The organism is Mycobacterium cookii (assembly GCF_010727945.1).
Classification (GTDB): domain Bacteria; phylum Actinomycetota; class Actinomycetes; order Mycobacteriales; family Mycobacteriaceae; genus Mycobacterium; species Mycobacterium cookii.
In genome coordinates this window covers 4,631,041-5,092,413 of record NZ_AP022569.1, presented here as the reverse complement: position 1 = coordinate 5,092,413, position 461,373 = coordinate 4,631,041, and the positions used below count along the sequence as shown (strand labels likewise).

General features: G+C 65.9%; 423 protein-coding genes, 1 tRNA gene, 1 other RNA gene, 10 pseudogenes and 2 riboswitches (2 of these 437 cut by a window edge). Of the genes and pseudogenes, 207 read left to right on the top strand and 228 right to left on the bottom strand.

What is annotated here, in order from left to right:
* The 8 genes from G6N27_RS23925 to G6N27_RS23890 form a co-directional block, all read right to left on the bottom strand.
* Positions 1-1,329, bottom strand: partial view of an N-acetylglutaminylglutamine amidotransferase gene (locus tag G6N27_RS23925; RefSeq protein ID WP_163780766.1) — the 5' portion only. It extends 477 nt beyond the left edge of the window; 1,329 of the gene's 1,806 nt are visible here — the first part of the coding sequence; its start codon is at positions 1,327-1,329; the stop codon falls past the left edge of the window.
* A 57-nt stretch (positions 1,330-1,386) separates the two neighbouring features.
* Positions 1,387-3,531 carry a hypothetical protein gene (locus G6N27_RS23920; RefSeq protein WP_163780765.1) on the bottom strand — a complete coding sequence of 715 codons (2,145 nt, stop codon included), beginning with the start codon at positions 3,529-3,531 and terminating at the stop codon, positions 1,387-1,389.
* A 113-nt stretch (positions 3,532-3,644) separates the two neighbouring features.
* Entirely contained in the window at positions 3,645-4,022 is a 378-nt protein-coding gene (locus G6N27_RS23915; RefSeq protein WP_163780763.1) for a hypothetical protein, read from the bottom strand.
* Between the two features lie 35 nt (positions 4,023-4,057).
* Entirely contained in the window at positions 4,058-4,459 is a 402-nt protein-coding gene (locus G6N27_RS23910; RefSeq protein ID WP_232064779.1) for a hypothetical protein, read from the bottom strand.
* Between the two features lies 1 nt (position 4,460).
* Positions 4,461-6,290 (bottom strand): WXG100 family type VII secretion target, encoded by a 1,830-nt coding sequence (locus tag G6N27_RS23905; RefSeq protein WP_163780761.1) that lies wholly within the window; start codon positions 6,288-6,290, stop codon positions 4,461-4,463.
* Positions 6,291-6,300: 10 nt separating this feature from the next.
* On the bottom strand, positions 6,301-6,603 hold the full coding sequence (locus G6N27_RS23900) for an RNA 2'-phosphotransferase (protein ID WP_232064778.1): 303 nt from the start codon (positions 6,601-6,603) through the stop codon (positions 6,301-6,303).
* A gap of 88 nt (positions 6,604-6,691) precedes the next feature.
* Positions 6,692-9,622: an MMPL/RND family transporter gene (locus tag G6N27_RS23895; RefSeq protein WP_163780759.1), complete on the bottom strand. Its 2,931-nt coding sequence runs from the start codon at positions 9,620-9,622 to the stop codon at positions 6,692-6,694.
* Positions 9,619-10,041 carry an MmpS family transport accessory protein gene (locus tag G6N27_RS23890; protein ID WP_163780758.1) on the bottom strand — a complete coding sequence of 141 codons (423 nt, stop codon included), beginning with the start codon at positions 10,039-10,041 and terminating at the stop codon, positions 9,619-9,621. The genes G6N27_RS23895 and G6N27_RS23890 overlap by 4 nt, the downstream gene beginning before the upstream one ends.
* A 326-nt stretch (positions 10,042-10,367) precedes the next feature.
* On the opposite strand from G6N27_RS23890, the gene G6N27_RS23885 reads away from it, so the two are divergent.
* The 6 genes from G6N27_RS23885 (at position 10,368) to G6N27_RS23860 (ending at position 15,826) form a co-directional block, all read left to right on the top strand.
* On the top strand, positions 10,368-10,601 hold the full coding sequence (locus G6N27_RS23885; RefSeq protein WP_163780756.1) for a ferric uptake regulation protein: 234 nt from the start codon (positions 10,368-10,370) through the stop codon (positions 10,599-10,601).
* Positions 10,602-10,686: 85 nt separating this feature from the next.
* Positions 10,687-12,639, top strand: coding sequence for a hypothetical protein (locus G6N27_RS23880; protein ID WP_163780755.1), 1,953 nt, complete (start codon positions 10,687-10,689; stop codon positions 12,637-12,639).
* A complete protein-coding gene (locus tag G6N27_RS23875; RefSeq protein WP_163780753.1) occupies positions 12,636-13,340 on the top strand; it encodes a peptidoglycan recognition protein family protein in 705 nt (234 codons plus the stop codon). The genes G6N27_RS23880 and G6N27_RS23875 overlap by 4 nt, the downstream gene beginning before the upstream one ends.
* A 209-nt stretch (positions 13,341-13,549) precedes the next feature.
* A complete protein-coding gene (locus tag G6N27_RS23870) occupies positions 13,550-14,338 on the top strand; it encodes a maleylpyruvate isomerase family mycothiol-dependent enzyme (protein WP_163780751.1) in 789 nt (262 codons plus the stop codon).
* Complete coding sequence (locus G6N27_RS23865; protein ID WP_163780749.1) at positions 14,335-15,045, top strand: mycothiol-dependent nitroreductase Rv2466c family protein; 711 nt, start codon at positions 14,335-14,337, stop codon at positions 15,043-15,045. The genes G6N27_RS23870 and G6N27_RS23865 overlap by 4 nt, the downstream gene beginning before the upstream one ends.
* On the top strand, positions 15,008-15,826 hold the full coding sequence (locus G6N27_RS23860; protein WP_232064777.1) for an enoyl-CoA hydratase/isomerase family protein: 819 nt from the start codon (positions 15,008-15,010) through the stop codon (positions 15,824-15,826). Before G6N27_RS23865 ends, G6N27_RS23860 begins: the two co-directional genes overlap by 38 nt.
* A gap of 33 nt (positions 15,827-15,859) precedes the next feature.
* Here the strand turns inward: G6N27_RS23860 and G6N27_RS23855 are convergent, their stop codons facing one another.
* A complete protein-coding gene (locus G6N27_RS23855) occupies positions 15,860-17,233 on the bottom strand; it encodes a wax ester/triacylglycerol synthase domain-containing protein (protein ID WP_163780746.1) in 1,374 nt (457 codons plus the stop codon).
* 325 nt (positions 17,234-17,558) lie between these two features.
* Between G6N27_RS23855 and eno the strand changes: the two genes are divergently transcribed.
* Complete coding sequence (eno, locus tag G6N27_RS23850; RefSeq protein WP_163780744.1) at positions 17,559-18,842, top strand: phosphopyruvate hydratase; 1,284 nt, start codon at positions 17,559-17,561, stop codon at positions 18,840-18,842.
* Positions 18,843-18,850: 8 nt separating this feature from the next.
* Here eno and G6N27_RS23845 read toward each other — a convergent pair whose 3' ends face one another.
* On the bottom strand, positions 18,851-21,640 hold the full coding sequence (locus G6N27_RS23845) for an ATP-binding cassette domain-containing protein (RefSeq protein WP_163782257.1): 2,790 nt from the start codon (positions 21,638-21,640) through the stop codon (positions 18,851-18,853).
* Between the two features lie 119 nt (positions 21,641-21,759).
* Positions 21,760-22,083, bottom strand: a complete 324-nt coding sequence (locus G6N27_RS23840; protein ID WP_163780742.1) for a hypothetical protein — start codon at positions 22,081-22,083, stop codon at positions 21,760-21,762.
* A 268-nt stretch (positions 22,084-22,351) separates the two neighbouring features.
* Between G6N27_RS23840 and G6N27_RS23835 the strand changes: the two genes are divergently transcribed.
* Complete coding sequence (locus G6N27_RS23835) at positions 22,352-23,740, top strand: HAMP domain-containing sensor histidine kinase (protein ID WP_163782255.1); 1,389 nt, start codon at positions 22,352-22,354, stop codon at positions 23,738-23,740.
* On the opposite strand, the gene G6N27_RS23830 is transcribed toward G6N27_RS23835, so the two are convergent.
* The 4 genes from G6N27_RS23830 to G6N27_RS25470 form a co-directional block, all read right to left on the bottom strand.
* Positions 23,722-24,390: a response regulator transcription factor gene (locus tag G6N27_RS23830; RefSeq protein WP_163780740.1), complete on the bottom strand. Its 669-nt coding sequence runs from the start codon at positions 24,388-24,390 to the stop codon at positions 23,722-23,724. The two genes, G6N27_RS23835 and G6N27_RS23830, sit on opposite strands and share 19 nt — an antisense overlap.
* Before the next feature lie 9 nt (positions 24,391-24,399).
* Positions 24,400-25,200, bottom strand: coding sequence for a COG4705 family protein (locus tag G6N27_RS23825; protein WP_163780738.1), 801 nt, complete (start codon positions 25,198-25,200; stop codon positions 24,400-24,402).
* Between the two features lie 51 nt (positions 25,201-25,251).
* Positions 25,252-26,253: a cytochrome P450 gene (locus G6N27_RS23820; protein ID WP_163780736.1), complete on the bottom strand. Its 1,002-nt coding sequence runs from the start codon at positions 26,251-26,253 to the stop codon at positions 25,252-25,254.
* A gap of 219 nt (positions 26,254-26,472) precedes the next feature.
* The gene (locus G6N27_RS25470; protein WP_232064775.1) at positions 26,473-26,634 is read right to left on the bottom strand and encodes a hypothetical protein; all 162 of its coding nucleotides are present in this window, start codon (positions 26,632-26,634) and stop codon (positions 26,473-26,475) included.
* 4 nt (positions 26,635-26,638) lie between these two features.
* On the opposite strand from G6N27_RS25470, the gene G6N27_RS23815 reads away from it, so the two are divergent.
* From G6N27_RS23815 to G6N27_RS23805, 3 genes are all read left to right on the top strand, one after another.
* The gene (locus G6N27_RS23815) at positions 26,639-29,695 is read left to right on the top strand and encodes an ATP-binding protein (RefSeq protein ID WP_232064774.1); all 3,057 of its coding nucleotides are present in this window, start codon (positions 26,639-26,641) and stop codon (positions 29,693-29,695) included.
* A gap of 113 nt (positions 29,696-29,808) precedes the next feature.
* Entirely contained in the window at positions 29,809-31,149 is a 1,341-nt protein-coding gene (locus G6N27_RS23810; RefSeq protein WP_163780731.1) for a cytochrome P450, read from the top strand.
* A 6-nt stretch (positions 31,150-31,155) separates the two neighbouring features.
* Positions 31,156-32,475 (top strand): acyltransferase, encoded by a 1,320-nt coding sequence (locus G6N27_RS23805; RefSeq protein ID WP_163780729.1) that lies wholly within the window; start codon positions 31,156-31,158, stop codon positions 32,473-32,475.
* Positions 32,476-32,490: 15 nt separating this feature from the next.
* On the opposite strand, the gene G6N27_RS23800 is transcribed toward G6N27_RS23805, so the two are convergent.
* The 5 genes from G6N27_RS23800 to G6N27_RS23780 form a co-directional block, all read right to left on the bottom strand.
* Positions 32,491-35,058: an ABC transporter permease gene (locus G6N27_RS23800; protein ID WP_163780727.1), complete on the bottom strand. Its 2,568-nt coding sequence runs from the start codon at positions 35,056-35,058 to the stop codon at positions 32,491-32,493.
* Positions 35,058-35,789, bottom strand: coding sequence for an ABC transporter ATP-binding protein (locus tag G6N27_RS23795; protein ID WP_163780724.1), 732 nt, complete (start codon positions 35,787-35,789; stop codon positions 35,058-35,060). The genes G6N27_RS23800 and G6N27_RS23795 overlap by 1 nt, the downstream gene beginning before the upstream one ends.
* A complete protein-coding gene (locus G6N27_RS23790; RefSeq protein WP_163780722.1) occupies positions 35,789-36,370 on the bottom strand; it encodes a hypothetical protein in 582 nt (193 codons plus the stop codon). Before G6N27_RS23790 ends, G6N27_RS23795 begins: the two co-directional genes overlap by 1 nt.
* Positions 36,371-36,532: 162 nt before the next feature.
* Positions 36,533-36,736, bottom strand: a complete 204-nt coding sequence (locus G6N27_RS23785) for a hypothetical protein (protein ID WP_163780720.1) — start codon at positions 36,734-36,736, stop codon at positions 36,533-36,535.
* 71 nt (positions 36,737-36,807) lie between these two features.
* Positions 36,808-39,423, bottom strand: coding sequence for a helix-turn-helix transcriptional regulator (locus G6N27_RS23780; protein WP_163780718.1), 2,616 nt, complete (start codon positions 39,421-39,423; stop codon positions 36,808-36,810).
* Positions 39,424-39,541: 118 nt separating this feature from the next.
* Between G6N27_RS23780 and G6N27_RS23775 the strand changes: the two genes are divergently transcribed.
* A complete protein-coding gene (locus tag G6N27_RS23775; RefSeq protein ID WP_372512952.1) occupies positions 39,542-40,315 on the top strand; it encodes a M15 family metallopeptidase in 774 nt (257 codons plus the stop codon).
* A 7-nt stretch (positions 40,316-40,322) separates the two neighbouring features.
* Here the strand turns inward: G6N27_RS23775 and G6N27_RS23770 are convergent, their stop codons facing one another.
* On the bottom strand, positions 40,323-41,714 hold the full coding sequence (locus tag G6N27_RS23770) for a serine hydrolase domain-containing protein (protein ID WP_232065167.1): 1,392 nt from the start codon (positions 41,712-41,714) through the stop codon (positions 40,323-40,325).
* Between the two features lie 517 nt (positions 41,715-42,231).
* On the opposite strand from G6N27_RS23770, the gene G6N27_RS23765 reads away from it, so the two are divergent.
* Complete coding sequence (locus tag G6N27_RS23765; RefSeq protein WP_163780714.1) at positions 42,232-44,241, top strand: sensor domain-containing diguanylate cyclase; 2,010 nt, start codon at positions 42,232-42,234, stop codon at positions 44,239-44,241.
* 45 nt (positions 44,242-44,286) lie between these two features.
* Here G6N27_RS23765 and G6N27_RS23760 read toward each other — a convergent pair whose 3' ends face one another.
* Entirely contained in the window at positions 44,287-44,751 is a 465-nt protein-coding gene (locus G6N27_RS23760; protein WP_232064773.1) for a CAP domain-containing protein, read from the bottom strand.
* Positions 44,752-44,925: 174 nt separating this feature from the next.
* On the opposite strand from G6N27_RS23760, the gene G6N27_RS23755 reads away from it, so the two are divergent.
* From G6N27_RS23755 to G6N27_RS23705, 11 genes are all read left to right on the top strand, one after another.
* Positions 44,926-45,426, top strand: a complete 501-nt coding sequence (locus G6N27_RS23755; RefSeq protein ID WP_163780712.1) for an Rv2253 family sensor-like surface protein — start codon at positions 44,926-44,928, stop codon at positions 45,424-45,426.
* Between the two features lie 317 nt (positions 45,427-45,743).
* Positions 45,744-45,917, top strand: a complete 174-nt coding sequence (locus G6N27_RS25465) for a hypothetical protein (protein ID WP_232064772.1) — start codon at positions 45,744-45,746, stop codon at positions 45,915-45,917.
* 291 nt (positions 45,918-46,208) lie between these two features.
* On the top strand, positions 46,209-46,403 hold the full coding sequence (locus tag G6N27_RS23745; protein ID WP_163780707.1) for a hypothetical protein: 195 nt from the start codon (positions 46,209-46,211) through the stop codon (positions 46,401-46,403).
* Positions 46,391-53,611 (top strand): hypothetical protein, encoded by a 7,221-nt coding sequence (locus G6N27_RS23740; RefSeq protein WP_163780705.1) that lies wholly within the window; start codon positions 46,391-46,393, stop codon positions 53,609-53,611. The genes G6N27_RS23745 and G6N27_RS23740 overlap by 13 nt, the downstream gene beginning before the upstream one ends.
* Positions 53,608-56,946: a hypothetical protein gene (locus G6N27_RS23735; RefSeq protein ID WP_163780703.1), complete on the top strand. Its 3,339-nt coding sequence runs from the start codon at positions 53,608-53,610 to the stop codon at positions 56,944-56,946. The genes G6N27_RS23740 and G6N27_RS23735 overlap by 4 nt, the downstream gene beginning before the upstream one ends.
* Positions 56,946-60,134 carry a phospholipase D-like domain-containing protein gene (locus G6N27_RS23730; RefSeq protein ID WP_163780701.1) on the top strand — a complete coding sequence of 1,063 codons (3,189 nt, stop codon included), beginning with the start codon at positions 56,946-56,948 and terminating at the stop codon, positions 60,132-60,134. Before G6N27_RS23735 ends, G6N27_RS23730 begins: the two co-directional genes overlap by 1 nt.
* A gap of 308 nt (positions 60,135-60,442) precedes the next feature.
* The gene (locus G6N27_RS23725; RefSeq protein ID WP_308207505.1) at positions 60,443-62,170 is read left to right on the top strand and encodes an MFS transporter; all 1,728 of its coding nucleotides are present in this window, start codon (positions 60,443-60,445) and stop codon (positions 62,168-62,170) included.
* Between the two features lie 105 nt (positions 62,171-62,275).
* Positions 62,276-62,518, top strand: a complete 243-nt coding sequence (locus G6N27_RS23720; protein WP_163780699.1) for a hypothetical protein — start codon at positions 62,276-62,278, stop codon at positions 62,516-62,518.
* 21 nt (positions 62,519-62,539) lie between these two features.
* Positions 62,540-63,526, top strand: coding sequence for an alpha/beta fold hydrolase (locus G6N27_RS23715; RefSeq protein ID WP_163780697.1), 987 nt, complete (start codon positions 62,540-62,542; stop codon positions 63,524-63,526).
* Between the two features lie 186 nt (positions 63,527-63,712).
* A complete protein-coding gene (locus G6N27_RS23710; RefSeq protein ID WP_163780695.1) occupies positions 63,713-64,603 on the top strand; it encodes a universal stress protein in 891 nt (296 codons plus the stop codon).
* Positions 64,604-64,694: 91 nt separating this feature from the next.
* The gene (locus tag G6N27_RS23705) at positions 64,695-65,072 is read left to right on the top strand and encodes a hypothetical protein (protein ID WP_163780692.1); all 378 of its coding nucleotides are present in this window, start codon (positions 64,695-64,697) and stop codon (positions 65,070-65,072) included.
* A gap of 39 nt (positions 65,073-65,111) precedes the next feature.
* Here the strand turns inward: G6N27_RS23705 and G6N27_RS23700 are convergent, their stop codons facing one another.
* The 11 genes from G6N27_RS23700 to G6N27_RS23650 all read right to left on the bottom strand — a co-directional run bounded on the left by G6N27_RS23700 (position 65,112) and on the right by G6N27_RS23650 (position 75,965).
* Positions 65,112-65,855, bottom strand: a complete 744-nt coding sequence (locus G6N27_RS23700) for a hypothetical protein (protein WP_163782247.1) — start codon at positions 65,853-65,855, stop codon at positions 65,112-65,114.
* A 39-nt stretch (positions 65,856-65,894) separates the two neighbouring features.
* Positions 65,895-66,659 carry a hypothetical protein gene (locus tag G6N27_RS23695; RefSeq protein WP_163780690.1) on the bottom strand — a complete coding sequence of 255 codons (765 nt, stop codon included), beginning with the start codon at positions 66,657-66,659 and terminating at the stop codon, positions 65,895-65,897.
* Between the two features lie 34 nt (positions 66,660-66,693).
* Entirely contained in the window at positions 66,694-67,659 is a 966-nt protein-coding gene (locus G6N27_RS23690; RefSeq protein WP_163780689.1) for an MlaD family protein, read from the bottom strand.
* Positions 67,656-68,726, bottom strand: a complete 1,071-nt coding sequence (locus tag G6N27_RS23685) for an MlaD family protein (RefSeq protein WP_163780686.1) — start codon at positions 68,724-68,726, stop codon at positions 67,656-67,658. Before G6N27_RS23685 ends, G6N27_RS23690 begins: the two co-directional genes overlap by 4 nt.
* A complete protein-coding gene (locus tag G6N27_RS23680) occupies positions 68,723-69,886 on the bottom strand; it encodes an MlaD family protein (protein WP_163780684.1) in 1,164 nt (387 codons plus the stop codon). Before G6N27_RS23680 ends, G6N27_RS23685 begins: the two co-directional genes overlap by 4 nt.
* A 1-nt stretch (position 69,887) precedes the next feature.
* Positions 69,888-70,901: an MlaD family protein gene (locus G6N27_RS23675; RefSeq protein WP_163780682.1), complete on the bottom strand. Its 1,014-nt coding sequence runs from the start codon at positions 70,899-70,901 to the stop codon at positions 69,888-69,890.
* Positions 70,901-71,911: an MlaD family protein gene (locus G6N27_RS23670; RefSeq protein WP_163780679.1), complete on the bottom strand. Its 1,011-nt coding sequence runs from the start codon at positions 71,909-71,911 to the stop codon at positions 70,901-70,903. The genes G6N27_RS23675 and G6N27_RS23670 overlap by 1 nt, the downstream gene beginning before the upstream one ends.
* Positions 71,908-72,957, bottom strand: a complete 1,050-nt coding sequence (locus tag G6N27_RS23665) for an MlaD family protein (RefSeq protein ID WP_163780677.1) — start codon at positions 72,955-72,957, stop codon at positions 71,908-71,910. The genes G6N27_RS23670 and G6N27_RS23665 overlap by 4 nt, the downstream gene beginning before the upstream one ends.
* Before the next feature lie 3 nt (positions 72,958-72,960).
* A complete protein-coding gene (locus tag G6N27_RS23660; RefSeq protein WP_163780675.1) occupies positions 72,961-73,830 on the bottom strand; it encodes an MlaE family ABC transporter permease in 870 nt (289 codons plus the stop codon).
* A complete protein-coding gene (locus G6N27_RS23655; protein ID WP_232065164.1) occupies positions 73,830-74,660 on the bottom strand; it encodes an MlaE family ABC transporter permease in 831 nt (276 codons plus the stop codon). Before G6N27_RS23655 ends, G6N27_RS23660 begins: the two co-directional genes overlap by 1 nt.
* A gap of 465 nt (positions 74,661-75,125) precedes the next feature.
* Positions 75,126-75,965: a polysaccharide deacetylase family protein gene (locus G6N27_RS23650; RefSeq protein WP_163782243.1), complete on the bottom strand. Its 840-nt coding sequence runs from the start codon at positions 75,963-75,965 to the stop codon at positions 75,126-75,128.
* A 263-nt stretch (positions 75,966-76,228) separates the two neighbouring features.
* On the opposite strand from G6N27_RS23650, the gene G6N27_RS23645 reads away from it, so the two are divergent.
* A complete protein-coding gene (locus G6N27_RS23645) occupies positions 76,229-77,755 on the top strand; it encodes a flavin-containing monooxygenase (RefSeq protein ID WP_163780673.1) in 1,527 nt (508 codons plus the stop codon).
* A gap of 70 nt (positions 77,756-77,825) precedes the next feature.
* On the opposite strand, the gene G6N27_RS23640 is transcribed toward G6N27_RS23645, so the two are convergent.
* Entirely contained in the window at positions 77,826-79,130 is a 1,305-nt protein-coding gene (locus tag G6N27_RS23640; protein WP_163780671.1) for a PGRS repeat-containing protein, read from the bottom strand.
* Between the two features lie 239 nt (positions 79,131-79,369).
* Positions 79,370-80,815, bottom strand: a complete 1,446-nt coding sequence (locus G6N27_RS23635) for a cytochrome P450 (protein ID WP_163780669.1) — start codon at positions 80,813-80,815, stop codon at positions 79,370-79,372.
* Positions 80,816-80,836: 21 nt separating this feature from the next.
* Here G6N27_RS23635 and G6N27_RS23630 point away from each other — a divergent pair, with 21 nt between their 5' ends.
* The 3 genes from G6N27_RS23630 to G6N27_RS25460 all read left to right on the top strand — a co-directional run bounded on the left by G6N27_RS23630 (position 80,837) and on the right by G6N27_RS25460 (position 84,396).
* Positions 80,837-81,517, top strand: coding sequence for a TetR/AcrR family transcriptional regulator (locus G6N27_RS23630; protein WP_163780667.1), 681 nt, complete (start codon positions 80,837-80,839; stop codon positions 81,515-81,517).
* Positions 81,518-81,725: 208 nt separating this feature from the next.
* Positions 81,726-82,622 (top strand): universal stress protein, encoded by an 897-nt coding sequence (locus G6N27_RS23625; RefSeq protein WP_163780665.1) that lies wholly within the window; start codon positions 81,726-81,728, stop codon positions 82,620-82,622.
* 292 nt (positions 82,623-82,914) lie between these two features.
* Positions 82,915-84,396, top strand: coding sequence for a PE family protein (locus tag G6N27_RS25460; protein WP_232064769.1), 1,482 nt, complete (start codon positions 82,915-82,917; stop codon positions 84,394-84,396).
* Positions 84,397-84,573: 177 nt separating this feature from the next.
* Here the strand turns inward: G6N27_RS25460 and G6N27_RS23615 are convergent.
* Both G6N27_RS23615 and G6N27_RS23605 read right to left on the bottom strand, forming a co-directional pair.
* A pseudogene (locus G6N27_RS23615) lies at positions 84,574-85,589 on the bottom strand (AMP-binding protein); the annotation flags it as partial.
* Positions 85,590-85,914: 325 nt separating this feature from the next.
* Positions 85,915-86,739, bottom strand: coding sequence for an SDR family oxidoreductase (locus G6N27_RS23605; RefSeq protein ID WP_163780661.1), 825 nt, complete (start codon positions 86,737-86,739; stop codon positions 85,915-85,917).
* Between the two features lie 145 nt (positions 86,740-86,884).
* Between G6N27_RS23605 and G6N27_RS23600 the strand changes: the two genes are divergently transcribed.
* The 6 genes from G6N27_RS23600 to G6N27_RS23575 all read left to right on the top strand — a co-directional run bounded on the left by G6N27_RS23600 (position 86,885) and on the right by G6N27_RS23575 (position 93,470).
* Positions 86,885-87,466 carry a TetR/AcrR family transcriptional regulator gene (locus G6N27_RS23600; protein WP_163780659.1) on the top strand — a complete coding sequence of 194 codons (582 nt, stop codon included), beginning with the start codon at positions 86,885-86,887 and terminating at the stop codon, positions 87,464-87,466.
* Positions 87,467-87,757: 291 nt separating this feature from the next.
* Positions 87,758-88,735, top strand: coding sequence for an enoyl-CoA hydratase/isomerase family protein (locus G6N27_RS23595; protein WP_163780657.1), 978 nt, complete (start codon positions 87,758-87,760; stop codon positions 88,733-88,735).
* Positions 88,735-89,649 (top strand): alpha/beta hydrolase, encoded by a 915-nt coding sequence (locus G6N27_RS23590; protein ID WP_163780655.1) that lies wholly within the window; start codon positions 88,735-88,737, stop codon positions 89,647-89,649. Before G6N27_RS23595 ends, G6N27_RS23590 begins: the two co-directional genes overlap by 1 nt.
* Complete coding sequence (locus G6N27_RS23585) at positions 89,649-91,112, top strand: class I adenylate-forming enzyme family protein (RefSeq protein WP_163780653.1); 1,464 nt, start codon at positions 89,649-89,651, stop codon at positions 91,110-91,112. The genes G6N27_RS23590 and G6N27_RS23585 overlap by 1 nt, the downstream gene beginning before the upstream one ends.
* Complete coding sequence (locus G6N27_RS23580) at positions 91,109-92,728, top strand: GMC oxidoreductase (protein WP_163780652.1); 1,620 nt, start codon at positions 91,109-91,111, stop codon at positions 92,726-92,728. The genes G6N27_RS23585 and G6N27_RS23580 overlap by 4 nt, the downstream gene beginning before the upstream one ends.
* 34 nt (positions 92,729-92,762) lie before the next feature.
* On the top strand, positions 92,763-93,470 hold the full coding sequence (locus G6N27_RS23575; protein WP_163780650.1) for a TetR-like C-terminal domain-containing protein: 708 nt from the start codon (positions 92,763-92,765) through the stop codon (positions 93,468-93,470).
* 3 nt (positions 93,471-93,473) lie between these two features.
* Here the strand turns inward: G6N27_RS23575 and G6N27_RS23570 are convergent, their stop codons facing one another.
* From G6N27_RS23570 to G6N27_RS23560, 3 genes are read right to left on the bottom strand one after another with little or no spacing between them, the layout of a single operon-like run.
* On the bottom strand, positions 93,474-94,349 hold the full coding sequence (locus G6N27_RS23570; protein WP_163780647.1) for an SDR family NAD(P)-dependent oxidoreductase: 876 nt from the start codon (positions 94,347-94,349) through the stop codon (positions 93,474-93,476).
* 2 nt (positions 94,350-94,351) lie between these two features.
* A complete protein-coding gene (locus G6N27_RS23565) occupies positions 94,352-95,596 on the bottom strand; it encodes an NADH:flavin oxidoreductase/NADH oxidase family protein (protein WP_163780645.1) in 1,245 nt (414 codons plus the stop codon).
* 14 nt (positions 95,597-95,610) lie between these two features.
* Positions 95,611-96,459, bottom strand: coding sequence for an alpha/beta fold hydrolase (locus G6N27_RS23560; RefSeq protein ID WP_163780644.1), 849 nt, complete (start codon positions 96,457-96,459; stop codon positions 95,611-95,613).
* Between the two features lie 116 nt (positions 96,460-96,575).
* Here G6N27_RS23560 and G6N27_RS23555 point away from each other — a divergent pair, with 116 nt between their 5' ends.
* Positions 96,576-97,157 (top strand): TetR/AcrR family transcriptional regulator, encoded by a 582-nt coding sequence (locus tag G6N27_RS23555; protein ID WP_163780642.1) that lies wholly within the window; start codon positions 96,576-96,578, stop codon positions 97,155-97,157.
* Between the two features lie 79 nt (positions 97,158-97,236).
* On the top strand, positions 97,237-98,250 hold the full coding sequence (locus G6N27_RS23550) for an NADP-dependent oxidoreductase (protein ID WP_163780640.1): 1,014 nt from the start codon (positions 97,237-97,239) through the stop codon (positions 98,248-98,250).
* Here the strand turns inward: G6N27_RS23550 and G6N27_RS23545 are convergent.
* A complete protein-coding gene (locus G6N27_RS23545; protein WP_163780638.1) occupies positions 98,231-98,836 on the bottom strand; it encodes a TetR/AcrR family transcriptional regulator in 606 nt (201 codons plus the stop codon). The two genes, G6N27_RS23550 and G6N27_RS23545, sit on opposite strands and share 20 nt — an antisense overlap.
* A gap of 94 nt (positions 98,837-98,930) precedes the next feature.
* On the opposite strand from G6N27_RS23545, the gene G6N27_RS23540 reads away from it, so the two are divergent.
* Genes G6N27_RS23540 through G6N27_RS23530 form a run of 3 tightly spaced genes read left to right on the top strand, consistent with a single transcriptional unit; the run spans position 98,931 to position 100,876 of the window.
* Positions 98,931-99,767 (top strand): alpha/beta fold hydrolase, encoded by an 837-nt coding sequence (locus tag G6N27_RS23540; RefSeq protein WP_163780636.1) that lies wholly within the window; start codon positions 98,931-98,933, stop codon positions 99,765-99,767.
* The gene (locus G6N27_RS23535) at positions 99,764-100,150 is read left to right on the top strand and encodes a DUF4345 domain-containing protein (RefSeq protein ID WP_163780634.1); all 387 of its coding nucleotides are present in this window, start codon (positions 99,764-99,766) and stop codon (positions 100,148-100,150) included. Before G6N27_RS23540 ends, G6N27_RS23535 begins: the two co-directional genes overlap by 4 nt.
* A 30-nt stretch (positions 100,151-100,180) precedes the next feature.
* On the top strand, positions 100,181-100,876 hold the full coding sequence (locus G6N27_RS23530; protein ID WP_163780632.1) for an SDR family oxidoreductase: 696 nt from the start codon (positions 100,181-100,183) through the stop codon (positions 100,874-100,876).
* A gap of 163 nt (positions 100,877-101,039) precedes the next feature.
* Here the strand turns inward: G6N27_RS23530 and G6N27_RS23525 are convergent, their stop codons facing one another.
* Entirely contained in the window at positions 101,040-101,306 is a 267-nt protein-coding gene (locus G6N27_RS23525; protein WP_163780630.1) for a helix-turn-helix domain-containing protein, read from the bottom strand.
* A gap of 496 nt (positions 101,307-101,802) precedes the next feature.
* Positions 101,803-102,186, bottom strand: a complete 384-nt coding sequence (locus tag G6N27_RS23520; RefSeq protein WP_232064767.1) for a MerR family transcriptional regulator — start codon at positions 102,184-102,186, stop codon at positions 101,803-101,805.
* Between the two features lie 500 nt (positions 102,187-102,686).
* Between G6N27_RS23520 and G6N27_RS23515 the strand changes: the two genes are divergently transcribed.
* The gene (locus G6N27_RS23515; RefSeq protein WP_163780628.1) at positions 102,687-103,064 is read left to right on the top strand and encodes a hypothetical protein; all 378 of its coding nucleotides are present in this window, start codon (positions 102,687-102,689) and stop codon (positions 103,062-103,064) included.
* A gap of 255 nt (positions 103,065-103,319) precedes the next feature.
* Here G6N27_RS23515 and G6N27_RS23510 read toward each other — a convergent pair.
* Positions 103,320-103,553: pseudogene (locus tag G6N27_RS23510) on the bottom strand (spirocyclase AveC family protein); the annotation flags it as partial.
* Positions 103,554-103,757: 204 nt separating this feature from the next.
* Here G6N27_RS23510 and G6N27_RS23505 point away from each other — a divergent pair.
* Positions 103,758-103,964: a hypothetical protein gene (locus G6N27_RS23505; RefSeq protein WP_163780625.1), complete on the top strand. Its 207-nt coding sequence runs from the start codon at positions 103,758-103,760 to the stop codon at positions 103,962-103,964.
* Between the two features lie 304 nt (positions 103,965-104,268).
* Here the strand turns inward: G6N27_RS23505 and ssrA are convergent.
* From ssrA to prfB, 8 genes are all read right to left on the bottom strand, one after another.
* Positions 104,269-104,638, bottom strand: a transfer-messenger RNA (tmRNA) gene (gene ssrA / locus G6N27_RS23500).
* Positions 104,639-104,829: 191 nt separating this feature from the next.
* Positions 104,830-105,678, bottom strand: a complete 849-nt coding sequence (locus G6N27_RS23495) for a DMT family transporter (RefSeq protein WP_163782239.1) — start codon at positions 105,676-105,678, stop codon at positions 104,830-104,832.
* Entirely contained in the window at positions 105,675-106,169 is a 495-nt protein-coding gene (gene smpB, locus G6N27_RS23490) for an SsrA-binding protein SmpB (protein WP_163780623.1), read from the bottom strand. Before smpB ends, G6N27_RS23495 begins: the two co-directional genes overlap by 4 nt.
* Before the next feature lie 2 nt (positions 106,170-106,171).
* Positions 106,172-107,065: a permease-like cell division protein FtsX gene (gene ftsX, locus G6N27_RS23485; protein WP_163780621.1), complete on the bottom strand. Its 894-nt coding sequence runs from the start codon at positions 107,063-107,065 to the stop codon at positions 106,172-106,174.
* Positions 107,066-107,755 (bottom strand): cell division ATP-binding protein FtsE, encoded by a 690-nt coding sequence (gene ftsE, locus G6N27_RS23480; protein ID WP_163782236.1) that lies wholly within the window; start codon positions 107,753-107,755, stop codon positions 107,066-107,068.
* A 70-nt stretch (positions 107,756-107,825) separates the two neighbouring features.
* Positions 107,826-108,293: a hypothetical protein gene (locus G6N27_RS23475; protein WP_163780619.1), complete on the bottom strand. Its 468-nt coding sequence runs from the start codon at positions 108,291-108,293 to the stop codon at positions 107,826-107,828.
* A complete protein-coding gene (locus G6N27_RS23470) occupies positions 108,293-109,273 on the bottom strand; it encodes a mechanosensitive ion channel family protein (protein ID WP_163780617.1) in 981 nt (326 codons plus the stop codon). Before G6N27_RS23470 ends, G6N27_RS23475 begins: the two co-directional genes overlap by 1 nt.
* On the bottom strand, positions 109,263-110,369 hold the full coding sequence (gene prfB, locus G6N27_RS23465; RefSeq protein WP_163780615.1) for a peptide chain release factor 2: 1,107 nt from the start codon (positions 110,367-110,369) through the stop codon (positions 109,263-109,265). The genes G6N27_RS23470 and prfB overlap by 11 nt, the downstream gene beginning before the upstream one ends.
* Before the next feature lie 86 nt (positions 110,370-110,455).
* Here prfB and G6N27_RS23460 point away from each other — a divergent pair, with 86 nt between their 5' ends.
* Entirely contained in the window at positions 110,456-111,814 is a 1,359-nt protein-coding gene (locus tag G6N27_RS23460; RefSeq protein ID WP_163780613.1) for an FAD-dependent oxidoreductase, read from the top strand.
* Between the two features lie 6 nt (positions 111,815-111,820).
* Here G6N27_RS23460 and G6N27_RS23455 read toward each other — a convergent pair whose 3' ends face one another.
* Positions 111,821-112,138, bottom strand: coding sequence for a hypothetical protein (locus tag G6N27_RS23455; protein ID WP_163780610.1), 318 nt, complete (start codon positions 112,136-112,138; stop codon positions 111,821-111,823).
* Positions 112,139-112,166: 28 nt separating this feature from the next.
* Complete coding sequence (locus G6N27_RS23450) at positions 112,167-113,822, bottom strand: NAD-dependent malic enzyme (protein ID WP_163780608.1); 1,656 nt, start codon at positions 113,820-113,822, stop codon at positions 112,167-112,169.
* A 94-nt stretch (positions 113,823-113,916) separates the two neighbouring features.
* Here G6N27_RS23450 and hisN point away from each other — a divergent pair, with 94 nt between their 5' ends.
* The 3 genes from hisN (at position 113,917) to G6N27_RS23435 (ending at position 117,443) form a co-directional block, all read left to right on the top strand.
* The gene (gene hisN / locus G6N27_RS23445) at positions 113,917-114,699 is read left to right on the top strand and encodes a histidinol-phosphatase (protein ID WP_163780606.1); all 783 of its coding nucleotides are present in this window, start codon (positions 113,917-113,919) and stop codon (positions 114,697-114,699) included.
* Positions 114,700-114,792: 93 nt separating this feature from the next.
* Positions 114,793-116,202 (top strand): acyl-CoA dehydrogenase family protein, encoded by a 1,410-nt coding sequence (locus tag G6N27_RS23440; protein ID WP_163780603.1) that lies wholly within the window; start codon positions 114,793-114,795, stop codon positions 116,200-116,202.
* Positions 116,203-116,234: 32 nt separating this feature from the next.
* A complete protein-coding gene (locus G6N27_RS23435) occupies positions 116,235-117,443 on the top strand; it encodes an acyl-CoA dehydrogenase family protein (protein ID WP_163780600.1) in 1,209 nt (402 codons plus the stop codon).
* Positions 117,444-117,449: 6 nt separating this feature from the next.
* On the opposite strand, the gene G6N27_RS23430 is transcribed toward G6N27_RS23435, so the two are convergent.
* From G6N27_RS23430 to G6N27_RS23415, 4 genes are read right to left on the bottom strand one after another with little or no spacing between them, the layout of a single operon-like run.
* Complete coding sequence (locus tag G6N27_RS23430) at positions 117,450-118,640, bottom strand: cytochrome P450 (protein ID WP_163782234.1); 1,191 nt, start codon at positions 118,638-118,640, stop codon at positions 117,450-117,452.
* Between the two features lie 14 nt (positions 118,641-118,654).
* Positions 118,655-120,226, bottom strand: a complete 1,572-nt coding sequence (mhpA, locus tag G6N27_RS23425; protein ID WP_163780598.1) for a bifunctional 3-(3-hydroxy-phenyl)propionate/3-hydroxycinnamic acid hydroxylase MhpA — start codon at positions 120,224-120,226, stop codon at positions 118,655-118,657.
* 20 nt (positions 120,227-120,246) lie between these two features.
* A complete protein-coding gene (locus tag G6N27_RS23420; RefSeq protein WP_163780596.1) occupies positions 120,247-121,188 on the bottom strand; it encodes a fumarylacetoacetate hydrolase family protein in 942 nt (313 codons plus the stop codon).
* A complete protein-coding gene (locus G6N27_RS23415; protein ID WP_163780594.1) occupies positions 121,185-122,315 on the bottom strand; it encodes a VOC family protein in 1,131 nt (376 codons plus the stop codon). The genes G6N27_RS23420 and G6N27_RS23415 overlap by 4 nt, the downstream gene beginning before the upstream one ends.
* Positions 122,316-122,437: 122 nt before the next feature.
* On the opposite strand from G6N27_RS23415, the gene G6N27_RS23410 reads away from it, so the two are divergent.
* Positions 122,438-123,118, top strand: a complete 681-nt coding sequence (locus G6N27_RS23410) for a TetR/AcrR family transcriptional regulator (RefSeq protein ID WP_163780592.1) — start codon at positions 122,438-122,440, stop codon at positions 123,116-123,118.
* Here G6N27_RS23410 and dmpG read toward each other — a convergent pair.
* The 4 genes from dmpG to G6N27_RS23390 are packed head-to-tail and all read right to left on the bottom strand — an operon-like array spanning position 123,107 to position 126,497.
* The gene (dmpG, locus tag G6N27_RS23405) at positions 123,107-124,120 is read right to left on the bottom strand and encodes a 4-hydroxy-2-oxovalerate aldolase (protein WP_163780590.1); all 1,014 of its coding nucleotides are present in this window, start codon (positions 124,118-124,120) and stop codon (positions 123,107-123,109) included. The two genes, G6N27_RS23410 and dmpG, sit on opposite strands and share 12 nt — an antisense overlap.
* Positions 124,117-125,049 (bottom strand): acetaldehyde dehydrogenase (acetylating), encoded by a 933-nt coding sequence (locus tag G6N27_RS23400; RefSeq protein ID WP_163780588.1) that lies wholly within the window; start codon positions 125,047-125,049, stop codon positions 124,117-124,119. Before G6N27_RS23400 ends, dmpG begins: the two co-directional genes overlap by 4 nt.
* 30 nt (positions 125,050-125,079) lie before the next feature.
* Positions 125,080-125,868, bottom strand: a complete 789-nt coding sequence (locus G6N27_RS23395) for a 2-keto-4-pentenoate hydratase (RefSeq protein WP_163780587.1) — start codon at positions 125,866-125,868, stop codon at positions 125,080-125,082.
* On the bottom strand, positions 125,865-126,497 hold the full coding sequence (locus tag G6N27_RS23390) for a TetR/AcrR family transcriptional regulator (RefSeq protein WP_163780585.1): 633 nt from the start codon (positions 126,495-126,497) through the stop codon (positions 125,865-125,867). The genes G6N27_RS23395 and G6N27_RS23390 overlap by 4 nt, the downstream gene beginning before the upstream one ends.
* 96 nt (positions 126,498-126,593) lie before the next feature.
* Here G6N27_RS23390 and G6N27_RS23385 point away from each other — a divergent pair, with 96 nt between their 5' ends.
* Genes G6N27_RS23385 through G6N27_RS23370 form a run of 4 tightly spaced genes read left to right on the top strand, consistent with a single transcriptional unit; the run spans position 126,594 to position 131,044 of the window.
* Positions 126,594-128,132: a bifunctional 3-(3-hydroxy-phenyl)propionate/3-hydroxycinnamic acid hydroxylase gene (locus G6N27_RS23385; protein ID WP_163780583.1), complete on the top strand. Its 1,539-nt coding sequence runs from the start codon at positions 126,594-126,596 to the stop codon at positions 128,130-128,132.
* Positions 128,129-129,001 carry an alpha/beta fold hydrolase gene (locus tag G6N27_RS23380; RefSeq protein ID WP_163780581.1) on the top strand — a complete coding sequence of 291 codons (873 nt, stop codon included), beginning with the start codon at positions 128,129-128,131 and terminating at the stop codon, positions 128,999-129,001. The genes G6N27_RS23385 and G6N27_RS23380 overlap by 4 nt, the downstream gene beginning before the upstream one ends.
* On the top strand, positions 128,998-129,993 hold the full coding sequence (locus G6N27_RS23375; RefSeq protein WP_163780579.1) for a VOC family protein: 996 nt from the start codon (positions 128,998-129,000) through the stop codon (positions 129,991-129,993). Before G6N27_RS23380 ends, G6N27_RS23375 begins: the two co-directional genes overlap by 4 nt.
* Positions 129,994-130,012: 19 nt before the next feature.
* Positions 130,013-131,044 (top strand): amidohydrolase family protein, encoded by a 1,032-nt coding sequence (locus G6N27_RS23370; RefSeq protein ID WP_163780577.1) that lies wholly within the window; start codon positions 130,013-130,015, stop codon positions 131,042-131,044.
* Here the strand turns inward: G6N27_RS23370 and G6N27_RS23365 are convergent.
* On the bottom strand, positions 131,019-132,299 hold the full coding sequence (locus tag G6N27_RS23365; RefSeq protein WP_232064766.1) for an amidohydrolase family protein: 1,281 nt from the start codon (positions 132,297-132,299) through the stop codon (positions 131,019-131,021). The two genes, G6N27_RS23370 and G6N27_RS23365, sit on opposite strands and share 26 nt — an antisense overlap.
* Positions 132,300-132,341: 42 nt before the next feature.
* Positions 132,342-132,896, bottom strand: a complete 555-nt coding sequence (locus G6N27_RS23360) for a pyridoxamine 5'-phosphate oxidase family protein (RefSeq protein WP_163780573.1) — start codon at positions 132,894-132,896, stop codon at positions 132,342-132,344.
* A gap of 125 nt (positions 132,897-133,021) precedes the next feature.
* Between G6N27_RS23360 and G6N27_RS23355 the strand changes: the two genes are divergently transcribed.
* Both G6N27_RS23355 and G6N27_RS23350 read left to right on the top strand, forming a co-directional pair.
* A complete protein-coding gene (locus G6N27_RS23355) occupies positions 133,022-133,663 on the top strand; it encodes a TetR/AcrR family transcriptional regulator (RefSeq protein WP_197746544.1) in 642 nt (213 codons plus the stop codon).
* A gap of 11 nt (positions 133,664-133,674) precedes the next feature.
* Positions 133,675-134,646: an NADPH:quinone oxidoreductase family protein gene (locus G6N27_RS23350; RefSeq protein WP_163780569.1), complete on the top strand. Its 972-nt coding sequence runs from the start codon at positions 133,675-133,677 to the stop codon at positions 134,644-134,646.
* A gap of 6 nt (positions 134,647-134,652) precedes the next feature.
* Here G6N27_RS23350 and G6N27_RS23345 read toward each other — a convergent pair whose 3' ends face one another.
* Entirely contained in the window at positions 134,653-135,141 is a 489-nt protein-coding gene (locus G6N27_RS23345) for an SRPBCC family protein (RefSeq protein WP_163780567.1), read from the bottom strand.
* 146 nt (positions 135,142-135,287) lie between these two features.
* On the opposite strand from G6N27_RS23345, the gene G6N27_RS23340 reads away from it, so the two are divergent.
* The 27 genes from G6N27_RS23340 to G6N27_RS23210 all read left to right on the top strand — a co-directional run bounded on the left by G6N27_RS23340 (position 135,288) and on the right by G6N27_RS23210 (position 161,791).
* Positions 135,288-136,379 carry a homogentisate 1,2-dioxygenase gene (locus G6N27_RS23340; RefSeq protein WP_163780565.1) on the top strand — a complete coding sequence of 364 codons (1,092 nt, stop codon included), beginning with the start codon at positions 135,288-135,290 and terminating at the stop codon, positions 136,377-136,379.
* Between the two features lie 11 nt (positions 136,380-136,390).
* Entirely contained in the window at positions 136,391-137,587 is a 1,197-nt protein-coding gene (locus G6N27_RS23335) for an alpha/beta hydrolase (RefSeq protein ID WP_163780563.1), read from the top strand.
* Positions 137,584-138,786 carry a CaiB/BaiF CoA transferase family protein gene (locus G6N27_RS23330; protein ID WP_163780561.1) on the top strand — a complete coding sequence of 401 codons (1,203 nt, stop codon included), beginning with the start codon at positions 137,584-137,586 and terminating at the stop codon, positions 138,784-138,786. Before G6N27_RS23335 ends, G6N27_RS23330 begins: the two co-directional genes overlap by 4 nt.
* Entirely contained in the window at positions 138,783-139,673 is an 891-nt protein-coding gene (locus G6N27_RS23325; protein ID WP_163780559.1) for a hydroxymethylglutaryl-CoA lyase, read from the top strand. Before G6N27_RS23330 ends, G6N27_RS23325 begins: the two co-directional genes overlap by 4 nt.
* Positions 139,673-140,284: a TetR/AcrR family transcriptional regulator gene (locus G6N27_RS23320; RefSeq protein WP_163780557.1), complete on the top strand. Its 612-nt coding sequence runs from the start codon at positions 139,673-139,675 to the stop codon at positions 140,282-140,284. Before G6N27_RS23325 ends, G6N27_RS23320 begins: the two co-directional genes overlap by 1 nt.
* A 12-nt stretch (positions 140,285-140,296) precedes the next feature.
* Complete coding sequence (locus G6N27_RS23315) at positions 140,297-141,535, top strand: acyl-CoA dehydrogenase family protein (RefSeq protein WP_163780555.1); 1,239 nt, start codon at positions 140,297-140,299, stop codon at positions 141,533-141,535.
* 29 nt (positions 141,536-141,564) lie between these two features.
* Positions 141,565-142,512, top strand: coding sequence for a phosphotransferase family protein (locus G6N27_RS23310; RefSeq protein ID WP_163782232.1), 948 nt, complete (start codon positions 141,565-141,567; stop codon positions 142,510-142,512).
* A gap of 17 nt (positions 142,513-142,529) precedes the next feature.
* Complete coding sequence (locus G6N27_RS23305; RefSeq protein ID WP_163780552.1) at positions 142,530-143,462, top strand: catalase family peroxidase; 933 nt, start codon at positions 142,530-142,532, stop codon at positions 143,460-143,462.
* A complete protein-coding gene (locus G6N27_RS23300) occupies positions 143,462-143,800 on the top strand; it encodes a DUF6285 domain-containing protein (RefSeq protein WP_163780550.1) in 339 nt (112 codons plus the stop codon). Before G6N27_RS23305 ends, G6N27_RS23300 begins: the two co-directional genes overlap by 1 nt.
* 11 nt (positions 143,801-143,811) lie before the next feature.
* Positions 143,812-144,195: a nuclear transport factor 2 family protein gene (locus G6N27_RS23295; protein ID WP_163780548.1), complete on the top strand. Its 384-nt coding sequence runs from the start codon at positions 143,812-143,814 to the stop codon at positions 144,193-144,195.
* A gap of 20 nt (positions 144,196-144,215) precedes the next feature.
* On the top strand, positions 144,216-144,752 hold the full coding sequence (locus G6N27_RS23290; protein WP_163780546.1) for a YceI family protein: 537 nt from the start codon (positions 144,216-144,218) through the stop codon (positions 144,750-144,752).
* Positions 144,753-144,837: 85 nt separating this feature from the next.
* Positions 144,838-145,236 carry an Rv3143 family two-component system response regulator gene (locus tag G6N27_RS23285; protein WP_163780544.1) on the top strand — a complete coding sequence of 133 codons (399 nt, stop codon included), beginning with the start codon at positions 144,838-144,840 and terminating at the stop codon, positions 145,234-145,236.
* 282 nt (positions 145,237-145,518) lie between these two features.
* Positions 145,519-145,896 (top strand): NADH-quinone oxidoreductase subunit A, encoded by a 378-nt coding sequence (locus tag G6N27_RS23280; RefSeq protein ID WP_163780542.1) that lies wholly within the window; start codon positions 145,519-145,521, stop codon positions 145,894-145,896.
* Between the two features lie 8 nt (positions 145,897-145,904).
* Positions 145,905-146,459 carry a NuoB/complex I 20 kDa subunit family protein gene (locus G6N27_RS23275; RefSeq protein ID WP_163780540.1) on the top strand — a complete coding sequence of 185 codons (555 nt, stop codon included), beginning with the start codon at positions 145,905-145,907 and terminating at the stop codon, positions 146,457-146,459.
* Positions 146,456-147,196 carry an NADH-quinone oxidoreductase subunit C gene (locus G6N27_RS23270; protein WP_163780538.1) on the top strand — a complete coding sequence of 247 codons (741 nt, stop codon included), beginning with the start codon at positions 146,456-146,458 and terminating at the stop codon, positions 147,194-147,196. Before G6N27_RS23275 ends, G6N27_RS23270 begins: the two co-directional genes overlap by 4 nt.
* Positions 147,196-148,488, top strand: coding sequence for an NADH dehydrogenase (quinone) subunit D (gene nuoD / locus G6N27_RS23265; RefSeq protein WP_163780536.1), 1,293 nt, complete (start codon positions 147,196-147,198; stop codon positions 148,486-148,488). Before G6N27_RS23270 ends, nuoD begins: the two co-directional genes overlap by 1 nt.
* A complete protein-coding gene (gene nuoE / locus G6N27_RS23260; RefSeq protein ID WP_163780534.1) occupies positions 148,485-149,306 on the top strand; it encodes an NADH-quinone oxidoreductase subunit NuoE in 822 nt (273 codons plus the stop codon). Before nuoD ends, nuoE begins: the two co-directional genes overlap by 4 nt.
* Positions 149,306-150,628, top strand: a complete 1,323-nt coding sequence (gene nuoF, locus G6N27_RS23255) for an NADH-quinone oxidoreductase subunit NuoF (protein WP_163780532.1) — start codon at positions 149,306-149,308, stop codon at positions 150,626-150,628. The genes nuoE and nuoF overlap by 1 nt, the downstream gene beginning before the upstream one ends.
* Positions 150,625-153,021: an NADH-quinone oxidoreductase subunit G gene (locus tag G6N27_RS23250; protein WP_163780530.1), complete on the top strand. Its 2,397-nt coding sequence runs from the start codon at positions 150,625-150,627 to the stop codon at positions 153,019-153,021. The genes nuoF and G6N27_RS23250 overlap by 4 nt, the downstream gene beginning before the upstream one ends.
* A 52-nt stretch (positions 153,022-153,073) precedes the next feature.
* A complete protein-coding gene (gene nuoH, locus G6N27_RS23245) occupies positions 153,074-154,321 on the top strand; it encodes an NADH-quinone oxidoreductase subunit NuoH (RefSeq protein WP_163782230.1) in 1,248 nt (415 codons plus the stop codon).
* Positions 154,314-154,874, top strand: coding sequence for an NADH-quinone oxidoreductase subunit NuoI (nuoI, locus tag G6N27_RS23240; protein ID WP_163780527.1), 561 nt, complete (start codon positions 154,314-154,316; stop codon positions 154,872-154,874). Before nuoH ends, nuoI begins: the two co-directional genes overlap by 8 nt.
* The gene (locus G6N27_RS23235) at positions 154,871-155,653 is read left to right on the top strand and encodes an NADH-quinone oxidoreductase subunit J (RefSeq protein WP_163780526.1); all 783 of its coding nucleotides are present in this window, start codon (positions 154,871-154,873) and stop codon (positions 155,651-155,653) included. Before nuoI ends, G6N27_RS23235 begins: the two co-directional genes overlap by 4 nt.
* Positions 155,650-155,949, top strand: coding sequence for an NADH-quinone oxidoreductase subunit NuoK (gene nuoK / locus G6N27_RS23230; RefSeq protein WP_163780523.1), 300 nt, complete (start codon positions 155,650-155,652; stop codon positions 155,947-155,949). Before G6N27_RS23235 ends, nuoK begins: the two co-directional genes overlap by 4 nt.
* Before the next feature lie 4 nt (positions 155,950-155,953).
* Positions 155,954-157,840: an NADH-quinone oxidoreductase subunit L gene (gene nuoL / locus G6N27_RS23225; RefSeq protein ID WP_163780521.1), complete on the top strand. Its 1,887-nt coding sequence runs from the start codon at positions 155,954-155,956 to the stop codon at positions 157,838-157,840.
* On the top strand, positions 157,840-159,414 hold the full coding sequence (locus G6N27_RS23220) for an NADH-quinone oxidoreductase subunit M (protein ID WP_163780518.1): 1,575 nt from the start codon (positions 157,840-157,842) through the stop codon (positions 159,412-159,414). Before nuoL ends, G6N27_RS23220 begins: the two co-directional genes overlap by 1 nt.
* On the top strand, positions 159,411-161,015 hold the full coding sequence (gene nuoN, locus G6N27_RS23215; RefSeq protein ID WP_232064765.1) for an NADH-quinone oxidoreductase subunit NuoN: 1,605 nt from the start codon (positions 159,411-159,413) through the stop codon (positions 161,013-161,015). Before G6N27_RS23220 ends, nuoN begins: the two co-directional genes overlap by 4 nt.
* Entirely contained in the window at positions 161,012-161,791 is a 780-nt protein-coding gene (locus G6N27_RS23210; RefSeq protein ID WP_163780516.1) for an enoyl-CoA hydratase, read from the top strand. Before nuoN ends, G6N27_RS23210 begins: the two co-directional genes overlap by 4 nt.
* Here G6N27_RS23210 and G6N27_RS23205 read toward each other — a convergent pair.
* The 9 genes from G6N27_RS23205 to G6N27_RS23165 all read right to left on the bottom strand — a co-directional run bounded on the left by G6N27_RS23205 (position 161,788) and on the right by G6N27_RS23165 (position 168,924).
* Positions 161,788-163,095, bottom strand: a complete 1,308-nt coding sequence (locus tag G6N27_RS23205) for an FAD-dependent oxidoreductase (RefSeq protein WP_163780514.1) — start codon at positions 163,093-163,095, stop codon at positions 161,788-161,790. The two genes, G6N27_RS23210 and G6N27_RS23205, sit on opposite strands and share 4 nt — an antisense overlap.
* A 112-nt stretch (positions 163,096-163,207) precedes the next feature.
* Positions 163,208-163,459, bottom strand: coding sequence for a three-helix bundle dimerization domain-containing protein (locus tag G6N27_RS23200; RefSeq protein ID WP_179963325.1), 252 nt, complete (start codon positions 163,457-163,459; stop codon positions 163,208-163,210).
* 141 nt (positions 163,460-163,600) lie between these two features.
* Positions 163,601-164,056 (bottom strand): hypothetical protein, encoded by a 456-nt coding sequence (locus tag G6N27_RS23195; protein WP_163780512.1) that lies wholly within the window; start codon positions 164,054-164,056, stop codon positions 163,601-163,603.
* A complete protein-coding gene (locus tag G6N27_RS23190) occupies positions 164,053-165,309 on the bottom strand; it encodes a DUF58 domain-containing protein (protein ID WP_163780510.1) in 1,257 nt (418 codons plus the stop codon). The genes G6N27_RS23195 and G6N27_RS23190 overlap by 4 nt, the downstream gene beginning before the upstream one ends.
* A gap of 5 nt (positions 165,310-165,314) precedes the next feature.
* Positions 165,315-166,283: an AAA family ATPase gene (locus G6N27_RS23185; protein ID WP_163780508.1), complete on the bottom strand. Its 969-nt coding sequence runs from the start codon at positions 166,281-166,283 to the stop codon at positions 165,315-165,317.
* Between the two features lie 37 nt (positions 166,284-166,320).
* Positions 166,321-166,803, bottom strand: a complete 483-nt coding sequence (locus G6N27_RS23180) for a hypothetical protein (protein ID WP_163780506.1) — start codon at positions 166,801-166,803, stop codon at positions 166,321-166,323.
* On the bottom strand, positions 166,800-167,756 hold the full coding sequence (locus G6N27_RS23175; RefSeq protein WP_232064763.1) for a DUF4129 domain-containing protein: 957 nt from the start codon (positions 167,754-167,756) through the stop codon (positions 166,800-166,802). Before G6N27_RS23175 ends, G6N27_RS23180 begins: the two co-directional genes overlap by 4 nt.
* Before the next feature lie 50 nt (positions 167,757-167,806).
* On the bottom strand, positions 167,807-168,262 hold the full coding sequence (locus G6N27_RS23170; RefSeq protein ID WP_163780504.1) for an SRPBCC family protein: 456 nt from the start codon (positions 168,260-168,262) through the stop codon (positions 167,807-167,809).
* Positions 168,262-168,924, bottom strand: coding sequence for a pyridoxamine 5'-phosphate oxidase family protein (locus G6N27_RS23165; RefSeq protein WP_163780502.1), 663 nt, complete (start codon positions 168,922-168,924; stop codon positions 168,262-168,264). Before G6N27_RS23165 ends, G6N27_RS23170 begins: the two co-directional genes overlap by 1 nt.
* 38 nt (positions 168,925-168,962) lie before the next feature.
* Between G6N27_RS23165 and G6N27_RS23160 the strand changes: the two genes are divergently transcribed.
* The 3 genes and pseudogenes from G6N27_RS23160 to G6N27_RS23150 form a co-directional block, all read left to right on the top strand.
* On the top strand, positions 168,963-170,270 hold the full coding sequence (locus G6N27_RS23160) for an aminotransferase class I/II-fold pyridoxal phosphate-dependent enzyme (protein ID WP_163780501.1): 1,308 nt from the start codon (positions 168,963-168,965) through the stop codon (positions 170,268-170,270).
* A complete protein-coding gene (locus G6N27_RS23155; protein ID WP_163780499.1) occupies positions 170,267-170,758 on the top strand; it encodes a polyketide cyclase in 492 nt (163 codons plus the stop codon). The genes G6N27_RS23160 and G6N27_RS23155 overlap by 4 nt, the downstream gene beginning before the upstream one ends.
* Positions 170,759-171,017: 259 nt before the next feature.
* Positions 171,018-171,386: pseudogene (locus tag G6N27_RS23150) on the top strand (HNH nuclease); the annotation flags it as partial.
* On the opposite strand, the gene G6N27_RS23145 reads toward G6N27_RS23150, so the two are convergent.
* Positions 171,383-172,252 (bottom strand): SDR family NAD(P)-dependent oxidoreductase, encoded by an 870-nt coding sequence (locus G6N27_RS23145; protein ID WP_163780497.1) that lies wholly within the window; start codon positions 172,250-172,252, stop codon positions 171,383-171,385. The pseudogene G6N27_RS23150 and the gene G6N27_RS23145 overlap by 4 nt on opposite strands.
* Positions 172,249-172,869: a TetR/AcrR family transcriptional regulator gene (locus tag G6N27_RS23140; RefSeq protein ID WP_163780495.1), complete on the bottom strand. Its 621-nt coding sequence runs from the start codon at positions 172,867-172,869 to the stop codon at positions 172,249-172,251. Before G6N27_RS23140 ends, G6N27_RS23145 begins: the two co-directional genes overlap by 4 nt.
* Positions 172,870-172,919: 50 nt before the next feature.
* Between G6N27_RS23140 and G6N27_RS23135 the strand changes: the two genes are divergently transcribed.
* Positions 172,920-174,056, top strand: coding sequence for a phosphotransferase family protein (locus G6N27_RS23135; protein ID WP_163780493.1), 1,137 nt, complete (start codon positions 172,920-172,922; stop codon positions 174,054-174,056).
* Positions 174,056-175,180 (top strand): hypothetical protein, encoded by a 1,125-nt coding sequence (locus G6N27_RS23130; protein WP_163780491.1) that lies wholly within the window; start codon positions 174,056-174,058, stop codon positions 175,178-175,180. Before G6N27_RS23135 ends, G6N27_RS23130 begins: the two co-directional genes overlap by 1 nt.
* Here G6N27_RS23130 and G6N27_RS23125 read toward each other — a convergent pair.
* The gene (locus tag G6N27_RS23125; protein WP_163780489.1) at positions 175,177-176,163 is read right to left on the bottom strand and encodes a TIGR03617 family F420-dependent LLM class oxidoreductase; all 987 of its coding nucleotides are present in this window, start codon (positions 176,161-176,163) and stop codon (positions 175,177-175,179) included. The genes G6N27_RS23130 and G6N27_RS23125 overlap by 4 nt on opposite strands.
* A 44-nt stretch (positions 176,164-176,207) precedes the next feature.
* On the opposite strand from G6N27_RS23125, the gene G6N27_RS23120 reads away from it, so the two are divergent.
* A complete protein-coding gene (locus G6N27_RS23120; protein WP_163780486.1) occupies positions 176,208-177,554 on the top strand; it encodes a flavin monoamine oxidase family protein in 1,347 nt (448 codons plus the stop codon).
* Positions 177,555-177,600: 46 nt separating this feature from the next.
* On the opposite strand, the gene G6N27_RS23115 is transcribed toward G6N27_RS23120, so the two are convergent.
* Positions 177,601-178,551 (bottom strand): alpha/beta fold hydrolase, encoded by a 951-nt coding sequence (locus G6N27_RS23115; protein WP_163780485.1) that lies wholly within the window; start codon positions 178,549-178,551, stop codon positions 177,601-177,603.
* Here G6N27_RS23115 and G6N27_RS23110 point away from each other — a divergent pair.
* On the top strand, positions 178,550-178,714 hold the full coding sequence (locus tag G6N27_RS23110) for a hypothetical protein (protein WP_163780483.1): 165 nt from the start codon (positions 178,550-178,552) through the stop codon (positions 178,712-178,714). The genes G6N27_RS23115 and G6N27_RS23110 overlap by 2 nt on opposite strands.
* 57 nt (positions 178,715-178,771) lie before the next feature.
* Entirely contained in the window at positions 178,772-181,081 is a 2,310-nt protein-coding gene (aceA, locus tag G6N27_RS23105; RefSeq protein WP_163780481.1) for an isocitrate lyase ICL2, read from the top strand.
* Here aceA and G6N27_RS23100 read toward each other — a convergent pair.
* Positions 181,078-181,977, bottom strand: a complete 900-nt coding sequence (locus G6N27_RS23100) for an NAD-dependent epimerase/dehydratase family protein (RefSeq protein WP_163780479.1) — start codon at positions 181,975-181,977, stop codon at positions 181,078-181,080. The two genes, aceA and G6N27_RS23100, sit on opposite strands and share 4 nt — an antisense overlap.
* A gap of 106 nt (positions 181,978-182,083) precedes the next feature.
* On the opposite strand from G6N27_RS23100, the gene G6N27_RS23095 reads away from it, so the two are divergent.
* Positions 182,084-182,830: an SDR family NAD(P)-dependent oxidoreductase gene (locus G6N27_RS23095; RefSeq protein WP_163780477.1), complete on the top strand. Its 747-nt coding sequence runs from the start codon at positions 182,084-182,086 to the stop codon at positions 182,828-182,830.
* Positions 182,831-182,836: 6 nt separating this feature from the next.
* Here the strand turns inward: G6N27_RS23095 and G6N27_RS23090 are convergent, their stop codons facing one another.
* A complete protein-coding gene (locus tag G6N27_RS23090) occupies positions 182,837-184,567 on the bottom strand; it encodes an acyl-CoA dehydrogenase family protein (RefSeq protein ID WP_163780475.1) in 1,731 nt (576 codons plus the stop codon).
* Positions 184,568-184,670: 103 nt separating this feature from the next.
* Here G6N27_RS23090 and G6N27_RS23085 point away from each other — a divergent pair, with 103 nt between their 5' ends.
* Entirely contained in the window at positions 184,671-185,204 is a 534-nt protein-coding gene (locus G6N27_RS23085) for a hypothetical protein (RefSeq protein ID WP_163780473.1), read from the top strand.
* Here G6N27_RS23085 and G6N27_RS23080 read toward each other — a convergent pair.
* Positions 185,201-186,646, bottom strand: coding sequence for an aldehyde dehydrogenase (locus tag G6N27_RS23080; RefSeq protein ID WP_163780470.1), 1,446 nt, complete (start codon positions 186,644-186,646; stop codon positions 185,201-185,203). The genes G6N27_RS23085 and G6N27_RS23080 overlap by 4 nt on opposite strands.
* A gap of 9 nt (positions 186,647-186,655) precedes the next feature.
* Positions 186,656-187,360 carry an SDR family NAD(P)-dependent oxidoreductase gene (locus G6N27_RS23075; protein WP_163782224.1) on the bottom strand — a complete coding sequence of 235 codons (705 nt, stop codon included), beginning with the start codon at positions 187,358-187,360 and terminating at the stop codon, positions 186,656-186,658.
* A gap of 74 nt (positions 187,361-187,434) precedes the next feature.
* Between G6N27_RS23075 and G6N27_RS23070 the strand changes: the two genes are divergently transcribed.
* The 5 genes from G6N27_RS23070 (at position 187,435) to G6N27_RS23050 (ending at position 191,627) form a co-directional block, all read left to right on the top strand.
* Positions 187,435-188,400 carry a TIGR03621 family F420-dependent LLM class oxidoreductase gene (locus tag G6N27_RS23070; RefSeq protein WP_163780467.1) on the top strand — a complete coding sequence of 322 codons (966 nt, stop codon included), beginning with the start codon at positions 187,435-187,437 and terminating at the stop codon, positions 188,398-188,400.
* A 66-nt stretch (positions 188,401-188,466) separates the two neighbouring features.
* Positions 188,467-189,363, top strand: coding sequence for an enoyl-CoA hydratase/isomerase family protein (locus tag G6N27_RS23065; RefSeq protein WP_163780465.1), 897 nt, complete (start codon positions 188,467-188,469; stop codon positions 189,361-189,363).
* Positions 189,360-190,664 (top strand): aromatic ring-hydroxylating oxygenase subunit alpha, encoded by a 1,305-nt coding sequence (locus G6N27_RS23060; RefSeq protein WP_163780463.1) that lies wholly within the window; start codon positions 189,360-189,362, stop codon positions 190,662-190,664. The genes G6N27_RS23065 and G6N27_RS23060 overlap by 4 nt, the downstream gene beginning before the upstream one ends.
* A complete protein-coding gene (locus tag G6N27_RS23055; RefSeq protein ID WP_163780461.1) occupies positions 190,664-190,999 on the top strand; it encodes a hypothetical protein in 336 nt (111 codons plus the stop codon). Before G6N27_RS23060 ends, G6N27_RS23055 begins: the two co-directional genes overlap by 1 nt.
* A 61-nt stretch (positions 191,000-191,060) precedes the next feature.
* A complete protein-coding gene (locus G6N27_RS23050) occupies positions 191,061-191,627 on the top strand; it encodes a TetR/AcrR family transcriptional regulator (RefSeq protein ID WP_163782222.1) in 567 nt (188 codons plus the stop codon).
* Positions 191,628-191,814: 187 nt separating this feature from the next.
* Here G6N27_RS23050 and G6N27_RS23045 read toward each other — a convergent pair whose 3' ends face one another.
* Positions 191,815-193,026, bottom strand: a complete 1,212-nt coding sequence (locus G6N27_RS23045) for a cytochrome P450 (protein WP_163780458.1) — start codon at positions 193,024-193,026, stop codon at positions 191,815-191,817.
* A gap of 384 nt (positions 193,027-193,410) precedes the next feature.
* Positions 193,411-193,629 (bottom strand): annotated as a pseudogene (locus G6N27_RS25450) (class I SAM-dependent methyltransferase); the annotation flags it as partial.
* A gap of 147 nt (positions 193,630-193,776) precedes the next feature.
* Between G6N27_RS25450 and G6N27_RS25760 the strand changes: the two are divergent.
* The 8 genes and pseudogenes from G6N27_RS25760 (at position 193,777) to G6N27_RS23000 (ending at position 198,764) form a co-directional block, all read left to right on the top strand.
* Entirely contained in the window at positions 193,777-194,055 is a 279-nt protein-coding gene (locus G6N27_RS25760; RefSeq protein ID WP_163780454.1) for a dsRBD fold-containing protein, read from the top strand.
* A 193-nt stretch (positions 194,056-194,248) separates the two neighbouring features.
* Positions 194,249-194,512 (top strand): hypothetical protein, encoded by a 264-nt coding sequence (locus G6N27_RS23030; protein WP_163780452.1) that lies wholly within the window; start codon positions 194,249-194,251, stop codon positions 194,510-194,512.
* 109 nt (positions 194,513-194,621) lie between these two features.
* Positions 194,622-195,038: a hypothetical protein gene (locus G6N27_RS23025; protein WP_163780450.1), complete on the top strand. Its 417-nt coding sequence runs from the start codon at positions 194,622-194,624 to the stop codon at positions 195,036-195,038.
* A 68-nt stretch (positions 195,039-195,106) separates the two neighbouring features.
* Positions 195,107-195,808 carry a glycoside hydrolase gene (locus G6N27_RS23020; RefSeq protein ID WP_372512953.1) on the top strand — a complete coding sequence of 234 codons (702 nt, stop codon included), beginning with the start codon at positions 195,107-195,109 and terminating at the stop codon, positions 195,806-195,808.
* 48 nt (positions 195,809-195,856) lie between these two features.
* A complete protein-coding gene (locus G6N27_RS23015) occupies positions 195,857-196,111 on the top strand; it encodes a hypothetical protein (RefSeq protein ID WP_163780446.1) in 255 nt (84 codons plus the stop codon).
* A 21-nt stretch (positions 196,112-196,132) separates the two neighbouring features.
* Positions 196,133-196,880, top strand: a pseudogene (locus G6N27_RS23010) (glucose 1-dehydrogenase).
* Positions 196,881-196,982: 102 nt separating this feature from the next.
* Positions 196,983-198,413 (top strand): type I glutamate--ammonia ligase, encoded by a 1,431-nt coding sequence (gene glnA, locus G6N27_RS23005; protein WP_372512954.1) that lies wholly within the window; start codon positions 196,983-196,985, stop codon positions 198,411-198,413.
* Positions 198,414-198,581: 168 nt separating this feature from the next.
* Positions 198,582-198,764: a hypothetical protein gene (locus G6N27_RS23000; RefSeq protein WP_163780442.1), complete on the top strand. Its 183-nt coding sequence runs from the start codon at positions 198,582-198,584 to the stop codon at positions 198,762-198,764.
* Between the two features lie 17 nt (positions 198,765-198,781).
* On the opposite strand, the gene G6N27_RS22995 is transcribed toward G6N27_RS23000, so the two are convergent.
* From G6N27_RS22995 to G6N27_RS22970, 6 genes are all read right to left on the bottom strand, one after another.
* On the bottom strand, positions 198,782-200,560 hold the full coding sequence (locus G6N27_RS22995; RefSeq protein ID WP_163780440.1) for an NAD-binding protein: 1,779 nt from the start codon (positions 200,558-200,560) through the stop codon (positions 198,782-198,784).
* 146 nt (positions 200,561-200,706) lie between these two features.
* Positions 200,707-201,957, bottom strand: a complete 1,251-nt coding sequence (locus G6N27_RS22990) for a cytochrome P450 (protein WP_163780438.1) — start codon at positions 201,955-201,957, stop codon at positions 200,707-200,709.
* Between the two features lie 9 nt (positions 201,958-201,966).
* Entirely contained in the window at positions 201,967-202,239 is a 273-nt protein-coding gene (locus tag G6N27_RS22985) for a hypothetical protein (protein WP_163780436.1), read from the bottom strand.
* Positions 202,240-202,246: 7 nt separating this feature from the next.
* The gene (locus G6N27_RS22980) at positions 202,247-203,440 is read right to left on the bottom strand and encodes an amidohydrolase family protein (RefSeq protein ID WP_163780434.1); all 1,194 of its coding nucleotides are present in this window, start codon (positions 203,438-203,440) and stop codon (positions 202,247-202,249) included.
* Between the two features lie 27 nt (positions 203,441-203,467).
* Complete coding sequence (locus G6N27_RS22975; RefSeq protein WP_163780432.1) at positions 203,468-205,684, bottom strand: acyl-CoA dehydrogenase; 2,217 nt, start codon at positions 205,682-205,684, stop codon at positions 203,468-203,470.
* A 6-nt stretch (positions 205,685-205,690) separates the two neighbouring features.
* Positions 205,691-206,557, bottom strand: a complete 867-nt coding sequence (locus tag G6N27_RS22970; protein ID WP_163780430.1) for an amidohydrolase family protein — start codon at positions 206,555-206,557, stop codon at positions 205,691-205,693.
* Positions 206,558-206,742: 185 nt separating this feature from the next.
* On the opposite strand from G6N27_RS22970, the gene G6N27_RS22965 reads away from it, so the two are divergent.
* Positions 206,743-207,360 (top strand): TetR family transcriptional regulator, encoded by a 618-nt coding sequence (locus G6N27_RS22965; protein WP_232064762.1) that lies wholly within the window; start codon positions 206,743-206,745, stop codon positions 207,358-207,360.
* A 56-nt stretch (positions 207,361-207,416) separates the two neighbouring features.
* Here G6N27_RS22965 and G6N27_RS22960 read toward each other — a convergent pair whose 3' ends face one another.
* From G6N27_RS22960 to G6N27_RS22935, 6 genes are all read right to left on the bottom strand, one after another.
* Positions 207,417-207,617, bottom strand: coding sequence for a hypothetical protein (locus G6N27_RS22960; RefSeq protein ID WP_163780428.1), 201 nt, complete (start codon positions 207,615-207,617; stop codon positions 207,417-207,419).
* Between the two features lie 9 nt (positions 207,618-207,626).
* Positions 207,627-207,995 (bottom strand): hypothetical protein, encoded by a 369-nt coding sequence (locus tag G6N27_RS22955; protein WP_163780426.1) that lies wholly within the window; start codon positions 207,993-207,995, stop codon positions 207,627-207,629.
* A gap of 67 nt (positions 207,996-208,062) precedes the next feature.
* Positions 208,063-209,814, bottom strand: coding sequence for an N-acyl-D-amino-acid deacylase family protein (locus G6N27_RS22950; RefSeq protein ID WP_163780424.1), 1,752 nt, complete (start codon positions 209,812-209,814; stop codon positions 208,063-208,065).
* Positions 209,811-210,305 (bottom strand): SRPBCC family protein, encoded by a 495-nt coding sequence (locus G6N27_RS22945; protein WP_163780422.1) that lies wholly within the window; start codon positions 210,303-210,305, stop codon positions 209,811-209,813. The genes G6N27_RS22950 and G6N27_RS22945 overlap by 4 nt, the downstream gene beginning before the upstream one ends.
* Before the next feature lie 156 nt (positions 210,306-210,461).
* Positions 210,462-210,893, bottom strand: coding sequence for a DoxX family protein (locus tag G6N27_RS22940; RefSeq protein WP_163780420.1), 432 nt, complete (start codon positions 210,891-210,893; stop codon positions 210,462-210,464).
* Between the two features lie 67 nt (positions 210,894-210,960).
* The gene (locus G6N27_RS22935) at positions 210,961-211,161 is read right to left on the bottom strand and encodes a cold-shock protein (protein ID WP_163780418.1); all 201 of its coding nucleotides are present in this window, start codon (positions 211,159-211,161) and stop codon (positions 210,961-210,963) included.
* 310 nt (positions 211,162-211,471) lie between these two features.
* On the opposite strand from G6N27_RS22935, the gene G6N27_RS22930 reads away from it, so the two are divergent.
* Complete coding sequence (locus G6N27_RS22930; protein WP_163780415.1) at positions 211,472-211,933, top strand: hypothetical protein; 462 nt, start codon at positions 211,472-211,474, stop codon at positions 211,931-211,933.
* A gap of 70 nt (positions 211,934-212,003) precedes the next feature.
* Positions 212,004-213,689, top strand: coding sequence for a cation:proton antiporter (locus G6N27_RS22925; protein WP_163780413.1), 1,686 nt, complete (start codon positions 212,004-212,006; stop codon positions 213,687-213,689).
* Positions 213,690-214,147: 458 nt separating this feature from the next.
* Here G6N27_RS22925 and G6N27_RS22920 read toward each other — a convergent pair whose 3' ends face one another.
* The 3 genes from G6N27_RS22920 to G6N27_RS22910 all read right to left on the bottom strand — a co-directional run bounded on the left by G6N27_RS22920 (position 214,148) and on the right by G6N27_RS22910 (position 218,417).
* The gene (locus tag G6N27_RS22920) at positions 214,148-215,905 is read right to left on the bottom strand and encodes an MOSC and FAD-binding oxidoreductase domain-containing protein (RefSeq protein WP_163780411.1); all 1,758 of its coding nucleotides are present in this window, start codon (positions 215,903-215,905) and stop codon (positions 214,148-214,150) included.
* Between the two features lie 857 nt (positions 215,906-216,762).
* Positions 216,763-217,560 (bottom strand): LLM class flavin-dependent oxidoreductase, encoded by a 798-nt coding sequence (locus G6N27_RS22915; protein ID WP_163780409.1) that lies wholly within the window; start codon positions 217,558-217,560, stop codon positions 216,763-216,765.
* 191 nt (positions 217,561-217,751) lie between these two features.
* Complete coding sequence (locus tag G6N27_RS22910; protein WP_163780407.1) at positions 217,752-218,417, bottom strand: TetR/AcrR family transcriptional regulator; 666 nt, start codon at positions 218,415-218,417, stop codon at positions 217,752-217,754.
* A gap of 463 nt (positions 218,418-218,880) precedes the next feature.
* Between G6N27_RS22910 and G6N27_RS22905 the strand changes: the two genes are divergently transcribed.
* The gene (locus G6N27_RS22905; protein ID WP_179963324.1) at positions 218,881-219,348 is read left to right on the top strand and encodes a nitroreductase/quinone reductase family protein; all 468 of its coding nucleotides are present in this window, start codon (positions 218,881-218,883) and stop codon (positions 219,346-219,348) included.
* Positions 219,349-219,432: 84 nt separating this feature from the next.
* Here G6N27_RS22905 and G6N27_RS22900 read toward each other — a convergent pair whose 3' ends face one another.
* The gene (locus G6N27_RS22900; RefSeq protein ID WP_163780405.1) at positions 219,433-220,557 is read right to left on the bottom strand and encodes a hypothetical protein; all 1,125 of its coding nucleotides are present in this window, start codon (positions 220,555-220,557) and stop codon (positions 219,433-219,435) included.
* A 435-nt stretch (positions 220,558-220,992) separates the two neighbouring features.
* Between G6N27_RS22900 and G6N27_RS22895 the strand changes: the two genes are divergently transcribed.
* Entirely contained in the window at positions 220,993-221,667 is a 675-nt protein-coding gene (locus G6N27_RS22895; protein ID WP_163780403.1) for a TetR/AcrR family transcriptional regulator, read from the top strand.
* A gap of 100 nt (positions 221,668-221,767) precedes the next feature.
* Here G6N27_RS22895 and G6N27_RS22890 read toward each other — a convergent pair whose 3' ends face one another.
* Entirely contained in the window at positions 221,768-222,238 is a 471-nt protein-coding gene (locus tag G6N27_RS22890; protein ID WP_163780401.1) for a MarR family winged helix-turn-helix transcriptional regulator, read from the bottom strand.
* Positions 222,239-222,349: 111 nt separating this feature from the next.
* On the opposite strand from G6N27_RS22890, the gene G6N27_RS22885 reads away from it, so the two are divergent.
* From G6N27_RS22885 to G6N27_RS22865, 5 genes are all read left to right on the top strand, one after another.
* Entirely contained in the window at positions 222,350-223,324 is a 975-nt protein-coding gene (locus tag G6N27_RS22885; RefSeq protein WP_163780399.1) for an NmrA/HSCARG family protein, read from the top strand.
* A gap of 169 nt (positions 223,325-223,493) precedes the next feature.
* The gene (locus G6N27_RS22880) at positions 223,494-224,837 is read left to right on the top strand and encodes an FAD-binding oxidoreductase (protein ID WP_163780397.1); all 1,344 of its coding nucleotides are present in this window, start codon (positions 223,494-223,496) and stop codon (positions 224,835-224,837) included.
* A 385-nt stretch (positions 224,838-225,222) separates the two neighbouring features.
* Positions 225,223-226,227, top strand: coding sequence for an NmrA/HSCARG family protein (locus tag G6N27_RS22875; protein ID WP_163780395.1), 1,005 nt, complete (start codon positions 225,223-225,225; stop codon positions 226,225-226,227).
* A 243-nt stretch (positions 226,228-226,470) separates the two neighbouring features.
* The gene (locus G6N27_RS22870; RefSeq protein ID WP_163782216.1) at positions 226,471-227,130 is read left to right on the top strand and encodes a class I SAM-dependent methyltransferase; all 660 of its coding nucleotides are present in this window, start codon (positions 226,471-226,473) and stop codon (positions 227,128-227,130) included.
* A gap of 114 nt (positions 227,131-227,244) precedes the next feature.
* Entirely contained in the window at positions 227,245-227,901 is a 657-nt protein-coding gene (locus G6N27_RS22865) for a class I SAM-dependent methyltransferase (protein WP_163782215.1), read from the top strand.
* Between the two features lie 75 nt (positions 227,902-227,976).
* On the opposite strand, the gene G6N27_RS22860 is transcribed toward G6N27_RS22865, so the two are convergent.
* From G6N27_RS22860 to G6N27_RS22845, 4 genes are all read right to left on the bottom strand, one after another.
* Positions 227,977-228,465, bottom strand: a complete 489-nt coding sequence (locus G6N27_RS22860) for a MarR family winged helix-turn-helix transcriptional regulator (protein WP_163780393.1) — start codon at positions 228,463-228,465, stop codon at positions 227,977-227,979.
* Positions 228,466-228,855: 390 nt separating this feature from the next.
* Positions 228,856-228,929 (bottom strand) — tRNA-Met (locus G6N27_RS22855).
* Positions 228,930-228,998: 69 nt separating this feature from the next.
* Positions 228,999-231,968, bottom strand: coding sequence for a UPF0182 family protein (locus G6N27_RS22850; RefSeq protein ID WP_163780391.1), 2,970 nt, complete (start codon positions 231,966-231,968; stop codon positions 228,999-229,001).
* A 70-nt stretch (positions 231,969-232,038) separates the two neighbouring features.
* Entirely contained in the window at positions 232,039-233,061 is a 1,023-nt protein-coding gene (locus G6N27_RS22845; protein WP_163780389.1) for a YlbL family protein, read from the bottom strand.
* A 79-nt stretch (positions 233,062-233,140) separates the two neighbouring features.
* Between G6N27_RS22845 and G6N27_RS22840 the strand changes: the two genes are divergently transcribed.
* A complete protein-coding gene (locus tag G6N27_RS22840) occupies positions 233,141-234,535 on the top strand; it encodes a zinc-dependent metalloprotease (RefSeq protein WP_163780387.1) in 1,395 nt (464 codons plus the stop codon).
* Between the two features lie 88 nt (positions 234,536-234,623).
* Here G6N27_RS22840 and G6N27_RS22835 read toward each other — a convergent pair whose 3' ends face one another.
* On the bottom strand, positions 234,624-235,313 hold the full coding sequence (locus G6N27_RS22835) for an MspA family porin (protein ID WP_163780386.1): 690 nt from the start codon (positions 235,311-235,313) through the stop codon (positions 234,624-234,626).
* A gap of 535 nt (positions 235,314-235,848) precedes the next feature.
* Positions 235,849-236,061: a hypothetical protein gene (locus tag G6N27_RS25755; RefSeq protein ID WP_163780384.1), complete on the bottom strand. Its 213-nt coding sequence runs from the start codon at positions 236,059-236,061 to the stop codon at positions 235,849-235,851.
* A gap of 3 nt (positions 236,062-236,064) precedes the next feature.
* Between G6N27_RS25755 and G6N27_RS22825 the strand changes: the two genes are divergently transcribed.
* The 4 genes and pseudogenes from G6N27_RS22825 to G6N27_RS22815 all read left to right on the top strand — a co-directional run bounded on the left by G6N27_RS22825 (position 236,065) and on the right by G6N27_RS22815 (position 240,029).
* A complete protein-coding gene (locus G6N27_RS22825) occupies positions 236,065-237,651 on the top strand; it encodes an adenylate/guanylate cyclase domain-containing protein (protein ID WP_163780382.1) in 1,587 nt (528 codons plus the stop codon).
* A gap of 4 nt (positions 237,652-237,655) precedes the next feature.
* Positions 237,656-237,766, top strand: a pseudogene (locus G6N27_RS25750) (hypothetical protein); the annotation flags it as partial.
* A 48-nt stretch (positions 237,767-237,814) separates the two neighbouring features.
* Complete coding sequence (locus tag G6N27_RS22820; RefSeq protein ID WP_179963418.1) at positions 237,815-238,642, top strand: cyclodehydratase; 828 nt, start codon at positions 237,815-237,817, stop codon at positions 238,640-238,642.
* 43 nt (positions 238,643-238,685) lie between these two features.
* Entirely contained in the window at positions 238,686-240,029 is a 1,344-nt protein-coding gene (locus G6N27_RS22815; protein WP_163780378.1) for a macrolide-binding ATPase MABP-1, read from the top strand.
* A gap of 3 nt (positions 240,030-240,032) precedes the next feature.
* Here G6N27_RS22815 and G6N27_RS22810 read toward each other — a convergent pair whose 3' ends face one another.
* The 3 genes from G6N27_RS22810 to G6N27_RS22800 all read right to left on the bottom strand — a co-directional run bounded on the left by G6N27_RS22810 (position 240,033) and on the right by G6N27_RS22800 (position 242,934).
* Positions 240,033-240,296, bottom strand: coding sequence for a WhiB family transcriptional regulator (locus G6N27_RS22810; protein WP_163780377.1), 264 nt, complete (start codon positions 240,294-240,296; stop codon positions 240,033-240,035).
* Between the two features lie 134 nt (positions 240,297-240,430).
* Positions 240,431-240,580 carry a hypothetical protein gene (locus G6N27_RS22805; protein WP_163780362.1) on the bottom strand — a complete coding sequence of 50 codons (150 nt, stop codon included), beginning with the start codon at positions 240,578-240,580 and terminating at the stop codon, positions 240,431-240,433.
* 203 nt (positions 240,581-240,783) lie between these two features.
* Positions 240,784-242,934 carry an ATP-dependent DNA helicase UvrD2 gene (locus G6N27_RS22800; RefSeq protein ID WP_163782212.1) on the bottom strand — a complete coding sequence of 717 codons (2,151 nt, stop codon included), beginning with the start codon at positions 242,932-242,934 and terminating at the stop codon, positions 240,784-240,786.
* A 66-nt stretch (positions 242,935-243,000) separates the two neighbouring features.
* On the opposite strand from G6N27_RS22800, the gene G6N27_RS22795 reads away from it, so the two are divergent.
* Positions 243,001-243,255, top strand: coding sequence for a mycoredoxin (locus G6N27_RS22795; RefSeq protein WP_163780360.1), 255 nt, complete (start codon positions 243,001-243,003; stop codon positions 243,253-243,255).
* On the opposite strand, the gene nudC is transcribed toward G6N27_RS22795, so the two are convergent.
* Positions 243,252-244,208 carry an NAD(+) diphosphatase gene (gene nudC / locus G6N27_RS22790; RefSeq protein ID WP_163780358.1) on the bottom strand — a complete coding sequence of 319 codons (957 nt, stop codon included), beginning with the start codon at positions 244,206-244,208 and terminating at the stop codon, positions 243,252-243,254. The genes G6N27_RS22795 and nudC overlap by 4 nt on opposite strands.
* Entirely contained in the window at positions 244,186-245,253 is a 1,068-nt protein-coding gene (locus G6N27_RS22785) for a potassium channel family protein (protein WP_163780356.1), read from the bottom strand. The genes nudC and G6N27_RS22785 overlap by 23 nt, the downstream gene beginning before the upstream one ends.
* Positions 245,254-245,292: 39 nt before the next feature.
* Between G6N27_RS22785 and G6N27_RS22780 the strand changes: the two genes are divergently transcribed.
* Entirely contained in the window at positions 245,293-245,688 is a 396-nt protein-coding gene (locus G6N27_RS22780; protein ID WP_163780354.1) for a DoxX family protein, read from the top strand.
* Between the two features lie 3 nt (positions 245,689-245,691).
* Here the strand turns inward: G6N27_RS22780 and G6N27_RS22775 are convergent, their stop codons facing one another.
* Positions 245,692-249,075, bottom strand: coding sequence for an ATP-dependent helicase (locus tag G6N27_RS22775; RefSeq protein WP_163780352.1), 3,384 nt, complete (start codon positions 249,073-249,075; stop codon positions 245,692-245,694).
* Entirely contained in the window at positions 249,072-252,176 is a 3,105-nt protein-coding gene (locus G6N27_RS22770; protein ID WP_163780351.1) for an ATP-dependent DNA helicase, read from the bottom strand. Before G6N27_RS22770 ends, G6N27_RS22775 begins: the two co-directional genes overlap by 4 nt.
* A gap of 78 nt (positions 252,177-252,254) precedes the next feature.
* On the opposite strand from G6N27_RS22770, the gene G6N27_RS22765 reads away from it, so the two are divergent.
* Complete coding sequence (locus G6N27_RS22765; protein WP_232064760.1) at positions 252,255-253,034, top strand: alpha/beta fold hydrolase; 780 nt, start codon at positions 252,255-252,257, stop codon at positions 253,032-253,034.
* Positions 253,035-253,036: 2 nt separating this feature from the next.
* Entirely contained in the window at positions 253,037-253,339 is a 303-nt protein-coding gene (locus G6N27_RS22760) for an MGMT family protein (RefSeq protein WP_163780346.1), read from the top strand.
* Here the strand turns inward: G6N27_RS22760 and G6N27_RS22755 are convergent.
* The 3 genes from G6N27_RS22755 to G6N27_RS22745 all read right to left on the bottom strand — a co-directional run bounded on the left by G6N27_RS22755 (position 253,336) and on the right by G6N27_RS22745 (position 256,500).
* The gene (locus G6N27_RS22755) at positions 253,336-254,190 is read right to left on the bottom strand and encodes a TIGR02569 family protein (protein ID WP_163780345.1); all 855 of its coding nucleotides are present in this window, start codon (positions 254,188-254,190) and stop codon (positions 253,336-253,338) included. The genes G6N27_RS22760 and G6N27_RS22755 overlap by 4 nt on opposite strands.
* A gap of 68 nt (positions 254,191-254,258) precedes the next feature.
* Positions 254,259-255,470, bottom strand: coding sequence for an adenylyltransferase/sulfurtransferase MoeZ (moeZ, locus tag G6N27_RS22750; protein WP_163782210.1), 1,212 nt, complete (start codon positions 255,468-255,470; stop codon positions 254,259-254,261).
* Entirely contained in the window at positions 255,445-256,500 is a 1,056-nt protein-coding gene (locus G6N27_RS22745) for a DUF3152 domain-containing protein (protein ID WP_372512941.1), read from the bottom strand. Before G6N27_RS22745 ends, moeZ begins: the two co-directional genes overlap by 26 nt.
* A gap of 160 nt (positions 256,501-256,660) precedes the next feature.
* Between G6N27_RS22745 and G6N27_RS22740 the strand changes: the two genes are divergently transcribed.
* Positions 256,661-257,317, top strand: coding sequence for a TetR/AcrR family transcriptional regulator (locus G6N27_RS22740; RefSeq protein ID WP_163780343.1), 657 nt, complete (start codon positions 256,661-256,663; stop codon positions 257,315-257,317).
* Here the strand turns inward: G6N27_RS22740 and G6N27_RS22735 are convergent.
* Entirely contained in the window at positions 257,304-257,552 is a 249-nt protein-coding gene (locus G6N27_RS22735; protein ID WP_163782206.1) for a DUF3107 domain-containing protein, read from the bottom strand. The two genes, G6N27_RS22740 and G6N27_RS22735, sit on opposite strands and share 14 nt — an antisense overlap.
* Before the next feature lie 436 nt (positions 257,553-257,988).
* Positions 257,989-258,159, bottom strand: coding sequence for a hypothetical protein (locus tag G6N27_RS25445; protein ID WP_232064758.1), 171 nt, complete (start codon positions 258,157-258,159; stop codon positions 257,989-257,991).
* Between G6N27_RS25445 and G6N27_RS25440 the strand changes: the two genes are divergently transcribed.
* On the top strand, positions 258,158-258,568 hold the full coding sequence (locus tag G6N27_RS25440; protein ID WP_232064756.1) for an MmpS family transport accessory protein: 411 nt from the start codon (positions 258,158-258,160) through the stop codon (positions 258,566-258,568). The two genes, G6N27_RS25445 and G6N27_RS25440, sit on opposite strands and share 2 nt — an antisense overlap.
* 12 nt (positions 258,569-258,580) lie before the next feature.
* Here the strand turns inward: G6N27_RS25440 and G6N27_RS22725 are convergent, their stop codons facing one another.
* On the bottom strand, positions 258,581-259,276 hold the full coding sequence (locus G6N27_RS22725) for a ferritin-like fold-containing protein (protein ID WP_163780341.1): 696 nt from the start codon (positions 259,274-259,276) through the stop codon (positions 258,581-258,583).
* Between the two features lie 285 nt (positions 259,277-259,561).
* On the opposite strand from G6N27_RS22725, the gene G6N27_RS22720 reads away from it, so the two are divergent.
* Both G6N27_RS22720 and G6N27_RS22715 read left to right on the top strand, forming a co-directional pair.
* Positions 259,562-261,064, top strand: a complete 1,503-nt coding sequence (locus G6N27_RS22720; RefSeq protein ID WP_372512942.1) for a DEAD/DEAH box helicase — start codon at positions 259,562-259,564, stop codon at positions 261,062-261,064.
* A gap of 16 nt (positions 261,065-261,080) precedes the next feature.
* Positions 261,081-262,295, top strand: coding sequence for an Rv3212 family protein (locus G6N27_RS22715; RefSeq protein WP_163780336.1), 1,215 nt, complete (start codon positions 261,081-261,083; stop codon positions 262,293-262,295).
* A gap of 9 nt (positions 262,296-262,304) precedes the next feature.
* On the opposite strand, the gene G6N27_RS22710 is transcribed toward G6N27_RS22715, so the two are convergent.
* Positions 262,305-263,102, bottom strand: coding sequence for a ParA family protein (locus G6N27_RS22710; protein WP_163780334.1), 798 nt, complete (start codon positions 263,100-263,102; stop codon positions 262,305-262,307).
* A gap of 108 nt (positions 263,103-263,210) precedes the next feature.
* Between G6N27_RS22710 and G6N27_RS22705 the strand changes: the two genes are divergently transcribed.
* From G6N27_RS22705 to G6N27_RS22695, 3 genes are read left to right on the top strand one after another with little or no spacing between them, the layout of a single operon-like run.
* Positions 263,211-263,822, top strand: a complete 612-nt coding sequence (locus G6N27_RS22705) for an acid phosphatase (RefSeq protein ID WP_163780333.1) — start codon at positions 263,211-263,213, stop codon at positions 263,820-263,822.
* Positions 263,819-264,919: an isochorismate synthase gene (locus G6N27_RS22700; protein WP_163780331.1), complete on the top strand. Its 1,101-nt coding sequence runs from the start codon at positions 263,819-263,821 to the stop codon at positions 264,917-264,919. The genes G6N27_RS22705 and G6N27_RS22700 overlap by 4 nt, the downstream gene beginning before the upstream one ends.
* Positions 264,916-265,395: a GNAT family N-acetyltransferase gene (locus G6N27_RS22695; RefSeq protein ID WP_163780329.1), complete on the top strand. Its 480-nt coding sequence runs from the start codon at positions 264,916-264,918 to the stop codon at positions 265,393-265,395. The genes G6N27_RS22700 and G6N27_RS22695 overlap by 4 nt, the downstream gene beginning before the upstream one ends.
* Here the strand turns inward: G6N27_RS22695 and G6N27_RS22690 are convergent.
* On the bottom strand, positions 265,350-265,772 hold the full coding sequence (locus tag G6N27_RS22690) for a hypothetical protein (RefSeq protein WP_163780327.1): 423 nt from the start codon (positions 265,770-265,772) through the stop codon (positions 265,350-265,352). The genes G6N27_RS22695 and G6N27_RS22690 overlap by 46 nt on opposite strands.
* 96 nt (positions 265,773-265,868) lie before the next feature.
* On the opposite strand from G6N27_RS22690, the gene G6N27_RS22685 reads away from it, so the two are divergent.
* Positions 265,869-266,846 (top strand): diacylglycerol/lipid kinase family protein, encoded by a 978-nt coding sequence (locus tag G6N27_RS22685; protein WP_163780326.1) that lies wholly within the window; start codon positions 265,869-265,871, stop codon positions 266,844-266,846.
* A gap of 245 nt (positions 266,847-267,091) precedes the next feature.
* On the top strand, positions 267,092-267,346 hold the full coding sequence (gene whiB1 / locus G6N27_RS22680) for a transcriptional regulator WhiB1 (RefSeq protein WP_163780324.1): 255 nt from the start codon (positions 267,092-267,094) through the stop codon (positions 267,344-267,346).
* A gap of 60 nt (positions 267,347-267,406) precedes the next feature.
* Here whiB1 and G6N27_RS22675 read toward each other — a convergent pair whose 3' ends face one another.
* Together G6N27_RS22675 and G6N27_RS22670 are read right to left on the bottom strand one after the other, a co-directional pair.
* Complete coding sequence (locus tag G6N27_RS22675) at positions 267,407-268,924, bottom strand: sensor histidine kinase (protein WP_163780322.1); 1,518 nt, start codon at positions 268,922-268,924, stop codon at positions 267,407-267,409.
* A gap of 37 nt (positions 268,925-268,961) precedes the next feature.
* Entirely contained in the window at positions 268,962-269,177 is a 216-nt protein-coding gene (locus G6N27_RS22670) for a biotin/lipoyl-binding carrier protein (RefSeq protein WP_014208824.1), read from the bottom strand.
* A 306-nt stretch (positions 269,178-269,483) separates the two neighbouring features.
* Between G6N27_RS22670 and G6N27_RS22665 the strand changes: the two genes are divergently transcribed.
* Together G6N27_RS22665 and G6N27_RS25745 are read left to right on the top strand one after the other, a co-directional pair.
* Positions 269,484-270,218, top strand: coding sequence for a hypothetical protein (locus G6N27_RS22665; protein ID WP_163780320.1), 735 nt, complete (start codon positions 269,484-269,486; stop codon positions 270,216-270,218).
* A 68-nt stretch (positions 270,219-270,286) separates the two neighbouring features.
* Positions 270,287-270,361, top strand: a complete 75-nt coding sequence (locus G6N27_RS25745) for a 50S ribosomal protein bL37 (protein WP_011728008.1) — start codon at positions 270,287-270,289, stop codon at positions 270,359-270,361.
* Positions 270,362-270,430: 69 nt separating this feature from the next.
* Here G6N27_RS25745 and rsrA read toward each other — a convergent pair whose 3' ends face one another.
* Entirely contained in the window at positions 270,431-270,724 is a 294-nt protein-coding gene (gene rsrA, locus G6N27_RS22660) for a mycothiol system anti-sigma-R factor (protein ID WP_163780318.1), read from the bottom strand.
* A complete protein-coding gene (locus G6N27_RS22655) occupies positions 270,721-271,401 on the bottom strand; it encodes a sigma-70 family RNA polymerase sigma factor (protein WP_163782203.1) in 681 nt (226 codons plus the stop codon). Before G6N27_RS22655 ends, rsrA begins: the two co-directional genes overlap by 4 nt.
* A gap of 229 nt (positions 271,402-271,630) precedes the next feature.
* On the opposite strand from G6N27_RS22655, the gene G6N27_RS22650 reads away from it, so the two are divergent.
* Together G6N27_RS22650 and G6N27_RS22645 are read left to right on the top strand one after the other, a co-directional pair.
* Positions 271,631-272,482 carry an SDR family oxidoreductase gene (locus G6N27_RS22650; RefSeq protein WP_163782201.1) on the top strand — a complete coding sequence of 284 codons (852 nt, stop codon included), beginning with the start codon at positions 271,631-271,633 and terminating at the stop codon, positions 272,480-272,482.
* A gap of 4 nt (positions 272,483-272,486) precedes the next feature.
* Entirely contained in the window at positions 272,487-272,975 is a 489-nt protein-coding gene (locus G6N27_RS22645; RefSeq protein WP_163782199.1) for an aminoacyl-tRNA deacylase, read from the top strand.
* Here G6N27_RS22645 and G6N27_RS22640 read toward each other — a convergent pair.
* The 8 genes from G6N27_RS22640 to G6N27_RS25435 form a co-directional block, all read right to left on the bottom strand.
* Positions 272,966-273,814 carry an enoyl-CoA hydratase/isomerase family protein gene (locus G6N27_RS22640; RefSeq protein ID WP_163780316.1) on the bottom strand — a complete coding sequence of 283 codons (849 nt, stop codon included), beginning with the start codon at positions 273,812-273,814 and terminating at the stop codon, positions 272,966-272,968. The two genes, G6N27_RS22645 and G6N27_RS22640, sit on opposite strands and share 10 nt — an antisense overlap.
* Entirely contained in the window at positions 273,811-274,401 is a 591-nt protein-coding gene (locus G6N27_RS22635; RefSeq protein ID WP_163780314.1) for a TetR/AcrR family transcriptional regulator, read from the bottom strand. Before G6N27_RS22635 ends, G6N27_RS22640 begins: the two co-directional genes overlap by 4 nt.
* 42 nt (positions 274,402-274,443) lie before the next feature.
* Positions 274,444-275,697: an acyl-CoA dehydrogenase family protein gene (locus tag G6N27_RS22630; protein ID WP_163780312.1), complete on the bottom strand. Its 1,254-nt coding sequence runs from the start codon at positions 275,695-275,697 to the stop codon at positions 274,444-274,446.
* A gap of 42 nt (positions 275,698-275,739) precedes the next feature.
* Positions 275,740-276,558, bottom strand: coding sequence for a poly(3-hydroxyalkanoate) depolymerase (phaZ, locus tag G6N27_RS22625; protein ID WP_163780310.1), 819 nt, complete (start codon positions 276,556-276,558; stop codon positions 275,740-275,742).
* Positions 276,559-276,620: 62 nt separating this feature from the next.
* Positions 276,621-278,309 carry a PHA/PHB synthase family protein gene (locus G6N27_RS22620; RefSeq protein ID WP_163780308.1) on the bottom strand — a complete coding sequence of 563 codons (1,689 nt, stop codon included), beginning with the start codon at positions 278,307-278,309 and terminating at the stop codon, positions 276,621-276,623.
* Positions 278,310-278,311: 2 nt separating this feature from the next.
* Entirely contained in the window at positions 278,312-279,823 is a 1,512-nt protein-coding gene (locus G6N27_RS22615) for a long-chain-fatty-acid--CoA ligase (protein ID WP_163780306.1), read from the bottom strand.
* A 230-nt stretch (positions 279,824-280,053) separates the two neighbouring features.
* Complete coding sequence (locus G6N27_RS22610; RefSeq protein WP_163780304.1) at positions 280,054-280,506, bottom strand: DUF1003 domain-containing protein; 453 nt, start codon at positions 280,504-280,506, stop codon at positions 280,054-280,056.
* Positions 280,507-280,619: 113 nt separating this feature from the next.
* Positions 280,620-280,730, bottom strand: a complete 111-nt coding sequence (locus G6N27_RS25435) for a hypothetical protein (RefSeq protein ID WP_408632609.1) — start codon at positions 280,728-280,730, stop codon at positions 280,620-280,622.
* A gap of 422 nt (positions 280,731-281,152) precedes the next feature.
* On the opposite strand from G6N27_RS25435, the gene G6N27_RS22600 reads away from it, so the two are divergent.
* Positions 281,153-282,367: a PucR family transcriptional regulator gene (locus G6N27_RS22600; RefSeq protein WP_163780302.1), complete on the top strand. Its 1,215-nt coding sequence runs from the start codon at positions 281,153-281,155 to the stop codon at positions 282,365-282,367.
* A 10-nt stretch (positions 282,368-282,377) separates the two neighbouring features.
* On the opposite strand, the gene G6N27_RS22595 is transcribed toward G6N27_RS22600, so the two are convergent.
* Both G6N27_RS22595 and G6N27_RS22590 read right to left on the bottom strand, forming a co-directional pair.
* Entirely contained in the window at positions 282,378-283,130 is a 753-nt protein-coding gene (locus G6N27_RS22595; RefSeq protein ID WP_232064754.1) for an HdeD family acid-resistance protein, read from the bottom strand.
* A gap of 417 nt (positions 283,131-283,547) precedes the next feature.
* Positions 283,548-284,828 carry a helix-turn-helix domain-containing protein gene (locus tag G6N27_RS22590; RefSeq protein ID WP_232064752.1) on the bottom strand — a complete coding sequence of 427 codons (1,281 nt, stop codon included), beginning with the start codon at positions 284,826-284,828 and terminating at the stop codon, positions 283,548-283,550.
* 167 nt (positions 284,829-284,995) lie between these two features.
* On the opposite strand from G6N27_RS22590, the gene G6N27_RS22585 reads away from it, so the two are divergent.
* The 3 genes from G6N27_RS22585 (at position 284,996) to G6N27_RS22575 (ending at position 288,545) form a co-directional block, all read left to right on the top strand.
* Entirely contained in the window at positions 284,996-286,792 is a 1,797-nt protein-coding gene (locus G6N27_RS22585; RefSeq protein WP_163780299.1) for a DUF3556 domain-containing protein, read from the top strand.
* Positions 286,789-288,210 carry a phytoene desaturase family protein gene (locus G6N27_RS22580; protein ID WP_163780297.1) on the top strand — a complete coding sequence of 474 codons (1,422 nt, stop codon included), beginning with the start codon at positions 286,789-286,791 and terminating at the stop codon, positions 288,208-288,210. Before G6N27_RS22585 ends, G6N27_RS22580 begins: the two co-directional genes overlap by 4 nt.
* An 80-nt stretch (positions 288,211-288,290) precedes the next feature.
* Complete coding sequence (locus tag G6N27_RS22575) at positions 288,291-288,545, top strand: hypothetical protein (RefSeq protein WP_372512937.1); 255 nt, start codon at positions 288,291-288,293, stop codon at positions 288,543-288,545.
* 6 nt (positions 288,546-288,551) lie between these two features.
* Here the strand turns inward: G6N27_RS22575 and G6N27_RS22570 are convergent, their stop codons facing one another.
* From G6N27_RS22570 to G6N27_RS22560, 3 genes are all read right to left on the bottom strand, one after another.
* Positions 288,552-289,421, bottom strand: coding sequence for a 3-hydroxyacyl-CoA dehydrogenase family protein (locus tag G6N27_RS22570; protein ID WP_163780292.1), 870 nt, complete (start codon positions 289,419-289,421; stop codon positions 288,552-288,554).
* 102 nt (positions 289,422-289,523) lie between these two features.
* Positions 289,524-291,143 carry an MFS transporter gene (locus G6N27_RS22565; RefSeq protein WP_163780289.1) on the bottom strand — a complete coding sequence of 540 codons (1,620 nt, stop codon included), beginning with the start codon at positions 291,141-291,143 and terminating at the stop codon, positions 289,524-289,526.
* 25 nt (positions 291,144-291,168) lie between these two features.
* Positions 291,169-291,936, bottom strand: a complete 768-nt coding sequence (locus G6N27_RS22560) for an SOS response-associated peptidase (protein ID WP_163780287.1) — start codon at positions 291,934-291,936, stop codon at positions 291,169-291,171.
* Between the two features lie 43 nt (positions 291,937-291,979).
* Between G6N27_RS22560 and aroA the strand changes: the two genes are divergently transcribed.
* Both aroA and rsgA read left to right on the top strand, forming a co-directional pair.
* Positions 291,980-293,260 carry a 3-phosphoshikimate 1-carboxyvinyltransferase gene (gene aroA / locus G6N27_RS22555; protein ID WP_163780286.1) on the top strand — a complete coding sequence of 427 codons (1,281 nt, stop codon included), beginning with the start codon at positions 291,980-291,982 and terminating at the stop codon, positions 293,258-293,260.
* A 1-nt stretch (position 293,261) separates the two neighbouring features.
* On the top strand, positions 293,262-294,251 hold the full coding sequence (gene rsgA / locus G6N27_RS22550) for a ribosome small subunit-dependent GTPase A (protein WP_163780284.1): 990 nt from the start codon (positions 293,262-293,264) through the stop codon (positions 294,249-294,251).
* A 3-nt stretch (positions 294,252-294,254) separates the two neighbouring features.
* Here rsgA and G6N27_RS22545 read toward each other — a convergent pair whose 3' ends face one another.
* On the bottom strand, positions 294,255-294,746 hold the full coding sequence (locus tag G6N27_RS22545) for an SRPBCC family protein (RefSeq protein ID WP_163780282.1): 492 nt from the start codon (positions 294,744-294,746) through the stop codon (positions 294,255-294,257).
* 10 nt (positions 294,747-294,756) lie between these two features.
* Between G6N27_RS22545 and G6N27_RS22540 the strand changes: the two genes are divergently transcribed.
* Positions 294,757-295,785, top strand: coding sequence for an LLM class flavin-dependent oxidoreductase (locus G6N27_RS22540; protein WP_232064751.1), 1,029 nt, complete (start codon positions 294,757-294,759; stop codon positions 295,783-295,785).
* A gap of 3 nt (positions 295,786-295,788) precedes the next feature.
* Here the strand turns inward: G6N27_RS22540 and G6N27_RS22535 are convergent, their stop codons facing one another.
* From G6N27_RS22535 to G6N27_RS22510, 6 genes are all read right to left on the bottom strand, one after another.
* The gene (locus G6N27_RS22535; RefSeq protein ID WP_163780280.1) at positions 295,789-296,310 is read right to left on the bottom strand and encodes a hypothetical protein; all 522 of its coding nucleotides are present in this window, start codon (positions 296,308-296,310) and stop codon (positions 295,789-295,791) included.
* An 18-nt stretch (positions 296,311-296,328) separates the two neighbouring features.
* Positions 296,329-297,609 (bottom strand): fatty acid desaturase family protein, encoded by a 1,281-nt coding sequence (locus G6N27_RS22530; protein WP_163780278.1) that lies wholly within the window; start codon positions 297,607-297,609, stop codon positions 296,329-296,331.
* Between the two features lie 83 nt (positions 297,610-297,692).
* Positions 297,693-298,829 (bottom strand): ferredoxin reductase, encoded by a 1,137-nt coding sequence (locus G6N27_RS22525; protein ID WP_163780276.1) that lies wholly within the window; start codon positions 298,827-298,829, stop codon positions 297,693-297,695.
* Between the two features lie 67 nt (positions 298,830-298,896).
* Positions 298,897-299,409 (bottom strand): DUF6912 family protein, encoded by a 513-nt coding sequence (locus G6N27_RS22520; protein ID WP_163782192.1) that lies wholly within the window; start codon positions 299,407-299,409, stop codon positions 298,897-298,899.
* A 7-nt stretch (positions 299,410-299,416) separates the two neighbouring features.
* A complete protein-coding gene (ppk2, locus tag G6N27_RS22515; RefSeq protein ID WP_163780274.1) occupies positions 299,417-300,289 on the bottom strand; it encodes a polyphosphate kinase 2 in 873 nt (290 codons plus the stop codon).
* 49 nt (positions 300,290-300,338) lie between these two features.
* A complete protein-coding gene (locus G6N27_RS22510; RefSeq protein ID WP_163782190.1) occupies positions 300,339-301,745 on the bottom strand; it encodes a WS/DGAT/MGAT family O-acyltransferase in 1,407 nt (468 codons plus the stop codon).
* Between the two features lie 425 nt (positions 301,746-302,170).
* Here G6N27_RS22510 and G6N27_RS25430 point away from each other — a divergent pair, with 425 nt between their 5' ends.
* A complete protein-coding gene (locus G6N27_RS25430) occupies positions 302,171-302,491 on the top strand; it encodes an Rv3235 family protein (RefSeq protein ID WP_232064750.1) in 321 nt (106 codons plus the stop codon).
* A 7-nt stretch (positions 302,492-302,498) separates the two neighbouring features.
* Here the strand turns inward: G6N27_RS25430 and secA are convergent, their stop codons facing one another.
* From secA to G6N27_RS22430, 15 genes are all read right to left on the bottom strand, one after another.
* The gene (gene secA, locus G6N27_RS22500; protein WP_163782188.1) at positions 302,499-305,315 is read right to left on the bottom strand and encodes a preprotein translocase subunit SecA; all 2,817 of its coding nucleotides are present in this window, start codon (positions 305,313-305,315) and stop codon (positions 302,499-302,501) included.
* A gap of 109 nt (positions 305,316-305,424) precedes the next feature.
* Entirely contained in the window at positions 305,425-306,096 is a 672-nt protein-coding gene (gene hpf, locus G6N27_RS22495; protein WP_372512938.1) for a ribosome hibernation-promoting factor, HPF/YfiA family, read from the bottom strand.
* A gap of 276 nt (positions 306,097-306,372) precedes the next feature.
* Positions 306,373-307,011 carry a ComF family protein gene (locus G6N27_RS22490; protein WP_163780268.1) on the bottom strand — a complete coding sequence of 213 codons (639 nt, stop codon included), beginning with the start codon at positions 307,009-307,011 and terminating at the stop codon, positions 306,373-306,375.
* 28 nt (positions 307,012-307,039) lie between these two features.
* On the bottom strand, positions 307,040-308,770 hold the full coding sequence (gene lpqB / locus G6N27_RS22485) for an MtrAB system accessory lipoprotein LpqB (protein ID WP_232065157.1): 1,731 nt from the start codon (positions 308,768-308,770) through the stop codon (positions 307,040-307,042).
* A gap of 26 nt (positions 308,771-308,796) precedes the next feature.
* Positions 308,797-310,455: an MtrAB system histidine kinase MtrB gene (gene mtrB / locus G6N27_RS22480; RefSeq protein WP_163780263.1), complete on the bottom strand. Its 1,659-nt coding sequence runs from the start codon at positions 310,453-310,455 to the stop codon at positions 308,797-308,799.
* 34 nt (positions 310,456-310,489) lie between these two features.
* Positions 310,490-311,176 carry a two-component system response regulator MtrA gene (mtrA, locus tag G6N27_RS22475; RefSeq protein ID WP_015354856.1) on the bottom strand — a complete coding sequence of 229 codons (687 nt, stop codon included), beginning with the start codon at positions 311,174-311,176 and terminating at the stop codon, positions 310,490-310,492.
* Positions 311,177-311,349: 173 nt separating this feature from the next.
* Entirely contained in the window at positions 311,350-312,135 is a 786-nt protein-coding gene (locus tag G6N27_RS22470) for an emopamil-binding protein (protein WP_163780261.1), read from the bottom strand.
* 81 nt (positions 312,136-312,216) lie between these two features.
* The gene (locus G6N27_RS22465) at positions 312,217-312,852 is read right to left on the bottom strand and encodes a dTMP kinase (RefSeq protein ID WP_163780259.1); all 636 of its coding nucleotides are present in this window, start codon (positions 312,850-312,852) and stop codon (positions 312,217-312,219) included.
* Between the two features lie 99 nt (positions 312,853-312,951).
* Positions 312,952-313,416 carry a hypothetical protein gene (locus G6N27_RS22460; protein WP_163780257.1) on the bottom strand — a complete coding sequence of 155 codons (465 nt, stop codon included), beginning with the start codon at positions 313,414-313,416 and terminating at the stop codon, positions 312,952-312,954.
* Between the two features lie 115 nt (positions 313,417-313,531).
* The gene (ahcY, locus tag G6N27_RS22455) at positions 313,532-315,004 is read right to left on the bottom strand and encodes an adenosylhomocysteinase (protein ID WP_163780255.1); all 1,473 of its coding nucleotides are present in this window, start codon (positions 315,002-315,004) and stop codon (positions 313,532-313,534) included.
* Positions 315,005-315,193: 189 nt separating this feature from the next.
* A complete protein-coding gene (gene alkX, locus G6N27_RS22450; RefSeq protein ID WP_163782186.1) occupies positions 315,194-315,844 on the bottom strand; it encodes a TetR family transcriptional regulator AlkX in 651 nt (216 codons plus the stop codon).
* A 38-nt stretch (positions 315,845-315,882) separates the two neighbouring features.
* Positions 315,883-316,065, bottom strand: a complete 183-nt coding sequence (locus G6N27_RS22445) for a rubredoxin (protein ID WP_163780253.1) — start codon at positions 316,063-316,065, stop codon at positions 315,883-315,885.
* Between the two features lie 55 nt (positions 316,066-316,120).
* Positions 316,121-316,291, bottom strand: coding sequence for a rubredoxin (locus G6N27_RS22440; protein ID WP_163780251.1), 171 nt, complete (start codon positions 316,289-316,291; stop codon positions 316,121-316,123).
* Positions 316,291-317,514 carry an alkane 1-monooxygenase gene (locus tag G6N27_RS22435; RefSeq protein ID WP_163780249.1) on the bottom strand — a complete coding sequence of 408 codons (1,224 nt, stop codon included), beginning with the start codon at positions 317,512-317,514 and terminating at the stop codon, positions 316,291-316,293. The genes G6N27_RS22440 and G6N27_RS22435 overlap by 1 nt, the downstream gene beginning before the upstream one ends.
* A gap of 97 nt (positions 317,515-317,611) precedes the next feature.
* Positions 317,612-319,087, bottom strand: coding sequence for an amino acid permease (locus G6N27_RS22430; protein WP_163780247.1), 1,476 nt, complete (start codon positions 319,085-319,087; stop codon positions 317,612-317,614).
* Between the two features lie 61 nt (positions 319,088-319,148).
* Between G6N27_RS22430 and G6N27_RS22425 the strand changes: the two genes are divergently transcribed.
* A complete protein-coding gene (locus tag G6N27_RS22425; RefSeq protein ID WP_232065155.1) occupies positions 319,149-320,510 on the top strand; it encodes an FAD-dependent oxidoreductase in 1,362 nt (453 codons plus the stop codon).
* Between the two features lie 19 nt (positions 320,511-320,529).
* Here the strand turns inward: G6N27_RS22425 and manA are convergent, their stop codons facing one another.
* The 4 genes from manA to G6N27_RS22405 all read right to left on the bottom strand — a co-directional run bounded on the left by manA (position 320,530) and on the right by G6N27_RS22405 (position 324,955).
* Positions 320,530-321,756, bottom strand: a complete 1,227-nt coding sequence (gene manA / locus G6N27_RS22420) for a mannose-6-phosphate isomerase, class I (RefSeq protein WP_163780245.1) — start codon at positions 321,754-321,756, stop codon at positions 320,530-320,532.
* A gap of 21 nt (positions 321,757-321,777) precedes the next feature.
* On the bottom strand, positions 321,778-322,863 hold the full coding sequence (locus tag G6N27_RS22415) for a TobH protein (RefSeq protein WP_163780243.1): 1,086 nt from the start codon (positions 322,861-322,863) through the stop codon (positions 321,778-321,780).
* On the bottom strand, positions 322,860-324,266 hold the full coding sequence (locus G6N27_RS22410) for a phosphomannomutase/phosphoglucomutase (RefSeq protein ID WP_163780241.1): 1,407 nt from the start codon (positions 324,264-324,266) through the stop codon (positions 322,860-322,862). Before G6N27_RS22410 ends, G6N27_RS22415 begins: the two co-directional genes overlap by 4 nt.
* A 251-nt stretch (positions 324,267-324,517) precedes the next feature.
* On the bottom strand, positions 324,518-324,955 hold the full coding sequence (locus G6N27_RS22405) for a DUF3499 domain-containing protein (RefSeq protein WP_197746514.1): 438 nt from the start codon (positions 324,953-324,955) through the stop codon (positions 324,518-324,520).
* A 149-nt stretch (positions 324,956-325,104) separates the two neighbouring features.
* Here G6N27_RS22405 and G6N27_RS22400 point away from each other — a divergent pair, with 149 nt between their 5' ends.
* Positions 325,105-325,527 (top strand): metallopeptidase family protein, encoded by a 423-nt coding sequence (locus G6N27_RS22400; protein ID WP_163782182.1) that lies wholly within the window; start codon positions 325,105-325,107, stop codon positions 325,525-325,527.
* A gap of 56 nt (positions 325,528-325,583) precedes the next feature.
* Here G6N27_RS22400 and G6N27_RS22395 read toward each other — a convergent pair whose 3' ends face one another.
* Entirely contained in the window at positions 325,584-325,946 is a 363-nt protein-coding gene (locus G6N27_RS22395; RefSeq protein WP_232064748.1) for a WhiB family transcriptional regulator, read from the bottom strand.
* Positions 325,947-326,252: 306 nt separating this feature from the next.
* Here G6N27_RS22395 and cofD point away from each other — a divergent pair, with 306 nt between their 5' ends.
* The 3 genes from cofD to G6N27_RS22380 are packed head-to-tail and all read left to right on the top strand — an operon-like array spanning position 326,253 to position 329,193.
* Positions 326,253-327,245, top strand: coding sequence for a 2-phospho-L-lactate transferase (cofD, locus tag G6N27_RS22390; protein WP_163780237.1), 993 nt, complete (start codon positions 326,253-326,255; stop codon positions 327,243-327,245).
* A 47-nt stretch (positions 327,246-327,292) separates the two neighbouring features.
* Positions 327,293-328,654 carry a coenzyme F420-0:L-glutamate ligase gene (locus G6N27_RS22385; RefSeq protein WP_163782178.1) on the top strand — a complete coding sequence of 454 codons (1,362 nt, stop codon included), beginning with the start codon at positions 327,293-327,295 and terminating at the stop codon, positions 328,652-328,654.
* Complete coding sequence (locus G6N27_RS22380) at positions 328,651-329,193, top strand: NUDIX hydrolase (RefSeq protein ID WP_163780235.1); 543 nt, start codon at positions 328,651-328,653, stop codon at positions 329,191-329,193. The genes G6N27_RS22385 and G6N27_RS22380 overlap by 4 nt, the downstream gene beginning before the upstream one ends.
* Here G6N27_RS22380 and manB read toward each other — a convergent pair.
* From manB to rfbD, 3 genes are read right to left on the bottom strand one after another with little or no spacing between them, the layout of a single operon-like run.
* Positions 329,175-330,242, bottom strand: a complete 1,068-nt coding sequence (gene manB, locus G6N27_RS22375) for a mannose-1-phosphate guanylyltransferase (protein WP_163780233.1) — start codon at positions 330,240-330,242, stop codon at positions 329,175-329,177. The two genes, G6N27_RS22380 and manB, sit on opposite strands and share 19 nt — an antisense overlap.
* A gap of 49 nt (positions 330,243-330,291) precedes the next feature.
* Positions 330,292-331,137, bottom strand: a complete 846-nt coding sequence (locus G6N27_RS22370) for a glycosyltransferase family 2 protein (RefSeq protein ID WP_163782177.1) — start codon at positions 331,135-331,137, stop codon at positions 330,292-330,294.
* A 34-nt stretch (positions 331,138-331,171) separates the two neighbouring features.
* Positions 331,172-332,047, bottom strand: a complete 876-nt coding sequence (gene rfbD / locus G6N27_RS22365) for a dTDP-4-dehydrorhamnose reductase (protein WP_163780230.1) — start codon at positions 332,045-332,047, stop codon at positions 331,172-331,174.
* A gap of 69 nt (positions 332,048-332,116) precedes the next feature.
* On the opposite strand from rfbD, the gene G6N27_RS22360 reads away from it, so the two are divergent.
* From G6N27_RS22360 to G6N27_RS22325, 8 genes are all read left to right on the top strand, one after another.
* Positions 332,117-333,595 carry an LCP family protein gene (locus G6N27_RS22360; RefSeq protein ID WP_163780229.1) on the top strand — a complete coding sequence of 493 codons (1,479 nt, stop codon included), beginning with the start codon at positions 332,117-332,119 and terminating at the stop codon, positions 333,593-333,595.
* Positions 333,596-333,630: 35 nt separating this feature from the next.
* Complete coding sequence (locus G6N27_RS22355) at positions 333,631-334,305, top strand: TIGR03089 family protein (protein ID WP_163782175.1); 675 nt, start codon at positions 333,631-333,633, stop codon at positions 334,303-334,305.
* Between the two features lie 189 nt (positions 334,306-334,494).
* Positions 334,495-334,779, top strand: coding sequence for a DUF1490 family protein (locus G6N27_RS22350; protein ID WP_163782173.1), 285 nt, complete (start codon positions 334,495-334,497; stop codon positions 334,777-334,779).
* Positions 334,780-334,823: 44 nt separating this feature from the next.
* Positions 334,824-336,920 carry a manganese-exporting P-type ATPase CtpC gene (ctpC, locus tag G6N27_RS22345; RefSeq protein WP_163782171.1) on the top strand — a complete coding sequence of 699 codons (2,097 nt, stop codon included), beginning with the start codon at positions 334,824-334,826 and terminating at the stop codon, positions 336,918-336,920.
* A gap of 40 nt (positions 336,921-336,960) precedes the next feature.
* Complete coding sequence (locus tag G6N27_RS22340) at positions 336,961-337,746, top strand: heavy metal-binding domain-containing protein (RefSeq protein WP_163780227.1); 786 nt, start codon at positions 336,961-336,963, stop codon at positions 337,744-337,746.
* Entirely contained in the window at positions 337,746-338,120 is a 375-nt protein-coding gene (locus G6N27_RS22335) for a DUF5073 family protein (protein ID WP_163780225.1), read from the top strand. Before G6N27_RS22340 ends, G6N27_RS22335 begins: the two co-directional genes overlap by 1 nt.
* A gap of 15 nt (positions 338,121-338,135) precedes the next feature.
* Positions 338,136-338,314, top strand: a riboswitch (cobalamin riboswitch).
* A gap of 37 nt (positions 338,315-338,351) precedes the next feature.
* Entirely contained in the window at positions 338,352-339,101 is a 750-nt protein-coding gene (locus G6N27_RS22330) for a (2Fe-2S)-binding protein (protein WP_163780223.1), read from the top strand.
* Entirely contained in the window at positions 339,098-340,768 is a 1,671-nt protein-coding gene (locus G6N27_RS22325) for a PPE family protein (RefSeq protein ID WP_163780221.1), read from the top strand. The genes G6N27_RS22330 and G6N27_RS22325 overlap by 4 nt, the downstream gene beginning before the upstream one ends.
* Here the strand turns inward: G6N27_RS22325 and G6N27_RS22320 are convergent.
* From G6N27_RS22320 to G6N27_RS22310, 3 genes are all read right to left on the bottom strand, one after another.
* Positions 340,696-341,127, bottom strand: a complete 432-nt coding sequence (locus G6N27_RS22320) for an AMP-binding protein (RefSeq protein ID WP_163780218.1) — start codon at positions 341,125-341,127, stop codon at positions 340,696-340,698. The two genes, G6N27_RS22325 and G6N27_RS22320, sit on opposite strands and share 73 nt — an antisense overlap.
* Before the next feature lie 87 nt (positions 341,128-341,214).
* Entirely contained in the window at positions 341,215-341,883 is a 669-nt protein-coding gene (locus tag G6N27_RS22315) for a cation transporter (RefSeq protein ID WP_232065153.1), read from the bottom strand.
* 40 nt (positions 341,884-341,923) lie between these two features.
* Positions 341,924-342,214: a hypothetical protein gene (locus G6N27_RS22310; RefSeq protein WP_163780217.1), complete on the bottom strand. Its 291-nt coding sequence runs from the start codon at positions 342,212-342,214 to the stop codon at positions 341,924-341,926.
* Positions 342,215-342,325: 111 nt separating this feature from the next.
* On the opposite strand from G6N27_RS22310, the gene G6N27_RS22305 reads away from it, so the two are divergent.
* Complete coding sequence (locus G6N27_RS22305; RefSeq protein ID WP_163780214.1) at positions 342,326-343,231, top strand: class I SAM-dependent methyltransferase; 906 nt, start codon at positions 342,326-342,328, stop codon at positions 343,229-343,231.
* Here the strand turns inward: G6N27_RS22305 and G6N27_RS22300 are convergent.
* Positions 343,228-343,458 carry a hypothetical protein gene (locus tag G6N27_RS22300; protein ID WP_163780212.1) on the bottom strand — a complete coding sequence of 77 codons (231 nt, stop codon included), beginning with the start codon at positions 343,456-343,458 and terminating at the stop codon, positions 343,228-343,230. The two genes, G6N27_RS22305 and G6N27_RS22300, sit on opposite strands and share 4 nt — an antisense overlap.
* A gap of 98 nt (positions 343,459-343,556) precedes the next feature.
* Between G6N27_RS22300 and G6N27_RS22295 the strand changes: the two genes are divergently transcribed.
* The gene (locus tag G6N27_RS22295; protein ID WP_163780210.1) at positions 343,557-344,336 is read left to right on the top strand and encodes a DUF2127 domain-containing protein; all 780 of its coding nucleotides are present in this window, start codon (positions 343,557-343,559) and stop codon (positions 344,334-344,336) included.
* A 1-nt stretch (position 344,337) separates the two neighbouring features.
* Here G6N27_RS22295 and G6N27_RS25580 read toward each other — a convergent pair whose 3' ends face one another.
* The 4 genes from G6N27_RS25580 to G6N27_RS22275 all read right to left on the bottom strand — a co-directional run bounded on the left by G6N27_RS25580 (position 344,338) and on the right by G6N27_RS22275 (position 350,277).
* Positions 344,338-346,965, bottom strand: a complete 2,628-nt coding sequence (locus G6N27_RS25580) for an ATP-binding protein (protein ID WP_163780208.1) — start codon at positions 346,963-346,965, stop codon at positions 344,338-344,340.
* A gap of 334 nt (positions 346,966-347,299) precedes the next feature.
* Complete coding sequence (locus tag G6N27_RS22285) at positions 347,300-348,469, bottom strand: acyl-CoA dehydrogenase (RefSeq protein ID WP_163780206.1); 1,170 nt, start codon at positions 348,467-348,469, stop codon at positions 347,300-347,302.
* Positions 348,470-348,494: 25 nt separating this feature from the next.
* Positions 348,495-349,007, bottom strand: coding sequence for a 5-(carboxyamino)imidazole ribonucleotide mutase (gene purE / locus G6N27_RS22280; protein ID WP_163780204.1), 513 nt, complete (start codon positions 349,005-349,007; stop codon positions 348,495-348,497).
* Between the two features lie 58 nt (positions 349,008-349,065).
* Positions 349,066-350,277 carry a 5-(carboxyamino)imidazole ribonucleotide synthase gene (locus G6N27_RS22275; RefSeq protein WP_163780202.1) on the bottom strand — a complete coding sequence of 404 codons (1,212 nt, stop codon included), beginning with the start codon at positions 350,275-350,277 and terminating at the stop codon, positions 349,066-349,068.
* A gap of 86 nt (positions 350,278-350,363) precedes the next feature.
* Here G6N27_RS22275 and G6N27_RS22270 point away from each other — a divergent pair, with 86 nt between their 5' ends.
* Complete coding sequence (locus G6N27_RS22270; RefSeq protein ID WP_179963320.1) at positions 350,364-351,023, top strand: GtrA family protein; 660 nt, start codon at positions 350,364-350,366, stop codon at positions 351,021-351,023.
* Here G6N27_RS22270 and G6N27_RS22265 read toward each other — a convergent pair.
* The 3 genes from G6N27_RS22265 to G6N27_RS22255 are packed head-to-tail and all read right to left on the bottom strand — an operon-like array spanning position 350,978 to position 353,529.
* Positions 350,978-351,496, bottom strand: a complete 519-nt coding sequence (locus tag G6N27_RS22265; protein ID WP_163780200.1) for a PH domain-containing protein — start codon at positions 351,494-351,496, stop codon at positions 350,978-350,980. The genes G6N27_RS22270 and G6N27_RS22265 overlap by 46 nt on opposite strands.
* Before the next feature lie 9 nt (positions 351,497-351,505).
* The gene (locus G6N27_RS22260; RefSeq protein WP_163780198.1) at positions 351,506-352,321 is read right to left on the bottom strand and encodes a biotin--[acetyl-CoA-carboxylase] ligase; all 816 of its coding nucleotides are present in this window, start codon (positions 352,319-352,321) and stop codon (positions 351,506-351,508) included.
* A 32-nt stretch (positions 352,322-352,353) separates the two neighbouring features.
* Positions 352,354-353,529, bottom strand: a complete 1,176-nt coding sequence (locus tag G6N27_RS22255) for a GGDEF domain-containing protein (RefSeq protein ID WP_163780196.1) — start codon at positions 353,527-353,529, stop codon at positions 352,354-352,356.
* Between the two features lie 161 nt (positions 353,530-353,690).
* Here G6N27_RS22255 and G6N27_RS22250 point away from each other — a divergent pair, with 161 nt between their 5' ends.
* From G6N27_RS22250 to G6N27_RS22215, 8 genes are all read left to right on the top strand, one after another.
* Complete coding sequence (locus G6N27_RS22250) at positions 353,691-355,331, top strand: acyl-CoA carboxylase subunit beta (RefSeq protein ID WP_163780193.1); 1,641 nt, start codon at positions 353,691-353,693, stop codon at positions 355,329-355,331.
* Between the two features lie 122 nt (positions 355,332-355,453).
* A complete protein-coding gene (locus G6N27_RS22245; protein ID WP_163782165.1) occupies positions 355,454-355,897 on the top strand; it encodes an acyl-CoA carboxylase epsilon subunit in 444 nt (147 codons plus the stop codon).
* Between the two features lie 102 nt (positions 355,898-355,999).
* Positions 356,000-356,641 (top strand): Maf family protein, encoded by a 642-nt coding sequence (locus G6N27_RS22240; protein WP_163780191.1) that lies wholly within the window; start codon positions 356,000-356,002, stop codon positions 356,639-356,641.
* A gap of 35 nt (positions 356,642-356,676) precedes the next feature.
* Positions 356,677-357,567: a sulfurtransferase gene (locus G6N27_RS22235; RefSeq protein ID WP_163780189.1), complete on the top strand. Its 891-nt coding sequence runs from the start codon at positions 356,677-356,679 to the stop codon at positions 357,565-357,567.
* Positions 357,567-358,001 (top strand): SufE family protein, encoded by a 435-nt coding sequence (locus G6N27_RS22230; protein WP_163780187.1) that lies wholly within the window; start codon positions 357,567-357,569, stop codon positions 357,999-358,001. The genes G6N27_RS22235 and G6N27_RS22230 overlap by 1 nt, the downstream gene beginning before the upstream one ends.
* 106 nt (positions 358,002-358,107) lie before the next feature.
* A complete protein-coding gene (locus G6N27_RS22225) occupies positions 358,108-359,907 on the top strand; it encodes an acetyl/propionyl/methylcrotonyl-CoA carboxylase subunit alpha (RefSeq protein WP_163780185.1) in 1,800 nt (599 codons plus the stop codon).
* Between the two features lie 11 nt (positions 359,908-359,918).
* Positions 359,919-360,251: a hypothetical protein gene (locus G6N27_RS22220; RefSeq protein WP_163782163.1), complete on the top strand. Its 333-nt coding sequence runs from the start codon at positions 359,919-359,921 to the stop codon at positions 360,249-360,251.
* A gap of 221 nt (positions 360,252-360,472) precedes the next feature.
* Positions 360,473-360,904, top strand: a complete 432-nt coding sequence (locus G6N27_RS22215; protein WP_163782161.1) for an STAS domain-containing protein — start codon at positions 360,473-360,475, stop codon at positions 360,902-360,904.
* Here the strand turns inward: G6N27_RS22215 and G6N27_RS22210 are convergent.
* Complete coding sequence (locus G6N27_RS22210) at positions 360,884-361,672, bottom strand: RNA polymerase sigma factor SigF (protein WP_163780183.1); 789 nt, start codon at positions 361,670-361,672, stop codon at positions 360,884-360,886. The two genes, G6N27_RS22215 and G6N27_RS22210, sit on opposite strands and share 21 nt — an antisense overlap.
* On the bottom strand, positions 361,669-362,100 hold the full coding sequence (locus tag G6N27_RS22205; protein WP_163780182.1) for an ATP-binding protein: 432 nt from the start codon (positions 362,098-362,100) through the stop codon (positions 361,669-361,671). The genes G6N27_RS22210 and G6N27_RS22205 overlap by 4 nt, the downstream gene beginning before the upstream one ends.
* A gap of 71 nt (positions 362,101-362,171) precedes the next feature.
* On the opposite strand from G6N27_RS22205, the gene G6N27_RS22200 reads away from it, so the two are divergent.
* Complete coding sequence (locus tag G6N27_RS22200; protein WP_163774194.1) at positions 362,172-362,333, top strand: hypothetical protein; 162 nt, start codon at positions 362,172-362,174, stop codon at positions 362,331-362,333.
* Between the two features lie 69 nt (positions 362,334-362,402).
* On the opposite strand, the gene G6N27_RS22195 is transcribed toward G6N27_RS22200, so the two are convergent.
* Positions 362,403-362,786, bottom strand: coding sequence for a hypothetical protein (locus G6N27_RS22195; RefSeq protein WP_163780180.1), 384 nt, complete (start codon positions 362,784-362,786; stop codon positions 362,403-362,405).
* 349 nt (positions 362,787-363,135) lie between these two features.
* On the opposite strand from G6N27_RS22195, the gene G6N27_RS22190 reads away from it, so the two are divergent.
* From G6N27_RS22190 to G6N27_RS22170, 5 genes are all read left to right on the top strand, one after another.
* Complete coding sequence (locus G6N27_RS22190) at positions 363,136-363,792, top strand: TetR/AcrR family transcriptional regulator (protein ID WP_163780177.1); 657 nt, start codon at positions 363,136-363,138, stop codon at positions 363,790-363,792.
* 35 nt (positions 363,793-363,827) lie between these two features.
* On the top strand, positions 363,828-368,393 hold the full coding sequence (locus G6N27_RS22185; protein WP_163780175.1) for an ATP-dependent helicase: 4,566 nt from the start codon (positions 363,828-363,830) through the stop codon (positions 368,391-368,393).
* 3 nt (positions 368,394-368,396) lie between these two features.
* Entirely contained in the window at positions 368,397-369,152 is a 756-nt protein-coding gene (gene nei2, locus G6N27_RS22180; protein WP_163780173.1) for an endonuclease VIII Nei2, read from the top strand.
* Positions 369,153-369,301: 149 nt separating this feature from the next.
* A complete protein-coding gene (locus G6N27_RS22175; protein ID WP_163780170.1) occupies positions 369,302-369,622 on the top strand; it encodes a DUF732 domain-containing protein in 321 nt (106 codons plus the stop codon).
* A 22-nt stretch (positions 369,623-369,644) separates the two neighbouring features.
* Positions 369,645-369,857 (top strand): hypothetical protein, encoded by a 213-nt coding sequence (locus G6N27_RS22170; RefSeq protein ID WP_163780168.1) that lies wholly within the window; start codon positions 369,645-369,647, stop codon positions 369,855-369,857.
* A gap of 8 nt (positions 369,858-369,865) precedes the next feature.
* Here the strand turns inward: G6N27_RS22170 and G6N27_RS22165 are convergent, their stop codons facing one another.
* From G6N27_RS22165 to G6N27_RS22145, 5 genes are all read right to left on the bottom strand, one after another.
* Positions 369,866-371,071: a PPE family protein gene (locus G6N27_RS22165; RefSeq protein WP_163780167.1), complete on the bottom strand. Its 1,206-nt coding sequence runs from the start codon at positions 371,069-371,071 to the stop codon at positions 369,866-369,868.
* A 98-nt stretch (positions 371,072-371,169) separates the two neighbouring features.
* Positions 371,170-372,285 carry a phosphate ABC transporter substrate-binding protein PstS gene (pstS, locus tag G6N27_RS22160; RefSeq protein ID WP_163780165.1) on the bottom strand — a complete coding sequence of 372 codons (1,116 nt, stop codon included), beginning with the start codon at positions 372,283-372,285 and terminating at the stop codon, positions 371,170-371,172.
* Positions 372,286-372,900: 615 nt separating this feature from the next.
* The gene (locus tag G6N27_RS22155; RefSeq protein WP_163780163.1) at positions 372,901-373,806 is read right to left on the bottom strand and encodes a pseudouridine synthase; all 906 of its coding nucleotides are present in this window, start codon (positions 373,804-373,806) and stop codon (positions 372,901-372,903) included.
* A gap of 7 nt (positions 373,807-373,813) precedes the next feature.
* Positions 373,814-375,571, bottom strand: coding sequence for a glycerol-3-phosphate dehydrogenase/oxidase (locus tag G6N27_RS22150; protein ID WP_163780161.1), 1,758 nt, complete (start codon positions 375,569-375,571; stop codon positions 373,814-373,816).
* Between the two features lie 69 nt (positions 375,572-375,640).
* Entirely contained in the window at positions 375,641-377,047 is a 1,407-nt protein-coding gene (locus G6N27_RS22145) for an NAD(P)H-quinone dehydrogenase (protein ID WP_163780159.1), read from the bottom strand.
* A 65-nt stretch (positions 377,048-377,112) separates the two neighbouring features.
* Between G6N27_RS22145 and G6N27_RS22140 the strand changes: the two genes are divergently transcribed.
* Complete coding sequence (locus tag G6N27_RS22140; RefSeq protein WP_163780157.1) at positions 377,113-377,592, top strand: gamma-glutamylcyclotransferase; 480 nt, start codon at positions 377,113-377,115, stop codon at positions 377,590-377,592.
* 82 nt (positions 377,593-377,674) lie between these two features.
* Here the strand turns inward: G6N27_RS22140 and G6N27_RS22135 are convergent, their stop codons facing one another.
* The 5 genes from G6N27_RS22135 to G6N27_RS22115 form a co-directional block, all read right to left on the bottom strand.
* Positions 377,675-378,868: a PucR family transcriptional regulator gene (locus G6N27_RS22135; protein ID WP_163780154.1), complete on the bottom strand. Its 1,194-nt coding sequence runs from the start codon at positions 378,866-378,868 to the stop codon at positions 377,675-377,677.
* Between the two features lie 23 nt (positions 378,869-378,891).
* On the bottom strand, positions 378,892-379,866 hold the full coding sequence (locus tag G6N27_RS22130) for a quinone oxidoreductase family protein (RefSeq protein WP_163780153.1): 975 nt from the start codon (positions 379,864-379,866) through the stop codon (positions 378,892-378,894).
* A 2-nt stretch (positions 379,867-379,868) separates the two neighbouring features.
* Entirely contained in the window at positions 379,869-381,482 is a 1,614-nt protein-coding gene (mdlC, locus tag G6N27_RS22125; protein ID WP_163780151.1) for a benzoylformate decarboxylase, read from the bottom strand.
* A gap of 93 nt (positions 381,483-381,575) precedes the next feature.
* Positions 381,576-382,748 carry a M20 family metallopeptidase gene (locus tag G6N27_RS22120; protein WP_163780149.1) on the bottom strand — a complete coding sequence of 391 codons (1,173 nt, stop codon included), beginning with the start codon at positions 382,746-382,748 and terminating at the stop codon, positions 381,576-381,578.
* Positions 382,745-383,929 carry an amidohydrolase gene (locus tag G6N27_RS22115; protein WP_163780147.1) on the bottom strand — a complete coding sequence of 395 codons (1,185 nt, stop codon included), beginning with the start codon at positions 383,927-383,929 and terminating at the stop codon, positions 382,745-382,747. Before G6N27_RS22115 ends, G6N27_RS22120 begins: the two co-directional genes overlap by 4 nt.
* A 48-nt stretch (positions 383,930-383,977) precedes the next feature.
* Between G6N27_RS22115 and G6N27_RS22110 the strand changes: the two genes are divergently transcribed.
* Both G6N27_RS22110 and G6N27_RS22105 read left to right on the top strand, forming a co-directional pair.
* Positions 383,978-384,781, top strand: coding sequence for a purine-nucleoside phosphorylase (locus G6N27_RS22110; protein WP_163780145.1), 804 nt, complete (start codon positions 383,978-383,980; stop codon positions 384,779-384,781).
* 15 nt (positions 384,782-384,796) lie between these two features.
* On the top strand, positions 384,797-386,374 hold the full coding sequence (locus G6N27_RS22105; RefSeq protein ID WP_163780143.1) for a phospho-sugar mutase: 1,578 nt from the start codon (positions 384,797-384,799) through the stop codon (positions 386,372-386,374).
* Between the two features lies 1 nt (position 386,375).
* Here the strand turns inward: G6N27_RS22105 and upp are convergent, their stop codons facing one another.
* Positions 386,376-386,999 carry a uracil phosphoribosyltransferase gene (gene upp / locus G6N27_RS22100; RefSeq protein WP_163780141.1) on the bottom strand — a complete coding sequence of 208 codons (624 nt, stop codon included), beginning with the start codon at positions 386,997-386,999 and terminating at the stop codon, positions 386,376-386,378.
* A gap of 28 nt (positions 387,000-387,027) precedes the next feature.
* Positions 387,028-388,386 (bottom strand): PE-PPE domain-containing protein, encoded by a 1,359-nt coding sequence (locus G6N27_RS22095; RefSeq protein ID WP_163780139.1) that lies wholly within the window; start codon positions 388,384-388,386, stop codon positions 387,028-387,030.
* A 150-nt stretch (positions 388,387-388,536) separates the two neighbouring features.
* On the opposite strand from G6N27_RS22095, the gene G6N27_RS22090 reads away from it, so the two are divergent.
* Both G6N27_RS22090 and satS read left to right on the top strand, forming a co-directional pair.
* On the top strand, positions 388,537-389,439 hold the full coding sequence (locus G6N27_RS22090) for an alkaline phosphatase family protein (protein WP_163780137.1): 903 nt from the start codon (positions 388,537-388,539) through the stop codon (positions 389,437-389,439).
* Between the two features lie 37 nt (positions 389,440-389,476).
* Positions 389,477-390,745: a protein export chaperone SatS gene (gene satS / locus G6N27_RS22085; RefSeq protein ID WP_163780135.1), complete on the top strand. Its 1,269-nt coding sequence runs from the start codon at positions 389,477-389,479 to the stop codon at positions 390,743-390,745.
* Positions 390,746-390,756: 11 nt separating this feature from the next.
* On the opposite strand, the gene G6N27_RS22080 is transcribed toward satS, so the two are convergent.
* The 5 genes and pseudogenes from G6N27_RS22080 to G6N27_RS25415 all read right to left on the bottom strand — a co-directional run.
* Positions 390,757-391,587, bottom strand: coding sequence for an oxidoreductase (locus G6N27_RS22080; protein WP_163780133.1), 831 nt, complete (start codon positions 391,585-391,587; stop codon positions 390,757-390,759).
* 1 nt (position 391,588) lies between these two features.
* Entirely contained in the window at positions 391,589-392,833 is a 1,245-nt protein-coding gene (locus tag G6N27_RS22075; protein WP_163780131.1) for a DUF1214 domain-containing protein, read from the bottom strand.
* Between the two features lie 9 nt (positions 392,834-392,842).
* Positions 392,843-394,024 (bottom strand): sulfotransferase family protein, encoded by a 1,182-nt coding sequence (locus G6N27_RS22070; protein WP_232064745.1) that lies wholly within the window; start codon positions 394,022-394,024, stop codon positions 392,843-392,845.
* 2 nt (positions 394,025-394,026) lie between these two features.
* On the bottom strand, positions 394,027-394,470 hold the full coding sequence (locus G6N27_RS22065) for a nuclear transport factor 2 family protein (RefSeq protein ID WP_163780129.1): 444 nt from the start codon (positions 394,468-394,470) through the stop codon (positions 394,027-394,029).
* A gap of 49 nt (positions 394,471-394,519) precedes the next feature.
* Positions 394,520-394,655 (bottom strand): annotated as a pseudogene (locus G6N27_RS25415) (hypothetical protein); the annotation flags it as partial.
* Between the two features lie 91 nt (positions 394,656-394,746).
* On the opposite strand from G6N27_RS25415, the gene G6N27_RS22060 reads away from it, so the two are divergent.
* Positions 394,747-395,568 (top strand): mycofactocin-coupled SDR family oxidoreductase, encoded by an 822-nt coding sequence (locus G6N27_RS22060; protein WP_163780127.1) that lies wholly within the window; start codon positions 394,747-394,749, stop codon positions 395,566-395,568.
* Here G6N27_RS22060 and G6N27_RS22055 read toward each other — a convergent pair whose 3' ends face one another.
* The 5 genes and pseudogenes from G6N27_RS22055 to G6N27_RS22035 form a co-directional block, all read right to left on the bottom strand.
* Complete coding sequence (locus G6N27_RS22055) at positions 395,569-396,657, bottom strand: adenosine deaminase (protein WP_163780125.1); 1,089 nt, start codon at positions 396,655-396,657, stop codon at positions 395,569-395,571.
* Positions 396,654-397,946 carry a thymidine phosphorylase gene (locus G6N27_RS22050; RefSeq protein WP_163780122.1) on the bottom strand — a complete coding sequence of 431 codons (1,293 nt, stop codon included), beginning with the start codon at positions 397,944-397,946 and terminating at the stop codon, positions 396,654-396,656. Before G6N27_RS22050 ends, G6N27_RS22055 begins: the two co-directional genes overlap by 4 nt.
* On the bottom strand, positions 397,943-398,377 hold the full coding sequence (locus tag G6N27_RS22045; protein ID WP_163780120.1) for a cytidine deaminase: 435 nt from the start codon (positions 398,375-398,377) through the stop codon (positions 397,943-397,945). Before G6N27_RS22045 ends, G6N27_RS22050 begins: the two co-directional genes overlap by 4 nt.
* 65 nt (positions 398,378-398,442) lie before the next feature.
* Complete coding sequence (locus G6N27_RS22040) at positions 398,443-398,715, bottom strand: hypothetical protein (protein WP_163780118.1); 273 nt, start codon at positions 398,713-398,715, stop codon at positions 398,443-398,445.
* Positions 398,716-398,756: 41 nt separating this feature from the next.
* Positions 398,757-399,141, bottom strand: a pseudogene (locus G6N27_RS22035) (adenylate/guanylate cyclase domain-containing protein); the annotation flags it as partial.
* 77 nt (positions 399,142-399,218) lie between these two features.
* On the opposite strand from G6N27_RS22035, the pseudogene G6N27_RS22030 reads away from it, so the two are divergent.
* Positions 399,219-399,848, top strand: a pseudogene (locus tag G6N27_RS22030) (carboxymuconolactone decarboxylase family protein); the annotation flags it as partial.
* Here the strand turns inward: G6N27_RS22030 and G6N27_RS22025 are convergent.
* Entirely contained in the window at positions 399,802-400,746 is a 945-nt protein-coding gene (locus G6N27_RS22025; protein WP_163782157.1) for a sigma-70 family RNA polymerase sigma factor, read from the bottom strand. The pseudogene G6N27_RS22030 and the gene G6N27_RS22025 sit on opposite strands and share 47 nt — an antisense overlap.
* 111 nt (positions 400,747-400,857) lie before the next feature.
* On the opposite strand from G6N27_RS22025, the gene G6N27_RS22020 reads away from it, so the two are divergent.
* From G6N27_RS22020 to nagA, 6 genes are all read left to right on the top strand, one after another.
* Complete coding sequence (locus G6N27_RS22020; RefSeq protein ID WP_232064743.1) at positions 400,858-401,514, top strand: MOSC domain-containing protein; 657 nt, start codon at positions 400,858-400,860, stop codon at positions 401,512-401,514.
* Positions 401,511-402,845 (top strand): aspartate aminotransferase family protein, encoded by a 1,335-nt coding sequence (locus tag G6N27_RS22015; RefSeq protein ID WP_163780114.1) that lies wholly within the window; start codon positions 401,511-401,513, stop codon positions 402,843-402,845. The genes G6N27_RS22020 and G6N27_RS22015 overlap by 4 nt, the downstream gene beginning before the upstream one ends.
* A 148-nt stretch (positions 402,846-402,993) precedes the next feature.
* Positions 402,994-404,013 (top strand): SMP-30/gluconolactonase/LRE family protein, encoded by a 1,020-nt coding sequence (locus G6N27_RS22010; RefSeq protein WP_170308183.1) that lies wholly within the window; start codon positions 402,994-402,996, stop codon positions 404,011-404,013.
* A 59-nt stretch (positions 404,014-404,072) separates the two neighbouring features.
* Entirely contained in the window at positions 404,073-405,302 is a 1,230-nt protein-coding gene (locus G6N27_RS22005; RefSeq protein ID WP_163780112.1) for a D-alanyl-D-alanine carboxypeptidase family protein, read from the top strand.
* A 42-nt stretch (positions 405,303-405,344) separates the two neighbouring features.
* Positions 405,345-406,748: a sugar porter family MFS transporter gene (locus G6N27_RS22000; RefSeq protein WP_232064741.1), complete on the top strand. Its 1,404-nt coding sequence runs from the start codon at positions 405,345-405,347 to the stop codon at positions 406,746-406,748.
* Entirely contained in the window at positions 406,739-407,881 is a 1,143-nt protein-coding gene (nagA, locus tag G6N27_RS21995) for an N-acetylglucosamine-6-phosphate deacetylase (protein WP_163780110.1), read from the top strand. Before G6N27_RS22000 ends, nagA begins: the two co-directional genes overlap by 10 nt.
* Here nagA and aqpZ read toward each other — a convergent pair.
* The 3 genes from aqpZ to trpS all read right to left on the bottom strand — a co-directional run bounded on the left by aqpZ (position 407,878) and on the right by trpS (position 410,809).
* The gene (gene aqpZ / locus G6N27_RS21990) at positions 407,878-408,636 is read right to left on the bottom strand and encodes an aquaporin Z (RefSeq protein WP_163780107.1); all 759 of its coding nucleotides are present in this window, start codon (positions 408,634-408,636) and stop codon (positions 407,878-407,880) included. The two genes, nagA and aqpZ, sit on opposite strands and share 4 nt — an antisense overlap.
* A gap of 112 nt (positions 408,637-408,748) precedes the next feature.
* On the bottom strand, positions 408,749-409,777 hold the full coding sequence (gene yhjD / locus G6N27_RS21985) for an inner membrane protein YhjD (protein WP_163780105.1): 1,029 nt from the start codon (positions 409,775-409,777) through the stop codon (positions 408,749-408,751).
* A 9-nt stretch (positions 409,778-409,786) separates the two neighbouring features.
* Positions 409,787-410,809, bottom strand: coding sequence for a tryptophan--tRNA ligase (gene trpS, locus G6N27_RS21980; protein WP_163780103.1), 1,023 nt, complete (start codon positions 410,807-410,809; stop codon positions 409,787-409,789).
* 73 nt (positions 410,810-410,882) lie between these two features.
* Between trpS and G6N27_RS21975 the strand changes: the two genes are divergently transcribed.
* Positions 410,883-411,725 carry an alpha/beta fold hydrolase gene (locus tag G6N27_RS21975; RefSeq protein ID WP_179963319.1) on the top strand — a complete coding sequence of 281 codons (843 nt, stop codon included), beginning with the start codon at positions 410,883-410,885 and terminating at the stop codon, positions 411,723-411,725.
* Positions 411,726-411,756: 31 nt separating this feature from the next.
* On the opposite strand, the gene G6N27_RS21970 is transcribed toward G6N27_RS21975, so the two are convergent.
* A complete protein-coding gene (locus tag G6N27_RS21970; RefSeq protein ID WP_163780101.1) occupies positions 411,757-413,994 on the bottom strand; it encodes an NADP-dependent isocitrate dehydrogenase in 2,238 nt (745 codons plus the stop codon).
* Positions 413,995-414,179: 185 nt separating this feature from the next.
* Positions 414,180-414,300: riboswitch (SAM riboswitch) on the top strand.
* Positions 414,301-414,468: 168 nt separating this feature from the next.
* Here G6N27_RS21970 and G6N27_RS21965 point away from each other — a divergent pair.
* Genes G6N27_RS21965 through G6N27_RS21955 form a run of 3 tightly spaced genes read left to right on the top strand, consistent with a single transcriptional unit; the run spans position 414,469 to position 417,714 of the window.
* Entirely contained in the window at positions 414,469-415,830 is a 1,362-nt protein-coding gene (locus G6N27_RS21965; RefSeq protein WP_163780100.1) for a bifunctional o-acetylhomoserine/o-acetylserine sulfhydrylase, read from the top strand.
* A 22-nt stretch (positions 415,831-415,852) separates the two neighbouring features.
* On the top strand, positions 415,853-416,986 hold the full coding sequence (gene metX / locus G6N27_RS21960) for a homoserine O-acetyltransferase MetX (protein ID WP_163780098.1): 1,134 nt from the start codon (positions 415,853-415,855) through the stop codon (positions 416,984-416,986).
* Complete coding sequence (locus G6N27_RS21955) at positions 416,983-417,714, top strand: class I SAM-dependent methyltransferase (RefSeq protein ID WP_163780096.1); 732 nt, start codon at positions 416,983-416,985, stop codon at positions 417,712-417,714. Before metX ends, G6N27_RS21955 begins: the two co-directional genes overlap by 4 nt.
* A gap of 3 nt (positions 417,715-417,717) precedes the next feature.
* Here G6N27_RS21955 and G6N27_RS21950 read toward each other — a convergent pair whose 3' ends face one another.
* Together G6N27_RS21950 and G6N27_RS21945 are read right to left on the bottom strand one after the other, a co-directional pair.
* A complete protein-coding gene (locus G6N27_RS21950) occupies positions 417,718-419,085 on the bottom strand; it encodes an HNH endonuclease signature motif containing protein (RefSeq protein ID WP_163780094.1) in 1,368 nt (455 codons plus the stop codon).
* A gap of 72 nt (positions 419,086-419,157) precedes the next feature.
* Positions 419,158-420,591, bottom strand: coding sequence for an FAD-dependent oxidoreductase (locus G6N27_RS21945; protein WP_163780092.1), 1,434 nt, complete (start codon positions 420,589-420,591; stop codon positions 419,158-419,160).
* A 156-nt stretch (positions 420,592-420,747) separates the two neighbouring features.
* Between G6N27_RS21945 and G6N27_RS21940 the strand changes: the two are divergent.
* Positions 420,748-421,128: pseudogene (locus G6N27_RS21940) on the top strand (DUF732 domain-containing protein); the annotation flags it as partial.
* Positions 421,129-421,130: 2 nt separating this feature from the next.
* Here G6N27_RS21940 and G6N27_RS21935 read toward each other — a convergent pair.
* A complete protein-coding gene (locus G6N27_RS21935) occupies positions 421,131-421,376 on the bottom strand; it encodes a DUF3017 domain-containing protein (RefSeq protein WP_163782147.1) in 246 nt (81 codons plus the stop codon).
* 32 nt (positions 421,377-421,408) lie between these two features.
* A complete protein-coding gene (locus tag G6N27_RS21930; protein ID WP_163780088.1) occupies positions 421,409-422,254 on the bottom strand; it encodes a bifunctional methylenetetrahydrofolate dehydrogenase/methenyltetrahydrofolate cyclohydrolase in 846 nt (281 codons plus the stop codon).
* A gap of 159 nt (positions 422,255-422,413) precedes the next feature.
* On the opposite strand from G6N27_RS21930, the gene G6N27_RS21925 reads away from it, so the two are divergent.
* A complete protein-coding gene (locus tag G6N27_RS21925) occupies positions 422,414-423,607 on the top strand; it encodes an NADH:flavin oxidoreductase (RefSeq protein ID WP_163780086.1) in 1,194 nt (397 codons plus the stop codon).
* Positions 423,608-423,663: 56 nt separating this feature from the next.
* Complete coding sequence (locus tag G6N27_RS21920) at positions 423,664-426,348, top strand: FHA domain-containing protein (RefSeq protein WP_163780084.1); 2,685 nt, start codon at positions 423,664-423,666, stop codon at positions 426,346-426,348.
* Here the strand turns inward: G6N27_RS21920 and G6N27_RS21915 are convergent.
* The 5 genes from G6N27_RS21915 to G6N27_RS21895 are packed head-to-tail and all read right to left on the bottom strand — an operon-like array spanning position 426,345 to position 430,984.
* Complete coding sequence (locus G6N27_RS21915; protein ID WP_372512939.1) at positions 426,345-426,893, bottom strand: pentapeptide repeat-containing protein; 549 nt, start codon at positions 426,891-426,893, stop codon at positions 426,345-426,347. The two genes, G6N27_RS21920 and G6N27_RS21915, sit on opposite strands and share 4 nt — an antisense overlap.
* A complete protein-coding gene (locus G6N27_RS21910; protein ID WP_163780081.1) occupies positions 426,893-427,495 on the bottom strand; it encodes a GTP-binding protein in 603 nt (200 codons plus the stop codon). Before G6N27_RS21910 ends, G6N27_RS21915 begins: the two co-directional genes overlap by 1 nt.
* Positions 427,476-427,838, bottom strand: coding sequence for a DUF742 domain-containing protein (locus tag G6N27_RS21905; protein WP_163780079.1), 363 nt, complete (start codon positions 427,836-427,838; stop codon positions 427,476-427,478). The genes G6N27_RS21910 and G6N27_RS21905 overlap by 20 nt, the downstream gene beginning before the upstream one ends.
* 6 nt (positions 427,839-427,844) lie before the next feature.
* Positions 427,845-428,252, bottom strand: coding sequence for a serine protease inhibitor (locus G6N27_RS21900; RefSeq protein ID WP_163780077.1), 408 nt, complete (start codon positions 428,250-428,252; stop codon positions 427,845-427,847).
* The gene (locus tag G6N27_RS21895; protein ID WP_372512940.1) at positions 428,249-430,984 is read right to left on the bottom strand and encodes a sensor histidine kinase; all 2,736 of its coding nucleotides are present in this window, start codon (positions 430,982-430,984) and stop codon (positions 428,249-428,251) included. Before G6N27_RS21895 ends, G6N27_RS21900 begins: the two co-directional genes overlap by 4 nt.
* Positions 430,985-431,369: 385 nt before the next feature.
* Here G6N27_RS21895 and G6N27_RS21890 point away from each other — a divergent pair, with 385 nt between their 5' ends.
* Complete coding sequence (locus tag G6N27_RS21890) at positions 431,370-431,834, top strand: tRNA (cytidine(34)-2'-O)-methyltransferase (RefSeq protein ID WP_163780075.1); 465 nt, start codon at positions 431,370-431,372, stop codon at positions 431,832-431,834.
* A 33-nt stretch (positions 431,835-431,867) separates the two neighbouring features.
* Here the strand turns inward: G6N27_RS21890 and G6N27_RS21885 are convergent, their stop codons facing one another.
* Positions 431,868-432,512 carry a nitroreductase family protein gene (locus G6N27_RS21885; RefSeq protein ID WP_163780072.1) on the bottom strand — a complete coding sequence of 215 codons (645 nt, stop codon included), beginning with the start codon at positions 432,510-432,512 and terminating at the stop codon, positions 431,868-431,870.
* Positions 432,513-432,535: 23 nt separating this feature from the next.
* On the opposite strand from G6N27_RS21885, the gene G6N27_RS21880 reads away from it, so the two are divergent.
* A complete protein-coding gene (locus G6N27_RS21880; RefSeq protein ID WP_163780070.1) occupies positions 432,536-432,952 on the top strand; it encodes a TIGR03667 family PPOX class F420-dependent oxidoreductase in 417 nt (138 codons plus the stop codon).
* Positions 432,953-432,961: 9 nt separating this feature from the next.
* On the opposite strand, the gene G6N27_RS21875 is transcribed toward G6N27_RS21880, so the two are convergent.
* Together G6N27_RS21875 and G6N27_RS21870 are read right to left on the bottom strand one after the other, a co-directional pair.
* Positions 432,962-436,243, bottom strand: a complete 3,282-nt coding sequence (locus G6N27_RS21875) for an error-prone DNA polymerase (RefSeq protein ID WP_179963318.1) — start codon at positions 436,241-436,243, stop codon at positions 432,962-432,964.
* A 32-nt stretch (positions 436,244-436,275) separates the two neighbouring features.
* Positions 436,276-436,716, bottom strand: a complete 441-nt coding sequence (locus G6N27_RS21870; RefSeq protein WP_163780068.1) for a nuclear transport factor 2 family protein — start codon at positions 436,714-436,716, stop codon at positions 436,276-436,278.
* A 283-nt stretch (positions 436,717-436,999) separates the two neighbouring features.
* Between G6N27_RS21870 and G6N27_RS21865 the strand changes: the two genes are divergently transcribed.
* Positions 437,000-438,394, top strand: coding sequence for a WS/DGAT/MGAT family O-acyltransferase (locus tag G6N27_RS21865; protein ID WP_163780066.1), 1,395 nt, complete (start codon positions 437,000-437,002; stop codon positions 438,392-438,394).
* Positions 438,395-438,454: 60 nt separating this feature from the next.
* Positions 438,455-439,582 carry a trehalose-phosphatase gene (gene otsB, locus G6N27_RS21860; RefSeq protein ID WP_163780064.1) on the top strand — a complete coding sequence of 376 codons (1,128 nt, stop codon included), beginning with the start codon at positions 438,455-438,457 and terminating at the stop codon, positions 439,580-439,582.
* A gap of 3 nt (positions 439,583-439,585) precedes the next feature.
* Here the strand turns inward: otsB and G6N27_RS21855 are convergent, their stop codons facing one another.
* Together G6N27_RS21855 and G6N27_RS21850 are read right to left on the bottom strand one after the other, a co-directional pair.
* Positions 439,586-439,807 (bottom strand): hypothetical protein, encoded by a 222-nt coding sequence (locus G6N27_RS21855; RefSeq protein ID WP_163780061.1) that lies wholly within the window; start codon positions 439,805-439,807, stop codon positions 439,586-439,588.
* Between the two features lie 47 nt (positions 439,808-439,854).
* On the bottom strand, positions 439,855-440,724 hold the full coding sequence (locus G6N27_RS21850) for a MaoC/PaaZ C-terminal domain-containing protein (protein WP_163780059.1): 870 nt from the start codon (positions 440,722-440,724) through the stop codon (positions 439,855-439,857).
* 84 nt (positions 440,725-440,808) lie between these two features.
* On the opposite strand from G6N27_RS21850, the gene G6N27_RS21845 reads away from it, so the two are divergent.
* Genes G6N27_RS21845 through G6N27_RS21815 form a run of 7 tightly spaced genes read left to right on the top strand, consistent with a single transcriptional unit; the run spans position 440,809 to position 450,644 of the window.
* Positions 440,809-441,513 carry a histidine phosphatase family protein gene (locus tag G6N27_RS21845; RefSeq protein WP_163780056.1) on the top strand — a complete coding sequence of 235 codons (705 nt, stop codon included), beginning with the start codon at positions 440,809-440,811 and terminating at the stop codon, positions 441,511-441,513.
* Between the two features lie 24 nt (positions 441,514-441,537).
* Positions 441,538-442,182: a TetR/AcrR family transcriptional regulator gene (locus tag G6N27_RS21840; RefSeq protein ID WP_372512945.1), complete on the top strand. Its 645-nt coding sequence runs from the start codon at positions 441,538-441,540 to the stop codon at positions 442,180-442,182.
* On the top strand, positions 442,179-442,625 hold the full coding sequence (locus tag G6N27_RS21835; RefSeq protein WP_197746513.1) for an MmpS family transport accessory protein: 447 nt from the start codon (positions 442,179-442,181) through the stop codon (positions 442,623-442,625). Before G6N27_RS21840 ends, G6N27_RS21835 begins: the two co-directional genes overlap by 4 nt.
* Positions 442,622-445,522, top strand: coding sequence for an MMPL/RND family transporter (locus G6N27_RS21830; RefSeq protein WP_163780052.1), 2,901 nt, complete (start codon positions 442,622-442,624; stop codon positions 445,520-445,522). The genes G6N27_RS21835 and G6N27_RS21830 overlap by 4 nt, the downstream gene beginning before the upstream one ends.
* 32 nt (positions 445,523-445,554) lie before the next feature.
* A complete protein-coding gene (locus tag G6N27_RS21825) occupies positions 445,555-447,576 on the top strand; it encodes an SDR family oxidoreductase (RefSeq protein WP_163780050.1) in 2,022 nt (673 codons plus the stop codon).
* Positions 447,577-447,617: 41 nt separating this feature from the next.
* Positions 447,618-449,579 (top strand): SpoIIE family protein phosphatase, encoded by a 1,962-nt coding sequence (locus tag G6N27_RS21820; protein WP_163780047.1) that lies wholly within the window; start codon positions 447,618-447,620, stop codon positions 449,577-449,579.
* Positions 449,580-449,600: 21 nt separating this feature from the next.
* Positions 449,601-450,644 (top strand): nucleoside hydrolase, encoded by a 1,044-nt coding sequence (locus G6N27_RS21815; RefSeq protein WP_163780046.1) that lies wholly within the window; start codon positions 449,601-449,603, stop codon positions 450,642-450,644.
* Between the two features lie 13 nt (positions 450,645-450,657).
* Here the strand turns inward: G6N27_RS21815 and G6N27_RS21810 are convergent, their stop codons facing one another.
* Positions 450,658-452,205: a DNA polymerase Y family protein gene (locus G6N27_RS21810; RefSeq protein WP_163782137.1), complete on the bottom strand. Its 1,548-nt coding sequence runs from the start codon at positions 452,203-452,205 to the stop codon at positions 450,658-450,660.
* Positions 452,206-452,237: 32 nt separating this feature from the next.
* Positions 452,238-452,924 carry a hypothetical protein gene (locus tag G6N27_RS21805; RefSeq protein WP_163780043.1) on the bottom strand — a complete coding sequence of 229 codons (687 nt, stop codon included), beginning with the start codon at positions 452,922-452,924 and terminating at the stop codon, positions 452,238-452,240.
* A gap of 321 nt (positions 452,925-453,245) precedes the next feature.
* On the opposite strand from G6N27_RS21805, the gene G6N27_RS21800 reads away from it, so the two are divergent.
* Entirely contained in the window at positions 453,246-454,862 is a 1,617-nt protein-coding gene (locus G6N27_RS21800; RefSeq protein WP_163780041.1) for a hypothetical protein, read from the top strand.
* A gap of 4 nt (positions 454,863-454,866) precedes the next feature.
* On the opposite strand, the gene guaA is transcribed toward G6N27_RS21800, so the two are convergent.
* Positions 454,867-456,420: a glutamine-hydrolyzing GMP synthase gene (gene guaA / locus G6N27_RS21795; protein WP_163780039.1), complete on the bottom strand. Its 1,554-nt coding sequence runs from the start codon at positions 456,418-456,420 to the stop codon at positions 454,867-454,869.
* A 127-nt stretch (positions 456,421-456,547) separates the two neighbouring features.
* On the opposite strand from guaA, the gene G6N27_RS21790 reads away from it, so the two are divergent.
* From G6N27_RS21790 to G6N27_RS21780, 3 genes are all read left to right on the top strand, one after another.
* Complete coding sequence (locus G6N27_RS21790) at positions 456,548-457,159, top strand: TetR/AcrR family transcriptional regulator (RefSeq protein WP_163780037.1); 612 nt, start codon at positions 456,548-456,550, stop codon at positions 457,157-457,159.
* A 121-nt stretch (positions 457,160-457,280) separates the two neighbouring features.
* A complete protein-coding gene (locus G6N27_RS21785) occupies positions 457,281-458,015 on the top strand; it encodes a beta-phosphoglucomutase family hydrolase (RefSeq protein ID WP_163780035.1) in 735 nt (244 codons plus the stop codon).
* A gap of 9 nt (positions 458,016-458,024) precedes the next feature.
* A complete protein-coding gene (locus tag G6N27_RS21780) occupies positions 458,025-460,400 on the top strand; it encodes a glycoside hydrolase family 65 protein (RefSeq protein ID WP_163780033.1) in 2,376 nt (791 codons plus the stop codon).
* Here G6N27_RS21780 and G6N27_RS21775 read toward each other — a convergent pair.
* Positions 460,384-461,373, bottom strand: partial view of a GMC family oxidoreductase gene (locus tag G6N27_RS21775; protein WP_163780031.1) — the 3' portion only. 750 nt of this gene lie beyond the right edge of the window; only the last 990 of its 1,740 coding nucleotides appear in the window; its start codon lies beyond the right edge, outside the window; the stop codon is at positions 460,384-460,386. The two genes, G6N27_RS21780 and G6N27_RS21775, sit on opposite strands and share 17 nt — an antisense overlap.

Below are 461,373 nucleotides of genomic sequence, written 5' to 3'. Positions count from 1 at the left end.
GGTTTCGGCACCCGCTTGGGCGAAGTGCTCGCTGACGAAACGCTCGCTCGGATCGTTCGGTGCGGCGATGCCCGCAGCGAGAAGTGCTGCGACCCCGTCGGTATCGCGATCGAAGAAGGCGGCACGATATTCGGCGACCGAACCTTCGAGGCTTGCGGCGGCCGGCGTACCCATCGGCGGATACCAGTGGTAACCGGCGAACACCTCGTCGGCGCCCTGTCCCGATTGCACCACCTTCACATGCTTGGCGACTTCCTGGCTGAGCAGGTAGAAGGCCACGCAGTCATGGCTGACCATCGGTTCGCTCATCGCGCCGATGGCCCCATCGAGGGCGGGCAGCATCCGCTCGGTCCCGATGCGGATCTGGTGGTGATCGGTGTCGAAGCGTTTGGCCACGATGTCGGAGTACTGGAATTCGTCGCCTTTGACCCCGCCGGCGGACTCGAATCCAATGGAGAACGTCTTCAGCCCATGCTGACCGGCCTCGGCGAGCAATCCGACGATCAGGCTGGAATCCACCCCGCCGGACAGCAGGCACCCCACTGGCACGTCGGCGACGAGTCGCCGCTCGACCGCGGTCCGCAGCGACGACAGCACGGCATCTTCCCAGTCGCGCTCGGACCAGCCGGAGCGGTCTTCGTGCCGGCTGAAGTCCGGCGACCAGTAGGTCGTGGTGACGCGCCGCCCGTCGGGCTCTATCGCGAGCAGCGATGCCGGCGGAATCTTCTGCACGCCGCGCAGGATCGTCAGCGGCGCCGGAACGACGGAGTGGAAGGTCATGTAGTGGTGCAGCGCGACGTGGTCGATTCGGGTGTCCACGCCGCCGCCGGCGAGCAGTGCCGGTAACGACGAGGCGAACCGGATTCGGTGGGCGTCTTCGGTGATGTAGAGCGGCTTGATGCCGAGCCGGTCCCGCCCGAGCAGCACTCGGCCGCTGTCGCGTTCGGCGATCGCGAAGGCGAACATGCCTTTGAAATGACTGACGAAATCGTCGCCCCAGCGGTGGTAGGCCTTGAGCAACACCTCGCTGTCGCTGTGCGAAAAGAATCGATAGCCGTAGCCCTCGAGCTCGCGGCGCAACTCCTTGTAGTTGTAGATGCAGCCGTTCCACGCGATGGACAACCCGAGATCGGAGTCGATCATCGGCTGCGCGCCCGCCTCGGTCAGGTCGATGATTTTGAGGCGACGATGACCGAGGGCTACCCGACCTTGTGACCAGACGCCCGCGCCATCGGGACCTCTCGGCGCCATCACATCGGCCATCGCCGACACCGCCGCTACGTCAGGCGGACGACCGTCGAGTCGCACCTCACCGGTGGCTCCACACACCTGATCAACCCTACAGAGGTCGGTTCCGAGGTGCGCGCCGCGGCGTTTGGGGCACGTTCATGAGCCGGTGTGAATCTCGTCGCCTGGCCGGTCAATATGTGGGAGGCGCTGCAGTTTGTCGGAGTCTTCGTTCTCCACCTGTAGGTAGTGCTGCCCATCGGGCGCGGTGGCGACACTGATCGGTGCGCCGTCGCCGCTGACGCTGTCGGGCTCCAGCAGCAACTGCAGTTCGCCGGAGTCGACGTAGAGCAGGGCGTCGTCGTTGGACAGCTTCCACGGGTGACCATCGGTGGGCCAGCGGCCCCCTACAAGGCGGATGTCGGTGCGGTCGCCCTCGTGCTCGGCGGTGTCCACAGACCCGACCCACAATTTCGCCGGCAGCGGGCGGAAGTACACCGCGAGGCGTTGGCGATTGAAGTCCACATCGACCGGTATGCCGATCGGAGGCAGTGACGTCCCCTCCGGGCGATCGTTGAGCGACTGCTTGACCTGGCGTGACCCGATTCCGACGCCGAACCAGTCGATGGTCAGCACCGTGGTGAAGTACTGGACGATCGCCAGGGCCAGCAGTCCACCGCCGCCGGCGGCTCCCACTCCGGCCGCGCCGGCAACCCAGGTCACCGGCAGCGCGAGCAGACCGATCATGGCCGCCGCGCCCGCAGCCGCGGCGACCTTGCCCGCGACTGTCAGATGGAAGTCCGGATTGACCTCCGCCTCGGGCGGATTCTGCGTCGGTCGCACACCGACGGTTTTCGGAAGCTCCTCGAACCGGTCGTGAACACGCTTCACCTCGGCTTCGTACTCCTGGTCGCTCAGCGCACCGGCGCGCTTGCGGTCACCGGCGGCGCTCAGCGCCATCTCCAGACTCTCGACGCTTTCCAGGTCGGCCCGTTTGGTTTCGTGGCCGCTCGGGTCGCGCGGTATGTCGTCGAGGCCCATCTCGTAGGTCACTTTGAAGGTGGCATTGAAGTCGTAGAGGGTGGTTTCGGCGCTGACCGTGCCGTCGACGACCAACCGGCCGTCCGCACTGCGGGGCACGACATCGGCGTCGAGCTTCTCGAGACGACGTTCCTGCCCGCCGATGTTGATGGTCTTCGGGCCCGCCAGCAGGCACGGTACGTCGGCGTCGAAATCGCTCTCGTCGAGGTCGAAGGTTTTCATCACCGTGTCGCGGACCTGCCGCAGAATGCTCCACCCGGTGACGGCCAATCCTGTTTTCTCAGTGGGTTTTTCCGCGAGGATCGACGTGGGTAGCTCCTCGCCGCTCGGCAACTCCCGCAGCGTTTGCAGCTGGATGACCATGGATTCGTGCGTGGTCCCGTCGATGTCGAAGCGTTGGACGACGGCGTCGAGTTCTTTGACTGTCTGGTCATCCTGCGACTGTGGGTCGACGTCCAAGGGTGTGGGCATCAAGTCCATGACGCCGTCGTCGCCCATTTCGGCGAGCTTCGGGCGTACCGCGTCGGAGATCTGGGCGGCCAGCGAGTCGAGCACCCTGATCCTCGCCACGTCGTCGGACAGGCCGAGGTGTTGCAGCTTCTCGGCGTTGACCAGCAGCTCACCGGCGATGCTGTGGGTGATCCAGTACGCCTCGGCGTAGTCGAGTTCCCAGACGATCCGCGGGTCTGGCGCGCAGAAGGCGATGCTGCCGTCGGGACGGCGGTCGACGTGCGCGCCGAACAACTGCGGGCTGAACTGATCGTCTGGCAGTGACGTCAGCAATGTCGGCGCGTCCTGCTCGTTGAAGTCCAAGGCGACGGTCTGCTTGCCCCGTTCGATCTCCTTCGGCTCGAGTTGGTCGTGGATGGTCAAGCGGCCGAAGAGCGGGATCTCGTTGTACGGGATTTCGCGTGACTCGCCGGCGCTCGGTCCGTCCGGGATGGTGATCGTCGCGGGCGGCAACGACGCCAGCGGGACGCAGGTCACCGAATCGATGGTGATCTTCGAATCGAAGATCACCAGGTCGATCGCGAAATGCCTTAGCGGGTCCTGGATTTCACCGGCCTCGGTCATCTCCTGCCAGAGGCGTTGCTGGGCGTCGAAGATGAACCACACGCGGTCCAACGTGAGATCGAGCGTGGCGGTCGCGGAGTAGCCGGTGCCGTCGACGGACTCCGTGTACTTGTCGCCGCCGAACATCTCAACGGTCTGGTCCTGCACGCGTTCGCGGTGGATCTCGATGATCGTGTCGGGGCGCTGCATCCCCGTCCTGTACCCACTATCAGCGACGTCACAACAGGGCGGGCAGGTGGCGGGGGGCAGCCTTGGTGGTGGGGCGCCGCCCATCGACCCGAAGGCACGATCAATTTCTGCAGTTATTGACTGTTGCCAGTGCGAAGGATGCCAGCGCGCGCTGCTTCATACCAGTCGCTTAGGGATTCTCTCACTTCCGCTAGTTGCTCGCGGTCGCTCTTCGACTTATAACTGATCGACTTCACTAATTCCTCGAGGGGGAGATCGGGCGCCGGGCAAAACCCTCGGAGATATTGCCATTCGTTGGATTCGTCATAGAGACCAAAGATGTTCGCGGCACTTAGCGGTGCCATCATGCAGTTCACGCTGGCTTCGCGGGAAGACTTATATACCTGCACTTTACAGTCGCGAGAACGATAGTAAACGACCGAACCGGGTCGGCCACCTTCATCGAAGTCGTCGTCGATTTCGTCCAGCGCGAACCCCAGTTCCTGCAGCAACGACCCTTCCGTTGCTTGGACTTCTCGGGCAAAATTCAGAATCGATCATGTCCATCACTCGACAACAACGCGGCGTGAGCTGACTCGAAATGTATTTCGAACAATGCTTTGAGCCACGACATTTCGGCCTCATCGTCGGCATCCGGCACAGGTGTCGCAAGGTCGTCATGCGCTTTGCTGAGCATCAACATGAGGTGCCACTTCTTCGAGGCGTTGGACAATCCGAATTCGTTCGGCGCTTCGAGGGGCGCGAGCAGAAAATCGATCCCGCCGTCGCGCGCCGACCAACAGACCTGAAGCTTGCAGTCTTTACCGGCGTAGTAGATCGCCCAGGCGGGACGGCCTTGATATACGGTGGGATCGTCAAGTTGGCTGAGCCTGAACCCGGCATGCGACAGCGTCGTTTCCAGAAATCTTGCCAGTTGCGAGGCATACACGCTATTTACCTCCCCGGTAAACCCACACGTTTCCCTGCTGCTCGTATCCGTAAGCCGCGGCATTCTCTTTCAGGAAGTTGATCTCCATCGCGGAGTACGATTGTCGCTGCGCCCCCGCTAATTGCTCAACGCTGTTGAAGCCGTCGGGCAAGACATATTCGATACGTGGCACTTCACTCTCCATTTGGTTCCGAAGGAAGTGTTCATTGACCTGCCAAACCAGACTTTGCTCTTCCTTTGGGGCGAATCCCTGTGTAAGGGCATCCCAAGTCGGGTCGCCGGTATCAAAGTAGATGCCACCGTTGCTGCGGGCTTCGCCGATATACCCCCCTTCGTGCGTGTCGAATTTGCCGAGAACAACCCGGTCCGGATTGTCACCGATGTAGTGAGTCGACATGTCCGCGACCGGCTCGCTGAGCGCACCTGTGGGCCCCCCATTCCAGTGGGCATAGTTGAGATCGAACGCTGAATCGGGACCCAACGGGTTGTACTCCACCGGGTGCTCGAAACCGATCGGTGCGTGGGTCGAGACGGCTGGACCGGTGTCGAGGACACCAGGTCCGATGTCACCTAGCCCCGCTTCGACAGCCGCACCTTCGCCGCCGAACATCATTCCCGGCAGCGCGATGGCGCCGTCTGCGGTTTTGCCACCCGCGTAATACGCCGGGTTGTCCAGGAAGCTTTTGAATTCATGCGTGAGGTCGTTCACCGGAGCGACTGGTCCCATGAGGAGAGACTCTTCAGCCTTTCCGGCGAGGCCTTTCGCCATCCCGCCCCACGCGTCGCCCATCGCGTCGAGCCCTTCTTGCCCGGTGAGCCTGTGGACCGTGTCTTCGAAGCCAAACCAGTGGTCAGCGAATCCGTCACCGAATCCAGGCGGTGGCGGCTTCGGCGGCGCGGGCGGGACGTAGTTCGGCATCCCGCGATCCATCCACTGCTGAGTGCGGCCCACGATGTCGTTGAGCCGCCCCTCGATCTGGTCCGGCGGGACACCGTCGGCGAGCATGCTCTGGCGGGCCATCGCCTTGAAACTCTCGATGTCTGCGGGATTCAGCTTCGGCGCCGGTGTGCCACCGGGTTTTGGCATCCGACTCAGTAGATCCGGCAGGCTCCCAGGCGGCGGCTTCTGGCCGGCTGGTTCACCGCGTCCAAGAAGCATGTCCTCCAGCGACGGCGGCTTGCCGCTTCCCGCATCGGCCGGCACCGGCTGACCCGCGCCAGCCCCGTTGCCTGAACCAGCCGGTGTCAGCATGTCTTTCCACGACTTCGGTTGCTCTGCTTGAGGTTTCGGTTGCGGCTGCGACCCACCTGGCGCGGGCGGCCGGGCACTCGTAGGAGCCTCACCGACGGCGGAGCGAACGGCAGTCGCAAGCTCGTGGTCGGTCGTATGCGCATGCAGCTTCAAGGCGTCCAGCGCACTCTGCGCCGTTTGCAGCTCGATGGCCAGCATGCCGCCGTTGGGTCCTTTCAGGGTGTTGCCCGGGTCAATTCGCCAGTCCGGCGTGATCGCCCAATGGTTGGCGTCGGCCATCTGCTGAATGTTGTCGAGTTCTGAGCGGCACGCGCGCACGTCCGCCTCGGCGGCCGACACCGCCGCTGCCACCTGCCTGGACTCCTGACCGTCGGCCTCGATATCACGGCGGGTGTGGCCCAGGTCGGCACGGAAGGCGTCGCCGGCTTCTCCTTGCCAGTCGCTTAGGCCGTTGTGGACCTGCTGAAGGTTGTCCCCCAACTTCGTGAGGGTCTGGGCCCGGTTGCTGGCCGTTTGGAAGACCTGATGGATCGCGTCGGGATCCCAGCGCTTGACGTCGGACGGGGTCAGCGGCGCCACATGACACCACCTACCCCGGCAGGGACCCGAGAGCCTGGGCCGAGCCGTCCTCGTGCGCGGAGTAGCGGGTCATCGCATCATTCACGTGCGTCCCCAGTCCGCCGACCTGCAACTTGTGGTGGCTGTGCCGGGCCTCCCAGTGCGCTGCCAATTCGGCCAGCGCCGCCTGCGACGACCCGACCCAGCCGGGCGCCGCTTCGGCCAGCCCGTCTTCGTGGTTGATGAACTCAAGGGCGGCGTCACCGACCGCGTTGAGCATGTCGTTGCTGCAGTGGTGAAGCGCGACGAGATCGGCTTTCAATTGATCGGCCACGGCGCTCCCCTTCTGCTCAGCGGCACTGCGGGCAAAATCATAGCCCGCAACACGAAGATGCGCCCTTCACCTTGTGCGGCGACGGATGCTACTGATTCGGCTGGGCCTCGTGTCGCGGCTGGTACAGCAGGGCACGAACCAGCGGGCGCGGACCGACGGATCGAAGCATCTGACTGGCCGGGCGGACACGCACCCGTTTCGGCCACCAGAACCAGCGGCCCATCAGCGTCATGATCGACGGCGTGATCAGCGTCCGAACGACGAAGGTGTCGAACATCAGACCGATGCCGATGGTGGAGCCGAACTGACCGATCGCCCGCAGATCGCTGCTGAGCATCGCGGCCATCGTCACGGCGAACACCACACCGGCTGCGGACACCACCGGGCCGGTCACACCCACGCCGCGGATGAGCCCGGTGTTCAGGCCGGCGCCGATCTCTTCCTCGATTCGGGACACCAGCATGAGGTTGTAGTCGGACCCCACCGCTAAGAGCACGATCAGCGCGAATTCCGTTGCCACCCAGTGCAACTGGAAATGGCCCAGGTGCTGCCAGATGAGTGTCGAGAACCCGAAGGCCGCGCCCAGTGACAGCACGATGGTGCCGACGATGACGCCCGCCGCGACCAGAGCGCGGGTGACGATCACCATGATGATGAAGATCAGCACGATCGACGCCACCGCGGCGATCAGCAGGTCATACCAGGCGCCGATGGCGATGTCGTTGAACGTCGCGGCGGTGCCGCCGAGGTAGATGTCGGCGTTTTCCAGTGAGGTGAGTTTCAGCGCCTCCTTGGCCGCGTTGCGCTCCTGATCGACCGACTTGATTCCCTCCGCGGTCGCCGGATCCGTGGCGTGCGTGATGATGAACCGCGCGGCCTTTCCATCCGGCGACACCATCAGGCTCAGCCCGAACTGGAAATCGGAGTTCTGGAAGATCTCCGGCGGCAGGTAGAACAGGCTCTCCACCCGAGCGTCGTTGAACGACTTGCCCATCACGGCGTTGGTGTCAGTCAGCTTGTCGAACTGGTCGATCAGACTGTCGAACGAACTGTAGATGGTCAGCGTCGTATCCCGGATCGCTTTGGAAACAGCGATGTTCTCGGGAATGATCGCCAGCAGTTCGCGTGTGGCCGCCGCCGTATGAGTGAGGTCGCCGGTGAGGGCGTGGAACTTCTCGGCGAGCTGATCAAACCCGTCCAGGGCATCGAACAGGCTTCGCAGCGACAAACAGATCGGGATGTCGTAGCAGTGCTTCTCCCAGTAGAAGTAGCTGCGAATCGGCCGCCAGAAGTCGTCGAAATCGGCGATGTGGTCCCGGATCTCGTCCGTGATGGCGGCGGTCTCCGCGGTGGTTTTCGCGCTGTCGTCGGTCGCGTTCGCGAGCTTCTGGGTGATCGCGTACTGACGCTCCAGCAGGCTGATCTGGGTGTCGAGGAAACCGGTGATCTTCTTGATGTCGCCGACGCGGGCCTTCAGGTAACTGAGGTTGTCGCGGATCGGTGCGCTCTGCACGCTGAGCTGGAACGGAATGGATCCGTCTTCGATCGGCGGGCCGAGCGGTCGGGTGATGCTCTGCACCCGTTCGATGCCGGGCACCCGGAAGATCGCGCCGGCAACCTTGTCCAACACCAGCATGTCTCGGGGATTACGCAGATCGTGGTCTGATTCGATCATCAGCAGGTCCGGGTTCAGGCGGGCCTGGGTGAAGTGTCGATCGGCCGCGTCGTAGGCCTGCACCGAGGCGGCGCTGTGCGGCAGATAGTAGAGGTCGTTGTAGCGCGGGGTGAAGCCCGCCAAACCCAGGGCGCCGACGATCGCCAGAATGACGGAGATGGCGAGGATGGGCGCGGGCCACCGGACGATGGCCGTCGCCAGGCGGCGCCAGCGGGTGTAGTTGAACTTGCGCTTGGGGTCCAAAAGACCGAAGCCACTGGCGACTACGATGAGAGCGGGCGTCAGCGTGACGCCAGCCGCCACCACCACCAGCAGTCCTATTGCGCACGGGAACGCCAGCGAACTGAAGTAGGGCAGCCGGGTGAACTTCAGGCAGGCCAGCGCCCCGACAATGGTCAGACCGGAGCCCAGGACCACCTTGCTGACACCGGCGAAGGTGTCGTAATAGGCGGCTTCACGGTCCAAGCCCCGTTCACGGCCCTCCTGGAACCGGCCGACCATGAAAATCGCGTAATCGGTACCCGCCGCGATTGCCAGTGAGGTCAGCAGGTTCACGGCGAAGGTCGACAACCCCATGACGCCGGTTTCGCCCAACAGCGACACCACGCCGCGGCCGGCCGCAAGTCCCACGAAGAGGATCACCATGGTCAGCAATACGGTGCCGATGGACCGGTACACGAACATCAGCATGAGCGCGATGATGACGACCGTGATGATGGTGATCTTGGCCAGGCTCTTGTCACCGACAACGATCACGTCGGCGGTCAGGGCGCCCTGGCCGGCGACGTAGGCCTTCACGCCGGCCGGCGGCTTCGCGTCCGCGACGATCTTTCGCACCGCGGCAACGGATTCGTCGCCGACCGCCCCACCCTGATCGCCCTTCAGGTTGACCTGAACGTAGGCAGCCTTGTGGTCGTAGCTCTCGACACCCGAGGACGTGAATCGCTGCCCCCAGAAGTTCAGCGCATGCTCGACGTGTTCGTGGTCAGCCTGGATCTTTTTGACCAGCTCGTCGTAGAACCGGTGCGCGTCCGGGCCGAGCGGTTTATCACCGACCAGGGTCACCAGGACCAGGTTGTCGGAGTCGTACTCCTTGAACTTCTCGCCGATGTGCTTCATGCCGGTCACCGACGGCGCATCGGTCGGCGACAGTGGCACCGAGATTTCCTCGGCCACCTTCTCCAACTGCGGGACGAAGACGTTCACGCCGACCGCCAGCAGCACCCAGACCACGACGATCGGCAGCGCCAGGACGCGGATGGTGCGGGCGATCCGGGGCTTGTGTTCCACTTCGGTGCGCTGCGCGACGGGGATTTTGTCCGTGTCGCTCGTATCGTCGGTCACGCGGATTTGTCCAAGCAGGAAACTTGCGCGTCGCGGGTGTTGACCTGCTGTTGATCGACCAACTTGCCGTCGACGGTGATCCGGCAGCCGATGGAAGGGCCGTCACCTTGGGCGACGACGTAGGCGAAGATGCCCGGCATCGCGGCGCTGATCGTCTTCGACCACGGCAACGTGGTGAAGTTGGCCTTCTGCGGCAGTGACTCCGCATCCATCCAGTTGACGACGCCGGTCGTCCCGGGCGGTCCCAGGATTTCGTAGGTGGCGGTCTTGACCGCGTACGGCGGGGTCGCATCCCGGGGATCGGGCTTCGGCAAGCCGGGACCTGGGAAGACGCCGTTCAGTCGCATCACAGCGACGCCGCCGATGATCAGCGCCACGACCACCACGAGCGGAACCCATGCCCGCTTGAGAATCGTCAACGCCCTGCCCTCCCCCGCCTGGGAATGCTCGATTGCTGATTATTTAGGCATCTCTTCGCACGCGCCACCGCTAGCCGAACGCAGCTGCGTCAGAGTTCATTCCCCCGGTACGCCGTCACGTCGAAGGCGCGCCGCCGGCCGGGGCCACCGCCATACAGCGGCAATTCGGAATCAGTTACGCGAAATCTGCGTGCGCTGCAATCGATTTCGCTTCGAATGGTCACCTTCTGCCTGCTGACCGATAGCGAAAACCGAACGCAACCAATTGTTCACCGTTGTCGTGAAATCAGCACAGATTCGAGGCAACGGCGCGTATTCTGACCTGCATGGCTATCGCGACCAAGGCCAAGACCAAGACCTGCGTCCATTGTGGTCACAGGTTCGAGGCGCACGATCAGCGACGTGACCTGTCCGATCCGCAGTGGCTTCCGGCCGCATCGAACTATTGTTCGCAGGATTGCAGCGACCGATACCACTGCGAGATGACGCACTGCTGCTCGACCCACGCGAAAGAAAAAGCTCGGCGCGACGCCGCCAAAGCCAAGCAGCGCACCACATAAGCCATTCGGCCGCGCGAAATCACATTATTTGCGGGCGGTTGCCCGATAATTCGCCTAACTGCGTCCCCTGGAAGGGAGCGTCGTGGTGGCAACGAAGCCTCAGCGCGCGGGCCTGACAACGATCGCGCTCGTCGGTGCGCTGTCGGTGCTCATCACCGCGCCGCGCGCCGCGGCCGATACAAGCTCGTTTCAACCGGCCCTCGACCAGCTGCTGAACGCGATGCAGCAGGCGGTGAGCTACGACGAGTCGTTACCGTTCGCCACATCGGAGAGCGACGCCATGCTGCTCACGGGTCTGCAGAACACGAACTACGAACTGCTGTCGGCCGGGCTGTCCAGGGTCACCGAGTTGTTCAACGGCGTCTTCTTTCAGTCGCCGGAAGCGGTCGCCGGGGATGCCGCCGATTCCCGTCAGTACTTTCAGTTCTTCACCCCTGACATCTACTACCACGCGACCGCCGGCCTTGCTCCCGGCGCGACGTACGAACTCACCGGCACCGTCGGCAAGGGCACCGAAGCTCTCGCGATCGCGACCGAGGCGATCACCGGTTCAACAGCGGTCAGCAAGAGCAGTCTGGAACTCGACCACGGCCTTGTCGTCAATCCTGACGGGACGTTCACCGTCGACATCGGCCCCACCGATCCGAGCGGCGCAGTCAACTTCATCAACGACACTGACGCCACCACGAATGGTGATGCCTCCCTGTTGATTCGGGATGTGCTGGGCGACTGGGCACAGGGTCCGGGCAGCATCAGCATCCACTGTGTGGCCGACTGCCCGGCGTTCTTCTCCATACCGAGCACCGGGATCTTCCCCGGCGCGGACGCGTCCGCTGCCGGCGCCGACTCACTGACAGGGGCGTCGGCCTCCCAGATCAATTCGGTCGACTCGCTTTTGACCACTTTGTTCACCGCGTTCGGCAATATCGTCGGGCCGTTCAATCAAGAGAACATGGGCCTGGCCGAGGTTGCCGGGATCGAGCTTCCGGCCAACACGATGAGCCCGCTGGCACCCGAAACGAGCGTCTTTGCAACGGGTCTGCCCAGTGCGGACGTTTCCGCAGGAAATTTCGATCTGACTCCCGACCAGGCGCTGATTGTCCAAATGCCCGATGTGCCTTCGGGTTACAGCGGGATCGAATTGATGAACGTTTTCGGCGCGGCGCTGCCGTTCACCTTGGCGCAGACGACCTTGAACAACACCACGGCGTTCGCCGATCCGGACGGATACACCTATTACGTGGTCAGCGCGACCAACCCGGGCGTGGCGAATTGGCTCGACAGCAATGGTGTCAGCAGCGGTGAGATTTTCGCCCGGTTCGAGAACCTCCCCGACGGAACGGACCCGACCGGATTAGCGGTGACGACCGAAGTGGTGCCGGTGGCCGACGTGGCCAACTATCTGCCGGCCGACACACCTACGGTCAGCCCGGCGGAATACGCCGCCGACATGTCGCAGCGGGTGTTCTCCTACGACTACGCGCTGGACCTGTCGCGCGAACACGCCCAGCCCGATTGGGTACTGCAGGAATTGCTGCTGCACGGCCTGCAAGGGGTGATGGGGACGGACAACTTCCAAGCGGTGTTCGGCAGCGACCCGACCACACCACTGGAGCTGAGATTCACCCCGGCGTTGTCTCCGGACTGGGCAGCTGTCGATCATGACGTCCTCACCCATCCGATCGCCAGCCTGGAGGCGATCGTCAGCAACCTTCCGCTAGCCGCCAGTGACGTTAACTTGCCCGTGGACTTGGCAATTGGCCAGACCGCGCTGTCGCTCCTGCTGCCTCAGCAGCTCGGATCGCTCGTCAACGACACGCTGTTCGACCCGAACACCGGCATCATCGCCGGGCTGCTCAACGCTCGCGACGACCTCGCGACGGCGATTTTGACCGCCAACGCCGACTTCCCGACCCAGCTCGGGTCCCTGGCGACGACCGAGTGGGCGAACATGCCGGAGTTGGTTCAGTCGAGTGCAAGCACGCTGCTGGCCGACCTGGGCGCGTTGTTCAATCCTGCCGATATGTTCGCCGGGTGAGCGTGGTCAGCCGCCGTCAACTGCTTCGGCTGGCCGGCGGTGTCGCGTCGGCGTCGATCGTCAGCGCCTGCTCGAGCGACACCCGCAACACCAGTGCCCATCTGACGGCAGCGAGCTCGGCGCTGCTGCTGTGCCGCGATGCGTGGGGCGCGCGACCTGCCCGCCCGGGCGGCAAGCCGCACACCATCACCCGAATGACCTTGCACCACGAGGCGGTGGTCCTCGGCGACAACCGCAACGCACCGGAGCGCCTCCGGCACGATCAGCGGTATCACCAAGACCAAAAGGGATGGATCGACATTGCCTATCACGTCGGTGTCGACCGCAACGGCAACCTCTACGAACTGAGGAACACCGCGATCGCCGGCGACACCGCCACTGATTACGACACCACCGGCCACTTTCTGGTCCTGTGTGAAGGCGACTTCGATCAGGAGAGCGTGTCAGAGGCCCAATTACACGGGACCGCAGTCGCGTTCGCGTGGGCTGCCAAGAAGTTCGGTGTTGCGAGCAGCACCTTGGCGGGCCACCGGGACTTCGCCCAGACGTCGTGTCCCGGTGCGAACCTTTACGCCCACCTCTCCTCGGGCGACCTGAAGCGTCGCATCGACGATCTGCTCGCCGCCGGTGGAGTGGATCTGCAGGGTTTCTGCGGACCCGAGGCTGCCGCGCGAGTCGCGGCTATCGAGGCGGGTAGGTAACCCGTGAATACCGTTGGAGCCGTCGGGCCGGCCAACGGCTTCTCCCCGCTGCCGAACACCCCCAGTCGACGCGACCCGAAGCCCGTCACCCACACCGTCGCGCGCGGCCGCCGCGCACCATTGACGCAACCCCAATCCTGATCTGAGGAGTGCAAAACAATGCAACACAGACGATTTCACTCTATCGCCGCAATGGCAGCGGGTGCGCGATGAGGAGCCTCGGGGAGATCCGCACCGCCCTCGAAAGGTGCTATCACGCAACGGAATCCCTCTGTGCCGACCTGACCGACGCCGATTGGCGATTCCAATCCTTATGCCCGGACTGGAATGTGCGTGGCGTAGTGAGCCACGTGACCAGTATCGAAGCGGTTCTAGCCGGCTGGCTACCTGATGATGCCGCGACGCCGCCACCTTTTGGGAGGGCCGCAGAGTTCGAACTCGAGACCGCCGGCATGGACAACGCGGCCTTCGCCGAACGGGTGCGCGCAACCTACGACCACCGGAGGCGCGATCTCGCCTCACTCACCGAAGCGGATCTGGAACGTCCCTCGTGGACGCCCACCGGTCCGGGCACCTACGGGAATTTCCTGGAGATCCGGGTTTTCGACTTCTGGGTCCACGATCGCGACATCACCACCCCGCTGGGCATACGGACCGACGACACTGGCGTCGCCGCTGAGATCGCACTGGGCGAGGTGCAGGGTTCGCTGGGCTACATCGTCGGCAAGAAAGTGGGCCTGCCCGAAGGCAAGAGCATCGCCTTCAGGCTCACCGGACCTCTCGTTCGCGACTTCAATGTCCTGGTCGACGGCCGGGCAAAGCAGGTCGACCGTCTGGACCATCCAGACGTCGAGATCATCACCGACTCAACGACGTTCGTCCAGCTTGCCTGTGGACGCATCGACCCCCAAGGGGCAATCGACTCCGGTGCGATCACATGGAACGGCGACGCCGAACTCGGCGAGCGGGCCGCGCGCAATCTCAGGTTCACGATGTGACGAACCAACCCGAATCCGTCGACTTCCACTTCGACGTCATGTGCCCGTACGCCTACCAAACATCGCTGTGGATCCGCGAGGTACGTGAACTCACCGGCCTCACGTTGAACTGGCGCTTCTTCAGCCTCGAAGAAATCAACCGCGAAGAAGGCAAGAAGCACCCGTGGGAACGCGAGTGGTCCTACGGCTGGGCAATGATGCGCATCGGCGCCCTGCTGCGGCGCACATCGATGGACCACCTCGACGCCTGGTACGGCCGGGCCGGCAAAGCCCTGCACGTCGACGGACACAAGCCGCACGAGAAGGCTGTCGCCGAGCACCTTCTCGAGGAACTCGGCCTCGAACCAGGGCTTGTCGACCAGGCGATCGCCGATCCCACCACCAGCGACGAGGTGATGGCTGAGCACCAGCGAGTGGTCGACGCCAACGGCTACGGCGTGCCGACGATGTTCTTCCCTGACGGACAGTGCCTTTTCGGCCCGGTCCTCATCGATCCGCCCACCGGGCAGGCGGCCGTGCGACTCTGGGACGCCGTCGTCACCTGGACGGAGTTCCCGCATCTCTACGAACTGCAGCGGCCCAAGACGGCCGACGACGCACGGCTGATCGCCGAGACCTTCCGTCCCTATTTGGAGGCTCGCGACTGGGTATCAATCAACCGCGGTCAAGTTGTCGACATTCGCGGCTTGGGGGCCGGGGATGAATGAGCCGTGTCTCGCGTACGAGCGTCGCGGTGCGGTCGCGATCATCACCATCGACGACCCGCCGTACAACCGTATGTCGCTGTCGTTCATGAACGCCCTGGAGCCGCTCGTCACCACGATTGGCTCTGACTCCACCATTCGCGCTGTCGTGATCACTGCCGCCGGGTACGACAACTTCTCAGTGGGCATGAACCTCAAAGAAATCGCCGGTGCACTGACCGATCGCGAACGGATCGACACGATTTTCGATCAGCGGCTGCGAGTCCTCGGGGCCATCGAGAACATGGACAAGCCGTGGATAGCGACACTCTTCGGTAACTGCCTGGGAGGCGGGCTGGAGCTCCCCCTTGCATGCCACTTCCGTATCGCAGCGGCCACCGGCGCGCGTATCGGCCTGCCGGAGCTGCATCTGGGCACAGTCCCGGCATGGGGTGGGAGCGCGCGGTTGGCGCGCCGCATTGGCCGGGATCGAGCGGTCGACATGATCCTCCGGGCCAAGGCGGTATCCGGCCCCGAAGCATTGCGCCTTGGGCTTGTGACCGAAGTCTGGCCCAACGCCGATCTGAAGCAGAAGAGCCTCGATCTCGCGCAGGAGCTCGCAGCAATGCCCCGTCTCGCGGTGGCGTCGATGCTTCGGTGTCTGGTGACGGGCGATGGCAAGCCATTGGAAACGTCACTTCGCGACGAACGAGCCGCGGTTCACGCGACGCTAGGCAGCGCTGACCAGGTCGAGGGCATGATGGCGTTTACCGAGAAGCGGCAGCCCGTCTTCCGTCACGAATGATCGGGTAAGGCACAAACTCAGGTTCACTCCGCTTCAGGCGGGAGCCGAGGCCAGCGCGAGCACTTCGTCGAAACCGGCGACGAGGCTCTCGTGAAAAACGTCGTAGTCGGGGATCGCGCCGGTGTCCACGTCTATGCCTACGGCGCAGGTGTCGACGTACGTGAGCAACGTGACGTTGACCGATGCGCCGATGGTCGGCCCGAACGCGTACTGGGTCACTACCCGCGCGCCGCCGAGGAACACCGGCATCGGAATTCCCGGCACATCACTGCACAGGAAGTCGACGTGACGCAGGATCGAACCGATGTACCACCGCGGCATCATGTTGAGAGCGCCGGCGATCCACTGCGTGTACGGCAGCGACTTCTCCTGCCGCACCTTGCCGGTCCTCTCGTGGATCTGGCGGATGCGCTCGGACGGATCAAGGACGCCGACGGGCACGTCGAACCGCATCAGCGTGACCCGGTTACCGCCGATCTCGTCGCCCTCTGCGCGCAGGCTCATCGGCATCGTGAGATGAAGGTCGCCCACCGAGGCGCCGTGCTTTTCGTGGTAACGCCGCAGCCCGCCGGCCACGCCCGCGACGAAGGCGTCGTTCAACGCCCCGCCACCGCGGTGGGCGGCAGCCCGAAGTTCAGAAAACGGGACCTCGTGCACGCCCAGACGCCGGATCAGGCTGCGCTCTTTCATCAGCGGCGAACCGGTCCGATTCACCGGGCGCACGGTTCGGTAGACCGACGCCGCCATCTGCGCAACCGACGAAACACTTGGCACGGGTCGCAGAATGCCGTTGGAAATAAGCTTCGGCGCACCCTTCAGTGCGCCCAGCACCGCGTTGCCCACCGATTGGACGTCGTATCGCGCCGTGTCGCGGTAACTGCGCAGCCAGGGCGGCGGGGGCACTTCAGGCAGTTCCGCCACCGGTCCCTGCTTCTCGGGAACCTCGGACAAATCGAAGAGAATCATCCCGATCTGGATGCCTCCAACGCCATCCGTCAGAGCATGGTGGAACTTGAGAATGACTGCTGCGCCGCCATTTTCGAGGCCGTCGATGAACGTGGCCTCCCAAAGCGGGCGTGCCCTGTCGAAGGCCCCCATCGCCGCGACCCGAGCCATTTCCAGCACCGTGTCGATGGTGCCCGGCGCGGTCGCGGTCACTCTGCGCAAGTGGAAGTCGAGGTCGAAGTCCGGCGCGTACTCCCACCGCGGCGGCGCGGGCGCCGGGGACGGGACGACTCGCTGCCGCATCATCGGCACCTTGGCCGAAAGGAGGCTGAAGCGCTCGCGTACCGCTTCCCAGTCTGGTGACCGGTCGAGCACGATCACCGTGACCACGGTAGAACGCAATCGGGGATCGCTTTCCATGGCCCACGTGAACGCGTCACTGTTGCGCATGAATTCGGCCATTTTCCCAAGGTACGACTCCTGCGAGCCGTCGTCTCCATCTCGGGTGCTACCGGTGACTTTGGTCCCTTCAGAAAGGGCATTTGGGTCGCGAGCCGCACGGCAGCGGGCCGTCACGTCCGCGTGACGTGACATCGCACGTCGCGAGTTGGGCTCTCGGCATCACGTTGCGCCTCTTACTTATTCGCGGACAGGGCGGTTTGACCCGAGAAATTGCGACTCAGTGCCCCATCCCGCTCTCGACGGACCGGCGATCGTGTACACGGCAAGCTCAGCGGCTTCTCAGCGTGTTGGTCCTACGCTGGCGGTCCCACGTTCCGAGAGTCCATTGATGAAGATCGCATCCGTCGCCGCCCGCCAGCTGCTGGACTGCAAAGCCCGGCCGTTGGTGGAGGTTGAAATCACCACCGATACCGGCCATGTCGGCTGCGGCGCATCACCGACCGGTAGTTCGGTCGGTACGCACGAGGCATTCGTATCTCGTGACGGAAACCCGTCCGAATACGACGGGCTGAGCGTGCACCGCGCCGTCAACGCCGTGACCGACGAAATCGCCCCCGCTCTCATCGGCGCCGAGCTCGACGACCCGCGAACCCTGGATCGGATCATGATCGAACTCGACGGCACGCCGGACAAACGCCGGCTCGGCGGAAACGCGATCTATTCCACCTCGATCGCGTTGCTACGCGCGGCATCCGGGGCGGCGGGGACACCCACCTATGCCTACGTCGCCGCGCTGCTGGGACTCGACCCGCCGGGCACCGTGCCGGCGCCCAGCTTCAACATGATCAACGGCGGCCGCTACGGCGATGTCTTTCAGACGTTCAACGAGTTCCTCGTCGTGCCTTACCGCGCCCATTCCATCGAATCGGCGGTCGAGAGGGGCGTGACGTTGTTCGGCGTGCTCGGTGACGTGCTTGCACGCCGCTACGGCCGCGCGCCTGTGATGGCATCGTCATTCGGCTACGTCGCGCCATCCAGCGACCCACGGGTCGTCCTGGAGTTGCTGACCGAGGCGGTCGAGCTCGCCGGCTGCGCCGACACGATGGCGTTTGCGTTGGACTGCGCGTCGAGCCAGGTCTACGACGAGGGCACGCAGACATACGCCTTCAACGGCGAGCGGGTGACATCGGAGGCCCTGATCGACTACGCCTGGGCGTTGTCGGAGGAATTCCCACTGCTGTTCATCGAGGACCTCCTCGACGGTGATGACTGGGACGGATTCACCAAGGCGGCGCAGACAATCGACCGCTCGATCATCGTCGGCGACGATCTGATCGTCACCAACCGCGACCGACTGCAGCACGCCGCGCGGACCTCGGCCGTCGACGGCTTCATCCTGAAGCCCAATCAGGTCGGCACCATCGCCGAGGCGCTGGACTGCTACGAATTCGCCTCGCAGAACTCCATTTTGACGATTCCGTCGGGCCGTTCCGGTGGTGTGATCGACGACGTGGTGATGGACCTGGCGGTGGGTTTGGCCGCGCCGTTGCAGAAGAACGGCGCACCACGGTCGGGTGAGCGGATCGAAAAGCTCAACTTCCTGCTCCGCGCCGCCGAGCGTATTCCCGATTGTGCGCTGGCGGATGTGCCGGCACTGGCGCGGTTCTGACTGGAACCCTAGGCGGCCAGCAGCAACGCCGCGGTCACTGCGGCCATACCCACCGCTGATACGATCGAAAGTGCCATCCAGTCAGCACGTTTCGGCTGCGCAGAGGTCGCTGAGATCTGACCTGTGCCGCCTCGGGCGGTGATCGCATCGCCCATCTCGTCGGCCCTTCGCAGTGTCACGGTGATCACCGCGATGACCACGTCGACAACATCTGCCGCCAGGCGTTTGAGACGGGCGCTGCCGGTCGCTGGTTTCCCTTTGGGCCGCAAAAGGCGAGCGGCGTGCAGCACCCGGAATTCGTCGATCAGCATCGGGAAGGTGCGCAACGCGAGCGCCAATGCGACCGACCAGTCGTCGACCGGGATGCGCAATCGACGCAGCGGGCGACCCAAAGAAGCTACCGCGGGGGCGATTTCGGCAACGTTAGTCGTCCACGTCACCAGCGCTCCCATGCCGAGCAATGCGACGGACAGTGCGGTCAGACGCAAGAATTCCAGCAGGCCGCCGAGGCCGATCGAGATCGCGCCCAGCTGGACTTGGGGGCCGCCGCCGGCCGATGCGACCGTGATGCCGCCGATGGCCAGCATGATCCACAGCCAGGGCGGCGGCGACGGCAGTGCCCCGCGGGGAATACGGGCGACCCGGGCCCCCGCCACCACCAGGGCAGCGACAAATCCGATCGCAATCCATCCCGGGTACAGCGCCAACAACACCGAAGTGCCAAATGCGATAAGAAGTTTGGTGCCAGCCCACAACTCGTGGATGGCGGTGCGTCCGGGCACCGGTCGAAGCAACACAGCAGGTCGCCGTACTCGCCGGATTGGACGTGGCGCCGTCGGGGACGTGGGCCGGCTCTCGGATGGCGCCGGTTTCAGCGCACCGCCACGCAGGCGCAGGGTCCGCGGGCAGAGCTCCTCCAACCCGGCGAAGTCATGCGAGATGACCACGATGCTCAAGCCGGTGTCACGGCGCCGGTCCGCGAGCAGCCGGACCAGACCGCGCCGGCTTGCGGCATCCAGCCCAGCCAGCGGCTCGTCGAGAATCAATACTCGCGGCGACCGCGCCAACAATCCGGCCAGCACCACCCGACGCATCTGGCCGCCGCTGAGCTGGTCAATGGGTCGCTTCGCCAACTCGGCGTCCAGGCCGACGGCGGCCAGCGCCGCCGCGATGCCGGCGTGGTCATCCGGCGAAAGTCCGCCTGCCGCCGCCACTTCCAGGTCGACACGGCTGCGCATCAACTGCAACCGGGCCGCCTGGAACTGCAGCGCCACGGCACCGACCTGATCGGAGGCGGGGCGCCCGTCGACCAGACAGGTGCCACTGGTGGGCACCGTCAGCCCGGCCATGACCCACGCCAGCGTCGACTTTCCGGAGCCGTTGCCACCATGAATCAAGAGCCCGTCGCCCTCATACACCGTGAAACTGACGTCGCGCAGCGCGGCCTGCGCCCACGGTGTGCCGCTGGCGTATTCGTGGCCGACGCCCGCAAGTTCGAGCACCGGCGCATGAGATTGGTCGCCGTGCGCAACCGTCGGCACCGGCGCGGCCGCGGTTTCGACCATCGCCGTGTTATCGGGTGAATGGCTCAGATTGATTGTGCGGTCGGCGTAATCGGCCTCGTCGTTGTAGTGGGTGATGTGCACCAAAGCGGTGCGGTGACGATCAGGCAGCCGGGATAGCACGCTGAGCAGTGCATCCCGGCCCTGCTGGTCGACCATGCTGGTGACTTCGTCGGCGATGAGCAGGGCGGGATCGCGGGCAAGCGCCGCGGCTACCGCGAGGCGCTGCAGTTCGCCGCCGGACAGACCGCCGGTGTCGCGCTCGGCGAAACCGTCCAACCCGACTTCCCTGAGCAGCCGGTCGACATCGGTGCACCTGCCCGGCGGCAGTCCCCAGACCACGTCGTCGGCCACTCGTGATCCCAGTACCTGGCTTTCCGGGTGTTGCATGATGACGGCGGTACCACCGAGTTGACCGAGACCGACGGCCCCGAGACGTTCCACCGTCCCCGCTGTCGGTTCTTTGCCGGCCAGGATCAGCATGAGCGTGGTTTTGCCCGCGCCGTTAGCCCCGGTGACCGCGACATGTTCGGCCGGCCGCACGTCCACGCTGACTGGGCGCAGCGCGTCGTAGTCGGTGTGGGGGTAGCGCAGGCGCACCTCGTCCAACCGCACCGGAACAGGCTGGATCGGCCCGGTGCCGCCCACCACGTCCAGCTTGTGCACGTCGGGCACGCCGCCGAGCCGCTCAAGCACCCGCGAGATCCCCCACCAGCCGATCACCGAAGCTCCCGCGATCGCGGCGACAGCGCACCCGAGAACGAGCCACTGCCAGTGACCCGACGCTTCGAGGTAGAACCAGCCGAGGCCCCGCGCCGCCGGCTGCAGCGGCGGCACCCGCGACATGATCGCCGCCGCACCGTTCACGGCAGCGGCGACAGTGTGAAACACCAGTTCCCGAAGCGGGTTCAGCACAGTCAACGCTGCGATCACAACTGCGCCGATGACGAGACCGGCGACACAGGATGCGGCGATCACAGTCGAAGCACCGCGGTTGTGGCGTTTCACGATTCCGGCCAGCCCGCCGACATAGGCGCAGAGCGCAACCGCCCCAACGCCGCTCACGCCCACGACCAGGAAGCCGATCGCAGCGGCGGCCACCGTGGCGGTGACCAGGACCCGGATCCGATACCGATGGGCCAGCAACCCCATCGGCACGGCGCCCAGCAGGCCCAGCTCACCCGCGTGTGGAAAGACAACCGCGATGATCGCGATCGCCGCACACAACGCGCCCATCACCGACGCCTGCGCCAATTCGCCCGGCCGTAGCGACGCGGCTCCCCCAATGTCGTTGGACGACAACGTCGGATTATCGCCGGCATCATCCGGCCGAACCGCGCAATCTATCTGCCGCGTCACGTGATCGAACTCGGAAGCTGTGGGCCCGGTAGGCGAACGTCGACTTCCACGTCGATGACTTCCGGCCACGCGATCTGCGGACTGATGTCCACCACGCCCGGGTCGACTTGTCCCAAGCCGCTGATCAACAGCGCGTGACAGTTGTCGGCGCCATCTCGATGTCGCGCGTGGAGGTGATTGCCGGTGATGCCGCAGTCCAGGTGTGCCGGTGCGAGGTACAGGCCGGCATTCGCCATCCAGCCCATCTGGCAGTCGTCGAGAACGACTGGCACATCGCCCGGGAGTTCGGCGAGCGCGCGCCGCAATTGCTCGACGTTCATGCCTGACTCCAGACGATGCGTCCTGTGCTGATCATCACGAAACACGCTCCTAAACAATCCATTCCACAACTCGTGCCGAACGGACACAACGGTCCGTTCTGTGCATGGGAGCGCCAGCGTAAACGCGGGTCGTTGAGAAGCCGCTGAGAAAGGTTTCAGCGCATGAAGTTCGGTCGGCACGGCAGCCGCACCCGATGCGAATCGCAGCGTTCTCACCCGATTCACAGCGCCGAGCAATCAGACTGAACAGGTGTCTACCGTCGGGTCGTTGTGGCGACACGGGCTCAAGCGGTTAGCGGCGCTCAGAAGTATCGGCATCTCGGCCCGCTCAGCCGCAGTATCGGGAATCGTCGTGCTGGTGGCGTTCGCCGTTGCGAGCGTCGCACTGGACGCCCTGCTGTACCGATCGTTGCTGGTCGGTGTCGACGACGCCACCGCGGGAAGGGTGCGCAACATCGCAGAGGCCCTGCAATCCGGGTCGGCCGCCGATCTCAATAGAGACCTGTTGACCACCAACCACCACATCGTGGCGATTCAGTTGATCGCGCCGGACGGAAGGATGCTCGAGCGATCCGGATTGGCGCCTGAGACGCCGTTGGTCCCGGTCAGCGAATTCGACCTCCATCTGCGCCGAGGGATGCCCGATGACGCGGTTGCCGGCGACGACATGCGGGTCAGTGGCCAACGGGTCGAAACCTCCTCGGGTGAGTACACGGTGATCGTCGGAGGCGGTAGCGAGGCGGTCGAGGCCGCCGCACGGACTGCCGCGCTGCTGTTGGCGTGCGGCGCCCCGATCATCGTCGCGGTGGCGGCGGCGGCAACCTATTGGCTGGTTCGCCGATCCATGCAATCGGTGGACGCCATCCGTAGCCGCGTAGCCGAGATCTCCACATCGGATTTGGCCGAGCGAGTACCGGTGCCCGCCGGCCGCGACCAAATCGCTGCCCTGGCAGTCACCATGAACGAAATGCTCTCGCGCCTCGAGGCCGGCCACCACGCGCAACAGCGATTCGTCGGCGACGCATCGCATGAACTCCGCAGCCCGCTGGCCACCATCATCTCCGGCTTGGAAGTCGCCGAAGCCCATCCCGAATTACTCGACGCAGACCTGGCGATCAACACGCTGCTTCCTGAGGCACACCGGATGCAGACGCTGATCCAGGATCTCCTCGTGCTGGCCCGCGCCGACGAACACAGCCTGGCATTACGCAAAGAACCGGTGCGGTTGGGCGAGCTTGCCGAAGTCGAGGCGGCTCGCGCACGTCGCGGCGCCGCATGCACGATCAACACCGACATTTCGGCAGCGAATCTGACCGGCGACCCGACGGCGCTGTCGCGGGTGATCCGTAATCTGGTGGATAACGCTGTCCGCCATGCGAAGTCGCGCGTGGATGTGACCGTCGGCAGCGACGACGGTCACGCCATCATCACGGTGAGTGACGACGGTCCGGGCATCCCGGTTGCCGAACGAAGCCGGGTCTTCGGGCGGTTCGTGCGGCTGGACTCCGACCGCGCCCGCAGCAGCGGAGGCAGCGGGCTCGGCCTGGCCATCGTCGCTGACCTTGTGACCGCGCACGGCGGCAGCGTGTCGATCGACGATCAACCCCGCGAGGGAACCACGATGGTCGTGAAACTCCCTCAGCAGAACAACCGGTAGCCGACCCCGCGGATCGTCTCAATAGTGTTGGTGCCGAACGGAACATCGATCTTGCGACGCAAGTAACCGACGTACACCTCCACAACGTTGTCGGGGCCTTCGTAATGGGCATCCCACACATTGCGCAAGATCTCGGTCTTGGTGACCACCGCGTCCTGGTTGCGCATGAGGAATTCCAGCAGCCCGTACTCACGCGGGGTCAACGCGATCGGCGTCGAATCGCGCTCGACCGTATGACGAGTGGGGTCAAGCGACAGCGATCCGACCGTCAACACCACCGGCCGCTCCGGCGCTCCGCGACGGACCAGCGCACGCAGCCGAGCCACCAGCACCCGGAACGAAAACGGCTTGGTCAGGTAATCATCGGCTCCGAGGTCGAATGCGTCGATCTCGTCGTACTCACCATCCTTGGCCGTCAGCATCAGGACCGGGGTCCACACCCGCTGTGCGCGCATGCGACGCAGCACCTCGTACCCGCTGTGGCCGGGGAGCATGATGTCGAGCACCACGACGTCGAAGTCGTTCTCCGTCGCCTCGTGCAGGCCCTCGATGCCCGTGCCTACGGACACGACGACGAAGCCCTCGGCCTTCAGACCCTTGGAAAGAGTCGCCGACAATCGCTCCTCGTCTTCGACGAGTAAAACCCTCACGGCCGCAGGCTACTTCGTCCGCCGCGGACGCGACACCGGATCGTGATTCGCCTGTCCGGGGTGACGTCCCGGCCGTTGCGGCAGGGCGATGACCAACACGACCACGACGGCGGCGATGACGGCTGAGGCCAGCGGGCGACTCAGGGCCAGGCCGCCGTCGGCGACGGGCTTATCGATGAAGTCCCCGACCGTCGCGCCCAGCGGACGCGTCAGGATGAACGCGACCCAGAACAACACCACACGCGACACGTCGGTCCAGAAATAGAGTGCGCACACCGCGGCCAACGCGGCCGTGAACACGAGTGCCCCACGCTCGTAACCGAATTCGTTGGTGTCGGCGAGCCAATCGCCGAGCGCGGTCCCCAATGTCTGGGAGAACGTGATGGTTGCCCAGTAAAACGCCTCCACCTTCGGCGTCGAGACCGTGCTGACCGACACCGTCCCCTCGGACCACCGCCACAGCCCCAAAGTCGCCACCAGGCAACCCAGCAGCAGAAGTGATCCGCCGGTGTAACCGATCCCCAATGATCGGTCCGCGAAATCGGCCAACGTGGTACCGAACGTCGTCGAGGCCACGATCGTCGCCCAGTAGAGCGCCGCATGGAATCGCTTGGTGACGATCTGCATAATCACCAGCGCCAACAGAGCCGACCCGAAGAGCGCGACCCCGGCCGCATAGCCCCAGTTCATCGTCATCGTCACGGTGTCGCCGCCGGTCTCACCCAGCGTGGTCGCCAAGATCTTGATGACCCAGAACCCCAGCGTGACCGCCGGCACCTTGGTCAACGTGTGTTTTGAAACGTCGTTCATCGTGGCAACCTGCTTACGCCCACCGCACTGAGAAGGTGCTGAGATGCCACATCACCACACCAGTGGCAGGTGCGTCAGGTATCGGTCGACCTCGGCGGCGAGTGCGCTGTAACCGTCCGCTGTCGTGAACTCCGGAATGCGTTGCAGAAACTCGGTGATGACTGCTGTCAGCTCGGCCCGTGCGAGGTGCACGCCGAGGCAACGCCGTGTCCCACCGCCGAACGCGTACGACGGCCGCGATCGGATCTGGTTGTCGGCGATCGATATTTCGACGCCGTGGTCGAGGTTGAGTGCCTGCACTGGCAGCACAATCCGCGCACCGGCCGGCAGCGTGACGTCGCCGATGGTCATCTCGGTGAGACTGGCCCGCGGGCACGTGGTGATAGGCGGATTGAGCCGCAACGCCTCGCTGACAAACGCGCCGATCTGGTCGGGGTGGCTCCGCAGGAAAGCCTGCAGCGACGGATTGCCGGCCAACTCGACAAGCGAGAATCCGACGCCGACGGTGCCGGTGTCGACGGCGGCGGTGAACAGCAGCATGACGAACGAAATGAGCTCGTCGTGGTCGAATTCATCTCGCAGCGCCGCGACGATGCCGGTCGGATTCGCCTGCGGAATGGTGCGCAGCACGTAATCGAGCACGCGCTGACGACCTTTCTTCGGGTCGTCGCGGTGTGCCCGGTAGTGGTCCAGCAGGCGGATGACGGCGTCGAGGTCGGTGAGTGGGAAGCCCAGCACGGTGAGCAACGTGCGAGATGCCAGCGGGCAGGCGATGTCAGCGATGCCGTCGCACTCACCGTTGTCGGCGATAGCGTCCACCAGCGCTACCGCGTGGTCTTGCACGGCTGCGATAACGGGGGCCAATGCCTGCGGCGTGAACCAAGGATTGAGAATGCTCCGGTATCGCGCGTGTTCCGCCGGATCGGGCACGGTGCTCGGTATCCACGGGTAGGTGTCGGAGTCCGCGCCCGGGCAGACCAGCGTGGGGTCGCGTAGCGCCGCGAGCATGTCGTCGTGGTCGGTCAGGTAATGATCGCCAAGCAGGTCCACCACCCGCCCGGCCTTGCGTACCTGAGCCCAGAAGTCCCGCGCGGCGGCGTGTGTGGTCCGCCGGTCGATATCGGCATTCAGTGCGGCGCCCTTGTCACGGCGTCACCATATCGCCCAGGCTCCCTGCCTTTCACGCGCCCAACCTGAAGCGATCTTGCCCGTTGCCGGCGTCAGGCGGTTGATGCCATGTCAAATAGCTCCTTTTTTCTGCTGGTAAACGCCCTATCCTTGGAGGGTTCGCGGGGTCGGATTGCTGATCGGTGGTGCCTGGTTGACGGTGAGCGTGGTGTGCGGGTCCTGCGGCACTGGCTTGAGGGAGAACGCCAAGTTCTGTGACGAGTGCGGCACCCCGACCACGCCTTCCAGCGATACGGCGAAGTACAAGCAGGTGACGGTGCTCTTCGCCGATGTGGTGCACTCGATGGACCTCGCGGCCGCGCTGGAGATGGAGCGCTATCGCGAAGTCATGACCGAGTTGGTGGGGCGCTCGGCGGCGGTGGTGCAGCGCTGTGGCGGCGGGACGGTGGAGTCCACCGGGGACGGGGTGATGGCGATCTTCGGGGCCCCGATCGCGTTGGAGGATCACGCTTTTCGTGGTTGCCTCGCGGCGATGGCCATCCAGGAGGAGGCGAGCCGGTTGGCGGCCGACGTGCAGCGCCGCGACGGTGTCGATCTTCGAGTCCGGGTGGGCCTGAATTCGGGTCGGGTGATCGCCGGTGAGATCGGTTCGGGGTCGCTGGGATACGCCACGACCGGCGAGTCGGTCGGGTTTGCCCAGCGGATGGAATCGGTGGCGCCGCCAGGCGGGGTGATGCTGTCGGAGTCGACCGCGCGGCTGGTCGAGCACTCGGTGATGCTGGCCGAGCCGGAGTGGGTGCGCATCAAGGGCGCCAACGAACCGGTGAGCGCGCGCCGGCTGCTGGGAATCGGGCCCCGGGACGCGCTTGTGGGGCGCGCCGAGGCGAGCCTGGTCGGTCGGCATTGGGAGATGACGGCCATCGACGCGATGGTGGACCGCGTGATCGGTGGTCGCGGGGGTGTGGTGAACGTGGTGGGACCGCCGGGCATCGGCAAGTCTCGGGCGGCGCGGGAGACCGCCGCCCTGGCGGCCCGGCGCGGCGTCGAAACGTTTTGGGCCTTCTGCGAGTCACATGCCGGCGACATCCCCTTTCACGTCGTGGCCCAGCTGCTGCGCGCGGGCACCGGCGTGGCTGACCTCGACGCCGAAAGCGCCCGGAAGCGGGTACGCGCCCGGGTGCCGGATGCCGACCTGCAGGACCTGCTGCTGTTTGACGATCTGCTCGGCATCGCCGACCCCGAGGTGCCACTGCCGCAGATCGATCCAGAGGCGCGGCGGCGGCGGTTGGTAGCGATGATCAACGCCGCGTCGCTGGCGCGCACCGAACCGGCGCTGTACATCATCGAGGATGTGCACTGGATCGATGAGGTCAGCGATTCGATGCTGGCCGACTTTCTCACCGTCATTCCGCGCACCCCCTCCATGGTGCTGATCACCTCGCGTCCGGAATATCGGGGAGAGCTGACTCGAGTGGCCGGCGCACAGACCATAGCGCTTGCCCCACTGGGCGATTCGGACACCGTGGCGCTGCTGGCCGAGCTGCTGGGGTCGGACCCCTCGGTGGCGGAGCTGACGGCGATCATCGCCGAGCGGGCGGCCGGGAACCCGTTTTTCGCCGAAGAGATGGTGCGGGAGTTGGTGCAGCGCAGCGTGCTGGCCGGTGAGCGCGGCAGCTACGTCTGTGGCACCAACGCCGCCGAAGTCAGCGTTCCGGCCACGGTGCAGGCGGCCATCGCGGCGCGCATCGACCGGCTGACCACCCCAGCCAGGCGGACGTTGAACGCGGCGTCGGTGATCGGCGCACGCTTCGGGGCGGAGTTGCTCGCTGCACTGGCCATCGATCCCGTGTTCGACGAGCTGCTGAGCGCTGCGCTGATCGATCAGGTCCGGTTCGCCCCGACCGCCGAGTACGCCTTTCACCACCCGCTGATCCGTGCGGTCACCTACGAATCGCAGCTGAAATCCGATCGTGCCGAATGGCACCGGCGCCTGGCCAACGCGATTCAGGAGCGGGCGCCCGGGTCGGTGGAGGAGAACGCGGCGCTGATCGCCGAACATCTGCAGGCCGCCGGCGAGCTGCACGCGGCGTATGGCTGGCACATGCGCGCAGCCGCGTCGTCAGCCAACCGCAACATCGGCGCCGCCCGGGTCAGTTGGGAGCGCGCACGCCAGATCGCCGACCAACTACCCGAGGAATACGCCGACACATTGGCGATGCGCATCGCCCCGCGCACCATGCTGTGCGCCACGGACTGGCAAGCTCCCACTGTCCAAGAAGCCCGAGGCCGGTTCGAGGAGATGCGGCAATTGTGTAGCGCGGCCGGGGACAAGGTCTCGCTGGCAATCAGCATGAGCGGGCTGGCCGCCGAGCTCATGTACGCCGGACGCGCGCGCGCAGGGTCACAGCTCGCATCCGAACAGATGGAGCTGCTGGAGTCCATCGGCGATTCCAACTTGACGGTAGGGCTGGCGTTCGTGGCGTTCGCCAACTGGTTCGCCAGCGGTGAACTCGGCGAGATCATGCGGTGGTCGCAGACCGTTATCGAGCTGGCCGAGGGCGACCCCACTAAGGGCGCCGGCTTCGGCATGGGATCGCCGCTGGCGATCGGGTTGGCTTTTCGCTGCCTCGCTCAGTGGTGGCTGGGCTACCCCGGCTGGCGGCAAGACCTTGACGACGCCGTTGAGATGGCCCGCAACAGTGACCCGGCAACTCTTGGCTTGGTCGTCACCTGGACGTACGGTGCAATCACCTTCGGGGTGCTTCGGGCCGACGACGCCGCGCTGCGCGCAACCGAAGAGGCTGTGCAGACCGCCCGAAGGGCCAGCAGCGACATCGCACTGATCTTCGCCGAGTACGCGCTTGCGGTCGCGCTGTTGTATCGGGAGGGCGCGGACGATCGAAAGCGCGGGCTTGAGCTCATGATGCAGGCCCGCGAGTGGCAGCGCGGGCGTATGCCCTCGCTGGTCCCGCTCACCGACTTGTGTGCCGCCCGGGAAACGGCCAGGCAGGGTGACCGCGACGCTGCCATAGCGGTGATGCGCAATGCCCTCGACGTGCTGCACCAGGCCGGGCAGGCCGGGTATGGCGTTTTCGGCACCGGCGTTTTTGTGGAGACGCTGCTGGAGCGTGGCGCCGAGGGCGACCTGGCCGAAGCTCAAGAGGCAATCGACTGGCTGGCGAACCTACCCGACGACGGCGCGGCGATAGTCGAGATCACGCTGCTGCGGCTAGGCGCGTTGGTGGCCCGGGCCCGCGGCGACCACGTTGCGCACCGCGAGTTGGTGAATCGCTATCGCGCGATGGCGGAATCTCTTGGCTTCGAAGGACACATCGCCTGGGCCAAGGCGATGATCGACGCGATCTGAGTACTACCGCCCCAAGGCCGGGCGGGATTGCAGTAGCGCGCTACTGCGCTCGTCACACCCCATGAAAGCGACGATTCCTCTGGCACCAAAGGACGGCGCCATTGGAGGACCGCATGACCGATTTGGCCACGGCCAACCCGTACGAAACGTCCACGCCGAGCAGGCTGGTCCCCCCGCAAGTGCGCTCGCCCAAGCTTGTGCAGGGCGTCGAAATGACCGTGTCTCGCCGGAACGCGATGCGGAAATGGATCAAGCGGCACGGACGCGTCTTCGAATTCAACGTGCCGTTCTTTGGCCGTAGTGTCGCCGTTTCCGATCCGGCTCTGGTGAGGTCGGTGTTCACCGCGAGCACGGAACAGCTGACCAACTATCAGCCGAACCTGAGCAATTTTTTCGGCCCCGGGTCAATATTCGCGCTCGACGGCAGTCAGCACCACGATCGCCGTCGGCTTCTCGGGCCGGCCTTTCACGGTCGGAGCCTCCGGCATCACGAGTCGATCATCGTTGACGAGATACTGCGCGAAACCGCGAATTGGGTGGAGAACAAAGAGTTTCGCGTTCTCGAACCGATGAACAGGATTACCTTGAACGTGATCTTGCGGACCGTCTTCGGCGCCGACGGGGCCGAACTCACGGAACTGCGTGAGATAGTTCCGCGCTACGCGAAATTCGGATCGGCCATGGTGAAGTTCATGCCGGTGCCGAGATTGCGGACCCAGCGCCACAGTCCGTGGAGCAGGTTGGACGACGTCCGGAGGGCGTTCGACCGGGTCATCTTCTCTCTGATCGACAGAGCCGATTCTGATCCGGGACTCGCCGATCGGACGGATGTCCTGGCTCTGTTACTGCGCAGCACGGCTGCCGACGGAACCGGAATGTCGCGGCAGGACATCTGCGACGAACTCGTGACGCTCATCGGCGCCGGTCACGAGACCACGACAGCGGCCCTCAGCTGGGCGTTCGAACGATTGCGGCGCCACCCGGACGTGCTGGCCGACCTGGTCAGAGAGGTCGACGAGGGCGGCCGCGATTTCCGTCGAGCCACGATATTGGAGGTGTTACGGGTACGGCCCGTCATCGACCTGCCCGGCCGCCGGGTCAGTGCACCGCACTTCGATCTCGGCCCGTGGCGAATCCCGCACGACAGCAACGTCTTTGTCAGCCTTGCCGATCTGCACGAGAATCCGGAAATCTTCCCGCACCCCGAACGATTCGACCCGAACCGCTTCTTCGGCACCAAGCAGCCGGCACCGGCATGGCTGGCGTTCGGAAACGGGGCACGCCGGTGTATGGGCGCCGATTTCGCACTCAACGAAATCGATATCGTGCTGCGGACCGTGCTCCAGAATTTCCAGATCCACACCGACTCCGCCGCCGACGAGCGGGCGTATTTCCGGGGAGTCACCTATACCCCGAAACGCGGCGGCCGCGTAGTCGTCACTCGCCGAAAGTAGTCCACTGTGTCGACTCAGCTGATCAGCGCGTCGCACCAACGGCAGTTCGAAATCCGTTGCAACGTCGGCGACGTCGCTCTCTCGAACGTGGCGGTGCACGTGGTCTTCTTCTTTGAGCGACCTCTCGACACGCAGGCGCTCGCCGGTGCATTCGCGCACGCGCTCACCAGGTTTCCAATGTTCGCCGGCCGAATCGCCATGGCCGGCGGCAGGATGCGAATCCGATGCAAGGGCCAAGGCGTGCCCTTCACATCGGTGTCGTCCGGACGCACAATCCGTGAGGCCATCCATTCGGTGCAGGAGGACAGCGGAGGGTGGCTCATCGATCCGGTGAACGGCGCAACGGCGCGTTGGGGATTCGGCCCGCTATGCAAGGTACGTGTCACGCATCTTGCGGACGACGCGACCGCGATCGGTTTCTCGTTTCACCACGCGATCGGTGACATGCAGACGGCGATGCATTTCTTGAACGCGTGGGCCGCCGCTGCGGCCGGCAAGCCGCTCGCTGACCCCGTGATCGCCGAAGACCGCGCTGCCTACCTCGACGCGCATCTACCTGCCGATGGGGCTCGCGAGGCCGGGGTGCGTTGCCTTGGTCTCGCAGAGATAGCACGAAGCGCGCTCTACATGGCCAAGGATGCGCGAAAACAGCGGACTCTGAGTCTCTACTACGGCGAAGACGAAATCGCCCGCATGCGCGACGCGTACGGATGCCGGATGCGATTGTCTGCGAACGACGTTGTGTGCGCGCATGTTTCCGAGGCGCTCATGAGCGCGGATCCCGCCGTGCATCGTCGCACCCTCGCGATCGCCGTCAATGTGCGGAATCAGTGTGGCCTGGACCCGATGCTGGTCGGAAATATCGTCACCGCGCTGAACGTCGACCTACGCCGCGGAGAGACGGCACGTTCGATCGCCGAACGCATCCGCCATCACGTGGATAGCTTTGCCGATGAACATTGCGACATGCGGATCAACCAAACGTTTCTGGATGCGGTTGGCAGATGGCGGGGGGCGCGCTGCGTCGCGACGAGCTTCAATCCGATCCAGTGGAACCCACTTATCACGAATTGGACCGGATTCGGCATTTATCGCCTCCAGTTCGAAGGCGCCTTCGCCGTCTACTGCACGCCGGTGCTGAACATCCCCTTTGCCGGAGTCGGTGTCCTGATCGAGGGGGCCGACGGCCGCGGACTGGTCTTTCAGATGACGTTGCCGCCCAAGGACTTCGAGGCCATGTCGAGCCCCGCGATTCGGGAACGCCTAAGCAGGTTTCGGTACGCGGACGACGACATTCCACAACTGCACCGCGAGGTTTGCGGCTAGCAGGTAGCGCAACGATCAACTGCTTCGCAGCACCTCGACCGTCTCCAGTCGCCGCGCATGGATCACTGGATACACGGCGGCCGCCAGGACGAGGATGAAGATCGCTTCGACCCCGGTCCGCAACGCCATCGGCAGCGCGCCCCACTCGATTTTGATGCCGTAGTACACCGGCGAGCCGAGCGACCACAGATACGTGAGGCCCAGTCCGCCAAGCACCGCCATGCCGGCGACGAGAGCGCCGAGGATGACGGCGTTGGCGATGATCACGGCCTGTTCTTGCCCGGGGGTCATGCCGATCGCCCGCAACACCGCCCGCTCGCGCTTGCGCTGCACCAGTCCGAGCACGAACACGTTCAGCACACTCAAGCCGGCGGCTGCCATCACGACGTATCCCGAGATCGTGAACGGTTTTAGGAATCGAGTGATGCCGTTGGTGGCCTCTGAACGCCACTGCTGGTTGTCGTACACCCGCAATCCGGTGCCGAGGTTGACGAAATCGCCGCGGTGAGCCGTCGCGGCGGCGGCGGACGGATAGGCCACCGCGATCTGGTCACGCACGGCGGCCCAATCCGCGCGCGCCAATCTGTCTGAAGCCAGCACGATGTCGCCCACTGCGGCGTCGTTCACCATCCGTGGACGGAAGGTTCCAGCGACCCGGTACTGCCTCGGCCCCGCGACCGTCGGCAGCGCGACGGTGCCGCCCGCGGCGACGCCGAGCCGGCTGGCCGCAATCTCACTCAGCCCGATCTCCCCGTCCCGCAGGCCCGGCCAGAACCGGTCGGGTGAATCGGTGGGCTGATAAACCGCCGTGCTGTACCAATCGCCCGGTATGACGCCGACGACCAACCGCGACAGCGTTCCGGACCCGATCGTCGATCGCCAGCGTGACGTCACGCTGCGCCCGTCGGCGACGGCGGTCACCCGCTCGAAGGTGGCGTCGGAGATCTGGCTATCCCGCTGATCAAGCACCGATTGAGCGGCAATCAATAGGGCGGCGGGCAACCGGTCGGCCTTCTCTTCCGCCATCTGCTTGGTGCCGAGCAGTTGCATGCTGTGCGAGCTGATGGCCGAGCTGGCGCCTTGGGCAAGGAGCGCGCCCGAGAGCGCGAACAGTACGGCGTAGCGCCGAACGTCGGCTCCCAGCAGACGTCCGGTGGCGGGACGCGCAATCGTCAGCAGCCTGATCGCCAGGCCCGCACCGCGCGGGGCTATCCACGCCGTCAAGAACACGACCCCGCACAACCCCACCGTCATGCCGTAGATGCCCACGTTCAGCGGCAGTGAGCCGCGCTCGAAGATCTTCAACACCACGACGGAAGCCACCAGCGCGCCCGCCCCGGCGACCAGCGGCCACATCGGGATCGTCCGAACGCGCTGCACCCCACCGACGCTGGCCATCGACGCCAGCGGTCCCTCGCGGGCCAACCTGACGGCGGGCCCGATCATCGCGAGGACGCCCGAGACTGTCCCCGCCGCGGCACCGATCACGATCAAGCTCGGCGTGAAATGCGCGGCAATCGTGCCACCCGAACCGGCCAGCATGGCCTGCCCGAAGCGGTCGACCAGATATGTCCCGAGCAGGAAGCCGCTGGGCACCCCGAGCAGTCCCCCGAGCGCACCCACGACGGCCCCCTCGCCCAACATCCCGCCGAACAACCCTCGCGGCTTGGCGCCGATGGCGCCGATGGTCCCCATCACCGCCCGCCTGTCCTCGACCGCCAACAGGATGGTGTTCACCGAGATGAGCAAGCCGATCAGGATGCCGGCCAACACAGTCAGATTGAAACTCTGCGTGGCGTTCTCGAACACGGCCGGCAGCTGCGGCCGGGGCGGACCAGCGGTTGCGACGCCGGCGATGACGCGGTCGACGTCACTCGCGAAGGCGGCGCTGTCCGTGCCGTGTCGCGGTATAACGAACGCGGCCGTGGCGTACCCGGGCGAGCCGAGCAGGCTCGCGGCGATGTCCGCGGAAGGGGCCAGCAGCACGTAGCCGTCGTTGATGCCCGCGACGCGGTCGAACTCCGGAAACGTCCAACCCAGGTGCGCAGAACCTGAAGGCAGCCCGGGGATGCGCAACTCATCACCGAGCTGTAGGCCATGCCGCTCTGCTATGACCGCCGGAATCTGCAGTGGCACACCGGGACCGGTCGCGGGTTTGACGTCGCGGGCGCGTTGCTCGCAGTCGAAGGAGCCGACCAGCAGCTCGACCTGGCATGAACCGCCGAGCAGGAAGAATCCGTGGGTGCCGCCCGCGACATCCACCGGCGTCAAGGCGGCGACGACGGGGATGACCGCCTCCGCGCCCGCGACCTCCGCGTGCAGACGGTTGACCGTCTGGAATGGCAAGCGGCCGTTCACCTTTGGCGTAACCTGCAGCACCCCGGCGTCTGCGGCGTGGGCGAGCGACGGGCCGAATGCGCCGAATGGGCGGGTGAGTTCGGCTTTGAGCACCAACGTACCCAGCACCACCGTCACCCCCACCGCAACGCCGATCACGCTGAGCAGCGTGCGGCGCCAGTCGGCGATCAACGCGGCGAGGTGGATCCGCCGGAAAGACAGCCAGCCGGCGCGCAGACTTTGCATCATCGCTCCAAGGCGGGCGCAGTGACATCGGCTGGACATGCACGCCCATCGACAACATGAACCTCGCGGGAGCCGTAGCGCGCCGCGGCCCGGTCGTGTGTCACCATCACGACCGCCGCGCCGTCCTCGTCTGACAGCGAGCGCAGGAGATCCAGGACCTCGATCGACGAATGGCTGTCCAGGTTTCCCGTCGGCTCGTCGGCGAGGATGATGGACGGCCTGGCCACCAGCGCGCGCGCCACCGCCACCCGTTGCATTTGTCCTCCCGACAGCTCGGCCGGCCGGTGCCCCGCGCGGTCGCCCAGCCCGACTCGGTCCAGCAACTCCTCAGCGCGTGTGTCGGCTACACGGGCAGGCATACCATCCAGAACCAGCGGCAACGACACGTTCTCCACTGCGGTCAGCATTGGCACCAAGTTGAAGAACTGGAAGACGAATCCGAGGTTGCGCCGCCGAAACGCTGCGCGGGCGCCCGCGCTCATTGACCACACGTCCTGGCCGGCCACCGCGACAGTGCCGCTGTCCGGTGCGTCCAATCCGCCGGCAATGTGCAGCAGGGTCGATTTGCCGGCTCCCGACGGCCCGGTGACGACGACGAATTCGCCTGCATCCAAAGTGAAGTCGAAGTCGACGAGCACATGCAGCTGCTCGTCGCCCCTGCGGTAGGTCTTATCGACGCCGTTGAGCTGCAGAACCGGCGGCACGCTGACGCCGCCGTCACCGACGCGCATCACCACAGCCCTGCCAGCAGCGTGGCCAGGTCGCCGGCCAGCCCAGGCAACTCCGCGGCGGGCGTTGTAGCAGCCGGCAACGACTCGAAGAACAGCGAGGGTTCGAAGAAATTCGGGCCTACTGCCTCAACGAACCAGGTTGGGAAATTGATATCGCCGAACGGCGTGGTGAAGAATGCCTCCGGCGTGCCGCCGATGTCGCTGTAGACCAGTCCAAGAGAGTTGACGCCGGTCGAGCCGGCCGTCGAGATGAGATAGAAGTCGTTGTACTGCTCCCCGACGGGGACGTTGCCGGTGATGTCCTGCTCGACCACAATGTGGTCGTTCTGGGTGAGCCAGAGGGTGTAGTCGCTGCGCACCACGCCTTCGAACGTCTCGTCCGGCGCGTTGGGCACGCTGAAATCCTGGTGCCACATCACCCCTTTGACCCATGGGTGGCCGGCGTCATCGACGAAATTGAACCCCACGTCAAGCGGCGTGGGTGCGCCAGGGTCGACGCCGCCGGGGTCGGCGTGCGCCGTAGCCGCGGAGAAGGCCAGAGCGGCCAGCGCCCCCGTCAGGGTGAGGGTGATGCGGTTCATCGGCGAGTTCCTATCTGTTGTTCCTCGCGCAGCGTGGTCAACGGATCGTCACTCAGGTGCGGTGCGACGGGCGCAGTAGCGCGCTACTGCAATTCGCGCTGTTTGCCCGCGGCACTACCGACTCGCAGTCTTGAGCACCACTGATGAATGCCGAACGCAGTTTCAGCGATCATTTGGTGCGTGTTGCGCCGCAACAAGTTTTGCTTCGGCCATGCGGTACAGACCATCCAGGGCAGCCTGCTCGACATTGATGTACTGGCAGATCACATCGGCGGCGACGCCGGCATCGCGCAGCCTCAGTGCCAGGGAGTATGGCAACGGCAGCGCGCGCAGCGCGCGCTCGTGTTGGCTGAGTTCTTCGGCCATCCGAGCAGCATGCACACCTTTTCATGACGCCGACGCAGTAGCGCGGTACTCAAATCATCGCGGGGGCAATGTCACTCCAGTCGCGCCTTGTGGCTGGGTATCAGCGCGGCGAGCTCGTCACGGCCGGTGGTCTCGGTCTTCGACATGGCCCGGTAGATGTGGCTCTCGACGGTGCGCACGGAAACTGTGAGTCGCTCGGCGATGGCGCGATTCGATAACCCCTGACCGATCATCATCACGATCTCGGCTTCGCGGTCAGTCAGCGGCAAGGGGCCAGTAGCCCGACGAAACGCCGGAGTGCTTGCGCCGCCGCATTGTTCGGCCAGGGCATCGGCGCGCGCCGAGCAACTCAAGGCCGAGCCCCGCAGGTTTTGGCTGCGATACGCGAGGGCGGCGTAGGCCGCCGCATCCAAAGCCGCGACAAGGTCGCCCATCCGTTCGAATTCCTCTGAAACCGATGACAATTCAGCAGCGTCTCCATCGCGCAGCGCAGCTGCGAACCGGGCAGCCAGGCCGACACGTGACCCTTCGACGATCGACTCGAGTGCACGCAACCTCAGTGCGCCGGTGCGGTCACCGAATTGGGTGGCGGTCTGCAGGCAGACTACTTCGGCGGCGAATTGCCCATTTGCTGCTGCCCTTTCGGCCGCCGACAACACGACGGTGATCGCCTCACTGACGGCTCCCTGGCCCGCCAGCACCCACGCCCGGGCCAAGCTGCTCTCGTAGTCGAGTGACCGGAAAAGTCGCCGATCAGCCAGCACGGCGCGCGTGGCTGCCTCGTCGGTCAAACCACGCATGGCCAGCGCGGCCGTGCGTGGGATGCGATAGCGGTATCCCCAGCCAATGGCATGCGAGGCGGACAATCCTTCCGCCGCCTGTTCCAACATCACACATGCGGTATCGAGGCGGCCGGCCCCAAGCGCGGCCCGACCTGCCACTGCGGAGCCGAGCAACTGAGCCGCACCCGGAAGTTCGGCTGCCTGCCGGCGCACCCGGTCGGCTACCTCGAGGGCATCCGAAGTTCGGCCCGACAGCAACAGCGCGCTGATGTGTGCATCAGCAATGTTGAACCGCATATGCGGGGCGTCGAATGAGCGTGTCGCAGCGGTGTATCCCGCCTCGGCTACGGCCACCGCTTCGGCTGTGCGCCCAGCGTCCGCGGCGATGACAGCGAGCACCCACGCAATCTCCGCACCGACAACTGCGGGCAGATGTTCCAATGCAAGGCTTTCCGAAGCTTGCCGCGCCGCCTCCGGTCGATCCATCGCAAACCAGTAGACCGTCAAGAAAGCGTCGATATAGGTGCGCACAGTCGGTGGAGTGGTCTCCAACGCCTCGTCGATGATTCCCTTAGCCCGCGCCGGGTCGCCAAGCGCCCAGAGCGCGTTGCTGGCCCGTAGGAACGCCAATCTGGCGCGCTCGCCGTCGGTCAACTCGCTGGTGCGAATCGCAGCCAGCACCGCGTCGGCCTCCTCACCACGACCCAACCACGAAAGTGCATGCGCTCGAACGAAATTCGGTTCCGGTCCCCCTCCGGCGCGGGCTGCCGCGTCCGCGAGCCGATCGGCGAGTGCCAGATCCGCCAGCCAAACGGCACCCTGGGCTGCGTTGACGAGCAGGTCCGCGTTGGGTGTGAGGTCGGAGTCGAGACTCAACGTGGCGCGGCGCACCACGACTTGAATGTCTTCGTGGTCAACGGATGCGGCGAGTTCGGCGGCGACGAGGCCGCGAAGCCGGCGCAGCTTGGTGGCGGGCGCGCGCCTGCGGCGCACCTCACCGTAGAGCGGGTGCGCTACCCGAACCTCCACACCATTCATTGCGGGCTCGAGCGTGATGAGGCCGCGGGTCTCGGCCTCTTCGACCGCGGCCGGATCAGTGATCCGGCTCAGGGCCGCCAGTTCGATCGGCTCGCCGACAGCCAGCGCATCGACCACATCGCTGACCGGCCCAACCAGTGCCCCGGTGCGGGATTCGATCAGCTCGACCAGGCTGCGCGGGATGACCGGATCACCGATCCATCGCCAGTAACCGTGCTGTTGCACGAGTCGACCATCGGCGACTTCCTGCTCGACGATATTTCGTAGATACAGAACGTTGCCACGAGCGAGCTTCCACAGCCGCTGAGGCACATCCGGATCCACCGGCCCCTCGAACGCTGTCGTCAGCAGCGTGGTGGTTTCGTCGAGCGACAACGGCTGCAGGTCCAGCCGGTCGAACCGGCCACCCCGCCATATCTCCTGGACCGCCTCGGGAATCGGTTCACCGTCCAGGACGGTAAGCACCACTTTCGCGGCGCCACGCTGGACGATCTGGTGCACCACGAATAACGACAACTCGTCGAGAAGATGCACATCGTCGACACCCAGCACCACCGTGGTGCCCGCAGCCGCGGAAGTCAGCGACTCGATCACCCCCCGCAACAACTGAACGGTGTCGGTGACACCCGACTGCGCCCATGCGGAGAAAACACCCAGCGGAATTGCCCGCGCTGAGGACGCGCCTACCGCCAATCGACCTTCGTAACCGCGGGATTCAACAGACGACAAGGCTTCACGGACGATGCGGCTCTTCCCCACACCCGCTGCTCCGTAGACGACAATTCCGGGCACATCCGAAGCCGAGATGGCGGCCTCGATAACCCGCATCTCCTCGGAGCGGCCGATTAGTGGCCACCGCATGCGCATCCGCAAATCCTAGGAGCGTGGGCACTGCGACGCCGAGAATATGAGCGACTTCGGCAAGGCGCCTGAACGCAGCTCTATCCGCGGTAGCGTTGGTGCCGGACTCATCCAGCGAAACCGCTTGTCGCGAGCGGTCCTGTGGGGATGGAAGCATGCCGGTGAGGACTCATCCCAGTTGACGCCCTTCTGGCGGCGGTGTGCCGGGCTCGCGCACATGCTCGCGGCGGGCGTCGTGCTGGTGCAGTGCGCCGCCGCGCCGCCACCTCCCGCGGCCACACCATCACCGGCTGCCACCACACCACCGCCGGCTGCGTCGTCGGCCAGCGCTCCGCCGGCACGCGCGACTGCGACCGTGGAGCCGGTCACCGCCGCCGAACTCGGCGCGACCTGGCGGCCGGGTTGCCCCGTCGAGCCGCAACAATTGCGACGGGTCGACGTCGACTATCTCGGGTTCGACGGCCAGACCCACCGCGGCGCGCTGATTGTGCACGAAGACCTGGTGCCGGACGTCATCGCGATCTTCGAGCGGCTTCACCAACTGCGTTATCCCGTCGACAAGATCCGCACGGTCGACCACTACCCGGACGCTAACGATGAGCTGTCCATGGAGGACAACAACACTTCGGCGTTCAACTGCCGGCGCATCCCCGGAACCGACGAATGGTCCCCACACGCATACGGCCGGGCTATCGATATCAATACCCTGCTCAACCCGTGCCTCTACGCCAGCGGCTATTTCGAGCCGGAAAACGCGGCGGCCTACCTGGACCGCAGTCGTACCGACCCGGGAGTCCTACATAACGGCGATCCAGCCGAACGCGTCTTCACCGATCGCGGCTGGCAATGGGCCGGCGACTGGACGACTCCCGACTACCAGCACTTCGAGCGGCCCTGAGGCCCCGTCAAAGATGCAGGGCCTGTCCCGTCGCCGTCGCAACCTCACCGCGCAGATCCGACATCGGTGGACTGCCTCGGGTATGGATCGAGTTCGAGAGCAGAACTACGTAAGTGTCTGAACCTGGGTCCATCCACAGCGATGTTCCGGTGAAGCCGGTGTGGCCGAAGCTGCCGACCGGGAAGATCATGCCTCGCGCCGTGGACTGGCCCGTGTCGATATCCCACCCGAAGCCGCGCAAGTCCTGCCCCGCGATCGCCGGATAGTGCGGCGCCAGAAGCGGATCCGTTGAATTTGGCTCCTTTGCGACCGCTGCTCGGAATGCGTCGTTCGCTGCGGCGAGTTGTTGTGCGTCATGTCCCGGCTGCTGCGGGCTCGTCATCAACTCGAGAGTCGCCCGCGTCAACGGGAACGTGCTCGGACGGCCCGCGAGCCGATCAAGCAAGGCTTGCCCAAAGAGGCTGACATCGTGCGCCGTCGAGAACACGCCCGCGTGCCCAGCCACGCCACCCATGCGCCGTGACGTCGTGTCCTGCACTGTGCCACGAAGCAGGTGATCAAGATCGGGATTCTTACTTGGATCGGCTCTGCTCTCTTCGTCACGTGCTGTCGGTGCGATGCGCGGCAAAAGACCGGTGTTCCAGGTGCCCGCGGCGCAGGCGTCCGGCATCCGGTCTTTTGGTGCGGGAGCCCAGGCGATCGCCGCTCCGGTCGTCGTGTGCGGGCCGCAGGCCTTACTCGGTGGCAGGTAGCGGGTGTCGCGCATACCCAGCGGCTCGAATACGTGTCGCTGAACATAGACGTCCAAGGCTTCACCGGTGGCCTTCTCGATCAGCGCACCAAGCAGGAGGAAGTTGATGTCGGAGTAGCGGAAGACGCCGCCGGGACTGGATTCCAGTGGCGTGGTGAGGGCACGACGAATCCCCTCTGCTTTATCGGCCCGGTCCAGTCCCCACGGGTCTTTCAGGTCGACATCCCCCGTTTCACCCGAAGTGTGGGTGAGCAACATGCGAACAGTCACCTTCGCCCGTCGCGGGTCGTTCGCCGTATTGAAATCGGGCAAGTACCGCTGCACGGGATCGTCGAACTGAACACGGCCTTGTTCGTACAGCGCCATGACGGCGGTCGCCGTCGCGAGGCTCTTGGTCAACGACGCCAGATCAAAGATCGTGTCCTCGGTCATCGGCTCCCCAGGTGCGGGTGACCCATCCAGCCCGGGTTCGCCGGGTAGCTTGCGCGAGCCGTAAGCCTGGTGGAAGGCGACCTTGCCGCCATGTCCGATCACAACCACCGCACCGGGCAGCTTGTCTGCTGCGATCGCACCGTTGATCAGCTTGGAGACCGTCGCGAAATCAGCTGCGGCAGCCGCATCGGGAAGTGCGGAAGCCGCGGCCGGCACCTGCGGCGTCTGCCCGCGGTCGTTTGACGCCGTATGGGCCGCATCGCCACGCGAGCAACCCGCAACGAGTGCAAGAAACACACTTCCGACGGCAACGGCCTTTCGAAGCCGAGGGCAATCCGCTTGCACCCAGCAATGCAATCACGGTCTCCACGAGTTGTGTAGCGTCCTCGAAGGCGCTTTCACGTGCCGGCGACGAGCGCGCGACACTATTCATATGAGCTGCGGCTTGCTGACAATTCAGCCTTGCTACTTAACTAATGTTCTCCGATTTTGGCGGCGTTGAGAGTCATCACACTTTCTCCAACACACGGCTGGCAGTAGAAATAGGCGACAAATCCAATTCACAGGGACTGATGGCCACTATCGTGCCCCAATGGGGGCGCTGATGACGGCCCGGAGGTGACGCGGTGAGAGCCTTTGCGGGCATGCTGCCTGCGTACGCGTTGATCCACAACATCTTGAGCTGGCCGACTGCCTCGCCGAGAGCGACTTGATGACTGCCCGAGCACATCGGATGCCGCCGGCTTTGCCCGATTGCGCGAGTGAGCAATTGCACCTGTCGGGCCGAATTCAAGCCCATGGAGCACTGGTTGCCGCCGATTTGCAAGATCGCCGCATCACATACGCCAGCGCAAACACCCCCGAGTTGATCGGGGCCGAGGTGGATCAGCTTTTCGATTCGCCGGTGACGGGCATCTTCGCGCCCGGCGAACGGCAGCGGCTTGAGGAGGCGATCGAGCAGACGGGCTACCGGCCTTCGTCGCCCGACCTATATGGAATGCGCTTGGCAGCCGGATTCGACGGCAAAGTCGATGTGATTCTGCATCAAGTTGACGGGCAGATCGTTATCGAGATCGAGAGAACGGAAGGGGACGATCAAGCCAATCTCGTTCCGGTTCTCTATGCCTCGCAGGCAGTCGCCGAGGCGACGACCGTGCCCGAAGTTGAGGCGGCCGTTGCGAGCGCAGTGCGCGCACTGAGCGGATTCGACCGCGCGATGGTCTACCGGTTCCACGAAGACGAGCACGGAGAGATCGTCGCTGAGGATCGAATTCCGGGACTGGTCCGATACCTCGGGCATCATTTTCCGGAGAGCGACATTCCGCTTCAAGCCCGCAAGATTTACACCCGCAAAGGGACGCGCTACATACCTGATGTCGACGAGGGCGACGTCGTCGTGGTCTCATCGCCGCGCATGGCCGGCACCTGTCTTGACCTGAGCCGCGCCATGCTGCGAAGCGTTTCCCCCTTCCACCTCGAATACATGCGCAATATGAAGACAGCGGCGAGCCTTTCGTTCGCTATGGCTGACGAAGGCCGGCTGCAAAGGCTCGTGTCGTGCACATCTGAAATCCCCCAATGGCTTTCGCGCTCCAGGCGTCGGTCGTGTGAACTGGTAGTCCTGCAGGCAAAACTCCAACTCGCTGCCGCAGAACAGATCTTCAGACTGCGCGATGCCGCCGGCCGCGACACCATCCGGACCCGGCTCAGGGCAGCGATGAAAAGCGCGCCCACAATTGCCGCGGGACTCACGTCGGCCTCCGGTGATCTGCTGGAGCTCTGCCAGGCAGACGGAGCAGCCCTATGTGCGAACGGGCAATACCGGTCGGTCGGCGCAGCGCCATCCGAGGATGCCGTTCGAAGCTTCGCGGGCGAAATCCGCGCCGTCGGGCCCCTCGGCGCGCCCTGGGCCACCGACCGCTTGCCGCAATCGACAGCTGACTCCCTCGGTGCTGCCGGCTGCGTGTTCGTCGCTCTCGTCGCGCCGGATGATTTCGTGATCTGGTTCCGGCGAGATCATCCGCAGCAGCTCCGCTGGCTGGGCGATCCCCACGCTCACTCCACTGGATTGATCAATCCGAGGAAGTCATTCGATACCTGGCTGGAGCAAGTCAGCGGCTCGAGCACCCCCTGGACAGACGCCGACCTGCAAGCGGCGCAACTGCTCGCACGTGACATCGAATCTGCCCAGCTGAGCCGAGTCCAGGCCAAACTTGCGCACCTCGGGTTCTACGACTCGCTGACTGGACTACCGAATCGCCGCCATCTGAGCAACGTCATGGCCGCCATGGCGGCAGCGGCTACACCAGCCGATCCGGTGGCCGCCATCTTCATCGATCTCGACCGCTTCAAGGCAGTCAACGACGAGTACGGGCACGATTCAGGCGACCAGGTGCTGCGCGAGGTCGCGCACCGCATTGCCGAGGCAACCCGCACCCGGGGTGACGTCGTGATGCAGGGCGATACCGAGCACCCGCCCCCGGTCAGGCTCGGTGGTGACGAGTTCCTCGTGCTCCTGCCGGGCGTAGATCCCCAGGGCGCCGAGCTGGTCGCCGACCGGATCCGTCAGGCGCTGCTCGAGCCGATTGCCATCAGCCCAGACGTCCGGCTGACCATCAGCGCGGCGATTGGGGTGGCGCTGGCCGCAGAGCCAGAAGAACTGCAGCATTTGCTGAGCCGGGCCGACGCCGCTATGTACAAGGACAAGCGCCGGGGCCCACGGCCGGCCACTGAACCCGAATGAACGACTAGCCGGTACCGATCCGAAACAGTCTGGCCCACACCAATTTTAGGGACCTGCGAAGTCACCCACGGCGATCATCATGTTGCCGCTCCAGGCGGTTGCGACGCCGGCTGCGGTGAATGCGCAATCCAGAATGACCGCTCGGTGTGGAGGACTTTGCATCCACAGGTCGAGCGCTGCTCCCGGAGTCGCATGGGACCCGGTGCCCCAGTAGACGATCTCACTCGTGTGGGCGGCCCTGGTATACCCCGCGTCGGCGATACGCGCCTGAGGCGAAGAGCCGTCCGAACCGATGTGGCCGCCGCCAACGCCGTTCATCATCAAGTCATCGGCATGGCGCTGCGCGGCGACCGTCAGACGCGGGTCGTCGCCGACCACCCCGCATGGCTGACGAAGCTGGTTGACGCCGTCGTAGATTGCGGCGCTCAAATCGTCTGCGCGCGAGGCAAAGCCGGCAATAGGACCGACCGCCGTTACGGCGACAGCGCAGATCGCGAACGGGATGACCATCCTGACTCTCGTAAACATATTGCCCCCTGCCGAGCGCTTTTCTTTGCCGGCTCGGAAAACAAATGTTACTCAACCGAGACATTGTACGGTCAGGAATCGCCAATTCATTTGCTACGCCGACATGTCGCGGCGCATCCTGATTCGAAAGCCGTTCCGGCCCGAAAGGAGAAACCGATGGCCTTGAACCGTCTGAGACGTCTTGTCCTTTTGTGCGCCGCTCCGCTCACAATTACCCTGCCGCTTGCGCAAACCGCCTCCGCCGACACCCCGTCCTGGAACGGCGAGTACGCGATCACATTCATGGTCGGCCCCAAGTCCGGGACCAGCATGGCCGCCAGTGAACCCGAGACTCAGCACACCGAGAATTACGGATTCCGATCAAGCTGTACGGGCGGGAATTGTGTCGCCACGATTGTCAGCGGTCCTCCGCCGAGCAATCCGACAGTTCCGCAACCAGTGCAATTCACCTGGGACGGGTCGTCGTGGACGCAAGTCAGCGAATTCCAGTGGGACTGCATGATGCCCGACACCACGATCCAATGGAGTCCGGCCCGATCCACTGTGCACTACACGCCCCGAGCCAACGGAACACTCGACGGCGTCATGCACACCGATATCTCAAGCGGACCGTGCCAGGGCTGGATCGAGATGGACATGACGGCAGAGCGAATATGAACTGGACAGCGGGGACCGAGTGGGTAATCGTCGCGGCCGTTTTTGGTCTGGCTGCATGCTCGTCGTCCTCCTCACCACCGCCCCCGCAAGCCGCCAGAGCAAGCTCAACGACCCCACCGCCAGCCGTCAGAACGACTCATGCCGCTCCCAGCACGACCGCGGCCTGCGTCGGGTTGTCAATCTGCCCCCCGCCGCCCCCGGACGCTGATGGCAACCCAGCCTGCTACTACCGCGATGGTTGGGCTGCCGACACGTCGGGCTCTGGGATTAATGTCTACTACTTCCGCGAACCGTCCAATTCAGTTAATGGCGAGCAGGTGACCGCCGACGTTCGCCAGAAGGACGGCACTACGGCTTCCCAGATCGCCGCACTCGATCCAGGTCAATTGAACGACCAGATTCAGTTCCCCGGCATCGACAAATCGGCAGTGCAGGCAGTATTGCTGACGACTAGCACCGGGCGGTGCTTCGTCATCGGCCCCGGCAGTTAGCCTTCCGGATCGATCCTCGGAATCCGGCGACGCCTGGTTAGGCGGGTCAGTCAAGCAGCAGCATGACAAGAACTTCGAGCTCTTGCTGTGCTGATGCTGGCTAGCGGTTCCACTCCTGACAGCGACGGTCCGCCACAACGTACGTCCGGCGTCGGCAGACGACCAATGTTGCCGGTTACGTGGAAGTCGTTGAATTTCAGTAGCGGACTACTCAAGCATCCCGTGAACAAATCCGTTTTACTCATCTGAGGCAGGTCGCCCAGGCCGCGAACACGCGGAAGGAACCCCGACATGAGGTTGGCCGAGAACCAGGCTGGTGAAGCTTTCGGCCGTACCCTCGGAGCCGCCGCCGACGCCGCGGGGGCCATCGGTTTCGTTCAACTCCGAGTCGGCGTCATCCAAAGCTGGCTTAGCCAGGACAACGACGTTCAGGCGACCCCGGACGCCATTCAGACCGAGTGCAGCGAGGGCCGATGGAACCGCTAGCACTGTTCGACCTGTTGAGTCCCTACTTTCTGGCCGGGGTTGACCTCGGTCCGACCTTCCATGAGCTCCTGTCGACTGTCCATGTCGACCAATTGGATACGTGCTTCGACGAAGAGGGCGTTGCGGTTTGGGGAATCGCCCGGCTGGATCCCTCCGCGGCAACGTCGTCGTTTTCGCTGACGCCGAACGGAGCCAGTATCTCCGGCAGCGGCAGCACCGGTGGAATTAACTCCCCTTCATCCGCATCGAGCAATTCGGTCTGGGACTGGCATGACGTCACATTCCAGTTCCGCATCACCGCGCCGCGCTCGCCGTCCTCGTTGATCGCGTCAGCGATGAGTGCGCTGTCCGGCGTACCGAAAGTGCAATCGACGCTTCCTCCGCTGTTCGATACCTGGGGCAGCAGCACCGCGGCGCCGTCCGATTATCCGAACGTGCAGTTCCAGCTCGATCTGCTGTTGACCGTCGCGACCGTGCACCTACCGTTCCTCACCGGCGCGAAGCTCGATCCCAACGGACTTCTCGAGGCAGACCCGGCTAATAAGAACGTCAAGCTCGTCCTGCCGAAGATCCTTGTCACCCTGACCCAGGACGGCACCTTGGGCCAGCTCGATTTCGTCATCGATTCGTGGGGTGCCGCAACCATTGATGACCCGGACGACACCGGCGAAGCGCAGCTCATCCAGATGCTGCCCCCCTATGCACTGGTGGATGACGCGGGCCACTTCGGGTTTGGCTTCGACAAGGCGGTTCTTGACCTCAGCGACAGCCACACGCCGCCCGAGCTGCTGTCGCAGTTTGGTGTGGGAGACGACTGGCAGGGCATCTATCTTCCCGATTTGCGAATATTCGTCGCGCCCAGCGGCGCTCAAGGGCTTGCGGTGGACGTCTCCGCCCACGATCTGTTGATCGGAGTCGGCAAAAGCTCAGGTGTATCAGGTGATTTCGAACTCGACGTCATCAACGAGAACACCAAGCCGCACATACAGGTCATCGTCTACGACGCGCAGAACAACACTATTGCGGAAGACCAGCAGAACGGTGTGATCAAGGTTGTCTTGCCGCAGAACTGCACTCTGGTGGTCGACGTCCGCCAAGCTGTTCCGCCCTACAAAATTACGGTGGATGGAACCGACATCACGTCGAACCAAACGTTTCCAATCACCGGGTTCACGGCAAAGCACGACTATGCAGTCGTGGTGACTGATTCGGCCACCCCACCGAACATCACCAACCTCACTGTAAGTGCAGTCCCACAAGCCACCAGCGGGAATCCCCTGCCTGTGCCGCCGACCGGGCAGTCCGGAATGGCCCTCGCCCTGACCGGGGGCGCCACCGACGGCATCCACACCATCACGTTGACCAACGCGCAGCAGGGGACGGTGCAGTTCGCACCCTATGTCGAGGGGATTCAGGTCAGCGTCGACAACCAGAACGGCGGCGCACCGCAGACCCTCACCTCCGACACCATCACGATAACTGCGAACACCGTTGACACTGTTAATATTTCAGCCACCTGGCCCGGGACTGCCAGCAACAACAAAGTCGAACTCAAAGCCTGGTTCCACTTCGATCATCCGCCGAAGCCCACCACGCCACAGGCGCCGCCGGCCGGATTGCAAAACACGCCTTCCGCCTACGGTGTGCCGAATACCGGCGATGTAGCGCCGACGGATCACATCGAGGTCTCTGACGAAGAAGACGTCACGCGCACAACGACTTCCGTCCCGTTTACCGCGCCGCTGGTCGCCAGCAGCGACCTGAATCAGTTCATCCAGGGCATGGCCGACAACACGCCCACCGAAGTAGAGATTGACGGGTTCGCGAGCTTCGAGCACAACGCAACTGACGAGCAGAACGCAACGCCGCCCAGTTACAACGACGATCTCTCGTCGCGCCGTGCGGTCGCTCTGGCAGAAATCATTCAGGCAGCGGTGCAGGGTACGGCGAAACAACCGCAGATCACGATTGTTGCAAAGGGCAATTACCACGACGATGCGGTACTGCCCGGAGGTGTTTCCGCGCAAACCGCTTGGGGCTCAGGTACATCCCCTGACTCGCAGTATGTGTACGCCGATTACTGGCTGGCGCATGCGGTCTACAACAGCACGCAGCCCGGGCCCAGCGCGACAGTAACGGCTAAAGTGACCGGCCCTCCTGCCGTCACTCCCACTCCCAGCCCATCGCAGCCCACGCTTCAGAAACCCCCGAACGCAGACCAGAATCGGCCGGCCTTTTTCCGTTCCATCAAGATCATCGTTCGCATCGCGCAGAGCACTTTCATTGCGCTCGAGATTTCCGGTGAATTCCAGTTCAGCACCGCCGCTCAGCAGGGCCTGCAAAGCGCAGCGCAGAAGGCTTCGTACGATTCCGGCGGCGATCATTCGATGACGGTGAAGAACCTGCAGCCCGGAAACCCCAACCCGGCGGACGGGACCACCGATTTCGACCTGATCATCTCCCACGACGATTCAACCAACACCTGGACCGAGCAACTCACCATCGCGGCCGCGAAGAACGACAAGGACGGCCTGATGCGCTGGGGCGATCCGGTGACCGACGATTCCACCGATCCTGAAGTAAACCGCTTCCGCGATTTCATGGGCACCCTGCTGGTCTTTTCCCCGTTGCTGCAAGATGTCGCCGCTGCCACCGCGAGCATGGCCAGCTGGAAGGAAGGCCTGCTCGACGGCGCGGCTCTCGTTGCCGCAGCGGCAATTTCGCAGATCGGCGTCCTACACGCCGAGACCATCACGCTCTACGGCGGTGAGCTGCTGGCTCAGGAAGGGAGCGCGGGCGGTGAGGCCGCGGTCTTCCTGGATGTTGAAACGGACCTTTATGTGGACCTGCTCGGCATCATCACCACCAAGCCGAGCAAGCCGATCAAGGTTCGCTACAAGGCGGTGGGCGTCAAGATCGTCTGGGGCGCGGGCCCTGGAAACACACTGATGCCCATCGTTTTCGATGCGAGCAAGGGCTACTCGATTGATGTCACCGATCCCGGAACGTTCCATCTGCCCGCCGGGCTCGCGGACATCATCCAAGTGCTCGGTGCCAGCATTGCCCGCACCAACCCGCTCAACCTCGAAGTGGACGTCGGCATCAAGGCCGACCTGGGCATCGTCAGTGTGGACCGCGCGAAGGTGCGCTGGCCACTGGATCCGCTTGGGGTGCCGACGATCTCCGCGCTCGGCGCGTCGGTCAACATTCCGGGCGCGTTCAAGGGATCGGGGTATCTGAACATCGGCAACGGCGGTATCGCCGGCTCGATCGATGTCACCATCGTCCCCATCAGCCTTCGCGCGAAGGCCGAGTTCAACATCCAGCAGACCCCACCTGACGGCTCCGGCAATACCGCGACAGGCGTTGCCATTTCGCTGGAAGTCGATTTCCCCGCACCGATCGTGCTGGGCAGTTCAGGGCTCGGCATTTATGGACTGATTGCGCTCTTCGCGATGCACTTCGGGCGCACTGTGGACGACCCCATGACCTGGTACCTGCAAGTCAAGGGCGACCCCACCGACGTTGCGAACGCCCACAGCAACGGCTGGCAAGCAGAAATCGGTCACTGGGCCTTCGGCGCCGGCGCTGTCCTGGGCACCATGGATGGCGGCTTTGTGATGAACCTCAAGGGCATCCTGGTGCTCGAACTGCCGGGGCCGCGCATCTTGTTGTTCATGAACGCAAACGTTCTGGTGCCGTCGCTACCCGGGCTTCTCGGCGACGCCACCGGAACCATCCTGGCGACGCTCGATCTTGATATCGGACGCGGCACCCTGACCATCGGCCTGCAGGTCAACTACAACCTCAGCCCGTTCTTTGCCATCTCAATTCCTGCAGACGCATTCTTCGACTTCACCGACCCGACGAACTTCTATCTCGATCTGGGCAGCATCGCGAAACCCGCGACTGTTTCGGTCATCAACTCGTTCACCGGCTCTGGGTATCTCGAAATCCATGGGCACGGAATCCCAGATTTTCCGGGCTTCAATCTCCCGACGCACGCGCTGTCGGGTTTTGCCATCGCGATGGGCATCGATGTCGCGCTCATCTGGGGCAACACCAGCGTCAACCTGTATCTCGAAATTGGCGCCACTGCGGCCGTCGGCATCGGCTTCTCACCGTTTCTGCTGGCCGGTTCCATCACCATCAGCGGACAACTTCACCTATTCATCGTGTCCGTCTCCGCCAGCGGAAATCTCGCAGTTACCAGCGACGGCACCGCCGCAAACACCACGATCACCGGGAAGATCTGTGGCAGCGTCTCATTCCTGTTCTTCAGTGTTTCGGGCTGCGTCGGATTTACGCTCGGACCCGGACCAGTGACGCCGCCCGCGCCGCCGTTGGTCAACGCGCTGTTCTTGCAAAGCCGTTCGCCTGCTCTGGTGCAGGGCACCGGGGTGGACCGTCCAATCGATGCCAAGCTGGCCGATGGGGGTACGGATCCGAACAACCTGCCCAAGGACAGCAACGGCAACATCGTCACGGTGCCGATTGATTCAATTCCGGTGCTGAAGTTCGCCTTCTCCCCTCAGCTCGATCCCGCGTTCACCAGCTTCACGCAATCTCCCGGTAATGCGCCGACGCTGCCGAGCGGCGGCTGGTGCAAGCGTGGTGAGAACCTCTACCGCTACACCATCCAAAGCATCTCTCTGGCACAGGTTTCCGGCCCCGGACCGATGCTGCTGAATGACGCCGCGGGAGTGCCCTCCGTGTGGCGACCGAACGCGGCGGCAAACGGCGGCGATGACCGCGCCATCGACCTCGCTCTACTCGACTGGACCCCATTCGCCACACCGCAGGCCGTCGTCGCGGGGAGCGCACTGACGACCACCGTGACCACGACGTGGAGCTCTGTCTGTGATCCAGCTGCGCCTGCGACATCGGTCTTCTGGTGCTTCAATCGCGCGAATGTAGGGACGTCGCCGGACGGCTGGACGCTTCAGGGCACAGCTTGGCCCGACCCGCCGGACACGGTGCGCTCCGCGCCGCCCCCGTTGACGCTCAAGGTAAATGAGCTATGGCGCACCAGAGTCGAACTCATCGATTCGTTGCTGTCCATGGAACCCGCTTACGTGTTCGAGCTGGCGCTGCCATGCATCTCACCAAGGCGCACCCAAAAGCCCGTCCAAACACCCGAGCGGGCTGGACTGCTCAACACCGAGCATCCGACCCTGCGCAATCCGGTTGTCCAGAACGAGATCCTGCGGCGCCTGCCACAAACCGCACAGTTCGCGTCGCTGTCACACGCTGCCGATCTGGCAGGACGCGACTCCGCCATCCACACTCTTGTCGGCACCGCCGATGCACAGCGGATGGCGACCCGCAGTCTGGCGGAGACGCTTGCACGGCTGCAGCCGTCCGAGGCTCGCTGGGCGTGCAGCGGGCGCGCGCTGGCAGCCCCGTTCGCTTCGGACCTGCCCCGTCTCAACGCGGAGTTCGACCTGCTCACCAAGGCGTTGAGCCCACTCGCGAAGAACAACGAGGATTTGGCCGATGCGCTGCACTTCTACGGCAATCCGCTGGTGCGGGTACGCCTGTTCCTCTGGGTCACAGTGGAATTGATCCGGTCGAGAACTCTGGTGCTGCGCGCGCTCGATCCGAACGGCAAGGGGATTTCGGATACGGTCATCAATGAAGCGATAGTTCACGCCTACACCGACCTACCGAGCACCTGGTACGAGCCGGGAGGGGTCTGGAGCAATGACGCCCTTTTGGACTGGGAGTTCCTGACGGTCTACGGCGTTGTCGAATCCGAAGACGCACCGGACTACTACGGTTTGAACATAGTCGCGACGGTCGACCTTCCCGCTGGGACAGACTCCTTTCTGCTGGGCATTCTCGAGAAGGAAAATTCGGTACCAGCCGCGTTGCCGCCGCCCTATGTGGTGGCGTCCATCGAAGGCTGGAGCGTCGCCGAAGTTGAGCGCGAAACCTTCGATTCGAACACCCAAGTGCAGAACCAGCAGACCGTTGCCGGTGCGCTCAACGGCGACCCTGCCAAGTTGCCACTGCTCGAGCCAGGCTCGATCTACGGCATCACGGTCAACTACACGGCAGAATCGGCAACCGACGACGGCAACGGTAATCCGGCACACCCGACTAGTCCGGTCGCGGCATCGCAGGCGCTCTACTTCGAAACCGACAGCACGCCGCCGGTTTCCCTGGCGCCCTGGGTGTTGTGCGTCTGGCCCGGCAACGACGAGCCGCATTTCTTCTACTCCGAACCGATCACCGTGGTCTTCGCGACCGACGCGGTCGAGCAGCTGCTGACCGCCTACGGCGAGACGCTGCAAGGCCACGCGCGCGCGGCAACCTTCCGCCCGCCGGCCAGCGCCCCGCCGAACCAGCAGCCGATTCAGAAGCTGTTCCCTCTGACTCCGGTGGACGGCGTCGTCCTGACGCCATGGGAGGACGCCATCCGGGCCCTGCTGAACAGCGGTGCAGCGCCTTGTATCAACGCCAGCGGCACCTCAGTGCGGCATGGCAAACAGGTATTCGATTTCCCCCTCGACGGCATGACGCCCTACATCTTCGATCTCGAAAGCGATCCCGCACCGCCCGTGCCAACAACAAACTGGCAGCCCGGCGATCCTCCGCCACCGCCGGTGAACCCGTTGTACCGCACCGCCTTCGCAACGTCTCGTTATGCCTCGCTGGACGAGATGATCGCCGACATCAACGGAACCAATACGGGCTACCGTCATCTCACCGCGGGCGCGTCCGCGCAATTGTCGGCGCTCTCGGCGAATCCAACGGACGCCGAAATGCAGGCCGCTCTCCAGGCCGCCGGCCTGGGCGCTCTGCCTCTTCCCAAGCAGCCACAAGTCACGGTCTTCTGGGAGGATTCCCCCAGCACACCCGTTCCCGTCGGTGTGCTCCTCGAGACGCCCGAGCCCATCCGGCGCAGCCGGCAGACGCCGACACCCATCATGGACTCGAGCACTCCCCCCGTCATCACCGAATGGCAAATGCAACCCGCTGTCTGGCTCGACCTAATCGAAACTGCCGGCACACTCAGCGCCACCATCGCCGCGAACACCAGCGGCAATCGGACCTATGTCGCGCTCAAGAACGGGGCGCGGGGCAATACGCTGCACCTCTCGATACGGCGGTTTTGCAAGGCGCCGATTGATACAACCGACAGCCAGCACGACACTGCGCTGCTGGACATTGCGCTCAATCAGGCGCCGTGGGAGGACCTATGAGCCGCATCGTGTATCCCCCATGGCTTCACCTCGCCGCGTCGGTGGTCAACTGGCAAGAGGTCGATCGCCTGACTGGAGCACCCTCCGGCGCCACCACCCTTAGTCGCCGCAATCCGCTCTCGGAAACGTTGCAGTTGCGCTGGATGGTTCCGCCGTACATCGGCCTGCCGCGCAAGCCGTTCACCACCTGGATCTTTACCGGGGAAGCCACCCTGACACTGCAGCCCGATTCTGAGGCCACCCTGTCCGGCGGCGCGCAGCGGATCGACTTCCCCGACGCGATGGCGATGCTCATCTTCCGCCTGAATCTCACGGCGGCGGGCGCCTACGTTTTTGCGTACTCCGCGTCCGGCCAACTGCTGACGGGCGCTACCTCGGAAGGGACGACGGGCGTCGTACTCCTCGAAATTCACAGCAGCGCAATCGATTATGTTCTTATCGGCGGCACCGGAGCGCTCTGGGAGATCTTCGGTATCACCGCTGCGGAGTTTGCCAACCTCCCCGGCTGGATTGCGGTCGAAACCGTCGGCCTACCGGTGGACCAGAAGGATTTCGCGCCGACGGGTTATTCAGTCGCAAAGCAGGGATTCGTGACCGCTCCGGTCTCACCGAAGGCGGCAGCGAAACGCCGCCTCAAGGAGGGCGCTCCGCAGCTGGGCTGGCAGAGTGCGCTGCCCGACGGAAATCCTGCTCCCCCATTTGTTCCGCCGACAATTCCTGGATTGCTCAACGACTTTGCCGCCACCGTGCTGCCGAACATCAAGACCATGCTGGATTCAAGTTCGGGGCCCACCGCGGATTCTTCGGTCGTGGTGGAGCAGAACGTACCGACGCCGCAGCAGGCGGGCGGAGGCGCGGCTCCCTCGTCGCAGCCGTCGAGCGTGACCTTTTCACCCTTGGCCTTGTTGCTGCTCGCTTCTGGCAGCGATCCCTACAACGCGCTGGGCCTTGGCTTCGGCACCGCTTATACCGTCGACGAGCTCACCGCAATACTGGGCGGCCGAACCAACACCAGAAAAACCAGTGACGTTAAGATAAATAGAGATACAGCGCGCGGACCTGTCACCGTGGAACGCAATATTTCGGCGGTGATGGTCAGCTGCGAGTACGACATCAGCCTGCTGGGCCTTCATGTTTCGGGAGAGATGGCCGATGTGGTCTTCTTCGACGCGCTCCAGTTCGGCGTCACTCCGGCCCCGCAGGACCTGACGGCCGACACCCTGCGCCTGAATCCGCCACTCAGGGTCGACGCACCGTACACCGCGACGGTCGACGCCACATGGAATCGTCCCGCGCCCCTTATCCCTAACCAAACCGTTGCCGCAAGCTATGCCGTGGCGCGCTCGTCCACCGCGGCGGACGCCACGCTGCTCAATGCAAAACGAGTCGGCGGCGGCTTCATGCCGTTTCTCGCATCGTTGCCGGCAGATGGCGACAGCAGCGCGCCAATCCTCTTTGAGGACAGCAATGTTGCGCCGCCGGAAAGCGGCAACACCTTGAACTACTCCGTCACGGGACAGGACTGGTTCGGCGTGTGGAGTGGCTGGGTTGAAACCGCCGCCAGTGTTCCTGCGGCGCCGGTGTTCTATGCGTCCGTCACCGACGCGAGGTGGACAATCGCCGACCAGGCCAACTCACCCTATCCAGCGACACTGACCGTGTTGTTCTCGTGGGACTGGACAACCCGGCGGCCCGCCGAGGTGGATCTGCTGATTGCGCTTTGCACCTTGCCGGACCCCAACTCCCCGTTGCCTTCTGTGCCTGCGCCGGCGGGAACCCAGTACAGCATCGGCGGCGGATACTCGGGCGTTGAGTTCCTGTTCGGCACTGATCCCACGGTTGCGCCGACGGTCCCCGGAGGTGCGGCCTACAGCGTAGAGATCGTTCCGGCGACCCCGCCGACACCACCAGATGGCACGCCTCCCCCGCCGATGCCCGGGAACTTGAACGTTGTTCAGTACCGGGCAACCATCCCTGGCTTCAGCCTGAACTTCGCCGGCGCGGACGAGGCCGCAGCCTTTGTCTACGCGCGAAGCAAGGAGCTGTTGAGCCCCAGTTGGACAGTGACTGACAAACCACGGGTGGCGCGTCTCAAGAGTCCCGCGCCACCCCCCGTTCCCTCCTGCGACTCCATCGTGTGGGCCACGTTGCCGGATGCGTTGGGAGTTAGTCGCGTTCACCTCAAGTGGAACAGCAACGGCGCGCCGCCTTCAGCGTCCTTCCACGTCTATGAGGCCACTGAAACCGGCTTGTTGGACGTTGCGGGTAAGCCGCCTGCCGATCTCACCCAACCCTACGCCTCGCGTCTGGCCGCACTGCGAAATCTCGACATGGCCGCATGCCGGAAAACCTTCCGGAAGCTGACCATGCCCGTAACACCGTTCACTGAAAGCGATTTCGAAGTGGAGCTGCCGCGCGGCGGCCGTATTCTCTACGCCTACGTCGTCACCGCGGTTTCGGCAAACAATATCGAGAGCGCATTTCCGTCCGACGCCAGCACCTTTACTGCGGTAGCCGTTCCATACGTGGAAGTGCCACGCGCACCCCGTATTTCGGCGACACTGACGCAAAGCGGAGGCGTCTACGAAGCCGTCGTCAAGGTAGAGAGCCGGGTGGGCGTCTCACCCGACCGTTTTGTGCTCTATCGCACCAGCCGAGAAGGTCTGTCGCGCTCGGTGGATCTGATGGGACCGCCGTTGACCGACTCGACCCAGTCTGGTTGGAGCAACACAGCTCCCGACCCGAACGATGGGACGTGGACGGGCTCGTTCACAGATGCGGACGTTCCAGGCGCGTGGAGCCCGACCTGGTACCGAGCAATGGCCTGGCGCGACGATCACCTCACGGACGGGAGTGGAAATCCACTCGGCGCGTTGGGCGGGCGGTCCCCCTCGAGCAGTGCTTTCGGAATCGTCGTGCCGCCGCCCGACCCGCCCGCGCTGCCCTACGTGGCCCCTATCGCGACCGACACCGCGCATCACACCGCACTCATCGCCGTCGTGACCAGTGCGCCCATCGCGGCCACTGCGCTCGGCAGCCACACCCTCAACGTCACCGTGTACGACCCCGCGCAGCCAAATGCCAAGGCGATGCGGACGTTCCGAATGGAGACCGCGCTGGATCTTCTGCAACGCACGATCACCGTCCCGGCCAGTGGCCAGCCCGGTGAGGCGGCGCGCTACGCGTTCGGCAACGAGTGGAGCGCCTTGCTGGTGTGGGTGCCGAAGCCGACTCGATCGAGTACGTCCACCGAGCCCTTCAACGTCACGGTGACGCTGACCGATCCGATCAACCGTTCCACCGCGCAAACCGCGCAGGTCGGGTGGTGGACCTGATGGATCCAACAAGCCTGGCCGCCCGTCTCCAGCAGTACCTGGTCGAAAGCCTGGGCGTCGCTGCGCCGTTGCTCGGCGCGCAGTGGGCCTCGTCGAATCCCGCGTATCACGGTGTGGACGCAACCGGTGACAGCACCCCGCCCATGTCGCTCACTTTTTCAAGTGCCTGGAACGCCCCCTTCACCGGAATGCTCAGCTATTCGGCCAGCGGTACCGATGCGCAATTCACCCTGGACGGTCTCGTGATCACCGGCTCGGTCGCCGTGCTGTCGCAGCATCCTCACGCCCACCTGAGGCTGCGCGACATCTTCGCCCGCCGCTTCGGGAACGACGGCAGCGGCCATAGTGTGCGGCCGGTGCCGATGACCGCGGTGATCCGCATGAGTTCGCCCCCGAGTCCCCTCCCAGCCGCGGTGTCGCTCGTCAATGCAGGCGAATCGCTACCCGCCGGCACCGTCACCTTCCACGACGCCAACGGCCTGCTGATCGATCCACTCTTCGTGGCGAGTGCGTGGACCGACATCCTGGACAACTTCGAGGTGCTCGGTCCCAATGGCTTCGTGAAGAGTCAGCTCAACAAGACAGCCGGCTACGTCGATTCCATTGCAGCTCTGGATTCTTCGAATACTCGCTACATCCACATCGTCAACCCGCACGGCGGAAGCTGGACCGACCCGGGCAGTGGGCACGGCCTTACTGTGACAACGTCGGGGACGCCGACGCGCGTCTCCGGCTATCTGCCCGCGGCGTTTCCAGATAGCGCAACGCTTGGCGCCGAGGACACGTCCTCGACACAGCCGTTGCGCTGGGGGCCGGCGACCTTCGGGAAGCTGGGGAAGACACCCTTCTCCGTCCCAGCGCTACTCGCAGGCGCATCCCTAACGCGAGATTTCTTGCGCGTCATCGCAGTCGACCTCGACCATTTCCTTCTTGGCAATCGAACCACCCAGGACGTCGATGGTGTCCTATACGCCGATGCCGGCACCGCGTCCGAACCAGCGCCTCTTGTCCGCGAAGGTTCCACGGTGCGCTTCTGCACCGATGGCGTCGCAGTCCTCGGCGAGGCGCATACCCTGCTCTCGCATGCGCCCACCGGGGGCACCTCGTTCTTGGGATACCTTGTCTCCCCTGCCATCAGCGACAGCTTTTCCATTCCGTCGGACACTAGCGCGAACAGTCGCTGGGGCAAGGCGTCCGCAACGGAAATCACGCCATCATCTGTCGCGCCGCAGGCTTGGGACCCTGCCGGCGCCAAGCTGATTCGCCCCGGCCAGACCACCACAGACGGCAAGCCGTCCATTACTGCCGCGTGGAACTCTGCGTCAGGTACCGACATCGTGGTCACGTTCGCGGCCGGCGCCGTTCCCGCGGGCGCTTTCCTGCGCATCTATAACCGCATCTTCTACACCGGTCCGTCGCTCGATCAGAGCGCGACTTTGTTCCGCGGTGATGGCGGTTCCATCGTCGCCGGCGCCGCGTCACAACCCGTGCAGGTGTTGCTGAAGGATCCACTCAACCTCGCCAAGTCGGGGCAGATCGGCGGTGCCACACTACATTTCGATCTGCATGTCGTTCCCAACGCCGGTTCACCACCGCGTGAACGTATCTTCGGTGGCTACTCCGTGCCGGTCGGCGCCTTTGGCGCAACCAGCTTCACGCCCCCGACCGCAACCAACAACTTCTCAATCGTTCCGGTGAACCGCCGGGGTATTTGCACGGCGGCCATGCTTGGCCTGCATCCATCCAGCGATTTCAGTCCTTCGGTTGTCGTAGCTGACTCGGTTGCCGCGCAACTCGTAGAGCTCATTCGCCAGCTTTTGCAATTCAACACCCAGGCCAACGCCCCGCGCGAGGCCCTGCGCATTCCCACGATGGCCCGCACGGAATCGATCGCGGCGATCGGCACCTCCTCCGGCAACGCAGGTCAGTGGGAAACGGTGCTCTCGGGCGGATTTCTCATGCCCGAATCGCATGTCGAGAAATATCGGCAGGGAAATCCAGGTGGGGTTGCAGGTCCGGAGACTTCCGTTTCCGGAATCTTCGCCGGGGACCAGCTCGGGTACGATCTCGCACTTGCCGCAAATCGTCGTGCTAACGACCTTCTCAATCGATTGGAAGATTACGACAACGCTATTTTTAACGCGCCGCCCGCGCCTGCTTCGCCCAGCACGATCAGCGGGGCCGTGCTGCAGACGGTTTCCGCCTACGTCGAGACTCCGGAATTCGGACTGCTTCCGGAAAGCGATCTCGCCGGACTGCCGGCGACGGTGGCCGATCTCAAGAGCTACATCCAGAACAAGATCAACCTGCCGAGCAGTGTGAGCATGCCTGACCTCTTCAATGGCAATCCCGCAAATGGCGACAGGATCGTCGCGGAGATCAAACGCGAATTTTATGCGGCTAGATATGGACGCCGCGACTGGCAATGGTCGCTCGAGTTCGCCATCTCCCATGCGCGAGATCTCATTTATATGGAAACTCAGTGTCTTACCCAGAACGACGACAATGAAGCCTATTCGTTCGACCTGGTAGACACGCTCGTGCATCAGTTAAAGTCCCAGCCGAGCCTGCGCTTCATTCTCGTCTGTAACAAGAAACTGTCATTCGACCCCACCTATAACGCGTGGGCGCAATACTTTTATGGCAAACGCTCCGACGCCTGGAAGCAGATTGCGGCGGCGGCACCGGGCCGCGTAGTCGCTGTGCATCCGATCGGCTTCCCCGGCCGTCCGCTGAACATCCGCACAACGGTTGCGATCGTCGACGACGTCTGGTGCTCCGTGGGCACAGGTGTACCGCGCAAACGTGGCTTCGGCTTCGACGGCGCAATCGATGTTGCCTTGCACGATGCGCAGATCGTCGACGGCCGCGGTAGTGCCATCCAGCAGTTCCGTCGAACGCTGATGGCGAACATTCTTGGAACGCAGGCGCCGCCCTCGGGAGGGTCGCCCAACGCGGATTGGGTCCGCCTCCTGCAGCCGCGTTCCGCGTTTGCAGCTTTCAGTGAGCTTGTGCAGCAGGGTGGCCGCGGTCTGGTTGAACCGCAGATCTGGCCCGGTCCGGACTCTTCGCTGATTCAGGCGCAAAGCGCGGAACTCGCCGATCCGGACGGTCGCAACCTGTTGAACCTGCTGCCGGACTTGCTGACCGCGCTGACGCTCGGCCCGCTTGAAGGGCCGCCGAGCTGAGCTGATTTGCGTGAGTCGGTGAGCGGTGCCCAGAGCGACGCCACACGGCGAGTCTCGACGACCAATGTTGATCCGTCGATAGTGAACGAGGACGACCGCCTTGAGTTGTTCTGGTTGTTAAGGGATTCCGGGGGAACAACTTCGGCATCCTCACCTCGCTCACTTTCCAAGCGTCGGAACCTTCCACAGCTCGTGAACGTCATACCTGAGCAAGGCGACAACAGGAAGTATTCGTGAACCGGCCTTGTTGTAACCCCTTGAGCTATTAGTACGGGTCGGGGATCAGAACTTTGAGGGAGTAGCGGCGCATGACAGCTATGACCGTGAGCAGCGATGAAGTGCAATCTGGACACCGGGAGACCTCAGCGTGGGCGCCGCTGAAGATTTCGATTTACCGCAACTTGTTCATCGCACAGCTGGTCTCGAATATCGGCACGTGGATGCAAACCGTCGGCGCGCAATGGTTTCTGGTTGAGCACCACAGCAGCGCGACCGTCATCGCACTAGTCCAAACCGCTTCGCTCACACCGACATTGGTTCTAGGACTGTTCGGTGGTGTGTTCGCCGACCTCTTCGATCGGCGACGGCTGCTCATCGTCATTCAAACCTATGCGGTACTCACGGCTGCTGTGCTGGCCACATTGGCGTTTGCCGGGGTGTTGACCCCTACCTGGTTGCTGGTTTTCACCGTGGCCATCGGCTGCGGCTCGGCGCTGACCGCTCCGGCGTGGCAGGCGATTCAGCCCGAACTCGTTCCGCGTGAACAGATACCTGCCGCGGCGTCGCTGGGCAGCGTGACAGTCAACGTGGCCCGCGCGATCGGACCTGCACTAGCCGGGGTCGTCGTCCTGCAAGCCGGGCCGGCCGCGGTATTCGCGCTCAACGCAGTGTCCTTCGCAGCGATCATCGTCGCGTTGCGGTCCTGGAAGCGACCCGGTTGCGCGCCGGTGAGTGATCGGGAAAGCATCGGGCTGTCGATCCTGGCGGCCCTGCGATGGGTGCGCCACGGACCGGTCACCCGCCGGATTCTGCTGCGGTCGGCGCTGTTCGCGTTTCCCGCCTCGGCATTATGGGCACTGTTGCCGGTCACCGCCGCACAGCACTGGCACATGAACTCCTGCGGTTACGGCCTGGTGCTCGCCGCCCTTGGCGTCGGCGCCGTGATCGGGGTGGCCCTCATCGCGCACATCCGCAGACTGTGCGCAACCAATACGGTGTTGGCAGGTTCGGCCGCCGCCTATGCGTTGGGCTTAGCCGTCATAGCGATCGGCCCGTTCGGTCCGGCGATCCCGCTGCTACTGGTCTGCGGCATGGCCTGGATCGCCACCCTGACCACACTGAATGCCGCCGTCCAGCTGTCGCTGCCGCAGTGGGTGCGGGCCCGCGGCATGGCCGTGTATCTGCTGGTCTTCAGCGGCTCCCAAGCACTCGGGTCTTACGTGTGGGGTCTGACTGCCGCCCATGTCGGGCTTGCGTCATCGCTCGTGACAGCAGCTGCCCTACTTCTGCTGACGGCTGCCAGTGTGGCTGTGCTTCCGCTGCGTCCGGAAACCGGAACGCTCGACCTGACGACGTCGACCGCCTGGCCCACGCCGACACTGGTTTTCCAGCCCGATCCCACCGACGGGCCGGTGCTGGTTTCGACCTCGTACCACGTCGCGGACGACCGAATCGACCAGTTCACCGCCGCGATGCTGAAGGTCGGCAGGTCGCGCTCACGTACCGGCGGCTACCGCTGGCGGTTGTACCGCAGCGGCGAGGACCCCGAACTCGTCATCGAGGAATTCACCGTCCCGTCGTGGGCCGAATTCGACCGTCAACACAGCACTCGCTGGCTGGCTTCCGACCATGCAGCCCTGGCCAGCGCACTGCGCTGCACCGTCGACGGCCGCGCGGAGGAGCACTGGTACTTTGCGCTGGCCGGCCCGACAGGTGCGCGCGGCGGACCACCGAGGGCCGACGCGTCAGCAAGCGGCCAGCGCAGCGTCGTTCTGAATGGGATTCTCCCGCAGCCGTGGGCGAATCCAAGGGTCTAGCTGCCCGCACGGGTTACGGCGCTGCCGAGCCGGACCATCCCGTTCACTGGGTTAAGGTTCACGACGGCGACGAAAAAGCCGGACACGGCCCGAGGGAAGGACCCGATGACCACCCTGGCCCCCAGCATCCGGAACGCGGTCACATTCACCGTTGCGGTACTGGCCTTCGGCGCCTCGCTGGTCTTCGGGTTCGCCGGTACGGCGCACGCCCATGGCACGTGGACGCCACCTCCTGTGCCCCGCTCCCCGATGGTCCACACCCATCACGGGCCGTTCTCCGTCCTGCACCAGGCACCGTCCCCCGGCGTTGCCCAGGGACCTTTCTCCGTCCTGCAGCAGATGCCGTAGGGCCGTGGACGTCCAGCCGGCATGAGAACCCGAGCGATCGTCGGCGTCCTGGCCGCCGCCCTCGGTGCGACAGGCTGGCGGGCGATTCATCACTACGTCGCGCGGATCGAAGCCAACCCGGACCCCTATCCGCGCGAGCGGCTTGCCCGCGAGCTTGACGGCGAGGACGTTTTCATCAACCGTCCGGACGGAACGGTGTTGCGGGCAATATCGGCCGGCGAGGGTCCCGCTGTGGTGCTGGCCCACGGGTTTGGCGTGACGGCGGTCGAATGGAACCTCGTGTGGAACGCTCTCGTTGAGCGCGGCCATCGAGTGATCGCTTTCGACCAGCGGGGGCACGGGCGTTCGACGTTGGGTTCGGACGGAAGCGGCTCTGCGGCCATGGCGCGCGACTACGTCGCGGTTCTGGAGCAGTTCGACGTGCACGACGGGGTTCTGGTCGGACACTCGATGGGAGGATTCGTCGCGATCCGTGCTGTGCTCGACTACCCGGATCTGGCACAGCGGCTGCGCGGTCTGGTCCTTTTCGCGACGTGGGCCGGACGTATTCAGGATGGCGCACCGTTGATGCGGTTGCAGATGCCATTGCTGCAGAGCGGGCTTTTGCAAAAGCTGTTGCGCAACAGGACAGTTGGCACGTTGTTCGGCGCCGCCCAAAGCGGGACACGGCCATCACCGGCGATGATTTCGGTTTTCCGGGAGGTTTTCGCTCAGCAGCACCACCAAGCATTACTACCGATTGCGCGTGCGTTCGCGCGGGAGGATCGATACCCACGTCTAGCTGAAATCCGGGTGCCGACCGCCGTGATGGTGGGTACTGCCGATCGCAGCACGCCCCGCGGTCATGCCGAACGCCTTGCCGCCGGCGTGCCCGGCGCGCGATTGATCACGGTGCCTGAGGCCGGCCACATGCTGAATTGGGAAGCCGAAGGCCCCGCACTCCTGCTCGAGACGATCGAATCGTTTAGGCCGAAATCCGAAGTTCGACAGCCCGTCTCGTCAACGTGATCGGGCTCGGGTCGGACACTCACCTGCGAAACGTCGTGGTCGCCAGCGCCGCCGCGTCGGCCAGCCTGGTTAGGCCCTCAAAGGGTGCCTTTGGTCCCTCGACTTGCGGCTCTTTCGGCCCTGACGGTCACGGCCTCGCTGAGCGACCCTGCCGATGGGTACATCGCCGATCAGGGGAGAACTGAAATGTGGCAACCACTACCTCGCGCGATCGTGGCAGGCGTTGATGGCTCAGCAGCGGCACTGGGCGCTGTCCGGTGGGCGGCGCGTGATGCAGCACTTCGGAAATTGCCACTGACGCTGCTCCATGTCGTCGATGCCCCCGTCCCGGCGTGGTTCGAGGAGGCCACGCTGTTCGGCGGACAGCGACAGAAGCGAGGAGCACGCGATGTCATTGGGTCGGCGATCAAAGTCGCCGAGCAGAGCACTCGCGAGTGCGGTCCAGTGGAGATCGAAAGCAGGGTGTTGCATTCCGCCACCGTCCCGACGCTCGTCGACATCTCCGCAGAGGCGGAGATGGTCGTCGTCGGCCACCGGGGGCAAGGCAGCGTGCTGGCCCGCAGTTTCCTGGGCTCGGTGAGTTCGGCATTGGTCTACCACGCGCATTGCCCGGTCGCCGTGATCCACGACGACGAAGCCAAGATCGGCAATGTCGCACGGGCGCCGGTGCTGGTGGGCATCGACGGGTCACCGGCATCGGAGGCGGCGACTGCCATCGCATTTGAGGAAGCCTCCCGACGAGGCGTCGGCCTGACGGCTTTGCACGCCTGGGATAACCCCCGGTTCACCGACTCCACCAGGTTTCTCCAAGACTCCAAATGGGACGCGCAGCTAGCCGAGGAGGAGGAAACGCTCGCCGAACGGCTGGCGGGTTGGCACGAACGCTATCCCGACGTGGGGATCCGCCGCATCGTCGAAATTGGCGATCCGGCACGCTGGCTGATCGAGGCGTCCGAGCAGGCGCAACTGCTCGTGGTCGGCAGCCACGGCTGCAGCCGGACCAGGGGCACGCTGCTGGGATCGGTCGGGGCGGCGGTGGTCAACAGAGCGAGGATTCCGGTGCTCGTGGTGCGTTAATTCTGACCGCGGCATTGTGCGTTGTCCGAACAGCCTCTCGATCGCGCAAAAATCGCGACAGAACCACCAATGCAGTGCGAACGTAATGCCAATGTCTCGACGAATTCTCAGTGTGCCGCTGTCAGTTGCCGCGGTCGCAACGTGTCTGACAGTTGCGACGGCGGCGGCTGCGGGTGACGCGGACTGCGCCGTCATCCTGCCGGCAGCCGATCAGCTGGAGCGCGGGTTCAACCTGGTTTCCCCTTCCGGCACGCCGTCTTACGTGGCAAGCCAGATTCGGAACGCCCTGGCACCGTTGCACGGCCTGCGAAGTCCAGCCGCAGTCGATCTTCGGATTCGCTCGGACATGCTGGCATCGCAGATCGACGCCAGTGACCCCTACCGACCGGCAAACCCAGCACAACTCGCCAGCGATCTCGCCGAGGCCAGGCACCGGTTGGCCGCGGCTCGCGACTATTGCGGGCCATAGGGATCGGCCGGCCGCGACCTGCTCGCCAGAGACCGAAAGCTACCCCTGCCCTCGGCGCCAGTGTCGAATTGAAATCCGCTCGGCGTCAGGCCAGATGGCTTTGGCGGCCGGTGATGCACAGAAGGTGTCCTCAGCCTGGTGGATGTTCATGTCGACAGCGTGGAGGCCGTCTTCCTGGTGGGCCCGGCAAACGACGGTCAGCACCCGGTGCGTGTCCGGATCCACCTCCTCCGCCTCGATGGTCAACACCACGACGAGTGTGTACCCGGCTCCGGTGGGCAGATAGAAGGTGAGGTCCCGGCTCTCCAGCGCGCCGCCGTTGGTCACCAGATAGCCGTCGCCGCTGGGGTAGACGGCCTGTCCGACCATCTGGGTGCGTTCGAAATGCTGGCGGTCCCCCGGTGCGCGCCATACCGAGAAGCGGGTGTTGGCGCCGCCGTTGAACAGATGTTGGGCGATCGGGATGATCAACTCGTCGCGGCCGTCGCCGTCAATGTCTTGCAACCCGACGCCGCCCGGGCTCGAGGGTTCCAGCAACTCATCGATCGTTTGCGCCACCGCACCCGACGAGTCGGTCGCGGTAACCTTCACCGCCCGGGGGGCGGGCAACTCGGGCGTGGTCCAGTAGGTGACAGCGAAATCAAGAGCGCCGGAATGCATTCGGCAGTCAGTGTGGGGCGACGTGGCTTTAGGGCTGATGATCGCGGCCGTTTGCGAGCACGGTGGCAGCGTGGTGTCAGCGGCCGCCACTGGCCACACCGTGCCCGCGGCGACGGTCGTCATGAGAGCGACCCGCAGCGGCAGCCGCTTCACGTTGCGCGCCTACGGTTTCGGAGTCGGTTCGACCGGGGCGAGAGGAGGCCCTGGTGGCGGGACCTGATCCTCGACCGGCGGATGGGAGCCGGTCTTGGGGCCGATATCGGAAACCTGCCAGTGATCGCCCGCCTTGTTCACGGTGACCTGCAGCAAGATGATCGACACCTTGGGCGTCGGATTTTGCAGATTGCGGGTGGTTTGGTGCGCCGACACCACAACCTGGTAGGCCCCGCCAGGCTGGGAAATCGGGTCGATCGCCAGCACCTCACCGGACGAGGTGACCTGCGCCTGCAACATGATGTTCTTGAGCAGGTCTGCGGCGTTGACGTATTTGTCTTTAAGTTGCTGCGACACACCGTCTTCGACTGAGCGGAAGAAGGCGTCCGGATCTTCGAAGCTGTACGTCAGTGACTTCAGCGCATAGTCCTTGGCCAGCTGCGACACGGTGTCCCGATCGGCTTGCTGCCGCCGCAGTTCCGCGAGCTGACCCGTCACTTGGTGATACTTCATAAACCCGAACACTCCAGCGGCCAGCGCCAGCGCAACGAGAACGGCAGCAACCCATCGCCGCGGACTATGCGGCCAGAGTCTCGACCTCAACGACTGGTTCGGGTGTGCATCATCCTCGGCGGCGCCATCGGAGCCGTCTGTCTCATCAGGGTCAGCCACCGGCTTCGTCGGCGCCCCGTCGAAGGTTTCAGCGCCGTCGGCGGCATCCTTGCTCTCGGTGTCGTCCATCATTTCACCTTCGCTGACAATTGAATTGGTCATGCCAGATCCTTCTCTGCCGTTGCTTCGTGCGGGATCACTGATGCCATTCGGGCACGTTGAGTTGCACCCTCAGACCACCACTGTCGTTGAACGTCGATTCCCAAAAGTCCAGCCAGTGCCCGGCGTCTACCTTGATGGGGCGTAGCGGTGCGACCGCAGGTTGCAGGACCGTGGTAAAGGTACTAAGCGGGCCGGCCAGCATGTCGATGTACTGACCTAACTTCGTTACCAGGACCCCGGCTGGATCGTCAGGGCCTACCACGCCCACGCCGGTGTGCGAAAGGGTCTCGATTTCGTGGACCAGTCGCAAAAATGCGGGCACCGACCGCGGAAGCAGTTTGCCGGTCTCGCTGATCAATTCGCCGGCGTTGATTTCGCCCAAGTTGGTGGTGAACGTCGAGATGTTGCTGAATAGTGTTGCCAGCAATTGCTTCTCGTCGTGGATCACCTTGGCCGTCAGTCCGGCAGTGGTAGCCAGGGAATCGATTGTGTTGTCGTTGCCAGCGAACGCCGCCGAGGCGTTGCTGATGACGATGTGCATTTGGTCGATGTTGAGCGCCGACATCAGGGCATTGGCCTTGGTGAGCAAGTCACTACCGGTGACCATCGGTGAGACCCGGTCGGCAGGGATCACCTCCCCGTCAGTAAAGTACGGCGGCGCAATGATTTTCGGTTTGAAGTCGATGTACTGCTCTCCGGCCGCGGAGAGGTTTTCCACGGTGATCGGGCTGTTGGCGGGCACCGGGTGCGCGCGGTCGAGGTCGATCGAAACCGCCAACCCTGTTGCCGTGGTCTCGATACCGGTCACCCGGCCGACCTTGATACCGCGCATCGTCACGTCGGACGTCGGCAACAGACCTCCGGAAGTGTTGAGCAGCAGCGTGAGTCGGGTGACCTGCTTTGTCGGGCTTATACCGAGTACGCCGACCGACATGTAGACCGCGCCCAGCAGCGTCAGCACCGCAAGGATGACCAGCGTGACGCGGGCATTGAACTTCATGGCACCAGCCCCATGGACTGCATCGCCCTGACCGCCTGGTCGGCCTTATCTGCGGGGTCCACGCCTTCACGCCCGGTCGGCGGGTGAAGTTCGGAAACAATGTATTTCGGCCCTCCATTGCGGAAGAACCCGATGAGCTTGTAGTGCAACAACGCGACTAACTTGTCGGCGATCACCGGAACGGTGGTGTCAACGGTTGCCAGCGTCCCCACCAACGGCGTGATATAGGAAAGCATTTGGATCAAGTCGCCGGCGATCGGATTGATGAGCTGTCCGCCGAGATCGGCGACATCCTGAGAGTCACCGACGACGCGAAGGATGGCGACAGTCACCGCCGATAGCCCTTCGAGCTTCGGCGGGCCTTCGACGACCAGCCGGTTGAACACGTCGGTATTGGCCGCCAAGTTGGTGGTGATGTTCTCCATGCTGGACAAGATGCCGTCCATGGTGTGCTGGTTGGCTGCCAGGTCATTGAGTACGCCGCCGATGGTCTTCTGCACCCGGGTCAGCTCCGCGGGGTCCTTCGGGAACGCTTTGTTGAGGTTGACCACCGTGCTTTGCAGGGTGCCAATTGCGCCGCCGGCCACCAGGTTGGACACCGACCGCAGGACGTCTTCGACGTTGTCGGCCGGCGCGGTGTTACGCAACGGGATGGTGTCGCCGTCCCGCAACAGCGCTTTCGGTAAATCCCCTGACCGATCCTCGGGCGGCACCAGCGCGATGTAGATGTCGCCGAGGGGGGTGGCCTGGCGCAGCTCAGCGCGGATGTTGCCAGGGAGCTTGGTGTCGCCGGACATATCGACGTACGCGACCGCCGTGGCGCCCTCGAGCTGCACGTGGTCGAGCACACCGATCTGCACTCCCCCGGAGTCCACTTTGGCCCGGGCCGGGAGGTTGAGCACGCTGGAGAACTCGATCTTGATTCGGTAGGTGTGGTGGGGCGTGTAAGCGCCCGGGACCGGGAGCCGGGTCGGGTCCAACGAACATGCAGCCGCCGGGATGATGGCCACCGCGGCTAGCAGCCAGGCCAGCAGTACGCGCGCGGCGCGCATCGACTGTCGCGTCATGGCAGCGCGGCCCCCAAGATGAGATCGGTCAGGCCGAGGGTGACCGGATCCGAAGCGCTGCCCGACGCGCACGCCGCGGCTGCGCCCGGGACATTGCGCTTTCGCAAACCCTCACAGATCGCACCGGCCTGCGATGGCGAAATCGCCACCTGCGGTGGGATATAGGTGACGTTGTGTGTCCCCCACGCCGGCTCGTAGATATCGCTCAGCCAGTGACTGAACTGCGGCCACGAGTTGATCATGGCGAGAATCGCCGGGGTGTGTCTGTTCAGCACGTCCCGTATCCAGGTGATCGCCTTGTCAAGTTTTTGATAGAGCCGTGGCCCCCACCGGTTCATCGCCTCGACCAAAATCGGCAGCAGGTGGGACAAATGGATGAGGGCCGCTCCGAAGTTGTCTGACAGGCCCTCGATCAATTGGGTTGTGGTCGGCAGGGTTCGGATCACCGAGGCGAAGCTGTCCCAGTTCTTGAGAAATTCTGAGCTGAGGATCTCACTGTTTTCGAATAGCTGCCGGTAGTCGGCGTCGGCCTTATAGGGGTCGGCGAGCATGGTGACCAGATTGCGCAGGGTCTGGTTGAGGCCGGGTCCAGTGCCGTCCAGCGAGCGACCGGCCGCACGTAAGCTCTCGTTGATCGCGTGCACACCCGGGGCCTCGGACGGGTCTTGGCCGTTTTGCGGATCCAATATGGCGTCGGCGAGTTTGCCTATGGCAGCGAAAGTTTCGCTGACACTGATCGGGGTTTTGGTCGACTTCAGCTTGATGCACTCCGGCCCGGTGAATTTCGGGCCTCCGGTGTAAGGCTTGGTCAGTTCGATATGGCGGTCTGTGACAATCGATTGCGAGTAGGTGACCGCACCGACGTCAGCCGGCAGGTCGAGGTCGGTGGGTACGGTGAAGTCAACCTCGACGTGGTCGGGCTTGTTGATGATCGCGGTCGTCGAGCCGACCTCGATGCCCAGCAGCGCTACCTTGTTGCCCGGATAAAGGCCGACCGCGTCAGCGAATTCGGCGCACATCGCGCGGGTGTGTTGGGGCATCAGGATCTTGGCGCCGATCATCACCGCTGCCGCGACCGCGGCGACGACGACGACGACCACCACTGCAGCGATACCCGATGGGGACCGCAACCGCGAGCCGACAGGCGACGGCCCGGTCATGTCAACAGTTCCTCATGATATTGGGCAGGCACAGGTCCTGTCCGGGCACCAGTCGCTTGTGTTGATCGAAGACGACACCGTTCCCGCTGAGCATTGGCACCACGATGTTGAGACTCTGCCCCAGCTGGTCGAGCGCCTCACCAAGACGGTCGGGATGGGCGACCAGTGTGTCGGTGATGTCCTCGATTCCGTTGACGATCGGCGCGACCTCCCGACCGTAAAACACCGTGATGCGGTCGAGCACTCGAGCCAATTCGTTAAGCAGACCGAAGAATTCGATAATATCGACTGCCTTCGCGGTGTACATCTTGCCGAGGATGTCGAGTTGCTCGAATAACGTGATGAGCTGCTTACGTCCGGCGGCCACGGCTCGCAGGCCGTTGTTGGCGAAGTCAAGACCACGATGGAAATCGTTGGTGGACTTACTCATCGACGTTGTCAACGCATTAGCTGACCGGAGCAAATCGCGGATCGCATCGGGATATCGGTTAGCCGCGTTGGCAACCTCGGTGAAAGTATCGTGGATGACTTGGCCGTTGACTTCCTTGATCAGCGGTGTTGCCGCCTGAATTATGTCGTTGACCTCGAATGGCAGCGTGACGCGTTGCGGTGGAATCACGTTGCGGCCCAGAGGTATACCGCCCTTCGGGTCAAGCGCCACATAGTGGCCGCCAAGCGGAGTCAGGAGCTTGACGTCGAGTGTGGACTCCGAACCCACGACCACCGAACGCTCGACGTCGAATTTGATCTCGACGACGGCGGCCTCAAGACGGACGGTGGTGACCTTCCCGACCGGGATACCGGCGATCCGAACCTGGTCGCCGACGCGCACACCGCCGGAGTTAGCCAGGTGCGCGGTGTAGCCGTTCTGGTTGGTCGGATTGAGGTAGGCCATTGCGGTAACGGCCAACGCCGCGATGATGACAACGACACCGACAATGCCGTGCCGGCGATTGCGGATCGAGGCGCTGCGCTCGTCAAGCGCAGCGCCGCCCCATCCCAGCCACTTGTCCATCACCGACACACCACCAAGTTCTGCTGCGCGAATGACACCTGCCCGATCCCGGGCAACGTGACTTCGCCGTGTGAGCAGGAAAACGTTGGTGTGGCGGGCTTGTCGTCGACCAGCCAGTCCCGTGCTCCTTGGATTAACGACGGCGCGAGCGACAGACCCGCGATGATCGTTGCGGTCTGCGGCCACATCCGGCTGCTCAGGTCGTAGAGCGGAACCGTCGTCCCGTCAAACATGCGCTCGGCATATTGCAAGACGTGGGTGGTGTTTCTCAGGACCGGCAGTCCCGAGTCCAGTGCGGCACGGAATTCCTCAGCCATGGTGCCAAAGCTCGTCACCACGTTGTTGAGCGTGGCGATGAGATGAAACAGTTGCTGCGATTTGCCACCCAGATCTTGGGAGATCGCACTGAGATTCCGTATCACGGCGGTGATAACCGCCTGGCGATTTACCGCCAACTTCGAAATGACGTCCAGGTCATGCAGAAACGGGCCAATGCCGTTTTCATCACCCTGAATCAGGCGCAGCAGGTTCTCACCCAACAGGTTGAACTGGGCAGGGTCAAGGGTTTGGAAAATCGGCCGAAACCCGTTGAACAGCTTGGCTACATCGAACGACGGTATCGTCTGTCCCAGCGGAATGTTGCCGCCGGCCTGCAGCCGTCGATCAGGGTCGGCAGGCTGGACGAGTTCGACATAGCGTTGACCGACCAGGGTTTGATAGCGCACCGCGGCAACGGTATTGGCGAATACCGGGTGATCTTCTTGTGCGGTGAAATCCACCTTGGCGATCCGCCCGTCGAGTCGGATGCTTTCCACCTTGCCGACCTGCACGCCGGAAATGCGAACGTCGTCTCCGACATAAAGGCCCGACACGTCGGAAAATGCCGCGGTGTAACGGGAAACCGCCCCGGTGACCGGACTACGTAAGGCGGTGAGCACGATGAGCATGCACACCACCGCGACCGCGGTGAACACGGTCAGCCACACCAACGATTTGGCGACACTTCTCATCGGCCACCGGCCTGTGGTGCCGCCGCGGGCGCAGGTAACGCCGCGGCCAGGCCCGGCATGGCGTCCAAGGTGACCTCGATCTGCATGCGGACCTCGCCGTTGACGACCGGAAACGCAGCACTGGTGCGGTCGATCAGACCCGAGAGCCGGTCGTAGTACGGCGCAAAGCTGCCGATGGTGAAGGTTTCCGGCAGCAACACGTCCATCATCGCGCGGACGAATGGGACGAGCCACGAGATGTTCTTCGCGACGATCTTGTCGGCACTGAAGAGGAGCTTCGAGGTCTGGTCGAGGATCAGATCCATGCGCGCGACGCCGTCGGGGTGCGCTAGAAAATCCATTCCATTGAGCAGGTCATATGCCAACCCGATTAGCGGGATCGAGTCGCTGGCGCCGTTGACCACCGAGGCGAACACCGAGAGCGACTGCGAGAACGGCACCTTCTGGGCGTCAACCAGCATCTTGACCAGATCGAAGTATGAGCGGGTCACCGGCTCGGTTAGGTCGGCGTGCCGGCGCACCGTCTCGATGATGTGGTCGACATCGGGCGAGTCCACCAGCCGGCCGAATTTTTGGCCCTTCCGCAGCAGTCCGGTAATGGAAGCAGATCGGACGGTGTCACCTATCAACAACGTCTGGTTCGATCTCAGCCGGGGGCCGGCGCCGGTGCTGACCAGCTCGACGGCCGCGAGGCCGAAAGTGTTTGACGACACGAAATTGGCTGTGGTATCCGCCGCCAGCGCTTTGGCTTGGCGCGGCTCGAGTTCCACCGTGATCTTCTGCTTGTTGTATCCGACCGACTGCAGCGTCTTCACCGATCCGATCGTTAGGCCGCGGAACTTCACCTCCGCACCCGGCGTCAGACCCTCACCGATCACATCGGCTACTACGGTCAGCTTGAACGTGTCGTCATACCGGCCGGTGCCCAGCTGATACAGCCCAAAGCCCGCGATACCCAACACGACTGCAGCAATCAGGCCACGGATCCGCAGGGCGCGCGAACTGGGCGCCCGCACTCCTTGGTCCGACCCCGGCAGTATTGGCATGCTTCACCCCGATATCCGAATGCCGGGACTGTTGCCCCAGAACAGCAGCGTCAGCACCATGTCGGCGGCAACCACGGTCACGATGCTGGCCCGGATGGCTCGACCCGAGGCCCGCCCAACACCTTCGGGACCACCGCCGGCGTAGTAGCCCTGATAGCAGTGGATGGCAATGATCAACGTCACGAAAATGACGGCCTTGAGCAGCGAGAACACCACATCGGACGGGTGGATGAACGAGTCGAAGTAGTGGTAGTAAGTGCCCGAAGACTGCCCGTGCAGCACGTTGACGACCAGCGCGCACGACACATAGCTCAACGCCAGTGTCACTACATACAGCGGAACGATGGTGATCATCCCGGCGATCACACGGGTCGTGACCACGAACGGGATCGACTGAATACCAAGGGCTTCCAACGCGTCGATTTCCTCTGAGATACGCATGGCGCCGATCTCAGCGGTCATGCGGCACCCGGCCTGGGCCGCGAAGCCGATCCCCGCGATCATCGGCGCCATCTCCCGGGTGTTCGCATACGCGGAGACAAATCCGGTCAGCGGACCCATTCCGACCATGTCAAGGGCCCCATACCCTTCGACGCCTACGGAACCGCCGACCGCCGCGCCCATGAACACCAGCACGCCGATGGTGCCGCCGCCCACGATCAGCGACCCGTTTCCCCACATCATGTCCACTAACAGCACCCCGGTCTGGTGCCGATAGCGCCTCAGCGTCAGCGGAATCGCACCAAGCACCTGGGACAGAAAGGTGACCTGGTGACCAAGTCGCTGGAAAAGCGAGTCACTTCGCTCGGCGAGCCACCATGGGCTCCGCAAAGCCATGGGTACGTACAGCGACGGCGCTGATACCCGGGCCATCAGCCCACTCTCAGCGGCATGGACATCGACAGTCCCTGCGTTATCACCAGGTTGAGAACGAAGACGGCGACCACTCCGATGACGACGGAGGCGTTGACCGCATCGGCCACGCCGCGCGCGCCGCCCTTGGCCTCAAGGCCCCGCTGGCAAGCCACGAGTATGACGATCACGCCGAAAAGCCAGGTCTTGAGGACGGCGACCCCGACATCGCCGACGCTGGCGAAGGACGCGAAGGACGCGATATAGCTACCCGGAGTGCCGGACTGGAAGCCGACATTGATTGCATAGCCCGCCGCCAGCCCCATAAAGATGATGAAGGAGCACAACACCGGCGCCACGATCACGATCGCTGCCAGCCGAGGGGTGACCAGCCGCCGCACCGGGTTGGTGCCCATGACGCGCAGCGCGTCGACCTCTTCGCGAATGGTGCGGGCGCCGAGATCAGTGGCCACCGCCGAACCGGCCGCGCCGCCCAGCAGCAACGCGGCCACGACCGGTGCACCCTGTCGGATCACCCCGAGGCCGCCGGCCGCACCCGATACCGACGAAGCGCCAACTTGCTGGATGAAGCTGCCAACTTGCACCGCCACGATGACTCCGAATGGGACCGACACCAGTAACGCCGGTATCGCCGTGACGCTGACGATGAACCAGGCTTGGTTGATGGTGTCCCGCCACGGGTGGCGCAATCGGATCAAATCCGTTATCAGGAAGGCGAAGGCCTCAGCGGCCAGGTCGAAGAATCGACCTAATGTCTGTAACGAGGAGTCGACCTGGAGCAGGGTGTACCGGAGCGGCCTACCGAGAATCGTGACGACCGGACGGCCGATCGACGCATCGACGACAGCTTGGCGATCTTCTCGCCTGTCGGACGTCGACACCGCATCAGCGAACACCTGATCGGCGTTGGCAGTGGTGCACGCATCGACATCGACACTGGAGAGTGCGTTGCCTTCTGTCTGAGTCGCTGCTTCAGCCGCTGTCCCGTCGTGTACACCTGCGGTCAATGGCAGGCCTCCCTAATCGAAGTGACGGCCCCCAGCGAAGATGCAGCTTATTTGTCGTGTGTATTACACAGTGGTGTCGAGTATCCGTCCTCGGAAGCATTCGAGTGTGATGTACGCAACAATTCACGAAAACAAACGACGGCGCGCCGGTGATGGTTGGTCGCCAAAGCCGTGGTCACCGCCGGTTAGCTCGCGAGACACCGTGGCCGATACCTGCGGGTGCTCAACAAGCTGTGGTGCCGCCCTTGGTCCACATGGCCCCGGTTGGCGACGAGGGCGACGCCTCGCCTAGTGGAAGAAGACATCGTCAAAGGTCACGGTGCGTAAGTTACGGGCGCGGATGAGATCGCGGAGTTGCCCATAGACGTGGGTGACCGGCGGGTGGTTGAGGTGTCCGATCACAATCGCCTGCGGCGTGAAGGCCCGCTGGGCCATCTGAACGATGTAGTCCTCGGTGATCACCGTGGAATCCGACAGCGAACCCGACCACAGCGTGGTCGCGGTGTAGCCGAGACCGGCAGCCACCGCATCAACGGCCGAGTTGTGCTTCCCGTAGGGAGGCCGAAAGTACGGTCGCGCGTCCACGCCGAAGGTGTTTTTCAAAAATTCGTCGTTGCGGGCGATCTCGTGCGCCACGCGACTTGCTGGCACCGTTGTCAGGTTCGGATGCGACCAGGTGTGGTTGCCCAGCTGAATCTGGCCGCACTCGACCAAAGGCCGCAGCAATGCGAGGTTGTCGGTCCACGAACGGTAGATGCCGTTGACGAAGTAGGTCAGCCGGACGCCGGTTTCTTTGGCGAATTCGGTGTAAAGGCGCACTACGTCGGTGTTCACGCCGTCGTCAACGGTCAGCGCCAACAGATTGCCGTTCCCGGGTAGCTTGCTGAGCACGCCGCCACCGGGCAGCGCCACTCGCACGATAGGCGCGGGCGGCGGCAATTTCGCGCCGGCAACGACCTCGCCGCCCCCTGCGGGCGGTGACGTGACGGCAGCGGCGGCGGCCGTCGGAGGTTGCGGTGGTCCACCGAGGACGTCGCGCGGCGCGCCCATACCGCCGATACCGCCGATACCGCCGATACCGCCAAGAACTGTGGCGGACAGCGCCCCGAGAAACCGGCGCCGGTTCAGCTCAGACACAACGCGACGCCGTATGGAGGAAAGGGGTCGTTGGCACTACGCGCGGCCCGAGGCCTGCCTCGCGACGGCGTCGTTGTTCTCGCCAACCCGTCAGAAGAATGGGCACCACGTCAGATGATCCCCGACCGTTCTGAGACACATGCGTAAATCATGCCATCAGAAAACCGCGCAACCGTGAACCTCCCTGCGCGCCGTTCGCAGATGTAACCGAAAATGAGATCGCACGTGGATCCGAGCTATGCGAAAGTTCCCCAATGACGCGAACGGTCGCCGTGATCGGGGCTGGACCCGGCGGGCTCGTCGCGGCGCGCTGGCTGCTCTCGCAAGGATTCGAACCGACGATCTTCGAGCAAGCACCGACGCTGGGCGGCCAGTGGACGGGAATCGTCGGGCGCAGCGGCGTTTGGCCGGCCATGCACACCAACACAAGTCGCATCCTGACCGCCTTCAGCGACCTGGAGAACGACAGCGACAACGTCTATCCATCGAACCACGAGATTCTCGACTACTTGCATCGCTATGCCGACACCTTCGGCCTTCCGTCGCGCATCCGATTCGGCAGTCGTGTCGACCTCCTCGAGCGCGACGGCGCCGGCTGGCTCGTCGGTCACAGCGACTGCAAGGAGAGCTTCGAACGAGTAGTCGTGGCAAATGGCAGATTTCATGCCCCCGCCATCCCTTGTGTGCCGGGGCTCGACGCGTTCGCAGGCTCGGCCGGTGCGATCTCCACCTACGACTACAGAGGGCCCGCCCCGTATCGGGGCAAGCGGGTTCTCGTGGCCGGATGCGCTGTCAGCGCCCTCGAGATCGCCGCCGAACTCGCCCAAAGCGGCGCAGCACGCGTTGTGGTAACTCAGCGACGACAGAGGTACGTCCTCCCGAAGTTCGCCCGCGGAGTCCCGTCCGATCACCGGATCTTCACGCGATACGGAACCCTCGCGAGCGAGACTCTCCCCGAGGCCGAAATCGACCGGCAGCTGAAGGAGATCGTGGTCGAGGCTGGCGGAAGTCCGGAGCAGTACGGCGCACCGGCGCCCGACCCGTCACTGTTTGCCGCCGGGATCACCCTCAACCAGCAGTACCTGCCGCTCGTGGCAGAGGGACGAATTACGGTGTGTCCCTGGATGAAATCCATCGCGGATGCGACCGTGACATTCGCCGACGGGCATACCGAGGAATTCGACGGGATCGTACTCGGCACAGGGTTTAATCTGCGCCTGCCGTTTCTGAGTGACAGCATCCGGGAAGCCGTCAACCTCGGCGCTGCACACCTCGACGCCGACCGCTACACATTCCACCCTGACCTCCCCGGGCTGGCGTTCATGGGCATGTGGGATCAGTCGGGCGGATACTTTGTGCCACTGGAACTTCAGGCCAGGTGGATCGCATACACGTGGGGCGGCACGATCCCGCCACCATCTGAAAGCGACCAGCGGCGGTCGATCAACGCTTACCGCTCGCAACGAGGGAGGTCCCAGAAAACTCGGATGAACCTGGTGGCTCTCACCTTCGCTCGCGCCGCCGGGGTCGAGCCGCAGTTAAACAACTGGCCGCACCTGCGCCGCGCCCTGCTGTTCGGTCCGCTGGCACCGAGCTGTTTTCGGCTCGAGGGCCCGGACGCGCTGCCCGATGCGCCAGCCCGATTCGAGCGCGACGCCGCCGCATTCGGTGCTATCACGTCAAACGAGCTGACCGAGCGTGAACGTAGCTACTGGTCGCTCCTCGAAACCGCGACCTCCGGCCCGGCCGTGAGCGACGAAGGAATCGCAGCGACTCGTTAACAACGGCACGCAGAACTGGTGCGCCTTCTGTTGACAATCGTCCCGTAATACCCCGCTGCTTCCGCAGCTTTCACCCATTGTTGTGGCCGGGGGTGCCGGGGGTGCCGTCGATGCCGCTGGCCAGCAGGCCCTCCCCGCCGCGGCCGCCGGCACCGCCGATCCCCCCACTGGCACCGCCGCCGCCATCACCGCCGCCGCCACCGGGGCCGCCATCACCGCCGACGGCACCACCCCCGCCCCAGCCGCCCTGACCGCCATGGCCGGCGGCGTAACCCATACCGTTGCCGGCACCACCGTCGCCGCCGAGGCCACCGATACCGCCGTCGCCGATGTTGTCGGACGGGGTGGGCTCCAACCACCTGGTGCCCCAGCCGCCGGGGCCGCCGGGGCCGCCATCGCCGCCGTTACCCGATGTGGTGCCGCCCGCACCGCCGTCACCGCCTTTGCCACCGGCCCCGCCGTGGCCGGACATCCCGAAGAGCCCGTGCGCGTGGTCGCCGCCGTCGCCGCCGGCCCCGCCATAACCGCCGGTCCCGCCGTCACCGACCGTGCCGGCGTCAGCGCCGTTCTCACCAGACCCGCCAGCTCCGCCCGCCCCGCCTTCGCCGAACACGAGGCCCGGTCCGAAGCCACCGGTCCCGCCGATCCCGCCGGTGATGCCCATCCCGTTGTCCCCGCCGGCACCGCCGGCACCGCCGGGGCCGCCGATGCCCATCAGCCATCCCCCATGCCCGCCGGTACCACCGCTTGAGCCGCCTGCGGCGCCCGCGCCGCCGTTGCCGATCATTCCGGCGTTGCCCCCGGGAGCGCCGAAGTGGCCGGTGGGATCGTGGAAACCGGCACCGCCGTCGCCGAACAACAGCCCACCAGGACCACCCTCCGGGTTGGCCCACGTTCCGTCGACGCCGTTGCCGATGAGGTATTGCCCCGAGGCGTGGTTGATCAAGCCGTCGACCTGCTCGCCGAAGGGACTGTTGATCCAGTTCTCCATGTTGTTGTGCAGCGGCAGGTAGACGAACTGCTCAAACCACGCCGACGCCGCCGCATCCGACGGAGACACCGCCGCGGCCCCCAAACCAAGACTTCCCGGGTCGAACACACTGCTGAAGTCCAACCCGGCCGACGGATCCACCGCCGCGGCGACATCCAGGCCCGTGGTGGGATCCACGCCTGCCAGGGCATCGACCACCCCTGACATCGCCGCCTGCAACGGTTGAATGATCGGATCGACGATCGAATCCACCACGTCGGCCTTGGTTGGCGGCGCGGCGGCCAACGGGCTCGTCACCGCCGCCACGACCGCCCCCAAACCGGCAACGCGACGACGACGTGCGCTGACGTTGGTATCCGACGTGCGACTCCGATGACCCGCCATGATCTGTCCCTTCCCTGCACGCGACGAAACTGGATCACTTTTTCTCGACGCCGGAATCGTCGCCGACAGCGGACGCGACCAAGCCAGTACGGTGCCACTGCAATCCCGTACGGCTTAGCCGTGGACTACTTAGCAGCACAGGAGAGAAGGGCCGTTGAATTATCGGGAAAGGTCCGACACGGCACACTGCACAACGATGGACGTCACGCGGCGGCAGTTCATCACAGAACGCTCTCTTGTCAGTCGCGCTTCAGCAATGTGACGCGTGCCCCCTTCCCGGGCAGCGTCATTAGGCTTCGGTGCTGGACTTGCCGCTCGTCCGGTGAGTTGTCCGGTGCGAAACGGCGCCGTTCCAGGATGGTTCGCAGAAGTACACGTGACTCCATCAGTGACAATTGCGCCCCGAGACAGAAGTGGGCACCACCGCCGAAAGGCATCCAATGCATAGGGTCAGGACGTCGTTCGGCGAATCGCTCGGGGTCGAATCGCTCCGGATCGGCGTGGGCATGTGCGGCCTTCTGAATGGCGTTGACGTAGACCACAATGATCGTGCCCGCGGGCAACGCCAGGTCGTTGATACGGCAATCTTTCTCGACCGCTCGAATGGTGATGGGGAGCGCCGGCCGGACACGCATGGCCTCCGCGATGACAGCTTCGAGATAGGTCTCGTCGCCTACGGCAAGGGTCTCGTCCAGCTTCTCCATCACCTTTGGATGCCGCACCAGCCGTTCCGCGACCCACCCCAGGGTTGTGGCGGTGGTCTCGTAGCCGGCAAGTAACAGCATCCGCATGAAGGCCTTGAGTATTTGGTCATCGAAGAATCCGTCCTCGCCGTCTTGCTGCTGGAACATTAGGAACATCGACAGGCAGTCCTCGCCCTTGTCCTCGGCCGGCGTCGCGCGCCGGAACTCGACCTCACGAGCAACGACTTCGTCGACCTTGGCGATAGCCGCGTCGAGCGCCTTAAACGGCAGCCACTTGCCCTTCATCACCATCGATGCGAAATAACGCCCCATCATCCCGGCCGAGCCGATAGCAGTGTCCAACTCGATCAACGCGTCCTCCAGGGCAGCTCGGCGCTCGGGTTCAGTCACACCGAAGACGACCGACATGATCACGTCACGCGCCAAGTCCTTCATCAATCGGTAGAAGCTGACAGGCTTGTCAAGCTCCCACGTCTCGAGTCGCATGCGGGTGGCCTCGACCATTGCGCGCTCATAGCCTCGAAGGGCTCTGCCCTTGAATGCCGGCATGACGAGACGGCGGACCTGGTCATGCTGACCGCCGCCGAATGCGTCGATCAGATCCTTGCCGAGAACTCGTTCGTGCGGGGAGAGTCGTCGCAGGGCGTCGTTGAACTCCAGAGCACCGCCTCGCTCCAAGAAGATCGCGCGCGCATCTTGGACCGACGTGGTGAAGACCATGGTCGGCATGAATGGGATATCGACGACTACGCGTTCTCCGAGCTTCGCCATGTGTCGACGCGCGACCTCCGGCATGGTCCAGAACACCCCCCAGCCAAAAAGAGAGTGGATGGGCGGCCGTGGCAGGGAGTCGAGCGTCGTCAATTTTTCTGGTTCTACGCCACCGAGGGCGTTGTCGACCGCATGAGCACCCACACCAATCCTCCATTCAAAAAAACACCCTGGTTCTTTTGAAGATAACTCCGCAGATGGCGCCTGCACAACAGGCGTACGATGCCCGCGATGAGCCGACTTGCTGGATCGCATCCCCCCGACGCGGCCGGGTTGCCACGCGGTCGCGGACGTCTGCCCTCCGTGGACGTGGCCCTGGGTCAACGAGAGCGCATCCTCCGAGCGATGATGTCGGCGACCGCGGAACTCGGCTACCACGCGGTCACGGTGGGCGACATTGTCAGTCGTGCCCGCATTTCGCGCGCCGCGTTCTATCGACAGTTCGCCGGCAAGCTCGAGTGCCTCATCGCCGCCGTAGAGATGGGACGCGACATCGTCCACCCGCTCCTGGCGGCCGCCGCAGACCGCGAATCGACGGGTGATCTGCCCGCCGCGTTGCGCGCGATCGTTCGCCAACACCTCGCGATCTGCATGTCCGAGCCCGAGTTCACCCGGGCATGGGGCCTGGAGTTGGCCACTGCCGGGCCCAACACAGTCGAACTCCGAAACCGGCTCCTCGATGAGTTGGCATCGATGATCTGTTCCGTAGTTGAGACCCATGAATCTCGTTCCTCGACGTCGACGCCCCGATCCTTCGACTATTACGTTGCCCTGATCGGCGGTTGCCAAGAACTCATCTACCGCCGTGTCATGACCGGTCGCATTGACCGGCTCGGTGAACTCGAGGACCCGCTCGTTGACTTCCTCTTGAGAAGTCTCGGCGCAGCAGTAGGCAACGAGCCGGGCGATTGACCGGCCCAGCCGCACGGGTACATCAGAATCTCGGGCTTGCTGCGCAGCAGGCGATCGAACAACGGGTGGCCATGAACGAACCTGACGACATCAGGTTGGGCGCATCGGTGCCTTTGGTCCTTCGGCTTCCATCACTTCAGCCCTAACAATCACGGGCCCCCTGATTGATGCTGGCGGTGGTTACATAGCCGACCAGGAGCGAACTGAAATGACGCCAAAGCCATGTCGCGCGATCTTGGTCGGCGTCGACGGCTCAGCAGCGACACTGAGTGCTGTACGGTGGGCGGCCCATGCTGCCGCCCTGCGGAATGTGCCGCTGACCCTGGTTCATGTCGTCAACGCCCGCATACTGGGGTGGTCCCAGGTCCGCGTGCCGACCGGGATAAGGCAAACGCAGGAGAAGCGGGCACGCGAATTCATCAAGTCGGCGATCAAGGTCGCCGAAGAGAGCACCGGTGAGCGCGGTCCACTACAAATCGATAGCAAGGTGATTTATTCAGCCACCGTCCCGACGCTCGTCGGCCTTTCCAAAGAGGTGGAGATGGTCGTGGTGGGCTATCGGGGGCATGGCGGGGTGTTAGTCCGCAACTTCCTGGGCTCGGTGAGTTCGGGATTGGTCTACCAGGCGCACTGCCCAGTCGCCGTGATCCACGACGGAAAACCGCTGGTCGCCAATGTCGCACGGGCGCCGGTGCTGTTGTGCATCGACGGCTCGCCGGCGTCGGAAGCCGCGACCGCGATTGCATTCGACGAAGCGTCACGACGAGGTGTCGGTTTAGTGGCCCTGTACGCCTGGACTGGTCCGCGGGGTTCCGGCTTCAACGGGTTCCGACACGTTAACTGGGACGCGCGGCTGTCCGAGGAGGAGGAGACGCTTGCTGAACGGCTAGCAGGCTGGCACGAACGCTATCCCGATGTGGGGATCGTTCGCAAAATCGAAACTGGTGATGAGGAGAATCCGCTGATCGAGGCATCCAAAAGGTCGCAACTGATTGTGGTCGGCAGTCACGGTCGTGGCGAGTTAGCTGGCATGTTGCTGGGCTCGGTCGGGTCGGCGGTGGTCAACAGGGCCAGGATCCCTGTGATCGTGGCGCGTGAGCCCTGACGGCGGCCGTTGTGGGTTGCCTTATCCCGCATATGTTCATGAGAACTGACGGGAAAAGAAAACTGGCCAGAGCTCAAAGGCTCTGAATAGCATCTTCTCTGCGGAGCTGCCGGGAATCGAACCTGACGCCCTCCCAGGGCTTTTGCCGTGGTGAGGACATCGGCCGGAAATCTTCTGGAAAATTCCTCGATTCAGCTTCTTTATTTAACACGTGAGGATTAGCTTAACAGGACCTGAGAAATGCCAGGCCTTTGAAGCACCTGCAGGACGCCCAAGAAGCGAGGGTGGAACTATGGCTGGTCGGCACACGAAGCCGAGTCGTCTGTCACCAAGCGCCAAGGCGCGTCGCTGGCGGGTGCTGGGCCTATCGTCAAGTGCTGCAGCGTTTTTGGCGTTCGGCTTGAGCCCGCTGGCGACCGCGCCGCCGGCCAAGGCCGATGTTTTTGACGCGATCCTCGATCCGATCATCCAGCCGCTGCAGCAGGCGCTGACCGGGGTGACCGATGCCGTGTCCGGTATCGACGCCACCGCCGCGCTGGATCTGGGCGCTGCCGGCTCGCATGCCGCTGATGCCGCCAACCTGGGCCTGGGGGCGGCGGCCAGTCCTGCTGACACGTGGCTGCAGGGGCTCGAGCAGGACTGGATGAACAGCGCGTTGGGTCAGCAGGTCGACAGCTCGCTTAATGCGTGGTTTGCCCAGGTCGATCCGGCTGACGATCCGACCGCCGGTGCGTGCGGGCTGATTTGTAACGGCGCTGATGGCGTCGGAGGCGCCACGATGGCGCCGACCGACGGTCAAACTGGGGGGCTGCTGTTCGATAACGGCGGCAATGGTGCCACCGCCGCGGCCACCAACGGGGTCACCGGGGTCAAGGACGGGTTCTCGCTCCTGAAAATTCCCGTTGGTCCCTTTGGCTACGACGCCCCCACGCACTGGTACTTCCCGACCGAGGCGAACGGTTCGGTACAGGCCGACGGTGTCATTTACCTCCAGCACGGCTTCGGGGCAATAGGTTGGTTCTACAACGACCTGGCCACCCAGCTGGCGCAGCACACCGACAGCATCGTCGTCGTTCCCACCCTGTCGTCGATTCCTTTGCCGTTCGGCGCCTGGCTGAACGGCGAGCCGATGCAGCAGGCCGTGGCCTCGTTGTTCCTGGGCAGCGAGACGTCGCTGAACATCAGCGCGAACCAAGCCGGTTACCTGGGCACGCTGCCGGTAGATTTCATGATGACCGGACACTCCGCCGGCGGCGGCCTCGCCACGGCCGCCGGCGGCGATTACGTGGCAGACCTCGGGCCGAACCCCACCGACAATCACCTTCTCGGTGTGGTGATGTTCGACGGGGTCTCAACCAGTCCCTCGGGCTTCGCGGCTTCCATAGCCGAGCTGAAGACGTTGGATATCCCCGACTATGTGGTGTCCGCGCCGCCCCAGGCGTGGAACGCTTTCGGTGCCACCACGAACGAACTGGTGAGTCTGTACCCAGATCAGTTCGTCGGGGTTGAGCTTGTCAACGGCTCGCATGTCGACTCGATGCTGGGCGGAAAGCCCCTCATCGACTTCGTCTCCCAGGTGGTGACAAAGTTCTCCCCGCCAGGCAACACCGCGGCCGTGTACACCCTGTCCACGGGCTGGATCAACGACATTTACGTGGGGGCGGGTCCGACCGACCCGGTGTACGGCGTCTACGGGCCCATGGGCGTCTACGAGCCCCCCGGCGGCCAGCAGATCATCCTGGGCCAGGCCGCCGGGATCGTACTGCCGCCGTAAACGACAGACGAATCAAAGCATCCCGATCTACCAAACTGCTTATTCTGTGGTGGAGCTGCCGGGAATCGAAGCAGGCGCATAAATAGCCTTGAGCTGCGGAAACACTGGATTCCGCGACGGGAAACGACGCGAAAGTACGCAAAACGACCTGCGGATACACGGAAGGTGTTGATGGCATCAACATGCCTTGACCGAATACTTCTCGATGAGGACCTGCTTGTAGAGCTTGCCTGCGTCGGTGCGCGGCAGCCGTTCCTCGAACGAGATCGAACGCGGGCACTTGTACTTGGCAAGGCGCCCCTGTACCCAGAACATCAAGGTCGACGCCACCTCGTCACCGGCGTTAGAAGGATCGACAAGTTCGACCACGGCCTTCACCGACTGCCCCAACTCGTCGTCGGGTATGCCGAACACCGCCGCATCCACGACGAGTGGGTGGCTAATAAGAACGTGTTCGGCCTCTTGCGGGTAAATGTTCACCCCGCCCGAGATGATCATGTTGTGGCGGCGGTCGGTCAGAAACAGATAACCGTCGTCATCGACGTAGCCGACGTCCCCCACGGTCACCCAGCCTTCGGCGCTGGTCGCTGACGAGGTCTTTGCCTTGTCGTTGAGATATTCGAACGGGTAACCACCTTCGTAGTAAATCTCGCCGACCTCGCCTGGCCCGAGTTCGTTGCCGTGTTCGTCGAGGATGTGCGGGGTGCCTAACATCGGCTTGCCCACCGAGCCCGGCCGCTTCAGCCAATCCTCAGCGCGAATGAACGAAATACCTGCGCCCTCAGACGAGCCGTAATACTCGTCGACGATCGGGCCCCACCAGTCGATCATCTGCCGTTTGATGTCTGGCGGACACGGCGCTGCCGCGTGGACCACCCGCCGCAATGTGGACAGGTCGAAACCCATCCGCGTCGAGTCGGGCAACCGCAACATGCGCACGAACATCGTGGGAACGAACTGTGCGTGCGTCACTCCGTACCGTTGTATGGCATCGAGCGCCTGTTGCGCGTCGAAACGTTCCATCATCACGGTGGTCGCGCCGATCGCCTGAGCGCACATCGACCACATCGCCGGTGCCGTGTGATAGGTCGGGGCGGGGCTCAGGTGCTCGTCACGCCGGCGCTGCTCGTTGCGCTCATTGGCCGGCGGATGCCCTTCGGTCGGCCGCACGTTCTCTGGTCGTACATCAGAACGGCGAACCCATGGCTGACAAATGCATCAGCGACATCTCCCAGCCGGGTGATCGATCCCGTGAAGCCCGGGCTCATCACGATGGTGGGATGCGGACCCTCGGAGTCCGGCGTCACCACCCACCCCCGCAGCATCACCCCGTCATGGGCGCGAAAACCGATCTCTTCCTTCACCGACGCTGTGGCATTCATTTTTGGCTCCTAGCCATTACGACCGCATCTAAGGGTTATGAAACATGCTGTTGCACTGGGTGATACGCCGACAACGTGCTCGAACCCGCGCGCACCAGCGTGCGGACAGGGCTCGATGACGAGCACGGGCGGGTTCTCATTTTGAGGTGGTGGCGGCCGCCAGGATTGCGTCAGTGACCGCGGTGGGGGTGGCGGCGAAGGTGAGCTTCTGGCCGCGGCTGAGGGTGTCGAGCAGGTAGCGGCGTTTCGGGCGCCGCGATGTCAGCGCGTGGTTGACCGCTTTGGTGACCTTCTTGGGATCGGCGGCCAGTTTTTGCATCCGCCCCAACAACTTGCGGGTGCCGGCCAGATGCGATGCGTACAGCTGGCGATGCGCCTCGGACAGTTGTTTGGTCATGCGGTCGTACTCGTCAAGGGCGCTGCCCCACATATCGGTACGGATCGGGCCGGGCTCGATAAGCGAGACCGGGATCTTCCACGGCCGCAGCTCGATTCGCAGCGCATCACCCAATGATTCGATCGCATACTTCGAGGCGCTGTAGGCGCCGGTGCCCGGGGTCGTGATGAACCCGCTGACCGAGGACATGAACACCAGCCGGCCACCGGCTTCGCGGATCATCGGCAGGACCGCTTGGGTCACCGCGATCTGGGCGATCACGTTGACGTCGAGCTGGCCGGTCAGGTCATCCAGCGACAGTCCCTCCACCGGGCCGTTGACGATGATCCCGGCGCTGTTCACCAGGCCGTTGAGACCTGCGGGCAATCGGGCCGGCAGCGCTGCGATATCGGAGCGGTTGGTGATGTCCAGCGGGATCGGATGCACATTGGGCATCCGACTCAGGCTATGCAGCGCGGCTTCAGAGCGAGCAGTGGCATAGACATCCCAGCCCCGCGCGCTCATGTGCTCAGTGATCGCCAAACCGATGCCCCTACCGGCGCCGGTAACCAAAACAGAAGGCATTTCATCTCTTCTCTCGTCGATACATCGACAGGTCAGGAAGCGGAATGCAAGAAGATCCGCCCGGATTCACATTAATTACGATCGTTATGGTAACGTACGCTACGATAACGAAGACATGTTGTCAATCGACGGGAAGGTGCCAGGCGTGAGGTATCCGCCGGACCACACAAAGAAGCTTCGCGGTGCGCTGCTACAAGCCGCGGTTGAACAGATGAAGGTCAACGGCTTCAACGGAATCGGTGTTGACGGCATCGCCAGCGCTGCTGGCGTCACCTCCGGCGCCGTCTACTCGAACTTCACCAACAAAGCCGGGCTGCTCGCGGCGATCATCGAGACGTATCTCGGACAGTTCTCCGCCCGTCCCGATTCGCCGAATGACGACATCGATGGACTGAAAGACTTTCTGGCCTACTACATCGGCGACACGCACGCTGCAGACGTCGAAACGGGTTGCGTCATGCCTGCATTGAGTGCAGATGTGGCCAGACATCCAGCCGTGCGAGAAATCTACGATCGTCAGGCGACGGTCTTTGCCACCCGAATTGCCAACGCTCTCGGCGGCGATCCCCAGCGGGCGCAGCAACGTGCATGGAGCCTCGTCGCATTGATGGTCGGTGCGGTCACGGTCTCGCGTGCAATGGTTCCCGGCAGCCATTCTCAGCAACAAGCGCTCGAGGCAGGGCTTGCCGCCGCCATCGCCATCGTCGACGATCCTCAATCAACCTGAGCAGTACTTGAAACCGGAATAGGCAAAGTCCGCACATAGGTAACTAGGCACCGTGAATCGGCCTGGATGTCCGGAAACTCCGGACTCACCGGGGCGATTTCGGCGGGACCCGTATGGCACGTATCCCATCGATGCGCAACGTCGTTTCATGCCTCTGAACTACATATACGGGCGGAGGCAAGGGGATTCGAATTATCCGGCGTAATCAGTAAGGATGGCCCCCTTGCACATACTATAACTTCGTTCTAGTATGTGATAACTTCGTTCTAGAAACCAATCGAGAGGGTACCGATGACACAGCAGGTGGAGGGCAAGCTCGTGATCGAGGACCGCGGAACGGTCCTGGTCGTGCGCGTCGACGGCGGGCCGCACAGCCTGTTCGGCATCCAGATCGCCGATCAACTCGAAGCGCTGGTGGACCGGGCTGACAGCGATCCCGGCGTGCACGCCGTGGTGTTCACCGGCGCTCGTGAGGGCCGGTTCGTCAGCCACGCCGACGTGCGTTGGCTGCAAGCTGAGGGCGCCGCCGTACCGGAGTTGAGCCGGCGCAGCGCGTCGGCCGCGCTGCGCCTGGCCCGCGGCATGGACCGGGCCCGCGTCCTGGATCCGGTGGTGCAAAAGACCCCGCTACGCGGAGTCGCCCAGCTCGACCGACTGCACGCGACGTTTCTGCGGATGAACGCCAGCGGCGTCATCTTCGTCGCCGCCCTCAACGGTTCGGCCCTGGGCCTTGGCGCGGAATTCGCCTGGGCGTGTGACCTCCGGATCATGGCCGACGGGGACTACTTCATCGGCCAGCCTGAAGTGCTCCTGGGCATCATGCCCGGCGGTGGCGGCAGCCAGCGGTTGACTCGACTGATCGGCACCCACAAGTCGCTCGTCGCCATTTTGGAGGGCAAGCCATTCACCCCCGCGCAGGCGCTGGCCAACGGAGCCGTGGACGAAGTCGTCGAGCCCGGAGACGTCGTGGCGCGCGCGGTCGAGGTGGCCGAGTACTTCGGCAAGCGGACCAGAGGTTCCGTCGAGGCGATCAAGCGCTCGGTCTACTTCGGGGGGTCGATGTCGCTGTCGGAAGGTCTGCACTTCGAGCGGACCGAGTTCCTGGGCACCGATCAGTCCAAGGAGGGTCAGCACCTGATGCTGCAATACCTCGCGGACATCGACTCCGTCGGCGAGCTCCCGCTCTACCACGACGACACGTACGCCCAGGCATTGCAAACGGGCCGGGTGCCCGCCCTGAGCGCCACGGCCTCGGCGGAGACCCGCTGATGAGTTCGACGCCATCCTTCACCCGTCTCGACGTATCGTTCACCTCCGGCAAGGACACCTGCGCCGCGTGGCTCTACTTGCCCGAAGGAGTGCCGTCACCGCCGGTGGTCATCCTCGGGCACGGCCTCGGTGCCACCCGCGAGATGCGCCTGGACGCCTTCGCCGAGCGGTTCGCCCAAGCGGGCATCGCCGCGCTGGCGTTCACCTACCGGCATTTCGGCGACAGCACCGGCCAGCCCCGCCAATTGCTGTCGATCAAACGTCAACTCGCGGACTGGGATGCCGCCATCGCGTACGTGAAGGGTCGACGCGACGTCGACGGTACGCGGGTCGCGGTGTGGGGCAGTTCATTTGGCGGGGGGCATTCCATCACCGTCGCGTCGCGTCACCCCGAAATGAAAGCCGCTGTCGCCCAATGCCCGTTCACCGATGGGCTCGCTTCGGCACTCGCGCTGGGGCCGGTCGCCTCACTGAAGGTGCTGCCGTTGGTCGCCAGGGACTACGTCTCGATCGCCCGTCGCAGGACACCTGCGATGATCACGCTGGCCGGTCCCCCTGGGTCACTGTCCCTGATGAACGCCCCCGACGCCCTGCCCGGCTACCAGGCGCTGCTGCCGCCCGATACGACGTTCCGCAACGAAGTCGCCGCCCGCGTGGCGCCGACGATCATGGCATACCGGCCCGGACGCGCGGCAAAGAAGATCACCTTCCCCATCCTGTTCTGCATCAGCAATACCGATACCGTCACTCCTCCCACGGAGACCGAACGGTATGCACGCTCCGCGCCCCGCGGCGAGATCAAGCACTACGACGCCGGGCACTTCGAGTTCTACCTCGGCGAGCCGTTCGAGGCGCTGGTCAGTGATCAAGTCGAGTTCTTGACCCGACACCTGAACCCCGCAGGAGCGGCGTAGTGAAGCTCTCGTCGCTGGCCGATCGTCGCGCCGAGGACGATCCCCACGGCCCGGCCGTCGCCGATGCTCGTCAAGCACTGAGCAACGGACAACTCCTCGAACGGGTGGATACGGCTGCACAGCTGTTGCACGACAACGGGATCGGCGTCAGTGACGTGGTGGCGGTCAAGCTGCGCAATCGCGTCGAGTTCGTGGTCCTGCTGTTCGCGGCCTGGCGCCTGGGTGCCGCGGTCACACCGGTCAACCCGAGCCTCACCGGCGAGGAGGTCACCCGACAACTCGCCGACTCCGGGGCACGCCTACTCGTGACCGACGACGAAGACGCCACGGCCACCAACGATGTACTCACCCTGACCGTCGCGCAGCTGGCCAGCCACCCGGTGGGCCCCGTTCAACCACCACACGATGATCCCTCGGCGCTGGCGCTGCTGATCTACACCAGCGGTACCACCGGCACACCCAAGGGCGTCATGCTCGACCACGCCAACCTGGACGCGATGGCCGACATGGGCCGCCAGGCTCTGCAGATCGGACCGGCCGACCGGTGCCTGCTGATTCTGCCACTGTTTCACGTCAACGGCATCGTGGTCAGCATCGTCACGCCGCTACTGGCCGGCGCCAGCGTCGTCATCGCCGACCGTTTCGACCCCCGCACCTTTTTCGATGTCGTCGAACGCGAGCGGCCCACCTATTTCAGCGCGGTGCCGACTATTTACACCATGCTCGCCGCCTTGCCGGTCAACGTCACCCCCGACACCTCGTCGCTGCGGTTTGCGATCTGCGGCGCCGCACCCGCGTCCTCAGAGTTGTTGAGCCGCTTCGAAACCCGCTACGGGTTTCCGCTCATCGAGGGCTACGGACTCTCCGAAGGCACCTGCGCCTCCACCATCAACCCCATCGAGGATCCACGCGCCGGAACGGTGGGCAAGCCCTTCCCCGGTCAGCGGATCCGGATCGTCGACGAGTCCGGCGCCGAGGTGCCCATCGGCGTCGATGGTGAGGTGCTCATCGCCGGGCCCAACCTCATGCGCGGCTATCTGGGCCGCCCGCAAGATACCGCCCGCACCATCGTCGACGGCTGGCTGCACACCGGCGACATCGGTCACCGTGATGCCGACGGCTATCTGAGTCTGGCCGGCCGCTCCAAGGACATGATCATCCGCGGCGGGGAGAACATCTACCCCCGCGAGATCGAGGACGTCCTGGCCGCCGACCCGACGGTGCTCGAGGCCGCGGTCATCGGAGCGCCCGACGAGAAGTGGGGCGAGATCGTGGTGGCCTACGTCGCCCCGCGACCGGGAGCCGCCATCGATTCCCAAGCCTTGCAAGCACTCTGCGTCCGCAAGCTTGCCGGCTACAAGCGGCCCACGTCGATCATCGTGGTCGACGCCATCCCCAAGAACCCCGTCGGCAAGACCGACAAGGGCCCGTTGCGCGCAGCCCACTCCAGCGAGCCGACGTGAGCACCACCGATTTCGACTACGACTGGTTGATCATCGGATCGGGCTTTGGGGGAAGTGTCTCCGCATTACGTCTCTCGGAGAAGGGCTTTCGCGTTGGAGTCCTCGAACGCGGCCGCCGCTACGAGCCCACGGACCTCCCCACCTCGGCCTGGCAATCCGACAAGTACACCTGGGCGCCCCGACTGGGCAAGCTGGGGATCATGCGCACGTCGGCGTTTCGGCACGTCTTCTTTCCCTCACAGAGCGGCGTCGGCGGCGGCAGCCTGGTCTACGGCGGTGTGCTCTATCGCGCCAAAAAAGAATTCTTCGAAGGCGCCCAATGGAGCGGTCTTGGACCGTGGGAGCAACTGTTGGCGCCGCACTACGACACCGCCGAGCAGATGCTCGGCGCGGCCCCGGTCCCGTTCGATTCCGTTCACCAGCAATGGATCCGGGAGATGGGTGAGCACTTCGGCACACAGGACACCGTCAGCCGCGCACCCACCGGTGTGTTCTTCGGCGAACCTGGCAAAACCGTGCCCGACCCCTACTTCGGCGGCGAAGGCCCCGACCGCACCGGCTGTACTCGCTGCGGTGCCTGCATGGTGGGTTGCCGCGTCGGGGCGGTGAACTCACTGACCAAGAACTACCTGTGGTTTGCCGAGAAGCGCGGCGTGCAGATCCTGCCAGAACACCAGGTGATCGACGTCGTCCCGCTGGGCAATCCCGACGGCAGCGACGGCTATCGCGTTACCACCGAACACCCCGGGCCCAGACGACGACGCGAGCTGCAGAGCTACACGACCCGCGGGGTGATCTTCGCGGCCGGAGCACTCGGCACCAATGAACTGCTGGCCAGCTGCAAACACGGTGGTTCGCTGCCGCGGATCAGTGATCGGCTGGGTGAATTGGTGCGCACCAACAGCGAATCCGTGTTGACCGTTCTGCTGCCCGAAGACCGCGGCAGCTGGCGCGACGTCACCGCCAGCAGCAGCGTGCACGTCGACCCCGACACCCACGTCGAAATGCTCACCTACGGACCCAACGCCGACATGCTGAGCCTGCTTTACACCGTGCTGGTCGGCGACGGCACCCGAGTGACGCGGCCGCTGAAGTGGATCGCCGAGATCGTGCGGCACCCGCTGCGCTGGCTCAAGACACTATGGCCGGTGGGCTGGAGCCGACGCATGGTGATGCTGCTGGTGATGCAGTCGCGCGACAACGCGATCACCTTCCGCGCCCGCAAGCGCCGGTGGGGACACGGCTATAAACTGTCCACCCAACAGAACGCTGACAACCCGAATCCCACCTACATCGACATGGGCAATCAGGCGGCCCGCTGGCTGGCCGATCGCACCGGGGGCATCGCCCAGAGCAACGTGCTGGAGGCGCTTGGCAACATTCCCTCCACCGCGCACCTGCTCGGCGGTGCCGTCATCGGCGGCGACCCCGTCAGCGGTGTTATCGACAAGAATCTGCACGTCTTCGGCTACCACAACATGCTCGTCTGTGACGGCTCGGCGATACCGGCCAATCCCGGCGTCAACCCAGCACTGACCATCACCGCCCTCGCCGAGTACGCGATGGCTCAGATCCCTGCAACGGCAGATGCTGGTAACGCCGACGCGCGTCGTTGATCGAGGCCCCCCGAACAGGAGGTGTGTGGCTGCAATGCCCAAACCCGTGAAGCCCAAACCCGTGAAGAAGGAGTCGGGCGCACGGCTGGATCGTGATCAAGCAGTCACTCAGCTTGTGGCAGCAGCGATCGCGCTGCTGGCCGAAAAGGGCCCCGGCGAGATCAAGGCGCGGTCGGTCGCCGAGGCCGCCGGCCTATCCACGATCGCGGTGTACCACCACCTCGGCGGGCTGCCCGAATTGATCAACGCCGTCGTCGACCGGGGATTTCGGGACCTGGGTGAGGCCTTCCTCGATGCACCCGCCGGAGAAGATCCCGTCACCGCGCTCTTCGCGATGGCGTTGGCGTCTCGCCGGTTCGCTCAGGCCAATCCACACCTCTACGATCTGATGTTCGGACTGTCCACCCGCGGCAGCTATCGACCGCTGCAAACCGCCGAGTCCGCCGGTCGCAGCCGCGCCGACAATTTCCAAAAGGCCTACGCCCACCTGATACAAGCCTGCACCCGGCTGGTGGACAGTGGTCGCATTCGCGCCGGCGAGGACCCCGAGGTGATCGCTGCCCAGTTGTGGAGCACCGTCCATGGCTTCGTCACGCTGGAACTCGGAGATCACCTGGCGCAGTTCGACGATCCCGTTCGGCAGGTCCTGCAACCGATGATGATCAACCTCGTCGTCGGGTTGGGTGACGATGCACGGTCGGCCGCCGCTTCTCATGCGGCGGCCGTCCAGGCCGCTTCATAACCGCTAGTTCACATCGAGGCGGCCAGCGTCTTCAAGTTGCGCCAGCGCATGTCGCACGTTCTCGTTGCGGGTGAGTGTGGCATCCGTGGCAGGTCCGGCGATCCCGCGCAACGCCGCCACTGGCCGCCAGCGGCCTGGGACCAGGACCGCGCGCTTCCTACTCTCGATCCCGTCGGCGATCGCGGCTGCGGCGGTATGCGGTGCAATGCGCTTGAGGATGAACTTCGGCATGGCCGAGAGCAGCGCCTGCACATGGGGATTGGCGTCGATGCCCTGGTGGATCATGTCGGTCTCGATGAGGGAGAAGTAGGCCGTCATCGACGATGCGCCGTGCCGCGCCAGCTCGACGCCTAGACCGCGTCCGAGTTGCTCGACGGCGGCCTTGCTCATCGCGTAGGGAATCGCGCCTGCGCCGTTGATGAAGGCGAAGACCGAGCTCACCAGGACGACCTGACCCCGACTGCTGATGATGGACTCGAGCGTCGCCGACACCGTGTTGACGACCCCGGCGACGTTGACGGACATCACCTGGTTCACCTCGGCGGGCGGCAGCGTTCGCATGGTGCCACCGCGTCCGAGGATTCCGGCGTTGGCGATCACGACGTCGATTCCGCCGAATACGTCGTGCGTCTTCCGGACGGCTTCCTGGACCGACTCGAGCCGCGTGACGTCGCACTCGACCGCAAGGCCGCGGCCGCCCGGCAATGTCTCGGCGACCTGCTGTGCCGAGGCGAGATCGATGTCGGCGATCACCACCTTCGCACCGCGGTCGGCAAGTGTCGACGCGGTGGCCGCTCCCAGCCCGCGGCCGGCACCAGTAATCAGAACGACCTTGCCCGACAACGGGTATCGCTTGGAACGAGGCAGCTTCGGTGTCATCGCTACAGCCCGCGCTTGCGGCCGAAGGAGGTGGCGCCGTTGCGGCGCACCATCGCCACCGTGGTGGCGATCCGGCCTCTGTTGAGGTCTGGGGCGAGCCCGGCGCCGACGCGGTGCAATTGATCGGCGTGCCAGCTGAGTTCGAGGATCCCGTCGAGTGATTTGAGGTCAACGAATCTGCCGAGGACACGACGCATACCCGCCCGAATCTGGTGAACCTTGAGCGTGTCCGTTCGTCCGGTCAGAATTGCCGTAGCCGCATCGGTGGTCGTCGCCGTGGGTCGACCGAGCCCGATGACGTCGCACTCGCCGTTGCTCACTGCGTCCTCCATGCCGGCGCGGGACCGGAAGCCTCCGGTGACCGCGAGCGGGACGTCACCGACGACGCCGCGCACCGTGCGGGCGTATTCGAGGAAGTACGCCTCGCGGGCCCTGGTGCTGTCAGCCGCCTTACCCATCATGGCGGGCGCCTCGTAGCTTCCGCCGCTCACCTCGATCAGGTCGAGACATTCCCCGGCGAGCGCCGCGAGCACGCCGCGGGACTCGTCCTCGGTGAAGCCGCCGCGCTGGAAGTCTGCCGAATTTAGCTTGAGCCCCAACGCGAATGCGGGCGAGACACGGGACCGGATGCGGCGCACCACCTCGATCAGGAACCGCATCCGCCGCTCGGGGTCACCGCCCCACTCGTCGTGGCGCTGATTAGACAGCGGTGACAGGAACTGCGCGACCAGGTAGCCGTGCGCGCCGTGAATCTGCACGCCGTCGAAACCCGCCGCCTCGCATACCGCGGCAGCCGTCGCGAACCGCTCGATGATGTCTTCGATCTCGACCGACGTCAGCTCGCGAGGCGTCGGCGAACCCGGCAGGTTCAACGGGATCGCACTCGGGGCCACCGGCTTGTGCCCGAGCGCCAGCGGGTTGGATTGGCGCCCAGGATGATTCAGCTGGACCCAGATCGGGATGCCACCGTCCTTGGTGGCCTTAGCCCAGCGCGACAGCGCGTCGAGGTCGCGCTCGTCCTCGATCACCACGTTGCCCGGCTCGCCGAGTTGCGTGCGATCGACCATCACGTTGCCAGTGATGACCAACCCGTAGCCACCCTCGCTCCAGCTGGTGTACAGCCGCTCGAGACGTTCGTCGGGGGCGTTCGTCTTGTCGGCCAGCGCTTCGCTCAGCGCGGCTTTCATGATCCGGTTGGGCAACACCTGGCCGCAGGGCAGGGTCAGCGGTTCGTGCAGCGAGGTCATGGTGGTCTTCCTTCTTATTCGGCGGCGAGGAATTGCAGGGCGTCGGGCACGAAGGTCTGGTGGTGCTGGAAGATTCCGCCGTGTCCGGAGTTGGGGTAGATCTTCAACGTCGCGTTGGGCAGGCGCCGCGCCATGTCGGCTGAGTGGGCGCTGTCGACCATGAGGTCGTGGTCGCCGTTGGCGACGAAGGCGGGCATGGTGAGGACCGACAGGTCGTCGGGTTCACTGAGCCCGGCGTGCCGGATGGCCTTGATCTGTGCGATTCGGGCCTGTATCGAGATGCCCTTGTCGCGGTCGTGGGTGCGTTCCTTGAGGCGGGAGAAGTAAGCCGCGGCGGCGCGCTTGCCCTCGGCGTCGCGCGGGAAGAACAGGAAGTTCCTGGCGTCGCTTCGGGTGAGCAGAGCTTTGATGTAGGCACCCCCGACGATCGTGCCCATCTTGTCGATGCCGCCGCCGCCGCGGGGACCGGTGCCGGCCAGGATCATGCGCCGCACCAGTTCCGGCGCTTGGAGGGCGACCATCTGGGCGACGCCGCCGCCAAGAGAGAATCCGAGCAGGTCGACTTTGTCGAGGCCCATGGCGCGGATGAAGGCTATTGCATCGGTACCCATCTGCTCGATGGTCGGCGGCACGCTGGAGCCGGTTGCACCGACACCGCGGTTGTCGAAGGCGATCACGCGATGGTGGGCCGCGAAGCCGTCGATGACTCGTGGGTCCCAGTCGTCGAGCACTGCCATCAGGTGGTGCAGGAACACCACCGGAACCCCGGAGCCGGTGCCGAGTTCGCGGTAGGCGAATGGAGTGCCGTCGACGTTGATCGTCCGGGTCGGAGCGTCTTTCCACGTCGTCGTCTTCGTGGTCATCTGTTGCCTTTCGGGCTACTGGGTCAGGCTGCGCCAGCGGCGGACGAGGTTTTGGGTATACCGATTGGTGTACCGACATTCGCCACCATAGTAAACCGATTGGTATATTGCAAACCATGCGGGTACACGATCGACTCACCTCAGCCACCGCGACCCTGATGCAGCGCCACGGCGTGGCCGGCACGGGCATCGCGCAGATTCTCGACACCAGCGGGGTGACCCGGCGTTCGATCTACCTGAATTTCCCCGGCGGAAAGGCCGAACTCGTTGCCGCCGCAACGCGTTCCGCAGGTGACGAGATGGCCGCCATCTTGCGCGACTACGTGGACGAGCCTGATCCGGTCGCCGCATTCGCCCGGATGTGGAGCGAGGTCCTGGTGAGCTCTAACTTCGAGGGTGGCTGCCCAATCGTGGCGGCGGCGTGCGCTCGGGACGAGGCCCCGGAGGCGGCCGCCGCCGCCGCTAAGGCATTCGCCACCTGGGAGGAGTTATTGACCGACCGATTGATCGGCGAGAAAATCGAACGTTCGGTGGCACAGTCGCTTTCGACGACGATAGTCGCCGCGGTCGAAGGGGCTGTCATCCTCTCGCGCGCGGCGCGATCGACCAAGCCGCTCGAACAGGTCTCCCATCACTTGGAGGAGCTCATCGCCGCGAATCGGCCTACCGCGCGAGGTAAGCGGCCCACGGCAAAGTGACACCGATCGATTTACAGGTCGTGGAGCACAGTGTACGGTCCTCAAGTACACCAAACGGTTTACTCCAAGGATGCGCCTGATGAAGTCATTCACGCTCGACAAGTATGCGAAGAAGAGCAGCCTTCGGGCGGCCGAGATGCCCGAACCGCTCGTCGGTGATGACGACGTGCTCGTCGAGGTGCACGCGGCCGGAGTGAACGTGCTCGACGCCAAGATCCGAGACGGCGAGTTCAAACTGGTTCTCCCCTATCGCCTTCCGCTGATCATGGGCAACGACGTGGCCGGAGTTGTGACGCGGGTCGGCCCCCGAGTGCAGAAATTCAGGCCCGGTGACGAGGTGTACGCGCGCCCGGACAAGGACCGAATCGGCACGTTCGCGGAGTTCATCGCGATGAATCAACGCGACGTGGCGTTCAAGCCGACGGCCCTCACCATGGCTGAGGGCGCCTCCGTTCCCCTCGTTGGCCTGACCGCCTGGCAGGCGCTCGTCGAACAGGCCGACGTGAAGCCAGGGCAGAAAGTATTCATTCAGGCGGGGACCGGTGGGGTTGGCACGATCGCGATCCAGTTGGCGAAGCATCTGGGTGCAACCGTGGCCACGACGTGCAGTTCAACCAGTTTCGACATGGTGAAGAGTCTCGGTGCCGACGTCGTGATCGACTACAAGACTCAGGACTTCGAGACGATTCTGCATGACTACGACGTGGTGCTGCACAGTCAGGACGCTCCGGCACTGCAGAAGTCACTGCGAGTCTTGAAGCCCGGCGGCACGCTGATCTCAATTTCCGGACCGCCCGATCACGTATTCGGTGGGGAGATCGGAGCTGCATGGTACGTACGACTGGCGCTCCGACTTCTGAGTTTTGGGACGCGGAGAAAGGCCCGCCGGCTCGGCGTCCGCTTCTTCTTCCTCTTCATGCGCGCCAATGGCGAACAACTCCAGGACATCACCGCACTGATCGACTCCGGCGTCATTCGCCCGGTCATGGACAAGGTGTTCCCGTTCGCGGAGACCAATGCCGCGATGGCCTACGTCGAGTCGGGACGGGCCAAGGGGAAGGTCGTCGTCACGGTCAAGCCGAACCTTGGCTGACCGCCTCGTCGACGAGGGTCTGGGCAGCCTTGCGGGCGTGCGTCCAGGGCTCGGGCTCGTTCAGGGAGGTTGACAGCGCGGCCGCGCCCTCGAAGAGCACGGCGAGTTGATTGCCGAGCATTCTGGGGTTGGCTGCGCCCGCCGCTCGAGCCAGCGTGACGAGTCCGTCGATGTAGTTCCGTTTGTGCGCTTCGACGATGTCGTGAACTTCGGGCATGCCGTCAGCGGCCTCGACGGCCGCGTTGTGGAACGGGCAACCGCGCATAAGTCCGCCCGCAGGAGGAGTCTCGAAGAGAGCCAAGATGCGAACCCTGGGGCTGCGCTTGTCGACGGCGGGATCGGGTCGGATCGGATCGCCGACGCCCTGCCGAATGTAGCGGAGATACTCCTCCACCACGGCCGCCTTGCTCGGAAAGTGCTGATAGAGAGTGCGTTTGGAGACCGACGCCTCAGTAGCCAGGCGTTCCACCCCGGTGGCATTGATGCCCTCCTGATAGAAGAGCCGGATGGCGGCGTCGAGGATTCGTTGCCGCGCACCCCGACCGCCACGTCCGGACGCCGGTTGCGTCTGCGCGTTCGTGTCCATGACGAAAGTATACCGCTTGGTTTACATCGTCAGGGAAGCCGTGTAGCGTTCGCAACGAAGTAAACCAATCGGTATACCAAGGAGTGGCAACCACATGAGCACGACGACCTACCGGGACACGCCGACCAAGACCATCGACATCGGTGGCACCACCTTTGCGTACCGCGAACTCGGTACCGCCACCGGCGTGCCGGTGATTTTCCTCAACCACCTCGCGGCCGTGCTGGACAACTGGGACCCGCGGGTCGTTGACGGCATCGCCGCCCACCGTCACGTCGTCGCCTTCGACAACCGCGGCGTCGGCGCGTCTGGCGGGAAGGCGCCGGACACGATTGCCGCGATGGCACGCGACGCCATCGCCTTCATCAGTGGGTTGGGCTTCGAGCAGGTCGACCTTCTCGGTTTCTCGTTGGGCGGCATGGTTTCTCAAGAAATCGTCAAGCAACAGCCGCAGCTGGTGCGCAAGCTCATCTTGGCCGGAACCGGACCGGCGGGAGGCGTGGGCATCGACAAGGTGACCCGAGTAACGATCAGCGACAGTACAAAAGCCCTGCTGACGGGCAAGGATCCGAAGGAGAATCTCTTCTTCACCAAAACGGCGAACGGAAAGGCGGAAGCCAAGCGCTTCGTCAACCGGCTCAAGGAGCGCTCAACCGATCGCGACAAGTCGATCTCCATCAGCGCTTTCCGCATGCAGCTGAAGGCCATTCACGCCTGGGGTGTCCAGCAGCCCGCAGACCTGTCGACGGTCCGCCAGCCCGTCTTCGTCGTCAATGGCGACGATGATCGTATGGTGCCCACCAGCAACTCACACGACATGGCCCGTCGGTTCCCGAACGCGCAGTTGAAGATCTACCCCGACGCCGGACATGGCGGCATCTTCCAGTTCCACGACGAGTTCGTCGCCCAAGCGAGCGAGTTCCTGCAATGAGCCGCAGCAGACGAAGGTTGCAGTGGACGCTGGGGCTGCTGGCCGGATTGCCCGCGGGAAGTGCGGCCCTAGAAATCCTGAGGGGCCCTCAAGCAGTTCCCGGCGGTTCACCCGCCGTAGCGCCAACCGTCGACAGCGCCCTCAGATACGCCAACGTCTTCAAACTCGCAGTAGCGCCAATCATCTGGTCGCAATTGTCACGCATCGAGCAGTCACCCACCGCGACATTAGCCGAAGCCACCATCGGCGTCGGTGGTCTCGCCCGGCTGTGGTCGTGGCGGCAGGCCGGGCGCCCACATCCGGTCATCGTGGCCGCGACCGCGCTCGAGCTCATCGGGATACCCATCATCCTGGCCTGGCAACGAAGCATCGCCGACCACTGAATGTCCCCAAACATCAAGTAGGAGAACGTCATGACCACACTGCTTAACCAAACCGTCCTCGTTACCGGAGCCAATCGCGGCATGGGACGCCACTACGTGACCCAGTTGCTTGATCGCGGGGTGGCCAAGGTCTACGCCGCCGCCCGCGACGCGGGGCAGATCGATACGACGGACCCGCGGGTCGTCGCACTGACACTCGACGTCACAGACGCACAGTCGGTGGCGGCCGCAGCGGAGGCGGCACCGGACGTCAGCGTGCTGATCAACAACGCCGGCATCGTGCGCGGAGCGTCGGTCCTGGGTCGAGACACCTCGGGGCTGCGAGATGAGTTGGAGACCAACCTCTTCGGACCGCTCGCGATGGCCTCCACCTTCGCCGACCAGATCGTTGCGAAGAGGGGGGCGATCGTGAACGTCGCGTCGGTACTGGCCTGGTTGCCCGTCGGAGCGAGCTACGGAGTATCGAAGGCTGCGATGTGGAGCGCCACGGACTCCATGCGTCTCGAACTCGCCCCTCGCGGCGTCCAGGTCGTGGGCGCCTATGTGGGTCTCGTCGACACCGACATGGCGTCGTTCTCCGACAGTCCCAAGTCGGATCCTGCCGACGTGGTGCGGCAGATTCTCGACGGGATCGAGGCAGGTGCCGCTGAGGTCCTCGCCGACGAGATGACTCGGCATGTGCGGGCGGAGCTGAACAAGCCGATCCTGGAACGCACGCCAGGCTGAGCGGTGATCGTGACAGCGGATAACCACCCCGCTCCCGAGCACACGTCGACGCGAGGTAGCACAAGGCGGGCAATGGCCGCGTACATGTCGGGCAGGAATGAAATCTTGCACTTGGACCCCAGCTACCCCTTGGGGGACGGTCTTGAGCCGCCCAGCGAAGCTTCTACGCCGATTCCTCCGGAGGCCTGGGCAAACCGCTCACGAGTTCTCCGGCATCGATATCGAGCCCGTCGGCGATCTTGATGATGTTCTCTAGCCGAAGGCTGCGTTGGCCGCGCTCGACCTTGCCGAGTTGCGTCCAGTGAATGCCACAACAGACTGCCGCGGCCTCCTGACTTAGCCCAAGCTCAGTGCGACGATTGCGGACACGTTCCCCAAACGTCCGCGCCCGGAACTGTACTGTTCGTGGTCCAGTCGCAGCAGTGTGCATCGGTATAGGCCACAGTTCGTGGGGCGTTGCTCCCACCGTCGCCGCCGGCTAGCACGGTGATGGACAAGGCATCGGTATCCGCTGTTGCGTCGAGGGCGGTGCGTGCGATGCGGGTCAACACTTCGTCGAGGGGCTCCTCGGCCGCGAACACGTCGCGCAAAGACTCAAGCCGCAGGTCTCACCGACTTGCCATAGACCCACTGATCACAGTTGCGTCCCTCTGCATAGCACATACCCGGTCTACGAGTGGGAGCGCCATGATCACCTCCCCCGGAAGACGTCCCGCCAGCCGCTTCATGACTACCGAGGGCTAGGCAATGCGGCAACCCCGGGCCCGCCGCGCACCTAGCACGCCGTGTACCCGCTTCGCCCATCGCCACACCAGTAACACTCCGGTCTAATTGCGACAACCAGATCCCTCTCGGCGCGCTGTCTGGTTCGAAGAACGGGGTGACAGATGCGTGGCTCAGATGAAATGACGCAGGATCGGCGAAGTTCAGGGCTTAGGGTCGTCGCCGGATGGGGCGTGCCGGTCGCCGAGGCTGCGGTGAAGTTCGGCGTTCATTGCCTGGGCCTCAGCGAGTTGGTCTTCGAGGATGATGATGCGGCACGCCGCCTCTAGCGCGGTGCCGTGATCAACCAGACCACGAGCCCTCGCCGCGATCCGCAGTTGATAACGGGAGTAGCGGCGATGTCCGCCCTCGGAGCGTTGTGGGGTGAGGAGTTTCGCCTCGTCGAGGCTCCGCAGGAACGCTGGGGTGGTTCCCAAAATTTGGGCGGCGCTGCCCATGCTGTAGGCGGGATAGTCCTCGTCATCGAACTTGTCATTCGGTTTATTGTCGGCAGGACCGTTTTTGGCTTGTACCACAACACCTTTCAAAGCACTAGAGATAGGGCTACCGGGCCATTACCGGCCTCTCCCTAGATTGCACTTACATAGCCGGGGTCCGGCGCCGCGGTAAACCACACTGTGCTCATGGAGAAGGGCCGGACCCCCGGTGCACACCATCGCACCGGGGCGCCGGCCCTTCAGGAGATCACTACCATCTAATGACACTGCTGTGAACTGCGGTATCCGCCCGACACTTAACATCACGGGCGATCCGACGGTAACTCCTTCCTTTCTCTCCCTCGTGCAGGTACTGCACTTGCCGGTACTTCTCCTCTTACGCGACGGTCTGAGGACTGCTGTCCTACTCTCCGGCCCTCGTGACTGACCGCGCTGATTGCGACGCATCACGGGTAGTTCGTCATCTCCCGTGCCAGCACCCCTTTGCTCTGTTGCATGGAAGACTCTAACCGCACGGATGGTGAATGTCTACCCTCAACACTAGAGATTTTCGGTGGTGCCGATGGCAGGAAGTGTTCTACGATCCCGAAATGGCCTTACCTGACTCTGGCGGCAGCGGGGTGGATGCGATCCTGCGACACATCGATGCGGAAGCCGATTCCGTCAGCATCGAAGTGACGCTGTACCTGCCCTGGGGTGTGGCGACGGGAATAACAGTGCCCAGTGCATACTTCGGCCACTACGTCACCAAATTCTTCGCCAGAAACGACGCCGAGGATGTCGCCGGCCGTATCGGAGCGCTCGAAGCAGAGCAGGCCAGGACCTTTCTTCATCTCCGCAAGGCCCGGTGTTATGTCGCGGGCACCATGGTCGAGCATGACTCGTTGCGCATCCGTTTGTCCGATGTCTCCGCGTGGACGGTCACCGGCATTGAGGGCCCATCAGCCGAGCCGTCGCTTCTCCCATAAGCGCACCTGTGATTGCCGCTCTGTCGGCGGGACTTGGGGAGCCCCGTCGACAGCGGCCGCGCTCAAGCGGGTCTGCCGCACCTGCGGTCACCACCTTGGATCACTGAGACCGGCAAAGGGAGCACTCTGTCACTGCGTGGATTACAGCGATTCGCGCCTAAGCGATGCGAAGGGCGGGCAGTGCTCCTCGGGTTGAGTCGTCAGCGACCACGCTCCCTCGTCCGTCGGGTTGCAGCGTTGGTGCCCCCGCCGCCGTTAGCTATGGCCGGGACCGCAGCGTCTGGGTGGCACTGGTCCTTGGATGAAGGGGCGTCCGTCGGGCTGCCCCGACAGCCAGGTGCTCCATTTGCCCTCGAAGAACGGGCCGGAGTGACCCGCCTTCTCGTAGAAGCCCTGAGGGTCGTACACCTTGGATTCGGGGAATGGCCATGGGCAGGCCACCGAGGTGGACAGCTTGGCGGCGCGGATGGTGAGGAAGCCGCGGCCGTAAACGGCGCCCGCGTTGCGGCAGAACTCGGCACCTTCTTGGACTCTCCGCACGATCTCCAAGCCGTATTCGACGAGATCGTCAGACTCGTCGTAGACCTCGAAGATCATTGGGGGAGCGCCCTTTTCCGCGACGTGATCGGACTGTACTTCTCACCGACGCGGCCAGAAGAGGATGAGTGGACAGACCACCCCACCATCGTGCTGTTGGCCGCTGAGATCATGCGCGCCCGTAATCGCGGCGAAGTGTTCTCAGATGTCGACGCTTTCCACAGCGCCGTATTCTTCCTGCTCGGGCTCTACGCGCTGTTGACAACCATGCGCGGCGACGCCCCCGGTCGCGACGGGCTGCTCGCTAAGTTCGTTGCAAGCGAACTCCGAAGCCTGCGAACCGAAGTCGTGTCGCCTGTGTAGCGACGACGGCGCGCCTTCTTCAGGGGGTTGAGGGGTGCCCCTTTACTAGGCGCGCCACCGCCTCGAACGGCCAGCGACCCTTCTCTCTCTGGCAATCCGACGTGTACCCGAGTACATGAAACAGGCAGCTAAGCAGCGGGTTCGAGCGACTCCCCCGGCCACCGACTCGGTAAGTCACCAAGAAATACGGCGTGCCGTCCTTGTGAGTGCGCTCACGAATAAAGGCCACGCCGCGCACCTTAACGTCAGGTGCGCTGACGTGGTGCTGACGTGGCCGATACTCGTTCTATTCTCGCTGGTCAAACTGTGGAGCTGCCGGGAATCGAACCCGGGTCCTACGGCATTCCCTCAAGACTTCTCCGTGCGCAGTTCGCTATGCCTCTACTCGGATCTCTCGATCACGCGAACAAGTTCGAGATGACGATCCCAGTCGCTGTTTGATGTCCCCATGGGTCCCGCGACCGAACCCGTGGGTGGGTCCCTCTAGCTGATGCCAGGGTCCGGGCCGAGGGCGCTCCCGGTCTGACAGACACGCAGTCGCTTAGGCAGCGAGTGCGTAGTCGCGCTGTGTTGAAACGGCGCTTATATGGTTGCAACGACGCTTACGGTGGTCTCTTGCCTGCACCGGCACGCTTCCCTTGATTCGATGCGCGAAGTCGAAACCGTTCAGCCCCTCGCATCCCCGCCGAACTTCGGCAGGACAATTCATGATACGCGCTTTTCAACGCCAGGTCAGCGACCATCCATCCCGGATCAGATCACGAAGTTCACACGCTCGACGATGCGCGAGCCGACCTACGGTGTCGCCGCTGAGCTCGACACCGGCCGCGACGGGCTGCCCATGCGGCCTAATGCTGGACCGGGGTCAGCCAGCGGCAATCAGCGACACCGACGTGGCCGTCAACAACATCCCGACCGCCTGCCAGCGCGTGAGCCGCTCGCGCAGCACGACGATCGCCAGGATGACGGTGGTCGCCGGGTACAGCGAGATCAGAATGCTCGCCAGCGACAGCATCCATTTCTGGATCGCCAGCAGCATGGTGATGTTGGCGCAGGTATCGAGTATCGCCGCGGCGACCGCCAGCCGCAGCGGCGTGCGGGACGGCAGCGCAAAGTTCTTGCTCCCCGCGCATACGGCGAACACCAGTACGGTGGCCGCGGCACGCGCGAAGAACAGCGGCCACAGCCGGCACTCCACCGGAGCCTGGTGCAGCAGAACGAAATCCAGCCCGAAGGCCACTCCCGAGCCGACCGTCAGCCACGCGACTTTGCTGGTGAATCGATGGGTGCGGACGTCCTCGTCGTCCGGAGATTCCCGGCTGACCAGAACCACTGCGACCATGGCCAGCACCACGCCCATCGATGCCATCTCGCCGGGTCGTTCGCCCAACGCCACTCCGACGGCGACGGGCACGGCCGCGTTGAGCACCGCGGCCAGCGGCGAGACCACCGAGATCGGGCCGGCGCTAACGGCCGCGTAGAACCAGTACACGCCGATCGCCTGACTGATTCCGTAGAGCGCACCCCAGAGCACCGCGCCCGGGTGGACCGGTCCGCCGGCCGTCACCGCGACGACGCCGAGCATGACGGTGGCGACCGGATAGGTCACCAGCATGACGCGGAGTGCAGCCGCTCGCCGGGAAGCCACACCCCCGACGAAATCACTGACGCCGTAGCTGACCGCGGACAGCTGGGCGTACGCGGCGCCGATCAGCTCATGCCCTTGGCGCGCCGACCCAATTCGCGAATGACCTCGCGCTGCGCGTCGCGCTTCGCCATGTCCTGACGTTTGTCGTGGGCTTGCTTACCACGCGCTAATGCAAGCTCCACCTTGACTTTTCCTTCGAAGAAGTACAGCGACAACGGGACGAGCGCGAGGTTACCATCCTTGATTTTGCCGATGAGTGCGTCGATTTGGCTCTTGTGGAGAAGCAGCTTCCGGTTGCGCCGCGGCTCGTGGTTGGTCCAGGAGCCGTGGTGATATTCCGGAATGTGCAGGTTACGCAGCCAAACTTCGCCGTCGTCGACGGTGGCGTACGCATCCACCAGCGACGCTTTGCCTTCGCGCAGGCTTTTAACTTCAGTGCCGAGCAAAACCACACCGGCCTCGAACACGTCCAGAATCGAGTAGTTGTGCCGGGCTTTGCGATTGGAGGCCACGATCTGCCTTCCTGGCGCAGCTTTGCCGGACGGCTTCTTGGCCACCGCTATCGCCGTACGTACAGGCGCAATGTCGCGTACGCCGTGACCGCGGACATCGCGACACCGACCAACAGCAACAGCGGTGCGATGTAGAGGATGTCGGCGTAGTCGATCGGAGCGATCAAGTGGGCTTGGTAGAACTGGCTGAGCGCACTGTCCAAGAAGAGCGCGCGCACCACGATCAGACCGACGATCGCGATGACGACGCCAAGGGTGGCCGCGACCATGGCCTCGACCAGGAACGGCAGTTGGGTGTACCAGCGGGTGGCGCCAACCAGCCGCATGATCCCGATCTCGGTGCGGCGGGTGTAGGCGGCGACTTGAACCATGTTGGCAATCAACAAGATCGCGCCGATCGCCTGCACCAGCGCGACCGCGAACGCGGCGTTACTCAAGCCGTCCAGCACGGCGAACAGCCGGTCGATCAGTTCCTTCTGGTTGAGCACGTGATCGACCCCGGGCTGGCCTTGCATCGCCGCGTCGAACTCGGCGTGCTGTTCGGGATGCTCCAGCTTGACGATGAACGACGCCGGGAACGCGTCTTTGCTCGCCAGATCTTTGAACTGAGGGATCTTGCGGATGGCGTCGTTGTAGGCGTCTTGGCGGTTGAGGAACCGAACCGACTTGACGTCGGTGCGCTTCTCGATCTTCTCCCGCAACGCTTTACACGCCGGGCTCTCACATGTCGCGTCGCTGGCCGAGATCTCGGGGGTGAGGAAGACCTGCGTTTCGACCCGATCGAGGTAGATGTTGCGCGAATGGTCGGCCAACCGGACTACCAGCAAGCCGCCGCCGAACAAGCCGATCGAGATCGCGGTGGTCAGGATCATCGCGACGGTCATCGTGATGTTGCGCCGAAAACCGGTCACAACCTCGTTGAATAGGAAGCTGAAGCGCACTTAGCGGTCCATCCCGTAGACACCGCGCTGCTCGTCGCGGACCAGCCTGCCCAGCGACAACTCCACCACCCGCTGCCGCATCGAGTCGACGATGTGGTGGTCGTGGGTGGCCATCAGCACCGTGGTTCCGGTGCGGTTGATGCGCTCGAGTAGATCCATGATGTCGTTGCTGGTCTCCGGGTCGAGGTTTCCGGTGGGCTCGTCGGCCAGCAAGACCAGCGGTCGGTTGACAAACGCGCGCGCGATGGCCACCCGCTGCTGCTCGCCACCGGACAGCTCGTGCGGCAGCCGGGTGGCCTTGCCGGACAGACCGACCATCTCGAGCACGTCGGGCACCACCCGGTTGATCACTTCGGGGCGCTTGCCGATCACCTCGAGCGCGAACGCGACGTTCTCGAACACGGTCTTCTGCTGCAGCAACCGGAAGTCCTGGAACACGCAGCCGATGACCTGGCGCAGCTTGGGGACATGCCGTCCGGGCAGCGTGTTGACGTGGAACTTCGACACCCGCACATCGCCCTTGGTCGGCGTCTCGGCCCCTAGCAGCAACCGCATGAACGTCGACTTGCCGGATCCGGACGGGCCGATCAGGAAGACGAACTCACCCTTGTCGATCTTGAGGTTCACGTTGTCCAGCGCCGGGCGCGCCGACGATTTGTATTGCTTGGTGACGTGGTCGAGGGTGATCATCACGGGTCGCCAGTGTAACCGTGCGTTTGAGTGGTCCGGACGACGCGACGCGCTGACGAGCGACAGCGCCTCATCCGGGCAGGCCCGGCAACCCCGGCAGTGCGGGGCCGGGTGCCGGCGGCGGCGGAGTCGGGCTCGGCGCGGGCGTCGTCGTACCCGGTCCGAACGGCGGCGGCAGCACCGGAAGCTGGAACAGCGGAGGCGGCGTGGTCGTCGGGGGTGTGGTGGTCGTCGGTGGCGGCGGCGTCGTAGTCGGCGTCGGCTCGGTTGTCGGCGTGTCGTAGCTGGGCGGCGGCTGCACCCGGCTGCGCGGGACCCAGGTGTAAGCGGGGTCGGGAACGAAGCCCGGCGGTACCACCTGCGGTACTGCCGGCGGGGTCGGGGCGGGCCGGTAGGTGTCGTAGGTCCACCACACGGCGAAGAACGCGACGATCAACACCAGCGTCGACGTCCGGACCCGTCCGCCGAACATGTAATTCGGCCAGTGCCGATTCGCAGCGCGGCCACGGTTTTCCAGAACGTTGAGGGTGACCTTCATCAGCGCTGCACCGGCTCGTGGGTCTTTTCGTACTCTTCCTGCTCGGCCGTGGCTGCCTCGACTCCCAGCCCGCCGACGACGTTGACCTTCGCGTCGGCCGTCGTCCCGATCCCCGAGTGGGCCAGCGCACGGACGACCAGGACGCGGAGCTGACGGCCGGCTTCGAACTGCTTGCCGGGCAGCGTGCGGGCCACCATCCGCAGCGTCACGGTGTCGACTTGAATGCTCTCCACACCCATCACAGTGGGCGCGTCCAGCAACAGCTCGCCAAGGACCGGGTTGTCCAGAGCGCGCTCGCACTCCTCGCGCAACACTTCGCCGACCCGGTTGAGGTCGGCCGACGTCGAGACGGGGATGTCCACCACGGCGCGAGCCCAGTCCTTGGACTGGTTGACGGCCTTGATGATCTGGCCGTTCGGGATGGTCAGCACCTCACCGTTGGGCGAGCGCAGCCTGGTCACTCGCAGCGTCACGTTCTCGACGGTGCCGCTGGCCTCGGCTGTCGACACGATGGTCAGAGTGACGAGATCACCGAAGCCGTACTGCTTTTCGACGATGATGAAGAACCCCGAAAGGATGTCTCTGACCACCTGCTGCGCACCGAAGCCCAGTGCGGCACCGATCACGGTGGCCGGCGCAACCAAACCCCTCACGGAAAAGCTGAGGACGTCGGCGATCTGCACGATGCCCCAGATCGCGATCAGGACGATGGACACCCACTGGATCACCGACGCCACCGCCTGGCGGTGTTTGGTCGCCTCCGAGCGCACCAAGGCGTCGCTCTCCGTGAACTTCTCGTCGAGCTGCTGGGTGATCTGATCAGTGACCCAGGTGACGGCCCGAACCGCCAGGATCGCGACGATCACCAGCATGATCACCCGCAGACCGCGAGTGATGATCCATAGCCCGATCTCGCCGTGCCAGAAGTCGTGCCAGCGCTGCGCCGTGCTGATTGCCGAATACGTCGTTTTAGTCGTCATCTTTTCGATTGCGCCATCTGATCCCTGCTTCCAGGAATCCATCGATGTCTCCGTCGAGGACGGCTGCCGGGTTTCCTACTTCGTATTCCGTACGCAGGTCTTTGACCATCTGATACGGGTGCAAAACGTAGGACCTCATCTGGTTACCCCAGGAGCTGCCGCCGTCCCCCTTAAGTGCGTCGAGTTCCGCGCGCTCTTCTAAACGCTTGCGTTCCAACAGCTTTGCTTGAAGAACACGCATCGCGGCCACTTTGTTCTGCAGCTGCGACTTCTCGTTCTGACAGGTGACGACGATACCCGTCGGGATGTGCGTGAGTCGAACCGCCGAGTCGGTGGTGTTGACCGATTGCCCACCGGGGCCACTGGATCGGTACACGTCAACGCGGAGATCGCCCTCGGGGATTTCGATGTGATCGGTGGTCTCCACCACCGGCAGCACCTCGACTTCCGCGAACGACGTCTGCCGTCGGTTCTGGTTGTCGAACGGGCTGATCCGCACCAGGCGGTGCGTGCCCTGTTCGACGGACAGCGTCCCGTATCCATACGGCGCATGCACCACGAACGTCGCGCTCTTGATGCCGGCCTCTTCGGCGTAGGAGGTGTCGAACACCTCGACCGGGTACTTGTGCTGTTCAGCCCAACGGATGTACATCCGCATCAGCATCTCGGCCCAGTCCGCGGCGTCCACGCCACCGGCGCCCGAGCGGATGTTGACCAGCGCCTCGCGCTCGTCGTACTCGCCCGAGAGCAGTGTCCGCACTTCCATCGCCTCGATGTCGGCGTGCAAGGCCTTGAACTCCGCGTCGGCCTCGCCTTTGGCGTCTTCGGAGTTCTCTTCGTCGGCAAGCTCGTACATCACCGGTAGATCGTCGAGTCGCTGGCGCAGCTCTTCGACACGTCGCAATTCGCCCTGGGTGTGCGACAGCTCGCTGGTCACCCGCTGCGCACGGGCCTGGTCGTCCCACAAGTTGGGATCGGACGCCTCGTGCTCCAGCTTCTCGATCCGGCCGCGCAGACCGTCGACGTCCAGCACCCGCTCCACCGTGGTCAGGGTGGAGTCGAGAGCCGCGATGTCAGCCTGTCGGTCGGGATGCACAGGTCATCACGTTACCGGCCGGACACTTTGTACGGACCGCGCGACCGGCTACAGGCATGCTGGCCAGACGTTTAGCATCAAGGCTTATGCGTCCACTTCACGTCGCGATCGTCGGCTCGGGCCCTTCTGGATTCTTCGCCGCGGCGTCGCTGTTCAAGGCCGCCGATGCGGACGACAACCTCGACATCGCGGTGGACATGCTGGAGATGCTGCCTACGCCGTGGGGCTTGGTGCGCTCCGGCGTCGCGCCGGACCACCCGAAGATCAAGTCGATCAGCAAGCAGTTCGAGAAGACCGCCGACGACCCGCGATTCCGGTTCTTCGGCAACGTCGCGATCGGCGAGCACGTCAGCGCGTCGGAATTGGCCGAGCAGTACGACGCGGTGGTCTACGCGATCGGCACCCAGTCGGACCGACCGCTGAACATCCCCGGCGAAGAGTTGCCGGGCAGCGTCGCCGCGGTCGACTTCGTCGGCTGGTACAACGCGCACCCACACTTCGAGGATGCGACGCCCGACCTGTCCGGCGCCCGCGCGGTCGTCGTCGGCAACGGCAACGTCGCACTCGATGTCGCGCGCATCCTGGTGACCGAGCCCGACGAGCTCGCCCGCACCGACATCGCCGACCACGCGCTGGAGTCGTTGCGGCCCCGCGGCGTGCAGGAAGTGATCGTGATCGGTCGCCGTGGCCCACTGCAGGCCGCGTTCACCACCCTGGAGCTGCGCGAGTTGGCGGATCTGGAGAACGTCGACGTGGTGGTCGATCCGGCGGATTTCGAGAACATCAGCGAGGACGACGCGGCAGCGGTCGGCAAGGTCTGCAAGCAGAACATCAAGGTCCTCAAGGGCTACGTGGGCCGCGAGCTGCGGCCAGGCCATCGCCGGATCGTGTTCCGCTTCCTGACCTCTCCGATCGAGATCGGCGGCGCAGAGCGCGTCGAGACGATCGTGCTCGGGACCAATGAGCTGGTCAGCGATGACAACGGGCGGGTGGTGGCCAAAGACACCGGCACCCGTGAGGAGCTGCCCGTGCAGCTGGTGGTCCGTTCAGTCGGCTACCGCGGCGTACCGACACCCGGACTGCCGTTCGATGAGAAGAGCGGCACCATCCCCAACACCGACGGCCGGGTCGACGGCAGTCGCAACGAATATGTCGTCGGCTGGATCAAGCGCGGGCCGAGCGGGGTGATCGGCACGAACAAGAAGGACTCGCAGGACACCATCGACACCTTGCTCGCCGACCTGGCCGGTGCCGAATTGCCCGACTTCGGTGCCGATCACGCCGATAAACTCGCCGCCTGGCTCGCCGACCGCCAGCCCAAGCTGGTCACCGACGCGCATTGGAAGCTGATCGACGAGCATGAGCGGTCGAGCGGTGAGCCGCACGGACGGCCGCGGGTGAAGCTGCCGAACCTTGCCAAGTTGCTGCACATCAGCCACGGCTGATCCCGGCTAGCCGGGCGGCGCGTAGGCCCACTTGTCGGGATTGCGCGGGGAGTACATCACCGGCTTGAGTTCGCCTATGGTCGGCCACTTCTCGACGTCGGCGGTCGTCCGCTGATACACGGCGTACTCCTTCACCGTCGGCCCGTCGATGACGCCGCTGATCGTGACGATCTGCTCACCGGTGGCGTCGGGCCGCGGGCTGACTCCGGTGATCAGCAGCGTGCCACTCAACCAATCCGCGCGCGGGCCCTGCCGGAACAGCCGGGGTGCCACGATGCCCGCCGCGACCGCGACGAGGAACACCACCGTAAGCATTTCCCACACGACGCCATCGTAGGACCGCCCGCGCCGCTCAGGTTGTGGTTGAGCGATAGGCGGGGGTCCAGCGCACCTGCGCGATCCGCTCGGCGAGCTCGTCGTCGCTGCGTTTGGGTGCCACGCCGTCGGCGACAGCCTGCGCCGCCGCGGCCCGGGCGATGCGCACCGCCACCCCGGGCACATCCGGCCAAGGCGGCAGCAGCGGCTGACCGGGGTCGGCGAGTGCGGGCGAGGCGTCGCCCAGGGTGGTCGCGGCGACCCGCATCATCTCGTCGGTCACCCGCGTCGCCTGCGCGGCGGTCACGGCGAGTCCCATGGCCGGGAAGATGTAGACGTTATTGCATTGGGCCACAGTGTATTCGACGCCATCGCGGACCAGCGGCGCGAACGGCGAACCCGTGGCGATCAGTGCGCGCCCGTCGGTCCAATGGTCCAATTCGGCCGGATGCGCCTCGGCGCGGCTGGTCGGATTGGACAGCGGGAAGATGATCGGCCGCTCGGTTTTGCCGGCCAGCTCACGGACGATCGGCTCGGTGAAAGCCCCTGCGGCGGTGGATAATCCGAGCAGCACGCCGACGTCGACATGATGGATGACGTCGGCGAGCTGGGCCGGCCCGGACACGCCCCAGCCGGCCACCCGGCCCGCCGGTTGGGCGAACGCACGCTGTTCAGCGGACAGGTCGTTGCGATCGTCGGTGAGCAGACCGACCACGTCGACCACCCAGATCCGTTCGGCCGCAGCCTGATCGGGCAGCCCTTCATTGACCATCTCGCGGCGGATCATGTCCAGCACGCCGATCCCGGCTGAGCCGGCGCCGAGCATGACGACCTGCTGCTGGGACAGCGGGCGGCCGGCCACGTTCGCCGCGCCGCGCAGCGCACCGAGGGTGACCGCGGCGGTGCCCTGGATGTCGTCATTGAAGGTCAGCAGCTGGTCGCGGTAGCGCGTCAGGATGGGCTGGGCGTGCGCGGTGGCGAAGTCTTCCCACTGCAGCAACACATTCGGCAGATGCCGCTGCACCGCGGCCACGAACCGGTCGATGAACGCGTAGTACTCGTCGTCGTGGATGCGCCGGTGCCGCCAACCGAGGTAGAGCGGGTCGTCGAGGAGTTCGACGTTGTCGGTGCCGACGTCGAGGACGATCGGCAGGGTGCGAGCGGGATCGATACCGCCGATCAGGGTGTAGAGCGACAGCTTGCCGATCGGAATGCCCATCCCGCCGATGCCCTGGTCCCCCAAGCCGAGGATGCGCTGCCCGTCGGTCACCACGATCACGTCGACGTCGCGCTGCGGCCGGTTGTCCAACACCTCGTCGAGTTGGTCGCGGTCGGGATACGACACGAACAACCCGCGCGGGCGACGGTAGATCTCGCCGAAACGCTGGCAGGCCTCCCCCACCGTCGGGGTGTAGACGATCGGCAGCGTCTCCGAGATGTGATCGCTCAGCACCCGATAGAACAGCGTCTCGTTGCGATCCTGCAACGCCCGCAGATAGATGTGTTTGTCGAGATCGTCGTGGCGAGTGGAGAACTCGTGCCAACAGTGCCGGGCCTGCTCGTCGAGGGACTTCACCCTCGTCGGCAGCAACCCCAGCAGACCCAACCGGCGACGCTCGGCCTCGGTGAACGCGGTGCCCTTGGTCGTCAGCGCGTCGAAAAGGGCCGCCTGCCCTCGCTTTTCGTCAGCCATGGGTCGATGGTACGGACGGTGGCGAGTCGACTCATGCGAATCCGACGCCGTTAAGCATTTGGTCATCGGCGACGACTAAAGCTTTACTGTCGTGATGCGTGACGACGATCTCTCGGTGGCACTGCACCTGGCCGACCAGGCCGACGCGGTGACACTGGCCCGCTTCGGCGCGGTCGACCTGAAGGTCGACACCAAACCCGATCTGACGCCGGTGAGCGACGCGGATCACGCGGTCGAGGCGGCCTTGCGCGACACGCTCGGCCGGGTCCGACCGGACGACAGCATTCTCGGTGAAGAGTTCGGCGGGTCAACCACTTTCACCGGACGCCAGTGGATCATCGACCCGATCGACGGAACCAAGAACTTCGTCCGCGGCGTGCCGGTGTGGGCCAGCCTGATCGCGTTGCTCGACGACGGGGTGCCTCAGATCGGGGTGGTCAGTGCGCCTGCGCTGCAACGGCGTTGGTGGGCTGCCGGCGGAGCGGGCGCGTTCGCGACGTTCGGCGATGCGCCGGCCCGTCGCATCTCGGTTTCCTCGGTGGCGCAGCTTGATTCGGCCAGCCTGTCGTTCTCCAGCCTGTCCGGATGGGCGCAACTCGGTCTGCGGGACCGCTTTCTCGATCTGACCGACGCGGTGTGGCGGGTGCGTGCTTTCGGCGACTTCCTGTCCTACTGCCTGGTGGCCGAGGGAGCGGTCGACATCGCCGCCGAGCCGGAGGTGTCGGTGTGGGATCTGGCGCCGCTGGACATCCTGGTGCGCGAGGCGGGCGGGACGTTCACCAGCCTCGACGGCCGTGCCGGGCCGCACGGCGGCAGCGCGGTCGCGACAAACGGCTTGCTGCACGATTCGGTCGTGACGAGGCTGTCCCCCGCATAGGTTCGAACGTGTGAACTAGTTAACACACGTCTTCTATCTTACTCCGGAGTAAGATACAGTCATCGCACTGCCCCAACGACCGAGGCTGCATTCATGACAAACACTGTCACCCCCACGAACGGCTCGGGAAACGGCTCCAAGCCGCGCCCCAGGCGCAGCGGCAACAAGTCCGCGATCGGCGAGCAAACCCACAAACGCACCGGCATCGACGTGGCGATAGGTCTGCTCACACCGCTCGTCGGTCAGGAGTTCCTGGACAAATACGGCCTGCGCGACCCGCTGAACCGCACGCTGCGCTTCGGCACCAAGCAGATCTTCTCCGTTGCCGGAGTGGCCAACCGTCAGTTCAAGAGGGTCGAAAACCTGCGCGGCGGTGCGACCAGGCTGAAGACCAGCGGCAAGGACTACTACGACCTGACGCCCGACGACGACCAGAAGCTCATCGTCGAGACCGTCGAGGAGTTCGCCGCGGAGATCCTGCGCCCGGCCGCCCATGACGCCGACGCGGCCACCACCTATCCCGCCGACCTGGTCAAGAAGGCCGCGGAGCTGGGGATCACCGCAATCAACATCCCCGAGGACTTCGACGGCATCGCCGCCGAGCGCTCCAGCGTCACCAATGTCCTGGTGGCCGAAGCGCTGGCCTACGGCGACATGGGACTGGCGCTGCCGATCCTGGCGCCGGCGGGCGTCGCCGCTGCTCTGACCCACTGGGGCAGCGCCGGCCAGCAGGCGACCTACCTCAAAGAATTCGCCGGCGACAACGTCCCACAGGCCTGCGTGGCCATCGCCGAACCGCATCCGCTGTTCGACCCGACCGCGCTGAAGACCACCGCGGTCCGCACCCCCAGCGGCTACCGGCTCGACGGCGTCAAATCGCTGGTCCCGGCCGCGGCCGATGCCGAGTTGTTCATCGTCGCCGCCCAACTCAACGGCAAGCCGGCGCTGTTCATCGTCGAGTCGTCGAGCGACGGCCTGACCGTCAAAGCCGACCCGAGCATGGGTATCCGCGCTGCCGCGCTGGGCCGCGTCGAACTCGACCATGTCTCGGTGCCGCTGAGCGCGCGCCTCGGCGAGGACGACGCGACCGATGCTGACTACTCCGAAGCCATCGCACTGTCCCGGCTGGGCTGGGCCGCGCTGGCGGTGGGCACGTCGCACGCGGTGCTCGACTACGTCGTGCCCTATGTGAAGGAACGGGAAGCCTTCGGCGAGCCGATCGCCCATCGGCAATCCGTCGCATTCATGTGCGCCAACATCGCGATCGAACTCGACGGGCTGCGTCTGGTCACCTGGCGTGGGGCGGCCCGGGCCGAACAGGGCCTGTCGTTCTCCCGCGAAGCCGCGTTGGCGAAGCGCCTCGGCGCCGACAAAGGCATGCAGATCGGTCTGGACGGTGTGCAACTGCTCGGTGGCCACGGCTTCACCAAGGAGCACCCCGTCGAGCGCTGGTACCGCGACCTGAGAGTCCTCGGCGTCGCCGAGGGCGTTGTCGTTATCTAGTCCTTCACTTCACTGCCAACGAAAGACCAATCATGGCAATCAATTTGGAACTGCCCGGCAAGATGCGCGCGGTGGTCGAGAAGGCCCACCAGGGCGCCGCGGAGATGATGCGGCCGATCGCCCGCAAGTACGACCTCAAAGAGCACGCCTACCCCGTCGAGCTCGACACGCTGGCTGAACTGTTCGCCGGCGCCTCCGAATCCAACACGTTGGATATGGCCGGCGCCAACGGTCTTCGCAGCAGCGAGAGCAACGGCGAGAACCGCAACGCGGCCAACATGGCGGCGGCGTTGCAGGCGCTGGAGGCCAGCTGGGGCGACGCCGCCATGCTGCTGTCGATCCCCTTCCAGGGCCTCGGCAACGCGGCGGTGTCCGCCGTCGCCACCGACGAGCAACTCGAGCGGCTCGGCCGGGTCTGGGCGGCGATGGCGATCACCGAACCGGGATTCGGCTCCGACTCGGCGGCGGTATCCACCACCGCCAAGCTGGACGGCGACGAGTACGTCATCAACGGCGAGAAGATCTACGTCACCGCCGGCTCGCGGGCCACCCACATCGTGGTGTGGGCGACCTTGGACAAGTCGAAGGGCCGCCCGGCGATCAAGTCATTCATCGTGCCGCGCGAGCATCCCGGCGTCACCGTCGAGCGACTGGAGAACAAGCTCGGCATCAAAGGCTCTGACACCGCCGCCATCCGCTTCGAGAACGCCCGCATTCCCAAGGAAAATCTGCTGGGCAACCCTGACATCGAGCCGGGCAAGGGATTCGCCGGGGTCATGGAGACCTTCGACAACACCCGGCCGGTGGTGGCCGCCATGGCGGTCGGGATCGCCCGCGCCACGTTGGAGGAACTGCGCAAGATCCTGACCAACGCCGGTGTCGAAATCTCCTACGACAAACCGGCACTGGCGCAAAGTGCCGCCGCGGCCGAATTCCTCCGGATGGAAGCCGAATGGGAATCCGCCTACCAGCTCACCCTGCGTGCGGCGTGGCAGGCCGACAACAACATTCCCAACTCCAAAGAGGCCTCGATGTCCAAGGCCAAGGCCGGCCGGGTGGGCAGCGACATCACCCTCAAGGCCGTCGAAATGGTTGGCACCATTGGCTATTCGGAGGAGACGCTGCTGGAGAAGTGGGCTCGCGACTCGAAGATCATGGACATCTTCGAGGGCACCCAGCAGATTCAGCAGCTCGTGGTCGCGCGCCGGCTGCTCGGCCTGTCGTCGTCGGAGTTGAAATAGGCGCGATCAGGCGGCGATCAGCTTGAGCGGCAGGCGCTCGTGTCTGCGGATGATGTTGTTGACCGCCCACGTCGGCGGCGCGGTCAGCTCGATCCGGTCGACGCGCTCGACCAGTGCCCGCAGCATCGCCTGAGTTTCCATGCGCGCCAACGCCTGTCCTGCGCAGGCATGGCTGCCGTGACCGAAGCCGAGTTGCCGGGTGGCGTCGCGGCGGATGTCGAAGCGGTCGGGGTCGTCCCACTCGCGCTCGTCGCGATTGGCCGAGGCGTAGATGACCAACACCCGTGAGCCGGCTGGAATGTCAGTGTCACCGATCCTGGTCCCGCAAGCGACTTTTCGCGAGAACGCCCGCAGCGGCGCTTCGTGGCGAACAACTTCGTTGACGGCGTTCGGGATCAGCTCGTGGTTGCCCTTCACGATCTCCCACTGCTCGGGGTAAGCGGCGAACAGGTACAGGGCACTGGAGATCGCGCTGATGGTCGTGTCCAGCGACGGTGCGACGTAATCGACCATCAGTGGCGAGCAGTCGCGGCGCCGCAGATGCCCTTGGTCGGCCGCGACCAGCACGTCGTGACCCAAGCTGCCTTCGAGCACGCTGCGTCGGCGCACGACCCCGCGCGCGAACCGAAGCATCTGCACGCTGGACGGCAATGACTTGACCCACTGCCCGTTGAGCGGGCCGAGGATGTCGAATGTCGCTCCGCCCCAGGCCAGCAGATCATCTCGCTGGCCGCGTGGCCAGCCGACCAGGTCGGGCACCACGGCCAGCGGCAGTGCGGACGCAAGATCGGTCACGCCGTCGACCTCACCCCTGCCCAGAGCGGCCTCGACGACCTGGTCCGCCTGCTCGTCCACCCTGTCGCTGATCTTGCGCAATGCCCGTGGCAACATGCGGTGGGCGAGCAGCTTGCGCCGCTGATCGTGTTCGGCACCATCGCTGTTCAACGTGGTGCCGCGGGAGAGCCGGTTGGCGATTGCGTTGAGCGCCACCCCGTCGCCGGAGACGAATGTCGCATCGTCGCGCAACACCGCTTTGCATTCGGCGAATCGCGGCAGCGCATAGACCCGCTGCTTGGACAGCCACACCACCGGACCCAGCTCGCGCAGCCGCGCATAGTGCGGATACGGGTCGACGATGGCGTCGGCGCTGTAGATGTCGGGCCGATAGACCGGAGTTCCGTTGGGCAGCTTCGGCATTGGCATCTGTGATCTCAGATCTTCTCGGTCACGGCGAGTGGCGCCGGTCGAGCCGGCTCGACGGCTGCGGTCAACCGCGGTATCGCATTGCAGAGAGGCCGCAGACGTCGGCCGCTCTGCATGACGGTTCGGTCCGGCCGGACCACGGCGGCGAGAGCCCGGCCGCTGCGCAGCCAGCGCGCCAACTCGCTGCCAGGTTGCGCGATGACGACGGTGGTGCCCCGCAGACGTAGCTCCTCCCTTCTCGGCTGGTCCAGCGGCTTGGCGGTGATGAGCCCGAATCCGTTGCCCAACAACGTGTCCAGCCGTACTGCATCGCTGACGACGGGATTCGGACACAGGCTGCCGGACAGCCCGTGTGGTCGCCGTGGCTTGAGGATCAGGGCAGAGCTGCGCAACGGTGGTGTGTTGCTGTTGAGCAGCCGCGTGCGCACCCCGGGAATCAGATACAGCCGGGGCACCAACAGGCGACGGATCAGGTTGCCGAGACGCCCGCCGGCGGTCATCGCCCAGCCCATGCCCAAGGCCAACCGGATCATCATGCGTACGTGCGGCTTTCGCTCTGCCTCGTAGGTATCGAGGCTGCCGGCAGGCAGGTCGTCGCCGATTACCGCGGCCAGTTTCCAGGCCAGGTTCATGGCGTCCCGCAGTCCGCTGCCCATGCCCTGTCCGATGAACGGCGGCGTCAAGTGCACCGCGTCGCCGAGGAGTAGCACGTTGCGGTCGCGCCACCGATCGGCCAGCTGGGCGCGGAAGGTGTACTCGGCGATGCGCAAGACCTGCAGTCGCCGGTCATCGATACCCTCGACCCACGGTTCGATCAGCTGCCGGAGCGCCGTCAACGTCCGGTAGTCGTCGGCGCTTTCCCCGGACAGCAGTCGGAACTCCCACCGATAGCGCGTCGGCCCGATTCTCATGTAGGTGGCGGCGCGTACCGGATTGCAGACTTGGTGCACGCCGTCCCACTGATTCAGCTCGGCCTCTGTCGCGACGTCGGCCACCAGCCAACGTTGCTCGAATCCCAGGTCTTTCATCGCCGATCCGATCGATGCGCGGGTAATACTGTTGGCACCATCGCAACCCAGGACGTAGCGCGCTTCGACCAGATGCTGCTCTCCGGTCGACCGGTCGGTAAATTCCACCGTGACGCAGCCCGGATCACTCTGGCTGACATTCGTGACGTCGACGTCGCCACGTAGTTGCGCGTTGGGGTAATTCGCGAGGTTCGCTCGCAACAGCGCCTCCAGTTCGGGCTGATCGAACATGTTGGCCTGGGGGTAGCCGTGGATGCTCGCGCCGGCATCACGCTGAAACTGGGCCAACAGTCGGAAGTCTCGGTCGAGGAGCCGCAGTCCCATCGCCGGTCGGGAGATCGCGGCGAATTCCGCGCCGACACCCAACCTGGCGATAATGCGATGGACTTCGTCGTCGAGATGCACGGCCCGAGGCTGCGGATATGCGGTCGCATACCGGTCCAGGACCAGGCAGCCAATCCCGTACTGCGCCAACAGGGTCGCTGCCGTGATCCCGGTGGGGCCGGCACCGACCACGACTACCGGGACTGCTCTCGGAGTGCTGGAAGTCATTCGATTTCTCGACGCGCTGATCAAAGGTATTTAACCGAGTTGCGTTGCCCGCCAAGGTCGATAGCGCCATCGTCGGTGGCGACGGTGGCCTCGACATGATCGCCGTCGTGCAGGTACTTCGGGTTCTTGGCCTGGCGGTTGAAGAATGCCTTCCACTTCACCGCCGGTGGTAATAGCGATCCGATGATCTCGACCGGTTTGGGTGGAGCGCTGAGCGCCGTGCCGACCGGGGTGCCGGTCAACACCAGATCGCCGGCATCGAGTCGTTGGAAACGACTCAACGCCTGCAACGCCTGCACCGGTGGATAGATCATGTCCCCGGCGACAACCATGTCTTGACGCACGTCTCCGTTGACTCGAAGCCGAAGCCGCAGATCGCCGAACCGCTTGAGCTCGTCAGCGCTCAGCAGCACCAGCATCGGCCCCACCGGGGTGAAGGTCGGATACGACTTCGACTCGTAGAACTGCGTTTTCGGCAGCTGGACGTCACGCGCGGAGACGTCGTTGGTCACCACCAAGCCGGCGATGTAGTCCGCAAGGTTCGCCTCGGAGATCGCGGTGCCCACGGGCATGTCGCGGCCGATCACCAATCCGATCTCGACCTCGTAGTCCAGAAAGCGGACATGGCTGGGCTTGACGATGTCGTCGAATGGGCCGGTGATCGACCCCGACGCCTTACGGAAGAAGGTCAGCGGGATCGACGCGGGATCCATGCCCGCGTCTTTGACGTGCGAGGCGAAGTTGGTCATCTGCGCGACCACCCGGCACGGCGCCGTGACCGGCGAGACGAGCGTGAGGCTGTCCAGCGGCACGCTGCCCGAGCCTGACGTCGCAGCCGCCTCGATCGCCCCACGATCGGCGAGCAGTTCGCGAGTGGTGGCGGCGTCGCTTCCGATCTTGACCGCACCTGATTCGCCGGCCACCCACCAGACGTCGTCGGTGCGCAGGATCGAGATTGTCATGAGTTGGCTACTTTCATCATGCCGACCAGGCGGCGGATATCGAATTCATTGTGTTCGCGCAGCGCGCCGATCATCGAGCGCGCCTCGTACGGAAGGGCTTTGGGGTTGACGCCGAGGAAATCCTTGGTCGCTGGCGGCCCCCACTGCGCCAGCCCAGATGCCGCGAACGGCGCCCAGCCCGGCTCCAGAGTGGAGTCGAACATGTCGCCGTCGCTGAAGTGCTCGACCATCAGCCCGTCTGGGTCGCGCCAGTAGTCGAAGATCTGACTGCCCTGGATATGTCGGCCGATGCCCCACGAGCGTTGATAGCCATGGTCTTTCAGGTGTTCACCGCCTGCCGCCAACGCGTCGAGATCGCACACCTGGTAGGCCGAGTGCAGGTAACGGTTGTTCGGCCCCAACGCAATTGCGAGGGTGTGATGATCGGCCGGCGTACGGCCGCGGTCGCAGCGGATGAAACTCATCGTCGGACCCCGCTCACGCTGACCGGGGAAGAATAGGAAGTCGCTGACGATCATCCCGAAGTGATCGAGGTACCAGTTCAGCACCTCGAGGTACTTCGTCGTCTGCAACACCGCGTGGCCGAGCCGTTGCACCCGCGCGGGCTCGCGAGCGGGCCGTTGGGTGGCGTTGGCACGCTGCAACTCGTGCCCGAAGTTGAAGGTGTGCGGTCGCTGAGGCGAGAGCGCCTGATGTTGGTGGGTGCCCGCGACCACCCGCACTGGGAGGCCGCTCGGGTCGGTGAGGTCGACCGCGATGCCGCCGATCGATTCCGGCAGAGCCCGGGTTCGGGCGCCGGTCGCTTCGGCAAGTCGCGAGAGGTCGGCCTCGTCGGCAGCCTGCAATGCCATCCCGGTGAGCCGCGACGCGGGTCCACGCCGGATCAGCACACATGCGGCGCCGGCATCGCTGCCACGCAACTGCAGCTCGTCGGGGGTGCGTGACACCGTCGAGAAACCGAAGGCCCAGGCGAACGCTTCCGCCCGCGCCAGGTCCGGCTTGTGGAACTCCAGCCAGGCGAGATCGTGCACTTTGATCACCGGGTTCGCCGACCGTCCGGCGTGCTCTCCGCGTCGGCGGCCCAGCTCGCTGTGCAGTCCAGTATGGGTGCCGACCGTGCTGCTCATCGTGACTCCTCCGTTGACTGACGAAATCGTCACATACGACGGCGCGCTCAGTCAAGATTTTCTGACGAAATCATCAGAAGTGATCGAATCGGCTAAGATATCCGCACAGGAAGGAGACCGAGGTGGCAGCAGACCCCGCCGACCAGCGCTCGGAATTACCGAATCGCCTGGAGCGACGCAAGCAGCGCACTCGCGCCGCGCTGATCCAAGCGGCGCAGGTTTTCATCGGCGCCGGCAAGCTGAACGCACCGGTCTTGGAGATCACCCAGGCGGCCGACGTCGGAATGGGGTCGTTCTACAACCACTTCGACAGCAAGGAAGAACTGTTCGCCGCTGCCCTCAACGAGGCTCTCGACGTGCACGGCGCGCTGCTCGACCAGATCACCGAATCGCTCGAGGATCCCGCCGAGACTTTCGCGTGCAGCTTCCGGCTCACGGGTCGACTGTTCCGACGGCGTCCCCAGGAGAGCCGGGTCCTGCTCTCCAACGGGGTGTTGCTGATGTCGTCAGATCGGGGCCTCGCCCCGAGGGCGCTGCGCGACATCGTCGCGGCCGTCCAGGCGGGCAGGTTCCGCGTCGACGATCCCGCCCTGGCCCTGGCCGTCGCCGGAGGTGCATTGATGGGGTTGGGTCAATTGCTGGCCGACGAACCCGATCGCGACGACGCTGCGGCGGCGGACCGCGTCACCGAAGACGTGCTGCGCCTGTTCGGCATGGACGCCGACGAGGCCCACGAGATCTGCCAACGGCCCCTCCCCGACCTTGATCACCTTGGTTCAGAACAGGATTGGCTATCGCGCTGATTCGCTGTCGGCCGTGAGCTCGAGCGCGACATCGACGAGCATGTCTTCTTGCCCGCCGACCATGCCGCGGCGCCCGGCTTCCTCGAGAAGGGTTCGCGCATCAATGCCATAGCGTTCGGCAGCGATCTCAGCGTGCCGCAAAAAGCTGGAGTACACCCCCGCATAGCCGAGGGTCAGCGTTTCCCGGTCGACGCGCACGGGCCGTTGTTGCAACGGGCGGACGATGTCGTCGGCGGCGTCTTGGAGGGCATGCAGATCGCAGCGGTGGTTCCAGCCCAGCCGGTCGGCGGCGGCGATGAAGACCTCCAGCGGTGCATTGCCTGCGCCGGCGCCCATGCCCGTCAGCGAGGCGTCGACGCGGTGGGCCCCGTGTTCGACCGCCACGATCGAATTGGCAACACCAAGGGCCAGGTTGTGATGGGCGTGAATGCCGACCTCCGTTGTCGGCCAAAGTGTCTGACGTAGCGCATCGACCCGTTCGGCTACATCCCGCATCGTCATGGCGCCGCCGGAGTCGACGACGTAGACGCAACCGGCGCCGTACCCTTCCATCAGCTTCGCCTGCTCGGCCAGTACGCGCGGTGTGGTCAGGTGACTCATCATCAGGAAGCCGACGGTGTCCATGCCCAGGTCGCGGGCCACGGCAATGTGGTGGGCCGAGATGTCGGCTTCGGTGCAGTGTGTGCCCACCCGCACGACGGTGGCACCAGCACGATGGGCGTCCTTCAGGTTTCGCACGCTGCCAATACCGGGCAGCACCAGCGTGGCGACCTTGGCGCGACGCACCGCGCCCGCGACGGCTTCGATCCACTCCAGGTCGGTGTGGGCGCCGAAACCATAGACGCAACTGGATCCGCCCAGCCCGTCGCCATGAGCAACCTCGATGGAGTCCACACCGGCGGCGTCGAGCACCGTGGCGATCGCCACCGCCTGTTCGACGGAGTACTGGTGACGCACGGCGTGCATGCCGTCGCGCAGGGTGACGTCACTGATGTAAATCATGTTGTTGCTCTTGCTGTTTCGGCGTCATGAGCGGCGACGCGCTCGGCTGTGGCCTTGGCCGCCGACGTCATGATGTCGACGTTGCCGGCGTAGGCGGGTAGATAATCTCCGGCGCCAGCCACCTCGAGGAGGACCGTGACGCGGGTGCCGGTGAACTTGCCGGTCTCAGGGATATACAGCGGGTCTGTCGCGGAGAAGGTTTCGAATTGAACTCGTTGCTTGAGCCGATAGCCCGGCATGTAGGTGCTTACCTTGTCGACCATGGCCAACACATCGGTCTCGATCCGACCAGGATCGGCCGGATCGTCGAGCAGACAATAGACAGTGTTGCGCATCAGAACGGGTGGATCCGCGGGGTTCAGGATCATCACCGCCTTGCCGCGCTGCGCACCGCCGATGGCTTGCAATGCAGCGGCAGTGGTTTCGATGACATCATCGATGTTGGCGCGAGTGCCCGGACCGGCCGACTTCGCCGCGACCGACGAGACGATCTCGGCGTACGACACGATCCCGCTCTGCGCCACTGCGGCGACTATCGGGACGGTAGCCTGCCCAGCGCCGGCGACCATGTTCAGGTTCGGCGCATCTAGGTGGTCGTCGAGGTTGACGGTCGGTACACAGCACGGGCCGATCGCCGCGGAGGTGAGATCAATCATCCGCACCCCGGTATCGCGCAGCTTGGACCAGTTTGCACTGTGCGCGCTAGCAGAGGTCGCGTCGAAAACCATTCTGATGTCGCCGAAGTGCGGCATGGCAAGCAGTCCGTCGACGCCGCAATCGGCGGTCGGCACGCCCATCCGGGCGGCGTAAGCCAACCCGTCGGAGTCAGGGTCGATGCCGACCATGGCCGCCACGGTCAGAGGCCCGTCGCCGACCAGGATTTTGATCATCAAGTCGGTGCCGATGTTGCCCGACCCGAGGATAGCCACCGGCCATGTGCTCTGTGTCGGCATCTTTTCCTAGGTGAAGCTCAGCGAGACTGCGCCCAGGCCGCTGATGGTTGTGGCCGCGACATCGCCGTGGTGCACGAAAGCGGCGGTGGTGAAGGACCCCGACATGACGAACTGGCCGGGCAGGATCTCGGTGCCCAAAGACGCCAGCGTGTTTGCCAGCCAGGCCACCGCCGCGGCCGGGTCGCCCATCACCGCTGAGCCCAGACCGGAGTCGATCTCGGTCCCGTTGCGCCACAACGACGCCCGCACACCGGACAGGTCGATCTCGCCGGTTAGGGGCACCCAGTCACCCAGGACGACGGCGCCGGAGCTGGCGTTGTCGGCGATGGTATCCGGCAAGGTCAGCTCCCAGTCGGCGATGCGGCTGTCGACGATCTCCAGCGCGGGAGCCACCGCCTCAGTGGCGGCGTACACGTCGTCGACGACGACACCGGGACCGTGCAGCGGCGTGCGGAGGAGGAAAGCCACTTCCGGCTCGACCCGCGGCGCGCAGAACCGGTCTGCCGGCACCGCCGCGCCGTTCGTCAACACCATGTCGTCGAGGATGTAGCCGAAGTCGGGTTCGTCAACGCCGAGCAGGGTTTGCATCGGCTCCGAGGTGAGGCCGATCTTGTGCGCGACCACGGTGCGTCCATCGCTTAGCCGCCGGGACAGGTTGACCCGCTGTATCGCGTAGGCATCCGCGACGTCGAGGCCTGGGAAGCGCTCGGTCAGCGGGCCGATCGGTGACCGCCCGGCCTGCGCCCCATACAGCAATTCGGCAGCTTCGTGGACCACATTGCGCGTCAACGTCATTGGCCGGCATCCCCGGATAGCATGCTTAGCGCGGTGTTGCGCAGCGCCCAGGCGTGCAACTCCAACTGCGCAAGCAGATCCACCGCCTCGCCGCCGAGCTCTTTGGCGATGAACAATCCGTCAGCACCCGCGATCGCATAGGTGGCTAACTGGTGTCTTTGGTCAGCGGTGAGCTCTGGGACGAAACCACGGATGGTCTCGACCAGGCCGTCGTAGGTCTGCGCCCGGGCCTCGAGGAACATCGCCCGCGCCCGCGGCTCGACCGGGCGACGTTCCAGCGCCAGCATCAGGCCCAGTCGAATGAAGTCGGGTGAGTCCAGCAAGGCCTTCGCGACCTGCATCGCGAACCTCGCCAAGCGGTCAACTGGCCCGCCGTCGTCGGGCACCTGCCAAGCCTTGAGCCAGGCGGCGAAGCTGCGCTCGATCACAGCCGCGATCAAGTCGTCCTTGTTTTTGAAGTGCCAGTAGATGGAACTGGCCGGCAGCCCGCATTTCGCGCTGACCAGAGCGATGCTGGTCCCCTCGTATCCACGCTCAGCGGCAATCTGGGTGGCGGCGTCGAGGATGCGTTCACGCGACAACTCACCGTCGGCGCGCATGCGCCGTTTCGGCTGGCCCCTTCCCGTCATCGCGGGTCTCCCTTTCTTCGGGTCTTGACTCTGTAGTGATCGCTACACTACCGTATCGATCACTACAGAACAATCCCTCGACGACGAGAGAAAAACGTGACCACTCCAGATACGTACGACGTGGCGGTGATTGGCTACGGCCCGACCGGCGCAACCGCAGCCAACCTATTGGGCCGCCTCGGCCTGAAAGTGCTTGTGATTGAGCGTGACCCGGATGTCTACGGCCGGGCCAGAGCGATCTCGACCGATGAAGAGGTCATGCGGATCTGGCAGTCCGTCGGCTTGGACCAGCGGCTGCAGCGAGACATGCTCCCCGACCGTCCGCTGAACTTCGTCGACGCCAACGGTGTGCCGTTCATCGATTTGAAAATCACTGCACGGGGCTCGGGCCATCCGGCGCAACAGTTCCTGTATCAGCCGGCCGTTGATCACGTGCTGCGCGACGGCGTCGAGCGATTCGCCGACGTCGAGGTGCTGCTGGAACACGAATGCCTGCGCGTGCATTCCGACGATGACCGCGTCGAGCTGATGCTGGCTGACCTTCGAACCGACACGCTGAAGCGGGTGCATGCCGGCTACGTCATCGCCGCCGACGGCGGGTCGTCGCCGACCCGGTGCCAACTCGGCGTCGGTTACACCGGACGGACCTACAGCGAGCGCTGGGTCGTCATCGACACCAAGGTGCTGCGGCCGTGGGAAGGCCACGACCGGTTGCGATTTCACTGCAATCCGGACCGGCCGACCGTCGACTGTCCAACCCCCTTGGACCACCACCGATGGGAATACCCCGCGCGGGCAGGCGAACTCGAGCAGGACTTACTCCGCCACGAGGCGATTTGGAAGGTGCTGAACGATCAGGGCATCACCGAGGAGAACGTCGAGATCTTGCGAGCAGTGATTTACAGCCACCACGTCCGCGTCGCCGACCGGTGGCGGGTAGGGCGGGTCTTTTTGGCCGGGGATGCCGCGCACGCGATGCCGCCGTGGATCGGCCAGGGTATGTCGGCCGGTGTTCGCGACGTCGCCAACCTGTGCTGGAAGCTCGCCGCGGTATTGAAAGGGCAAGCTCCGGAGTCGCTGCTCGATACCTATCAAGCCGAGCGCAAACCACATGTCACCGAGGTGACGCGGCGGGCCTGTCGCACGGGGCGGATCATCACCGAACGCAACCGCATCGTCGCCACCGCGCGCAATCACGTGTTTCGGGCGCTCACGCGGCTGCCGGGTCTGGATGCCCGGCTGCAGAAAATAACCTGGATTCCCGACGCCCGATACGCCGACGGTTTCTTCACCGCGGACGGCCACCGAGCCGTTGGCTGGCAGATCCCGCAACCATGGATCACGGATGCCGACGGTGCACGCGTTCGCCTCGACGAGCTGCTTGGCGGCCAATGGACGGTCCTGCACACCAGTGCATCACCGGCCGCCGCCCACACCTGGACCGCAGCAGGAGTTCCGACGCTTCGCATCACCGAACCCACGCTCGTCGGTTGGTTGCGGCGCAAGAAGGCGGCCGCCGTGGTACTGCGTCCTGACGGATTCATCTATGCCGCAGCCCAAGCCGGACGGCCACTTCCGCCGCCGCCGGTCGGATACAACTGTTCCGCGATCACCAGAACTGAGGCCAACGCATGACCACCACCGCCTTACGCGAACACACCGTCACCGTCGCCGGCAAGCCGATCTTCGTCGCGGAGACCGGCAGCGGAGCACCCGTCGTCATGCTGCACGGCGGTGGGCCCGGGGCCTCGGGGGTGTCCAACTACTCGCGCAACATCGACGCTCTCGCAGAGCATTTCCGGGTGATCGTGCCGGATATGCCTGGCTACGGCCGCTCGGCCAAAGGCGTCGACCACTCCGACCCGTTCGGCTATCTCGCCGACATGATCCGCGGCCTGCTCGACCAACTCGCCATCGGGACAGCACATCTGGTCGGCAACTCCTACGGTGGCGCCGCGGCGTTGCGATTGACACTGGAAGCACCGCAGCGCGTCGACAAACTCGTGTTGATGGGTCCGGGCGGCATCGGCACCACCCGCGGCGCCCCGACCGCAGGACTCAAGGCCTTGTTGTCGTATTACGGCGGCGACGGGCCCAGCCGCGACAAGCTGGCGGCGTTCATCCGCAATTACCTTGTCTACGAGGGTGCCTGCGTGCCGGACAGCCTGATCGACACCCGCTACGCCGCCTCCGTCGACCCCGAGGTGGTCGCCGACCCACCGCTGCGCCGCCCGTCCGGACCGACAGCGCTGCGCACCCTGTGGCGGATGGACCTGACTCGCGACAAGCGCCTGAAAAAGCTTCAGACATCGACGTTGGTGCTGTGGGGCCGCGACGACAAGGTCAACCGACCGAGCGGCGGCCCGATGCTCGCCGGCCTGATGCCCAACGCCGACCTGGTCATCACGTCGCGCACCGGCCATTGGATGCAGTGGGAACGGGCCGAGCTTTTCAACCGAATTGCGGTCGACTTCCTCAGCACACCTTCGGTTTTCGACCGATGAACGTGTTTGGACGGGTTCACCTCGGCTACGTCGTCGTCGAGACCGAAAGGTTCGCCGACTGGCGGCGCTTCGGGCGCGACGCCATCGGCATGCATCTCGACGACGCGCTGCCCGACGTGATGCGATTCCGCCTCGACGACAACCCGTGCCGGTTTCTGCTGCAACGCGGGCCCGCCGAGGATGTCACCGCTCTCGGCTGGCAGGTCGACAGCCACGGCGTATTCGACGAAATACTCGCCCGCGTCACCGGCCACGGTGTGCCGGTCACCGAGGGGACCGCGGAGCAGGCCGGGCTGCGGGGCGTCGAACGTCTGGTCCGCTTCCCCGGCCCGAACGGCTTGACGCAAGAACTGTTCACCCGGGCCCGCAACGGCGTTGGGCCGCTGGACATGGCGGTGCGCGGCGGCTTCGTCACGGGCGAAGCCGGCATCGGCCATGTCGCCGTCACCTCCACCAAGCCGCATCGGATGCGCGGCTACTACGACACCGTGTTCGATGCCCGCCTGAGCGACTACATCGACGAGACGATCAGCGGCCTGAAGTTCAAAATCCGCTTCCTGCGGGTCAATCAACGCCACCACTCCATCGCGATCGCGGCGGTCAACCGGCTGCCGATCAACCCGATCCGCACCCGTGTCCAGCACGTCAACGTCCAGGTCGCCGATCTCGACGACATGACCGCGTCGTACCAGCGCGTGACAGATCAGGGGTTCCGTATGGCGCTGGCCGTCGGGCAGCACACCAACGACCGGGAGCTGTCCTACTACGCGGTCACGCCGTCCGGCTTCGAATGGGAAGTCGGCTGGAATCCCATTGTCGTCGACGAGAAGACCTGGGAGCCAACCACATATCAGGGCATCAGTATCTGGGGGCACACTCGGCAGGGCCAGACGATCATCGACAAACTCGGCCAGTTCAAGACCGCGGCCCATTCGCTGCTGCACCGCGAAGACACCGTGCCCGCGCTGGCCGGCGCCGGCATACCAGACTGATACTTCCGAGGAGCCCGGGATGCTGCGCATCGATACTCATCACCACCTGATCCCGCCCGATTATCGAAAAGCGTTGCAGAAGGCTGGGCTCGGCGCCGCGGGCGGGCGAGAACTGCCCGAGTGGAGCCCGGAATGGTCGCTGCAGGCGATGGCCGAACTCGGAGTCGGTACCGCGATCCTCTCGGTGTCGACACCCGGTACGGCGTTTCTGCCCAACCCGGCTGACGCGGCCGCGCTCGCGCGTGACATCAACGACTACGCCGCCGCTCTGGCGAAAGCACATCCCGACCGGTTCGGTTTCTTCGCCACCGCGCCGCTTCCACACATCGACGAATCGGTCGACGAGATCGCTCGCGCCCTCGACGAACTTCACGCCGACGGCATTGTGCTGTTGGCCAACAACGCCGGCACGTATCTGGGTGAAGAAGGTCAGGATCCGCTGTTCGCCGCACTGAACGATCGGTCCGCGGTGGTGTTCATTCACCCCGCCGAACTGCCCGGGCCGTCGGTGCCCGGCGTCCCGCCGTTCGCGACCGATTTTCTGCTCGACACGACGCGAGCCGCATACTTGTTGGTGCGCAACGGGATTCGGAGCCGCTATCCCGATATCCGGTTCATCCTCAGCCACGCCGGCGGATTCGTCCCCTACGCCAGTCACCGGATGGCTGTCGCGATCACCGCCGACACCGGTCGCAGCCCGGCCGATGTGCTCGACGACTTCGCCACCTTCTACTTCGACACCGCCCTGTCTTCCAGTGCGGCTGCGTTGCCGACCCTGCTGGCGTTCGCCAAACCGGGTCACATCACGTTCGGCTCCGACTTTCCGTTCGCCCCGACGGTCGCCGGGAAGATCTTCGCGGCCGGTCTGGAGACCTACCCGGGGTTGGGCGCCGACAGCCGCGCTGCCATCGAGCGCACCAACGCCTTGCGGCTGTTTCCACGCCTCGGAGCTGCGCCGCAACCGATTTCGCAGTCGCCAGGCCAGAGGATCCGCAACACGGTCAGCCGATCCGTCCTGCGTGGTGTCACCAGGCTGACGAGTGCCTCATAAGCAACCGCTCGCCGGACTCGCGCAGCCTGTTTCTGACTTCGTCGGAATTGATATCCATCAGAGAGTGGTCGCGCTTGCGCCATCGTCCCGCGATCATCACCGCCTCGATATCGGCGACACCCGCGTGCAGCGCGGCGGCAATCGGGTCGTGGGCCGGCCAGAGGTTCAGCGACCGAGGGTCGATGACGACCAAATCTGCCTGCATGCCTTGCTCGAGTCGGCCAACCCGATCGGTGAGACCAAGTGCTCGTGCTCCTTCGACGGTCGCCCACGACAGCGCCTGCTTGCTACTGATGGACGCCCTCGTCGACATCATCCCGGTCTCGCAGCGATGCTCCTCGTGGTCAAGGCCACGCTGATGGGCCAACGCGATGCGTGCCGCGGTCAGAACCTCCCCGGACACCGCGGTGTCCGTGTCGGTGCCAAGGGACGGCGCGGTACCGAGCGCCAATAGTCGTCCGGTCATCGGTACGCAGTGGCCTTGACCGAGTTCATTTTCCGGCGTCGTGGTGAAACTGACGCCTAAGTCGACCAGCGTTGCGAGCCACTCGTCGGTGAGGCCGGCGCCGTGCACGACGTTTGTGCGAGGACCTAACAATACCGCGGTGCGTACCGCTTCCCATGCGCCCGTCGGGCTCCCACCACTCTGGTGCATCGAGGCGATCAGACCCCGTTCGTCGGCCGCACGCAGATCGGCAACCGCCACATCGGGTGTCGAATATTGCGGACCCCGGACGGCCAATCCAACGGTCAGCAACTCCCCTGCGCCGCCCGGACCGTCGAGCAGCCGATCGATGTCGTCCAGCGGATGCGCGGCATCGGGAGGGTCGCGTTGTGGTGTGCCGTGCAGGAAAACGGCACGGATTCCAGACTGCCGAAGAGCTTCCACTGCCGCGTCAGTGTGCTCACGGGTGATGCAGTTGTGGCACCAGTCGCCCAGTGTCGTTGTTCCGCAATTTATTTGGTTCAACGCACCGGCCAGATTGCCGATGTGAATATCGTCGGGGGTGTATCGCGGCGCTACGTCGCCATGCACGTTGTGCAGGTACTGCGGCAGCGTCCAGTCAGCGCCCTTGAGGCGGAGCGCGCTCTGCCAGGTGTGCAGATGAGCGTTGATCAGACCAGGAATGACAATGCGCCCTGGTAACTCCACGACGTCGGCGTCGCGTCGATCGGGGGACTCGCCGATGCCGGCGAGCCGATCGTCCTCCACCAGAATGTCAACACGTTCTGCGTCGGGCCGATTCGGCGACATGGTAATCACCGTGGCTCCGCGCAGCAGAAGGCGACTCACGATTCAGACCGGGTCCGCCGCGTCCCATGCGACCGTGCCCGATACCCAGTGCGTGATGACCTCCTCCTGATCGTTGCGATGCAGATGCCGCGGCGGTTGGGCAAACGTCGCGTATGGCCGGCACCGCACGACGACCCGATTCTCTTCTGCGGCCATCGCTTCGACGAATGGCCGAGCTTCCTCGCCGAGTGGCTGGCCGGACATCCGCCCGGCGACGGCCATCATGACGTCGACTACCAGATCGCGATCGCGCTCGATCACTGCGTCGGCGTACACCTGCAGATAAGCGAACGGCCACCGCTCGTCGAGGATGCAGAGACTCACTTTCCCATCGCGGGCAATGGCTTTGGTCTTGCCGCGACCCGCCATGGTGGACACCAGCAGCTCGTCGTCGTCGGTCGGAATGTAGTAGACGATCGACATCGCCGGTCCATCGTGCATCCGGCGGTAGCCGTAGACACAGGTGCGGTGGGTGCGCACGAATGTGCGCCGTTCCGAAGGCAGCATGTCGCGGTCGGTCGGAACCGTAAACGGCTCGTCCGCTAGTGGAAGAAGCATGGTCACCAGCCTCGTCGATATTTATGGATACAGTGTTGCCGTTATTGCGGTCCGCTGTCAAGAGCCGCCATACTGACGCGGTGACCACCAGCCACGCCCGCTCTCGCGGACGCCCGCCGGTCCCGCTGGATCGGATCGTCGCGACGGCTCTGCAGATCGTCGACGACGAAGGGGCCGACGCCCTGTCGATGCGATCGCTGGCGCAGCGGCTTCATTCCGGAACCGCCACGTTGTACCGGCACTTCGCCAGCCGTGCGGATCTGATCGCCAGCGTCGTCGATCACATCTTCGGGACGGTCGAGTTGGACGTCGCGGGCCTCAGCGCAATGCCGTGGCAGGAGGCGTGTAAAGCGGCGGCGCACAGCATGCTTGATGCGCTGCGCCGGCATCAGAAGGTGACGCCGCTGATCGCCGGTCACGTGCCGGTCGGGCCGAACGCCCTGGCCGCCCGCGAACGGATGATCGCATTCCTGCTCGCCAACGAATTCCCACCGGCGCTGGCCGCGCGCACCTACGCGACATTGGCCCGCTACATCCTGGGCTTCGCCATCCAGCTCAACGGCATCCCCGCCGATGTTGACGACGGCCTCTCCCAGGTCTTCCAGAACCTCGATCCGCTTCAGTTCCCCGCCACCTTCGCCGTCGCGGACAGCCTCCCGGTGCCCTGGGAAGACGAGTTCGCGTTTGGGCTCGATTTGATCGTCGGCGGACTGGCTCGCGCGATTCATCCGCCACCGGCGTCGCCGCCGGGTCCACCGCGTCAGTAGGCTCTGCTGGCATGCGCGCGGCACAGTTGACGCGACTCGATGGCCCGGACGGCGTCGAGGTCGGCGAGATCGATGAACCCAGCGGCGACGGAATTGTCGTCGACGTCCACGCCGCGGGAGCGGCCTTCCCCGATGCGCTGCTGACGCGGGGCCTCTACCAGTACCGGCCGGACCCGCCGTTCGTGTTGGGTGCCGAGATCGCCGGCGTGGTCCGCTCGGCGCCGTCGGGCGCACACGTCAGGGCCGGCGATCGGGTCGTCGGGCTGACCATGCTCACTGGCGGCATGGCCGAAGTCGCGGTGCTGCAGCCCGACCGGGTGTTCAAGCTGCCGGACAACGTGAGCTTCGCCGCCGGCGCGGGTCTGCTGTTCAACGACCTGACGGTGTATTTCGCGCTAACCGTCCGCGGCCGGCTGCAGGCCGGTGAGACGGTGCTGGTACACGGCGCCGCCGGCGGCATCGGCACGTCGGCGCTGCGGTTGGCGCCGGTGCTCGGGGCGTCGCGCGTCATCGCCGTCGTGAGCACTCAGGACAAAGCCGAGATCGCCAAGGCAGCCGGAGCGACCGATGTCGTGCTGGCCGACGGGTTCAAAGACGCGGTCAAGGAACTGACGGGCGGTCGCGGCGTCGACGTCGTGGTCGACCCGGTCGGCGGAGACCGGTTCACCGACTCGCTGCGCTCACTTGCCCCGGCAGGCCGGCTGCTGGTGATCGGCTTCACCGGCGGCGAGATCCCCACGGTCAAGGTGAATCGGCTGCTGCTGAACAACATTGACGTGGTGGGTGTCGGCTGGGGCGCCTGGGCAGGAAAGCACCCCGACGCGCTGGCCGAGCAGTGGGCCGCGCTCGAGCAGCTGCTCGCCTCGGGCCAGTTGCCGCCGCCCGAGCCAATGGTCTACCCGCTCGAGGAGGCCGCCGCGGCGATCGCGTCGCTGGAGAATCGCACCGCGAAAGGCAAAGTCGTCCTGCGCATTCGGGACTGATCCGGCTCAGCTGGTGACTCGGGCCGCCGCCAGATCGGACAGATGCTTGAGCGAATTCTCTAGATGCGCGGGATCGAACGGCGGGAACGGGATGTGCTCGCGAAGTTCCGGTGGCACTGCCGACCAGTCGTAGGTCAGCGTGACGTGGGATTCGGACGGTGTCTCGTCGCGCAGGTCGTAGCGCCAGATCCAGCCACCGAATGTCAGGTTCCCGTCGTGCGCCATGTCCTGACCGGGCTCCCAGGCGATGGTGTCGGGACGGTCGAACGCGACCACCTTGTTGGCCATCTCGTAGTTCTTGGCGGGGTGATTGTCGTGATACATCGCGATCCGGAAGATCTGGCCGGTGCGAGTCATCGGCTCGCCGTCCAGGGCCTCTCTCACCCAGCCGGTCCCGTCGATCGCAGCGTGCGTTGTGGGGTCCGCAAGGACGTCGAACACGGTTTCGGCCGGAGCCGGGATGGTGATGGTTGCGGTGATCGTGTCGTTGGTCATGTCAGTAGAGACTCCGCCGGGTTGCAAAAATCATCAAGACCCGCTGAATCGGCGATCACCCGGCCCCTTGTGCCGAACCAAAAGAGAAAGTAATCTCACTTTCAGTTCCGCCCCGCCGCCACCGCCGTCGCACCCTTGGAGCTGTTATGGAATCCTTCATCCACCTGCGCAAAGGCAAGACTCCGCGCCGCCTGCACGCCGACCTCGACGGGCTGAAGGACGACGAGTTGGGCCGCGGCGGTTTCACCGGCCGCACCGCCAATCTGTACCGCCGCAACGACCCGACCGCCTACCGGTCGGAGGGTCCGCTACGCCCCGTCGACGTGTTGTCCAGTGAGCTCAAGCCCGGCGACGCGACCGACGCGCGCGGCGGGCCGCTGTTGATGTTCAGCAACCAGGACTGCCGGGTCTCGCTGTCCCGCCGTCAGCAACCGATGCCGTTCTACGTCCGCCACGTCGACGGCGACCTGCTGTGCTTCGTGCATCAGGGCACCGGTCTGCTGGAGACCGAGTTCGGGCCGCTGCGCTACCGCGACGGCGACTGGGTGTACCTGCCCAAGGCCTGCACCTGGCGGCAGTCCCCCGACACCGAGACCACGATGCTGCTGATCGAGGCCACCGACGAATTCCGGGTGCCGCCACCGGGAGCACTGGGCCGGCACTTTCCGTTCGATCCCTCGCAGGCCGTGATTCCCGAACCCGAGCCACTCGACGACGATGGGCGCGACGAATACGAGGTCCGACTCGTCCACGAGGGCGGCCCGACAACGCTGTACTACCAACACAATCCGCTCGATGTCGAAGGATGGCGTGGCGACAACTTCGCGTTCACCTTCAACATCGCCGACTACAACGTCGTCACCTCCGACAGCGTCCACCTGCCCCCGACCGTGCACCTGTTCATGCAGGCCACCGGCGTCTACGTGATGAACTTCCTGCCCAAACCGGCAGAGAGCGTGTCGGGTACCGAACGCACGCCGTGGTATCACCGTAACGTCGACTACGACGAGATCGCGTTCTTCCACGGCGGTTCGCTGTACGGCATTCCGATGCCGCCCGGACTGATTTCCCATGCCCCGCAAGGGGTTCACCACGGCGCGCCGGAGAAAGCGCGCGAGCGTGCCCGTCGCAAATTCGACGACTACTCGCGCGTCGACTGGCAGGTGATCGCGATCGACACCCGCAAACGGCTGACGCCGTCGGCAGAAGTACTCGCCCACGATCTCGGACAACACTAAGGACAGCAGCTATGACGACAGCGGTGAAGCACGACTACGACCGGATCCCGTATCTGGTTGCCTTCCAGAACAATTCCGGGGTCCGCGACGTCTACGGCGGGCTGGCCGAAATCACCGTCCTGGAGAGCTACCTGCTCAAGCCGAAAGACAACCCGTCGGACACCGTGCTGATGTTCATGCATCCGATCGGCGGCGGCGCGTACCTGCCGATGATCAACGCGCTGGCGCGGGCCGGCCACCACGTCATCTACTGCAACAGCCGATTCCGCGGCACCGACTCTGCGTTGCTGATGGAGAAGGTCATCGAGGATCTCGGCGCCGCCATCAAAGACGCCAAGGACCGCCTCGGTTACGAGAAGGTGGTGCTGGCCGGTTGGAGTGGCGGCGGTTCGCTGTCGGTGTTCTATCAGCAGCAGGCCCAGCATGCGACCGTCACGTCCAGCCCGTCCGGCGACGGACCCGATCTCACCAAACTCGATCTGCCCGCCGCCGACGGCATCATGCTGCTGGCAGCCCACATCAGCCGGCACGGCACGCTGACCGAATGGCTGGACGGGTCGATCCTCGACGAATCCGATCCGACCAAACGCGATCCGGAACTCGACCTGTACAACCCGGACAACCCCAATCAACCGCCCTACAGCGAGGCATTCCTGGTCCGCTACCGGCAGGCTCAGATCGACCGCAACCGGCGCATCACCGCCTGGGTCAAGGAAAAACTGGCCGAGTTGAAGTCAAGCGGGCGCCCCGGTAGCGATGTAGCCGAGTTCGGATTCGTCGTGCACGGCACCATGGCCGACCCGCGGTGGCTGGATCCGACGGTCGATCCCAACGAACGGGTTCCCGGAACCTGTTATCTGGGTGATCCTCAAGTGGTGAACATGAGCCCGGTCGGCCTGGCCCGGTTCTGCACCCTGCGCAGTTGGCTGTCGCAGTGGAGCTACGACGACGCGCACGGCGACGGCGTCGACTGCGGGCGCGACATTGCGGTGCCCGCCCTGGTGATCGGCAACCTCGCCGACGACGCATGCACGCCCAGCCACACCCGGCGCCTCTTCGAGGCCATCGGCCACCCTGACAAAGAGATGCACGAAATCCACGGCGCCACGCACTATTACGCCGGACCCGATCAGCGCGCTCAATTGCGCGAAGCCGTCACCGTGGTCACGGACTGGCTGGTTCGCCACAAGTTCGCAGGCACTACGTGACCACGGGTCCGCTGGATGGCATCCGGGTGCTGGAGTTGGGCACCCTGATCGCCGGACCGTTCGCCGGCCGGCTGCTCGGCGACATGGGCGCCGACGTCATCAAGGTCGAACCGCCCGGAGCGCCGGACCCGCTGCGCACCTGGGGGCAGGCCGAAGTCGACGGGAACCACGTCTTCTGGACCGTGCATGCGCGCAACAAGCGGGCCGTCACGCTCGACCTGCGCCGAGCTCGCGGCCGCGAGCTGTTCCTCGACCTCGTCGAGAAGTCCGACATCGTGGTGGAGAACTTCCGCCCGGGAACGCTGGAGAAATGGGACCTGGGATACGACGTTCTCAGCCAACGTAATTCAGGCATCATCCTGGTCAGAGTGTCAGGTTATGGGCAGACCGGCCCCGACGCACACAAGGCCGGATACGCTTCGGTCGCCGAAGCCGCCAGCGGCCTGCGACACCTCAACGGCTTCCCTGGCGGGCCGCCGCCCCGGCTGGCGCTGTCGCTGGGCGACAGCCTGGCCGGGATGTTCGGCGCACAGGGTGCACTGGCCGCGCTGTATCGCCGCAGTGTCACCGGACGCGGACAAGTCGTCGACGTGGCACTCACCGAATCATGTTTGGCCGTGCAGGAATCCACCATTCCCGACTACGACGTCGGCGGCGTGGTGCGGGGCCCGTCGGGAACCCGCCTGGAAGGCATCGCGCCGTCCAACATCTACCGCAGCGCCGACGGCTCCTGGGTGGTGATCGCGGCCAACCAGGACACCGTGTTCGCCCGGCTGTGCCAGGCGATGGGACGACCGGAGCTCTCCACCGACGACCGCTTCGCCGATCACGGCGCCCGCGGCCGCAACCAAGACGAGCTCGACAAGATCATCGGCAGCTGGGCCACCGAACGACAACCCGACGAGATCATCGAAACCCTGAGCGCCGCAGGCGTGATCGCGGGTCCGATCAACACGGTCGCCGAGGTGGTCAACGATCCCCAGCTGCGGGCGCGCGGCATGCTGGTCGAACACTACGACGAGCGACTGGCTCGCCCGGTGCTGGGGCCCGGGGTGACGCCGGTGCTCTCGGAAACGCCCGGCGGCGTGCGCAACGCCGGCTCGGCGCATCCGGGCCAACACAACGACGACGTCTTCATCGGCCTGCTCGGCAAGACCCCCGAAGAACTGGAGCAGCTACGCGCCGAGGAGGTCGTATGAGAGTCCAGATTCGCGAGGTGGCCCTGCGCGACGGGCTGCAGATCGAGAAGCCGATCCCGTTGTCGGCCAAGCTGGAACTACTCGCCGCCGTCGCCGCCACCGGAGTCCGCGAGGTGGAGGCGACCGCGTTCGTCTCCCCCTCGAAGGTGCCGTCGATGGCCGACGCCGCCGAACTCGCCGCGCACCTGCACGACTATCCCGACATCGAATTCTCCGCGCTGGTGGCCAGTCCCAACGGCGCCAAGCGCGCGGTCGCCGCGGGCCTGCGCTCGATCGAATACGTGGTCGCGGCCAGCGACGCGTTCAGTCAGGCCAATGTCGGGCGCGGCAGCGCCGAAGCCACCGAGCAGATCGACGACATCGTCGCCATCGCCCACGACGCCGACGTCACCGTCGAGGTCATCGTCGCCACCGCCTGGGACTGCCCGTTCGCGGGGCCCACGCCGCCCCAGCGGGTGCTCGATATCGCGGCGTTCGCTTGCGATCACGGCGTCGACCGGTTCGCCATCGCCGACACGATCGGCACGACCACACCGGGGCGGGTGAGTTCGCTGATCGCGCAACTGCGTCCGGTCATCGACGAGCTGCCGCTGGGCGGGCATTTCCACAACACCCGAGGCGCGGGACTGGCCAGCGCTTATGCGGCGGTCCAGGCGGGCGTCACCCGACTGGACGCATCGGTCGGCGGGCTGGGCGGTTGCCCGTTCGCGCCGGGCGCCACCGGCAATATCGCCACCGAAGACCTGGTATACCTGCTGCGCGACAGCGGCATCGAGGTCGACGTCGACCTGCAGGCCGCTGTCGCCGCGGCGGAGGTCGCGAGATCGGTTGTCGGCCATGACTTACCGAGTGCCCTGCTGCGTGCCGGTGATCGGATCACCAGCTGATGCCGACCGAGGTCCTGACCGCGAAAGGCCGCCAGACCAGGGCGGCTATCGAGCAAGCTGCCCGTAAGTTGTTCGCCGAGCGTGGGTTCCACGGCGCCACGTTGGCCGACATCACCTCCGCTGCCGGCAAGTCGGGCGCGGTGTTCTACCGGTATTTCGCCGACAAGGAGGATCTGCTCGCCGCCCTCGCGGAGTCTTTCCTGCACGATGTCGTGACGCCGTCCGGGCTGAGCCTGCACCTGCCGGACTCCCCCGACGACGATGCGTTCTTCATCTCAGTCGTCACCGGTTACTGGAACATGTTCAAGCAGAACATCGGCATCATGATTGCGGTGGCGCAGCTCGCGACGACACAGCAGCGGTTCGCCGCTCTGCAGAACGAGTTTCGACGTTTTGGTATGGACATCGTCGCTGCCTCGGTGCGCCATGCTCAGCAGCACGGGTACGCGACTGAACTCAACCCCGAACACATCGCGGCCGCGATCGCCCTGTTGTTCGAGAATTTCACCACCGTGTTCGTCGGCCGGTCCGGTCTGGGGATTGAGATCAGCGACGAGGACGCGATAGCAACCCTCGCTACGGTATGGAAGAAAACGCTGTACGGCACCTAAGGAGAAATCAGAGTGGATTTCACGTTGCCCGAACACCTTCCGGGTCTGCTGGCCGACATGGATGCGTTCATCGACCGCGAGATCGCCCCGCTGCAAGCCGAGAACATGCAGTACTTCGACCAGCGCCGCGAACATGCCCGCACCGACTGGGACAACGACGGCATTCCCACCGAAGAGTGGGAGGACCTGCTCGCCGAGATGCGACGACGTGCCGACAAAGCCGGCTGGCTGCGGTACGGGTTGCCGACCTCGCTCGGCGGCCGCGACGGCTCCAACGTCGACATGGCGGTCATCCGCGAGCATCTCGCGCACAAAGGCCTTGGGCTACACAACGACCTGCAGAACGAGTCATCGATCGTCGGGAACTTCCCGCAGGTGATCATGATGGAGCGATTCGGCACCGACGAGCAACGCGCGGCGTGGTCCGAGGCGCTGATCACCGGAGAACGCTCGATGGCGTTCGGCCTCACCGAGCCCCTGCACGGATCGGACGCCACCTGGCTGGAAACCCACGCCAAGCCCGATGGTGACGACTGGATCATCAACGGCTCCAAGCGGTTCAACACTGGCGTGCACCGCGCCACGCATGACTTGATCTTCGCTCGCACGTCCGGGGAACCAGGCGAAGCCCGTGGCATCACCGCGTTCCTGGTGCCCACCAATTCCCCCGGCTTCGATGTCCCCTACTACTGGTGGACGTTCAACATGCCCACCGACCACGGCGAAGTTGAGTTGACCGACGTCCGGGTGCCCGGCGACTCCGTGCTCGGCGAGGTTGATCGAGGTCTGGAAGTCGCGCAGACGTTCCTGCACGAGAACCGGATCCGGCAAGCAGCCAGCAGCCTGGGTGCCGCGCAATACTGCATCGACCGGGCTGCCGAATATGCCGGCACCCGAACCGTTTTCGGCAAGCCGCTGTCGACGAACCAGGCCGTCCAATGGCCGCTGGCGGAGCTGCAGACCGAGGCGCAGATGGTGCGGCTGCTGGTGCAGTACGCGGCCTGGCACCTGGATCGCGACCACCATATGGAGGTGTCGGACAAGGTGTCGATGGCCAACTACCGCGCCAACCGTCTGGTCTGTGACGCCGCCGATCGGGCGATGCAGATCTTCGGCGGCCTCGGCTACAGCCGTCACGAGCCGTTCGAGCACATCTACCGCCACCACCGCCGCTACCGAATCACCGAAGGCGCCGAGGAGATCCAAATCCGGCGGGTGGCTCAGCGACTGTTCAAGTTCGGCCGCAAGTGAGCGACGCGTTGGCGCCCAGGCTCGCCGGCATGCTGCAGCCGATCCTCGGCGCCGGCACCGCCGTCGAAAATCTGCGGGCATTGACGGGCGGAGCCAGCAGAACCACCTGGGCGTTCGAGGCCGTCACCGGCGGGCAACGGCGCTCGCTGATCCTGCGCACCGGGCCGCCCGACGACGTGCACGCCGGAATGGAACTCGAGGCCCGCGCGCAGGCCGCCGCCGCGGCTGCCGGCGCACCGATCCCCCACGTCCTGGTTGCCGACGATTCCGTTGACACGCTTGGCAATCCATTCCTGATCTGCGACGAGATCAAGGGCGAGACCATCGTCCGTCGCATCCAGCGCCAACTGGACGAAGCGGGCCGGGCGCGGCTGCTGGTGCAGTGCGCGGAAGCGCTGGCCGCCATCCACCGGGCCGACCCGGACATCGCCGGGATCGACCGCGAGGACCAACTCGCCGAGTGGCGCGGCCGGTTGGACGACATGGGCGACACCACCGCCACATTCGAGTGGGCCTTCCGATGGCTGGCCGCACACCGGCCCGCGCCGTCGCCGCCGTACCTGGTGCACGGCGACTACCGGATGGGCAACCTCATCGTCGACGGATCCAATCTCGCTGCCGTGCTGGACTGGGAACTGGTGCACGTCGGCGAGTTCTATGAAGACCTCGCCTGGTTCTGCATCCGGGCCTGGCGGTTCGGCGCCCCGGCCGACCACGATGCCGGCGGCCTGGGCCGCGTCGAGGATTTTCTTCACAGTTACGAAAAGGCCGGCGGCGCGGCGGTCGACCGGGCGGCGTTTCACTGGTGGCTGGTACTGGCCACGCTGCGGTGGGGCGTGATCTGCCGCTACCAGGCCGAACGGCACCTCAGCGGACAGAGCCGTTCGGTGGAGCTGGCCACCATAGGACGCCGCGTCTGTGAGACCGAATGGGACTTGCTCGACTTGCTCGATAACGCGGTCACACGTGTCGGTTGAGCGCCTAGGATTTCGTTGTGGTCACACCTGATCAGGCAATCGAGACAATCCGCGAAACCGGCGGGGCGCAGCCCGGCAACCGCGCGCTGCACGCCAAAGGCAAGCTCTACCGCGGCACCTTCACCGCGACACCCGCGGCCGCTCAGCTCTCCTGCGCCGCACACCTCAGCGGCGCAGCAGTGCCCGCGCTGATCCGATTCTCCAGTGGCTCAGGCAATCCCAAGCAGCCGGACAACGCTCCGGGCGTGCGCGGGATGGCGGTGAAGTTCACCCTGCCGGACGGGTCGACCACCGACGTGTCGACGCAGACGGCGCAACTGTTTCCGGCCAGCACACCCGACGGCTTCGTCTCGCTGCTGCACGCGATGCGCCCTGGGCCCACCGCTCCACTGCGACTTCTCGGCTACATCGCCACCCACCCCAGCTTTGTCAAAGCCCTGCCGGTCGTGCGCGCCGCGAACACAGTGCCGGAAAGCTACGGCACCATCGCGTATCACGGCCTGCACGCATTCCGCTGGGTCGCCGCCGACGGCAGCGCCCGATTCGTGCGTTACCACCTGCTGCCCCAAGCCGGCGAACACCTCGTCCCGCCGGACGTCGCCAAGACCAAGGGCGCGGACTTCCTGATCGACGAACTCGACAAACGCGTTGCCACACAACCGGTTCGGTTTGACTACCAGGTCCAGATCGCCGCGGACGGCGACTCGACGGTCGACCCGTCCAAACCCTGGCACGGCACCCAGACCGTCACCGTCGGCAGCCTCGAGATCACCGGCATCGACACCGAACGCGAGCACGGCGGCGACATCGTCGTGTTCGACCCGATGCGCGTCACCGACGGCATCGAACCCTCCGACGACCCCGTCCTCCGGTTCCGCACCCTGGCCTACTCCGCCTCGGTGAAGCTGCGCTCCGGCGTCGACCGCGGACCCGAAGCCCCAGCGACCTGATGGCGCCGGGCCACGGTCGACCGACAGCGGCAGAGCTGGTCGCCGCGGTCGCCGAGTTCCTCGAAACCGACGTCCGCGGGTCGACCACCGGTCAGGTCAACTTCCATTCCCGGGTCGCGGTCAACGCGCTGCGCATGGTCGAACGCGAATTGCTGGCCGACTCGGATGACGGGGTCGCCGCCGCGCTTGCCGATGTCGGCTGCCGCGACGAGGCCCAGCTGGCCGCCGCCATCCGGACCGGCGAGCTGGACGGCGACAGTAAGCAGGTGCAGTCGGCGCTGCGAGCGCTGGTCGGCCGGCGGCTCTCGGTCGCCCACCCCGGATATCAGGACGACTAGAAAGGCACCCGATGCCCGCTCCTGACGCCGTCGTGAAGGCGGCCGATCTATTGTTCGCGGCGATCGAACGAGGCGACGAAGCAACGGTGGAGCAGATGTTCGACGACGGCATCGCGGTATGGCGGGCCGGATCGCGTCGCGACGACGAGAAAACGCGGGCTCTGCGGGTCATCCACTGGTTCATCGACGTCACCGAGAAGCGGCACTACGAGATCCTGGATCGCCAGCTGTTCACCGACGGATTCGTCCAGCAACACATCCTTCACGCCACCGGCCGCAACGGCGGATTGATCGCTTTGCGCGTGTGCATCGTGATTAAGCTGAATGCTGACGCCCTGATCAGCCGTATCGACGAATACTTCGACCCAGCCGGCATGGCTCCCTTGTTGAGCTGACCCGGCGAGGAGTTGCTGAAATGACAACCATCGAAACCTTGCTCAATGACCCCGACACCGCAGGGGTGTGGAACCTCGATCGCGACCGGTCGACGGTCGGCTTCAAGATCAAGAACTTCTGGGGTCTGCTCAACGTCAAAGGCCGGTTCACCGATGTCGACGCTGACGGCCAGGTCACCGGCAAGGGCGCCGTCTTCGGTCGCCTCGACATCGAGGTGGCCTCGTTGCGAACCGGGATCGGAAAACGCGACGAGCACCTCCGGTCGGCCGACTTCTTCGACGTGGACCGCTACCCGCAGATCAGCGTGGTGGTGACAGCCGTGGAGCCCGGCGCAGCGAACACCGCCGACCTGCGGGCGACCTTCACCATCAAGGGAGTCACCGCCGAGGTGCCGCTGCCGGTCGAGATCAGCGCGCTCGACGACGGCTCGGTGCGGGTCTCGGCAAAGACCGAAGTCGACCGGGATCAGTTCGACATCGGCTGGAATCAACTCGGCATGGTCGGCAAGGCGGCGACGGTGTCGGCCGACGCGTACTTCGTCCGGGCGGCGCGCTGACGATCGCCGGACATCACCCGATCGCCCGACTCCTTCTCGGGCCACTACGCGGCCCGCATCGTCGTCGGGCAGTAACATCTGGCTCGTGCCTGACAGCAGCCCCTTGCGGATCCTCGTGTACAGCGACAATGCCCAGACCCGGCAGAACGTCATGCTGGCCCTGGGCAAGCGGGTGCATCCGGACCTGCCCGAGCTGAGCTACGTCGAGGTCGCGACCGGACCCGTCGTCATCCAGCAGGTGGACGCCGGGGGCATCGATCTGGCGATCCTCGACGGCGAAGCGACTCCCGAAGGCGGCATGGGTATCGCCAAGCAGCTCAAGGACGAAATCGACCAGGGACCACCGATCGTGGTGCTGACCGGCCGGCGCGACGATGTCTGGCTGGCCAGGTGGTCGAGGGCGGAGGCCGCAGTCCCCCAGCCCATCGACCCGATCCGGCTCAGCCGGACCGTGCTCGAGTTGCTGCGCACCCCGGTTCAATAACTCAGGTCCTGGCTGCTGAACAGCAGCGCGACCGCCCGTCGAGCGAGACTGGCAAGGGTCTTCCGCTTCGACTTGCGCATGGTCGAAACGGCCTTAGGCTCTTGAGAATTGCTGCACAAAAAGCGGCCTTCGAGGCTTCGCGTTCGCGTTCGAACTGACCACCCGTTAGTTGTGCTAGAGGTCACAACTAGACTGCTGAGCGCGGGACCACACACGGTCGCTAGGCTGTGGTTGCGCTCACAATCCAGCCCATAGACCACAGTGAGGAAGCGTCTTCGCGGGATGAATCTCTACTTACCGATCCTCGTGCTCGGAGGAATCGCCGCCGCCTTCGCCCTCGGCTCTGTCGCGCTGGCCCAGATCACCGGACCCAAGCGCTACAACCGCGCGAAGCTCGAGGCCTACGAGTGCGGGATCGAGCCCAGTGACCAGCCCGCCAACGCGCCGCACGCGGGCAGTGGCCAACGGTTCCCGGTGAAGTACTACCTGACCGCGATGCTGTTCATCGTCTTCGACATCGAGATCGTGTTCCTCTACCCGTGGGCGGTCAGCTACGACCGACTCGGCGTGTTCGCGCTCATCGAAATGGTGGTGTTCATGCTCACCGTCTTCGTGGCCTACGCGTATGTGTGGCGCCGCGGCGGCTTGACTTGGGATTGAGGTAAGACGTGGGCTTGGAAGAGAAGGTGCCAAGCGGTTTCTTGCTGACGACCGTCGAAACTCTCGCGGGATACTTTCGCAAGAACTCGTTGTGGCCGGCGACATTCGGATTGGCCTGCTGCGCGATCGAGATGATGGCCACTGCCGGGCCACGTTTCGACATCGCACGCTTTGGCATGGAGCGGTTCTCGGCGACGCCGCGGCAAGCCGACCTGATGATCGTGGCCGGCCGCGTCAGCCAGAAGATGGCACCGGTACTGCGCCAGATCTACGACCAGATGGCCGAGCCCAAATGGGTTCTGGCGATGGGCGTCTGCGCATCGTCGGGCGGCATGTTCAACAACTACGCGATCGTGCAGGGCGTGGACCATGTTGTCCCGGTTGACATTTACCTGCCCGGCTGCCCGCCGCGCCCGGAGATGCTGCTGTACGCAATCCTCAAGCTGCACGACAAGATTCAAGAAATGCCGTTGGGCGTCAACCGCGAACAGGCCATCGCCGAGGCCGAGCAGGCGGCGCTCTCGGTGCGGCCGACGATCGAGCACCTCGGGCTGCTCCGATGAGTTCACCCGAACACGACCCGAAGCGGGCGGCGAGCGAGGTGGGTGGCGCTCCGGTAGACGCCGAGAAGTCCGGCCCCGATGTCATCGGTGTGCGCCGCGGCATGTTCGGTGTGCGCGGCAGCGGTGACACGTCGGGCTACGGGCGGTTGGTCCGCCAGGTCACCATCGACGACGGCAGCCCGCGCCCGTACGGCTTCTACTTCGACGAGGTGGTCGACCGACTGGCCGAAGCGTTGAAGGCCGACGAGGACGTCGAATTCGCGGACGCCGTCGAGAAAGTCGTCGTTTACCGCAACGAGTTGACACTGCATGTCCGCCGCGAGCTTCTGCCGCAGGTCGCCCGCCGGCTGCGCGACGATCCACAGCTGCGTTTCGAATTGTGTCTGGGCGTCAACGGCGTGCACTACCCGGACGAGACCGGCCGCGAACTACACGCGGTCTACCCGCTGTCGTCGATCACCCACAATCGCCGCGTACGACTGGAAGTCGCTGCGCCAGATAGCGATCCGCACATCCCTTCGCTGTTCCAGATCTACCCGACCAATGACTGGCACGAGCGCGAGACCTACGACTTCTTCGGCATCATCTTCGACGGCCACCCCTCGCTCACTCGCATCGAGATGCCCGACGACTGGGAGGGGCATCCGCAGCGCAAGGACTACCCACTCGGCGGCGTCCCGGTGGAGTACAAGGGCGCCAAGATTCCACCGCCCGACCAGCGGAGGTCATACAACTGATGAGCGAAACCATCGTGGCTGTCCAAGGCCAAGATTGGGACCAGATCGTCGAGGCGGCACGCAAGGGCGAGCCCGGCGAACGCATCGTCGTGAACATGGGGCCCCAACACCCGTCCACCCACGGCGTGCTGCGGCTGATCCTGGAGATCGAGGGCGAGACCGTTACCGATGCGCGGTGCGGAATCGGCTACCTGCACACCGGCATTGAGAAAAACCTCGAATACCGGTACTGGACGCAGGGCGTCACGTTCGTGACCCGGATGGATTACCTGTCACCGTTTTTCAACGAGACCGCCTACTGCCTGGGCGTGGAGAAGCTACTCGGCATCACCGATGAGATCCCGGAACGGGTCAACGTCATCCGGGTGCTGATGATGGAGCTCAACCGGATCTCCTCGCACCTCGTCGCGCTGGCAACCGGCGGCATGGAACTGGGCGCGATGACGCCGATGTTCGTCGGCTTCAAGGGTCGCGAGATCATCTTGAGCCTGTTCGAGTCGATCACCGGTCTCCGGATGAACAGCGCCTACATCCGGCCCGGCGGCGTCGCGCAGGACCTGCCGCCCAACGCGCAGACCGAGATTGCCGAGGCCCTGAAGAAGTTGAAGGTCGCACTGCGCGAGATGGGCGACCTGCTCAACGAGAGCGCCATCTGGAAAGCACGCACCAAGGACGTCGGCTACCTGGACCTGACCGGCTGTATGGCGCTCGGGGTCACCGGGCCGTGTCTGCGATCCACCGGACTGCCGCACGACCTGCGCCGCACCGAGCCGTACTGCGGATACGAAGACTACGAGTTCGACGTGATCACGGATGACGGCTGTGATTCTTACGGCCGCTACATCATTCGCGTCAAGGAGATGTCGGAGTCGGTGAAGATCGTCGAACAGTGTCTGGACAAACTGAAGCCCGGCCCGACCATGATCGAAGACCGCAAGATCGCGTGGCCGGCCGACCTGAAAGTCGGCCCGGACGGTTTGGGTAACTCGCCCGAGCACATCGCCAAGATCATGAGCGGCTCGATGGAAGCGCTGATCCACCACTTCAAACTCGTCACCGAGGGCATCCGGGTGCCCGCCGGGCAGGTCTACGTCGCCGTCGAATCGCCCCGCGGTGAGCTCGGCGTGCACATGGTCAGCGACGGCGGCACCCGACCGTACCGGGTGCACTACCGGGACCCGTCGTTCACGAATCTGCAAGCCGTAGCGGCGATGTGCGAAGGCGGCATGGTCGCCGACGTGATCACGGCGGTCGCCAGTATCGACCCGGTAATGGGTGGGGTGGACCGATGACCGCAGAGGTGCCCGGCGCCGGCAACAACGGCGAGCGAGTATTCATCCGGCTCGGCCCCCCACCCGAGGAGCCCGGCCAATTCGTCACCGACGGCGCCCCGCAGGAATACCCGGCCGACGTGCAGGCGCGACTCGAGGTCGACGCCAAAGAGATCATCGGCAAATACCCCAGCCCGCGCTCGGCACTGCTGCCGCTGCTGCACTTGGTGCAGTCCGAGGACGGCTACATCACCCCCGCCGGTGTGGAATTCTGCAGCGCACAGCTCGGCCTGACTGGCGCCGAAGTCGCCGCTGTCGCAAGCTTTTACACGATGTACCGGCGCGGGCCGACGGGTGACTACCTGGTCGGTGTGTGCACCAACACGCTGTGCGCGGTGATGGGCGGCGACGCGATCTTCGACTCGCTCAAAGAGCATCTCGGCGTCGGCAACGGCGAGACAACCGGCGACGGGTCGGTCACGTTGGAGCACATCGAGTGCAACGCGGCGTGCGACTTCGCCCCCGTCGTGATGGTCAACTGGGAGTTCTACGACAACCAAACCGTGGAATCGGCAAAGACTCTCGTCGACGGGCTGCGTTCCGGCAACCCACCGGCCCCCACCCGCGGCAACCTGTGCAAGTTCAAGGAGACCGAGCGGATCCTGGCCGGTTTCCCTGACCAGCGGCCGGACGAGGGCCAGGGCGGGGCCGGTGCCCCGACACTGGCCGGTCTCGAGGTCGCCAAGGAACACAACATGCGTGCCGGCGACAATGCAGAGCGAAGCGATGCTGAGGAGCGGCACAAAACATCGACACCGCCCGCAGGAGAAGCCAAATAATGGGAGCGCCAACACCATTGGCTCCGGTGCTGAGCCGATTCTGGGACGACCCCGAATCGTGGACGCTGGAGACCTACCGCCGCAACGACGGCTATAAGGCGCTGGACAAAGCCCTGAAAATGGACCCCGACGCGGTGATCTCAGCCGTCAAGGATTCCGGGCTGCGCGGCCGCGGCGGCGCCGGCTTCTCGACCGGAACCAAGTGGTCGTTCATCCCGCAGGGCGACAGCGGTGCCGCCGCGAAGCCGCACTACCTGGTGGTCAACGCCGACGAGTCGGAACCCGGTACCTGCAAAGACATTCCGCTGATGCTGGCCACCCCGCACGTCCTGGTCGAAGGCGTGATCATCGCGTCGTACGCGATCCGGGCCAGCCATGCGTTCATCTACGTCCGCGGTGAAGTGCTGCCCGTGCTGCGACGCCTGCAGAACGCGGTCGCCGAGGCCTACGCCAACGGCTACCTCGGTCGCGACATCGGCGGCTCGGGCTACGACTTGGAGTTGGTGGTGCACGCAGGTGCGGGCGCCTACATCTGCGGCGAGGAGACGGCGCTGCTCGACTCGCTGGAGGGCCGCCGCGGCCAGCCGCGCCTCCGTCCCCCGTTCCCCGCCGTCGCCGGCCTGTACGGCTGCCCGACCGTGATCAACAACGTCGAGACGATCGCCAGCGTCCCGTCGATCATCTTCAACGGCGTGGACTGGTTCCGGTCCATGGGCAGCGAGAAATCGCCGGGCTACACGCTGTATTCGCTATCGGGGCACGTCACCAAGCCGGGCCAGTACGAGGCGCCGCTGGGCATCACCCTGCGCGAGCTACTCGACTACGCCGGCGGCGTGCGGGCCGGACACACGCTGAAGTTCTGGACGCCGGGCGGGTCGTCAACGCCGCTGCTCACCGACGAACACCTCGATGTGCCACTGGATTACGAAGGCGTCGGGGCGGCCGGGTCGATGCTCGGCACCAAGGCGCTGGAGATCTTCGACGAGACCACCTGCGTGGTGCGAGCGGTCGGCCGCTGGATCGACTTCTACAAGCACGAGTCATGCGGCAAGTGCACGCCGTGCCGCGAAGGCACGTTCTGGCTGAGCCAGATCTACCACCGCCTGGAATCCGGGCACGGCACCGTCGAGGATCTCGGCAAGCTCGAAGATATCGCCGACGCGATTCTCGGAAAGTCGTTCTGCGCGTTGGGCGATGGCGCCGCCAGCCCGGTCGCGTCGTCGCTGAAGTTCTTCCGCGACGAATACATCGCGCACGTCGAGGGCGGCGGCTGCCCGTTCGACCCCAAGCTGTCCATGCTCGCCCCGAACGGAGCCTCATGACCCAAACGGCTGACACCGGAAAGAAGGTTGCCGAGCCGGAGCTGGTGACGCTGACCATCGACGGCACCGAAATCAGCGTTCCCAAAGGCACTTTGGTGATCCGTGCGGCCGAACTGATCGGCGTGCAGATCCCCCGGTTCTGCGACCACCCATTGCTGGATCCGGTCGGCGCATGCCGTCAGTGCCTCGTCGAGATCGAGGGTCAGCGCAAGCCGATGGCGTCGTGCACCATCCCGGTCACCGACGACATGGTGGTCCGCACACAATACAGCTCGGAGGCCGCCGACAAGGCGCAGCACGGCGTGATGGAGCTCTTGCTGATCAACCATCCGCTGGACTGTCCGATGTGCGACAAGGGCGGCGAGTGCCCGCTGCAGAACCAGGCGATGTCGAACGGCCGGCCCGATTCCCGCTTCGAGGACGTCAAGCGCACCTTCACCAAGCCGATCAACATCTCCTCGCAGGTCCTGCTGGACCGCGAACGCTGCATTCTGTGTGCGCGCTGCACCCGGTTCTCCGAGCAGATCGCCGGCGACCCGTTCATCGAGATGCTCGAACGTGGCGCGCTGCAGCAGGTCGGCATTTACGCCAACGAACCGTTTGAGTCGTACTTCTCCGGCAACGCCGTGCAGATCTGCCCGGTCGGCGCGCTGACCGGCACCGCCTACCGGTTCCGCGCCCGCCCGTTCGACCTGGTGTCCAGCCCGAGCGTCTGTGAGCACTGCGCATCGGGGTGCTCGCAGCGCACCGACCACCGCCGCGGCAAGGTGCTGCGCCGACTGGCCGGCGACGAGCCCGAAGTCAACGAAGAGTGGAACTGCGACAAAGGCCGCTGGGCATTCACCTACGCGACCCAGGGCGACCGCATCACCACTCCCATGGTGCGTGGCGCGGACGGCGAGTTGGCGCCGGCATCGTGGCCGCACGCGGTGGCCGCGGCGATCGAGGGTCTCAGTTCCGCCAATGGCACCGGCGTGCTGCCGGGTGGCCGGCTGACCGTCGAGGACGCCTACGCGTACTCGAAGTTTGCCCGAATTGTGCTGGGCACCAACGACATCGACTTCCGTGCGCGCCCGCATTCCACCGAGGAGACCGAGTTCCTGGCGGCCCGCGTCGCCGGTAGGACGCTCACGATCAGCTACTCCGACCTGGAAGCGGCGCCGGCGGTACTGCTCGCCGGATTAGAGCCGGAGGAAGAATCGCCGATCGTGTACCTGCGGCTGCGTAAGGCCGCGCGCAAGCACGGCCTGAAGGTGCACGCGATCGCGCCGTTCGCGACGAGCGGTTTGAAGAAGCTGCACGGCACGCTGATCGAAACAGCACCCGGCGGCGAGGCCGCCGCACTGGACGGGCTCGCCGGCAGCGATGTACTGACCCAGCTTTCCAAACCCGGCGCCATCATTTTGGTCGGCGAGCGTCTCGGCGCTGTGCCCGGCGGATTGTCGGCCGCGGCCAAACTCGCCGATGCGACCGGCGCCAAGCTCGCCTGGGTGCCGCGCCGGGCTGGCGAACGCGGCGCGCTGGAGGCCGGCGCGCTGCCCGGGTTGCTGCCCGGCGGTCGCCCGCTGAGCGACGAGACCGCCCGCGCGCAGATTTTGCAGGGCTGGCACGTCGACGAATTGCCGTCCACACCTGGGCGAGACGCCGATGCCATCCTGGCCGCCGCCAAGGACGGTTCGCTGGGCGCTCTGCTGGTCGGCGGCATCGAGCCAGACGACTTCGCCGACCCTGCCGCGGTGCTGTCCGCATTGGACGCCGCGGGATTCGTTGTGAGCCTGGAGTTGCGGCACAGCGCGGTCACCGAGCGCGCCGACGTCGTCTTCCCGATCGCCCCGGCGGCGGAAAAAGCCGGAACCTACGTCAACTGGGAAGGGCGGCACCGCAGCTTCTCCGGCGCGCTGCCGCCCACCGCCACCCCGGACCTTCGCGTGCTCGACACGCTGGCCGACGAAGTGGGCATCGACTTGGGATTCCCCACCGTCGAGGCCGCCCACGCGGAGTTGGTCGGGTTGGGCACCTGGGACGGCACGCCTGCCGCGACGCCGACCGTCGCCGCAGCGGCCGCGCCGAAGCCCGGCACCGGTGAGGCCGTGCTGGCGAGCTGGCGGATGCTGCTCGACGACGGGCTGCTGCAGAACGGCGAGCCGCACCTGGCCGGCACCGCGCGCACCCCGGTGGTGCGGTTGTCGGCAGCGACAGCCGAGGCGACCGGAGCCAACGAGGGCGACAACGTCACGGTCAGCACGTCGCACGGCGAGATCACGTTGCCGTTGGCGATCACCGAGATGCCCGACCACGTCGTCTGGCTGCCGCTGAACTCCCCGGGTTCGGCAGTGCACCGGCAACTGGGCGTCACGCCCGGCGCCGTGGTGAAGATTGGAGCCTCCAAGTGATTCCCGCCTTCGACGATGCAGAGCGAAGCGATGCTGAGGAGTGGCGCAAATGATTCCTGGCTTCGGGCACGACACCTGGTGGCTGATCCTGGCCAAGGCGCTGCTCGTCTTCGTGTTCCTGGTGCTGACGGTGCTGGTCGCGATCCTCGCCGAACGCAAGATCCTCGGCCGGATGCAGATGCGTTGGGGACCCAACCGGGTCGGCCCCCGCGGCTATCTGCAGAGCCTGGCCGACGGCATCAAGCTGGCGCTTAAGGAGCCGATCATCCCGTTCGGCGTCGAGAAGCCGATTTTCCTACTGGCACCGGCCATTTCGACAATCCCGGCGATCACCGCCTTCGCGTTCATCCCGTTCGGACCGCAGGTGTCGGTGTTCGGCCACTGGACGCCGCTACAAGTGACCGACCTGCCGGTGGCGGTGCTGTTCATTCTCGCGCTGTCGTCGATCGGCGTGTACGGCATCGTGCTCGCGGGATGGTCGTCGGGTTCGACCTATCCCCTGCTGGGCGGGGTGCGCTCGACCGCGCAGGTGATCTCCTACGAGGTCGCGATGGGGCTGTCGTTCGCGACGGTGTTTCTGTTCGCCGGAACGATGTCCACATCGCAGATCGTGACGGCCCAAAACCGGGTCTGGTACATCTTCCTGCTGCTGCCGTCGTTCTGCACATATCTGGTGTCCATGGTCGGCGAAACCAACCGGGCGCCGTTCGACCTGCCCGAAGCCGAAGGCGAACTGGTCGCCGGCTTCCACACCGAGTACTCGTCGCTGAGCTTCGCGATGTTCTTCCTCGCCGAATACATCAACATGACCACGGTTTCCGCGCTGGCCGCGACGCTGTTCATGGGTGGCTGGCACGCGCCGTGGCCGCTGAACATGTGGGACGGCGCGAACAGCGGATGGTGGCCGGTGCTGTGGTTCACCGCCAAGGTGTGGTTGTTCCTGTTCATCTACATCTGGTTGCGGGGTGTGCTGCCGCGACTGCGCTACGACCAGTTCATGGCGCTCGGCTGGAAAATCCTGATCCCGGTATCGCTGGTCTGGGCGCTGATCGCCGCCGCGATCCGCACCCTGCGTAACCAGGGGTATCCGCACTGGACGCCAGTGTTGGTCGGCACCAGCGTCGCCGTCACCGCCGTGCTCCTCTATCTGCTGCAGCGGCCGTTCAGCAACAGGCAGCTCCGCAAGAAGCGACGCCGCACGGAGTCGGCCGCGGCAGCACCGCTCGAGCCCGCGTTTCCCACGCCGCAGCTGCCTGGCAAAGCGCTGACACCGGCGACCAAGGAGGTGGCCAATGGCTAAATCTGACCGGCCTAAGTTCCTCAGTTCCCTCGCCGGATTCGGCGTGACGTTCGCGGCGATGTTCAAGCGCCCGATCACCGAGATGTATCCGGAGAACCCCGGCCCGGTAGCACCGCGCTACCACGGCCGTCATCAGTTGAACCGCTACGCCGACGGCTTGGAGAAGTGCATCGGCTGCGAGCTGTGCGCATGGTCCTGCCCGGCGGACGCGATCTACGTCGAAGGCGCCGACAACACCGACGAGGCCAGATATTCGCCGGGCGAACGCTACGGCCGCGTCTACCAGATCAACTATCTGCGCTGCATCGGATGCGGGCTGTGCGTCGAAGCCTGTCCGACCCGCGCGTTGACGATGACCAATCACTACGAGATGGCCGACGACAACCGTGCCGATCTGATCTACGAGAAGGTCAACCTGCTCGCTCCGATGCTGGAAGGCATGACCCCGGTACCGCACCCCAGGGCCGAAGGATCGACCGACGCGGACTACTACCGCGGCAACATCACCGCAGAAGGCCTTCGCCAACTGCCGATTTCGGACGTCTCGAAGTGACGACTCTGCTGGCCGCCGACGTGATCACCCGCACGTCCACCGGCGAGGCGGTGACCTTCTGGGTGCTGGGCATTCTGGCGGTGGTCGGAGCATTGGGCGTGGTGATGGCCGCCAACGCGGTCTACTGCGCCATGTCTCTGGCGTTGACGATGATCATCCTCGCGGTGTTCTACATGATCGAAGACGCCGTGTTCCTCGGCGTCGTGCAGATCGTGGTCTACACCGGCGCGGTGATGATGCTCTTCCTGTTCGTGCTGATGCTGATCGGCGTCGACTCGGCCGAGTCGCTGGTGGAAACCCTTCGCGGACAACGAGTTGCCGCGGTGATCGCCGGTGTCGGCTTCGGCATCGTGCTCATCGCCGGAATCGGCAACGTGGCCACTGGCGATCTGAACGGGCTGACCCGGGCCAACGCCGGCGGCAACGTCCAGGGGTTGGCGACGCTGATCTTCTCCCAGTACCTCTGGGCGTTCGAATTGACCAGCGCGCTGCTGATCACCGCGGCCATCGGGGCGATGATCCTCGCGCACCGGGAGCGGTTCGAACGTCGAAAGACGCAGCGCGAGTTGTCCATCGAACGGTTCCGGGCCGGCGGTCACCCGACGCCGCTGCCCGGTCCCGGCGTCTACGCACGGCACAACGCGGTCGACTCCGCCGCGCGGCTGCCGGACGGGTCGTACTCCCGGTTGTCGGTGCCCGCGGTCCTCGAAATCCGTACCTTCGACCCCCCGGACGTACCGGCCATCAAGGGTTCCAACGGTCAGAACGGTGCGTCATGAATCCGCAGAATTACCTGTATCTCTCGGCGCTGCTGTTCACCATCGGCGCTGCCGGTGTGCTGTTGCGGCGCAACGCGATCGTGATGTTCATGTGCGTCGAACTGATGCTCAACGCCGTCAACCTGGCCTTCGTCACCTTCTCCCGGCTGCACGGTCACCTCGACGGTCAGATGGTGGCCTTCTTCACGATGGTCGTCGCCGCCTGCGAGGTGGTGGTCGGGCTGGCCATCATCATGACGATTTTCCGTGCCCGCAAATCGGCTTCGGTCGACGACGCCAACCTGCTCAAGGGCTGAGGGGATGACACATTTGACTTGGCTGCTCGTCGCGCTGCCCGCGGCGGGTGCCGCGATCCTGCTGCTCGGCGGCAGGCGCACCGATCGCTGGGGACATCTGCTGGGTTGTCTGACGGCGCTGGCATCGTTCGGCGTGGGTGTGGCGCTGCTCAACGACATGCTCGGTCGGCATGGCGACGCCCGCTCGATCAACGCGACCTTGTTCTCCTGGGTTCCGGTCGGCGGCTTCCAGGTGGACTTCGGTCTGCAGGTCGACCAGTTGTCGATCTGCTTCGTGCTGTTGATCACCGGGGTCGGCTCGCTGATCCACATCTATTCGGTCGGCTACATGGCCGAAGATCCCGATCGCCGACGGTTTTTCGCCTACCTCAACCTGTTCCTCGCGGCGATGCTGCTGCTGGTGGTCGCCGACAACTACCTGGTCCTTTACTTCGGCTGGGAAGGCGTGGGCCTGGCGTCTTACCTGCTGATCGGGTTCTGGTACCACAAGCCGACCGCGGCCACCGCCGCGAAGAAGGCTTTCGTGATGAACCGGGTCGGCGACGCCGGCCTGGCGCTGGCGATCTTCGCGATCTTCGCCAACTTCGGCACGCTGAACTACTCTGCGGTGTTCGGCCTGGCCGCCGGCGCCAACCACGCCGCTCTCACCGCGATCGGCTTGCTGCTGCTGTCGGGTGCGTGCGCGAAATCCGCTCAGGTCCCGCTGCAGGCCTGGCTCGGTGACGCGATGGAAGGCCCCACTCCGGTGTCGGCCCTGATTCACGCGGCCACCATGGTGACCGCCGGGGTGTACCTCATCGTGCGGTCCAACCCGCTGTACAGCCTGTCCCCGGACGCCCGACTCGGCGTGATCATCGTCGGCACGGTGACGCTGCTGTTCGGTGCGATCATCGGCTGCGCCAAGGACGACATCAAGCGCGCGCTGGCGGCATCCACGATGAGCCAGATCGGCTACATGGTGCTGGCCGCCGGCCTGGGTCCGGCCGGCTACGCGTTCGCGATCCTGCATCTGCTGACGCACGGCTTCTTCAAAGCCGGACTGTTCCTCGGCTCCGGCTCGATCATTCACGCGATGCACGACGAGCAGGACATGCGCCACTACGGCGGGTTGCGTAAAGCACTGCCGATCACCTTCGCCACGTTCGGGCTCGGCTACCTGGCCATCATCGGCGTGCCGCCGTTCGCGGGCTACTTCTCCAAAGACGCGATCATCGAAGCCGCGCTGGGAACAGGCGGCGTCACCGGTTATGTGCTCGGCGGCGCCGCCCTGGTGGGCGCCGGGATCACCGCGTTCTACATGACTCGGGTGATGCTGATGACGTTCTTCGGCGAAAAGCGTTGGGCCGCCGACGCACATCCGCATGAGGCGCCCGCGTCGATGGCCTGGCCGATGATCATTCTCGCGTTCGGATCGGTGTTCGCCGGTGGGCTGCTGGGCTTCGGTGGCACGCTGCAGCACTGGCTGGAGCCGGTGACCACTTTCGAGGAGAGCTCGCACGCCGGGCCGAAGTGGGTGGTCAGCGCCGTCGCAGTCGGCGTCGTCGCCATCGGCTTCCTGATCGCGCTGTGGCGCTACCTCGGCCGGACGGTGCCCGAGACGGCCCCCGCCGATGTGTCGGTGCTGACCGTCGCCGCCCGCAGAGACCTCTACGGCGACGCGTTCAACGAGGAAGTGTTCATGCGGCCGGGTGCGCAACTCACGCACACGCTGGTGGAGTTCGATGACAAGGGCGTGGATGGTTCAGTCAACGCGTTGGCCGATCTGGTGAGCCGCACCTCTCAGTGGCTGCGCGGGTTCCAGACCGGATTCGCCCGCAACTATGCGTTGTCGATGTTGGCGGGAGCGGCACTGGTGGCCGTGGCGATTCTGGCGGTGCAACTGTGGACGTAATGAACGTGCCGTGGCTGACGGTCCTTTGGCTGTTGCCGTTGGTCGGCGCCGTCGTGATCATCTTGCTGCCGCCCGCGGCCGGCAAGCTCGCCCGGTGGCTCGGCCTGGCCGTGTCGGTGGCCGTGCTGGCACTGTCGATCGGCGTCGGGCTGGGTTTCAAGGCCGGCGGGCCGACCTACCAGTTCGTCGAATCCCACCGCTGGATACCGACATTCGGTGCCGGCTACACCCTCGGCGTCGACGGCATCGCGCTGGTGCTGGTGCTGCTGACCACGGTTCTGGTGCCGTTCCTGTTGCTGGCGGGCTGGAACGACGGCGGCGAGAAACCGCGCGGCACACAGGCTTACATCGCGCTGACGCTGACCATCGAGTCGATGGTGGTGATCTCGGTGGTGTCGCTGGACGTGCTGCTGTTCTACGTGTTCTTCGAAGCGATGCTCATCCCGATGTACTTCCTCATCGGCGGCTTCGGCAGCGGCGTCCAGCGCTCTCGCGCCGCGGTGAAGTTCTTGCTGTACAACCTCGTCGGCGGTCTGATCATGCTGGCCGCGGTGATCGGCCTGTACGTGGTGACCGCTGAGCACGGCACCGGGACATTCGATTTCCGGCAGATCGTCGCCGCCGTGACGACCGGTTCGCTGGGGACGTCGTCGGCCGTGGAGAAGGCGCTGTTCCTGGGCTTCATGTTCGCGTTCGCCATCAAGGCGCCACTGTGGCCGTTCCACCGCTGGCTGCCCGACGCGGCGGTGGAGTCGACCCCGGCGACCGCGGTGCTGATCACCGCGGTGATGGACAAGGTCGGCACGTTCGGCATGCTGCGCTACTGCTTGCAGTTGTTCCCCGACGCGTCAACGTATTTCCGCCCGCTCATCGTGGTCTTGGCGGTGATCGGGGTCATCTACGGCGCGATCGTGGCAATCGGACAGACCGACATCATGCGACTGATCGCCTACACGTCGATCTCGCACTTCGGCTTCATCATTCTCGGCATCTTCGTGATGACCACCCAGGGGCAGAGCGGGTCGACGCTGTACATGCTCAACCACGGCATATCGACCGCGGCGGTGTTCCTGATCGCCGGCTTCCTGATATCGCGGCGCGGCACTCGGTCGATCGCCGCGTACGGCGGCGTCCAGAAGGTGGCCCCCGTCCTGGCCGGGACGTTCCTGATCGCCGGTCTGGCCACCGTGTCATTGCCGGGCCTGGCGCCGTTCGTCAGCGAATTCCTGGTCCTGGTCGGCGCATACAACCGTTACTGGTTGGCGGCCGCCTTCGGCGTGACCGCGCTCGTGCTGTCCTCGATCTACATTCTCTGGCTCTACCAACGGCTGATGACCGGGCCCGTCGCCGAGGGCAACGAACGGATACGCGACCTGGTGCCACGCGAAATCTTCGTCGTCGCACCGTTGATCGCATTGCTGCTGGTGCTCGGGATCTATCCGAAGCCGGTGTTGGACATCATCAATCCCGCGGTGGGCAACACCATGACGACCATCGGCCAGCATGACCCTGCACCCATCGTGCGGCCTGGCACTGCGCACGTACCTGGGATGGCGGAAGGACCGCACCGATGACCTCGACTCCCATGCCCACTCCGAGCGTCGAATATGGGCTGCTGTCACCGATTTTCATCGTCTTCGGTATCGCCATCGCCGGTGTTCTGGTCGAGGCCTTCCTGCCCCGCCGCGTCCGCTACGGCACACAGGTTCTCCTCGCGCTCGGCGGTCTGATCGCCGCGTTCGTCGCGGTCGTCGTCGTCGGTCGGCAACTCGACCCCCCGGGCCGCAGCGCCGTGCTCAATGCGCTCGCGGTCGACGGCCCCGCCCTGGTCCTGCAGGGCGCCATCCTGTTGGTCGCGGTATTGGCCGTCCTCTTCTTCGCCGAGCGTTACCGAGGCGACAACCCGGCCGCGGGCCCGGGCGCCGCGACAGCGACTGTCCACGCCCCCGCGGGCCTGGACTCCTTCACGCCGCAAGCCTCCGCGGTGCCCGACAGCGCCGCCGAACACGAAGCGGAACGCGCCGGGGCGGCGCAGACCGAACTGTTCCCGCTGACGATGCTGGCTGTCGGCGGCATGCTGGTGTTCCCGGCCGCCAACGACCTGTTGACCATGTTCGTGGCGCTGGAAGTGCTGTCGCTGCCGCTGTATCTGCTGTGCGGGCTGGCCCGTCATCGCCGCCTGCTATCCCAGGAAGCGGCGGTGAAATACTTCCTGCTGGGCGCGTTCTCGTCAGCGTTCTTCCTGTACGGCGTTGCGCTGCTCTACGGCGCCACCGACACATTGTCATTGCCCGCCATCGCCGACGCGCTAGCCGGCCAACAGAAACATTCGACGGCGTTGCTCGGCATTGCGCTGTTGTCGGTCGGGCTGCTGTTCAAGGTCGGCGCCGTTCCGTTCCATTCGTGGATTCCCGACGTCTACCAAGGTGCGCCGACTCCGATCACCGGGTTCATGGCCGCAGCCACCAAAGTGGCCGCGTTCGGCGCGCTGCTGCGAGTGTTCTACGTGGCGCTGCCGCCGCTGCAAGACCAATGGCGACCAGTGTTGTGGGCCATCGCGATCCTGACCATGGCGGTCGGCACCGTCACGGCGGTGACCCAGACCGACGTCAAGCGGATGCTGGCCTACTCGTCGATCGCGCACGTCGGTTTCATCCTCACCGGTGTGATCGCGGACAACTCGATCGGTCTCGCGGCGACGATGTTCTACCTCATCGCCTACAGCTTCAGCACTGTGGGAGCGTTCGCGGTCGTGAGCCTGATCCGTGACGCCCACGGTGACGAGGACGCCACCCTGGCGCACTGGGCCGGGTTGGGGCAGCGCTATCCCGTTGTCGGCCTGCTCTTTTCGATGTTCCTGCTGGCGTTCGCCGGTATTCCGCTGACCAGCGGGTTCATCAGCAAGCTCGCGGTGTTCCAGGCAGCGGCCAGCGGCGGGGCGGTGCCGCTGGTCATCATCGGTGTGATGGCCAGCGCGGTCGCCGCCTACTTCTACGTCCGGGTGATCGTGCTGATGTTCTTCACCGAAGCGCATGCCGAGCCGGTACACGTTGTGATGCCGAGCTTCTGGAGTAAGGCGGCCATCGCCGCGTGCGCGATCGTCACCATCGGCTTGGGTGTGTTCCCCCAGCCGCTGCTCGATCTCGTTCGGCAGGCCTCGCAGTTCATCTCGTGACCGACGCGTTGGTTCTCAGCGACGACACCGGCGCGGTCCGGGTGTTGACCATGAATCGACCCGCGGCACGAAATGCGTTGAGCCCCGAGCTCATCGAGACGCTCTACGCGGCGTTGCGGGAATCGGACGACGACCCGTCGGTGCGGGTTGTGGTGCTCACCGGAGCCGACCCGGCATTCTGCGCGGGCGTCGACCTCAAAGCGGCGCAGCGACTCGGCTCGGTGTACTTCGAGCAGTTCCAGCGGCAGAGTTGCATCCGCCAGACCGCACTGATGCACAAGCCGATCATCGGCGCCGTCAACGGCGCGGTGTTCACCGGTGGCTTGGAGATGGCGCTGGGCTGCGACTTCCTCATCGCTTCCGAGCGTGCGGTTTTCGCCGACACACACGCCCGGGTCGGAATCCTGCCGGGCGGCGGGATGACGGCGCGGCTGCCGCAGGTGGTCGGCGCGGCGATGGCACGTCGACTGTCGATGACCGGCGAGGTGGTCGACGCCGCCCGCGCCGAGCGCATCGGGCTGGTCACCGAAGTCGTGCCGCACGACCGACTGCTGCCACGGGCGGTCGAGTTGGCCGGGCAGATCGCCGAAGTGCCCGCGCCGATCATGGCCGGCCTCAAGGACATCTACGTCACCGGGGTGGCGACAACCACCGACGCGGCGCTGGCTGCCGAACAGGCGATCGCCGGTGCCCAGACGCTGGACCAGGCCGGTCTCAAAGATCGCTTCGCGGAGGTCACCGAGCGCAACCGCAGCCAGATTCCGCCGCAGCGTTAGCTGGTCAACAGCGGACTGTAGTCGGTCGGCGGGTCGACGAGATTCATTGACCGGTACAGCTTTTCGGCCATCGCCGGACTGCTTTCAGCGGCGGACAGCATTGCCTCGCGGAAGTCCAGCAGCTCTTTCGACGGCGCGTGCTCCGGGTTGCCGTCGTCCATGTAGCGGTCGTTGAATTGGTTGGACGCCCACAGCGGGCCGATCTGCTCGGCAGCCAGCGCGAAGAACCGTCGGCTCAGGTCGCCGTCGGCCTCGGCCAGCGCGTCGTGCAATGCTCTCGCCTCGAGCGCGGCGACGGTCATGCCTTGCCCGTAGATCGGGTTGGTGCTGCAGATCGCGTCGCCGAACACCAGAAAGCCCGCGGGGAACCGGTCTACCTTGTCGTACCGCCGCCAGGTCGCCCCTGGGTAGCGAAAGACCGAAATCTCACTGATGGTCTCGCCTCGCTTGAGCGCCCGCAGCAGCGCGGGAGGTGCGAATTGCGTTGCCATCCGGATCATTCCGGTCAGGTCCTCGGGTGGCTCGTTATCCGCGACGCGGGTCAGCGTGAAGATCCAGGTGTCGTGCTCGTACATCGAAAACGCGCCGCCGGTAGGCTTTTTCGGCTCCGGGACGACGAAGGTCATCTTCTCCTTGATGATGCCTTCGGGGATGCGCATCAGCAGGCTGGCGTAGTTGGCGCTCGTCGTGGAACGCTCGACGACCGGTCGTTGGTAGCCCAGGTCCTCCAGAAAGGCCGGGGTACGGCCGCCGCGCCCCATCGCGTCGACCACCAGGTCGGCGTCCAGTCGCTGCTCGACACCGGTCTCGCGGTTGACGATACGGGCGCCGGTCACCCGTTGCGGTGTCGGCGCGATCGGTTCGACGACGTCGTGGCCGTCGAGGATCTCCACGTTGTCGATGGCGCTGACTCGCCGCCGGACCTCGGCCTCCAGCAATGGACGGCTCAGCAGGTGCAACGTCACCGCCGACGGATCACTGAATTTGCCCGCTCGGCTCAGCTCGTGGCCGGCCACCCGGATCGACACCCGGGACAGGTCACCGTCGTCGCAGACGGCCGCGCCCGCGGCGACGAGGTCGTCGTGGATGCCGGGGAACAGTCGCCTCAGCTCCTGGGCGCCGCGGCTCCACAGCACGTGGAAGTGCCGGCCTTGCGGAACTCCGCGACGCTGCTCGCCGGCGTCGGTCAGCGTGTCCCGCTCGACGACAGTCACCCCGTCGTAGAAATCACCGAGCACCCGCGCGGCGAGCAGTCCACCCATGCCCGCGCCGCAGACGACAGCTCGCGCCCCCAGCTTGCTCACCCGCACCCCCCGGCCGACAACCCCTATGCGGGCCTACCGTACAGACATACCTCCGCAATACGGCCGGAACCCGCGATGCGAAAACGGCGGTCGACCAACGTGGTTCAGGCGGCTATACCGCCGCGACGCCCAACTCCCCCAACGCGGCCGCCGCGAGTTCGGGGCGCAGGAAACTGAGCTCCTCGAGTTCTTCTTCGGCGCGGCGCTCAACTAGCAACGGCAGAAATTCGCGTACCCGGCAACTCTGAAATTGCGAATACGCGTGCTGCACGACGGCGGCAATGTGATCGACGGGAAGCGCGGCGTGCTTATTCGCGAGGCGACGTTGCACCCCATGAAGCAACACCCGCTCTTCTTGCGGCATCCCGATATTGTGGCCGCCAGCCCGATGCTGGTCAAGGCGCTTTGGTCACCCGATTACCGAGGCATTCGCCACGATGAGAATTCTTTTCAACTCGCCGCGCCCGAGGTACAGTCCGGCCCGATAACGTTCGCCAGCAAACTGCTAACCGTCTTCGTCCCGCAGGAACGGGCGGGTGGCCAGCAGGTAAATAGCAAACACAGCCAACGGCGCCAGCAGTGGCAACCACGGCAGCTGCAGCGGGAACGCCGTCGCGACCACGCCGACAAGCGTGAAGCCGACGGCCGACACCATGGTTGCTCCGCTGACGGAATTCAGGCCGACAGAGCCGGCGGCCGCGTGCCGCAGCACCAGGTACACGGCCGCGAACAACCCGGACATCCCGACCAGGGCGGCGTCCGGGCTCGACAGCGCGATCACCGCGACGGTGAGCAGCACCGCCAGCGTGGCGACCGGGCGAAGTACGACGGCGACCACGACAGCGGCCCCGGCCGAGACCGCCGCGACGCCGGGCGGTCCGTGGGTTCCGGTTCCCACGACGGCGACCATCGCCAGACCCGATGCCACTGCCAGCAGGTGCGCCGTCATCGCCCGATTCATGACCGCCGTCCTGCCGGCAGTCGCCGGTGATCGGGCACCGCCCGCATCGACTGGTCCAGCGTGCGGTCGGCCTGCCACGCCACCACGTCGACGCCGACGGTGCCCATGTCCCGGTACATCGCCGAGCGCTGCAACGTCCACATCCGGTCCACCAGCGGATCCTGAGCGGCCCGGAAAGGCGATCCCTGCAGCACGTCGACGGCCACCACGACGTGGCCCCGTCTGCGCAACTCGATGAGCGCCAGTGCGAACTCGGTATCGAGCAGCGTGGAGAATCCCACCACGATCGCGCCTGGTGGCATTGCCGCGCGCGGCGCCAATGTCCCAGTGGTGCTTTCGAATTCATCGCCGGCACCGAGAACCGCATCGAGCACCCGGTAGAACTGGCGCTGGCCGATGTCGGGGCCCAGCCAGCGCGGCCTTCGGCCACCGAGCGCGACGATGCCGGCCCGGTCACCGTTGCGCAGCGCGGTCTGCACGACTTGCGCAGCACCCCGGACAATCCGCTCGGTCGCATCGGTCGCCGGACCGGCCGGCTGCGGATAGCCGTCGATCAGCACGACGACGTCGGCGGACCGGTCGGTCAGCCGCTGAGTCACATGCAGGCGGCCGCGGCGGGCGCTCACCGGCCAGTTGACGGCGCGTAACTGATCGCCGGGGACGTAAGCACGGATGTCGGCGTATTCGACGCCGCTGCCGATGTGCCGGGTCAAGTGGGTGCCCAGCCGGTCGAGCAGTTCCGTCGGCGGCAGCATCGTCGCCTGCGGCGGCGTCAGCGGGAAGACTGTCACATCGGTCACATCGACGGCGCCCTTCCCGACCAGCAACCCGCCATACGCGACGGCCTCGACCGTGGCCCGAAGCGGATAGCGGCCCCAGCGTTCGGCGCTGGTCACGACGGTCTGCCGTCCCCGCGACGTGCGTTCCACGACCTCAAGAGTCATCCCGTCAGGGGCCGAGGCCGTCAGTTTTACTGCGACGCCGAATGTTTCGGTGTCAGCCCACACGATCAGCCGGATCTGTTCGGATTCGAAGCAACGCTGCGAACCGGGTTCGGCATGCGCCGTGACCGTGGGCAGCGGCCGCTGCCAGCTCACCGAACACAGCACGCCGAGCAGCGGCGCGGCGAACGCGATCAGCTGCCAACGCGAACCGATCAACGCTGCGGCCAGCGCGAGTGCCGCGCAGGTCGCGATCGCCCGCGTCAAACTCGATGCGCGCCAATGCAGTTGAACATCCCGGGTTTCGATCACGGGACCTACTGCGGGCCACCGCGCGCTCGGGGCACCGGCAGCCGGCGCAGCAAGTCCTCGACGATGTCCGAGCCCTGGATCTTGCGGACCCACATCTCCGGCCGCAGCGTGATCCGATGCGCGACGGCGGGCGTGGCCAGCGCCTTGATGTCTTCGGGTATCACGTAGTCGCGGCCGAGCAACAGGGCGTGCGCACGCGCGAGCTGAACCAGGTCGAGTTCCGCCCGCGGGCTCGCGCCGACCGCCACCTGCGGATGGTGTCGGGTCGCGGCGGCCAGCGACACCACGTAGTGCAAGACGTCCTCGTGCACGCTGACCTGCTCGACGGCCTCGCGCATGGCCAGCAGATCGTGGGCGTCGACGACCTGATTGACCGTCGGCTCAGCCGATCCGCGATCGAGCCGGCGGCGCAGCATCGATGCCTCGTCGGCCTCCGACAGATAACGCAATTCGAGGCGCACCGCGAACCGATCCAGCTGAGCCTCCGGCAGCGGATAGGTGCCTTCGTACTCGATCGGGTTGTCGGTGGCCAACACGATGAACGGCTGCGGCAGCCGGTGCGTCGCGCCGTCGATGCTGACCTGCCCCTCGGCCATCGCCTCCAGCAGTGCCGCTTGGGTTTTGGGCGGCGTGCGGTTGATTTCGTCGGCCATCAGCAGGTTGGTGAAGATCGGGCCGGGGCGGAAGTCGAAGCGACCCGACTGCATGTCGTAGATCGTCGACCCGAGCAGATCGGCCGGCAGCAAATCGGGCGTGAACTGCACCCGGGTGAAGCCCAGTCCGAGCGCCGCGGCGAAGGATCGTGCGATCAGCGTCTTACCGAGGCCGGGCAGATCTTCGATCAGGACATGCCCGCGCGCGAGCACCGTGGTCAAGATCAGCGTGAGTGCGGACCGCTTACCCACCACGGCGTGCTCGATCTCGTCGAGCACCGCCATCGCGCGAGCCGTCGTCGTCGCCGCCGTCTCTGTCATCCTCGACCCATATCCGCGTTCATACCCGCCCCCCCCGTCATACCTGCTCCAACCGCTCGAGAATTTCCTGCAGAGTCGCCCGGCCCGGTCCGGGTTCGCGCGCACCGGTCTGCGCGACGTTGTTCGGGTTCACCCACGCCCACAGTTCCGCGCCGAAAAGCGTTCGGCCGGTTGCATCGAAGGCCGTCGGGTCTTTGGTCTGCTTCTGTCCGGTCGCGATCGCGAACCGTCGCGCCAGCATCGGGCGCAGGTGCCGGTCCCAGTCCGCCCGGGTGGATTCGGACCGGTGGATCAGCGTCTGCGTGCGAGACAGCCAGCCCCGCAGCGATTCCTCCAGCGCATTCTCCGACGGGGGCGGCGGAGGGTCGTCGTCGGCGCCGAGCACCTGACGGACGTTGACCAAGGCGAACAGGGCCGCGGCGCCGGCCGCCCACAGCACGAACCGGCGATCGTGCAACGACAACGCGGCCAGCTCCGCGCTCAAGACAATCGAGACGCCCAGTGCGACAATCTTTTTCATACCGAACTCCGCAGCTCGGCCAGAACCAGCCGTAACACCCGCAGCGCACTCGTCCGATGCGACTCGTCCATCACGTGCGGACTGAACCTGGCCTCTTCGAACAAGTTCACCAGCTCGACGGCGGTGTCGATGTGCAACGCACGGTGTTCGACGGCGCGGGCCAAAACCTCTGTCGGAGTATCGAAGTCCTGCGGAACGGCGCCGGGGAAATACGATAACTGGCGTTCCATCGCCGCGTAGCACGCGATGATGGCCTCTCGCGGTTCGTGATCGGTGTCTTCGATTTCGGCCAGCCCGCTCTCGGCCGCCCGCACCAGAGCCGGGGCCGCAACCGCGGGCTCTGGCAGGCCCGGTGTTTCAGTCGAGTCGACGGCCGGCCGGCCGCGCCGACGCCGACGCCGACGAACATTGGCGATCGCGCCCACGATGATCATCGCGAACATCACCGCGGTGCTGACGATCAGCAAGTGCAGCACGTTCCGATCTGGGCCCGCGTCTGGCGCTTCGGGTCGTCGTGGCGCGTTGGCAGCAGCACTGGGTGCGGCCGACTGCGGCGCGGACTGCGGCTGACCGGCCCCGTGCGGCACGAAGAATCGCGACAGCAGCCACACCAGCACCAGCCAAGTCACCAGCACCGCCGCACCGATCAACAGCACCCGCCACCGCGGCCGGCCGCGCCCGTCGGAAAACCTCTCCGACAGAGCACTGGCGGTGCTCGGCAATCGGCGCGGGTCGCGCAGGCGGGCGATGAGCGCGACCGCCACGATCCCCATTGACACGGCGAGCAGAGCCACGACGTAGACCAGCGACGCGCCGCTGTCCGGTGGACGCTGGTCGCCGCGGTCGGCGCCGGGAAGGTACCCGCGCAACGCGGCGGCGATGGCGATCAGCAGCACGATCACGGCGACCACGCGGCCGGTCGCCCTGTCAAACCTCGGCACACCACTCGTCAAGTACTCATCGTGGCACGGAGTCGACGCGGACGGCCAGCGATCGGCGCAGTTCAGCGGCGCTCGGCGAGCTCGGCCAGCCGATCCAGCGATGCCTGCAGCTTTTCGGGCGTCGTGGCACGGGCACGCTCGAGTCGGTGCGGATCGGTCAACCGCGACCAGTCGTAGGTGTGGGTCACCCGCGTGCGGGTGTCGTCCAGCGGCTCGAGCTCCCATCGCCACAGCTGGCCGAACGGCCGTTCGCCTGCGATCGACGGCGTCCACGCGATGCGACGGGCTTCGGTGAACTCGACGACGTAATTAGCCCGGACGCCGCCGTTGGTCAAGGTCGTCGTGAAGATGTCGCCGAGGCGGCGAACCCGTTGCCCGGCTTCGGCGTTCGCGAGATTGTCGTTACCATCCCAACGCGGCTGGTGTGCGGGGTCGGCGATCAACTCGAAGATCTCGGCTGCGCCGGCGGCGATATCGCGACTCGCACTCACCACCCGCGGGACTTCAGTGTCAGACATCAAGCCCGACGATAGTCCGACACGTAGGACGGTAGCGGCACGGACGGGTCCAGATCGTCGGCGGGGACCGGGGTGCCGGCGTGGACCGTGAGCGGTATGACCCCGGCCCAGTACGGCAGCGCGAGGTCATCGGCGTCGTCGACCGGGCCACCGGTGCGCACCTTCGCCGACACCTCGACGAGGTCGAGTGCGAGCACAGCGGTCGCCGCGAGTTCGCGGGCGTTGGGTGGCCGGCTGTCGGCGGACCGGCCCGGCGCGACGTGATCGACCACGGCGGCCAACGCGCGCAGTTTCTCGTCGGGGTCGGTCACCAGACGTGCGTTGCCCATGGCGACGACCGACCGGTACTCCAGCGAGTGGTGCATCGCCGACCGTGCCAGCACCACGCCGTCGACCAGCGTGACGGTGACGCAGACGGGCAGGCCGTCGGGCGATCCCGCAACGGTCAGCATCGGTCCGCTGCCGGTGGATCCGTGCAGGTAGAGAATCTCGCCGAGGCGCGCGTGCAGGGTGGGCAACACCACCTGCCGGCCACCGTTGACGTAGCCGACGTGGCAGGTCAGCGCCTCGTCGAGAATGCCGTGCACCGTCTCGCGGTCGTAGCGGGCACGTTCGCGATACCTGGTCGGTGTTGTCCGCGCTGTGCGCGTATATGACTCCACCGTTGCCTCCCATTTTGTTCTAGTACATAATATGTTCTGTGCCAGAACAATACACGATTCGCGGTACGGGCGCGGGGGCGATCGCGTCCGACGTCGAACACGCGGTCTCCACCGGCGCCCTGACACCCGGTGCCGAGCTGCCGCCGATCCGCGAGCTGGCCGGCCGGCTCGGCGTCAACGCCAACACGGTGGCCGCCGCCTATCGCCTGCTGCGCGAACGCGGCGCCGTCGAGACCGCCGGACGGCGTGGCACCCGGGTGCGCGACCGGCCGGCGACCACGCCGCGTTCACTGCGCGGCGTCGCCGTCCCGCCGGGCGTGCGCGACCTGTCCACCGGCAACCCGGATCCCGGCCTGCTGCCGATCGCGCACGTCAGTTTGCGGCCAGTCCTGTACGGCGAACCGGCGGTCTCGCCGGAATTGGCGCACTACGCCCAGTCGACGCTGACCGGCGATGGCGTACCGGGCGACCACATCGCGGTGACCGCCGGAGCGCTCGACGGCATCGAGCGGGTGCTCGCCGCCCATCTGCGCCCCGGGGACCGCGTGGCGGTCGAAGATCCGGGGTGGGCCAATCTTCTCGATCTGCTTGCTGCGCTGGGATTTTCGGCCGAGCCGATCGGCGTCGACGACGACGGTCCATTGGTCGCCGACGTCGCTCGTGCGCTGCGTCGCGGTGTGCGCGCGGTGGTGGTGACCAGTCGCGCCCAGAATCCGACCGGTGCGGCGGTATCGGCTGTACGGGCAAAAGAGTTGCGCGCGTTGCTTGTTGAGCATGACGACGTGCTGCTCATCGAGGACGACCATTGCGCGGGAATCGCCGGCGCGCCGCTGCACCCGCTGGCCGGGGCGACCCGACACTGGGCGTTCGTCCGGTCGGCGGCCAAGGCCTACGGGCCCGACCTGAGGCTGGCACTGCTTGCCGGCGACCGGCGCACGGTCGAGCGGGTGCAGGGACGGTTGCGGTTGGGACCGGGCTGGATCAGTCATCTGCTGCAGGACCTCGCCGTCGGTCTGTGGCGCGACGAGGCCGCCACCCGGTTGGTGCAGAAGGCCGAAACCGTCTACGCCCGAAACCGTTCGGCGTTGCAGACGGCGTTGGCCGACCGCGGTGTGGCGTCGAGCGGCCGATCGGGTCTCAACGTCTGGATTCCGGTGCCGGACGAGACCGTGGCGATCACCCGGTTGCTCAGCGCGGGTTGGGCCGCGGCGCCGGGCACGCGATTCAGGGTCGGGTCACCGCCGGGAATCCGGGTCACTGTATCGGGACTAGCTGCCGACGAGGTCGACTCGCTCGCCGATGCGGTGGCGGACGCCGTGCAAGCCGTTGGACGGGCAAGCGTGTGATCGGCGATCGGTGGAATGTATCGGACGACGAGGTCGCCCGCCACTACCCGTGCGACGACTTCGTCACCGCACCGACTCTGCAGGCGTGGCGCGGGGTCACGGTGTTCGCTACGCCAGAGACGCTGTGGCCGTGGGTAAGTCAGATCAGGCTGGCCCCGTATTCCTACGACTGGATCGACAACCTCGGCCGCCGGTCGCCGCGGCGACTGATGGGTCTGCCCGAGCCGGTCGTCGGCGAGCATTTCTCTACCGCCGCAACCCGGCCCTTCGGGCGGATTCACGCCGTCGAGCGGCCTAACCATCTCACTGGCGAGATCATGGGCGCATACATCTCGTATGTCCTTGAGCCGCAGGGGCAGTCGACTCGGCTGCTGATGAAGCTCGTCAGCGGCACGAGCCGCTGGGCGGCGCCCTGGCTTTCGGTCGGGGACCTCGTCATGGCGCGCCGGCAACTGCTCAACCTGAAAGCTCTCGCGGAACGCCGATAGTTATCCACAGTTGGCAGTTGATCCACAGGCTGCGGTCGGTGTGATCCGCTCACGGTGGAATTGTCGGGTTGATTCATAACCTCGAGATATGAGTCCAACGGTCTGCAGCGAGCGGATCACCGCCGCTCTCGACGCGATCGATGCTGCTCACGACGTGCTGCGTTCGACACCATCGGATCTGGTGGGCAATAGGTTTCGGGCCGACATCGCCGAGCGGCTCGAAACCCAGGAGCGCGTCAACCGCGGGTTGATGTATCGAGTGTTCGCCGAGCACACCGAGCGACCGCTCTACCTGGGCCGACAGAAGCGCGTGGCCACCGCCGATCAACGATTGATCTGCTACGCCCGCGACCGCGGCTGCACGCGGCCGAACTGCCTGGTATCCGGCTACCGCTGCGAGGTGCACCATTCGCCGGACTGGGGGCTCGGCGGTCGGACCGACGCCGATTCGCTGTTCCTCGCCTGCGGCCCCAACCACGGGATGGCAAGCCGCGGCGAACTACGCACCGAGGTAGTCGACGGCCGACTGGGGTGGACCGACGGCACCGGCCCGCCAGAGATCAACCATGCCCACAATCCCGACGAACTGCTGCGCGGCGACCCGGACCCGCCGGAAGTGGCGGCCTAGGCTTCGAACCTGCGGAAGCTGCCGTCTAGCACCTGCCGGTGCCCGATCGTCCGCCCGGTCACCACCGTGGGATCCACCAACGCCAACTCGACGGCGGCCTCGGCGAACTCCTCCGGGGTCGACACTTCCGCGAAATCGCGGGCGTAATACGAAAGGCCAGGCGTCATGATCGCTTTCGACGGCGACAGCGCGTTGACCGCGACATTGTGGTTGGTCAGATCGTAGGCGGCGCACCAGGTCAGGTGTTCCAGCGCGGCCTTGGACCCGCCATAGCCCGGCAACACGCCGGCACCGCGGTCGGGGTAGGGGCCGTCGCCGGGCAGCCGCGATGCGACTGAGCTGATGTTGATGATCGAACCGCCGTGGGCGGCGATCATGTCCGGGCTGACCAACTGGATCAGCTCGTAGACGGCGAACACCGCGATCTCGAAATGCCGCCGATATGCGCTCAGCGGCGTCCCCAGCAGCGGCGGCCAGTCCGGCTTGATTCCACCGTGCTGAACCTTCGCCGACTTGGGTCGTGCTGAGTCGCCGGCTTTCGGTGGGCGACCGGGCGCGGTAAAGGCCGCGTTGTTGATCAGAATCGTGATGGGGCCCAGCGCATCTCGCGCCTCGTCGACGAGCCGGGCAATGTCGTCCCGGTCGAGCAGGTCGGCCCTGATGGCCACCGCGCGTCCACCCGCCGCTTCGATATCCGCGACGGTCTCGGTGATGGTACCGGGAAGCCTTTCGTCCCAAACGTTTTCGGTTCGCCCGACGACCGCGACGGAAGCGCCTTCTGCTGCCAGCGCCAGTGCGATCGCCCGGCCCAATCCGCGGCTGGCGCCGGTGACGATCGCGGCGCGGCCGTCCAGTCGTCCCGTCACCGGGCCGACCCTACATCTCGGGTGACACCGTGCACGAGGATGGCCGTGGCCTGATCCACCCAGGTGTCGTCGAGCGGTTCGTCTGGACTCAACAGCAGCCGCAGCAGCGTCGCCCCGCCGATCAGCTCGATCAACCGAGTCGGGTCGACGTCCGGGTGGACCTCACCGCGATCCACCGCTTCGGTCAGCCGATCCTGCACGGCCGTGAACAGCCCCGCGAAGCGGGACATCACCCGGGTGTTGAGCTCGGCGTCGGCGCTCATGTCGGCGACCAACCCGGGCAGCGCGGCGCGGACCACCGGGGTGGTAAACACATCACGGGCCGCGGCGATCATCGCCCGCAGGTCAGCGGCCATGCCGCGAGCCGGGCCGACCAACGCCGTCGGGGCGACCGGGAACGCCGCCTCGTGCACCAACTCCGCCTTGCTCGACCATCGCCGATACAGCGCTGTTTTCGTCGTACCGGCCCGCTCGGCTACGGCCGCCAATGTCAGATTCGAATAGCCAATTTGCACAAGCAGATCCGCGGTCGCCGCCAATATGGCAGCGTCGATACGCGGATCCCGGGGCCGTCCGGCGCCCGAGACCTTGTCAACCGCGGATGGGTCTGCTTTCATAACGCTACCCACCGTATCGTAATTGCCTGCCTCAACGAAGAGGGCACCTCATGCCAAATGAACCTGTTCTCGATCAAGTCGATCGACTCCAGCGCTCCAGCCGCGACAAGTCGACATTACCGGCGGTGATGTCGCGATGGATGTCGACGGTGCTGCCCGGCGGCGCCACACCGGACATCACCGTGGAGAGCGGGATCGACTCCACCGGCATGTCGTCGGAGACCATCATCTTGACCGCCCGCTGGGAGCAGGACGGCAAGCCTGTCACGCAGAAGCTGGTCGCCCGGGTGGCGCCGACTGCTGAGGACGTGCAGGTGTTCCCGACGTATCGGCTCGACCACCAATTCGACGTGATCCGCAAGGTCGGCGAACTGACCGACGTCCCGGTCCCCCGGGTGCGCTGGCTGGAGAACACCGGCGAGGTGCTGGGCACACCGTTCTTCTTGATGGACTACGTCGACGGCGAAGTGCCGCCCGACGTCATGCCCTACACCTTCGGCGGCAACTGGTTCGCCGACGCGCCCGCCGAACGCCAGCGTGAACTGCAGGACGCCACGGTATCGGTGTTGGCATCGCTGCACTCAATCCCGAACGCCGAGAAGACGTTTGGATTTCTCGCCGACGGCCAATCGGACGACTCGGCTCTGCGCAGGCATGTCAACTGGGTGAAGTCCTGGTACGACTTCGCGGTGCCCGACATCGGCCGGTCGCCGTTGCTGGAGCGCACCTTCGACTGGCTGGAAGACCACTGGCCGAAGGAAGCCGCCGCCGCCGCACCGGTACTGCTCTGGGGCGACGCCCGGGTGGGCAACGTGTTGTACCGCGACTTCCGCCCGGTGGCCGTACTGGACTGGGAGATGGTGACGCTGGGTCCGCGCGAGCTGGACGTCGCATGGATGATCTTTGCGCACATGGTCTTTCAGGAGCTGGCCGGCCTGGCGACACTGCCCGGCCTGCCCGATGTGATGCGCGAAGACGACGTCCGCGCCACTTACAAGCGGCTCACCGGCGTCGACATCGGCGACCTGCATTGGTTCTACGTCTACTCCGGCGTGATGTGGGCCTGTGTGTTCATGCGCACCGGCGCGCGACGCGTGCACTTCGGCGAGACCGAGAAGCCCGACGACGTCGAATCGCTGTTCTACCACTCTGGACTGATGAGACGTCTTATCGGAGAGGACCGCTAATGCCCCGATCACTTGGACCGCTCGACGAATTCCCGGTACATCAAGTCCCCCAACCGATCGCATGGCCGGGCTCCTCCGACCGCAACTTCTACGATCGGTCCTACTTCAACGCCCACGACCGCACCGGTGACATCTTCGTCATCAGCGGCATCGGCTACTACCCCAACCTCGGGGTGAAAGACGCGTTCCTGCTCATCAGGCGTGGCGACACCCAGACCGCGGTGCACCTCTCGGATGCCATCGACCAGGATCGGCTCAACCAGAACGTCAACGGCTATCGCGTCGAGGTGATCGACCCGCTGCACAAGCTGCGCATCACGCTTGACGAAACCGAAGGCATCTCAGCCGATCTCACCTGGCAAGGCCTGTTCGACGTCGTCCAGGAACAGCCGCACCTGATGCGCTCCGGCAACCGGGTGACTCTCGACGCGCAGCGTTTCGCGCAGCTCGGTAGCTGGAGTGGCCGGATCATCGTGGACGGCAAGGAAATTGCCGTCGACCCCGCAACCTGGATCGGCAGCCGCGATCGGTCCTGGGGCATCCGGCCGATCGGTGAGCCCGAGCCGGCGGGCCGGCCCGCAGACCCGCCGTTCGAGGGCATGTGGTGGCTGTATGTGCCGATCGCGTTCGACGACTTCGCGGTCGTGCTGATCATCCAGGAAGAGCCCAACGGCTTCCGCTCGCTGAACGACTGCACCCGGATTTGGCGCGACGGCCGCGTCGAACAGCTGGGCTGGCCGCGGGTGAAGATTCACTACCGCTCCGGCACCCGCATCCCGACCGGCGCGACGATCGACGCCGCCGCTCCCGACGGCACGCCCGTCCATTTCCACGTCGAATCCAAGCTGCCGGTGCCCATCCACGTCGGTGGCGGCTACGGCGGCGACTCGGACTGGCTGCACGGCATGTGGAAGGGCGAGAAGTTCGTAGAGCGGTTGACCTACGACATGACCGATCCGGCGATCATCGGGCGCTCCGGTTTCGGGGTCATCGACCACGTCGGACGGGCGGTGTGCCGCGACGGCGACGGCGCCCCGGTCGAGGGCTGGGGTCTCTACGAGCACGGTGCGCTGGGCCGGCACGACCCGTCAGGCTTCACAGATTGGCTAACCGTTGCGCCTTAACGTAATTCGTCGACGATCGCAGCCAGCGTCTCCAGGCTGAGCGGCGCCGCCTGGTACAGACACACGGTGTCGGCGATGCCGTCTACACGGTCGCGGATGTGCCGTGCGACGTCGGCCGGGGTGCCGCACGCGGCGATGGTGTGCAGGATCTCGTCGGTGATGAGCCCGCCCATGTCGTCCCAGCGGCCCTGCTTGGACAGCGCGTTCAGTTCCGGCTGCAGATCCTGCCAGCCGTGCGCGGCCAGCACCGGCCGGTAGGCAGGCGTCGATCCGTAGAACGCCAGCAGCGCACGCGTCCGCGCGTCGGCCTGCTCGCGTTCGGCGTCGGTTTCACCCGCCGACACGATGATCTCGGGCAGCACCGTGAAGCCGTCGCGGCCCGCGGCGCCGAGCCGCACCATTGGCATGGTGTGCTCGTGCAGAAATCGCTTGCTGCCGAACGGCATCACCAGCAAACCGTCGGCGTGCTCGGCGACGGCCCGGGTCAGCCGCGGTCCCAGCGCGCCGACGTAGATCGGCGGCGGCCCATACGGATTGGGGCCGGGGTTGAACGTCGGCGTCATCAGGGTGTGCCGGTAGTAGTCGCCGCGAAAATCCAGCCGGTCACCGGTGTTCCACGCCGCGAAGATCGCCCGAAGCGCCGCGATCAGTTCGGTCATCCGGGCCACCGGCTTGTCGAACTGCGCGCCGAACCGCTTTTCGATCTGGGTGCGGATCTGGGTTCCGAGGCCGAGGATGAATCGGCCCGAACTCAGCAGCTGATGGTCATTGGCCTGGTGCGCCAGATGAATCGGGTTGCGCGGAAACGCGATTGCGACGTTCGTCATCAGATTCAGGTCTGGGACGGTGGCCGCCAACGTCAGCGGCGCGAACACGTCGTGCGGGCCCTCGAAGGTGGCGACGCCGCTGGCGCCGGCGTCGCGCAATTCCCGGGCACGCTCGGCTGCGTCGTTCAGCCCGTAGAGAGCAGTGAAGACTTTCACCGGTGAATCACATCACGCAGCACCCATGATGTTGACTAAGGGGCATGGCCGACCCGACCTGGACCGCCGATGTCGTCGTGGTGGGAGCCGGCTTCGCCGGCCTCGCCGCAGCCCGCGAGCTGACCCGGCTCGGTCACGACGTGCTAGTGCTCGAGGGCCGCGACCGGGTCGGTGGACGCTCGTACACCAGCCACGTCGCCGGCATCCCGGTTGACATGGGTGGCACGTTCGTCGGCCCGACGCAGGACGCCGTGCTCAAGTTCGCCCACGATCTGGGCGTCTCGACCGAGCCGACGTACCACGACGGAGCCAACCTGATCCGGTGGCGCGGCGCCGTCCGCTCGTACAGCGGGACGATCCCGCGGCTGTCGCTGGGCGGCCTGATCGATCTCGCCCGCGTGCGCTGGCAATTCGCGCGTATCGCCAAGACGATCTCGCTGAGCGAGCCCTGGACCGCCCGTCGCGCCGCCCGGCTCGACGGCCAGTCGCTGGGGGCCTGGCTGCGATCGGTGCACGCGGGTTCCACCGCACGCGATCTGCTGGCGATCATGACGCGGGTGACCTGGGGGTGCGAACCCGACGATGTGTCGATGCTGCACGCCGCCCGCTACGTGCGCGCAGCCGGCGGCCTGGACCGGATGCTCGACGTCGAAAACGGCGCCCAGCAGGACCGTTTCCCGTCCGGCACGCAACACGTCGCCGACACGGCAGCCGCCGAACTCGGCAGCCGGCTGGTGTTGCAGGCGCCGGTCAAACACATCGACCACCGCCACGACGGGGTGCGCGTCACCACCGAAAAGGGCTGTGCCGATGCCCGATTCGCCGTCCTCGCCATTCCGCCGGAGCATCGGGGCTCCATCGAGTTCGCTCCACCGCTGCCCGTCGAGCATCAAGAGCTCGTCGCCCACTGGCCGCAGGGCCGACTCAGCAAGGCCTACGCCGCTTACGCGACTCCGTTCTGGCGCGAGCACGGTTATTCCGGTGAGGCGTTGTCCGACGAGGGCCCGGTGTTCATCACCTTCGACGTCAGCCCGCAGCCCGACGGGCCGGGTGTGCTGCTGGGCTTCGTCGACGCCCGCACATTCGACGGGCTACCGGCCGACCAACGCAAACAGCGGGCGCTGGAGTGCTTCGCGTCGTTGTTCGGCGACGAGGCCCGCACACCGCTCGACTACATCGACCAGCGCTGGGGCGCAGAGCAATTCGCGGCGGGCGGCCCGACAGCCGCAGTGCCGCCGGGATCGTGGACGCGCTATGGACCGTGGCTACGGCGCCCAGTCGGCCCGATCCACTGGGCCGGCACCGAGACCGCTGACGAATGGACCGGATTCCTCGATGGGGCGGTGCGCAGCGGGCAGCGGGCAGCCGCCGAAGTCCACGCAAGGCTGTGAGCGCCGCTCCTCCTCATCGCTTCGCTCTGCATCGTCGCGGCGCGGCTTATAGGGCGCGGCGCAGGCTGACCGATCCGGCCAGCGCGTGCAGTTCACGGTTGACCTCGGTCGGGCGTTCCAGCATCGAGCAGTGCCCGCCGGGCAACACGACAAGCCCCGCCGGGTTCGGCAGGGCGGCGGCGATCCGCTGGGACTGGATCAGCGGCGTCAGCCGGTCGCGTTCGCTGCCGATCACCAGCGTCGGAACGGTCAGCCCGGTCAGGTTGATGTGCCTGCGGCCCATCGTGTCGACGAGCGCCTTTCCGCAGCCGCCACGGCCGGCCGGTGAGGTGGCGGTGAAGAGCTCGTTGATCAGCGCCGCGACGCTGTGGTGGGCCTCAGATCCGACCGCGAGCATCGAGATCATCTCCCGGCTCACTCGCCGCACCATCGGCGGCACCGCGAACGACCCGAAGGTTCCCACCAGCGCCCGTCCACCCAGTACCCGCGCGGCCGCGAGGGGCGCCGGCACCGGAAGCAACCGCACCTCACGCAGCAGGTCACCGGTGGTCGTGTTGATCAATGCGACCGCATCGGCACGCGCCGGGACCTTGTGGCGGTATCGGTCCGACCAGGCGGCGATGGCCATTCCGCCCATCGAATGCCCCGCGATGACGGCGCGTTCGCCGGGCGCGAGTGTCGCCTCCAGCACCGCGTCGACGTCAGCCGCGAGGTGACTCAGGCTGTAGCCCCCGCGCCGGGGGATACCGCTGCGGCCGTGACCCCGGTGGTCGAAGGCGATCACCCGGTAGTCCTGCGCCAACTCGGCAATCTGGTACGTCCACGCCCTAATCGCGCAGGTGATGCCGTGTGCCAGGACGATCGGATAGCCGTCTTCGCGCCCGAACACCTCGGTGTGCAGGCGGGTTCCGTCCGTGGAGCGAACCTCGATGGTACGGCTGGGCGGCAAGGCCACGGGTAAGTCGCTCCGCCCGCGGGTCGATTGCGGAGAAGTCATGGCCGCCCCCTTTGATGCGGCGCCGATGCCGCGTTCGGTGAGTGTATCGGGCTTCATTACCCAGAAAGTCGAAAAAATATCCGTGGCGACATTTTTTGCCTGCGCAACGGGCCTGTACAGCAGAGATGCCGATTCGAAAGTTCGCCGCCCGGCGCAGCCATAGACTGGCGACGGATCAGCGAAATTCGGCGAAAACCAGCTAAGAAGGAGCGGAGCAACCATGTCGACCATCGAAGTGGCTGCACAGACGCAGACACCGTTCGGACAGGGCTCGCACGACAGCTTCGAGAGTGATGTAGCCGCCACTCAGCAATACTTCGACACTCCGCGCTTCGACGGAATCACCCGCCTGTACTCCGCGCGCCAGGTCGCGGAACAACGCGGCACCATCCCGGCCGACTACATCACTGCGCGCAAGGCGGCCGAAGCGTTCTACCCGCGGCTACGTGAGCTTTTCGCGCAAAAGAAGAGCATCACCACCTTCGGCCCGTATTCGCCCGGGCAGGCGGTGACCATGAAGCGGATGGGCATCGAGGGCATCTACCTCGGCGGGTGGGCCACCTCGGCGAAAGGCTCCATCAGCGAAGACCCAGGACCCGACCTGGCCAGCTATCCGCTCAGCCAGGTACCCGACGAAGCCGCCGGCCTGGTCCGCGCGCTGCTGACCGCCGACCGCAACCAGCAATACCTCCGGCTGCGGATGAGCGAGGAGCAGCGCGAGCGGACTCCGGCGACGGATTACCGGCCGTTCATCATCGCCGACGCCGACACCGGTCACGGCGGAGATCCGCACGTGCGCAACCTGATCAAGCGCTTCGTCGAAGCCGGGGTGCCCGGATACCACATCGAGGACCAGCGCCCCGGGACCAAGAAGTGTGGCCACCAGGGCGGCAAGGTTCTCGTGCCGTCGGATGAGCAGATCAAGCGGCTCAACACCGCGCGGTTCCAGCTCGACATCATGCGGGTGCCGGGCATCATCGTCGCCCGCACCGATGCCGAAGCGGCCAACCTGCTCGACAGCCGCGCCGACGAGCGTGACCAGCCGTTCCTGCTCGGCACCACCAACCTGAAGATCCCGTCGTACAAGTCCTGTTTCCTCGCGATGGTGCGGCGCTTCTACAACGCCGGCTTCCACGAACTCAACGGTCACCTGCTCTACGCGCTACCCGACGGCGAGTACGCCGTCGCCGATGCCTGGTTGGAGCGGCACGGCATCGCGGAACTGATCGCAAGCGCGGCCGCGTCGCCGGACCACGCCCAGGGGTCGATCGATGCCCTCTTTGACGAGATCGAGTCGAAGTTCGTCGACGCCTGGCAGAACGACGCCGGGCTGATGACCTACGGCGAAGCCGTCGCGGAGCTGCTCGAATTCGCCGAGGGCGAGGGCGAATCGCGCGACATGACGGTGGCCGAATGGCGGAAGTTCGCGCAGCGGGCGCCGTTGTACACCGCGCGCGAAAAGGCCCGCCAGCTGAGCGCCGCCCCCGACTGGGACTGCGAGCTGGCCAAGACGCCGGAGGGCTACTACCAGATTCGCGGCGGCATTCCATACGCGATCGCCAAGTCACTGGCCGCGGCACCGTTCGCCGACCTGCTCTGGATGGAAACCAAGACAGCCGATCTCGTCGACGCCCGCGAATTCGCCGACGCGATTCACGCCGAGTTCCCCGACCAGATGCTGGCCTACAACCTCTCGCCGTCGTTCAACTGGGACACCACCGGCATGACCGACGACGAAATGCGGGCATTCCCAGAAGAACTCGGCAAGATGGGCTTCGTCTTCAACTTCATCACCTACGGCGGACACCAGATCGACGGTGTCGCCTCCGAGGAGTTCGCCACCAACCTGCGTCAGGACGGCATGCTGGCGTTGGCGCGGCTGCAGCGCAAGATGCGCCTGGTCGAATCGCCTTACCGCACACCGCAAACCCTGGTCGGTGGGCCGCGCAGCGACGCCGCCCTGGCGGCGTCCTCCGGCCGCACGGCGACCACCAAGGCGATGGGCGCGGGTTCGACCCAGCATCAGCACCTGGTGCAGACCGAGGTGCCCAAGAAGCTGCTCGAGGAGTGGCTGGCGCTCTGGGGCGACCACTACCAGATCGGCGAGAAGCTGTCGGTGCAGCTACGCCCGCGGCGGGCCGGGTCCGACGTGCTCGAACTCGGGATCTACGGTGGCGGCGACGAGCCGCTGGCCAACGTGGTCGTCGACCCGATCAAGGACCGGCACGGTCGCAACATCCTGACGGTGCGTGACCAGAACACCTTCGCCGAGAAGATGCGGCAGAAGAGGCTGATGGACGTCATCCACCTGTGGCTGATTCACCGGTTCAAGCCGGAGATCGTGTACTACGTGACGCCGACCGAGGACAACATCTATCAGACCGAGAAGATGAAGTCGCACGGCATCTTCAGCAACGTGTACCAGGAAGTCGGCGAGATCATCGTCGCCGACGTGAACCAGCCGCGCATCGACGAGCTACTCGGCTCCGACCGCGCTGCGTTGAAGAAGCTGATCGCCAAAGAGGACTAGCCGACAAGCTCGGGATGGCACTTTGCCGCCATGCGGCGAAGTCCGTCCTGCCAGTCAACCGTGCCGGCGCCCACCAGCTCGTGCATCCGTGACACGTCAGTCGGGTTGCCGCGCAACGCCTGTGGGCTGGTTTCGAAGACGGGTTCCTTGCCGACCAGGGAGCCGAGGTAATGGCACCAGTCCTGCAGGCTCACGGTTTGGTCGCCGCACCAGTTGACGGTGACGGCGGGCACCGACGCGGCTTCGAGCAGCTTCGGAATCGTGGCGATGATGTCGTCTTCGTGAATTGGGTTGTAGCGGGCCGCATCTCCGGCGGGCACCGGAATCGGGATGCCGGCCAGCATCATCTCCATGTGGTAGAACGGCCAGCCGCCGTTGTCGCCGTAGGGGACGTTGAGCCGGGCGATGATCGTCGGCAGATCGAGCACGCGGGCCATCGTGCGGGCGACGACTTCGCCGGCGATCTTGGAGATCGAATAGGTCGGGAACAGCGGCTTGTGGTTGTCGCCCAGGGCGGCGCGCTCACTGCGTGGTTCGTCGTCGGGTGGGTCGTAGACCGCGGCAGATGAGCAGTGCAGGAACGCTTTTGCGGTGCGGCAGTGCGCCATCAACAGGCCGACCGACTCCGCATTGGCGCCGAGGTCCTTGTCCCAGTCGCCGCTCTTGGCCACCGCAAGGTTGAGCACGTAGTCAAAATCAGAGGGCAATCGGTCAAAGTCGCCGGCGGCCAGGTTGACCGTCTCGCAGTGAATGCCCGCTTTTTCCAGGACTTCGCGGGCCGCCGGGTTGGTGAACCGGGCGATGCCCCACACCTCGTTGTCGGCCGCCAGGGCCTGGGCGATGGGACTGGCTACTTGTCCGGTCGGACCGGTGATCAGGATCTTGGCGCCTCGCATCAGCCGATCGTATGCCCAGGAATTCTCGGCCACGGCGGAACAAGAACGTACACCGATCGGTTTACAAGCGATGAGAACGCCGTTGTCACTGCTAAGGAGTCTTGATATGTCCACTGTCCTGGTAACCGGAGCGGGTCGCGGAATCGGCCGCGCCATCACCGAAGAGTTCATCCGCCGAGGCCATCGGGTCATCGGCACCGCACGTGACCCGCGATCACTCGACGGCCTGGACCTCGCCCAGCGTCTGGCCCTCGACGTCACCGACGACGCCAGCGTGGCCGCGGCGTTCGCGGCCGCCGGAGACGTCGACATCGTCGTCGTCAATCCCGCCGACATCTTCTATGCCGCCGTCGAGGCCATTCCGCTGGACGAACTGCAGCGCATCTTTAACCTCAACACCGTCGGTGCGCTGCGCGTCGCGCAAGCCGCGCTACCGGGCATGCGGGCCCGCGGCGAGGGCAAGTTGCTGTTCATGTCGAGCGTCCTCGGCCGGGTCGTACTGCCGACCGGGGCGGCCTACGCATCGACCAAGTGGGCGCTGGAGGCGCTGGTCGAAGCCCTGGCGATCGAGGTGGCGCCGTTCGGCGTCCAGGCCACGCTGCTGGAGCCCGGAGCGGTGAGTTCCGGCGCGCTCGACAACGTCAAGAGCTACACGCTGCCTGACGATCCGTACGCCGGCTTGGCAGGCGACGAGGAAGTGCGCCGCGCGATCATCACCCCGGAACAGGTGGCAACCGAGATCGCTGACGCCGCCGAAAAGCCACAGCTGCCGCTGCGGCTGCCGATCGGTGACCCCGCCCGCGCGTTGCTGGCCGCCCGCCGGGCGGCTCCGGACGACGTGCCGTTCGCCTAGGGGCGCTTAGGGCCGCATCTCGTAGGCGCCGTCGTAAGCCCTGATCTGCTCCCACACCCGGTCGAAGCGGTGCGCATCCGATATCGGTTTGCGCACCGCTTTGATCGCCCAGTCTTGCTGCGCCGCGGTGGAACTCGGCTTTCCGTGTAGGGCGACGGCGTAGCCGGAGAAGTCGCGGATCTGGACGGCGAAGATCTGGTCCAGCAGGTCGGGGTCCAACCCGATCAGGTCGGCTTGCTCCAGAATCAGCTGGCCGTAGACGATCAGCGTGAACAGGTGGCCGACGACGAGCAGGAAGTCGAGGTCTTTCATCTGCTCGGGGTCGGGCGCGGCGGTGGCCAGCAGTTCTTTGAGTGCACCGGCCTGCTCGTAGAACACCGCGACATTCGGCACGCTGGTGTGCTTTTCGTATACCGCGGCCCAGTCGGCGAATTGCACCTTGGAGGCGCCGCGCGCCGGACCCTGGGCCCAGAAGAACACGTCGTCGGCCGGGTCGTTGCGGGTGCCGATCTCGGGATACGTCGCGGGATTGAACATGTAGTTTGGCATGAACTTCAGGATCTGCGCGACGTTGACGTGCACGGTGCCTTCCAGCCGCGGCAGGGCTCCGATCAGCCGGGCCACTTCGCTGAAGTAGGTGTTCTTCTCGAAACCCTTGGCGGCCAGCACATCCCATAGCAGCGTGACGACGGCTTCACCTTCCGAGGTGACTTTGGACTTCGTCACCGGATTGAACAGCAGATAGCGCCTATCGTCGAGGCTTGCGCTGCGGAAGTAGTCGATCGCCCGGTCGCTGAACAGTTTCATCGCGATCAACCTTGCGTAGGCCTCGACGAAACTGGCTCGCACGTGCGGGAAGTCGGTGACCGGGTTGCCGTACAGGATGCGGTTGTTGGCGTGGGTGATCGCTTCGTAGAAAGCGTGCTCGCACATCCCGATCGAGCCCGAGCACAGGTTGAACTTGCCGACGTTGACCGTGTTCAGCGCGGCCGAGAACGCTTCTGGCCCGGTGCACAGGATGTCCTCTTCGTGCACCGGATAGTCGTTGAGTCGGAAGTTGCTGACGAACATCTGACCGTGCACCACGTTGCCGATCAGTTCGTAGTTCTCGTGCCCGCTGTCGGCGACAAACCACACATAACCGTCCGCGCCATCGACGTCGGTGCGACGGGAGAACACCGACACCATGCCGGCGACGTTGCCGTTGCCGATGTAGTACTTCTCCCCCGACGCCCGGAATACGACACCCTCGTCGTCGTCGTCGCGTGCGGGCGTGAGCAGCAGGTCGGTGTTGTAGATGTCGGCGCCGTGCTCGCGTTCGGAGAGCGCGAACGCCATCACGCCGCCCGCCTCGAGTTGGGCGGCTGCGCGTTCCTTGGCCTTGATGTTGTCGCTCTGCCAGATCGGCCCGAGTCCCAGGATGGTGACCTGCTCGGCGTACCAGTAGGACAGGCCGTAGAAGCCGAAGATCTCGCTGAGCGCGGCGTTACGCGAGGTGTCCCATCGCTTGTTCGGGTCGCCCGCGCTGTACTCGGACGGGGTGAGGAAGGTCGCGAAGATCTTTTCCTGCTTGATGAAGTCGAGGAAGTCCGACACCCAGGCCGCTTCGAGGTCGTCGCGCAGCAGTTTGGCCTTGCCGCGGGCTTCGAACCAGTCGATCACCGCCCGCAGTTGACGTCGGGTTTCGGGGTCGAAGTGCGACGGGTCGTAGGCATTCGGATCGAAGAGCAGTCCCATGGCGGTCGAATCTAGCGGTGTGGGTCTCGAGAAGCTAACGATTCGGCGATAGCGCGGCGTGGGTGCGGGTTCTCGCTGGTTGCTCGTGTTGTCGTGAGAACTTATGTCCTCTTACCTGCCTTGCACCCGACGTCTTGCCGTCGTTGCGGCGGCGTGCTGGACGCTGTTCGCGATCGGCACGCCCGCGGCCTCCGCCGACCCGTCCACCGATGCGCTGGGTTTCGTCGATTCCAGCGCGCGCTGCGCGGCACCGAACACGGCCGTGGCATTCGGCAGCACGGCGAATTCGCGGGTGGCGATCTGCAAGAGTCCGGCCGGCCAGTACGGCTACCACGGGGTGCGGGTCAGCGACGGCGCCAAGTTGATCGCGTTGGCCACGGCGTCGCCCGACGGGAGCTTCGTCGCCAAGCAGGACGGCGTCACCTACACGGTGACGTCGAGCGCGCTGGTGGTCAGCGACGCCAGCGGGGTGATCCGCAGCGAGCCGATGGTGTCGTATCACGGACCGAAGACCACACCGGCCGCGGCCGGGTCGCCGACAACCCCGGCGGCGGCACCGGCAGCGCCTCAAACGTCGACGGCACCGGCTAAACCGCTACCGCCACCCCTGCCCGCCGAAGTCGGCGGAAAACGTTAGGGTGCAGCCGAAATCGATTGGCTGACGGTGTAACTGTCGATCCCCTCGGTCCCGAGCTCACGGCCGTAGCCGCTGTTCTTGACGCCGCCGAACGGCGCCGCGGGATCCATGATGTAGCCCTGGTTGATGCCGAACGTCCCCGACCGGACCTGGGCCGCCACCGCGTATCCACGGTCGACGTCGGCGGTGAACACCGAGCCGGCCAACCCGTACTCGGAGTCGTTGGCGATCCGGATCGCCTCGTCCTCGTCGCGGTAAGGGATCACGGTCAGCACCGGGCCGAAGATCTCTTCGCGGGCTATCCGCATGTCGTTGCGGGCGTCGCTGAACAGCGTCGGCTTGACGTACCAGCCGGAGTCCAGCCCGTCGGGCATCTCGCTGCCGCCGACGACCAGCCGCGCGCCCTCGCTCTTGCCCGCTTCGATGTAGCCGCGGACCCGCTCCTGCTGGCGCTGGGCTACCAGCGGGCCGATCGCGGTGCCGGGATCGGCGGGGTCGCCGACCGGCATCGCCGCCATCGTCGCCGCCAGCGCGTCGACGAACTCGGCTTCGCGATCCGCCGGCACCAGGATCCGGCTCAACGCGTTGCATACCTGTCCGCTGTTGGCCAGGCTGGCCATCTGCACGCCGCTGGCCACCGCCGAGGGGTCGGCGTCGTCGAGCACGATGGCCGCGGATTTGCCGCCGAGCTCGAGGCTGACCTGCTTGAGCCCCGCGGCGCAGGCCAACGCGACCTTGCGCCCGGCCGCCGTGGATCCGGTGAAGGAGACCTTGTCCACACCGTCGTGACCGACCAACGCCTCGCCGACCTCGACGCCGCCGGGCACCACGTTGAACACGCCGGGTGGCAGGTCCGCCTCGGCGACCAGCTCGGCCAGCAGCAGCGCGTCGAGCACCGACTCGGGTGCGGGTTTGAGCACCACCGAACACCCGGCCAGCAGTGCGGGTATGACCTTGGTGACGGTCAGGAATTGCGGCATGTTCCACGGCACCACTGCGGCGACGACACCGACGGGTTGCTTGTTGATCCGAATGTCGTTGCCGTACAGGCCTGGACGGTCATGCTGCCACTGGTAGGTCGCCGCCATCCCGCAGAACGCCGACATCATCATGAGTGGCAGTCCGGCCTGGGCCCGCTTCGCGAACGAGATCGGCGCCCCGATCTCGGCGGAGATGAGCGCGGCCATGTCGGCCCGACGCTCCTTGTAGATGCCGGCCAATCGGGTGATCGCCTCGATCCGTTCGGCCGGCTGCATCCGCGGCCACGGCCCGGCGTCGAACGCCGCTCGTGCCGCCTGCACCGCGCGGTCGACATCGGCCGGGCCGGCGCAGGCCGCGTGACCGATCACCGCCTCGCTGTGCGGTGACACCACGCTGATGGCGGCATCAGTGTCGGGGGCGTCCCATTTGCCGTCGATGAAGATCTGATCCCGTTGGTACATCTCAACCTTTCAGGTGTTGCGACCGCCGTTGACGCCCAGGATCTGCCCGGTGATGTAGCTGGCCTCGTCGGATACGAAAAACGAACAGGCGGCCGCGATGTCTTCCGGTCGGCCCACCCGGCGCACCGGCGTCCGATTGATGTGATCTTCCACGGTCCCGCCGAGCAGATGCCGGCTTTCGGCACTGCGCAGCATCGGCGTGTCCACGAACCCCGGCGGCACGGCGTTCACGGTGATCCCGGCCGGACCGTATTCCAGGGCCAGCGATTTGGTGAGGCCGTTCACCGCCGACTTCGCGGCGACGTAGTGCGCCATGAACGGCTGACCGGAGTGCGTGCTCGACGACGAGATGTTGACGATGCGACCCCACCCGGCTTCGACCATGTCCGGCAACACCGCCTGGATGGTGTGGAAGACGCCGTTGAGGTTGACGTCGATCACCTTGGACCATTCCGGGAAGGACATCTTCGAGAACTTCTGGAAGCCCTCCACCCCGGCCGCGTTGACCAGCACCAGGATCGGGCCGAACTGCTCACGGATCGCCGCGACGGCGTTGTCCACCTGCGCGCGATCGGTGACATCGGCGATGTGGCCGAATCCGTCGTCGGTGGGCGACAGGTCGATGACAGCAACCTGGAGTCCGTCCTTGCGCAATCGTTCGGCGACCGCGCGACCAATACCTGATGCGCCGCCGGTGACCACCGCCGTCTTCAAACCCGGACCCACTTTCCTGAGCGACTGCCCAAACTCCACATGCCTATCACCCCGTGTCGATTATGGTCAAGCCCATGGACAGGCCCCCGTTCCGCTTCGCCGTGCAGGCGACCAACGCCGCCGGCGCACGCGAATGGCGCGACACCGTCCGCAAAGTCGAAGACTTCGGGTACTCAACGCTTTTCCTCGCAGACCACTATCTGGGACCCGGTCCGGCGCAGAAGCGTGCGCGCACACCCCGGCAAGATCTCGCGCCGATCGCGGCGATGGCAGCTGCGGCGGCGGTGAGCGAGACGCTGCGCATCGGGTGCCGGGTCTTCTGCGTCGACTACCACGTGCCCGCGGTACTGGCCAAGGAAGCGGCGACCCTGGATCTGCTGTCGGACGGCCGACTGGAGATGGGCATCGGCGCGGGTTGGAGCGAAACCGAGTACAACGCAATGGGGCTCGAGTTCGACCGGCCCGGCCGTCGGATCACCAAGCTCGCCGAGGTGGTGTCGCTGATCAGAAAGCACTGCGAAGGGGAACAATTGGATTGTTCCGGCGACTTCGTGCATGTGCGCGGCTACGCGGGCCGTCCCCGCCCGGTGCAACACCCGCATCCACCGATCATGATCGGCGGCGGCGGACCGCGGATGTTGACCTTCGCCGGACGCGAGGCCGACATCGTCAGCATGTCCAGCGTGCCGTTCGTCGCGCGTGACGCCGACGGGCGCGATCCGACGGCGGTCGCACAGCGCCGAATCAGGGTGGTGCAGGCCGCCGCCGGCGAGCGTTACGCCCGCCTCGACGTCGAGAGTTCGCCCTACTTCACGGCGATCACCGACGACCCCGAGCCCGCACTGGCCGCCGCCGCCAAGGCGACGGGAATCACCGCCGACGTGCTGCGCGACCATCCCAACGTATTGATCGGCTCGCTGGAAGCTGTTGCGGAGACACTGTATTCACGCCGAGGCTCGCTCGGCGTCAACTACGTCACGGTGCAGCAGGACCAGATCGAGACGTTCGCACCGCTGGTCGCGCGGTTAGCCGGCCGGTAACCCTTGACTATTGGGCGATCGCTCAAATAGTGTCAGCTCCACCATCACCACTGGGGAGACAGCTCAATGGCAAAGCGGACCAGATTCAGCGAGTACCAGAACAGCTACGCCAACTACAAGTTCGAGCTCACCGACGATGGAATCCTGTTCATGCAGTGCCACACCAACGGTGACAGCCTGGTGTGGAGCTGGAAGGCGCACGACGAGATGTCCGACGCATTCGCCGACATCGCCGGGGACCGCGAGATCAAGGTGCTCATCCACACCGGCACGGGTGAAAACTACAACGCCAACTGGGGACGCCTGCCCAACGGCGAACCGCCCGAGCACCCCATCTATCAGGCCATGCCAGACGACCGCGGGACGCACAAGCTAGACGAGAAGGCTTGGTACGCGCGCCATCTCATCTTTAACGTGCTCGACGTCGACGTGCCGATGATCAGCGCGGTCAACGGCCCGTGCAACATGCACTCCGAGGTGCCGATCATGGGCGACATCGTGCTGGCCTCAGAAGACGCCTACTTCCAGGACGCCTCGCACTTCCCCCGCGGGCAGGTGCCCGGCGACGGTCAGCACGTGATCTGGAGTGTGCTCGCCGGGCACAACCGCGCGCGCTACTTCCTACTCACGGGTCAAAAGCTCAGTGCGCAAGAAGCAAAGGAGTGGGGCGTGGTCAACGAGGTGCTGCCCAAGGACCGATTGCTCGACCGCGCCTGGGAGCACGCACGCGAGCTGATCAAGCGACCACCGCTGACACTGCGGTACACGCGGCAGCTGTTCACCAACCCGCTCAAGCGGGCCTTCGTCAACGAGCTCGGCCACGGCCTGGGCCGCGAGACCTACGCCCAGCGTGTGTTTTTCCCGTTCGGTGGCGAAATGGCACCGCTGGACCGGGCCTGGGACGACGAGCCTTGGAGTACCCCGCGTAACGGGGCGCCCGCACAGGAAGGAGCCCACTCGTGACCAGCATCCAGCAACGGCTGTCCACCGGGCGGGGGAAGTTCACCACCGACTACCCGGAATTGGGGACAGCTCCGGTCAACTACGAGGACTCCATTTCACCGGAGTTCTTCGCCGCCGAGCGCGAAGCGTTGTTCAAGCGAAACTGGTTGTGCGTCGGACGGATCGAGCGACTCCCCCGCAAGGGCTCGTATTTCACCCGCGACCTGCCCGGCCGGCTGGCCTCGATCGTGATCGCGCGCGACGTCGACGACACCGTGCATGCGTTCCACAACGTATGCGCCCACCGCGGCAACAAGGTTGTCTGGCAGGAACACCCGGGCGAAGAGTCATCGGGAAACTGCCGCGCGTTCGCCTGCAAATACCACGGCTGGCGATATGGGTTGGACGGCAAGGTCAACCACATCACCAACGAGGGTGAGTTCTTCAACCTGGACAAGAGCACGTTACGGATGCCGCCGGTGCACTGCGAAGTGTGGGCGGGCTTCATCTTCATCAACCTGGCCGACGATCCGGCACCGCTGCGCGAATTCCTCGGCGACGGCCTGCTGCCCATCGAGGGCTATCCCTTTGAGAAGATGACCCAGCATTACGGCTTCTCAACCCGGATCAACGGCAACTGGAAGCTGGCCGTCGACTCGGTGTGCGAGTGGTATCACCCGCCGTACGTGCACGGCCGGTTCATCGATCCGGACGTGTCGAAAGCCGAGATGATGGTGCCGCCGGTCGACTCCTACCACTATGAGTTGTTCCGGCCGCACATGCTGACCTCGGTTCCCGGGCCACCACCATTGCCACCCCGCGAACCCGGCACCGCCGGCCCCGCCCGCCAGGACCAGCGCTGGGTCTACAAGCTGTTCCGCGCAGGCCTTTTCGGCCCGGACGATGTGCCGGACTTGGACCTTTCGGGCCCGCGGTCAGATTTTCTCAACCGCGGCAACATCGCCTCGTGGGGCAACGACCAGTTCTGGTTGTTCCCGAACATCTCCATCCAGATCTGGGCCCGCGGCTACTACATCACCTACACGTATTGGCCAGAGACGGTCGACTCGCACATCTACGAGATCGACTTGTACTTTGTGCCGCCGGCAAACGCGGCCGATCGCCTCGCGCAGGAATTGGTGGTGGACAGCACCATCGAGTTCGCCATGCAAGACGTGAACACCATCGAGGCCACCCATTCGGCATTGAAGACCCGCGCGCAGAACACGTTCCACCTCAGCGATCAGGAGTTGCTGATTCGTCAGTTCCACACCGTGGTTCGCGACACCGTCGGCGCCTATCAGTCCGCAAAGGAGTCCTGATGTCAGATTCGACTCTGCCGCAGCCCTTCTCCGACCTCGAATCCTTCGTCTCGGACTGGGCTTTGCCGACGCGTGCGCAGCGCTACGAGGCAAGGCTGTCGAAGCCGTTCGACGAACTGGTCGCTTTTTACGACGCGGTGGCGCCGCGGGCCGAGGACGCGATCGCCTACCTCAACGGGCTCGACATCGACGACTTGCCGGACGACGCGACACGGCTGTTGCATTTGCTGTACTCGATGATTCTGGTCTCCTACGCCGTCAACGTGTTCAAGCAGAATCGGATCCCGGATTCCGGCGCTGCGTTCTTCGAGATGGTCGCCGAGCCCGCGGTGTGATAGGACCATGCAGGTGACCGCATCCGCGCGCCCGAAGGCCCGCGACTCCACCACGCGCGACATGCTGATCGCGGCGACGACTCAGATCATGGTCGAAGAGGGCTACGCCGCTGCCACCTCACGTCGCGTCGCGGCTCAGGCCGGCGTGAAACCGGCTCTCGTGCATTACTACTTCCCCACGATGGACGATCTGTATCTGGCGGTCTTCCGCATCGGCGCCACGGTTTATCTGGATCGGCAACAGAAGGCGCTGGCCTCCGACCGTCCGCTGCACGCGTTCTGGGAGACTCTGATCGCGCCCAAGGACACCCGACTGTTGCTGGAGTTCATGGGGCTTGCCAACCACCGCAAGGAGATCCGAGCGGAGATCGCCGCCTGGTCCGAGCGCTGGCGCGAACAGCAGATCACCGCACTGAACTTCATCGTCCGCGAACACGACATCGACACCGACGAATTCCCGCCCGCCGCACTGGCGGTCGTCATCGCCGCGATCGGCCGCACCCTTATTCTCGAACAAGGGCTCGGCACCGTCGGCGGTCACGACGAAGCGATCGCGCTGGTGCACCGAATGCTCGACCGGTTCGAGATGCCGCAACCGAAAGCGCGTCGGGGCGCCCAGTCGCGTTAAAGACGGCCGTCCCCACCGGTCACTCGCCTCCCCGCAGAGCAGAGAGTGTCTTTTTGCCCACCTCATAGCGACAAACGGGACGATCTTCCCGCGAAGCAGCGCGTCGTGCAATGGTTGTCGCTGGGAGGCGGGCAGAAAGCCCATACCGGAGGATCCGTGGCGCGTGGGATCTTGGAACCACGCTCCCCTAAGGCAAGGTGATTCGCAACCGCTCCCAGCCACGGACGGTGGACGTCGACGCGAGTTGCGCTGTGTCGTAGTCGATTCCCCACTCTGGCCAGCGGTTGAGAATCTCGTCCAGCGCGACGCGGCCTTCCAGCCGGGCGAGGTTGGCGCCGAGGCAATAGTGCACGCCCTTGCCGAAAGTGATGTGCGAGATGTTGTCGCGGTGGATGTTGAAGCTGTCCGGGTCGGTGTAGCGCCGCGGGTCGCGGTTGGCCGCGCCGAACAACAGCAACATGGCGCTGCCCGCCGGGACCGTCGTGCCGTAACACTCGAAATCCTTTGCCATCCAACGGGCGACGTGCGGCCCAGTGGGCTCGAAGCGCAGAGTCTCGTCGACCGTCCGATTCAGCAGCGATCGATCCTGCTCGATCTCACACCGCTGGTCGGGGTGCTCGGCGAGAACCTTCGCCAGCCAGCCGATCAGCCGGCCCGTCGTCTCGTTGCCCGCGCCGGCAACCACCTGGGTGTAGTGCAGCACCTCTTTACGGGTCAGCTTGCGGTGCACGCCGTTCTCGTCGTCGAACTCGACGTTGAGCAGCGTCGTCATCAAGTCGTCGGACGGGTTCTTGGACCGCCATTCGACGTAGTCCGCGTAGATCCGGCCGTCGGCAATGGAGTCGGCGTTGGCGATCTTGAGCGGTGCGCCTGGTTTGGTGCGCAGGTTGGCGTCGTTGGCGTCGCGAACCGAGATCTGTTCGGACTCTGGTATTCCCAGCAGCATGCCGATCACCCGCATCGGCATCATCGACGCGAGTTCGGCGATGATGTCGAATCCGTCGGACCCAACCAGTGGGTCGAGGCATCCGACGCAGTAGGCCCGAATTTGATCTTCGATCTCGGCCATCCGGCGGGGGGTGAAGACCCGTGACATCAGGCCGCGCAGCATCGAATGCTCAGGTGGGTCCTGGAACATCATCACGCCGCGCGGCATGTCGAATTCCGACTTCACCAACTCGAGAATGTCGCTGCGACGACTGGAGAAGGTCTGCCAGTTCGCCAGCGCCTGCTCGACATCGGAATGCCTTGATATCGCCCAGAAGTCGTACTTCTTGTTGTAGTAGATCGGCGATTCCTCGCGCAGCCGCGCATAGGTCGGATACGGGTCATTGTTGATCCCCGTGTCGTAGGGGTCGTAGTAGACGTCGGTCTCGTGTGCCTCATCAACAGTGGTCATCGATACCGTCCTTCGTGCCGTCCATCCGGCCCATCGGGAAACCTCCGCAGACAAACATTGGGCGATCGCCCAATTCCGGGCGCAAGCCATGTCTAGCAGCCCCGTGCGGAGCTCGTCAAGGGTCGGCGTCGCCGCTGGTTATGGATTGGCTTTCGTCGCATGAACGACGTTGCACGGCAGGTTGATGAGGCCGTCGTCGAGCAGCGGCACGATGGTGGCCATTCGTTCGCCCAGCTGGCGCATCTGCCCGGCGAGCCCGGGTGGCAGATGCTCCAGCAGGGTCTCTGGCAGCTTGCCGAAGCTGCCGGTGAAACCTGCCGCGTTGCACACAAATGTGGCCGGCCCCAGAAAGTCGATGTGCCACCCGGTGCTTTGCAAAGTGTCCAGGTAAATCGCGTTGTCGCCGAGTCCGCAGCCGGCGTCGAGCACCTGCCCGGTGATTGCACCGAGCGCTTCGAGTTCCATGAGCCGCGGCTGAGCCTGCCGGATGTCCCACGGGATGGCCGTCGGCGCGGGCGCACCCGGAAACGCAGGCCCTCCGCGGTAGAGGCTTTCATACGACCCGGAGTAGTGGCGAAAGGCTTCCGGCGCGGGATGAGTCATGGTGTGACGGTCTAGCTCAGCGCGTATGGAGAGCGGCGCCCGCGACCGAATGATGCCCAAAGGCGACGATGGTGGTGACAAACGACCCTATAGCCCGATTTTGCCGTCTCTAGGCTCGAAGCAAGACATTCACGGAGGCTCACGACGATGCATCCCAGCGGTCCCCCCACGCACACTGCGACGCCATCGACCATGCATGTCTCGATCAGCGAGAGTGCGGGGCGCACCCACACCAGAGTCGAGTTGGCTTGGGCCGGAAGGAATCTGGCTGAGACCGGGGTCGCCTATCGGCACCCGTCCGATTACCTCAATGACCATGCCCGCCAGGAAATGGCAACTGCGCGTGCGCTATCGGACCTTGCAGACCAGCTGGCGGCACACGCCGCAATCTCGCGAGGCGCCGCCCGCCTGACGGTCGTGCGCTGAGTCCGTTGCCTGCTGGGACTTTGGTCCATTCGTCGGGGCCATCGGCCCTCGTCGACTGTGACGTGAGGCCCTCTTCTAGGCGGTCACAATCACGAAACATTGAGGTCACGGTTACTGACTGCAAAAGGAGGACGCGATGGACACGCCCACGCGCCGGACCTCACTTCACATCTGGGCCATCACAATGTCTGTCGTGTCAGGCGCCTGCGCGCTGGTGGCACTGACCGCCGGCTCACCGCTGGAGTTCGGTATCGCGGTGGCGTTTTGCGCCGCATGGCTGATCGCTGCCGACTTCATCGAATCCGGCGTCGAGCGTGATCGCGAGCGCGCCGCCCGCAAACATGCGACGCCGCCCGCGCACCGAACGCCCACCTATAACCCATCGCACGTCATCTTCGCCCCCGAAGCGGCCCAACGACGCCCCCGGCCCTCGGCGGAGCTGCAGCGGCTTTTCTAGCGCTCGAGCAAACACGGCCGGGTTGTAGCTCGTCGCGAATCGGGTACCCACTGTCGCTGCGCAAATAAGATGCAGTGAGGCGTTGGTTCGACGGGAGCAGGAGCTGAATATGACAAGACATCGGAACATCGCGGTGCGGCGCGCAATGTCGATCGGCTCCATTGCGGCAATGTCGCTGCCGCTCATGCTCTTTGCGGGCGCGGGCACTGCGTCGGCAACCGAGCCGACATATTTCTACAACAGCGACAACAGCATGCAAGTCATCTACGGCGGTGGCGGCGGCGCCATATTCGCAACGGTCGTCGACAGCCGAAACCCCGAAGGTGTGACCGAGTTCTGCCAATACCACGCAGTGGGAGTTCAGGGCACCCCGGCATTTCCCTACAATCGCCAGACGACTGTCACTGGGCCGAATCCGTCGGCGCCGATCACGATCATCTTCCAGCAGATCGGCGGGCACTATGCCGTCGACGTGACTTGCCAGGGCACCGGCAATTCGGCGGCCTTCTCGCCGGTCATCTATTGATCTGATAGACCGCTGATACCTGGGGAAAGTTGCCACGCGGCGCCTGACACAACATTAAAGTGCTGCTCGTGAGCACAAACCGGTCAGCCAGCAGCCGGGGTCGCTGGCTGGCGTTCGGTGGCGCGCTGGTCGTGTCGGCCGGCATGCTCTACGCCCAGGGCACCGAGCCACACTGCTGCGTCAAGAAGGTCGCGGCCACCGCGCCGATCGCTGCGCCCGCACCGAGCCCGCAACCCGCGCCTGCCGCCGTGCCGGTCGCGGGACCGCCACGGATTGCCAGTGCCGCCGAGGTGCAATCGTTGGCCGCCGACGCACCCGCCGCCGCCCAAAGCTTCCAATTCGCACTCCCCACCGGTGTCGCGCCGGAAAGTGGTCTGCAGGTCAAGACCATCTGGGCAGCCCGTGCCATCAGCCTGTTGTTCCCCCAGATCGCCACGATCGGCGGGTATCGCCAGGACGCGTTGCGGTGGCATCCCAGCGGGTTGGCGATCGACGTGATGATCCCGGACCACACCAGCCCTGAAGGCATCGAACTCGGCGATCAGATCGCCGGATACGCCCTGGCGAACGCCAAACGGTGGGGTATCGACCATGTGATCTGGCGGCAGAAGATCTATCCCGGAATCGGCAAGCCGAGTTGGACGGCCAACATGGGCAACGAAACCGCCAATCACTACGACCATGTCCACATAGCCACCGACGGCGGCGGCTATCCGACCGGTCACGAGATCTACTACATCGGATCGATGACGCCGACGCCGCCGGCCTGATTGCGCCGAGTCGCTAAACTGGCGCAACACCCAGAGCAACGGAGAAATATGAAACGCCCGGTCTTCACCATGATTCCTGCGGCCACCTTCGCCATCCCGGCTGCGGCGATGATCCTGGCCGCACCTTTCGCTCACGCGCAGACAGACATCGAGGACAAGTGCAAGAGTTCCGGTGGTCAGTACTCGCAGAGCCAGGTGAGCGCGCATTTCGGGCAAGACCCGCAGTTACAGGAGACGTGCTGCACCGGCAACAAGTGCACGACCTGGACCAACGGAGTACAAGGCCCCACCTACGGCGGCTGAGCCGGTAAAGGGAGATTCGCCGTGGGGCGGGTCGACGGCAAGGTCGCGCTAATCACCGGCGGTGCCCGCGGGATGGGCGCCGAACATGCGCGCCTGCTGGTCAGCCAAGGGGCCAAGGTAGTGATCGGCGACGTACTCGACGACGAAGGTCGCGCGGTCGCGGAGCAAATCGGCGACGACGCACATTACCTGCGTCTCGACGTGACCCAGCCCGAGCAGTGGACCTCGGCCGTCGCCGAAACGGTGCGGCGGTACGGGCATCTCAACGTCCTGGTCAACAATGCCGGCGTCGCGGGCCGCAAGACCGTGCGCAAATTCGAACTCGAACGCTGGCGCCACACCCTCGACGTCAATCTGACCGGCACCTTCCTTGGCACCCAGGCCGTGGTGGACGAGATGATCCGGTCCGGCGGAGGCTCGATCATCAACATCTCGTCGATCGAAGGGCTGCGGGGCGCCCCGTTCGCGCACGCCTACGTAGCCTCCAAATGGGCAGTACGTTGGACTGACCAAGTCGACAGCCATCGAACTGGGGCGTTACAACATCCGGGTCAACTCGGTGCACCCCGGATTGGTACGCACACCCATGACGGCTCATTTTCCCGACGACATCGTCGCCGCACCGCTCGGCCGGCCCGCGGAGCCGATCGAGGTGTCCAATCTCGTGCTCTATTTGGCCAGCGACGAATCCTCATATTCGACGGGCTCGGAGTTCGTCGTCGACGGCGGAGTCACCGCGGACACCCCCCGCAAAGATCTGACGTCCTAGCAACCGTCGCGGAGTTGTTCGCCCCGGATGCGGAAAGTGTCACGGCGTGCGTGAATTGTGGCACGCCGCGACGGCGCGGTTTCGCCAAGCAAAGGGGTAGCCGTGTCCACGCCCGACGACATCTTCAAACTCGCCAAAGACGAGCACATCGAGTACGTCGATGTCCGCTTCTGCGATCTGCCGGGCACAATGCAGCACTTCACCATTCCGATTTATGCCTTCGACGAGACCGTGTTCGAGGAAGGTCTGGCATTCGACGGCTCATCGATTCGCGGATTCCAGTCGATCCACGAATCCGACATGCTGCTGCTTCCCGATCCGGAAACCGCGACCATCGACCCGTTCCGCACTGCCAAAACGCTGATCGTGAATTTCTCCGTGCACGACCCCTTCACCCTCGAGTTGTACTCTCGCGATCCGCGCAATGTTGCCCGCAAAGCAGAGAATTACCTGATCAGCTCTGGCATCGCCGACACCGCTTATTTCGGCCCAGAAGCCGAGTTCTACATTTTCGATTCGGTCAGCTTCGACTCGCGCACCAATGAATCGTTCTACAAAGTGGACGCGACATCTGGGTGGTGGAACACCGGAGCGGAAACCGAGCCGGACGGCAGCCCCAACCTGGGCCACAAAGTCCGCCCGAAGGGCGGGTATTTCCCGGTAGCCCCCGCCGACCACTACGTCGACCTGCGTGACGTCATGCTCACCCACCTGACCAACGCGGGCTTCTGTCTGGAGAAAGGCCACCACGAGGTGGGCAGTGGCGGTCAGGCCGAGATCAACTACAAGTTCAACACGCTGCTGCACGCGGCCGACGACCACCAGATGTTCAAGTACATCGTCAAGCAGACCGCATGGCAGGCCGGCAAGTCCGTCACGTTCATGCCCAAACCGCTGTTCGGCGACAACGGCTCCGGCATGCACTCGCACCAATCACTATGGAAGGACGGCGTCCCGCTGTTCTACGACGCTGCGGGGTACGCCGGTCTGTCGGACATGGCGCGGCACTACATCGGCGGGCTGCTCTATCACGCCCCGTCGCTGCTGGCCTTCACCAATCCCACGGTCAACTCCTACAAGCGCCTGGTGCCCGGCTATGAAGCACCGATCAACCTGGTCTACAGCCAGCGCAATCGCTCGGCCTGCGTTCGCATCCCGATCACCGGCAACAACCCCAAGGCCAAGCGACTCGAATTCCGATGTCCCGACGCGTCGGGCAACCCCTACCTGTCATTCGCGGCGATGATGATGGCCGGCCTGGACGGCATCAAAAACAAGATCGAGCCGCCTCCCCCGATCGACAAAGACCTCTACGAGTTGCCGCCGGAAGAAGCCGCCGACATTCCGCAGGCTCCGACCCAGCTGTCCGCGGTGATCGACCGGCTGGAGGAAGACCACCAATACCTCACCGAGGGAGGCGTTTTCACGCCCGACCTGATCGCGACGTGGATCAACTACAAACGCGATTACGAGCTTGCGCCGTACAACCTGCATCCCACGCCGTACGAATTCGCCCTGTACTACGACGTGTGACAGATCGAGCGCAAGGTGTCGCCAAGCAACGTCGTCGTCCCAAGGTCCGCAGAGCCATACGACGATCGAGATCAGCCGAATGTTCAGCGGTTTCACAGCTATTCGGTGGGCGCATCTGATGCTTTCGGGTTAGCGTTGAGCAACCGAATCGGCATGAGGAGGCTCGCCGTGTGCAACTACCAGGTGACTATTGAGTTCGATGACGGCGCGCGCGCGATCACGCAGTACTCGTCACCCAGTGAAGTGCGAACCAAATTGGCCGAAGTCATACGAGATTTGACGGACGAAAACGGCATCGAGCACTTCCGAAGTGTGACTGTCACGCAGGCGGTCGGCACAGAAGCGGCCTGAGTTCCAGCCCACCGCTCTCACTCGACGGGATCGGGCGCCCACCGCGGCCGACGCGCCTCCGGGCGCTGTGTGCCGCGCGCGGCCGCGAGCGCCAACGCGCTATCACCGTTGATCGCGGTGATCGGCGGCGGCTGACCCTTACGCAATGTCGCGATCAGCTCGCGATACGGGCCGATCAGATAAACCGTGTCGCCGGCGCGCAACTGGGAATTGCGTCGTGGCCGCAGGCTCACCGCACCCTCCGGGCGAGTGATCGCGATGACGCGGGTTTGCGTCGACATGTCGACCATCTTCAGCCCGTCGAGCTCACTGCCCTCGGCCACCAACATCGCGCCGACCATGAAGGAGCGCTGACCGACCCAGAACGTGCCCAGCACCTTCAGGCCCATCGCGGCGCCGATGAACCACGGCGCCGCCAAATCGACGATAGAGCGCACGTTTTCGAAGCCGAACTGCTGACTGACCGCGGCGCTGAGCGCACGCCCTTGAACACGCATCACGATCGGTTGCTTGGTATCGGGCCCGAGGATCTCCAGCAACACGATGCCGGTTCGGATGTTCTCCATGTCGTCCTGGGTCATGACGGCGATTCCGCGGCAGTGATCGACGCGCGCGGATTGCAGCGTCTGGTGCATCGTCGAGTCTCCGAAGATCACCGGCACGTCGAGGTCGGCCAGGGTGGAAAGGAATCGGTTGTTTTCGTCTTGCTCGATGACAACCACGTCGTACCCATTCGCGGTCAGTTCTCTGACGACCCGGATTCCGGTCGAACCCATCCCGACAACCACGATGTGGTCCCGCATCCGGCGCGCGCGCCTCAGGCCTGCGGTGTGGACGAAGCGGCGCGACAGCAGCAGGTCGGCGACGATCGCCACCAGTATCGCCGTGATCATCACACCGCCGAACATCAGCCCGATGGCAAATATCCGCAGCACCGAGGACTGCGCTGCGAAACTGAAATCGCCGAAGCCGACACTGGTGATGGTCTCGGAGGTGAAGTACAGGGCGTCGAGCCACGACATCCGCGGATTCACATAGCTGAAACGCACCATCGCCGTCGCCCCGAACATCAGCACGAGGGTGAATATCAACGAGGGAAAGAGCAGTGGGTTGGCATCCTCCCGCATGGCGCGCACCGCGTCGATCGCGTGCCGCACCCTGGACTGGCTCGAGCGCGTCGCGGTCGACGGCGGCACGTTGATCCCCCGAGCTTCGAGTTCGTCCTTCACCCCGATCATCGAGGTCCAGTCGCCTGGAAAGACCTTCTGGTCGCGTCCCGGGCACGGCACGATGTCGCCGGGGACAGGTGCGTTCTTGCCGTGGACCACTGCAACGGGGGCCAGATCACCGTAGATCTCGCGCAGTGTGCCGGCTTTGCGAGCCTCGGATCCCCAGACGACGAATTCCATACCCGCCGTCTCGAACTGATGCGCATTGCGCGACAAGACCGCCTCGACGATCGATGGCGACGCAAGGTCGGCGACGTTCAAGATGGCACCGGGCCCGCTGACCGCGTCCACCGCACCGCGCAGCACGCTGTCGGCGATACGCGCGACCACGCGGACGTTCGGGCTGTATCTCCGTGCCAGCAGCGCGATCTCGAGGTTCACCGCATCGTTGGGTCCGGCGCAGACGACCGCCCGCGACCGATGCACTCCGGCTCCGAGCAGATCGGCGGCGGAGTTGATCCGGATGATCCGCGCGCCGGCGCCGCGCAACTCGTCGATGATCGTGTTCGCCAGCGCGTCGTCACCGCAGACGATGATCTCGCGGTGGAATTGGAAGACTTCGCCCATAGTTCGGGCACCACCTCCATTGGCACCAGCGGTTCATACTTGGTATGACTATCGGCCACAATGCCGCGCAGCGCCACCTGAGCAGAGAACCAACTATGATGTCCTGCAACCGGAGTCGCATATGCAACACGTTCGACTCGGGCTCGTCACGCGGGAGTAATAGACGACGAGTAGTTCACCTGCCAGTGCTTGATCCCATTCAGCCAGCCCGATCGCAACCTTTCCGGAGGGCCCAGCGCGGTGAGGTCGGGGGTCAGGTCGGCGATCGCGTTGAACATCACCCCGACGGTCATCCGGGCAAGGTTGGCCCCCAGGCAGTAGTGGGCGCCGGTGCCGCCGAAACTCAAGTGCGGATTGGGATCTCGCAGCACGTTGAAGGAGAACGGGTCGTCGAACACATCCTCGTCGAAGTTGGCCGACCGGTAGAACAACGCCAATCGCTCGCCCTGCCTGACGGTGACGCCGCCGACCTCGACATCGCGCACGGCGGTGCGCTGGAAAGCCGTGATCGGCGTCGCCCAGCGGATGATCTCGTCGACGGCGGTCACCGGGCGTCGCTCCTTGAACGTCTCCCACTGATCCGGGTTGTCGAGAAACGCCATCATGCCCTGGGTGATGGAGTTGCGGGTCGTCTCATTGCCCGCGATCGTCAACGTCACCATGAACAATCCGAACTCTTCATCGGAGAGCTTGTGGCCATCGATATCGGCCGTGATCAGCTGGGTGACGATGTCATCGCCAGGATGGTCGGCTTTGTGCGCGGCGAGTTGCATTCCGTAGAACATCAACTCACCGGCCGACGCCAGGGCTTCGGACCCGGCGAACTCGGGGTCTTCGTCGCCCACCATCTGGTTGGTCCAGTGAAAAAGCTTCGATCGGTCTTCGAAGGGAACGCCGAGCAGACCGGCGATCAATTGCAGCGGCAGTTCGCTGGCCACCTGCGCCACGAAGTCTCCGGTCCCGGCGCTGGATGCGTCCATCACGATGCGGCGGGCCCGGTCCGTCAGGTCTTGACGTAGGCGATCTACCGCGCGTGGCGTGAAACCCCGCGACACGATGTTGCGCATTCGGGTGTGCTGCGAACCATCCATGTTGATCATCGAGAACCGGCCGGCCTCGATCTGCCCGCGGGCCGTCTCCTCGTCGACGTAGCGCGGGACGATGCAGTTCTCGGCGCTGGAGAATACGTCGCTGCGCCGCGATACCTCCCGCACGTCGCGGTGCCGGCTCACCACCCAGTAGCCACCATCGCTGAATCCCCCGATTCCTGGAGGTTGCGCGTTCCACCACACGGGCGCTGCTCGCCGCAGCTCGCGTAGTTCCTCGGTCGGCAGCCGCACCGCATACACGTCCGGATCGGTGAAGTTGAACCCTTGCGGGAGTTGCGGTTTCGTCATTACCTGTCCCTAATGAAGCCACTGCTCGACGAGGTCAGCCCATCGCCGGGAGATGGTGGTTTCCGTCTCGTCACGTTGGCGGCGTTCGGACTCGACGACGCCTTTCGTCAGCTGCGCGACCTCGTCGAGTTGGTCGCGGTCCAGCCCGCATGCCAACAACGAGTCGAGGTCGCGCTGCAGGTCGATCTCGTCAGGCAGGTCAGAGCGCGACAGCAGCACCGCCGCATTCTCCTCGCCGACCCCGGAAAGCATCGCAACCAGATTGGGCTTGCTGACGGTCACAAAACTGTCACACCGGGCGGCGGATAGAGAGCGCAAGACCGTTGTCGCGCATGACAGTTCGACACTGCTCCGGGGTGTAGTCGAAGTTCTCCAAGTCCTTGACGTACGAGGCGGGATCGGCCAGGCCTTCGACGTGCGGGTAATCCGAACCCATGATGATCTGAGTCTCGCCGAGTAGTTTGAGCAGGCTGGCCAGTTCGTCTTCGTAAAACGGCGACACCCACACATGACGCTTGAAGCTCTCCCGCGGGTCTTCCTGATAGATCTGCGGAATCTGGCCGTAGGACTTGGTCAGCTTTTCGAAAAGGTGGAACACCCAGGTCGATCCACTCTCGATGCACGCCATCCTCAGATTCGGGAACCGCAAGAAAAGACCTTTGTGCAGATGATTGGCGAAAGTGTCCTGCAAGGCATCGCCGGAAAACAGACTCCGGAAGCCGAGGAGCGCCTGGAACGACATCATGTAGTCCGATTCGCCCCAGGCCGGCATGAACTTCGAGTAGTACGTCTCGCCCGAGTGGTAGCACACGGTAATCCCGGAATCGTTTGCCAGCTGCCAGAATTGGTCGAACATGGCGTCGCCGGGCGCACGCATGCCGACCTCCGTCGTGATCGGGCCGGGAATCATCACGATGAAACGCGCGTCGCGATCCAGTGCCCACTCGAGCTCCCGGACCGCCTCGTCCGGCTTGCACAAGGTGATGTAGGGCGCCGCGAAAATCCTTTCCTTGTAAGCGAATCCCCAGTCGTCGTCCATCCAGCGATTGAACGCCCGGAACGTCGCGACCGTCGCGGCCAGGTCTGGCAGCAGCGCCTGTTCCATTCCCACTCCGAGGGTGGGCAACAGGATGCAGCCCGCCATGCCCTGTTCGTCCATCAAAGCCAGTCGCGCGTCACGATCCCGATATGCCGACGGGATCGGCTCCAAGTCGCCGAACAGTGCGTTCAAATCCGCACCTCTGGGGTTCCGGCCGCGGAAGTACTCGTCGAGCGCACCGGGTTTGCCAACCGGGTCGAACGTCGGATTCGGGATGAACCTGTTGACCCTGCCGCCGACGAGAAGACGTTGTCTGCCGTCCAATTGAGCCCACTGGATCGCCCGCTTCTTGTACTGCGGATCGATATGTCGGGTGAACGCGTCGAGGGCTTCGTAATAGTGGTTGTCACAGTCGAAGAACTTGAAAGGAAGCTGTGTCGTCATCGTGGGTGCCCTTTCCTCAGCAATGATTCAGTTGCGCGGCAAGCCAAGGACCATCGACGCGATGACCGTCAGCTGGATTTCGGGGGTGCCGCCGCCGAGGAGTTCGGCGGGTGCGTCGAAATACGGTTGAACGACTGCCGGTTCGGACTTTTCCAGCATCGCGACACGACCGCTGAGGTCGAGCGTGGCGGTCCACGCGCGGCGTAGCAATGTGACCATCGCGTACTTCGCGATGCTGGACGTCGCGCCGGGTCCCTGCCCCTCGACGAGGCGCAGAGTTTCGCGCAGCACCAAGGCTTTGATCGCGGTGCTGTATGACTCGACATCGCCGAGCGCACGCAGCGCGGCGTCCTGTTCCGAGCCGGTTGTTCCGGCGATTTCCCTGAGCACGTTCGTCCGGTCGATCGTGACGTAATTGCCGATGGCCGTTCGCTCGACCGCCATCGTCGATACCGCCAGGCTCCAGCCGTCGTCGGGTTGACCGACGAGCATCTCGTCGGACACGAAGACATCGGTCAGAAACACCTCGTTGAACTCCCAGCGTCCGCTGGCCTGTTTGATCGGCGAGACCTCGACGCCCGGCGATGCCATGTCGATGAGGAAATAGCCGATGCCGCGGTGTTTCTTTGCCTCGGGGTCGGTCCGGGCCAGCAACGCGCCGAACTGAGCCCGGTCCGCCAGCGATGTCCAGATCTTGTGCCCGTTGATCAGCCACCCGCCGTCGACCTTGGTGGCCCGGGTGGACAGCGACGCCAAGTCCGAGCCGGCGCCGGGCTCGCTGAACAGCTGGCACCAGCGCTGTACGCCATGCACGACGGGCCAGGCGAATCGCTCACGTTGCAGGTCTGATCCACTGTTGAGAATCGTCGGGAGAATCCATTCCGCGATCCCGAGCGATGGCCGGACCAATCCGGGTCGCTTGTCGAACTCGTCGGCGATGATCACCTGCTGTACCGCCGAGGCGCCAACACCCCACGGCGCGGGCAGATTTGGCGCCACCAGCCCCCGCCGCGCCAGCAAGTCACGCTGCGGACCGGTGGCCAAGCCGGGCGTCCTGGGGTCGCCGGAATAGTGATGGTTGGACAACCCCAGCGCCTGGTCCAGTGTGTCGGCCACCCATGAGCGGAATTCGGCCTCGCCGTCGCCGAGATTGATTGCGGTGGAACGCTTCAGCGTGCATGCCAGCTCGCCTGCTTCGCGGGTCCAGCGGGTCATCGGACCCAGTGACGCCGCCAAACTGGTGGCACGCCGCCAGTACAGGTGGGTGTCGTGTTCCCAGGTGTAGCCGATCGCGCCGAACATCAGCATCGCGTCGAGCACCAGGTCCGGTGCCGCACCCACCGCCATCACCGCAGCCGAAGCCGCCGCGAGTCGATGTTGATCGATCGACTCTGTTTCGGCACGGACCGCGTCCCAGGCCGCCGACGCGGCCAGTTCGGAGTCGACCAGCAGGGTCGCTGCTTTGTGCTGCAGCGCCTGGAAAGAGCCGACGGGTCGACCGAATTGCTCGCGGGTGCGGATGTATTCGGTTGCGGCGTCAGCGCAGCGGCGGACCGCTCCGGCGGCTGCGCACGCAGCAAGGGCCACCACGACGCAGCGGGCCCGCTCGGTCGATATCCCGGAGATCTCCGCGCTGTCCGGCACGACGTGGTCAGTGAGCTCGAAGAACCCCACATCTGTGCACAAGTCGGTGCCTTGCTTTGATTCGACTTTCAGGCCCGCACCCGGCGCGGTCACGAACCATCGTTCATCCCCGACCGAGGTGCGAGCGGGCAGCAGAATACGTTGCGCCGCAGAGATTCCCAATACGGAGTCCGATACGCCATTGAGTCGCCACGAGTTTCCTTCGGATACGGCGCGAACGTCGCAGTGCTCAGGCAGCACGACGACCGCCGTTGCCCCCGCAGCCAGGTCGACCAGCAGCGGTTTGGCGGACGCGTCGCCAAGAGTCGCGACCGCGCTTGCCGTCACCGTACTCAGCAGCGGACCGGACAACAGCGCCGCGGCGGCCGCCTCGACCACACAGGCCGTGTCGGCCAGGGTGCCACCCTGGCCGCCGGCATGGCCCGGCAGGTGTACTGCGTGGAAGCCGTTGTCGACGAATTCCGGCCACCACGAGGGCAATTCGCCGGCGGCGATCGAGTCAAAGGCGGCACGAGTCTTATCGATGGGCGCATGTCGGGCAGCGAAACGCCTCACGGCGTCGACGAGTTGCTCCTGCTCGGCGGTGATCGCCAGCGTCATCGATTGTCAGCCTTCCAGCCCGAGGATGCGGGCGGCGTTGCCGTACAAGAACTTCGGCCAGACTTCGTCTTTCAGGGGGACCTTGGGCAGCTCGCTGAATATCCGCTCCAGGGAGAGGCCCATCGGGAAATAGCCGGCGTAGAGGATCTTGTCGGCGCCGCGGGAATTTGCGTAGTCGATGATGGCCTTCGGGTAGTACTTCGGCGCGAACGCCGACGTCGAGTAGTACAAGTTGGGCCACTTCAACATGAGTTTGACGGCGAGATCCTCCCACGGCTCGCAACCGTGTCGGGTGACGAAGACCAGGTCGGGGAAGTCGAACATCACGACATCGATTCGTGAGACTTCTTGCGGCGCAAAGGGAACACGCGGACCGGGAACGCCGGCGCAGACGAAGATCGGGATGCCCAGTTCGGCGCAGGTGGCGTAGATGGGGTACATCTTCGGGTCGTCGATGGGTACTTGCGGAAAGGTTCCGGCGGGGAACACCGACGTCGCGCGGATGCCGAACTGCTCGTACTCGCGGCGAATCGCATTCACCGAGCCCATGACGTCGTTGGGATCGACGAGCGCGCCGGAGGGCACGAAGCGGTCCGGGAACGTCTTGAGCGCCAGCTGCGCGGACTCCTCGCCGACCCCGATCATCGCCTTCTCGATGCCGAACCGGTCCATCTGCTGCAGCACCAGCGACACCGGGTCGTCGGTCGACAGTCCCTGCGGCACGTCTTTGAACATGTACTCGACCGGAAACTCGAAGTCCTCTTTGGATTCGCGGTCCTTGGTCTGCTTGCGGATGAAGTCGTATTGGGCGGAGCCCTCGTGCGGAAATCCGACCATCGTGTCGATCACCGGCAGACCCACCGGTCCGGGCATGAATCCTCCGATCGCGAGCACCATCGCTGTCGACCCATACTGAAACACGGTTCTACTTGTGTCAAGGCCTTGCGATCGCTCTAGCTGCGATAACAGAACGCTTACTGGACAGATGTCGTGCTGTGAGGCATCTTTGCGAGAAGAATGTTCTGTTCCGCCGGAAGGCCCGAGCCGGAGGTCGCGTCGTGAGCGTTCCCGTCGCGCGGCCCGAATCCGCCGTCGTTTCGCTCTCCGACATGACCAGCCGTCAGCTCGCCCGGCGGGCCACGATCATCGAAGCGGTGATCGAGTTGATCGCCGAGGTGGGCGCCGAGGCTGTGCAGATGCGCGACGTGTCCAAGCGCTCCGGAGTAGCGCTGGCCACCGTCTACCGATACTTCAACTCCAAGGACTATCTCCTGGCAGCGGCACTCGAGGACTGGCAGAAGCGTCTCACCCGCCGCATCCTCGCGTCGCGGGTGGGCCACGCCGGCCGGGATCCATTGCCCGGCATCCTGGACTACCTGGGTCGCGCGCAGCGTGCATTTCACCGCAGCCCTAACATGACCGCGCTGATGTTCCAGACGACGACGTCGACCGACGCCCAGGCCCGGGCAACGATCGACCAGATGAACCGCACAAACACCGAGATGTTCAACAGGCTGCTGGAAGGTGTTGCACCGGAGGATATTCCGAACATCACGTTCGGATTGAACGCCGCGCTGAGCAGTTCTCTTGCCGGGGTGCTGTCCGGGATGATGACGTTGGAGGAATCGCTGAGTCGCGTCGAGTGGGTCGCGCGCGTCCTGCTGGCGGACAGATAGCTGCACGGCTCCCGCGCACGTTCAAGCGCTGTCAGCGCCGATCGCGCAGTCACCGGTCATGGCCCCGGTGACCCGTCGAGGCGCTCTGCCGCGCGACCGTCGTTGACTCGCATGCGGATTCGGTCGGCGGTGAAGCCGATGCCGACCGCGACGGCCATGATCCCGAGCCCGAACAACCAGGGTGACACCGGCGCCCACGGGCCTTTGCCGACCGTGACGCTGTGGCGGGAGGTTCCGTTGTGGCGGGGATCGAGCACCGTGATGCGTTATATGCCCGCGGTCGGTACGTCGAACGCCGCGTAGGTATTCCACGACTCGTTATTGACAGTGGTCACCGCCGCATTTGTGTTCGAGTTCAGCGATAGCGGCGCACCACCACCCGCAGGCTGCGAGCTGACCTCGATACCACGCGGGATCCTTGCGCTGCGGCCTTTGCCGAAGTACCCGTGTTCTTGCACGTAAAGCCGGGCCGGTCCGGCCGGCAACGTCACCGTGATCTCGCCGGGGATTGGCACCTTGCTGTACGCGTCGTGGCCCGGAGCGAAGAAGCCGCCCGAGAGCACCCACGCCGACGCCAACGCGAATCCCACCAGCAACGGGATCCCCCAGCACAACACTCGACCAAGTCGGCCCATCGCATGAAGATATGTCAGCCGAATCGCTCGAGAGTGGCATGAAAAGCGTGTCGCTCAATTCACCCGGTTAGGCAGCCGCCGCAGGGCGAGCTCCTCTGACCAGACCGCCTGGCCGGTTGTCGGTGAGCTCGCCGTGGTCGACGATGGTCTGGCCGCGTACCAGCGTCTCGACGTAACCGTCGGACCGCTGGATGAGGCGGCCCGCACCGGCGGGCAAGTCCTCGACCAGCTCGGGATAGTGCAGTCCGAGATTTTCGAGGTCGATGAGGTTGATGTCGGCACGTCGGCCGGGGGCCAGGACACCGCGATCGCCGAGGCCGTAGAACGCAGCCGGATCACCGGTGAGTCGGTGCACCGCTGTCTCCAATGGGATCCGCGGACCGCGGGTCCGATCACGGACCCAGTAGGACATCAGATAGGTCGTCATGCTGGCGTCGCAGACGATGCCACAGTGGGCTCCGGCGTCGCCTAGCCCCTGCAGGCTCACCGGATCCGACATCATGTCGTGCAAGTGGTGATAGTCATTGCCGGCATAGTTCAGCAACGGGAACAGCAGGAACTCTCGGCCCTCGGCGCCGAGCAACGTGTCGTAGGTGACTTCCCACGGATCGCGGCACTCCCGTTCGGCAATCGCGGCGATACTGTTGTCGGCCGACGGCTCGTAATCCAGCAGGTCCCCTAGCGGATACACGCGTTTGAAGGTGTGCCGATTGAGCCGATCGGCCGACAGGCCGTCGCCGGCATCCGGTGGCTCAGCCAGAATCCGTGCCCTCAACTCCGGATCCCGCAGCAGCACAACGCGTTTCTCGAGTGGCAGGTCCATCAGCGCGCGGTAACTGGGTCGATGCCGGAACGGATTCATCCGCGACTGGTGTCCCATCAGCATTCCGAACGCGCGACTGGCTACCTGCGGTCGCACGTTGGCGCCCGCGGCGTTGGCGGTCCGTACGTCGGCGAACCAGCGTTGCCAGTCGTGCGGGTCCTGCTCGTTGACCATCGCCAAGAACGTCAGCGGTATGCCGAACTGCTGGCCCAGTCGACAGATCCACTCCACTTCGGCGTCGATGGAGTGCCGTTGGTCACCGCCCATCTCGCCGCCCACCCCGGCCGGAACCACCTGCAGGACACCGGTTCCCGCCTTGGCCATCGCCGCCATCAAGGCGGCGAGTTCGTCCTCCTCGGAGTACGTTCCCGGGACGGGCTGTCCGCTCGCGCTGCGATGTCCGGCGGTGCGCCCGAACGACATACCGAGCGCGCCGGCATGCAAACTGTCGGTGACGGCTCGGCTCATCGCGGCCAGATCGTCGGCGGTCGGGGCGTCCAGAGCCCGGTCGCCCATGACGTAGGCCCGCAACGCAGCCTGCGGAATCTGGGTGCCGACGTCGACCGCGCGCGGCATTCTCTCCAAGGCATCGAGGTACTCGCCGAAGGATTCCCACTGCCAGTTGATGCCCTCGGCCAATGCGCTGCCCGGGATGTCCTCGACGCCCTCCATCAATTCGATGAGGAAGTCGTGCCGGTCGTGGTGCACCGGCGCGAATCCGATGCCGCAGTTGCCCATGATCGCGGTGGTGACACCGTGCCAGGACGACGGCGTCAGGTGCGGATCCCAGGTCGCTTGTCCGTCAAAATGGGTGTGGATGTCGACGAATCCCGGTGTGACAGTGAGCCCGTCGGCGTCGATGGTGCGCCGGGCCCTGCCGTCGACCCGACCGACTTCGACGATCAGGCCGTCGTTCACGGCGACGTCGGCGGTGCGGGCCGGTGCTCCGGTTCCGTCCACGACCGTGCCGCCACGAATGAGCAAGTCGTAGCTCACGACATCCTCCTGGTCTTACCGGCGAAGCCCAGCGCGTGTTCGTAGGTGGCCAGGTTGTCGGCCGAGATCTTGGCATGCACGCGGCGTTCGAGAAGCGCGCGGAGCACCGGGTTGAAGACGTGATAAGTCTCGTGGAAGGTGAGGACCGTGGTGCCGTCCGGCTGCTCCTCGAGCTGGTGGTAACCCTCAGCGCGGGACCACAACGGCTTGCCGATCGCGACGTAACGCGAGATCTCGTTGACCTTGGCCTCGGTGATCACTTCCCACGACCTCGCCTTGCCGCCGGACAGTAGATAGCGGGGAACGTTGAAGACGCAGGTGCGTACCAGTCCCTTGCCGGCCTCGTCGCCCTCGAACAAGATCTCCATGCTGCCCGCCGGGTATTCGACGAGCCGGGGGACGGTCGCATCGGGAGGCGGCGGAGGGTGCAGGATGCGCCACACCCTGCGCGGGGGCGCGTCGACCGCGAATTGCACGGTGTAAGCACGCATCAGTTTGGCTCGATGTCCACGTCACTCCGTCCGAAACGCACCGCGTCGCGACGACCGTTCCAGGTTGGCTCGTCGTCGAGGCGCCCAGGGTGTATTTCGACGTTAAAGGCGCGAAGGATTTCTCGCTGAGTTTTGTCGTGGATGGTCCACGGACAGCTATTGCCGGTCCGCTGAACGTCTGTCCCGTCGAAGGGCCGCCCATGCCCCGGTGCACCACATCGCCCAGATCACCAACAGGGGCTGAAACATTAGCCTGATGCCGCGGGCAAGATCGGAATCGAGTCCGAAAGCGCTTGCGTGCGTGACGAATTGGGAGATGTTGCCGGGGAACACCAGAACGAAGAAGATCGCCGCGGCCCACCCGACCGACATCTGCCGCCGAGTCAGCAGGATTAAGGCCGCTCCAAGTGCGATTTCGACGACGCCGGAGGAGATGATCACGACATCGGCGTTGACCGGCAGCCAGGGCGGAACCTGAGCGCGAAACGCGGTTCGTCCGAAGCTCAGATGGCTGACACCGGTGAATATCAGGAAGGCACCCAGACCAACACGCGCCACGCGGCGCGGCCACGAGCGCGGTGGCGTCATGCCAACCGAGAGAAGCCGCACCCGCTCAATACAGAGCGGGCACGGCCTACGTTGCCTCGCGGTTCGGTCAGAGTGCGCGGACCTTGCTGGCCTGCGGACCCTTGGCGCCCTGAGTGACCTCGAATTCCACCTTCTGATTCTCCTCGAGGCTGCGGAAGCCGCCGCCATCGATCTCGGAGTAGTGCACGAAGACATCCGGACCTTCTTCGCGCGCGATGAAACCGAAGCCCTTTTCGGCGTTGAACCACTTCACAGTTCCCTGTGTCATTTGTTTCTCCTATGTCAGAGATACCGGTCCGCACCGTGCGGACCGGTGGCCGAATGATCAGACGGCTGCTTCTGGCTTGCCCTGCAAGGAGAAAGAGACGCCCGCACCAAGTTTCTGCGCGAGCGTGTATGTAACACGAACACTTAGAATTTCGACTCCATCAATACTACGCGATCTATTGCAGAAAGTGTTACCCATCTGGTCAGGACCGTGGTGCTGATCGACGGCGCGCGGTTGGGGAGCAACGCGGGTAGCCTGCGAATCCATGGGCAACCGGCGGTGGCGTCGCGTCACAATCGCCGTGTGCGCGGTGCTGATCGCCGGTGCGTGTCACTCAGCCCCGCGACCAATAACTCCCGCGCCGAGCACGCCGTCGGCGACCAGCGCGTCTGCAGGAGCGCCGAAGGATCTCGCGGCCGCTACCGCCGCGGCGCAAGAGAAAGCCGACCGGCATACCTCCGGAGACTTCGCCGGCGAATGGTTGTTGTTCACAAAAGATCTGCGCGACAACATCTCCCAGCAGTCGTTCGTCGAGTTTTCCCAAAAGTGTTCTCCGACAGGCTTGACGATGAAGGCATCCGGCGGCCGCATGGACAGCCCCGAGCGGGCAGTCATCCACTTCGACACCATGGGCGTGACACACGCCGTGACAATGATTTACGAATACGGCGGCTGGTACAAAGAGCCCGACGAGTTCTTGCAGGCCAATTTCGGCAAGAACGGCGACGAACTCATCGCGGTCGATCAAGCCGCCGGCCACTGCGGCCAGTAGAGCACCGGATGCCGAGTCGCCTCATGGCGACAGACGCCAACCCACTCCGAGATACCGGGATGATGGGGACATGGGCTTGCACATAGTTCTGCTGCTGTTGCTGGGCGCCGTCGGTGTGATCGTCGCGGTGCACTGGATCGCTGAACGGACCGGCCTGCCCAGCGCGGCGTTGCTGGCTCTCGGTGGCATCGGTTATGCGTTTCTGCCCGGGCCAAACGTCGCCCTTCATCCCGAACCGGTGTTGTACTGCATTTTGCCGCCGTTGCTCTATTACGCGGCGTTGGAATCTTCCCTTGTCGCGATCCGGCGCAACATGCGCGCCGTGATCAGCTTGTCGGTAGCGCTGGTGTTGCTGACCGCCTGTTCGGTCGGCGTCGCGTTCGGCCTGCTGGTCGGCGGCGCAACCTTCGCGGTGGGCACAGTGCTCGGAGCGGCGGTTGCGCCACCGGATCCGGTAGCCGCACTCGCCGTGGCCCGCAAAGTCGGGCTGCCGCCCAACATCATCACGCTCATCGAGGGTGAAGGACTTCTCAACGACGCGACGGCCCTGACCACGCTGTCGGTCGCGATCGCGGCAGCAAGTGGTGCCGGCTTCTCCGCGCCCGCCGCGGTCGAGGAATTCCTACTGGCAGCGGTCGGCGGTTTCGCGGTCGGCGCGATCATCGCAGTGTGCCGTCGTCTGCTGAGCCGCTGGACGTCCGACATCCTGACGCTCAACGCGGTCTCACTCGCCACGCCCTTTGTCGCCTACCTTGTGGCAGAGGAGATCTCGGCCTCCGGGGTGTTGGCCGTGGTCGTGTGCGGACTCATCGTCGGACATGACCTACCGCGGTCCGAATCGGGCGCCAGTCGACTGCAGACCCGCGCGGTCTGGCGACTGGTCAACTTCCTGCTCGAGGGCTTCGTGTTTTTGCTGATCGGCCAGCAATTACCGCGCATCCTCAAGGGCCTCGACGACTACTCCCTGGAGATCATCATCGTGGCCGTCGCAATCACCCTGGCGGTGGTGCTGTTGGTGCGGCCCCTGTGGTTGCTACTCACTCAGATACTGCCTCGACCACTGCACACTCGACTCGGGGATCTTTCGAACACGGCGTTCGACGGTTCAGCGGCGTCAGCGCCAGTCGGTCCGACACCCGACCGAGACTCGCAACGGCTCAGCGGCCGTGAGCTATTCGTTCTGAGTTGGGCCGGCACCCGCGGTGTTGTCAGCCTCGCCGCAATTTTTACGGTGCCGCTCGTGACCAACACCGGTGCGCCGTTTCCCCAACGCGATCTGCTGCTGTTCTGCACGCTGGTGGTTGTCCTGGTGACGCTGATCGGGCAGGGCCTCACATTTGCACCGTTGGCGCGCGCACTAGGTATTCGCGTCAAGGCCGCCGACGAATCGCGGCTCCGGAAACTGGCGCGCGTCGCGGCCATCCGGGCGGCACTCGACAGACTCGACGAACTCAATCACCCGAACACTCCAGCCGCCGACCGCCGCGCCATTGACGTTGTGCGTCAACAGCTGTCGGCCCGGCTAGCGGCGCAGCAACAACAACTGGATGTGCTCGAGGTATCCGATGCCGACGATCTCCCAGCTTTCCCGGACGACGAGGCGCTCCTCAAAATTCGGCGCGCGGCAATCGATGCTCAGCGCGAAGAAATGGTGCGCTGGCGTGACGCCGGCCTGCTCGCCGACCGCAGCCTTCGCGCGCTGGGGCGAGCGCTTGACCACGAAGAGGGGATGCTCACAGTCAGCAGGCCGTGGTGACATCCGCCGCATATCAGTCGTCGGCGCTCAGCCGCCGGGTGAGTTCGTCATAAGCGCTCTGTCCGCGGGCGGATGTCCCTGCGTCCCCCGCGATCCGGATGATGACGTCAAGCGAACCTGCGCCAAGCACGTCGTAAATAGGTCTGTCGCAGGGGCTCTTTGAGACCGAGCACGGCCAATGGGTCCTCAGGTGGTGCCGGCAATTGGCGCAGCGCCATGGTCGGATCGTGCGAAGACGGCTTGCGCCCATCTGCTCCGGTAAGCGTTTCTCGCATCCGACCAAGGCAGCTTAATGACCGGCGCCGAACTCTTCATCGACGGCGGAAAAGTCCAGATTTAGATCTGCCCACCGCAGCGCGCGACGAGCCTGAGAGGCCTAATATGCCCGCCATCGTCAACGCCGGCAGCACCGAGACCTTCTGTTAGTCCACTTACCCGAAGATGCACCGGGGTGACTGTCACAGGTCGAGCACGATGGCCTCTGCGGGTTGTGAGCAACAAATCAGGATGTTTCCTTCGGCGGGTCGTTCTAGGGGTTCGGGGTCGTAGCAGACACTCCCGGAAAGCAGTGCGGTCACGCAGTTGTGACATACGCCTGTGCGGCAGGACCAGCGGGTTGGGACGTCGCACGCTTCGGCGAATTCGAGCAGACTGGCGCTCGCAGGACCCCAGGGTGCCGAGATGGCGCTGCGGGCGAATTGAATGGCAGGTCCTGGACCGGGAGGCCCAGCGGGCAGGTGCGGAAGGACGGACGTCGGCGCAATCCCGGGTGTGAGCGCGCCTGCCGCCCCGAAGAGTTCGGTGTGGACGCGGGCGGGATCAAGTCCGTAGGTGACGAGGCCGGCGCTGAGTTCGGCCATGAACGCCGCGGGCCCGCACAGGTAGGCGTCCCCGTCGCGGGGCAGGCCGAGTTCGCGGAGCGATTCGATTGATAGGCGGCCGTGCTCGGTGAAGTCGACACCCTGCCGGTCAGCGGACGTCGGGCCGCTGTAGAAGATGTGGGATTGACTGTGGGGCAACTGATCGAGCAGGGAGCGGCTTTCTGCGCCGAAGGGATGCTCGGAGCTGTTGCGGGCGCCATGCAGCCACCACACCTGACGGGCCGAGCCTGACCTGACGAGCATGTGCAGCATGGACAGTACGGGGGTGGCTCCGATTCCGGCGGAAAGCAGGACCGCGGGCGCGTCTCCGTCCGACAGAAAGAAAGTGCCGCGTGGTGCGGCGACGTCGAGGAGGTCACCGAGTTGGACGTGGGCGTGGATGTGTCCGCTCGCTTGCCCATGGGGTTCGTGTTTGACGCTGATCCGGTATTCACCGGAGCCGGGCCGGTTGGACAGCGAGTAGTTGCGGATCAGAGGGGGATCGTTCGGATCGGGGAAAAGGCGCAGCGTGATCGACTGGCCGGCAAGCCATTCCGGTAGGAGCGCACCGCTGGGGTCGGCCAGGGACACTGAGCGTACGTATCGGGTTTCGTCGTGAACTGCAGTTACTTGGAGTGGCCGAAAGCCGGTCCACGCCGGCGGCGGACTCGTGGCCGGAGTCAAACCGACGTTGCCTGATCCTGACTCTGAAACGGGTTGTTCGGCCAAACTCTGCAGGGAGGCTGTCCAGCCCGGGCTGAGCGCGGGGATGCGGAGAGCACGTTGCAGAGCGTCTCGAGGATGTCCGGGCAGGTAGAGCAATGCGTCGATCTCAGCGACCGTGATCCCCTCAGATCCGGCGGCGATCTTGACGATCTCCTGACCCGCCTCGACTTCCCCTTCGGTAATCACCCGGCAGTAGAAACCGGGCCGCCGGTGAGAGACCAGCAGTGCAGCCATCCGGGGCTCGCCGATGCGCATACCTGCGCGATAACAAGTAACACGCGGTTGGGTCACCTCGAAGACCGCGTCCCCGATCCGGTATCGGTCCCCGATACACACCTCATCGTCGGGCAAACCTTCGACGGTCAGATTCTCACCAAGAAACCCGGGCGCCAGGTCGTCGCGGTGAAACTCGTTGGCCCAGTGACGATATGAATCGAGTTGATACACGAGCACGGCGCGGTTCTCCCCGCCATGGCCCTCGAGGTCGCCCTGGCCGTCTCCGTCGATGTTGAGCCGCCGAACCATCCGGCGGCCGGTAACGGGCGTCTTCCAAGCCCCGGTGTACACGGTGCGGCCCTTCCAGGGAACGTCTTTGGGTAGGCCGACATTCACGGAGATCAGCTTCGCCACCGCGCACTCCTGTCGTGGATTGGTAACTGATTATGGCCCAGCCAAAGCCGGGTGGCAGGGCAGTCTGCACTGCTCACCGCGCGCAGCGTTATGCGATATCTGCCCTTGCGCGGTTGTGGCCGCTGGGGCGGTTGGTGGAATTTGCGTGGGTATCGATTTTGGGTCCCGGCGACCGGACGGCATGTCGTTGAAGTATTAGCGCGCCGAAACTGTTCTTGTAGTCGAACGAACTTCTGGGGAGAAGGAAAGGCAGCTATGCTGCGGTTTTGGTTTTGCCGGCTGGCCCTACGTCCAATTCCGCGGCTGCCCTGTGGGTTTCCTGCGAGTCCTTGACGAACACACCGTGGGATGGACCGACTTTCGGGTCAATCTCCAATACATCAGCATCGGCAACGTCGGGCCAGACGACCGCTTGGCACTGTTTGCCATCGTACAAACCGATTTTCTCCCAAAAGTGTTCACAAGCGGCATGGAAACGGCCCCCGGAGGATTCTCCGAGGGCCGTTCCTTACTAGTAGCGGGGACAGGATTCGAACCTGCGACCTCTGGGTTATGAGCTACGCGCCAGGGATTTTCCCGTATGCGCCTGATCTCAAAAGCGCAGCTCAACCGCGTTCAGATGTCTGACCCGTTGCGCCAAATCGCACCGATTCTGGGCGGTTTCATGGTGTTTTGTTCCCAAATCTGTTCCCAAAAATCTTGGGCTATCTACTCCCGCCAGGTTCGCTCCATCGGCGCCTGAGTTACCCACCATCGGCCATCATGTGATCGATACCGCAGCAAGGAGGATGCCACCGCACGGCCCGGCTGTGAGGATGCAGTGGCGCTGCCACAAGGGCGTTTCAGCTATCGGGCGATCAGAGGACGGTGTCGGAGAAGCGGTCGAGCTGGCTCGGGTCAGCAGACCAACAGTAGATGCTCACCTCAGCTGCACCGAGATCCGCGTATCCCGCGATGGTGTCCTGGATCTGCTGTGGGGACGTCGCCAGATGCTCGACTTGGAACTCGGCAAGTCCTTGCTCCGTGTAGTACGCGGCCAGAGCATTCTTCGCGTCATCGATAACCGCATCAGGGCCGAGTGCGGCGTTGAGTTGTCCGACTACGTGTGGACGTCCGGGCCGCCCAGCTTCGGCCCATTGGTGGTTGATCAGCTCGATCAGCTGGCCTCCGACTTGTGGCGGCAAGGCGCTGATGCAGCCCAGCCCATGTCGGGCCACTCTGCTGGCCCCTTTTTCGGTCACACCGCCCAGGAGTATTTTTGGGCCGCCGGGGGTGACCGGTTGCAGCTGCGTGATCTGCTGATCGAAGCGGGCGCCGCGGCCTTTGATGTCGACCTCCGCGGCGGCGAAGTCGGCGGGACGATCCCCTCCGACGCCCATTCCCAGGGTGAACCGGCCTCCCGAGAGCCGGTCGAGGGTCGCAGCTTGCGCGCCCAGAAGCGCTGTACCGCGCAGTGGTCCGATTAGGATCTGCGGGCGTAACCCGATACGTGAGGTCGCTCCGGCCAGCACCGCCAGCGTCACCAGTGCTTCGGCGTTGGTATATGCCAACCGGTCATAGACGGCCACGCTGCTGAAGCCGGTCGCTTCCGCCCGGGTCGTCCAGTCGAGCAGCACGTCGGGGTTGTTGACGGGCAAACCGATACCGAGCTTCATTACTTTCCCCTGTCCACCGACCTGCGCAGTGCAGCTTCAGTGGCCGACCGTCCATGCGGGGTGAAGAAATTCAGTCGGTTGACGGTACTGCGCCCGGTCCTCCAAGAAACTTTTAGTTTCTTATAAGGAGCAGGCTAGACCTCGGACGGAAGAAACACAACAGTACCTTAGAGGAGTTGAACGGCCACCAGTTATCCTGCAATAGGGTCTTGACGTCGAGGCTTGTTCCTTCTGGCGGGGGAACGGCGCCGGGTGGGCTGCGTCTTCGGCTGGGCACTGGCGTGGGGGGCGACAAACGGCACGAGTAGTTCGTCGACGAGGCGGACCACGAGCTCGTCGGTGATGGGCTCGCCCGAGATGAGCAGGCGGTGAAACAGCACGCTTTGCGCCAGTGACCACACAATGTCGGTCGGCACGTCGGCGCGCACATCCCCGCGAGCAATGCCGCGGTCCAGTAGTGCGGCCATTTCCTTGCGCCGCCAGCTGATCACACCGTTACGGAAGGCCTCTGCCAAAACGGCGTCGTGCGACATAGTGGCGATCACGGCCCGCATCGCCGGGCCGCGCGGACCGGTGAACATCCTTTTCCATGCACGCAGGACGGCCAGCATGTCGGAGCGGTAGCTGCCGGTATCGACGCTGGGGGCAGCGACTGCTATCACCATGCGCAGCAACACGTCTCGTAGCATTGACCGGCTATCAGGCCAGCGTCGATACAGCACGGGCTTGCTGGTCTTGGCAGCCGCGGCAACGGCATCCATCGTGACGCCGGCCGCGCCGTGCCGTGTGACCAGCTCCAAGACTGCCGACTCAATCGCGGCGTCGAGTTCCGCGCCGTGCCGGCGGATCTTGCCCATAAAAAATCCTTTCTAAGAAACTGTTGCGCCCCTTGATCCTACGGACTACCGTCGAGTCAGAAGAAACATCTGCGTATCTTAGAGGTGTCCGGATGCCGGGAAAACCGCGATCACCCCTGGGCGCCGCCGATACGGCCAGCAGGTATGGCAACAAGAACACCCGCCTGGCTGGCCGAAGTGCTAACCGCGAGGCGTCCGTGCGTTGCTGGTGCGCCCTGGGCCGATTCCGTCGGTCGACGACGTGGCGGCCGTCGTCGCACCCCTGCTCTCAACGGCCCCTCCTAACCACCAGAGCTTCTTCGACGCCCCCGGCCGCAGCAGCCTGGAGGCTCGACCTATCCACCATAAGATGGCGTCGCGGCCGTGCTCGGACTGACACGAGAATTATTGGGCCAAACGATCGAAGCCCACAGAGACAACACGGCTACGTCGCGCCTAACCCATCCATCCAAAAGGACAGGCCATGACTTTTGACACCCGCAACGGCACGCGCGGCGCCCGCCAGCCTGGCGGACGGCTAATGAAGGCAATCAACAACTGGAACATGAACCGTATCCGTCGCAAAGGCGGAAAGATTATGGGACTCGACGCCTTGGTGCTGACGACCGTTGGCCGCAAAAGCGGAGAAAAACGAGACACACCCGTGGCATGGTTTGCCGACAGCGACCACAGCTGGCTGATCGTGGCGTCCGCGAACGGGGCAGCCAAGAACCCGTCCTGGTATTACAACCTCGCCGCCCATCCAGACCAAGTGGAAATCAATCTGGCCGGCCGCAGCATTCCGGTGAGCGCCGAACAGCTCCATGGTGCCGATCGCGAATCAGCCTGGCGCCAAATTATCAAGGCATCACCGAGGTTCGCTAAATACACCGAGAAGACTGACCGCTTGATGCCGGTAATTCGTCTCCACGCCAGAGCGGCCCAGCCGTAGAACTCCGGCCAACATGCACCCTAACCGGGCTACCAGCTTCACCGTCAATGTGGCATTGGTCAGGGCGAATTCGACGGCAAGCAACTAAATTCGCTTGTGACCGGCAGCGCGTGCCAGCATGGCGGCTGGGCGGCGAGGCGGTATCTGGGTTGAGGGCCAGCGCCGCGTTCCTGTCCATAATGCGGGGGGCGCGTCAAGAAGCTGTGCAAGCACAAGGGCAACGGCATCGTAATTGGCGCGCCAACCGCGAAAGTGCGACCACGACTCTTCATCGGAGCGGTCGATCGGGTAGCCGAGTTCGCGCAACATCGCGCTGGCCCCTCGAAACTCGTCGTATGTGTCCGAAATTGGGGCATCAGGGTCCGGCTCGTCGGATACCGATTGCTGCATTGCACGGGCGATCTGTTCCAGCGCGACAAAGCCCGTTCGTAATGCCAGGCGCGCGGCCAGTTTGGGTTCCGACGACGGGGCTAGCGCCAGATGCATTGCGGCGGCATCCATCACGGCAATCAGCGAGATCAACCAGTGCGACATCGGCTGAGGAGAGCGGAACCGGGCCAGGGTCAAATAGGTGGTGTGGGACTCGGCGACCTCCGCGGCCCACCGCTCCCAGGAAACGAACAACGTCTCGAGGACCGGTCGGATGTCGCCGTCTTGAATGCCCCACTTGGTACGAGCGAGAATTTCTGGCCCCCACGCGGGGACACCCGCGCGTGAGCCAAGCAAGCTGACCTCCGTTTCACGCCGATTGAACGCGGCGTACAGCGCAGGCAGGTATCCGACTTGCAATCCGATCACAACCAAGCCGGTGAATGCCGCCAGATAATGGACGGCGGTACCGCCAGCGCCGATCGGCGCTGCGTACCCCAGGGTGAACATCGACGAACCGGCCTCGGAGACAGCCTGTCCCAGATGACCTTTCACACTCGGCAAAAGCAACAGCGTGAAGTCCGCGACGAGCAAAGCGAGCCACGCCGTAAGCCGGACAAGCAAGGTCAGAGGCGATTGCCACGCCAAAATCCGGTCGCGGCGCTCATAGGAGCGAACCGACCGAACCAATACCAAGAACACGCCGTCGAGGCTCCGCCCGACCGCGCGCGAGATTCGAGAGTTGACCGCGCGTGGCACGACAAGCGTGCCAACGACGCTGGACAGAGCACCGATTACGATAATCAGCCCCGCAGCGAAGCCAAACCAAATGCCAAGCATCGCAACAAGTTAGGCGAACAGGCTACTTTGGCGGCCAAACCCGATACAGACCTTCAACTCATCTCCTCGGGTCCATGTTCCGCCGGAAGCAGGCCCGTACAGCGACGTGCCGAGCGTTCAAACGGGAAAGAACACACAGCGTCGGCGAAGCTGCCGCGCCATCCTTCGAAAGGACGGTTCGGCTTCTTGCGAAGCCAAGTTAACTCGTTGGACGCAAGAAACGCAATAGTACCTCGGAAGAACGAGGCATGAGCACGCGACCCCCGAGCTCCACGGCTCTACCGTTTGCGACGTAACGCCTTTCGAAGCAACCCTCCAAGACCTATTGCGGTTCTCGCGGCACACAGTTACTTTGAAGATAAGAAACTGTCGCGTATCTTAGAGGTGATTGACGTGTCCAGCAGTGCCCAATCCCCACTCCACACCGTGGGAACGGTGCCCGACGGGGCCGACGCGGCTAGCCGTGCCAACCACGTCATTGCCCATCAGCAAGACGAGGTGCCGACGAGGTCGCGACTGCCTCGTTCGGATGCGCAACGCAACCATGCCCGAATCGTGCATGCCGCGCGAACCGTTCTCGCCAACTCGCAAGATGCATCCTTGCGGTCAATCGCCAAGGAGGCGGGGGTGGGCCAGGGAACCCTCTACCGCCACTTTCCCGACCGACAGGCGCTGCTGGCGGAGGTGTACCGAAACGACCTACAAATGTTGGAAGAACTGGCCGAGGCGCTGCTCAGGACGCATCCACCGCTGACCGCGTTACGGTTATGGTTCGGCGTTATAGCGTCGTTCGCTGCCAACAAACAGGACTTAGCCGCCGCCCTTCCCGTAGCCTCGCCGGCCGCGGAGGAAAACGAGGAAAGCCTGCTGATTGGTGCCGCCACCAGATTGCTCGACGCCGGCAAGGACGCCGGTGAGATCCGATCCGATGTCGACGCTCGCGAACTGGTGCTCTTGATGAGCAGCCTGTGGCGAGGGCCTTCGAGCGTAAACCAACCGGCGTCATCAACGCATATGCTCGATCTGATCATCGAGGGAATCCAACTTCCGATGACGTCCGCGGAGGGCGACCAGGCCTGCGCCGCAACGGTTTTGCGCATCTGCAACTAGGAGGCGAAGTCATGCCAGCACCAGGGGCACAACACCGCGCTGAACACGCTCGATTGGCCGATGCGCGACCAGAGCGAAACCCCCTGCATCTCGCGTATTTTCAGATGGGCGTCGGCTCAATTTGACCTTGCACGGCGGCGATCACATCTTCGGCGGCTTGGCGTAGCGTTTCGAGCCGCTGAGGGCCGAGCACGTCGATGAAGCATCTGCGCACGCGAGCAGCGTTCGCCGGCGCCGACGCGACGAAGGCATCCCGGCCGGCGTCGGTGAGCACAATGTCGGGGTAGCGAGCATCGCAGGATTGGCGGCGAATCAGGCCCCGTTTCTCCATCCGGCTCAGGTGATGCGATAACCGGGTTTTGTCCCATTGGGTGACTGCGGCCAACTGCACCGCGCGCATCCGCCCGTGGGGTGACTCCGACAAGTTGACCAGCACCTCGAAATCGGAATCCGAGAGCCCCGACTCCTGCTTGAGGCGTCGGGTCAGGTGCCGGCCCAGCGAATGCTGCATGGTCATGAAGCTGCGCCACGCAGCGAGCTCCTGCTCGCTAAGCCCCTGCTGACCGGTCATGACGTCGATTCTACTCCCACGGGTTGACATATCAACCTAAACCTCGTACCGTCTATACCTAGGTTGATATATCAACCCAAGTCGGATCTCACTAGTGAAAGAAGAATGATCATGAGCGAACAAAAGCGAATCGCTGTCGTTGGTGCCACCGGATCGCAGGGCGGCGGACTGCTGCGGGCCATCCTGTCCGACGACGAACAACGATTTACCCCACGAGCCCTGACGCGTAACGCGCATTCCGCCAGTGCGCAGGGGCTGGTCAAGGCGGGGGCCGAGGTGGTCGAAGCCGACCTCGAAGACGAGGCCGGCATCCGGAAAGCGTTCGACGGGGCCTACGGCGCCTACGTGGTGACCAACTATTTCGCGCAACGCACCCCGGAGGACTACGGCCGGCGGACGTCAGCCGAGATGGAGCTCCAGCAGGCCGAAATCGCGGCCAAGGCAGCCAAAGACGCCGGAGTGGCTCACGTCATCTGGTCCACGCTTGAGGACACCCGCGGGCGTTTCGTCGACGACGAGAAGGTGCCCACCCTCGATGGGCGCTACAAAGTGCCGCACTTCGACGCAAAAGCCGAGGCCGACGAAATCTTTGTCCGACACGGTGTTCCTACGACTTTTTTGCGAACCACTTTCTTCTTCGACAACTTCGTTATGTTCCCTGGCTTTGGACCCGTGCGTATCCCGAGCGGTGAGCTGCTGCTTACGTTGCCCATGGGTGATCAGCCGGTGGCGGGCATCGCAGTGGATGACATCGGCAAGACCGCCCTGGGCATCTTCAAGCGTCCAGATCTCGTCGGCAAGACCGTGAGCATCGCTGGCGATCACTTGACCGGTGAGCAGTACGCGGCGGCATTCAGTGACGCGCTTGGCGAAATGGTTGCCTACCAACCGATGAGCTGGGATGGCTACCGAGCCTTGGGCTTTCCCGGCGCGGTCGAGTTCGGCAACATGTTCCAGTATTACGCCGAGGACGCTGAGCAATTCATCGGCGACCGTGACCTGACCGCGGTGCGCGAGATCAACCCCGAGCTGCAGTCTTTCCGCGACTGGCTGGCGTTGCACAAGGATCAAATCCCGATCGGCTGACGCGCGGTGCCCTGGGTCAGCAGGTCGTCGTGCCCGTCGGCGGACAGCGGGGGGGCGCCTTCGTTGACCCTCATCGCAGTAGAGGCGCCGGCGGTCGCGCCGACAGCCGAATTGACAAGGGCCACCGGTGCTTAGCGCGGCGGTTTCACAAAAAAAGGAGCTTAGTGAGATGAGAAACGATTTATTAGCATGGCCGGGCAGCGCGGCATATCAAGCCGCGACCACCCCGCGCAACTCCAGCGTGACGCAGCAGCCGGCGGTTGTGGCTCGTCCGCAAAGTGCCGGGGAGGCGGCCGAGGCGGTGCGCTGGGCCGCCGATCGGAATCTGGGCGTGGCCGTGCAGGCCACCGGACATGGCGCGGGCGCACCGATCGGACCGCACCGCGTGCTCGTCGACACCGCTGCGCTGGACACGGTATCGATTGATGCCGGCGCCCGCCTCGCCCGCGTGGGCGCGGGGACGACGTGGTCCGCCCTCAACTCCCGGGCGCAGCGGGACGGCTTGTTCGGGTTGGCCGGGTCCTCGCCGACGGTCTCGGTGGCCGGCTACACCTTCGGCGGCGGCGTGGGATGGCTCACCCATCCATACGGGATGGCCAGCTCGGCACTGGTAGCTGTGGACTACATCGACGGCGACGGACGCCTGCGCAGGGCGACCGAAGATGCACCTAATCCGGTAGACCGCGCAGCCTTATGGGCGTTCCGCGGCGGCGGCGGTGTGGGCATCGCCACCAGCCTCACACTGGATCTCGTTGCGCCTCAAGCGGTATGGGCGGGCTACCAATTGTGGGACATCACTGCGCTTCGGCCGGTCGCGGAGGCATGGGCGCAGGCCATGAGCGACATCGGTGATGCGCTGTCGACCCATATCAGTGTCGTGCACACCCCGCCGGACTGGCCATTCCCGACGAGGTTGCGGGGAGTTCCGATCGTGCACCTGGCGTTCGCTTCGCCCGCCGGCCCCGACGCGGCCGCCCCGCTGCTGCGTGCCCTACGCGGCGCACCACCGCCTGTGCTCGACAGCGCCTGGGCACCCGCCGATGCGGCCCGGCTGGCTCAGATCCACCTCGATCCCCCAAATCCGACACCCGTGCTCGGCACCGGCCGCTGGCTCAGTGCGACAACGCCGAAGCTGGCCGCGGACGTTCTGGACACTGCGGCCGCGCCGGACTCGCCGACGACGATGATCGAGTTGCGCAACGTGGGCACCCCGGCGCCAGCGCGCGATGGCGCGCTAACCAAAGCGCCCGGCCCCTTTGTGCTGCATGCGGTGGGACGGGTAACCGACCCTGATTCCCGCGCGGCCACCGAAAACGGGCTCACCCGAGTCCGTGAAGCCGCGGAATCCGCCGACATAGGACAGGCAGCCGCATCGTTCGCCCAGGGCCGCGCCAAAGTCGCCGACGCACTTCCACCGGTAGCGGGGCAACGGCTGGTCCGGCTTCAGACGGCGATTGACCCCGAACGGCGCCTTACCCCCTCACGCATCCTGGCGGCCCTGACGGGCGCGTGAAAGGGCGCCCAGCGGCAATACACCCGGCTTACTGCTCTTGGTTGCCGCAGCCACGGTGGCCGTAGCTGGGTTAGATACGAATCCGTATCGAGCTTGGATGGCTTGCCCGGGCTTGGTATCGGCGCCGACCCGGTGCGACTCGTGCATCCGCGTCCCCGTAGAAGTGGCTTACTACGTGTGAATTAGAGAGGCGTAGCTGGTGATAGCGGACATCGTCACGCGGTTGAACTCGCCACTAATCCTTCGGCACGCTAGATACTGTTGCGTTTCGTAACGCCGCGAACTAACCTTTCAAAATAAGATACTTCGGCGTTTCTTAAACGCAGAACGGCACTGACATCCCCCGCGCACAGCGGCGGCGGGAAACAAGAAAAGGGAGAAAAACATGAATGAAAACAAGCGCATCGCCGTGGTCGGTGCCACCGGAACGCAGGGTGGCGGACTGGTCCGGGCGATCCTCGCCGATGCCGAACACGAATATGCGGCAAGAGCGCTGACCCGCAACGCTAATTCCGCGAACGCTCAGGCACTCACCACGGCCGGCGCCGAGGTGGTCGAAGCCAACCTCGACGACGAGGTCAGCATGCGGAAAGCGTTCGACGGAGCGCACGGCGCCTTCGTAGTGACCGCCTATTTCGCCGTGCGCAGCCCGGAGGACGAAAGCCGGCGCACAGCAGCGGAGATGGAACTCGAGCAGGCGGAGGTAGCCGCGCGGGCGGCTAAAGACGCCGGCGTCGCTCACCTCGTCTGGTCAACGCTGGAGGACACGCGGACGCGTTTCGCTAACCCCGACGAGGTGCCGACTCTGGAGGGACGGTACAAAGTGCCGCATTTCGACGCCAAGGCCGAGGCCGACGAGATATTTGTCCGATACGGCGTGCCCACCACGTTCCTGCGAACCTCGTTCTTCTTCGAGAACTTGTTCATGTTCCCTGGGTTCGGACCCGTGCGCGCCCCCAGCGGTGAGTTGGTGCTCGCGTTGCCCATGGCCGACCAGCCGGTGCCGGGCATCGCCGTGGATGACATCGGCAAGAGCGCGCTGGGCATCTTCAAGCGGGGCCCTGAATTGATCGGAAAGACCGTCAGCATCGCCGGCGATCACCTGACCGGAGACGGATACGCGGCCGCATTGACCGAAGCGCTCGGCGAGAAGGTTTCGTACAGGCCGGTCAGCTGGGATGAGTTCCGGACCCTTCCGTTCCCGGGCGCGGTGGAGATGGGCAACATGTTCCAGTACTTCGCCGAGGACTCCGAGCGGTACAGCAGGGACCGGGATCTAGCCGTGGTGCGCGAGCTCAATCCCGAGCTGCAGTCTTTCCGCGACTGGCTCGCAGTGCACAAGGATCAAATCCCCCGTGACTCGAGCGCGATACCGCAGGTCACCAAGTAAACATGTCTGCCTGCGGGAGGTCGCTGGGGATCGGCGCAGTCATTCTCGCTGGCACGACAGCCGTCAGCAGTAACAAGCGCACGATGGACGGTCGCAACTTGTGGCCTTTGATATGAGTCAGCGGTTGACATATCAACCAGCAGTAGAGTAGCGTCGTTCTTAGGTTGATAAGTCAACCTAGAGACCGTGAACGAGAGAAGAGAATTGATGAGTCAAAGCGACCAAGCTCAAGCCGTGACTGAAATGTCCGACCGATTCGAATCGGCCTACCGCGGCGAGGCCCCTGAGTTGGCGGGCGCCCGCCCGCCGTGGAGTATCGGTGAGCCCCAACCTGAACTCGCCGCACTCGTTGAAGCCGGCGAATTCCATGGTGATGTCCTCGATGTGGGCTGCGGGGAAGCCGCCATGTCGCTGTTTCTTGCCCAACGCGGCTACACCACGCTCGGATTGGACCTGTCGCCCACCGCCGTCGAGCTAGCACGGCGTGAGGCCGCCAAGGGGGGCCTGAGCAACGCCAGCTTCGAGGTGGCCGACATCACGTCGTTCACCGGCTACGACGGCCGCTTCGGCACCATCGTCGACAGCACCTTGTTCCACTCGATCCCGGTTGAGGCCCGCGATGCCTACCAGCAATCGATTGTCCGCGCCGCCGCACCCGGCGCGTCCTATTTCGTGCTCGTCTTCGACAAAGCCGCGATACCGGAGGGGCCACCTTATGCGGTGACCGCCGACGAGCTACGTGGTGCGGTCGCACCATATTGGGTGATCGACGACGTCAAACCCGCTCGCCTGCATGGCAAGTTCCCCCCGAACTTCGCGGGTTTCGCTGGGACAGCTTTCAGGAACGAGCCTGACGGCCGCCACTCGGTGGCGGGATGGCTGCTCTCGGCGCATCTCGACTGACCCGGCCAGCCGCCGGGTGGCGTACACCGCTGATTGAGACATCTATTTCATCGGATCGGCTATGAAAGAAGAAGGGCCATGAGTCAAAACGATCACAGTCAAGCCGTGACTGAAATGTCCGACCGATTCGAATCGGCCTACCGCGGCGAGGCCCCTGAGTTGGCGGGCGCCCGCCCGCCGTGGAGTATCGGTGAGCCCCAACCTGAACTCGCCGCACTCGTTGAAGCCGGCGAATTCCATGGTGATGTCCTCGATGTGGGCTGCGGGGAAGCCGCCATGTCGCTGTTTCTTGCCCAACGCGGCTACACCACGCTCGGATTGGACCTGTCGCCCACCGCCGTCGAGCTAGCACGGCGTGAGGCCGCCAAGGGGGGCCTGAGCAACGCCAGCTTCGAGGTGGCCGACATCACGTCGTTCACCGGCTACGACGGCCGCTTCGGCACCATCGTCGACAGCACCTTGTTCCACTCGATCCCGGTTGAGGCCCGCGATGCCTACCAGCAATCGATTGTCCGCGCCGCCGCACCCGGCGCGTCCTATTTCGTGCTCGTCTTCGACAAAGCCGCGAGGCCTAAGAGTCCCCCGTATGCGGTGACCGCCGACGAGCTACGCGAAGTGGTCTCGCCATACTGGGTCATCGACGACCTCAAGCCCGCCCGGATACATGGGACGCTCCCCGAAAAGTACAGTCTCGATGAAATATCGTTCAAGCACGAATCCAACGGACGCATCTCCATCGCAGCCTGGCTGCTCTCGGCACATCTGGACTGACCCGTCTAACTCGATTGGTCTTCGTTGTGAACAGGCCGCGACAGCCCACAGCCCGGTAGAGCTTTGCGCTTGGCTTCAGGATCGGCTTGTTTCAGGTGGGCAGTCCGTATTCATGTGTTCTTCGATCGCGGCAATCACATCTTTAGCGGCGTCGCGTAGTGCTGCCAGCCGCTGAGGGCCAAGCACGTCGATGAAAAATTCCCGGACGCGAGCCGCGTTCGCTGGCGCGGCAGTCACAATAGCGTCCCAGCCGGCGTCGGTGAGCACGATGTCGGGATAACGAGCCTCGCAGGCCTCCCTGCGGATCAGGCCACGTTTCTCCATCCGGCTCACGTGATGCGATAAACGGGTCTTATCCCATTGGGTGACCCGGGTCAATTCGACCGCGCGCATCCGCCGATGTGGTGACTCCGACAAGTTGACCAGAATCTCGAAATCGGAATCAGAGAGCCCGAACTCCTGCTTGAGGTGCCGGGCCAGATGCCGCCCCAGGACGTGGTTCATACTCATGAAGCTGCGGTATGCATCGAGCTCATCGTCGGTGAGCCCCTTCTGATCAGTCATCGGTTTCCGATACTACTCGTAAGGGTTGACATATCAACCTTTCGGTCGGGATGGTTGACCCGCTTCGGTGAGCGACGCCGACTGACAAGAAGTTGACGCGTCGGCTTGCGGCGGCTTCTCCACCGGAGGTGGCAGCTAGTCACATCGGCCCTAAGCCGCGAGCGTGTCCCTCAGCCGGCGTGTGGGCCCTGTTTAGGCGACCGCGACAATCCCTCCAGTGCGACGCATCCCTGCCGTGCCACGAATATCGCCCGGCCGCTAAACGGATTAGTCCGGCCAGACAACTCGTCCGTCGACAATCAGTCGTTAGCGGTGCGAATGTTCCCAAAAGTGTTCCCAAGCGGCATGAAAACGGCCCCCGGAGTGATCTCCGAGGGCCGTTTTTACTAGTAGCGGGGACAGGATTCGAACCTGCGACCTCTGGGTTATGAGCCCAGCGAGCTACCGAGCTGCTCCACCCCGCGACGGGTGAATATCAGGTTACCGAACCCGCGCTAGGCCACCAAATCGCGCCTTGATCAGCATCAACCGACTCACTTGGTGTTGTTGTACTTGTTGATCGCGTCGTCCAGCCGCTGCAGCGCCGACCCGTATGCGGCGAAGTCGCCGTTTTTCTGCGCTTCGCGCGCGGTGCCCAGCGCCGACTCGATGTCCTTGAGCGCGGCGGCCTTGGCTGGTGAGAGCGTGACGGCGCCGCCGGGCGGCGGGATGGCAGCGGCCGCCGGGGGCGGTGTCGGCGGCGAACCTTCGGGCGGCGGACTGCCAGCGGGCGCGGCCGGTTCGGTGGGCGCGATACCGGCCGCAGTCGCACCGGCACCAGGACCGAACAGCCCGGTCAGCGCGTCACCAACGGTGGGGCCGTAGCCGATTTTGTCGTTGTACATCATCGCCACCCGGATCAACCGCGGATATGACGACGCGGCGTCGCTGGCACCGGGCGAGGCATACACCGGCTCGACGTACAGCAGTCCACCCTTCGCAACCGGCAACGTCAGCAGGTTGCCCCATTTGATCCGGTTCTGGTTGTCCCGGCCGATCACACCGAGGTCCTGGGATACCGCGGTGTCGGTGGTGATCGCGTTGTTGGCCAGCTTGGGTCCATTGACCTGACCGGGAATGGTCAGCACGGTGATCTTGCCGTAGTTCTCCGGATCGGAACTGGCGCTGATGTAGGCCGCCAGATAGTCCCGCTTGAACCTGTTCATCGCAGTGGTCAGCTGGAACGACGCCGAATTGTCGCCTTTGGCAATGTCTTTCGCGACGATGTAATACGGCGGCTGATAGCTGCTCGCCGTCGGATTCGGGTCCAGCGGCACGTCCCAGAAATCGGACGTGGAGAAGAACGTCACCGGGTCGTTGACGTGGTATTTGGCCAGCAGCATTCGCTGCACCTTGAACAGGTCTTCGGGATAGCGCAGGTGGGCAGACAATTCGGCCGTGATGTCGCTCTTCGGTTTGACCGTCCCGGGGAACACCTTCATCCACGCTTTGAGCACCGGGTCGCGCTCGTCCTGCTGATACAACGTCACCGTGCCGTCGTAGGCATCGACGGTGGCCTTCACCGAGTTGCGGATGTAAGACACCTGCTTGTCGGGTGCCAACCGGTTGAACGCCACTTCGGTGGAGTCGGCGGTGGCCGACGACAGTGACGTGAGCTCGGAGTAGGGATAGTTATCCAGCGTGGTGTAACCGTCGAGGATCCACACCAGCCGCTTGTTGACGATCGCCGGGTACACGCCGCTGTCTGTCGTCAACCACGGCGCCACCGCCTCCACCCGCTGCGCCGGATCACGGTTGAACAGGATCTTGCTGTTGGATCCGATGACGTTGGAGAACAGGAAGTTTCGCTCGGCGAATTTCGCGGCGAAGACGCTGCGCGACAACCAGCCGCCAAGCGGCACTCCCCCGCTGCCGGTGTAGGTGTAGTTCTTGGTCTCGGTGTTGGTCTCGTAGTCGTATTCCCGGTCGACACCGTTCTTGCCGACGATCGCGTAATCCGCGGGCGTGCTCGATATCACCGGTCCGTAGTAGACCCGCGGCTGGTCCAGCGGTGCCGGACCCGGGGACAGCACGCTGCCGTTGGCGCCAACCACGCTGGCCCGAAACTCCGGGTATCCGCCATTTTGGTTGGGGTCGTTGGCAATACCGCGCACGGTGTTGGCCGGCGAGGCGATGAAGCCGTTGCCGTGTGTGAAGACGGTGTGTCGGTTGATCCAGTCCCGCTGGTTGTCGATGAGGTGATCCGGGTTGAGTTCACGGGCCGCGACGACGTAGTCGCGCAGCGTGCCGTCGCGATCGCGGTAGCGGTCGATCGACAGCTGGTCGGGAAAGTAGTAGAAGTTCTTGCCCTGCTGGAACTGCGTGAAGGCCGGGCTGATGATCGTAGGGTCGAGCAGTCGGATGTTGGCCGTGGTGGCGCGGTCGGAGGCGACCTGTTCGGCGGTGGCCTGGCTGTCGCCGCTGTAGTCGCGGTAGGTCACCACGTCTTCGGTCAGCCCGTAGGCCTGACGGGTCGCGCCGATGCTGCGGCTGATGTATTCGCGTTCCTTCTGCGCTGCATTGGGTTTGACGCTGATCTGCTCGACAATCAGCGGCCAGGCGGCGCCGACGATCATCGACGACAGCAGCAGCAGGACCAGTCCAATGGACGGAATCCGCAGATCTCGCAACACAATTGCCGAGAACACCGCGATCGCGCAGATCAGCGCGATCGCCAGCAGAATCAGTTTGGCGGGCAGCACCGCGTTGATGTCGGTGTACCCCGCCCCAGTGAACGGCTTACCGGCGCGAGTGTGCGACAGCAGCTCATAGCGGTCCAGCCAGTAGGCAACCGCCTTGAGCAGCACCAGCGTTCCGACCAGGCTGACAAGCTGGATGCGCGCCGAGCGGCTCAGCGCTCCGGTGCGACCGGAAAGCCGGATGCCGCCGAAGATGTAGTGCGCCAACAGGTTCGCGACGAATGCGAGGAACAGTGCAACGAACAGGAAGCTGAGCACCAGCCGGTAGAACGGCAACTCGAAGGCGTAGAACCCGAGGTCTTTACCGAATTGCGGATCGCGAACGCCGAAGTCGCCGCCGTGCAGGAACAGCTGAATACGCACCCAATAGGTCTGCGCGACAATCCCGGCGAGCAAACCGATCGCCACCGGGACGCCCGCGCCAATCACCGGCAACCTTGCCATCACCACGGTGCGGTAGCGCGCCACCGGGTCGTTGCCGTTGCTCGGCACGAACACCGGTCGGGTTCGGTAGGCCAGCGCCAGACCACCGAACACGATGCCGCCGACCAGCAAGCCGATCACCACAAACACGATCAACCGGGTCACCAGGACGGTCGAGAACACCGAACGGTAACCCAGCTCGCCGAACCAGAGCCAGTCCACGTAGGCGTCGATCAGTCGCGGGCCGATGAGCAGCAGGCCGATCGCGGTCAGCGCGACCGCGATGAGGGTCCGGCTACGTCGAGTCAGCTTCGGCATTCTGGCGGCAGGCCGCATCCCCACTAGCTACGCTCCCTGCTCGGTTGTGCTCGACGTTTCAACTGTACGCATCTCATCTGCACCGCCCCGATCGTCAACAACTCGGCGGTTGCTTGCCTGCGGTGACGGCGTGCAGCGCCTCCACTGCGCCACCGAGATTGTCGACCTTCACCAACTGCAGACCAGGCACCTTGTCAGAGTTCGCCTCGTAGCAGTTCTCGGCCGGCACCAGAAAGACCGTCGCCCCGGCATCGCGAGCCGCGCTCATCTTGTGCACGATCCCGCCGATGCGGCCCACTTCGCCGTCCGGCTTGATGGTGCCGGTGCCGGCGACGAACTTCGAGCCGGCCAAGTTGCCTGTCGTGAGTTTGTCGATGACGGCCAGGCTGAACATCAGACCTGCTGAGGGTCCGCCCACATTGGCGAGGTTGAAGTCGACCGAGAACGGCGCCCACGGGGCGTCGGTCACCGAGACGCCGACCAGGCCGTAATCCTTGTCCGGGTGCTTGCCCAGCGTGATCTGGGCGACCCCGGGCGGCGCGTTTTTGCGACGAAAGCCGACGGAAACCGACTGTCCGGGTTTGGTGTGCTTCAGAAAGGAGGTGAACTGGTCGACGTCGGCGACCGGCGTGCCATTGACCGCCGTAATGGAGTCACCGGCCTGCAGCTTGTTCACCGCCGGCCCAGGCTCGCTGACCACCACCACCGTCACCGCCTGCGGGTACTTCAGATAACCCAGGGCCGCGAACTCCGCGTTGTGCTCGGACTGCTTGAAATCGGCGTCGTTGGCTTTGTCGATGTCCTCCCGCGACGACCCCGGCGGGTAGACCAAATCGCGCGGCATCAGTTGTTCCTGGCCGGACAGCCACAACGTCAGCGCTTCGGCCAGGCTGAGTTCGTCGCGCTGGGACACCGTCGTCATATCCAGGTGGCCCGTGGTCGGATGAGTCTGAGTGCCCTTGATGTCGACCACCTGTTTGCCGTCGACCTCGCCGAGCGTGTCGAACGCCGGACCCGGACCCAGCGACACATACGGCACCGTCACCGCGGCGAGCAGCACACCGAAAACCATGATCGGGACCAGCGCCACCAACAGCGTCAGAATCCGCCTGTTCACGTCGCTAACACTAGACGGAGCGCTGTCCGAGTTCGGGTTCGCTCAGAGCGGACGGACGGTCGCGCGTCGCGCTTCGCCGATGAGTACCGTTGAGGACATGGCTGACCTGCCTTTCGGATTCTCCGCCGGAGATGACCCGGACCGCGACAAGCGCCGGGATGACGATGCCGCTTCCGGCTCGGGATCCGCCGACCCGTTCGGTCTGGGCGGCCTCGGCGGCGAATTCAACATGGCCGACCTGGGCCAGATCTTCACCCGCCTCGGACAGATGTTCAGCGGCGCCGGCTCGGCGATGGGCACCAGCACCTCCGGACCGGTCAACTACGACCTGGCCCGGCAACTGGCGTCAAGCTCGATCGGGTTCGTGGCGCCGATTCCGGCCGGTACCCGCGATGCGATCAGCGACGCCGTCCGTCTCGCCGAGACCTGGCTGGATGGGGTGACCGCGCTGCCCGCGGGCACCACGAAGGCCGTCGCCTGGACGCCCAACGACTGGGTGGACCACACGCTGGAGACTTGGAAGCGGCTGTGCGATCCGATGGCTCAGCAGATCGCCACCGTGTGGGCGTCGTCGCTGCCCGAAGAGGCCAGGAGCATGGCCGGCCCACTGCTGTCGATGATGTCGCAGATGGGCGGCATGGCGTTCGGCTCGCAGCTCGGCCAGGCGCTGGCCAGACTGGCCCGCGAGGTCTTGACGTCGACCGACATCGGATTGCCGTTGGGGCCCAAGGGTATTGCCGCGCTTTTGCCGGACGCCATCGAGTCGTTCGCCGACGGCCTCGAGCAGTCCCGCAGTGAGATCGTCACGTTCCTGGCGGCTCGTGAGGCTGCCCATCACCGGTTGTTCAGTCATGTGCCGTGGCTGTCCAGCCAGTTGCTCGGCGCCGTCGAGGCCTACGCCAAGGGCATGAAGATCGACATGCACGGCATCGAGGAGTTGGCCCGCGACTTCAACCCCGCGTCGCTGAACGATCCGGCCGCCGTCGAGCAGCTGCTGACCCAGGGCGTCTTCGAGCCCAAGGCCACCCCCGAGCAGACCCAGGCTCTAGAGCGGCTCGAAACCTTGCTGGCGCTGATCGAAGGCTGGGTGCAGACCACCGTCGATGCGGCGCTGGGCGAACGGATCCCCGGCGCGGCCGCACTGGGCGAGACGTTGCGCCGCCGCCGGGCCACCGGCGGGCCGGCCGAACAGACCTTTGCCACACTGGTCGGCCTGGAGCTGCGGCCCCGCAAGCTTCGCGAGGCCGCAGCGCTATGGGACCGGCTGACCCAAGCCGCGGGCGTCGATGCCCGCGACGCCATCTGGCAACACCCCGATCTGCTGCCCGACTCCGAGGATCTCGACGACCCGGCCGGTTTCATCGACCGCGTCATCGGCGGCGACACCAGCGGGATCGACGAGGCGATCGCCCAGTTCGAGCGCGACGCTGATCGGGGCCCCGGCGACGGCCCCGACGGTCCTGTGGAGAGCTGAACCAGCCCGACCGAAGTCCATGGCACAGTGCCTCAGATGGGGCAGCCCATGCCGTCGCTGTTTGCGCTGGACCCGGCGGCGACCGCGATCAGACGGCTTTCGTGACGCCGACGTAGGACAGCACGACGTCGGATTGGTCGGTCTGTCGGGTCAGCGTCGCGTAGGAGCGAATGAACGACTGGCCCACGCATCCGTCGATCTTGACGTGGAACTTGTTGATCATGACCCACGGATTTGCTCCCTTGAACTCCTTCTTGTCCACCGGCACCACGATCACCAGGCCGGGCTTGAGCCCCACGGTGATCACGCCGTTGACCGGGACGGTGACCAACGGAATAAAGCCACCGGTCAACGGGAAGCCGACGCCCGGGTTGACGCCCGCGCTACCCGCCATCGTGACGCCGTTGGATGTGCTCATATCGATTCCGCAGCCGATCTCGTAACCCACCTCGAGGACGCCTCGAGGCTCCTCCGGTCCCTTCAGCCAAGCGAAGAATGTTCCGCTCGCGAGGTATTCGCGAGACGAGACCGCGGTGGTCAACGGCGCAACCGGAATTTGCATCTCGTCCCTTGCGCCGAGGAGCAGGTTCCAGCCGTCGGGAGTGTTGACAGTTGCCGGATTGCCCGAGGGCACCCGTCCGTCGGCCGGTGGCGCCGCATCGGGTGGGGCAGGAGCAGGGTTGGGGTCAGCGCCTGTGAAAGGCGCTGTGGTCGCAGACATGACGAGGCAGACAGCAAGAACCGCAGCGCGCCGAACGGCCACGGCCACTCGTGTCATGCCCGACACCGTAAGCCCTGGCCGATTCGCGTCGCGGTTTTGACTGGTCGCCGAAATCAAAGTTGTTGTGGGTTTGTGGCCGGTATGCGACCTGGGCGCAGAAAGCTAGAGGAGACTGCAAATATGTCGCGGGCGGACCACAGAGGGGATGACGATGAAACGTCATAGCTGTGCTTGGGCACTGCTGGCCGGCGGGATCAGCGTCATAGCTCTCGCGGGCGGCACAGGCGTAGCGAGCGCCCAGCCGGTAGACCCAAATCCGCTACCGGTGCCCCCGATAGTCGATCAATTGATTACGTCGACTCCATCGCTGTGGGCGCCGCCGGGCTTTCAAGGCGGCCCAGGCTCAGCCGCCGGCCGGGGCGGTGCCGGAACGTCTCGCACATCAACCGACTGGGGTGGCGTCGGAATGTATTGCGAAAATCTATCGGTCCGATGCAGGTAATGATCCTGCGGCGTTGACCGATCCCGATCGCGGTCCCGACGGTCCTGTGGAGAGCTGAACCAGCCTGCCTGAGGTCCGTGGCACAGTGCCTCAGATGGCGCAGCCCACGCCGTCGCTGTATGCGCTGGACCGGGCGCTTCCCGTGCTGCTACTGGAGGGCCTGCGCTGCTCGGGAGCGCGCATGAAGCACGGCAGCCAGCCGCACGCGGCGGTCACCGCCGCCGAGGCCGACCCGGTGGTGTGGAAATACCCGGGGACTGTCACTCGTGCCCCGGCGAGCGGCGGGATCAGCAGTACGCTCATGCGATGCCGGAAACGTCATACGCCATGTGCGGCGATCTCAGCCTGGCGTATCAGGTATTCGGCGACGGGCCGGTCGAGCTGATCATCGTCGAGCCGTTTGTCAGCCACCTCGAGCTGGCCTGGACCCTGCCCCAATTCAAAGCGTTCCTTGATCAGCTCGCCACGTTCTGCCGCGTTGCCGTGTTCGACAAGGCCGGGGTCGGCCTGTCGGACCCGGTGTCAAAAGTTCGCACGCTGGAGGAGCGAGCGGCCGAGCTCGAGGCTGTCATGGATGCGGTCGGCTTCGGGCAGGCCGTCGTGACCGGTCTGAGTGACGGTGGACCGGTCGCCATGATGTTCGCGGCAACGCGGCCCGAGCGAGTGCGGGCGCTGATCCTTCACGGCACTATCGCGTATTGGAGCTTTACGGGATGGGAAGACATGGATCGCGACCCGGCCGAGCTGCGGTCGCGATTCCTTGCCGAACTGGGCGATGAATACACGCCGTCGATCGAGCAGCTCGCCCGCTTCCAGGAAGGCGGCCGCGCCGTGCGCTCCGGGTGGGGAAGCGGTGCGGCAGCCAGCCTCAGCGCTCCGTCGTTCCGGTCGACGCGCCAGCTCGCGATGTTGGAGCGCATGTGCGCGAGTCCGGGGATGGCGCGGGCGTCATTCGAAGCGGCGTTTCTGACCGACGTGCGGCCGATCTTGCCCACTCTCACCACGCCAACCCTGGTCATCCACGCCCGCGAAGACAACGTGGTTCCGGTGCAGGGCGGCCGGTATCTCGCCGACCACATCCCGGGCGCGCGGTACCTGGAGGTCGAGGGTGTGGACCACGCACCCTTTTTAACCGAGCCTGACAAGATCCTGGCCGGGGTCGAGGAGTTCCTCACCGGCAGCCATGCTGCGCCGGCGCAGTCACATCGTGCCCTGCGCACCGTGCTGTTCACCGATATCGTCGCGTCGACGCAACACGCCGCAGCGAGCGGCGACGAGCAATGGCGGGCGGTGCTGCACCGCTTTGGTGAGATCACTGCCGACCTCACGGAACGATTCGGTGGAAAGGTGGTCAAAAGCACCGGCGACGGCCACCTCGCCACGTTCGACGGCCCGACGCAGGCCATCCGCTGCGCCGAGGCCCTGCGCGATGACGCCGAGACACTGAGCATCCAGATCCGCGCTGGCATCCACACCGGCGAGTGTGAACTGCTGGACGCGGACATCGGAGGAATCGCGGTACACATCGCGGCGCGGATCCTCGGCCAGGCCGGGGGCGGTGAAATCCTCGTCTCCCGCACCGTGCGTGACCTGGTGGTCGGCTCGGGCACCGGCTTCGAGGACCGCGGCAGCGTCGAGCTGCGTGGCGTGCCCGGCACTTGGCAGCTGCTGGCGGTCAACCGCCACGGCCCGCGGGCGGGATCGGCCGAGGCGGAACTGGCGTCAATGCCCACTCCTGGCCGTCGGACGACGATGCGCCGATCGGATCGCGTTGTCGAGGTGATCGCGATGCGCGCACCGTGGCTTGTGCGCGGGCTGGCCCGCGTCGCCCCGGTCACCGATCGCAGAAAAACAGCCCGAGTCATCGCGCTCGGAAATGTTCTCAATAGTTGATCCGGTAAGACGCATCATCGGCGGCGGCACCAGCGGAATCGATGAGGCGATCGCCGAGTTCGAGCGGGGCACTGCTGCCGGCCTGACCGATCCCGACGGTCCTGTGGAGAGCTGAACCAGCCCGAGTGAAGTCCGTGGCACAGTGCCTCAGATGGCGCAGCCCATGCCGTCGCTGTACGCACTGGACCCGGCGCTCCCCGTACTGCTGCGACCCGACGGCGCCGTGCAGGTGGGCTGGAGTCCGCGCCGCGCCGTGCTGATCCGGCCGCCGCGCGGATTGACCGCCACCGGCCTGGCGACACTGCTGCGGGCCATGCATTCGCCGGTCCCGATGAGCGAGCTGCAACGTCAGGCCGACGGCCTGAATGACGGTGAATTGCGGGACCTGGTCGGGCAGCTGGTGACAGCGGGGGTCGCCACGCGGGGTCGCCGGCAAAGACCTGCCCGGTCGGCGTCGATCCGGGTGCACGGCCGTGGCCCGCTGTCGGAGCTGCTACTGGACGGCCTGCGCTGCTCAGGTGCACGCGTGAAGCACAGCAGCCAGCGGCACGCGGCGGTGACCGCCGCCGAGGCCGACCTGGTGGTGTTGGCCGACAACCTGGTCACCGACCCGCGGATGCTGCGCGATCTGCACGCCAACGGCGTCGCGCACCTCGCGGTCCGGGTTCGCGACGGCACCGGCCTGGTCGGCCCACTCGTCGTCCCTGGTGTCACGAGCTGCCTGGGCTGCGCGGACCTGCACCGCAGGGACCGTGACGCGGCGTGGCCCGCCGTGGCCGCGCAGCTCCGCGACACCGTCGGCGTGGCCGATCGCGCGACCGTACTGGCCACCGCGGCGCTGGCACTCAGCCAGGTCAACCGGGTGATCGGCGCGGTACGGGGCTCGGATCCCGCGCCGCCGCAGGCGCTGAACGCCACACTGGAGTTCGACGTCCACGCCGGCTCGATCGTGGCGCGGCAATGGCCCAGGCATCCGCTGTGTTCGTGCTGACAGCACCAGTTGCCAGATCGGTGGGGGCAAGTGGCCACCGGTCATGGATGATGGTGAGGTGGCAGACATCAAGCGCGGAGGCGCCGCACGCAACGCGAAGCTAGCAGGCCTGGCAGGTGGCATCGCCGGCCGCACGGCGCTCGGGTTCGGCAAGCGGCTGGCCGGTCGGTCGCAAGACGAGGTCAATGCCGAGCTGATGGAGAAGGCGGCCAAGCAGCTTTTCACCGTTCTCGGCGAGCTCAAGGGCGGCGCGATGAAAGTCGGCCAGGCGTTGTCGGTGATGGAAGCCGCGATTCCCGAGGAGTTCGGCGAGCCCTACCGTGAAGCGCTCACCAAGCTGCAAAAGGACGCGCCGCCGCTGCCCGCCGACAAGGTGCACCGGGTGCTCGACGCCCAGCTGGGCACCAAGTGGCGCCAGCGGTTCTCCGAATTCAACGACACCCCGGTCGCCTCGGCCAGCATCGGCCAGGTTCACAAAGCGGTGTGGTCGGACGGACGCGAGGTCGCCGTCAAGATCCAATACCCCGGCGCCGACGAAGCGTTGCGGGCCGACTTGAAGACCATGCGACGCATGATCGGGGTGGTCAAGCAGCTCGCACCCGGCGTCGACGTGCAAGGCGTCGTCGACGAGCTGATCGAGCGGACCGAAATGGAGCTGGACTATCGGCTGGAAGCCAACAACCAGCGCGCGTTCGCGAAAGCCTACGCCGGCGACCCACACTTCCTCGTCCCCCACGTGGTGGCCAGCGCGCCCAAAGTCGTGATCCAGGAATGGATCGACGGCATCCCGATGTCCGACATCATCCGCAGCGGCACCGTCGAACAGCGCGACCTGTTGGGCACCCGGCTGGCCGCGTTCATCTTCGACTCACCACGCCGGCTGGAGATGATCCACGGCGACGCCCACCCGGGCAACTTCATGCTGTTGCCCGACGGGCGGATGGGCGTCATCGACTTCGGCGCGGTGGCCCCGCTGCCCGGCGGATTCCCGGTCGAGCTCGGCGCGACGATCCGGCTGGCCCGCGACAAGAACTACGACCAGGTGTTGCCGACGATGGAGAAGGTCGGCTTCATCCAGAAGGGCCAGCAGGTGTCGGTGCGCGACATCGACGAGATGCTGCGCCAGTATGTCGAACCGGTGGAGGTCGAGGTCTTTCACTACACACGTAAGTGGTTGCAGCGCATGACATATCGTCAGCTGAACCAGGGTGTGGCCCAGATCAAGACAGCGCGACAGATGGATCTGCCGCCCAAGCTGGCGATCCCGATGCGGGTGCTCGCCTCGTCGATGGCGATCCTGTGCCAACTGGACGCGCACGTGCCGACCCAGGCGCTGTCCAACGAGCTGGTTCCCGGCTTCGCCGACCCCGACGCCGCGGCTGTCTGACGACTAGGCGGCGACCTTGCGGGGACGTCCGCGCGGCCTCTTGTAGCTGACCACGCTGCCGCGGTCGAGGATCTCGCCGCCCCACACCCCCCACGGCTCAGCGCGTTCCAGCGCCGCCGACAGGCAGGCTCGACGAATCGGGCAGTCGGCGCAAAGCGCTTTGGCGAGTTCTAGATCCGACGGACTGTCAGCGAACCACAGGTCGGGATCGCTGACATGACACGGTATTTCCGGCTGCTGATCGTCGGGGTCTGTTTCCGTCGACATGTCGTTCACCTGCTTCCTGGTCTGGCGGGCGTGTTGCGGTGTTGCGGACCAGTGGCGGCTTGTCGACCAAAAGACTTTGGCCACGGATCCTGGTGACTTCGGGTCCGTGGCCAATTGGCTTGAGAGCGGGCTGATTACCTAGGTAATGCCCCGATCCACGGACGGTCGGTCGCGGCGGCGATGCGCTTGTGCGCAGCCGCCGAGGCGGCGGCCGCGGCATGGGCAGCATGGCGGGAGCCAGCGTTGCCGGTCGGGCATACGCCGAAGGCGTTGACGGTGATCATCGTGACTCCCCCCTCTCGTCTAGGCATGCGAAAAATGCGCTTCGAGGTTAAATCGTAGCAGCGAGACGCCGCAAGCGATTTTCTGAGCTGGGCTTATGGTTGCGACCCGCTGCACCCGGCTTCGCCGCGTTGGCGATCGCCACGGGCTTATGGTGGCGACCCGCTGCACCCGGCTTCGCCGCGCTGGCAATCGCCACGGGCTTTTAACCCCGGCCGCGGACCAGGTCGAGCACGTCCGGGCCGAACTGCTCAAGCTTGCGGGCACCGATGCCGGGGATGGCGACCAGCGCGGTATCGTCGGTGGGCAGCAGCTCGGCGATGGCGATCAGCGTGTTGTCGGTGAACACGACGTAGGCCGGAACGTTCATCTCCTTGGCAGTGCGCAGCCGCCAGTCCTTGAGCTGCAGCAGCAGCTCGTCGTCGATGTCGGCGGCGCAGGTCTCGCAGCGGCGCAACATGATCGCCGCCGGCGTGGTCAGCTGGTTGTTGCAGATCCGGCAGCGTGACGCCGGTCCCCGATTTCGTCGTGAGCCTTTGGGCGTGGGGTCAGACTGCGTCTGCGGCGATAGGCCGTTGAGGAAACGAGACGACTTGCGGCTCTGCCGGCCGCCGGGGTTACGCGAGAGCGCCCAGCTGAGCGCCAAATGCATTCGGGCCCTGGTGATTCCGACGTAGAGCAGCCGGCGCTCCTCTTCGACGGCTTCGCTCTCCGCGCCATGGGCCAATGCGTGCGAGATCGGCAGGGTGCCGTCGGTCAGCCCGACCAGGAAGACCGCGTCCCATTCCAAACCCTTGGCGGCGTGCAGCGAGGCCAGCGTGACGCCCTGTACGACCGGTGGGTGGCGGGAATCAGCGCGGGTCCGCAACTCGGCCAGCAGCTCGGGCAACTCCAGCGTCGGCCGGTGCTCGACTTCCTCGTCGACCAGTTCGGCCAGCGCCGCCAAGGCTTCCCACCGCTCACGGGCCCGCACACCGGTGGGCGGCTCGGCAGTGAGACCGAGCGGCTCGAGCAGCCCCCGGACCACCTCCGGCAGCGGCGATCGCGAGCCCGGCGAAGCCGGGCGAAGCGGGTCGCCGCCATCAGGCAGCGGGCCGTCGACGTCACGGTTGGCGGCGCGCTGCAGCGCGAGCAGGGCCTGCCGGATCTCCTGACGACTGAAAAACCCCTCGCCGCCGCGGACCTGATACGCGACGCCGGCCTCGGTCAACGCCTCTTCGTAGACCTCCGACTGGGCGTTGATCCGGTAGAGCACCGCGACCTCTGACGCCGGCGTGCCCGCTTCGACCAGCCCTTTGATCGACTTCGCGACCGCGGCGGCTTCGGCGACCTCGTCGGAATACTCGCGGAACGTCGGCTCGGGACCGGGGTCGCGCTGGCCGACCAGATGCAGCTTGCTGCCGGCCACCCGGCCCCGCGCGGCGGCGATCACCCGGTTGGCCAGCGACACCACCTGCGGCGTCGATCGGTAGTCGCGTTCCAGGCGCACCACGGCGGCGTCCGGGAAGCGCCGCGAGAAGTCCAGCAGGTAACGCGGGGAGGCCCCGGTGAACGAGTAAATGGTCTGGTTGGCGTCGCCGACGACGGTCAGGTCGTCACGATCGCCCAGCCACGCCGACAGCACCCGCTGCTGCAGCGGCGTCACGTCCTGGTATTCGTCGACGACGAAGCAGCGGTAACGGTTCCGGAACTCGTCGGCGACCGCGGCGTCGTTCTCGATCGCCGCCGCGGTATGCAGCAGCAGGTCGTCGAAGTCGAGCAGGGCGATACCGTCACCGCGGGACTTGAGCGACTCGTAGGCCGCGTACACCGCGGCGACCTTCGCGGCGTCCAGCGGGACATCACGGGACACCGCGGCCACCGCTTCGGGATACTGCTCCGGCGAGATCAGCGACGCTTTGGCCCACTCGATCTCGCCGGCCACGTCGCGGACGTCGTCGGTGCCCAGGCTCAGGCCGGCGCGGTTCGCGCCGCGCGCCACGACGGCGAACTTGGTGTCCAGCAGCTGCCAGCCGGTGTCGCCGACGACCCGCGGCCAGAAATACCGCAGCTGCCGGTGCGCGGCGGCGTGAAACGTCATCGCCTGCACCGAGCCGACACCGCTCTGCGAGGCCGCGCCCAAAGCCCGTAACCGCGAACGCATCTCGCCCGCGGCGCGCTGGGTGAACGTCACCGCCAGCACCTGCCCCGCAGCGACGTGGCCGGCGGCGACGAGCTGGGCGATGCGGTGGGTGATCGTACGGGTTTTTCCGGTGCCCGCACCGGCCAGCACGCAGACCGGCCCGCGGGGAGCCAGCACGGCCTCGCGCTGCTCGTCGTCAAGGTCGGCGACCAAAGAATCTGCGATCACCGGCATGGCGTCCATCTTGGCAGTGATCACCGACAATCGTCGGGCAGCGCCACGCGGTACGTTGAACGCACTATGAGTAACGCCTTAGTGACCATGTACAGCACGCAGTGGTGCGGCTATTGCCACCGGCTCAAGACCGTGTTGAAGTCTGCCGGTATCGCCTACGACGAGGTCGACATCGAGCAGGATCCCGCGGCTGCGGAATTCGTCGGCTCGGTCAACGGCGGCAATCATGTGGTGCCGACGCTGAAGTTCGCCGACGGCTCGACACTGACCAACCCGGGTCCCAACGAGGTGAAGGCGAAGCTTGCTCAGCTGGCCTGTTAGCCAGCCTGCGCCCACGATTCGATGATCACCCGGGCGATCGACACCGACCCGGGAAGCAGCAGTCTGGAGTCCGAGTCGCTGCTCCAGTCGCCGAGGGCCAGCGCGGCGCGGACCTCGTCGCGGGTGAACCACTCGGCCTCGGCGATCTCCCCGTCGTTGAAGGCGAACGGTTCGTCGGGGTCGCCGACGGCGTGGAAGCCGACCATCAACGAGCGCGGGAACGGCCACGGCTGACTGCCGAGGTAGCGAATGTCGCGCACGGTCAGCCCGATCTCTTCGTGAATCTCACGGGCGACGCAGGTCTCGAACGATTCGCCGGCCTCGACGAAACCGGCCAGCAGCGAATACATCCGCTCCGGCCATACCGTCTGCCGGGCCAGCACCGCGCGGTCGCCGCCGTCGTGCACCAGACAGATCACAGCAGGGTCGATGCGCGGAAATTCCTCGTGACCGGTGATTGGGTTGACCCGCGCCCAGCCCGCCCGGATCGGCTTGGTGGGCGAGCCGTCCACCGAGCTGAACCGCGCGCTGGCGTGCCAGTTCAGCAGCGCCGCGGCTGCCGAGACCAGCTGCGCGCCGACGTCGTCAAACAGCTGGCCGCCGCGACGCAGATCAGCGACCTCGGCGGTGAGGTCCGGATCGTCCGACGCCTCGAGCGGAGCCCGGACCGCCCACACGTGCCGGCCGTCCTCGATACGACCGAGGAACACCGCGTCGTGCGGCGGCTTGTCCGCCAAGTCTTTCGCCTTGCCGAGCAGCACCCGGCCGTCGGCGACCATGACCTGGTTGCGCGAATCGAGCCGCAGCAGCGCCGCGTCCCCCCACCCGGCGACTGCGGCATCAGTGTCGGTGCGGACCTGATCGGCCCGGTCAGCGCCGATGCGCGACAGCAACGGAACGCTGTGCAACTCGAAATCCACGCTGCAGCCCCTACTTCCCCGTCGTGCGGACATAGAGCAGTCGGTCGCCGGCCTCGATGGCGTCGACCTCGGGCGCGTCGACCCGCAACAGGTGACCGTCGCGGACCACGCCGAGCACGATGTCGGACAGATGCCGCGGCGAACCGCCGAGCTCGGTCCGCTCGACTTCGCGCTCGGCGATCGCGAATCCGTGCGCCGGTGTCAGCAGGTCGTCGATCATCTCGACCACGCTGGGCGTGGTGATGGCCACGCCGAGCAGCCGGCCGGCGGTCTCCGAGGACACCACCACCGAATCGGCGCCGGATTGCTTGAGCAGATGCTGGTTTTCGGCCTCCCGGATCGACGCCACGATCTTGGCGTCCGGGGCGACTTCGCGAGCGGTGAGGGTTACCAGTGTGGCGGTGTCGTCGCGACCAGTCGCGACGATGATCGCGGCCGCATGCTGCGCCGAGGCCAGCCGCAGCACATCGGATCTGGTGCCGTCACCGTGCACGGTGACCAGCCCGGCGGCCCCGGCATGGTCGAGCACCGTTTGCTGGAAATCGACGACGACGACGTCCTTATTGGCCGTCGCGTCCTCGAGGATGGCCGCTACGGCGGTCTTGCCCTTGGTGCCGTAACCGATGACGACGGTGTGGTTGCGCACTCTGCTCCTCCAACGCTGAATCTTCCACGCTTGCCGCGACCGCTCGGTGAGTACCTGAAGGGTCGTGCCGACCAAGACGACAAGGAAGAGAATGCGAAGCGGCGTGAGCACCACGACGCTGATCAGCCGGGCGAATTCGGTGTACGGGGTGAGGTCGCCGTATCCGACGGTCGTCAGCGACACCGTCGCGAAGTACACGCAGTCCAGAAACGTCAGCGGCGCGCCCCGGACATCGGTGTATCCGCCGCGGCCGAGGTAGACGGTGACCACCGCGGCGAGCAAGGCGAGCAACGCGATCGCCACCCGGCGCCAGATCGCCCGGATTGGGCTGACTTGCGTCTCGGGAACACGCAGCACGCCGACCAGTGCGTAGCCGGGCTGGGCGGTCAGCGGCTCGTCGACATCGCTTCCCCGCCGCCTAACTTTGACCACACTTCATCGGCTGGACCCGGCGCACGACACAATGTAACCATGACCGCCATCACATCCAGTCCTCCGCGCGACGCCGGGCAAACCGGCGCATACCGCATCGCAGCGCTGCTCCTCGGCGTCGGCACCCTGCACTTTCTAGCCCCGAAACCGTTCGACGGGATCATCCCCGCCGAGCTTCCGGGAAGCCCGCGGTTCTACACCTATGCCTCCGGTGTGGCCGAAGTCGGCATCGGCGGTCTGCTGCTGGTGCGGCGCACGCGTCGGCTTGCGGCGCTGGCAGCTGCCGCGCTGTTTGTTGCGGTCTTTCCGGGCAATGTGAACATGGTCCGGTTGTGGTGGGGTAAGCCGTGGCCGATGCGGATCTTCGCGCTGGCCCGACTTCCGTTGCAGATTCCGATGGTCACCGCGGCGCTCAAGGTCAGCCGCAACTCTTAACTGTCAAGCGACGCCGCTTTCTAACAACGCCGCGAGGTCGTCGGGATCCGGCAGCGCGTCGGGAGTGACGGTGGCCCCGCTGCGCACATAGTGAAAAGCGGTGCGCACCAACGATTCATCGCAGCCACTGAGCGCTGCCCAGGCGAGTCGGTAGACGCCGAGCTGGATGGCGGCCTGACGTTCGGCTTCCGCGCCGCGCGGTCGCTCGCCGGTCTTCCAGTCCACGACGGTTGCGCCACCGTCGGGCTCGGCGAACACCGCGTCGATGCGGCCACGCACCACCCGGCTGCCGATCGCCATTTCGAACGGCACCTCGACGGCGACCGGTGTCCGCGCGGCCCACGGGGAGCCCAGGAAGGCCTGCTGCAACTCGGCCAGCTTCTCGGCGTCGCGCTGGGCGATGTCGGCGTCCGCGGCGCCGGGCAGGTCGGCGAGGTCGAACAGTCGCTCGGTGCCGTAGAATCGCTCGACCCAGTCGTGAAATGCATTGCCCAACAATGCATGCGGCTCCGCGCGGGTTGGCAGTCGGCGGGTTAACCGCTGCGCGGCGTGCTCGGGGTCGCGGGCGAGGTCGACCAGGCTGCTGACCGACAGCCCGCTGGGCAGCGGGTGCGCCTGCGGTTGCAGGGCGCGTGTCCGCTCGTCGAGCAGCGCGTCGACGTCGGCGGCCCAGTTTTCGGGATCCTCGATCTCGTCCGATTCGTCGCCGGACATGGCGGCGATGACCAGCGCGGCGCCGCGCTCGACGTCGGCGCGGCGACTGCCGAGCGGGTCGATCGGCCAGATCGCTTCATGCACACGGTCGCGCAACGGGTTTGGATCGCCGGCCGCCGGCTCGGGCGCCCACTGCTCGACGACGCCGCAGTGTTCGCCGGCGGCTGCTGACTCATCGATGATGCCTTTGAGCTCAAGAAGAAAATCCGACGGTCCGCGCGGCTTGATGCCAGTGGCTGCCCAGTGGTGACCGGACAGCAGCAGGGTGTCTTCGGCACGGGTGATCGCCACGTATAGCAACCTGCGCTCCTCGTCGAGTCGACGCTGATCCAGTTGGCTGCGATGCGCAGAGATCTTGTCCGAGAGCTGTTTTTGATCGGTGACGTCGGCGGTGTCGAGCACCGGCACGCCATGCACGCCCTGAGTGGACCGGTCGCCGCGCAGTAACGGCGGCAGTTCGGCGACGTCGGTGAGCCAGGTGCGAGCCTGGCCGGTCGACGGGAACAGTCCGCCGGACAGGTGCGGCACCGCGACCACCTGCCATTCCAGACCCTTTGCGGCATGCACGGTCAGCACCTGGACCCGGTTGGGCGCGACGACGGTCTGCGCCGGCGCCAAACCGTTTTCGACGACCGTCGCGGCGTCCAGATAGGCCAGCAGACCGCCGACGGAGGCCACGGACTCCGTTGCGGCAGTGGCCCGTTCGGCGTAGCCGCTGACCACGTCGGCGAATGCGTCGAGCTGTTCGGCTCCCGCCCATCCGCCCGCGGGCAGCGCCGCGCGCACCTCGATGTCGACGCCGAGTAGCCGACGCACCTCGGCCACCAGATCGGGCAGCGGGTGGCCGAGGTGGCTGCGCAGCACATCCACTTCTTCGGCGAGCGCCGCGATGCGCCGGTACCCGTCGGCCGAGTAGCCGGTGGCCGGACCGGGATCGGCCAGTGCATCGGCCAGGCCCGCGGTGTCGGCCTGCGGCCCCGCCGCCTGGGCGATCTGCTCCGCCGTGTCACCGGTGCGGGCGGTGTGGCCGCGGCGACCCGCTGCGCCCGGCTCCGCCGTGTCACCGGTGCGGGCGGTTTGGCCGCGGCGACCCGCTGCGCCCGGCTCCGCCGGGCTTGCGATCGCCACTGCGCGCCGCCACAGCGCCGCGACGTCACGGGCACCGAGCCGCCATCGGGGGCCGGTGAGCACCCGCATGGCGGCCGCTCCCGCAGTCGGGTCGGCGACCAGGCGCAGCATCGCGACCACGTCGGCGACCTCGGGCACCGACAGTAGGCCGGCAAGTCCGACCACCTCGACCGGCACCCCTCGGGCGCGCAGAGCCGCGGCCATCGACGCGGCATCGGCGTTGCGCCGCACCAGAACCGCGGCAGTCGGCGGCGCCACACCGTCAGCGCCGGCCTGCCGGTAGCGCTGCTGCAGATGATCGGCGACCCAGTCGCGCTCGGCCTGCACGTCGGGCAGCAGCGCGCAGCGCACGGTGCCGGGGGCGGCGTCGGGCCGGGAGCGAAGGGCCCGCACCGCCACCGACCGGCGACGCGCATCCGCCGAGATCGCGTTGGCCACCTGCAAGGTGGTCGGCGGATTGCGCCAACTGGTGCGCAGTTCCAGCGCCGGTGCCGGGCTGCCGTCAGGCAGCGGGAAGTCGGTGGTGAACCGCGGAAGATTGGTTGCCGACGCGCCGCGCCAGCCATAGATGGACTGGATCGGGTCGCCGACGGCGGTCAGCGCCAACTCCGCGTCTACGCCGCCGCCGAACAGTGCCGAGAGCATGACGCGCTGGGCGTATCCGGTGTCCTGGTACTCATCGAGCAGCACCACCCGGTATCGGCTGCGCAACTGCTCGCCGACCTGCGGGACCGCCGAGGCCAGCCGGGCCGCGGACGCCATCTGCGTGCCGAAGTCCATCACCTTCTCCGCCCGCATCCTGCGGTGCAAGGCGTCGATCAGCGGCACCAGCTCGGCACGCTCGGCCTGGGTGGCCAGCATCCGCAGCAGCCACTGACTGGGGCCGCGGTCGCGCTGGTAGCGGCCCGCCGGCAAGGTGTGCACCAGCTGTTCGAGCCCGACATGGGTGTCGCTGAGTTGACCGGTGTCGACGAGGTGCTCGGCGAGCTGGCTCGACAGCCGCAGCACGGTCGCGGTGACGGCGGCCGGGTTCTTGTCGGTGTGCAGCTCACCTGGATAGCCGTTGACCACGTCGAAGGCCAGCTGCCACATCTCGGTCTCGCTGAGCAGCCGGGTGTCCGGCTCGATCGGCTGCCCCGCGCCCGCCGACAGCAGGCCGTATTCGCCGAGCAGCTGTCCGGCGAAGGCGTGATAGGTGCTGACCAGCGGTGTGCCCGTGGGCTCGCCGACCGACGGGCTCGCGACGGCCAGTTCGGTTCCGGCGAGGCGGGCGAGCCGCGACCTGACCCGCCGCAACAGCTGGCCGGCTGCCTTGCGGGTGAACGTCAGGCCCAACACCTGGCCCGGCTCGGCGTAGCCGTTGGCCACCAGCCACACCACCCGTGCGGCCATTGTCTCGGTCTTCCCGGCGCCCGCACCGGCGATGACGACCAGCGGACCCGGCGGGGCGGCGATCACCGCGGCCTGCTCTTCGGTGGGCTCGAAAAGTCCGAGCGCGCTTGCTAATTCAGCCGGGCTGTAGCGCGCCGGTGCGATGACGGTCATACCGCTCCCCTTCCGTCGACACTGGCGTGCGCCGGGCAGCTCGGCTTCAGCGGGCAATGCGCACAGCCGTCGTTGACGCGGGCGATGAACTGCGGGCCGGCGGTCTCGTCGGCCGCCTCGCGGATCTGGTCACGCCACCGCATGCGCGCCTCGGGCGTCAACGGATCCTGTTCGCGCTCAGCCGCACCCGACGATCCCGCCCTACCCAGATAGACAAGCCGGCCGCCGCCCGGCTCCTCGCCGTCGGCGACCAGGCCCTCTGCAACCGCCAACTGGTAGGCCGCCAACTGGGCGTGCCGCTGCGCATCGTCCTTGCTGACCGGTGACTTGCCGGTCTTGACGTCGACGATCACCAGTCGGCCCGCCGCATCACGTTCGATCCGGTCGACCCGGCCGCGCAACCGAACGGTCGCATCGACCGGTCCGTCGACCTCGACTTCGACGCCAACCTCGGTCAGCTCGCCGCGGGTGCGGGCCCGCCAGTCCAGGAACGCCTGGATCATCGCGCGATGCCGATTGAGCTCATTGTCGGCGTACCAACGGGATTCGAACGGCAGCTGCTGCCACGCCCGCTCCAGCGCCGCCTGCAACTGGGACTCGTTGGCTGCGGGTTCCGCGATCAACGCATGCACTATCGATCCGATTGTCGAGCCCAGATCGCGCGGGTCCGTCCCACCGTGACGTTCGGCCAGCCAGCGCAGTGGGCAGTCGGTCAGCGTCTGCAGACTCGACGGGGTCAGCGTGACGACATGTTCTGGGTGCTCTTCCCTACTCCACATCGGCTCGTCGGTGCTGACCGGCGTCATGCCGTACCACCCGGCGGGGTCGGCTCCAGGGACTCCTGCCTCAGCCAGCCGGGCTAATTGCGTTGCCGCACACGCGCGTGTCGCATCGCTGACCGCCCCCCGCGGCGCGCACACCACACCGCGCAGCCGGCCCACCACCGCGGCCGCCGACAGGACCCGTGGCGACGACACCGGCAGCGCCGATCGCTCCTCGACGGCACCGGATGCATACTGCGCGATCTCGGCGAAGAACGGCGACGGCATGCTGGCCTCGTCGTCGATCGCCGTCACCAGTAATCGCTTCCGGGCCCGGCCCACCGCGGCCACCAGCAACCGCCGCTCGTCGGCCAGCAGCGGCGCCCGCATCGACGCGTTCTCGTCGACCCCGTCGAGGACATCCAGCAGCCGCTGCGTGCCGAGCACTCCCCCGCGTGGAATCGTGTTGGGCCACAGTCCTTCCTGCAGGCCGGCGACGACGATCAACTCCCACTCATGGCCGAGCGCGGCGTGCGCGCTGAGCACCGCGACCCGCTCGGCCGCGGCGGCGGGCTCGGGCCCCGCGACCGGCAGTTGCGCCGCGGACAGGTGCTCGATGAGGCCGGGCAGCGACGCACCGGCGGCGCCGGCCAGGTAGTCGTCGGTGACGTCGAACAGCGCGGTCACCGCGTCGAGGTCGCGCCCGGCCTGCGCGCCGGCCGCCCCGCCGCGCTCGCACGCCACTAACCAGCGGCGCTGCAGGCCCGAACGATGCCACGCCGTCCACAGCGTGTCGCGCGGGTCGTCGCCGCTCTCGTGTGAAACAGCTGCGGCGTCCAGCACCGCACGCACCCGTCGCAGCGGCCAGGTCTGGGCCGCCGTCAGCCGAGCGGTCGATTCGCCGTGCAACGCGTCGACCAGGAAGTCGCCGAATTCCCTTGGCGTCTCGTTCTTCTCGGCGCGGCGTAGCGTGCGCCGCAGCGCACGCAGCGACACCGGGTCGACCCGCCCGATCGGACCGGTCAGCAGCGCCAGCGCTTGCTCGCCGGTCAGCCCGCCGGCGGTAGCGGCCAGCACGGTCAGCAACGCCTGCGCCGCGGGCTGGGCGGTCAGTGGACCCGTCGCCGCCGTCGGGGCCACCGGAACGCCGGCCCGCGCCAACGCCCGCGCCAACCCGGCCGCAGCCCGCGGCACCGACCTGACGATCACCGCCATCTGCGACCACGGCACGCCGTCGGTGAGGTGCGCGCGTCGCAGGCAGTCGGCGATCAGCGTGGCTTCGGCATCGGCGGACGCGGCCAGCCTCACCGTCACCGAGCCGAATTCCTCTCCCGTGCCGTCGATGTGGCACCCGTCGACCAGCCGGCCGGCGATCCCCGCGACGGCGCGCGCCACCGCCGGCGCGCAGCGGTGCGAGGTCGTCAGCGTCACCGACGGGGTGTCGCCGCCCAACAGCGCCGCGGGCTCAGCGCCACGGAACCCGAACACCGCCTGGGAGGGGTCGCCGGCGAGCAGCGTGAGGTCGGCGCCGGCGGCCAGCACCCGCACCAGCAGCGCCGCCTGCGGGTCCAGTTGCTGCGCGTCGTCGACCAGGAGCACGCTGATCCGGGCGCGCTGGTCGGCCAGCAGCTCGGGGTCGGCGGCGAACGCCTCGAGCGCAGCGCCAACCAGCTCGGCGGCGCCCACCGCGGGCGTCGTCGCCTGCGGGGCCGCCGTGCCGACGGCCGCGCGCAGCAGCATCACCTGCTCGTAGGTGCGCGCAAAACGGCCCGCGGCCACCCATTCCGGCCGGCCCGACAGCCGGCCCACCCGCTCCAACCGCTGCGGGTCGACCCCACGTTCGGCGCAACGCGTCAGCAGTTCACGCAGCTGCGCGGCGAACCCCGCAGTGCCCAGGGCGGCCCGCAGCTCGGCCGGCCACCCCCGGGCACCGTCGGCGATCTCACCGGTCAGCAAGTCGGCGATGATCTCATCCTGCTCAGCGCTGGTGACCAGCCGCGGCGGCGGACCGCCCGCACGCTGGGCAGCCAGCCGCAACACCGCGAACGCGTAGCTGTGCACGCTGCGCACCAACGGTTCACGAATCACCGCACGGCATGGACCGGCCTGCTGGGAGCGCAGCAATGTCGTCGTCAACGCGTTACGTGCCTGCGCCCCGATCCGGCCCGAACCTGTCAGCAGCAGCACCGATTCCGGGTCGGCACCCGCCCCGATCCGAGCCGCCGCGGCGTCGATCAACAGCGAACTCTTCCCGGTGCCCGGTCCGCCCAGCACGCGCACCACCCCGCGCGCGTCGGCATCGAGTACGGCGGCCGCCTGCGGGTCCCAGTGGAAATGCATAGCGGCATATCACCACGGGGGTCCGACAAGTCGGCCCCGGCCGCCGGCGGGTCCAAGCCGGGCTGGCACCATCGACGCGTGACCCGCCTGCACGTGCACCGCTACGGCCCGACCGGTCCGCTGCGGCTGCTCGCGCTGCACGGTCTGACCGGACACGGTAAACGCTGGGCGCCGTTGGCGACGCAGCACCTGCCCGAGATCGCCGTTGCCGCACCCGATCTGATCGGGCACGGCCGATCGACTTGGGATGCGCCGTGGACCATCGAGGCCAACGTCGCCGCGCTCACCGAGCTGATCGAGCGCGATGCTGAGCGGCCGGTCGTGATCGTCGCGCACTCCTTCGGTTGCGCGCTGGCGATGCATCTGGCCGCCGCACATCCCGATCAGGTGGCGGCACTGGTCCTGCTCGATCCCGCTATCGGGTTGGACGGCGGATGGATGCGCGAGATCGCCGACGCGATGCTCGCGTCCCCTGATTACGCCGATCCCACCGAGGCCCGCGCGGCCAAAACCAACGGCTCCTGGGCGGACGTCGACCCTGCCGTGGTCGACGACGAGCTCGACGAACACCTCGTTGCGCTGCCGGGTGGGCGGTACGGCTGGCGGATCAGCATGCCCGCGATGATGTCGTATTGGAGCGAGTTGGCGCGCGATATCGTGTTGCCGCCCAACGGTATTGGAACTACGGTCGTGCGCGCCGCATGGACGTCGCCGTGCTATGTGACCGAGCGGCTGACCACTGCGCTGGCAGAGCGCCTGGGCTCCGACTTCCGGCTGGCGACGTTCGAATGCGACCACATGGTCGCAGAGACCAAGCCGGCCGAAGTCGCCGCGCTGATCCGTGAGCGGATGATCTGACCATGGCGCCGGTGACCGACGATCAGGTCGAGCGGGTGCGCGCGCTGGTCGCCTCGATCCCAGCGGGCCGGGTGTCGACCTACGGCGATATCGCTTCTTTCGCAGGGCTTTCCAGCCCGCGCATCGTCGGGTACATCATGCGCATCGACTCGCTCGACCTGCCCTGGCATCGGGTGATCACCGCATCGGGCCGCCCCGCAAAGCATCTCACCACACGACAGCTGGAATTGCTTCGGGCAGAAGGGGTTCTGGCGAGCGACGGCAGGATCCCGCTCGACGAGGTCCGCTACCAGTTCCCGGACTAGAGGATCAGTCGCACCAGCGCGGCGGTACGGGCCAGACCCGGGAATGCCGCCGCCGTCGACCGCGGGTGCAATGCGTGAACAGCAAGCCGGAACATCAACGCGCGCAACAACATCTGCGGCCACTCCGGCAGCGCGTTCCAGCGGTCGATGAGACCTTCGTCGGCCTCACCCCACGACAGCGCATCGACGACGACCACTCCGGCCGCCCATGAGGCGGGCCGCCAATACGGGGTGATGTCCGTGATTCCCGGGGCGGCAGCGCCCGCGAACAGCACCGTGCCGTAGAGGTCGCCGTCCACCAGCTGGTTGGGGCTCTTGGTCGGGCGACGCAGCCCGGCAAGCTGATTGATCAGGTCGACCGAGCGCTGCCCATCAGCGGTGGGCGATGCGGTGCGGGCCGCGGCAGGCACCGACTGCAGCGGTCGTTCCTCCCACGCCGCGCGGTCGGCGGCGATGAAGACGTCGACGTCGGCCCACGGCGCGGTAGGGCCCTGGGTCAGGAATCGCGGCCGTTCCAGTTTGCCGGTCGCCTCGTGCAGCCGAACGGCCGCCGACACCACCTCGTCGTGACGAGGTTCGGGTTGGCCGGCCACGAAAGTGTCTGCTCGCCAACCGGAGACAACGTAGCGCCCGTCGGTCGATCGCACCGGGCGGGCCAGCCGCACACCGTCGACGAACAGCGTCTCGCGGACCCGGGCCGACCAGGCGGCGCGGGCGTTCTCGGCGACCATCGAGAGCACCACTTCGCCGCAGCGCCAGCCGCCTTCCCAGGCTGCGCCCAGGGGTATCGGTTGTACACCGCTCAAACCGAACGCCGATAGCACGTGCTCCGGCGGCGGCTCGACACTCACACGGGTAGCCTAATCTGGCCCAGCGAACTCTCGGGATCCGACACGAAGACCCGCAATTCCGTCGCGGATCAGTACATCACCATGTCGGGCTGCATCTGCTGCGCCCAGGCCACGATGCCGCCTTGCAAGTGCACCGCGTCGGCAAACCCGGCGTTGCGAACCGCCACCAAGGCCTCCGCCGAGCGCACACCGGTCTTGCAGTACAGCACCGGCGTCCGGTCGAGCGGCAGCTTCGCCAGACCCTCCGCGGAGCTGATCAGGCCTGTCGGGATCAACTGGGCGCCCTCGATGTGGTTGATGTCCCATTCGACTTGCTCACGCACGTCGATCAGGGCGACCTTCTGGCCAGACTCCAGCAGGTCACGCAGTTGGCGCGGCGTGATCGCGCCCGTGTCGGCGGGGTCTGCGGCGGCCACGCCACCGAATTCCTGGTAGTCGGCCAGCTCGGTGATCCTCGGCGCCGCCGGGTCTTTCCGAACGGCGATGGTGCGATAGCTCATCTGCAGGGCGTCGTACATCAGCAACCGGCCCAGCAGCGGCTCCCCGATGCCGGTGATCAGCTTGATCGCCTCGGTGCTCATCACCGACGCGATCGACGCGCACAGCACGCCCAGCACACCGCCTTCGGCGCAGGACGGCACCAGGCCCGGCGGCGGCTCATCCGGATAAAGGTCTCGATAGTTCAGGCCGCGACCCCCGGGAGCGTCATCCCAGAACACCGACGCCTGACCGTGGAAGCGGTGGATCGACCCCCACACGTAGGGCTTGCCGGCGAGCACGGCGGCGTCGTTGACCAGGTAGCGAGTGGCGAAGTTGTCGGCCCCGTCGACGATCAGGTCGTACTGCGTGAACATGTCGACGGCGTTGTGCCGGTCGAGCCGCACCTCATGCAAGCGGACCTCGACCAGCGGGTTGATCTCGGCGATCGAGTCGCGCGCGGACTGCGCCTTGGACCGGCCGACGTCCGAGACACCGTGGATGATCTGGCGCTGCAGATTCGACGCGTCGACGACATCGTCGTCGACGATCCCGATCGTGCCGACGCCGGCCGCCGCCAAATACAGCAGCGCCGGTGCGCCGAGTCCGCCCGCGCCGACGACCAGCACGCGCGCGTTCTTGAGCCGCTTCTGCCCGTCGGCACCCAGATCGGGGATGACGAGATGGCGGCTGTAGCGGGCGACCTCGTCGCGGGTCAGCTCCGCTGCCGGCTCGACAAGCGGTGGAAGCACTCCACCGAGGTTAGACCTGCCCGGGTTAGGCGATCGGGTACGGCCAGGGATTGAACCGGCAGGTCTTACCGTCCGGCTTGACGAATTCCGGGTCGAACTTCGCGTTGTCGTCGTCGGACGTGGAGAAGGTCTGCTGCATCATGATCGGCGCCAGGCCGCCCGGCTTGTCGCAGGGTTCGTGCCGCAGGTAGCCGATGGCGTGGCCGACCTCGTGGTTGATCAGATACTGCCGGTAGGAACCCACGTCGCCTTGGAAGGACAGCGCGCCGCGCACCCAGCGCGCCTCGTTGATGAAGACCCGCGGCTCGACCCCGGCCCCGTAGGACGGGTTGTAGCAGGACGTCTCGAGGGGGAATTCGTACCCGCACCCCTCGCGAACGGTCATCGGTGAGCTGAGCGAGATGCGGATGTCGGGTTTGCTCTTGTCGTTCGCGTCGATCCTGACGAACGCGAACTGCGCGTCGTGGACCCAGCTCTTCGGGTTGGCCAGCGTCTGATCGACCATCGCGGCGAACGCGTCGTCACCACCGAACGCGGTGGGGTCCACACCGTTCTCCACCTCGACGGTGTATTTGAACACCTTGGCGGTGCCCTGACCGATCTGCGGCGTGCCGCCCGGAACGACCTGCCACGACTTGGCGCCCGCTCCGGTGAACGGGCCGCCGTTGGGCAGCATTCCGGTCGGCAGGCTGGCATCGAACTGGGTCAGCCCGCGGGGCGGGGCATCGATGATCACGGTGCCCACGGCGCCGATTTTCGGCGGGCCCTGCACCGGTTGTCCGGACGCCGGCGCGGACGCGCTCGTGCCGGTGACCGTTTGGTAGAGCACCACGCCCGTGATGGCGACCAATGCCGGTAGCGCGTAGGCCCGCCAGCCGTAGGTGGACACAAAGCGTCCCAGCCAACTCTGCTTGCGCCACCGAGTGTTGTCCCGATTCGACCGGACCCGGCCCGCGCCTCCCCATGCCAGCGGGTCCCGCTGGGCGCGGAGCGGTTCGCGCCAATCGTCACGAAGGACCGGCGTCCGGTTGCCCCCGCGCCGGTCGGGGTCGTAGGTCACTTTCACAGGATTGCACAACAGCCGCTAGCTGGGACTCTCGGCGCGCCAAGAGGCAATCGCACGACGTCGAGATGCCGACATTCAGAGCGTAGGTGACGATTGTGCACGAGAGTCGGTAGTAGTGTCGGTGCGATTAGCCGCGTATCGCCTGTACCGGCGTAGACATCAGATTGAGGACTCGATGAGCGACCTTGCCAGCGCCAGCGGACGGAGCGGGTCCAAGCCCGCCACCTCCTCTCGCCGCGGCAATCGGCTGCCTCGTGACGAACGCCGAGGCCAATTGCTCATCGCCGCCAGCGACGTTTTCGTCGACCGCGGCTATCACGCCGCAGGCATGGACGAAATCGCAGAACGCGCTGGGGTTAGTAAACCCGTTCTCTACCAACACTTTACGAGCAAGCTCGAGCTGTACCTCGCGGTCTTGCAGCGGCACGTGGAAAATCTGGTGTCCGGTGTGCGCCAAGCCCTTCGCACCACCACCGACAACCGGCAGCGGCTGCGGTCTGCGATGCAGGCCTTCTTCGAGTTCATCGAGCACGACAGCCAGGGTTACCGGCTGATCTTCGAGAACGACTACACCACCGAGCCTCACGTCGCCGCGCAGGTGCGAGTGGCTACCGAATCCTGCATCGATGCGGTGTTCGACTTGATCAGCGCCGACTCCGGATTAGACCCGCACCGGGCGAGGATGATCGCGGTATCGCTGGTGGCGCTCAGCGTCGACTGCGCCCGGTACTGGCTGGATTCCGACCGGCCGATCTCCAAAGAGGACGCCATTGACGGCACTGTGATGTTCGCCTGGGGCGGACTGTCACACGTGCCGCTCACCCGCTCTTAGCGGCGTGGCTTCCGATTCCGAAACCGACCTTGCGCGCGTCCGCGACACCGATTTCGACGTAGGCGATCTTGGCGGAGTTCACCACGAAGCGACGGCCTTTGTCGTCGGTCAGGCCGAGCACGTCGGAGCCCTTGGCCAGCGCTGTGGTGACGAGTTCCTCGACCTCACTGGGGGTTTGCGGACTGGTAAAGACCAGTTCGCGCGGGCTGTCCGTGATACCGATCTTGACCTCCACGTCGGCCCCTTCCCAGTTGCTCGGTAATCGTGCTCCGTCATGCAGGCTAGTGGACGCCATGCCGACGATGCAGAGCGCGTAGCGCTCTGAGGACGAGCAGGGCAAGAAAACCCCGCCATACCGACGATGCAGAGCGCGTAGCGCCCTTCAGAGGAGCAGGGCAAGAAAACCCCGCCATACCGACGATGCAGAGCGCGTAGCGCCCTTCAGAGGAGCAGGGCAATCAGACCAGGCTTGGGTGGAGTGCTGAAAGCCGGTCGGCACCAACGATTCGCGAGGTCGTGCTACGGCGGGCCGACGTTGGCAAATCGTGACCTGACACGCGCGCATGCAGACAGGCCGTCCGGTGTCACATCGATAACATTTGCACCATCAGTACCACGAAATACCTGGGTGACGACCTCCAGGACTACCCCGAGGACGCCGTCGACGACATCTACGCCGACGGCGATGACCTGTTCGGCTCCGTCGACCAACGCTGGCGCCCGATCGCGGCCATCGCCGGGATCGTCTTCGTCCTCGCCGTCATCGCCAGCGTGGTGATCGTCAACGGCGGCGACAGCGCCTCGACCTCGGCCACCGTCGTGGTGCCGCCGAGCCGCAGCATGACCGCAACGCCGCCGACGACCCTGCCGCCGGAGACCATCACCACCGTCGCGCCGCCGCCACGGCAGCCCGGCCCGACCGCCACCAGCACCGCGCCGGACACCCCGCCCCCGGCACCCGTCCCGCCACCGGACGTATCGCAGCGCACCTTCACCTACCGAGTGACCGGGACCAAAGGCCTGCTGGACCTCGTCTCGATCGTCTACACCGACGCGCAGGGCGCACCGCAGACCGATTTCAACGTGTCACTGCCGTGGTCGCGAACCGTCGTGATGAACCCGGGAACCGAGATCCGGTCCGTCGTGGCGACAAGCCTGACCGGCCATCTCAACTGCTCGATCACCGACAGCGTCGGTCAGCCGATCTCGATGTCGACCAGCTCGGCGATGATCGCCACCTGCGCGCGCTAGGCCGCAGGGCCGCTAGGCGAGGCCGAGCTCGCGGATCCGTTCGTCATGCGTGCGCTGCAGGCGATCGAAGAACCCGGCGAGTTGCGTCAGGCCGTCGGTCTTCGAGATCACCAGGTCGACCAGTTCGTCGTGTTCGGCCAGCACATACTGGGCCTGCGTGATCGCTTCGCCGAGCAGACGGCGTGACCACAGCGCCAGCCGGCTGCGTTGCTTGGTGCTCTTGGTCACCGCGGCGCGCACCTCGGCGACGACGAACTGGGAGTGCCCGGTTTGCGCCATCACGGCGCGCACCACGTCCGCGACGTCGTCCGGCAGCACGTCGGCGATTTCCAGGTAGAAGTCGGCTGCCAGCGCGTCACCGATGTACGTCTTCACCAGCGCCTCGAGCCAGGTGCTCGGCGTGGTCAGCCGGTGGTAGCCGTCCAGCGCGGAGGCATACTTCGAAATCGTCGGCACCACGTCGACGCCACGGCTCTCCAACGCGTCGTGCAGGAGTTCGTAGTGCGCCATCTCGGCGGCGGCCATGCTGGCCATCGAGATCCGGCCACGCAGATCCGGGGCCATCTTCGCTTCTTCGGTTAGTCGGTAGAACGCCGTGACCTCGCCGTACGCCAGCAGCGCGAACAATTCGTTGACGCCGGGATGATCCGCAGGCAGCCGCGACGAAGGCGGATCGGCCAGCTGGTCACCCGGCGAAAGCGGAGTCATGCCGACCACTCTAGGTGTGCTTCATTGGCGCCCGCTGTGCACGGCAGGCCCGCCAACTCGGGTCTTGAGGCGTTAACAGCTATGATTGCCACGGGTACTGGCAATAGATCCCTATCGCTGCTGCCCAAGCAATGTGCGTGCACGCAGTTGGCCCGCCTCACTCAGTGCAGGGCCCCCGCGAATCGGCAACGTATTCGACAGTCAACTGGTGCGCGCTTGACCGCAACGATTGACCAATCGAATACGAAACCGAAAGGCGTACGTGCTTAGCGCATGACCCCACTTATCGCACCTAACCGTGCTGCATCCGAATCCACCTTTGCCGACCTCGGCATCCGCCCCGAAATCGTCCGGGCACTCAGCGAAAAAGGCATCGAGCATCCCTTCGCCATCCAGGAGCTCACGCTGCCACTCGCCCTGACCGGCGACGACCTGATCGGCCAAGCCCGCACCGGCATGGGCAAGACCTTCGCGTTCGGTGTCCCGCTGCTGCAGCGGATCACCACTCCAGGCGCGGATCGCCCGCTCAACGGCATTCCCCGGGCCTTGATCGTCGTGCCGACCCGCGAGCTGTGCCTGCAGGTGCACGGCGACCTCGCGACCGCGGCTAAGTACCTGAGCGCCGACGAAGGCCGACCGCTGTCAGTGGTGTCCATCTACGGCGGCCGGCCGTACGAGCCCCAGGTCGAGGCGCTGCGCGCCGGCGCCGACGTGGTCGTGGGCACCCCGGGCCGGCTGCTCGACCTGGCTCAGCAGGGCCACCTGCAGCTTGGTGGCCTGTCGGTGCTGGTCCTCGACGAGGCCGACGAGATGCTCGACCTGGGCTTCCTGCCCGACATCGAGCGGATTCTGCGTCAGATTCCCGACGTGCGGCAATCGATGCTGTTCTCGGCGACCATGCCGGATCCGATCATTACCCTGGCCCGCACCTTCATGAACCAGCCGACCCACATCCGGGCCGAGGCGCCGCACTCCTCCGCGGTGCACGACTCCACCAAGCAGTACGTCTACCGCGCACACGCCCTCGACAAGGTCGAACTGATCAGCCGGGTACTGCAGGCCCGCGGACGCGGCGCCACCATGATCTTCACCCGCACCAAGCGGACCGCACAGAAAGTCGCCGACGAACTCGCCGAGCGCGGTTTCGCCGTCGGCGCGGTGCACGGAGACCTCGGCCAGATCGCGCGCGAGAAGGCGCTCAAGGCATTCCGCACCGGCGGCATCGACGTGCTGGTCGCCACCGATGTGGCGGCGCGCGGCATCGACATCGACGACATCACCCACGTGATCAACTACCAGATCCCCGAGGACGAGCAGGCCTACGTCCACCGCATCGGCCGGACCGGACGCGCCGGTAAGACCGGTATCGCGGTCACCCTCGTCGACTGGGACGACCTGGCTCGCTGGACGATGATCGACAAGGCGCTGGGCCTGAGCTGCCCGGATCCGGCAGAGACCTACTCGAACTCGCCGCACCTGTACGTCGAACTCGATATCCCCACCGGAACGCAAGGCTCCGTCGGCACCGCGCGCAAGGCTCCGGCCAAGCGTGCCGCCTCGGAATCCCGCAACGGCGACCAACCCGCCCCGCAGCGCAACACCGACCGGCAGCGTCGCCGCACCCGCGGCGGCAAAGCGGCGACGGGCCACCCCGCGGCCGGCGTCAACGGCCAAGCCGAAGGCGAGGCGCCGGCAGCCGACGCACCGTCCGGTGACGGCGCACGCCCCGCACGCCGTCGCCGTCGTCGCCCCCGCAAGTCAGCGGGCGCGACCGCCACCGCCAACTGATCCGACATCCCGCTGGATGGTCAAGCCGGAACGCCGAACCAAGGCTGATGTGTTGGCGGCGGCTGCGATAGCGGCGGTGGTCGCCGTGGCCGCGGCACTGATCTGGTGGAACAGCGATGCTCGCGCCACGATCAGCCGGCCGGCGACGGGGCCCGCGCCCAGCCCGAGGCTGGCCCGCGAGGTACCGGCATCGCTCAAGCAGCTCTGGACCGCACCCAACGCGCCGACCGACCAGCCCGTCGTCGTGGCCGGAACCGTCGTCACCGCCGACGGGCGTGTGGTCCAAGGGCGTGATCCGGTCACCGGCCAGGTGCGGTGGACCTACTCGCGCGACAGCGATCTCTGCGGGGTCGCCGGGGTGTACCGCTTCGCGGTCGCGGTCTACCGCGACGACCGCGGCTGCGGTCAGGTCAGCACGATCGAAGGGCCCACCGGTACCCGTGGACCCGCCCGCAGCAGCTACGCCGACCACAAGGTCACGCTGTCCTCCGACGGCACGACGGTCTTGTCGGCCGGCGACACCCGACTGGAACTGTGGCGCTCCGACATGGTCCGAATGCTCTCCTATGGCGAGATCGACGCCCGGATCAAGCCCTCCTCGAAAGGACTGCACACCGGGTGCCGGCTGACGTCGGCCGCGGCCAGCTCCTCGGCGGTGTCCGTGCTGGAGGCATGCGGTAGGCAAGCGGATCTCCGGCTCGCGCTGCTGCGCCCGAGCAAGGAGGAGGACGAGCCCGAGCGCCGTGATGTCGCGGAGCCGGGAATCAGCGAGGGCTCGGGCGCCCGGGTGGTGGCCGTGGCGGAGACCCGCACGGCGGTGTATCTGCCGGTGCCACAACCGCGCATCGACGTCGTCGACGAGAGCGGTGTGACCGTGAGCAGCACGTTGCTGCCCAAACCGCCGTCGGCGTCCAGCGTGGTATCGCGGCCGGGAAACCTGATCACCTGGTGGACCGGCGACACGGTGATGGTCTTCGATGCCTCGAATCTGAGCTATCGCTACTCGATCGGCCCGGCCGGGCACTCCGTTCCGCTGGGACCGGCGACGCTGATGGCCGGCAAGCTGCTGATCCCGGTGACCGACGGCGTCGCGATCTGCGATCCGGCCACCGGGGTCGACCAAGGCTTCCTACCCGTGAGCCGGCAGCCGGGCAGCTCGCCGGTGGTCCCCGCCGTCGCGGGTGCGCAGCTGCTCGAGCAGCGCGGCAACAACCTGGTGGCGCTGGGCTGACCTGACCGGTCAGGCGTCGATGGTGAACGTCGGCAGCGCCTTGCCCGACTTCCAGTGCTTGAGCAGCGCGTTGGCCAACTCCTGATAAGCCACCGCGCCCTTGTTCTTCCGGGCGGCCAACACCGACGAGCCCGACGCGCTGGCTTCGGCGAACCGCACCGTGCGCGGGATCGGCGGCGCCAGCACCGGCAGGTCGTAGCGGTCGGCGACATCGAGCAGCACGTCGCGGGTGTGGGTGGTGCGCGGGTCGTACAACGTCGGCAATGCGCCCAGCAGTTTCAGCTTCGGATTGGTGATCGACTGCACGTCGGACACCGTCCGCAGGAACTGGCCGACGCCGCGATGGGCCAGCGTCTCGCACTGCAACGGCACGATGACCTCGCCGGCGGCGGTCAAACCGTTCAGCGTCAGCACACCGAGCGACGGCGGGCAGTCGATGATGACGACGTCGAAGTTGTCGCCGAGTTTGTCCAGCGCACGCTTGAGCGCGTACTCGCGGCCGGCCCGCATCAACAGCATCGCCTCGGCGCCGGCCAGGTCGATGTTCGCCGGCAGCAGCGTCATACCTTCGGCGGTCTCGGTCAGGGCGGCCGAGGGCTCAACCTCACCGAGCAGCACCTCGTGCACCGACACCGCCAACTTGTCCGGGTCTTGGCCCAGCGAAAACGTCAGACACCCCTGAGGGTCCAAATCGACGAGCAGCACTCGTCGTCCGGCGTCCACCATCGCCGCACCCAGTGAGGCGACCGTCGTCGTTTTGGCTACCCCGCCCTTCTGGTTGGCCACGGCCAGCACCCGAGTGGTCATAGAGCGCGGCTCCTCTTCGTTGCGGGCGGGTTATCACTGCCCATCCTGGCATCAAACCCGTGGTGCCCGCGCGCGGATGGCCATGTGTGTCAGGCAGAATCGGTCAGCATGGGCGTCGAGAGCCACCATCTGGTGTTGTTGCGCCACGGGGAGACCCAGTGGTCCAAGTCCGGCCAGCACACCGGGCGCACCGATCTCGAACTAACCGACGCCGGCCGGGTCCAGGCCGAGCTGATTGGGCGCGTTCTGCGTGAATTGAAACTCACCGACCCGCTCGTGATCAGCAGCCCGCGCATACGTGCCCTGACCACGGCCAAGTTGGCCGGGCTCGCCGTGGACGAGGTCTCGTCCTTGCTCGCCGAATGGGATTACGGCGAGTACGAGGGGTTGACGACCCCGCAGATCCACGAATCAGATCCTGATTGGCTGATTTGGACGCACGGTTGTCCCGGCGGCGAAACGGTGGCTGAAGTCAGCGACCGAGCCGATCAGGCCGTGTCACTGGCGTTGGAGAACATGGCCTCACGCGACGTCGTGTTCGTGGGCCACAGCCACTTCTCCCGTTCGGTGATCACGCGCTGGGTCGAGCTGCCGCTGGTCGAGGGCAGCCGCTTTTGGATGCTCGCCGGCTCGATAGCCGTGTGCGGGTTCGAGCACGGCGTGCGGCAGCTCGCCGCGCTCGGATTGACCGGTCTCCCGCAGGCCATCACAGCCGGGTGAGCACCACCGAGCCGCCCTTCGTGCTGTGCGGGCCGGCTGGCGTCCTGATCGCCGAGGGCGTGACCGCGTGCTTCGACAGGGTGGCCGACGCGCAATCGGCATTGCGTTCTGGATCGGTGCCAATTGTGTTAGGCGCGTTGGCTTTTGACGTTGACGGACCGGCGGCATTGATGGCGCCGCGTGCCGTCCAGCACCGGCCCGAGTTACCCGACTGGCCGGCCGGACCGCTGCCTTCGGTGCGCGTGGCCGGCGCCATTCCGGCGCCGGAGGAGCACCGCAACCGGGTCAGCCGGGCCCGCGACCAGCTCAACGCCGCGGGGAGTTCACTGCGAAAGGTGGTGCTGGCCCGGGCTTTACGGCTGGTCGCCGAGGCGCCGCTGGACGCGCGGACCATCCTGCGCCGCTTGGTCGACGACGACCCGGCGGCATACGGCTATCTGGTCGACCTGTCGGCGGCCGGCGGCCGGTACTCGGGCATGGCCCTGGTCGGCGCCAGCCCGGAGTTGCTGGTTGCGCGCGACGGCGACCGCGTGACCTGTCAGCCCTTCGCCGGCTCTGCGCCGCGGTCCGCCGACCCCGAGCGCGACACCGCTGCCGGCGCCGCGCTCGCCGACTCCGCCAAGGATCGTCACGAGCACCAACTCGTCATCGACACCATGACCGAGGCGTTGCGCCCGTTGTGCAGCGAGCTGACTTTTCCATCGACGCCCACGCTGAGCCGCACCACGGCGCTGTGGCACCTCAGCACGCCGATCGTCGGTCGGCTGCGCGACATATCCACCACCGCAATCGATTTGATGCTTGCGCTGCACCCGACCCCGGCGGTCGGCGGCGTGCCGACCGCCGCCGCCGCCGAGCTCATCGCAGAGCTGGAAGGCGATCGCGGCTTCTACGCCGGCGCGGTGGGCTGGTGCGACAGCAGCGGCGACGGCCGCTGGGTGGTCTCCATCCGCGGCGCGCAGCTGGCCGCCGACCGGCTCAGCGCGCTGGCCCACGCCGGCGGCGGCATCGTCGCCGAATCCGACCCGGACGGCGAAGTCGCCGAGACGACAACGAAATTCCGCACCATCTTGACCGCGTTGGGAGTCGACCCGTGACCGTTCGCATCCGCCGAGCCGCCCCCGCCGACGCCGCCGCGATCACCGCGATGATCCACGGCCTCGCCGAGTTCGAACGGGCACCCGAACAATGCACCGTCGTCGAGACACAAGTCAGGACAGCGCTTTTCGATCAACCCGCGACGTTACGGGCGCACGTCGCCGAGGTGGACGGCGACGTCGCCGCGATGGCGCTGTGGTTCCTGAACTTCTCGACCTGGGACGGCGTCGACGGCATATTCCTGGAAGACCTGTTCGTACAACCGCGCTTTCGCCGTCTCGGGTTGGCCCGCGGCCTGCTATCTGCACTGGCCAAAGAATGCGTGGACAACGGCTACACCCGGTTGTCCTGGGCGGTGCTGAACTGGAACACCGACGCGATCGCGCTATATGAGTCCATCGGCGGCCGGCCGCAGAGTGAGTGGACGACTTATCGGGTGTCGGGTGCCGAGCTGGCTGAGCTCGCCGGACCCTGACCTGAGACCCAGCGCAGCGCGGCCGGACTGAATAACAGCGCCAACCCGGCGAGCGCGATCAGGCCCACCGGAATGCCGATCGCCGGCCGATGCGAGCCGACGGTCAAGTAATACGACACCGGCAACAGCAGCAGCTCGGCGAACACCGCCAGTCCCCGACCCCAGCGCCTGCCGACCAGCAGCGCCCAGCCGGCGGCCAGCACGGCTCCCCCGGCCAGCGCGAACCACATCGCGGTACCGAACCCGTTGGCCACCCGCTGATCCGCCCCGCCGATCGCCCGGAACACCAGCACCGCGGCGACGACCAAGCCCGTCGCACCCTGCACAGCGGCGATCAATCCCGCGCCGCGGACAGTCGTCGGCGGGCGCTCAGTCACCGTCTCAGCGTAACCACCGGGCTGAAAATCCCGCTCCTCCTCCGGCCGCGCCGCGGCCGGCATCGTCGCCGCTTAGCTCCCGTAGGCTTTGGCGTCATGCGCGCCGTGCTGATCGTCAACCCCACCGCGACCTCAACCACCACAGCGGGGCGCGACCTACTTACACACGCGTTGCAGAGCCGCCTGGATCTGACCGTCGAGCACACCCGGCATGGCGGCCACGGCGGCGAGATAGCTCAGGCCGCGGTACAGGACGGCGTCGACCTGGTCGTCGTGCACGGCGGTGACGGCACCGTGAGCAACGCGGTCAACGGCATTCTCGGCCGACCGGGACAGCGGCCCACGGGGCACATCCCGGCGCTGGCAATCGTCCCCGGCGGCTCGGCGAACGTGACGGCGCGGTCACTGGGCATCCCGCCGGGTCCGATCGACGCCACCAACCAGCTCATCTGGCTGCTCGACAAATACGGCCCGGAGAAGAACTGGCGCCGGATCGGGCTGATCGACTGCGGCGAACGCTGGGCGGTGCTGAACGCCGGCATGGGCGTCGACGCCGAGGCGGTGGCCAAGGTGGAGAAGCAACGGGAAAAGGGCCGCAAGGTCACGCCGACGCGCTACATCCTCGCTGCGACCCGGGCCACGATCGGATACTCCCGCAAGGAACCGCGGCTGACCGTCACGCTGCCGGGACGCGACCCGATTTCGGGCGTCTACTTCGTTTTCGTTTCCAACTCCAGCCCCTGGACGTTCGCCAACGAGCGCCCGATGTGCACCAACCCGGGCACCAGCTTCGACGCCGGCCTGGGGGTGTTCGGCGTCACCCGGTTGAAGGTCATCCCGAGTCTGCGGCTCGTTGCGCAGATGTTCTCCAAACGACCGAAGATCGAGGGCGATCAGGTGGTGCGCGACGACGACGCGGCCTGCGTGCAAGTGACCTGCGCAGATCCGCCGATGGCGTGCCAATTCGACGGCGACTACCTCGGGGTTCGCGAAAAGATGACATTTCGGGCCGTTCCTGATGTGCTGGACGTCGTCGCACCGCATCCGAAACAGCTTCCTGACCTGCAACGGTAGCCGAATGTGGCCAAAAGCACTGGTCAGGCCCGCCGCGAGTGTAGTACAAACGATTAAGAGGTTTGGTAACAGATCTCTAAAGTGAGATAGACCACGGACCAACGAGCACTCTTGACATCTGTTGAGCCTGTGAAACGATCAAATGAACGCACGCAACGGTATGACAACTTTTGTTGTGCCTGCGTTAACAGCCGAAGAAAATCATTCGTGCGCATTGCTGCGCACACAGTGAGGAGTAACGACTTATGGATTGGCGCCACACCGCGGTCTGCCGCGACGAGGACCCGGAGCTGTTCTTCCCTGTCGGGAACAGCGGACCGGCCCTCGCGCAGATTGCTGACGCGAAACTGGTCTGTAACCGCTGTCCGGTGACCACCGACTGCTTGTCCTGGGCACTTAACACCGGTCAGGACTCCGGCGTGTGGGGCGGAATGAGCGAGGATGAGCGGCGCGCCCTCAAGCGCCGCAACGCTCGGACGAAGGCCCGCAGCGGAGTCTGATCAAGACCCTCGATGATGCGGCCTCGACGAAATGTCGGGGCCGCATCATTGTGTGCGGGCCTATTGCATGGTGCGGACCCGGCGGCCGATCGGGACACGCAGCACAACGTCGGTCCCGCCTTCGGGGGCATCCCGCATATCCAGCGAGCCGTCCAGCTCAGCGGAGACCAGGGTTCGCACGATCTGCAGACCCAGCCGATCGGACTTCTCGACGCTGAACCCTTCGGGCAGGCCTCGGCCGTTGTCGTGAACCACGACGTCCAGCCAGCGTGCTGACCGTTCGGCACGAATCGTCACCGAGTCGCCGGCTGCGGCGGCCGCTTCGCAGGCCACCGGGTCGAAGGCGTGCTCGATGGCGTTCTGCACCAGCTCGGTGATCACCATGACCAGCGCGGTCGCCCGGTCCGAGTCCAAGACGCCGAGCATGCCGGTGCGGTTGATCCTGATCGGCGCGTCCACCGTCGCCACGTCGTTCATGATCGGCAGAATCCGATCGATCACCTCGTCGAGGTTGACTTCCTCGTCGACCGACATCGACAACGCGTCGTGGACCAACGCGATCGACGACACCCGGCGCACCGATTCGATGAGCGCCTCTCGACCTTCTAGATTGCTGGTCCGGCGGGCCTGCAGGCGCAGCAGCGCCGCGACGGTCTGCAGGTTGTTCTTCACCCGGTGGTGGATCTCCCGGATGGTGGCGTCCTTGGACATCAGGGCGCGGTCTCGGCGTTTGACCTCGGTGACGTCGCGAACGAGCACCGCGGCCCCGGCCGCTGAGCCGTGTACCACCAGGGGCAGCGTCCGCAGCAGGATCGTCGCACCGCCGGCATCGACCTCGATGCGCATGCTGGCGCCACCGGCCAGCGAGTTCAGGACGTGTTCGGCGAGTTCGTGAGCCTCGAACGGGTCGGAGATCAGCGGCCGGGTGATCGCGATCAGGTTGTGGCCCTCCAGCTCGGAGGTCAGGCCCATCCGGTGAAAGGCGGACAACGCGTTCGGGCTGGCATACGAAACCTCGCCGACGACGTTGAGCCGAATGAATCCGTCGCCCACTCGCGGGCTCGAGCGTGACATCGCCAGATCGCCGACGTTGGGAAAGGTGCCCTCGGACAGCATGTGCACGAGGTCGGCGGCGCAGTCGAGGTAGGCGGTCTCCAGCGGGCTGGACTTCGGAGTGTCGGCGACGGCCGTCTGATGGGTCAGCACGGCGACTACCCGGTCGCCATACCGAACCGGCACCGCCTCGATGTTCACTCCGGTCTGTTGCCACGAATACTGTTGGCCCGCATCGCTTTCCAGGCTGATCGCGCCCGAATCCAGCGCCGCGGCGATCAGCGGCATCCGGTCGGCGTCGACGACGGTGCCAACCGCGTCGCGCAGCAGAACTGTGGGCGCGGTATTCGGTCGGCACTGCGCGACGCATACCAGCGAACCGTCGTCGCGGCGCACCCACATCAGATAGTCGGCGAACGACAGATCGGCGAGCAGCTGCCATTCACCCACCAGCGCGTGCAGATGATCGACGGCGTTGCCCGGCAGAACGGTGTGCTCGGCAAGCAGGTCACCCAAAGTCGACATCGGCGACTCCCGCCATCAGGTCCGGACGGGTCAAGGGCTAGCTGATGACGGCGATGAGGTCGCCGGCCTGGATGACGTCTCCGACGGACACGCTGACTTTGCTGACGGTGCCCGCGACTTCAGCCAGAACCGGGATCTCCATCTTCATCGATTCCAGCAACACCAAAGTGTCGCCCTCGCCGATTTGGTCGCCCTCGTTGACCACGACTTCGAGCACGCTGGCCACGATCTCTGCCCGGACGTCCTCGGCCATCCTCACCCCGTTCGTCACCAACCCGGTATTCGCAAATTGCGTGACCCCATCGAACCACAATCGAAATTCCCCAGTTGCACGGGAGCAAAGGCGATCGGCCGGGCGTGTCGACGTTGGCCCGAATACGGCTACCAGGCCGTCTCCGCGGCGCGTAATCGCAGCGTGATGGCGATGTGACCAAAGATAAGCAAACTCCAAGAATGGTAAGCCGATCTATAGAGTCCGTCCGGTGATCGTGTCGTGATGCTGTTGTGACATTTGAGAAGCAGAGTGTCCAAAGTGAATGGAGTGCCCAGAGAAGACCGAGTGACTGAGCCGATACTGAGGAGAATTCCGTTGTCCGAGAACATGTTTGCGCATTCCGCAACTCGCGGGCCCCTGACCCGCATGGCCACCGGCATCGGCGCCGCGGTGGCAGCAGTCGCCACGATCGGCCTGGGTGCCGGCGCCGCTGCGGCCGCTCCCCAGCAACCATTCGCCGCGGATGATCCGCTCCCCGGATTGCCCGGCGCGGGTAACGCGGTGAACATCGCGAACTCGCTCTTCGGCTCGCTCAGTGGGCTGATGAACAACGTGCTTCCGGGGACCGGTGACCTGCTGATGCCGGCCACCGGTGCACTCGGTGGCGGAGGGCTCCCGGGTGGGCTCGGCGGTGGGCTCCCGGGTGGCATCCCCGGTGGCATCCCCGGCGGGATTCCCGGTCAGACCCCCGGCCTGGGCGGCTATCCCGGTCAGACCCCCGGCCTGGGCGGCTATCCCGGTCAGACGCCCGGCCTGGGCAGCTATCCCGGCGGCCTGCCGGGCCAAATCCCTGGCGGCCTCCCGGGTCAGACGCCGGGCTATCCCGGCGGACTCCCCGGCCAGCTGCCCGGGCAGACGCCCGGCTTGGGCGGCTACCCCGGCAGCACTGTGCCCGGCGCTCAAGGCCCGCTGGCGCCCGGCGGTCTGGGTCCGGCCGCGCAGGCCGGCCAGTCGGGTCCGATCGCATCCGCCGGTGCCACCGGCGGCACTCTGGCACACAGCGCGGTGCCGGTGGTCTAGCCGTTTTCTGCCTGACGCCTCCGGCATGAAAGACTGGGCGTCAAGCAGACCTGCGAGGAGGACCCATCATGGCCAAGCGTGGCCGAAAGAAGCGCGACCGCAAGCACAGCAAGGCCAATCACGGCAAGCGGCCGAACGCATAACGACCAACGAAGGCGCGGACCGTCCGACAGGCGGCCCGCGCCTTCGTCTTTTGACGATCGAGGTGCGGCTTAGAACTGACCGCGGATGATGGTGGTCCGGCTGATTTCGAAACGCAACCGCTCGCGCAGACTATCCGGAGCCCTCTCCCCGCTGCACTTGGTCGCGATCAGACCCTTGATCCGCTCCTCCAGCCCGTAGAGCTGGAAACACGGCGGGCAGTCTTCGAGATGCTGCCTGAGCTTCGCTTTCTTCTCCGCGGTGCACTCGCCGTCGAGCAGCGTCCACACTTCGGCGATCACCTCGGCGCACTCGGCCTTGATGGGCGGGATCGCGCCACCGGCATCTTTCGAGACGTCGCTCACGACGACACCTCCTCGGGTGCCTGGTCACCACGAATGAAGCCGCGGTCCTTGGCCACATCGGTCAGCAACTCCCGCAGCTGACGCCTGCCGCGGTGCAGTCGCGACATCACCGTCCCGATCGGGGTGCCCATGATCTCGGCGATCTCCTTGTAGGGAAAGCCTTCGACGTCGGCGTAATAGACCGCCATCCTGAACTCTTCGGGTAGCGCCTGCAGCGCCTCTTTGATCTCGGTGTCGGGCAGTGCCTCGAGCGCCTCGACCTCGGCTGAGCGCAGCCCGGTCGACGAATGTTCGGCGGTGGCCGCCAGCTGCCAGTCGGTGATCTCTTCGGTCGGATACTGCGCCGGCTGACGCTGCTTTTTGCGGTAGCTGTTGATGTAGGTGTTGGTCAGGATGCGGTACAGCCAGGCCTTGAGGTTGGTGCCCTCCCTGAAGGAGCGGAAACCGGCGTAGGCCTTGACCATGGTCTCCTGCAGCAGGTCCTCGGCGTCGGCCGGATTGCGGGTCATCCGCAGGGCACCGCCGTAGAGCTGGTCCAAAAGGGGAATCGCGTCACGCTCGAAGCGCGCGGTCAGCTCGGCGTCGGTCTCGTTCGACCGGTCGCGTCCACGAGTCTCGGTGAAGTCCTCGGCGGCCGCCGCGATCCCTGAGTCTGTCGCGCCATCGATGTCGGCCATATTGGGTAACAGAGTCCCTTCTGTCGCGATGCCGCTGAACAGGTCCATCAATACCGGACCCGATTCGCGAAGGCTGGTTGCCGTCGACACCCGACTCCCCTCTCCCAATCTAAATGCTGCTACCGACATATGTCTGCCCGACTAGACAGCAGCATCAACAGCGACGATCGCCGGGCTATTTCCGGGCCGCCGATCGGGGGCGATTGTGAGCAGCGTTACTGTGACGCTCATGTCACTCAAGGGCAAGACCATGTTTATCTCGGGTGCCAGTCGCGGAATCGGTTTGGCCATCGCCAAGCGTGCCGCGCAGGACGGCGCCAACATCGCGCTGATCGCCAAGACCGCCGAGCCGCACCCCAAGCTGGAGGGCACGGTGTACACCGCCGCCAAGGAACTGGAGGAGGCCGGCGGCCAGGCACTGCCGATCGTGGGCGATGTCCGCGACCCGGAATCGGTCGAGTCGGCGGTGGCCCAGGCTGTCGAGCAGTTCGGGGCCATCGACATCTGCGTCAACAATGCGTCGGCGATCAACCTGGGCTCGATCACCGAGGTGCCGATGAAGCGGTTCGACCTCATGAACGGCATCCAGGTGCGTGGCACCTACGCGGTGTCGCAGGCCTGCATTCCGCACATGAAGGGCCGCGAGAACCCGCACATCCTGACCCTGTCGCCGCCGGTGCTGCTCGGCAAGGAATGGCTGAAGCCGACGGCGTACATGATGGCCAAGTTCGGAATGACACTGTGCGCGCTCGGAATCGCCGAGGAAATGCGCGAGGAGGGCATCGCGTCGAACACCCTGTGGCCGCGCACGCTGGTAGCCACCGCCGCGGTGCAGAATCTGCTCGGCGGCGCCGAGGCGATGGCCCGTGCCCGCAAGCCGGAGGTCTACTCCGACGCCGCCTACGTCATCCTTAACAAGCCGTCCAAGGAGTACACCGGCAACACCCTGCTGTGCGAGGACGTGCTGGTGGATTCGGGCGTCTCGGACCTGTCGGTCTACGACTGTGTGCCGGGCGGCACCCTCGGCGTCGACTTCTGGGTGGACGGGGTCAACCCGCCGGGTTACACGCAGCCTTCGTAGGGCCCTGATCGTGGCGGCGACGCCCGCGCTCGCGGCGTTGGCCGATGCCGGCGTGCCGCACGAGGTGGTGAAGTTCTCCCACGACCCGCGGGAGCGCGCGTTCGGGGATGAAGCCGTGCGGCAGCTGACCTCCACGGGTGCGGTATCGCCGGCGCAGATCTACAAGACGCTCGTCATCGCGATCCCCGACGGGCTGGCCGTTGCGATACTGCCGGTGCCGGCGCGGTTGTCGCTGAAGGCCGCCGCATCGGCGCTGGGGGTCGGCAAAGCGACTCTGGCCGATCAGCGCACCGCCGAGCGGGCCACCGGCTACGTGCTGGGCGCGGTGTCGCCGTTCGGCCAACGCACGCAGCTGCCGACGGTCATCGACTCCGACGCGCTGGCATGCGAGCGGGTGTACTGCAGCGCCGGCCGGCGGGGCTGGGATGTCGCGGTGGCGCCCGCGGACCTGATCAGGCTCACCGGCGCGGTGGCCGCGGCTATTCAGGCCTGAGATCTGGCCAGCATCGTCCGCACGCTGTCGGCGAACGCGGCGGTGGTGAAGCAGGTGGGCTCGGCGAATTCCTCCATCGTCAGCGACTCGTGCCAGCCGGCGTCGGCGGAGGCGCGTAACAGCGGCTTGGTCATCGCGACGGCGTGGCTGGGCATCGCGGCGACCCGTGTGCACCACTCGTCGGCGGCGACCAGCAGTTGGTCGTGTGCGACGACCTGCTGCACGAGGCCGAGCCGCTGCGCTTCGTGGGCGTCGATGTGCTCGCCGCGCAGGTAGTAGGCCAGCGCGCCCTGATAGCCGAGCCGGCGGGTCAGCGCCCAGCTGGTGCCGACCTCCGGCAGCAGGCCGAGCCGGCCGAACGCGGGCACGATCACTGCGCGCTCGCTGGCGATGGCGATGTCGCAGCTCAGCGCCCAGGCCAGGCCGACGCCGGCGGCAGGCCCGTTGATCGCCGCCACGTAGATCGTGTCCGACCCGGCGATCAGCCGTGCGACGCCGCCGAACTCGCGACGGATCCAGCGCCAGACGTCGGCCACACCCTCCGGTCGACCCGGATTCTCGGTCGCCATCCGCATCATCTTCAGGTCGCCGCCCGCGCTGAACCCCGGGTCGCGGCCGGTGAGCACCACGCTACGGACATCGGAATCGGCGGCGAGATCCTCTATCGCGCAACGTAATTGCCGTACCAACGGAGCGGACAGCACGTTGAGCCGGTCGGGTTCGTCGAGAATGACGATCGCCCGGTCGCCGCGGTGTTCGACGGTCACCCGTCGCGGTGCCTCGGGATCGTCGCCGTCGGCGACCAGGCTGCGATATAGCGATTCGGCTTCACTCGTCATTGGCTGTCCTCAGTAGTGTTGGCTCGCAGCGCCATCCACGCCGCGTCGGCGAAGGTCTTGACCACCCCGCGCGGCATTCTCGGCTCGTCACCGGCGATCCAGTACCTGCTGAAATCCTGAGCGGGGCCGAACCACAGTGCGGCCGTGACGCCCGCCTGCATCGGCCGCAGCACGCCGTAGGTGTGATGTGGCCGCCACCAATCCCGCACCGCGGCGAAGAACACCCGGTTGGCTTCACGCAGCGCGGCGCTGTCCAACCAGTCACCCAGCAACAACGCCGCCTCGTTGCGGTGGGCGGCGACCCACCGTAAATGATGTGCGACGCCGCCGCGGATGCCCGCCTCAGCGGCGTCGTGCCGACGCAGCATCGCGATGAAACCCGTTTGGTATTCGCTCATCAGCTCGGCATAGACCGCGGCCGCCAGCGTCGGCTTGTCCGGGAAGTGGTGGTAGAGCGCCCCGACGCTGACGTCGGCGTCGCGCCGGATCTCGTCGAGCGTCGCCGCCAGGGCCCCGTCGGCCGCGAACCGGCGGCGGGCCGTCAGCAGCAGCCGGCTCCGGGCATCACGGACAACAGATCGTGGCACGAGGATTACTCTAACTGAACCGAGGAATTCTCGGCTAACTGGTCAGGAGAACGCGCTCTGCCCAGTGATGTGCCGGCCGACGATGAGGGACTGGATTTCCGCGGTTCCTTCGTAGGTGACCAACGCCTCCATGTCGCACAGGTGGCGCATGACATGGAAGTCGAGCAAGACCCCGTTGCCGCCTAATACGTCGCGGGCCAGTCGACACACGTTGCGGCCCTTGACCGTGCAGTAATACTTGGCGAGCGCGGCCATCGTCTCTTCGGCCTTGCCGTCGTCGATGAGCCGGGCCATTCGAATCGCGTACAGCTGCATCGAGGTGAGATCACCGAGCATCTCCACCAGCATCGACTGGATGACCTGGGTCCGGGCGATTGCCCTGCCGAACTGCCTTCTCCGCAGGGCGTAGTTCAGGGCGATGTCATAGGCCGCGACGGCGTGTCCGGCCGACCCCCATGCGACGGAATTGCGGGTGCCCGCAAGCACTTTGCCCACATCTTTGAAGCTGTTGCAGTTCTGCAGTCGGGCGTCTTCGGACACCCGGCAGTCGGTGAGGGTGATGTCCGCGTTCTGAACCATCCGCAGCGACATCTTGCCGCCGATCTTGGTCGCCGCGTAGCCAGGGTTCTCCTTCTCCACCACGAACGCCTTGACTTGGTTGTCTGCGGTGTCGCGGGCGTAGACAACGATGTAATCGCACCAGACGGCGTTGCCCGGCCAGCGCTTGCGTCCGTTGAGCACCCACTCATCGCCTTGCCGCTCCGCGGTGGCCTCCAAGATGACGGCGTCCGAACCGTGCTCGGGCTCGGTCAGGGCGAACGCGCCGATCTTTTCCAGGCGCGCCATCGCCGGTAGGTAGCGTTGCCGCTGTTCCTCGGAGCCCAGAATGTTGATCGACTGCATCGCCAACCCGAGGTGTACTGCGAAGAACGTGGCCATGCTCCCGTCGATGCGGGACAGTTCATAGGTGACGAGGCCGGCGGCGACCGCGCTCATCGGTGTGCACCCGCGGTCGCCCAGGTTGTAGTCGCCGATAATGTTCAGCCTGGCAAGTTTCGGTATCAGGTCGAACGGGAATTCGCCGCGCTCCCAATACTCGTTGACCATCGGCAGGATCTCCGCCTCGCCGAACGCCCGGACCTCGGCAAAGATCGCCTTTTCCGGGTCGGTCAGCTGATCGGCCATCAGGAAATAGTCGGTCTCCCGGGCAACGCCGATGTCCCCGACGAGCGAGGCGGTGGCTGGATCGGCGTCCTTTGCACCTCGTGTCTCAAACGAGCTGAGCGGTGTTGGCATCGTTGTCATGGTTATTCCCAGGTCTTTGTTAGTTGCTGCGGCTCAAGGCCGCTCGCCGTGTTCGTGCAGAAATGCCTCGATGACGGGCACGAGCTCGATGGCGTTGTGCACAAGATCGATGTGGCCGCCGCTGTGTTGGTGCAGTCGCGAATGGGGTAGCAATGCGTTCATGATGTGGGCGTTGACCATCGGGATGATCGGATCATCGGTGCCCGCCACGATCAACGTCTGCTGCCGCACAGCGGGCAGCGCGAAGAGGCTGGACCACACCGAACCCGCGAGAAGTTGGTGTAGGTAGCCCATCTTCGATCCGGCGTGCAACTGCTGGAGAAATAGTCGCGCCACATCGTCTCCGTGAGCGCGGACGGTGCCGCCGTACAGCTCACCGGCAATGGACGCTGCGTAGTCCGGATCCGAAAACCTGCGGGGGGTGGCCATTTTCGCCAGCACCCGCGGATGAGCAGGCACCATCAGCGCACCGGTACCTGTCGCCACCAGAACCAGGCGGCGGCACCGGCGCGGGTTCTGGAAGGCGAACTGCTGCGCAAGCGCCCCGCCCCAGGACAGCCCCAGCACGTCCACCACGCCGATTCCCAGCTCGGACAGCACCCGGCCGAGCACCCAGGCAAGGTACGGGAACCCGTAGGGAGCAGGGGATGTGGGCGATCCGCCGGCTCCTGGCACGTCGAATCTGACGACAGTGGTATCCGGATCCAGCTGCTCCACCAGTGGGTCAAGCACTTCCAGGCTCGCCCCGATGCCGTTGCACAACACCAGCGGCACACCGGTTCCCCACCGCACGTTCACCCGGATCCGCTGCCCGCCGGTGGCGACGTAGCACTCCTCGCCAAATTGACTCACGGGTACCGCACGAAGGCGTCGCCGATCGCGGGCCTCTCGACGCTTGTCGCCAACTTGTGACTTCACTTTTCCATCACGTAACTACCCGGAGCGGGGCCCAGCGGCGGAAGGTCCTCCCCACCAAGCGCTTTTGGAGCGTCAACCTCTGCACCACTGCGCTCGGCCAGCCAGGCCGTGTAGTCCGGCCACCAGGAGTCGGCGTGCTTCTCGGCAGAGTCCAGCCACTGTTGAGCATCCTCGGCGTCGACCGAGCCAGTGCGGAACGACGCCTTGGGGTTACCTGGCGGGTTCACCAACGCCGCGATGTGACCGTTGGTGGACAACACATAGCGGTTGTCCTTGCTGCCCAGCAGTCGCGCACTGCGATAGGTGGCCTGCCACGGGGAGATGTGATCGGCGATGCCACCGACGATGTAGGCGTCTGCGGTGATCTTGCCGAGGTCCACCGGGCTGCCCAGCATGCTGACCCCACCGGGCGTGACCAACGCATTCCGCAGTCCCATCAGCACCAGGTCGCGGTGCAGCGCGGCGGCCATCCGGGTGGTGTCGGCGTTCCAGAACAACACGTCGAACGCCGCGGGCTTGCGGCCCTGTACGTAGTTGTTCACCACGTACCGCCACACCAGGTCGGTCGGACGAAGCCAGGCGAACATCTCCGCCATGTCGCGTCCGTCCAGGAAACCCTTCCTCGACGAGACTCGAATCGCCGCCTGCGCTGCGCGGTCGCTCATCGCGGCGGCCGCAAATCCGGCGCGAGTCTCATCCAGCACGGTGACCGCCAGGTTGAGGCCCGCGACCCGGTCGCCCTCGCCGATCTCGGCGAGATGAGCCGCCGTCATCGCTGCCAGAATGCCGCCCGAACAGGTGGCCAACAGGTGCGTGCTGTCGGTCCCGGTGATTTTCTCCGCTGCGTCCATCGCCTCCACGATCGCCGCCCCATAGGTATCGAAGCCCCAATCCCGATGGCGGGCTTGCGGGTTCCGCCATGAAATTGTGAAGACCTGCTGGCCCTGCTGGACGAAGTACTCGATCATGCTGCGCCCGGGGGCGATATCCATGACGTAGTACTTGTTGATCACCGGGGGCACCATGAGCAATGGGATCGCACGCACCTTGGGTGTCTGCGGGGCGTACTGGATTAATTCGAACACCGAGGTTTGCAGTACGACGGCCCCTTTGGTGACAGCCAAGTCCTCCCCCACCGCATAGGCGTCGGGCTCGATCATCGCGGGCACCCGGGGCTTCGAAAGCATGTCTCGGGCAAAGGCCCTCGCGCCGCGTACCGCGCTCAGGCCGCCGGTGTCGATCAGCGCCTTCCAGCCGAGCGGACTGATCAGCGGGTTGTTGCTCGGCGCCAGGCCTTCGACAAAATTGTCGATAACGAACTGCATCTTCTCTTTGTCGCGCCAATCCAATTGGGCGTCCGCGAGTAACTCCTCAGCGGTCTCGGAGCCCGCCAGATAGGCCTGCATGATCCTGTGTAGCAATGGATTCTCCTGCCATGCAGGGTCGCTGAAGCGCTTGTCGGCGCGTCCCGGAGCGCGGTGCGACTTGCCCACGGCGATGTTGCCCAGCTCACGGGTCAGCGCGCCCACTCGGTCGGCCACCGCGCCGGGGTGCTGAGCGAGGTTGCCGGCGAAGCGGGCCCAGGTGGCGTTCGGCATCATCCGGCTGGCGAAGGGCTTTGTGGCGCTGGTGAGAAGCAGGTCGAGCGGTGCAGCCAGCTCGTCGACTTTGGCCGTGGTTGTCATGACTATCGTGTGCTTTCGGTTGTCGGAACGGTGATATCGCGTTTTTGCACCTTGCCGGTGGGCCCCTTGGGCAGCGCGTCGACCAACCAGACCCGGCGCGGATATTTGTAGGCGGCCACCCGCTCCTTGACGAAGTCGCGCAGTTCGTCCGGGTGCACTTCCGCCCCGTCCTTCAGCGCCACAGCCGCCCCGACTTCCTCGCCCAGCGAGTCGTGCGGGACGCCGATGACCGCGGCTTCGGCCACCGCGGGATGCTCGTAGAGCACTTCCTCGATTTCGCGGGGATAGACGTTGTAGCCGCCCCGGATGATCATGTCCTTGGTCCGGTCGACTATGTAGAAGTAGCCGTCCTCGTCGACGCGTCCTACGTCACCGGTCGCCAGCCAACCGTCCGGTGTGATCGTGGCCTTGGTCGCGTCGGGCAGGTTCCAGTAGCCCTTCATCACGTTGTGTCCGCGGATCTGGATCTCGCCGGTGTTGCCCTGCGGTACCTCAGCGCCGTTCACGTCGACGACCCGCATCTGCACGCCTTCGATCGGAGTACCTATCGAACCCACCTTGCGCTCCCGGTTCGGATGGTTGAATGCGGCGGCCGGTGAGCTCTCGGAGAGCCCGTAGCCCTCCAAAACGGTGCAGCCGAAAGCCTTCTCGAAGTCGGTGAGAACCTGTACCGGCATCGCCGCACCACCCGAGACGCAGACCCGCAACGTGCGCGTCGCCTCCGCCGCGGCCTCGTCGGCCACGCCCAGCAGCGCCGAATACATCGTCGGCACCCCTTGAAACACCGTGACGGCGTCGCGCACGATCACCTCGAGCGCCTTGCGCGGGTCGAATCGAGGGATCAGCGTCAACGTCGCACCTGACAGCACCGCCCCGTTGAGGCCGCAGGTCAGGCCGAATACGTGAAAGAGCGGCAAGCAGCCCATCACGACGTCGTCCTGCCCGGTTTCGACCAGGGTGCGGACACTTACGTCGGCGTTGCGGCCCAGGTTGCCGTGCGTGAGCATGGCGCCCTTCGGTTTTCCGGTGGTTCCGGAGGTGTGCAGGATGACCGCGACGTCGTCGGCGCCGCGTTCTACGGGTGACTCTTGCGCGGGCAGGTCGGCGATCACGTCCATCAGGCCGGCGTCGTCGACAATCCAGCACTGCGAGCCCGTTTCGTCGGCGCCGGCGCTGGCCTCGTCGGCGAACCCGGGTGACCCGAACAACGCCTTGGCGCCGCTGTTGGACAGGTAGTAGGTCACCTCCCGCGCCTTGAGCAGCGGATTCATCGGGACCGCAACAGCGCCGCGATACATGATCCCGTAGAACGCGATAGCGAACGCGGGCGTATTGGGCAGCATCACGCCGACCCGGTCCCCCGGTTCGATTCCGGCTTGTTCGAGCAGCGTCGCCACCCGGGCCGCCGCCGCGTCGAACTCAGCGAAGGTGAATTGCAGGTCGTCGCAACGCAGCGCAATGCGATTGGGGTGGCGCTCTGCGGATGCGAAGAGATTGGCGCTCAGGCTGGTCATGGTGTACCTCTGCGGATCTAATCGGCTGCCCGGTTCAGGGCTTGTCCCGAGGATTCCAATCGTCCGCTCGACGAACTCGCATAACAATGTCGGTGGAAACAACAAGCTGGCCGCTCACGTGTGACGCCGCACAGTTGGTCGCCGCAGCCCCACGCTCAAGCGCCCGCATTCCTGTGCGCGCCGATCTGCGGGCCGCAGGCGCGCAACGCATCTGATCGGCTTGCCACTCGTCAAGAGCCAGACGGGCCGATCACGCGCCTGTGCAATTCCTCTGTGAGGACATGGATTTGGCGCGTCAGATCGGTGTTGGTTTTGAGTTCCAGTTCCTGCGCTTCAAAGTCGTGGTCAGCTTTGGCCTGTTGGAACGCCGATTGTCGGTTCTGGCCGATCATGACGAACGTTGACAGGAATATCGCTTCGAGTGAAACCACCAGAGTCAGTGTCGGCCAAGGATTCTGTTCCAGAACGAGCATCCACACGGCGAAAAGGATCGCGTGGATCCAGACGAAGTTCATCGAACCGGCGAATGCGGTGATTCGATCGGCCAGTCGCAGCTGGATACTCTCGCGCCGTCTCTTCGCCTCATCGAGCACGGCTGGATGGTGAATTCGATTATTGCGTAACAATCGGTGCGGAATGAGCTGAGGGGGATGGGTCGTAATCTTCAATTTTTCTCGGTCCATGGGGACTAATTCTGACAGTTCGTCGGTGCAACAACCGCTGGCATTTGGGTATGAATGTTGCCTCGTACCCGCCGTAGGTTCCGGCATCGTGAACAAGAGGCGTTGCAGTCGATTCAGATGAGCCGGCGATGCACCTCGAAGGCCAAGCAGAGTTCTGCGATATCCCTTGGGCGAGAATGGGATAGTCCGGTTCGTTTCTCTATCCGCTGCAGTCGGTAGGGCACGGTGTTGGGGTGACAACAAAGTCGTTGAGCGCAGACGACCAAACGAGGCGTCGGTTTCTTGCCACACCCGGAAACATCTCGAATACGAGACACCAAGGCGACAACCTCGTCGAATTGTTGCCCGGATTTGACGCAGACGATCCCGACCTGCCAATCGGGCCGATTCGATCGCCCTCAGCGGCTCGACATCATCGCAGCCAACGCTGGCGGCAATGACCAGAAAGGGCCATCCTTTCGCAGCCGCAGACAACTGGCGACCTCATCCACGCTGCAGTCGTCATGGATTCGGCCCTCGCCCCTTCATGTGCCGCGCATCGCCACTGCCACGCAGGACTCAGACGCCACCGCCCGCCGGGAAACCCGGAGTCCGCTTTGATTAACCACTCACATCCCCCCGGTGACCAGGCATAAAGTCTCGGAGTATGAGCGCGGTATCGCACGCCGGCGAGGTCCGGCACGGCGCCGAACCCGATCCGCACATCGTCGAGCTCAGCAAGCTGATGCTGGCTCGTGCCCCCGCGCTGGGCCAGGCGCTGGCTGATCGGCTGTTCCGGGAGATCGACGCGTACCGCGACGGCAACGTCGTCACGAAAGACGAAGTGGCTGCAAGTTGCGAGGCAAACCTGACGTTTGTCTTCCACTCGCTTTCGGCGCACGGCGACGTCGATGTATCGCCTGCCGAGAACGTCGGAATTGCACGCGCGCTCGTCGGCTTGCCGTTGCCGGCGGTGATGACGGCCTACCGCATCGGGTTCCGGTTCATGTGGGAGCAGACCCTTGCCGGCGGGCGCGCCGCGGGAATACCCACCGAATCGATTCTGGACGCCACCGCGCGCGTCTTTCTTGCCCAGGACACCTTCACTCAAGCGATGGCCAGCGCCTACCGCCAGCAGCTGACCCAGCAGATCTTGGAGCAGGAGGAGGAACGGTCGGCGTTGGTCGAGGCGTTGCTGTCTCGGCGGATAACCGACAGCCAAAGCCTTTGGGAAGCAGCCGATTTGCTCCGGCTGCCGACCACTGGGCCGTACGTCGTCGTCGCAGCCGAGTTACCGGCCATCGGGAAACTGGGCTTGCCCGCGATCGAAAACAAGCTCGCCGCCCGCGATATCCGGTCGGCGTGGCGGCTGCTGCCGGATTCACACGTCGGCATCGTGCACGTGCGGATACGCGACACAATCAGCACGTTGACTACCGTGCTCAGCCAGGTCGCGACCGTCCGGGTCGGCATCAGCCCGCCGTTTGACGACTTGGCCGACACCAGCGATGCACTGCGATTCGCCCGGTTGGCGGTCACCGGGAAGCAGTCGGCCGACTCGCTGATCACGGCGTTCCACGACACCCCGCTTGCCGTCGCAGCGGTGAGCGCCCCGGAAGTCATGGGGAAGATCAGGTCGTCGGTGCTACGCCGATTGATAGAACTTCCGACCGCGGAGCGCACGATCTTGCTCGACACGTTCCAGGCGTGGTTGCAGGAGGGCGGCTCCGCTAACGACACCGCGACGAAGATCTTCTGTCATCCCAACACCGTGCGGCACCGGCTCCGCCGTATCGAGGAGTTGACCGACCGTTCGCTGTCCCGGCCCCTGGACATCGCCGAACTGTGCCTGGCCTTCGAAGTCGACCAGCGCCTGCCTTGACCCCGCTAGGTCACGCCTTCAGCCGGTGGCGAACCTGAAACGCGCTGATCACATCCACGATGCCGATGACGATCAGCCACCAGCCGGCGACCAAGGTGAGGATCGCGATCGAATCGAGCGGGGAGATGATCAGCACCCCGCCGCCGATCACGATGATCACACCGGAGAGCACCTGCCAGCCGCGTGCGGGCAGGTGGTCGAACGACAGTGCCGCGGCAAGCAGGGTCACCCCACGGAACAGCCAGCCAATGCCGATCCACAGGGCTAAAAGCAGGATCGATTCGAGTTTGTCGCGAAAGCAGAAGAACCCCAATACGAGCGATACCACGCCAGTGAGGAACGACAGGACTCTCATCGCGGCGCCGGCATGCGTGCCGAAAGCGGCGAACACGTACCCGACTCCGGATACCACCAAATAGATACCGAACAGGACACCCGCTACCAACAGTGTCTTGCCAGGCCAAGCGAGCACGATGACGCCGAGGCTCACGCCCAGGACGCCAATTGAGAGCAACAACTGCCACGTGTTGCGAGCAAGCTGGTGCAGCGGACCCTCAAGTACGGTCTTTTCACTGGTTGTCATGCCGAAAAGATAGTCCGCGGCCGATGGGAAATGGTTGTTCCTGGCGACAGAGTTGAGCGCCTCGCAAAGGGGCCACGAACAATGTCGGACCGAGGACACGGCTGTAAATGGCTGATAGACGGTCAAATAGTGCCGTTTTGCCCGGGCGTCTCCGCTGCCCCTTTTGTTGTCCAAAGACAAGTGCGCGCCGCATGTTGGTCGGTCGGCGACATCGCTTCGCCGAGCTCACACGGATACCTTTCGCGACGAACGCAACGCAGCGTCTGATCAGCTGAACTGAGAATCGACCTGGCTAGCCCGATCAGACAGTGCGACAACCTATCTCAACTATTCCGCTTCGCGGAGGAAATGCGAGCCACTCATGATCACGACCTGCCTCACCCTCGCCGGAATGATTGCCTTCGTCCTCTTCCCGCTGTTCATCCCGGTCACCGTCCACGCTGTCCACGCTGTCCGGTCCTGGCGCTGGACTTCGGCACCGGCTCGTACGGCCAGCTACTCACGGCTTACGGCACCCCGTCGCCTCGAGGTTGCAGCCGCCTGATACATTCCGCCGAAACCCCACCGGGGCAGCGCCTTTCGGGGTGCGGCCCCGACTTATTTTGGCTGCAGAACCGCCGCGCCGTACCAGTGGCAGGCAAGCAACGCCAGTTCCACGTCGAGCCGGTCCCTGCCAATCTCCCGGCCGCGCCGCGCGACGGCGCGACCCACCCGATACTTCACCGAGTTGAAGTGCAGGTTGAGTTCCGCGGCAGCCACCTTGTAGCTGGCATTACAACCTAGGAAAACGCGCAGCGTTTCACGCAGACGCCCGTCGTTCTCGTTATCGATCGCCAAATCCCCTAGCACAGTGGCCACCCAGTCGCGGGTGGCGGCCACGTCGCCACCAAGACGCGCCACCACGGATAACCCGGGGTCGGCCGCCGAGATCACCGTCGGCTCCGGCCTTTTGGATATCACCGCCACGCTGCGGGCGGTCTCCGCCTCCCGGTGGGACTGCCGAAAACCTTCGACGCCGTCAGCCATCGTCCCAATTGCCACACTCGGGGAACCCAGTTGTGCGAGCGCGAACTGGCGAACCTTGGTCGGAGCCTCAGCCGCCGCGGCACGATACGGCAGCCAGCCCCACCCACACGTTCGATCGGCGGCAACAAAGATCGGGGCGGCGGCGGCACCGGCGGATTCGCCCACTTCGCGCAGAAACCGTTGCAGCCGCGCAAGTTCGTCGCCGTCGGCACTTACGTCCGGATACCACAAGACGAGCCCCAGATGGTGCCAACGCAGCGGATAGCGGATCGAGGTGGTTGCCGCATCGACGTCGACCGTCTTGTGTGCGGCCAGGACCTCCCGAACTCGCAGGGCCCGAAGGCTGTTTTGGTTCTCCAGCCAGTGTTCGCGTTCGTCTTCATAGACGGCGACGACCTGCTGCGACATCCAGTCGATGTACTCGAACAACGTGGCAGTGATGGCCTCGATCACCCTGACCCTCATCGGCTCCGGAATCTCGACCGCGTGCAATTCGGCGAAAACGAGCTCATTGATCCGGCGCTGACCGAGTCGATACGCACGAACGAGCGCGTTGACGGGCATCCCTTGCTGTGCCAATCGCCTGGCGTACTCCAGGGCCGCGGTGGGCGCCTCGACACGCTCCACGGCGATGTCGTAGCGCAGCGCGTGCAGGACGGTGTCCACGTTTCCCTCGACGCTGGCGCCGAGCAGCTCCATGAGCCGAGCATCGCCGCGTAGGTCAGGGATCTGATCCTCAAGGGAACGAAAGATATTCGACGACACGTCTGCCAACCGAGCGTGCAAACGATCGGCGGTTTCAGCGACGTATCGGCTGACATCGACATCCTCGTCAACGCGCGCTTTTGCCACCACCATCACGGTAGACCTCGGTCTGACCGCCGGTCGGCGATTCGCCCACGTCAACCATTGTCTTCAGGCAACAACAGCAACGCGAACGTTAGTCGTATGACGACTGTCTCTCCGACGCACTCATTCCTATCGTTACCGCCAAACCTTGGCCAGAAGGAGCGAAGACGATGGGATTTATCAAGCCCTATCTCCCGGACGTTGATCCGGATACCTTCCTGCAGAAGCCGCTGATGGAACGGATGCGGATCCTCGCCACCGATTGGGCCGAAAACGGCTTCGGCTCACCCAAGATGATCCACACCATCTACATCGTGAAGCTGGTCATCTTCTTCGCAGTGGGCGGTATTGCCGTCGCGACGCTGACGTCGGGACTGCCCGCCTTTTGGCATGTCACCGAATGGTGGAACCAACCGATCGTCTACCAGAAGCTCATCCTGTGGACCGTGCTGCTCGAAGCTATCGGAGTGGCCGGCTCTTGGGGGCCGTTGGCCGGCAAGGTCAAGCCGATGACCGGCGGCATCTTGTTCTGGGCCCGCACCGGAACCATCCGGCTGCGCCCGTGGAAGTGGATGCCATTCACCAATGGCGACCGGCGCACCTGGTTCGACGTCGGGGTTTACCTGGCGCTGCTGGTCAGCCTGGCCGTCGCGCTGCTCTTACCGGGGGTGCACAGCGACTCGCTGTCGAAGGCATTGCCGGACAACATATCCGGCCTGGTGAACCCCGCGCTGCTGGTCGCGCCGATCGTGCTGCTGGTGCTGATCGGCTTGCGGGACAAGACGATTTTCCTGGGCACTCGTGGCGAGCAGTACTTGCCGGCGATGTTCTTCTTCGCCGTGCTGCCGTTCACCAACATGATCGTTGCGCTCAAGATCATGATCATGGTGGTGTGGGTCGGTGCCGGCTTCTCGAAGTTCGGTAAGCACTTCTCCAACGTCATTCCGCCGATGGTCAGCAACACGATATTCGCGCCCAAATGGGTGAAGCGGGCGCATTACCGCGACTTCGGGCACGACATGCGGCCGTCCCGGCTCGCCGACTTCATGGCACACGTCAACGGCACCACGGTCGAAATCGCCGCTCCGCTGATCCTGCTCTTCTCCACCAACAAGTGGGTGACGTTGGCTGCGGCGCTGCTGATGGTGGGTTTTCACCTGTTCATCATCTCGACCTTCCCGCTGGCGGTGCCGCTGGAATGGAATGTCGTGTTCGCCTACACCACGGTCTTCCTGTTCCTCGGCTTCCCGAACTGGAACGGCTACGCTCCGTGGGACATGTCGCCGTCCTGGTTGGCACTCATCATCGCCGCCGGGCTGCTGTTCTACCCCGTCCTGGGCAACCTGCGGCCGGACAAAGTGTCCTTCCTGCCCTCGATGCGGCAATACGCCGGCAACTGGGCGTCGGCGGTGTGGACCTTCGCGCCGGGCACCGAGCAGAAGCTGGACCGGGTCACCCGAACGGCGTCCAATCAGATCGACCAGTTCATCGCGGCCGGCTACGAGCCGAAGTGGGCGGAGATCACTCTGCAGAAAACGAGTGCGTGGCGCAGTATGCATAGCCAGGCGCGCGGTCTGTACTCGTTGTTGTTGACCCATTTGCCCGACATCGACGTCCGGACGGTCCGGGAAGGCGAGTTTGTCTGCAACTCGCTGATCGGCTTCAACTTCGGCGACGGCCACCTGCACAATGCAGACATGATCAACGCCATGCAGCGCGAAGCCGCCTTCGAGCCGGGCGAGTGTGTCATCGCCTGGGTGGAGTCCGAGGCCTTTGGCAGCGGAGTTCAGCATTACCAGCTGATCGACGCCGCACTGGGGGTGATCGAGCGCGGTACCTGGAGGGTGGCCGACGCGGTGGCCGAACAGCCCTGGCTGCCCAACGGGCCCATTCCGCTCGAGGTGAGCTGGTCGCTGCGTGGCACGAAGCTCGAAGACCAGGATCACGGTCAGGGAGCGCTGGCATGACTACCGCAGTGGTGGTTGGCGGCGGGCCCAACGGGCTCGCGGCAGCCATAGCCATGGCCGCCGAAGGCGTTTCGGTCACCGTGCTGGAGGCTGCTGATGAAGTCGGCGGCGGCGCGCGCAGCAGCGAGGCCATCTTGCCGGGCCTGCTCCACGACCATTGCTCGGCAATCCATCCGATGGCGATCGGCTCGCAGTTCCTCAGCCGCTTCGGTCTGGACCGCCACGGCCTGACGTGGCGTTGGCCGGACATCGACTGTGTGCACCCACTTGACGGCGGTAGCGCCGGCGTGCTGCACCGCTCGGTGGGGCAGACCGCGGCCGGCCTTGGTCGCGACGGATCCCGGTGGCAGCGCGCGTTCGGCTACCCGGCGTCGCGATTCGACGCGCTCAACGAGGACATCATGGGCCCGCTGCTGCGGGTCCCGCACCACCCGCTGAAGCTGGCCCGGTTCGGCGCGCCAACGGTGCTTCCCGCGTCCACGTTCGCCAGGGTGTTCCGTACCGAGGAGGGGCGCGCCTTATTCGGCGGCGTTGCGGCCCACGCCTTCCGGCCGTTGCACTACCCGATGACCTCGGCCATCGGGATGGGCATCATCGCGGCCGGCCACCGGCACGGCTGGGCGGTGGCCGAAGGCGGGACGCAGTCGATCACCAACGCGATGGTCGCGCTCCTGACCGACCTGGGCGGCAAGATCGAGACCGGTGTACCGGTCCAAACGGCGTCGCAGCTGCCGCCGGCGGATGTGACGATGTTCGATCTGGCGCCGAGCGCGGTCGCAGGCATCCTCGGAGACCGTCTCCCCCGCCGTATTTTGCGTGCTTTCAACAGGTTCCGCCGCGGCCCCGGTGCGTTCAAGGTCGACTTCGCCGTCGACGGTGGTGTGCCCTGGACCAACCCGGATGCCCACCGGGCAGGCACTGTGCACGTTGCCGGGAGTTACTCCGAATTGGCCGCGACCGAGCGGGAAATCCACGCAGGCCGCATGCCCGAGCGGCCGTTCGTCCTGATCGGCCAACAGTATCTGGCCGATCCGCAGCGGTCGGCCGGCAATGTGCACCCGGTGTGGACTTACGCGCACGTGCCCAACGGCTACACCGGCGACGCGACCAAGGCGATCATCGCCCAGATCGAAAGGTTCGCACCCGGTTTCCGGGAACGCATCGTCGGCTCCGCAGTTCGCTCGACCACGCAGATGGCCGCCTACAATCTCAACTATGTCGGCGGCGATATCATGACTGGCTCGAAGGACATCCGGCAGCTGACGTTTGGGCCGCGAATCACCTTGTCTCCATACACCATTGGGTTGCCCGGCATGTACATCTGCTCGGCAGCCACCCCGCCCGGACCCGGGGCACACGGCATGTGCGGAGCCAACGCCGCCACGCTCGCGCTTAGCTACCTGGCGCGGCGGGCATAACGGCATCTACGAAACCTCGGGCATTCGAAGGGTCCGCCTGGGACACTTTGCGTCACACCGCTTCACCGCAAGAGGATTGGATGGACATGACGCGACCGATCAACCCCAAGAAACTCATCGCCACCGCTGTGCTGGCCGTCGCGGGATTGATGACCACCGGCGTCGGTATCAGCAGCGCCGACACGATTCAGACCGAGGGTAACTACCCGAGTCGAGAGGCCTGCCAGAACGCCGGCCCGGGCGTGAAAGCCACGACGCCTGGGAACTGGAATAACTTTTGGTGCGTCCCGGATCGTTTGGCTGCCGGTAACTGGCGGTTGGTTCTCAGTAACTGAGGGTCACTACGAGTACGTGTAGAAGCCCTCACCGGTCTTGACGCCGAGATTGCCCGCATCGACATAGGCCTGCAGCAAATCTCGCGCGCTCGTCGGCAAGTGCGGGAACTCCTCGGCATAATGCTTCTCGATGTCGAGCGCAACGTCCAGACCGACGAAGTCCATCAGTTGGAACGGCCCGGCCTGCACGCCCAAATTGAGCTTGAACATGCCGTCGACATCCTCGGGACGGGCCACCCCCTCGGCAACCACAGCCAGCGACTCACGCTTGATCGCGGCCCACACCCGATTGAAGATGAAGCCGGTGCACTCTTTTCGCGCTTCGAAGGGGTACACGCCGAACTCAGGCAGCACAGTCAGCAGGGTGTCGAGCAGGCCGCGGTCCGTCTCGCCGTCCGACATCAGGTCGACCGCGTTGCTTTCCGGTGGCAAGTAAAAGTGCGTGTTGCATAAACGCGTTCTGTCCCTGACATTTTCAGCCATCAGACGCGACGGGTATGACGACGAGTTGGTTGCGAAGATGGTGTCCGGCGGGGCCAGTTGGTCGATCTCGCCCCACAGCGGAATCTTGATCTCGAGTTTCTCGGGCGCGGATTCCACGGCAAGCCAGGCGCCGTCCAGCGCGTCGGCGAGGGATGTCGTGGCCGTCGCGACGCCCGGCTCGCCGAAGCCGCGGGCCTCGATGACTCCCGGAAGGCTCTCGGCCACATACTGTGTCGCCGACGCCAACTGTTCGTCGCGCCGAGCGTAGATTCGCACAGTCCCGCCGCGGCTGGCGAACATCAGCGCAATACGCCGGCCGAGCGTTCCCGCCCCGATCACCGCGACCGGCCGGCGCCGGATGTCATCGAAGGTGTAAGTGTATAAACCAGTCACCCCGGCATCTTAATTCGAGCCAACCTCGTCGCCACTGTGGCGAAACGACAAATAGGGGCCAATCGTTGTCCGCCACAGACGAACGTGATCGGCGGCGGGACCTCACCGGGGCGTGCGCTTAGCGAGGAAATACTCGTAATTCCGCTTGCCGTCGACGGTGTAGCTGAGCGCCTTTCGCACGGAATCGGAGTCGGACTCTACCCACCGCTCGGTGCGTTGGTGCTCGAACTCGGTCCACGACGCCACGGTAAATCGCTCGAGAAGCAGATCTGGTTGTCCGACACTGTGATACAACCGCCAACTGTGGCCGCCTGTTCGCAGCCGTGACCGCCTGACCGCGCTCATCGCGTCGATGAAGTCCTTGTGGCTCTGCTCCGGCACCAGGTAGCGCGCAGTGACGAGCACCGGTCCGTCTTGCGGACATGGATCGAAAACCAGCGTCGGCTCCGGCCACGCCGTGGAGACGTCGACGCTCAGCGTGCCCGTGGACGGCCGGAGTGGGAGCACGGCCACGCTGAGCGCAACGACGCCGAGCATCGCCGCAGAACCGAGCAGCGCGACCTGCAGCCCCTTCCATGTCGCAACCGCACCCCAGGCATATGATCCGACCGCCTGAGCCCCGGTCGCCACCAGAAGATAGATCGACAACCCGCGGGCACTGACCCAACGCGGCAGCGACAACTGCGCTGCCGCGTTGAGTGTGGTCAACGTCATCAGCCAGGCCATCCCCGACAGCGCCAGGATCGGGATCGCCGCGACGAACGGCAGCCACACCACCGCGAGCGGCGCGAGCGCGAAGGCGGCAGCCGATCCCGCCAGCAGGGCGTTGTCGGACACCTGCCGGTGCAGCGGAGTGGCGACCGTAACCGCCACTACGGCGCCAACACCGATGGCGGCCAACGCCACACCGTAACCGGTGGCTCCCAGATGCCACCGGTGCGCGGCAGCCACTGGCAGTAGCGCCAACAGGGCGGAAGCGGGGAACAGGAAAAGGCCTGCCCGCGAAAGGATTCGGAGGAAGATCGGGCTGTTTCCGACGTACAGAAACCCGGTGATGATGGCTTGGCCGAAGCGCTCTCGCTCGAGCGGTGCAATTTGTTTGGGCCGATGCCACGACTGCAACGCGACGATGATCGCCGCGTACGACACCGCGTTGATCGCGAAGACGGCGGCGGGTCCGGCCACTGCGACGATCACACCACCGATCGCCGGACCGATCGCCCGGGCGGCGTTTCCCGAGACGCTGCTTAACACCGAAGCGGCCGGAATCTGCTCACGCGAGACGACTTCGGGCTGAATCGCCTGCCACGCCGGCGCGGTCAACGCAGAAGCGCAGCCGATGGCCATCGTCAACGCCAGCAACGATGTCGGATCGAGCCGGTCGAGGTACGCCAGCACCGCGATCGCCAGTCCGACCAGAACCGCGTACCACTGGAGAACGATCAATAGCCGGCGCCGGTCGAAGAGGTCGGCAAGCGCCCCGGCGAACAGGCCCAGCACCAGCGTCGGGCCGAGACTCGCGGTCTGCACCAGCGCGACGATCACGTCGCTGCTGTGCTTCTCCACCAAAAACCATTGGGCCGCAACACTTTGCATCCACGTCCCGATGTTGGAGGCGAACTGCGCGATGAACAGATTGCGGTACAGGGTATTGCGCAGTGGCGCCCACGTCGACGGCTGATCGCGAGGCTCAGTCCGGGCAACGCCTGTCGTGCTGGACACGGATTGGAAGTGTACGACCTGCGTGTTACAGCAGCGTGGCTTGTTCGGCCTGCGGCTCGGCCGGCTCCAGCAGCTCGGGCCCGTTGTTGCGCACACTGTTGACCAGCGTCGAGATCTCCCGCATGTCGATGCCGTCGATGCTCGGCGGCGCGGCCAGCAGGTCGAGGTCGGCCGGAGCGTCGGGATCCAGCCAGTGGTCCCAGTCGCGCTCGGCGACGATCAACGGCATCCGATCGTGGATCTCGGCGAGCTCGCCAACCGCATCGGTGGTGATGATCGTGCAACTCAGCAGCGGCGCGGCGTCCTTCGCAGACTTCCAGACCGACCACAGCCCCGCCATGAACAACAGCTCGCCGTCGGCGCGGTGCATGTAAAACGGCGTCTTGCGGGATTTCTTCCCCGCATCGGTGTCGGGGTTGGCCCGCCATTCGTAGTAGCCGTCCATCGGTATCAGGCAGCGTTTGGATTTCGCGCTGGCGCGAAAGGCGGGCGAGGTGGTGACCTTCTCCGCCCGGGCGTTGATCAGCAGCGGACCCTTGGACTCCGGTGCGCCGTCGGCCCCGGCCTTCGCCCACGGCGGAACCAGTCCCCAGCGCATCGAACGGACCCGCCGGGTCGCTTCGTCGTCGGACTCCGCAGGGTCCGAGTGCCGCCGGACCACGGTGGTGATGGTCGTGGTGGGTGCGACGTTGTAGTTGGGTGCCGCCGATTCGGCAGAGCGGGTCTCGTTGATCGCCTCGATTTTCTCGGCCAGCGTGGCCGGATCGGTCGTCACCGCGAATCGTCCACACATGACTCCATGGTGGCAGAACCGACCGACAAGCAATGATGGACGAGTGAGCATCTGGTCCGCCCCGTTTGCGACGACGCCGGTATCGGCGACGGTGGCGGTGCCCGGCTCGAAATCTCAGACCAACCGGGCGCTGGTGCTCTCGGCGTTGGCGGCCACGCACGGCGGCGTCTCGACGATCAGCGGTGCGCTGCGCAGCCGCGACACCGACCTGATGATCGCCGCATTGCAGACGCTCGGCCTGCGGGTCGACGGATCGGCCGACGAGCTCACGGTTGGCCGGACGATCGCCCCGGCCACGCAGGCTCACATCGACTGCGGCCTGGCGGGCACGGTGCTGCGTTTCGTTCCGCCGCTGGCCGCGCTCGGCCGCGCAACGGTGACCTTCGACGGCGACGAGCAGGCCCGCAGCCGGCCAATCGCGCCGTTGCTGGACGGGCTGCGCAGCCTGGGCGTCGACATCACCGGCGACGGCCTGCCGTTCGGGGTCCGTGGCGCCGGGTCGGTCGCCGGCGGCGCGGTGGAGATCGACGCCTCGGCGTCGTCGCAGTTCGTGTCCGGCCTGCTGCTCGCCGGCGCGTCGTTCCGCGATGGCCTGACCGTGCAACACCGCGGGGCGGCGCTGCCGTCAGCGCCGCACATCGCGATGACGGTGGCGATGCTGCGCCAGGCCGGCGTGGCCGTCGACGACGACACCGCAGCCGACCGCTGGCGGGTTCACCCCGGCATCGTCGGGGCACGGCACTGGCGGATCGAGCCGGACCTGTCCAACGCCGTGCCGTTCATCGCCGCGGCCGTGGTCACCGAAGGCACCGTGCGGATCACCGGCTGGCCGCACGACAGCATCCAACCCGCCGATGCGATTCTGAGCATCCTCGCGCAACTCAAATGTGTTGTGAAGCAGACTGATTCGTACCTCGAAGTACGCGGACCGCGGTCGCATCCGGGATTCGATGTCGACCTGCGCGACGTCGGCGAACTCACCCCGTCGGTCGCGGCGCTCGCGGCGCTGGCCACCCCCGGCTCGGTATCCCGACTGTCCGGCATCGCCCACCTGCGTGGCCACGAAACCGATCGTCTGGCAGCGCTGTCCACCGAGCTCAACCGGCTGGGCGGCGATTGCCGGGAGACCGCCGACGGCCTGGAGATCACCGCGACTCCGTTGCGCCCGGGCACCTGGCAGTCCTACGCCGATCACCGGATGGCGACGGCCGGGGCGATCGTCGGACTGCGGGTCGACGGCGTCGACGTGCACGACATCGAGACCACTGCCAAGACGCTGCCGAATTTCCCGACGATGTGGGCCGAGATGCTCGGGGGCCCGTAGGTTGCGGCCCGGCGACTACGGCGACTACGACGAGTCCGACGTCAAAGTCCGGTCCGGTAAGGGTTCGCGGCCGCGGACCAAGACCCGACCGGAGCATGCCGACGCCGAGCAGGCGATGGTGGTGAGCGTCGATCGCGGCCGCTGGGGATGTGTGCTCGGCGGCGACGCCGAGCACCGCGTCACGGCGATGCGGGCGCGCGAACTCGGCCGCACACCGATCGTCGTCGGCGACGACGTCGACGTGGTCGGCGATCTGTCCGGCCGCACCGACACGCTGGCCCGCATCGTGCGGCGTGGCGAGCGACGAACGGTGTTGCGGCGCACCGCCGATGACACCGATCCGACCGAGCGGATCTTCGTGGCCAACGCCGATCAACTGCTGATCGTGGTGGCGCTGGCCGACCCGCCGCCGCGGACGGGGCTGGTCGATCGGACACTGATCGCGGCCTTCGTCGGCGGACTCACCCCGATCCTGTGCCTGACCAAGTCGGATCTCGCCGCCGCCGAACCGTTCGCCGAGCAGTTCGCCGACCTCGACTTGACGGTGATCGCCGCGGGCCGCGACGACCCACTGGAGGCCGTCGCGCATCTGCTGACCGGGAAGATCACCGCGTTACTGGGCCATTCCGGGGTGGGCAAGTCGACGCTGGTGAATCGTCTCGTGCCGCAAGCGGATCGGGCAGTCGGCGAGGTCACTGAGATCGGCAGGGGCCGACACACCTCGACACAGTCGGTGGCGTTGCCGCTCGACGGGGGCGGATGGGTGATCGACACCCCGGGCATCCGCTCGTTCGGCTTGGCCCACGTCGCGGCCGACGACGTGGTGCGGGCGTTCTCCGACCTGGCCGAGGCGATCGAAGACTGCCCGCGCGGCTGCGGGCATCTCGGGCCACCGGCCGACCCCGAATGCGCGCTGGACACCCTCACCGGGCCGGCGGCGCGTCGCGTCGCGGCCGCACGCCGGTTGCTGGCCGCGCTGCGCGAAGGCTGACCCTCAGCCCTCAGCCTGCGAGCGCACCCACTCCAGGTTGGCCAGCATGTTCTTCTCCCATTCGGCCAGTCGACGGGAGACGATCCTGGCTTCCTTGTCCGGTTGCGCCACGATCGCCGGGGTCAGGCCCGACGGTCCCGGCCCCATCCGCGCCCACTGGCGCACGAGCACGCCGTCGCTGGCCGGCTCCACCTCGAAGGCCCACCTCGCGCCGACGCCGTCGGGTCCGACGACGTCATACACCCACCGACGCTGGTTCTCGACTTCGACGACCTCGCACACCGTCGACCAGTCTCCGAACGCCTCGTGCCGGCTACGGCCGCGAAAACGTGCGCCGACTTCCACCGCCATGGCACCTTCGAGCCAATCGACGCCTTGCAGCTCCGTTGAGCAGTGCACCGGCAGTTCGATGTCGGTCACCAGATTCCACGCGGTCGGCACATCGCACCGAATCCGCTGGGTCACTTCGATTGTCGGTTGGTCTCGATAGCGCATAGTGGTTAGCATGCCAGCAATGAAGGTCGGCGCGATGATCGAACCGCGACTGCCGGGCGCCGCCGAGTTCGCGGTGGCGGCGGAACGGATCGGTGTCGCCTCGCTGTGGGTGCCCGAGGTCTGGGGTTACGACGCGCTGACCGGCCTGGCCTATCTGGCCGCCAAGACGTCATCGATTGGGCTGGGAACCTTTGTGGTGCAACTGGGTTCGCGAAGTCCGGCGATGCTCGCGACGTCGGCGCTGAGCCTGCAGGAGCTGTCGTCGGGGCGGTTCATCTTGGGCGTCGGCACGTCGGGACCGCGGGTGATGGAGGGCTGGCACGGCGTCCGGTTTCGCAAACCGGTGCAGACCACCAGGGAGACGATCGAGATCATCCGCACCGTCAGCCGCGGCGAGCGGCTCCAGCACGATGGCGAGATCTATCCGCTGCCGCTGCCGGACAGTCGCGGCGCCGCGCTGCGGCCGCTGGTGCGCCCGACCCACGTGCCGGTGTACGTCGCGGCGATGGGTCCACAGAACCTGCGGCTGACCGGCGAAGCGGCCGACGGCTGGCTGGGTAACGCGTTCATTCCCGAAGCCGCCGAGGTGTTCTTCGAGCCTTTGCGGGAGGGCGCGCAGCGGGCCGGGCGCACGCTCGACGACCTCGACCTGGTCGCCCCGGTCGCCGTCGAGTTCCACGACGACCAGGCGTCCGCCGACGCTGCCGCACGCCGGCACGCCGACGGCTACGCGTTCACCATCGGCGCCATGGGGACGGGTGGGCAGAACTTTTACAACGACGCGTTTACGAGGCTGGGGTACGGGAGCGAAGTCGCCGAGGTCGCGAAGCTGTGGCAGGCCGGTGAGCATGACGAGGCCCGCGCCGCGGTGCCGTTGGACCTCGGCCGCCTGACGAATCTGCTGGGCACCGCCGACGCGATCGCCGAGCGGGTGAACCGCTATCGCGCGGCCGGCATCACGACGCTGCTGGCGAAACTCGACGGCGACCTCGAGGAGCAGCTGACCATCTTGGAAAAGCTCGTCGCGATCGCTGCGTGAGGTTTACCAGCGCAGCATCGGCGCCGGGCGCAGCGGATGCCGGACGGCGTAGCCGGTCAGGCCCTTTGCCAAGAACGTGTGAAAACCGTTGTACGGCAGGTCCTTTACGGCACACCGAACCGCCGACCGCTTGATGCCGCGGCGGAGCAGTCCGTGGCTGACGTCGACCAGGTCGGCCTGACGGAACGTCTCGACCAACCGGTCATCGACGGGGCGCAGCCGATGGTGCTCGCAAACCAGCGCGCGGAGTTGCTCGACGTCGGCGACACCGAATTGAGCGGCGTACTGCGCGCCGAGGTCCGCCGACGGGCCGAGATAGTCGAACGTGTGCGCGGTCCAGATGCCGAGATCGTGCACCGCCCAGGCTAGCGCGGCGACGTCGGGAATCGGAAAGCCAAGCAGCAGTTGCTGATACGTGATACCGCGATAGACGTGGTTGCGATAGGCCGGCATGTCGTCACCCAACGCGGCGCGATGCCGATCCAGCACGGCATCGACAATCGGATGCGTTGTGACGGCGTCCACGTATCGGAGCCTAGCGGGCTAGGCCGCCAAGTCGTCGCGCCCGGGCTGCACTTTCGCCCGCTTGCCACGGCGCCAACGCCGCACAGTGGCGATCGCGGTCTTGAGGCCGCGGCGGCGTCCGGTCGCCGGATCGGTGCCGGCGAAACCCGGCTCCAGCGCGGCGAACATCGACTCGCTGCGGGTTTCCGGTGCGTTGTCGGCGGTGGCGCGCAAGTACTTGTCCGGCAGCGACAGCTTGGCGATGGTCCGCCACGTCTTCAGGTATTGGAGCACGAAAGAACCTGTGGTGTAGGGCAAGTCGTATTTGTCGCACACCTCGCGTACCCGCACCGAGATCTCGGCGTAGCGGTTGCTCGGCAGATCCGGGAACAGGTGGTGCTCGATCTGGTGACACAGGTTACCGCTCATGAACTGCAGCGCCGGGCCGGCGTTGAAGTTCGCACTGCCCAGCATCTGCCGCAGATACCACTGCCCCTTGGACTCGCCCACCATGTCGGTGGTGGTGAACTTCTCTGCGCCATCAGGGAAATGGCCGCAGAAGATCACTGCGTTGGACCACAGGTTGCGGATCACGTTGGCCACCGCGTTGGCCTTCAGCGTCGAGGTGTACGTCGCACCGGGCGACAGCGAGGTCAGCGCCGGGAACGCCACATAGTCCTTGACCACTTGGCGGCCGGCCTTCATCAGGAATTCGTCGACACGCTCGCGCGCTTCGTCGTTGTCCATCCGCTTTTTGACGATCCGGCCGATCTCGACGTGCTGCAGGCCGACGCCCCACTCGAAGCCGAGCGCGAGCAGCGTGTTGTACACCAGATTGAACAGGTTGAACCGCTTCCAGGGCTGATCGCGGGTGACGCGCAGCAAGCCGTAACCGACGTCGTCGTCCATGCCGAGGATGTTGGTGTACTTGTGGTGCACGAAGTTGTGCGTGTAGCGCCAGTGCTTGGACGATCCACTCATGTCCCACTCCCACGATGTGGAGTGAATCTCGGGATCGTTCATCCAGTCCCACTGGCCGTGCATGACGTTGTGGCCGATCTCCATGTTCTCGACGATCTTGGCCACGCCGAGTGTGAGGGTTCCGGCCCACCAGGCCGAGCGGCGCGAGCTGGCCGTCAACATCAGCCGGCCCGCGACTTCGAGCGCGCGCTGCGCGGCGATGGTGCGACGGATGTAGCGGGCGTCGCGTGCGCCGCGAGAGTCTTCGACGTCCTGGCGGATCGCGTCGAGCTCGGTGGCCAGGTTCTCGATATCGGCGTCCGTCAGATGCGCGAAGACATCAAGGTCGGTGATCGCCATCGTTTACAAGCCTTCCTGCGGATTGCATTGCATGACCTACGCTATCGTAACCTACGAAACCGTAGGTTACCAGTCGGTAACCGTTAAACGTCGAGCTTACAGTCGCCTGCCGCGGCCGAAATGCAGGTCTGGATACGTGTCCCCGGCTCGTGTTCCGCGCCGGTTCGCAGATCCCGCACATGGCCCTCGGTCAGGGTTACCACGCACGATTGACAGATACCCATCCGGCACCCGAACGGCATCTGCACACCCTGCTGCTCGCCGGCCTCCATCAGCGACGTCGCCGCGTCGGCCGTCGCGGTTTTCCCGCTCTTCTCGAAGGTCACCATGCCGCCGGCGCCGACCGGCGCGGCGCGCGACACCGCGAAGTGTTCGAGGTGCAGGTGGTCTCGGATACCGGCAGCGGTCCACGCGTGGTCGGCGGTCTTGAGCATCGCCTCCGGTCCGCACGCCCAGGTCTGCCGGGTCCGCCAGTCCGGCACCTCGGCGTCGAGTCGGTCGAAGTCCAGCCGGCCCTCGGTGCGGGTGGTACGCAGCCGCAGCCGATACCCGTCGTGATCGGCGGCCAACTTCTCGAGTTCGGCGCCGAACATCACGTCGTCCGCGGTGGGCGCGGAATGCAGGTGAATCACGTCGGTGATCTGGTTGCGGCGCACCAGGGTGCGCAGCATCGACATCACCGGGGTGATGCCCGATCCGGCAGTGACGAACAACACCGCGGGCGGCGGTGGGTCGGGCAGCACGAAATTCCCCTGCGGCGCAGCCAGTCGGACGATGGTGCCCGGCTGCACCCCGCCGACCAGGTGGCCGGACAGAAAGCCTTCGGGCATCGCCTTGACCGTGATGGTGATCGTGCGGGCACCCCGTTGCGGGCTGGACGTCAGCGAATAGGAGCGCCACCGCCAGCGGCCGTCCATCAGCAGCCCGATGCCCAGGTACTGGCCCGCTTCGTAGTCGAAGCCGAAACCCCACCCCGGTTTGATGACCAGCGTCGCGGAGTCCTGCGTTTCACGCCTGACCTCGAGGATCCGGCCCCGCAACTCACGTGCCGACCACAGCGGGTTGGCCAGGTGCAGGTAGTCGTCCGGTAATAGCGGGGTGGTGATGCGCTGGGCGAGGGTGCGCAGAACGTGCCAGCCTGGGTGTGTGTCCACTCCGGCCAGCGTAACGGGCGCGGTGTCGACGACATTCGCGGTGGCCCGCGCGATTTTTCTGCTCATGAAGCACTCCTGCCCTAGGCCGACAAACCTACGGTACCGTAACTTACGGTCCCGTAGCTAGGCCTGACTAGAGCAGCTCGAGCAGGAAGGGCAGCTCCTGGGTGGCGTACCAGGCCAGGTCGTGGTCCTGGGCATCGCCGACGGTCAGCTCGGCGTCCTCGTCGCCCAGATCGGCCGCATCGATGACCGCGATGGCCGCCTTGACGTGCGGCTCGGCCGCTGCGTTGTCGACAAATGCGGCGACCACCTCGTCGGTGCTCACCGCCTCACGGAGTCGCACGACGGCGTCATCGAGATCCGGGCGCAACGTCGCTTCGCCGACGTCGGCGACGAGCACCGCGCGCCGCGGCGGCAAGCTGTCGTCCGGCTCCTCGTCCATCGCGTTGGCCAGCAACCGCAGCGACGCCAGCGCCGCCTCACGCAGCGCGACTTCGCCGAGCTCGTCGTCGTCGCCCTCCGCGTAGGCCTCCCGCAGCCGCGGCGTCACCGCGAAGGCAGTGCCGTTCACCGGCCACAGCGAGCCGTCGGCGACGAGTCGCTGCAACATCGCGAGCGTGGCCGGGATGTAGATCCGCATCAGCGAACGGTCACTCGGGATCGCCCATCAATGTCGCGACATGGTCTTCGACGTAGGTCGACAGCTCGCGCGGCGGTCGCTGGTAGTCATTGGCTTCGACCGGCCGCGTGGGAAGCTCGACGTGGGGATGCGGTACTTCGTGATATTCGATGGTGGACAACAGATGTGACATCATGTTGAGCCGCGAGTGTTTCTTGACATCGGATTCGACAACGTACCACGGTGTCGACGGCGTGTCGGTGTAGACCATCATCTCGTCTTTCGCCCGTGAATAGTCGTCCCAGCGGGTCAACGACTCCAAATCCATCGGGCTGAGCTTCCATTGCCGGACCGGGTCGGTGAGCCGTGATCGGAATCTGCGCAACTGCTCCTTCTCGGAGACCGAAAACCAATACTTACGCAACAGAATTCCGTCGTCGATCAGCATTTGCTCGAATGTCGGTGTCTGGCGCAGGAACAGCGCGTGCTCCTGCGCGGTGCAGAATCCCATCACCTTCTCCACGCCGGCGCGGTTGTACCAGGACCGGTCGAAGAGCACGACCTCGCCCTTGGCGGGCAGATGCTCGACGTAACGCTGGTAATACCACTGACCGCGTTCCCGCTCGGTCGGCGCCGGGAGTGCCGCTATGCGCACGATCCGGGGGCTGAGATATTCGGTGATGCGCTTGATGGTGCCACCCTTGCCGGCCCCGTCCCGGCCTTCGAACACCACCGCAATTCGGGCTCCGGTAGCTCGCACCCATTCTTGGAGTTTCACGAATTCGGTTTGCAGCCTGAATAATTCGGCTTCGTAGACCTCATTGGAAAGCTTTGTCCGCGGCGATTTCACTTTGGACCGCTTCTTGCCTTTGGCCGACCCGTTGGTATCCGACGCTTTGCTCATAACCGATGTTAAGGCCCGACTCGGGTTCTCGGCTTGGCGAACGCGCGGGCTAGCGTGCCGATTCCAACAATTCGTCGAGCGACTCGGCCAGCAATGCCGGCAGCATGTCGACGTCGCTCATCGCGTCCCGGTCGGCGTTGATGCCGAAATACAACGTGCCGTTGTAGGACGTGACGCTGATGGCCAGCACCTGATTGTTCAGCAACGGCGGCACCGCGTAGCTCTCCAGCAGCTTGGCTCCGGCGATGTACATATCCGACTGGGCACCGGGCGCGTTGGTGATCAACAGGTTGAACAATCGCGGCGACAGGCTCGTCGCCACCCGAATTCCCATGGCGTGCAAGGTCGGCGGCGCAAAGCCGGACAGCGTGACGATGGTGCGGGCGTCCACCAGATTGCCTGCCGTCGGATTGGATTCGGTGGCATGGGCGATCTGCGACAACCGGACCACCGCGTTGCCCTCCCCCACCGGCAGGTCGACCAGGAACGGCGCCACCTGGCTGATCGCCTGGCCGCGAGTGGACGAGTCGAAGGTGTCGTCCACGTAGACCGGCAACGGTGCCATCGCCCGCACCGACGCGGTCGGCCCGGCCGCCTCGCCGCGGGACAGCAGCCAGTTGCGCAGCGCACCGGCGATCACCGCCAGCACCACATCGTTGACGTCGCAGTTGTAGCGCGACCGGATGATCCGGTAATCGTCGAGTCGTCCGCGGGCGACGGTGAACCGCCGATTGCGCGACACCGTGGTGTTCAGCGGGCTACTGGGCGCCGAGCCGCGCGCCAGCGTGCGTGCGACGTCGACCAAGCGCCGACCGGCGTCGACCAGTTGACCGGAGTTCGTCAGCAGATCGGTGACCCCGCTACGGACCGCCCGCAACTGGGCCTGCGGGCGGGTCGCCCAGTCTCCGATCGCCCCGAGCAGCAGTCGCGTCGTGCCGGGCTCGCGGGCCGGCACCCAGATGTCCTCCCCGAACGGCGGCGGACGGCGATTCCGCTCGGCCATCACATGGCTGATCTCGGCGGCGCCCATCCCGTTGATCACCGCCTGGTGCGACTTGGTGTACAACGCGAGCCGGTTCTTCGCCAGCCCTTCGACGAGGTACATCTCCCAGAGCGGCCGCGACTTGTCCAGCGGGCGTGCGGCCAACCGGCCGATCAGCTCGTGCAACTGCTCGTCGCTGCCCGGCGATGGCAGCGCCGAACGCCGGACGTGGTAGGTGATGTCGAAATCGTGGTCGTCGATCCAGACCGGCCGGGCCAGCCGCATCGTGACCTCGCGGACCTTCTGCCGGTACCGCGGCACCATCGGCAGCCGCTGTTCGACGGTGGCCAGCAGCGTCTCGTAGCTCAGCCCGGCGCGCGGCGCGCGCAGGATCGACAGCGATCCCACGTACAGCGGGGTGGCGCTGTTCTCCAGCTGATAAAACGAGGCGTCCGACGTGGACAACCGGATCACGTCGCGGGCCCCCTCTACGTTCCGTGCGGATCGATCCACCGACCAATCTGCCGCACACGCTAACCGTCCACACCGGCCAATCGCAGCGCGGGTACGCCGCCGGAACGATTGTGCGATGATCCTCACACGCGGCGATCGCAAGCGCGGCGCGAGCCGGGCGCAGCGGGTCGCCGCACAGAAAACGTCTGCCACTCTCCAGCAGGCCCAACGTGTCAGCCCTTGGTCAATCGCGGGAGAGTGCAGTGTCAAGCAGCTCGAGCCCATCGGACAGCGTTGCGTTCGCGGTCACGCCCGTTGTCGACTGCGAACCGCCCGCGTGCGATGTCCGGCAGTGCAGGCCGCTGCCGCCGACCACGTTACGGCACCGCAATACTCATGTCCCACAACGACATTCAGCACCACCGGTCCCGGCCCTGTCTGCGCCGATGCGCCGTGCCGCTGCTTTCGCCGACGCCGCGCTGCGGCGGGTACTGGAGGTGATCGACCGTCGCCGACCTATCACCCAGCTCAACGGGCTGCTGGCCGCAGGCCTGGTCGACTCGGTGCTGTCGGCCAATCGGGCGGCGGGCAGCCACGACGGCGTCGCGGTGTTGCGCCGGGTGCGCGTGCAGGCGGCGGGGGGCGATGACCGCGCGGCCGAGGTGTTCGGCAGCTACAGCCGCGGGCACCGGGTGCATGCCATCGCCTGCCGCCTCGAGCTTGCCGCCACGGGGCGCTGGCAGGTGGTTGCGCTGCACATCGGCTGACGCCCGGTCAGCGGCGTTTGGTGGACTTCGGCTTGGAGTGCCGGCCCTGTCGCCGCGCCGCCTCACGCCGCTCGCGACGGGTACCGCCGGACACGGCGGCCGAGGTCTTGCCGCCGTTGCCCTGCACCTGGGCGGTGCCGTCTTCGGCAGGCCCGGTATACGTCAGCGGCGGTGCCTCATTGTCAATTCCCTTGGCGCGCAACGCCGGTGCGTGCTCCCGCGCGCCGCTCTGCGCAGCGCCGGCCGCGGCCGCGGTGGCGAACTCGGCCAGGCCTTCGGGCGCTTCAATCTCCGAGACCGGGGAAACCTGCTGCGACGGCACCGCTTCGACCGCGACGTTGAACAGGAAGCCGACGGACTCTTCCTTGAGGCCTTCGAGCATGCCGGCGAACATGTCGTAACCCTCGCGCTGGTATTCGACCAGCGGGTCGCGCTGCGCCATCGCGCGCAGACCGATGCCTTCTTTGAGGTAGTCCATCTCGTAGAGGTGCTCACGCCATTTGCGGTCGATGACGTTGAGCAGCACATTGCGTTCCAGCTGACGCATGGCACCCTCGCCGGCCAGCTCCTCGAGCTGGGCTTCACGCTTGGCGTAGGCGTTGTCGGCGTCGTCGACCAGCGCCTCGAGCAGCTCCTCGCGGGTCAGCTCGCCGGGCTCGCCGACCGCATCGGAGTCGATCAGGTCTTTGTGGTCGATTCCGACCGGGTACAGCGTTTTCAGTGCCTCCCAAAGCTTTTCGAGATCCCAGTCCTCGGCGTAGCCCTCGGCGGTGGCGCCGTCGACGTAGGCCGTGATCACGTCGACGAGCATCTCGTGCGCCTGCTCCTGCAGGTTCTCGCCCTCCAGGATCCGGCGCCGCTCGGCGTAGATGACCTTGCGCTGCTGGTTCATCACCTCGTCGTACTTGAGGACGTTCTTCCTGACCTCGAAGTTCTGCTGCTCGACCTGGGTCTGCGCGCTCTTGATCGCGCGGGTCACCATCTTGGCCTCGATCGGCACGTCGTCGGGCAGGTTCAGCCGGGTCAGCAGCGTCTCCAGCGCGGCGCCGTTGAACCGCCGCATCAACTCGTCGCCCAGCGACAGGTAGAAGCGCGACTCACCGGGATCACCCTGACGGCCGGAGCGGCCGCGTAACTGGTTGTCGATACGGCGCGACTCATGCCGTTCGGTGCCCAGCACGTAGAGCCCGCCGGCCTCGATCACCTCTTTGGCTTCGGCCGCCGCCTCGTCTTTGACGATCGGCAGCTCCTGGTGCCACGCCGCTTCGTACTCGTCGGCGGTTTCGACGGGATCCAGTCCCCGGGCCCGCAGCTTCAGGTCGGTGAGGAAGTCGACGTTGCCGCCCAACACGATGTCGGTTCCGCGACCGGCCATGTTGGTGGCGACGGTGACGGCGCCGCGGCGGCCGGCCTCGGCGACGATGCCGGCCTCCTGCTCGTGGTACTTCGCGTTGAGCACGTTGTGCGGGATGCGGCGCTTCTGGAACTGCCGTGACAGATACTCCGAGCGCTCCACGCTCGTCGTACCGATCAGCACCGGCTGGCCCTTCTCGTAGCGCTCGCTGACATCGTCGACGACCGCGATGTACTTGGCTTCCTCGGTCTTGTAGATCAAGTCGGACTGGTCAGTGCGGATCATCGCCCGGTTCGTCGGAATCGGCACCACGCCGAGCTTGTAGATCTCGTGCAGCTCGGCGGCCTCGGTCTGCGCCGTCCCGGTCATGCCGGAGAGCTTGTCGTAGAGCCGGAAGTAGTTCTGCAGTGTGATGGTGGCCAGCGTCTGGTTCTCGGCCTTGATCTCGACGCGTTCCTTGGCCTCGATGGCCTGGTGCATGCCCTCGTTGTAGCGCCGGCCGACCAGCGTGCGGCCGGTGAACTCGTCGACGATGATCACATCGCCATCGCGAACGATGTAGTCCTTGTCGCGGTTGAACAGCTCCTTGGCTTTCAGCGCGTTGTTGAGGTAGCTGACCAGCGGCGAGTTGGCGGCCTCGTACAGGTTGTCGATGCCGAGCTGGTCTTCGACGAACTCCACACCCAGCTCGTGTACACCCACGGTCCGCTTACGCAGATCGACCTCGTAGTGCACGTCTTTTTCCATCAGCGGCGCCAGCCGGGCGAACTCGGTGTACCAGTTCGAGGCGCCGTCGGCGGGTCCGGAGATGATCAGCGGGGTACGGGCCTCGTCGATCAGAATCGAGTCGACCTCGTCGACGATGGCGAAGTTGTGGCCGCGCTGGACGCAGTCCTCGAGCGAATGGGCCATGTTGTCGCGCAAGTAGTCGAAGCCGAACTCGTTGTTGGTGCCGTAGGTGATGTCGGCGGCGTAGGCGACGCGACGCTCGTCGGGCGTCATGTGCGCCAGGATTACGCCGACGTCGAGGCCCAGGAAGCGGTGCACCCGGCCCATCCACTCGCTGTCACGTTTAGCCAGGTAGTCGTTGACCGTGACGATGTGCACGCCTTGGCCGCCGATGCCGTTGAGGTAGGCGGGCAACACCGAGGTCAGGGTCTTGCCCTCACCGGTCTTCATCTCCGCGACGTTGCCGAAGTGCAGCGCCGCACCGCCCATCACCTGCACGTCAAAGTGACGCTGGTCGAGCACCCGCCAGGCCGCTTCGCGGGCCACCGCGAACGCTTCGGGCAGCAGGTCGTCGAGGCTCTCACCGTCTGCGTGCCGCTGCTTGAACTCGGCCGTCTTGGCTTGCAGTTCGGCGTCGGTCAGCTTCTCGATGTCGTCGGCCAAGCTGTTGACATAGTCGGACACTCGCTTGAGGCGCTTGACCATGCGACCTTCGCCAAGTCGCAACAACTTATCCAGCACCACTTAAGTCCCCTAGGTCCTCTGCAGATCAGACGTCTTCGGCGACATCCATCCTAGGTGACGGCTCGCGCTGCACCCTGCGCGCCGACGTGTCGGGCGCCCAGCCGGATCAAGCCAGCCGGATCAAGCCGTAGTCGTAGGCGTGCCGCCGGTAGACGACCGACGGCTGCTCGGTCTGCTCGTCGAAGAACAGAAAGAAGTCGTGGCCGACCAGCTCCATCTCGTAGAGCGCGTCGTCCACCGTCATCGGCTTGGCCGGATGCTCCTTGGTGCGGACCACCCTGCCGGGCTCGTGGAGTCCGTTGACGGCGGGTTCGGCGTCGGCGGAGTCCGCGTCCAGCGCCGGCTCAGGCGGGACAACGGCGGTCGCGGCGGCCAACGACACCGGGGTCTTGTCGCCGTAGTGGACCTTGCGGCGATCCTTGACGCGGCGCAGCCGGCTCTCCAGTTTCGCGACGGCCGCCTCGAATGCGGCATAGAAGCTGTTGGCGCAGGCCTCGCCACGGACTACCGGTCCGCGACCCCGAGCGGTGATCTCGACGTGCTGGCAGGACTTGCGCTGGCGTCGGTTGCGTTCGTGATCGAGCTCGACGTCGAACAGGTAGACAGTTCGGTCGAGTCGTTCCAAGCGGGCGAGTTTCTGGGAAACGTAGACGCGGAAGTGGTCGGGGATCTCGACGTTGCGGCCCTTGACGACGACCTCAGCCTCTGCGCCTGCGGTCGTGTGGTCCTGCTCGTCGGCGTCAGCCGGTGGTTCGGCCAACAGCTGTCCAGAATCCACGGTTTGCCTTGACATATATGACAACTCGTTTCTCTCGCGTTGCGCGCATTCAGCGCGCCCGGATATCGGGTACGCGCCGACGGGGTTGTCGATTTCTCGGTGGCCGCCCGCCGATGCAAGGTGTCGAGAACTCACCCCCTACCGGTCGACGGTGGCGCGGTGCCTCAGCGTCGTCGAGGTGCAACCGCTGCGATGGTGCTTGGACCCGACGGTAGACCTTCGACAGGTCGCACGGCCAGGGTTTCGCCCGACGTGTTGCGAGTTCTTCACAAAGGCTCACGCCGCGGCCAGCGCCAGCACAGCCGTCACCCGCGCTCCGGCGTCGTGCAGGATGCGGACCGATTCGCGGGCGGTCGCGCCAGTCGTGACGATGTCGTCGACCAGCAGAATCTCTGCGCCGGTCGGCAGTCGTCGGCGGGTCCGCAACACCCGCCCGGCGATGTTGCGCTCACGCGCGGCGCTGTCGAGCCCCGCCGAATCGCGGGCCAGCGCCTTCATCCGCAACGCCGCGATCACCCGGATATCGGGGTGGTGGGCCGTCGCGAGCGAGGCGATCCGGGTGACCGGGTCGCCGCCGCGGCGCCGGGCCGCCCAACCACGGGTCGGCGCGGGCACGACGGCGACCGGGACCTCGAGCAGACCCCACCGCAGCAGCCGGTGCACCCCGAGGGCCAGCGAACGGGCCAACGGCGCCGACAGGTCGCTGCGGCCGCGGTCCTTCATCGCGACGATCGCACGTCGTCGCGCACCGGCGTAGCGGCCCAGCGCGAACACCGGCACTCCCGGATCGACGCGTGGGGTGACGACGCGCGGCGCGTCGACGCTCAGCGTCAGCTCGCGGGCACACGCCGCGCACCATCGCGTCGACGGCGCTCCGCAGCCGCCGCATTCCAGCGGAAGGACCAGATCCAGCACGGCGCAATTGTGGCGCCGAAGACCGACATCAGCCGGGCATCACCGGCATCGCCCCGCCCGCCATGAACGGCGGCACATCCAGCCAGCCCTGCGTGCCTTCGGCGCCCGAGATCGGCAACTGCATCACGCCGCGCGGGTCGGCGACGTACACCGTCGACGGGTTGGCCGCGATTACGCCGACCGGTTGCTGCAGGTTGGCGCTCGGTGCATCGGAGTTGACCCCGTCGATGTTGACGTAGGACACCGGATGCTCGGCGTCGTTGCGGCTCACCACGATGTCGTCGTCCGCGCGCCACGACAACGAGACCACCGAGGAGCCCAGCCCGAAGCCGAGCCGGCGCGGATAGGCCAGCGCGAACTGGCCGGCCTGGGTCTGCTCGACGCTGGCGACGATCACCTGCCCGTTGATGACCATTGCCGCGCGGGTGCTGTCCCGGGACAGCTGCAACTCGGCGATCACCCCGGGGTAGCGGCTGGACACCGCGGCCGAATCGACCGGCAGCCGCGCCGGCTGACCCGAGGCGGTCTCCTGGATGGCGCGCAGCACGACGTTGCCGTCGGCCACCACCCACACCGCGTCGTCCAACGACCAGGTCGGCCGCGACAAGGTGTGTCCGTCGGCGGCTTCGGCCGCCTCGCCGCCGAGATCGCCGATCCACAGCGACGACGCCATGTCCGGGGCGCCGGGTCGCTGCGTCACCACCGAGGCCATCTGATGTCCGTTGCGCGACAATGCCGCCGACGTCTGATCGGTCGCCCGCCCGAACGCGCCCGCGACGGGGTCAGAGCGCTGGCCGTCCAGCGCCACCACCCGCCCACCGATCAGCGCGTGCACACCGGCCGCGGCCCCCCAGGCCACGCCGGGGTCGGTGGCCGCGACGTCGGTGGTGTTCCAGCCATCGGCGAACCGTTCGTCGAGCGCGGCGCCGTCGGCCTTGATGACGTACGGGCCCTTGATGTCAGCGCGGGCCAGCGTCCAGATGACCTGCGCGGCAAGCAATTGCCTGCTGTGCGGGTCGGCGATGGTCAGCAACTCGAGGTCGACCCGGACCCCGCCGTAGCCGCGACCAACCCCGCTCTTGCCACCGTCGGCGCGGGTCACCGGCCCGCGCAGTCGCACCGGCGGCGCGAGCATGTTGTGCACGCTCTTGGCCATCTCCGGACGCGGACCGGCGATCAGCTTGGACACCAGTTCGGTGGCGAGCTGATCGCGGTCGGACACCGCGACGTAGCGCGGATCCGGTACGACGGTCTTGCCGGAGGGGTCGGCGAAATACAGCGTGTTGCGCTTGTAGGTGGCCTGGAACTGCTGCCAGTCCAGGAACACCCCGTTGGGCAGGCGATCGATGCGCCACCCGCCCGGCCCCTTGACCAACTCGATCGGGCCGGGGTCGGGCAGCTGTCCCTCGGCAGTCTCGAAAACGCCCATGTCCGAGAGCGATCCGAGTTTGTCGGCTCGCATGGCGACCGAAACACGTTCGGCGCTATGGGTTTCGACGAACACCACATGGTCGATCAGCAACGCGCTACCCGCGTCGTCCCAGGAGTTGGACGCCGACTGGGTGAGGAACTGCCGGGCAGCCAGATGCCGGTTGGCGGGATCGGCGGTGGCTTTGAGGAATTCGCGCAGCAGGACGTCGGGCTCCATTCCGGGCGTCGGCTTCGGCAGGTTCGCCGGCGCTGGACGCTCGATGGTGCCGATGGCTTGCGGCGCCGACGAGCTCGGCACGCCCGCGCAGCCCGCGAGGATCACGGCCATCGCGAACAGCGGCGCGGCCAGTCGCTTCACGCGCCCCGCTCCGCGTGCTCGCGCTGCCGAACCTTGCCGTCTTTGCGTTCCGGCGCAATCGGTTTCATCGGCAGCGGGCTGGTGGTCACCTTGTGCCCGCGCACCATCGGCAAGGTGAGCCGGAAGCACGCGCCGTTGCCCGGCTCGCCCCAGGCTTCCAGCCGGCCCTGGTGCAGCCGTGCGTCTTCGACGCTGATCGCCAAGCCCAGTCCGGTCCCGCCTGATTGCCGCACCCGCGACGGGTCCGAGCGCCAGAACCGGCTGAAGACCAGCTTCTCCTCGCCCGGCCGCAGCCCGACGCCGTAGTCGCGGACCGTGACCGCGACGGTGTCTTCGTCGGCGGCCATCCGAATCCGCACCGGCTTGTGCTCGGCGTGGTCGATGGCATTCGCGATGAGGTTGCGCAGAATCCGTTCGACCCGGCGGGGGTCGACCTCGGCGATCACGTCCTCGTCCGGCATGTCGACGATCATCTGGACCCCGGCGTCTTCGGCCAGGTGTCCGACGTTGCCCAGCGCGCTGTTGACCGTGGTCCGCAGGTCGACGGCCTCGACCGACAACTCGGCCACACCCGCGTCGTGCCGGGAGATTTCCAGCAGGTCGCTCAGCAACGACTCGAACCGGTCCAGCTCGTTGACCATCAGCTCGGTGGAGCGTCGCAGCGCCGGGTCGAGGTCTTCGCTGTGGTCGTAGATCAGGTCGGCGGCCATCCGCACCGTGGTCAGCGGCGTGCGCAGCTCGTGGCTGACGTCAGACGTGAAGCGGCGCTGCAGGTTGCCGAACTCCTCCAGCTGGCCGATCTGCCGCGACAGGCTTTCGGCCATGTCGTTGAACGACACCGCCAACCGGGCCATGTCGTCCTCGCCGTTGATCGGCATCCGCTCGGACAGGTGCCCGTCGGCGAACCGCTCGGCGGTCCGCGCGGCCGCCCGCACCGGCACCACGACCTGCCGGGTGACCATCCACGCGATCAGGGCCAGCAGCACCATCAGCACCAGCCCGCCAGTGGCCATGGTGCCGCGGACCAGCGCGATCGTGCTCTGCTCGTTGCCCAGCGGGAAGATCAGGTACAGCTCGAGATTGGTCACCCGCGACGACGTCGGGGTGCCGACGATCAGCGCCGGGCCGGAAAACCCGTCGGTGTGCACGGTCGCGTATTGATAGGCCACCTGCCCGGCTTTGACGAAGTCGCGCAGCGTGTCCGGCAGTTGGTCGACGGGCCCGGCCGACGCCGCTGGCCGCGGGCCATAACCGGGTACCACCAGCGCCGCGTCGAACGCACCGGCCAAGCCGGCGCCGGAGGTCGGGTCGGTTTTCGACGTGAGGGTGTTGCGGGCCAGCTGCAGGCTGCTGTCCAGCGAGCGCGCTTCTTCCCCGCTGACGATTCCGCTGACCGTGCTACGCGCCCGCTCAATCTGCTCGGTTGCGGAGCGGACCTTGACGTCGAGGACCCGGTTGGTGACCTGGCTGGTCAGCACGAAGCCGAGCACCAAGATCACGGCCAGCGACATTCCGAGCGTGAGCGCGAGCACCCGGAGTTGCAACGAACGGCGCCACGCCACCCCGAGGGCCCGGCTCAACGTGCCCAAGCCCCGCATCACGGGGCCGGTGCGGCCGGAGCGGCCACGAAAACGTGGTTTCGAGCCCCATATCAACTGCGCCGCTCCTCAGCGTCATGAGGCCAACGGATCACGGAGGTCCGGCCTTGTATCCCACTCCTCGAACGGTCAGTACAACGGTCGGGTTCTCGGGGTCTTTTTCGACCTTGGCCCGTAGACGCTGGACGTGCACGTTCACCAAACGGGTGTCCGCGGGGTGACGGTATCCCCACACCTGTTCGAGCAGCACATCACGAGTAAACACCTGGCGCGGTTTGCGCGCCAACGCCACGAGCAGGTCGAACTCCAGCGGCGTCAGCGAGATCTGCTCGCCGTTGCGGGTGACCTTGTGCGCCGGCACGTCGATGTCCACGTCAGCGATCGAGAGCATCTCGGCAGGCTCGTCGTCGTTGCGCCGCAGCCGCGCCCGCACCCGGGCGACCAACTCCTTGGGCTTGAACGGCTTCATGATGTAGTCGTCGGCACCCGACTCCAGGCCCAGCACCACGTCGACGGTGTCGGTCTTGGCCGTGAGCATGACGATCGGGACCCCGGAGTCTGCCCGCAGCACCCGGCACACATCGATGCCGTTCATGCCCGGCAGCATCAAGTCCAGCAACACCAGGTCGGGCCGCAGCTCGCGCACTGCGGTGAGCGCCTGGGTGCCATCACCAATGACCGCGGTGTCGAAACCTTCCCCCCGCAGCACAATGGTTAGCATCTCGGCCAGCGACGCGTCGTCGTCGACCACGAGAATCCTTTGCCTCATGGTGTCCATGGTGTCACCAGATCGGGACAAATCAGTGCTGCCACACGCGTGTTTCTTGCACCGATTACCCCAGCTCCGGCCGCCGGGCGGTCGCTAGGCCGTCAACTCGGCCGCCAGCCGGGCCGGTTCGACCCGTTCGTCGACCACCAACCAGCGCCCGCCGCGCTCGACGGACGGTCTGGTTATTCGAAGTCCGACCGGGCGGCCCGGGCGCCCGCCTGCCGCGTGAGGTAGTCCACCTGCGCGTGGATGGCAACGAGCACCAGGAACGGCAAGATCATGAAAGGCACGTTCTCGCCGATGAATTTGAACCAGAAGCCGAATGCGCCTTGGCCGATATCGGCAAATCCCGAACGCAGTTCGGTCGCGTAGTACACACCGGTGCTACTGATCAACATCGCAGTGCCCGCAAAAGCGAGCCACAGGCATCGAATGCGTGACTCGGTCGGCAGATCTGTGCGGATGAGCCGCGTCCACACCACCAACAGCAGCACGCCGGTGCAGACTCCGACGAACTCGAGACCGAATATCCAGTTGTTCGCGTTCGTGTAGCGGGCATCGGTCAATCCGTATTGCCACCACAGCCACTTCCACCCTGGGTCGCTCGTCGGGCGCCACAATCCGAATGGGTGACCGAGCATGAACGCCAGTTCGTAGCCGATCTGACTGCCTGCCGTGTAGGGAAGGTAGACGAGTACCAGCTCGGCCGCTTTTTCCAGCGCGGACCGCGGGCGACCGTTGCCCTCCCACAGAATGACCAGCGGAAGCACGATCACCGGTAGGCCGAACAACAGATTTGCGACCACATCGGCGGTAAAAGTGGGCGCGATCAGGCCCGTGCCGACGCCGATGGTCATGCCCACGAACACGGCCCCGGTGATCGCCATGATCGCCAGGTAGACCTTCAAGCGGTGCGGCGCCCACGGTTGGGCCAGGTTGGGCTCTGTCGAATGCTCCGTCACGGTCATGACTGCTCCGTCACCATCGTTCGCTGTCGACTCCGACGCATCACGTCCCGGGGCGTCGAGCATATATCGGATATTCCGCGGCTAATGTGCGTCCGCGATCTGTGCGGCCAGCCGGGCCGGTTCGACCGTCTCGTCGACCACCAGCCAGCGCCCGCCCCACCCTGCGGCGGCGAGCCCGGCGTACACCGCTCCGGTGCGCTGCTGGAGTCCGGCGTCACGCTCGTAGGCGTCGCGCTGCCGGCTGGCGTCCTCACGCGCCCGCTGCCGAGCGCGCCGGTCGGCCAGCTCAGCCGAAACCCCAAGCAGGACTTGCCAATCCGGCACCGGGAGGCCGAGCCGCCGGTATTCGATGTCGTGCACCCAGCCGACCACATCGCCGTCGGCGTCTTGGCGCAGGCGCGCGGCACTGTAGGCGGCATTGGAGGCCACATAGCGGTCCAGAATCACCACGTCGTGGGCGCGGCAGTGCTCGCGGATCTCGTCGGCTCCGCCGGCACGATCCAGCGCGAAAAGCATCGCCATCGCATACACCGACGACGCCAGGTCACCATGTTGGCCGTGCAGCGCCTCGGCGGCGACATCGGCGGCCACCGACTGCCCGTATCGCGGGAAGGCCAGCGTCGCGACCGACTTGCCTGCGGCCTCGAGTTCCGCCAGCAGGCCTTGGGTGAGCGTTCGCTTGCCCGCGCCGTCGACGCCTTCGATGGCAATCAGCACAGGGGCGAGCCTATCTGCGCCGTGCTGATGCCCGGCTGACCGGGCACTCGACACTGAACGCCCGTCCTGCGGGGCGTTCAGCCGTCGCGCGGACGCCGCTTAGGACTGCTGGCGACGATCGGCGCGGCGACGCAGTCTGCGCACGCTTCGACTCAGACCCCGCAGCGCGTAGCCGGCCGCCACGACCGACGCCAGAATCGTGGTGATGAACACGGGAAGCCAGCTGTCCCGGTGGTGATCGACAGACCACCAGACGATCGAGAAGAGCAGCGTGCACAGCAGGAGGACAATGTCACGCCAGTTTCCTTCGTAGGAACGGGCCGCGGCCCGTAGCTGGCGTGCCTTGTCGTTCGCCTCGACCAATTCATCGACGCGGTCGTTGATGCTGCGCCCCAGGGCGTCGCGCCGGGCCACCTCGGTGTCAGGCAGTTGCTCTAGGAGCTGCAGATCTTGTTTGATCCCATCCCGTAAGTCGGGACCCCTGAGTTGGCCCATCGCAGCGCCGAACAGCGCACCACCGAGGACAGGAGCTGCGCCCATGGCGATCGCTGCGATACCGGGCATGGTGACCTCCACTTTCCTCAGGAACGGCCACCGCCGCTAGCCCGCGAAAGTGCGGCCGGTCGCACGCTGGGCGCCGAGTGTGCGACTGGCCGCACACTCGGCACTTCACGCCGCGTCAGTAGCGGTAGTGGTCCGGCTTGTACGGGCCGTCGACGTCGACGCCGATGTACTCCGCCTGCTCCTTGGTGAGCTTGGTCAGCTCGCCACCGAGGGCTTCCACGTGGATACGGGCCACCTTCTCGTCGAGGTGCTTGGGCAACCGGTAAACCTCGTTGTCGTACTCGTCGTTCTTGGTCCACAGCTCGATCTGGGCGATGACCTGGTTGGAGAAGCTGTTGCTCATCACGAACGACGGGTGGCCGGTCGCGTTGCCCAGGTTCAGCAGACGACCCTCGGACAGCACGATGATCGACTTGCCGGTGTCCCCGAAGGTCCACAGGTCGACCTGCGGGCGGATGTTGACCTTCGTGGCGCCCGACTTCTCCAGCCGGGAGATCTGAATCTCGTTGTCGAAGTGGCCGATGTTGCCGAGGATGGCCTTGTCCTTCATCGCCTTCATGTGCTCGAGTGTGATGATGTCCTTGTTGCCGGTGGTGGTGATGACGATGTCAGCCTCGCCGATCACGTCCTCCACCCGCTTGACGTCGTAGCCCTCCATCAGTGCCTGCAGCGCGTTGATCGGGTCGATCTCGGTGACGGTCACCCGCGCACCCTGGCCGGCCAGCGAGTCCACCGAGCCCTTGCCGACGTCGCCGTAGCCGCAGACCAGCACCTTCTTGCCACCGATCAGCACGTCGGTGCCGCGGTTGATCCCGTCGATCAGCGAGTGCCGGCACCCGTACTTGTTGTCGAACTTCGACTTGGTGACCGAGTCGTTGACGTTGATCGCCGGGAACGCCAGGTCTCCCGCCGCGGCGAACTGGTACAGGCGCAGCACACCGGTGGTGGTCTCCTCGGAGACGCCCTTGATCGACGCGGCGATCTTGGTCCACTTGTCCTTGTCGGTCTCGAAGCGCTTGCGCAGCAGGTTCAGGAACACCCGGTGCTCGGCGGAGTCGTCCTCTTCGTCGGGCGGCACCACGCCGGCCTTCTCGTACTGCGCGCCCCGCAGCACCAGCATGGTGGCGTCACCGCCGTCGTCGAGGATCATGTTCGCCGGCTCGTCGGGCCAGGTCAGGATCTGCTCAGCGGCCCACCAGTACTCTTCGAGCGTCTCGCCCTTCCACGCGTACACCGGAACACCCTTGGGCTCCTCGGGGGTGCCGTGCGGACCGACGACCACCGCAGCGGCGGCGTGGTCCTGGGTGGAGAAGATGTTGCAAGACGCCCACCGGACCTGCGCGCCGAGCGAGACCAAGGTCTCGATCAGCACCGCGGTCTGGACCGTCATGTGCAGCGAGCCCGAGATGCGGGCGCCTTTGAGCGGCTGGACGTCGTGGTATTCGCGACGCAGCGACATCAGACCCGGCATCTCCTGCTCGGAGAGCTCGATGTCGCGGCGGCCGTAATCCGCCAGCGACAAGTCAGCCACCTTGAAGTCAAGCCCATTCACGACGTCGGGGGTCAGCTTCTGTTCGGTCGTCGTCATCTACTACCCATTCCTCCGGTCAACTAATTAGCTTTGTTACATATTAGTCGCGGCGCGTTCGCGGCCGCGACAGAGTCAGCTCCGACAGAGCCTATTGCTTAGCTCCCCCGCGGACCCTAACGGCCCGGACTGTCGACAAGCAGCCTATTCTGCGGCTTTTCCGGGCTCGCCGGTGGGATCGCAACCGCCCTACTGGTCGACGTCGGTGCGCAGTTCGCCGTAACGCTCAGCGGCCGGCGTCATCAATCGCGCCAGGTCAGCGGCGACGTCATGGTCGGCTTCCGGCGGCATCGACACGTAACTCATCGCCAGCCGGACGATCGCCCGCGCCAGCATCCCGGAATCTTCCTCGCTGGCACGCATCCAGCTGTTCATGAACGACGAGGTCAGACGGGCCGAGCAATGCGTGATGATCGGGCCGCTGTCGGTGGTGATGATCTGCAACAGGTCGGGTTTGGCCACACCGGTCTGCAGCGATATCACCAGCGGATCGGCCGCCGATTCGGTGAAGAACGCCCGAAATCCCTGCAGAAACGCGGCGTACACGTCGCCCACGTTGGCGTAGATGGCGTCCTCGACGGCGCCCGCCAGCCGGTCGGCCAGGCGCAGCGCATAGCCCTGCGCCAGGCCCTGCCGCGAGCCGAACTCGTTGTAGATGGTCTGCCGGCTGATGCCCGCCGCCCGGGCCACGTCGGCCAGCGTGACCGACGACCAGTCGCGGCTGCCGAGCAGCTCGCGCATGGCGTCGAGCACCGAGTCGCGCAGCAGGGCCCGCGACGCCTCGGCGTACGGGACCCGTCTCACACGGGCGACAGTAGCTGTTGCGCCACTCCTCCTCATCGCTTCGCTCTGCATCGTCGTCGGCGCGGTGGTCATGCTCACGAGCGTGCGACTTCGACCATCTCGAAATCGGATTTCGCAGCACCACAGTCCGGGCAGCTCCAGTCGTCGGGAATGTCGTCCCACCGGGTGCCGGGCGCGATGCCGTCTTCCGGCCAGCCCTTGGCCTCGTCGTACTCGAAGCCGCACTGCACGCACACGAACAGCTTGTAGTCGCTCATTTCTTTACCTCCATCAATCGTCCGACTCCTCCCCGTGCCGTTTCGGCACGCATCGTCATCGGACCTCTGCTGGTTGAAAGTCAGCCTTGGCACGTACTGCGCAATCCGGACAGGACCAGTCGTCCGGGATCTCGTCCCAGCGGGTTCCCGCCGGAAAGCCTTCCCGCGCGGCGCCTTTGGACTCGTCGTAGACGTAGTCACAGCCCGGGCACCGGTAGGTCGCCATCACGCCGCGGCGCCGTAGCGGGCCTGCACCTTCTCGCGCAGGCGCGGTTGCACGTTGATCCGGCTGATGTCGCCGTTGTAGTGCTCGATGACTCGGTGGTCCATCAACTTGCGCCACAGCGGCGGGAAGTACGTCACGCCGATCAGCGCGGCGTAGCCGCTGGGCAGGTTCGGGGCCCCGTCCATGCTGCGCAGCGTCTGGTAGCGACGCGTCGGGTTGGCGTGGTGATCGCTGTGCCGTTGCAGGTGGTAGAGGAACAGGTTGGTGACGATGTGGTCGGAGTTCCAGCTGTGCTCGGGGGTGCAGCGCTCGTAGCGGCCGCTGTCGTTCTTCTGGCGCAGCAGCCCGTAGTGCTCGAGGTAGTTGACCGACTCGAGCAGGCTGAAGCCGAAGATCGCCTGGATGATCAGGAACGGGATCAGCGCGGGACCGAACACGGCGAGCAGTGCGGCCCACAGCACGACGGTCATCAACCAGGCGTTGAGCACGTCGTTGGACAGATACGTCTTCGGGTTCCACGGGTTGGCGCCCTGCCGGCGAATGCGCTGGGCCTCCAGCCGCAAGGCCGAACGCAGGCTGCCGAACACGCTGCGCGGCAAGAACTCCCAGAACGTCTCACCGAAGCGGGCCGATGCCGGGTCTTCCGGTGTCGCCACCCGGACGTGGTGACCGCGGTTGTGCTCGATGTAGAAGTGCCCGTAACCGGTCTGCGCCAAGGTGATCTTGGAGAGCCAGCGCTCCAGCGACTCCTTCTTGTGTCCCATCTCGTGTGCGGTGTTGATGCCGACTCCACCCAGGGTTCCGACCGACAGCGCCAGGCCGATCTTGGCCGGCCAGCTGAGCGACCCCTCGTAGCCCAGCCAGCTCAGGTTCGACGCGGTGAACAGGTACGCGCCCAGCACCACGCTGAGGTACTGGAACGGGATGAAGGCATACGTGCAGTAGCGGTAGTACTTGTCGTTCTCCAGCCACTGCATCGCTTCGTCGGGCGCATTCTGGCCGTCGGCGCCGAACCGCAGATCCAGGGCCGGCAAGACGATGTACAGCAAGATCGGGCCGATCCAGAACCACCCCTGGGACGCGGCCTGCCAGCCGAATTGGTTCATCGCCCACACGATCGGCAGCACGGCCAGCAACAGCGTCGGCACGATCAGCCCCATCAGCCACAGCCGGCGCTTGCGGTCCTGCCACATCGTCGTGTCCTGAGTTGTTCCGGCGGTCATATCGCCAACCTCCTTGTGAGCCGTAGCACCGTCAGATTGGACAATATCTCGCCGTGCGTCCGTTGTCTAGACAAAAGACATATATTTGTAAAACCGGTTAGGCCGGAAGTTTGTCTTCCAAGCGTCTGGCCAGCACCGAGTGCCGGCGACCGTAGGCCAGGTAGATCGCGATTCCGGCGGCCATCCACACGGTGAACCGGATCCAGGTGATCACCGTGAGGTTGACCATCAGCCACACGCACGCGCAGACCGAGGCGATCGGCAACAGCGGCACCAGTGGCACGCGGAATCCGCGCGGCAGGTCAGCGCGAGTGCGGCGCAACACCATGACGCCGGCGGATACCAGCAGGAACGCGAACAGGGTCCCGACGTTCACCATCTCCTCCAGCTTGTCCGTCGGGAACGCCGAGGCGGTCAGCGCGACCAGGACGGCGACCAGCACGGTGATCCGCACCGGCGTGCCGCGTGAGCCGGTCTTGGCCAGTCGTCGCGGCAAAAGACCGTCGCGCGCCATCGCGAACAGCACTCGGCAGCCGCCGAGCAGCAGCACCATCACGACCGTCGTCAGACCGGCCAGCGCACCGATCGAGATGATGCCGGAAGCCCAGTGCACGCCGTTGGCCGCGAACGCGGTGGCCAGGTTGGCATGCCCGCCAGCGGTGCTTTTCAGGACGGTGTAGGGAACCATCCCGGACAGCACCACCGACACCGCCACGTAGAGGACGGTGACGATGCCCAGCGTCGCCAGGATTCCCCGCGGGACATCGCGCTGCGGGTTCTTGGTCTCCTCGGCCATGGTGGCCACGATGTCGAATCCGATGAACGCGAAGAACACGATCGACGCGCCCGCGAGCACCCCGTACCACCCGTAGTGACTGCTGTGCGCACCGGTGAGCAGGGACAGCAGCGACTGGTTGATGCCGGATCCGGATTGATCGGACTCCGGCCGCGGGATGAACGGTGAGTAGTTCGCGGCCTTGATGTAGAAGGCGCCGACGACGATCACCAGCAACACCACCAGCACCTTGACCGTGGTCACCACGATGGAGAACTGCGACGACAGTTTGGTGCCCCACGCCAGCAGGGCTGCCACCAACGCGACGATCAGCAGCGCACCCCAATCTAGCATCAGGGAGCCGAATGTGATTGTGCTGCTGGCGAATCCGAATACCGTGCCGAGGTAGCTCGACCAGCCTTTGGCGACGACGGCGGCGCCGATCGCCAGCTCGAGAACGAGATTCCAGCCGATGGTCCAGGCCAGAAACTCACCGAAGGTGGCGTAAGAAAACGTGTAGGCGCTTCCCGCCACCGGCAGCATCGACGCGAATTCGGCGTAGCACAGCGCGGCCAGGCCGCAGGTGATCGCCGCGATGAGGAACGAGATCCAGATCGCGGGGCCGGTGATGTCGCCCGCGGTCGACGCGGTGACGGTGAAGATGCCGGCCCCGATCACCACCGACACACCGAACACGCACAGATGCCACCAGCTCAGGTCTCTGCGGAGGCGGGTGCCAGGCTCGTCGGTGTCTGCGATCGATTGCTCAATGGATTTGGTGCGCCAGCGACCGGCCATGCAGTCGGACGTTACCGAGTACGGTGGCCAAATGGGCGGGGAGAGCGGTCGCAAGCATGCCGTGGTGATCGGCGCCAGCATCGCCGGGCTGTGCGCAGCGCGGGTGCTGTCCGACTTCTACGACGGCGTCACCGTCTACGAGCGCGACGAGCTGCCGAGCACACCGGACAACCGCCCGGCGGTGCCGCAAGGCCGCCACGTCCACCTGCTGATGGCCCGCGGGGCGATGGAATTCGACGGGCTGTTTCCCGGCCTGCTCGACGATATGGTGGCCGCCGGTGTGCCGATCCTGGAGAATCGGCCGGACTGCATCTACTTCGGGGCGGCGGGCCATGTGCTGGGCACCGGACACACGTTGCGCGACGAGTTCACCGCATACGTGCCGAGCCGCCCTCAACTGGAATGGCAGATTCGCCAACGGGTTTTGCAGATCGCCAATGTCGAGATCCAGCATCGGTCGGTGGCCCAGCCGCGCTTCGACGCCGACGCGCAGCGGGTGACCGGGGTGTACCTCGACAGCGACGGCAGCGAGCCCGATTTCGTCGCCGCCGATGTGGTGGTCGACGCCGCCGGTCGCGGCACCAGGTTGCCAGTCTGGTTGGAGCAGTGGGGATATCAACGTCCACCAGAAAAGATTGTCGATGTGGGCATCGGCTACGCCTCACACCAGTTACGGCTGCCGGAGGGTGCACTTCGGGAGCGGGTGATCGTCGCCGGCGCGTCCCGTCAGCACCCACTCGGGCTCGGGCTGCTGGGCTACGAGGACCGCACCTGGACGCTGACGACTTTCGGCGTCGGCAAAGTCGAACCGCCGCATACCTTTCCGGAGATGCTCGCGCTCGCCGAAGAGCTGCTGCCCGAACGCATTTCGACGGCATTGCGACGGGCTGAGCCGGTCGGTGAGCCGGCGTTTCACCGCTACCCCACCAGCAGATGGCGCCGGTACCACAAACTGGAGCGGTTCCCGGCCGGGATCCTGCCGTTGGGCGACGCGGTGGCCAGCTTCGACCCCACCTACGGCCAGGGCATGACGATGACCTCGCTGCAGGCCGGCCACCTGCGCCGGGCCCTGGCCGGTGGAGCCGACGACCTGGCCCACGACGTCAATCGCGCCACCGCGAAAACCACCTTCCCGGTGTGGATGATGACCGCGATCGGCGACTTCGCGTTTCACCATGCGGCCGGCCAGGCGCCTCGCTGGTATCGCCCCGTCGGCAGCCTGTTCGACCAGTTCCTCGGCGCTGCCGAGACGGATCCCGTTCTGGCCGAATGGTTTCTGCGCCGATTTTCGTTGCTGGACAGCCTGTACATGGTGCCCTCTACGGGGCTCGTCGGCCGCACAGTCCGGCACAACATGCGGCTGTGGCTGGCCGGGCGACGAGCGGCCAGGGCCGAGCGCAGCGGCGCCTTAGCGGCGAGTTGATCAACACGCGCGCCGCTGATCACAGGCCGACGGTGGCCCGGAAAATCTTCGTCGGTTCGTGCGCGATCAGCCGGATCGGACCGTCGTCAGCGGCCACCCAGGCGGCCGCACCGCGGGTGAGCGTCAACTTCTCGGACTTGCCGCAGACGGCCGTCGAACCCTCGATGCACAACAGGATCTGCGGGCCGTCGTGGCGCGACGGAGCGTCGACCTCGTGGCCCACCTGCTCGCCCTCGAGGCTCAGCACCGACGCCGCGAATTCCTCGGCGGGCGTGTCGTAGACCAGTGCCAGCCCGTCGTGATGCGTCGGCGCGCGCAGATCGGATTCGGTGCTCGGCGTGAAGTTCAGCACCTTGAGCAACTCGGGGACATCCACGTGTTTGGGCGTCAGGCCACCGCGTAACACGTTGTCGGAGTTGGCCATTATCTCCATCCCGACGCCGCGCAGATAGGCGTGCAGATTCCCGGCCGACAAGAAGATTCCCTCGCCGGGTCCCAGTGTGATCCGGTTCAGCAGCAGCGCGGCCAGCACACCGGCGTCACCGGGATAACGCTCACCGAGCTCCAGCACCGTCTTGGCCTCCGCAGCGAATTCCGTTGCACCAGAACTGACATAGTGGATCGCGCCGTCGAGCACCGCAGACACCAACACATCGATGTCGGGCTGCGGAGCGGTGATCCACGTGGTGAACAACGCCCGCAGACCGTCGGCGTCGGATTGGTCGTTCAGCAAGTCGATGTAGGGATCCAGGTCAGACACCGCCAGCGCCCGCAGCAATTCGATGGTGTGCGCGGCGGGACGGAAACCCGCCAGCGCCTCGAACTGATGCAACGCCACCAACAACTCCGGCTTGTGGCTGGAGTCGCGGTAGTTACGCACCGGCGAGGTCACCGCAATGCCGAGACGCTCCTCGCGCAGGTAGCCCTCGGCGGCTTGGGCGGCGCTGGGATGCGCCTGCAACGACAGCGGCTCGTCGGCGGCCAGTACTTTGACCAGGAAGGGCAGCGCATCGCCGAACCGGGCACGGGCGGCCGGGCCGAGCTGGCCGTCGGGATCGGCGATCACGGCCTGCAGCAACGACACTTCGCCGCCCGGCCCTTCCAGGAACGCCGGATCACCCGGATTGGCACCCAGCCAGAGCTCGGCTTCCGGGTGGGCGGCGGGCACCGGGCGACCAGTGAACTCCGCGATGGCGGTCCGAGACCCCCACGCGTACGTCCGTATCGCTCCGCGTAGCAACTCCACTTGGCTTTACCTCAGAACCAGTTATCCCCGCACCAGCCGCAAATAAACCGCCGCCATCTCCAGCCGGACCGCCAATATAGCCAGCTGCAGCTCGGCCCGACCCGCAGCGACCGGAGCCGGCCGGCCTTCCGGCAGGTCGGGCACGTCCTCGGCGCCGACGATGTCGACATCGTCGAACGCGGCGACCCGGGATGCGACGACCGCCCGTTCGTCACCCAGCGTCAATGCCAGCACCCGCAGGCGCTCGGCGATCGGCCCGTCGATCTCCTCGTCATGGAACAGGGCATCGGCCGGGTCGACGAACCCCGGCCCGGCTCCGGTCTGCAACGCTGCCAGGGCGTCGGCCAGGCCCGCTGCGGCCGCCACCTCCTGCGCGACCCTCAGCAGCACCGAGCAACCGTGCCGGGCCAGCGTCAAAGTGGCGGCGTTGTCGCCGGCCAGCACGAGGCGGCGTCGCGAGATTCGCTCGACCAGCGCTTTGGCTGGATTGGTGAAGATCTCGCGGCTGGCGCTGTTGCGCAGCGCCTCGGCGTCCAGCTCGTCGGCCAGCGCGGCAAGGTCGACGCTCAGCCGAGGGTCGACGCTCTGCAGGGCGGCCAGCCCGACGGCCAGGTATCGACTCAACCCGAACTCGGCGGCGACCGGTAGCCGCGGCTCGAGCACCGCCGCCCGCCCGGCCGTGGCGTCACGCAACGGGCCTTCGTAGGGTGCGGCGACCACGACTCGCGCGCCGCGGCGCACTGCGCTCGCGGCGGCTCCGACCAGCGCCGGATCGCCGGGGTCGTCGCCGGCGACGATCAGCACGTCCAACGCGCCGATCCAGGGCGGCGCTTCGGCTGCGATCACGATCGGCGCCGCTGCTGATCCGCCGGACGTCGCGGCCAGCAGGGTCCCCGCGGTCTCGGCGGTACCCCGGCCGGCAACCCAGATGATGGTGCGCGGACGGTCGTCACCGCCGATGGAGTCCAGGGCGCCTTCGTCGAGTGCGGCAGCGACCGCGCGCACCTGCGCACCGCCCATTGACGCCGCCCGCAGCAGGCCGTCCCGGTCGGCGGCCAGCAGCCCGTCGGCGTCGTCGAGGTCGATCGTGGCCTGGGCCGCGTTCACGTGACCGCCTCCGGTTGGCCGACCAGCTCCGCCTGCCGCTGGATCTCGCCGGCCACGTGCTCGACGACGTTGTCCACGTCCTCGACGCAGCGGCCTTCCACATTCAGTCGCAGCAGCGGTTCGGTGTTGGAGCTGCGCAGGTTGAACCAGCTGCCCTCACCGAGATCGACGGTCACTCCGTCCAGGTGGTCGATGGACTGGATCCGGCTGCCGAACGACCTCAGCACCGCCTCGACGCACGACTCGGCGTCGGCCACGGTGAAGTTGATCTCGCCGGACGCCTCGTAGCGCTGGTAGTCGGCGGTCAGCTCGGACAGCGGCCGCTGCTGTTCGCCGAGTTCGGCCAGCACGTAGAGAGCGGCCAGCATGCCGGAGTCGGCGCCCCAGAAGTCGCGGAAGTAGTAGTGCGCGGAGTGTTCACCGCCGAAGATCGCGCCGGTGTCGGCCATCAGGGCCTTGATGTAGGAGTGCCCGACCCGGGACCGAACCGGCGTGCCACCGCGTTCTACGACCAGCTCGGGCACCGCCCGGGAGGTGATCAGGTTGTGGATGACCGTCGCGCCGATCTCGCGGTGCAGCTCGCGGGCGGCGACGAGCGAGGTGACCGTCGACGGCGAGACCGGCAGGCCGCGTTCGTCGATGACGAAACAGCGGTCGGCGTCGCCGTCGAACGCCAGCCCGATGTCGGCGTTGTTCTCCCGCACGAAAGCCTGGAGGTCGGCCAGGTTGGCCGGGTCCAGCGGGTTGGCCTCGTGGTTGGGGAACGAGCCGTCGAGTTCGAAGTACAACGGCAGCAACGTGATCGACTCGATCGCTTCGAGCACCGCGGGTGCGGTGTGGCCGGCCATCCCGTTGCCCGCGTCCACCGCGACCCGCAGCGGACGCAGGTCGGAGGTGTTGACCAGCGAACGCAGGAACTCGCCGTATTCGGTCAGCACGTCTTGGTCGGTGATGGTGCCGTTGGTCCCGTCGTAGGCGGGAATCCCGGCGATGATGTCGTCGCTGATCGCGGCCAGCCCGGTGTCCGCACCGACGGGCTTGGCGCCGGCCCGGCAGAGCTTGATGCCGTTGTAGGCGGCCGGGTTGTGACTCGCGGTGAACATCGCGCCCGGGCAGTCGAGCAGGCCGGACGCGAAGTACAGCTGGTCGGTGGACGCCAGCCCGATCCGGACCACGTCGAGGCCCTGGCCGGTGACACCGCTCGCGAAGGCCGCCGCGAGGCTCGGCGAACTGTCCCGCATGTCGTAGCCGATGGCGACCTGCCGCGCGCCCTCGTCGCGCATCAGCCTGGCGAACGCCGCGCCGACCTCGGCGACGAACGACTCGTCGATTTCGTCACCGACCAGACCGCGCACGTCATACGCCTTGATCACACGGTGGACAGCCGCAGCGGGCCGAGACATCGAGGGGCTCCTGACGACGGGGACACTTGCTCGTCAGCCTATCTCGGTAACGAGGCGGACCGTTGCGGTCCGCTGAGGCGCCGAGTAATCAGACCCAGCTCGGTAACGAGGCGGACCGTTGCGGTCCGCTGAGGCGCCGAGTAATCAGACCCAGCTCGGTAACGAGGCGGACCGTTGCGGTCCGCTGAGGCGCCGAGTAATCAGACCCAGCTCGGTAACGATGCGGACCGTGCCGGTCCGGGCCGGGCTTGCTAGTCGGCGGGGTCGGGCAGCACCCGAAGATGACCGCGACGGCGGCCGGTACCGGCCGGGCGCTGGACGGGCGACGTCAGTACACCGGCAGCCGGCGCCTCGGCCGGGGCGGCGTTGAAGTGTCCACCCGGATCGTGAAATCCGTTGACCGGGGCGGCACCACCGACAACTTCACGACCCTCGCGGACCGCTTCGGCCAACGCGATCAGATCGTCCTCGTCCGGGTTGGTGGCCAGCGGGCCGGAGTGCCGGACGAGTTCCCAGCCGCGGGGCGCGGTGATACGGCCCGCATGGCTGACACATAGGTCCCAGGAGTGCGGCTCGTGGGCGGTCGCAAGCGGACCGACTACCGCCGTCGAATCCGAGTACACGAAGGTCAGCGTCGCCACCGCGTAATGCGGACACCCGGGTCGGCAACAGCGACGCGGAACGTTCACGATCGAGAGGTTATCGCGCGAAATCGTCCAGGCGGCATCGGACACGCGCATTCCGTCGGCACGGTATGCCCAACCGTTACCATCGCCGCATGAGCCACTCGCGCGGCGGCCGCCCGATGGGCAGACGAGTCTCGCGACGCGGCCGCGACATGCGGGGCCCACTGCTGCCGCCGACGGTGCCCGGATGGCGCAGCCGTTCCGAACGTTTCGACATGGCTGTGCTCGAGGCTTATGAGCCCATCGAGCGTCGGTGGCAGGAGCGCCTCTCCGGGCTCGATGTGGCGGTCGATGAGATCCCCCGGATCTCGGCGAAGGATCCCGATAGCGTGCAGTGGCCGCCGGAGGTGGTCGCGGACGGGCCGATTGCGTTGGCCAGGTTGATCGGCGCCGGCGTCGATGTTCGCGGAAGCGCGACGCGCGCACGAGTTGTGTTGTTCCGCAAGCCGATCGAGCGGCGCGCGAAGGACACGGTTGAATTGGCTGAGTTGCTGCATGAAATTTTGGTGGCTCAGGTGGCCACCTATCTGGACGTCGAACCTTCGGTCATCGACCCGACGCTCGACGACGAATAGTCATTGATCGCAGACGCGATCGCGGCGGGTCGCCCGCCGGCGTCCGGGCGGTCGGGTCAGATGATTCCGCGCTTGAGGCGACGGCGTTCCCGTTCGGAAAGCCCGCCCCAGATGCCGAACCGCTCGTCGTGGGCCAAGGCGTACTCGAGGCATTCACTCCGCACCTCGCAGCCAAGGCAGATCTTCTTGGCCTCGCGGGTGGAGCCGCCCTTCTCGGGGAAGAACGCCTCGGGATCGGTCTGAGCACACAACGCCCGGTCCTGCCAACTGTCGGCCTCAACCTCTGTGGCCTCGAATTCGTCGACGACCGCATCGGGGACCAAACTCAAATGGGGCCTTGAGGTTTCCCCCATTGTCGGCCATCCGAGAGTGGTGTGCGGGGTGCCTCCTACTAGGCCCCGAAGGTGCTCATAGGACATGCTCCGCCTCCTCACTTTGTTTTGTTGATCGGGAATCACCACTGTTTTGATGTTCGGCCATCTCGATTCGAACAGATGATCGAATCTCGGTCTGCGACACCGAATCCGGTTGGCTTACCGAAATGACACTGCTGTGATTACACACGGGTAAGGAGCGCTTTGCAAGCGATTCGGGAGATTTCCATATCATCTCGTGACCGTTTCTTTGCGCCTCTGATGCCGTTGTGCCCGCGGCGTGTCGGTCACACCCGTCACAGCGGTCGCTGGGCACGTCGGCGGTCGGGCTCGCGCGTACTGTCGTGCGGTGTGAAGGTCACGGTTCTGGTCGGCGGGGTTGGCGGCGCCCGCTTCCTGCTCGGCGTCCAACAGCTGCTCGGTCTGGGCCAATTCGCTTCCGCGTCAGCGCCGGCGGGCGATCACGAGCTGACCGCGATCGTCAACATCGGCGACGACGCCTGGATGCACGGCGTGCGCATCTGCCCCGACTTGGACACCTGCATGTACACCTTAGGTGGAGGTGTAGACCCGGAGCGGGGCTGGGGTCACCGGGACGAAACCTGGCACGCCAAAGAGGAACTCGCCGCCTACGGCGTGCAACCCGACTGGTTCCAACTGGGCGACCGCGACCTGGCCACCCACCTGGTGCGCAGTCAGATGCTGCGGGCCGGCTATCCGCTGTCCGAGGTGACCGCGGCGTTGTGCGACCGCTGGCAGCCGGGCGCGCGACTGCTGCCCGTCAGCGATGACCGCTGCGAAACGCACGTCGTCATCACCGATCCCGCCGACGACAGTCAGCGCGCGATCCACTTCCAGGAATGGTGGGTGCGCTATCGCGCGCAGCTACCGACGCACAGCTTCGCCTTCGTCGGCGCCGAAAAGGCCAAAGCGACAGCGGAAGTCACCGATGCCGTCGCATACGCCGACGTCGTCCTGGTCGCGCCGTCGAACCCGGTGGTGAGCGTCGGCGCGATCCTGGCCGTACCCGGTATCCGCGCGGCGCTGCGATCCACTGACGCTCCCGTCGTCGGCTACTCCCCGATCATCGGCGGAAAGCCGTTGCGCGGGATGGCCGATGCGTGTCTGGACGTGATCGGCGTGGAGTCGACCGCCGACGCGGTGGGGCGGTACTACGGCGCGCGGGCAGGCACCGGCATCCTGGACTGCTGGCTGGTTCATGAAGGCGATCACGCCGACATCGACGGCGTCGCGGTGCGTTCCGTGCCGTTGCTGATGACCGCCCCGAAGGCCACCGCCGAGATGGTGAGCGCGGGCCTGGAGCTTGCGGGCGTGGCGGTATGACCGCCGGCGACGATGCAGAGCGCAGCGATGAGGAGGAGCGGCGCAATATGCCACGCGCCGAGGAGCACGGCACCGCGTCGCCGATCGAGATCCTGCCGGTCACCGGACTTCCCGAATTCCGCCCCGGCGACGACCTCGGCGCTGCGCTGGCCACCGCGGCCCCCTGGCTGCGTGACGGCGACGTGCTCGTGGTCACCAGCAAGGTGCTGTCCAAATGCGAAGGCCGCCTGGTGCCAGCACCGGAAGACCCCGACGAGCGGGATGCGTTGCGGCGCAAGCTTGTCGACGCCGAGGCCGTCCGCACGCTGGCCCGCAAAGGTCGCACGCTGATCACCGAGAACAAGCTGGGCATCGTGCAGGCCGCATCCGGAGTGGACGGATCCAACATCGGCACCGACGAATTGGCGCTGCTGCCAGTCGATCCCGACGCCAGCGCGGCGGCGTTGCGGGCCGCGCTACGCAGGAGCCTCGGTGTCACCGTCGGCGTCGTCATCACCGACACGATGGGCCGCGCGTGGCGCAACGGCCAGACCGACGCCGCCGTCGGCGCGGCTGGGCTCGAGGTGCTGCACGGCTACGCGGGCGCGGTCGACCGACACGGCAACGAACTGGTGGTCACCGAGGTCGCCGTTGCCGACGAAATCGCCGCGGCGGCCGATCTGGTCAAGGGCAAACTGACCGCGATACCGGTGGCCGTGGTCCGTGGGCTGCCCGCCGGCGTGGTGTCCGACACCGACGCCACCGCACGTCAACTCGTGCGCCCCGGCATCGACGACCTGTTCTGGCTGGGCACCGCCGAGGCCCTGGAGTTGGGCCGCCGGCAGGCCCAGTTGCTGCGCCGCTCGGTGCGGCAGTTCGGCGACGAACCGGTGCCGCCCGAACTCGTCGAGCAGGCCGTCGCCGAGGCGCTCACCGCGCCCGCACCACACCACACCCGACCGGTGCGGTTCGTCTGGCTGCAGAACCCCGCGACGCGAACCCGCCTGCTCGAGCGGATGCGCGACAAGTGGCGCTCGGACTTGTCCGGTGACGGCCGACCGGCCGACTCGGTCGAACGCCGCGTGGCGCGCGGCCAGATCCTCTACGACGCGCCGGAAGTCGTCATTCCGTTCATGGTTCCCGACGGTGCGCACAGCTATCCCGACGCCGCGCGCACCGACGCCGAGCACACCATGTTCACCGTCGCGGTCGGTGCCGCCGTGCAGGCCCTGCTGGTGGCATTGGCGGTACGCGGTGTCGGCAGCTGTTGGATCGGCTCGACGATCTTTGCCGCCGACCTGGTCCGCTCGGAACTCGACTTGCCCCAGGACTGGGAACCGTTGGGCGCCATCGCCATTGGTTATCCGGAGCAGCCCGTCACCGAGCCACGTGATCCGGTGCCGGTCAGCGATCTGTTGGTACGCAAGTGAGCGTGCACTCCACCGCGATCGAGTTGCTGACCGACTGGCAGGCACCGGACCGGTGGCAGGATTCGCTGCGACACGCGGTGCTGGCATTCTTGGATGCCCGCGACGACGCCTGCCGTCGCGAATGCGTACCGGGACACATCACCGCATCGGCGATCGTGCTCGACCACACCGGCAGCCAGGTGCTGCTGACGCTGCATCCGCGGCTGGGTCGCTGGGTGCAATTGGGTGGGCACTGCGAGGATTCCGACGTCGACATCCTGGCGGCGGCGCTACGGGAGGCCACCGAGGAGTCCGGCGTCGACGGCCTGCGGATCGCGCCCACCCTGGCCGCGGTCCACGTGCACGCGCTGACCTGCTCGCTGGGCGTGCCGACCCGTCATCTCGACTTGCAGTTCGTGGCGCAGGCGCCGGCCGGGGCGCAGATACAGCTCAGCGATGAGTCGGTGGACCTGCGATGGTGGCCGATCGACGCGTTGCCGGCCGGCTCCGACGACGCGCTGGCCTACCTCGTCGGCCGCGCTCACACGTCGCTGGAGTAACGGATCCCGTGGTCGGGAATGCGGACGCCAGGCCAGACCCGCGCACCGCGCAATAGCTCGCAGCGGGCCCCGATGTCGGCGCCGTCGCCGATCACGCCGTCCCGGATCAGCGCCCGCGGACCGATCCGCGCGCCGAATCCGATGATCGACCGCTCGATGACGCTGCCGGCCTCGATCCGCACGCCGTCGAAGATGACCGCGCCGTCCAACCGGGCGCCGGGGCCGATCTCGGCGCCGCGTCCGACGACAGTGCCTCCGATGATCACCGCGCCGGGCGACACCGCCGCACCGTCGTGCACCAACTGCTCGCCGCGATGACCGCCCAGCGCCGGTGAGGGTGCGATGCCGCGCACGAGGTCGGCCGACCCGCGCACGAAGTCCTCCGGTGTGCCCATGTCGCGCCAGTAACTGGTGTCGACATAGCCGCACACCTTGACGCCCTCGGACAACAGCGCCGGAAACACCTCACGCTCGACCGACACTTCGCGGCCCCGCGGGATGCGATCGATGATCTCGCGGGTGAACACATAGCAGCCGGCGTTGATCTGGTCGGTCGGCGGATCTTGAGTCTTCTCCAAAAATGCTGTCACACGACCGTTTTCGGTCGGCACGCAACCGAACGCCCGCGGGTCGCCGACCCGCACCAGGTGCATGGTGACGTCCGCCTGCTGCTCGTGGTGGTACGCCAGCAGCTGGCCGAGATCGCATCCGGACAGCACGTCACCGTTGAACACCAGCACGGTGTCATGACGCAGATGGTCTGCGACGTTGGCGATTCCGCCACCGGTGCCCAACGGATCCTCTTCGGTCACGTACTCGATCTGCAGGCCCAGTTTCGACCCGTCGCCGAATTCGGCTTCGAAAACCTTTGGCTTGTATGACGTACCCAGAACCACGTGCTCGATTCCGGCGGCGGCGATCCGCGACAGCAGATGGGTGAGGAAGGGCAGTCCGGCGGTGGGCAGCATCGGCTTCGGCGCCGACAACGTCAACGGCCGGAGCCGAGTTCCCTTGCCGCCGACCAGGACGACTGCATCCGCTTCTGTCATTGGAGCCACTCCTCCTCATCGCTCCGCTCTGCATCGTCGTCGGCTCGAGTCATTGGAGCCGCTCCTTGTCTTTTCGCGTCATCAGCCGCACCCGCGCCGCCAGGCCGGCCCGGAAGGCCCAGCGCAGCGGCGCGCGCCACGGTCCGGGATGCCGGTCGGCGAGATAGGTGTAGGTGCTCTTGTGGTGTGCCGCCAAGTTGTGCGCCGACGCCCGCGCGGTGGCGTGCCCCTTGTGGTGCAGCACTTCGGCGGACGGCACATAGACATTGAGCCAGCCCGCCTTGCCCAGGCGATCACCCAGGTCGACGTCTTCCATGTACATGAAGTAGCGCTCGTCGAAACCGCCGATCTGCTCGAATGCCGCGCGGCGCACCAGCAGACACGATCCGGACAGCCAGCCGACCGGTCGCTCGCTGGGGTCCAGCCGCTCCTGGCGGTAGGTCGTCGACCACGGGTTGCCTTTCCAGAACGGTCCGACTACCGCGTGCAGGCCGCCGCGGACCAGGCTCGGGAGATGGCGCGCCGACGGGTACACCGACCCGTCCGGGTCGTGGATCAGCGGACCGAGGGCACCCGCCCGCGGCCACCGGGCCGCGGCGTCCAGCAGCGCGTCGATGCTGCCGGGGCCCCACTGCACGTCGGGGTTGGCCACGATGATCCACTCGTCGGCGTCCCCCACCTGTTCGATCGCGCGGTTCACCGCGCTGCCGTAACCGAGGTTGGATCCGGTGGAGAACAGTCGCACGTCCGGGTAGCGCTGGACCGCGGCCTCGGGTGCGCCGTCGGTGGAGCCGTTGTCGGCCATGAGCACGCTGACAGGCCGCGCGGTCGCATGCGACAGCGATGCCAGGAACCGGTCCAAATGCTTGCCCGGTGAATAGGTCACCGTGACCACCGGCAGGACGTCACTCACGGGTCGAGACTAGCGGTCAGGGACGCGAAGCCGCCTCGAGAGCACGAGCCAGCGCGTCCTGCCACGGCGGCAGCGGCGTCAACCCGGCCTGGGCCGACTCCCGACTGGACAGCGCCGAATACGCCGGCCTGGCAGCCGGCCTCGGGTTGTGGTCGCTGCTCACCGGCCGTATCCGCTCGGGGTCGGCGCCGACGCCCTCGAAAACCGCACGGGTTTGCCCGAAGCGGGAGACCTCGCCGCCGTTGGCCGCGTGCGCGATGCCGGTCGGCGGGTGCACGCGGCCATCGACCACCTCAAGCAAGGCGCCGACCAGGTCACCGACATAGGTTGGCGAGCCGATCTGGTCATCGACCATGTCGATCGCCTGGTCGCCCGCGGCCACCCTGCGCATGGCTGCGACGAAGTCCTTGCCGTCTCCGCCGGTGTAGACCCAGGCGGTGCGGACCACGACGGCCTGCGGCAAGGCAGCCAGGACCGCCTGTTCGCCGGACAGCTTGGTCTGCCCGTAGACGCTCAGCGGCCGGGTCTCATCTGACGGTTCGTAAGGGTGCGGCGCGGCGCCGCCGAAGTCGCCGTCGAAGACATAGTCGGTGGAGATGTGGACCATCCGCGCGCCGGCCCGCGCGCAGGCCTGCGCGATGTACTGCGGACCGGCCGCATTGACCGCGTGCGCTCTGGCCTGATCGCTCTCCGCGCCATCGACGTTGGTGTAGGCCGCACAGTTGACCACGACGTCGCCGCTGTGCACGACCTGCTCCGCCAGCGCCGGGTCGGTGATGTCCCACTGCGACGACGTCAGCGCCAGCACATCGCGACCTTGTCGAGTCGCCTCGGCCGCCAGGAAGCTGCCGACCTGTCCGCCGGCGCCGGTGATCACGAGTCTCTGAGCCACGGGTAACGAGTCTGGCACGCCGACGCGGCGCTACCAATGATCGCACTGTGACGAAAGTAGTCTGTTGTGATGCCTGAGCAACGCGTGGCGCGTGTGATTGCGACTGTGGCGGCCGCGGCGGTCGTTCTGGTCACCGGGGTGGCGTGGAGCAAGGTCCGCTCTTTCGAGGACGGGATCTACCACGTCTTCGCACCCTCGCTGGGTCATGGCGGAGACGACGGCGCGATCGACATTCTGCTGGTGGGCATGGACAGCCGCACCGACGCGCACGGCAACCCGCTGAGCCAGGAGGAGTTGGCGTCGCTGCGAGCGGGCGACGAGGTGGCCAGCAACACCGACACGATCATCCTGGTGCGCATCCCGGACAACGGGAAGTCCGCGACCGCCATCTCGATTCCGCGCGACACCTATGTGACGGCACCCGGTCTGGGCAAGACCAAGATCAACGGCGTATACGGCCAGACCAAGGAAGAGAAGCGGGTCAGTCTCGTCGAGTCGGGCGTCGCCGCGGCGGAGGCCGAAACGCAAGGGACCGAGGCCGGCCGCGAGGCGCTGATCAAGACGGTCGCCGACCTGACCGGCGTCACCGTCGACCACTACGCCGAAATCGGGTTGCTGGGCTTCTCCCTGATCACCGACGCCCTCGGCGGCGTCAACGTGTGCCTCAAAGAGCCTGTCTTCGAACCGATGTCGGGGGCCGACTTCCCGGCCGGACCGCAGAAGCTCAACGGCCCGCAGGCACTGAGTTTCGTCCGGCAGCGGCACGAACTCCCCCGCGGCGACCTGGACCGGGTGGTGCGACAGCAGGTGGTGATGTCCTCGCTGGCCCATCAGGTGATCTCGGGCAAGACGCTGTCCAGCCCGAAGACGATGAACCGCCTGCAGCAAGCCATTCAGCGCTCGGTGGTGCTGTCTTCCGGTTGGGACATCATGGATTTCGTGAACCAGCTACAGAAGCTGGCCGGTGGCCGGGTCGCGTTCGCCACCATCCCGGTTCTCGACGAGTCCGGCTGGAGCGACGACGGTATGCACAGCGTGGTGCGAGTCGACCCGCATCAGGTGCAGGACTGGGTCAGCGGGCTACTGCAGGATCAGGCGAAGGGCAAGACCGACGAGCTGACCTACAGCCCCGAAAAGACCAGCGCCAGTGTCGTCAACGACACCGACATCAACGGGCTGGCCGCATCGGTGTCGCAAGTGTTGAGCTCGAAAGGGTTCGGCACCGGCGCGGTCGGCAACAATGACGCCGCGCATGTCACCAGCAGCCAGGTACAGGCCGCCAAGGCCGACGACCTGGGCGCGCAGGCGGTCGCCAAAGAACTCGGCGGGCTTCCCGTCGTCGCCAATAAGTCGATACCGCCGGGCTCGGTCCGGGTCGTGCTCAGCAACGACTACACCGGCCCGGGCGCGGGCCTCGGCGACGGCCGGGCCACGATGGCGGCAGCAGCAAGTGGGGGGTCGAACTCCGGCGGATCGGCGCACTCTGACGCGCCCCCGCCGTCGCCGATCCTGACCGCGGGCTCCGACCACCCGGAGTGCGTCAACTGAACGTGACAACTCTCAGCGCAGCGATTCTGGATCCGATGCTGCGCGCCGACCCGGTCGGGCCGCGCATCACCTACTACGACGACGCCACCGGCGAACGCATCGAACTGTCCGCGGTCACGCTGGCCAATTGGGCGGCCAAAACCGGGAACCTGTTGCGCGACGAGTTGGGCGCCGGACCGGTCAGCCGGGTGGCGGTGCTGCTGCCGGCCCATTGGCAGACTGCGGCGGTGTTGTTCGGCGTGTGGTGGATCGGCGCCGAGGTGGTGCTCGACGGCTCGGCGGCCGACGTGGCGTTGTGTACGGCCGAGCGCCTCGAGGAGGCGGACGCCACCGGCGCCGGCGAGGTGGCGGTGCTGTCGCTGGACGTATTCGGCCGGCCGGCGCCCGACCTGCCGATCGGCGTCACCGACTACGCGACCGCGGTGCGGGTGCACGGCGACCAGATCGTCGGCGAAGCTCATCCCGGGCCGGCGTTGTCCGGCCGATCGGTCGACGAGGTGCTCGCGGCCTGCCAAAATGCTTCTGCGTCGGAGGGTTTGACGGCCGACGACCGGGTGCTCTCGACCGCCTCGTGGGATACGGCCGACGACGTGATCGCCGGCCTGCTGAGCGTGCTCGCGGTTGGCGGATCGCTGGTTCAGGTCGCACATCCCGATCCGGATGCGTTGCAACGCCGGATCGAGACCGAAAAGGTCACCCGCACCATCTAGCCACTCCCGCCACAGCAGCCCCCAGCCCGTAGCGGCGGCCCGGCCAGCCGGGCATCCGCCGCTGAGCGCCCGGCTGGCCGGGGGAACGAGGCCGTGCGCCCCGCCGCCCAATTCATATTGATATCGCTATATGTGGATGTTATCGTCGTCGAAAGTCGATGCTGGGCCGTGACGGGAGGACGTTTCGCGATGGTGGTGCAGGGATTCTTGGGTAAGGCAGCCGGGACGGTGGTCACCGGCGTTGTCGGCGTGAGCGCCTATGAGCTGCTACGCAAGGCCCTGGCCAAAGCTCCTCTGCACGACGCCGCCGTCACTGCGACCGAGTGGGGCCTGCGCGGGACCCGGCGGGCCGAGGAAGCAGCGGAATCCGCCCGGCTGAAGGTGGCCGACGTCGTCGCCGAAGCCCGTGAGCGTATCGGCGAGGAGGCACAGCCTCCGGCCATCGGCGAGCACGAGCACGACCACGAGCACTGAGCGCAGTGCCTGACTTGGAGGTCATCTCCGACGCGGCCGGGCGCATGCGGGTGCGGGTGCCATGGGTGCGCGCGAACTCCCGACGGGCGGTCGCGGTCGAAGAAGCGGTGGACAAGCAGCACGGAGTCCGTGCGGTGCACGCCTATCCGCACACCGGTTCGGTCGTGGTGTGGTATTCGCCGAAGCGTTGCGATCGGACCGAAGTGCTGGCGGCGGTCGCGTCCGCCGAACACGTTGCCGCCGACCTGATTCCGGCTCGCACCCCGCGATCGTCAGACATCCGCAACACCGAGGTGCTGCGGATGGTGATCGGCGGCACGGCGCTGGCGCTGCTCGGGATTCGCCGCTACGGATTCAGCCGGCCGCCGCTGCTGGGCCCGTCCGGTCAGCTGGTCGCCACCGGCGCAACGGTATTCATGGGCTACCCGTTCCTGCGCGGCGCGCTGCGCTCGCTGCGGTCCGGGCGCGCGGGCACCGACGCGCTGGTCACCGCGGCGACCGTCGCCAGCCTGGTGTTACGCGAGAACGTGGTCGCGCTCACCGTGCTGTGGCTGCTGAATATCGGTGAGTACCTTCAGGATCTGACGCTGCGCCGGACCCGGCGGGCGATCTCCGATCTGCTGCGGGGCACGGCCGACACGGCGTGGATCCTGCTGAGCGACGGTAACGAGGTACAGGTCCCGGTCGACAGCGTGCAGATCGGCGACGACGTCGTGATTCACGACCATGTCGCGATACCGGTCGACGGTGACGTGGTCGACGGCGAGGCGATTGTCGACCAGTCCGCGATCACCGGCGAGACCCTACCCGCGAGCATCGTCGCGGGCGCAAGAGTGCACGCCGGTTCGGTGGTGCTGCGCGGCCGTCTGGTGGTGCGCGCTCGCGCGGTCGGCAACGAGACCACGATCGGCCGGATCATCTCCCGCGTCGAAGAGGCGCACCACGATCGGGCGCCCATCCAGACCGTCGGCGAGAACTTCTCCCGCCGCTTCGTGCCGATCTCGTTCATCGTCTCCGCGGTCACCCTGGCCCTCACCGGAGACGTCCGGCGCGCCATGACCATGCTGCTGATCGCCTGCCCGTGCGCGGTGGGCTTGTCGACTCCGACCGCGATCAGCGCGGCGATCGGCAACGGCGCGCGCCGTGGCATCCTGATCAAGGGCGGGTCGCACCTCGAACAGGCCGGCCGAGTGGACGCGATCGTCTTCGACAAGACCGGAACGCTCACGGTGGGCCGCCCGGTGGTGACGAACATCATTGCGCTACACGATGATTGGCAGCCCGAGCAGGTGCTCGCCTATGCGGCGAGCTCAGAGCTGCACTCCCGGCACCCGCTGGCCGAAGCGGTGATCCGGTCGACCGAGGAGCGTCGCATCACGATTCCGCCGCACGAGGAGTGCGAGGTACTGGTCGGCCTGGGCATGCGGACCTGGGCGGACGGGCGGACGTTGCTGCTGGGCAGCCCGTCGCTGCTGCGCTCAGAAAAGGTCAAGGTTTCGAAGAAGGCGGCCAACTGGGTCGACAAGTTGCGCCGGCAAGCCGAAACGCCGCTGCTGCTCGCCGTCGACGGCATGCTCGTCGGGCTGATCAGCCTGCGCGACGAAATTCGCACCGAAGCGCCAGACGTGCTGAAGAGGTTGCGCTCCAACGGAATTCGCCGCATCGTCATGCTGACCGGCGACCACCCCGATATCGCGCAAGTCGTTGCCGGCGAACTCGGTATCGACGAGTGGCGCGCCGAGGTACTACCCGAGGACAAGCTCGCAGCGGTCCGCAACCTGCAAGACGAGGGCTACATCGTCGGGATGGTCGGTGACGGCATCAACGACGCCCCCGCGTTGGCTGCGGCCAACATCGGCATCGCGATGGGCCTGGCCGGCACCGACGTCGCGGTCGAGACCGCCGATGTCGCACTGGCCAACGACGACCTTCGTCGCCTGCTCGATGTCGGCGACCTGGGCGCCCGCGCCGTCGACGTGATCCGGCAGAACTACGGCATGGCGATCGCCGTCAATGCCGCCGGGCTGCTGATCGGCGCCGGCGGTGCCCTCTCACCGGTGCTCGCGGCGATCCTGCACAACGCATCCTCGGTGGCCGTCGTCGCTAACAGTTCACGGCTGATTCGGTACCGCTTGGACTGAACGAGTGCACCGACCATCGGATCGGTGTCATGATGCCTCGATGTCTACTCCCCTCGACCCTGTTGCCAGCGAACGGCTGTCGCACGCCGACAAGGTCTTCACGTCCGACCTGTCCATCAACGAGTTCGCGCTGTTGCACGGAGCCGGCTTCGAGCCGCTCGATCTGGTGATGGGCGTGTCGGTCTACCACGTCGGCTACCAATTCGCCGGTATCCGGCAACAATCCGAGCTGCCCGTGCTCACCGAGGCGACCTATCGGGCCCGCTGGAATGCGATGGCCCGCATGCAGGCCGAAGCCGACGCGCTGGGTGCGGACGGTGTCGTCGGTGTGCGGCTGGAATGGCGTCAGCACGGTGCCGAATCCGAGCATCTGGAGTTCATCGCGGTCGGAACCGCAGTCCGCTACACCCCGAAGCCGGGCGCATTCAAACGCGGCAACGGACAGGCGTTCTCCAGCCACCTATCCGGACAGGACCTGGCGACTCTGCTTCGATCGGGCTGGGCGCCGGTGGCATTCGTCATGGGCAACTGCGTGTTTCACATTGCCGCGCAAGGCTTTATGCAGACGCTGCGACAGATGGGCCGCAACTTGGAGATGCCGCAGTGGACGACGGGAAACTACGAAGCCCGCGAGCTGGCCATGTCGCGCATGCAGAGCGAAGCCGAGCGGGACGGCGCATCCGGGGTCGTCGGCGTACATTTCGCCATTCAGAACTATGCGTGGGGCTACCACACCGTGGAGTTCTACGCCGCCGGTACCGCCGTGCGCCGCAGTGGCACACCCGAAACCATCGCACCGTCGTTCGTGCTCGCCATGAACGACTGATGGCCGCATTCGACGCCGAGCGAGTAAGTCGCACCGTCACCGACGCGCTGGCCGGACCGGGCGGGATCGCGTTGGTCGTCAACGTCTTCGCCGGGCTGCCGGGTGTCACGCACACCGCTGCCCGTCGGGGGATGTTCCGGTCACAACCTGCACGGCTGCAGATCGGCGACTGGCGTTACGAGGTGACACCCGACAACCGGTTGAGTGCGGCACACGTGGTCGCAGGCATCGTGATCGGCGAGGAGGTGGTGTTGGCCGACGCGGTGGGGCCGCATTTGGCCCGCTCCCTGGGGCAGATCGTCGCCCGCCACGGTTCGACAGTCATCCCCTACATCGACGCGGCAGTGGACGCATTGCGCGCCGGCGCGGGCTGATTGGCTACCGGCGGGGCCGAAGGGGTGCGATAATGCCCGGGTTAGGCGATGACGATGTAGGAAGCCGGTGCGAATCCGGCGCGGTCCCGCCACTGTTATCGGGGAGCGAACCTCACTAGCCACGGCCGCGAGCTGGAAGGCGAGGTAAGCAGCGATCCGAGAGCCAGGACACTCGCGTCGTCGCATCCTGCAACCCGGGGCGGTCGACCCTGAGAGAGCTGGCGAGCGTCGGTGTCACGCGCCTTCTTCACCCACCCTGCGCACAACTGCGCTGTCTTCGAGCCAAGCGCTGCGGCGGTCCTTGCCGAGATCGCACAGATCAACGACTACTTCGCCGTCGGCACCGGGCCGGTCGACGGTGGCTGGCGGCCGTTAGCGCAGCTCTACACCGATCACGCAATGCTCCACGGCGTTATCGCTCGAGTGCAGACCCACGTCCGCGCGCCGGAACGGCGGGTCGCGGCGTCCATTTTCTTCCTCGGCTTTGCCGCGCGGTTGTGGTCGATCGGGCTCGGCGCCGTCGTCGGCCACGGTCTGCTGCCCGACTTTGCCGCCGACCGGCTGCTGTTCCGCGAAACTGGCGGCCGGATCGCGCTGCACATCGCCCATCCCGTCGGCCGGCGCGGCGACGATCTCGAGCTGAGGCTGGCCGACGCTGTCCTCGACGGGCACCTCACACCGCTGGGCACCGCACTGCAGCCGATCTCGCGAGAGTTGCTGTGCGGCAACGCGGCGTCCGCACTGCTCGGCGCCGCCCGGCAATACGACCACCACCGGGCTACGACCTCACCCGGTCCGGGCCGCCGCCTTGCCCGCAGCTTGTGCGACGACGAACGACTCAGCGGGGCAATGGTTTTCGGTGACGCCGGCTATCGGCGCTCCAGCTGCTGCCTTTACTACAGCACAGCCGATGGCGGGCTCTGCGGTGACTGCGTCTTCGAGCAGACGCCCCGCGCTCTGGGCAGAAAGGACGCGTCATGACCGCGCCGATCTGGATGGCTGCGCCCCCCGAAGTGCATTCCGCGTTGTTGAGTAGCGGACCAGGGCCGGGTTCGCTGCTCGCCGCCGCTGAGGCGTGGAAAGCGTTGAGCGTCAACTACACCGAGACCGCCGATGAGCTGGCCGCGGTGCTCGACGGTGTGCAGGCGGGAGCGTGGGCCGGCCCGAGCGCCGCAGAATACGTGGCCGCGCACGCGCCGTATCTGGCGTGGCTGACCCAGGCCAGCGCCGACGCGGCCGCCACCGCTGCCCAGCAGGAAGTCGCGGTAACGGCCTACACGACCGCGCTGGCCACCATGCCGACGCTCGGTGAACTGGCCGCCAACCACGCCACCCACGCGGTGCTGCTGGCGACGAATTTCCTTGGCATCAACACCATTCCGATCACCGTGAACGAAGCCGACTACGCCCGGATGTGGATTCAGGCCGCCACCGTCATGGGCACCTATCAGACCATCTCCGGCGCGGCGGTGGCAGCCTCACCGCAGACCACCGCGGCCCCGAAGATCGTGAACGCCACTGCGACAGCGTCTCCCGCCGCCTCGGCCGCGTCCTCGCCCCCGGACACCGAGGACCAGTGGCTGGCCTGGCTGCAGAAAATCGGATACACCGACTTCTACAACAACGTTCTGCAGCCGTTGATCGACAATTTCTACAACAACCCCTTCCTGGTCGCGCTGTTCACCCAAATCGATCCTTACCTGCTCCAACTCGGCAACCCGCTGTCCTTCCTCAGCCCGTACAACATCGCGTTCGCGCTGGGCTACCCGTTGGACATCGGTTCCTACGTCGCCTACCTGTCCGAAACCTTCGCCTACATCGGGGCCGACATCACTGCGGCGTTCGCCACCGGCAACCCGTACGCGATCGGCCTGACCCTGGTGCTCGACACCGTCGAAGCGATCGGCACCGTCATCACCGACACCATCGCGTTGATGAAGACCCTGCTCGAATCGGTTGCGGTGCTGATCCCCACCGTGTTGCCGCTGTTGACCGTTCCGCTGATTCCGTTGGCGGCGGCCCCGTTGGCCGGCTTCGCGGGCCTGGCCGGGTTGGCGGGCCTGGCCGCCATACCGCCGATCCCCGTTCCGCCGCTCCCGATGCCGCTCGCCATGGCGGCGCCTCCGGGCCCGACGCCCGTGCCGACACCCGCCCCGGCGCCGGCCCTCGTGCACGCCCCGGCCGTCACCGCGGCGGCCGCACCGCCCGCTCCCCCGCCACCGCCGACGCCGGCCGGGCCGCCGCTGGCCACCATGCAGGGTTACCTCTACATGGTCGGGATCCTGTCCGCGACGGCGCGCCGAGCGGCCAACCAGGCCGCCAAGGCCAAGGAAGCGCAACCGGCCGTGGGCACCGAAAACCCCGCCGCCGCGCCGTCCCCGAAAGCGACGCCCACCGGCCGGCGCCGCCGCGCCACCGTCGAACGGCTCGGGCGCGGCCACGAATACGTCGATCTCGACGACGAGCCGACCGTCACGCCGTCGACGCAGGGGGCCGGGCCGCTCGGCTTCTCCGGGACCGCCGCGAAAGTCAGCGGCGGGGCTGCGACAGGCTTGGCCACATTGGCCGACGACGATTACGGCAGCGGGCCGCGTATGCCGATGATGCCGGGCACCTGGGGCGCCGACTCCCCCGATGCGGCCGACTGACCGACCGACCGGCTGAGCTCGCGTTTGAGGATCTTTCCGCCCTCGTTGCGGGCCAGAATGGCCACGTTGGCGCCCGGTCCAAGCCCGAGGCGGCGCCACTCGTTGGCCAACGCGTTGGTCCGGCTGTCCAGGTCGCCGAAACTGAGCGCCCCACGCTCGTCGATCAGCGCCGGTCGCTCGCGGTCGCGCGCGGCGGTGATCAGCGTCGCCGCCCCCAACAGGCCGTACCGGTCAAGCCCGCGCAGCACCGCCCCGATCCGGTCAGGCGGCATCAACCGCAACCCACCGGACCGCGCAAACAGCAGAAGCGACCAGATTTCCCACCCGAGGCGCCGAAACGCTTTTGCGGTCAGTGTCACCAGGTCGACGCTGCCGCCGGGTGCAGGTCACCGACTAGAGCGCAACGCCATCAGCCGCGGGGTCTTTCGGACCTTGCCGGCCAGGTGTCAGCAGCAGTCCTCGCCGCGCCACGTCTTGACACCCTGCCAGACCGCGACGGCGGCGATGCCCAGGCCGATCGCCGGATCGAACCACCAACAGCCCGGCCAGAATGCCAGCACCGCCAGGCCGATCAGCACCGCCGCGGCCTGCGCCCCGCACAGATAGTTCTGCGTGCCTTCGCCCTCGGTCGCGGCTGAGCCCAGCCGATGGGCGAGGACGTGCTTGGCGTGCCCGAGGGTCGGCATCAGCACCAAAGAGGCGGCCGTCAGCACGATGCCGATCACCGATGTCTCGGCGTACTCCCTGTCCAGGAGGTGGTGCACGGATTCCGCGGCGATGTAGGGCGCCGTCAGCCAGAACGACAGGGCGACACCACGCTCGGCGCGTCGCTCAGCGGTCGGTGACGACGTGCGCGTTCCGGAAAACCGCCATGCGACCATCGCGCTGGCCAGCGCCTCGGGCAGGCTTCCCAGCGCCCATCCGGTCAAGGCGATCGATCCGACCGACAGCCCCTGCCACAGCCCCACCACACCCTCGCTGAGCATGGCGAGCATGCTCACCCAGGCCAGCCGCCAGGCCCAGCGCGCACTCCGCTGCCAGCGTGCGTCGTGAGCGACGGCGTGCCCGTTACCGGCACAGCAGGCGTCGGCGACGAGCCCGGCTGGGTCGCCGATCGCACGGGATTCGGTCACCCAGCGATGTTAAGCCAACTGTCTAAGCAGGAGGCAGCGGCCGCTTCAGCGTGCAGACGATGCTCCACTCGAAGTAGAACTCGCCACCCTTGTCGTACCCGGCGAAGTGGTGCGAAACCTGCGCCCGCTGCACCGAGGAGTTCACGATCTCCCAGCCCTGTTCGCCGTAGGCGTTGGTCTGCCGGGTGATGTCGTCGATCACGGTTTCCAGGGATTCGTTCTTCACATGGATGAAGGTGGTTTCCCAACGCTGCGGATGCCAGTTGGCGTCTGACGCCAGTCCCGACGCAGACCCTGCCGAAGGTGCGCTCATACGGCGGCACCGTACGCCGCTGCGACCGCTCGAACGTGAATGAAACCTGGCCGACGCGTTAATGGCTTCCGACGAGCCGAGTCTCAGCAGCGGCTCGCTACGCTGGCCGGTATGGCACGCATCGACAACGACACCTGGGATTTGGCGACCAGCGTGGGAGCGACCGCCACCATGGTCGCCGCGGGCAGAGCCCGGGCGACCAGAGAGCGGCTCATCGACGACCCGTTCGCCGAGCCGCTGGTACGGGCGGTCGGCGTCGACTTCTTCACCCGATGGGCGGCAGGCGAACTCAGCGCCGACGAGGTCGACATTCCCGGCCATCCGTGGGGCATGCAGCCGATGACGGACTTGTTGACCGTGCGCACCCGTCTCATCGACCAGTTCATCGGCGACGCAACGGCTTCCGGTCTCAGCCAGGCGGTGATTCTGGCCTCCGGGCTGGACGCCCGCGGTTACCGGCTGTCCTGGCCCGCCGAGACGGTGGTGTTCGAAATCGACCAGCAACAGGTCACCGACTTCAAGACCGCGACGCTCGCCGGCGCCGGTGCCGAGCCGACCGTCGACCTGCGCGCGGTCCCGGTCGATCTGCGTGACGACTGGCCCGCAGCACTGCGCCACGCCGGTTTCGACCCGCAGCGCCCGACCGTGTGGGTCGCCGAAGGCCTGTTGGCCTTCCTGCCGCCGGAGGCCCAGGATCGCTTGCTGGACAACATCACCGACCTCAGCGCCGCGGGCAGTCGGCTGGTGGTGGAGATCTTCTTGAGCACACCGGAATCGCTGGAGGTCATGCACACGACGTCGCAGAACTGGTATGAGCACGGCCTCGATGCCCGCCTCGACGACCTGTGGTACGGCGGCGAACGCCACGACGTCGCGCCCTATCTCGATGAGCGGGGTTGGCAGACGACCAGGCACCGGTCCGCTCAGCTGTTGGCCGACGCGGGATTACCGGTGCCGCAACGCAACGATGGTCAGACCGAAAACTATTACTGCACAGCACAGCTCACTGGCAATTAGCTTTTACGGCGGTATCCGTCGATCTCATTCTCTTCTAGAGCCTGTGCGAGTTGTCGGCCCTTGGCGGTAAGCGCCAGCCACGCCGAGAACATCCACTTCTCGGGATCGTCATAGTGTCCGACGTACGCGTGGGAGATCTTGTGCAGCGAATGCTCGAGCGAATGATGCCAGGCGACAAAGCGACGCGACTTCCCGCGCAGCGCTTCCAGAAGCAGTCCGTTGCGCACGGCCTCGCGTCCCGGTGCCCGTCATGGCGGTCAGCGTAGGCGTTCGCGTCGTTCACCGATACCGCGGGCGGACAGGCAATGCCCTGTAGCGTGCTCTCATGGTGGATTTTGCTCTGCGCTCGTGCGGTTTACGTGGGCACGCGACATTTGCTCCCGACGAGCCGAACCTTCGTGAGCGCCTGAAAGCCGACACCCCCGCGGGCGAGGCGTGGCGTTGTTTGCGTTGCGAGACCTTCGTCGTGGGCCCGCCACGCCGCAGCGGCCCGGCGAACACCGCCCCGGAAATTCCGCGTGGACGATTCCTGCGGGACCGGACCCTGATGCGAGCACTCGCCGTCGAACGTGCCTTTCGCTGCGTCATCTTCGCTGCGGTGGCGGCCGGGGTGTTCAAGGTCAGTGGATCGCGCGAGCGGTTGCAGCACGCGCTGGAGCAAGACATTCCGCTGCTGCAGCCCCTGGCCAACCAGATCGGCTGGGATCCGGAGAACTCCAAGCTCGTTCGTCATATCGCGCACGCGTTCGCGCTGTCCTCGTCGACACTGCAATGGATCGCCATCGGCCTGGCCGGCTACGCGCTGATCGAACTCATCGAGGCGGTCGGGTTGTGGCTGATGAAGCGGTGGGGTGAGTATTTCGCGGTGATAGCCACCAGCGTCTTCCTGCCGCTGGAGATTTACGAGCTCACCGAAAAGATCACGGCCATGCGGCTTGTCGCGCTCGTCATCAACATCGTCGCGGTGATCTGGCTGTTGTGGAGTAAGCGGTTGTTCGGCCTCAACGGCGGCAGCGAAGCGTACCGACAGGAGCACGAAGCTGAAAGCCTACTGAGTGTCGAACAGGCCGGTGCCGCCGAAACTGTCTCCGGCGCAACGGCGTAACTCACGATTCTGTCTGCAATGCGGCCTGGTGCTGCAACGCGTAGGCGACGGCATGCGTGCGGTTCTCCGCGCCGAGCTTGGCCAGGATGGCCTCGACGTGGTGGCCGACGGTCTTGGGACTGATATGCAGCTCGGCCGCGATCTCTCGGTTGCTGCGACCGGCGACGAGCAGATCGAAGACCTGACGCTGGCGGCCGGTCAGCGCATGCGGGTCTGACAGCGTGTCGGCTCGACGGGCGCGAGGGGCACGCTCCCGCAGAGCGGCCAGGCGCTGCTGAGCGCGACGGGCCGCCGCTTTCGCGCCGAGGCGCCGGAAGGCGGCCAGCGCCGTCGTCACCGCCGCGGCATCGCCGCCGAGCTGGGCCAGCGCCGCGTCGTACGGGCAGCCGCGGCGGACCCACTCGTCGGCGGCGCTCTGCCAGTCCCCGCGGATCTCTGACTCGAATGGCGTGCCGGCGTCGCCGTCGGTGGCCTCACATGTGCCGCCGGCCAGCCGAATCCAACGGCGCAACTGGTCGACCTGCCATCGGTCGGCGTGTTCGTGTGCGGCCGCCAGCCCCGCGTGCGCTTCGGCCAGCGCCGTCTCGTCATCGCCGCTGAGCCAAGCTATTTCGGCGCGTGCCGCTGAAACCGCACCCAGGTGGACCAGGTCACCGGGTTGGGCTCCGGAGTCGACATCGCTCGGCAGCGCAACCACAGACTGCCGACCGCGCCGCGCGTCGATCAGCGCGAGTGTCACCAGCGGCAGAATCCGGTGCTGCGGGCTGAGCTCGGGCCGGGTCACGATCTGTTCGGCGGTGACGGCGGCGCGATCCCACTCGCCGCGGTGCAGCTGCGCCAGCGTCGCCGCGGCGGTCAACAGCGCGCTGAACATGCCGAGGTCGCGGTCATCGCAGAACTGTGACGCTTCGGCCAGATATGTCTCAGCGCGGTCCAGCTCGCCGCGCAGCACGGTGTACCAGCAGATCAGCACACCGAGCACCGCGGCGTGCTCCTCGTATCCCGGCGTCGACAGCGCCTCGCGCCACACCGCCCCCAGCTCGTCCCAGCCAGTGCCGCTGCTGAAGACGGCGGTCAGCGCGAGGTACCCGCGCGCGCGGATACCGATTGCAGGATCGGCCAACTCGACACCGAGGGTCACCGCGCTGGCCGCGTAACGGGCGCACACCGGATCCAGCGCGAGGGCGCTGATGTGGGCCATGTTGAGCAGCGACCAGGCCAGCTGCGGCGACGGGCCGAGGTCCTGCAGTAGTCCTAGCGACGCGTGCGCCGCGTCGATGGCCTCGCCGGCACGCCCCAGCGGCTGCAACAGCCTCGACAGCCAGCGCAGGTCGTCACCCTCTTCGAGCCGATGACCGAGGTTGCGGCGCAACGCAATCGCATCCCGCAATGCGGTGACGGCCGGTTCGGCCTGCCCGCTCAGGTAACACGCGAAGGCGTAGCGTTCGAGCCAGACGACTCGTTGTTCATCGGCGACGGCGTCGGCATGGCGAAGCGCAAGGGCATACAACTTCGCGGCCTCCCGGTTGGCACCGAGCGCCGCGGACCGATCGGCCGCGGCAATGCCGTGGCGCACGGTCGCGTCCCGTTCACCGGCTTGGTCGGCGTGAAATGCCAATGCCGCCAGCGTGTTCGGGTCGATTGGCGGCTGCGCCAGAACGGTTAGCGCGCGCCTGTGCAGTTCGGTGCGATCGAAGTCGGGGATCTGCGCCAGGGTGGCCCGGCGGGCGAGTTCGTGGCGGAACGCGACCAGCTCCCCCTCGGCATTCAGCACCCCGGCGCCGAGACATTCGTACAACGCCGTCCGGGCTTCGGGACACATCTTGTCCAGCAGGGCGATGTCGGCGCGCGGCCCGCACACCGCGACCGCGTGCGCGGTTTCCCGCGCCTTCGCCGACAGCCGGGCCAGCCGACCGCACACCGCCTCGGAGATGCTGCGCGGCAGGCCTTTCCGGGTCAGTGCGACCGGTCCGGCGGCCAGCACCTCGGACACGAAAAACGGGTTACCGCCGGTGACCTCGTGCAACTGCTCGGCGTTGACTCCGGTGCCGGCGGCCAGCGCCGCCACCGCCGATAAGCTCAACGGCGACAACCCGATTCGGGTCACCGCGGCGCAATTCGCCAAGTCCCCGAGCGTCACCGCCAACGGATGCGCCGGCGACAGCTCGTCGTCACGGAAAGAAATCACCAACAGCAACCGCAGGGCGCCGATGCGGCGCGCCAAAAACCGCACCATGTCGAGCGTCGCACCGTCGGCCCAGTGGGCGTCCTCGATCACCCATACCCACCGGGCCCGGTCGCCCAAAGCGCACAACAGCTGCCGATAGATCTGCGCGGTATCCCCGGACTCGACGGCCGCAGTCAGCCCTGCCGCCGCGGCGACGTCCAGCCCCGGAAGAGCGTCGGTGAGTGGGCCCAGTGGGCGTGGTGCGCCCAGTGGGTCGCACCAGCCCTGCAGTACCCGCAGCTCGGGTCCGAGTTGCTTGACGAAATTGGCCAGCACGGTCGTCTTGCCGATGCCGGCCTCCCCGCGCAACAACACCACTTCGCCGCCGCCGCGAGCCATCCGGCGCGTCGACAGCTTCAACTGCGCCAGCGGCGCCTCGCGCTCGAGCAAGTTGCCCGGCAAGGTCGGCCCCTCCTCGCCTCGGTCTTACCGCGACATGTCGCCGAAGATAGGGAGTTTTCCCCATAACGTGAGCTCGGCTGCGAGCACGCACTGAGGCGCGCGCGTCGGCGGGCCGACGCGGCTAAAGCAAACGCAATCCCGGGACATGGTGCGAATGCATATTAATCGCGCGGTACCCGGGCCGCATGGCAACAGCAAATTGACAAAAGACAAATAGCGCACGTTGCGGAGTGCTTGCCGGGCTGTGAGTTATCCACCTGGCGGGTCGGGGGCAGTGGAGTTGGATGAAATGCCCCGGCGGTCTCACACTTCGCCGCCGTCGTTGGCGCCCGACTCAGCGCAGCAGCGCGCGGCTCATCACCACGCGTTGAATTTGGTTGGTGCCCTCATAGATCTGGGTGATCTTGGCGTCACGCATGAACCGCTCCACCGGGAAGTCGGTGGTGTAGCCGGCGCCGCCGAACAGTTGCACAGCGTCGGTGGTGACTTCCATCGCCACGTCGGAGGCGAAGCACTTCGACGCCGCCGAGATGAAGCCCAGGTTGGATTCGCCGCGCTCGGCGCGGGCAGCGGCGCTGTAGACCATCAGCCGCGCAGCCTCGACCTTCATCGCCATGTCGGCCAGCATGAACTGGACGGCCTGGAACGAGCTGATCGACTCGCCAAATTGCTTGCGGTCCTTGGTGTACGCGATCGCGGCGTCGACCGCACCCTGAGCGATGCCGACGGCTTGGGCGCCGATCGTCGGGCGGGTGTGGTCCAGCGTTGCCAACGCGGTCTTGAAACCGGTGCCGGGCTCGCCGATGATCCGGTCGCCGGGAATCCGGCAGTTCTCGAAATACAGCTCGGTGGTCGGTGAGCCCTTGATGCCCAACTTCTTCTCTTTGGGCCCGACCGAGAATCCTTCGTCGTCCTTGTGCACGACGAACGCCGAGATCCCGTTGGCGCCCTTGTCCGGATCGGTCACCGCCATCACCGTGTACCAGGTCGACTTGCCGCCGTTGGTGATCCAGCATTTGCTGCCGTTGAGGATCCAGTCGTCGCCGTCGGCCTTGGCCCGGGTCCGCATCGACGCGGCGTCGCTACCGGCCTCCCGCTCGCTCAACGCATACGACGCCATCGCCTCGCCGGAAGCCAGGGTCGGCAGCACCTGCTTCTTCAACTCCTCCGAGCCGCGCAGGATCAGGCCCATCGTGCCCAGCTTGTTGACCGCCGGGATCAGCGACGCGGACGCGTCGACGCGCGCCACCTCCTCGATGACGATGCACGCCGCGACCGAGTCCGCGCCCTGCCCGCCGTACTCCTCGGGAACGTGCACGGCGTTGAAGCCCGACGCGTTCAGTGCCGAGAGCGCCTCGTCGGGAAAGCGTGGCTGTTCGTCCACCTCCGCGGCGTACGGGGCGATCTCCTTCTCCGCCAGCGCGCGGATCGCGGCCCGCAGCTCGTCATGCTCCTCAGGCAGCTTGAACAGATCGAACGACGAATCTCCGCCCCACTGAGCCATGGTGGCCTCCTTGTCTATCGCTGAGCTACTGGCCAGTAACTTTACCGTGACGCTGCTTGAGAGCCGAATCCTTGGCCAGCACCGACTCTGCCAGCCCCTCCTGAAATGCGACGATCCGGCTGCGTAGCGCCAGGTCGGACACCGCCAGGATGCGCACCGCGAGCAGCCCCGCGTTGCGGGCGCCGCCGATCGACACCGTGGCCACCGGCACGCCGGCGGGCATCTGTGCGATCGACAGCAGCGAATCCAGGCCGTCCAGCTTCGCCAGCGGCACCGGAACCCCGATCACCGGCAGCGGCGTGGCTGAGGCCACCATGCCGGGCAGGTGCGCGGCGCCGCCGGCACCGGCGATGATCACCTCGATACCGCGGTCGGCGGCCTCACGCGCGTAGTCAAGCATCCGTTGCGGAGTGCGATGCGCCGAATAGACACCGATCTCGTGGGTGACGTCGAACTCGGCGAGCGCCTCGGCGGCGTCGGCCATCACCGACCAGTCGCTGTCGCTGCCCATGATCACCCCTACGCGTGCGCTAGTCATCTGCGCCGCTCCTCCTCATCGCTGCGCTATGCATCGTCGCCGGCGCGGGGCAGTTGAGTCATGTGTGCGGGTCCCATCCGTCCGTCCACTCACCGTGTGACAACCAGTGTGCCGCCCGTTCGCCGCGTTCACGCAGACTCGCGAGGTCCGCACCGAGAAAGTTGATGTGCCCGATCTTGCGGCCTGGTCGCTCTTCCTTGCCGTACAGGTGGACCCGGGCGTCGGGCATCCGCGCGAACAGGTGGTGCAGCCGCTCGTCGAGGGTCATCGCCGGCGTTTCGGCGGCGCCCAGCACGTTGGCCATCACCGTGACCGGCGCGATGGCGTCGGTGTCGCCGAGTGGGTAGTCCAGCACCGCGCGCAGATGCTGCTCGAACTGACTGGTCCGCGATCCGTCCATGGTCCAGTGGCCCGAGTTGTGCGGGCGCATCGCCAACTCGTTGACCAGCAGTTCGCCATCCGCCGTCTCGAAGAACTCGACGGCCAAGACCCCGACGACGCCGAGTTCGGCGGCCAACCGCAGCGCCAGCTGCTGGGCCGCGGCGGCGGCGTCCTCGCTCAGCGACGGCGCCGGGGCGATCACTTGCACGCAGATCCCGTCCCGTTGCACCGTCTCAACCACCGGCCAGGCCGCCCCCTGCCCGAACGGCGACCGGGCCACCAGCGCGGCGAGCTCGCGACGCATCGCGACCCGCTCCTCGACCAGAACCGGTACCCCGGAATCCAAATACTGACCTGCGATCTCGCGGGCGTGGGCTTCATCGGCGGCCATCTGTACCCCGCGGCCGTCGTAGCCGCCACGAGCGGCTTTGACCACGATGGGGCCGTCGACCTGTCGGGCGAACTCATCGACGTCCTCGCGGCTTTCGACGGCTGCGTAACGCGGCACCCGGGCGCCGAGCGCATCCAGTCGTCGCCGCATCACGAGTTTGTCCTGAGCGTGCACCAGGGCCTCCGGCGGCGGCGCGACGTTGACGCCCTCGGCGACCAGCTTTTGCAGCAGCTCAGTAGGCACGTGCTCGTGGTCGAAGGTCAGCGCGTCGGCCCCGGCGGCAACCCGGCGTAGCGCGTCGAGGTCGGTGTGCGAGCCGATCACCACGTCGGGGCTGACCTGGGCGGCGGGATCGGTGGCATCGGCGGCCAGCACCCGCAGGCTCTGGCCGAGCGCGATCGCCGACTGGTGGGTCATCCGCGCGAGCTGACCACCGCCGACCATGGCGACGACGGGATGATTGGAATGGAGGGAAGTCGCGGGTGGCACGGCCATCATCGTTCCATGGCGTCTGAACGGGCCGTTTATCGGCGCTGACACAGTCACAGAGCACCCTTAGACAGCAATACGTAGACTGCGACATTGTGTCCTTTGCCGATGCCACGATCGCCCGACTGCCGGGGCCGCTGCGCCCCTTCGCCGAGCGCCATCACGAGCTGATCAAGTTCGCGATCGTCGGCGCGACCACGTTCGTCATCGATTCGACGATCTTCTACACCCTCAAGCTGACCATCCTGGAGCCCAAGCCGGTGACCGCCAAGGTCATCGCCGGCATCGTCGCGGTGATCGCGTCCTACATCCTCAACAGGGAATGGAGCTTCCGGGACCGAGGCGGACGGGAACGTCACCACGAGGCGTTGCTGTTCTTCGCGTTCAGCGGCGTCGGCGTGCTGCTGAGCATGGCGCCGTTGTGGGTTTCCAGCTACATGCTGCAACTGCGGGTGCCCTCGGTTTCGTTGACGGTGGAGAACATCGCCGACTTCGTCTCGGCCTACGTAGTCGGCAACCTGCTGCAGATGGCGTTCCGCTTCTGGGCGTTCCGGCGCTGGGTGTTCCCCGACGAAGCAGCCCGCAGCGGCGACAAGGCGCTGGAGTCGACGCTGACGGCCGGCGGGATCGCCGAAGTCTTCGAGGACGTCGAAGAGAGCGGCACCGTCACCCTGCTGGGCGCCTGGCGGGCGCGCCGCAACCGAGCAGATCAGCTCGGCGACTCCTCGGATCCGAGGGTGTCAAAAACCTCGTGATACAGCAGCGCGTGGACCTGCTCCACGCGCGGAATGTCGTAGAACTCCAACGGATCTTGTGACGCGGACTCGACGATCAGCGTCCCGGTCCGCAATATCCGGTCGATGAGCCGGTGCCGGAATTCGACGCTGTTGATCCGGGCCAACGGGATGTCGATACCGCTGCGGCTCAGCACGCCGTGCCGGAACATCACCCGCCGGTCGGTGATGACGAAGTGTGTTGTGAGCCAGTTCAAGAAGGGCCACAGCGTCAGCCAGCCGATGAGCACCAGCCAAATCGCACCGATGACCCAGAAGACGACCCGCTTGGCAGTCGGGTCCCAGGTGGCGTTGCCGACGACCGCGCAACCGAACGACGCCGCCGCGCTGCCCAGGATCAGAACCGTCACCGGCCAGAAAAGTCGCTTCCAGTGCGGATGGCGATGCAGCACTACCTGCTCGTCACCGGCCAGTACCTTGTCGGGGTAGCCCACGCTGGCACTTTAGACGCTGGGACGCAGATGCGTGACGTCTCCGGCCGAGATCGACACCGTCTCACCACCGGTGTCGACGCACAACCGCCCCGTCTCGTCGATGTCGCGGGCGACGCCGACCACCTCCCTGCCACCGGGCAAGGTGGCCTTCACCCGAGCATTGAGCGTCACGCTGTAATGCTGATAGTCGGCGACCAGCGCAGCATCGGCTCCCCCCGCCGTGCGCCACGCGTCGATTCGATGCGCCAATTCGCGAAGTATCCTGCGCGCCAACGCAGTTCGATCGGTCGCCGATGACCCCTGCGTCAGCAGCGAGGTGGCGACCGGGTCGGGCGCTTCGTCGGCGGTGAGCGTGACGTTGAGACCCAGGCCGAGCACGATCGCCGACGTCGGGGCGGCGACCTCGGCGAGGATGCCGGCGAGCTTGCCGCCGTTTGCCAACACGTCGTTGGGCCACTTCAAGCCGACCTTGACGCCGCCGACCGCGGTGAGCGCGTCGGCCACCGCCACACCGGCGGCCAGCGGTAACCATCCCCAGCTCGACCGTGGCACCGACCTGCCGCCGACCCCGACCGACAATGCGAGCTGTGCCCGCGGCGGCGCCGACCAGTGCCTGCCGTGCCGTCCGCGGCCGGCGTTCTGATACTCGGCCAGCAGCACCGATCCGTCGATGTCGGCTCCGCCTTCGGCCCGGGCAATCAAATCAGCGTTGGTGGAACCGGTTTCGGCGACGACGTCGAGATCGCGCCACGGCAGGCCGGGCCCGACCAATCCGTCGCGTAACACTTCCGGGTCCAGCGGCACTCTGAGTGTGTCAACGTCCATCGACTCAGCCTAAGGCTGTGTTCGTGGAAGACCTAGGGACTTCCGTCACTGACATTGGCATCGTCCAATTCCTTTGGCCGAAAGGCCATTTCACCCGTCTGCCGCGCAGCAGTCGCGTCGTCCGCCGCACCGGCCACGGCAATCCGGTTGCCGCCATTGCGTTTCGCCGCATACATCGTTTCGTCGGCGCAGGCGTGAATGGCCTCGAACTCCGCGAGGCTGCCGATCGGTCCGGCGGCAACCCCGACGCTGGCGGTGGCTTTGGGTGTGTCGGGCGCTTCGATCGCGGCGCGAACGCTCTCGGCTATCGCCGCTGCGGCCGGCAGTGTCATCAGGTCGAGAACCACGAACTCCTCCCCGCCGACCCGCGCGACGAAGGCCGACGGGCCAGCCGCGGCGCGGATCTGTTCGGCGGTGCGGGCGATGACGGCGTCGCCGATCTTGTGACCGTAGATGTCGTTGATGTTCTTGAACCCGTCCAGGTCGATAACCAAGACACACAGCGGCTCGGTCGACGAGGTCAGCGTGTCGAGCCTGCTGGCCAAGTAGTTGGCCAACCCGCGCCGGTTGGCCAACTCGGTGAGCGGATCGGTGAGCGATTCGATCGAGTTGCTGCGTATCAGCCAGAAGCCGAACTGGATGGGCGGGAAGATCGCGGCGGTCACCATCAGCGCGATCAGCGCCTTGGCGATCGCGACCGCCACCGCGTCGGGACGATCGGACAGCGCCAGCCATGTCGCTGCGGTCAGGATCGTGACCGCGGCGAACGCCATATGTGCGGCGATGGCACGGGGACCGTAGAAAAACACGATGGAGGCACCTGGCAATGCGAACAGCGGGGTGGTGCTCAGCGCCGCCAGCGGGTCGGCGTGCAAACCCGTCGCGATCGCGATGCCGATGTCGGCGAGGGCAAACAGGACGCCCGCTTGCCGGGCGCTCGGCCACGGGAAAAACCACCAGAAAATCACCCAGCCGACGGCATTCGCCAGCATCCAGAACACCACCGCGTGGCTCAACCAGTGCGGGTGGACGAGGTCTTCGAAGAACAGGCAGAGCGTGGCGAGCGCGGTGGCCACGCCTCCGGCGACGACTCCCGCCCGTAACGCGGGCATCAGACCGCGCCGCCGGTAGAACTCGACCACCCATGAGTAGTCGCCCGGCTCGGTCCACCACTGTCGCACCAGGCGTGAGCTATCCGACCTCACCACGTCTGATCCTCCGGCCCCCCTGGTCCCGTCAGGACAATCAAGGTGTAAGTGAGGAAGATTACCTGCCTGTGGGCGAGCCAAACAAAGTTCGTTCGCGAGACACGCAGACGGCGACGGCCTGATGCGGTTGCAAACTTAAGAGGCGGTTAAGCTCGGTCCCTATGACGAGCACTTCCGAGACCCACGTCGAGGCACAGGCCGAGCACGATATCGACATCCACACCACCGCGGGCAAGCTCGCCGAACTGCGCAAGCGCAGCACCGAGGCCCTGCACCCGGTCGGTGAGGCCGCCGTCGAAAGGGTGCATGAGAAGGGCAAACTGACTGCGCGCGAGCGCATTACCGCGCTGCTGGACGAGGGTTCGTTTGTGGAGCTCGACGCCCTGGCCCGGCACCGCAGCACCAACTTCGGACTGGACAAGAATCGCCCGCTTGGCGACGGTGTCGTCACCGGTTACGGCACCATCGACGGCCGCGACGTCTGCGTCTTCAGCCAGGACGCCACGGTGTTCGGCGGCAGCCTCGGTGAGGTCTACGGCGAAAAGATCGTCAAGGTGCAGGAGTTGGCGATCAAGACCGGCCGCCCGCTGATCGGCATCAACGACGGCGCCGGCGCCCGCATCCAGGAGGGTGTGGTCTCGCTCGGCCTGTACAGCTCGATTTTCCGGAACAACATCTTGGCTTCCGGCGTCATCCCGCAGATCTCGCTGATCATGGGTGCCGCCGCGGGTGGCCACGTCTACTCGCCGGCGCTGACCGACTTCGTGGTGATGGTCGACCAGACCAGCCAGATGTTCATCACCGGCCCCGACGTCATCAAGACCGTCACCGGCGAAGACGTGACGATGGAGGAGTTGGGCGGTGCGCACACGCACATGGCCAAGTCCGGCACGGTGCATTACGTCGCCTCGGGCGAGCAGGACGCGCTCGACTATGTGCGCGATCTGCTGAGCTACCTGCCGCCCAACAACTTCACTGATGCGCCGAAGCTGCCGTTCCCCCTGCCAGAGGGCGCGATCGAGGACAACCTGACCGAAGAGGACCTCGAACTCGACACGCTGATCCCGGATTCGGCGAACCAGCCCTACGACATGCACGAGGTGATCAGGCGAATCCTCGACGACGACGAGTTCCTGGAGATCCAGGAGGGTTACGCACAGAACATCGTCGTCGGGTTCGGACGCATCGAAGGACGGCCGGTCGGGATCGTCGCCAATCAGCCCACCCAGTTCGCCGGCTGCCTGGACATCAAGGCCTCCGAGAAGGCGGCACGCTTCGTGCGGACCTGCGACTGCTTCAACATCCCGGTGGTGATGCTGGTCGACGTGCCGGGCTTCCTGCCGGGCACCGGCCAGGAATACGACGGCATCATCCGGCGCGGCGCCAAGCTGCTCTACGCCTACGGCGAAGCCACCGTTCCCAAGATCACCGTCATCACCCGCAAGGCCTACGGCGGCGCCTACTGCGTCATGGGCTCCAAGGACATGGGTTGCGACGTCAATGTCGCCTGGCCGACCGCCCAGATCGCGGTCATGGGCGCTTCCGGCGCCGTCGGCTTCGTCTACCGCCAGCAGCTCAAGGAAGCCGCCAAAGACGGCAAGGACGTCGACGCACTCCGCTTGGATCTGCAGCGGGAGTACGAGGACACGCTGGTCAACCCGTACATCGCCGCCGAGCGCGGTTACGTCGACGCGGTGATCCCGCCGTCGCACACCCGCGGCTACATCGGCAACGCCCTGCGGCTGTTGGAGCGCAAGATCGCGCAGACGCCGCCCAAGAAGCACGGGAACATTCCCCTGTGAGTCGAGTGAGCGGAACGAACGCAGTGAGTGACGGGAACGAGACGAACGATTCAGGCCCTGTGAGTCGAGTGAGCGGAACGAACGCAGTGAGTGACGGGAACGAGACGAACGATTCAGGCCCTGTGAGTCGAGTGAGCGGAACGAACGCAGTGAGTGACGGGAACGAGACGAACGATTCAGGCCCTGTGAGTCGAGTGAGCGGAACGAACGCAGTGAGTGACGGGAACGAGACGAACGATTCAGGCCCTGTGAGTCGAGTGAGCGGAACGAACGCAGTGAGTGACGGGAACGAGACGAACGATTCGAGCCCTGTGACCGACGAATCGCACGAACCGGCACCGGTCGAAGTCGAGGCGCAAGAGCCGGTCATCCACGTGCTGAAGGGCGAGCCGACCGCCGAGGATTTGGCTGCGCTGGTCGCGGTGCTGGGCGCCGCCAGTGGCGCCGGCGGTGAACCGGCACCGGCGGAGATCACCCGCTGGGGCCTGCCCGTCGACAACCTTCGCTTCGGGCCCTTCAGCTGGCAGAAGATCACCCTGCTGGAACGGACCCACATGCGCCGATGACGAGGCAGAGCGAAGCGATGTTGAGGAATGGCGCCATCCAACCCAGCCGATGACGAGGCAGAGCGAAGCGATGTTGAGGAATGGCGCCATCCAACCCAGCCGATGACGCGCCTGGTCCTCGGGTCCGCATCGGCAGGTCGGCGACGAGTCCTGCGACAGGCCGGCATCGATCCGCTGGTCGTCGTCTCCGGCGTCGACGAGGATGCCGTCATCGCCGCGTTGGGCCCGGACGCCGCTCCCACTGACGTCGTCTGCAGCCTCGCCGAAGCCAAAGCCGACCAGGTCGCAACCGTCCTGGAACCCGTCGTCGCCGCGAATTGCGTTGTCATCGGCTGTGATTCGATGCTCTATCTCGACGGTCAGCTGGTCGGCAAGCCGGCATCCGCCGACGCGGCGCACGACCAGTGGCAGGCGATGGCAGGCAGGTTCGGCGAGCTGCACACCGGGCACTGCGTGCTGCGACTCCTCGACGGCCACGCTCAACGCGTCGTCGAATCATCCTCTACCACAGTCCATTTCGCCGATCCCGTGGCAGCGGACCTGCAGGCATACCTCGACACCGGTGAACCGCTCGCCGTCGCAGGCGCCTTCACGCTGGACGGTTTCGGCGGCTGGTTCGTCGACCGGATCGAGGGCGACCCGTCCAATGTCATCGGCCTGAGCCTGCCGCTGACCCGGACCATGCTGGACAAAGTCGGGCTGTCGGTGGCCGCGATGTGGGCCGCCAATCCGGTCAGCTCGTGACCGGCGGCCCGCTGATCGTTAGGTAGGCTCGCGGTGTGTCCTTACCAGCAGATCCCAGCCCCGCGCTGAGCGCCTACGCCCACCCGGAACGACTGGTGACGTCCGATTGGCTGGCCGGCAACCTGGGCCGGCCCGGGCTGGCCATCGTCGAGTCCGACGAAGACGTCCTGCTCTACGACGTAGGCCACATCCCCGGGGCGGTCAAAATCGACTGGCACACCGACCTCAACGACCCGCGGGTGCGCGACTATATCGACGGCAAGCAATTCGCCGAATTGATGGACCGCAAAGGCATTTCGCGTGATGACACCGTGGTGATCTACGGCGACAAGAGCAACTGGTGGGCCGCCTACGCGCTGTGGGTGTTCACCCTGTTCGGTCACCCGGACGTGCGACTGCTCAACGGCGGACGCGACTTGTGGATTCACGACGGCCGGGACACCACGCTGGATGTCCCCGCCAAGGCGTCGTCGGGATATCCCGTCGTGCAGCGCAACGACGCACCGATCCGCGCGTACAAGGACGAGGTGCTGGCCGCCCTGGGCACCGGTCCGCTGATCGATGTGCGGTCGCCCGACGAATACACCGGCAAGCGCACCCACATGCCCGACTACCCCGAGGAAGGCGCGCTGCGCGCCGGGCACATCCCCTCGGCGGTGTCGATTCCATGGGGCAAGGCCGCCGATGACAGCGGGCGCTTCCGCAGCCGCGACGAGCTCGAAAAGCTGTACGGCTTTATCGAGCCCGACGACAAGACGATCGTGTACTGCCGGATCGGCGAGCGGTCCAGCCACACCTGGTTCGTGCTGACCCATCTGCTCGGCATCCCCGGCGTACGCAACTACGACGGCTCGTGGACCGAATGGGGTAACGCCGTGCGGGTGCCGATCGTCGCCGGCGAGAACCCGGGAGCCGTCCCCGCCTGATGACCATGCCCGCGCCGTTGGCCGAAGTCGTCTCCGACTTCGGCGAAGTCCAGGGTCAGGACAAGCTCAAGTTGCTGCTGGAGTTCGCCGACGACCTGCCCGCGTTACCCGCCGATCTCGAAGAAGCGGCGATGGAGCCGGTCCCCGAATGTCAGTCGCCGTTGTTCCTGCACGTCGACGCCGACAACCCGGACCGGGTGCGGCTGTATTTCAGCGCCCCCGCCGAAGCGCCGACCACGCGCGGTTTCGCGTCGATCCTCGCCGCCGGGCTGGACGAACAGCCCGCCGCCGACATCCTGGCCGTGCCCGAGGACTTCTACGCCGATCTTGGTCTGGCGGAGTTGATCAGCCCGCTGCGGCTGCGTGGCATGTCGGCGATGCTGGCCCGGATCAAGCGCCGAGTGCGTGACGCCCCCGAGAACTCAGCGAAGTAGACACCGGGTCTCGTCGCTTGCGGCGCGGCGCTTAAACTTCCCCCGATAAGACTTGTAAGAATTTCTCTTAGACATCCGAAAAGTGTTCAGCTCTACAGGAGGCGCTGTGGCCAGTCACGCCAGCTCGACGATCTCGAAGGTACTTGTCGCCAACCGCGGTGAGATCGCGGTGCGGGTCATCCGCGCGGCCAAGGACGCGGGACTGCCCAGCGTGGCGGTGTACGCCGAACCCGACGCAGACGCCCCACACGTGAAGCTCGCGGACGAGGCCTTCGCGCTCGGCGGCCAGACCTCCGCGGAGTCCTACCTGGACTTCGGCAAGCTGCTGGAGGCCGCCGAGAAGTCCGGAGCCAACGCGATCCACCCCGGCTACGGCTTCCTGTCGGAAAACGCCGACTTCGCCCAGGCCGTGATCGACGCCGGCCTGATCTGGATCGGGCCGAGCCCGCAGTCGATCCGCGATCTCGGTGACAAGGTCACCGCGCGGCACATCGCCGCCCGTGCACAAGCCCCGCTGGTGCCCGGTACCCCCGACCCGGTGAAGGACGCCGACGAGGTGGTCGCCTTCGCCAAGGAGTACGGCGTGCCTATCGCGATCAAGGCGGCCTTCGGCGGTGGTGGCCGCGGCATGAAGGTGGCCCGCACCATCGAGGAGATCCCGGAGCTGTTCGAGTCGGCGACCCGCGAGGCGGTCGCGGCGTTCGGCCGCGGCGAATGCTTCGTCGAGCGCTACCTGGACAAGCCTCGGCACGTCGAGGCGCAGGTGATCGCCGACCAGCACGGCAACGTGATCGTCGCGGGCACCCGTGACTGCTCCCTGCAGCGCCGCTTCCAGAAGCTCGTCGAGGAGGCGCCCGCGCCGTTCCTGACCGATGCGCAGCGCAAGGAGATCCACGAATCCGCCAAGCGGATCTGCAAGGAGGCGCACTACTACGGCGCCGGGACTGTCGAATACCTGGTGGGCCAGGACGGGCTGATCTCGTTCCTCGAAGTCAACACCCGCCTGCAGGTCGAGCACCCGGTCACCGAGGAGACCGCGGGCATCGACCTGGTGTTGCAGCAGTTCAAGATCGCCAATGGCGAGAAGCTGGACTTCACCGAGGACCCGACTCCCCGCGGGCACGCCATCGAATTCCGGATCAACGGCGAGGACGCCGGCCGCGGCTTCCTGCCCGCTCCGGGCCCGGTCACCCGGTACGAGACGCCCAGCGGCCCCGGTGTGCGGCTGGACTCCGGCGTTGAGGCCGGTTCGGTCATCGGGGGTCAGTTCGACTCGATGCTGGCCAAGCTGATCGTGTACGGCGCCACCCGCGAGGAGGCACTGGCCCGGTCGCGCCGCGCGCTGGACGAGTTCCACGTCGAGGGTCTGGCAACCGTCATCCCGTTCCACCGCGCCGTGGTGTCCGACCCGGCATTCATCGGCGACGACGACGGCTTCACCGTGCACACCCGCTGGATCGAGACCGAGTGGGACAACACGATCGAACCCTTCACCGCCGGCGAACCCCTCGACGAGGACGAAGCGCTGCCACGGCAGAGGGTCGTCGTGGAGGTCGGCGGCCGGCGGCTCGAGGTGTCGCTGCCCGGTGACTTGGCGCTGGGCAACGGCGCCGCGACGACCGACGCGGTCGGCGTCATCCGCAAGAAGCCGAAGCCGCGCAAACGTGGTGCGCATGGTGGCGCCGCAGCGTCCGGCGACGCCGTGACCGCACCGATGCAGGGCACCGTGGTCAAGGTTGCCGTCGAGGAGGGACAAGAGGTCTCGACCGGCGACCTGGTCGTGGTCCTGGAAGCGATGAAGATGGAAAACCCGGTCACCGCTCACAAGGACGGCGTCATCACCGGGCTTGCCGTCGAGACCGGCGCCGCCATCACCCAGGGCACGGTGCTCGCCGAGATCAAGTAGCGGGTCTTCCCATCGATCCCGTCGAGATCAACGCCGGGCAGTGGTATCTGCGGGCGTTGCGGGCCGACAGCCGCATCGACGACCGTCCCGCGCTGGCCGATCTCGGCGTGACCGACCCCGACCATGTGGCGCGTAGCGCCAAGGCCTGGTCCGCGGACACCGGCTATTCGTGGGCGGTTTGTGACGTGACGACGGGCGAGTTGCTGGCCGAAGTGACGCTGGACCCGGCGACCGGACAGATCGTGGACCGGGCACGTGACGGGCACCTCGACGCGGCCACCGCCGCCGTCGATTCGGTCCGGAGGTTCGCTGCGGTAGTTGTTGTGCCAGAACGGGATTCGTGACCAAGTCGTTGACCAGGCTTTCCGGGAAAGGCTCTCATCCGTTGTAGGGCCATTGATGACGGAGTAGTCTTTCGATGAGGTTGAGTTAACAGCCGCTCGGAACAGCGTTAATTGACGCAGGGGGAGGCTCGTTTCCCCGGTTTCTCCTCGCGCGCGGCACCCTTCCGCTTGACGTGATCCACAGATTGCTTGTCGACTGATGGAGTCACTTGATGTCTTCTATGAGCACGTCGCCGACTGAAATCGGCGACTCGCACCCGCCTCCCGCTTGGGAGAACCACTCGGCGCGTTTCACCGCGGAGTCGAACTCGTCCGGCGTCGTGATCATCGCGCACGGCGAGCTCGACGCCTCCAACGCCAGCCAGCTGGCCGACTATGTCGAACATTGCATCGCTGCGTCCACGGCGGCGGTAGTGGACCTGAGTGGCCTGGAATTCTTTGGGACGGCAGGCTTTTCGGCGTTACACCTGATCAACGTCAGATGCGCCGGCGCCAAACAGCGCTGGGCCGTGGTGCCGAGCAAGGCCGTGTCGCGGCTACTGCGGATCTGCGACCCCGACAACACGCTGCCCCTGGTCGAGTCGGTGGCCGCATTCCGCAACACCGACGGCGACGACCCCAACCCGAATCGGTTATTCCAGCTCGTCCCGTAGTCGCGCCAGCGACTTTGCGAGTAGGCGCGAGACGTGCATTTGTGAGATGCCGACGCGCTCGGCGATCTGGGTCTGCGTCATCGAATCGAAGAACCGCAGCACCAGCACGGTGCGCTCCCGCTCGGGCAGCCCTTCCAGCAGGGGACGCAACGCCTCACGGTTCTCGATGCGTTCCAGACCGGTGTCGACGTCGCCGAGCGTGTCGGCGATAGCCCGCGCTTCCTCGTCTCCGCTGCTGCCGCCGCTGTCGATGGACAAGGTGTTATAGGAGCTGCCTGCCACCAGGCCTTCGATGACCTCGGTGCGGTCCATGTCGAGTTCCGCGGCGAGCTCGGTCGCGGTCGGCGCCCGACCCAGCCGCTGCGACAGATCGGCGGTCGCCGCGCCGAGTCGCAAGTGCAACTCTTTCAGCCGCCGCGGAACCTTGACCGACCAGCTGTTGTCCCGAAAATGCCGGCGAACCTCGCCCATGACGGTGGGCACCGCGAACGAGACGAAGTCCGAGCCGGTCTCCACGTCGAACCGGGCGACGGCGTTGACCAGGCCGACACGCGCAACCTGAACCAGGTCGTCGCGTGGTTCGCCACGGCCCTCGAAACGGCGCGCGATGTGATCGGCCAGCGGCAGGCAGCGCTCGACGATCTTGTCGCGATGACGCTGGAAGTCCGATGAGTCGGCATCGAGAGTCGCCAACTCACGGAACATGTCGGGAACGTCGGCGTATTCGTTGGGACGAGATGACGAACTGCCGACAGCTCGCGGTGTCACCTGCGAGAGCCCGCCCGTCGGGTGGTCAGCGTGACACCGAAGACGCCGTTGCCGTCAGGCCCACCGTCCTGAAAAGTCTGCACGTCGTCGGTGAGCGACGTCAGCACATGCCAGCTGAAGCTGCCCGGCGTAACGACGTCGTAGTGCGCACACGTCGTCGACGCCTCGACTTTCAGCTCGTCGTCGTGCGGGTCGACCACGATCGCCAGCGTGGCGTCTGGGACGGCTGAGCGAATCAACCGAGTACAGACCTCGTCGACCGCGAGGCGCAGATCGGCGACCGCATCGAAATCGAGATCCTCGAACGTCCCCACTGCCCCGACCAATGTCCGCAACACCGCCAGGTTCTCCAGCTTGGCCGCCACGCGCAATTCGATGGCGCGTTCACCGCGTTGCTGATCCTTCTTCGGCTTTGCGGCAACGGTCATGGGGCCTCCCTGCATAGTTCGACCGACATTACCCTTGCGTTCGAGCTGGTTAGTCATCATCGCCGCCGGGTATGCCAGCTGCCATTGACGCGCGGGAGGCAGCGGAAATCCAGCGCACACGCCGAACTCGGCGCATTGCGCTGATCGCCGTTCTCACTTTCGCCGTCCTCGTCTTGATCGCAGTGGGCATCTATGTCATCGCATTTGTGGTGCTGCCTCCCATGGCCGGGTGACAGATGGGCCATGGGTATCAGTCATAGCCCTACAGCAGATACCCACTGGCGACGAGAAATAACACTAGTTCACGCGGCCAGCACGGGCCCGGCGATCGGAGCCCCCATGACGAGTGTCACGAACATCAGGATCATCAGAAACCATCCGGTTCCCTGCCAAGCCCACCACGTTTCGTTGTCGCGCCACGTGCGGTAGGTGCGGACGAAGGCCCAGCAGCCGGCGGCGAGCAGGATGACCGGTGCGCCAAACGCCAGGAGCGTCAGCTGAGGCGCACCACAGGCGACGGTGTCGACAGACATCGCACCCTTGCAGGTGCTGTCCCACACCGCGGCCACGACCAGATAGGCGATGCCGGCGGCCGCGGCCAGCACGGCGAACCGGATTGCTGCGTGTACTTGGTTGTCGTCAGGCTCGAGGCGTTCGCCGGGTGAGCGGTGCTGTTGTGTCTGCATCGGGGAACCTCTATCGCTGCCACGCGCGATTAGTTGCGCTGACTCCATTTACCCCTGCTACGCAGCAGTTAAACGAATCGGGCGCGGAGCGGGTGGCCCGTCCACTCCAGGCGCGGCGCGCTCACAGTCCCGGCACGCGGTTTTGCTCGCCGCGCCTACCGGGGCGGTCCTTCGCGGCGCCCACGATTTCGCTGCTTTGCCGACCATGCAGCTAGAGGGGTGATCAATGCTTAACGGCCGATGTGTCGCCAGCGTCGGGCGCCGGCGAAGACGGCGGTAATTCGAAGTTTGCAGGCGCTTCGGCGGAGTTGACGGCCTCCGTGCAGCATCGACCAGTACCATCTGGTCTATGCGAACTCCCCGGCGCCGGTTGTCTCCGGAGGACCGCCGCGCCGAGTTGCTGGCACTGGGCGCGGAAGTCTTCGGTCAACGGCCCTACGACGAGGTCCGGATCGACGAGATCGCCGAGCGGGCCGGTGTGTCACGAGCGCTGATGTACCACTACTTTCCCGACAAGCGGGCCTTCTTCGCCGCCGTCGTCAAGGGTCAGGCCGACCAGCTGTTCGAGACCACCAACACCCCGCCCACGCCCGGCCAGAACCTCTTCGAGGAGGTCCGCGGCGGCGTGTTGGCCTACATGCAGTACCACCAGGAGCACCCGCACGCCGCCTGGGCGGCATACGTCGGGCTCGGTCGTTCCGACCCGGTCTTACTCGGCATCGATGATGAGGCCAAAGACCGCCAGATGGAACACATCATGAGTCGCATCATGGAAGTCGACGGATCGGGCAATCCGCTCGATCCCGAGGTCGAGCGCGACCTTCGGATCGTGGTCCACGCGTGGCTGGCACTGACCTTCGAGGTGTGCAGGCAGCGCATCATCCACCCGGAGACCGACGCCGGCCACCTCAGCGACACCTGCGCGCACGCGCTGCTGGATGCGATCATCCGGGTGAACAACATCCCCGACACATTGGCCAAGCCGATGGCGGACGACCAGCGGTAACAGCGCTTGTCACAGCCCATTGCCATGATGGGTGAGTGACCCCTCGCCCCGACAATCCGCTCGCGCGGTTCAGCGTCGTCACCCGTGACTGGTTCGCGGGCACGTTCGCGGCACCCACCCCCGCGCAGGGCGACGCCTGGGCGGCCATCGCCGACGGCCACAACACACTGGTCATCGCGCCGACCGGTTCCGGCAAGACACTGGCGGCGTTCCTGTGGGCCATCGACAAGTTGGCCGGCTCGCCGCGGGCGGGGCGGGCTGCGGGAACCAGGGTGCTCTACGTCTCGCCACTCAAGGCGCTGGCCGTCGACGTCGAGCGCAACCTGCGCACGCCGATGGCCGGGATGGCCCGGGTTGCCGCGCAACGGGGTCTGCCCGCCCCGGAGATCACCGTCGGGCTGCGGTCGGGCGACACGTCGCCGGCCCGACGCCGCCAGCTGATCAGCTCACCGCCGGACGTGCTGATCACCACCCCGGAGTCGCTGTTTTTGATGCTGACGTCAGCAGCCCGCGAGACCTTGACCGGCGTGGAGACGGTGATCGTCGACGAGGTGCACGCGATCGCCGGCACAAAGCGGGGCGCCCATCTGGCTTTGTCACTCGAGCGGCTCGACGACATGCTGGAAACGCCGGCCCAGCGAATCGGGTTATCTGCCACGGTGCGTCCGCCCGAGGAGGTAGCCCGGTTCCTGTCCGGGGCAGCCCCGACAACCATCGTGGCGCCCCCGGCGGCCAAGACCTTCGAGCTGACCGTGCAGGTGCCGGTGCCCGATATGGCCAACCTGGCCAACAACAGCATCTGGCCCGACGTCGAGGCGCGACTGGTCGACCTGGTCGAAACGCACAACTCGACGATCGTGTTCGCCAACTCCCGCCGTCTGGCCGAGCGACTGACCGCCCGCCTCAACGAGATTCACGCCGAGCGCTCGGGCGAAGGAACGGTGTCCAATGACGCGAATCCGAAGGTCGCCGGTGGCGCACCGGCCCATCTGCTCGGCAGTGGCCAGACCTACGGCGCGCCGACTTTGTTGGCCCGCGCACATCACGGATCAGTCAGCAAAGAGCAACGCGCCATCGTCGAAGAAGACCTCAAGACCGGGCGGCTGAAAGCGGTGGTGGCGACCTCGAGCCTGGAACTGGGCATCGACATGGGCGCAGTCGATCTGGTGATCCAGGTGGAGGCACCGCCGTCGGTGGCCAGCGGACTGCAGCGCATCGGCCGGGCCGGGCACCAGGTCGGTGAGATCTCGCACGGAGTGCTGTTTCCCAAACATCGCACCGACTTGATCGGCTGCGCGGTGTCGGTGCAGCGCATGCTCAGCGGCGAGATCGAGACGATGCGGGTGCCCACCAATCCGCTCGACATCCTGGCCCAGCACACCGTCGCCGCGTCCGCGCTGGAACCGCTGGACGCCGACCGCTGGTTCGACACGGTTCGGCGCAGCGCACCGTTTGCAACGCTGCCGCGCAGCGCATTTGAGGCCACCCTGGACCTGCTGTCCGGCAAATACCCGTCGACCGACTTCGCCGAGTTACGGCCGCGGCTGGTCTACGACCGCGACCACGGCACAATGACGGCGCGGCCGGGCGCACAGCGGCTCGCGGTCACCTCCGGCGGCGCCATCCCCGACCGCGGCATGTTCACCGTCTATCTGGCCACCGACTCCGAAACCCCTTCCCGGGTAGGCGAACTCGACGAAGAGATGGTCTACGAATCCCGTCCGGGTGACGTCATCGCGTTGGGCGCCACCAGCTGGCGGATCACCGAGATCACCCACGATCGGGTGCTGGTCATTCCGGCGCCGGGCGAACCCGCGCGACTTCCGTTCTGGCGCGGCGACGATTCCGGGCGCCCCGCCGAACTGGGCCGCGCGGTCGGCAAGTTCACCGGTGAGTTGGCCGGCCTGGACCGTGGAGAATTCGAAAAGCGTTGTGCTGAGCTGGGTTTCAACGACTATGCCACCGAAAATCTGTGGAAGCTTCTGGATGACCAGCGCACCGCCACCACCGTGGTACCCACCGACGCCACGCTGCTGGTCGAGCGGTTCCGCGACGAGCTCGGCGACTGGCGGGTCATCCTGCATTCCCCGTATGGCTTGCGTGTGCACGGTCCGCTCGCACTGGCGGTGAGCCGGCGACTGCGCGAGCGCTACGGCATCGACGAAAAGCCGACCGCCTCCGACGACGGCATCGTGGTGCGGCTGCCCGACACCATCTCGGAGGCCGGAGCCGACTCGCCGCCGGGTGCTGAACTTTTCGTCTTCGATGCCGACGAGATCGACCCGATCGTCACCGCCGAAGTAGGCGGTTCGGCGTTGTTCGCGTCCAGGTTCCGGGAGTGCGCGGCGCGCGCGCTGCTGCTGCCGCGACGCAATCCCGGGCGCCGCTCACCGCTGTGGCATCAGCGTCAGCGCGCCGCACAGCTGCTGGACGTGGCCCGTAAATACCCGGACTTTCCGATCGTGCTGGAGGCGGTCCGCGAGTGCCTGCAGGACGTCTACGACGTGCCGACGCTGGCCGGGCTGATGACCGATATCGCCGCACGGAAAATCCGCGTGCTGGAAACCGAGACCTCAACGCCGTCCCCGTTCGCGGCGTCGCTGCTGTTCGGCTACGTCGGGGCTTTCATGTACGAAGGGGACAGCCCGCTGGCCGAGCGCCGCGCCGCCGCGCTGTCGTTGGACTCCACGCTGCTGGCGGAACTTCTCGGCCGCGTCGAGCTGCGCGAGTTGCTCGACCCCGAGGTGGTCGCGGCCACCGGCCGCCAACTGCAGCACCTTTCACCCGAACGGGCTGCCCGCGACGCCGAGGCGGTCGCCGATCTGCTGCGACTGCTGGGCCCGCTGAACACCGACGAGGTCGCCGCTCGCGCCGGCGGCGCTGATGTCGGCGGCTGGCTGGAGGCGTTGTACGCCGCCAAGCGGGCGTTGCCGGTTTCCTTCGCCGGCCGCAGCTGGTGGGTGGCGATCGAGGACGTCGGCCGACTTCGCGACGGCGTCGGGGTGGCGGTGCCGGTGGGCGTGCCGGCCAGCTTCACCGGACCGGTCGCCGACCCGCTGGGTGAGCTCGTCGGCCGCTACGCGCGCACCCACGCTCCGTTCACCACTACCGACGTCGCTGAACGCTTCGGGCTCGGCTTGCGAGTGGCGGCTGATGTGCTGGGCCGGATGGCCGCCGACGGCCGCCTGGTCCGCGGCGAGTTCTCCACCGACGCCGTCGGCGACCAGTGGTGTGACGCCGAGGTGCTGCGGATTCTGCGTCGCAGATCGCTGGCGGCGCTGCGGGCCCAGGTGGAACCGGTCAGCACCAGCGCCTACGCCCGCTTCCTGCCCGCCTGGCACGGGCTGGCTGCAGCGACGGGTTCGCCCGCGAACTTCGGCCTCGACGGCCTGGCCGCCGTCATCGATCAGCTGGCCGGGGTCCCGCTGCCGGCCTCGGCGATCGAACCGCTGGTGCTAGCTCCACGCGTGCGCGATTACTCCCCCGCCATGCTCGACGAGCTGCTGGCCTCCGGCGAGGTCATGTGGTCCGGTGGCGGCGCGATTTCAGGCAGCGACGGCTGGATCGCGTTCCACACCGCCGATTCGGCGCCGCTGACGCTGGCCGCGCCGACCGAGATCGACGTCACCGCGACCCATCGCGCGATCCTGGACCTGCTGACCGGTGGCGGCGCGTACTTCTTCCGGCAGTTGCAGCACGGCGGTGCAGGCGAAAGCGAGCTCAAGGCGGCGCTGTGGGAGCTGATCTGGGCCGGCTGGGTCACCGGCGACACCTTCGCGCCGGTGCGCGCGACCCTGTCCGGGGGTCCGGGCGCACGCAAACGGTCGGCGCCCGCACACCGCCAGGGTCGCAGTAAGCGCCCACCCCGGCTGAGCCGCTACAGCGTCGCGCACCCGCAAGCGCGCTCGGCCGACCCGACGGTGGCCGGTCGGTGGTCGGCGCTGCCGACACCTGAGCCCGATTCCACTCTGCGGGCCCATCACCAAGCCGAGCTGCTGCTCAACCGGCACGGGGTGCTGGTGCGCGGCGCGGTGGCCGCAGAAGGAGTGCCGGGCGGCTTCGCCACGCTCTACAAGGTGCTGACCGCCTTCGAGGACGCCGGCCGCTGCCAGCGCGGCTATTTCGTCGAGTCCCTCGGCGGAGCCCAGTTCGCGGTCGCCTCCACTGTCGACCGGCTGCGCAGCTACCTCGACGGTGTCGATCCCGAGCGACCGGAGTATCGGGCCGTGGTGCTCGCCGCCGCCGACCCGGCCAACCCGTACGGTGCAGCGCTGCCGTGGCCGTCGCGCAGCGACGGAGACGGCGCGGCCCGACCGGGCCGCAAAGCTGGGGCGCTCGTTGTGCTGGTCGACGGCGAACTGGTGTGGTTCCTCGAGCGTGGCGGGCGGTCGCTGTTGAGCTTCGCCGACGACGACGCGGACGCCAGTCACGCCGCGGCCGTCGCGCTCGCAGATCTGGTCTCAACCGGGCGCATCAACGGGATCCTCATCGAGCGCGTCAACAGTTCGCCGGTGTTGGCGCCGCAGGTGTCCGCTGCGGTCGTGACGGCCCTGACCGACGCCGGGTTCGCCCGGACACCTCGCGGATTGCGGCTGCGATAACGCATGCCCGAGGGTGACACCGTCTTTCGCACCGCCGAGAAGCTGCGGGAGGCATTGGTCGGCCAGCTGTTGACGTACTGCGATGTCCGGGTGCCACGCTTTGCGACCGCCGACCTGAGCGGCCACGTGGTCGACGAGGTGCGCACTCGCGGCAAACACCTGTTCATCCGTGTCGGACCGGCCAGCATTCACTCGCACCTGAAGATGGACGGCAGCTGGCGGGTGACGTCGCTGACGGCGCGCGTCGACCACCGGGTCCGGATCATCTTGCAAACCAACGCTATCCGCGCGCTCGGCATCGACCTGGGCGTGCTGGAGATTCTCGACCGCGAACACGATTTCGACGTGGTCAACCATTTGGGGCCCGACCTGCTGGGCGACGACTGGGATCCAAAGGTCGCCTCCCACAACCTGACTGCGCAACCCGATCGGCCCATCGCCGAGGCGCTGCTCGATCAGCGGGTGATGGCCGGCGTCGGCAACGTGTACTGCAACGAACTGTGTTTCATCAGCGGCCACCTGCCCACCGCCCCGGTCAGCGCGATCGCCGACCCGCACCGGCTGGTGTCGCGTGCCCGCGAGATGTTGTGGGCCAACCGCTTCCGTCGTAACCGCTGCACCACCGGCGACACCCGGGCGGGCCGGCAGGTATGGGTGTACGGCAGGGCCGGACAGGGCTGTCGTCGCTGCGGCACGCCGGTCAGACGGGACGGCAGCGGCGACCGGGTTGCGTACTGGTGCCCAGCTTGCCAACGCTGAGCGACGATGCGGTAAACGCTCGCACTCGCTGACGACGACCGCGCAGCGCGCTTCGAAAGTCCGGGCGTGGCATGCAATGATCTCAAGGCAAGCGGCTTGGCTTGCCATCAGCAAAACTCGCAATTCTGCTGAGCGGAAAGGTTCACCGTATGTCGACCACCCAAGTGCGCTCACCCATTTTCTTCCTGGTGGCATTGCTTGGCCTTGTGACGGTCACTACCCCGACGGCGCATGCCGACGCGGTGGACAGCAATTTCCTGAACGCGTTGAAGGCCAAGGGAGTTACGTTCGCATCGTCGCAGGCCGCGATTCAAGCCGGCCATCAGGTCTGCGATGAACTCGACCAGGGCCGAGCGACGCAGGACGTCGCCAACGATGTGATGCAGCAAAGCAGTTTGGACGGTTACCACGCCGGCTTCTTCGTCGGAGTCAGCATCGCTGCGTTCTGCCCGAGACATTCCGGTCAGTGACACAGACCGGGAACTGCGTGCGATGACGAAGTTACTGGTCAGCCTCGCGATCCTGCTCGGCGCCGCGGCCGCCGCCGCGACGCCGGCCGGCGCCGACCCCAACCCGTTCGGCACCCTGGGCTGTAGCTGTCACTCGCGAGGCGAAACCCCGACCGGCAAGCCGGACCTCCGAAATCCGATCGATCAGGGAATTCAGAATGGCCTCGGCTCATTGCACCGCACGCGCGGCTCGTGAGCTGACCCCTAGCCCGCCGACGGCGGTGGCTTCATCACCTTGCCCTTGAGCTCGGCACCGATCGCGATGTCGTCGTACTTCTGCGCCTTGCGCTTCCGCCAGCCGCTGCCCGGCGAAATCGGCGGCGGCATCAGCGGTGGCATCGACATACCGGACATGCCGCCCGACAACGGCGATGCCGCCGACGCGAGTTGCACCGGCGCCTGGAGCATGGGCGCCGCGCTGGGCGGCGCGCTCAGCGTGCCCATCGGCACCGCGGCGCCCAGCGCAGCGGAGGTGTTGATCTCGCCGAGCCCGGCGGCACCCAACGCACCCAGCCCTCCCCCGCTCTGACCGATCGCCCCCAAGGCTCCAGCGGCACCGCCACCCAGATTCGCCGCCGCCCCGCCCAGCGCTTCCTCACCCTCGGACACGCCCTGGCCGATTTGGCTGCTGACACCCTGCAGGGCCTGCGCCGACTGGCTTTGCGCCAGGTAGCTGAGCAGGTTGATCGGAAACCCGGACGACACGAACTGGTTGGCATAGACGTTCGCCAAACCGATATAACCGGTCACCGGGTCGCTAATCCCAAGATTGATTCCCGAGCCACTGCCAGCAGCGGGCGCAGCAGAAGTGGTCGCCGCGGTCGTCGCCGCGGAGGTACCGGTCGTGGCAGCAGGCGACGCGCCGGCCTGGGTGGACAGTGCGCTCGGATTCGTGGTCGAGGTCGGCGACGAGAACTGCGGCAGCGTCGTGGCTTGCGCCGAGGTTGCCTGGTACCGATTCATCGCGGCCGCATTGTTGGCCCACATGGCCTGGTATTGAGCCTCGGTCTGGGCGATGGCCGGAAGATTCCTGCCGAACATGTTGGTCGCCAACAACTGCGCCAGCCGGGTCCGGTTGGCGAGGACCTGAGACGTGGGCACCACCGACGCACTCACCGCGTTGAACGCCGCGGCGGCGGTCTGCGCCGAGACGGCCACCTGCTGTGCTTGCTGCGCGGTACCGCGCAGCCACGTCACATAGGGCTCGACGGCCTGCAGCATCTGCGCGGACGACGGACCGTGCCAGGTGCCGTCCAGCGACGTCAGCGCCGCGGCATAACTCTCGGCAGTGTCTTCCAGTGTGGTGCCGAGCTGCTGCCACGCCGCGGCCGCCGCGATCAGCGACTCCGCGCCGGGTCCCGAATGGATCAGCGCGGACGTGATCTCGGGAGGCACTGTGGTGAACTGCATGGCACCGACCATTGACTACCGCCGAAAAGCTTCTGGAACATTTGATTGACTACGGCGAAAAAACCCCCCGAACTCTACGCTGCAACGCCGTTGAATCGTCACGATATGGCATTCACCGCGGCCACCAGTCGCGGCTTGAATTCCGCCGGGACGGGGATGTAGCCGTTTGCGGCCAGGTCATTCTGGCCTGCACCGACGGCGCTCTGCAAGAAGGCGCGCACGGCAGTGCCGACCTGGGGATCGGGGTATTTCGAGCAGACGATCTCGTAAGTCGCCAGGACGATCGGATAAGAGCCGGGCTGGTTCGGGCGGTAGAACGAGATCGTGTCGAGCGCCAATTCATCGCCTCTCTTGACGTACCAGGCGCCCGAGATTGTCTTGCCCACCGACTCGGAGCTGATCGCTACCGGATCCGGACCAGCCGACGTGATGATCTTGGCCACGTTCAAGTTCTGCTGCCGGGCGAATGACCATTCGAGGTAGGTGATCGACCCTTCGGTGTTCTTGACCGCCTCGGCGGCGCCGTCGCTGCCGACCGCGCCCTCACCGACGCCACCGTTGAATTTCTTGCCCGCGGGCAATCCCCAGGTGCCCCGCGACGCGGTGTCGAGATACCGCTGGAAGTTGTCCGTGGTCCCGGACTCGTCGCTGCGGAATACCACGTGAATCGGCTCGTTCGGCAATTCGACACCGAGGTTCAGCAGCCCGATCGCGGCGTCGTTCCACATGTTGATCTGCCCGTTGAAGATCTGCGCCGCGGTCAAGCCGTCAAGGTTCAGCGACGTCACGCCCTTGACGTTGAACGCGATCGCGATGGGGCCCACCACCAGCGGCAGGCTACGCACCTGCGAACCACACCGCTGCTGACCTTTTTCGTACTCCGCTTTCGTCAGCGTCGAGTCGGACGCACTGAAGTCGGTTCGGTTATCCACGAAGTCGCTTATCCCGGCACCCGAGCCATTGGCCGTGTACTCCAAAGATTGTCCGGGGCAGGCTTGTTCGAATGCCTTGACGAAAAGCGCCATCGCGTTTTTCTGCGCTGTGGAACCGCTGGCCTTCAGGGCCGATTTGCCGCCACAGGTCACTTTGACCGGGGGCGCAGGCGTTGCAGCAGGACTTCCACCCCCGGCGTTGTTATGGCCGCCGCAGGCCGACAGAATTAGAGCGCAACTTGCCAGAATACTCAGCGCGGCGCCAAACCTATTGAGCTTCAATCCAATTCCTTTTACAGATGAGATCATCGCCGCCGGCATAGCCTCAGCCCGTCGAACTCCTGCCTTCGTTGCGGGCATGACGCATCGTAACAAGATTCGCACTGTCGCAATCATGCCCGGTTGTCGCCGGTTTTGCCGGGCTCGCGATTTCAGCCTCAGTTTCCCGCTTGTTCACGTTCGTGATGGTCGGCGCAGCCGGGTGAGGGCCTCACCAGCCGGCACTGTTCACGCGATATTGACGCCCGCACCCGGATCGCTCGGCGCGGATTGCCTAACGTGGAATACCAACGGTCGGCAGAGCGTTGACGCTCAGTGACCTGCGTCGCATCCCCCGCGCGACATGCCCGTCATCACAACTGGCGAAAGAATTGACCCGACGACTGCGCCCGTATCGTCATACGAGTAGCCGTCAAAGATCAAAGGACAGATAACGTGCCAACACTGCATAGCTTTGTCAGCGCGCGCCTCGCTGACCTCGGTACCGCCGGCGGCTTCACCGTTCGAGCACGTGACATGTGCCGCACGGTCGTGTCAGCGGCGGTGTCCGCGCGAAGCACTCCGCGGCCCATACCGACGGCGGCACCGCGGCCGCGTCACATTGTGATCGGCCACGACCTACCGCTGATCAGCCCCGGCGTCGAGCGCTGCTGACGTCGGCGGTGTGGGCAACTGCCTGTCGCTGACGAATGACAGGCGGGCCCCACTCAGCGGATCGTCGAACTCGATCCGCTCCGCCAACAGCTGCAACGGCGTGGAGAAGTCGTCGGCGGCCACCTCGAGGATGTCGGGATACAGCGGGTCTCCGTAGATCGGGACACCGAGCGACGCCATGTGCACTCGAAGCTGATGTGTGCGCCCCGTGCGCGGCGTCAACCGGTAGAGCCCATCCTGCGATATCAGCTCCACCACCGTCTCGGCGTTGGGCGGGCCGGGTTCCTCGGTGGCTTGAAAGTTGCCACGGCGCTTGACGATACGACTGCGAACGAGCCGCGGTAACTCCAGATCCGGTGCCACCGCGGCCCGCGCCAGGTAGGTCTTGTCGACCGCGCTACGGGCGAACAGCGTCTGATAGGCCCCGCGAAGCTCGCGACGGGTCGTGAACAGCAACACCCCGGCGGTCAGTCGATCCAATCGATGCGCGGCGCTCAGCTCGGGCAACCCGAGTTGCCGGCGAAGCCGGACCAACGCCGTCTGCGCTACATGAACGCCACGCGGCATGGTGGCCAGGAAGTGCGGCTTGTCGGCGACCACGAGGTTCTCGTCCTGGTACAACACCGGGATGTCGAACGGCACCGGCACCTCGTCGGGCAGTTCGCGGTAGAGGTAGACGTGAGCGCCCGCCGGCAGCACCGTGGCCGGATCGAGCACCACACCACGCTGGTCGACGACCTCGCCGGCGATCGCCTTGGCGGCCACGGCGGGACCGAACCTGCTGGTCAGCTCGTCGCCCAATGGCCCGCCGAACACCCGCAACCGCGCCGGCCCGACGCCGTCGCGGGGCGGCAGCGGCGGGGGCCTCACGGCTGGCTCAATTGAGCGGCACCGGCTCGAGGATCTCGGCGCGAGCCTCCGGGGCGCTGGCTCGCAGCGCGTCGGCCGACGCGTCGTCGGGTTGGGTCTGAGACAAGACCTCGGCCTCAACCCGCGCGATGTACGTCTCGACCTCGCGGTCGACATCGTCGTCCGTCCAGCCGAGGATCGGCGCGACGATGTCGGCCACTTCGCGGGCACAGTCGACACCGCGGTGGGAGTACTCGATGGCGATGCGGGTCCGCCGCGCCAGGATGTCTTCGAGATGCAATGCGCCCTCCGCGGCCGCGGCATAGGCCGCCTCGACCTTCAGGTAGCCGGGTGCGGCGCTGATCGGGTTGAGCAGCTCGCGGTGGTCGGCCGCCATCGCGAGCACCTCGTTGAGCAGCGACCCGTAGCGGTCCAGCAGATGGCGTACCCGGTACGGGTGCAGTCCCGCGATGGCGCCGACGTGCTCGGTCTGGTTGATCAGCGCGAAGTAGCCGTCGGCGCCCAGCAGCGGCACCTTCTCCGTGATCGACGTCGCAACACGGGCCGGAACGTATTGCGCCGCAGCGTCGATCGCATCGGCGGCCATTACCCGGTAGGTGGTGTACTTGCCGCCCGCAATGGCGACCAGGCCGGGCGCGGGAACCGCGACGGCGTGCTCGCGCGACAGCTTGGACGTCTCCTCACTCTCCCCCGCCAGCAGCGGCCGCAGCCCGGCGTATACGCCGTCGATGTCGTTGTGCGTCAACGGAGTTGCCAGCACGGTGTTGACGGTGCTGAGGATGTAATCGATGTCGACCTTGGTGGCGGCCGGATGCGCGAGGTCCAGATTCCAGTCGGTGTCGGTGGTCCCGATGATCCAGTGGTTGCCCCACGGGATCACGAACATCACCGACTTCTCGGTGCGCAGGATGATCGCGGCGTCGCTGACGATCCGGTCCCGCGGCACCACGATGTGCACACCCTTGGACGCCCGAACCCGAAATCGCCCGCGCTGCTTGGACAATGCCTGAATCTCATCGGTCCAGACCCCGGTCGCGTTGACGACGACATGGCCGCGCACCTCCGCAACCGCGCCGTCCTCCGAGTCGCGCACCCGCACACCGGTCACCCGGTCGCCTTCGCGCAGCAGTGACACCACCTGGGTGGACGAACGGACGACCGCGCCGTACTGCGCCGCGGTACGCACCACGGTCAGGGTGTGCCGCGCGTCGTCGACGACGGTGTCGTAGTAGCGGATACCGCCGATCAGCGAGCTGCGCTTCAGACCCGGCGACAGCCGCAGCGCACCGGCGCGGAACAAATGTTTTTGTCCCGGAACGGATTTCGCGCCACCGAGCTCGTCGTAAAGCAACAGACCAGCGGCGACATACGGCCGCTCCCACCACCGCTTGGTCAGCGGATAGAGAAACGGCAGCGGCTTGACCAGGTGCGGAGCCAACGTCGTCAACGACAGCTCGCGCTCGAACAGCGCCTCACGCACCAAGCCGAATTCCAGTTGCTCGAGATAGCGCAGCCCGCCGTGAAACATCTTCGACGATCTGCTCGAGGTGCCGGAGGCGAAGTCGCGGGCTTCGACCAGTGCGACTTTGAGCCCGCGGGTGGCGGCGTCCAGAGCGGCTCCCGAACCCACCACGCCGCCACCGATGACGACGACGTCGAATTGCTCGCTGCCGAGGCGATCCCAGGCCGCGGCACGTTGCCCGGGTCCGATGATCGAACCCGGCCGGGTCTGTTCGCTGGCCGGGATGCGAATCTCGTCGCTCACGGCACGGTCTCCTGTCGGTTACTCGTCAGTAGATTTGTCGGTTCAAGGCTACCTGGCGCGGGGCGGCGCTCAGTCCAGGTCGTCGTGCGCCATCAGCCGCCGCGCCGCCTCGGTGATCGAGCCCGACAGCGACGGATAGACGCTGAGGGTCTGCGCCAGATGGTTGACGGTCAGCCGGGTCTGCACGGCCATCGCTATCGGCAGGATCAACTCCGACGCGATCGGCGCCACCACCACGCCGCCGATCACCACACCGGTGGCCGGACGGCAGAAGATCTTGACGAAGCCGTGCCGCAGCCCGGACATCTTGGCCCGCGCGTTGGTCCGCAGCGGCAACATGATCGTGCGCGCCTGCACCGATCCGTCATCGATGGCTGATTGCGGCACACCCACCGCCGCGAGCTCGGGCCGGGTGAACACCGCGGCGGCGACGGTCCGCAGCCGGATCGGGGTGACGGCCTCGCCGAGGGCGTGCCACATGGCGATCCGGCCTTGCATGGCGGCGACCGAGGCCAGCGGTAGCAGCCCGGTGCAGTCGCCGGCGGCGTAGATGTTCGACACCGACGTCCGCGACACCCGGTCGACGCTCAGGTAGTTTCCCGGCCCCAGTTCGATGCCCACCCGTTCCAGGCCCAGCCCGCCGGTGTTGGGCACCGAGCCGATCGTCATCAGCGCGTGACTGCCTTCGACGGTGCGGCCGTCCGCCAGCTTCACCACAACGCCGGAATCGGTGCGGGTCACCGAGTCGGCGCGGGCGTTCTTGACCAGCTCGACGCCGCGTTCGGCGAAGATGCGCTCCAGCACCTGGGCGGCGTCGGCGTCCTCGTAGGGCAGTATCTGGTCGCGGCTGGCGACCACCGTGACGTCGACGCCCAACTCGGTGTAGGCGTGCACGAATTCGGCGCCGGTGACACCGGAGCCGACCACGATCAGGTGTTCTGGCAGCGCCTGCAGGTCGTAAAGCTGACGCCAGGTCAGAATGCGCTCGCCGTCGGGCCGAGCGGTCGGCAGCTCGCGGGGGCTCGCGCCGGTTGCGATCAGCACCACGTCGGCGTCGTAAATGCTGGTGCCGCCGTCCGGTGCGGTGGCCTGAACGCGGTGTGTGGCCAGTCCGGGAGTGGTGTCGACCAGTTCGCCCCTGCCGGCCACCACGTCGACGCCCGCGTTGAGCAGTTGCGCCTTCACATCGGCGGACTGTTCGGCGGCCAGCCGCTTGACGCGCTGGTGGATGTCGGGCAGCGAGATCTTGGCGGCTTCGATGTCGATGTCGAAGCCCAGATGCGGCCCGCGGCGCAATTCGGTGCGCACGCCGGTCGACGCAATGAACGCCTTCGACGGCACCACGTCGAACAGCACCGCGGCGCCGCCGATGCCGTCGGAGTCGATGACGGTGACGGCGGCACCGCGCGCTGCTGCGACGAGCGCCGCCTCGTAACCGGCGGGTCCTCCCCCGATGATCACGATGCGGGTCGCCACAGCCCTTAACCTAACGAAGGTTGCGGATACCCGCCGCATCAGCGGGCGCCGTCTAAGATTTCCCCGTGCCGCTCTACGCCGCCTACGGCTCGAACATGCATCCCGAACAGATGCAGCAGCGCGCACCCCATTCGCCGATGGCCGGAACCGGCTGGCTGCACGGCTGGCGGCTGACCTTCGGCGGCGAGGACATCGGCTGGGAAGGCGCCCTGGCCACCGTGGTCGAGGATCCGACCTCGAAGGTGTTCGTCGTGCTCTACGACATGACGCCCGCCGACGAGAACAACCTCGACCGCTGGGAAGGCTCCGAGCTCGGCGTCCACAAGAAAATCCGCTGCCGGGTGGAACGCGTGTCGTCGGACACCACCACCGATCCGGTGCTGGCGTGGCTGTATGTCGTGGACGCCTGGGAAGGTGGCCTGCCGTCCGCGCGATACATCGGGGTGATGGCCGACGCCGCGGAAATCGCTGGCGCGCCAAGCGAATACGTGCACGAGATCCGCACGCGGCCGGCGCGCAACATCGGTCCGGGGCACAGCGAATAAAGTTTCGTCACACACGTCACGTGGGTCTCTGTGTCGGCCGACACCCGATGTGCCCGCCTTTGAGCGACAACCGTGTCGGCCGTTAAGGCGTTGCCCGGTATCTGGTTTCCAGTGCGATGCACAGTTCGGCTGCCGCGCGGGGATCACCGAGCGCACGTCCGGTGTACTGCTCGAGCTTTCGCAGCCGTTGCCGGACGGTGTTGGGGTGTACGTAGAGCACGTTCGCGGCGCGCTCGGCCGAACCGCCATTGTCGAACCAGGCGTCGAGGGTATCGAGCAGCGCGTCGCGCTCGTGACGTGGCAAGTCATCGAGTGGTCCGAGCACATTCTCGGCAATCCGGCTCATCACCTCGGGCGCCGCGGCGGCGGTCACCGCCATCACATCGCGGTCGAAGATGGTGACCGGGCTGCGCTCCGGCCGGCTCCCGGTCATGGCGATCCGGGCGTAGCGCAGAGCGCTCGCGGTTTCGGCCAGGTCCAATATCGGCGGGCTGATGCCCACCCGCGTCGAGACGTATCCGCGCAGCAACTCCACGACGGCGTCGAGGCTGCCGGCCGGACCGAGGTGAAGGATTCCGATCTCGATGTCGGGCTGCAGCCGCCATGCCGAGAAGATGCCCTGCGCCAATAGTCGGGCCTCGATGTCAGGCAGCACTGATCGACCGATGCTGGCCAATTCCGCGCACACCACCAGGTAGGGACCTTGCAACGAAATGCGAAGCGTGTCAGCGGTATTCCACATATCGACCGTGTCGGTGAGTCGGCCGTCGATCAGCGCCTGCACCATCGCCGATCGCTCCTGCTGGCGGCCGACGAATTGGCGGGCCATCTCTTCCTGATACCCCGTGACCATCGCTGTGGTGAACTCGTCGAGCACCAGCCACATGGCCGACGAGGCCCCGACAACGCCGGCATCGGTCACCGTGTCGCGGCGCGCGGCTTCGGCGCGAAGCTCGTCCCAGATAAACCGTGCGCACATCCGATAGGAGTCCATGACGGCCGCCAGCGGCACACCGGCGGCGGCCCGGTTGCGGCCGGTCTCCGCCGCCGCTCGGGTGTCATAACAGATCGTCGTCGCCCCGAAGGCCCCGAGGATGAAGTCGAGATGGGTCCGCACCGTGGTGCGCAATTCGTCGTCGGACACCAAGGCCACACTCCGGTGGAAGCCCACCTCGCTGCGCATCAGCGCCAGCATGGTGTCGGCCAGTTCGTCGGCCCGCGACAATAGGGCCGCACCCAGTTCAGCGAGCTGGGCCTCGACGGAATCGGCCGGCATAGCGGCAGCCTAGTCGTCGTCGCTCAGGGGATGAGCACCGTCGATCCATGTGTCTTGCGGCCTTCCAGGTCGCGATGGGCTTGCGCCGCGTCGGCGAGTCGATAGGTCTTCCCGGTCGTCACAGTGACCGTGCCGTCCAGTATCACCTGGAACAAATCGGCTGAACGCCAAGCGAATTCGTCGTAGGTTCGGTTGAAGTGGGTGCGCATGGGCCGGGTCAGATACACCGAGCCCGCGGCGTTGAGCCGCTGCGGATCGACGGGTGGCACGGGTCCGCTGGACGCTCCATACAAAGCCAACGTGCCGCGGATCGCCAGACTGGCCAGGCTGGCATCGAACGTCGACTTGCCGACGCCGTCGTACGCGGCGGCCACACCTTCCCCGTCGGTCAACGACCGGATCGCGGCGCCGAACACCGCCGGGTCGTTCGGATAGTCGAGCACCTCGACCGCCCCTGCCTGCCGCGACAGTTCAGCCTTCTGCGGCGTCGAGACGGTCGTGATCACCCGGGCACCCAAGCTGGTCGCCCACTGCGTCAGGATCAGCCCGACTCCGCCGGCCCCGGCATGAAGCAAGACGGTGACATCCGCACCGACGGGATACACCGACCTGATCAGCAGGTGCGCGGTGTGGCCTTTGAGCAGCGCGGACGCGGCGACCTCGGGTGCGACGCCGCCGGGAACGGGAGTCACCAGGTCGGCCGGTGCAACCGTGAATTCGGCGTACGCACCGAGAGCGTCTGAGGTGGCCACGCGGTCGCCGACCGACAGCCGGCCGACTTCCGCACCCACCCCGACGACGGTGCCGCAGACCTCGCTGCCGAGAATGAACGGAAGTGGCCGCGGATACAGCCCGGTCCGGAAATACGTGTCGATGAAGTTGACGCCGATCGCCTCGGCCTTGATCAGCACCTGCCCTGGCCCGGGTTCGGGCACCGGACGCTCGACGTAATCCAGGACCTCGGGGCCGCCGAGTGCGGAGACCTCGATAACGCGCATCGTCAGCCCAGATGCGCGACTTGAGGTTTGGTCGGGATCACGATGACGGTCGGCCCGTCGGCGCCCAGCGCAGCCTCGAATTCCTTGACCAGTTGCTCGGTTCCGTCGACCGTGACAGCGCGGCAGCCGAAGCCGATCGCCAGCGACTCGATGTCCAGGCCGGGCAGATCCAGACCCGGCACGTTGGGCGTCTTCTCCAGCAGCGCAAAGGATTTCAGAATCGAGTATTCGCCGTTGCGCATGACGACGAACACGATCGGCAGTTTGTGCTGTGCTGCGGTCCAGATCGCCTGGATCGAATACTGGAAAGACCCGTCGCCGATAGTCGCCACCACATGACGATTACGCCCGCTGGCCCGATCGCCCAACGCGACGCCGACGGCGCCCGGTACGCCCCACCCGATGCCGCCGCTGCCGGTGGCGAAGAACGATCGGGGTCCGACGGCCGGCAGCCAGCGCTGCTGCTCGGCCAGCGTCGACGTTGACTCGTTCGCCAGCGCCGCCCCGGGCTGCCTCACCGTGCTCAGCGTCGAGTAGACCTGCTCCGGGGTCAGCGGGGCACTCACCGATTCGACGGTCGCCGGGCTTCGGTCGATCGGCGTCGGCGTCGGCCGGCCGGATTTGGCCTCGATCAGCGGGGTCAGCTGCTGCAGGGCCAGCAGGGTGTCGCTCAGCAGGCTGTCGCCGACGGGCGCCGCACCGGTCAGGAACGGATCGTTGGTGATCTGCAGCAGCTCGGTGCCGTCGGGCAGGTAGTCGCCGGGCACATACGGGTAGTAGCGGAAGACCTGCGCACCGACCACGACTACGAGGTCGTGACCGCGCAGCACCTCGGTGACTTCGGCGATGGTCATCGGCAACAACCCCTGCCAGAGGGCATGGTTCTCCGGGAAGCCCGCCCGGTCGGTCAGCGGGCTTCCGTAGACCGGGGCGTGCACCTTCTCCGCGAACGCGACGCCGGCGTCCCAGGCGTCGGCCCGGTCGACCTCGGGACCGATCACCAGCGCGGGTCGCTGCGCCCGGTTGATCCGGTCGGCGAAGGCGCGCAGCCGGTCCGCGTCGGGGGCAATCCGCGTGCTTGACGTCCGCACGACCGCGGGACCAAGAGCTGGTTTCTCCCAATCATCAAGGGGGATGGACAGATACACCGGGCCCGCCGGCGGCTGGACCGCGACCGTGTAGGCCCGCATGAACGCAGCCGGCACATCCTCGGCCCGTGCCGGTTCGTAGGCCCACTTGACCCACGGCAACGGCAGCTGCGTCGCGCTGGTGTTGGTCAGATACGGCTCGCACAGCGACATCTCGCGCGTCTGCTGTCCGGCGGTGACGATCAACGGAGTGTTGCTCTTGTAGGCGGCGATCAGGCTGCCCATCGCGTTGCCGGTGCCCGCCGCGGTGTGCAGGTTCACCAGCGTCGGTTTACCGGTGGCCTGCGCGAAGCCGTCGGCCATCGCCAGCACCGACGCTTCCTGCAAGCCAAGGACATAGGTGAAGTCGTCGGGAAAATTCTTCAGGAACGTCTGCTCGGTCGATCCCGGATTGCCGAACACCGTCGTCAGGCCCAAGGTGCGCAGCAGGCCGTATGTCACATCCCAAATCGTGGATTGCGTAGCCATGTCGAGAATTTTCGCAGCTTCGGTCACGGCCCGCTGGTGTCGCGACCAACATCGTTTCCTATCGAAATCTGTGCCGGGCCACACTCCCAGCGATCAACCCAGCGCGGCGGACTGCTCCACGATGTTGACCATCAGCCGCAGCCCGACCGCCAGTGCCCGCTCGTCGAGGTCGAACGTCGGCTGATGCAGATCGAGCTGTGGACCGTGACCCGACCACACCCCCAGCCGCGCCATCGCTCCGGGCACTTCCTCCAGATACCAGGAGAAGTCCTCGCCGCCGCCGGATTGGCGGGTGTCGGCCAACGCGTCCGGGCCGAGCGCCTCGACGGCGTGGGTGATGATCCGCGTCGAGACCTCTTCGTTGACCACCGGCGGAACCCCGCGGTTGTACTGCACGGTGTGCTCGATGCCCAGCGGCGACAGCAACGCCGCCACCGCCTCCCGGACGATGTCCTCCAGGCCCAGCCAGGTCTCCCGGCTGGCGGTCCGGATGGTGCCGGCCAGTGTGCCGCTCTGCGGAATGGCGTTGGCGGCCACGCCGGCATTGACCGCGCCCCACACCATCACGGTGCTGTTGCGCGGGTCGATGCGCCGCGACAGGATGCCGGGCACGCCGGTGATCAGCGTGCCCAGCCCGTAGACCAGATCGCTGGTCAGGTGTGGCCGCGAGGTGTGCCCGCCCGGCGACGACAGGCTGATCTCGATCATGTCGGCCGCCGACGTTATCGGACCGGTCTTCACCGCGATCCTGCCGACCTCCAGCCGGGGATCGCAGTGCAGCGCGAAGATGCGGCTCACCCCGGACAGCGCGCCCGCGGCGATGGTGTCGATCGCACCGCCGGGCATCAGTTCTTCGGCCGGCTGGAAGATCAGCCGCAGCCCGACCGGCAACTCGGGCGCCCCCGCCAGCGCGAGCGCGGTACCCAGCAGGATCGCGGTGTGCCCGTCGTGCCCGCAGGCGTGGGCGGCGTTCGGCATCGTCGAGGCGTACGGGGCACCGGTGCGCTCAGCCATCGGCAACGCATCCATGTCGGCCCGCAACGCGATTCGAGGCTCGCGATCCGGGCCGAAGTCGCAGGTCAACCCGGTCCCGCCTGGCAACACCTTCGGGTTGAGCCCGGCGTCGACCAGCCGCTCGGCGACGAACTGCGTGGTGACGTACTCCTGGCGGCCCAGTTCCGGATAGCGGTGGATGTGGCGCCGCCACTCGACCAGTTCGTCGAAGTGCGCGGCGAGCCAGGAGTCCGCGACGTGGGCGAGAGTCATGACGCCGCCCGCTGTGCTTGTGCAGCCAACACCCGGTCGCGCTGGTCCGGCGAATCGGCAACGCGAACAACCGTGCGCGCCAACATGATTGCCCCATCGAGCACGGCCTTGTCGGCGCTGGCACCGGCGGCGGCTGCGGTGAATGCGGGCTGATGCAACGACGCGCCGCCGGCATCGACGGCCACCATCGGGTGGATGCCGGGCAGCAACTGGGTGACGTTGCCCATGTCGGTGCTGCCCAGCGGCAGCGCCGCTTCCAGCGCCTGGTCGACGGGCGCACGGCCGAGTCGCGTCATCTCGGCGCGGACCGCCTCGGCCATCCAGGGGTCCGGCTTGAGCGCGTCGTACATCGGCTCGGTCTGCTCGACGGTGTGGTCGCAGCCGGTGGCGACCGCGCCGGCCAGGAAACAGTTGCGGACCTTGGCTTCCAGGTCGGCCAGCGACGATGCCTCGGTGGCGCGCATCGTGTACTGCAACTCGGTGTGCGCGGGAATGACGTTGGCGACCTGGCCGCCCTCGGCGACGATGCCGTGCACCTGCTGTCCCGGTGCGAGCTGCTGGCGCAGCAAGCCGATCGCGACCTGCGCGACGGTGACGGCGTCGGCGGCGTTGATGCCCTGGTATGGCGCGGCCGAGGCGTGCGCTTCTCGTCCGCGGTAATCCACCCGGACCGCCGACAGGGTCAGCGACCGGGCCGCCGCGATGTCGACCGGACCGGGATGCACCATCACCGCGAGCGCCAGGTCGTCGAACACACCGGCGTTGAGCAGCAACACTTTTCCGCCGCCGAACTCTTCGGCGGGCGTGCCCACCAGCACCACTTTCAGCCCGAGCTCATCGGCGACGTCGGCCAGCGCCAGCGCGGCGCCGACGGCCGACGCGGCAATGATGTTGTGGCCGCAGGCATGACCGATCCCCGGCAGGGCGTCGTATTCGGCACACACCCCGACTGTCAGCGGGCCGCTGCCGAACTCCGCACGGAACGCGGTGTCCAAACCGCCCGCTGCCGAGGTGATCTCGAAACCCCGCTCCGCCACCAGCGCCTGCGTCTTGGCGCAACTGCGGTGCTCGGCGAATGCCAACTCCGGTTCGGCATGGATCGCGTGCGACAGCGCGACGAGGTCGGTGCTGCGACGCTGCACCGTGTCCTCGACGTGATCCAGCACCGGGATTGGGCCCATCGTCGCAGTATCTCACCGACGGTGACGGGCGGACTAAGCTGCCGCTCTGTGACCGGTCCACCAGACCCCGACGCGCTTGCACGGACGGCTGCGCAGTTCATCGCCGACATCACCGAGATCGCCGAGCACGACGTCGCGATCGTTCTGGGTTCGGGGTGGTCACCGGCCGTGGCCGCGCTGGGCCGGCCGACCGCGATTCTGCCGATGGCAGACCTGCCGGGGTTCACCCCGCCGACCGCGGTCGGGCACACCGGTCACGTGTTGTCGGTCGGCATCGGTGCGCATCGCGTGCTGGTGTTGGCCGGTCGGGTGCACGCCTACGAGGGCCATGACCTGCGGCACGTCGTGCATCCGGTGCGAACGGCCTGCGCAGTCGGCGCGCGCGTGGTGGTGCTGACCAATGCCGCCGGCGCGGTGCGCGAGGACTTCGCCGTCGGCCAGCCGGTGTTGATCAGCGACCACCTGAACCTGACCGGGCGATCGCCTTTGGTCGGAGCCCAGTTCGTCGACATGGTCGACGCATACAGCCCGCGGCTGCGGTCGCTGGCCCGCGAGGTCGACCCGACGCTGGACTACGGCGTGTACGCCGGGCTGCCCGGGCCGCATTTTGAGACGCCCGCCGAGATTCGGATGTTGCGGACGCTGGGCGCCGACCTGGTCGGCATGTCGACCGTGCACGAGACGATCGCCGCGCGCGCGGCGGGCGCCGAGATACTCGGCATCTCGCTGGTCACCAACATGGCCGCGGGCATCACCGGTGAGCCGCTGAGCCACATCGAGGTGCTCGCCACCGGCGCGGAGGCCGCGACCCGGATGGGCGCGCTGCTGGCCGACGTCGTCGCGCGGCTCTGAGGCTCTGAGGCTCGCATGACTCCGGAGGAGTGGATCGCCCACGACCCCGATCCGGTGACGGCCGCCGAACTCGCCCGTTGCGATCCGGCCGAGCTGACGGCGCGGTTCGCCAGGCCGCTGACCTTCGGCACCGCCGGATTGCGCGGCCCGGTGCGGGGCGGCCCGGACGCGATGAACGTCGCGGTGGTGCTGCGGGCGACGTGGGCGCTAGCGACGGTGCTCACCGGTCGCGGCGTGGCCGGCTCGACGGTGATCGTCGGACGGGACGCGCGACACGGGTCGGCCGAATTCTGTGTGGCGGCCGCGGAAGCGCTTGCCGCCGAGGGATTTTCGGTGATGCAGTTTGCCGATCCGGTACCCACGCCGGTGCTGGCGTTTTCCGTGCGGCAGACCGGCGCGGCGGCGGGCATTCAGATCACCGCGTCACACAATCCACCGGCCGACAACGGCTACAAGGTGTACCTGGACGGCGGGATTCAGATCGTCTCCCCCACCGACCGGGAGATCGAAGCCGCGATCGACGGCGCGCCATTCGCCGACGAAATCGCCAGGGCGCCAGTCGAACCCGCCGGTGCCGAACTGATCGAGCAGTATATCGACCGGGCCGCGGGGCTGCGGCGGTCGCCGGGACCGGTTCGCGTCGCGTTGACCGCCTTGCACGGCGTGGGCGGCGCGGTGGCGGTGGAGACACTGCGCCGCGCCGGCGTGCACGACGTGCACACCGTCGCCGCCCAATTCGCTCCCGACCCCGACTTCCCCACCGTGACATTCCCGAATCCCGAAGAGCCCGGCGCCGCCGACGCGGTGCTGGCGCTGGCCGCCGACGTCGATGCCGACGTCGCGATCGCACTTGATCCTGATGCCGATCGGTGCGCGGTCGGCATCCCGACGCCCACCGGCTGGCGGATGTTGTCGGGTGACGAAACCGGTTGGCTGCTCGGCGATTTCACCCTGTCGCGCACCGAGCCGAGCACACTGGCGACCAGCGTGGTGGCCAGCACGGTCGTGTCATCGCGGATGCTGGCCTCGATCGCGGCGCGCTGGGGCGCACACCACGTCGAGACCCTCACCGGTTTCAAGTGGCTGGCTCGCGCCGACGCCGAGCTGCCCGGCACGTCCCTGGTCTACGCCTACGAGGAGGCCATCGGGCACTGCGTCGACCCGGCGGCGGTCCGCGACAAGGACGGCATCAGCGCCGCGGTGCTGGCCTGCGATCTGGTCGCCACGCTCAAAGGATCAGGCGCATCGGTGCTGGACGCGCTCGACGACCTCGCCCGCCGGTTCGGTGTGCACGTCGGCGCCGCCGTATCGAGGCCGGTGGCCGACCCCGACCGGGCAGCCGCCCTGATGCGCCGACTGCGGGCAGCGCCGCCGACGAAGCTGGTCGGGTTCGCCTCAGCCACAACGGATCTGATGAGCCGGACCGATGCTCTGATCTTCACCGGCGGCGACGCAGGCACGTCGGTGCGCGTCGTGGTCCGGCCCTCAGGCACCGAACCGAAGGTCAAGTTCTACATCGAAGTCCGCTCCGGCACCCGCCCGCACGCCGCCGCACTGTGTGACGAACTCGCCGCCGCAGTACGGAGCTGGTAGCTCAGCGCGGACCGAACTGGCGATCGCCGGCGTCGCCGAGACCCGGCACGATGTAGGCGACCTCGTTGAGCCCGGCGTCGATGGCCGCCGCAAACAACCGCGCGTCGGGTGCCGTCTTCTGCAGCGCCGCAACACCTTCCGGGGCCGCCACCACGCACAGCACGGTGATGTCGTCGGCACCGCGGCTGTGCAGCAGGCCGACGGTGTGCGTCATCGAGCCGCCGGTGGCCAGCATCGGGTCGAGGACGAGCACCGGTTGGCCACGCAGATCGTCGGGCAACGACACCAGGTACTCGGTGGGCAGTGCGGTTTCCTCGTCGCGGGCAACCCCGACGAACCCGACGGCCGCCTCGGGTAGCAGCGCGTGCGCCGGCTCGACCATGCCGAGCCCGGCCCGCAATACCGCGACCAGAAGCGGCGGGGTGGCCAGCCGTGTCCCCGTCGTTTCGGCCAGCGGGGTGTGGAGGTCGACCGTGTCGCGCGGCGCATCGCGGGTGGCTTCGTAGACCAGCATCAGCGAAAGGTCGGCGAGCGCGGCGCGGAAGGTGGCGTTGTCGGATCGCTCATCGCGCAGTGTGGTGAGCCGGACCGCGGCCAGCGGGTGGTCGACGACATGCACATCCATCGCGTCGACCCTACGGGCCGCCCAGCGCTTAGGCGCCGAAGAAGTTGAAGATGTCGAACCCGTACCCGACGAGGTCGATCAGCGGCTGACCGGAGATCAGCGGCGATCCGTCGAGGATGGCGTCCGGACCCAGCGACGGGATGCTCGCTGTCGCGTCGGCCCATGCAGTCAGCAGCGACGCGTCGAGCTGGTTGGTCAAGTCGTAGCCCGACAGTGTCAGCAACCCGTCGACGAACGACGTCGGCAGCGGCGATTGGCCGGCGTCCCCCAACAGGTCGTTGATCGGCCCGACGAACGTCTGCACCGCGGCGTACTCGACGCCGGCCAGCATCTGCAGCGGGTCCATCTTCGGGATGAAGCCGTCGACGCCGGAGGCCATCAGCTGGCCGGTCGCGTCGACCTGCCAGGGGCCGATCGCATCGGTGCCGTTGACGCCGACGAACGGGTCGCCCGGGTTGCCGTAGCCCCAGTCGTCCACCAACTTCGCGAACGGGCTGAAGGTGTCGTAGAAGAACATTCCGGCAGGTCCGCCGTCGTACATGAACGCCAACGCCGGCAGCGGCGCGGGGATCGCATGGAAGGTGGTGTCGCCAATCTTCCCCAGGTCGATGATGTTCCCGGTGTCCAGGTTCACCCCGGGCGTCGGGTCGGGGTAGTACGGGTGCACCGTCTCGATGCCGATCAGCGCATTGATGTCGGCCCAGATGTTGGTGGGGTCCGAGGGGAAGTCCGCCCAGCCGTCGTACTCGCCCATGTAGATGTCGGTGGCGATCCCGCTGAGCGGTGTCGGTTCCAAGCTCATCGGAATGTCCAGGAACGGAATGTGCTGCGGTTCAGGGCTCAAGCTGAACGCGCCCACGCCGTCCGGGAACTGGAAGCGGTCCAGCATGCCGCCGATCGGACTGTTCGGATCGCCGAGCAGCGTGAAATGCAGGTCGCTCAGGTTCACCCCGGCCGGGGTGTGGTTGATCAGATTGTTCATCTCGACCGTGGCGACGGTCGCGCTCTGCGAGTAGCCGAGCACCGAGACGTTGTCCCCCGGGACGATCGCACTGTTCAGGTCGCCGACGCCGGCATTCACCGAGTCACCGAAACCCAGGTCGGGCTGGCCGGCCGAGCATTCGATCGGACAGAACTGCTCCGGCGTCGTCACGGGTTCGAAGTTGTATCCGGAGTACTGGCTTAGGTAGAGGCCTTCGACGCTGTTGAGGTAGGCCTGGTCGGGCATCGGGTTGCCGGTACCGCCCATGATCAAGCCGTCGTTGGCAAGCAGGCCGACGTCGGCCATCAGCGCGCGCACCGCGGACGGTCCGGTCACCGCCAAGGCCGTGCCCAACACAGCCGCCGAACATGCAACACCCAGCGCACGACCCCGCACACTCGACATGGCGACCTCCCTGCCGCGGGTCCCCCGACCCTGCGGTTCGGCTGAAGCGTAATGCAATACGGCAAATTCACAGTTATTTTTCATTCAATCGCCAGCCGACACGTGTAAGCCGAGCCGCCGAGTCCGGCAAACCGGCCATATACTCCCGCAATGCGGCGCCGACCCGGGCGGAACGGCAAGCGACATCGCGCGGTCAGCCTCGTCGGCGTGTTGACGGTCGCCACGGCGTTGATGTCGTGGCCGTCGCCTCCCCAGCGGCCGGACAACACCACGGTCGAGTTCCGGGCGGCCTCCGTCCCGACCCCCGCGCACGTGGTCATCGTGATCGAGGAGAACCGCTCACAAACGAACATCATCGGCAACAAGGCGGCCCCCTTCATCAACGAGCTGGCCGCGGGCGGCGCGATGATGGCGCAATCCTTCGCCGAGTTGCATCCCAGCGAACCCAACTACTACGCCTTGTTCGCCGGCAACACGCTCGTCACGGCGAACGTCTGTCCGGTCAACGGCGGCAACACGCCCAACCTCGGCTCCCAGTTACTCGGGGCGGGTCGCACGTTCGCGGGCTACGCGGAAGGCCTTCCGGAGGTGGGCTCGCCGGCCTGCAGCGCCGGGAAATATGCGCGCAAGCATGTGCCCTGGGCCAGCTTCACCAATATCCCGAGTTCCCGCTCGCTGCCGTTCTCCGCATTTCCGCCGCCCGGGAATTACGCCAGCCTGCCGACCGTCTCGATCGTCATCCCCAACCTCGACAACGACATGCACGACGGCTCGATCACTCAGGGCGACACCTGGCTGTATCAAAATCTGTCGCAGTACGCGTCGTGGGCGCGGGCCAACAACAGCCTGCTAATCCTGACCTGGGACGAGGACGACAACACCCCGCGCAATCAGATCCCCACGGTGTTCTACGGCGCGAGCGTCCGGCCCGGCATCTACAACGAGCCGATCAGCCACTACAACGTGCTGTCCACCCTCGAAGAGATGTACGGGCTGCCCAAGCTGGGGTACGCAACCCGGGCGCCCGCGATCACCGACATCTGGGGTGCCTAAACCGGACGTCGCCCGGGTCGTCGCTATTGTGTGCCGCATGGCTGCTGACCTCGTACCGATCCGCTTGAGCCTGACCGCCGGTGACCGGTACACCGTGTGGGCGCCCCGCTGGCGCGACGCCGGCGACGAGTGGGAGGCGTTCCTGGGCCGCGACGATGACCTCTACATCTTCGAGACACCCGCCGACCTGGTCGCGTTCGTGCGCACCAATACCGACAACGACCTTGTCGACCACCCGGCATGGAAAGAGCTGACCGAGGCCAACGCGCACAAGGTGACGCCGGGCGAGGACAAGCACTACGACCTCGTCGGCGTCGAAGACTTGGTGTCGGAGAAGCCGACCGAACAATCGGTGACCGCGCTGGCCGAGGCGTTCGCGATCGTGTCGTCGCTCGGCTCGGTCTGCGAGTTGCCGGCGGTGATGAAGTTCTTCAACGGCAACCCGACGCTGGGCACGCTCAGCGGCGGCATCGACCACTTCACCGGCAAAGCGGGCCTCAAGCGATGGAACGCGATCGCCGAGGTCGTCGCGCGCAGCTGGGACGACGTGCTCGGCGCCGTCGAGGCGATCGTCAGCATTCCCGACGTGGACTCGAAGGTCTCCGAAGCCGCCGCGGCCGAATTGGCCGAGCCGTTCGAAGATGAAGTGGTCGAGACTGCCGAGGACGACGCCACCGAAACCACCGAGGAGGCTGAAGCCGAGGAAGCTGAGGCCAAGGAGCCGAGCGCGTCCGGCGGAGAGATGGTGCTCGGCGGGGACGAGGACTTCTGGCTGAAGGTCGGCATCGACCCGATCCGGATCATGTCGAGCTCGGGCACCTTCTACTCGTTGCGCTGTTACTTCGACGATCGCCCGATCTTCTTGGGCCGCAACGGTCGAATCAGCGTGTTCACCTCCGAGCGGGCACTGGCCAGATATCTCGCCGACGAGCACGACCACGACTTGTCCGACCTGAGCACCTATGACGACATCCGCACGGCGGCAACCGATGGATCGCTTCGCGTCGACATCACCGACGACAACGTCTACGTCCTGACCGGCCTCGCCGACGACTTCGCCGATGGCCCGGACGCGGTGGACCGCGACCAACTCGACCTGGCGGTGGAGTTTCTCCGCGATGTCGGCGACTACGCCGAGGACAACGCCGTCGACAAGGCGCTGGAGACCGACCAGCCACTGGGCAAACTGGTCGCGTATGTGCTCGACTCCGACTCGGTGAGCGCGCCCAAGCCGCCGTACGCCGACGCTGTGCACGCCTGGGAAGAGCTCGAGGCTTTCGTTGATTCACGCTTGAGGCGCGAATAGCGGGTCGTCGATTAGGAACCGGGGAAGTTCACGTCCTTGGTCACCGATTTCCACTCCTCGATCGACGACGACATCGCGGCGATCTTGTCGCGCATCGCTTTCAGCACATCGCGGCCCAACAGCAGCCGCAGCGGGGGGTCGTCGAGTTCGGTCACCATCAGCACCGCTTCGGCGACCTTTCGCGGATCGCCGGGCAGGTGGTCGGCGAATTGCTTGATCAGGTCCTTGCGCGCCGCCACGTCCGCGTAATCGGCGATGGGAGTGGCTGATTCCTTCATCGAGCGCGTCGCCCAATCGGTGCGAAACGCGCCCGGTTCGATCGCGGTGACCTTGATGCCCAGCGGCCGGACCTCGGTGGCCAGCGCTTCGGTGACCGCTTCGAGCGCGAACTTGGTCGACGAGTAATACGCGTTGGGCGGGTTGGCCACCAGACCGGTCATCGACGAGATGTTGACGATATGGCCCGACCTTCGCGCCCGCATGGCCGGCAGCACCGCCTTGATCATGTTTACCGCGCCGAAGTAGTTGACGTCGAACAGTTTTCGGACCTCGGCGTCCTCGCCTTCCTCCACCGCCGACAGATAGCCGTGCCCGGCGTTGTTGACCAGCACGTCGATGCCGCCGAACGCGTTCTCGGCCGACGACACCGCCTCCGCGATCTGGCCGGCATCGGTCACATCCAGCGCGACGGCTACCGCGCGGTCACCGAACTCGTCGGCGATGTCCTGCACCGCCTCGGACCGTCGCGCGGTGACCACCGCACTGTGGCCGGCCGCTAGTACCGCGCGGGCGATCTCGCGCCCGAACCCGGTCGAGCACCCGGTGATCAGCCAGCGCCCCATCTCACGCCGTCCCTTCCGGCAGGCGACGCAGGTAGGCCGAACGCCGTTCGGCGAGTTCGGCTTTGCGCTGCTCCGCAGTCACCCGGGGCAGGCACGGCAGCTCGCTGTCGAGCCGGTCCAGCTTCACCACTCTGCCGCGGGCACCGAGGTCCTCACGCGGACCGGCCGCACCGAATTCGGCCATCCGCAGCGTGAGGATGCCTTCGCGCAGCCCGTCGGAGTCGATCCAGTTGGCCACCCCGGGATCGGTCGGCGAGATCACGTAGGTGTAGCTGCCGTCCTCATTGGCCACCGACTGCGCCTTGTTGAGGCTGCCGGTGCGGTCGACGATGTCCAGGGTGGTGCCCCAGATGTTGCTCAGCGGAACGGTGAAGTATTCGGCGCCGCCGTCGCTGAGGTCGACGACGAAGGCCTCGTCCGGGGCGAGCTCGAAACGACCCATCACGTAGACCTGATTGCGCATCGCACCGACCTTGTCGGCCGACCATGCCAGGTTGAAGTGATTGGGCGGCATCTTGTACACACCGTGGCTGAGCTTGCCGGTGAAGTTCGCGAAGTACTCCATCATCGCCGCCGTCGCCTCGGCCTGCTCGTCCAGCGTGCGCGCCGGTGTTACAGCAGGACCGCCGAGGCGTTGCACCTCAAAGTAATTCGGGTCGTCGCGGCCCCAGTCCAGCAGGACGTCGCGGATGTAGAACTCGTGCGCCTGGTTGGTCGACTGCACGTGGTTGGGCCGCCCGTCGGCAGGTCCGGCGTCGACGGTGATGGTGAAGCTGCCATCGGAGTCCACTTGCATGGTGCGGCCGTTGAGCACGTCGACGGTGCCCATGTGGGCATCCCACAGTGTGAAGTAGTTCTCCGTCATGCGGTGATCGCCGACCCGGCCGTGGATCTCGTAGCGTTCGTCGCCCGATATCGGGATTACCCGGTAGACGCTGTCGGGATTGTCGATCCCCCAACGTGATCCCGGGATACGGCGACCGTCGACCGGATGTGCGAGCCGCGTGATGCAGCTGACCTTCGGCCGCAGCTTGTCCTGATTCGACGACCATATCGCCGCGGAGAACATCACCTCGGCGAACGCCTCGTCGAAGCGCTCGCGCATCGCCGGTGAGGCCTTCGCCCGGCCCAGCCAGGTCTCCGCTACCGTGCGGTAGGCCGCGGTGACCGTGCGATGCTCGATCAACTCGAGCGCAGCCAATTCCTGCTCGTGCTGAGCCGCTGTCGCGACGGGGTCGTCTACCATGGGCTCTCCTCATTTCCCGACATATTGTTCAAAACGCTTGTTGTACAATGCGAATCGCTCGTCCACTTGCTCCGGCTTCAGGCCGTAGTCCGCCAGACCGTACGGTGGGCGCGCCGCCTCGCGCGGGCGTTCTTCCAACCAGCGCCGCATCGCCGCTTCGGCCTCGACGGTCAGCGGCAGGCCGATGGCGTCGTAGACCCGGGCCACCTGGCCGATCGGGTCGGCGACGGCGTCGTCGAAAGCGATGTCGGTCACCCGCGCGGCGACTCCGCCGGTTTCGCGGTCCCAGTGGTCACGTACTGCCATCGCGCGGTCGTTGGTCCAGCCCATCCGCTGCAACCACTGCGCGCCCACCCGGTCGACGTCCACTGTGTCGGCATGCATCGTATGCAGCGTTGCGTTCAGGCTGGCCCCCGAGGCGATCGTCGCGCGCGGATCACGATGCATATGCACGATGTGCAGGTCGCCGAACTGTGCCCGCAACTCGCCGAGATAGCCGAGGTGGGCCGGCGACTTGAGCACCCAACGCTCCGCGGTGACGCCGCGCTGCCGTTTCTGCCACTGCAAGAACTGCAACATCCGGCGCAGATACGTGTAAGCAGGGGTGAAATCCTGTGCGTCGAGCCAGGATCGGTAGTTCGGCAGGTGCGCGCCGGATTCGGGGACATGCGACAAGAACGCGTCGGCCAGGAAGACGATCTCCTCCTCGGCCTCCCGGGCATACATCGGATGAATGGCGAACAGGTCGGGCGCCAACTCGCGGGACTTGGCTTCGCGTCCTTCGCTGATCGCGATCCGCGGATCGACGCCGGTGAACGAATAGTCCAGACGGGGCACGGCTTCGACGACTTCCCAGCCGTACGCACAGTGGAAGCGTGGGTCGGCGGCCAACAACCGCTGCAACAGCGTGGTGCCGCTGCGCATCATCCCGACCACGACGACCGGCGCGACGATGCGTTCGGTGAGAATCTCCGGGTTCCGGCGAATCCACTCCTGAGCACGCAGTCGCATGCGCAGGCTGTGCACGATGCCCGCGCGCAGGATGAGCACGCCGATGTCGTTGAGGTCGGCGTGGACATAGTCGGCCAGCAGCGCATCCAGGGGCCGCTCGAAATCTCCTGGCCCCCAGTCTGTCAGCGACTCCTTGCGCTGGGCATCGACGAGCACGGCGGCCAGATCGAACGGGTCCACGCTCAGAACTTCAGGTGATGGCTGACATCGCCGACCTGGTCGACGAACATGATGCGACTGTCGAACCACCACACGCCGTCCAACCGGTGAAACGTGTCTTTGTAATGTCCGGTCACGATGACCTGTAGCGGCAAATCGGGCGTGGCCTGTGTGACGCAGTAGTAGGACCTGCTGTGTGCGGTGCCCTGCGCCTCGTCGATCTCGAGTTGCAGATTGCTGGTGTTGTGTCTGGTCTTCGGGGTGCCGTCATCGTAGATCCGGGTGGCCATCTCATACATCTTGCGCACTCCGGCGGCTCCCTCGAACACCGTCTCCGGCGGTCCGTTCTCGACTCCGCAGATGCGCCCGTGCGCGAACAGCCCGGCCACGCCGTCCAAGTCGCCGCCGTCGAGGAGTTCGGCGTAGCGGTAGATCAGGTTGGTGATCTCCTGCGCGCTATTAGTCATCGCGCCGCTCCTCCTCATCGCTCCGCTCTGCATCGTTGCCGGCGGTAGTCATCGCGCCGCTCTCCCCCGCAAGCGGGAGGTGCCCCCACCTCATCGCTCCGCTCTGCATCGTTGCCGGCGGTAGTCATCGCGCCGCTCTCCCCCGCAAGCGGGAGGTGCCCCCACCTCATCGCTCCGCTCTGCATCGTCGCCGGCGGCAGTCATATCTCCGAAATCCTGGCAGAACTGCCCCGAGTCTCGATCGTTTTGGGCTGAATCGGACGGTACGTTCCTCCCATGGGCGAACTAGACAACACGGTCGCGGTGATCACCGGCGCGGCACGTGGCCAGGGGCGAAGCCATGCCGTCGCCCTGGCCAAGCAGGGGGCCGACATCATCGCCGTCGACATCTGCGCCGATATCGAGACGATTCCCTACCCGCTGGCCACCAAATCCGATCTCGACGAGACCGTGCAACTGGTTCAGGACGCGGGCCGCAAGGCGGTGCCGGTGATCGCCGATGTCCGCGACCTGGATGGCCTGGAGGCCGGCGTGCAGACCGGCATCGACGCAGTCGGCGACGTCGACATCGTCATCGCCAACGCCGGAGTCGTGGCGATCGGCGATCCGCAGACCCGCTCCGAGCCGCTGTTCACCACGATCGTCGACACCAACCTCAAAGGGGTGTGGCACACGTTGCTGGCGACGGTGCCGTCGATCATCCGCAAAGGCAAGGGCGGGTCGGTCGTCCTGGTGAGCTCGTCGCAAGGCCTGATCGGCCGCGGCGGGGATGGCAGCACCGCGATGTTCGCCTACGCCGCATCCAAACACGGTGTGGTGGGACTGATGCGTTCGGCGGCAAATGCCTACGCGCAAAACAAGATCCGGGTCAACTCCGTACATCCCAGCGGAGTCGCGACACCGATGATCCTCAACGACTTCGTGATCAACGGGATGTTGGCGAATCCCAATCCGGCCGTCTCGCAGATGCTGCTGCCCGATGTGCCGCTGGTCGAGCCGCAAGACGTCACCGAAGCGGTGCTCTGGCTGGTCAGCCCGAGGGCGCGTTACGTGACGGGCATAACCATTCCGGTGGACGCCGGCCACGTCGTGATGTGACTAGCCGATGAGCACGGCGTAGCGCGGCTTGATCACCTCGTCGATGATCGCCAACCGCTCGTCGAACGGGATGAACGCCGACTTCATCGCGTTGATGGTGAACCGCTGCAGATCGGTCCAGCCGTAGCCGAATGCCTCGACGAGAAGCGCCATCTCACGAGTCATCGTGGTATCACTCATCAGCCGGTTGTCGGTGTTGACGGTGACCCGGAATCGGGTTCGGGCCAGCAGGTCGAACGGATGCTCGGCGATGCTGGCGACCGCGCCGGTCTGCACGTTGGAACTCGGGCACATCTCGAGCGGAATCCGCTTGTCCCGCAGGATCGATGCGAGCCGGCCCAGTCGCACCGAGCCGTCGCCCGACACGTCCATGTCGTCGACGATCCGCACCCCGTGCCCCAGCCGGTCGGCGCCGCAGAATGCGATCGCCTCCTGGATGGACGGCAGCCCGAACGCCTCACCCGCATGAATGGTGAAGCGGGCGTTGTTGTTTCGCATGTACTCGAAGGCATCCAGGTGCCGGGTCGGTGGGTAGCCGGCTTCGGCGCCGGCGATGTCGAACCCGACCACGCCTCTGTCGCGGAAGCGGATCGCCAACTCGGCGATCTCCCGGGACAGCGCGGCGTGACGCATCGCGGTGACCAGGCAGCGCACGACGATCGGATTCCCCGCCGCCGCGGCGGCCTTCTCCCCGTCGGCGAAACCGGCCAGCACCGCCTCGACGACAGCGTCGAACGACAGCCCACGGTTGATGTGCAATTCGGGCGCGAACCGTACCTCGGCGTAGACCACCGCATCGGCGGCCAGGTCTTCGACGCATTCGCAGGCCACTCGGTGCAGCGCCTCGGGAGTCTGCATCACCGCGACGGTGTGCGAGAACGGTTCGAGGTAGCGCTCCAGCGAGCCACTGTGCGACGCGGTGCGAAACCACAGGGCGAGCTCGTCGACGTCGGTGGCGGGCAGGCCGTCATATCCGGTCTGTCCGGCGATGTCGATCACGGTCGCCGGGCGCAGGCCGCCGTCGAGGTGATCGTGCAGCAGCGCCTTCGGCGCTCGTTTGATCGTCTCCAGGCTCGGCGGCGTCGTCACGACGTGATCCGATCGATGACGAGCGACCGCCGAGTGGGCGGGCTGTGGCCGATCGTGAAACCCGCGTTCAGCTCGGCCATCGCCTGCTCGAAACGTTCGGGGGTATCGGTGTAGAGCGTGAACAGCGGCTCGCCGGCGGCCACCGGGCTTCCGGGTTGCCGGTGGATCTGGAGGCCGGCGCCGGACTGGACCACTTCGCCCGGCCGGGACCTGCCCGCTCCGAGCCGCCACACCGCCAGCCCCACTGCCATCGCATCGATATCGCCCATTGTGCCGCTTCGGGCGGCGGTCACGGTTTCGGAGTACTTACCAACCGGCAACGGTATGGCCAAGTCGCCGCCCTGCGCGGCGATCAGCGCGCGAAACCGGTCCATCGCGGTGCCGTCCTGCAACGTCTGTGCGGGATCGCACCCGTCGATCCCGGCGAGCGCGAGCATCTCACGGGCCAGGCACACGGTCAGCTCGACCACGTCGGCCGGGCCGCCGCCGGCCAGCACTTCGAGCGCCTCGGCGACTTCGAGCGCGTTGCCGACAGCCGCGCCCAGCGGGCGGTTCATGTCGGTCAGCAGCGCGCAGGTCGGCAGCCCGTGCTCGGCGCCCAGCGCAACCATCGTTTCGGCGAGCTCGCGCGCCAACGGTTCGGACTGCATGAAGGCACCGGAGCCGACCTTGACGTCGAGCACCAGAGCGCCGGCACCTTCGGCGATCTTCTTGCTCATCACCGAGCTCGCGATCAGCGGCAGCGACTCGACCGTCCCGGTGATGTCGCGCAGCGCGTAGAGCTTGGCATCAGCGGGCGCCAGCTGCCCGGCCGCGAAGATGGCCGCACCGACGTCGTGAAGTTGTTGACGCACTTGATCGTTGGACACCACGCCGGAGAACCCGGCGATCGATTCCAGCTTGTCCAGGGTGCCGCCGGTGTGGCCGAGTCCGCGACCGGACGCTTGCGGCACCGCGGCGCCGCACGCGGCGACCACCGACACCAGCGGCAGCGTGATCTTGTCACCCACGCCGCCGGTGGAATGTTTGTCGACGGTCGGCAGTGGATTGCCGCCGCGGCGCAGAGCGGTGAAGTCCAGCCGCTCTCCGGAGGCCACCATGGCCGCTGTCCATCGCGCGGTCTCGCCGTAGTCCATGCCGCGCAGGAACACCGCCATCAGCAGCGCCGACATCTGTTCGGCGGCAATCCGCCCGTGGGTGTAGCCGTCGATCACCCAGTCGATCGCCTCGTCGGACAGCCGGCGGCCGTCGCGTTTGGTCCGGATCACCGTCGGAGCGTCGAAACTCACCCGCTGTCCTGCCGGTAGGCGTCGATATCCTTTGCACCGAATGCATCGGGCAGCAATTCACCGAGCGGCTTCGCCCCGTCGGGGTGGTCGATGAGCATGTCGGGTCCGCCGTGCTCCATCAACACCTGACGGCACCGACCGCACGGCATCAGCAGTTCGCCTCGACCGTCGACGCAGACCAGTGCCACCAGCGTGCCGCCGCCGCCAGTCGTATACAACGCGCACGCCACCGCGCACTCGGCGCACAGACCCAGCCCATAGGAGGCATTCTCGACATTGCAGCCGGTGATGATCCGGCCGTTGTCGACCAACGCGGCCGCGCCCACCGGGAACTTCGAATACTTGGCGTACGCCCCCTTTGACGCACGGATTGCCTCATCCCGCAGCCTTTTCCAGTCGATTGCGTCGGTCACGTTCGCGATACCACCCATGCTCGCCGTCGGCTAATTCACACGTCACTGTAGATCCGTGGGCGTCAGCCAGGCACACGACGTGACTAGTCCGAACGCAGTAGCGCGAGACGCGCTTGGTCGATCTGGTCCAGCGCGTATTGCGCCATCGCCGCATTGGTCATGCTGCTGCCGGTATGGGTCAGAGCATCGTAAGTGTTGTCGCCCAGCACTTCTCGGAGGTGCTCGATTGTGGCAGCGATCTCCGGAAACGTCGCGAGAGCAAAGGCGGTAGCTGCGAATCCGGCGACTGTTGCCGCGGGCTCGTATCGACCGATCCGGTCGAGATGGGCGGCAAGGACGCCTAGTGGGCTGACCATATGAGCGTAGCTGCCTGAGTTGTAGAAATTATTGATCGCACGTCGAGCAAGATCTGACCGCCGTGGCCGGCCGACATCACCCGCGCGGCGCGGTTGAGCACAGTGCCAAAATAGTCCGCGCCCTGCAACTCGGCTTCGCCGGTCGCTATGCCCATCCGCACGGGCAATTCGAGAGCCAGCTGCGCGGCACGCGCAGCTTCGACGGCACATCGTGGCGATGCGAACGCCGCACACACGCCATCACCGGTGTGCTTGAAACAGCCAACCCGCCTGACCCTCGACCGCGTCGCGCAACGCCTGGTCGTGGACAGCCAGGGCCGCACGCATCGCGACTGCGTCGGCCTCCCATCGACGAGTCGAGCCTTCGATGTCGGTGAAAAGGAAAGTGATGACGCCCGAGGGCGGGCTCAGCTCGCCGCCATCCATCGGAACACCCCCGCGTTTGTCGGGTGGCATCATGCTAGATCCGCAACCACGACGGTGGGCCTGTTTTCCCAGAGCTGTCACACCCGCGCGGGCTGCCTCGTCTGACTGGTATGACACAGAAAACGCGCATCGAACCCCTGCCTCCTCAACGGGCCAATTGGCTCATCCGCGCGATGTACCGGTATTCCAAGCGGCGCTTCGGCGAAGTCCCCGAGCCTTTCGCGGTAACGGCCCACCACCCGCGGCTGCTGGTCGCCAGCGCCGTGCACGAGACCATGCTGCAGTCGGCGTCGCGCACGCTGCCCGCCAGCGTGCGCGAGCTCGCGGTGTTCTGGACCGCACGCACCATCGGCTGCTCGTGGTGCGTCGACTTCGGGTCCATGTTGCAGCGCCTCGACGGATTGGACGTCGAGCGCCTCAAGGACATCGAGAACTACGCCACGTCTTCGCGTTTCACCGACGACGAGCGGGCCGCCGTCGCGTACGCCGATGCGATGACTACCGACCCGCATTCGGTCACCGACGACCAGGTCGCGGATTTGCGCCGCCGCTTCGGTGACGACGGGGTGATCGAACTGACCTACCAGATCGGTGTCGAGAACATGCGCGCCCGGATGAACTCGGCGCTGGGCATTACCGAGCAGGGCTTCAGTTCCGGTGCTAGCTGTCGCGTTCCGTGGGCTGAGTCCGCAACGGCGAACCAGTGAACTTGTCGGGGTTCGCGACATCCCATAGGGCGCCGACCTTTCCGTCGCGCACCGTGACGACAGTGATCCGCGGCATGATCGGCTGATATCCGTCATCACCCGGGGATCCCGCGGTGTACGCGCCGAGTTCGCCGTTGACCAGCGCCAGCTGGCTCGTCGTCATGAACGCGGGGCCGTAGCGCTGCGCGAGCCCGAACAGGAAGCGGGCCACCTTGTCCGGCCCGTGGATGACGCGGGGCGCTGTCGGCGCCTTGCGGTTGGAGTCCCCGGTAAACGTCACGTCCGGATGCAACAGGGCGACTGTGGCGACCAGGTCACCGGATGTGATGGCGGCCATCAGCTTTCCCACGACCTCGTTGTGCGACGTATCCGGTTTGGGCGGCGGCTCGGCGGCGACCGCCCGGCGTGCTCGCGAGCCCAGTTGGCGAGCGGCCGCCTCTGTGGTGCCCAGCACCTCTGCCACCTCGGCGAACGGCACCGCAAACCCGTCGTGCAGGACGAACGCGACTCGCTGGTCGGGCGACAGGCGTTCGAGCACCACCATCGCCGCAAACCGCGCATCCTCGTGGGCAACCACCACCGACAGCGGATCGCCGCCGTCGAATCCGGTGACCACCGGTTCCGGTAACCATTGGCCCACATAGCTTTCCCGGCGGTGCGCAGCCGACCGCAGCCGGTCCAGACCGAGTCGGCTGACGACCGTCGTCAACCAGGCACGCAGATCGCGGATCTCACCGTCATGCCCTACCCATCGCAGCCACGCGTCCTGCACGATGTCCTCGGCGTCGGTCACCGTGCCGGTCAGTCGGTAAGCGACTGACATCAGGTGCGGTCGCAACGCTTCGAATTCGCCGGCCTGATTGCCCGGCTCCTCCTCAGAACGCTGCGCCTTCCGCATCGTCACCGGGCCGGCCTGATTGCCCGGCTCCTCCTCAGAACGCTGCGCCTTCCGCATCGTCACCGGGTGACCTGCTGTGCTGAGGCCATACCGCGAGCGTATCTTGAGCCAGTGCACGTCTTGTCAGTTAATGTGGCCCGGCTCAGCACAAACCCCGATCCGCGCGCGCAGTCGAATCTGACGGGTATCGACAAGCGTCCCGTCGCCGAGCCCGTCCAGGTACGCCCGCCTGGCCAGACGCAAGATGATGCCAGCGGTCTGGTCGGCGACCACATCGGAAATACCAGGTTTCACGGCAAATCCGACCAAGCCGTCTACGCCTACGCCCGCGAAGACCTCGACAGCTGGGAAGCGCAACTCGGGGTCACGCTCGACAACGGAATGTTCGGCGAAAACCTCACCACCGTCGGTGTCGACCTGACCCAGACCCGGATCGGCGAACGATGGCGGATCGGGACCGGCACGCTGCTTCTCGAAGTCTCCGCCCCGCGCACACCGTGCCGGACCTTCGCGGCCTTCCTGAACCGGCCGCACTGGATCAGGACGTTCACCGAAGCCGGGGTGCCCGGGGCGTATTTCCGCGTGCTGTCCTCGGGTCAGGTGCAAGCGGGTGATGCAATCACGATCGAGCACCGCCCCGACCACAACGTCACCATCGGGCTGGCCTTTGCGGCCCGGATGAAAGACCCGAGCCTGGTTCCGGAGTTGTTGAAGGCCGACGCGCTGTCGGCCGAGCTGAAAAGCTTCGCACGGCAACGGGTTACATGACTGATCACCTCTGGCTGCACTTCGCCCGGCAGAGTCCCGGCGTCAGCCCGCCGATCATCACCCGCGGCGAGGGCGTAACGATCTTCGACGACGCCGGCAAGAGCTACCTGGACGGCCTGTCGGCTCTGTTCACGGTGCAGGTTGGTCACGGCCGCGCCGAGCTCGCGCAGGCCGCCGCTCGTCAGGCCGAGACACTGGCGTTCTTCCCACTGTGGGGATACGCGACGCCGCCGGCCATCGAGCTCTCCGAGCGGCTGGCCCGCTACGCTCCGGGCGATCTCAACCGGGTGTTCTTCACCAGCGGCGGCACCGAGGCGGTCGAGACGGCATGGAAAGTCGCCAAGCAGTTCTTCAAACTGACCGGCAAACCCGGTAAGCACAAGGTCATTTCGCGCGCCGTCGCCTATCACGGCACGACGCAGGGGGCACTGGCCATCACCGGCCTGCCGAAGTACAAGGCGCCGTTCGAACCGGTGACACCGGGCGGCTTTCGGGTGCCGAACACCAACTTCTATCGGGCGCCCGAACCGTTCGACGCCGACGCCAAGGCCTTTGGGCGATGGGCCGCCGACCGGATCGCCGAGGCCATCGAGTTCGAAGGACCCGACACCGTGGCCGCGGTGTTCCTCGAGCCGGTGCAGAACGCGGGCGGTTCGATACCGCCTCCGCCGGGCTACTTCGAACGGGTGCGGGAGATCTGCGACCACTACGACGTGCTGCTGGTCTCCGACGAAGTGATCTGCGCGTTCGGCCGCATCGGGTCGATGTTCGCCTGCACCGATTTCGGCTACGTGCCGGACATGATCACCTGCGCCAAGGGCATGACTTCGGGCTATTCGCCGCTGGGCGCGATGATCGCCAGCGAGCGGTTGTTCGAGCCGTTCTACGGCACCGACACGATGTTCGCGCACGGTTACACCTTCGGTGGCCATCCGGTATCCACCGCCGTCGCACTGGCCAACCTGGACATCTTCGAGCGGGAGGGCCTCAACGACCGGGTCAGGCAGCAGTCGCCCGCGCTGCGCGCCACTTTGGAGAAGCTGTACGACCTACCGATCGTCGGCGACGTCCGCGGCGAGGGCTACTTCTTCGGCATCGAGCTGGTGAAAGACAAGTCAAGCAAGCAGACCTTCGACGCCGACGAGAAGCGCGCGCTGTTGGGCCGGGTGTCCGCGGGCCTTTTCGAGGCCGGGTTGTATTGCCGCACAGACGATCGCGGCGATTCCGTCATCCAGCTCGCACCGCCGTTGATCAGCGGGCAAGCCGAATTCGACACCATCGAAGCCATCGTGCGCGGCGTGCTGACACAGGAGAGCGGCGCAATTGCCTAAGCCGGCGACGATGCAGAGCGAAGCGATGAGGAGGAGCGGCGCAATTGCCTAAGCCGGCGACGATGCAGAGCGAAGCGATGAGGAGGAGCGGCGCAATTGCCTAAGCCGGCGACGATGCAGAGCGAAGCGATGAGGAGGAGCGGCGCAATTGCCTAAGCCGCCTATCGATCCGATCCGGTGGCAACCGCCGCCGTCGCGGCCGCTGCCCGAGCCCGACCTGACCGCGACGCTGCACATCGTCGACGTGCCGGGCACCGCCGCCGAGGATGTGGTCGCCGACGCCCACGGCAACATCTGGACCGGCGTCGAAGACGGCCGGATCATCCGCATCGGCCCCGACGGCGGCTCCGTTGACGTGGTCACCGACACCGGCGGCCGGCCGCTGGGTCTGGCCGTCGCGCGGGACGGCCGGCTGTTGATCTGCGACAGCCACCGCGGCCTGCTCCGCTACGACCCCAGCACCGGGACCATGGAAACACTCGTCGCCGAAGTCGACGGACGGCCCTTGACGTTCTGCTCCAACGTCGTCGAATCATCATACGGCACAATATATTTCACCGAATCGACCAGTCGCTTTCACTACGAGTACTACAAGGGCTCGATCATCGAGGGCCGCGGATGCGGGTCGCTGTTCCGGCTCGACGCCGATGGCACGGTGACCGAACTCGCGTCCGGTCTCTACTTCGCCAACGGGGTGACGCTGACCGCCGACGAATCGGCTTTGGTATACGCAGAGAGCTCGGCCTGCCGGGTGTCCAAGTACTGGCTGACCGGCGACCGCGCTGGCACGATCGAGCCACTGGCGAACGAGCTGCCGGGCTATCCGGACAACATCTCCACCGGTCTCGACGGCCGGATCTGGGTGGCCCTGGTCTCAGACCGCAACGCGCTGAACGAATGGCTGGGGCCTCGCGCGCCGGTCATCCGCGCTGCGATGTGGCGGCTGCTGCCGTACAGCTGGCTACCCAACCCGAAGTCAACGGTGTGGGTGGTCGCGTTCGACCCCGACAACGGCCACGTGGTGGCCCAGTTGCACACCCAGCATCCGGAATTCGGCCTGGCCACCGGCGTGGTGGAGACACCGGGGCGATTGTGGCTCGGTCGCATCGCCGGGCCCGGCATTTGTTACCTCCCCATTGACAACAACAAATTTGTGCAACATCCGTAACACCAGTCACAGCGCGGCTCCGCAGAATTAGGCGTCTGATCGCCTAATCTGCTCAGACGATGCCTCTGTTACGTACTGCGTCATGCCTGGCAGCGGCCGGTTTCCTGCTGACCGCACCGGCTCTGCTCGGCATGCCCGTTGCGCAAGCCGAACCCGCTGTCGTCCACGACATGTGCCCGTTCAAGGTGGCCACCCCGCCGGCGGTCGACTCGTCGGAAGTCCCGCAAGCCGGCGACCCGCCGCTGCCGCTGCCGGTGCCCCCGTCGCCGGTCGGCGGTAATGCGCTCGGCAACTGCGGCGTCGTCACCGCCGCCGGCACGCCTCCGGTGCCTGGCGACGTCTCCGCGGACGCCTGGGTGGTGGCCGACCTGGACAGCGGCGCCATCATCGCCGCGCGGGACGCGCATGGTCGTCACCGCCCGGCCAGTGTCATCAAGGTGCTCGTCGCAATGGCGTCACTGCGCGAGCTCAACCTCAACAAGACCGTCGACGGCACGCCTGACGATGCCGCCGCGGAGGGCACCCGGGTCGGCGTTGCCCCGGGTGGCACCTACACCGTCAACCAGTTGCTACACGGCCTGCTGATGCATTCCGGCAACGACGCCGCGCACTCACTGGCCGTGCAACTGGGCGGCATGCCGGTCGCGCTGGAGAAGATCAATGCGCTGGCCGCCAGGCTCGGCGGCAAGGACACCCGCGCAGCGACGCCGTCGGGCCTGGACGGCCCGGGCATGAGCACGTCGGCCTACGACATCGGGCTGTTCTACCGATACGCCTGGGAGAACCCCACTTTCGCCGACATCGTGCACACCCAGAAGTTCGACTTTCCCGGCCACGCCGACCACCCCGGCTACGAGCTGGAGAACGACAACCAGCTGCTGTACCACTATCCCGGCGCGCTCGGCGGCAAGACCGGCTACACCGACGACGCCGGCCAGACGTTCGTCGGCGCCGCGAACCGGGACGGGCGGCGCCTGATGGCTGTGCTGCTGCACGGCACCCGCCAGCCGATAGCCCCGTGGCAACAGGCGGCCCATCTGCTGGACTACGGTTTCTCGACCGCGCCCGGGACCCGGGTCGGAACGCTGATCGAGCCCGACCCGTCGCTGGCCATACCCAAGGCCGCCGAACCGGGCAACCCCGCCGCCGGGGCCGCCGCCAACGCGGCCGCGCTGATCCCCGCCGCCGATGCGCTGCCGGTTAGGGTCGGCGTCGCGGTAATCGGTACGGTCGTCGTGTTCGGCTTGATTATGGTGGCTCGCTCGATGAACCGGCGGCCGCAGCACTAGGCAGCGGCAGGGGGCCGAGGCGGCCACCCCGGAAGGAAGATTGTGAGCCGCATCGGCGAGTCTGTACGAGCGCGACGACGGTTGCTGATCGCTCTTGCGGCAGCGAGCCTGGGCATCGTCTGCGGCTACGACATGTCGAACATCTCCGGTGCGCTGCTGTTCATCGCCGACGACTTCAAGCTGACCATCCACCAGCAAGAAATGTTGACCACGACCGTGGTGATCGGACAGATCTGCGGCGCGCTGTCCGGCGGCGTGCTCGCCAATGCGATCGGGCGCAAGAAGTCGATGATGCTGGTGGCGGGCGGCTACGCGATTTTCGCGTTGCTGGCCGCCTGGTCGGAGTCGATGCCGCTGCTGCTGACCGCACGCCTGCTGCTCGGCGTGACCATCGGGCTGTCGGCGGTGGTGGTCCCGGTGTTCATCGCCGAGTCGGCGCCGGCGCGGGTGCGCGGCGCGATGCTGGTGACCTATCAGGTGGCGACGGTGCTGGGCATCATCGCCGGCTACCTCGTCGCGTATCTGCTGGCGGATTCGCACGACTGGCGGTGGATGCTCGGGTTGGCCTCCGTACCCGCGCTGGTGGTGCTGCCGATGCTGGCCCGGATGCCCGACACCGCCCGGTACTACCTATTCAAGAACCGGGTTGACGACGCCCGCCGGGCACTGCTGCGGGTCGAACCCAACCGCGACGTCGAGCAGGAACTCACCGAGATCGCCGAGGCGATGCGCGAAGAAGTCGGCGGGAAATTCGTCGAGATGCTGCGCCCGCCATATCTGCGGGCCCTGATCTTCGTCGTCGGCCTTGGCTTCTTCGCCCAGCTGACCGGGATCAACGGGATCATCTATTACAGCCCACGGCTCTTCGAGTCGATGGGATTCCAGGGCAAATTCGCCTTGCTGGTGCTGCCCGCGCTGGTGCAGCTGGCGTCGCTGGTCGCGGTACTGGTGTCGTTGTTCCTCGTCGATCGGCTCGGACGGCGGCCCATCCTGCTGTCCGGTATCGCCGCGATGATTGTCGGCGACGCCGTGCTGGTCGGTGTCTTCGCCGCCAACTCCAGCGCCGTCTCAGGATTCGGCTACGTCGGCCTGCTGCTGTTCACCATGGGTTTCACGTTCGGATTCGGGGCGCTGGTCTGGGTTTACGCCGGTGAGGCCTTCCCCGCGCACCTGAGGTCATTGGGCTCCAGCGCGATGCTGACCGCCAACTTGTCGGCCAACGCGCTGGTCGCCGGGGTGTTTCTGACGATGCTGCACACCCTGGGCGGCGCCGGCACGTTCGCCGTGTTCGGCTTGTTGGCAACGGTCGGATTCGTTCTGGGCTACCGGTTCGCCCCGGAAACCAAGGGCCGACAGCTCGAAGAGATTCGCCGCTTCTGGGAGAACGACGGCCGCTGGCCTGACGAAATCGACAGTACGACAACGGATGTGCAAGCATGCCGCTGATCGCGGCAGGCACTGTCGTACTCGAGCAAGGCGTCTGCCGGCCGGGCTGGGTGCACACCGCCGGCCCGCAGGTCGTCGGCTGCGGTCCGGGCGCCCCGCCGGGTGTTCCCGATGTCGATCTGCCCGACGCGGTGATCGTTCCCGGCTTCGTCGACATCCACGTGCACGGTGGCGGCGGTGCGTCGTATCTCGACGGCGACATCTCAGAGATCATGCGAGCGGCGAGTTTTCACCGCGGGCACGGCACGACGACCACGCTGGCGAGCCTGATCACAGCCGACGCCGCTGACCTTCTTCGCGGGGTGCGGGCACTCGCCGAGGCGACCCGGGACGGCGCGATCGCCGGTATTCATCTCGAAGGCCCGTGGCTGAGCGCGGTGCACTGCGGCGCACACGACCACACCCAGTTGCGCGACCCCGTGCCGGCCGAGATGGACGCGCTGCTGGCGGCCGGCGACGGCGCCATCAGGATGGCCACCCTAGCGCCCGAACGCAGCGGCAGCGACGCGGCGATCGCCCGGCTGGTTGACGCTGGAGTGGTTGTCGCCCTTGGCCATACCGATGCCAGTTACCAGCAGACCCGCCGCGCCATCGACCTCGGCGCGACGGTCGGCACCCACCTGTTCAACGCGATGCGGCCGCTGCATCACCGCGAGCCCGGTCCCGCGCTGGCACTGCTGGAAGACGCCCGGGTCACCGTCGAGTTGATCGCCGACGGCGTGCACGTCCACCCCGCGGTCGTACACGCAACGACCAGGGCCGCAGGCGCCGACCGGGTGGCCCTGGTCACCGACGCCACCGCAGCGGCGGGCCTCGGCGACGGCGAATTCCGGCTCGGCACAACGCCGGTCGACGTCGTCGACGGGGTCGCGCGTGTCCGCGGTACGTCGACGATTGCGGGCAGCACCGCGACGATGGACCGGCTGTTCCGCACCGCGGCCCGCTTCGGGTCTGACCCGGACGCAGCACTCACCGCCGCGGTGGGGCTGACATCGACGACCCCGGCCAGAGCACTGGGCCTGGATGACGCTGGCAACCTACGCGTCGGGGCACAGGCCAATCTGGTTGTGCTGGACGGTGATTTACGGGTCGCCGCCGTCATGGCACACGGCAGCTGGTTGGCGGACGACTAGCCGGAGCTTGTCGGCACCGGCTGGTGCGCGGCGTCCTCCGCGCGCCCGAACAGGAATGGGTAAGCGATGCCGGCGATCGCCCCGCCGATCAGCGGCGCCAGCCAGAACACCCACAGCTGCGCGGGAGCGCCGTTGCCGTTGAAGAACGCCACAGCGGTGGACCGGGCCGGGTTGATCGACGCGTTGGAGATCGGAATGGCGACCAAGTTGGTGAGCGCCAACGCGAACCCGATGGACACGCCGGCGAAGCCCTTCGGCGCCCGCTCGTCGGTCGAGCCGAGGATGACGAGCAGAAAGAGGGCTGTCAAAACGATCTCGGCGAGGATGACTGCACTCAGTGGATAGCCACCGGGGGAATTTTCGCCATAGCCGTTGGCCCCTAAATGCCCGGTAGCCACGAAACCGGGCTTGCCGGCGGCGATGTAGTAGATCACCAGTCCGGCGAGCAAGCCACCGATCACCTGGACGATCCAGTACGCAGGCAGAATTTTCCACTGCACGCGGTGAGCCAATGCGGCCCCCAGGGTGACGGCCGGGTTGAAATGCCCGCCCGAGATCGCTCCGAACGCGTACACGCCGGTCAGTACGGTCAGACCGAACGCCAGGGACACGCCGAGGTAGCCGATGCCCAATGGGTAGAGATCGGCGCTGTGGGCCTGCGCCGCGAAAACCGCGCTGCCAACGCCACCAAGCACCAGCCAAAAGGTGCCGATCGTTTCCGCTGCCAGTTTATGGAAGAGGTTTGGTTCTGACATCGCCTACCCGCCTTTGCGTACAGCAATCGTCCGTGCCCCTGAGGATGACACGCCCGAAGACAGACTCGCTTTGTCGTGGCTGAATCGTGTCGGTAAAGAGACAACCGTGATGCTAATTCTTCTTCCGCCTGAGCAGCCTCGAAACACCAAGTGCACCAGCCGCTCCCACCGCCACCGCCGCGACTGTCGCTTTGGTGACGAGTTGCTCGTCCAGATGCGCTCTGGGTGTGATAACCGCAAGCTCCGGCGGCTCGACCGGCGCCTCGGTCGAGTTCTCCGTCGACGTCGCCGCCCACGCGGTGGCGAACAGCAGCAGGCGCGCGGTCACATAGGCGAACACCATCAAACCCAGCACCGGGCCGAACGTCGCACCGGCCGGGCTTCGCAGCACCGATCTCAGATAGATCGAGGCGACCAACTTGAACACCTCGAAGCCGACGGCGGCCAGCAGCGCAGCACGGATCGAACTCTTGAAATCGACTGGCTCCCTGGGTAACCGGGCGATCATCCAGGAGAACACCAACCACGACAGCAGAAATGACACCAGCACCGACACCGCGCGCAGGATCCCGTCCAGCACCGGCGCATTGTGAATGCCGACCCACCCCAACACCTTGGCCATCGACGCCGCACCGGTCAGCGCACTGAGCGCCAAGGTGGCGACGATCGCCACGAACGACGAGACCATCGCGCCGAGGTCGGAGAACTTGGTGCGAATGTATCCGTGCGAACCGTCGGTCTGCCGCCACATCTCGGTCAGCGCCACCCGCAGATTGCTCATCCAGTTCAGACCGACCCACACCGCAACGGTCAAACCGATCACACCGACCGAGGCCCGCGCGTCGATCGCCGAATCCATCAGGTCAAGCAACTGCTGCCCCAGTGCGCCGGGCACCGCGGACCTGACCTTGTTGTCGATCCCGGCAAGCAGATCGGGCCGGTGCGACAGCAGGAAACCGGCGACGCTGAAACCGATCATCAGCAACGGGAACAACGCGAAAATGGTGTAGTACGTCAGACCGGCGGCGAAGAAGTTGCCCAGTGTCTCGTCGAACCAGTCGTTGGCCCGCATCGTGTGGTCGAACCACCCGAACCGCGCCCGCAGCCGATCCACGATTCCTGGCTTGCCCGGTTCGCTCATGATGACCCGCTAGGGACGTCTCGGCAGGAATCCGAGCCGGTCGTAGACCCGGTCGATCGTCTTTGCGGCCACATCCTCGGCGCGCGCCGCACCGACGGCGAGCACATTCTCCAGTTCGGTTGGGTCCGTTAGTAATTCGTCGACGCGAGCCTTGAGCGGGGTCACGAATTCCACCACCGCCTCGGCGGTGTCCTTCTTGAGGTCGCCGTAGCCGCGGCCAGCGTAATCCTGGACCAGCGTGTCGATCCCGGTGCCGGTGACCGCCGACTGAATGCTCAGCAGATTCGACACCCCGGGCTTGGCGTCCGGGTCGTAGCGGATGTCGCGGTCGCTGTCGGTCACCGCCGAGCGAATCTTCTTGGCAGACCGGGCCGGATCGTCGAGCAGATTGATCAGCCCGGCGTCGGTGGCAGCGGACTTGCTCATTTTCGACGACGGGTCCTGCAGGTCGTAGATCTTGGCGGTGGCGTTGGGGATGAGCAGTTCGGGGACCACGAAGGTGTCCGGGAATCGGCTGTTGAACCGTTGCGCGACGTCGCGGGCCAGCTCCAGGTGCTGGCGCTGGTCTTCACCGACCGGCACCAGTTCGGCGTCGTAGGCCAGCACGTCGGCCGCCTGCAGCACCGGATAGGTGAACAGGCCCACCGTGGTGGCGTCGCTGCCCTGCTTGGTCGACTTGTCCTTGAACTGCGTCATCCGCGAGGCCTGACCGAACCCGGTGAAGCAGCCCAGCACCCAGGCCAGCTGGGTGTGTGCAGCGACTTGGCTCTGCACGAAGACCGTGCTGCGCGCGGGGTCAACACCCAGCGCCAAATACTGCGCGGCGGTCACCAGGGTGCGGCGCCGTAACACGTCCGGGTCCTGCGGGACGGTGATCGCATGCAGGTCGACGACGCAGAAAAATGCATCGTGGTCGTCCTGCAAGTGGGCCCACTGAGTGACGGCACCCAGCGCGTTTCCGAGGTGAAGCGAATCGGAGGTGGGCTGTACACCGGAAAACACCCTGCGTACACCAGTAGCGGTAGTCGTCATGATGCGTCAATCTTTTCACGCGGAAACCACCCCTTCTTGCAGTACCGCCGGTATCGCCTTTAGGGTCGGCTGCATGACGAGCCGCGCTCCAATTCATCTCGGGTCTGGTGAACCGGTGCTGATGCTGCACCCCTTCCTGATTTCCCAGCTGGTGTGGGAGAAGGTGGCCCCGCAGTTGGCCGACACCGGCCGCTACGAGGTGTTCGCCCCGACCATGGCCGGTCACCACGGTGGGCCACGGTCGGGCACCTGGTTTCTGAGCTCCGCAGTCCTGGCCGACCACATTGAGCGGCAACTCGACCAACTGGGCTGGGACACGGCCCACATCGTCGGCAACTCGCTCGGCGGCTGGGTGGCCTTCGAACTGGAACGTCGTGGCCGGGCGCGGACGGTCACCGGCATCGCCCCGGCCGGCGGCTGGCATCGATGGAGCCCGACGAAGTTCGAGGTGATCGCCAAGTTCGTCGGCGGTATGCCGGTATGGGTGCTCGCACACCTGCTCGGTCCGCGACTATTGCGCCTGCCGCTGAGCCGGAAGATCGGCACCCTGCCCATCAGCGGATCGCCCGACGGCATCAGCGAGGACGAACTGCTTCAGGTCGTCGACGACCTGAAGCACTGCCCGGCCTACTTTCAGCTGCTGCTCAAATCGCTGCTGATGCCCGGGCTGATGGAGTTGGCGGAGACCGACGTCCCCACGCATCTGGTGCTCTGCGAGAAAGACCGGGTCGTCCCTCCGGAAAAGTTCAGCGGGCATTTCATCAACCACCTGCCCCCGGCGAACAAGGTCACAACACTCGCCGGCGTCGGGCACATCCCGATGTTCGAGGCGCCGGCGCTGGTCACCGAGGTCATCGCCGGATTTCTCGACGAGCACATCCCGCCGATCCGGGCGCTGGACCAGCCGACTGCCTAGCTCTCTGCGAGAGCGCCGTCCCGCCCCGCGGTCAGCTGGTTGAGTCGGCCAGCGCGTCGTTGAGCGTCTTGCTGGGCCGCATCACCGCGGTCGTCTTCTCCCGGTCCGGCTGGTAGTAGCCGCCGATGTCGACTGCCTCACCCTGCACTTCGGCGAGCTCGGCCAGGATTTTGTCTTCGTTGCGGCCCAGCGCTTCGGCCAGCACGGCGAAGTGCTTCTGCAGCTCTTCGTCGTCGTGTTGCGCGGCGAGTTCCCGGGCCCAGTACAGCGCCAGGTAGAACTGGCTGCCGCGGTTGTCGAGCTCGCCGGTCTTGCGCGACGGACTCTTGTTGTTCTCCAGCAACTTCCCGATCGCCTTGTCCAGCGTGACGCCGAGAATCTTGGCGCGCTCGTTGCCGGTCTTGATCCCCACGTCCTCGAAACACGCTCCCAGCGCCAGGTATTCACCGAGGGAATCCCAGCGCAGGTGGTTCTCCTCGACCAGTTGGTGGACGTGCTTGGGCGCCGATCCACCCGCGCCGGTCTCGTACATGCCGCCGCCGTCCATCAGCGGGACGATCGACAGCATCTTCGCGCTGGTGCCCAGCTCCAGGATCGGGAACAGGTCAGTCAGGTAGTCGCGCAAGATGTTTCCGGTCGCGGCGATGGTGTCCTGCCCGCGCATCGCGCGTTCGATGGTGTGCCGCATGGCCCGTTCCTGCGACATGATCTGGATGTCTAGGCCCTCGGTGTCGTAATCGGCCAGGTATGTGTTGACCTTCGTGCGCAGCTCGTTCTCGTGCGGACGCTCCTGGTCCAGCCAGAACACCACCGGCATGCCGGAGTTCCGCGCCCGGTTGACGGCCAGCTTGACCCAGTCGCGGATCGGCTCGTCCCTGACGATCGGCATCCGCCAGATGTCGCCGGCTTCGACGTTCTGGGTCAGCAGAACCTCACCGGTCTCGAGGTCGACGATGTTGGCGACGCCCTCTTCGGGAATCTCGAATGTCTTGTCGTGCGAGCCGTATTCCTCGGCCTGCTGCGCCATCAGGCCGACGTTGGGAACGGTGCCCATCGTCGTCGGGTCGAACTGGCCGTGCGTCTTGCAGAAGTTGATGATCTCTTGATAGATGCGGGAGAAGGTGGACTCCGGGTTGACCGCCTTGGTGTCCTTCTGCCGTCCGTCGGCGCCGTACATCTTGCCGCCCGCGCGGATCATCGCCGGCATCGACGCGTCGACGATCACGTCGCTGGGTGAGTGAAAGTTGCTAATGCCCTTGGCCGAATCCACCATCGCCAGCTCGGGCCGGTGTTCGTGGCAGGCGTGCAGGTCGCGGATGACCTCGTCGTGCAGCGACGCCGGCAGCGACTCGATCTTGTCGTACAGATCAGCCAGACCGTTGTTGACGTTGACGCCGAGCTCGTCGAACAGCTCCTGGTGCTTGGCGAACGCCTCTTTGTAGAAGATCTTCACCGCGTGACCGAACACGATCGGGTGCGAGACGCGCATCATGGTCGCCTTGACGTGCAGTGAGAACATCACGCCGGTCTCGTAGGCGTCTTCCATCTGCTGTTCGTAGAACTCGCAGAGCGCCTTCTTGCTCATGAACATGCTGTCGATGACATCGCCGTCCAGCAGCGAGACCTTGGGTTTGAGCACGATCGTCTCGCCGCCCTTGGTCTTGAGCTCCATCTTCACGTCGCGCCCGCGGTCCAGCGTCATCGACTTCTCGCCGTGGTAGAAGTCCCCGTGCCGCATGGTGGCCACGTGCGTGCGTGACGCCTGCGACCACTCGCCCATGCTGTGCGGGTGCTTGCGGGCGTACTCCTTGACCGCGTTGGGCGCACGACGGTCCGAATTCCCTTGCCGGAGAACGGGGTTCACCGCGCTACCGAGACACTTCGTGTAACGGTCGCGAATCTCCTTCTCCTCGTCCGTCTTTGGCGAGTGCGGAAAGTCGGGGATCTTGTACCCCTTGCCCTGCAGCTCCTTGATCGCCGCGAGCAGCTGCGGCACCGAGGCACTGATGTTGGGCAGCTTGATGATGTTGGTGTCGGGCTCGTGGGTCAGCCGGCCCAGCTCGGCCAGATTGTTCGGGACCCGCTGCTCCTCAGTGAGCTCCTCGGGGAACTCGGACAGGATCCGAGTGGCGACCGAGATGTCACTGGTCTTGATCTCGATGCCTGCCGGTTCCGCGAAAGCTCGCACGATCGGCAGGAACGCGTACGTCGCCAGCAGCGGCGCCTCGTCGGTCAACGTATAGATGATGGTGGGCTTATCGGCGCACACTGTCTGTCTCCCGGCGTCATTAGAGGTCAGAGTTTGAGGAGCTAAGCGTTCTCGCTGCCACGTTATCAAGGGGTTTTGCTCCGGTGTTGCCTCGCACGGGCGCTGGGGCGATTCGGGGGCTGACCCGAACAAAGGCGGGAGCACCCAGTGGCACGAGGTCGGCGCCGTGCGTTAGGCTGCTGCCAGGTCATGAGCGCCAGCGTCAAGCCCCGGCTTGCTGGCCGGCAACCCTCCAACCGCGGTGGGGTGCCCCGGGAGACGACCAGGTTGAGTAGCCAGCAGCGGCTACGTCGGCAAGCGCGGGTCCGCCTGGACGGGCCCCCCGAGTAGACAGGGAAACCTGATGCGTACTTATGTGGGCTGGCCCAATGTGCGTCGCAGCTGCTGACCGCCCGAGCGCCCGCGTCATCGCGTGATGACCCGGCGGCGCCCCCGCCAGCATCTGACCGACCCACTTCCCAGAAAGCACCCATCGTGAGCTCCGAAATCCCCAAAACCGACTCTGAAGTCGATCCGACCGCACACTGGTCGTTCGAGACCAAGCAGATCCACGCCGGCCAACACCCGGACCCGGCCACCAACGCCCGTGCGCTGCCGATCTACCAGACCACGTCGTACACCTTCGACGACACCACCCACGCTGCGGCACTGTTCGGCCTGGAAGTCCCCGGCAACATCTACACCCGCATCGGGAATCCGACCACCGACGTCGTCGAACAGCGCATCGCCGCCCTGGAGGGCGGGGTGGCCGCGGTGTTCCTGTCCTCGGGCCAGGCCGCCGAAACGTTCGCCATCCTGAATGTTGCCGCCGCGGGCGATCACATCGTCTCCAGCCCGCGGCTCTACGGCGGCACCTACAACCTGTTCCACTACTCGCTGCCCAAGCTGGGTATCGAGGTGAGTTTCGTCGAGAACCCCGACGACCTGGATTCATGGCGGGCCGCGGTGCGCCCCAACACCAAGGCGTTCTTCGCTGAGACGATCTCCAACCCGCAGATCGACATCCTGGACACCCCCGGCGTCTCCGCGGTCGCGCACGAGCACGGTGTGCCGCTGATCGTCGACAACACCATCGCCACGCCTTATCTCATCCAGCCGATCGCCCAGGGCGCCGACATCGTGGTGCACTCGGCCACCAAATACCTCGGCGGACACGGCGCCGCGATCGCCGGGGCGATCGTCGACGGGGGCACCTTCGACTGGACGCAGGGCCGCTTCCCCGGTTTCACCACCCCCGACCCCAGCTACCACGGCGTGGTGTACGCCGAGCTGGGACCGCCGGCGTTCGCGGTCAAGGCCCGGGTGCAGCTGCTGCGCGACTACGGGTCGGCGGCGTCGCCGTTCAACGCGTTCCTGGTCGCCCAGGGCATCGAAACCCTGAGCCTGCGCATCGAGCGTCACGTCGCCAACGCGCAACGCGTCGCCGAGTACCTCGCCGGTCACGACGACGTCCTTTCGGTCAACTACGCCGGGCTACCGACCTCGCCGTGGCACGAGTTGGGAAAGAAGCTGGCACCCAAGGGGACCGGGGCGGTGCTGTCGTTCGAGTTGGCCGGTGGCGCGGAGGCCGGCAAAGCCTTCGTCAACGCGCTCAGGCTGCACAGCCACGTCGCCAACATCGGCGACGTGCGGTCGCTGGTCATTCACCCGGCGTCGACGACGCATGCCCAGCTCAGCGCCGAGGAGCAGCTGGCCACCGGCGTGACGCCCGGCCTGGTGCGGCTGGCCGTGGGTATCGAGGGCATCGACGACATCCTGGCCGACCTCGAACTCGGCTTCGCCGCCGCTCGCGCATTCGGTGAAGTGGGCGACTCGCGCGCCGTGGCGGCGTTCTGAGCGGCCTTGGCGAGGTGACTAAGTGACAATCTCAGATGTGCCGACGCAGACGCTGCCCGCCGAGGGTGAAGTCGGCATCGTCGATGTCGGTTCGCTGAGGCTGGAAAGCGGTGTGGTGCTCGACGATGTCAGCATCGCCGTGCAGCGGTGGGGTGAGTTGTCGCCCACCCGCGACAACGTCGTCGTCGTGTTGCACGCGCTGACCGGAGACTCGCACATCACCGGGCCGGCCGGGCCGGGGCACCCGACTCCCGGATGGTGGGACGGCATCGCCGGTCCCGGTGCGCCGATCGACACCGACCGCTGGTGCGCGGTGGCCACCAACGTGCTCGGCGGCTGCCGCGGCTCGACCGGGCCGAGTTCCCGCTCCACCGACGGAAAGCCCTGGGGCTCAAGGTTTCCAATGATCACCGTGCGTGATCAGGTCGCCGCCGACGTGGCCGCGCTGGAAGCCCTCGGCATCACCGACGTCGCCGCTGTGCTCGGCGGCTCGATGGGCGGCGCCCGGGCACTGGAATGGATGCTCGGCTATCCCGACCGGGTCGGCGCGGGTCTACTGCTGGCGGTGGGTGCACGCGCCACCGCTGACCAGATCGGGACCCAGTGCACCCAGATCGCGGCGATCAGGGCCGACCCGAACTGGCAGGGCGGTGACTACTACGACACCGGACGCAGCCCCCAGGACGGCCTGGACATCGCGCGGCGTTTCGCGCACCTGACCTACCGCGGTGAGGTCGAGCTGGACACCCGCTTCGCCAACGACGCTCAGGGCGAACAGGATCCGTTGGCGGGCGGTCGCTATGCCGTCCAGAGCTACCTGGAGCATCAGGGCGGCAAGCTGGTGTCGCGGTTCGACGCGGGCAGCTACGTGGTGCTCACCGAGTCGCTGTCCAGCCACGACGTCGGCCGCGGCCGTGGCGGCGTGGCCGCCGCGCTGCGTGCCTGCCCGGTTGCGGCGGTGGTCGGCGGCATCACCTCCGACCGGCTCTACCCGCTGCGGCTGCAGGAGGAGCTGGCCGAGCTGCTGCCCGGCTGCGACGGCCTGCAGATCGTCGAGTCGATCTACGGGCACGACGGCTTCCTGGTGGAGACCGACGCCGTCGGCGATCTGGTGCGTCAGACGCTCGGCTTGGCCGAAGGCGCGTGTTCGCGGTGACCCGATCGTCCCAGGCCCGCTCATTGTCGTTCGGCTCTGAAGCGGCCGCGTACGAACGCGGCCGCCCGTCGTATCCGCCGGAGGCGATCGACTGGCTGCTGCCCGCCGGGGCCCGCGATGTGCTCGACCTCGGCGCCGGCACCGGCAAGCTGACCGCCAGGCTGGTGGAACGCGGGCTGGACGTGGTCGCCGTTGACCCGATCGCCGAGATGCTGGAGATGCTGCGCACGTCGCTGCCGGACACGCCCGCACTGCTCGGCACCGCAGAGGAAATTCCGTTGGCGGACAACAGTGTTGACGCGGTGCTCGTGGCGCAGGCGTGGCATTGGTTCAACCCGGAGCGGGCGATTCCCGAGCTGGCCAGGGTGCTGCGGCCCGGCGGGCGACTGGGTTTGGTGTGGAACACCCGCGACGAGCGGCTCGGCTGGGTGCGGGAACTTGGCAGCATCATCGGCCGCGACGGCGACCCGATGCGCGACCACGTGACACTGCCCGAACCTTTCACCGACATCGAGCGCCATCAGGTCGAGTGGACGAATTACCTTACGCCGCAAGCATTGATCGACTTGGTCGCGTCACGCAGCTACTGCATCATGTCGCCTACCGAAGTCCGCTCCAAGACGCTGGACCGGGTCCGCGAGTTGCTGGCAACCCATCCGGCGCTGGCCAACGCCGGCGGTCTCGCGTTGCCCTACATCACGGTGTGCGTGCGCGCGACGCTCGCCTGACTCTCACGCCGCTTCGTCGTCATCTTCGTCTGCTCGCAGCAGCTTCTCGGGGTGGTGGAAGGTGTTGGTGCGGGGTTGCCCGCGGTCGAGGTGCGGCGGTGGAACCCATTCGGTCTCTCCGCGTTGGTTTTTGCGGGTGATCCAACCGTTGTCGGCGAGTTTGTGGTGCGGCCCGCAGGCCAATGTCAACTCGCGAATGTCGGTTCGCTTAGACCTGGCCCACGGGTCGGTGTGGTGGACTTCGGTGAGATAGCCGGGTGCGTCGCAGCCAGGAAAGGAGCAGCCGCGATCGCTGGCGTGCAACATGATTCGTTGCGCAGGAGAGGCCAGGCGTTTGCGGTGATACAGCGCCAGCGGCCGGCCCCTGTCAAAGATGGCGAGATAATTGTGGGCGTTCTGGGCCAGCCGGATCACGTCGGACATCGGAAGCCGTGTCCCGCCGCCGGTGAGCGCCGTGCCGCACCCGGACTCGAGTTCCTGCAGGGTGGTCGTGACGATCACGCTGGCCGACAGACCGTTGTGCTTACCGAGCTTTCCGGAGGCCAGCGCGGATCGAGCCAGGGCCAGCAGCGCGTCGTGATTGCGTTGGCCGGTAGTGCGGGTGTCGTTGTCGATCACGGCCTGCGACGGGGTGCCGCTGACGCACGGCGACTCGTCTGCGGGATTGCACATTCCCGGCCCGGCCAGCTTTGCCAACACCGCATCGAGGGTGGCGCGGGCCTCGGGGGTGAGAAAACCGGTGACCGGGCTCATCCCGTCGACGTCCTGCTTGCCGATGGTGAGGCCACGCCGCCTGGCACGGTCGTGGTCGGTGAAGTCGCCGTCGGGGTTGAGGCAGTCCGTGAGCTTGTCGGCCAGCTTGCTCAGTTCGTCGGGGCGATGGTCGCCGCCCAGGCGGGCCAAGTGCGACTCGGCTCGGTCGCGGGTCTCCACGTCGACGAAATCGGGCAGCCGATGCCAGAAATTACGGATGACCGTGACGTGGCCCGGCCCGATCTGACCGTTGCGCTGCGCTTCGGCGGCAGCCGGCAGCAGGGGCGGTAGGACTTCTCCGGTGATGGCTGTGCGTTCGCCGAGGTCGGCGGCCTCGTGGATGCGGCGCGATGCTTCGCCGCGGGTGATCAGCAGCCGGTTGGCCAGTGCGGAGGGCAGCTTGCCGCCGAGTTCGGCCTCGTCTGCCTGCTCGGCGAGCTGGTTGATCAATGAGTGTTCGACAGCCGGCAGCTGGCGGCGCAGCTTCTCGCAGCGCTGTAACAACGCCAGCCGCTCCGGTGTGGTCAGGGCGTCGAACGACAGGTCCAGGGCGCACTTGAGGTACGACTGAAGCCCGTCGAATACCTCGACGATCTCCTCACGAGTACTCGAACGCATGTTCGAATTATAGCGCGCGCAGCCGACACGACGACCCTCGAAAAGGACGGCTGTGGATAACCGCCCAAAGAATCAGACCGGCATACCGGAGAACATCACCCGGCCGGGGTCGTACTTCTGCCGGACCGCGCTCAGCTGAGACAGGTTCGGGCCGAAGTACCGCGCCGGAGACTGACCCGGCTCGAGGTAATTCACGTATCCCCCAACCGAATACGGCCCTACCGCGCTGTGCGCGGTGCTCAACCAGCCCAAAGCCGCCGATGGGTCGCCTGTCTCCACGTACCACTGCACCAGCGAGGACTGCCGCCGCCACGGAAAAGCCGACGCCCCGGCAGGCACGTCGGCCAACGCGCCGTCGAGTGCGTGCATGATCGCCAGCATGCGGCCCGCGCCGCGCGGGAACGCGTCGACCGCCGCAGCGATACCCTGCGCGGCGGCCGGCGTCAGGGTCGTGAAAACGTCTGAGCCACCGGCGTATCCGAGCGGCGACGGGTTGAGATTGTTGGCCGCTAGATAGTTCGTCAAGTCCAGATAGTTGAACCGGTAATTATCGGTGCCGGTCGGCTGGATGCCGACCGCCGACGTGATGGCCGATGCCACGGCGTTACCCGAACCGACCGGGCAGGTCGCCAGGATGCGGCAGTGCGTACCCATCGCGTCGACGGTCGCCTCGGCCAGCGCCCAGTTGCTCCGGTCGGCGGTGCGCAGCCAGCTCTGCCAACCGAGCAGCACCTGCGCGAACGACTGTGCTGGGAAGTTGAGGTTCACCGCATCGACATCGCCTGTCGGGAAGGTGGCGAACGTCAGCGAGGTCGTCACCCCGAAATTGCCGCCACCGCCGCCCCGCAAAGCCCAGAACAGGTCGGGCTGGCTATTCGGCGACGCCGTGACCGCCTGACCACTCGGCAAAACCACTGTCGCCGAACGCAAGGCGTCGCACATCAAGCCGGCGTGCCGGGAATGCGCACCCAGCCCACCGCCGAGCGCGTGACCCGCGGCACCGACCGACGGGCAGGTGCCCGTCGGGATGCCGCGGCCCGCGGCCGCCAGAACCTGGTGCATCGCATACAAACTCGTCGCCGGGGTGACGGTGACGAGTCCAGAGGCCGCGTCATAGTTGACGTCGCCGGGCAACTGCCGCGTGTCGAGCACCATCGTGCCATTCGCGGTGGAGGCACCCACATAGGAATGTCCGCCGCCGCGCGGAGCAACCTTGAGATTTTTGGCGGCAGCGAACGTCATCGCCTTCTGCACATCGGCCGGCGATGTCACGGTAACCACCGCCGCCGGCGTCATTCTGTTGAAGTTGGTGTTGAAAACCTGTTTGGCCGAACCGAATTGCGGTCCTCCAGGTTGAATAACCTGGCCACCGATGGCATTGGACAGCCCGTCCCAGCCGGAGATCACCGGTTCGCCACCGGCGCGGGCAGAGCCGAAGAATGCACCGGTGGCCAATGCGCCGGCGGCGCCGCGCAGAAACGTCTGCCGCGACATCTCACGCGTCATGCCCTGCATTGTCAGCCCCTACGAGGCATTAACCGCGATGACGCAACACGTGTCGGTGCGCGTCGCCCGAAACGTTTGCGAACTTTTACGTCACCGTGTTCTGCACGTGACGCTGGTAGACCAATCTTCGATGCAGACAGACTTGGGGGAACGAGTATGGGTCACAACTGGATGGCGCGACTGAACAACAAACCGTTGACGGTACGAGCGCTGCTCGGTCTCGGGTGTTTGATCACGGTCGCCACCGCCGTCTCGGCGCCGGGAGAGGCAGACCCGAGCGACGACAACTTCATCGACGCGCTCAGCCACGCCGGCATCGAGTACGGAGAACCCGGAAATGCTATGGCCGTCGGCCAGTCGCTGTGCCCGATGATCGCCCAACCCGGCGGCAGTTTCGCCGCTGCGGCATCCAGTGTGACTCGCCGCGGCATGTCCCCGCGGATGGCTCAGCTGTTCACCACGATCGCGATACAGACGTATTGTCCGACCGAGATCGCAAACATCGCCGGCGGCAACGGAATAACCGGAATTCCGGGGGTCTAGCGCGTTCCCAGTGGATCGATGGTCCAGGCGATGTAGACCATCGCTGCGGCAACCGATGCCATCGTCGCGAAATCAATCCCCTTGCTGCGCACCACTAGAAGCCCGGCGCGGTCGTCGGTGAGCGCCAACCGCAACACCGCGGCGAAGCCGACTCCGATGCCGATCAGCAACGCGCCGCGGCGCCAGAAATTCGCCGCCGCCAGACCGAATGCCACCACGAAGATCAGCACGACCGCGATCATCGGCCACTGCAGGCGGAGTAATCGGCGCACGTTCAACGACTTTCGGCCAATTCGACGACGTTGGTCAACAGGAACGCCCGGGTCAGTGGGCCGACACCACCGGGGTTCGGCGACACATGACCGGCGACCTCCCACACGTCGGGATGCACGTCGCCGGCCAGCTTGCCGTCCACCCGGCTGACGCCGACGTCGACGACGGCAGCACCGGGACGCACCATGTCCGCGGTCAGCATGTGCGGCACACCGACGCCGGCGACGATGATGTCCGCCTGCCGCGTCAGCGCGGGTAGGTCACGAGTTCCGGTGTGGCACAACGTTACTGTCGCATTCTCCGAGCGACGGGTGAGCAACAGGCCCAGCGGACGACCGACCGTCACGCCGCGGCCGATCACCACCACGTGCGCGCCGGCGATCTCGATGTCGAAGCGCCGCAGCAGGTGCACGATGCCGCGCGGTGTGCAGGGCAACGGCGCCGGGTCCATCAGCACCAGCCGGCCCAGGTTCGTCGGGTGCAGGCCGTCTGCGTCTTTGGCCGGGTCGACGCGCTCCAGCGCCGCGTTCTCGTCCAGGTGCTTCGGCAACGGCAACTGGACGATGTAACCCGTGCACTCGGGGTTGGCGTTGAGCTCGTCGATGGTCTCGTTGAGCTTGGCCTGGGTGATGTCGGCGGGCAGGTCGCGGCGCAACGACGTGATGCCGACCTTGGCGCAGTCGGAATGCTTGCCACGGACGTAGGCCTTCGACCCCGGATCGTCGCCGACCAGGATGGTGCCCAGGCCGGGTGTGCGGCCCGCCGCAGTCAGCGCGGCCACCCGCTTGGTCAGGTCGACGAAGATCTCGTCGCGCGTTGATTTGCCGTCCAACGTGATTGCACCCACGTCGTCCAGTTTGTCATGCGCGCGCAGGTGGACGCTGAGCCCGATGACGGCGACCCGCTGCGTTCGGCTCCGCCGCCCTTGCGATCGCCACCGTGCCCGATGACGGCGACCCGCTGCGTTCGGCTCCGCCGCCCTTGCGATCGCCGTTAGGCTCCAGCCATGTCTGAAGTCCCAGACGTGCTGGCACCGGCAAAGCTCGGGCCCATCACGCTGCGCAATCGCATCATCAAGTCGGCGACCTTTGAGGCCCGCACGCCCGACGCGCTGGTCAGCGACGACCTGATCGAGTACCACCGGGCGCCGGCCGCGGGCGGCGTCGGCATGACGACCGTGGCCTACTGCGCGGTGTCACAGGGCGGGCGCACCGAAGGCAACGGCATCTGGATGCGCCCGGAAGCGGTACCGGGTTTTCGTCGGCTCACGGATGCGATCCACGCCGAGGGCGCCGCGGTCAGCGCGCAGATCGGCCACGCCGGCCCGGTCGCCAATGCCCGCTCCAACAAAGCCACCGCGCTGGCCCCGGTGCGGTTCTTCAACCCGATCGGCATGCGGTTCGCCAAGAAGGCCAGCCGTGCCGACATCGATGACGTGATCGCCGCACACGCCAACGCCGCCAAGCTGGCCGTTGACTCCGGATTTGACGCTGTCGAAGTGCATTTGGGGCACAACTACCTGGCGAGCGCATTCCTGAGTCCGCTGATCAACCGTCGCAGCGACGAGTTCGGCGGATCGCTGGAGAACCGGGCCAAGGTGGCTCGCGGAACGGTCCTGGCCGTCAAGCGCGCCGTCGGAGATCAGATCGCGGTGACCGCCAAGCTCAACATGTCCGACGGTGTCCGCGGCGGCATCTCCGTCGACGAGGCGCTCGTGACGGCCAAGTGGTTGCAGGACGACGGCGCGCTGGACGCGATCGAACTCACCGCGGGCAGCTCGCTGGTCAACCCGATGTATCTGTTCCACGGCGATGCCCCGTTGAAAGAATTCGCCGGCGCCTTCAAGCCGCCACTGAGCTGGGGCATGCGGATGACCGGCAAGAAATTCCTCCGCGAATATCCCTACCGCGAGGCCTACTTACTGCGCGAAGCCAAACGCTTCCGCGCCGAGCTGACCATGCCGCTGATTCTGCTGGGTGGGATCACCAACCGGGACACGATGGACTTGGCGATGGCGGAAGGTTTTCAGTTCGTCGCGATGGGCCGGGCGCTGCTGGCCGAACCCGACTTGATCAACCGGATCGCGCGCGACCGCAGCGTGCATTCGGCTTGTACACACTGCAACCGGTGCATGCCGACGATCTACACCCGCACCCGGTGCGTGGTCACCGGCGCACCGGACCTGCCCGTGTCGCTCTGAGCCCACCGCATGGCAGCCGATACAGTCGGTTCAGTGAGCCAGCTAAGGTTGGGGCGATGAGTCAAGCAGCACCGCCCGTGCTGACAGTTCGGTACGACGGATCACAACGTACGTTCGCAGCGGGGCACGACGTCGTCGTCGGACGCGATCTCCGCGCCGACATGCGCATCACGCATCCGCTGATCTCGCGGGCACATCTGCTGCTGCGTTTCGAGCAAGGCCGCTGGGTGGCCATCGACAACGGTTCGCTGAACGGGACCTTCGTCAACGGGCGCCGCGCGCCGGTGGTCGACATCCACGACGGCCAGGCCATCAACATCGGCAATCCCGATGGGCCGCAACTGACCTTCGAGATCGGGCGCGCCCAGGGCAACATCGGACGGCCGCCGCAGACCACCTCGATGCCGATAGCGAACCCGTCGGCACCGCCGCGGCCGGCACACGCACAGCAGCCGCCGTCCCGTCCGCCGGTCGGGTTGCGGCCGCAGGGTCCTCCCCCGCCGGGCCCTCCCATCCCCACGGGACCCCCTCCTCCGCCGGGACCGCCGCGGCCGTACGCGCCACCACCGCAGCCGGGCTTTCAGCCCGCCGCCCAGCGGCCGCCGGGCTATCCGCCGAACGGTCCCCAGCAGCCGCCGCAGCACCGGCCACCACCACCGCCAGCCCCACCGCCACCGCCACCGCCACCGCCACCGGTGCAGAATTACGCGCCGAAGACTGAGTTGGGGCCGGCACCGCGCAGCAAACCGCACGAATCAGGCAACCTCGCCACCAAGATGATCCAGGCGATCCTGCCCGGCTCGTCGACGCCGAACAAGCCTGCCGGGTCGATGACGATCGGACGGGCCAACGACAACGACATCGTGATCCAGGACGTGCTGGCCTCGCGTCATCACGCGTTCCTGGTCGATTCGCCGCTGGGCGCCGAGATCCGCGACGCCCACAGCGTCAACGGCACGTTCGTCAACGGCGTCCGCGTCGGGTCCGCCGTGCTCAACGAGGGCGACGTCATCACGATCGGCAACATCGACCTCGTCTTCAACGACGGCAATCTGATTCGCCGCACCGAAGCCGCCACCCGGACCGGTGGCCTGGAAGTCAACAGCGTGCACTTCCGGATCGACGGCAAGGAGCTGCTGGACGGGATCTCCCTGACGGCGCGGCCGGGGACGCTGACCGCGATCATCGGCGGATCGGGTGCGGGCAAGACCACGCTGTCGCGCCTGATCGCCGGGTACACCCGGCCCAGCGCCGGAACGGTCACCTTCGAAGGCCACGACATTCACGCCGAGTACGCGACGATGCGCAGCCGGATCGGGATGGTGCCGCAGGACGATGTGGTGCACCGTCAGCTCACCGTCAATCAGGCACTGGGTTATGCCGCCGAGCTGCGACTCCCGCCGGACACCAGTAAAGAGGAACGCGCCCAGGTCGTCGCGCAGGTGCTCGAGGAACTCGACCTGACCAAGCATGCCGACACCCGGGTGGACAAGCTCTCCGGCGGCCAGCGCAAGCGTGCCTCGGTCGCGCTGGAACTGCTGACTCAGCCGTCGCTGCTGTTGCTCGACGAGCCGACCTCGGGCCTCGACCCGGCGCTGGACCGCCAGGTGATGTTGATGCTGCGCCAGCTCGCCGACGCCGGCCGTGTGGTGCTCGTCGTCACGCACTCGGTGTCCTACCTCGACGTCTGCGACCAGATCCTGCTGATGGCCCCCGGCGGCAAGATGGCCTTCAACGGGCCGCCCAGCCAGGTCGGCGCGGCGCTGGGCACCACCAACTGGGCCGACATCTTCGCCAACGTGGGCGCCGACCCGGACGAGGCGAACCGCCGCTTCCTGGAACAGGGCGGCCGGGGCAGCCAGTCGCGGGCCACGGCGTCGGAGAGACCCGCGGATCTCGGCGAACCGGTACACACCGACCTGCTGCGCCAGCTGTCCACGATCGCGCGGCGCCAAGTTCGGCTGGTGATCTCCGACCGCGGTTACTCGGTGTTCCTCGCGGTGTTGCCGTTCCTCATCGGGGCGTTGTCGCTGACGGTGAAGGGGCCCAAACCGGGCCTCGGTCCGGCCGATCCGCTGGGCCTGGCCCCCACCCAGCCGCAGTACATCATGGTGCTGCTCAACATCGGCGCCGTGTTCATGGGTACCGCGCTGACCATCCGCGACCTGATCGGCGAGCGGCCCATTTTCCGACGAGAGCAGGCGGTCGGGTTGTCCACGACGGCCTATCTGCTGGCCAAGGTCACCGTCTTCTGCATCTTCGCCACGGTCCAGGCGGCGATCTCGACGATCATCGTCCGGCTCGGCAAGGGTGCGCCGACCGCGCATCCGCCGTTCTTCGACAACTCGACGTTCTCGCTGTTCGTCACCGTCGCCGGAACATGCGTGGCGTCAGCCATTCTCGGGCTGATGCTCTCGGCGGTGGCGCAGTCCAACGAGCAGATCATGCCGCTGCTGGTCGTGTCGATCATGTCGCAGCTGGTGCTGGCCGGCGGGATGATCCCGGTGACCGGCCGAGCCGGACTCAACCAGCTGTCGTGGTTGACGCCCGGGCGTTGGGGTTACGCCGCGGGAGCGTCGTCGATCGACTTCCCGGACCTGGTGAAGGTCAAGCAGATTCCGACCAACGACCCGATCTGGCAGCACTCCAAGCACATCTTCCTGTTCGACATGGGCATGCTGGTGGCGCTCTCGCTGTTCTACGCCGGTTATGTGCGGTGGAATATCCGGCTCAAGCGTTAGCCTGCGTCGAGCCGTAGTCCGTGCGCCGCGGCGTACGCCAGCGCCTGCTCGATGTCGATCCGCGCCCGCGTCAGCGACGCCGTCGTCCACAGCGACGGATCAACGGTCGCGCCGCGCAGATCGGCGTCATCCAGCCGGGCGCCGACGGTGCGGGCGCCGGTCAGGTCGACACCCCGGAGCAGGCACTTGCGCAGATCGGCTTCCACGAGACTGGCTTCCCGGAACCGGCAGCCGCTGAAGTCGATGCCGCGCAGATCGTTTCCGCCGAGCACCGCCAGGGTGAAGTCGACCTCGTCGAGCGTCAGCGGCCGCAGTTGGCATCGCACGAACACCGATCCCAGCATGCTGCACTGACGAAAAGTGCTGTGCCACAGCGTCGTCAGATTGAACTTGCAATTGCGAAACGCGGAGCCCAGGTGTTCGGACTCGCCGAGATTGACCCCGCTGAAATCGCATTCGGTGAAGACGACCCGCTCGGTGCGCAGCCGGCTGAGGTCGTCGTCGCGGAAATCTCGGCCGACGAATTCGCAGTCGGTCCAGTGCACTAGCCGGTGGGCGACAAGCTTGCCAGCGCGTATTCGCTGACCGCGATCAACGCGTCGGTCGCCGAGCGGCGGTCCCTGGCGTCGATGTTGATCACCGGGACATGTTCGGCCAGGGTCAGAGCCTTACGCACCTCGGTGACGGGAAACCTTGGCGTGCCGTCGAATTCGTTCACCGCGATCAGGAATGGCAAGTTGCGGTGTTCGAAGAAGTCGACCGCGGCGAAGCTGTCCTGCAGGCGCCGGCAGTCCACCAGGATGACCGCGCCGATCGCGCCGCGGACCAGGTCGTCCCACATGAACCAGAATCGGCGCTGCCCCGGCGTGCCGAACAGGTACAGGACCAGGTCCTCGTCCAAGGTGATGCGGCCGAAGTCCATCGCGACCGTGGTGGTGCGTTTGTCCGGGGTGGCCTCGACCATGTCGACGCCGGCGGAGGCGTCGGTGACCATGGCCTCGGTCCGCAGCGGCATGATCTCCGAGACCGCGCCGACGAACGTCGTCTTGCCTGCGCCGAATCCTCCGGCGATGACGATTTTGGTCGAGGCGGTGTCGCGCGGCTTCGGATGCGGGTGGGCCCTCGCATCAGAGCGCTCGTAGGCCACGGAGCGTCCTTCCTATCAGTTCGCGGCGTTCGTCGCGGGTCGAGAGTTCGGTCAATGTCCGGTTCACTCGAAGGTAGCCCGAAGTCACCAAATCACCGACTAGCACACGCGTAACACCGAGCGGCAAATCCAGCCGAGCCGAGATTTCGGCCACCGACGGACTCTTGACGCACAGCTGGACGATGCGGCCGCGCACGTCGTTGAGTGGCCATCGGTGGAACATCGCCGACTGCAGCGTCTGCACGGGAGCTTCCAGCGGGAGGTCGACGCTGGGCTTGGTGCGGCCCGCCGTCAGGGTGTACGGGCGTACCAGGCTCGCTTCAGGCGGCTCGTGACTGTCCATGGTGGCTCACGAATGCGAAGACTGGGCGCGTCGGGACGACTGAACGACGTTGCCCACCCGTTCGACGAGCACCGCCATCTCGTAGCCGATCTGGCCGATGTCGCACGAGGTCGAGGCTAGCGTTGCCAGGTGCGACCCGTCGCCGACCTGCATCAACAGCAGGTAGCCGTTCTGCATCTCGACCACCGACTGCAGCACTGGGCCGCCGTCGAACAGCTGCGCGGCCCCGTTCGCCAGACTCGCCAGACCCGACGACACCGCGGCGAGTTGGTCCGCCCGCTCCTGCGGCAGGTGCTCGCTCGCCGCCATCAGCAAGCCGTCCACGGACACCAGCACGGCGTGTGCCACGCCAGGGACCTCGCGGGCGAAATTCGACACCAGCCAGTCCAGTGAATTGTCGGAGCCAGAACTCATGCGTGATCGGTTCCTTGGTCTGTCTCGCGGGCGTGCGATCGTCCAGCGCGAACGCCGCCGAAATGACTGCTCATCGAGGCGCGGATGGCTTCGGGGTCGCGTATGCCGTTCGATGCTAACCCGTTGTCGTCGTCGGCACGGTGGTGCGCAGTTCCGTTCTGATCGCTGGCGGCGCCGCCCGGCACCAGCCGGGCACCCGGCTCACGCACCGGCAGGCCCTGATCGGTGTGCGTCTGCACGGGGACGTTCTCGATGTCGGCGGCAGCGGACCAGCCACGGTCCCAGACTGTCTGCCAATCCAAATCGGGGCTGCGCGCCATGTCGTGCGGGTCGACCAGCCATTCGGAGAGCATCCGCTGATAGATCAGATCGTCGTCGGCGGGCGCAGCCGCGGGAGCGGCGGGTTCGGTGGACCAGACCTCGTCGGTCTCCGGCACTTCGGCCTCCGGCACTTCGGCCTGCGCCACCGGCACCGGCTCTGGCGCGACCGGCTCGGCTTTGCCGCGCTGGCGGCTCAATCGCCGCGAGCCGAAGAACGACGAGGTGTTCGAAACAGGTTGCGCCGCAGGCTGAGTCGGCTGTTCCTCGGGAGCGGGCGGTGCGTCCGCCGGGGTGCCGGTGATGCCGCTGGACCCCGGTCGGCGTCGGGGCAGCAGGCTTATCGACGACTCGGTCTCGTAGGAGCCGTTGCGTTCGTTGGCATCGACCAGCGCACCGGCCGCATCGCGGTCGTCCGCCACGGCGGTCGGCGGGTCGGGCGGGGCAACCGCTGCCGGGACCGCCGGCGCCATCTCGCGCGGTGTGACCGGGACGCCGTCGGCGGAAGCCAACACCGTCGACGGCAGGTAGACCTCGGCGGTCGTGCCCGACCGGGCGTCATCGATCGACGAACCGCGCAGTCGCACCCGGATGCCGTGCCGGTCGGCCAACCGGCCGACCACGAACAGACCCATGTGGCGGGCGCTCTCCGGAGTCACTTCTCCCCCGGCGCGCAGCCGCATGTTGGCGATCCGCCGGTCCCCGTCCGTCATGCCCAGCCCGGCGTCGACGATCTGCAGCAGGACCGCGCCGTCGTTGCGGAATCCGGCCGAGACCCGAACCGGCGACGCCGGCGGCGAGTAGCGCAACGCGTTGTCGATCAACTCGGCGAGCAGGTGGACGATGTCGCCGGAGACCGGGCCCGCGATCTCGCAGTCGGGCACCATCGACGTCTCGACGCGGCGGTAGTCCTCGACTTCGGAGGTCGCCGCGTGGATGACCGACGACAGCGCCACCGGCGATCGCTGGTCGCCGCGCGAACCCTGCGCCCCGGCCAGCACCAACAGGTTGGCGCCGTTGCGGCGCATCCGGGCGGCCAGGTGGTCGAGTCGGAACAGGCTGTCGAGGCGCTCGGGATCTTCTTCGTTGCGTTCGAGCCGGTCGATCAGCGAGAGCTGCTGGTCGACCAGCGTCCGGTTGCGCCGCGACATGGTTTCGAACATGTCGTTGACCAGGAGCCGCAGCCTGGCCTCGTCACCGGCCAATAGCAGTGCCTGGGTGTGCAATTCGTCGACCGCGTGCGCGACCTGACCGACTTCTTCGGTGGTGTACACCGGCAGCGGGTCGGGAGGCGATTCGTCACCGGCACGCACCCGGGTGATCTCACGCTCGAGGTCCTCGTGGGCGACTTTGAGCGCGCCGTCGCGCAATACCCGCAGCGGCCGGATCAGCGAGCGCGACACCAAGAACACGATCAGTAGCGCGGCGGCGATCGCGGTCAGCACCAGGACGATGTCGCGGATCGCGGCATTGCGCCGATCGTGGGCCTGGTTCTCAACGGACTTGGTCACCAGATCGGTGGTGTCCTTGATGAGCTGCGCGGCGATGCCGTCGGTGGTCTGCACGGACTTCAGCAGGATCGGGTTGTTGACCAGCTTGGTGGCCGGATCGGAGTCCGCCGACATCCGGGTCACCATCTGCTGCTGCAGCGTCTTGGCTTCCGGTGAGCCGACGCCGAGCACCTCGGCCATGCCGAACAGCGTCGACGGCTCCGTACCGGCCAGGGTGATCATCGACGTGCGCAGCTCGGGCTCGGGCAGATCAGCGCCGCGGGTGATCAGCAGCTGCTGCATCATCATCTGGCCGCGGGCCCCGATTGCGCGGCTCAGTCCCTGCGCAGCGGCCCGGATGCGCTCGTCGCGGACGCGCACCGACCCGTCGATGGTGTTCTCGGCGGTCAACAGGATCGGGGCGTAGGTGGTGACCCGCAGCCGCAGGGGCATCCCGTTCGTAGCGACGGCGTCCAACAGCGTCTGGCCGTTGTCCAGCAGGACGTTGACACCGGTCTCGACGTCGGAGGCGACGTTGGTCTCGGCCAGCCGGGCCTCGAGTTCGTGTTTGCGCGCGTCGTAATTCTTTTTCGCGCCCTCAACGTCGCCGCCAGCCGAGGTGGCCAGCAGCGCCACATCGAGAGCTGACATGTATTTGGTGATCGCCGGAACCATTTCGGCGCGATCGGCGGCGAGTCGGAGATCGCGCGCGTCGGTCACCGCCCCCGCAATACGAAGTCCACCGAAAACCATCGCCAACACCAACGGCACCGCGGCAATGGCCACCACTTTCCATCGCACCGGCCAATTTCGCAGCGACCACGACGCCGGTCGTTTCTCCGATCCGAACTCGGCGCTGTTGTCGACCGCGACGCCACTTTTGCTCGGCACGACGGCCCGCGCAGCGCGGGCAAACATCGTCACCGGACTACAGCGGTGCTAGTGACCGCCCCGCTGAATCGCAGTGTTAGCGCGAGGTTCATGAGACTTCCTGCTAATTGCGCTCACCCCGAGCGACGGGCAAGCGATATACGCCTGGCAATTCGACGAGTATGCCAGTCACCGGCTATCGAGACCACAATTCTTACTGAACAGACAGAGTTCACCGCCCCGCGCAAGTACGCGCTTCGAGCTGTCCAGCAAATTGTCGGCAGCCCGCGAATTCGGCCGGCAGCTGCTCCGGATGGCGCATTTCCCGGCAGAGTTCCCGGTAACGCAACATTCTGTTATCCGGATGCTGTCGCCAATTGGGCAGGCGCGGGCACCGTCATGGACCGGCAGCTAACCCGCAGGCTGCCATGATCGTCACGTGTTCCGGATTCTGTTCTTCTCGCCTCGCATAGCGCCCAATACCGGCAATGCAATCCGGACCGCGGCGGCCACCGGAGCCGAACTGCATCTTGTCGAGCCGCTGGGTTTCGACCTGTCCGAGCCGAAGCTGCGGCGGGCCGGGTTGGACTATCACGACCTCGCGTCGGTGACGGTGCATGCGTCGCTCGACGACGCCTGGACGGCGCTGGCGCCGCAGCGGGTGTTCGCGTTCACCGCGCACGCGACTCGGCTGTTCACCGACGTCCGGTATCAGCCCGGCGACGTGTTGATGTTCGGCCCGGAGCCCACCGGGCTCGATGCGACGACGCTTGCCGACAGCCACATCACCGACCGCATCCGCATCCCGATGCTGAGCGGACGGCGTTCACTCAATCTCGCCAACGCCGCCGCGGTCGCGGTGTACGAGGCGTGGCGGCAGCAGGGGTTTCGCGGCGCCCGCTGACGATGCGGAATGCGCAGCGTTCTGAGGAGGTAGTTACCAGGCGTTCCAGTGCGTGAGGTCCGCCGCGGGCAGCCGCTTGGCGGGCTTGAAGGCGGTGCCTTTGGTGTAGGCGATCGGGAACAGCCCACCCTGGCTGTACTTCTCGTAGGGAATCCCCACTATGTCGGCGACCTTCTCCTCGCCGCCGCGGATCAGGTGCAGTGTCGTCCAGCACGAGCCCAGCCCGCGCGAACGCAGCGCCAGGCAGTAACTCCAGACCGCCGGGAACAGCGACGCCCAGAAGGACACCCCGCCCAGTGGTTGCTTGTCCTCGCGCCCTTCGATGCACGGGATCATCAGGACAGGGGCTTCGTGCATGTGCTCGGCGAGATAGGTCGCCGAGTCTCTGACCGCGCCCATTCGTTCGCCCCGGGTGTCACCCTCGCCGTACTCGGGCGAGGGCGAGCTCAGGTAGGCGCGGGCGTTGGCCAGGTAGACGTCACCGATCGCCTTCTTCTTGTCGGCGTCCTCGACGAAAACCCATTGCCAGCCCTGCGAATTGGATCCGGTGGGCGCCTGCAGCGCCAAATCGAGACACTCCATCAGCAGGTCGCGGGACACCGACTTGTCGAAGTCGAGACGCTTGCGGACCGATCGGGTTGTGGTGAGGACTTCGTCGACGGACAAATTCAGGGTCATGCTTGGAGGCTACATTCGCAGCTATGAGCATCGAATTCCCGCAAGAGGTAGTCGGCAGGCTCGAGTCGGACAACTTTGGATGGTTGACCACCGTCGCCAAGTCGGGTCAACCGGTCCCCCGGCTGGTCTGGTTCTACTTCGACGGCGCCAAGCTGACCGTGTACTCCATGCCACAGGCCGCCAAGGTCGCCCACATCAAGGCGCACCCTGAAGTCAGCCTGAACCTGGATTCGGACGGTAACGGCGCCGGCATCATCGTGATCGGCGGCACCGCGGCGATCGACGCGACCGACGTGAATTGCCGCGACGACGCTCCCTACTGGGCGAAGTACGGCGAACAGGCCAAGGAGTTGGAATCGACCGAGGGGATCTCGATGGATGCGTTCAGCACCCGGTTGGCGATCACCCCGACCAAGGTCTGGACGACGCCGGGCGCATAGCACGGAGGCTCACCGGAAGTCACGGGACTTCGATCCGATCGTCAACGTGAGCTTGGCTATCCGCTCCGCCATGACAGTGATTGCGCCACTGGCGTTTTGGACCTGACCACGGATCAGCAGCGCCGACGACGTCTGCGCCACCTTGCGGTGCCGTGCCCACACTCCAGGTGTGCAGAGCACGTTGACCATCCCGGTCTCGTCCTCGAGATTGACGAACGTCACGCCCCGAGCGGTACCCGGCCGCTGCCGGTGCGTGACCGCCCCGGCGATCAGCACCCGCTCGCCGTCAGGCACCGACAGCAACGCGTTCGCGGGGATCACTCCCATCGCGTCGAGATCCGATCGCAGGAACTGCGTCGGGTAACTGTCCGGGGAGACGCCGGTGGCCCACACGTCGGCCGCGGCCAGTTCCACCTCGCTCATCCCCGGCAACGACGGGATGTGCGACGACGAGCCCACGCCCGGCAAGCGGTCCGGCCGCTGGGTGGCGGCCGCGCCGGCCGCCCATAACGCCTCCCGCCGGGACATGTCGAAGCAACGCAGCGCACCCGCGGTGGCCAGCGCTTCGGTCTGCGGCACGGACAGCTGCAGGCGACAGGTCAAATCCAGCAGTGAAGCGAAGGGCCCGTTGGCTTCTCGTTCTTCGATCAGCTTGTCTGCCAGGTCGTCGCCGATATGGCGAACGGCGCCCAGCCCCAGCCGAACCTCGGTGCCGGCATTCTCCAACGTGGCGTGGGTCAGGCTGGCCGCGACGCAAGGGCCGTGTACCGTCACGCCGTGCCGGCGGGCATCGGCCACCAGCGACTGCGGCGAATAGAAACCCATCGGCTGCGCACGCAGCAGCGCCGCGCAGAACGCCGCCGGATGGTGCAGCTTGAACCACGACGAATAGAAGACCAGCGACGCGAAACTCAGCGAATGGCTTTCCGGGAAACCGAAATTGGCGAATGCTTCCAGCTTTTCGTAGACCAAGTCGATCACGTCGTCATGGGCGCCGTGCATCCGGCGCATGCCGTCGTAAAACCGTCCGCGCAACTGCCGCATGCGTTCGGTCGACCGTTTGGATCCCATCGCACGCCGCAGTTGATCGGCCTCGGCGCCGGAGAAGCCGGCGCAGTCCACCGCGAGCTGCATCAGCTGTTCCTGAAACAGCGGCACTCCCAACGTCTTCCGTAACGCCGGCTCCATCGACGGATGGTCGTAGACGACCGGGTCGAGGCCGTTGCGCCGCCGGATGTACGGGTGCACCGAGCCGCCCTGAATGGGGCCGGGGCGGATCAACGCGACCTCGACCACCAGGTCGTAGAACACCCGGGGCTTGAGCCTGGGCAAGGTGGCCATCTGCGCTCGCGACTCCACCTGGAACACCCCGACGGAATCGGCGCGCTGCAACATCTCATACACCGCCGGTTCGGACAGGTCCAGCGCGGCCAAATCGACCTCGATGCCTTTGTGCTCGGCCACCAGGTCGATGGCGTAGTGCAACGCCGACAGCATGCCCAGCCCGAGCAGATCGAATTTGACCAAACCGATTGCCGCGCAATCGTCTTTGTCCCACTGCAGCACGCTGCGGTTTTCCATGCGGGCCCATTCCACCGGGCAGACGTCGGCGATCGGGCGGTCGCAGATCACCATGCCGCCGGAATGGATGCCCATGTGCCGGGGCAGGTTCTGGATCTGGTTGGCCAGGTCGACCACCTGCTCGGGAACGTCGTCGATGTCGGACGGTTGTGCGCCCCAGTTGCTGATCTGCTTGCTCCACGCGTCCTGCTGGCCCTGAGAGAAACCCAGGGCACGAGCCATATCGCGGACGGCGATCCGCGCCCGGTAGGTGATCACGTTGGCCACTTGAGCCGCGTAGTCGCGGCCGTATTTGTCGTAGACGTACTGGATGACCTTTTCCCGCTGATCCGACTCGATGTCGATGTCGATGTCGGGCGGCCCATCGCGGACCGGTGACAGGAAACGCTCGAACAGCAACTCGTTGGCGATCGGATCGACCGCGGTGACGCCGAGGGCGTAACAGACCGCCGAGTTGGCCGCCGATCCCCTGCCCTGACACAGGATGTCGTTTTCCCGGCAGAAACGGGTGATGTCGTAGACCACCAGGAAATATCCCGGAAATCGCAGCTGCTCAATGATGTTCAACTCGCGCTCGATCTGGGTGTACGCCTGCCGCGCGTGAGCCCGTGGGCCGTAACGGCGCTGGGCCCCCGCCATCGCCAGTTCGCGCAGCCAGCTGTCTTCGGTATGCCCGACTGGGACGTCAAACGGCGGCAACTGCGGGGCGATGAGCGACAGCCCGAATGCGCACTGCTCGCCGAGATCGGCCGCGGCGGTCACCACGTCGGGACGCTGCGCGAACAGCCGCGCCATCTCGTCACCGGACCGCAGATGCGAACCGCCCAGTGGGGCCAGCCAGCCGGCGGCCTCGTCCAGCGACTGCCTGGCACGTATCGCCCCCATCGCCATCGCCAGTCGGCGCCGCGACGGCGCGGCGAAATGCGCGCCGGTGGTCGCGACACTGCTCAGCCCGAATCGTGGTGCCAGTAGCGCTAATTCAGAGTTGACCTCGTCGTCGAGCGGGCAGCCGTGGTGGGTCAGCTCGACGCTGACCCGATCGGAGCCGAACCGGTCCACCAGGTCGGCCAGCGCCGCCAACGCCGCGTCCGGTCCACCGGCGGCCAACGCGCGACGGACATGACCTTTGCGGCAACCGGTGAGGATGTGCCAATGCCCGCCCGCGGCGTCGGTGAGCGCGTCGAAGTCGAAACGCGGCTTGCCTTTCTCGCCGCCGGCCAGATGCGCCGCGGCCAGCTGCCGCGACAGCCGCCGGTAGCCTTCCGGGCCGCGAGCCAGCACCAGCAGATGCGGGCCGGCCGGATCGGGATCGTCGGTCCGGGCACCCGGCCCCAGCGACAGTTCGGCGCCGAAGACCGTGCTGATGTTCAATTCCACCGCCGCTTCGGCGAACCGCACCGCCCCGTAGAGGCCGTTGTGGTCGGTCAGCGCGATGGCACGCAGGTCCAGCCGGGCCGCCTCCTCGACCAGTTCCTCCGGCGCACTGGCGCCGTCCAAAAAGCTGTACGCCGAATGCGCGTGCAATTCGGCGTACGGGACAGACGAGCCGACCGGCCGGCTGTCGTCCGGCGGCTGATACGCCGCGCGCTTCGGCGACCATGGGACCTCATCCGCGGGACCCCACACCGATGGTGTGCCGGAGCGGCGCGGTTTCCCGGCCAGCACCCGCTCCATCTCCGCCCAGCCCGGCGGCCCGTTGCTCCAACCCACCGGCTCAGTCTATCGAATATATGTTCGATAGGTCAGTCGTCGGGCCACCCCAGGGCGTTGAATACGGCAACCGGGTTGAGGTAGTCGCGCCAGTGCGCGATTTCCCGGTCGCGCACGGTGATCACCGAAATGAATCTGTTGGCGTAGGGACGGTTGCCGTCGACGGTGTGGCCTTCCGATGCATATTCAAGGACAGCCACTCCCCTGTTCGGGTCGTGATAGACGGACAGGTCGAAGCAGCGGTCCAGATGGATCGCATTGCCATACGGCCGGTAGAGCTCGGCGAGCGCCTGTCGACCATCCACCCTCGCCGGGTATCCGGGCACGGTGATCACATACTCCGTGACAACGTCCTCGGCCATCAGATCGAAGAAGTGGCCAGGCTCAACAAAGCCTTCCAGGCCCTGCACGATGATCTCGAAGAACGGATCGAGCGCGGCGAAATCGTCCAGGTTCGCAATAGGGTTTTTCATCGCTGCTTCCTTCCCCGTTCCAGCACAACAACATTCGCTCACATTCAAAAGTCCGATGGCCCCAAGGACGTTGTCCCAGCGAGATTCTCAGAAATCCTCAGACTAAGCCGTCATCGATGGAAACCGTTCGTCATGCGAGTAACACCATTGCATGATTTCCAACTGCGTTGCCACACAACCGACCCCAGTTGTTTACATGAATTAATCCCGACGCCACCTCTGACCGGTGGTCACCACGAATACTTGACCACTATCCCCAGCAGTGAAACGGCGGTGATAAGTCGTGGAGCAACTCAATACGCTCGACGCGGGCTTCCTCATGGCGGAGGATTCAGACCGCAACGTCAGTCTGGCGATCGGCGGAATCGCGATCATCGAAGGCTCGACGCCCAACTACGACAAGCTCAAATCTGTTCTGGCCGAACGGTTTAAAGCGATACCTCGCTGTACTAAGATGCTGCGCACCCAGCCCTTCGACGTCGGTGCGCCGCAGTGGGTCGACGATCCGGGATTCGACATCAGCCGCCACGTGCGCCGGGTGGCCGTCCCCCGCCCGGGCGGCGACAGCGAGCTGTTTCAGGTGGTCGCCGACGTGCTGGAGCGCCGGCTGGATCGGGATCGACCGCTCTGGGAGTGCTGGGTCATCGAAGGCCTCAAGGGCAATCGCTGGGCAATCCTGATGAAGATCCACCACTGCATGGCCGACGGCATCTCGGCGACGCGGATCCTCACCCGGCTCTGCGACGAGATCGACGGCGATGCGTTCGCCCGGCCCGCCGCCGCCCCACGCGCCGCCAGACGCCCACACCTCAAGCCGGTCCCGGACACCAACCCGCGCAGCAACCCGGTGACCAATCTGTGGCGGACCGCCACCGGCATCACCGGCACGGTAAGCCGGACGGTCAGCGGAGCCGCCGAGATCGCCGGCGGGTTGCTCCGACCGACCGCGGGATCGTCGCTGGTAGGGCCGGTCACCGCGATGCGCCGCTACCGCGCGGTGCGGGTTCCCCTGGCCGACGTCGAACAGATCTGCCGCAAGTTCGACGTGACCGTCAACGATGTCGCGCTGGCCGCGATCACCGAGGGCTATCGGTCCGTGCTGCTGCACCGCGGCGAAAAGCCGCGGCCGGACTCGCTGCGCACCCTCGTTCCGGTGTCGCTACGTTCGCACGACGCACTCGACAAGCCGGGCAACCGGCTGTCGATCATGCTGCCCTACCTTCCCGTCGAGCAGGACGACCCGATCCAGCAGTTGCGCATGGTGCACAGCCGGATGACCCGAACCAAGCAGGGCGGTCAGCGTCAGGCGGGAAACTTCGCCGTCACCGCAACCAGCTACGTCCCTTTCATGTTGTCCTCGTGGATGATTCGATTCCTCACTCGTCTGCCACAGCGGGGCATCGTGACGTTGGCAACCAACGTCCCGGGTCCGCACCGCCGGCTGCAGATGATGGGTCGCAATGTCGCGCGGCTGCTGCCGATTCCGCCGATCGCGTTGCAGCTGCGCACCGGCGTCGCGGTGATGAGCTACGCCGACGATCTGGTGTTCGGCATCACCGCCGACTACGACGCGGGAGCCGACATCGACGAGCTGGCCGACGGAATCAAGATCGGCGTGGCACGCCTCGACATGCTGAGCCAGGATTCCATCCTGCTGTTCGACCGGAAATCGGTCTGACGCCTACCGACTAGCCTGACAACCGGCGCCGCGACCGCGGGCCGGGAAGGCAGGCGGGCAATGTCGGTCACCATCGACCCGCGCCGCCACGACGCGGTGCTGTTCGATCTCGATCATCCGGACGCGCTCGCGGAACGACTGCGCGATGCCGGTGTCCGCTTCGCCCACAGCGATGCCGCAGACCTGATCGAGGCGGCGGACAAGCTGTCGGCGCGGCCGGGCCGGTGCGCGGTGGTGACCGGCACCGAGGACGGCGTGACGGCCGCACGCTCCGCGGGATTCGCGCTGGTGATCGGCCTCGACCCGACCGGGCACGGCGGCGCGCTGACCAGCCGCGGCGCCGACGCGGTGGTCGACGGCCTGCGCGACATCGTGGTCCGCACCGGCGACCGGCGGATGTCCGAGCTCCGCGACGGGCTGGAAACCCTGAGCCTGGTGGACGGACAACAGCCCGCGGTGTTCTTCGATTTCGACGGCACACTCTCCGAGATCGTCAATGACCCTGATTCGGCCCGGCTCGCCGACGGCGCTGCCGAGGCACTGACCGCGCTCAGCGCTCGGTGCCCGGTGGCGATCTTGTCCGGGCGCGATCTGGCCGATGTGCGGCAACGGATCGGTCTGCCCGGAATCTGGTACGCGGGCAGTCATGGTTTCGAGCTGACCGGCCCCGACGGCGCTCACCATCAGAATCCCGAAGCGGCGCAGAGTGTCCCGGTGCTGGCGGAGGCGGCGGATGAACTGTCCGATCTGCTCGGCGACATCCCGGGCGTGGTGATCGAGCACAAACGCTTCGGCGTCGCAGTGCACTACCGCAACGCTGCGCGTGACCGGGTCGGGGAGGTTGCCGCCGCGGTGCGGCGCGCCGGACAGCGCACCGCGCTTCGCGTCACGACCGGCCGTGAGGTGATCGAGCTTCGCCCGGATGTGGACTGGGACAAGGGAAGAACGCTGCGGTGGGTGCTCGATCACATCCAGCGCGAGGATGGCGGCGGCCGACTTCTGCCGATCTATCTCGGCGACGACATCACCGACGAGGACGCGTTCGACGCGGTGCTCGACGACGGAATCGGGATCCTGGTGCGGCACAGCGACGACGGCGACCGCGCCACCGCCGCCCGCTACGCGTTGGACGACCCCGACCGGGTGCGGGAATTCACCGAGCGGCTCGCGGATCAGCTCACCGGCTGATCGTCAGTCGTCTTTGTCTTTGTCTTTGTCGTCGTCGTCTTTGTGGTCTTTGTGCTTGTCGTCACCCGTCGCCAGTTCCAGCGTCGCCCAATGACTCGGGGAGATCAGCACAGTCCACTCCCCGGATTCGCGGCCCAGCTTGACGACGCCATTCTCGACTTCCCAATGCGTGCCGTCGTCGTAGTCGGTGGACTGCCCGTCGCTATACGTGAGTTTGAATGCCATGCCCGGGACTGCCACGTCGACGGCCCCGGTAAACCGGATGCAACAAATTAGGCCCGGTATTCCACCGCGCCGTCCTCGAGTACCAACCGGGCGTTACTGCCGTCTGGGCCGGCGGCCTCGGTCTGGAATACCGCCTTGCCGGGCTCGGTGCGCCAGATCAGCGTGGTCAGCGTCTCGCCGGGGAAGACCGGTTTGGTGAACCGGGCGTCGATCGAGGTGATGGCGCTGGCGTCGCCGTCGCCGAGCTCGGCGATCAGTGCGCGACCGGAGAACCCGTAGGTGCACAGCCCGTGCATGATCGGGCGGGGAAAGCCGGCCAGTTCCTTGGCGAAGTACGGGTCGCTGTGCAGCGGATTGCGGTCACCGGAGAGCCGGTAGATCAACGGCTGATCCTCGCGGGTCGGCAGGGCGACGCGCGCGTCGGGCTCACGGTCCGGAATCTCGGGCGCGACGGGTCGCTGACCGGGGTCTCCGCCGAACCCGCCCTCGCCGCGGATCACCAGCGTGGTCAGGGTTTCGGCGACCAGCGTTCCGGAGTCCGGGTCGGTGCCGCGGCCGCGCAACATGATGATCGCGTTCTTGCCCTCGCCTTTGTCCTGGATGTCGGCCACCTCGGTGACCACCGACAACTTGCCGGCGGGAGGCAGCGGCGCGTGCAGCCGGATGCCCTGCGAGCCGTGCAGCAGCATGGCCCAATTGAACGAACCGACCTTGCCGGCCGCACCGAACGCCGGGCAGCAGATCACCGCATACGTCGGCAGCACCTGCTGGTCGATGCCGTGGCTGTTCTCGGTGGTGAACGACAAATCCTCGGTACCGGCGCCGACACCGAGCGCATAGAGCAGCGTGTCGCGGTCGGTCCACTCGAACAGCATCGGTTCGGTCGTCGCGCCCACGGCCTTCGGGTCGATCGCCATTTCGGGCCTCCTCTGCATTCGATTCACCCGGCTATCCGTGGCAAACCCGCCACACTGAAGCCGCTGACAAGGCAGGCTATCGCTATGCGCTCTCGCACCATCATCTGGAAGGCTGTTGCCGCACTCGCCGCCGTCGTCATCGTCGGTGCCTGCTCGGGATCACCGCATCTACGCAGCATCACGCTGACCTTCATCCGGCACGCCGAGTCGCAGAGCAACGCCGCGCACGTCATCAACACCGACGTTCCCGGCCCGAGCCTCACCGAGGAAGGTCAGGCTCAGGCCGAACAGCTTGCCCACCAACTGTCCCGCAACAACTTCGACGCCGTCTACGCCTCCGACATGGTCCGCACCGAGGAGACCGCGGCCCCGCTGGCACACGCGCTGGGCAAGCGGGTCGAGATACTGCCCGGGCTGCGCGAGATCGACGCGGGCAAGTACAACAACACCCCGAACAAACGGGCCGACCTGACTTACCTGCTGGCACCGGCGGATTGGCTGAACGGCGACTTGAAAGACGCCGTCCCCGGCTCGATCAACGGTGTGCAGTTCAACGACCGGTTCACCGCCGCCGTGCAGAAGATCTACGACAGCGGGAGCAGCAGGCCGGTGGCGTTCTCACACTCCGAGTCGATCATGTACTGGACGTTGATGAACGTGAAGAACCCCAAGAACAGCCTGGCGACCAGCCACCCGCTGCCCAACCTCGGCCGGGTGGTGATCAACGGCAGCCCGGCGACGGGATGGACACTCGTCGACTGGGACGGCATCCGCGACTTCAGCTACTGATCGCATCTCAGCGGCAGTACGGTACTGGACAGTACTGCTGCTGTTGTCTTATCGTTAGTCGCTGTGACCGAGACTGCCCGACCGGGGGTTGAGTCTTCGCCCTGGTCACCGCGGGAAACCGAGCTGCTGGCCGTGACGCTGCAGCTGCTCCAGGAGCACGGGTACGACCGGCTGACGGTGGATGCCGTCGCGGCCAGTGCACGCGCGAGCAAGGCCACCGTGTACCGGCGCTGGCCGTCGAAGGCCGAGTTGGTGTTGGCGGCGTTCATCGAGGGCTGCCGCCAGATCGCGGTTCATCCTCAGACCGGTACGCTGCGCGGCGATCTGCTGCAGCTGGGACACGCGATCAGCCGGCAGACATCCGAGCAGGCCGGCACCATCCGCGCCGTGCTTGTCGAGATATCACGTCACCCCGCGCTTCGTGACGCGATGCAACACGAGTTCCTGGATCAACGGAAGGCCCTGATGCAGGACATCCTGCGCGACGCGGTCCTGCGCGGTGAGATCGATGCCGCCGCGATCGGCGACGAACTCTGGGACCTGTTACCCGGCTACCTGATCTTCCGGTCGATCATGCCCAACCGCCCACTCACCGAGCGCACGGTGGAAGCTCTGGTCGACGAGGTGGCCATCCCGAGCCTTACCCGACACCGAAAGGCCAACGGGTGAAGAGGATTTCGCTTACCCAATTCATCCGGCGACGGTGGATGATCCTGGTCGCCGTCGCGGTGGTCGCGCTGGCGGGGTTCGCGGTGGACCGACTGCACGACGCGTTCGTCTCGAAAAAGGACGCTTCAAGCGGCAGCGGGGCCTCCAACGAGATCGTTCCGTTCAACCCCAAGCAAGTCATCTATGAGGTCTTCGGCACCCCCGGATCCACGGCCACGATCAACTACCAGGACGTCCATGCCGCGCCGCAACGGGTCGACAACGTCCCATTGCCGTGGTCCTACACGATCACCACCACCGATCCCGCGGTGATCGCCAACGTGGTTGCGCAAGGCAACGGCAGCACGCTGGGCTGCCGCATCACCGTGAACGGCATCGTCAAAGCCGAAAGGACCGTCAACGAAGTGAGCGCCTACACCTTCTGCCTGGACAAGTCCGGATGAGCAATCACAGCAGTCGGCGTCCCGTCGTTCCGCACACCATTCACCGCTTGGCGGTGCCCATCCTGTTGTTCTGGTTGGCGCTGGCCGCGGTGCCGAATATCCTTGTGCCGCAACTAGAAGAGGTCGGCAGGCTGCACAACGTCGGCCTCAGCTCCCCCGAGGCGCCGTCGTATCAGGCGTTCAAACACATCGGCAAGGTGTTCCACGAGTTCGACACCGACAGTTCGGCGATGATCGTCCTGGAAGGCGACAAGCCGCTGGGCGCCGACGCCCACAAGTTCTACGACGCGATGGTGCACAAGCTGGAGCAGGACAAGAAGCACGTTCAGCACATCCAGGACTTCTGGGGAGACACGCTGACGGCAGCGGGATCCCAGAGCAGCGACGGCAAGGCCGCCTACGTTCAGCTGTTTCTGAATGGAGCTCAGGGCGAGGCGTTGTCCAACGAGTCCGTCGACGCGGTCCGCGCCACCATCGACCACATGCAGCCGCCGCCGGGCGTCAAGGCCTACCTCACCGGCGCCGCCCCACTGATCGCCGATCAATTCACCGAGGGCAGTAAGGGATCCAACAAAGTCACCGCGATCACCGTCGGCGTGATCGCCGTGATGCTGTTCTTCGTCTATCGATCGTTTTCCACCACGCTGCTGGTCTTGGCCACCGTCCTGATCGAGATGGCTGCGGCGCGGGGATTCGTTGCCTTCCTTGGCAGTATCGGGATCCTCCCGCTGTCGACGTACGCCACCAATCTGCTGACATTGCTGGTGATCGCCGCCGGAACGGACTACGCGATCTTCTTCGTCGGCCGATATCACGAAGCCCGCGGCGCCGGCGAAGAGCGGGAAGACGCGTTCTACTCCATGTATCGCGGCACCTCACATGTTGTCTTGGGCTCGGGCCTGACGGTTGCCAGCGCGGTCGCGTGCCTCAGATTCACCCGGCTGCCCTACTTCCAGAGCCTGGGCCTGCCCGCGGCGATCGGAATCCTGGTCGCCCTGGCCGCCTCGCTGACGCTGGGCCCCGCCATTCTGACGCTTGCCAGTCATTTCGGCCTGTTCGATCCCAAGCGAGTGCTGCAGACTCGCGGCTGGCGTCGCATCGGCACCGCCATTGTCCGTTGGCCCGCACCGATTCTCGTCGTCTCGATCGCCGTCGCGCTGATCGGTCTGCTCGCCCTGCCCGGCTACAAGACCAGCTACGACACCCGGCCCTACATTCCTGCCTCTGCCGCGGCCAATGTCGGATACACCGCTGCCGAGCGGCACTTCCCGCGCTCCCGGCTGGAGCCCGAACTGCTGATGATCGAGGCCGACCACGACTTGCGGAATCCGGCCGACATGCTGGTGCTGGACAAGGTGGCCAAGGGCATCGTGCACATACCCGGCATCGCTCAGGTGCAGTCGATCACCCGGCCGTTGGGGGCCCCGCTCGACCACAGCTCGATCGCATTCCAGATCAGCCAGCAAAGCATCGGCCAGGTTCAGAACCTCAAGTATCAGATGGACCGCGCGCAGGACCTCTTGAGGCAATCCGCCGAGCTGACCAAGACGATCGGCATCCTGCATCAGCAATATGCCCTGCAACAGCAGCTCGCCGGAGCCACTCACGAAGAGACCCAGAAGTTCCACGAAACCCTGGCGATCATTTCCGAGGTGCGAGACAAGCTCGCGAATTTCGACGACTTCTTCCGGCCGCTGCACAGTTACTTCTACTGGGATAAGCATTGCTACGACATCCCGGCGTGCTTCGCCCTGCGCAATACCTTTGAGGCACTTGACAGTATCGATCAGCTCACCGAGAAGTTCGAAGACCTGGTGGTCAGCCTGGACAAGCTCGACACGATCCAGCCGCAGCTGGTAGGGCTGATCCCACCCCAGATCGCCAGCCAGGAAATCAACCAGGAACTGGTGTTGAAGAACTTCGCCACCAACTCCGGTATCGCGAATCAGTCGGCCACCGCGAACGACAACCCGGCCGCGCTGGGGCAGGCCTTCGACAAGGCCAAAAACGACGACCTGTTCTACCTGCCGCCGGAAGTGTTCAGCAACCCCGACTTCAAACGTGGTCTGAAACTTTTTGTTTCACCCGACGGCAAAGCCGCTCGCATGATCATCACTCACGAAGGCGACCCGGCCGAGCCCGCGGCAATCTCCCACGTCGAGCCGATCAAGCTCGCCGCGCACGAGGCGGTGAAGAACACTCCGTTGGCGGGTTCGAGTTTCTACCTCGGCGGTACCGCGGCGACCTACAAAGACATCGGCGACATGGAGAGCTACGACCTGCTGATCGTCACCATCGCCTCGCTGAGCCTGATCCTGCTGATCATGATGATCATCACCCGTAGCCTGGTCGCCGCGATCGTGATCGTGGGTACCGTTGCGCTGTCGTTGGGTGCATCGTTCGGGCTGTCGGTGCTGGTGTGGCAGTACTTCCTGGGCATCAAATTGTATTGGGTCATATTGGCTTTGGCGGTCATGATCCTGTTGGCCGTCGGGTCCGACTACAACCTGCTGCTGATCTCCCGCTTCAAAGAGGAAATCCACGCGGGACTCAAGACCGGCATCATCCGCGCTATGGCCGGCTCCGGTTCGGTGGTGACCGCCGCCGGCGTGGTGTTCGCCGTGACCATGTGCGGATTCGTGTTCAGCGGTCTTCAGGTACTCGGCCAGATCGGCACCACCATCGGCCTCGGCCTGCTGTTCGACACCCTGATCGTGCGTTCCTTCATGACGCCGACCATCGCCACCCTTCTCGGCCGCTGGTTCTGGTGGCCGCTGCGGGTGCGCCCGCGGCCGGCAAGTCAGATGCTGCAGCCCTACGGATCGCGGCCCGCGGTGCGTCAGCTGTTGCTGTGGGACGACCCCGACGACATGAACGATCACGTCACACAGCGTTGACGTGCCGCGCCGCCGGGCGCACCATGTGTCTCATGCGTTATGTCGTTACCGGCGGTACCGGGTTTATTGGGCGCCGCGTGGTGTCCCGTCTTCTTGACGCCCGGCCGGACGCCGAAGTGTGGATTCTGGTGCGCCGCCAGTCGCTGGGCCGCTTCGAAGAACTGGCCGGCCAATGGGGCGAGCGGGCGAAACCGCTGGTGGGCGAGCTGACCGAGCCGGGCCTCGGGCTGACCGACGAGGCCATCGCCGAGCTGGGCGATGTCGACCATGTGGTGCATTGCGCGGCGATTTACGACATCACCGCCGGTGAGTCCGAGCAGCGCGCGGCGAACGTGGACGGCACCCGCGCCGTCGTCGACCTGGCGATGAGGCTGGATGCGACGCTGCATCACGTCTCGTCGATCGCGGTGGCCGGCGACTTCCACGGCGAGTTCACCGAGGACGACTTCGATGTCGGCCAGCAGTTGCCGACGCCGTATCACCAGACGAAATTCGAAGCCGAGCAGCTGGTCCGCTCGACGCCCGGCCTTCGGCGCCGGATCTACCGGCCGGCGGTTGTGGTGGGCGATTCGCGCACCGGCGAGATGGACAAGATCGACGGGCCGTATTACTTCTTCGGAGTGCTGGCCAAGCTGGCGGTGCTGCCCCGTCTGACGCCGATCATGCTGCCCGACACCGGGCGCACCAACATCGTCCCGGTCGACTACGTCGCCGACGCGTTGGTCGCCCTGATGCACGCCGACGCCTCGGACGGCCAAACATTCCACCTGGCCTCTCCGAAAACCATTGGGCTGCGCGGCATTTACCGTGGCATCGCCAGACCGGCCGGCTTGCCGCCGTTGCGCGGTTCGTTGCCCCGCTCGATGGCGACACCGGTGCTCAAGGTGCGCGGCCGACCCAAGGTGTGGCGCAACATGGTCGCGACCCAGCTGGGCATCCCGGGCGAAGTTCTCGACGTCGTCGACCTGGCGCCCACGTTCATCTCCGAGCAGACGCAGAACGCGTTGCGCGGCAGCGGGATTGCGGTACCGGACTTCGGCAGTTACGCGCCGGCGTTGTGGCGGTACTGGGCCGAACACTTGGACCCCGACCGAGCCCGCCGCGACGACCCGGAAGGACCGCTGGTCGGTCGGCACGTCATCATCACCGGCGCCTCCAGCGGCATCGGGCGCGCGTCGGCCGTCGCGGTCGCCGAACGGGGCGCCACGGTGTTCGCACTGGCCCGTAACGGCGACGCACTCGACGATCTGGTCGGCGAGATTCGCGCCAACGGCGGACAGGCCTACGCCTTCACCTGCGACGTCACCGACTCCGGTTCGGTCGAACACACCGTCAAAGACATCCTGGGCCGCTTCCACCATGTCGACTACCTGGTCAACAACGCCGGGCGGTCTATCCGCCGATCGGTGGTCAATCAGACCGATCGACTGCACGACTACGAACGGGTGATGGCGGTCAACTACTTCGGCGCGGTGCGGATGGTGCTGGCGCTGCTGCCGCACTGGCAGGAGCGCCGGTTCGGTCACGTCGTCAACGTCTCCAGCGCCGGCGTGCAGGCTCGCAGCCCGAAATACAGTGCGTATCTACCCACCAAGGCCGCACTCGACACGTTCTCCGAAGTGGTTGGCACCGAGACACTTTCCGACCACATCACGTTCACCAATATCCACATGCCGTTGGTCGCCACGCCGATGATCAAACCGTCGCGCCGGCTGAACCCGGTGCCGCCTATCACCGCCGAGCACGCGGCCGCGATGGTGGTGCGCGGGTTGGTCGACAAGCCGGCGCGCATCGACACCCCGCTGGGCACCCTGTCGGAGGCCGGCCTCTATTTCGTCCCCAAGCTGTCGCGGCGAGTCCTGCATCAGGTCTTCCTCGGCTATCCGGACTCGGCGGCCGCACGGGGGGAGGGAACTTCCGAAACTCCGGAAGTCCTTGCAGGGCAGCCATCGTCACGTCGCCCGAAGCGTCCGGCGCGCGCCGTTGTTGCCGGTGTCCGGGTGCCCGGGCCGGTCAAGTGGGCCGCGCGTCTGGTGCCCGGGGTGCACTGGTAGCAGTCCGCGTCCGAGGGCCAGTTCGGGTTACCCTGAAAACCGTGCCCGACGGTGCGGACTTGGACAACACGATCGGCGAAGCCGACGTCGTCCGGCGGGCGTTCGACAGCCTGCCGAGCTTCGTCGTCGCGTTCGCGGGTCCCGAACACCGGTACGTGGCCGCAAACGCCGCAACGCGAGCCGCGTTTCCGGCAGTCAGACTTGGAGTTCCGGCGCGGGAGTTGTTTCCCGAGTTCGAGGGTCAGAACCTGATCGACATTCTCGACCGCGTCTACCGCACCGGTGAGATTCAACAGGGTCGGGAGTGGCGTTTCCAAGTCGACGTCGACCATTCCGGAACTATGCAGGAGATCTTTGGCGACATCGTCGTCAGTCCGCGCACCGCTCCCGACGGATCCGTCGAAGGCACCCAGGTGATGCTCACCGACGCCACCGCTCAGGTGCACGAGCGAACGGCAGCCGAGGCCCGGGCGGCGGAGCTGTCCGAACGCTATACGCAGGTGCGCGATCTCGCGATCATGGTTCAGCGAGCGCTGCTTTCGCCATCGGTCCCGGTGCTGCCGGGCGCCGACATCGCGGCCGAGTACCTGGTCGCCACCCAGGACACCGGCGCGGGAGGCGACTGGTTCGAGGCGATGCCCGGCGATTCCGGGACGACGTGTCTCGTGGTGGGCGACGTCGTCGGGCACGGTGTCGAGGCGGCGGCGGTGATGGCCCAACTGCGGACGGCGATCCGCGTTCACCTGCTGTCCGGCCGAAGTATCGGCGAAAGCCTCACGGCGGTGGACGAATTCAGCAAATTCGTGCCCGGGGCGAGAGCCGCGACGCTGTGCATCGCCCGGCTCGACACGGCCAAGGGGACCTTCGAATACTGCACTGCGGGACACCCTCCTCCGCTGCTGATCAGTGACGGCGTCCCGCGATTCCTCGAGCCGACCGGCGCCGGTCCGCTGGGCAGCGGAATCGGCTTCCCCACCGCCACCGAACAGCTCGGGGTGGGCGACGCCGTGTTGCTGTACACCGACGGCATCGTCGAGCGCCCGGGCCGGCCGCTGGCCGCCAGCACCGCTGAGCTCGCCGACGTGGCGGCCCGCGTCCTGGAGGGCTCCGCATTCCCGATCGAGACCGCGACGCGTGCCGTCCAGCGCTTGTGCTCGCAGACGCTGGAGTTGATGCTGCGCACCACCGGCTACAGCGACGACGTGACTTTGCTTGCGGTGCAGCGACGTACACCGCCACCGTCGCTGCACCTGACCGTCGATGCGGGCATGCACGCAGCGCGAGAGGTGCGCGTCCCGCTGCGGGCCTGGTTGTCCGACATCGGCGCCGACGACCTGGACGTCATGATCATCGTGCAGATCGTGTCGGAGTTCGTCGAGAACTCCTTCGAACACGGCTACCGCTCGGCGGCCACCGACGTCATCGAGGTCGAGGCGAGCCTGGATGACGGCGGTATGGTGCACGCTTCGGTGACCGACCGCGGCCAGTGGAAGACTCCGTCGGCAGACCCGGGCATGCGCGGTCGCGGCCTGATGCTGGCGGATGCGTTGGCCACCGACAGCCACGTCGTCGGTGGGGACAACGGCACCCGCGCGTCGATCACACATCAGCTGAGTCGGCCTGCCCACATCGTCACCGAGCCCAACATTGCGCCCGTCGCTGCACAGGTCACCGCCCCGGAGTTCTCCGTCGGCGTCGTCGGCGACGAACGCCTGGTGGTCAGAGGAGATGTCGACAGCGCGGCCGCGCCGACGCTGGATACCCAGATCTCGCGCCAAAGTCGTTCGGGTACTGTGCCTTTGACGATCGAACTGTCATCGGTGACCCATATGGGGTCGGCCGGCTTGCGGGTGCTGGCCGAAGCGCTGGAGCGCTCGCGGCAGCGCGGCACCGAACTCGATCTGGTTGCACCACCGGGCAGCCCGGCCCACCACGTCTTGATGCTGGTCGGCCTGCCAGTTGTGACGGAGCCCGACGACAGCACAGCCGACCGCGTCGACTAGCCGGCGGGTATCGTCTTCGCAGTGGCCGCCGCCCCAGTTTTCGCCGACGTCGACACCGGTGTTGATGACGCCATAGCGCTGATCTACCTACTGGCAAGCCCCGACGCCGAACTGGTCGGCATCGCGTCGACCGGTGGAAATGTTGGGGTGAAACAGGTCTGCGAGAACAATCTTGGCCTGCTCGACCTGTGCCGCGTCGACGATGTGCCGGTGTTCCGCGGCGCCGATCATCCGCTGAATTCCTCGGCTTCCGGCGTCAGCGCAGTCCACGGGCCGCGTGGCCTGGGCTACGCCGACCTGCCGTCGACCGATCGGCAGCTGTGCGACGACGATGCGGCGACAGCGTGGGTCAAGGCGGCGCATCAGCATCCCGGTGAGCTGATCGGGTTGGCCACCGGGCCGCTGACCAATCTGGCCCTGGCGTTGCGCAAGGAGCCTGCGCTACCGGCACTGCTGCGCCGATTGGTGATCATGGGCGGCGCGTACGACTACCGCGGCAACACCAACCCGGTGGCGGAGTGGAACATCGCATTCGACCCCGAGGCGGCGGCCGAGGTGTTCGCCGCCTGGTCCCCCGCAACTGCGCGAGAGTTTGCGCCGCAACATCTTCCGATCTTGTGCGGGCTGGACGTGACCCGAAAGATCGCGATCACACCGGACATCCTCGCCCACCTGGCGGCCGCGGCCGACTCGACGACCATCGCATTGAGCGCCGAGGACCAGCGGGGAACCCGGTCGGCGGCGTCCAACCCGCTGATTCGGGTGATCGAAGATGCGACGCGGTTCTACCTGGAGTCCTATCACGATCTGGGCCACGGTTTTCTGGCACATCTGCACGATCCGTTGGCCGCAGCGGTTGCGTTGGACCCTCAGCTCGTCGACTCCCGGCAGGCGACGGTGGACGTCGAACTGGTCGGGATGCTGACCCGCGGCATGACCGTCACCGACTGGTCGGGACGATGGGGCCGAAAACCCAACGCGCTGATCGCCGTTCAGGCAGACCCGACCAGATTCTTCGACCGCTTCATCGAGCGGGTGGGGCCGTTCGCCGCTCGGCTGGGGTGACCGCGACACGCTGTTATTCGTAGATTCCCTCCAGATACCACCTCCTTTGCCGGTAGCACAGCAGCAGCGCGGCACCCGGATCAGACCTACGCCCACCGTGCAGCAACACCTGGGCCCGAGCCGTACGGCCCGCCGACACATCTGGATCCCACCATCGTTCGTCGACCGGCCACGGTCCGGCCCACCAGCGCAGCCGGTCGTCGCGGTCGCGGGAGGTCAGCCGTGCGGGATCGGCGGAGAACAGCCCACGGCTGGTGACTCGAATCGAATTACCCTGAGCATCAAGCAGTTCCACCGGGTCGTCGAGCAGCACCGTTGGTGACGGCTCGGGCAGTTGACCGGGCCAGGGCAGACCGGGGTCGGCGCGCGGCACCGGCTCGTCGCCCAGCGGCGTCAACGTGATCCGTTCGGCCGGCCCGCGACCGCCGGACAACACCGGCACCTGCACCGCCTCTGGACCGAGCAGACCCTGTACCCGCACCAGCGCGCGGCGGGCCCGCATCCGGTCTTCTTCGCCGAGGCCACCCCACAGCGGTAACTGCAACGCCCCCGCCGACACCACCTCCACCGCCTGCAGTCGAAGCTGCACCACCGGCGCGGTAGGTCGATCCGCGACAATGCGGGTGTTCAACCAGCCGTCCAACTGCCAGCGCACCCGGTCGGCGGTGGCATCCTCGGTCAACGGTTCTGCGCATCGCCAAACCCGGTTCAGCTCTTCGCCATTGGCGGTGACGGCGTGGACAGCCAGCCGGGTGCATCCCACCCCGGCGGCCATCAACATCTGGTGCAGCGCGGCGGCCAGCGAACGTCCGGCAAATGCCGCGGCGTCGACCCGGTCGATCGGTGGATCGCACGGCAGCACGGCGTCGAGTTCGTCCGGTGGTTCACGCCCGGACGGCCCGCGTTCCGGCTCACCGCGAGCGAACCGGTGTGCGCTCACCGCGTCCGCACCGAACCGGGAAGCCACATCGGTGCGCGACAGGGCCGCGAACTGTCCAATGGTGCGAATTCCCATCCGCCACAACAGATCTGCCAGATCGGCGCGGTCCGGGCCGGACAGGCTGGGCTCGGTGGCGAGTTGCCGGATCGACAGCGCCGACAGAAACCGCGCATCCTGTCCCGGCTGCACCACACGGCCTGCACGTGCGGCGAAAACCGCGGTGGACAGCTGATCGGCTATCCCGACCTGACATTCGGCGCCGCCGGCGGCCACCGCATCGGTCAACCGCTCGGCGGCCTGCTGCTCGGATCCGAAGAAGCGGGCCGCCCCGCGCACCGGCAACACGACCAGACCAGGACGCAACACCTCGGCGCGAGGCACCAGATCGTCCACCGCCGCGACAACCCCTTCGAAGTAGCGGGCATCGCGATCCGAATCGGCGGCCACCACATGCAATTGCGGACACCTGGCCGACGCCTCGCGGCGCCGCAGCCCACGCCGCACACCTACCGCGCGGGCCGCCGACGAACAGGCGATCACCCGGTTGGCCAGCGTGACGGCGACCGGGGCCGTCGCTGGCAGACCCGCGGCCGCCGCGGCGGCCACCGCGGGCCAATCCATGCACCACAACGCCAATACCCGGGACGCCACGACTACCCCGTCCGGGCCCGCCGGATCGCCCGGCCCTCGGCGCACACCTCGAGCCGAACCTTGCTGATCCGCCCGAACCCTGGCGTTTGCGTCGTGGTCTCGTAACCGCAGACGCGAGCCGTGAGCCGGATCGACGCGCCCTGCCAGTCGCCATCGGTGACCAGCAGCGTGCAGCCTTTCTGGTGGGCACGGGCTACCACGGCCCGGGCCCGTGTCAGCGGCACCGAGCGCCCGCCCAGCGCCAGCACGATCAGATCCATCCCGTCCATCAGCACCGCCGCCACTTCCACCGGGTCGGCCCCGGGGTCCGGGATCACCGCGAGCCGGCTCAGGTCGGCTCCCATTTCCACGGCGGCCAGCAAGCCGATATCCGGTTGGCCGACAACGGCCGCGTTCCCGCCAGCGGCTGTCACCGCCGCGACCATGCTCACCGGCAGCGACCGGGCGCCGGACAGCACCGCAACCGACCCCCGTGGCAACGCATCTGGCAACAACTCCGTCAGCAACTGCGGAACTGGGAGCCGGGCTTGCGAATCCGGCAGCAGGTCAGCCACGGGGGTAGGAGCGTGGGCGTGGCCGCGTCGAGACGAGCCGACCTTGCCAGACACCGCCGCCATCTGCCGGCGCAGCTGTTTCAGCTGCTCAGCACGGTCGAACTGCGGCTGCTCGGAGGCGAGGACTGCCGTCATCACTTACTCCTGCGGTACGGGTGTTACTACTGATGTTCGAATGTATGTTCGATAGAATCAGTCAACACCCACCCACCGACAAGGTCAAGCGGAACTCGAGCCAGCAAACTCAATTCAACCTTTATCTGATCGTGTTCTTGATGTGACGGCGGTCACTCACTGTTGTTGACGTGACTTGAGTGCCTGAGGCGCACCTCAAGCAGATTGAGGAGCGGGATGCCGGCGCTGGACGATTCTCGTGACTGGATTTCACGCGCGACCGTATGGCGGCGCGTCCTTGTCGCAGGGGTCGTGTGCGCACTTGTAGCTTGGGGTGTTTGCGTGGCACGTGCGACGCCGTGGACTCCTACCGCGGTCCTGCGCGTCGGCAGCTATCAAGGGATTCCCGGGCAGTACTCGAGCATCCAGGCAGCGATCGATGCCGCCCGTCCCGGGGACTGGGTGCTCATCGGGCCGGGCGACTATCACGAGACCGGCAGTCGCGTTCCGCCCGGGGCCGCAGGCGACGAGAAGGCAGGGGCCGCCGTGCTGGTGACCACGCCGAACATCTGGTTGCGCGGCATGGACCGCAACGGAGTCGTGCTCGACGGCACTAAACCGGGTGCGCCACAATGCAGCTCGGCGCCGGGCGACCAGAACCTCGGCCCGCTCGATTCCAACGGCGTCCCGGCGGGTCGAAACGGTCTGATCGTCTTCAAGGCTTCCGGTGTCAGCGTGGAGAACCTGACCGCCTGCAATTTCCTCTCGGGCGACCTCACCCCCGGCGACCAGATCTGGTTCGACGGCGGCGGTTCGACTGGCATGCAGAAGATCGGAAGCTGGCGCGGCGCATACCTGTCGGCCACCTCGAGCTTTTACGGCGGCGAGAACCAGAACACCCAGTACGGGATTTACGCTTCCAACACCTTCGGGCCGGGGCTGTTCACGCAGGTGTACGCCAACAACATGGGCGACGCCGGGTTCTACATCGGCGGCTGCCCGAACTGCAACACGATTCTCGACCACGCCCACACCCAGAATTCGGCCGAAGGATATTCGGGAACCAACTCCGGCGGCCACTTGATCATTCAGAACTCCGAGTTCGACCACAACTACATCGGGATCGTCACCAACAGCCAGAACAACGACGACCAACCGTCGCCCCAGTCCGGCCACTGCCCCGGCATCGAGCTCGGTCCGACCGGGACCCATTCGTGCTGGCTGGTCACGCATAACTCGGTGCACGACAACAACAACCCCAACACGCCATCCAACTCCGAAGTCAGCGGTGTCCCCGTGGGAGTCGGCGTCCTGATCGTCGGTGGCCGGTACGACACCGTCTATGACAACGACATTCACGACAACGGCGCGTGGGGTGTGTTACTGGTTCCCGAGGTCGACACCGAGGCGTGGATACCGATCGCCCACTGCAAGGGTGGTGTTGGCCTGAAGGGATTGTCGTTCTGCTACTACGACGACTGGGGCAACGAGATCGAGAACAACACGTTGAGCCACAACGGCTTCTTCGGCAACCAGAGCAACAGCGACCTCGCCGAGATCTCCAACCTCGCCTATCCCGGGAATTGCTGGCACGGCAACGTCGATCCCTCCGGAAAAGCGATCAACGCCAAGCACTTTCAGCTCGGCCGAGCAGGAGTTACGAGTGCCCCGCCCTTTCTGCAGCTATTCCCTCACAGCATCTGCGGGATACCGGACGCGGGCGCTGGGCTCATCAGCATCCTCAGCCTGCAAGTCGCCTGCAATTCCGAGTTTCTCGGCCCGTGCCCGGACAACACCTCGTACGCGAACTACCCGCGCCCGAGCGGGGTCCAGCTGATGCCGCTGCCGCCGCAGCCGAGTATGCCCGACCCCTGTCTGGGCGTGCCGCAGAACCCCTGGTGTCCTAACAATCCGACCAGCCAGCCGCCGTACCCCGTGCCCGGGTCGACCGTCATGTGAGGTGTCATTCCCACTCGATGGTGCCGGGCGGCTTGCTGGTGACGTCCAGCACCACCCGGTTGACCTCGGCGACCTCATTGGTGATCCGGGTGGAGATGCGCTCCAGCACCTCGTAAGGCACCCGCGTCCAGTCGGCGGTCATCGCGTCCTCGCTGGACACCGGCCGCAGGACGATCGGATGGCCGTACGTCCGACCGTCGCCCTGCACACCGACTGACCGGATGTCGGCCAGCAACACCACCGGACACTGCCAGATCAGCTGATCCAGTCCCGCCGCGGTCAGCTCCTCGCGAGCGATCGAATCGGCCCGGCGCAGCGTGTCCAGCCGCGCCGCGGTGACCTCGCCGACGATCCGGATTCCCAAGCCCGGTCCCGGAAATGGTTGGCGCGCAACGATTTCCTCCGGCAGACCCAGTTCCCGGCCGACCGCGCGGACCTCGTCTTTGAACAACAGCCGCAACGGCTCGACAAGGGTGAACTTCAGGTCGCCGGGCAAACCACCGACATTGTGGTGGCTCTTGATGTTCGCGGCACCGGTTCCACCGCCGGACTCGACGACGTCGGGGTACAAAGTCCCCTGCACCAGGAACTCGATGTCCTTGTTCTCCAACGAATCTCGCACGGCGCCTTCGAAAGCGCGGATGAACTGCCGTCCGATGATCTTGCGCTTGCCCTCGGGATTGGTTACCCCCGCCAGCGCCTCAAGGAAGGTCGCCTCCGCGTCGACGGTCACCAGGTTGGCTCCCGTCGCGGCGACGAAATCGCGCTGCACCTGCGCACGTTCGCCGGCGCGCAGCAGACCGTGGTCGACGAACACACACGTCAGCCGGTCCCCGATGGCGCGCTGCACCAGGGCCGCGGCCACCGCCGAGTCGACCCCGCCGGACAGTCCGCAGATCGCGTGCCCGTCGCCGACTTGCGTACGCACCTGCTCGATCAGCGCCTCGGCGATGCCGGCGGGGGTCCAATCCGGGCCGATACCGGCGAAGTCGTGCAAGAACCGGCCGAGCACCTGCTGACCGTGCGGGCTGTGCAACACCTCAGGGTGATACTGCACGCCGGCCAGTCGACGGGCCCGGTTCTCGAAGGCGGCCACCGGGGCACCGGCGCTGGTGGCCACGACCTCGAACCCATCCGGCGCCGATGTGACGGCGTCGCCGTGACTCATCCACACCGGCTGAGTATCGGGCAGGTCCGAATGCAGTTCACCGCCAACAACTTTCAGCTCGGTTCGGCCGTACTCACTGGTGCCGGTGTGCGCGACGACGCCACCGAGCGCCTGCGCCATCGCCTGGAAGCCGTAGCAGATGCCGAACACCGGCACACCCAGGTCGAACAACGCCGGGTCGAGTTGCGGCGCACCCTCGGCGTACACACTGGCCGGGCCACCGGACAGCACCACCGCCAGCGGATCGCGAGCCTTGATCTCGTCGACCGACGCGGTATGCGGGATCACCTCGGAGAACACCCGCGCCTCCCGCACCCTGCGGGCGATCAGCTGGGCGTATTGCGCGCCGTAATCGACAACCAGGACCGGACGGGGGGTTGCTGACTCCACCGCCACAGTCTAGAGGCGCGCGACCATCGGTTCGCCGACAACGACAGCCGCCACATAGCCGTATCGAAAGCACAAATACGACCACTGACGGCGCCGTTGCCGCAGAACCGGGGTACGTTTCTCGCTGATGAATCCCGGCGACGGCAGCACCCGCGACCGTCTGTTGGACGCGGCGATCGCACTGTTCTCGAGCCAGGGGTACGCCTCGACATCGATCGCCGAGATCCAGCAGGCCTGCGGCCTGTCGCCCGGGTCCGGCGCCCTCTACAAGCACTTTCCGTCCAAGAACGCCCTGTTGCGCGAAGCGACGCAGCGCCAGGTGGACCGGATCATCGCCGCACGCGAGGAGCATGACCGGACCCGACCCGCCGACACCCGCGAGGCGCTGCGCCGTGCTGCGGAGCGAATCTGGGACACCATCGAGACGAACAGCGAACTGCTGCGGGTGATGTACCGCGAGCCCGAGGCAATCGAGGGCTTCAGCGCGGAACTGTGGTCGGCGGTCACGGCAAGTGCCTACGACCGGATGGGTGCGGCGCTCAGCGGCGCCACGGCTGCCGGCGCATCACAAGTCGAGGATCCCGAAGCCTCCGCGGCGCTGCTGCTCGCATCGATCGCCTACTTCCCCATCGTGCGGATGCTGATCGAGCAGACACCCGGCAACATCAGCGCCGACCGGTACCGCGAGGCCTGGCTCAGGCTCGCCGAAAGCGTGTTCACCGGCCGACCACCGACCTGACCGGTCTGCGAACCGAACAGCTGGGAAACAGTCGGTCGGCCCGAACGGATGGCGAACCGAGTTCGGTCATGGTGAGGTAGTAACTACCCGCGACCGACGTCATTCTCGAAGGGGGTCCGACGTGCTCGGTTTACCCGATGCGGTGCACGCCTGTCTGTTCGATCTCGACGGTGTGCTGACCGATACGGCAAGTGTCCACACCAAAGCCTGGAAGGTCATGTTCGACGCATTTCTCGAACAACACGCGCAGAGCACCGGCGAGAAGTTCGTCCCGTTCGACGCGGACAAGGACTACCTGAAATACGTCGACGGCAAGAAGCGCGAAGACGGCGTCCGGTCGTTTTTGGCCAGCCGCGGCATCGAGCTGCCCGACGGTGACCCCGACGACGGACCCGACAAGGACACCGTCTACGGATTGGGCACCCGCAAGAACGATGCCTTCCAGGAAACGCTGCACAAAGACGGCGTCAAGGTTTTCGACGGTTCGCGGCGCTATCTGGAAAAGGTCGCGGCCGCGGGTCTGGCCACCGCCGTGGTGTCATCGAGCGCCAATACCCGTGAGGTGCTGAAGATCACCGGACTCGACAAATTCATCCAGCAGCGCGTCGACGGGGTGACCCTGCGCGAGGAACACATCGCGGGCAAGCCTGCGCCCGACTCCTATCTGCGTGGCGCCGAACTGCTCAAGGTGGAGCCCGCCGCGGCCGCCGTGTTCGAGGATGCGCTGTCCGGGGTCCAGGCCGGCCGAGCCGGCAACTTCGGCTACGTCGTCGGCGTCGACCGTGTCGGCCAGGCCGACGAATTGCGCAGCCACGGCGCCGATGTCGTGGTGACCGACCTCGCCGAGCTGTTGTAGGGTGCCGCGATGATCCCGGATGACACGCTCCCCGTTGAACCCTGGCAGGTCCGCGAGCCCCAGCTGAATCTCGATGTGCTGGCCCAATCGGAGTCGCTGTTCGCACTGTCCAACGGGCACATCGGAATTCGCGGCAACCTCGACGAAGGTGAGCCACACGGCTTTCCCGGCACGTATCTCAACTCGTTCTATGAAGTGCGGCCGCTGCCCTATGCGGAAGCGGGCTTCGGCTACCCGGAGGCCGGGCAGACCATCGTCGACGTCACCAACGGCAAGATCCTGCGTCTGCTGGTCGACGACGAACCGTTCGACGTTCGCTACGGCAAGCTGATCAGCCACGAGCGGATCCTCGATCTGCGGGCCGGCACTCTGACGCGCGACGCCCACTGGCAGTCACCGGTCGGCAAGCAGGTCAGAGTGACCTCGACCCGGCTGGTGTCGCTGTCCCAACGCAGCGTCGTCGCCATCGAATACATCGTCGAGGCCGTCGAGCAATTCGTCCGTGTCACAGTGCAATCCGAGCTGGTCGCCAACGAGGATCAGCCGGTGACATCCGGCGATCCACGGGTCGCGGCCATCCTCGATCGACCGCTGGAGGCCGTCCAGCACGAAGACACCGAATGCGGCGCGCTGCTGATGCACAAGACGCGTGCCAGCGCGTTGATGATGGCCGCGGCGATGGACCACGAGATCGAGGTGGAGGGCCGCTACGAGATCACCAACGACGCAAGCGACGACCTCGCTCGCACAACGGTGATCTGTGGCCTGCGACCGGGTCAGAGGCTGCGCATCGTGAAGTACCTGGCCTACGGCTGGTCGAGCCAGCGGTCCCGGCCGGCGCTGCGCGATCAGGCGGCCGCCGCGTTGCACAGCGCGCGGTACAGCGGCTGGAAGGGCCTGGTGGAGGCCCAACGCAAAATCCTCGACGACTATTGGGACGGCGCCGATGTCGAGGTGGAAGGTGACCCGATCTGTCAGCAGGCGGTTCGGTTCGGGCTCTTTCACCTGCTGCAGGCCAGTGCACGGGCCGAAGGCCGCGGGATCGCCAGTAAGGGTTTGACCGGGACCGGCTACGACGGCCACGTCTTCTGGGATACCGACGGCTTCGTGCTGCCGGTATTGACCTACACCTTGCCGCATGCGGCCGCCGACGCATTGCGTTGGCGCGCATCGACGTTGGATTTGGCGAAGGAGCGTGCGGCGCAGCTCGACCTCAAGGGTGCCAGCTACCCGTGGCGGACGATACGCGGTCAGGAATGTTCGGCCTACTGGCCGGCGGGAACCGCGGCGTGGCACATCAACGCCGACATCGCAATGGCTTTCGAGCGCTATCGGATTGTCACCGGCGACGAGACGCTGGAAAAAGACTGCGGCCTCGAGGTGTTGATCGAGACGGCGCGGCTGTGGCATTCACTCGGCCACCACGACCGCCACGGCGTGTGGCACCTGGACGGGGTGACCGGTCCCGACGAGTACACCGCGATCGTGCGGGACAACGTGTTCACCAACATGATGGCGGCACACAACCTGCGGGTCGCCGCCGACGCCTGCGCACGGCATTCCGAAACCGCCCGCGAGATGGGCGTATCCAGCGATGAGACCGCGTCGTGGCGGGCCGCCGCCGACGCGGCACACATCCCCTTCGACGAGGAGCTCGGCGTGCATCCGCAGTCCGAAGGCTTCACCACCTACGCCGAGTGGGACTTCAACGAGAAGACGTCCTACCCGCTGCTGCTGCACGAGCCCTACGCATTGTTGTACCCCGCGCAGGTGGTCAAGCAGACCGACCTGGTGTTGGCGATGCATTGGCAGAGCCACAAATTCAGCGACGAGCAGAAGGCCCGCAATGTCGACTACTACGAGCGACGCACGGTGCGCGACTCGTCGCTGTCGGCCTGCACCCAGGCGGTGATGTGCGCCAACGTCGGGCATGTGGAGCTCGCGCACGACTACACCTACGAGGCGGCGCTGGTCGACCTCCGCGATCTGCACAACAACACCAAGGACGGGCTGCACATGGCCTCGCTGGCCGGCGCCTGGACCGCGCTGGTCGCCGGCTTCGGCGGCCTGCGCGACGACGAGGGAATACTGTCGCTCAACCCGTATCTGCCCGATGGCATCTCACGACTGCGATTTCGGTTGCGATGGCAAGACTTTCGGGTGACCGTTGACGTCATCCACGACGAGGTCACCTACACGCTGCGCGACGGACCCCATGGTGAGCTGACCATCCGGCACGCCGGGGAGGACATCGAGCTCAGCACCACGGAGCCGACGACGATCACCCTGGTCAAGCGCGAGCCGCTGCTGCCGGCGCCCCAGCAACCGCCGGGACGCGCTCCGCTGCACCGGAATTCGTACCGGTCAGTTACCCAGCCGAGCTGACCGGACCCGGACTGGGGAGCCAGCGCAACGCACCCGGTGCGTCCTCCGGCACCACAGGATTCTTCGGCGCGATCGGGTCGAGCCGACGATAGGCCTCACCCTGGCGCGGACGGACGTCGTCCTCGCCCTTGTTCGGCCACAGCGACGCGGCCCGCTCGGCCTGCGCGGTGATCGACAGCGACGGGTTGACACCCAGGTTCGCCGAGATCGCGGCGCCGTCGACCACGAACATCGTCGGGTAGCCGTAGGTCCGGTGGTACGGGTCGATGACGCCGGTGTCGCGGCTGTCGCCGATCGCTGCACCACCGAGGAAGTGCGCGGTCAGCGGAATGTTGAACAGCTCGCCCCAGGTGCCGCCCGCAACGCCGTCGATCTTTTCGGCGATACGGCGGGTGGCCTCGTTGCCCACCGGAATCCAGGTGGGGTTCGGCTCGCCGTGACCCTGCTTGCTGACATACCGGCGGCGGCCCAGCTTGCCACGTTTGGTGTATGTGGTGATCGAGTTGTCCAGATTCTGCATCACCAGCGAGATCATCGTGCGCTCGCTCCAGCGGCGCGGGTTGAGCAGCCGCAGGGTCCCACGTGGATCGTGACTGGCGTTGTCCAGCAACTGCTTCCACCGGGGCACGTCGCTGCCGCCCGGCCCGGGACCGTCGGTCATCAGGGTCTGCAGCAGGCCCATCGCGTTGGAGCCCTTGCCGTAGCGGCAGGGTTCGATGTGGGTGTCCGACGACGGGTGGATCGACGACGTGATCGCGACCCCGTGGGTCAGGTCCAAGTCGTCGCTGACCTTCAATCGGCCTGCGCCGACGATGGATTCGGAGTTCGTGCGGGTCAGTTCGCCCAGCCGTCCGGAGAGTTCGGGCAGTTTGCCCTTGTCGCGCATGTTGAACAGCAGATGCTGGGTGCCCCAGGTGCCCGCGGCCAGCACCAGGTTCTCGGCGGTGAAGGTGCGTTTCTTGCGACGCAGGAA

Bases quoted from the DNA above. Each gene is read 5' to 3' on its own strand.
- G6N27_RS22335 (WP_163780225.1), top strand. From the start codon at position 337,746: ATGGCCGCATTCGACGCCGAGCGAGTAAGTCGCACCGTCACCGACGCG.
- G6N27_RS22105 (WP_163780143.1), top strand. From the start codon at position 384,797: ATGACTCCGGAGGAGTGGATCGCCCACGACCCCGATCCGGTGACGGCC.
- G6N27_RS21885 (WP_163780072.1), bottom strand. From the start codon at position 432,512: ATGACCCTGAATTTGTCCGTCGACGAAGTCCTCACCACAACCCGATCG.
- G6N27_RS23690 (WP_163780689.1), bottom strand. From the start codon at position 67,659: ATGAAGTTCAATGCCCGCGTCACGCTGGTCATCCTTGCGGTGCTGACG.
- G6N27_RS22350 (WP_163782173.1), top strand. From the start codon at position 334,495: ATGGTGGTGCAGGGATTCTTGGGTAAGGCAGCCGGGACGGTGGTCACC.
- G6N27_RS25755 (WP_163780384.1), bottom strand. From the start codon at position 236,061: ATGAGCGTACTGCTGATCCCGCCGCTCGCCGGGGCACGAGTGACAGTC.
- G6N27_RS23740 (WP_163780705.1), top strand. From the start codon at position 46,391: ATGGAACCGCTAGCACTGTTCGACCTGTTGAGTCCCTACTTTCTGGCC.
- G6N27_RS22925 (WP_163780413.1), top strand. From the start codon at position 212,004: ATGGGCTTGCACATAGTTCTGCTGCTGTTGCTGGGCGCCGTCGGTGTG.
- G6N27_RS22540 (WP_232064751.1), top strand. From the start codon at position 294,757: ATGCCAGCAATGAAGGTCGGCGCGATGATCGAACCGCGACTGCCGGGC.
- G6N27_RS22360 (WP_163780229.1), top strand. From the start codon at position 332,117: ATGCCTGAGCAACGCGTGGCGCGTGTGATTGCGACTGTGGCGGCCGCG.
- G6N27_RS21880 (WP_163780070.1), top strand. From the start codon at position 432,536: ATGAGCATCGAATTCCCGCAAGAGGTAGTCGGCAGGCTCGAGTCGGAC.
- G6N27_RS23280 (WP_163780542.1), top strand. From the start codon at position 145,519: ATGAATCTCTACTTACCGATCCTCGTGCTCGGAGGAATCGCCGCCGCC.
- G6N27_RS22400 (WP_163782182.1), top strand. From the start codon at position 325,105: ATGCGGGGCCCACTGCTGCCGCCGACGGTGCCCGGATGGCGCAGCCGT.
- G6N27_RS22835 (WP_163780386.1), bottom strand. From the start codon at position 235,313: ATGACACGAGTGGCCGTGGCCGTTCGGCGCGCTGCGGTTCTTGCTGTC.
- G6N27_RS22250 (WP_163780193.1), top strand. From the start codon at position 353,691: ATGACGAGCACTTCCGAGACCCACGTCGAGGCACAGGCCGAGCACGAT.
- G6N27_RS22640 (WP_163780316.1), bottom strand. From the start codon at position 273,814: ATGACGAGTGAAGCCGAATCGCTATATCGCAGCCTGGTCGCCGACGGC.
- G6N27_RS25460 (WP_232064769.1), top strand. From the start codon at position 82,915: ATGGCTGGTCGGCACACGAAGCCGAGTCGTCTGTCACCAAGCGCCAAG.
- G6N27_RS23320 (WP_163780557.1), top strand. From the start codon at position 139,673: ATGCCGACCGAGGTCCTGACCGCGAAAGGCCGCCAGACCAGGGCGGCT.
- G6N27_RS25440 (WP_232064756.1), top strand. From the start codon at position 258,158: ATGACCGCAACGCCGCCGACGACCCTGCCGCCGGAGACCATCACCACC.
- G6N27_RS22075 (WP_163780131.1), bottom strand. From the start codon at position 392,833: ATGGTAGACGACCCCGTCGCGACAGCGGCTCAGCACGAGCAGGAATTG.
- aceA (WP_163780481.1), top strand. From the start codon at position 178,772: ATGTCGACCATCGAAGTGGCTGCACAGACGCAGACACCGTTCGGACAG.
- G6N27_RS22460 (WP_163780257.1), bottom strand. From the start codon at position 313,416: ATGCCCGGTATCGCAGCGATCGCCATGGGCGCAGCTCCTGTCCTCGGT.
- G6N27_RS22630 (WP_163780312.1), bottom strand. From the start codon at position 275,697: ATGCCAACACCGCTCAGCTCGTTTGAGACACGAGGTGCAAAGGACGCC.
- G6N27_RS22715 (WP_163780336.1), top strand. From the start codon at position 261,081: ATGGTCAAGCCGGAACGCCGAACCAAGGCTGATGTGTTGGCGGCGGCT.
- G6N27_RS23590 (WP_163780655.1), top strand. From the start codon at position 88,735: ATGAGTTCGACGCCATCCTTCACCCGTCTCGACGTATCGTTCACCTCC.
- G6N27_RS23555 (WP_163780642.1), top strand. From the start codon at position 96,576: ATGCGGGTACACGATCGACTCACCTCAGCCACCGCGACCCTGATGCAG.
- G6N27_RS22885 (WP_163780399.1), top strand. From the start codon at position 222,350: ATGAGCGAACAAAAGCGAATCGCTGTCGTTGGTGCCACCGGATCGCAG.
- G6N27_RS22650 (WP_163782201.1), top strand. From the start codon at position 271,631: ATGTCACTCAAGGGCAAGACCATGTTTATCTCGGGTGCCAGTCGCGGA.
- G6N27_RS21920 (WP_163780084.1), top strand. From the start codon at position 423,664: ATGAGTCAAGCAGCACCGCCCGTGCTGACAGTTCGGTACGACGGATCA.
- aqpZ (WP_163780107.1), bottom strand. From the start codon at position 408,636: ATGTCAGAACCAAACCTCTTCCATAAACTGGCAGCGGAAACGATCGGC.
- G6N27_RS22575 (WP_372512937.1), top strand. From the start codon at position 288,291: ATGGACATGACGCGACCGATCAACCCCAAGAAACTCATCGCCACCGCT.
- G6N27_RS22190 (WP_163780177.1), top strand. From the start codon at position 363,136: ATGCGAACTCCCCGGCGCCGGTTGTCTCCGGAGGACCGCCGCGCCGAG.
- G6N27_RS22825 (WP_163780382.1), top strand. From the start codon at position 236,065: ATGCCGGAAACGTCATACGCCATGTGCGGCGATCTCAGCCTGGCGTAT.
- G6N27_RS23595 (WP_163780657.1), top strand. From the start codon at position 87,758: ATGACACAGCAGGTGGAGGGCAAGCTCGTGATCGAGGACCGCGGAACG.
- G6N27_RS23395 (WP_163780587.1), bottom strand. From the start codon at position 125,868: ATGACGTTGACGCGCAATGTGGTCCACGAAGCTGCCGAATTGCTGTAT.
- G6N27_RS22655 (WP_163782203.1), bottom strand. From the start codon at position 271,401: ATGGCCGACATCGATGGCGCGACAGACTCAGGGATCGCGGCGGCCGCC.
- G6N27_RS22610 (WP_163780304.1), bottom strand. From the start codon at position 280,506: ATGGACCGAGAAAAATTGAAGATTACGACCCATCCCCCTCAGCTCATT.
- G6N27_RS23765 (WP_163780714.1), top strand. From the start codon at position 42,232: ATGCCGCCGGCTTTGCCCGATTGCGCGAGTGAGCAATTGCACCTGTCG.
- G6N27_RS23310 (WP_163782232.1), top strand. From the start codon at position 141,565: ATGCTGCAGCCGATCCTCGGCGCCGGCACCGCCGTCGAAAATCTGCGG.
- G6N27_RS22545 (WP_163780282.1), bottom strand. From the start codon at position 294,746: ATGCGCTATCGAGACCAACCGACAATCGAAGTGACCCAGCGGATTCGG.
- G6N27_RS23015 (WP_163780446.1), top strand. From the start codon at position 195,857: ATGAAACGCCCGGTCTTCACCATGATTCCTGCGGCCACCTTCGCCATC.
- G6N27_RS23195 (WP_163780512.1), bottom strand. From the start codon at position 164,056: ATGAATCGGGCGATGACGGCGCACCTGCTGGCAGTGGCATCGGGTCTG.
- G6N27_RS21905 (WP_163780079.1), bottom strand. From the start codon at position 427,838: ATGGACAGTCACGAGCCGCCTGAAGCGAGCCTGGTACGCCCGTACACC.
- G6N27_RS22880 (WP_163780397.1), top strand. From the start codon at position 223,494: ATGAGAAACGATTTATTAGCATGGCCGGGCAGCGCGGCATATCAAGCC.
- G6N27_RS21810 (WP_163782137.1), bottom strand. From the start codon at position 452,205: ATGGATTGGCCCGCGGTGGCCGCCGCGGCGGCCGCGGGTCTGCCAGCG.
- G6N27_RS21850 (WP_163780059.1), bottom strand. From the start codon at position 440,724: ATGGCGATCGACCCGAAGGCCGTGGGCGCGACGACCGAACCGATGCTG.
- G6N27_RS23540 (WP_163780636.1), top strand. From the start codon at position 98,931: ATGAGCACGACGACCTACCGGGACACGCCGACCAAGACCATCGACATC.
- G6N27_RS23110 (WP_163780483.1), top strand. From the start codon at position 178,550: ATGGCCGCCCCCTTTGATGCGGCGCCGATGCCGCGTTCGGTGAGTGTA.
- trpS (WP_163780103.1), bottom strand. From the start codon at position 410,809: ATGACGACTACCGCTACTGGTGTACGCAGGGTGTTTTCCGGTGTACAG.
- G6N27_RS23545 (WP_163780638.1), bottom strand. From the start codon at position 98,836: ATGGACACGAACGCGCAGACGCAACCGGCGTCCGGACGTGGCGGTCGG.
- G6N27_RS23795 (WP_163780724.1), bottom strand. From the start codon at position 35,789: ATGCGCGTCGGTGACGGCGGCGTCAGCGTGCCGCCGGTTCTGCAGCTC.
- G6N27_RS23135 (WP_163780493.1), top strand. From the start codon at position 172,920: ATGCCAAATGAACCTGTTCTCGATCAAGTCGATCGACTCCAGCGCTCC.
- purE (WP_163780204.1), bottom strand. From the start codon at position 349,007: ATGACTAGCGCACGCGTAGGGGTGATCATGGGCAGCGACAGCGACTGG.
- G6N27_RS23670 (WP_163780679.1), bottom strand. From the start codon at position 71,911: ATGAGAAGTGTCGCCAAATCGTTGGTGTGGCTGACCGTGTTCACCGCG.
- G6N27_RS22385 (WP_163782178.1), top strand. From the start codon at position 327,293: ATGCCACGCGCCGAGGAGCACGGCACCGCGTCGCCGATCGAGATCCTG.
- G6N27_RS22445 (WP_163780253.1), bottom strand. From the start codon at position 316,065: ATGAGCGACTACAAGCTGTTCGTGTGCGTGCAGTGCGGCTTCGAGTAC.
- G6N27_RS23200 (WP_179963325.1), bottom strand. From the start codon at position 163,459: ATGCCGCAAGAAGAGCGGGTGTTGCTTCATGGGGTGCAACGTCGCCTC.
- G6N27_RS23070 (WP_163780467.1), top strand. From the start codon at position 187,435: ATGGACAGGCCCCCGTTCCGCTTCGCCGTGCAGGCGACCAACGCCGCC.
- alkX (WP_163782186.1), bottom strand. From the start codon at position 315,844: ATGAGGAGGAGTGGCGCAACAGCTACTGTCGCCCGTGTGAGACGGGTC.
- G6N27_RS22935 (WP_163780418.1), bottom strand. From the start codon at position 211,161: ATGACACAGGGAACTGTGAAGTGGTTCAACGCCGAAAAGGGCTTCGGT.
- G6N27_RS23460 (WP_163780613.1), top strand. From the start codon at position 110,456: ATGCGTCCACTTCACGTCGCGATCGTCGGCTCGGGCCCTTCTGGATTC.
- G6N27_RS22025 (WP_163782157.1), bottom strand. From the start codon at position 400,746: ATGCGGAAGGCGCAGCGTTCTGAGGAGGAGCCGGGCAATCAGGCCGGC.
- G6N27_RS23345 (WP_163780567.1), bottom strand. From the start codon at position 135,141: ATGACCAACGACACGATCACCGCAACCATCACCATCCCGGCTCCGGCC.
- G6N27_RS22620 (WP_163780308.1), bottom strand. From the start codon at position 278,309: ATGACAACCACGGCCAAAGTCGACGAGCTGGCTGCACCGCTCGACCTG.
- G6N27_RS22240 (WP_163780191.1), top strand. From the start codon at position 356,000: ATGACGCGCCTGGTCCTCGGGTCCGCATCGGCAGGTCGGCGACGAGTC.
- G6N27_RS22770 (WP_163780351.1), bottom strand. From the start codon at position 252,176: ATGCATTTCCACTGGGACCCGCAGGCGGCCGCCGTACTCGATGCCGAC.
- G6N27_RS22600 (WP_163780302.1), top strand. From the start codon at position 281,153: ATGAGCGCGGTATCGCACGCCGGCGAGGTCCGGCACGGCGCCGAACCC.
- G6N27_RS22395 (WP_232064748.1), bottom strand. From the start codon at position 325,946: ATGTCCTATGAGCACCTTCGGGGCCTAGTAGGAGGCACCCCGCACACC.
- G6N27_RS22995 (WP_163780440.1), bottom strand. From the start codon at position 200,560: ATGGGCGAAGTCTTCCAATTCCACCGCGAGATCATCGTCTGCGGTGAC.
- G6N27_RS23325 (WP_163780559.1), top strand. From the start codon at position 138,783: ATGAGAGTCCAGATTCGCGAGGTGGCCCTGCGCGACGGGCTGCAGATC.
- G6N27_RS22860 (WP_163780393.1), bottom strand. From the start codon at position 228,465: ATGACTGATCAGAAGGGGCTCACCGACGATGAGCTCGATGCATACCGC.
- G6N27_RS25430 (WP_232064750.1), top strand. From the start codon at position 302,171: ATGCGCCGTGCCGCTGCTTTCGCCGACGCCGCGCTGCGGCGGGTACTG.
- G6N27_RS22195 (WP_163780180.1), bottom strand. From the start codon at position 362,786: ATGCAGACACAACAGCACCGCTCACCCGGCGAACGCCTCGAGCCTGAC.
- G6N27_RS23780 (WP_163780718.1), bottom strand. From the start codon at position 39,423: ATGCGCATGCGGTGGCCACTAATCGGCCGCTCCGAGGAGATGCGGGTT.
- G6N27_RS22840 (WP_163780387.1), top strand. From the start codon at position 233,141: ATGAGTACCGTTGAGGACATGGCTGACCTGCCTTTCGGATTCTCCGCC.
- lpqB (WP_232065157.1), bottom strand. From the start codon at position 308,770: ATGGCCGTGATCCTCGCGGGCTGCGCGGGCGTGCCGAGCTCGTCGGCG.
- G6N27_RS22080 (WP_163780133.1), bottom strand. From the start codon at position 391,587: ATGGGGCGCTGGCTGATCACCGGGTGCTCGACCGGGTTCGGGCGCGAG.
- yhjD (WP_163780105.1), bottom strand. From the start codon at position 409,777: ATGAGCGAACCGGGCAAGCCAGGAATCGTGGATCGGCTGCGGGCGCGG.
- G6N27_RS21790 (WP_163780037.1), top strand. From the start codon at position 456,548: ATGAATCCCGGCGACGGCAGCACCCGCGACCGTCTGTTGGACGCGGCG.
- G6N27_RS22670 (WP_014208824.1), bottom strand. From the start codon at position 269,177: ATGGCCGAGGACGTCCGGGCAGAGATCGTGGCCAGCGTGCTCGAAGTC.
- G6N27_RS23435 (WP_163780600.1), top strand. From the start codon at position 116,235: ATGGCAATCAATTTGGAACTGCCCGGCAAGATGCGCGCGGTGGTCGAG.
- G6N27_RS22295 (WP_163780210.1), top strand. From the start codon at position 343,557: ATGGTGGATTTTGCTCTGCGCTCGTGCGGTTTACGTGGGCACGCGACA.
- G6N27_RS23840 (WP_163780742.1), bottom strand. From the start codon at position 22,083: ATGAACGTCGAGCAATTGCGGCGCGCGCTCGCCGAACTCCCGGGCGAT.
- G6N27_RS23725 (WP_308207505.1), top strand. From the start codon at position 60,443: ATGACAGCTATGACCGTGAGCAGCGATGAAGTGCAATCTGGACACCGG.
- G6N27_RS23185 (WP_163780508.1), bottom strand. From the start codon at position 166,283: ATGACAGAGACGGCGGCGACGACGACGGCTCGCGCGATGGCGGTGCTC.
- G6N27_RS22890 (WP_163780401.1), bottom strand. From the start codon at position 222,238: ATGACCGGTCAGCAGGGGCTTAGCGAGCAGGAGCTCGCTGCGTGGCGC.
- G6N27_RS22740 (WP_163780343.1), top strand. From the start codon at position 256,661: ATGAGCGACCTTGCCAGCGCCAGCGGACGGAGCGGGTCCAAGCCCGCC.
- G6N27_RS22410 (WP_163780241.1), bottom strand. From the start codon at position 324,266: ATGTCTCGGCCCGCTGCGGCTGTCCACCGTGTGATCAAGGCGTATGAC.
- G6N27_RS21855 (WP_163780061.1), bottom strand. From the start codon at position 439,807: ATGGCATTCAAACTCACGTATAGCGACGGGCAGTCCACCGACTACGAC.
- G6N27_RS21825 (WP_163780050.1), top strand. From the start codon at position 445,555: ATGCGTTATGTCGTTACCGGCGGTACCGGGTTTATTGGGCGCCGCGTG.
- G6N27_RS22065 (WP_163780129.1), bottom strand. From the start codon at position 394,470: ATGACTAATAGCGCGCAGGAGATCACCAACCTGATCTACCGCTACGCC.
- G6N27_RS22675 (WP_163780322.1), bottom strand. From the start codon at position 268,924: ATGTCGACTTTGGGTGACCTGCTTGCCGAGCACACCGTTCTGCCGGGC.
- G6N27_RS22120 (WP_163780149.1), bottom strand. From the start codon at position 382,748: ATGACTCTCGCCCACGTCGCGGACTCCTGGCTCGCCGCGCACTTCGAC.
- G6N27_RS23140 (WP_163780495.1), bottom strand. From the start codon at position 172,869: ATGAAAGCAGACCCATCCGCGGTTGACAAGGTCTCGGGCGCCGGACGG.
- G6N27_RS22305 (WP_163780214.1), top strand. From the start codon at position 342,326: ATGGCACGCATCGACAACGACACCTGGGATTTGGCGACCAGCGTGGGA.
- G6N27_RS23735 (WP_163780703.1), top strand. From the start codon at position 53,608: ATGAGCCGCATCGTGTATCCCCCATGGCTTCACCTCGCCGCGTCGGTG.
- G6N27_RS22775 (WP_163780352.1), bottom strand. From the start codon at position 249,075: ATGACCGTCATCGCACCGGCGCGCTACAGCCCGGCTGAATTAGCAAGC.
- G6N27_RS22945 (WP_163780422.1), bottom strand. From the start codon at position 210,305: ATGCGTGCTTACACCGTGCAATTCGCGGTCGACGCGCCCCCGCGCAGG.
- G6N27_RS23450 (WP_163780608.1), bottom strand. From the start codon at position 113,822: ATGGCTGACGAAAAGCGAGGGCAGGCGGCCCTTTTCGACGCGCTGACG.
- G6N27_RS23220 (WP_163780518.1), top strand. From the start codon at position 157,840: ATGAACGTGCCGTGGCTGACGGTCCTTTGGCTGTTGCCGTTGGTCGGC.
- G6N27_RS23430 (WP_163782234.1), bottom strand. From the start codon at position 118,640: ATGCCGAAGCTGCCCAACGGAACTCCGGTCTATCGGCCCGACATCTAC.
- manB (WP_163780233.1), bottom strand. From the start codon at position 330,242: ATGACAGAAGCGGATGCAGTCGTCCTGGTCGGCGGCAAGGGAACTCGG.
- G6N27_RS23605 (WP_163780661.1), bottom strand. From the start codon at position 86,739: ATGCCTTCTGTTTTGGTTACCGGCGCCGGTAGGGGCATCGGTTTGGCG.
- G6N27_RS22990 (WP_163780438.1), bottom strand. From the start codon at position 201,957: ATGACGAAACCGCAACTCCCGCAAGGGTTCAACTTCACCGATCCGGAC.
- G6N27_RS22710 (WP_163780334.1), bottom strand. From the start codon at position 263,102: ATGACCACTCGGGTGCTGGCCGTGGCCAACCAGAAGGGCGGGGTAGCC.
- G6N27_RS23045 (WP_163780458.1), bottom strand. From the start codon at position 193,026: ATGACCACTGTTGATGAGGCACACGAGACCGACGTCTACTACGACCCC.
- G6N27_RS22435 (WP_163780249.1), bottom strand. From the start codon at position 317,514: ATGACCGCCGGAACAACTCAGGACACGACGATGTGGCAGGACCGCAAG.
- nuoN (WP_232064765.1), top strand. From the start codon at position 159,411: ATGACCTCGACTCCCATGCCCACTCCGAGCGTCGAATATGGGCTGCTG.
- G6N27_RS22760 (WP_163780346.1), top strand. From the start codon at position 253,037: ATGGCGCCGGTGACCGACGATCAGGTCGAGCGGGTGCGCGCGCTGGTC.
- G6N27_RS22060 (WP_163780127.1), top strand. From the start codon at position 394,747: ATGGGCGAACTAGACAACACGGTCGCGGTGATCACCGGCGCGGCACGT.
- G6N27_RS22615 (WP_163780306.1), bottom strand. From the start codon at position 279,823: ATGACCAGCCTGAGCGCCAATCTCTTCGCATCCGCAGAGCGCCACCCC.
- G6N27_RS23715 (WP_163780697.1), top strand. From the start codon at position 62,540: ATGAGAACCCGAGCGATCGTCGGCGTCCTGGCCGCCGCCCTCGGTGCG.
- G6N27_RS23575 (WP_163780650.1), top strand. From the start codon at position 92,763: ATGCCCAAACCCGTGAAGCCCAAACCCGTGAAGAAGGAGTCGGGCGCA.
- G6N27_RS22820 (WP_179963418.1), top strand. From the start codon at position 237,815: ATGCCGTCGCTGTACGCACTGGACCCGGCGCTCCCCGTACTGCTGCGA.
- G6N27_RS22175 (WP_163780170.1), top strand. From the start codon at position 369,302: ATGTCGACCACCCAAGTGCGCTCACCCATTTTCTTCCTGGTGGCATTG.
- G6N27_RS22040 (WP_163780118.1), bottom strand. From the start codon at position 398,715: ATGGTCAGCCCACTAGGCGTCCTTGCCGCCCATCTCGACCGGATCGGT.
- G6N27_RS22685 (WP_163780326.1), top strand. From the start codon at position 265,869: ATGCGCGCCGTGCTGATCGTCAACCCCACCGCGACCTCAACCACCACA.
- G6N27_RS23050 (WP_163782222.1), top strand. From the start codon at position 191,061: ATGCTGATCGCGGCGACGACTCAGATCATGGTCGAAGAGGGCTACGCC.
- nuoE (WP_163780534.1), top strand. From the start codon at position 148,485: ATGACCGCAGAGGTGCCCGGCGCCGGCAACAACGGCGAGCGAGTATTC.
- G6N27_RS23745 (WP_163780707.1), top strand. From the start codon at position 46,209: ATGAGGTTGGCCGAGAACCAGGCTGGTGAAGCTTTCGGCCGTACCCTC.
- G6N27_RS22905 (WP_179963324.1), top strand. From the start codon at position 218,881: ATGACTTTTGACACCCGCAACGGCACGCGCGGCGCCCGCCAGCCTGGC.
- upp (WP_163780141.1), bottom strand. From the start codon at position 386,999: ATGGATGTGCATGTCGTCGACCACCCGCTGGCCGCGGTCCGGCTCACC.
- G6N27_RS22275 (WP_163780202.1), bottom strand. From the start codon at position 350,277: ATGATGGCCGTGCCACCCGCGACTTCCCTCCATTCCAATCATCCCGTC.
- G6N27_RS21900 (WP_163780077.1), bottom strand. From the start codon at position 428,252: ATGAGTTCTGGCTCCGACAATTCACTGGACTGGCTGGTGTCGAATTTC.
- G6N27_RS23730 (WP_163780701.1), top strand. From the start codon at position 56,946: ATGGATCCAACAAGCCTGGCCGCCCGTCTCCAGCAGTACCTGGTCGAA.
- G6N27_RS23825 (WP_163780738.1), bottom strand. From the start codon at position 25,200: ATGAACGACGTTTCAAAACACACGTTGACCAAGGTGCCGGCGGTCACG.
- G6N27_RS23530 (WP_163780632.1), top strand. From the start codon at position 100,181: ATGACCACACTGCTTAACCAAACCGTCCTCGTTACCGGAGCCAATCGC.
- G6N27_RS23755 (WP_163780712.1), top strand. From the start codon at position 44,926: ATGGCCTTGAACCGTCTGAGACGTCTTGTCCTTTTGTGCGCCGCTCCG.
- G6N27_RS23845 (WP_163782257.1), bottom strand. From the start codon at position 21,640: ATGGGCGCGTTGTGTGCGGCGATCGCGATCATCGCGGTTGTCTTTCCA.
- G6N27_RS23290 (WP_163780546.1), top strand. From the start codon at position 144,216: ATGACAACCATCGAAACCTTGCTCAATGACCCCGACACCGCAGGGGTG.
- G6N27_RS23660 (WP_163780675.1), bottom strand. From the start codon at position 73,830: ATGGCCCGGGTATCAGCGCCGTCGCTGTACGTACCCATGGCTTTGCGG.
- G6N27_RS23130 (WP_163780491.1), top strand. From the start codon at position 174,056: ATGCCCCGATCACTTGGACCGCTCGACGAATTCCCGGTACATCAAGTC.
- G6N27_RS22200 (WP_163774194.1), top strand. From the start codon at position 362,172: ATGCCAGCTGCCATTGACGCGCGGGAGGCAGCGGAAATCCAGCGCACA.
- G6N27_RS22815 (WP_163780378.1), top strand. From the start codon at position 238,686: ATGGATGATGGTGAGGTGGCAGACATCAAGCGCGGAGGCGCCGCACGC.
- G6N27_RS22470 (WP_163780261.1), bottom strand. From the start codon at position 312,135: ATGACCGTGACGGAGCATTCGACAGAGCCCAACCTGGCCCAACCGTGG.
- G6N27_RS22310 (WP_163780217.1), bottom strand. From the start codon at position 342,214: ATGAGCGCACCTTCGGCAGGGTCTGCGTCGGGACTGGCGTCAGACGCC.
- satS (WP_163780135.1), top strand. From the start codon at position 389,477: ATGGCTGCTGACCTCGTACCGATCCGCTTGAGCCTGACCGCCGGTGAC.
- G6N27_RS23680 (WP_163780684.1), bottom strand. From the start codon at position 69,886: ATGACCGGGCCGTCGCCTGTCGGCTCGCGGTTGCGGTCCCCATCGGGT.
- G6N27_RS25445 (WP_232064758.1), bottom strand. From the start codon at position 258,159: ATGCTGCGGCTCGGCGGCACCACGACGGTGGCCGAGGTCGAGGCGCTG.
- G6N27_RS22980 (WP_163780434.1), bottom strand. From the start codon at position 203,440: ATGACGACACAGCTTCCTTTCAAGTTCTTCGACTGTGACAACCACTAT.
- G6N27_RS22955 (WP_163780426.1), bottom strand. From the start codon at position 207,995: ATGGGCCGACTTGGTCGAGTGTTGTGCTGGGGGATCCCGTTGCTGGTG.
- G6N27_RS23335 (WP_163780563.1), top strand. From the start codon at position 136,391: ATGACGACAGCGGTGAAGCACGACTACGACCGGATCCCGTATCTGGTT.
- G6N27_RS23390 (WP_163780585.1), bottom strand. From the start codon at position 126,497: ATGACGGGAAGGGGCCAGCCGAAACGGCGCATGCGCGCCGACGGTGAG.
- G6N27_RS21780 (WP_163780033.1), top strand. From the start codon at position 458,025: ATGATCCCGGATGACACGCTCCCCGTTGAACCCTGGCAGGTCCGCGAG.
- G6N27_RS23295 (WP_163780548.1), top strand. From the start codon at position 143,812: ATGCCCGCTCCTGACGCCGTCGTGAAGGCGGCCGATCTATTGTTCGCG.
- G6N27_RS22560 (WP_163780287.1), bottom strand. From the start codon at position 291,936: ATGTGTGGACGATTCGCGGTGACGACCGATCCGGCCACGCTGGCCGAG.
- G6N27_RS23720 (WP_163780699.1), top strand. From the start codon at position 62,276: ATGACCACCCTGGCCCCCAGCATCCGGAACGCGGTCACATTCACCGTT.
- nei2 (WP_163780173.1), top strand. From the start codon at position 368,397: ATGCCCGAGGGTGACACCGTCTTTCGCACCGCCGAGAAGCTGCGGGAG.
- G6N27_RS22440 (WP_163780251.1), bottom strand. From the start codon at position 316,291: ATGGCGACCTACCGGTGCCCGGGCTGTGACTACGTCTACGACGAGTCC.
- G6N27_RS23705 (WP_163780692.1), top strand. From the start codon at position 64,695: ATGTCTCGACGAATTCTCAGTGTGCCGCTGTCAGTTGCCGCGGTCGCA.
- G6N27_RS22870 (WP_163782216.1), top strand. From the start codon at position 226,471: ATGTCCGACCGATTCGAATCGGCCTACCGCGGCGAGGCCCCTGAGTTG.
- G6N27_RS23470 (WP_163780617.1), bottom strand. From the start codon at position 109,273: ATGACGACTAAAACGACGTATTCGGCAATCAGCACGGCGCAGCGCTGG.
- G6N27_RS21845 (WP_163780056.1), top strand. From the start codon at position 440,809: ATGCGCTCTCGCACCATCATCTGGAAGGCTGTTGCCGCACTCGCCGCC.
- G6N27_RS22900 (WP_163780405.1), bottom strand. From the start codon at position 220,557: ATGCTTGGCATTTGGTTTGGCTTCGCTGCGGGGCTGATTATCGTAATC.
- hisN (WP_163780606.1), top strand. From the start codon at position 113,917: ATGCGTGACGACGATCTCTCGGTGGCACTGCACCTGGCCGACCAGGCC.
- G6N27_RS22325 (WP_163780221.1), top strand. From the start codon at position 339,098: ATGACCGCGCCGATCTGGATGGCTGCGCCCCCCGAAGTGCATTCCGCG.
- G6N27_RS23810 (WP_163780731.1), top strand. From the start codon at position 29,809: ATGACCGATTTGGCCACGGCCAACCCGTACGAAACGTCCACGCCGAGC.
- G6N27_RS22580 (WP_163780297.1), top strand. From the start codon at position 286,789: ATGACTACCGCAGTGGTGGTTGGCGGCGGGCCCAACGGGCTCGCGGCA.
- mhpA (WP_163780598.1), bottom strand. From the start codon at position 120,226: ATGACTTCCAGCACTCCGAGAGCAGTCCCGGTAGTCGTGGTCGGTGCC.
- G6N27_RS22530 (WP_163780278.1), bottom strand. From the start codon at position 297,609: ATGGCGATCACCGACCTTGATGTCTTCGCGCATCTGACGGACGCCGAT.
- G6N27_RS23535 (WP_163780634.1), top strand. From the start codon at position 99,764: ATGAGCCGCAGCAGACGAAGGTTGCAGTGGACGCTGGGGCTGCTGGCC.
- G6N27_RS23365 (WP_232064766.1), bottom strand. From the start codon at position 132,299: ATGTCGCCGAATCGGCCCGACGCAGAACGTGTTGACATTCTGGTGGAG.
- G6N27_RS23440 (WP_163780603.1), top strand. From the start codon at position 114,793: ATGACAAACACTGTCACCCCCACGAACGGCTCGGGAAACGGCTCCAAG.
- G6N27_RS22015 (WP_163780114.1), top strand. From the start codon at position 401,511: ATGACTGATCACCTCTGGCTGCACTTCGCCCGGCAGAGTCCCGGCGTC.
- G6N27_RS22165 (WP_163780167.1), bottom strand. From the start codon at position 371,071: ATGCAGTTCACCACAGTGCCTCCCGAGATCACGTCCGCGCTGATCCAT.
- G6N27_RS23645 (WP_163780673.1), top strand. From the start codon at position 76,229: ATGACGCGAACGGTCGCCGTGATCGGGGCTGGACCCGGCGGGCTCGTC.
- dmpG (WP_163780590.1), bottom strand. From the start codon at position 124,120: ATGATTTACATCAGTGACGTCACCCTGCGCGACGGCATGCACGCCGTG.
- G6N27_RS23115 (WP_163780485.1), bottom strand. From the start codon at position 178,551: ATGACTTCTCCGCAATCGACCCGCGGGCGGAGCGACTTACCCGTGGCC.
- G6N27_RS23065 (WP_163780465.1), top strand. From the start codon at position 188,467: ATGGCAAAGCGGACCAGATTCAGCGAGTACCAGAACAGCTACGCCAAC.
- G6N27_RS22915 (WP_163780409.1), bottom strand. From the start codon at position 217,560: ATGAAGCTCGGTATCGGTTTGCCCGTCAACAACCCCGACGTGCTGCTC.
- G6N27_RS23570 (WP_163780647.1), bottom strand. From the start codon at position 94,349: ATGACACCGAAGCTGCCTCGTTCCAAGCGATACCCGTTGTCGGGCAAG.
- mdlC (WP_163780151.1), bottom strand. From the start codon at position 381,482: ATGGCTACGCAATCCACGATTTGGGATGTGACATACGGCCTGCTGCGC.
- G6N27_RS23885 (WP_163780756.1), top strand. From the start codon at position 10,368: ATGGCTATCGCGACCAAGGCCAAGACCAAGACCTGCGTCCATTGTGGT.
- G6N27_RS23700 (WP_163782247.1), bottom strand. From the start codon at position 65,855: ATGACGACCGTCGCCGCGGGCACGGTGTGGCCAGTGGCGGCCGCTGAC.
- otsB (WP_163780064.1), top strand. From the start codon at position 438,455: ATGTCGGTCACCATCGACCCGCGCCGCCACGACGCGGTGCTGTTCGAT.
- G6N27_RS23475 (WP_163780619.1), bottom strand. From the start codon at position 108,293: ATGAAGGTCACCCTCAACGTTCTGGAAAACCGTGGCCGCGCTGCGAAT.
- G6N27_RS22230 (WP_163780187.1), top strand. From the start codon at position 357,567: ATGACCATGCCCGCGCCGTTGGCCGAAGTCGTCTCCGACTTCGGCGAA.
- G6N27_RS23300 (WP_163780550.1), top strand. From the start codon at position 143,462: ATGGCGCCGGGCCACGGTCGACCGACAGCGGCAGAGCTGGTCGCCGCG.
- G6N27_RS23250 (WP_163780530.1), top strand. From the start codon at position 150,625: ATGACCCAAACGGCTGACACCGGAAAGAAGGTTGCCGAGCCGGAGCTG.
- G6N27_RS22115 (WP_163780147.1), bottom strand. From the start codon at position 383,929: ATGGGCCCAATCCCGGTGCTGGATCACGTCGAGGACACGGTGCAGCGT.
- G6N27_RS22970 (WP_163780430.1), bottom strand. From the start codon at position 206,557: ATGCCCGGACCGGTGGGTCTGCCGGTGATCGACACGATGGTCGGATTT.
- G6N27_RS23025 (WP_163780450.1), top strand. From the start codon at position 194,622: ATGACAAGACATCGGAACATCGCGGTGCGGCGCGCAATGTCGATCGGC.
- G6N27_RS23370 (WP_163780577.1), top strand. From the start codon at position 130,013: ATGCTGCGCATCGATACTCATCACCACCTGATCCCGCCCGATTATCGA.
- nuoF (WP_163780532.1), top strand. From the start codon at position 149,306: ATGGGAGCGCCAACACCATTGGCTCCGGTGCTGAGCCGATTCTGGGAC.
- G6N27_RS22430 (WP_163780247.1), bottom strand. From the start codon at position 319,087: ATGGCCGGTCGCTGGCGCACCAAATCCATTGAGCAATCGATCGCAGAC.
- G6N27_RS23920 (WP_163780765.1), bottom strand. From the start codon at position 3,531: ATGCAGCGCCCCGACACGATCATCGAGATCCACCGCGAACGCGTGCAG.
- G6N27_RS22355 (WP_163782175.1), top strand. From the start codon at position 333,631: ATGCTGCGCGCCGACCCGGTCGGGCCGCGCATCACCTACTACGACGAC.
- G6N27_RS22090 (WP_163780137.1), top strand. From the start codon at position 388,537: ATGCGGCGCCGACCCGGGCGGAACGGCAAGCGACATCGCGCGGTCAGC.
- G6N27_RS23415 (WP_163780594.1), bottom strand. From the start codon at position 122,315: ATGAGCAGCACGGTCGGCACCCATACTGGACTGCACAGCGAGCTGGGC.
- G6N27_RS23180 (WP_163780506.1), bottom strand. From the start codon at position 166,803: ATGAAAAAGATTGTCGCACTGGGCGTCTCGATTGTCTTGAGCGCGGAG.
- G6N27_RS22705 (WP_163780333.1), top strand. From the start codon at position 263,211: ATGGGCGTCGAGAGCCACCATCTGGTGTTGTTGCGCCACGGGGAGACC.
- G6N27_RS23685 (WP_163780686.1), bottom strand. From the start codon at position 68,726: ATGACGCGACAGTCGATGCGCGCCGCGCGCGTACTGCTGGCCTGGCTG.
- G6N27_RS23085 (WP_163780473.1), top strand. From the start codon at position 184,671: ATGTCCTCTTACCTGCCTTGCACCCGACGTCTTGCCGTCGTTGCGGCG.
- G6N27_RS21935 (WP_163782147.1), bottom strand. From the start codon at position 421,376: ATGATCGCGGTCGTGCTGATCTTCGTGGTGGCATTCGGTCTGGCGGCG.
- G6N27_RS23420 (WP_163780596.1), bottom strand. From the start codon at position 121,188: ATGACAATCTCGATCCTGCGCACCGACGACGTCTGGTGGGTGGCCGGC.
- G6N27_RS23710 (WP_163780695.1), top strand. From the start codon at position 63,713: ATGTGGCAACCACTACCTCGCGCGATCGTGGCAGGCGTTGATGGCTCA.
- G6N27_RS23760 (WP_232064773.1), bottom strand. From the start codon at position 44,751: ATGGTCATCCCGTTCGCGATCTGCGCTGTCGCCGTAACGGCGGTCGGT.
- G6N27_RS23790 (WP_163780722.1), bottom strand. From the start codon at position 36,370: ATGAACCGCATCACCCTCACCCTGACGGGGGCGCTGGCCGCTCTGGCC.
- G6N27_RS23270 (WP_163780538.1), top strand. From the start codon at position 146,456: ATGAGTTCACCCGAACACGACCCGAAGCGGGCGGCGAGCGAGGTGGGT.
- G6N27_RS22205 (WP_163780182.1), bottom strand. From the start codon at position 362,100: ATGACCGTTGCCGCAAAGCCGAAGAAGGATCAGCAACGCGGTGAACGC.
- nudC (WP_163780358.1), bottom strand. From the start codon at position 244,208: ATGTCCGCACGACGGGGAAGTAGGGGCTGCAGCGTGGATTTCGAGTTG.
- G6N27_RS23120 (WP_163780486.1), top strand. From the start codon at position 176,208: ATGGCCGACCCGACCTGGACCGCCGATGTCGTCGTGGTGGGAGCCGGC.
- G6N27_RS23870 (WP_163780751.1), top strand. From the start codon at position 13,550: ATGAGGAGCCTCGGGGAGATCCGCACCGCCCTCGAAAGGTGCTATCAC.
- nuoI (WP_163780527.1), top strand. From the start codon at position 154,314: ATGGCTAAATCTGACCGGCCTAAGTTCCTCAGTTCCCTCGCCGGATTC.
- G6N27_RS23095 (WP_163780477.1), top strand. From the start codon at position 182,084: ATGTCCACTGTCCTGGTAACCGGAGCGGGTCGCGGAATCGGCCGCGCC.
- G6N27_RS21950 (WP_163780094.1), bottom strand. From the start codon at position 419,085: ATGCGTTCGAGTACTCGTGAGGAGATCGTCGAGGTATTCGACGGGCTT.
- G6N27_RS23675 (WP_163780682.1), bottom strand. From the start codon at position 70,901: ATGGACAAGTGGCTGGGATGGGGCGGCGCTGCGCTTGACGAGCGCAGC.
- G6N27_RS22805 (WP_163780362.1), bottom strand. From the start codon at position 240,580: ATGATCACCGTCAACGCCTTCGGCGTATGCCCGACCGGCAACGCTGGC.
- G6N27_RS22795 (WP_163780360.1), top strand. From the start codon at position 243,001: ATGAGTAACGCCTTAGTGACCATGTACAGCACGCAGTGGTGCGGCTAT.
- nuoK (WP_163780523.1), top strand. From the start codon at position 155,650: ATGAATCCGCAGAATTACCTGTATCTCTCGGCGCTGCTGTTCACCATC.
- G6N27_RS22940 (WP_163780420.1), bottom strand. From the start codon at position 210,893: ATGACGCCACCGCGCTCGTGGCCGCGCCGCGTGGCGCGTGTTGGTCTG.
- ppk2 (WP_163780274.1), bottom strand. From the start codon at position 300,289: ATGAGCAAAGCGTCGGATACCAACGGGTCGGCCAAAGGCAAGAAGCGG.
- G6N27_RS22130 (WP_163780153.1), bottom strand. From the start codon at position 379,866: ATGCGCGTTATCGAGGTCTCCGCACTCGGCGGCCCCGAGGTCCTGGAT.
- G6N27_RS23665 (WP_163780677.1), bottom strand. From the start codon at position 72,957: ATGCCAATACTGCCGGGGTCGGACCAAGGAGTGCGGGCGCCCAGTTCG.
- G6N27_RS23350 (WP_163780569.1), top strand. From the start codon at position 133,675: ATGCGCGCGGCACAGTTGACGCGACTCGATGGCCCGGACGGCGTCGAG.
- G6N27_RS22045 (WP_163780120.1), bottom strand. From the start codon at position 398,377: ATGGGTGGTATCGCGAACGTGACCGACGCAATCGACTGGAAAAGGCTG.
- G6N27_RS21830 (WP_163780052.1), top strand. From the start codon at position 442,622: ATGAGCAATCACAGCAGTCGGCGTCCCGTCGTTCCGCACACCATTCAC.
- G6N27_RS22525 (WP_163780276.1), bottom strand. From the start codon at position 298,829: ATGAGCAGAAAAATCGCGCGGGCCACCGCGAATGTCGTCGACACCGCG.
- G6N27_RS22910 (WP_163780407.1), bottom strand. From the start codon at position 218,417: ATGGGCAAGATCCGCCGGCACGGCGCGGAACTCGACGCCGCGATTGAG.
- G6N27_RS22135 (WP_163780154.1), bottom strand. From the start codon at position 378,868: ATGCCGGCCGATTCCGTCGAGGCCCAGCTCGCTGAACTGGGTGCGGCC.
- G6N27_RS23640 (WP_163780671.1), bottom strand. From the start codon at position 79,130: ATGGCGGGTCATCGGAGTCGCACGTCGGATACCAACGTCAGCGCACGT.
- G6N27_RS22170 (WP_163780168.1), top strand. From the start codon at position 369,645: ATGACGAAGTTACTGGTCAGCCTCGCGATCCTGCTCGGCGCCGCGGCC.
- G6N27_RS23340 (WP_163780565.1), top strand. From the start codon at position 135,288: ATGGAATCCTTCATCCACCTGCGCAAAGGCAAGACTCCGCGCCGCCTG.
- G6N27_RS21945 (WP_163780092.1), bottom strand. From the start codon at position 420,591: ATGACGCGTGAGATGTCGCGGCAGACGTTTCTGCGCGGCGCCGCCGGC.
- G6N27_RS23090 (WP_163780475.1), bottom strand. From the start codon at position 184,567: ATGGGACTGCTCTTCGATCCGAATGCCTACGACCCGTCGCACTTCGAC.
- G6N27_RS23565 (WP_163780645.1), bottom strand. From the start codon at position 95,596: ATGACCTCGCTGCACGAACCGCTGACCCTGCCCTGCGGCCAGGTGTTG.
- G6N27_RS23630 (WP_163780667.1), top strand. From the start codon at position 80,837: ATGAGCCGACTTGCTGGATCGCATCCCCCCGACGCGGCCGGGTTGCCA.
- nuoL (WP_163780521.1), top strand. From the start codon at position 155,954: ATGACACATTTGACTTGGCTGCTCGTCGCGCTGCCCGCGGCGGGTGCC.
- G6N27_RS23380 (WP_163780581.1), top strand. From the start codon at position 128,129: ATGACCACCACCGCCTTACGCGAACACACCGTCACCGTCGCCGGCAAG.
- G6N27_RS22005 (WP_163780112.1), top strand. From the start codon at position 404,073: ATGCCTCTGTTACGTACTGCGTCATGCCTGGCAGCGGCCGGTTTCCTG.
- G6N27_RS21870 (WP_163780068.1), bottom strand. From the start codon at position 436,716: ATGAAAAACCCTATTGCGAACCTGGACGATTTCGCCGCGCTCGATCCG.
- G6N27_RS22800 (WP_163782212.1), bottom strand. From the start codon at position 242,934: ATGCCGGTGATCGCAGATTCTTTGGTCGCCGACCTTGACGACGAGCAG.
- G6N27_RS23855 (WP_163780746.1), bottom strand. From the start codon at position 17,233: ATGGCCGAATTCATGCGCAACAGTGACGCGTTCACGTGGGCCATGGAA.
- nagA (WP_163780110.1), top strand. From the start codon at position 406,739: ATGCCGCTGATCGCGGCAGGCACTGTCGTACTCGAGCAAGGCGTCTGC.
- G6N27_RS23695 (WP_163780690.1), bottom strand. From the start codon at position 66,659: ATGACCAATTCAATTGTCAGCGAAGGTGAAATGATGGACGACACCGAG.
- G6N27_RS23625 (WP_163780665.1), top strand. From the start codon at position 81,726: ATGACGCCAAAGCCATGTCGCGCGATCTTGGTCGGCGTCGACGGCTCA.
- ahcY (WP_163780255.1), bottom strand. From the start codon at position 315,004: ATGACGACGACCGAACAGAAGCTGACCCCCGACGTCGTGAATGGGCTT.
- G6N27_RS23055 (WP_163780461.1), top strand. From the start codon at position 190,664: ATGTCAGATTCGACTCTGCCGCAGCCCTTCTCCGACCTCGAATCCTTC.
- G6N27_RS21805 (WP_163780043.1), bottom strand. From the start codon at position 452,924: ATGACGGCAGTCCTCGCCTCCGAGCAGCCGCAGTTCGACCGTGCTGAG.
- mtrA (WP_015354856.1), bottom strand. From the start codon at position 311,176: ATGGACACCATGAGGCAAAGGATTCTCGTGGTCGACGACGACGCGTCG.
- G6N27_RS21925 (WP_163780086.1), top strand. From the start codon at position 422,414: ATGTCTGAAGTCCCAGACGTGCTGGCACCGGCAAAGCTCGGGCCCATC.
- G6N27_RS25760 (WP_163780454.1), top strand. From the start codon at position 193,777: ATGCATCCCAGCGGTCCCCCCACGCACACTGCGACGCCATCGACCATG.
- G6N27_RS23360 (WP_163780573.1), bottom strand. From the start codon at position 132,896: ATGCTTCTTCCACTAGCGGACGAGCCGTTTACGGTTCCGACCGACCGC.
- G6N27_RS22875 (WP_163780395.1), top strand. From the start codon at position 225,223: ATGAATGAAAACAAGCGCATCGCCGTGGTCGGTGCCACCGGAACGCAG.
- G6N27_RS22975 (WP_163780432.1), bottom strand. From the start codon at position 205,684: ATGACGCTGGCGATCACCGCCGAGCAGGAGCAACTCGTCGACGCCGTG.
- G6N27_RS23515 (WP_163780628.1), top strand. From the start codon at position 102,687: ATGGCCTTACCTGACTCTGGCGGCAGCGGGGTGGATGCGATCCTGCGA.
- G6N27_RS23170 (WP_163780504.1), bottom strand. From the start codon at position 168,262: ATGTCTGACACTGAAGTCCCGCGGGTGGTGAGTGCGAGTCGCGATATC.
- G6N27_RS22725 (WP_163780341.1), bottom strand. From the start codon at position 259,276: ATGACTCCGCTTTCGCCGGGTGACCAGCTGGCCGATCCGCCTTCGTCG.
- G6N27_RS21975 (WP_179963319.1), top strand. From the start codon at position 410,883: ATGACGAGCCGCGCTCCAATTCATCTCGGGTCTGGTGAACCGGTGCTG.
- G6N27_RS22260 (WP_163780198.1), bottom strand. From the start codon at position 352,321: ATGGACGTTGACACACTCAGAGTGCCGCTGGACCCGGAAGTGTTACGC.
- G6N27_RS22215 (WP_163782161.1), top strand. From the start codon at position 360,473: ATGAGCACGTCGCCGACTGAAATCGGCGACTCGCACCCGCCTCCCGCT.
- G6N27_RS23560 (WP_163780644.1), bottom strand. From the start codon at position 96,459: ATGACCACGAAGACGACGACGTGGAAAGACGCTCCGACCCGGACGATC.
- G6N27_RS22865 (WP_163782215.1), top strand. From the start codon at position 227,245: ATGTCCGACCGATTCGAATCGGCCTACCGCGGCGAGGCCCCTGAGTTG.
- G6N27_RS23550 (WP_163780640.1), top strand. From the start codon at position 97,237: ATGAAGTCATTCACGCTCGACAAGTATGCGAAGAAGAGCAGCCTTCGG.
- G6N27_RS22340 (WP_163780227.1), top strand. From the start codon at position 336,961: ATGTCTACTCCCCTCGACCCTGTTGCCAGCGAACGGCTGTCGCACGCC.
- G6N27_RS23080 (WP_163780470.1), bottom strand. From the start codon at position 186,646: ATGTACCAACGGGATCAGATCTTCATCGACGGCAAATGGGACGCCCCC.
- G6N27_RS23785 (WP_163780720.1), bottom strand. From the start codon at position 36,736: ATGGCCGAAGAACTCAGCCAACACGAGCGCGCGCTGCGCGCGCTGCCG.
- G6N27_RS23100 (WP_163780479.1), bottom strand. From the start codon at position 181,977: ATGCGAGGCGCCAAGATCCTGATCACCGGTCCGACCGGACAAGTAGCC.
- G6N27_RS23525 (WP_163780630.1), bottom strand. From the start codon at position 101,306: ATGCACACTGCTGCGACTGGACCACGAACAGTACAGTTCCGGGCGCGG.
- nuoD (WP_163780536.1), top strand. From the start codon at position 147,196: ATGAGCGAAACCATCGTGGCTGTCCAAGGCCAAGATTGGGACCAGATC.
- ftsE (WP_163782236.1), bottom strand. From the start codon at position 107,755: ATGATCACCCTCGACCACGTCACCAAGCAATACAAATCGTCGGCGCGC.
- whiB1 (WP_163780324.1), top strand. From the start codon at position 267,092: ATGGATTGGCGCCACACCGCGGTCTGCCGCGACGAGGACCCGGAGCTG.
- G6N27_RS23800 (WP_163780727.1), bottom strand. From the start codon at position 35,058: ATGCAAAGTCTGCGCGCCGGCTGGCTGTCTTTCCGGCGGATCCACCTC.
- G6N27_RS23375 (WP_163780579.1), top strand. From the start codon at position 128,998: ATGAACGTGTTTGGACGGGTTCACCTCGGCTACGTCGTCGTCGAGACC.
- G6N27_RS22585 (WP_163780299.1), top strand. From the start codon at position 284,996: ATGGGATTTATCAAGCCCTATCTCCCGGACGTTGATCCGGATACCTTC.
- G6N27_RS22095 (WP_163780139.1), bottom strand. From the start codon at position 388,386: ATGTCGAGTGTGCGGGGTCGTGCGCTGGGTGTTGCATGTTCGGCGGCT.
- G6N27_RS22285 (WP_163780206.1), bottom strand. From the start codon at position 348,469: ATGGCTCAGTGGGGCGGAGATTCGTCGTTCGATCTGTTCAAGCTGCCT.
- G6N27_RS22780 (WP_163780354.1), top strand. From the start codon at position 245,293: ATGACCGCCATCACATCCAGTCCTCCGCGCGACGCCGGGCAAACCGGC.
- G6N27_RS22810 (WP_163780377.1), bottom strand. From the start codon at position 240,296: ATGTCGACGGAAACAGACCCCGACGATCAGCAGCCGGAAATACCGTGT.
- ctpC (WP_163782171.1), top strand. From the start codon at position 334,824: ATGCGGGTGCGGGTGCCATGGGTGCGCGCGAACTCCCGACGGGCGGTC.